Source organism: Agrococcus sp. BE272 (assembly GCF_031457935.1).
GTDB classification, from domain to species: domain Bacteria; phylum Actinomycetota; class Actinomycetes; order Actinomycetales; family Microbacteriaceae; genus Agrococcus; species Agrococcus sediminis.
This window is the reverse complement of sequence record NZ_JAVDXL010000001.1, coordinates 615,953-1,063,466: the sequence shown is the minus strand read 5'-3', so window position 1 is coordinate 1,063,466 and position 447,514 is coordinate 615,953. Positions and strand designations below refer to the sequence as shown.

Here is a 447,514-nt window from a genome sequence, read left to right as displayed (position 1 = left end):
AGCGGCGCGCGGCCGCCGTTCGCGGCCGGGCCGCCGCGGCGGTGCACGCTCCAGATGGTGAAGCCGTCGTCCTGCGCCTCGGCCTGCCCGTGCTCGTCGGGCTGCTCGTGGTGGGCGTGCTCGTGCTCGCTCATGCCTCTCCTCGGTCGTGTGCGGTCGCGGTGTCGTCGGCCGCGGCGCCGGGGGCGCCCGCGGTGTCGTTCGGGGCGGATGCGCCGGCGGATGCCCGCGCGTCGTCGCCGTCGGGCGCGGGGCCGGCGGCCCCCTCCTCGGGGGCGACGTCGTCGGTCCAGGGCCTCCCCGGCTCGACGAAGCGCTCCCGCCGGATGCCGAGCGCGGCGGCGCGGGCGTCGGGCACGACCTGCGCGAGGCCCGTGCCGGCGACGGCGGCGCCGACGACGAGCAGCTGCTCGTGCGCGGCCGCGGCGGCGCGGATCGCCCGCTGGCGGGCGGCCGCACCGACGACGCTCGCCGGCTGGCCCTGCTGCCAGCGCACGCGCGCGGCGGCGACGGGCTCGGGCAGTTCGCGGCCGAGGATCGCGCGCGCGTCGGCGAGCGCGAGCGCGACGGCCGCCGCGTCGTCGAGGCCCTCGGTCGCGGGCGGGGTGCGGCCGGAGCCGTAGCTGAGGCGCACGACCTCGCGGCCGCCGGCGGCCTCGCGCAGCCACGGCCACTTGGCGCTCGAGTGGGTCATCGCCTTCGCCCGCACCGCGGGCGCGTCGCCGGCGACGAGCACGCCCGTGCCGCGCGGGTCGCCCTCGATCGCGCCGGCGGGCAGCACGAGCGTGACGAGCTCGACGGTCACGCCGCCCGCGTCGGCGGCGAGCCCGGCGAAGCCGTCGACGCCGGCGAGCACGCGCAGCGCCTCGGCCTCGGGGAGCGCGACGACCAGCGACGACGCGTCGAAGCCGCCCGCATCCGTCTGCACGGTCCAGCCGGTGCCGGTCGGCTCGGCGGCGAGCACGCGCACGCCCGTGCGCAGCTCGGCGCGGTGCTCGCGCGCCCGCTCGGCGAGCGCTGCGGTGAGGCGGTGGATGCCGCCGCGGATGCCCTGCATGGCGCTGCCCGGACGGCTCGCGTTGCTCGGGGCGGCGTCGCCGCGCGCGACCGCGGCGGCGCGCTCCTCGAGCACGACCGCCACGGCGCCCGAGAGCGATCCGGCCTGCGTGAGCGCGTTGTTGAGGCCCGGCGCCACCGTCGCGACGTCGAGCAGGTCGGGATCGGCCGAGTAGACGCCGCCGGCGAGCGGGCCGACCAGCCGGTCGAGGGCCTTCCTCCCCATGCGGCGGCGCACGAGCGGGCCGAGCGCGTCGTCCTTGCCGATGCGCAGCACCGGCATGAGGCGGTCGAGGTAGGCGCGCACGGCGCCGCCCCAGCCGAGCACGTCGATGACGTCGCGCGCGAGCGGCGACGAGGGGATGCCGAGCAGCGTGTGCTTCGGCAGCGGCACGGCGCGGTCGGCGAGCTGCAGCCAGGCGCCGGCCGGGTTGGGGCTCACGATGTCGTCGCCGAGGCCCAGCTCGCGCGCGAGCTCGGCGACCGCGCCGCCGCGGGTCGCGAACGACTCCGCGCCCGCGTCGAGCGCGAGGCCGTCGACCTCGATCGGGCTCGCGACGCCGCCGAGGCGGTCGGAGGCCTCGAGCACGAGCACCCGGTAGCCGCGGGCGGCCAGCTCGTGCGCGACCGTGAGGCCCGCGACGCCCGCGCCGGCCACGATCGTGTCCCAGCGCTCCGCGCCCGCGCCGCCGGGCGCATCCGCACCACCGGCGGGCGCGTCGCCGGCCTCGGGGCCGGGCTCAGCCCCGGTCACGTCGGTCACCGCGCATGCACCGCCTGCACGATGCGGGTCAGCACCGCGGGGTCGGCCGTCGGCGGCACGCCGTGGCCGAGGTTGAACACGTGCGCGCGGGCGACGGAGCCGGCGATGAGCACGTGGTCGATCGCGGCCTCGACGATCTCCCACGGAGCGCCGAGCACCGCCGGGTCGAGGTTGCCCTGCACGGTCACGTCGGCGTCGATGCGCTCGAGCGCCTGGTCGAGCGGCACGCGCCAGTCGACGCCGATGCAGTCGACGTCGAGGTCCATCGCGCCGTAGAGCTCGCCCGCCCCGACGCCGAAGTGCACGAGCGGCACACGGCGGCCGGATGCGTCGGTCACGTGGCGCACGGCGTCGAGCGCGAGGCGCGAGGCGGGTGCGACGTGCTCGCGGTACTGCTCGAGCGGCAGCGAGCCCGCCCAGGAGTCGAACAGCTGCGCGGCGCTCGCGCCCTCCTCGACCTGCGCGCGCAGGAAGCGGCCCGTGACGTCGGCCGCCCAGCGGGTCAGGGCGTCCCACGCGTCGGGGTGGGAGCGCATGAGGGTGCGCGCCTCGAGGTGGTCCTTCGACGGGCGGCCGGCGACGAGGTAGGCGGCGAGCGTGAAGGGCGCGCCCGCGAAGCCGATGAGCGGGGTCGTGCCGTCGCCGATCTCGGCGAGCCCCGCGATCGTCTGGCGCACGCCCTCGCGGATCGGCTCGAGCGCCTCGTCGAGGCGGGCCGGGTCGAGCGCGACGAGGCGCTCGACGTCGGCGGGGGTGCGCACGGGCTCGGCGACGACCGGACCGACGCCGGGCTCGATCGTCACGTCGACGCCGACGAGGCGCAGCGGCACCATGATGTCGCTGAAGAAGATGGCCGCGTCGACGCCGTGGCGGCGCACCGGCTGCAGCGTGATCTCGCTCGCGAGGACCGGGTCGAGGCACGTGTCGAGCATGTCGCGGCCCTGGCGCAGCGACCGGTACTCGGGCAGCGAGCGCCCCGCCTGCCGCATGAACCACACGGGCGTGACCTCCGGGCGGTCGCCGCGGTAGGCGCGCACCAGGCCGGAGGCTCCGGTGCGGGTGTTGAGCGGGTGGGTCTCGGGCAGCGCAGGCATCGCATCCATTGTCCCACCTCTGCGCTGGGGGCGCTCGCCCGCCGCCGACGGGGCGGGCTGGGGGACGCGGTAGGATGGTCGGGTGCTCATCTGCCTGACGGCGAGTCACAAGAACGCCGACTTCACAGCCCTCGAGGCCCTGTCGTCGGCAGACGCCGCGCAGCTGCCCACCTCCTTCGCCTCGCACCCGTCGATCGACGGCGCGATCGTCGTCTCCACCTGCAACCGCTTCGAGGTGTACCTCGACGTCGACGCCGACCGGGACGAGGCGCCGGGCATCGCGCAGACGGCCGCGACGGATGCGCTCGGGTTCCACCATCCCGAGACCCTCGAGCCGCTCGTCGAGGGCCGCGCCGCCGAGCACCTGTTCGCCGTCGCCGCCGGCCTCGAGTCGGTCGTCGTCGGCGAGGGCGAGATCGCCGGCCAGGTGCGCCGCGCGCTGCAGTCGGCGCAGGACGCCGGCACGACCTCCCCGAGCCTCGAGCGCCTCTTCCAGCGCGCGTCCGAGACGCAGCGCGGCATCAAGAACCGCACCGGCATCGGCGAGGCCGGTCGCTCGATCGTGCGCCTCGCCCTCGACCTCGCGAGCGCCCGCGTCGACTTCACCGGCGCGCGCGTGCTGCTCGTCGGCACCGGCCGCTTCGCGGGCGTCTCGCTCGCCGAGCTGCGCCGCCGCGGCGCCCAGCACATCGAGGTCTGGAGCCCCTCCGACCGCGGCGCCGGCTTCGCCCGCAGCCACGCGATCGGCTACGTCGACCCGCGCGACGCCCCGCTCGCCGCCGCGACGGCCGACGTCATCGTCACGTGCACGAGCGCCGACCACCACGTGGTCGACGCCGCGCTGCTCCGGGCCGGCCGCGAGCGGCTCGCCGCGACCCACGCCTTCCCCGGCTCCGCCGTGCAGCCGCACGACGCATCCACCTGCCCCGTCGCGCTCGACCCGACCGCAGAGGGCTGCCCGCTCCACGCAGGCCCCGGCGCCGAGTGCCCGGTCGACCACGGCCGCGCCTCGCAGCTCGTGATCGACATGGGCATGCCCCGCAACGTCGACCCCGACGTCGCGACCGTGCACGGCGTCGAGGTGCTCGACCTCGAGACGATCCGCCTGCACGCGCCGCTCGAGCACCTCACCGCCACCGAGGACGCCCGCCACCTCGTGCGGAAGGCCGCCGCGCGCTTCGAGCGCGGCACCGCCGAGCGGCAGCTCGGCCCCGCGATCGCGGCGCTGCGCGAGCACGTGCAGGGCGCGATGGACGCCGAGCTCGCCCGCATCGCCAAGCGCGGCACCGAGGAGGAGCGGCGCCTCGCCGAGCAGGCGCTGCGCCACTTCGCGGGCGTGCTGCTGCACAAGCCCACCGTGCGGGCTCGCGAGCTCGCCGCCGAGGGCAGGCACGACGACTTCCTCGCCGCGATCCAGGCGCTGTACGGCATCGACGACGTCGCGTGAGCGGTGGAGCTGGGAGGAGAGGCCCTTTCGGGCCTCTCCTGCGACCCCAGCTCCGGGCCCCGTCCCGGGGCCCGGTCACGCGTCACGGCCAGAGGTGACCGAACCCTTCGAGTCCGGCGGCGAGCCGGCCTCCGGCGCGCACGGCATCCTGCCCGCGACGCCCATCACCGGGCCCGTCGAGACCGTCGACAGCCCTGCACGACGCCGACGCTTCGTCGACCTCGCCCCGCTGCGCGCCTCGCCCGCGTTCGCCAGGCTCTGGATCGGCAACGCGATCAGCGGCATCGGCGCGCAGATGACGGTCGTCGCCGTCGGCCTGCAGATCTTCGACATGACCGCGAGCACGATGATGGTCGCCCTCGTCGGCGGCATCGCGCTGCTGCCCATGGTCGTCGCCGGCCTGTGGGGCGGCATGCTCGCCGACGCCTTCGACCGCCGCGCCCTGCTCATCGCCTCGAGCCTCACCGGCTGGGGCGCCGTGCTCGGCCTCGTCGCGCTCTCGACGTGGGATGCCGCGCTCGTCGCCGAGGGCGGCCGCGCACCGGTGTGGCCGTTCTACGTGCTCACGACGATCAACACCGTCGCCGCGACCATCTCGGGAGCGACGCGCAGCGCCGTCACCCCGCGCATCCTGCCCGCCCACCTCCTCTCGCGCGCGGCCGCGCTCAACGGCATCGCGATGGGCACCATGCTCACGCTCGGCCCCGCCGCGGCCGGCGTGCTCGTCGCGACCGTCGGCCTGCCGATCACCTTCGCGATCGACGCGGCGCTCTTCACCGCCGGCTTCCTCGGCGTGCTCGGCCTGCCCCGCCTGCCCCCGCTCGGCGCGGTCGCGAAGCCGGGCCTCGCGTCGCTGCGCGACGGCTACCGCTTCCTGCGCCAGGCGCCCAACATCCGCATGTCGTTCGTCGTCGACATCATCGCGATGACGTTCGGCCGGCCCTACGCGCTGCTGCCCGCGATCGGCGCCGTCGCCATCGGCGGCGGCCCCGTCACCGTCGGCGCCCTCACCGCCGCGGCTGCCATGGGCACGCTGCTCGCGAGCCTCTTCTCGGGCCCGGTCGCGCACATCCAGCGCCACGGCGTCGCGGTCGCGCGGGCCATCACCGTCTACGGCGCGTTCGTGCTGCTGCTCGGCACCGTCATCCTCGCCATGGCGCTCGGCTGGGGCGGGCCGGTCGCCGCCGAGTGGCCGCAGGTGTCGTGGCCGGCGCTCGCGGTCGCCGCGATCGCGATGGCCGGCATGGGCGCGAGCGACGAGATCAGCGCGATCTTCCGCTCGACCATGATGCTCACCGCCGCGCCCGACGACATGCGCGGCCGCACGCAGGGACTGTTCACCGTCGTCGTCACCGGCGGCCCGCGCATCGGCGACCTCTACGCGGGCCTCGCGACCACGCTCGTGGCGCTGTGGGCGCCGCCGCTGCTCGGCGGCATCCTGATCGTCGTGCTCATCGCCGTCGTCACGCGCGCGCAGCGCTCCTTCCTCGCCTACGACGCACGCCGGCCGACCCCCTAGCGCCTCGGCGGCGATGCCGCTCAGCAGACGCGCACGGCCTGCGGCACTCGTGCGCGAAGGCTGAGGGCGCCTTGCGGGACGCAGTTCTGTAACAGGACTAGTTTTGGGCCAGCCGCACCGCACAGCGATCGGAAGCCCATGTGTCACGAGCAGAGCAGGGGTGTCGGGAGACCGCCGCTCCTCCACACCGAGCTCGTGGCGCTCTCTGCTCCGACGCAGGTCTGGTCGCACCGCGACGGCACGATGGGCGGCAGCACCGCCCACGGCGTCTACCACGGCGACTGGCGCTACGTGCGGGGCGTCGAGCTGCTCGTCGACGGCGCGCCCGTCGAGCACATCACGACCGCCGACGAGGCCGACTGGGTCGTCTTCCACGCCGTCGCCCGCGACCTCGACGCGCGCGCCCCGGCGGCTCGCGTCATGGTCGAGCGGATGCGCGAGGTCGCGCCGGGCGCGGTCGTCGAGCGGGTGACGATCGTCAACGGCCGCGACGTGCCCGTCAACGCCGCGGTCGAGCTCGTCTGCGACGTCGAGCTCGCGCCGATGTGGACGGTGCGCGCCGGGGATCCGCGCCCGGTCGAGCTGCGCATCCGCATCGAGGACGGCGTCGCGATCGCCACCGACGGCACCCGGGTGCTGCGCTGCACGAGCCGCGGCGGCGAGCTGCGCGTCGAGGGCAGCCGCGTCATCGCCTCGCGCCACAGCGTGGTGCTGCCCGACGACTGGGCGGGCTTCGCGCTCGAGCTCGAGCTCGACGACCCGACGCTCGCGGTGACCGGCACGCCCTGCCCCGCGCCGTGCGCGGGCGTGCGACCGACCGGCCGGGCCGCCCTCGACCGGTGGGCCGAGCGCGCCGTGACCGACCTCGAGGACCTCCTGCTCGACGCCGGCCACGGCGCGTTCCCCGCCGCGGGCGCCCCCTGGCACGTGACGATGGTCGCGCGCGACGCGCTCATCGCCTCGCGGCTGCTGCTGCCGCTCGGCACCGACCTCGCCGAGGGCACGCTGCGCACGCTCGCCGCCCGGCAGGGCGTGCGCACCGACCCCGCCACCGGCGAGGAGCCCGGCCGCATCCTGCACGAGCTGCGGCAGGACTCCATCGAGCTGCCCTGGATGGGCGTCGAGCTGCCGCCGGTCTACTTCGGCTCCATCGACGCGACCCCGCTGTGGATCGTGCTGCTGCACGACGCCTGGCGGGCGGGGCTGCCGCTCCAGACGGTGCGCGAGCTGCGCCCCTCGCTGCACGCGGCGCTCTGGTGGCTCGAGAAGCGCACCGGCGACGGGTTCCTCAGCTACCCCGAGGAGTCGGGCACGGGCCTCGCGAACAAGGCATGGAAGGACTCCCCCGACGCGATGCGCTTCGCCGACGGCGGCATCGCGACCGGCTCGCTCGCGGTCGCCCAGGTGCAGGGGCTCGCGGTGCGTGCCGCGGTCGGCGCCGCCGAGCTGCTCGACGCGCTCGGCGACGGCGGCGAGCGGTGGCGCGGCTGGGCTCAGCGGCTGCGGGAGCGCTTCCGCGGGGCCTTCTGGGTCGAGCACGGCCACGAGCGCTTCCCGGCGCTCGCGCTCGAGGCCTCGGGCGCGCAGGTCGACGCCCTCACGAGCGACATCGGGCAGCTCATCGGCACGACGCTGCTGTCGGCCGAGGAGGAGCGCGAGGTGGCCCGCCTGCTGCTCGACCCGCGGCTCTCGTCGGGCTTCGGCCTGCGCACGATGGCGACCGACGCGGCCGGCTACTGGCCCATGTCCCAGCACTGCGGCGCGATCTGGCCGCACGACACGGCCGTCGCGATCGAGGGCCTGCTGCGCGCGGGGCTCGGCGCCGAGGCCGCGGCGCTCGCCGAGCAGCTCGAGCGGGCGGCGGATGCGTTCCAGGGCAGGATGCCGCAGCTGTACGCCGGCTACGGGATCGACGACACCGCCGCGCCGATCCCCGTCCCCGGCGCGTGCTCGCCCCAGGCGTGGAGCGCGGCCGCCGTCGTCCCGGTGCACCAGGCGCTCACCGCGCGCGCCGCGAGCGCCGTCGGGCCGATCGCGGTCGAGCGGCACCTGCACGCGCTCACGCCGCTCGCGCCGAGCGCGCCGGAGCCCGCGCGCCACGCCGAGCCGGCGCGTGCGCAGCGCGTCGCGGCCGGCGGCGCCGTGCGCCGCGAGCACGCGTACCTGCGGCTCGTGGAGCCGGATCGGTCGCGGCCTGAGCTCTAGGGTCCGGAAGCTCTAGGGTCCGGAGCGAGGTCTCGTGACGCGTGCGGCTTCGCCGCGCGCTCCTCGACCTTGACGCCTGCGGGCGCAACGGCGGCTCGGCCGCCATTGCGCCCTCCGGCGTCAACCCTTCTCGCCGCCCTCCGTCGTCGACATGATGCGCTTCTGGAAGATGAAGAACATCACCGCGACCGGGATGGTCATGAGCACCGCCGCCGCGAGCTTGAGCGGGAACTGCGTGCCCGAGCCCAGCTGCCCCGACACGAGCGAGCCGACACCGGTGGTGAGCGTGTGCAGCTCGGGGCTCTGGCGCGAGATCACGAAGTGCGAGAACTCGTTCCACGACCCCTGGAACGACAGGATCGTCAGCGTGATGAGCGCCGGCATCGCCATCGGCAGCGTCACCGACCAGAAGGTGCGGAAGATGCCCGCGCCGTCGATGCGGGCCGCCTCCTCGATCGACACCGGGATCGAGTCGAAGAACTGCTTCATGATGAAGATGCCGGCCGCCGTCGACAGCAGCGGCAGGATCATGCCGCCGTACGTGTCGTAGAGCCCGAGCTCCTTGATGACGAGGAACCGCGGGATCATCAGCACGACCGACGGCACCGCGAGCACCGCGATGAACAGCGCGAAGATCGTGTTCCTGCCCCGGAAGCGCAGCCGCGACAGCGCGTAGCCCGCGAGCGAGTCGAAGAACACCCGGAAGACGGTCACGACCACCGTGATGAAGGCCGAGTTCGCGGCCCACCGCGGCAGGTCGGTGCCCGTGAACAGGCGCTCGTAGGCGGCGAACGTGAACGTCTGCGGGATGAGCGCCATCGGGTCGGCGTTCGCCTCGGCATCCGTCTTGAACGATCCGCTCACGGCGATGATGAACGGGTAGATGTACAGCAGCGCCAGCACGACGAGGATGACGTAGCCGATGATCAGGCCGGCGGAGACGCGCTCCTTCACGTGAGACCACCTCCTCCCTGGGGACCGGCATCGAGCCGGATCGCGCCCTCGGCGAGCGGGCGGTCGCCCTCGGCGTCGTCGCCCTTGCGCCGCTTCCTCCCCATGCCGGTGGTGTCGCGGTCGGCGAGCACCCAGCGCTGGATGAGGGTCATCAGGATGATGATGAGGAACAGCACGAACGCGATCGCCGCGGCGATGCCGGGCTCGTTGTTCTCGAACGCCTGGTTGAAGGCGAGGTAGGCGGGGCTCGTCAGCGTCGGCGCCGCGGGCGTGCCGCGCGTCAGGTAGACCTGGTCGAACACCTGCCAGGTGCCGATGAGGCCGAGCGTCAGCACGGTGAAGAGCGTCGGCTTCAGCATCGGCAGCGTGACGGAGAAGAACGTGCGGATGGGTCCGGCGCCGTCCATCACCGCGGCCTCCCCGACCTCGGCGCCGATGTTCTGCAGCCCGGCGAGGAAGAGCAGCATGAAGGTGCCGGAGGTCGTGAACACGGCGAGCGTGATGAGCACGCACTGCGCGACCGACGGGCCCGCGATCCAGTCCCAGGCGGTCACGCCGAGGAACCCCGGATCGGACCAGCCGGGCGGCGGCCCCGTGAGGCCGACGCGGCCGAGCAGCAGGTGGATGACGCCCCGCGGGTCGGCGAACCAGTTGGGCCCGTTGATGGAGAACCAGGCGAGCACGCGGTTCACGACGCCGGTCGCGGCGAAGAGGAACAGGAACACGCCCGTGATCGCGATCGACGAGGTGACGGAGGGGAAGTAGAAGGCGGTGCGGAAGAAGCCCTTGGCCTTGAGCATCCGCCGGTTCACCTGCACGGCGAGGAACAGCGCGAGCGCGGTCTGCAGCGGCACGACGAGCAGCACGTAGAAGACGTTGTTGCGGATCGAGCGGCCGAAGAGCTCGCGCGTGAGGGTCTGGTCGGTCGTGATCGCGGCGTAGTTGTCGAGCCCGACGACCTCGACGTTCTCGTTGAACAGCGGCGAGTTGCGGCCGTTCCAGTCGGTGAACGACACCCACAGCGCGAGCGCGATCGGCGCGACGAGGAAGACCCCGACGATGATGATCGCGGGCAGCGTGAACAGCCAGCCGGCGGCGGTCTCGCCGCCGCGCGTGCTCCCGCGCCGCTTGCGCGGCGCGGGAGCGACGGCGGGGGCGCTCATCAGCCCTGCGACGCCTGGTAGGCCGCCTCCAGCTGCGACTGCACCTGGTCGAGCACCGCCTGCGCGTCAGCACCCTGCAGGGTGGTGATGGCGTTGTTGAACTCGCTCGTCACGTCCGCGGCGCCGGCGAAGGCCACCGGGCTCACCGCGTAGTCGGCGCCGGCCACGAAGGCCGCGTTCTCCGGGTAGGTCTCGGCGTAGGTCGCCGCGGCCGACTCGGTCGACGGGATCACGCCGAACGCCTCGGAGAACTCGAGCTGCTGCTCGTCGCTCGTGAGGAACGCGACGAGCTCCTGCGCGGTCTCGGCGGTCTCCTGGCCCTCGGGGATGCCCCAGCAGTTCGAGAACGTGAACGTCCCCGGCCCCGCCGGTCCCTCGGGCAGCTCGACGACCTCGAACTCGACGTCCGGGAAGTCGTTCTCGAGCGCGCCGCGGATCCACGGGCCCTCGATCACCATCGCGGCCGCGCCGGTGCCGAAGGCCTCGCCGCCCCAGCCGGCGTTGAGGTCTGCCGGCCACTTGAGCGAGCCGGCCTCGAGCAGGCCCTGCACGTACTCGAGCGCCTCGACGTTCTCGGGCGAGTTCGCCGTGATGGTGTCGCCGTCCATGAGGCCGCCGCCGGCCTGCTCCATGAAGACGCCGAGCCTGGCGTACTCCGGGCCCATCGACAGGCCGACCGTGTCACCGGTCGTCAGCGCCTCGGCAGCCGCCTGCAGCGACTCCCAGTCGGTCGGGATGTCGGCGTCGGTCAGGCCCGCATCCGCCCACAGCTGGGTGTTGATGACGAGGCCGAGCGTCGAGAAGTCCTTCGGCGCGCACACGAACTCCCCCTCGTAGGAGAAGGCCTCGACGAGCGCCGGGTAGAACTCGCCCGCGTTCTCGAGGTCCATCGCGTACGGCTCGAGGTAGTCGTCGCTCGCATAGGTCTGGAGCTGGTCCCAGCCCATGTAGAAGACGTCGGGGGCCGAGTCGCCCGCGAAGCCCTGCGCGAGCTCCTGGTTGAGGTCGGATGCGGCGATGACCTCGACGTCGGTGCCCGACTCCGCGGCCCACGCGTCGGCGGCGGCCTGCACGGCTGCCGTCTCGGCGTCGCCCGAGGAGCCGATGAGCATGGTGAGGCTCTCGGCGGCCGGCGCCTCCGCGCCGTCCGTGGCACCGGCGTCGCCGCCGCCTCCCGAGCAGGAGGCCAGGGCGAGGGCGAGCGCGCCGGCGAGGGCGACGCTGCCCAGCTTGCTGTGTCGCATGGTGGTTCCTTTCAGGTGGGGGACTGTCCCCGGTCAGCGGCGGAGGGGATCCCCCACCGGTCGTGGCTGCGCCGGATGAGGCGCGGCCGGACGATCGTGGTGACGGCGCCGGGCTCGGCGTCGAGGGCCGCGAGGGCCGCCGCGGCGACCTCGTCGAGGCTCTGGTCGATGCTCGGGAAGCCGATGCCGGCGGCGAGCGAGGTGTTGTCGAAGCCGATGATCGGCAGGCTGCGGCCGCGCTGCGCGGCGGCGCCGATGGCGCCGGTGGCGAGCGAGTCGGAGGCGCACACGAGCGCGTCGACGCCGCGCTCGAGGAGCGCGGCGGCGGCGCCGACGGCCTCGTCGAGCCGGTCGGCGCAGCGCGCGGTGAGCGCGTCGAGCTCGCCGTCGTCGAGCCCGAGGCCCGCGCGCATCGCCGCCGCCCAGCCGGACCGGCGGTCGTCGCCGGAGCCGCTGCCGGTCGGCCAGCCGATGAAGCCGATGCGGGTGAGCCCGGCGTCGAGGAGCGCCTCGGTGGCCGCGCGGGTGCCGGCGGCGCCGTCGACATCCACCCACGAGTGCTCGGGCGCCGGCCCCCACGGCCGGCCGAACGCGACGAAGCGCATCCCCGCCGTGAGCAGCGCGGGCACGCGGGCGTCGCCGGCGTGCGTGCCGGTGAGGAGGAAGCGGTCGGCGACCCGCTGGCCCGCGAGCCCGCGGATCTTCTCGACCTCCTCCTCGTCGGTCGCGGCGGTGAAGAGCACGACGTGCTGCCCCTCGGCGTCGGCGCGGAACGTGAGCTCGTGCAGGAAGCGGTCGAGCAGCGACGAGGCGATGTTGTCGGCGACGGGCTCGATCCGCAGGCCGATCGTGGCGACGGTGCGCTGCCGCAGGCGCCGGGCCTGCAGGTTGGGCGCGTAGCCGAGGGCCTGCACGGCCGCGAGCACGCGGTCGAGGGTGGCCTGCTTGAGGAGCGCGGGGTTGTTCAGCGCGTTGGAGACGGTCTGCACCGAGACCCCGGCGTGCGCGGCCACGTCGGCGAGCGTCGGTGCCATCCCCACTCCTTCGTGACGAACCGGAGATCCGGTATTGGATCGTTCCAACTGTGACGGTAGCGTATGCCCCGTCCGATGGGAACCCCGACCGGGAGGCGCACATGCGCGACGACACCGCTGCTCCGACGCACGGCAGGCAGCCGCTGCTCAACGACGCGCTGGTGGTGCTGACGGCGCCCACGCAGGCGTGGTCCGACCCCGCGGGCGACCTCGGCGGCGCCGCCATCCACGGCGTCTTCCACGGCGACTGGCGCTACGTGCGCGGCCTCGCGCTGCGCGTCGCGGGCGAGCCCGTCGAGGCGACCGGCACCGCCAGGTCGGCCGACCGTGCCTCGTTCCACGGCGTCGCGCGCGCGATCGACGACGACACCCCCGACCCGCGCGTGCTCGTCGAGCGGATGCGCGAGGTCGCCCCGGGCGCGCTCGTCGAGCGGGTGCGCATCGCCGACGGGCTCGCGCATCCGATCGAGGCCGAGGTCGAGCTCGCGCTCGACGCCTCCTTCGCCGAGCTCTCGTCGGTGAAGTCCGGCGCGCCCCGGCCCGTCGAGCTCACGTGGCGCGAGACGCCGACGGGCCTCGAGGCGACCGACGGCACGCGCACCCTCGCGATCGCAGCGCCCGGCGCCGAGCTCGCGCGCGACGGCGACCGGGTGGTCGCTAGGTGGCGGCTGCACGTGCCCGCGGCCGGCGCGGCCGAGGCGGTGCTCGAGCTGCGCCTGGCCGACCCGACGACGGTCGTCGGTGCCGCATCCACCGCCCCGCTCGGGCAGCTGCCGCCGAGCGGCGACGCCGCGCTCGACCGCTGGGCGGCGCGCGCGCTCGAGGATCTGCAGGCGCTGCTGCTCGACGCCGGCCAGGGGCCGTTCGCGGCCGCCGGCGCGCCGTGGTTCATGACCCTCTTCGGCCGCGACACGCTCATCACCGCGCGGATGCTGCTGCCCCTCTCGCTCGAGGTCGCCGAGGGCACGCTCCGCACGCTCGCCGCCCGGCAGGGCACGACGACCGACGCGACGACGGCCGAGCAGCCGGGCAAGATCCTGCACGAGATCCGGCAGTCGACCTTCACGATGCCGGGCGAGGGCATCTCGCTGCCACCGGTCTACTACGGCACCATCGACGCGACGCCGCTCTGGATCGTGCTGCTGCACGAGGCCTGGCAGGCCGGCCTGCCGCTCGACGTCGTGCAGGAGCTCCGGCCGGCGCTCGAGGCGGCCCTCGGCTGGCTGCGCGACCACGGCAGCCCCGACGACTCCGGCTTCCTGAAGTACATCGACGAGACCGGCACGGGCCTCGCGAACCAGGGCTGGAAGGACTCCGGCGACTCGATCCGCTTCGCCGACGGCCGCATCGCCGACGGTCCGATCGCGCTGTGCGAGGTGCAGGCGCAGGCGTGCCAGGCCGCTGAGGGCGGCGCGGCGCTGCTCGAGGCGCTCGGCGATGCCGCGGGCGCGGAGGAGTGGCGCGGCTGGGCAGAGCGGATGCGCGAGCGGTTCCGCGCGGCGTTCTGGGTCGAGCGGGGCGGCGAGCGGTTCCCCGCGATCGCCCTCGACGGCTCGGGCACCCCGGTCGACGCGAAGACGTCGAACATGGGGCAGCTGCTCGGCACGTCGCTCCTGTCGGCCGAGGAGGAGGCCGCGGTCGCGCGCCTGCTCGTCGACGAGCGCTTCGCGTCGGGCTGGGGCCTGCGCACCATGGCCTCCGACGAGGGCGGCTACTGGCCGCTGTCGTACCACTGCGGCTCGGTGTGGCCGCACGACACGGGCGTCGTCATCGAGGGGATGCTCCGGGCGGGCCTCACGGCCGAGGCCCGCACCCTCTCGGCGCAGCTCGTGCGCACGGCCGACGCCTTCGACGGCCGCCTGCCCGAGCTGTTCGCCGGGTTCGGCGCCGACGAGGCGGCGACCCCGGTCGCCTACCCGGCGTCCTGCCGCCCGCAGGCGTGGAGCGCGGCCGCGGTCGTGCCGGTGCACCGCGCGCTCGCGGCGCGGTAGCCCTGCTCAGCCGCCGATGCGCTCCTGGGGCGCGTCGGCGACGCCGTCCTCGTTCATGTCGGCGCTGCGCGCCTGCTTCGCATCCCAGCGCAGCAGCGGCGCCGCGAGCACCGCGGCGAGGCCGGAGCCGATGAGCACCGCGAGCTTCGCCGCGTCGGTGCGCGCCGCGTCGTCGAACGAGAGCTCGGTGATGAGCAGCGAGACGGTGAACCCGATGCCGGTGAGCAGCGCCACCGGCAGCAGGTCGCGCAGGCCGATGCCGTCGGGCAGCCGCAGCGGCGTGACGCGCGTGACGATCGCCGTGACGCCGAGCACCCCGATGAGCTTGCCGATCACGAGGCCCGCCGCGACCGCGAGCAGCACCGGCTGCGCGGCGAGCTCGGCGAAGCCGCCGCCGTCGGCGACCGAGACGCCGGCCGAGCAGAACGCGAAGATCGGCAGCGCGATCGCGGTCGACCACGGGCGCACCGCCGCCTCGAAGCGGTGCGTGCGGGTCTCCGACTCCCCCAGCACGGGCTTCGCGGGCACGACCGCGCCGAGCAGCACGCCGGCGATCGTCGCGTGCACGCCCGACTCGTGCATGAGCCACCACGCGACGAGCGCGATGGGGATGAGCAGCCACCAGCGCGCCCAGCGCGAGCGCACGACGAGCGCGAAGACGGCGACCGCGAGCAGCGCGCCGAGCAGCGCGAGCAGCTGCACGCCCGCCGTGTAGAAGATCGCGATCACGACGATCGCGAGCAGGTCGTCGACGACCGCGAGCGTGAGCAGGAAGGTGCGCAGGCCCGTCGGCAGGCCGCGCCCGAAGATCGCCAGCACCGCGAGCGCGAAGGCGATGTCGGTCGCCGCGGGGATCGCCCAGCCGGTCAGCGCCTCGGGGTCGCCGGCGGCGAGCACGATGCCGACGTAGACGAGCGTCGGCAGCGCCATGCCGCCGACCGCGGCGAGCACGGGCACCGCCGCCTGCCGGGGGTTGCGCAGGCTCCCGGCGACGATCTCGTGCTTCAGCTCGACGCCGACGACGAAGAAGAAGATCGCGAGCAGCCCGTCGGCCGCCCAGGTGGCGACGCTCAGGTCGAGGTGCAGCGCCGCCGGCCCCACGGTCGTCTCCATGAGCGCGGCGTACGAGTCGCGCCACGGGGAGTTCGCCCAGATGAGGGCGACCGCGGCGGCGACGAGCAGCAGCGCGCCGCTCGTGGTCTCGAGGCGCAGGCTCTGCGCGAGCCGCTCGCGGCGACCGGGTCGCGGGGCGGGCGTGGGCGGGGTGGGCTGCATGGCGCTCCTCTCGGCACCGCCGAGCCGGTTCGCTCAGCGGGACGCCGACCAGGCTTCCCGGCACACCGGGTCCAGGGTATCGCGGTATCGCGGGGGCGGCACCGCCCGCTGCGCAGCATCGTGCAGCGTGCAGCAGGTCTCGGTACGCCGGGCTGCGCCCGGCTACTCGACCTTGAGCGCGCAGGGCGCAACGCGGCGGTGCCGCGTTGCGCCCTGCGCGCTCAACCCTTCGCAGACCCCGCGAGCAGGCCCCTGACGAAGTACCGCTGGAGCCCGAAGAACACGAGCAGCGGCACGACGAGCGACACGAACGCGCCGGCGGTGAGCCGCTCCCAGTTCTCACCTCGGGAGCCCGCGAGCTCGGCCAATCGCTGCGTGAGCGGCGCGGTGTCCGGTGTGCCGGAGGAGAACACGAGCGCGACCAGCAGGTCGTTCCAGACCCACAGGAACTGGAAGATCGCGAACGACGCGATCGCCGGCGTCGCGAGCGGCAGGATGATGCGGAAGAAGATCTGCCCGTGCCCTGCGCCGTCGACGCGCGCGGCCTCGATGACGTCGGCGGGGATCGCCGAGATGAAGTTGTGCAGCAGGAAGATCGCCAGCGGCAGGCCGAAGATCGCGTGCGCGATCCAGACCGGCAGGAACTGGCGCTCGCTGATGAACGGCACCGCCTCGTGCAGCGCGTCCTGGAACGGCTGCAGGAAGGTCACGAACAGCTGCAGCAACGGGATGAGCGCCATCTGCAGCGGCACGATCTGCAGCGCGAAGACCACGACGAAGAGGGTCGACGAGCCCTTGAACTTCACCCACGCGAAGGCGTAGGCCGCGAGCGCCGCGAGCACGAGCGGGATGATCGTGCCCGGGATCGCGATCGCGAGCGAGTTGACGAAGTACTCGCCCAGCTGCGGCGACGACGCCGAGCCCGAGAAGAGCACCTCGCCGTAGTTCGCGAGCGTCAGCTGCGGGTCGCCGAAGAACGTCCACCAGCCGGTCGTCGCGATCTGCCCCGCGGGCCGGAACGACGACAGCAGCAGGCCGAACGTCGGGATGGTCCAGATGACGGCGATGATGAGCGCCGCGATGGTCGCGCCCGGGCTCGTGAGCCTGCGCTTGACGCGGTCGGACCGCGTCGTGCCGCCGAGCGACGCATCCGCCGACTTCGGGGTGATCTCGGGGTCGGGGGTCACGGCAACGGAGCTCATCGGATCGCCTTCTGCTGGTTCAGGACGCGGATGTTGTAGACGACCACCGGCAGCACCATGATGAACAGGATCAGCGCCAGTGCCGCGCCTCGGCCCGGCTCGCCGGATCGGAACGCCTGCGTGTACATCTCGTTCGCGACGACGGAGGTGTTGAAGTTGCCCGCGGTCATGGTGCGGACGATGTCGAACACCTTGAGCGTCGCGATCGAGATGGTCGTCACGACCACGACGAGCGACGTGCGGATGCCCGGCACCGTGACGTTCGCGAAGCGCTGCCACGGGTTGGCGCCGTCGATCTCGGCCGCCTCGAGCTGCTCGGTCGGCACGCCCTTGATGGCGGCCGAGAGCACGACCATGGCGAAGCCGGTCTGGATCCAGATCATCACGACGATGAGCGCGAGCGTGTTCCACGGGCTGTTCTGCAGGATCTGCTGCGGCTCGCCGCCGAACCACACGATGACCTGGTTGACGAGGCCGATCTGCTCCTGCTCCGGGCCGCGGTAGGCGTACATGAAGCGCCAGATGATGCTCGCGCCGACCATCGAGATGGCCATCGGCATGAACACGAGCATCTTGTAGACGCGCTCGCCGCGGCTCTTGTCGATGAACACCGCGTAGGCGAGGCCGATCGCGGTCGACAGCAGCGGCACGAGGATGACCCACACGACGGTGTTGCCGAGCGTCACGAGCGCCTCGGGCTGGGTGAACATCCAGACGAAGTTCTCGATGCCGTTGAACGTGCCGCTCGCGTCGGTGAACGCGAGGACGGTCGTGCGGATCGCCGGGTAGACGAGGCCGACCGTCAGCAGCAGCGCCGCCGGCATGAGGAACACGAGCATCGGCTTCGAGTCGTCGTGCTGGTCGGCGAGGTAGCCGAGCACGCCGACGATGCTGAGCGCCGCGGCGGCGGCCCACGGCCAGACGCCGATCGGCTGCTCGCGGCCCTGCTCGAGCACGAACGCGACGGCCACGACGGCGACCGCGGCGACGAGCCAGGCGATGAGCCGCACGTGGCGGCGGATGCGGTCGGGGAGGAACGCGATGGCCGCCGTCGCCAGCAGCGCGGCCGCGAGCGGCCAGCCGACGATGGGCGCCGCGAGCACGAGCGCGGGGGTGACCCAGTCGAGCGCGGGGATGCTCTCGGCCATCTGCGCGAGGATGACGAGCGCGATGACGAGCGCCGCGCCGAGCAGCCGCATGACGGCGCTGCGCACCTGCGGCGCCGCCGGCTGCAGCAGCCGATCGAGCAGCCACTGCAGGATGACGCCGGCGATGCCGGCGACCCCGACCAGGATGGCCGCGTTCGTCAGCTCCTGCGTCATCCACGGCACGGCGCCGTAGAGCACGCGGGCCAGGATCGCGATGAGCGCGAACGCCGCGATCAGGATCACGCGGGGCCGCAGCCCCTGCTTGATCGCCGCGCCCCAGCTGGCCATGCGCGGCTTGTCCTCCGGGCGATCGAGGAAGGCCAGCAGCAGCGCCATGACGACGCCGAACGCCGCCAGGCCCACGACCGCCTGCATCACCTTGCCGATGAGATCCATCGTGCTCATGCGTCACCTCCGGATGCGGGTGTGGGGGCCGCGAGCGCGGCCCCCACACCGGGCATCTGCTCTTCCGTTACGGCCAGCTGGACTCGATCTGGGCGAGCACGGACTCCGTGTCGGCGCCCGAGACCCAGTCGACCATGCCGGTCCAGAAGGTGCCGGCGCCCACGGCTCCGGGCATCAGGTCGGAGCCGTCGAACCGGAACGTGGTGTTCGGGTCCTGCAGCGTCTCGACCGCCGACTGCAGCAGCGGGCTGCCGGCGTTGGCCGGGTCGAGCCCGTTGTTGGCGGAGATGACGCCGCCCAGCGAGACGCGGTTGTTGGCCCACAGGTCGCTCGACAGGTAGGTCTGCACGGCCACGACCTCCTCGGCGTCGTTGAAGGCGCCCACGAACTCGCCGCCGCCCGTGACCGCGGCCGCGTCGGCCTCGGTGCCCGGGAGGATGAAGCCCCAGACGTCGCCGTCCTCGGCCACCGTCACGCCCTCGCCCCAGAAGCCCTCGTAGAACGAGGCCTGGTGGTGCATGGCGCACTCGCCGTCGAGCACCGGCAGGCCGGCCTCGCCGAAGTCGGTGGTCGCGATCGTCGAGACGTCGCCGATGCCGCCGTTGACGTAGTCGGGGTTCTTGATGAGGTCGCCGACGCGGTCCATCGCCTCGACGATCTCAGGCGAGTCGAACGGGATCTCGTGCGTGATCCACTGGTCGTAGACATCCGGTCCCGCGGTGCGGAGCACGTAGTCCTCGATCCAGTCGGTGCCCGGCCAGCCCGTGGCCTCGCCCGAGCCGAAGCCGACGCACCAGGGGGTGACCTCGGACTCGGCGATCGTGGCGGTCAGCTCGTCGAGCTCGTCGAGCGTCGTCGGCACCTCCCAGCCGTTCTCCTCCCAGACCGACGGCGAGTACCAGACGAAGCCCTTGACGCTCGCCATCAGCGGCGCGGCGTAGAACGTGCCGTCGACGGTGCCGTAGTTCTGCCAGTCCTCGGTCCAGAACTCCTGCGCGTTCGCGACCACGCTCTCCGGCGCGGGCAGCACGCTGCCGGTGCCGGCGACCGAGGCCAGCAGGCCCGGCTGCGGGAAGATCGCGAGGTCGGGCGGGTTGCCGCCCTGGACGCGCACGTTGATCTGCGCCTCGAACTCGGCGGAGCCCTCGTAGACGACCTCGATGCCGGTGCACTCCGAGAAGTCGGCCCACGACTCGTTGAGGCGGTTGGCCTCCTCGTCGAGGATCGTGCCGTAGATGTTGACCTCGGCACCCTCGAAGGTGCCGTAGTCGGCGTAGTCCTCGCAGCCCTCTGCGGGCGCTGCCGTGCCGCCGGGCTCCTCGGAGGCGCCGGGCTCTGCGTCGCCGACGCAGCCCGTGAGGGCGAGTGCGGCGACGCCGACGATGCCGAGCGGCAGCGCCATCCTGCGTGCGTGCTTCACGTGAACTCCTTCGTTCGGTTCAAGTGCCTGGGACACGAGCCGCGAACGGAGCACGGCGCCGTGCGGAACCGGAACCGGTTCCATTGCAAGTGACGCTAGCGCACGGCACCCCCGCCCGCCATGCCGAACAATGTTGCGATTCGGCAACGATCGACCTGGGGGACACGTGGACGCCCGCCCAGGTCGGCGCTACGCTCGGAACCGGTTCCGTTCGATGGAGGAGGCGGCCCGCCGCCCCGGCGCGAGGAGGCGCGATGCCCCGGCTCGACGACGTCGCCCGCGCCGCCGGGGTCTCGAAGGCCACCGCGTCCCGCGCCCTCTCCGGCGCCGACGGGGTCTCCCCCGCGACGCGCGAGAAGGTGCAGCGCACCGCCGCCGACCTCGGCTTCCGCGCGAGCGGCGCCGCCCGCCGCCTCGCGACGGGCGTGACCCGCACGATCGGCGTGCTCACGCCATCCGTCGACCGCTGGTACTTCGGCAGCGTGCTGCACGGCATCGCGCACGCCGCCGACCGGCACGAGCACGACGTGCTGCTCTACGACCTCGGCGCCTTCGGGCGCGGAGGGCACGAGAAGTTCGAGCGCTTCATGCTGCGCGGGGAGGTCGACGGGCTCGTCACCATCACCTGGAGCCTCGTCGGCGGCGACCTGACGCGCTTGGCCGAGCTCGGCATCCCCGTCGCGACGGTCGGCGAGCCCACGCCCCACTCCCGCTCCTTCAGCCTCGACGACGACGCGGCCGGCGAGCAGGCGGCCGAGCACCTCGTGCGGCTCGGCCACACCGACCTGCTGCACCTCGCGAGCGAGACCGAGGTGCAGCCGTTCGACGCCTCCTCCTCCGACCGCCGCAAGCGGGCGTTCGAGCTCGTCTCCGCCCGCCACGGGCTGCGGATGCGCCCGGTGCAGACCGTGCCGACGACGCTCGAGGCCGCCCACGCCGCCGCGCGCGGCATCCTCGCGCGCGCCGACCGCCCCACCGGGATCGTCGCCGGCACCGACGAGGTGGCGCTCGGCGTGCTGCTCGCCGCGCACCAGCTGGGGGTGCGCGTGCCGGAGGAGCTGAGCGTCATCGGCGTCGACGACGTGCCCGCCGCGACCGCCTTCGGGCTCACCACGATCCGGCAGGACCCGGCCCAGCACGGCGAGGACGTCGTCGCCTGGATCATCTCGGCGCTCGGCGAGCCGGAGGCCGAGCCCGACCGCAGCCACACCAACTACGCGCCCGTGCTGGTGGTGCGCGGATCCACGGCACCGCCTCCCTGATCGACCCACGGAGCGCGACCTCGGTAGCGTGGTCTCCGATCGCCCGCACGACCCACCGCATCCGCCGCACCCAAGGAGCGTCCGTGAGCTTCTCGAACACCTTCACGTCGCCGATGCCCATCATCGGCGGGAACGCCCCCGGCCTCGCGCTCGACCGCGACTGGCACCGCAAGAGCGTCTTCTACGAGGTGATGGTGCGCTCGTTCGTCGACTCGAACGGCGACGGCTTCGGCGACTTCCAGGGGCTGACGTCGAAGCTCGACTACCTGCAGTGGCTCGGCGTCGACGGCATCTGGGTGCCCCCGTTCTTCCAGTCGCCGCTCAAGGACGGCGGCTACGACGTGAGCGACTACAAGGCGGTGCTGCCCGAGTACGGCACGATCGACGACTTCGGCCACTTCGTCGCCGAGGCGCACGCCCGCAACATGCGCGTGATGATCGACCTGCCGATCAACCACACCTCGGACCAGCACCCGTGGTTCCTCGCCTCCCGCGAGGACCCCGAGGGCCCCTACGGCGACTTCTACGTGTGGCGCGACACCGACGAGGGCTACCCGAACGTGCGCATCATCTTCGTCGACACCGAGGAGTCGAACTGGGCGTTCGACTCGGTGCGCCGGCAGTTCTACTGGCACCGCTTCTTCTCGCACCAGCCCGACCTGAACTTCGAGAACCCGGCCGTGCACGAGGCGATCGAGGACACGCTGCGGTTCTGGCTCGACCTGGGCGTCGACGGCATCCGGCTCGACGCGATCCCCTACCTCTACGAGTCGGAGGAAGGCAACGGCGAGTCGGAGCCGGCGACCCACGAGTACGTCAAGAAGCTGCGCCGCATCGTCGACGACGAGTACCCCGGCCGCGTGCTCATCGCCGAGGCCAACCAGTGGCCGGCCGAGACCGCCGCGTACTTCGGCACCGCCGAGGAGCCCGAGTGCCACATGGCGTTCGACTTCCCGACCATGCCGCGCATCTTCTACTCGCTGCGCGCGCAGAACGCGGTCGAGCTCAAGCGCATCCTCGCCGAGCAGGTCGACGTGCCGCCGGGCTCCGCCTGGGGCGTCTTCCTGCGCAACCACGACGAGCTCACGCTCGAGATGGTGAGCGAGGAGTACCGCCAGGCGATGTACGGCTGGTACGCCTACGACCCGCGCATGCGCTCCAACGTCGGCGTGCGCCGCCGCCTCGCGTCGCTGCTCGACAACTCGCGCGCCGAGCTCGAGCTCGCCAACGCCCTGCTGCTGTCGCTGCCGGGCTCGCCGTTCCTCTACTACGGCGACGAGATCGGCATGGGCGACAACATCTGGCTCGACGACCGCGACGCATCCCGCACCCCCATGCAGTGGACGCCCGACCGCAATGCCGGCTTCTCGAACGCCGACCCGGGCAAGCTCTTCCTGCCGGTCGTGCAGTCGCTCGTCTACCACTACTCGTCGGTCAACGTCGAGGCGCAGATGGCGCAGGCGTCGAGCCTGCTGAACTGGATGCGCTCGGTGCTGCACGTGCGTCGCGCGCACCCCGTGTTCGGGCTGGGCGACATCACCGTGCTCGACACCGACAACGAGGCCGTGCTCGCGTTCGTGCGCAGCTACGAGGGCGACGGCACCTACGCGGGCGCGCGCGCCGAGCAGGTGCTGTGCGTGTTCTCGTTCAGCCACAACCCGGTGCACGTGACCGTCGACGCGCCGCAGTTCGCCGGCTCGCGCCTCAACGACCTGTTCGGCGGCGGCGCGTTCCCGACGATCGCCGAGGACGGCCGCTTCTCGCTCACGTTCGGCACGCAGTCGTTCTACTGGCTGGGGATGACCCGCCCGTAGCCCGCGGGCGCGCGCCGTCAGCGGGCGCGCACCACGATCGTGCGCGCGGCCTTGTCGTGCAGCGCCTGGCTGCGGCCGTCCCACAGCGGCCACAGGTGGTCGGCGATGCTGAACATGCCCGCGAGGAGGCCGAGCACCGGCACGCCGCTCAGCAGCTGCGGGCCGCCCTGCTGCACGACCCAGCGGAGGCTCGCCGCGCGGCCGTCCGGCAGCCGGTCCTGATCGGCCATGCGCACGCGGATGCCGACGAGCATCTTGCCGGGCGTCTGGCCCTTCCGCATGTGGAAGCCGACGTTGTAGAGGAAGTGCGCGATCGCGCCGACGACGAGGGTCGTGGTCGTGGCGGCGCTGAAGGGCGCCGTCATCGCCTCGAGGTCGGCCATCGCCGACTCGTCGCCGGCCGCGAGCCTGCCGATGATGTCGAAGTAGCCGAACATGCCGAGCAGCACGAAGGCGAGCACGACGAAGGGGATGCCGTCGATCACGTAGGCGGCGAGGCGCGCGCCCCACGTGGCGGCGACCGGCTCGGACTCGGCGGCCGGCTGCTGCGGCCACGGCGCGGGCGACCACGTGGGGGCCGGGGCGGGCTCGCGCGTCTGCGCGATCCACTGCGCGCCGTCCCACCAGCGCTCCACGCCGGGGGCGGCGGCGTAGGGGTCGGGGTACCACCCTGGCGGCTGCGTCGTCATGCCTCGATCGTAGGCGTCGGGGCCGCCCGGGATCGACGGATGCGCCGGGCCGGCCGGGCGGGGCGGCCCGGCCGCCGGCACGGCCGCGTTCGACATCGATCCGCGCGTGGTGGAGACTGGCGCGATGCAGGAAGTCGCGATCCTCGTGATCGTCATCGTCGTGGCCCTCGCGTTCGACTTCACGAACGGGTTCCACGACACGGCGAACGCGATGGCCCCCTCCGTCGCCACCGGCGCGCTGAAGCCGAAGGCGGCGGTGGCCCTCTCGGCGACGCTCAACCTCGTCGGCGCGTTCCTCTCGATCGAGGTGGCCCGCACCGTCGGCTCGGGCATCGTCGACCTGACCGGGGTCGACGGCGAAAGCCTCATGCTCATCGTGCTGTGCGGGCTGACCGGCGCGATCATCTGGAACGTGCTCACGTGGCTCTTCGGCCTGCCGTCGTCGTCGAGCCACGCGCTGTTCGGCGGACTCATCGGCGCGACGATCGCCGCGCTCGGCGTCTCGGGCGTGCTGTGGGGCGGCGTGGCGCAGAAGATCCTCATCCCCGCGCTGCTCGCGCCCGTCATCGCCGGCCTCGTCGCGTTCTGCGGCACCTGGCTCGTGCAGCGCGCGACCGCGTCGCTCAGCGAGCGCCGCGAGCGCAAGGACTTCCGCTGGGGCCAGATCGGCGCCGCCTCGCTCATGTCGCTCGCCCACGGCACGAACGATGCGCAGAAGACGATGGGCGTCATCTTCCTCGCGCTCGTCGCCCACGGCTCGCTCGACGCCGACGCCGACATGCCGCTGTGGGTGCGCGTCGTCTGCGCCGTCGCGATCGCGGCCGGCACCTACATGGGCGGCTGGCGCGTCATCCGCACCCTCGGCAAGGGCATCATCGACATCTCGCCGCGGCAGGGCATGTCGGCCGACTTCTCGAGCGCGTCGATCATCCTCACCTCGAGCCACCTGGGCCTGCCGCTGTCGACGACCCACGTCGCATCCGGCTCGGTGATCGGCTCGGGCCTCGCACGAACCGACGCGAAGGTGCGCTGGTCGGTCGCGCGGCGCATGCTCGTCGCGTGGCTCATCACGCTGCCGGCCGCGGGCGGCGTCGCCGCGCTCTGCTTCGGCATCGCCAGCGTCTTCGGCCACCTGTGGGGCGCGATCGTCGTGACGGCGCTGCTCGTCCTCGCGTGCGCCGCGATGTGGCTGCGGTCGCGCCTCAGCCACGTCGGCCACCACAACGTCGTCGACGAGTGGGAGCAGCCGAAGGCGGAGCGCAAGCGCGAGATCGACCGCGAGCTGAGCGCCGTGGCCTCGGGCATCGCCGCCGTGGCGCGGCCGCGCAAGCGGCGCAAGCGGCCGCGCGACGGGAAGGAGGCAGGCTGATGGGCTTCGACCTGGGGGCGCTCGCCGTCTCGATCGTGTCGGTGCTCGGGGTCGGCCTGCTGCTCGGCGCCGGCATCCCGCTGCTCTACGCGCTCGGCATCCGCTCGATCGAGAGCCACCGCCCCGGCTCGACCGCGGTCGCCGCGGCGCTCCTGTCGCTGTGCGTGCTGCTCGCGCTCGCCGGCATCGTCGTGATCGTCTTCGGCAAGCAGCTCTTCGGCATCTGACCCGGCGGCCCGCGCTCGCTAGCGTGGAGCCATGAGCAACGACGAGGCGCTGCTGGTCGACAACGCCGAGCAGTCCTGCATCGACGAGGCGCGCGAGGCGGGCGTCGAGCTGCTGCTGCCGCGCGAGGTGCCGCTCGGCGGCCCCCGCGCGCTGCCGGTGCTGCGCAGCCTGCCCAACAAGCACCGGCACATGATCGGCGCGTGGTGCTTCGCCGACTCCTTCGGCCCGGCCGACCTGACCGACGGACCGGGGATGGATGTGCCGCCGCACCCCCACACGGGGCTCCAGACGGTCTCGTGGCTCGTCTCCGGCGCCGTCGCGCACACCGACTCGACGGGCGCAGAGCACACGGTGCGGCCCGGCGGCGTGAACGTCATGACCGCGGGCCGCGGCATCGCGCACAGCGAGTACTCGACGCCCGACACGACGGTGCTGCACGGGGTGCAGCTGTGGACGGCGCTGCCGCTCGCCGACCAGGGCGTCGACCCGTCGTTCGCCGGTCTCGACGCCGTGCCGGAGGTGCCGCTCGAGGGCGGCGCCGTCGCGCGCGTCTTCGCGGGCCGCTACGCCGGCGCCGCGAGCGCCGCGCCCGTCTACTCGCCGCTGCTCGGCGCCGAGCTGCGCATCCCCGCCGGCGGCGAGGCGGCCCTCGCCCTCGAGGGCGCGTTCGAGCACGGGGTGCTCGCGCTCACGCCCGGGATCGCGCTCGACGACGTGCCCATCGGCGTGGGCGAGATCGGCGTGCTCGAGCCGGGCCGCGCATCCGCCGTCGTCTCGGCAGGCGACGGCGAGGGCATCGCGATCCTGCTCGGCGGCGTGCCGCACGAGGAGGAGTTCGTGATGTTCTGGAACTTCATCGGCCGCGACCACGCCGAGGTCGAGCGGGCGCGCGAGGCGTGGATGGCGGAGCGGGATGCGCCGGAGGGCGAGCGCCCGCGCTTCGGCCTCGTCGACGACGGCTCGGGCACGACGCTGCCGAGCCCCCGCCTGCCGACGGTCGAGCTGCTGCCGCGCGGGCGGGCGAAGCGGCGGCGCTGAGCGCGGCGCCGCGCGTCGCCGGCCGCGGCCCACGCGTCGACGGCCACCGCCCGCGAACGCGACCCGTTGCACCGAGCACGACCCGGTGCACCGGGTCGTGCTCGGTGGAACGGGTCGCCGGGGCGGAGACCCGCGGGCGTCAGCCCGGCGCGGCCTCGAGCGCGAGCCGCACGAGGGCGTCGGCCATGGGCGCCGGCTCCCAGTCGTGCATGGCGCCGGGCATCTCGCGGAAGGTCGCGCGCGGCAGCGCCTCGGCGAGGCGCTCGGCGGTCTCGCGCATGCCGGGGAAGGTCTGCGCGCCGACCATGACGAGCGCCGGCACCGCGATGCCCGCCAGGCGCTCCGCGAGCGGCAGCTCCTCGGCCCACGCGAGCGAGCGCGCGTCGGCGCGGTAGGTGCGGCTGCCTGCGGCGATCTGCGGCCACTCGGGCATGGCGCGCGCATGCTCGAGGAACTCCGGCGGCATGTCGCGCATGTACTCGACCTGCGCGGCCTCGAGGTCGCCGGCGTCGAGGTGCGCGAGGAAGTCGGCCTCGAACTGCGCCGCGCCCCCGCGGAACTGCCCGATGGGCGCCTCCCAGAGCGCGAGCGCGGTCACGGGCAGCCCCGCGTCGGCGGCGGCGAGGGCGATCGAGCAGCCGGAGGAATGGCCGACGAGCACGCCGGCGCCGCCCACCGCGTCGATCGCGGCGGCGATCGCGTCGAGCTCCCGCTCGAGGGTGAGGTCGCCCTCGGCAGCGCTCTCGCCGCGGCCGAGCCGGTCGAAGACGAGGGTCTGCACCCCCTGCCGGGCGGCGAGCTCGGCCGTACGCGTCGTCGTGGGGTCGGTCGCGCGGAACGGGCCGGCCCCCGCGACGAACACGACGCCGGGGCCCTCGCCGAGCCGGTCGAACGCGATCCGGTCGCCCGAGCGCGTCATCGCGATCGCGCTCATCGGGCGGCCTCGCGCTCGCGCCGCGCGATCCGCACCACGATCTCGTCGCCCGCGGCCTTGCCCAGCGCCGCGACGACGGCGCGCTTCAGCGGCAGCATGTGGGTGCCGCCGCCGAACGGCAGGAGCGTCGCCTCGATCGGCACCGCGTCGACCGTCCCCGCGACGCGCACGGCACCGCCGACGCCCATCGCCTCCTTCGAGCCGGGCAGCAGCACGTACGTCCACCCGCCCTCGTGCTCGTCGACCACGATGGTCGCCTCGGTCTCGATCGTCCCTGCGGGGGTGGTCATCGCGGCCTCCTCGCGTGGGAACTGGACTGACCAGTTCCGTTGTGATGCGAGACTAGACGGTACAGTTCTCGCATGTCAACGGTCGCCGAGCAGCCCCGCAGCGCGCGCATCCACGCGGCGATCCTCGCCGCAGCGGAGGACGTGTTCCTGCGCGACGGCTACGTCGGCGCGAGCATGGACGAGGTCGCCCGGCTCGCGGGCGCCTCCAAGCAGACCGTCTACCGGCACTTCGGCAGCAAGGAGCGCCTCTTCGTCGAGCTCGTCTCGTCGATGACGGATGCGGCGGGCGATGCGGCCGGGCACGAGGCGGATGCGTCGGGCGAGGTCGAGGCGGTGCTCGTGGACCTCGCGTCGGCGATGCTCGACGGCGTGCTGACCCCTCGCATCCTGCGGCTGCGCCGCCTCGTCATCGGCGAGGCCAACCGCTTCCCCGAGCTCGGCCGCGCGCTGCACGCGCACGGACCGGCCCGTGCGATCGCGGGCGTCGAGCGGCGCCTGCAGGCGTGGGTGGACGCCGGGCTGCTGCCCGAGCACGACACGGCGGCCGCCGCCCGGCACTGGAACTGGCTCGTGATGGGCGGGCCGCTGAACGACGCGATGCTGCTCGGCGACGACGCGATCCCGAGCGCCGCCGAGCGCCGCGCCCACGCCGAGGCCGCGGTCGCCGGGTTCCTGCGCTCGCTCGGCGCGCGGTAGCGCCGCCTCCGCCGCGAACGGGACCCCGTGCACCGAGCGGGACCCGGTGGACCGGGTCCGGTCCGGTCGAGCGGGTCCCCGGAGCGCAGCTCCGGGCGCGGTCGGGCGCGCTCAGCCCTTCGCGGCCCGCTTCGCCGCCTGCTTCGCGGCGCGCACCTCGGCGAGCGACGCGGCGTCGACGATGTCGGCGACCGAGCGCTTCGAGCCCTCCTCGCCGTACGGGGCCGACGCATCCACCCACCCCGCGCCGTCGAAGCCGGCGCGCTTGCCGAGCAGCGCGAGGAAGATCCTCGCCTTCTGCTCGCCGAAGCCGGGCAGCGCCTGCAGCCGGCGCAGCACCTCGGGGCCGTCGGGCTCGCCGCGACGCCAGATCGCGCCGGCGTCGCCGCCCCACTCCTCGACGACCGCGGCCGCGAGCTGCTGCACGCGCTTCGCCATCGAGCCAGGGAACCGGTGCACGGCGGGCTTCTCGGCGAACGCGGCCTGGAAGGCCTCGGGGTCCATCGAGGCGATCGCGGATGCGTCGAGGCGGCCGAGCCGGTCGCGCAGCTTCGCGGGCCCGGCGAAGGCGGTCTCCATCGTCACCTGCTGGTCGAGCAGCATGCCCGTGAGCAGCGCGAAGTCGTCGTCGGAGAGGAGGCGGTCGGCGGCGTCGTCGCCGGTGAGGTGCAGCTCGCGGGTCATGCTCCCAGCCTGGCACGGACGAGGCCCGCACAGGGTGGCGCCCCCCACCTGGTCACGACAGGCGAGGGGCGCCGCCACTCGAATTATTACACCGTTACGGCTTGTCGCGCCACTGCTCTGCGAGCTGCGCGAGGCCGTCACGGAGGACGCCCCTGGTGCAGCCCGGCGCGAGCGCCTAGCCTGGCGCCACGAGCCCGCGCCCCCGCCCGGTCACGACGAGCGGGGGCGCGGGTGCCTGTGTCAGGCCTCCTGCTCGTCGCGCCTCCGGCGCAGGAGCAGCAGGCCGCCGCCGACCAGCAGCGCGATCGCGACGGCGATCATGCCGGTCGGGATCTCTCCGCCCGTGCGGGGCAGGGCCGCCGGGCCGTCGCCCTGCGCCGCGCCGGGCGCCGGCGTCGGGGCGGGCGCGGTCGGCGTGGGAGCGGGCGTCGGCGTGGGCGCCGGCGTCTCGGCCGGCACGGGCTCGGTGCGGCTCGCCGCCACCGCCACCGCGTTCGACTCGTGCGCGTCGGTGCCCTCGGCGTAGACGGTCGCGACGTTGCGGAACTCGGCGTCGGCGGTGGCGCCGGGCTCGAGCGGCGGTGCCGCAGGGATCGCCGCGGGGATGGTGATCGTCACCGTCTCGCCGGGCTCGACGACGTCGAGCTCGACGGTGTGGGTGCCGGTCGCCGCGTCGAGCGTCGCGGTGCAGTCGGCCGAGCACGTCGCGGGACCGGCGGCGAGCAGCCCGTCCTGCAGCGCGTCGACCACGACCACGCCGGTGCTCGCGACCGTGCCGCTCGCCGTCACGTCGATGCGGTACTCGACCGCGTCGCCGAACGCGACCTCGCCGTCGGACGGCGCCCACGAGCCATCCGCCTGCTCCCACACCGACTTCGTCGCGGTGACGTGCCGGCCGTCGACGGCGGTCTCCTCGCAGTCGACGTTGTCGCTGTCGCTGCCGCAGTCGGGCGAGTCCGGCGCCGGGTCGTCGGCGGTCGATGCCCACGCGAGGTTCACGAGCGCCCCCGGGGCGCGGTCGTCGGCGATCGCGACGGTCAGCACGAGCTCGACCGAGCCGCCGGCGACGAGCGCCGCCGGGTCGACGTCGCACGTGACGCGCTGGCCGTCGGCGGCGCAGCCCGCGGGCGCGTCGACGAGCGCGAGCCCGTCGGGCAGCACGTCGACGACCGTCACGGGCTCGCCGGCGTCGGCGTCGCGGCCGCCCGCGTTCTCGACCGTGAGCGTGTACGCCACCTCGTCGCCGGGGAAGACGACCGGGTCGCCGTCCTCCTTCGTGAGGCGCAGGTCGACCGGCAGGTCGTCGTTGACGATCGTGCAGACCGCCTCGTCGCCCACCGCGAGCGTCAGCGAGGCGCCGTCGAGCGCGCCGCCGGTGCAGCTCCAGGCCGAGGCGGCGTAGCCGCCGGGCCCTGCCTCCGACAGGGCGTAGGCGCCCGCGTGCACCACCGCACCCGTCACCGCGGCGTCGCCGGTCGCACCCGAGACGGGGGTCGGCCCGTCGGCGGCGAGCGTCCAGTCGGTCGCGAGCGCGTCGCCGCCGTCGTCGGCGACGACCTCCTTCACGAGCGTCAGCCGCGGCGCGATGTCGTCGTTCACGATCGTGCACGTGACGTGCTCGGCGTTCGGCACGACGACCGTCGCCTCGCCGGGCATCGCGGCGCCGTCGCACATCCAGAGGTCGGCCGCGTAGCCGCCGGGACCGGTCTCGGCGAGCGCGTACTCGCCCGCGGGCACCTCCGCGGCCGTCACGGCCGGGTCGCCGGTCGCGCCGGCGATGGTGGCGGCACCCGTCGCCGTGAGCGTCCAGTCGGTGTCGACGGCGATGCCGCCCGCGTCGTTGACGACGAGCTTGCGCAGCGTCAGCTGCCCGGGCAGGTCGTCGAGCACGATCGTGCAGACGGCGTCGACGCCGGGCGGCAGCGCGAGGCTCGCACCGTCGAGCGCGCCGTCCGTGCAGCTCCAGGCACCGGCCGCGTAGCCGGCGGGCCCGCTCTGCGCGAGGACGTAGGTGCCGGCCGCGACCGTCGCGCCGGCGAGCTGCTGCGAGCCCGTGAGGCCGGCGATCGCGGTCGGGCCGTCGGCCGTCAGCGTCCAGTCGGTCGCGACGCGGGTGCCGCCGTCGTCGTTGACGACCTGCGCGACGAGGGTGAGCGTCGGGGCGACGTCGTCGTTGACGATGGTGCAGACGGCGTCGTCGCCCGGCAGCAGCGTGAGGCTCGCGCCCTCGAGCAGCCCGTCGGTGCAGGACCACGCGGATGCGTCGTAGCCGTCGGGCCCGTCGGCCTCGGCGAGCGCGTACACGCCCGCGTCGACCGCGGCGCCGGTGACCGCCGGGTCGGCGGTCACGCCTGCGAGCGGGGTCGGGCCGTCGGCGGTCAGCGTCCACGCCGTGGCCGGCTCGGTGCCGCCGTCGTCGTGGACGACCTCCTTGACGAGCGTCAGGCGCGGGGCGACGTCGTCGTTGACGATCGTGCACGTCGCGACCTCGCCGAGCGCGAGCGCGAGGGTCGCGCCGTCGAGCTCGCCGCCGTCGCAGGCCCAGCCGCCGGCCGCGTAGCCGGCGGCGCCGTCCGACTCCGACAGCGCGTACGCGCCGGCGTCGACCGGGGCATCCGTCACCGCGCCGTCGCCGACCGCGCCCGCGATGGGCGTCGGTCCGTCGGCGTGCAGCGTCCAGGCGCCGGCCGGCACGGTGCCGCCGTCGTCGTTCACGACCTGCTTCACGAGCGTGAGGCGCGGGGCGATGTCGTCCTGCACGATCGTGCAGGTGGCCGCCTCGTGGAGCGCGAGCGTGAGCGTCGAGCCGACGAGCGTGCCGCCGTCGCACGCCCAGGCGCCGGCCGCGTAGCCGTCGGGGCCGCCCGTGGCGCGCAGCTCGTAGACGCCGCTGCTGACCGGTGCCGTGGTCACCGCGAGCGCGCCGGACGTGCCGGCGATCGGGGTCGGGCCGTCGGCGCCGAGGCTCCAGTCGCCGGCGACCGCGGTGCCGCCGTCGTCGGTGATCACGTGCTGCTGCAGCGTGAGGGTCGCGCCGATGTCGTCGTTCACGATCGTGCAGACGGCGACGTCGCCGGCGTCGAGGTGCAGCGCGGCGCCGGCGATGTCGCCGTCGGTGCAGCGCCAGCCGTCGGTGCGGTAGCCCTCGGGACCGGCCTCGGCGAGCACGGTGTCTCCGGCGCGCACGGCGACGTCGGTGACGAGCGCCGAGCCGGTGGCGCCCGAGACGGTCACGTCGCCCGTGGCGCTCAGCCGCCAGTCGGTCGCGGCGCGCGTGCCGCCGTCGTCGTTGACGACCTCCTTCACGAGCGTGAGCCGTGGCGCGATGTCGTCGTTGACGACGGTGCAGACGACCTGCTGGCCCTCGGTGAGGGTGACCGTCGCGCCGCCGGAGCCCGCGCCCTGCAGCGACGCGCTCGGCGTGCCCCCGGTGCAGCTCCACCCGACCTGCTCGTAGCCGTCGACGCCCTCGGCCTCCGCGAGCGCGTACGTGCCCGCCGCGACCGGCGCCGCCGTCACGGCGTCGTCGCCCTCGTGGCCCGAGATCGGCGTGGGGCCGGTCGCCGACAGCAGCCAGGCGGTGTCGGGGGCGTCGCCGCCGTCATCGCGGACGACGTCCTTCGCGAGCGTCAGCGTCGGCGCGATGTCGTCGTTGACGATCGTGCACCGGGCCTCGTCGCCGACCTCGAGCGTCAGCGTCCAGCCCTCGAGGGCGCCGCCGTCGCAGTGCCAGCCGAGCGCCGCGTAGCCCGCCGGGCCGCCGAGCTCAGACAGGGCGTACTCGCCCGCCTCGACCGGGGCATCCGTCACCTCGTCATCGCCGACGGCGCCGCGGATGGGCGTGGGCCCGTCGGCGACGAGGGTCCAGTCGGTCGCGGCCGCGGTGCCGCCGTCGTCGAGCACGAGCTCCTTGACGAGGGTCAGCCGCGGGGCGATGTCGTCGTTGACGATCGTGCACCGGACGTCGTCGCCGACCTCGAGCGTGAGCGTCGCGCCGTCGAGCGCGCCGCCGTCGCAGCTCCAGTCGCCGGCCGCGTAGCCGCCGGGCCCGGTCTCCGAGAGCTCGTAGGTGCCGGCGAGCAGCACGGCGCCGGTGACCTCGGCGGCGCCGGTCGCGCCGGCGATGTCGGCGGGGCCGTCGGCGACGAGCGTCCAGGCGGTCGCGGGCTGCGTGCCGCCGTCGTCGGCGACGACCTCCTTCACGAGCGTCAGCAGGGGGGCGATGTCCTCGTTCACGATCGTGCAGGTGACGTCGGCGCCGTTGTCGATCGTGACGACGCCGTCGGCCGTGACGGCCGCCCCGTCGCAGACCCACTGGGAGGCGGCGTAGCCGCCGGGGCCCGCCTCGCTGAGCGCGTACTGCCCCGCCGGCACCGGCGCATCCGTCACCGCGGCGTCGTCGGTGGCGCCCGTCACGGTGACGGGGCCGTCGGCCGTGAGCGCGAAGTCGGCGACGGCCGCCGAGCCGTTGGCGTCGTTGTCGACCACCTTGCGCAGCGTGAGCGTCGCGGGGAGGTCGTCGTTGACGATGGTGCAGACGGCGTCGTCGCCGGGCAGCAGCGTGAGCGCGTCGCCGTCGACGGCGCCGACCGTGCACGACCAGGCGCTCGGCGCGTAGCCGGCGGGGCCGCCCGCCTCCGCGAGCGCGTAGGTGCCGGCGTCGACGATCTGCGCAGTGGCCTCGGGCGAGCCGGAGGTGCCCGCGACGTGGCCGCCCGTGCCGTCGGCCGTCAGCGTCCACTCGGTGCCGATGGCGGTGCCGCCGTCGTCGCGCACGACCTGCTTGACGAGCGTGATGGTGGGCGGGATGTCGTCGTTCACGATCTCGCAGACGACGTCCTCGGCGAGCGCGAGCTCGACCGTCGAGCCGACCGGCTCGCCGTCGCAGCTCCAGCCGCTCGACAGGTAGCCGCCGGGCCCCTGCTCCGAGAGGTCGTAGCTGCCGACGACGACCTCGGCGCCGGTCACGGCCGCGGTCGCGGTGGCGCCGCGGAGGTCGGCGCCGCCCGGGCCGTCGGCGACGAGCGTCCACTCGTCGGCCGCGAAGGGGCCGCCGTCGTCGTTCACGACGCGCTTCACGAGCGTGAGGGTGGGGGCGATGTCGTCGTGCACGGCGGTGCAGACGGCCGTCTCGCCGACAGCGAGCGCGAGCGTCGAGCCGTCGAGGCTGCCGCCGGTGCAGCGCCAGCCCTCGGACGCGTAGCCGGCCGGGCCGCCGAGCGCCGAGAGCTCGTACGCGCCGGCGCCGACGGGGGCCGCGGTCACCGAGGGGTCGCTCATGCGGCCCGAGATCGGGGTGGGGCCGTCGGCCCCGAGGGTCCAGTCGAAGCGGCTCGCGGTCCCGCCGGCGTCGTTGACGACCTCGTGCTCGAGCGTGAGCAGCGGCGCGACGTCGTCGTGCACGATCGTGCAGACGGCGCTCTGGCCGACGTCGAGGGTGACGGAGCCCGCGTCGCTCGCGGCGAAGTCGCCCGTGCAGCTCCAATCGCCCGCGGTGTAGCCCGACGGGCCGTCGATCGCGGCCAGGTCGTACGTGCCCGCGATGACGGGCGCGTCGGTGATCGAGGCGTCGCCGTGCAGGCCGGAGGCGGTCGCGGTGTCGCCGGTCGCGACGAGCGTCCAGTCGCGGGCGACGGCCGGGCCGAGGTCGTCGCCGATCACCTCGTTCTGCAGCGTCAGCCGCGGCGCGATGTCGTCGTTGACGATCGTGCAGCGCACGTCGGCGCCCGACGGCACGGTCACCGTGCCGGTCGCGGCGTCGACGGCGCCGCCGGTGCAGGCCCACGCCCCCGCCTCGTAGCCGCTCGGCCCGCTGTGCTCCGAGAGCTCGTACTGGCCGGCGTCGACCGTGATGGGGCCGAAGCCGCCGTCGCCCTCGATCGCGGCGCCGTCGCCGGGCACGCCGAGCGTCGGGCCGACGGCCCGCAGCGTCCAGTCCTCGGGCTGGGCGTCGCCGCCGTCGAGGCCGATGACCTCCTTGACGAGCGTGAGCGTGCCGGGAAGGTCGTCGTTCGTGATGACGCAGACGGCGCTGTCGCCGTGCCCGAGGGCGAGCGCGCCGCCCGGCATGGTCAGCGACGTCGAGCGGCTCGTGTCGGTGAAGCAGGCGATGCCCTCGATCTCGTAGCCGGAGTGCGCCTGCTCGCCGATCGTCCAGGTGCCCGCCGAGACGGCGGCGTCGGTCACGGCGGCGTCGCCCTCGGCGCCGGCGATCGCGGTCGCCGTGCCCGCGAGCGCCGCGGTGAGCGTGAAGTCGGTGTCGACCGCCGTGCCGCCGTCGTCGCGGATGACCTCCTTGACGAGCGTCAGGTGCGCGGGCACGTCGTCGTGCGTGATGGTGCAGACGACGTCGGCGCCGGTGGCGACGGTGAGCACGCCGTCGACGAGGTCGCCGCCGGTGCAGCTCCACGCGCTGGCCGCGTAGTCCGGATGCGTCGTGCTGGCCAGGGCGTACTGGCCCGCCTCCGCGGTGCCCACGAGCGTGCTCCCCGCGGCGGCCTGCTCGTCGATGCCGCTCACGGCGCCGCCGGCGCCGATGGGTGTCGCCGTGAGGGTGAAGTCGGCGCCGGTGGCCGCACCGCCGTGGTCGTTGACGACGACGCCGTCGAGCGTGATCGAGGTGACCTCGTTCGTGATCACGCACGTGGGGGCGGATGCGCCGATGCTGCTGGGGAAGATCGGGAACGTCTGGCCGGTGGCCGCGCCCTGCTCCCAGATGATGGCGGTCCGCGGCCGCCGGTCGGGCGAGGCCCAGTCCACGTAGGTGCAGACGATGGAGCGCAGGTCGACGCCGGTCGGCAGGTCGAGGTGCTCGGCGAGCCGGTAGTCGGGCGCGGCGAGCAGGCCCGTGACGACCTCGGAGCCGCCGGCGGCGATGGTGCCCGTGACGGCGGTGCCGCCGGTCGCGCCGGAGACCGCCTGGCCGTCGGCCTGGTCGACGGTGTAGCCGAACGACTGGCCGGGCAGCTGCGCGCCGTCGACGACCTTCTGCACGGTGACCGAGCCGCAGTTGCCGATCGCGAGCGACTCGGTGGAGCCGGGGATGATGTCGACGAGCTGGCTGTTGCCGCCCTGCGAGTTGCCCGTCTGGGTGACGATGTCGCCGGTGCGGTACGAGCGGCACTCGCTCGTGGGCAGCAGGCTCGACGCGGTCAGGTCGACGGCGAACTCGCCGAAGGTGTGGGGCTCGGCGCCGGCCTGCGAGGGACCGGTCGCCGCGGCGTAGACGATCCCGCCGCCGCCGTGCTCGAAGCCCCGCCCCGTCCAGACCCACTGGCGCACGGTGGGCACGCCGTTGCCGAGGTCGAACTCCAGCAGGCGGTCCCCGGCGCGGCCGTCCGGGCCGCCCTCGAGCTCGAAGTAGACCGAGAGGTCGCCGGTGCCGCCGGGCGAGCGGGTCCAGTAGTGGTACAGCACGACGTGCTGCTCGCCGCCGACCGTGACGAGCTCGTACGTCACGCCGGCGCTGCACAGGTCGGCCTTCGTCATCGCGGTCTTGGCGAGCTCGCCAGGCGCCCAGGCCCAGGAGGCCTGGTGGATGTTCTGGCTGCCGGTGATGAGGGACGGGTCGGCGGCGGTGCCGCCGTCGCCGATGCAGCGCTCGGTGCGGTCGCTGCGGTAGAGCAGCCCCGTGCTGGCGCCGCCGGGCCCGTAGCCGCCGCTCCAGTCGGCCGAGCCCGCCATGTCGCCGTCGATCTCGAACGCGGTCGAGATCGCGCCGAGCGATGCGGCGTCGGCGGAGGGCGCCGCGACCAGCGGCGCGAACAGGCCGAGCGCGAGCGCAGCGGCTGCCGCCGCGATCCGTCGGATCGTCGGCACCTGCTGCGATGCCGTCTGCTTGCCGTGACCCACCATCGGGAGCTCCTCGTGGTGCAAGCGCCGCGCGAGGCGGCTCGATGCGCCGCTCGGTGTCGGACCACCGCGCTGTGATGCGCATCGTGGGGCCAGCAAATGGCGTGCCGGGGGGGCGTTCAATGCCTCGACCGCAAAACTGCGACAACGTTCCAGAACGTGGTTCGATCCCCTGCGGGCATCCTGAGGGAATCTCAGGCAGACGGAGCATTCCTCAAGAAGAGCGCCGGTGCGCGCTCAACGGCGGCCGCCGGGCTCTCGGGCGGCTCCGAGCATCCCGATGGGACGATGGAGGCATGCAGACCAAGCGCTCCAACCCCTGGGCGTGGTGGGCGTTCTGGATCGGGCTGCTCGGCCTCGTCCTGATGCCGATCCCGCTCTTCATCGGCCTCATCCTCGGCGGCGGACTCGCGGCGATCGCGGCGATCCTCGCCGTCATCGCCCTCTTCAAGTCCCGGCACGCCGGCGGCCGCGGCATCGCGCCGGCGATCATCGCCGGCGTCTTCGTGCTCCTGACCTACGGCGGCATCTCGATCGGCGGCGGCGTCATCTGGTGACCGCCGCCACCTGACGCGAGGGGCGCCTCAGCTGCGGCTGGGGCGCCCTCCGCGCACCGGGGCGGGCGTGCCGAGCAGCGACCGCGCGGCCATGGCGAGCAGCGCGACGAGGCCCACGAGCAGCAGCCCGTCCGCGGCGATGTACGCCAGGTGCATGCCCGACCCGCCCTCGTCGGCGCCGGCGACCACCGCATCCGTCGTCGCCTGCATGAGCGGCCGCACGACGAGCGCCTTCAGCGCGAGCACGGCCGCCAGCGCGACCACCAGGATGCGCTCGGGTCGGGGCGCGGGCGAGCGCAGCACGGCGAGCAGCAGCAGGCCTGCCAGCACCGCCTCGACCGCGTTCATCGCAGCGAAGACGAGCCGGCCGATGCCGAGGCCCAGCGGGATGGTGATGCCCGGCGCCTGGAACTTCAGCGGCGCCTCGATGAGCGAGATGCCGACGATGAGGCCGAGCCACACGGCCGGCAGCACGAGGCGGGCGGTGCGGGCGAGCATGCCTCCACCGTACGCCCGCAGGCGCCGCGCACCTCGGGGGTGCGAGGATCGGGGGCATGGCACCTCAGCCGTCGACCACCTTGCTCATCCTCGGCGCCTCCGGCGACCTCACGGGCCGCCTGCTGCTGCCGGGCATCGCCACGCTGCTGCGCGCGCAGCCGTCCCGCCGCGTCGAGATCGTCGGCGCCGACCTGCGCGAGCTCACCGCCGACGACTGGCACGACCGCGTGCGCACCGCGCTCGAGGTGGGCGAGACGCAGGGCGCGGCGGCGAAGGCGCTCCTCGCGACGACGCGCTACGTGGCCTCGGACGCCACCGACCCCGTGGCGCTGCAGGCGCTGCTCGACTCGATCGCGTGCGACCGGCTCGTCATCTACTTCGCGCTGCCGCCGCACGTGACCGAGCGCGTCTGCGGCACGCTCGAGCGGATCGGCGTGCCCGAGGGCACGATCCTCGCGATCGAGAAGCCCTTCGGCGACAGCCTCGAGTCGGCGAGGCGACTCAACGCCCTCGTCACGCGCATCGTGCCCGAGGAGCGCATCTTCCGCATCGACCACTTCCTCGGGCTGCACACCGTGCTCAACCTGCTCGGGCTCCGGTTCACCAACCGGCTGCTCGAGCCGACGTGGGATCGCGACAGCATCGAGCGGGTCGAGATCCTCTACGACGAGACGGTCACGCTCGAGGGCAGGGCCGGCTACTACGACCGCAACGGGGCGCTCCGCGACATGATCCAGTCGCACCTGCTGCAGATCATGGCGCTCATCGCCATCGAGCCGCTCGCGAGCGTCGGCGAGCGCGACCTGCGCGACGCGATCGGCCAGGTGCTGCGCGCCGCGAGCGTCGTCGACCCGGTCGAGCACTCGCGCCGCGCGCGCTACACCGCGGGCGACATCGACGGGCGCGAGGTGCCCGACTACGTCGCCGAGGAGGGCGTCGACCCGGGGCTCGGCACCGAGACGCTCGCCGAGGTGCAGGTCGAGATCGCCAATCCGCGCTGGGCCGGGGTGCCGTTCGTGCTCCGCTCGGGAAAGTCGCTCGCGGGGGTGCGCAAGCGCGCCATCGTGCACTGGAAGGCGCCCGCGCACGTGCCGAAGGGCCTCGCGGGCCGCGACACCGCCGACCGCCTCGTGATCGACTTCAAGCCCGACGGCTTCGAGCTGCACCTCACCACGAACGGCAAGGGCGACCCCTTCACGCTCGAGCAGACGGTGCTGCGCGGCGAGCTCGGCGGCGGCGCCCTGCTGCCCTACGGCGAGGTGCTCGGCGCCATCCTCGACGCCGACCCGCGGCTCGCCGTGCGCGGCGACGCGGCCGAGGAGTGCTGGCGCATCATCGAGCCGGTGCTCGCGGCGTGGAAGGCGGATGCCGTGCCGATGCAGGAGTACCGGGCCGGCTCCGCGGGCCCGCGCGGGTGGCGCACGAACGAGCGCTGACCGCGACGGCCCGTCCTCCACAGACGCGCCGCGGATCGTTGCGCGCCGGCGGCGGGCAGGCGTACAGTCCTGGGCAAGTCAAGCGGTGCGGACCGACCAGGCGCCTTCACCAGAACTTGCGAGAGCGCAAGCGCCCGATGTGCCAGTCCGCACCGCTTCTTCCTGCCCGCAGCCGATGCCAGGGCGCTCGGCGAGGCCGGGCTCGCCGCCGGGACCGGGCCCTATGCTTGCTCGCATGCCGCCCAGCACCGAGGAGCTCGCCGACCGGCTCGCCCGCACCCGCGCGCGCATGCAGCGCTCGGGCCTCGACGGGCTCGTGGTCGTCGACCCCGCCAACCTGCACTACCTGACCGGCTACGACGCCTGGTCGTTCTACATGCCGCAGCTGCTGTTCGTGCCGCTCACCGGCGAGCCGCTGCTCATCATGCGCGCGATGGACGCCGGCGGCGCGCACCGCACGGCGCTCCTGCCGCGCGAGCGCATCCTCGGCTACCCCGAGTCGCTCGTGCACCAGCGCGACGCGCACCCCTTCGACTGGGCGGCCGAGCAGCTGCGCGAGCACGGCTTCGCGCACCGAGGACGCATCGGCTACGAGCCCGAGGCGCACTTCCTCACCGTGCGCTCCTTCCACGCCCTCGAGCGCGGCCTGCCCGAGTGGCAGCTCCTCGACAGCCACGACCTCGTCAACTGGGTGCGGCTCGTGAAGAGCCCCTACGAGCTGGACCTCATGCGGGGAGCCGGCCGCGTCGCCTCCGCCGCCATGCGCGCGGGCATCGACGCGATCGCCGACGGCGCGCGCCTCAACGACATCGCGGCCGCGATCCAGTTCGCGCAGGCCACCGGCGTCGAGGGCGTCGAGGGCGACTACCCGGCGATCGTGCCGATGCTGCCGACCGGCGAGTCGGCCGACACGCCCCACATGACCTTCAGCGCCCGCCGGCTCGACCGCGGCGAGGCGATCTCGATCGAGCTCGCGGGCGCCCACCGCCGCTACCACGCGCCGCTCGCGCGCACCGTGTCGCTCGGCCGCCCCGACGCGCGCCTCGCGGGCCTCGCCGAGATCACCGCCGAGGGCCTGCAGGCGGTGCTCGAGGGCATGCGACCGGGCGCCGTGGTGGCCGACGTGCACGGCATCTGGCGCGAGCACCTCGCGCAGCACTCGATCGAGAAGCCGTCGCGCCTCGGCTACTCGATCGGCATCGGCTACCCGCCCGACTGGGGCGAGCGCACCGTCTCGATCCGCGGCGACGACCTGACGGTCATCGAGCCCGGCATGTGCCTGCACATCATCGCCGGCATGTGGATGGAGGGCTACGGCTGCGAGCTCAGCGAGTCGATCGCGATCACCGCCGACGGCGTCGAGCTGCTCACCGACGCGCCGCGCGAGCTCATCGTGCGGGAGGGCGCATGACGGATGCGCGCGAGGCCGCCGACGTCGACGACGTCGCGCGGGCGCTCGCGCTCATCGACGAGGCGACCATCGTCGCCGACACCTCGTCGCTCATCCTCGCCGCGAGCGAGAACCCGGGCGGCACCGAGCTCGTCGCGGTGCGCGTGCTCGAGTCGATCGCGTCGCGCCTCGGCGGGCGCAGCCGGCGCTCGCTCGTCGCGCCCGACCGCCCCAACCTCTCGATCCGCTTCGGTCCCGACCCCTCCCCCGAGGCGCCGGGCGTGCTCATCCTCGGCCACTCCGACGTCGTGCCGGCGGGCGAGGGCTGGGCGGCCGACCCGTTCAACCCGCGCGTCGCCGACGGCTGGCTGACGGGCCGCGGCGCCACCGACATGAAGGGCGGCCTCGCCGCCGCGCTGCAGGCGATGGCGGCGGTGCACCGCGTGCGCCCCGAGCTGCCGCTCGAGCTGCTCGTGACGGTCGACGAGGAGGATCTCGCGACCGGCATCCAGGCGCACCTGCGCGCCGACGAGGGCCCGCGCGACGCCTACCGCGCGTGCATCGTCGCCGAGCCCACCGACCTCGCGGTCGTGATCGCGTGCCGCGGCGCCGCCAACCTGCAGGTCGAGGTGCGCGGGCGCGCCGCCCACGCCGGCCGCCCCGAGGACGGCGCGAGCGCCATCACGACCGCCGCGCGCATCGCCACGTGGATCGCCGACGACCACGAGCGGATGCGCGCGGGCGCGACGGGCCTGCTCGGCTCGGCGACGTGGAGCGTGGGCCGCATCGAGGGCGGCCACGGCACGTCGATCGTGCCCGACCGCTGCACCCTGCTCGTCGACCGCCGGCTGATGCCGGGCGAGACCGGCGCCGAGGCGCTCGCGCAGCTCGAGGCCGGGATCGCCGGCGTGCTCGGCGACGACGGCTGCGACGCCCACGCGTCGCTCCTCATGGAGATGCCGGGCTTCGAGACCGCCCCGACGCATCCGCTCGTCGCCGCCGCCGTCGAGGCGCTCCGCGCCGAGGGCGCGACGGCCCCGGTGGAGGCCTGGACGGCGGCGTGCGAGGGCGGCTTCATCGCCGAGCACCACGGCTGCCCGACGATCATCCTGGGCCCGGGCGACATCACCGGCCAGGCGCACCAGCCCGACGAGCGCGTGCGCATCGCCGACCTCTCGGCCGCCGCCCGCGCGTACACTCGCATGCTCATCCACCTGCACACCTGACAGCCCATCCGCACGACCCCGACGCACCACGACCGGCACCGGCAGCACGCGCGGCGCCGCCCAGGAGGGACACGGCCATGACCGAGCAGCACGCAGCACACCCCACCGAGCCGCCGCCCATCACGCGCGAGCTCGACCTCTCCCCGCTCCAGCGCAAGACCGTCAAGAAGTCGGTGATGGGCGCGATGGCGGGCAACGCCATCGAGTGGTTCGACTACGGCATCTACGGCTACCTCGCCGTGCACCTGTCGACGCAGATCTTCGGCGGCTCCGAGGACGCCATCCTCTGGACGCTGTTCGGCTTCGCCGTCTCGTTCCTGATCCGCCCCATCGGCGGCGCCGTACTCGGCCCGCTCGGCGACCGCATCGGCCGCCAGAAGGTGCTCGTCTTCACGATCATGATGATCTCGGTCGCCACCGCGGCGATCGGCATCCTCCCCACCTTCGAGCAGGTCGGCTGGCTCGCGCCCGCGCTGCTGTTCCTGCTGCGCATCGTGCAGGGCTTCTCGGCCGGCGGCGAGTACGCCGGCGCGGCGGTCTACATGGCCGAGCACGCGCCCGACGACCGGCGCGGCTTCTGGGGCTCCTTCCTCGAGTTCGGCACGCTGCTCGGCTTCTCGCTCGCCGCGATCCTCGTGACGGCGCTCGAGTTCGTCGTCGGCACCGACGGCATGGCCGAGGGCTGGTGGCGCCTGCCGTTCCTGCTCACGCTGCCGCTCGGCATCGTCGCGCTGCTCATGCGCGCGCGCCTGCACGACTCCGAGACGTTCATCGAGGCGAAGGAGCGCGACACGCGCACGAGCGCCTGGCAGACGCTGCGCGACGTCGTCGTGCAGCAGCCGAAGCAGCTGCTGAAGATCATGGGCATCACGATCCTCATCAACACCGCGTTCTACCTGGTGCTGACCTACATGCCCACGTTCCTCACCACCTCCCTCGACATGGACGCGACGCAGTCGGGCCTCATGCTCGTCGGCGTGCAGCTCGTGATGATGGCGGTGATCATCCCGCTCGGCGCGCTCACCGACCGCATCGGCAGGCGGCCCGTGCTGCTCACCGCCGCGATCGGCTTCACGCTCTTCTCGGTGCCGGCGATCCTGCTGCTCAACACCGGCAACGTCGTGCTCCAGGTGCTGGGACTGGCGATCTTCGGCCTGTTCCTCGTGATGCTGCTGTGCAACATCTCCGCGACGCTGCCGGCGCTCTTCCCGACGACGGTGCGCTACGCGGGCTTCGCGCTCGGCTACAACGTCGCCACCTCGCTGCTCGGCGGCCCCGCAGGCCTCATCAACGAGTGGCTGATCGGCGAGACCGGCTCGACGCTCGTGCCCGGCTTCTACATGACGGTCGCGGGCATCATCGGCCTCATCGCCATCTGGACGTTCAACGAGACCGCCGGGCGCAGCCTCCGCGGCGACGTCGTGCCGGGCGAGGACGACGTCGACCGCATCGCGATCGGCGAGGAGCTCATCGGCAAGGTGCACGACCCGAAGCACGAGCTCGTCGACGGCGAGCTGCGCCAGGGAGGCGCCGGCCGCGCCGGCTGAACCTGGGAGCCTCCCCCAGGCGATCTGTACCCCATCGGCGTACCGTCGAGGCCATGCGAGCACTCACCTGGCAGGGAAAGCGCAAGGTCTCGGTCGAGGAGGTGCCCGACCCGCGGCTGCAGGAGTCGACGGATGCGGTGATCCGCGTCACGTCGACGGCCATCTGCGGGTCGGACCTTCACCTCTACGAGCTGTTCGGGCCGTTCCTCGAGGAGGGGGATGTGCTGGGGCACGAGACGATGGGGATCGTCGAGGAGGTGGGGCCCGCGGTCACGACGCTCCGGCCGGGCGATCGCGTGGTGATCCCCTTCGTCATCGCGTGCGGCAGCTGCTTCATGTGCGCCCGCGGCCTCACCACCCAGTGCGAGACGACCCAGAACCGCGAGCAGGGCACGGGCGCGTCGCTGTACGGCTACACGTCGCTGTACGGCTCGGTGCCCGGCGGCCAGGCCGAGCGGCTGCGCGTGCCGCTCGCCGACTTCAACGCCACGAAGGTCGGGCACGAGCTGCCCGACGACCGCTACCTGTTCCTCAGCGACATCCTGCCCACCGCGTGGCAGGGCGTGCGGTACGCCGACGTGCCCGAGGGCGGCACGCTCGCCGTGCTCGGGCTCGGGCCGGTCGGGCAGTTCGCCGCCCGCATCGGCCGGCACCTCGGCCACCGCGTGATCGGCGTCGACCCGGTGCCGGAGCGCCGCGCGATGGCCGAGCGGCACGGCGTCGAGACGATCGACATGACCGACGCGGTCGAGGTGCTGCGGGCCGCGACCGACGGCCGCGGGCCCGACTCGATCGTCGACGCCGTCGGCATGGAGGCGCACGGCGCGCCCGGCACCGCCGCGGCGCAGGCGGTCGTCGGCGCGCTGCCCGACCTGCTGGCGAAGCCGATGCTGCGCAACGCCGGCCTCGACCGCCTGACCGCCCTCTACACGGCGTTCGACGCGGTGCGGCGGGGCGGCACGGTGTCGCTGAGCGGCGTGTACGTCGGCCAGGCCGACCCCATCCCGATGATGACGCTGTTCGACAAGCAGGTCGCGATCCGCATGGGCCAGTGCAACGTGCAGTCGTGGCGGGATGCGCTGCTGCCGCTCGTCGAGGACCCGGCCGACCCGCTCGGCGTCGAGGACCTCGTGACGCACCGCGTGCCGCTCGAGCGCGCGCCCGAGATGTACGAGCTCTTCCAGAAGAAGCAGGACGGCTGCATCAAGGTGGTCTTGACGCCGTAGGGCGCACTGCCGCACAGCGGCGTTGCGCCCGGAGGGGTCAAGGTCGAGCAGGCGGCCGGAGGCCGCCGTACCGAGACCCAGCCCCGCAAGCGAAAGGCCCCGGGGTGGAGCCCGGGGCCGTTCGTGCGCGAGGGGGGACTTGAACCCCCACGTCCTTGCGGACACTGGCACCTGAAGCCAGCGCGTCTGCCAATTCCGCCACTCGCGCGCACCCCGCAGAACCAGGGCAACCCCACGAGAATATCAGGTTCCTAGACTCGCCGGGTACGCTTGCGGCGGCATAGGGACGGTGATGACGGACATGGGATTCCTCGATTCGATCGAGCGCGGGCTCGAGAAGGCCGTCAACGGCGCCTTCGCGAAGACCTTCCGCGCCGGCGTCGAGCCGGTCGAGCTCGCGAGCGCGCTCAAGCGCGAGCTCGACACCAACGCCTCCGTCGTCTCGCGCGACCGCATCCTCGTGCCGAACCGCCTCACCGTGCGCCTCGCGCCCTCCGACTTCCAGCGGCTGCGGCGCCTCGGCGACGCGCTGCTCGACGAGCTGACCGGCACGCTCCAGACGCACGCGCGGCAGTCCGGCTACTCGTTCCCGGGCCCCATCGACCTGGGCCTCACGCCCGACGAGTCGATGACGACCGGCATGTTCGAGATCTCCTCCGACACCGAGGCCGGCGAGGTCGTCTGGACGGCGGTCGTCGACATCAAGGGCAAGCGGCACACCCTGCGCAAGGGCCGCACCGTCATCGGCCGCGGCTCGGACGCCGACATCACGGTCGACGACGCCGGCGCCTCGCGCAAGCACGCCGAGATCGTCTGGGACGGCACCCGCGCCCAGGTGAGCGACCTCGGCTCCACGAACGGCACGACCCTCAACGGGCGGGCGCTCAAGAGCGCGCTGCTCGAGCCCGACTCGATCATCGACATCGGAGCCACCCGCATCGTCTACCGCGTGCTGGCGCAGTCCAAGGAGCAGCGCCCGTGAGCGAGCTGACCCTCATCATCATCCGGATCGGCTTCCTCGCGCTGCTCTGGCTGTTCATCTTCATCGTGCTGTACTCGCTGCGCAGCGACCTGTTCGGGCCGCGCCTGACGCCGCTGCAGCGCGTGGCGGTGCAGAACCAGCGCTCCCGCGAGCAGGCGGCCACGACGGCGCCGGCCGCCGCGGCGGCCGCGGATGCGCCGACGACCGTCACCGAGCGCGCTGCGCCGGCCGCCGCATCCGCGCCGGGCGCCGCGACCCGCGTCGTCATCACGTCGGGCCCCCGGGCAGGCCTCGAGCTCGACCTGCCGGCGACGGGCCTGACGATCGGCCGCTCGAGCGGCGCGGGCCTCCAGATCAAGGACGACTACACCTCCAACAACCACGCGAAGGTCGTGCGCTGGCGCGACCAGTGGATGGTGCAGGACCTCGGCTCGACGAACGGCACCTACGTCGACGGCAAGCGCATCAGCGAGGCGACGCCCGTGCAGGTCGGCAGCGCCGTGCGGATCGGCACGACGACGTTCGAGCTGAGGCGCTGAGCTTGAGCACACCCCTCGCCGCCGCGATCAGCCACGTCGGCCGGATCCGCACGGAGAACCAGGACTCCGGCTACGCCGGGAACCACCTGTGCTTCGTCGCCGACGGCATGGGCGGTCACGCCGGCGGCGACGTCGCGAGCGCGATCGTGACCCGCAAGGCGCGCGAGGCCGACCGCGAGTACGGCAGCGCCGAGGAGGCCGCGCAGGCGCTCGCCGAGCGGCTGCGAGAGGGCAACGACGCGCTCCAGCAGGCGATGGTCGAGCACCCCGAGCTCAGCGGCATGGGCACGACCGCCTCCGGCATCATCCGGGTCGGCGACCGCGTCGCCATGGCCCACATCGGCGACAGCCGCATCTACCGCTACCGCGTGGGCGCGCTCGAGCAGCTCTCGACCGACCACACCTTCGTGCAGAAGCTCGTCGAGGCCGGCCGCATCACGCGCGAGGAGGCCGAGCACCACCCGCGCCGCAACGTCGTGATGCGCGTGCTCGGCAACGTCGAGACGCATCCCGAGATCGATACGGCCGTCGAGCAGGCGCTGCCCGGCGACCGCTGGCTCGTGTGCTCCGACGGCCTCTCGAGCTACGTCGACGAGGAGCGCATCCGCGCCATCCTCGAGCAGGGGCTCGACACCCCGTCGACCGTGCAGCGGCTCGTCAACGAGTCGCTCTCGCGCGGCGCGCCCGACAACGTGACCGTGGTGCTGTGCGACATCGACGAGCAGCGCTCGTCGTCGATCGAGCCGACCACCGTCGGCTCCGCCGCCGCCCCCATCAGCTACGAGGCGGTCGAGCCCGAGCGCACCTCGGTGAGCCTCGGCCAGCTGCTGCTGCACCCGCGCCAGTCGCGCCAGCAGCCCGCGTTCGAGCACTTCGAGCCCGAGAGCGAGGAGTTCCTGCAGGAGCTGCTCGCCGAGCAGCGGCGCATGCGGCGCAACCGGCGCATCAGCTGGGGCGTCGGCGCGGTGCTCACGGTGATCCTCGTCGCGATCGTGAGCGTGCTCTTCTACGGCTGGACCCAGGACCGCTACTTCGTCGGCGTCAACGAGGCCGGCAACGTCGCGATCTACCAGGGCATCCAGCAGCAGATCGGGCCGATCGTCCTCGCGACGGAGGTGCAGGAGACCGACATCGCGATCGACGACCTCACCCCCTTCAACCAGCGCAACGTCGAGCAGACGATCTCCGCCGACTCGCTCCAGGCCGCGCAGGCCGTGGTCGAGCGATTGGAGCCGACGCCATGACGGATCGCACCGCTCCCAGCGCCCTCCAGACGGGCATCGTGCAGCTGCGCGATGTGACCGAGGCGATCCGCGTGCGCATCCGCAACCCCGCGAAGCTGCGCAACCTCGAGCTGTTCCTGCTCGTGATCGCCTGGGTGATCGCGGGCGGCGCGATGGTGCTCGTGCAGCTCGGCGCCCTGCAGCGCGTCGACCTGTTCCCGCTGCAGCTCGCCGCCGGGCTCGGCATCCTGACGCTCGCCCTCCACATCGCGCTGCGCATCGTCGCGCGCGAGGCCGACGCGATCATCCTGCCGGTCGCGACGGTGCTCAACGGGCTCGGCATCGCGATGATCTACCGCATCGACATCGCCGAGGGCGTCACCGGCTGGGACGCCGCCTCCATGCGCCAGATCACGTGGACGGGCATCGCGCTCGTCGTGGCGATCGCGGCGATCGTCGTCGTGCGCAACCACCGCGTGCTCGCGCGCTACCGGTTCCTCGCCATGGCGGTCGCGATCATCCTGCTCGTGCTGCCCCTCGTGCCCGGCATCGGCCGCACGATCAACGGCGCGACCGTGTGGATCGGCATCGGCAGCATCGTCTCGCTGCAGCCGGGCGAGCTCGCCAAGATCGCCCTCGCGATCTTCTTCGCGGGCTACCTCATGACGGCGCGCGACTCGCTGTCGGTCGTGGGCAGGAAGGTGCTCGGCATCCGCTTCCCGCGGCTGCGCGACCTCGGGCCCATCCTCATCGTCTGGGGCATGTGCATGCTCGTGCTGGTGTTCCAGCGCGACCTCGGCACGTCGATGCTCTACTTCGGCCTGTTCCTCGTGATGATCTACGTCGCCACCGGCCGACGCTCGTGGATGTTCATCGGCGTCGGCCTCGTCGCGCTCGGCGGCATCGCGGCCTACTTCGTGCTCGGCTACGTGCAGCGCCGCATCGACGCCTGGATCCACGCCTTCGACCAGAGCGTGTACGAGGCGCAGGGCGGCTCGTTCCAGATCGTGCAGGGCGTGTTCGGCATGGCGCACGGCGGCCTGCTCGGCACCGGGCTCGGCCTCGGCCGGCCCGACATCACGCCGTACGCCAACAGCGACTACATCATCCCGTCGCTCGGCGAGGAGCTGGGCCTCGCAGGCATCTTCGCGATCCTCGGGCTCTACCTGATCCTGGTCTCGCGCGGCGTGCGCGTGGGCTTCCAGGGGCCGGACGACTTCACGAAGCTGCTCGCCGTGGGCCTCGCCTTCGCGATCGGCCTGCAGGTGTTCATCGTCGTGGGCGGCGTCACGAGGCTCATCCCGCTGACGGGCCTCACGACGCCGTTCCTGGCAGCCGGCGGCTCCTCGCTGCTGGCCAACTGGCTCATCGTCGCGCTGCTGCTGAGGCTGAGCGACTCGGTGCGCGGAAGGGGGATCGCATGACGGGCGTCGAACGGGAGCAGAGCATGCGCAGGCCCATCCGCCGCGTGAGCACGCTGCTGCTGGTGATGTTCCTCGGGCTCTTCGGCTCGTCGACGATGATCCAGGCCGTGCAGGCCGACTCGCTGCACGCCGATCCGCGCAACACGCGCACGCTGTACGACTCCTTCGCGGTCGAGCGCGGCTCGATCGTGGTCGACGGCGTGCAGGTGGCGCTGTCGACGCCGTCGAACGACGAGTTCGAGTGGCAGCGCGAGTACCCGATGGGGCCGCTCTACGCGCCCGTCACGGGCTACAACACGCTCGGGCAGGGCAACACGGGCATCGAGGGCGCGATGAACGCCGAGCTCACCGGCAGCGCCAACAGCCAGTTCCTCGACCAGATCCTCGCGACGCTCACCGGGCAGGACCCGGCGGGCTCGTCGGTCGAGCTGACGATCGACCACGACGCGCAGCAGGCGGCGGCGGATGCGCTGGGCGGCCGGGAGGGCGCGGTCGTCGCGCTCGACCCCGAGACGGGCGACGTGCTCGCGATGTACTCGAGCCCCACGTTCGACCCCAACGCCTTCGCGAGCCACAACACGGCGGCCGTCACCGAGACGTACAACCAGCTGCTCGCCGATCCCGAGCAGCCGCTGCAGAACCGCGCGATCGCGGGCGACCTCTACTACCCCGGCTCGGTCTTCAAGCTCGTGACCGTCGCCGCCGCGCTCGAGTCGGGCCGCTTCGACCTGCAGTCGGAGTTCGACAACCCCGAGACGCTCACGCTGCCGCAGTCGACGAGCGAGGTGCGCAACGCCTCCCGCGAGACGTGCGGCCCCGGCGAGCAGGCGACGCTCGAGACGTCGCTCGTGCTCTCGTGCAACATCCCCATCGCGCAGCTCGGGCAGGAGCTCGGCCAGGATGCGCTCGCCGAGCAGGCGGCGGCGTTCGGCTACGGCCAGCCGCTCGACATCCCGCTCGCCGTGACCCCCAGCTCCTACCCGACGGGCCTCGACGAGGCGCAGACGATGCTGACGGCCTTCGGCCAGTACGACGTGCGCGTGACGCCCCTGCAGGTGGCGATGACCACCGCGGCGATCGCGAACGACGGCACGATGATGCGGCCCAACATGGTCGACCGCGTGCTCGCGCCCAACCTCGACGTGCTCGACGACCCGGAGCCGACGATCCAGGGCAACCCCATCTCGGCCGAGACGGCGGCGGCGCTGCGCGGCGCGATGGAGCTCGGCGTGAGCGAGGGGCTCGCCTCCAACGCCGCGATCCCGGGCGTGACGGTGGGCGGCAAGACCGGCACCGCGGAGACGGGCGAGAACAACGAGCCGTTCAACCTGTGGTTCACGGGCTACGGCGAGACGGACGACCGGAGCGTGGCAGTCGCCGTCGTGGTCGTGCCGGATGAGAACATCGTCGGTGATACTTCAAACGTGATCGCCGCACCTATCGGGAGAGCAGTGATCGAGGCGGTGCTGAACTCATGAGACCATCCAGCGGACTCACCTTCGGTGGGCGATACCAGCTGACCAGCCGGATCGCCATCGGCGGCATGGGCGAGGTGTGGCAGGCGACCGATCAGGTGATCGGCCGCACGGTGGCGCTCAAGATCCTCAAGGACGAGTACATGGGCGACCCCGGGTTCCTCGAGCGCTTCCGCGCCGAGGCCCGCCACGCCGCGCTCGTCAACCACGAGGGCATCGCCAACGTCTTCGACTACGGCGAGGAGGAGGGCAGCGCCTTCCTCGTGATGGAGCTCGTGCCGGGCGAGCCGCTCAGCGCGATCCTCGACCGCGACCGCACGCTCTCGGCCGACAAGGTGCTCGACATCGTCGCGCAGACCTCCGCAGCGCTCCACGCCGCGCACCAGGCGGGGCTCGTGCACCGCGACATCAAGCCCGGCAACCTGCTCATCACGCCCGAGGGCCGCGTCAAGATCACCGACTTCGGCATCGCGCGCATCGCCGACCAGGTGCCGCTCACCGCGACCGGCCAGGTCATGGGCACGGTGCAGTACCTCTCGCCCGAGCAGGCCTCGGGGCAGCAGGCGGCGCCGTCGACCGACATCTACTCGCTCGGCATCGTCGCCTACGAGGCGCTCGCCGGCCGGCGGCCGTTCACGGGCGAGTCGCAGGTCGCGATCGCGATGGCGCACATCAACGACGCGCCGCCGGACCTGCCCGGCACCGTGCCGGAGCCGGTGCGCAACCTCGTGCTGTCGTGCATCGCGAAGACCCCCGCCGACCGCCCGACCTCGGCGGCGCACCTGTCGCGCGCCGCGACCATGCTGCGCCGTGGCGACATCGCGGGCGCCGCGGCGATCGTGCCGGGCATCGCCTCGACCGACTCGTTCGCGACGATCGACTCGCCGACCCAGGCCGCGACCCGGGTGATCACGACCCAGTCGAGCCCCGCGACGGCGGCGCTGCCGGTGACTCGCGCGACGACGCTGGACCGCGACCGCGACCGGCGCCGCAACCCCTGGATCTGGCCCGTCGTGATCCTCGCGGTGCTGCTCGTCGCGGCCGGCGTCGCGATCGCGATGATGCTCCTCAACCAGCAGCAGCAGCCGCCCGTCGACTCGGGCACGCCCGTGCCGAGCCAGACCCTCGAGACGGTCGACATCGACCTGAGCGACTTCGAGGGGATGGACGAGGCCGAGTTCCGCGCCGCGATCGAGGCGCTCGAGCTCGAGCCTGCCGTCGAGACCGGCAACCCGGCCACCGCCGAGGCCGACGCGGGCACCGTCTACGCCGTCGACCCGACCGGCCCGGTGCCGGTGGGCTCGACCGTGACGGGCACGATCTACGCCCCCGTGGCCGCGATCGCCGACCCCACGTCGGTGCCGCGCCTGCAGGACGGCGGCGACCCGGCGGCCCTCACGGTCGGCGACAGCCCCGTCGTCGTCTGGGACGAGGCGAGCTGCCCCGCCGGCTACAGCCTCGGCGGCTACACGGCCACGATCACCTGGCCCGACGGCCGGGAGCAGATCGAGGAGACCGGCATCGCGCAGATGAACTTCAGCTCGGTCCCCGCCGGCGACACGACGATCTCGTACACCTACACGTGCGACGTCGACGGCGGCGAGTCGCTCACGAGCGGCTCGTCCCCGGCGCTGACGATGACGGCGACGCCGGAGGAGACCCCGGAGCCCGAGCCGACGCCCACGCCGACGCCCACGGAGCCGACCGAGACCCTGCCGGTGGAGCCGCCGGTCGAGCCCTGATCGGCCGCACCACGGGGGTCGCCCGCGCCCGTGACGTAGAATCGACCGATCCCGCCGCGCGCCGGGACGACGTCCTGACGCATGCACGAGGGAAGGAGCCGCGATGACCGACAGCATCATCGCCTCCCTGCGGACCCTCGGCGACCGCTACGAGATCGGCGAGCTCATCGGCCAGGGCGGCATGGCGCAGGTGCACAAGGCCCGCGACACCCGGCTCGACCGGCAGGTGGCCGTCAAGCTGCTGAAGCCTGAGCTCTCGCTCGACCCGGAGTTCCGCACGCGCTTCCGTCAGGAGGCGCAGTCCGCGGCGCGGATGTCGCACCCCACCGTCGTGCGCGTCTTCGACGCCGGCGAGGAGCCGGCGGTCGACGCCCAGGGCGAGCCCGCCGCCGTGCCGTACATCGTGATGGAGTACGTCGACGGCCGGATGGTGAAGGACATCATCGCCGAGGGCCCGCTCACCGAGGCCGAGGCCGTGCGCATCACCAAGGGCATCCTCACCGCCCTCGAGTACTCGCACCGCGCCGGGATCGTCCACCGCGACATCAAGCCGGGCAACGTCATGGTGACGCCCGGCGGCCAGATCAAGGTGATGGACTTCGGCATCGCCCGTGCGGTGAGCGAGACGAGCGCCAACGTGGCGCAGACCGGCACCATCCTCGGCACCGCCCAGTACTTCTCCCCCGAGCAGGCGCGCGGCGAGTCGGTCGATGCCCGCACCGACCTGTACTCCACCGGCGTGATCCTCTTCGAGCTGCTGACCGGCCGCGCGCCGTTCGAGTCCGACACCGCGGTCGGCGTCGCCTACCAGCACGTCGCCGAGGAGCCGCCGACCACCTCGTCGATCACCCCGGGCATCACGCCCGAGATGGACTCCATCGTCGCGAAGGCGCTCGAGAAGCGCCGCGAGCACCGCTTCCAGACGGCCACCGAGTTCAAGCAGGCGCTCGACGACGCGCTCGCCGGCGTGCTCGTGCCCTTCGAGCGCACCGACACCGCGCCGGTCGAGATCGGGGCCGCGACGACGATGTTCGCCGCGCTCGCCGCCGACGACCCGCAGCCCGAGGCCGAGACGACCGCCGAGCTCGCGGCGGTGCGGCGCGACCGCCGTCCGCCCGTGGCCTGGCTCTGGGGCGCCGTCGCGCTCATCGCCGTGCTCGTCGTGGGCGCCGTCGCGTGGGCCGTTAGCCTGGGCGGCAGCATCCCGATCGCCGGGCTCTCCACCACCGTGCCCGCCGTCGCCGGCATGCAGGAGGCGGAGGCGGTCGCCGCCGTCGAGGGCGCTGACCTCGTGCCCGAGGTGCGGCGCGTGATCGACGACGCCGAGGCCGGCACGGTGCTGCGCACGGATCCCGACGCGGGCATCGTGCTCTCCCCCGGCGCCGCGATCACCGTCGTGGTCTCGAACGGCCCGCCGCCCTCGCCGCTGCTGAGCGTCGCGAACCTCACCGAGGCGCAGGCGCGGCAGGCGCTCGAGGCGGCCGGGTACACCGTCGGCACCGTGACGCGCGAGAACGCGCCGACCGTCGCCGCCGACCTCGTCGTGCGCACCGACCCGAGCGCCGGCACCGACGTCTCGCGCGGCGCGACCGTCAACATCGTCCTCGCGAGCGGGCTCGTGACCGTGCCCGACGTCACGGGGCAGGCGATCTCGAGCGCCGCCGACCAGATGAGCGCCCTCGGCCTCACGGTCGACCGCCGCTTCACGACGCGCTGCCTGGGCGGCGAGGTCGTCGAGCAGTCGCTCACGCCCGGCGACCACCCGCAGGGCAGCACCATCACGCTGCTCTACTGCAACGGCCAGCCGGCGCCCGATCCCGCTCCGGCCCCCGCACCGGAGCCGGAGCCCGAGCCGGAGCCAGAGCCCGAGCCGGAGCCCGAGCCGACCAACCCCGGCAACGGCGGTGGCGGCGGCGGTGGCGGCGGCGGCGGCGGCGACGAGGGCTGACGCTCTCGCGAGCCCGGGGGTCGACCCCGACTGCCCCCACTACGCCACGTGGTCGGGCGGCGGTGCGAGCGTCACGAGGGGCGCGCGGCCCTCGGCGAGCTGCGCCGCGCCGGTGAGCCCCGCGGCCTCGAGCCAGTTGCCCAGCATCCGGTAGCCGCCCTCGGTGAGCACCGACTCCGGGTGGAACTGCACGCCCCAGACGGGGGCACCGCGGTGCTCGACCGCCATGATCACGCCGGCCTGCGCATCCGGGACCGTCCGCGCGGTGACGCGCAGCGCATCCGGCACCGTGCCGTCGACGATCGCGAGCGAGTGGTAGCGGGTCGCGGTGAGCGGGCTCGGGAGGCCCTCGAAGACCGTCGTGCCGTCGTGCTCGACGAGGCTCGTCTTGCCGTGCATGAGCTGCGGCGCGTGCGTGACCACGCCGCCGAGCGCCTCGGCGATCGCCTGGTGGCCGAGGCAGACGCCCAGCAGCGGCGTGCCGGTCTCGATCGCGGCGTGCACCATCGGGATGGAGACGCCCGCGTCGGCCGGAGCGCCGGGGCCCGGCGAGAGCAGCACGGCATCCCAGTCGCGGATGGTCGACGCGTCGACCTCGTCGTTGCGCACGACCGAGACCTCCGCGCCGAGCTCCTGGAGGTAGCCGGCGAGGGTGTAGACGAAGCTGTCGAAGTTGTCGACGACGAGGATGCGAGTCATGTGATGGTGGGGTCCGGGGTCGGGAAGAAGGTCTGCATCACCCACGGGTAGCCGTGGAGGACGAGGAACCAGGCGACGGCCGCGAGCAGCGCGGCCACGAGCAGCAACCGCACGGGCCAGGGCCCGGGCAGCGCACGCCAGAGTGCTGCATACATCATGCCCTCCCGAGGCTGGCGGCGAGCTCGGCGGGCATGCCGGCCTCGGCCTCCTGCCACCCGAGCCAGGTGGCGTAGGCGATGAGCCGGCCCTCGGCCGACCACTCGGGGTTGCACGTCGTGAGCGTGAGGTAGCGCCCGTCGGCGGGCGTCTCGGGCTGCTGCGGCACCGGGGCGACGACCTCGACGGCGGTCGGCGGCACGTACTCGTGGTTGCGGAACTCGTAGACGTGCCACGCGCCGGCGGTCTGCACGTAGATGCGGTCGCCGACGCGCAGCTCGTCGAGGTGCGTGAACGGCCCGCCCTGGCCGTTGCGGTGCCCGGCGACCGCGAAGTTGCCCAGCTCCCCCGGCTGCGCCGAGTCGCTGTAGTGCGCGAGCCCCTGCTCGAGCGAGTCGAGCACCGCGCGGCTCGTGCCCTCGCCGATCACGCGCTCGAAGCCGCCGAGCCGAGGGATGTACATCACCGCGAACGACTCGCGGTCGGCGGCGGCAGGCTCGGCCGGCGGCTCGTCGGTGCGGAGCGCCGCATCGGGGGCGGATGCATCGGGCGATCCGGGCTGGACGGGCCCCAGCTGCGAGGCGAAGCTGCGCGCCGCCTCCTGCTGCTGCCCGCCGAGCACGGCGTCCGAGAGCCACAGCTGCCAGCCGGCGTAGCCGAGCGCGAGCACCCCCGCGGTCACGAGCAGCTCGCCCAGCACGCTCGCGGCCGAGGCGCGCCGCCGGGGGCGGCGACCCTCCGCGCGCTGCTGCCTGGCCACCGCTCAATCCTAGGCGGCGCCTGCATTACCATTGGGTGCCATGAGCAGCGACAAGTCCATCGAGAAGGCGTCGGCCGCCAAGAGCCGGTCCGCGAAGGGCAAGGAGCGCTCCCCGCACGACGACCAGCGGAACCCGGTCTGGTTCAAGCCGGTCATGTTCGGCTTCATGCTCGTCGGCTTCCTCTGGGTGATCGTGTACTACATCTCGGGCACGACGCTGCCGCTGCCGCAGCTGGGCTCCTGGAACATCGTGATCGGCTTCGGCGTGATGTTCATCGGCTTCATCATGACCACGCGCTGGAAGTAGCCGACCGAATCACACCGGTGTAGTTCTCCCCAGGTGTGGAGAAACCTGTGGAGAACGGGGCGTCCGGACTGCGCTCAGAACAGCACGGCGACGCGAGCCGCGAAGAGCGCCGCGAGCACGAGCGCGACACCGCCGATGACGAGCCAGGCCGCGCGCGTGGTGCGGTCGCCGCGCATCCGCGCATGCACCGCGCCGATGCCGAAGCCGAGCGCGAGCCCGATCGCGAGGCCGCCGACGTGCGCCGGCCACGAGATGCCGCCGAACGCGAAGGTGATCACGAGGTTGATGCCGACGAGCACGAGCAGCGCCGGCTGCACCCGCCCGAGCATCCGCTGCATGCCGATCGCCATGCCGAACAGCGCGTAGATCGCGCCCGAGGCGCCGACCACGGCGGAGGCCGGCGTGAACCACGCGACGGCCACCGCGGCCCCCGCCGCGCTCACGACGTACGCGGCGAGGTACGGCAGCCGTCCGATGCGCTCCTCGATCGCCGGCCCCACCATCCACAGGATCATCATGTTGAAGGCGAAGTGCAGCACCCCCGCGTGCACGAGCGCGTAGGTGAGGAAGCGCCACGGCTCGACGAGCGAGTAGGGCAGGAAGTACATCAGCTGCCCCGACAGGTTGCCGGGCAGGATCTGCAGCACGCCGACGAGCGCGGTGACCGCGACGATGGCGATCGTCACCGGCGCGGGCTGCGCGAGCCACTGCCGGGTGCGCTGCCCGATCGCGGTGCGCGGGCCGCCGTGGGCGACGCGCGTCTCGCGCAGGCGCGCGCGCTGCTCGTCGCGCAGCTCGCGCACGCACTCGGGGCAGTGCACGCCGACCGGCGCCTGCTGCTGGCACTCGCCGCAGATGGTGCGGCCGCAGCGCTGGCAGAGCACCCAGCTCTGCCGATCAGGATGCCGGTAGCAGCGATCGGCAGGCGGGGCGGCGGACACCTGGGGTCAGGCCTGCTGGATCTCGACGGACTCGATCACGACGTCCTCGAGCGGACGGTCGCGGCCGTCGGTGGGCACGGCCTGGATCGCGTCGACGACCTTGCGCGACGCCTCGTCCTCGACGAGGCCGAAGATCGTGTGCTTGCCCTTGAGCCACGGGGTCGCGACGGTCGTGATGAAGAACTGCGAGCCGTTCGTGCCGCGGCCGCCCTGGATGCCGGCGTTTGCCATGGCGAGCACGTACGGGGCGTTGAAGTCGAGCTCGGGGTGGATCTCGTCGTCGAACTGGTAGCCGGGGCCGCCGACGCCCTGACCGAGCGGGTCGCCGCCCTGGATCATGAAGTCGGGGATGATGCGGTGGAAGACGACGCCGTCGTAGAGCGGGTCGGTCGAGGTCTTGCCGGTGCCGGGGTGCGTCCACTCGCGAGCACCGGTGGCGAGCTCGACGAAGTTCTGCACCGTCTTGGGGGCGTGGTCGCCGAGGAGGTTGACCTTGATCTCGCCGAGGTTCGTGCGGATCGTCGCGACAGCAGTGTGGTGAGCCATGCCTCGATCCTCCCACAGCGAGGGCCTGCGGAGCCCGTCGGAGGGGGCAGGTTCGACGACAGCGAAACCGCTCGTCCGCTGGGTGACGCGTCCAGGAAAACCTGCAATGATCAGCCGCAGGCTCTCCCCACGGAAGGACGGATATGTCGCTCGAACTCTCGCGCAAGCGCGCGAAGCAGGTGAAGAAGCTCCGCAAGCAGGCCGACAAGCTCTGGGCCGAGCAGCGCGTGGTGAACCACCACGCCGCCGAGATCGCCCGCGAGGCCCGCGAGGCCGCTCGCGCCTACGGCAACGAGTCGCTGCGTCCGACCGCCGAGCGCTACGTGCACCGCGGCGTCGACGCGGGCCGCAACACGCTCTCCCGCGCCACGCGGGGCTGGAACTCGTCGGTCGTGCCGGCCATCGCATCGGGCCTCGGCTCGTTCGCGGCCATGGCGCAGATCGCGAAGGACGACCGCGTGAAGGACGCCATCGACAGCGTGCGCCGCTACACGACGGTGCCCGAGGTCTCGCCCGCGCACGCCGCCAAGAGCGGTCCCAACGCCTGGCAGTGGCTCCTCATCGGCGCCGGCGCCGTGGCGGTCGCGAGCGCGGCCTACGCCGCCTGGCAGACGCTCCGCGCCGACGACGACCTCTGGATCCCCGACGCCGACGACTCGGCGATCGACGCGCCGCCGCGCCCGGTCGACCAGCCCTCCGGCGGCCTCGCCGAGGGCCCGGAGGCCGGCTCGCCGCAGGCCTGATCCGACGCTCGACAGCAGGGGCTCCGCCGCGAGGCGGGGCCCCTGCTGCGTGCTGGCGCGAGCCCGGCGTGCTCCGCCGGCTCAGCCCAGGGTCGAGCCGACGACCACGAGGATGCCGCCGGCGATGAGCACGCCGGCCGCGAGCAGGAAGGCGCGCAGCCGCCGCTCTGGCTCCCGCCCGGAGCGCATCGTGCGCACGATGTCGATGCCGCTGATGACGACGCTCGCCGCCATGAGGGCGAGGCCGAGCACGACCAGCGGGGGCATGGCGGGCATCAGCGCAGCGGCGATCCGGCGTCGCCGAGGTGGCGCAGCGCCCAGTCGACGGCGTGCACGTGCCGCAGCTCCGGCACATCCGCGAGCGCGTGCCACGCGACGTCGTCGGTCGTGCCGCCCACCTCGACGGCGAGCTCGCCGCCGATGATCTCGGCGCGGTAGAGGATGCGCAGCGCCTGCAGCTCGTCGCCGCGCGCGGCGCTCGAGAGCACGGCGGAGTCGACGCCGAGCAGGCTCACGAGCCGCACGTCGTAGCCGGTCTCCTCCTTGACCTCCCGCACGGCGCCGTCGGCCGGGTGCTCCCCCGGCTCGACGCCGCCGCCCGGCAGCGTCCAGCCCGACATGCCGCCCTCGCGCCAGTGCGGCAGCAGGATCTGCGCGCCGTCGCCCTCGCCCCTCGTGATGAGGGCGTAGGCGGCCACTCGCATGCGCATTGCGCCATCCTACGGCCGGGGCGGCTCCTCGGGCCGGGCCGCCGCGTCGGCGCGACCGTCCGCCGGCTCGGCGACCGGCGCATCCGCCGCCTCGTCGTCCTCGGAGCGGGCGCTCGGCGCCTCGGTCGACGGGAGCGCGGCGGGGTCGACGGGCTGCGTGGGCACGAGCTCGCCGACGCCCTCGCCGGGCGCGGTCTGCTCGACGGTCAGCTGGAAGTCGTCGCCGTGCTCGGTGACGCCCGCGACGACCGCCTGCTCGACCGCCGCGACCGCGTAGGCGCGGCGCACGACGACCGGGTCCTGCGAGAGGTCGCGCGTGAGAGCGACGGCGAGGCCGACCATGATGACGACGAACGGCAGTGCCGCGATGATCGTCACCTGCTGCAGGCCGGCCAGCGCGTCCTCGCCGCCGAGCAGCAGCATGATGGCGGCGACGGCGCCGGTCGCGACGCCCCAGAAGACGACGGATGCGCGGCTCGGCCGCAGCGAGCCGCGATGCGAGAGGGTGCCCATCACGATCGAGGCCGCGTCGGCGCCCGACACGAAGAAGATCGCGACGAGCACCATGACGACGATCGCCGTGATCTGCGCGAGCGGCAGCTCGCCGAGCGCCATGAAGAGCGTCGCCTCGGGCGTGCCGGAGCTGCCGAGGTCGATGCCCGCGCGCTCGAGGTCGATGCCGAGCCCGCCGAAGATCGCGAACCACACGAGCGAGACGAGCGAGGGCACGACGAGCACGCCGGTGACGAACTGGCGGATGGTGCGGCCGCGCGAGATGCGCGCGATGAACATGCCGACGAACGGCGTCCAGCTCACCCACCAGGCCCAGTAGAAGATCGTCCAGCCCGACAGCCACGCGGCGACGGCCTCGCCGCCGGCGGCCTCGGTGCGCGCCGACATGACGGCGAGCTGCTCGAAGTAGGCGCCGATGGTCGTGGGCAGCAGGTTGAGGATGAAGACGGTGGGGCCGACGACGAGCACGAACAGCGCGAGCACGCCGGCGAGGACCATGTTGGTGTTCGACAGCCACTTGATGCCGCGCGAGATGCCCGACACGGCCGAGACGACGAAGAGGGCGGTGAGGATCGCGATGATGCCGATGATCACGCCGTTGCCGACCCCGCCGATGCCGGCGACGAGCTCGAGGCCCGAGCCGATCTGCAGCGCGCCGAGGCCGAGCGAGGTCGCCGAGCCGAAGAGGGTCGCGAAGATGGCGAAGATGTCGATCGCGCGGCCGACCGGTCCCTCGACGGTGCGCTTGCCGACGAGCGCGGTGAACGCCGACGAGATGAGCAGCGGCCGGCGCTTGCGGAAGCCGGTGTAGGCGAGCGCGAGGCCGACGACGGCGTAGATCGCCCACGGGTGCAGCGACCAGTGGAACATCGTCGTCGCCATGGCCGTGCGCACGGCCTCGGCGTCGTCGCCGCCGCCGGTGCCGGGCGGCGGCGTGACGAGGTGGCTCACCGGTTCGGTGACGCCGTAGAAGACGAGGCCGATGCCCATGCCCGCCGAGAACATCATCGCGATCCACGACATCGTCGAGAACTCCGGGTCCTCGCCGTCGTCGCCGAGCGGGATGCGGCCGAAGCGGCTCGCGGCGATCCAGACGATGAAGACGACGAAGCCCGATGCGGCGAGCGCGAAGAGCCAGCCCGTGTTGTGCACGACCCAGTCGACGCCCGCGCCGGCGGCCGTGCCGAGCGACGCGGTGCCGAGGGTTCCCCAGAGCACGAAGGCGAGCGCGACGGCGGCGGCGATCCCGAAGACGATCCGGTCGAGCGGCTTGCGCTCCGCGTCCTCGACCGGCAGCGGCGGGATGTCGAGCGCCGGGTGGTGGGTGAAGCCGTCGGCAGGAGGAGCGCTGGTGCTGGTGTCGGTGCCGGGTGTCGTCTGCTCGCTCATGTGCCTCGAATCGCTTCACGCATCGCTGTCAAATGCCCCCGGAACGTCGATGTCGACGCACGGAGGCCCCGACAACGGTACTCGGGATGCGAGCCGGATGCGAAACGGTGAACCCTAAGGGGCGTCCCCCGGCTGCGCCTGCGCGTCGCCCGCGTGCCGCGCTTCCTGCGTCCGCACCACCGCATCCGCCCGCCTCGCCCACCGCTCGAGCGCCGGTCGGTGCTCGGCGAGCGCGACCGCCCGGAGGTCGTCGACCATGGCCGCGATGCGTCGCGGCACCTGCAGCGACCCCTCGCCGTAGTGGAGCGGCTCGCCGATGGCGAGGTCGATGAGCTGCTCGACGCGCTGCGGCCGGTGCACCAGGCGCAGCCTGCCGTCGCGCGACACGAGGGCGGGCAGCTCTGCCCGCGTGACGGTGAGGCGGAGGATGCGGTGCAGCTCGTCGAGCACCTGCACCGCGGTCGTCGGATCGTTGATGCCGGGCGAGAGCGCGCGCTCGGCGATGTCGACGAGCTTGCGGATGCCGAGCGCCGGATCCTGGTTGAGCACGCGATCCTGCTCGACGGCCACGAGGCGGCGGATGGGCGCGAGGCGCTCGTCGTCGAGCGGCGGCGAGCCGACGGGTCGCCAGACGCGCAGCGCGGGCAGGCCCTCGGGCACCGCGTCGCCGACCTGCAGCAGCACCTCGAGCACGAGGTCGTGCTCCGCGGCGTGCGCCACGAGCCCGCGGTGGTCGAGCTCGACCACCGCGCCGTGCTCCTCGGCCGCGACGGTCTGCGGCTCGAGGCCCTCCTCGCCATCCCAGCGGACCGTGCCGAGCCGGGCGCCCGGCGCCGAGGGCTCCGGGAAGTACCGCCGCACGACGTCGAGCGTGTCGTCGCCCAGGCTCGACACGATCGAGGAGACCTGGATCGACCGCGTGATGTGGTGGATGAACGCGAGGAACATGCCGACGCTCGCGAGCACGAGGAGGAAGCCGAGCGTCACCGCCAGCTGGGGCACGAACGCGCCGCCCTCGCCCGACTCCCCGATCACCGAGCGCAGCACCGTGAGCGCGTACGTGAAGCTCGCGGCGAAGATGCCGAGCGTCACCTGCGTCGTGCGGCTCGCGAGGAAGTCGCCGAGGATGCGGGGGCTGTACTGGCTGCTCGCCAGCTGCACGACCACCATGGTGATCGAGAAGACGAGGCCGGTGACCGAGATCATGGCGCCGGCGATCGTGCCGAGCATGTCGCGCGCGCCGTTCGGTCCGCCCGGGAAGACGTAGGGCAGCTCGTCCGCCGCGAGCCGGTCGAGCTCGGGCACGAGGTAGCCGGCGAGCACCGCGGCGACCACGATCACCATCGGCAGCACCCAGAACGGGCGCCACAGCCGGTCCCAGCGGCTGATCGATCGGGTGCGGGGCAGCGCGCCGACCTCGTCGGTGCCGCCGTCGGGCTCGCGCTGCATCGTCACCTCCCCGCTGCGGCAGGCGCCGGCAGCAGCCGCTCCCACCGTAGCCGGGGGGCCTGCGCGCGCGCCCGGATCAGCGGGCGCGGCCCCTGCCGCGCATCACGCTCTCGACCGTGTCGCGGAAGGGCGCGCCGAGGAAGAGCCCGAGCGACGCGCCGGAGGCGAGGGCGATGCCGATCGCGCCGGCGCCGATGAGGGTCGCGAAGCCGATGATGAGGCTCGTGGGCGAGCCGTCGGTCTCGACGAGCTCGAGCAGGCCGCGGAAGACCGCGTACCCGGGCACGAGCGGCACGATCGCGGCGGTGGTGACGGCGATCGACGGCACGTGGAGGCGGTGGGCGATGAGGATGCCGACGAAGCTCGCGATGAGCGCGCCGAGGCCGCTCGCGACGGCGACGTCGAGCCCGCCCGCCGTGCCGGCCGAGTAGCCGAGCCAGGCGATCGTGCCGAGCACGGCGCTCACGAGCGTCGTGCGCAGGCCGGCGCCGTTCATGACCGCGACCGCGATCGCGATGATCACCGCGCCGCTGAACTGCAGCGGCAGGGTGCCGAGCGCGGGGGCGTCGCTCGTCAGCACGAAGCCCGCGCCGAGCGAGCTCGCGAGCGAGAGGCCGCCGAGGATGCCGAGCACGACGCCGAGCGTGGCCATGACGAGCTCGAGGATGCGCCCGCCGGCGGTGAGCGCGAAGCCGTCGATCGCGTCCTGGGCGGCGCCGACCACCGAGAGCCCGGCGAGCATGAGGACGATGCCGGCCGCGACGATGATCGACGGCCGCACGCCCTCGAGCATCGGCACGCCGAGCTCCGACAGCGCGCCGGTCGCGGCGGCCGCCGCCGTGACGACCAGCGCGCCGACCATCTGCGAGAAGAAGAACGGCACGCGGAGCCTCGCCATGCCGCGCTGGGCGACCGCGGCGGCGCACGACGCGAGGAAGGCGATCGCGGCGATGAGCCACGACGCCCCGAACAGCACGCACACGCCGACCGCGAGCATCCCCTGCGCGAGCACGACGAACGTGGGCCGGTACATGAAGGGCGTGCGACGGATCGCGTGGAAGCGGGAGCGGGCCTGCTCGAGCTCGAGGCCGTGCTCGATCTCGACGACGAGCGCCTGCAGGCGCTGCAGCTTGGCGTGGTCGGGCACCGGCGCGCGCACGACCCGCAGCAGCGTGATCGGCAGGTCGTCGTGGTTGCGGTGGTACGAGACGCCGATCGAGTTGTAGGTGACGTCGACGTGCACCGGCTTGATGCCGAGCGCCGCGGCGACGCGGGCGGTGGCGAGCGTGACGTCGTTGGCGGATGCGCCGACGGCCGTGAGCGCCTCGGCGATCCGCATCGCGAGGTCGATGACCTTCCGCGCGTGCACCTCGTCGATCGTGAGGAGCGCCTCGGTCATGGGTCGCGATGCCGGGTCGGTGCGGATCGCGCGCGCGATGCGCTGCCGCCAGTCCTTCCGCTCGTCCATCGCCTCCATCCTCGCATCCGCCCGCCGCCCCCTCCCACTTGGTCGAGGAGCGCGCCGCCGCAGGCGGCACGCGTCACGAGACCACCCGCCGTCCCCGCCTGGTCGAGGACCGCGTCGCGCCAACCCCCTTGGTCGAGGAGCGCGCCGCCGCAGGCGGCACGCGTCACGAGACCACCTGCACCTCCGCGACTGTCCACAAGCACTCGCTCTGCATCGACCGAAGCGGGGGAGAGGAAGAGGGCGGCGGGGGCGCGGGGCCGGAGACGACGAGAGCCCCGCCGGAGCGGGGCTGATCGTGGAGCCTGGGAGAATCGAACTCCCGACATCCTGCTTGCAAAGCAGGCGCTCTACCAACTGAGCTAAGGCCCCGTGGCCGTGACGGCCGTGGGAGTCGTGCGTGGTGGGGCTACATGGACTCGAACCATGGACCTCTTCGTTATCAGCGAAGCGCTCTAACCGCCTGAGCTATAGCCCCGAGCACAAGCATCGACTCTACCAGACCCGCAGGGCCCGCAGGACCCGGTCGGGTCGATGCCCGCGACGAGCCGGCCTACTGGTTGGCGAAGCCGACCTGCAGGCCGCCCGTGAGGCGCACCGACAGGTTGTAGAGCACGGCGATGACCGCGCCCAGCACCGTGATGACGACGAAGTTCAGCACCGCGACGAGCAGCGTGAACATCATCACCTGCGGCAGCGACAGCAGCGACGTGATCGCGAAGTCGGGGTCGGCGAGGATGTCGCGCATCACCTCGTCGACCTTGCCGAACAGGCCGACGATCTGCAGCAGCGTCCACACCACGAAGGTGACGACGAGCTGCACGATGCCGAGCACGAGGCCCAGCACGGCCGACACCTTCATCGCCGACCAGAAGTCGATGTGCACGAGCCGCAGGCGCACCTGCTTGCTCGATCCGCTGCGGCGAGGCGACTTGCTCTGCAGCTTCTCGGCGATGCTCATTCGTCGGTCTCCTCGGTGACGTCGTCCGTGCGGTCGGCGTCTGCCGGGTCCGTGGCGTCCACGATAGCGCCCTCCGCCTCCGCGGCCGCGGTCGACGCCTCGGCGGCGGATGCGTCGGCGGCGGCCGTCGGGGCGGCCTCGGCGACCTCCTCCTCGACGTCGCGCTCGACGTTGCGGGCGATCGAGATCACCAGGTCGGTGGCCGACTTCTCGGCGAACTGCACGCCCATCGTGGTGCGGCCCCGTGCCTCGACCTCGTCGACGCTCGAGCGGATGACCTTGCCGGAGGTGCGGATGAGCAGCAGCTCGTCGCCGTCGTGCACGATCGTCGCGCCGACGAGCGTGCCGCGGTCGTGGTCGCCGGAGGCGAAGGTGAGCACGCCCTGCGTGCCGCGGCCCTTCGTCGGGTAGTCGGCGACCTTCGTCTTCTTGCCGAAGCCCTGCTCGGTGACGACGAAGACGTAGCCCTCCTCGCCGATCACCATGGCGGCGAGCGCCTGGTCGTCGTCGCGCAGGCGGATGCCGCGCACGCCGCCGGTGGCGCGGCCCATGGGCCGCAGCGCCTCGTCGGTGGCGGCGAAGCGGGCCGCGCGGCCGAGCGTCGTCACCACGAGGATCTCGTCGTCGGAGTTCGCGAGCATCGCCGAGATGAGGCGGTCGTCGTCGGCGAGGTTGATCGCGATGATGCCGCCGGTGCGGTTCGTGTCGTACAGCTCGAGGCGCGTCTTCTTCACCTGCCCCTGCTGCGTCGCGAGCACGAGGTACTCGGCCTGCTGGTAGTCGCGCAGCGTGAGCACCGTCTGCACCTGCTCGTCGGGCTGGAACGCGAGCAGGTTGGCGACGTGCTGCCCCTTCGCGTCGCGGCCGGCCTCGGCGATCTCGTACGCCTTCATCCGGTAGACGCGTCCGCGGTTCGTGAAGAACAGCATCCAGTCGTGCGTCGAGTTGACGCTGAAGTGCTCGACGACGTCGTCGCTGCGCAGCTGCGCGCCGCGCACGCCCTTGCCGCCGCGGTGCTGCGCGCGGTACTGGTCGATGCGGGTGCGCTTGATGTAGCCGCCGGTCGTGAGGCTCACCACGACCTGCTCCTCGGGGATGAGGTCCTCCATCGACACGTCGCCGTCGTAGCCGTGCATGATCTCGGTGCGGCGGTCGTCGCCGAACTTCGCGACGATCTCGGTGAGCTCGTCGACGATGATCGAGCGCTGGCGCTCGGGCTTGGCGAGGATGTCGCGGAAGTCGGTGATCTGGCGCTCGAGCTCGTCGGCCTCGTCGTGGATCTTCTGGCGCTCGAGCGCGGCGAGCCGGCGCAGCTGCAGCTCGAGGATGGCGTCGGCCTGCCGCTTGTCGATCTCGAGCAGCTCCATGAGTCCCGTGCGCGCCTCGTCGGGCGTCGGCGAGCGGCGGATGAGCGCGATCACGTCGTCGAGCGCGTCGAGCGCCTTGAGGTAGCCGCGCAGGATGTGCATGCGGTCCTCGGCCTTGGCGAGGCGGAACTGCGTGCGACGCACGATGACCTCGACCTGGTGGTCGGCCCAGTGCGTGATGAAGCCGTCGATCGGCAGCGTGCGCGGCACGCCGTCGACGATCGCGAGCATGTTCGCGCCGAAGTTCTCCTGCAGCTGCGTGTGCTTGTAGAGGTTGTTGAGCACGACCTTCGCGACCGCGTCGCGCTTGAGCGTGATGACGAGGCGCTGGCCGGTGCGGCCCGAGGTCTGGTCCTCGAGGTTCGCGATGCCCTGCAGCTTGCCGTCCTTCACGAGGTCGGCGATGCGCACCGCGAGGCGGTCGGGGTTCACCTGGTACGGCAGCTCGGTGACGACGAGCGCGGTGCGGCCCTGGACCTCCTCGACCGTGACGACCGCGCGCATCGTGATCGAGCCGCGACCGGTGCGGTACGCCTCCTGGATGCCGCGGGTGCCGAGGATCTGCGCGCCCGTCGGGAAGTCGGGGCCGTGGATGCGCGCGACGAGCGCCGCTTGCAGCTCCTCCCTCGACGCATCCGGGTGCTCGAGGTGCCAGATCGCGCCGTCGGCGACCTCGCGGAGGTTGTGGGGCGGGATGTTCGTGGCCATGCCGACGGCGATGCCGACCGAACCGTTGACGAGCAGGTTGGGGAACCGGGCGGGCAGGACGGACGGCTCCTGCGTGCGGCCGTCGTAGTTGTCCTGGAAGTCGACGGTGTCCTCGTCGATGTCGCGCACCATCTCCATGGCGAGCTGCGACATCTTCGTCTCGGTGTACCGGGGGGCGGCCGCCTCGTCGTCGCCGGCGGAGCCGAAGTTGCCCTGGCCGAGCGCGAGCGGGTAGCGGAGGCTCCAGGGCTGCACGAGGCGCACGAGCGCGTCGTAGATGGCCGAGTCGCCGTGCGGGTGGAACTGCCCCATGACGTCGCCGACGACGCGCGAGCACTTCGAGAACGCCTTGTCGGGGCGGTAGCCGCCGTCGTACATCGCGTAGAGCACGCGGCGGTGCACCGGCTTCAGGCCGTCGCGCACCTCGGGCAGCGCGCGCCCGACGATGACGCTCATCGCGTAGTCGAGGTACGACCGCTGCATCTCGAGCTGCAGGTCGACCTGCTCGATCGCGCCGTGGTTGGGGGCGTCGCGGTCGAAGGGCTCGGCGGTGGGGGTCTCGTCAGTCATCGTCGGTCTCCGAGGCTCAGATGTCGAGGAAGCGCACGTCGCGCGCGTTCTTCTGGATGAAGGTGCGGCGGGCCTCGACGTCCTCGCCCATCAGGGTCGAGAAGATCGCGTCGGCCACGGCGGCGTCGTCGAGCGTCACCTGCTTGAGCGTGCGGGTGGCCGGGTCCATCGTGGTCTCCCACAGCTCGGAGTAGTTCATCTCGCCGAGGCCCTTGTAGCGCTGCACGCCGTTGTCCTTGGGGATGCGCTTGCCCGAGGCCGAGCCGGCGGCGAGCAGCTCGTCGCGCTCCCGGTCGGTGTAGGCGTACTCGTGCTCGGCGTTCGTCCACTTCAGCTTGTAGAGCGGCGGGGCGGCGAGGTACACGTAGCCCATGTCGATGAGCGGCCGCATGTAGCGGAACAGCAGCGTCAGCAGCAGCGTGGTGATGTGCTGGCCGTCGACGTCGGCATCGGCCATCAGCACGATCTTGTGGTACCTGGCCTTGCCGGGGTCGAAGTCCTCGCCGAGGCCCGCGCCGAAGGCGGTGATCATCGACTGGATCTCGGCGTTGCCGAGCGCGCGGTCGAGGCGCGCCTTCTCGACGTTGAGCACCTTGCCGCGCAGCGGCAGGATCGCCTGCGTGTAGGGGTCGCGGCCCTGCACGGCCGAGCCGCCGGCCGAGTTGCCCTCGACGAGGAAGATCTCCGAGATGATCGGGTCCTTCGACTGGCAGTCCTTCAGCTTGCCGGGCATGCCGCCCGACTCGAGCAGGCCCTTGCGGCGGGTCTGCTCGCGCGCCTTGCGCGCGGCGATGCGCGCGGTCGAGGCCTGGATGGCCTTCCGCACGATCTCCTTCGCCGACGCCGGGTTCGACTCGAACCAGTGGCCGAGCTCCTCGCCGGTGACGCGCTGCACGAACGACTTCGCCTCGGTGTTGCCGAGCTTCGTCTTCGTCTGGCCCTCGAACTGCGGCTCGCCGAGCTTCACCGAGACGATCGCGGTCAGGCCCTCGCGCACATCCTCGCCCGAGAGGTTCTCGTCCTTCTCCTTGAGCTGGTTCGTCTGCCGCGCGTAGCGGTTGACGAGCGTGGTGAGCGCCGCGCGGAAGCCCTCCTCGTGGGTGCCGCCCTCGTGCGTGTTGATCGTGTTCGCGTAGGTGTAGACCGCCTCCTGGTAGGAGCCCGTCCACTGCATGGCGATCTCGACGGAGATGCGCCGCTCGGTGTCCTCGGCCTCGAAGTCGATGATCTCCGGGTGCACCGGCTCCGACTTCTTCGACTCGTTGAGGTAGGCGACGTAGTCCTTGAGGCCCTGCTCGTAGAGGTACTCGTCCGAGCGCTGCACGGGCTCGGCGCTGTCGTCGCCGCCCGGCTGCTCGAGCGCCTCGGGGCGGAGGTCCTCGAGCGCGATGCGCAGGCCCTTGTTGAGGAACGCCATCTGCTGGAAGCGCTTCGCGAGCGTCTCGTAGTCGAACTCGACGGTCTCGAAGATGTCGGCGCTCGGCCAGAAGGTGACGGTCGTGCCGGTCTCGTCGGTCGCCTCGCCGGTCTGCAGCGGGCCCTCGGGCTCGCCGACCGCGAACGACTGCCGGTGCACGTGCCCCTGCCGCTTGATCTCGACCTCGAGCCGCGACGAGAGCGCGTTCACGACCGAGGAGCCGACGCCGTGCAGGCCGCCGGAGACCGCGTAGCCGCCGCCGCCGAACTTGCCGCCGGCGTGCAGCACGGTGAGCACGACCTCGACCGTCGACTTCGACGGGTCGGAGGAGTGCGGGTCGACGGGGATGCCGCGGCCGTTGTCGGCGACGCGCACGCCGCCGTCGGGGAGGATCGTCACGTCGATGCTGTCGCAGTGGCCGGCGAGCGCCTCGTCGACCGCGTTGTCGACGATCTCGTAGACCAGGTGGTGGAGGCCGCGCGGCCCGGTCGAGCCGATGTACATGCCGGGGCGCTTCCGCACCGCCTCGAGGCCCTCGAGGATCTGGATCTGGTCGGCGCCGTAGTCGCCCTGCTCACGCCCCTTGGACGTCAGGTCCTGCGCCGGTCCACCGTGCTCGTTCGCCATCGTTCTCCGCGTCCGCCTTCCGCGCAGCCACGGGGGCCGCGCAACCCTCCGATTCTACCCCGCGAGGCGGTGGAGCCGGTGCCGAACGCGCCTCTGAGCGCCGATCCGTCAGTCTGAGGACAGAACACACCGGCGTTCTCGCGTTCTGAGGCCCAGGATGCGTCCGCGGGCCTGCGCGGGCCGGTTCGGCACGGAGGTGGATACCCCGCCGGAACGACGACGGGCCCGGCGCCCTCCGGCACCGGACCCGAGCGACGCATCCGTCAGGCCGCGTCGCCGCGCCTCGTGGGCGCCACCACGCGGATGACCGCGGAGTCGTCGAGCTCGCCGAGGCCCTGCGCCTCGCCGAGCAGGAACAGCTGCTCGGCGGCGGCGGCGACGGGCGCCGCCAGGTGGTGCGCGCGGGCCGCCGCGCCCACGATCCCCATGTCCTTCACGAAGATGTCGAGGCGGCTCAGCACCTCGGCGCCGCCCTCGTCGTAGGCCTGCAGCGCCCGCGGGCCGCGGTTGCCGAGCATGAACGAGCCTGCCGCGCCGGCGGTGAGCGCCTCGAGGGTGCGCTCGCGGTCGAGGCCGAGCGCGTCGGCGAGCGCGAGCGCCTCGGCGGCGGCCGCGATGTGCACGCCGCACAGCAGCTGGTTGACGGTCTTGAGCGCCTGGCCGTCGCCGGGCCGGTCTCCCACGATCGACAGCGTCGACGACAGCTGCTCGAGCACCGGGCGCGCGGTCTCGAGTGCTGCCGGCTCGGCGCCGACGACGATGAGCAGGTCGCCGTCGCCGGCCCGCACGGGTCCGCCGGAGAGCGGCGCGTCCACGAGGTGCGCACCGGAGGACGCGAGCCGGTCGGCGATCTCGGCGATGCCGTCGGTGCCCACTGTGCTCGTGAGCACGACGGCCGCCCCCTCGGCGAGGTGGTCGGCGAGGCCCGAGTCGCCGAAGAGCAGCTCGCGCAGCTGCTCGCCCGTGCGCACCGCGACGAGCACGACCTGGGCGCCGGCGACCGCCTCCGCGGCGGACGATGCGGGTGCGACGCCCTGCTCGGCGGCGAGCTCGACGCGCTGCTCGGCGATGTCGAACCCTCGGACGTCGAAGCGCTGCGCGAGCCGCGCGGCCATGGGCAGGCCCATGGCGCCGAGGCCGATGACGGCGACGGTGCTGGTGCTGGTCATTGCTGTTCCGTTCTGCGATGCGTGCGGGAGGAGGAGTGCGGTCGGGCGTCGGTCAGTCGGCGAGCGTGCGGACCACGCGCGCGAGCGATGCGGTCTCGCCGACGTTGCCGGCGAAGACGACGTAGGGGATGCCGACGGCGGGGCCGACCTGCGGCTGCCAGAGCGAGACGATGCCGGGCAGCATCGGGCCGACGACCTGGGCCCGGCGGATCTGCAGCGCCTCGGATGCGACGTCGCTCGAGGTGATGCCGCCCTTCGCGATGACGAAGCGCGGCGGCGCGAGCTCGAGCACGCGGGCGACGAGCTCGACGAGGCCGGAGGAGACGCGGCGGGCGATCTCGAGGCTCTCCTCGCCGTCGCGGCCGGTGACGAGCTCGCGGCTCGTGTGCACGATGACCGAGCCCGACGCGATGGCGCGGGCCACCGCATCCGCCTGCTCCTCGAGGTGCTGCTCGCGCCGGTCGTCGATGAGCGCGCGCACGTCGAGCTCGACCGTGGCGGTGCCGGGCCGGTCGGCGAGCAGCGCGTCGAGCTGCGCGGTGGTGAGCGGCACATGGCTGCCGACCACTACGAGCCCGCCGCGCTCGTGGGCGAAGTCGATGCGGTCGGCGGTGACGGGCTCGGCGATCTCCTGGCCGATGTGCGCGCGGAGGTACGGCGGGCCGATGCGCAGCAGCGCCGTGACGCCCTCGCGGTCGAGCGCGTGGAGCGCGAGCGCGACCTGGCGCATGTCGTGCTCGTCGACCGCGTCGACGACGACGACCGCGCCGACGGGCAGGGCGCGGAGGAACGACACGACCGCGTCGGTGCCGGCGCGGATGATGCCGAGCGTGAGCGCGGCGACGTCGTCGCGGCGGATGCGGCCGTCGGTCTTCTCCTCCACCCAGTCGCGCAGGTCGGAGGAGCGGTAGCCGAAGGTGGCGTCGGCCGCGAACGGCGTCTCGCCCACCGGCGTCGCCTCGCCGTCGACGACCCAGTAGTGCACGGCGTCGACCGTGATGCGGCCGGAGTCGGGGAAGGCCGGCACGAGCACGGTCAGGTGCGGCGCCGCTCCCCCGTGCTCGGCGGCCGCGGCGCGCAGCACATCGGTCTCGAGCGGGAAGTGGCCGCGCAGGGTCGAGTCGCTGCGGCTCACGAACGAGACCCGCAGGCCCGCGCGCTCGGCGGCGGCGATCGCGACGGCGACGACCTCGCGGTTGCGGCGCGCGGCGTCGTCCTCGCTGAGCGAGCGCGTGTTCGTCAGCACGTAGACCGCCGGGGCGCCCTGCGCGAGCGCCCAGTCGAGGTCGTCGGCCTCCCAGCGCGTGAGCACCGGCAGCCCGGCGACCGACTGGGTGCCGGTGGGGTCGTCGTCGAGGACGACGAGCACGAGGTCGTCACTGCGGGCGGCGGCGACGTCGGCTGCCGGGATCGAGAGCGGGGCCGGCAGCTCAGCCAGCAGGTCGTCGATGTGCACGTGAACTCCCTCGTCCGCGGGATCGGCGCGACGGCATGCGCAGATCAGATATCAGACATGGTTGGGGACGACGGCGCGCCGTGTCAACTCCGGCCCGGAGTGTCGGAGGCCGGCCGTCGGTCAGTCGAGGACGAGCGAGAGCAGGTCGTCGCGCGTCTGCACCATGTGGCTCGCCATCGCCTCGCGCGCCGCCGACGGCACACCGGCGCGGATCGCTTCGAGCACCTTGCGGTGCTCGTCGATCGCGTGCTGCCGGATCTCGGGCACCTGGCTCGTCTCGGCACGCGTCTCGGTGAGCATCGAGGTGAGCGGCAGGAGCGCCGCGACGAGGATGCGGTTGTCGGCCGCGTGCAGCACGACGTCGTGGAACTCGAGGTCGGCGGCGACGAAGGCGTCGAGCTCGCCCGCCTCGTGGTGCTGCTCCATGCGCGCGAGCGCGTCCTCGAGCTCGGCCAGGTGCGCGCCCGTGCGGCGCTCGGCAGCGAGCTGCGCGGCGCCGCTCTCGATCATCATGCGCACCTCGAGCAGCTCGAGCGACGACGTGCGGCGCTGGCCGGCGCTGCGCGCGTGCCGCACCACCGCATCCATGCCGGTCCACTCCGACACCGGCGCGATGCGGTGCCGGCTGCCCGGCACCTGCACGATGACGCCCTGCGCCTGCAGCAGCCGCACGGCCTCGCGCATCGTGAGCCGCGAGACGCCGAACTCGGTCGCCAGCTGCCCCTCCGGCGGGAGCCGCTCGCCCGCGGTGAGCCGGCCGGCGATGATCGCGTCGAGCAGCTGGTCGACGGCGTCGTGGGTGCGCGATGGCCGTGGCATGCGAGTCCTTCCCCGGATCAGGTGTCAGACAGCGTATCCCGACGGCCCCGGGGATCCCGCGAGCGGGCTATCCCCAGGTGTCGCGCGGGCCGCGCCCTGGCACCGACCGGCGGCCGCGCGAGAAGCTCGGCAGGTCGGGCCCGATGAAGCGCACCGACTCGAGGCCGCACTCGGGGAAGCGGGCGAGGATGCGCGTGGTCGTCTCCGCGCGCAGGATCCGCATCTGCATGGTCCAGGCGGTCGACGCGCACCGCACCGTCAGCACGCCGTCCTCGAAGGAGACCGGCTCGGTGCGGCCGGCGTTCTCCTCCCCCACGAGCTCCGGCCAGTGGGCCATCACGTCGGCGCGCGCGAGCGTCGCCGTCCAGCCGCGGTCGGCGGCGAAGCCGCCCAGCACGTCGCCGAGCGCGTGCGGGTCGCGGCCCTTGCCGAACGGCACCGACGCATCGGGGTCCCGGCGCGAGCGGCGGCGGCCGTCGCGCGAGACGAGCTCGGGGTCGCCGAACTTGGCCTTGAGCCGCAGCCACACACGCTCCGGCTCGCTCTGCGCGAGCTCACGCATCCTCGACCACCGTGCCCCGGTCGATGCGGATGCGGTGGTGGCGGAGCGCCTCGGGCACGTCGTCCTCGACGGCGGCGGTGATGAGCACCTGCTCGAAGCCGCCGGCCGCCTCGGCGAGGCGCTGCCGCCGGCCCGCGTCGAGCTCGGCGAAGACGTCGTCGAGGATCATCACCGGGTCGCCGCCCGAGCCGTCGCGCAGCAGCTCGGCCGACGCGAGGCGCAGCGCGAGGGCGAACGACCACGACTCGCCGTGGCTCGCGTAGTGGCGGGCGAGCAGGTCGTTGAGCTGCAGCTCGAGGTCGTCGCGGTGCGGCCCCACGAGGCTCACGCCGCGGTCGAGCTCGTCGCGGCGCCGCTCGGCGAGCAGCGCGTGGAACGCGTCGGCCGAGTCGGGCACGTTGGTGACGAGCGCGATGCGCGCCTCGTGCTCGTCCCCGGCGACGAGCCGGTAGGCGGCGTCGACGTGCGGGGCGAGGTCGGCGACGAGCGCCTGCCGGGTGCGCAGCACCTCGAGGCCGAGCTCGACGAGCCGGCCGTCCCACACCTCGAGCGTCGAGAGGTCGTCGGGGCGCAGCCGTGCGGCGCGGGCGCTCTTCAGCAGGGAGTTGCGCTGCTTGAGCACCCGGTCGAGGTCGCTGTGCACGCCGGCGAGGCGCGGCGCGCGCATGACCGAGAGCTCGTCGAGGAAGCGCCGGCGCCCGGCGGGATCGGCGCGCACGAGCTGCAGGTCCTCGGGGCTGAAGAGCACCGCCTGCAGGTAGCGGGGCAGGTCGCGGATGCGCACCGACTGCCCGTTGGCCTGCGCGCGGTTGGCGCCTCGGGCGTTGAGCTCGACATCGAGCTGGAAGCTGCGCTCGTCGTTCGTCACCGTGCAGCGCACGATCGCGCGCTGCTCGCCCGCCCGGATGAGGGCCACGTCGGTCGGGACCCGGTGGCTCGAGCCGGTCGCGATCCACACGAGCGACTCCACCATGTTGGTCTTGCCCTGGCCGTTGCGGCCGACCAGCAGGTTGGCGCCGGGCTCGAAGGCGACATCCGCCGCCTCGTAGTTGCGGAAGTCGGTCAGCGCGAGACGGCTGACGCGCACCTAGGCCTTCTTGACCGAGTGGCCGCCGAACTGGTTGCGGAGCGCGGCGACCGCCTTCATGGCGGGGCTGTCGTCCTGGCGGGACTCGAAGCGCGCGAAGAGCGACGCGGCGATGGCGGGCATCGGCACCGCGTTCGCGATCGCCTCCTCCACCGTCCAGCGGCCCTCGCCCGAGTCGTCGACGTAGCCCTCGATCTCGGAGAGGTCGTCGTCCTCGTCGAGCGCGCGCACCATGAGGTCGAGCAGCCACGAGCGCACGACCGTGCCGCGCTGCCACGCCTTGAAGCTGCCGGCGACGTCGTGCACGAGCTCCTTGCGCTCGAGCAGCTCGAAGCCCTCGGCGTAGGCCTGCATGAGGCCGTACTCGATCCCGTTGTGCACCATCTTCACGTAGTGGCCCGCGCCCGTGGGGCCGGCGTGCACGAAGCCCTCCTCGCGCGGGCCCTCGGGCCGCAGCGCGTCGAAGACCGGCATGAGCTCCTCGACGTCGGCCCGCTCGCCGCCGACCATGAGGCCGTAGCCGTTCTCGAGCCCCCAGATGCCGCCCGAGACGCCGACGTCGACGAAGCGCACGCCGCGCTCGGCGAGCTGCGCGGCATGCCGCTCGTCCTCCGTGAAGCGGGAGTTGCCGCCATCGATGACGAGGTCGCCCGCGGACAGCTTCTCGCCCAGCTCGGTGACCACCGCATCCGTGATGTCGCCCGCGGGCACCATGGCCCACACGATGCGCGGCGTCGGGAGCGCCGCGATCAGCTCGTCGACGGTCGCGACGTCGGTGACCTCGGGGTTGCGGTCGTAGCCGGTCACCTCGATGCCGGCGGCGCGCAGGCGGGTGCGCATGTTGCCGCCCATCTTGCCGAGTCCGATCAGGCCGATGTGCATGATGACGCTCCCTCGTCCGGCGGTGCCGGTCAGCGCAGCAGCAGGTTGGGCTGCAGCAGGTACTTGAAGTCGGTCGCCTCGGCGTCGTCGCGCGACGTCTGGCCGCGGATGAGCATGGGGCCGGGCTTGTTCGTGTTCTCGGAGTGCGTGAACGAGACGCGCACGAACTCGGAGTGCGTCGCCTGGATGCCGTCGATCAGCAGCTGCGGCTTGATCGAGAGCACGATGTCGTCGCCCTCGAGCACCGCGTCGATCGTCTCGGTCGCCTGCGCCTGCTCGGAGCCGATCGCCTCGAGCTGCACCTGCCCCTCGCTGAACGTGTAGCGGATCGCCGCCTCGGCGTCGAGCACGAGCTGCACGCGGCGCGTGGCGTCGACGAGCTCGGAGGTGCTGACCACGGCGTGGTGGTCGGTCTGCTCGGGGAACAGTCGGCGCACCGGCGGATAGTTGCCCTTGATGAGCAGGCTCGTGACGGTGCGGTCGGCGGTCGAGAAGGCGATCTGCTGCCGCTCCCCCGCCTCGCTCATGGTGATCTCGATGCGCTCGGCGCCGCCGAACGTGCGGCCGACCTCGACGAGGGTGCGGGCGGGGACGAGCGACGTGATCGCCTCGGTCGCGTCGCCGGCGTCCCACTGGATCGAGCGCACCGAGACGCGGTAGCGGTCGGTCGCGATGAGCGTGAGCGTGTGGTCGGTCGCCTCGAGCTGCACACCCGTGATGACGGGCGTGACGTCCTCGCGAGATGCCGAGATGGCGACCTGCGAGATCGCCTCGGCGAAGGCCTTGCCCTCGACGACGCCCGTGCGGCCCTCGACCGTCGGCACGGTCGGGTACTCCTCGAGCGGCATCTTGGCGAGCGAGAACTGCGCGTTGCCGCAGCGCACCGTCACCTTGGTGCCGTCATCCTCGACGCGCACCTCGCGCTGCGGCAGCTTCGCGGCGATGTCGCTCAGCAGCCGGCCGGAGACGAGCACGACGCCCTCGCCCTCGACATCCGCCGACACCGTGGTGCGGGCGGAGGACTCGAAGTCGAAGGACGAGAAGACGACGCCCTCGGAGGTGGACTCGATGCGCACGCCGCTGAGGATCGGCATCGTGGGCCGCTGCGGGAGCAGCTTCACGGCGAACGACACGGCATCGCTGAAGACATCGCGATTGATGACGAACTTCACTGGGAGTCCTCCTTGGGCGCCGGCGGCGCTGCGAGACGGTCCGAGCTGCAGGGAGCGCACGGCGCTGTCGATTCTGGCACAGGCTCGAGATCGCGGTTCCTGTCGTCTGCAGGCACCGGCCGCTCATGGTTGGCGACTCGCCGGATCCTCTTCTCATGAACCCTGTCATTCATAACCGCTGTGCAACCTGTGGATCCTTCACGTCCTCGCGGCTCGATGGGCGGGAACTACAACCGTGCAAGATGTTGAGCCGCTGTGGGCGCCGATGTGCGATCGGTGGACGACGACGGATGCGCCCAGGGGCGCCGTCCACAGGACCGGGCCGATCTGTCCACAGGCGCGCCGAGCGCGTCCACACCCGCATCACATGAAGTGCACGTTGAGGGTTGCGGCCGCAGCGCACAAGGCCGAGGGCCTTGCGCGCGGAGGCCGCAAGGTCGAGGAGCGCGCGGCGAAGCCGCCCGCGTCACGAGACCTCACTGCTGCAACAGGCAGCAGTCTCATGAGCCCAGAGCAGAGTCTCAGACCCCGAAGAGCCCCCTACGCCCCAGCCCGCTGCCGGATCCGCGAGGTGAGCTCCGTCACCTGCGTGTAGACCGAGCGGCGCTCCTGCATGAGCTTCTCGATCTTCTTGTTCGCGTACATCACGGTGGTGTGGTCGCGGTTGCCGAACAGCTGCCCGATCTTCGGCAGCGACATGCTCGTCATCTCGCGGCACAGGTACATGGCGATCTGGCGCGCCAGCGCGATGGTCTGCGAGCGGGAGGAGCCGTGCAGGTCGTCGACGCTGAGCCGGAAGTACGCGGCGGTGTGGCTGATGATGTCGCTCGGGGACACCACCGCCTCCTCGTCGAAGGAGAAGAGGTCCTTCAGCACCGTCTGCGCGAGGTCCATCGTCACGGGCAGCCGGTTGAGGCTCGCGAACGCGGTGACGCGGATGAGGGTGCCCTCGAGCTCGCGGATGTTCGACTGCACCTTGTCGGCGATGACCGACAGCACCTCGGCGGGGATCTGGATCCGCTCCGCCTCCGCCTTCTTGCGCAGGATCGCGATCCTGGTCTCGACGTCGGGCACCGTCACGTCGGTGATGAGGCCCCACTCGAAGCGGCTCACCATGCGCTCCTCGAAGCCCTGGAGGTGCTTCGGCGCGACATCCGAGGTGATGACGACCTGCTTGTTGTGGTCGTGCAGCGTGTTGAAGGTGTGGAAGAACGCCTCCTGCGTCGACTCCTTGCCCTTCAGGAACTGGATGTCGTCGATGAGCAGCACGTCGACGTCGCGGTAGCGCTGCTGGAACGACTGGTTGAGATTGTTGGCGATCGAGTTGATGAAGTCGTTCGTGAACTCCTCGCTCGACACGTACCGGACGCGGATGCCCGGGTACATGCCCTCGGCGTAGTGGCCGATGGCGTGGAGCAGGTGCGTCTTGCCGAGGCCGGAGTCGCCGTAGATGAACAGCGGGTTGTAGGCCTTGGCCGGCGTCTCGGCGACGGCGAGGGCCGCGGCATGCGCGAAGCGGTTCGAGCCGCCGATGACGAAGTTGTCGAAGACGTACTTGGGGTTGAGGCGCGAGTCGCCGCGACGCGACGACATCTCGGACGGCTCCCGCTCGTAGTTCGCGACGGGAGCGACGACCGGCTCGGCGGCGGGGTCGTCGATGACGTCCGGGAGGGGCTCCTCGTGCTCGAGCTGCGGGTTCACGACGATCTTGAACGACGAGATCTCCACAGCGTTGTCCACAAGCGCCTCGGTGATCGGGAGGCGGAGGCGCTGCTCGAGCATGTCGCGCGTGAGATCGTTCGGCACCTCGAGGTAGAGGTCGCCGCCCATCACGCCCTGCGGCTCGACGAGGTCGAGGAATCCGCGCAACGACGGGGGAATCCGGGCATCGCCGACAAGGGTCGACAGAACGGAGGACCAGAGCTGTCCGGTGCGTTCGTCCGGGGCCATCGGGATGCGGTTCCTTCGCGTGGGATCGTTGGTGCGGATGCGATTCCACACCATTATCCACAGGTGCTGTGCACGAGTCGTCCGCGGGCTGCGGTGCTCCCCGGGCACCTGCCGCGGCGCGGATTCATAGAGTCTGCACGCATAGCGGACGCCGTGCAAGTCCCATCGCAGCGCGGGCGGCGTGGCGGGAAACGCGGGCCGGCGCCGTTGACCGGGAGCCGCTCCTCGCGTATGGTTGTCAGGTTGCCGCACGAGTCTGCGGCACATCGTCGAGCCCGACGGCTCGACCGCCACGACTTGCGGCGCGCACGCGCCGGACACCGGGAGATCCATCATGAGCAAGCGCACGTTCCAGCCGAACAACCGCCGCCGCGCCAAGAAGCACGGCTTCCGCCTCCGCATGCGCACCCGCGCGGGCCGCGCCATCCTGGCCGCCCGCCGCGCCAAGGGGCGCACCGAGCTCTCGGCGTAGCGCTCGAGGTGCTCGCGAAGGCGAACCGGATCGTGCGCGGCGACGACTTCCGTCGCATCGTGCGCTCTGGTCGCCGCGCGGGCTGCCAGGTCGCGGTGGTGCACCGTGCGAAGCCCGAAGCGGCAGTCAGCCGCTTCGGGTTCATCGTGTCCAAGCAGGTGGGCAACGCGGTGGTGCGCAACCGGGTGCGCCGACGGCTGAGCGAGATCGTGCGTGCCGAGCTGCCGGCGATCGAGCAGGCCGACATCGTCATCCGGGCCCTGCCTGCCGCCGCCGATGCCGACTTCGCTAGACTGAGGGCCGACATCGTGCCGCTGCTGGTGCGTCGGTCATGAGTCGGAGCCTCCAGAGGCTGAGGCTGCTGCCCCGCAACATCTGCGTCGCGATCCTCGTCGCCTACCGCGCGGTGATCTCACCGCTCTACGGCGACGTGTGCCGCTACTACCCCAGCTGCTCGAGCTACACCCTGCAGGCCATCCAGCAGCACGGGGTCGTGCGCGGCATCTGGTTGGGCGCTCGACGCATCCTCCGCTGCCACCCGTGGGCGGCCGGCGGGGTTGACGACATCCCAGAGCCGCACCCGCGGCTCGCAACGACTCGGGCGGGGTTCGTCCTCGCTCACAAGGAGCAGTGACAGCTTGGACATCTTCGCCCTGCTGATGTGGCCCATCAAGTGGGTCATCGAGGCGATCCTGGTCGGATTCCACACGCTCGTGACCGCGCTCGGCGGCGACCCGGGGTCCGGCCTCACGTGGGTGCTGTCGATCGTCGGGCTCGTGCTGGTCATCCGCAGCGCGATGATCCCGCTGACGGTGCGGCAGATCGTGTCGTCGCGCAAGTCGCTCGAGATCCAGCCCGAGATCCAGCGCATCCAGAAGAAGTACAAGGGCAAGAAGGATCAGTTCTCGCGCGAGGCGATGCAGCGCGAGACGATGGAGGCCTACCGCAAGGCGGGCACGAACCCGTTCGCCTCGTGCCTGCCCCTGCTCATCCAGATGCCGATCTTCCTCGGCCTGGTGCAGGTGCTCACCGACGCCAACAACCGCATGCCGGGCGTGGGGCTCCTGACCGAGGACCTCGCGACGCTCTTCAGCGAGTCGACGCTCTTCGGCGTCGTGCCGCTGCACGAGACGATGGCCGGGGGCTTCGCGACCGGCGACATCGCCGTGATCGTGACCGCCATCGTGCTGACGGCGATCATGTGCGCGACGCAGTTCTACACGCAGCTGCAGATCATGACGAAGAACCAGACTCCTGCGATGAAGGAGTCCCCGATGTACAAGCAGCAGCGGATCCTGCTGTACATCATCCCCGTCTTCCTGCTCGTGTCGGCCTGGCTCTTCCCGCTCGGCACGATGTTCTACTGGCTCGTCTCCAACATCTACACGCTCGTGCAGCAGCTCATCATCATCAACAAGCTGCCGACGCCCGGCTCCGAGGCCGCGCTCGCCCGCGAGGCGCGCCTCGCCCGCAAGCGCCAGCGGATGGGCCTGCCGCCGATCGACGAGGCGACCGCGGCTGAGGAGCCGTCGGTCGAGCTGAAGACCCAGCGGCAGCAGCCGCGCGCGAAGCGGCCGAAGTCGCGCCGAGAGGACTGACATGACGGAGCAGGGTGCGGCCGTGGAGGCCGACGACCAGGTCGACGAGGGCGAGATCGCCGCCGACTACATCGAGGGCCTCCTCGACATCGCCGATCTCGACGGCGACATCGAGATCGAGCAGAGCGAGACGCGCACGACGATCGTCGTCGGCGAGGCCGGCGACGACTTCGGCCAGCTGTCGCGCCCAGAGGTCGTCGCGGCGCTCCAGGAGCTCACCCGGCTCGCGGTGCAGCAGCAGACGGGCGAGTTCTCGAGGCTCGTGCTCGACGTCGCGGGCTCGCGGGATGCGCGCGCGGAGCAGCTGCAGCGCGTCGTGGATGCGGCCGCTGCGAAGATCTCGGATGGCGTCGACCGCGTCGCGCTCGAGCCGATGTCGTCGTACGAGCGGAAGCTGGTGCACGACCTGGTGCGCGAGCACGGGCTCACGAGCGAGTCCGAGGGCGAGGGCGCGGACCGGCACATCGTCGTGCTGCCGGCGTGACCGATGGCTGACGCCACTCCCCCGCTGCCGGAGGTCGAGCCCGCCGTCGCGGCGGCCGTCTTCGGCGATCGCATCGAGCTCGCCCGCTCGTACACCGACTCGCTCGCCCGGAACGGCGAGACGCTCGGCCTGATCGGCCCTCGCGAGCTGCCTCAGCTGTGGACTCGACATATCCTCAACTCTGCGCTGCTCGCTCCGCTGCTGCGCGGCCGCGTCGGCGACGTCGGCTCCGGCGCGGGCCTGCCCGGTCTTGTGCTGGCGATCGCGCGGCCCGATGTCGAGCTGACGCTCATCGAGCCGATGGAGCGGCGCACCGACTGGCTGCAGGCCGAGGTCGACCGCATGGGGCTCGGCAACGTCACCGTGCTCCGCGCCCGCGCCGAGGAGCTACCCGGGAGCGGGCGCCTCGCGCCGCTCGACCAGGTGACTGCGCGGGCGGTCTCGGCGCTGCGCACGCTGATCCCGCTCACCGCTCCCCTGGTGCGCAGCGGAGGGCAGCTGCTGCTGCTGAAGGGCAGCCGCGCGCAGGACGAGATCGCTGCGGCGCAGAAGGCGATCCGCAAGCACCGACTGCACGACGTCGAGGTGCTCGAGCTCGGCGCTGACGTCGGCGTCGACGTCACGCGCGTCATCCGTGCCACCGTCGACCCTTAGGACGGGACCCGCGGCTGAGGGATCGTGGTCCCGCTGTGGCGGACTGCAGCGTGCCGCTGCAGCGGTTCGCTGACTGTGCTCGAGGCCAATCCGGCGGGTGGTGAACCAGGTGGCGTACGCGTCCAACGACTGATGTGGCCGGATCGTGGAGATCGCGCGGCTAGTTCGACGGACGTACGCGCGGAAGCATCCTGCCGTGCTTGCCAGCCGGCTCTGCTCGCACATACCGCCGCTGACAGGTGTTTCACGTGGAACAGTGCAATCTCAGCGTCGAGCCCGAGCTGTCGTGTTTCACGTGAAACGTCGTCGATGAGCCACGCAACTGCGGTCCGCGGGCGGGCTCGCAGCTGCGTGGCGGTGGGCGACCTCGCTGCCCGAGGCGTAGGTCGCTCGACCTGACAGCGCGTGTTCCACGTGAAACACGCTGGCCCGTTGCGATCTCGGTCCCGAGAGTTGGCATTGCGTCTGTGGCTTCCCTTCAGCCTGCGCAGATCGCTCGTGGCCGTCCGGAGGGCTATACGACGACAGGCTGGGACGAGTGGTTCTGCTCCGCTACGCGGCCACCCGCCCGGGAAGCTGTACGTCGCAATGTTTCACGTGCAACATCGTTGCCGCGATGCTGGCGGGTTCGCTGTCAGGTGACGGAATGACGGCGACTACGTGCGCCGTGTCGAGGCGCGTCGATGTATGGCGTCGTGGAACGATGAACTGACAGCCCTCCGACGGTGCGTCTGCCATGTTCCACGTGAAACATCACCGGATGTGAGCTGTGCCGGACTGAATCGGACACGCAATTCGCATGGTGACATGCTTCCAGCAGACCGAAATCGCGCCGAGTCGAGGCAGTGTGGAGTCTCGATGGCTGTGGAGAACTGTGGAGAACCGTGAGCGGCACCAAGTCCTGCGTGGGTGCCCTCGGAGGGCAGGGCGCCCAGGATTCCGCGGAATCATGCGGGTTTTCAGCTCTCGACCTGCGGCTGAGGGTGAGCGCCCCTGCAGCGAACGGCAACAGTGTTTTCCACAGCCCTGTGGACAACTGCGAACCCGGAGCGGCCATGAACATCCATCAAGATCTGTCGAGACCGACTTGGCGAACGGCGCTGGACGCGCCAGACTGGGCTTCTTGCACACCTCTCACCCGGAGCCCGTCGCGCGCGCGGCGATGTTCCACGTGAAACATCGATCAGGAAGGCACGCGTGACCACGGGAAAGTTCGACACGACCCCGATCGCTCGCGAGCTCGCCGCGATGGCCCGGCGCCGTCAGGCGCTCTCGGCGCAGGAGCTGCCGCTGCCGAAGCGCACGCGCATCTTCACCGTCGTCAACCAGAAGGGCGGGGTCGGCAAGACGACCACCGCGGTCAACCTCGCCGCAGCCCTCGCGCAGGCCGGCGCTCGCGTGCTCGTGCTCGACCTCGATCCCCAGGGCAACGCCTCGACGGCGCTCGGCATCGACCACCATGCGGACGTCATGAGCACCTACGACGTGCTCATCGACGGCGAGCCGCTCGCGGCTGCGATCGCGATCAGCCCTCAGAGCGACCGCATCCAGGTGGTCCCGTCCACGATCCACCTCGCGGGGGCCGACCTGGAGCTCGCGGGCATGGAGCGGCGCGAGCACCGGCTCCGCGAGGCGCTGGATGCGCATCTGCGTGACCTGGGGGAGCCGCCTCACTACGTCTTCATCGATTGCCCGCCATCGCTCGGGCTCCTCACGATCAACGCCTTCACCGCCGCCACCGAGGTGCTCCTGCCGATCCAGTGCGAGTACTACGCGCTCGAGGGCGTCTCGCAGCTGCTCGACACCATCGGCCGCATCCAGGCGCACCTCAACCCGAAGCTCGACGTGTCGACCGTGCTGCTCACGATGTTCGACGGGCGCACGCTGCTCTCGCGGCAGGTCGTCGACGAGGTGCGCTCCCACTTCCCGGAGCAGACGCTCGAGGCGGTCATCCCGCGCTCGGTGCGCGTCTCCGAGGCGCCCGGTTACGGCCAGACCGTCATCGCCTACGACCCGAACTCCCCGGGCGCGCTGTCGTACCGGGAAGCGGCAGCAGAGATCGCACGCAGAGGAGCGGCATGAGCAAGAAGGCAGGGCTCGGGCGCGGCATCGGCGCCCTCATCCCCTCGGGACCGCCGGCCACGGCGACCGACACCGCGGAGCCGGAGGAGGCGAGCCAGCCGGCCCCTGCGCGACGGCCGCGCCGAGCGGCGAAGCCCGGCAGCCGCCCGGTCGACGTGTTCTTCTCGGGGGAGGAGGACGAGCACACGCTGCTCGAGATCCCCGGTGCCAGCTTCGCCGCCGTGGTGCCCTCGGACATCCGCCCGAACGCCAACCAGCCGCGCACGACCTTCGACGAGGACGACCTCGCAGAGCTCGAGCACTCCATCCGCGAGTTCGGCGTGCTGCAGCCCATCGTCGTGCGGCCCGTGCCCGTCGGCGACGACGGCACGCACTACGAGCTCATCATGGGCGAGCGCCGCTGGCGCGCGAGCCAGCGCGCGGGGCTCGAGACGATCCCGGCGGTCATCAAGGACACGCCCGATGACGCGATGCTGCGCGACGCGCTGCTCGAGAACCTGCACCGCGCGCAGCTCAACCCGCTCGAGGAGGCCTCGGCCTACCAGCAGCTGATGGAGGACTTCGCCATCACGCAGGAGGAGCTCTCGCGCCGCATCGGCCGGAGCCGCCCGCAGATCTCGAACACCATCCGGCTGCTGAAGCTGCCCGAGCCGATCCAGTCGCGGGTCGCGAGCGGTGTGCTCTCGGCCGGCCACGCGCGCGCGATCCTCTCGCTGCCGACGCCCGAGGCGATGGAGCAGCTCGCGGCGAAGATCATCAATGAAGATCTCTCAGTTCGTGCGGCGGAGGCAGCCGCGGGCCTGGTGCAGACGCGCAGCCCGCGCAAGGCGCCGACCCGGGGCGCCGTGCAGCACGGCCTCGATGAGATCGCCACGAGGCTCGAGGACCGGCTCGACACCCGCGTGCGCATCGCCCTCGGCCGCGCCAAGGGGCAGCTCACGATCGACTTCGCGACGGTCGCCGACCTCAACCGCATCCTGTCGGAGCTGGGGGAGCGGGGCTTCGGCGGAGGCCTCGATCCCGAGGCCGACTGACCGCACGCCTGCAGGCACCGACGACGAGGGCCCCGTGGAACGCATCCACGGGGCCCTCGTCTCGCTGCTCACAGGAAGGCTGCGAGCTCCTGCTCGATCGCCGGCTTCGGCCGGGCGCCGATGAGCTCCTTCACGACCTCGCCGTTCTGGAAGACCTTCATCGCGGGGATCGACGTGATGTTGTAGCGCATCGCCAGGTCGGGCTCCTGGTCGACGTTCACCTTCACGACGTCGAGCTTCTCGGTCTCGCCGTCGATCTGCTCCAGGATGGGGCTGACCGCGCGGCACGGGCCGCACCAGGCCGCCCAGAAGTCGACGAGCACGGGCTTGTCGGCGTTCAGGACATCCTGCTCGAACGATGCGGTGGTGACTTCCTTCACAGTGCTGCCTCCTCAGGGCTGGTGACGAGCGCCGGCACGGCGTGCGCGGCCAGGTAGTGCTCCGCGTCGAGCGCGGCGACGGTGCCGGACCCGGCGGCCGTGACGGCCTGGCGGTAGGTGGGGTCGATCACGTCGCCCGCGCCGAAGACGCCCTCGACCGAGGTGCGCGACGAGCGGCCCTCGACGGCGATCGTGCCCTCGGTCGTGAGGTCGAGCTTGCCGTGCACGAGGTGCGTGCGGGGGTCGGAGCCGATCGCGACGAAGACGCCGTCGATGGGCATGCTCCACGTGTGGCCCGACGTCGTGTCGCGCAGCGTGACCGACGACACCTGCTCGGTGCCGTTCGACTCGGTGCCCACGATCTCCTCGACGACCGCGTTCATGATGAAGTCGATCTTCTCGTTGGCGCGGGAGCGCTCGAGCATGACCTCGCTCGCGCGGAAGTGCTCGGAGCGGTGCACGATCGTGACCTTGTCGGCGAACTTCGTCAGGAAGTTGGCCTCCTCCATCGCCGAGTCGCCGCCGCCGACCACGATGAGCTGCTTCTGCTTGAAGAAGAAGCCGTCGCACGTCGCGCACCACGAGACGCCGTGGCCGGAGAGCCGCTCCTCGCCCTCGACGCCGAGCTTGCGGTAGGCGGAGCCCGTCGCGAAGATCAGCGCGCGCGTCTCGAGCACCTCGTCGCCGACGTGGACGCGCTTGACCTCGCCGTCGAGCTCGAGCTCGGTGGCGTCCTGCATGCGCACGTCGGCGCCGAAGCGCTCGGCCTGCTGCTGCATGGCGAACATGAGGTCGGGGCCCTGGATGCCCTCGGGGAAGCCGGGGAAGTTCTCGACCTCGGTCGTCGTCATGAGGTCGCCGCCCATCTCGACGCTCGAGGCGAGCACGATCGGCTTCAGGTTGGCGCGCGCCGCATAGATCGCGGCGGTGTATCCGGCGGGGCCGGAGCCGATGATGATGACGTCGTGCACTGCGTCTCCTGGGTCGTTGCGGGGGTGCTGCAGGGTCAACCGAGTCTAGATCGCGGGCATTCCCGCGTCGCCGCGAGCGCCGACGACCGTCAGCAGGTCGCCCGTCGCGGCGTCGACGACGAGCAGCCCCGCCGCCGGCCACTCGGGCGTGCGCCGCACGACCGGGTGCGCGACGCGGCTGCGGGTGCGGCGATCCCAGGAGTCGACGAGCTGCGCGGTGTCGGCATCGACGATGAGCACGGCCGGATGCGCGTGGGCGAGCGAGGAGGACGCGTCCGACGACCACCAGCCCTCGACGGCGAGCGGCCGCGCGGCCGGCTCGAGCTCGAGCCGCTGCCGCTCGCGGCTCAGCGTCGCGCCGACGATCGCGCCGACGGCGGCGATCGCGCCGACGGCGAGCGGCGCGCCGATGCGGATGAGCGGATGTGCCATGGCGTTCCCCCTCTGCCGCGCCCATGCTAGAGGCCGCGCCTCTGCGCGCGCCCAGCGTCGCGTCAGGCGGGCTGCGGGTCGTCGTCGCGGCCGCGGCCGCGCAGCTTGCCGACCACGATGTCGGCCGTGGCGCGGAAGTCGGGGTTGCGGGTCACGTAGAGCAGCCCGAAGTAGATGATCCCCATGACGGCGCCCGCGGCAGTGCAGGTGATCGCGCTGCCGAGCATGCCCGACGTGCCGAACCCGCCCGGCACGTAGCCGCCCAGCGCCCAGGTGACGCCCACGCCGGCCGCTGCGGCGACGAGTCCGTAGCCGAGGTACTGGAGGTGCCGGATGCCGATCAGCCGGAACCCGAAGGGGCCGATCTTGCGGCGCACGAGCACGAGCCAGATGGCGAACGACACGAGGTTGGCGATCGAGACGGCGAGCGCGGTGCCGGCGATCACCCACTCGCCCGGGAGCGTCGACGCCCACCACAGCAGGGCGAACGTGACGAACATGCCGAAGCACGCGTAGAGGAAGGCGGTGCGGGTGTCGCCGAGGGCGAAGAAGACGCGCTGGATGACGTACTCGGCGCTGAAGGCGACCAGGCAGAGCAGGAACGCCCAGATGACCCACGCCATCGCCAGCATGAGCTCGTACGTGGGCTCGAGCAGGCGGGCGAACGGGATGGCGATCACGGCGAGCACGAGGGCCGAGATGGTGGTGAGCATGCCGACGCCGCGGAGGGCGCTCGACAGGTCGGTGCGGATGCCTGCGATGTTGTGCTCGCTCGCGTGGTGCGACATGCGGGTGAAGTACGCGATCGCGATCGAGACGGCGATGATCGAGTGCGGCAGCGAGAAGAGGTACCACGCGTTCTGCATCGTGAGGATGTTGGCGCCCTCGCCGGTGCTCGCGACGCGCGACTGCACGAGGCCCTTGATCTGGCCGATGATGACGATGCCGAACAGCCACATCGCGCTGCGGCCGGTCGCGCGCAGGCCCACCCCGCGCCAGCCGAAGTCGGGCCGGAACCGCAGCCCGGTCCGGCGGAAGAACAGCACGAGCACGAGCGCCTGCACCGCCACGCCGCCGGTCGTGACGAGGCCCAGCACCATCACGCGGTCCCAGTCCCACACGCCCAGGTCGCGGTGCACCTCCTCGCCGCCGAACAGCAGCATGAAGGCGCCGAGCCCCGCGATCGAGACGAGGTTGTTGGCGACGGGCGCCCACGTGTAGGGGCCGAACTGGCCGCGCGCGTTGTAGATCTCGCCGAGCAGCGTGTAGATCGCGTAGAAGAGGATCTGCGGCATGCACCAGTACGCGATGCCCACCGCGAGCGCCATCTGGGCCGCGCTGAAGCCGCCGCCGTCGGCGCTCTCGCTCACCGCGTAGAGCTCGACCAGCAGCGGCGCGGCTGCCGTCGCCAGCACCGCGAGCAGCAGGAAGACCGAGCCGCCGAGGGTGAGGATCTTCGAGACGTACGCCTCGCCGCCGTCGGCGGCCTTCGACGCCTTCACGATCTGCGGCACGAGCACCGCGCTCATGACGCCGCCCGCGACGAGCGCGTAGATGTTGTTCGGCAGCTGGTTCGCGAGGCCGAACGCCTCACCGGCGAGCGAGGCCGACTGGCCGATGGCGACGACGAGCATCACCATCTTCACGAAGCCCAGCACGCGCGAGACCATCGTCCCGGCCGCGATGATCGCGCTCGCCCTGCCTGTGCTCACGCGGTCTCCTCCGGGGTCGGCTCGTCGAGGTCGCCGTGCGCCTGGCCGCGGCGGCGCTTGCGCACCGAGCGGACGATGCCGGAGGCGATGAGCAGCACGATCGCGACGCCCAGCACCCAGGCGAGCGCGGTCTCGATGGTCGGCTGCGAGTTCACCCGCAGGGTCTGCAGCTGGCCGAGCGGCACGCCGTCGGGGGTGTGCAGCTGGGCGATCATGAGCACGGTGCCGGTGCCGACGATCTCGATGGGCACCTGCACGCGCTCCTGGCTGCCGGCGGCGACGGTGACGTCGACGCGCGACTGCGGCACGGTGACGAGCGCGTTGGACGGCCGCACCGACAGCACGACCTGCACCGGCACATCCAGGCGGTTCTCGATCGCGATCGGCAGCGGCGCGCTCTGGCCGGTGGCGTTCAGCGTGCTGCCGGGGAGGATCTGCACCGCGCTGCGCACGTCGCTCATCGCGTCGCCGAGGCCGGCGATCGCGTCACGATCGGCCTGCGTCACCGCGCGGCCGGCGTCCGGGAGCGCCGCGAGCAGGCCGAGCCGCAGCCCGGCGAGGAGCGTGCGGGGCTCCTCGACGATGCTCGCGACGTGGGCGACCTCCGCCTCCTGGGACAGCGCATCCTGCACGAGCTCCGCCCCGACGGCCCGCTCGGGGTCGGTCGGGGCGATGAGCGTGGCGTCTCGCGGCTCGAGCTCGAGCGCGTCGTCGATGCCGACCGTCTGCACGAAGCGGGCGGAGGCGAGGTCGGCGAGCATCGCGGCCGACGACCCCTGCGAGCTCGCGGGGAGCATCGCGGCGAGCGTGCGGGCGTCGCTCGGCCGCTCGCGCGTGATGACGGCCAGCAGCGCCATCGCCTGGGCGCGCGCGTGCCCCGCCATCGCCTGGGCGCGCGCGTGCCCCGCCATCGCCTCGTCGTCGACCGACGCGGCGCGGATGAGCTCCTGGAGCTGCGCGTCGGCGGCGAGCGCCTCGACGCCGTCGAGGTCGACGAGCGCGCTCGGCGTGCTGCCGGTGAGCTCCTCGTCGAGGTTGGCGCCCGAGAGCACCACGGTGCCGATCGCGCTGAGCTCGGCCAGGTCGCTCGTCTGCAGGATGGCGGCGGTCGCGTCGATGACGGGCTCGCGCGTGCCGATGGAGCCGGCCGAGGCGGGCAGCGGGTCGGCGCCCTCGCGCGGGATGCCGAGCGGCTCGATCGGGTGGGCACCCGCGCGCACCTGCGCGATCGGGTCGGCGTTCGCGTACTCGAGCGCGTAGGTGTCGTCGCGGTCGGCGCGCTCGAGCCAGGCGAGCGCGGCCTCGGGGGCCTCGTCGCCGAGCGCCTCGGCGCTCGCCCCGATCGCGGGATCGACGCCGATCGTGGCGCCCGCGCCGAGCGCCGCATCGAGCGCGGCGCGGGTGTCGCCGCCGATCTCGGTGGCGCGCTCGAGCTCGTCGGCGTCGAGCAGGCCGCTCGAGCCGACGCCCGCGTCGATGGGCGCGGCGAGCGCGAGCCGCGTGGGGCTCGACTCGCCCGGCTCGTCGCGCACGACGACGCTCGTGGCGCCCGAGAGGGAGGGGGCGGATGCCGCGAGCCCGTACGCGCCCCACGTCGCGCCGTCGAGGCCCAGGGCCTCGGCATCGACGGTGACCGTCTCCGACGCGCGCCCGAGCGCCGCGACCGCGGGCAGCTCGACCGACGCGACCGCAGAGCTCGCGACGATCGCCTGCCCCTCGAACCAGCGGCTGAGCGTGTAGCGGGTCGAGATGGGGTCGGCGGAGAGCAGCACGTCGACGGTCGTCGCGGGCTGCACGGCCATCGACGGGTTGTCGAGCGAGACCGTGACCTCGAGGCTCTCGCCCTCGCTCAGCAGCGGGTCGACCGGCGCGATCATGAGCGTCGGCGCCTCCGGCGCGGCGGTCGCGCCGGCCTCGGGTGCGGCCGCGAGCGGGGCCGCGAGCAGCGCCGTCGCGACAGCCGCGGCGGCGCACGCTGTCGCGCGCCGTCGCGCCAGGCGACCTGCCGACAGCATGCGCCCAAGTGTAGGGAGTGCCGCCATGGGTCCCGCGCGACGCCGACGGCCGCACCCGCCGCCGCGCGGGTGGGGCAGAATGGGCGGTCGTGACCGACATGGCCGAGGCGACCGCGCGACTGCACGCGCTCGTCGCCGCCGCGCCCACGGCGCAGCTCGCCGAGGCGTTCGCGGCCGCGGGCCACGAGCTGTCGCTCGTCGGCGGCCCGGTGCGCGACGCCTTCCTCGACCGGCCGGTCACCGACCTCGACTTCGCCTCGAGCGCGACGCCCGACGAGATCCTCGCGCTCGTCGGGCCGCTCGCCGAGGCCACGTGGGACGTCGGGCGCGAGTTCGGCACCATCGCCGCGCGCATCGGCGGGGCCGATGTCGAGATCACCACCTACCGCGCCGACCAGTACGACGGCGTCTCGCGCAAGCCGCAGGTCGCCTTCGGCGACGCGCTCGAGGACGACCTCGTGCGGCGCGACTTCACCGTGAACGCCATGGCGCTGCGGGTGACGCCGCTGCGAGGCGGGGGAGCGGGGGCGGATGCGTCGCCGCAGCTCGTCGACGTCGGCGGGGGTCTCGAGCACCTCCTGCAGCGCGTGCTCGACACCCCGCAGGCGCCGGAGCGCTCCTTCGACGACGACCCGCTGCGCATGATGCGCGCCGCGCGCTTCGCCGCGCAGCTCGGCTTCGACGTCGCCCCCCGCGTGGTCGAGGCGATGACGGCGCTCGCCCCGCGCATCCGCGACATCTCCGCCGAGCGCGTGCGCGACGAGCTCACCAAGCTGCTGCTCACCGCCCGCCCCGTGCCGGGCATCCGCCTGCTGACCGACACGGGCATCCTCGACATCGTGCTGCCGGAGGTGCCGGCGCTGCGGCTCGAGGCCGACGAGCACGCGCACCACAAGGACGTCTACGAGCACTCGCTCACCGTGCTGCAGCAGGGGATCGACCTCGAGGGTTCGCGGAGCCCGGGAGCGGCACCCGACCTCGTCTCGCGGCTCGCGGGGCTGCTGCACGACATCGGCAAGCCGGCCACGCGCCGCATCGAGGGCCGCACCGTCACCTTCCACCAGCACGACCTCGTCGGCGCGCGCCTGGCGAAGCAGCGGCTGAAGGCCCTGCGCTTCGACAACGACACGGTGAAGGCGGTCGCGCGGCTCGTCGAGCTGCACCTGCGCTTCTACGGCTACGGCGAGCAGGCGTGGACCGACTCGGCGGTGCGGCGCTACGTGCGCGACGCGGGTCCGCTGCTCGAGCGCCTGCACATCCTCACGCGCTCCGACGTGACGACCCGCAACCGCCGCAAGGCCGAGCGGCTCGACTTCGCCTACGACGACCTCGAGCGGCGCATCGCCGAGCTCCGCGAGCAGGAGGAGATGGACGCGGTGCGCCCCGACCTCGACGGCGAGCGGATCATGGCCGTGCTCGGCATCCGCCCCGGCCGCGAGGTGGGGGAGGCCTACCGGATGCTGCTCGAGCAGCGCCTCGAGCACGGGCCGCTCGGCGAGGAGCGCGCCGAGGCGATCTTGCGCGAGTGGTGGGCGGCGCGCGCGGTGGAGCTCTAGAGCGGGGACCCTTCCGGGTCTCCGCTGCGACCCCAGCGCCGACGCTCGTCTCGGGCGTCGGATCCCGCTCTGGCGCACGGATGCGCGGGTGCGGTAGGATCGCCAGGTTGCGCGGGCTCCGCTCGTCCTCGAGCGCGAGGCCCCCGCACCATGCAACCCTCCTGCTGCAGACCGTCTGCAGCCGTTCTAGTCCGAAGGAGGTGGGTGAAGCATGCAGCAGTACGAGCTGATGGTGATTCTCGACCCGGAGGTGGACGAGCGCACTGTCGCCCCGTCGCTCGACAAGTTCCTGGGCGTGATCCGCAACGATGGCGGCACGATCGAGAGCGTCGACATCTGGGGCCGTCGCCGCCTGGCCTACGAGATCGACAAGAAGACCGAGGGCATCTACGCCGTCGTGAACTTCACGGCCGAGTCGGCCTCCACGAACGAGCTGGACCGACAGCTGAAGCTGTCCGAGGCCGTCATGCGCACGAAGGTCCTCCGCGCCGAGGAGGCCGTCACGCAGACCGGCGCCTCCAAGCGCCACGCCGAGGCCAAGGCCGCGAAGGCCGCCAAGGCCCCCGCTGCCGAGCCCGCTGCGCCCGCCGCAGAGGTCGAGGCCGAGTAGTCATGGCTGGCGAGACGATCATCACGGTCGTCGGCAACCTGACTGCCGACCCGGAGCTGCGCTACACGCAGAACGGTCTCGCGGTGGCGAACTTCACGATCGCGTCGACCCCCCGCACGTTCGACCGCCAGGCGAACGAGTGGAAGGACGGCGAGGCGCTGTTCCTCCGCGCGTCGGTGTGGCGCGAGTTCGCCGAGCACGTGTCGCAGAGCCTGTCGAAGGGCTCGCGCGTCATCGCGCAGGGTCGCCTGAAGCAGCGCTCGTTCGAGACGCAGCAGGGCGAGAAGCGCACCGTCATCGAGCTCGAGGTCGACGAGATCGGCCCCTCGCTCCGCTACGCGACCGCGCAGGTCACCCGCACGACGGGCGGCGGCGCTGGCCGCAGCTCCGGCGGCGGGCAGGGCCAGGTCGGCCAGGGCGGCGGCTTCGGCCAGCCCCAGCAGGCCGCCGACGAGCCGTGGGGCCAGCCGGCCGCGCAGCAGTCGGGCGGCGACGTCTGGGGAGCGCCCGGCACCTCCTACAACGACGAGACGCCCTTCTAAGGCCTCTCGCCCACCTATGCACTCCCGGGACGGCAGTCCCGAGCACGAAAGAAGGAACAATGGCTGGCAAGCCGCAGAACCGCAAGCCGCGGGGCCCGAAGGGCGGCAAGAACCTCGCCCCCGCGAAGGCGATCAGGGTCGGCGTCATCGACTGGAAGGACGTCGCGACGCTCAAGAAGTTCATCTCGGAGCGCGGCAAGATCCGCGCCCGTCGCATCACCGGCGTGTCGGTGCAGGAGCAGCGCCTGATCGCCAAGGCGATCAAGAACGCGCGCGAGATGGCGCTCCTGCCCTACTCGGGCGCCGGACGCTGAGGGGGCTGAACCATGGCAAAGCTGATTCTCACGAACGAGGTCTCCGGCCTCGGCTCCGCTGGTGATGTCGTCGAGGTGAAGAACGGGTTCGCCCGCAACTACCTCGTGCCCCAGGGCCTGGCTGTCGCGTGGTCGCGCGGCGGCGAGAAGCAGGTCGAGCAGATCAAGGCCGCCCGCGTCGCACGCGAGCACGCCACGATCGAGGAGGCGCAGGACCTCCGCGCCCGCCTCGAGGCGAACCCCGTCACGGTGAAGGTCAAGGCCGGCACCGAGGGCCGCCTGTTCGGCTCGATCCAGACGAAGGACATCGCCGACGCCGTCGAGGCAGCCGGTCACGGCTCCGTCGACAAGCGCGTCATCGAGATCCCGACGCCGATCCGCGCGGTGGGGGACCACCAGGCGACGGCTCGTCTGCGCGACGACATCGTCGCCCAGATCACGGTCCGCGTGGTCGCTGCCAAGTAGCGACCGCACGCTGCCGAGGGCCCGCATCCATCACGGATGCGGGCCCTCGGTCGTTCTGCGACGGGCCGGACGCGTGTCAAATCGAGCCCGCGACGCAAAGTCTCAACGTGTACTTAACACACGCTTCTCCCCACGGGGTGTGGAAACGGAAATGCCCGGTCAGAGGCGGTTTGGACGGCGATCCCGCGTTCGATTCCACAGATCTGTGCACAGGTGGGACCGGCGCGCGTCGGCGCGTCACCCGGCGTTGTCCCCAGCTCTCCACAAGCCTGTCCACAGAGCGATTCGCCCTCGCGCGGCAGCGCTCCTAGCCTGTGGAAGGCTCCCCTCCCGCGCGGTGTGGGTCGCCTGCGGCATCGTCGACAGCGAAGGGGGACGCGTGACGGATCTGGCGGAGATCGGGCTCGACGAGAGCCGCTACAGCGAGCGCACCCCGCCGCACGACATGCTCGCCGAGCAGTCGGCCATCGGCGGCATGCTGCTGTCGAAGGACGCCGTCGCCGACTGCCTCGAGACCGTGCGGGGCAACGACTTCTACCAGCCGAAGCACGAGATCGTCTACGAGGCGATCCTCTCCCTCTACTCGCGCGGCGAGCCCACCGACGTCATCACCGTCGCCGACGAGCTGACGAAGACCGCGATGCTCTCGCGCGCGGGCGGCGTGCAGTACCTGCACTCGCTCACCTCGATGGTGCCGACCGCTGCCAACGCCGGCTACTACGCCGAGATCGTCGCCGAGAAGGCCGTGCTGCGGCGGCTCGTCGAGGCCGGCACGCGCATCGTGCAGATGGGCTACGCGTCGGAGGGCGAGGTCACCGACCTCGTCAACCACGCGCAGGCCGAGATCTACTCGGTGATGGGCGAGGACCAGTCCGAGGACTACGTGCCGCTCAGCCTCGCCGTCGAGTCGGCGATCGAGGAGATCGAGGCCGCGAAGGGCCTCGACGGCGTCATGACCGGCGTGCCGACCGGCTTCCGCGAGCTCGACGAGCTCACGAACGGCCTCCACCCGGGCCAGCTCATCGTCGTCGCCGCCCGACCGGGCCTCGGCAAGTCGACGCTCGCGATGGACCTCGTGCGCTCGTGCTCGATCAAGAACGACCTGCCCTCGGTCTTCTTCTCGCTCGAGATGGGCCGCACCGAGATCGCGATGAAGCTGCTCTCGGCCGAGTCGAGCATCCTGCTGCAGAAGCTCCGCAAGGGCGCGATCGAGGGCCGCGACTGGACCACGCTCGCGCAGGTGCGCGGCCGCATCAACGACGCGCCGCTCTACATCGACGACAGCCCCAACCTGACGCTCGTCGAGATCCGGGCGAAGTGCCGCCGGCTCAAGCAGCAGGCGGGCCTCAAGATGGTGGTCGTCGACTACCTGCAGCTCATGACGAGCGGCAAGAAGGTCGAGTCGCGCCAGCAGGAGGTCTCGGAGTTCTCGCGCTCGCTCAAGCTGCTCGCGAAGGAGCTGCAGGTGCCGGTCATCGCGCTCTCGCAGCTCAACCGAGGCCCTGAGCAGCGCGGCGACAAGAAGCCCGCGATCAGCGACCTCCGCGAGTCGGGCTCGATCGAGCAGGACGCCGACATCGTGATGCTGCTGCACCGCGAGGACGCCTACGACCGCGACATCCGCCCCGGCGAGGCCGACATCATCGTCGCCAAGCACCGCGGCGGCCCCACCAAGACGATCCCGGTCGCCTTCCACGGCCACCTGGCCCGCTTCGTCGACATCGCGCCCGGCATGGGCGCGGGCGAGGGCGGCGCGCCGGCGATGCCGCCGGGCGGCACGCCGTTCGGCGGCAGCCCGTACGGCGCCCCGCAGGAGCCGCCGCCCGTCGAGGGCTGAGCACGGGGAAGGGCCCGACCGATCGGCCGGGCCCTTCCTCGTCTGGCTGCGGTCAGCCCTGCTGGCCGACCGCGAAGTCGACGCGGCCGTCGGGGGCCGCGGATGCGTCGAGCACCTTGTCGTCGAGCGTGACGGCAGCCGACGGGTCGAGGAAGACCTTCGCGCCGGCAGCCTCGACGACCTGGTCGTCGGCCTCGGGCGCGGGAGCGACGGTCACGTTGAGGCCGGCGCCCTCGAGGTCCTGCGAGATGCGGATGCCGCCGGTCGGGGCTGCCTCGGCGTTCGCGACGATGCCGTTGATGACGGCCTGGGCGTTGTCGGTCAGGGTGAGCATGGCTGCTCCTCTCCGTTGGCGAGTCGGCCACGATGCCGTGCCCGGGCCGGCCACGCAACCCGCGGGCAGGTCCCGGGCGTGTCGGCGGCGCGCATCCGCCGCCCGCCGACAGGGCAGACTCGGGGATCGTGACCACCGATGGAGCAGCCGGGCCGCGCCGGCTCGGCACCGGCTTCTGGCGCCTGTTCGCCTCGTCGACCGGCTCGAACCTCGCCGACGGCATGCTGCAGGCGGCGCTGCCGCTCGTGGCGGCGAGCCTCACCCGGGATCCGCTGCTCGTGTCGCTCGTGGCATCGCTCGCGTTCCTGCCCTGGCTGCTGTTCGCGATCCCCGCGGGCGCGCTCGTCGACCGCATCGACCGGCGCCGCGCGATGCAGGGGGCCAACCTCGCCCGCGCCGCGATCCTGCTGGGGCTCGCGGTCGCGCTCGCGACGGGCTGGGCGAGCATCGGCGTCCTCTACGTCGCCGCCTTCCTGCTCGGCGTGGCCGAGACGGTCTACGACAACGCGGCGCGAGCGCTGCTGCCGCGCGCGGTGCGCCGCGACCAGCTCGAGCGGGGCAACTCGCTGCTGTCGACCGCCGAGTCGGTGAGCAACCTGTTCCTCGGCGCTCCGCTCGGCGCGCTGCTGTTCGCTCTGGCGGCGGTGCTGCCGCTCGGCGCCGCCATCGCGATGTACGTCGTCGCCGCGACGCTCGTCGTGACGGTGCGCGGCTCGTTCGCGCCCGAGCGCGGCGCGCCGACGACCCTCGCCGCCGACATCCGCGAGGGACTCGGCTGGCTGCTGCACCACCGCATCCTGCGGCAGCTCGTGTGGGTGACGGGGCTCGGCGCCTTCGGCAACTCGGTCGCGAACGGCATCGCCGTGCTCTTCGCCCTCGACGTGCTCGGCATCGACGAGGCCGCCTTCGGCCTGCTGCTCGCCGCGATGGGCGTGGGCGCCGTGCTCGGCGCGCTGCTGTCGCCGGCGCTCACCCGCCTGCTCGGCCGCACGGCCGCGATGGGCGTGAGCGGCACGCTGTGCGGCGCGACGCTCGTGGGCATCGGGCTCTGGCCGACCCTCTGGGTGACGCTCGTCCTGTGGCCGCTCGGCGCGCTCGCGGTGAGCGCCTTCAACGTGCAGGTCATGTCGGTGCGGCAGGTGCTCATCCCGGATGCGCTCTTCGGGCGGGTGCAGGGCGCCTACCGCACCGTGCTCTGGGGCAGCATCCCGCTCGGCTCGGTGAGCGGCGGCGTGGTGGCGTCGCTCGTCGACCTGCCGAGCGCGATGGTGTTCGGCGGTGCGCTCGCCACGGTCGCGGGGCTCGGCACGTGGTGGGTGCTCGGCGTGCACCGGCGCGAGATCGCCGCGGCGTTCCTGCGGGAGGACGACCCGCTCAGGGCGTGATGATGCAGTGCGTGATGATTCAGGGCGTGATGAGCCGCCAGCTGCCCTCGGAGACGACCTCGACATCGCCGTCGACCACGGCGATGGCCGTCTCGTCGTCGATGGCGTAGGTCGGCTCCGGGATGCCCGCCGCCCAGCGCTCGATGCTGGCGAGCGCCGCGTCCTCCATGCCCGGGCGGTCGAGGTGCGGGTAGAGCGCGAAGTCGACGAGCCCGAGGGTCCGATCGGCCTCCGAGGCCATGTCGCTGCCGTCGGGCACGAACTCGAGGTCGAACTCGGCGTCGCAGTTGCGCGCGGTCACCGCGATGCTGCCCGCGCTCACGCCGACGTAGACGGCGTCGGTCAGCGACGGCAGCAGATCGGCGAGCCCCGACCTCCGCATCCAGTGGCAGAGGTAGAGCACGTCGCCGCCCCAGACGAGCAGCGCGTCGGCCTCGCGCACCGCGGGCACCCAGCTCTCGTCGCGGATCGTGGGGAGCGCGGTGAGCTCGAGGACCCCCACCGACTTCCACCCGAGGTTCGCGAGCGGGCTGTCGGCCTCGCCGCGGATCGCCTCCCACGCCATCGACCCGCCACCGGGGAACGGATGCACGGCGGTGGGGATGAGGAGCGCCGTCGACTCCGAGACGGGCTTGCCGAGCAGCGCCTCGAGCGCCGCCGCGATGCTCGGGTTGCTGATGCCCGAGGAGGTGAGGAGGAGCTTCACGAGGGCCTTCCGTCGTCGCCGTGCGCACGCGCGCATCCGCCGAGCCGCGCTGCGCGCCCGAGCGTACACCGGGGCCGCCAGCGGTGCTGCGGGCGGGCGCCTGCCAGACTGGGGCCATGCCCACCGACTCCGAGGCGCGTGTCGCCGTCTACATCGACTTCGACAACATCCTCATCTCCCGCTACGACCAGCTCCACGGCCGCGGCGCCTTCCACACCGATCGCGTGCGCACGCTGCCCGCCGACGGCCGCGAGTCGAAGGCGCGCACGCGCTTCTCGCAGGCCACCGTCGACCTCGGCGCCATCATCGACTACGCCTCCAGCTACGGATCGATCGTGCTGAGCCGCGCCTACGCCGACTGGTCGGTGCCCGCGCACGCCGCCTACCGCGACCAGCTGCTCGCGCGCGCGGTCGACCTCGTGCAGATGTTCCCGACCACCCGCTCGCTCAAGAACGGCGCCGACATCCGCCTCTCGATCGACGTGGTCGAGGATCTCTTCCGCCTCGACAACATCACCCACGTCGTCGTCGTCGCCGGCGACAGCGACTACATCGCGCTCGCGCAGCGCACGAAGCGGCTCGGTCGCTACATGGTCGGCATCGGCGTCGCCGGCAGCACCTCGAAGTCGCTCGCCGCCGCGTGCGACGAGTTCGCCGACTACGACGCGCTGCCCGGCATCGAGCCGGTCGTGCTCGACGAGCCCGAGGGCGAGCCGGATGCGCCGGAGCCCACGCCCGCCGAGGCGAAGCAGATCCAGGCCGAGGCGGAGGCCGTCGCCGCGCCCGAGCAGCCGCCGGCCCGTCGCCGCCGTCGCGCGACGAGCGAGTCGGTCGCCCAGGCGCAGGACGAGGTCGCGATGACGCCCGAGCAGCGCGGCGACGCCGCGACCGGCCTCCTCGAGCGCGCCCTGCGCATCCTGCACCAGAAGGGCGACGACGAGTGGCTGCACGCCAACGTCGTCAAGGAGCAGATGAAGCGCATGGACCCGGTCTTCAACGAGAAGTCGCTCGGCCACCGCTCCTTCTCGGACTTCATCGGCGCGCGCGGCGCGCTCGTCGAGGTGCGCGAGGAGGGGCAGGCTCGCCTGCTGAAGCTGAAGAGCCAGTAGTCGATCCGCTCGTCGCGCTGTCAGTCGTGGCGTGCAGGATGGATGCATGCCGGAGCTGCCGGAGGTCGAGGCCCTGGCGGCCGATCTGGGCGAGCGCCTGATCGGCCGCACGATCCGCCGCGTCGACGTGCCGTCGATCGCCGCGCTCAAGACCTTCGACCCGCCCGTCGACGCGCTGCACGGCACGGCCTTCACCGCCGTCGGCCGCCGGGGCAAGCACCTCGTGCTCTCGGTCGACAGCGGGCTGCACCTCGTCGTGCACCTCGCGCGGTCCGGATGGGTGCGGTGGCGCGACGCGGCGCCGAGCCCGACCGCGGGGCGCGGCCGGGGCCCGCTCGCCGCCCGCATCGTGCTCGAGCGGCGCGAGGGCGACGAGGGCGCGGGCGGCGACGGCGTCGACATCACCGAGCAGGCGACGCAGAAGCGGCTCGCCATCCACGTCGTCGCGCACCCCGACCAGGTGCTCTCGATCGCGACGCTCGGTCCCGAGCCGCTGGATCCGGCGTTCACCGAGGAGCGCTTCGCCGGCATCCTCGCGCATGCCGGCCGTGCCCAGATCAAGGGCGTCCTGCGCGACCAGCGCCGCATCGCCGGCATCGGCAACGCCTACTCCGACGAGATCCTGCACGCGGCGCGCATGTCGCCGTTCCACCCGGCGTCGATGCCGGCCGACGACGTGCACCGCCTCTACGAGGCGCTGCAGCAGGTGCTCGGCGAGGCGGTCGAGCGGGCGCGCGGCGTCACGGCCTCGTCGCTCAAGGCCGAGAAGCGGCAGGGCTTGCGCGTGCATGGCCGCAAGGGCGAGGCGTGCCCCGTGTGCGGCGACACCGTGCGGCAGGTCATCTATGCCGACAGCACCTTCGAGTACTGCGCGACCTGCCAGACGGGCGGCAAGCCGCTCGCCGATCGCGTGCTGTCGCGGCTGGGCGTGCGCCGCTGACGGCTGCCCTCTGCGGGCTGCGGCTCAGAGGCTGCCGGCGACCACGGTCCACGGCTGGATCGTCACGACCCGCACGCCCGGCGCCTCGTAGTACGGGTCCTCGGCGAGGGCCGCCTTGACCTCGTCGACGTCGTCCGAGTGGAAGAGCAGCAGCGCGCCCGACTGGTCCTCGAAGGGGCCGGCGGCGGCGAGCAGGCCGCGCTCGTGCAGGCCCTGCAGCAGCTCGCGGTGGCGGGGGCGCAGCTCGAGGCGCGCCGGGTCGTCCGAGAATGCGGTGATGACGGCGATCATGCACTCAGCCTAGGCAGTGGCGGCGGGCCCGCCCGCACATGACGGACGGGCGGATGTCAGGCCGCGGTGCGCTCCGCCTGCGCCGAGACCTCGACCAGCTGCGCGACGGCCGCGCGGAGCGGCTCGGCGGAGCGGGCGACGAACGCGCTCGCGTCGACCATGCGCATCGCGTCGTCGAAGTCGGTCGGCTGGAACGGCATCCGCACGCCCTCGCCCTGCAGGTCGAGGCCGATGTAGGAGAGCACGGCGGTGAGCTGCGCGGCGGCCGAGGCGCCGCCCGACCAGCCGTAGGAGACGACGACGGCGGGCAGGTCGACCCACTCGGCCTTCAGGTAGTCGATCGCGTTCTTGAGCGCCGCCGGGTAGCCGCTGTTGTAGTCGGGGGTGAGAAACACGACGCCGTCGAGCGCGTCGATGCGCTCGGCCCAGGCGACCGAGTGCGGCTGGCTGCGCACGCCGGAGGCCGGCGGCAGCGCCTCGTCAAGCAGCGGCAGCGCGATCTCGGCCAGGTCGAGCATGACGGCGTCGCCGCCCGCGGCCTCGATGAGCGTCGCGATCTCGTCGGCGACCGGGCGACCGACGCGGACGGGACGGGTGCTGCCGACGATGATGCCGACCTGGGGGCGCTGGGACATGGGTCTCCTCGGGACGTGGATCAGGGTGCGGCGCGATGCTGCGCCGTCTGGGCCAACGCCCCGTCGGATATCAGATATTCCCGGCGCCCCGGGCCCGGCTCAGCCGAGGAACGTGCGGGCTGCCGTGACCATCGCGCGGGTCGCCGTGTCGAGCGTCGGCTGCATCACGGGGATGAAGTTCGGCGAGTGGTTCGAGGGCACGTCGACGTCGAAGGTGCCGCGCTCCCGTGCCGAGGCGACCGTCTCGGGGTCGAAGCCGCCGTAGACCCAGTAGACGTAGGGCGCGCCCCACGTCGCGGGGAGGTCGCTGAAGTCCTCGGAGCCGAGCACGGGCTCCTGGGGCAGGTGCTGCTCGCCGAACTCCGCGTCGAACGCGGCGCCGAGCTTCGCCGCCGCCGCGTCGTCGTTGATGGTCAGGGGTGCCGCGGGGCCCGCCTCGATCGTCGCGGGCGGCGCGCCGGCGGCCTGCGCCTCGCCCTGCACGATGCGCTCGATCGCGGCGAGCACCTTGTCGCGCACGGGCTGCTCGAAGGTGCGGATGTTGATCTCGAAGCGCGCGTGCTCGGGGATGATGTTCTGCTTCGTGCCGGCGTGGAACGTGCCGACCGTGACGACCGCGCGGTCGGACGGCGCGACCTCGCGCGACACGATCGTCTGCAGGCGCACGACCATCGAGGCGGCGAGCACGATCGGGTCGATCGTCTTCTCCGGCTGCGATCCGTGGCCGCCGCGGCCGTGCACGGTGACGATGACGTGGTCGCTGCCGGCCATCACGGGGCCGGGCGCCGTGAAGACCTCGCCGGCGGCGCCCGGGAAGACGTGCTGGCCGAGCGCGATGTCGATGCCGTCGGGCAGCAGCTCGCGCAGCCCTTCCTGCATCGTGAGCGCGCCGGTGATGAGCTCCTCCGCGGGCTGGAAGACGGCGACGATCGTGCCCGACCAGTCGTCCTGCTCGGCGAGCACGCGCAGGGCCCCCTGCAGCGACGCCATGTGGGTGTCGTGGCCGCACGCGTGCATGACGCCCACCCGCTGGCCCTCCCAGTCGTCGGTCTCGGTCGAGCGGTAGGGCACCTGCTCGACCTCGGTCACCGGCAGGCCGTCCATGTCGGCGCGCAGCAGCACCGTCGGGCCCTCGCCGCGGCGGAGGATGCCGACGACGCCGGTCGACTCGCCGACCTGCTCGTGCGTCTCGTAGCCCGCCTCGCGCAGCAGCTCAGCCATGCGTGCCGCGGTGCGGTGCTCGCGCAGCGACAGCTCGGGGTGCGCGTGCAGCTCGCGGTAGAGGTCTTCGATGAAGGGGCGGTGGCGCTCGAGGGTCATGCGGCCAGGCTAGCCGCGGCGGCGCCCGCCCGGGGCGGTCCGGCCGCCGCGCTCCGGCGCCGGGCCGCGTGCCGCACCGGCGATAGGATCGGGGGGAACCGTGAGGAGAGCCGTGACCGCCCAATCGAGCACCTCGCAGAGGCTGCTTCCGTGGCACCTCCCTGCGATGCGCGCAGTGCCGGCCCTCGTCGTCGGCCTGCCGCTGCCCTTCATCCCGCTGCACTCGCCGCTCGTCGGGCTCCTGACGCTCGCCGTGCTGGCCGGCGGCACCGCCGCGGCGCTGTGGCTCGGCCGCGCGCTCGTGCCCGCGGGCGCGGCTCGCTGGCCGGTGCCGGCCGCCGCGTGGTCGGCGCTCGTCGCCGTCGTCGCGGTGGTGCTCGCGCTCGCCGCGCCCACCGAGACATCGCTCGGCCTGCTGGTCGCGGCGTGGGCGCTCGTCACCGGCGCGCTGGAGCTGCGCGGCTGGTGGCGGATGCGGGGCGAGACCGACCAGCGCACGCTGCGGCTCGTGCACGACTGGCGCGCCGTCGGCGTGCTCACGATCATCCTGGGGCTGGTGTTCGCCTTCGTGCGCGACGCCGTCACCCTCACCGGCATGCTCGGCGCCTACGCCGTCATCGTCGGCGTCTACCACGCGCTCGCGGCGCTCTCCGCACGCCCGGCGCGCACCACGAGCGAGCGGAGCGAGGCATGAGCGAGCAGCAGCAGCACGACGACGGACCCATCCAGCCCACGCGGCGGCAGCAGCTGAAGCCCTTCGAGTACCTGGCGTTCGCCGCCGTCGCGGGCGCGTTCGTGGGACTCGTCATCCTGCTGTCGGTGCGCGACGTCGTGCTCGCGCTCGTGTTCGGGGGCGTCGGCTTCATCGGCACGCTCCTCATCACGGCGACGCTGATGCTCGCGATCAAGCCGAAGGGCCGCTCGGCGGCCGACCTCGACAAGCGCGAGGGCTTCGAGCGGTGAGGCGCGCAGCGCCCGTCGGCGCGGGCGCCCTCGCGGCGCTCGCGCTCGCGCTCGCGGGCTGCTCGATGTCGGCCCTCGGGCCTGCGCCGCAGCCGACCGCGACCGGGAGCGGCACGCCCGGCGACGCATCCGCACCGGACGGCCCGCACCTGACGGCCGAGGGGCGGGTGTTCGACCCCGTCGCCGACGACGTCGACCCCGACGGCGAGTGCGAGGGCGAGTCGGGGCGCGAGACGCTCGAGCTGTTCGACCGGGCCGCTTGGCCCGAGCTCGACGTGCGCGCGGGCGAGGCGCGCATGACGTGCGGCAACGCCGACGGCGCGGGCTGGCGGCACATCGCCGACGGCCACACGGGCGACTTCGACGAGCTCGCGGCGCTCATCGGCGCCGAGTGGGAGGACGTCGCGTGGTTCGCGATCGACCGCGCGCTCGAGCAGCCGACGCGCGTCGAGGAGTACCGCGACGACATCGTCAACTACGACGTGCTCGTCGAGCACGTGGAGGGCGGCGAGGTGCAGCGCTCCTGGATGGTCACGGTCGGCGTCGGCCTCGGCTCCGGCCAGATCATCACGGCGTTCCCCGACGAGCAGCGCTGACGCGGCCTGGCAGGCTGGAGCGCATGCGCGATCTCGTGGACGTCGACTGGCTGGCCGAGCACCTGCGCGACGACGGCCTCGTCGTGGTCGACGCGAGCATGGCGCCGCCGGGGTCCGGCGACCCGCTGCCGACCGAGGGCATCCCGGGCGCCGTGCGCTTCGACCTCGAGGGCGCCTTCTCGCGCCACGACGAGTCGGATGGGCTCGGCCCGGTGGGCGTGCACGACATGCCCGCGCCGGCCGACTTCGAGCGCGCGCTCCGCGCGATCGGGGTGCGCGCGGGCGACCGGGTCGTCGCCTACGACGCGGCCGGGCTGTTCTCGAGCGCCCGCGCCTGGTGGATGCTGCGGGCCGCCGGCCTCGACGCGGCCGTGCTCGACGGGGGCCTGCCCGCCTGGGCCGAGGCGGGGCATCCGCTCGCCCCGGTCGCGGCGTCGACCGGCCGCGACGGCGACGTCGTCGTGCGGTGGGATGCGTCGGCGCTCGTCGACGCGGACGCCGTCGCGACCGCGCTCGCGTCGGGCGGGGCCGCGGTGCTCGACGCGCGCTCGCCGAGCCGGTTCTCGGGCGACGAGCCCGACCCGCGCGCGGGCGTGCGCGCCGGCCACATGCCGGGCGCCCGATCGCTGCACTACGCGACGCTCGCCCCGGGCGGCCGCATGCTGCCCCCGGAGCAGCTCGCCGAGCGGCTGCGGGCTGCGGCGGGGGAGCGGCCGATCGTCGCGAGCTGCGGCTCGGGCGTGACGGCCGCCGTCATCGCGCTCGCCGCGACGCTCGCCGGCCGAGCGGTGGCCGTCTACGACGGCTCGTGGTCGGCGTGGGGCCGCGCCGACTCGGGCCGCCCGGTCGCGACCGGCGCCTGACGCGACCGCTGCTGGCGGCCCAGCTGCCGCGACTGGGGCCGCTGCGCCCGACTGGGGCGGGCGCGCCGGCCCCGCTCGGGCGCAGCCGCCCCAGTCGGTGCTCGCGGCGCGCGGTACGCGGCCGCCGCGCGGAGGCGCGCCGCTGTTTTGAGCGGTTCACGATTGTGGCTAGGGTGGGGAGCGTGACCGAGACCGACGCCGAGCTGCTCCGCGAGCGGGGCCTCCGCGTCACGCAGGGGCGGCTCGCGGTGCTCGACGTGCTCGAGCGCATGCCGCACGCCGACGCCGAGAGCGTGCACCGCGCGCTCGAGGCCGCCGGCCACGACACCTCGGTGCAGTCGGTGCACAACGTGCTCGGCGACCTCACCGCCGCCGGGCTCCTGCGCCGCTTCGAGCCGGAGCGCTCGCCCGCCCGCTACGAGCGCCGCGTCGACGACAACCACCACCACGCGCTGTGCGCGCGCTGCGGCCGCGTCGAGGACGTCGACTGCGTCATCGGCGAGGCCCCCTGCCTGCACGCCGACGCCCCGCCCGGCTTCACCGTGCAGGCGGCGGAGGTGACGTTCGTCGGCGTCTGCGCCGACTGCAGCGGCCGGGAGGCGGACGCCGCCTGACCGGCCCCGTCGGGGCCGCACCCGACGACGCGGGCACCGTCGCCCATCCGCACCGCCGACGGCGCGACCGCGCCCGCACGCCCGCGCGCACCCAGACCAGACCACGACACGCAACGGAAGAGGAAGCATGACGACACCCACCACGAACAGCGTCGGCACCCCGATCGCGAGCGACGCGCACTCGCAGAGCGTCGGCGCCGACGGCGCGATCGCGCTCACCGACCACTACCTGGTCGAGAAGCTCGCCCACTTCAACCGGGAGCGCGTGCCGGAGCGCGTGGTGCACGCCAAGGGCGGCGGCGCCTACGGCCGGTTCGTCACCACCAACGACGTGAGCGCCTACACGCGCGCCGCGCTCTTCCAGCCCGGCGTGGAGACCGAGATGCTCGCCCGCTTCTCGACCGTCGCCGGCGAGCAGGGCAGCCCCGACACGTGGCGCGACCCCCGCGGCTTCGCGCTGAAGTTCTACACGACCGAGGGCAACTACGACCTCGTCGGCAACAACACCCCCGTCTTCTTCATCAAGGACGGCATCAAGTTCCCCGACTTCATCCACTCGCAGAAGCGCCTGCCGGGCTCGCACCTGCGCGACAACGACATGCAGTGGGACTTCTGGACCCTGAGCCCCGAGTCGGCGCACCAGGTGACGTGGCTCATGGGCGACCGCGGCCTGCCGAAGAGCTGGCGCCACATGGACGGCTTCGGCTCGCACACCTACCAGTGGATCAACGCCGACGGCGAGCGCTTCTGGGTCAAGTACCACTTCAAGACCGACCAGGGCAACGCGTTCCTGCCGCAGGCGGAGGCCGACGAGCTCGCCGGCAGCGACGCCGACCACCACATCCGCGACCTCTACTCGGCGATCGAGGAAGGCGACTTCCCGTCCTGGACGCTCTCGGTGCAGGTCATGCCGTACGCCGACGCCGCGAACTACCGCTTCAACCCCTTCGACCTGACGAAGGTGTGGCCGCACGGCGACTACCCGCTCATCGAGGTGGGCCGCATGACGCTCGACCGCAACCCCGAGAACTACTTCGCCGAGATCGAGCAGGCGGCGTTCAGCCCCGCCCACTTCGTGCCCGGCATCGCGGCGAGCCCCGACAAGATGCTGCAGGCGCGCATCTTCAGCTACGCCGACGCGCACCGCTACCGCATCGGCGTCAACCATGCCGAGCTGCCGGTGAACGCGGCGCGGGCGACCGAGGTGCACTCCTACGACAAGGAGGGCTCGATGCGCCACGGCTTCCGCCCGGCCTCGGCGCCCGTGTACGCGCCGAACTCGTTCGGCGGACCGGCGGCGGATGCGGCTGCGGCCGGTGACGACCGCGGGTGGCAGAGCGACGGGGAGCTGATCCGCGCCGCCGCCACCCTCCACCCGGAGGACGACGACTTCGGCCAGGCCGGCACGCTCGTGCGCGAGGTGCTCACCGACCCGGAGCGCGAGCGGCTCGTGGCGAACATCGTCGGCCACGTCGGCAAGACGCGCGTGCCCGAGATCCGCGCCCGCGCCATTCAGTACTGGAAGAGCGTCGACGCGGGCCTCGGCGCACGCGTCGAGGCGGGACTGACCCCCATCGACGAGCCCCGCACGTCGCTCGCGTCGGAGCCGGTGCGCACGCCCGCCGTGTTCTGATCCCTCGCATCAACGCCTGCGGCCCGCACCGGCACCTCGCCGGGGCGGGCCGCGTCGCGTCGGGCGTGTGGCGCGATGGCAGGCCTCAGGGGCGCAGCAGCACCTTGACCGCACGCCGCTCGTCCATCGCCCGGTAGGCCTCGGCGGCCTCGTCGAGCGGCAGCTCGAGGTCGAAGACGGCGGATGCGTCGAGGTCGCCCGCGAGCACGGCCGGCACGAGCTCGGGCAGGTAGCGCACGACCGGCGCCATGCCGCCGCGGAGCCCGATGTTGCCGCGGAACGCCGTCGGCCAGGGGATCTGCACGCCGTGCGGCACGCCGACGAAGCCGACCGTGGCGCCGGGGCGGGCGGCGCCGAACGCCGTGAGCATCGACTGCTCGGTGCCCACGCACTCGAGCACCGCATCCGCCCCCACCCCGTCGGTGAGCTCGCGCACCGCCTCGACGGCCTCGTCGCCGCGCTCGGCCACGAGGTCGGTCGCGCCGAATTCGGTGGCGATGCGCTGCCGCTCGGGGTTGCGCGAGAGGGCGATGATGCGCTCGGCGCCGAGGCGCTTCGCCGAGAGCACGCCGCACAGGCCGACGGCGCCGTCGCCGACGACGACCGCGGTCGAGCCGGGCACGACGCCGGCCGAGACGGCCGCGTGGTAGCCGGTCGGCAGCACGTCGCTGAGGGCGAGCACCGCCGCGTGCTGCTCGGGCGCGGGCGCCTCGTCGAGCACGAAGCACGTGGCGTCGGCGTTCGTCACGCGCGTCAGCTCGGCCTGGCCGCTGCCTGTCATCGCGAGCTCGACGCAGCCCTGCGTCTGGCCGGCGAGGCAGTGCACGCAGCGGCCGCAGCAGTGGTCGAAGGGCACGATGACGAAGTCGCCGACGCGCACGCGCGCGACGTCGGGGCCGATCGCCTCGACGACGCCGATCGCCTCGTGGCCGATCGTGCGGGGCTCGGGCACCTCATTCGCGCCGCGGTAGGGCCACAGGTCGGAGCCGCACACGCAGCCGGCGACGACGCGCACGATCGCGTCGGTCGGCCGCTCGAGCGCGGGGTCGGCCCACTCCTCGACGCGGATGTCTCCAGGGGCATGCAGGATGGTCGCTCGCATGCCTCCAGCCTGGCACGCGGCGCCCTCGCGCGCGGCCAGCGCGGGCGGCGCGGGCCTACGGCAGGCGGTCGACGAGGGCGCTCGCGACGCCCGTGTAGGCGTGGGGCGTGAGGCCCCGCAGCCGCTCCTTGGCGGCATCCGAGATGTCGAGCCCGTCGACGAACGCGATGAGCTCGGCCTGGCCGACGCGCTGCCCGCGGGTGAGCTCCTTGAGCTGCGCGTAGGGGTCGTCGATCGACGATCTGCCCGCGAGCACCTCGGCGCGGATGACCGTCTGGATCGCCTCGGCGAGCACCTCCCAGTTGCCCTCGAGCGCGGCGTCGAGCGCGGCGTCCGAGACGGCGATCTCGCCGAGGCCGCGGCGCAGGTTGTCGAGCGCGAGCAGCGAGTGCCCGAGCGCGACGCCGATGTTGCGCTGCGTCGACGAGTCGGTGAGGTCGCGCTGCAGGCGGCTCGTGACGAGCGTCGCCGAGAGCGACTCGAGCATGGCCGAGGCGATCTCGAGGTTGGCCTCGGCGTTCTCGAAGCGGATCGGGTTGATCTTGTGCGGCATCGTCGACGAGCCGGTGGCGCCGGCGACCGGGATCTGCGTGAACGCGCCGAGCATGATGTAGGTCCACACGTCGGTGGCGAGGTTGTGCAGGATGCGCCCGGCGTGCGAGATGGCGCCGAAGAGCTCGGCCTGCCAGTCGTGCGACTCGATCTGGGTCGTGAGCGGGTTCCAGGTGAGCCCGAGGTGCTCGACGAAGGCGGATGCGGTGGCCGGCCAGTCGGCGTCGGGCTCGGCCGCGACGTGGGCGGAGAAGGTGCCCGTGGCGCCGGCGAACTTGCCGAGCACCTCGACCTGCTCGATCCGCCTCGCCTGCCGCTCGAGGCGCCAGGCGACGACCGCGAGCTCCTTGCCGAGCGTCGTCGGCGTCGCGGGCTGGCCGTGCGTGAGCGACAGCATGGCGCGGTCGCGCTGCTCGACGGCGAGCTCGCGCAGCCGGTCGATGACGGCGCGCAGCGCCGGCATCCAGACGTCCTGCACGGCGGTGCGGATCGTGAGGGCGTAGGAGAGGTTGTTGATGTCCTCGCTCGTGCAGGCGATGTGCACCGCCTCCGAGAGCCGCTCGAGGCCCTGCTCCGAGAGCCGCTCGCGCACGAGGTACTCGACCGCCTTCACGTCGTGCCGCGTGACGGCCTCCTTGCCGGCGAGCCAGTCGACCTCGTCCTGGCCGAACGCGGCCGCCCACTGCCGCAGCGCATCCGCGTCCTCGGCGTCGACGGGGCTCGCACCGAAGAGCCGGTGCTCGGCGACCCAGAGCAGCCACTCGACCTCGACGTGCACGCGGGCGCGGTTGAGGCCCGCCTCCGACAGGTGCTCGGCGAGCGCCCCGACCTGCCGCTGGTAGCGGCCGTCGAGGGGGGAGAGGGGCTGGGCGGGCAGCGACATGGGGCTCCTTCAGGGGCGCATGGCGGGCTGGATCTGGCGGAACAGCCTGCCGACGGCGGTCTCGATCTGGCGCAGGACGGTGCCGAAGAACGCGTCCTCCGAGTAGTAGGGGTCGGGCACGTCGGGCCCGGTGGCGTCGGGGTCGAACGACAGCAGCAGCCGGATCTTGAAGTGCTGCTCGTCGGTGCGGGCGAGCGAGCGCAGCGCGCGCTCCTGGCCGCGGTCGAAGGCGATCACGAGGTCGAACGAGTCGAGCCACTTGGCCTTGAACTGCTTGGCGCGGTGCGCGACGGCGTCGTAGCCGGCGTCGCTGAGCGCCGCGAGCGTGCGCGGGTCGGCGGTCTCGCCCACGTGGTACTCGCTGATGCCGGCGCTCGCGACCAGCAGCCGCTCGGCGACGCCGCGGCGCTTTGCGAGCTGCTCGAAGACCGTCGCCGCCATCGGCGAGCGGCAGATGTTGCCGGTGCACACGAAGCAGACCCGGAAGCGGGTCGCATCGGCGAACTCCCGGTCGATGGTCACAGGCCCCATTGTGGCAAACCCGGGGCGCCGCGGGGGCGGACGCCGGCCGCGCTGTCCACAGGGGCGTCGACCGGAGCAGCGGGCGCGGGCCGGCGGATGCGACGGTGCGGCTCGGAGGTGGGCCCATGACGATGACGGATGCGGCTGCGGCGGCCATGCGCGCGAAGGCGGCCGGGGAGGCGCGGGCGGCGATCGCGGCGGTGCAGCGCGCCGGCCGGCTGCTCGACGACGCCGCGGCGCTCGTGGTGCTGCGCGGGCAGGAGGCGTGGCTCGGTCCCGCGCGCGAGGCGTTCGACGCGCGCGGGCTCGCGCTGCGCGACCGGCTCTCGGCGGAGGAGCACGAGCTGCGCGTGCTCGCGCTCGCGATCGAGGGGGCGATGTGAGCGGCGGCCGGGGCGAGCCGCGCGACGGCGGCGGTGGCGCCTTCGGCGGGCCGGTCGCGGGCGGCGGCGCCTTCGGCGGCCACGAGGGCGGGGGCGGATCGTTCGGCGGCCCGGGCTGGGGCGCCGCGCCCGCCGTCGCGCCGCTGCCGAAGGCCGGCATCGAGGTCGCGTGGGACCCGAGCGTCACGGGCGCCGCGTGCGCGCAGCTGCGCGACGCGGCCTGGCGCATGCGCGACGCGGTGCGCGCGCTGCACGCCGCGCCGCCCCTCGGGCACGTGTCGGCCCCCGGCATCAGGGTGGCGGCGCTCCGCGACTGCGCCGCCGCCATCGACGACCGGGCGGCGGCCGCGCAGGCGCTCGTCGTCGAGCTCGACCGCCTGCACGACGACACGATGCTCGCCGGCCGCGCCTACGAGCTCGCGTCGGATGCGGTGCTGCGGCTCGTCGAGGAGCTCGCGGGCGGGGTCGCGTGGGGCGGCGGCGTCGCCGTGCGGGGCCTCGTGGCCGGGGCGGTCGGCTCAGCGGCGGCGTGGATGCCGCTGCTCGCGGTGGGCGCGAGCGCGGCGCTCGCGATCGGCCTCGTCGCCGTGCCGCTCGCCGCCCGGCTCGCGGCGACGCATCCGCAGCACGCTGCGGCGCTGCTCGCCCACGCGGAGGCCGCGGGCGTCTCGGTCGAGCAGCTCATGGCGCAGGCGGCGTCGTTCTGGGCTCGCTCGAGCGAGGCGCTGCTCGCGCAGCCCGGCTTCGTCGGCGCGCTCGGACTTGCGATGGAGTCGACCGACGAGGCGCTCGCGGGGTTCCTCGGCGTGCCGCTGCCGGTCGCGGCGCGGCTCGAGTCGGCGATCGGGCAGGATGAGCAGCTCGCGCTGCTCGCCGCCGGCGCCGCGCTCGGCCTCCGGGTGGGCGGCGGGCTGTCGCCGGTGCGGGCGGGCGCCGTCACCCCGGTGCAGCCGCCCGTGCGGCCGGTCTCGTCGCCGGGGCAGGCGATGGCGATCATCCGCGACCAGGAGCAGCAGGTCGTCGTGCACGAGCTGCGGATGCCCGACGGCTCGCGCCGGTTCCAGGTGTTCGTGCGCGGCACCGAGACCTTCGGCACCGACCCGGCGACGGGCCTCGACGGGCCGGCGAACGTCGAGAACGCCGCCTCGACCCCGCACCTGCTCGTCGGCTCCGACGCCGCGGTGGCCGAGGCCATGGTGGCCGCGGGCGTCGCGCCCGACGACCCGGTCGACCTGTTCGGCTACTCGCAGGGCGGCGCCGCGGTCGCGAACGTCGCCGCGTCGGGCCGCTTCGACGTCGAGTCGGCGCTGCTCATCGGCGCCCCGTCGGCGACCGCCGAGATCCCGCCCGAGGTCGCGGTGCTCGCGGTCGCGCACGCGGGCGACCCGACCCCCGCGGCCGACGGCCTCGCCGACGGCGGCGGCCCGCCGCAGATCCTCGTCGAGAGCGCCGGCGGCCACGGCACGGGCTTCGCCGCCCGCCACTCGCAGGACGAGTACGTCGAGACGCTCCACCGGGCCGCGCGCGACGACGTCGTGGTCGCGCGCTGGACCGAGCGGATGCGCACGGTCACCGAGGGCGGCACGCCGGTCGCGGGATACGGGGTGCACGTGCACCGCGAGTGAGCTGCGCGAGGCTGAGCGCTCCGGGCTCACCTCTCGCGAGGACGCTCCTTGCCGAAGATCGGCCGCGTCACGATCGTGATCAGCCAGGTGAGGAAGGCGATGCAGACCGCCGCGAGCATGCCCCACCAGAAGTTCTCGACGTCGATCCCGTAGCCGACGAGCTGCGACAGCCAGTGCACGATCATCAGCAGGAACGCGTTCACGAAGAGCGCCACGATGCCGATCGTGAGGATGTAGAGCGGGAACGCGACGATGCGGATCAGGTTGCCGATCGTGGCGTTCACGAGCGCGAACACGAGCGCCACGCCGAGCGTCGTCACCGCGAGGTGCCACCACTGGCCGCCGAACGGCACGATCTCGATGCCCGGCACGAAGAGGGTCACGAGCCAGATCGCCACGGCGGTGAAGATCACGCGGAGCAGGAAGCGCATGGCCAGATCATGGCACCCATATCCCCCAACCGAGCCGAGACTCGCAATAGCCTGAGCCGGTGACTGTGCGACTTCGACCCGAGATCGCGTCGGTGCCCCCGTACCAGCAGGGGCGGCCCGCGCCGGAGGGCGGCTACAAGCTCTCCAGCAACGAGAACCCCTTCCCGCCGCTGCCGGCGGTGGTGGAGGCCGTGCAGCGGGAGGCGGAGCGCGTGAACCGCTATCCGCGGCCCGGCGCCCCCGACCTGAAGGCGGCGCTCGCCGCCCAGCTCGGCGTCGACGTCGAGCGGGTGCTCATCGGCGACGGCTCCGCGTCGCTCCTGCAGCAGCTCATCCACGCGGTCGCCGGCCCCGGCGACGAGGTCGTCTACGCCTGGCGCTCCTTCGACGCCTACCCGCTGTTCGTGCGCACCGGCGGCGCGACGCCCGTCGAGATCCCGAACGACGCGCAGCACGCGCACGACCTCGACGCGATGGCCGACGCCATCACCGAGCGCACCCGCGCCGTGATCGTCTGCAGCCCCAACAACCCCACCGGCACGATGGTCGGCGCGGCCGAGCTCGACGTGTTCCTCGCCCGCGTGCCCTCCGACGTGCTCGTCATGCTCGACGAGGCCTACGTCGAGTTCGTGCGCGAGCCGACGTTCGACGGCATCGCCCTCCAGCGCGCGCACGACAACGTCGTCGTGCTGCGCACCTTCTCAAAGGCGCACGGCCTCGCGGGCCTCCGCGTCGGCTACGCCGTCGGCGACCCCGCGGTGCTGCGCGGCGCCGACCTCACGGGCGTGCCGCTGTCGCAGACGGCGCTCGCCTCCGCCGCCGCGCTCGCCGCCATGGCGCACGTCGACGAGACGATGGCGCGGGTCGCGCGGCTCGCCGAGCAGCGCGACGCGCTCTGGCAGCGCCTCGTCGACGCGGGCGTGCCGGTGCCGAAGCCGCACGGCAACTTCGTCTGGGTGCCCTCCCGCGCCGACCAGCAGGAGGCGATCCACGACATCCTCTTCGCCAACCGCATCGTCGCCAAGGTGTTCGCCGACGGGGTGCGCATCTCCATCGGCGAGCCCGAGGCCGACGAGCACGTGCTGGCGGCGGCGACCGCGATCCGGGCGCTGCCGTGACCGGTGCCGCCACGGCGACCGAGCCCATCCGCCTGCTCGACGCGGAGGGCGCGCTCGTCGAGACCGACGCGAACGCCGAGTGGCGCGAGCTCGCCGCGCAGCTGACGACCGACGACCGCCTCGCGATGCACGGCGAGATGGTGCGCACCCGTGCGTTCGACATCGAGGCCGGCCACCTGCAGCGGCAGGGGAAGCTCGGCCTGTGGGTGCCGTCGCTCGGGCAGGAGGGCGCGCAGGTCGGCGCGGCGTGGGCCGCGCGCGACCAGGACACGCTCTTCCCCAGCTACCGCGAGCACCTGCTCGCCCTGCACCGCGGCGTCGAGATGCGGCAGATCATCGACATCTTCCGCGGCGCGAGCCACGGCGGCTGGAGCCCGCTCGAGGTGCGCGGCATGCGCATCTACTCGCTCGTCATCGCCACCCACGCCCTGCACTCGACCGGCTACGCCATGGGCATCCGGCTCGACGGCGCGTGCGGCACCGGCGACGAGGCGGTCGACGAGGCGGTCATGGCGTTCTACGGCGACGGCGCCGCGAGCCAGGGCGACGCGAGCGAGGGGCTCGTCTTCGCCGCGAGCTACGAGGCGCCCATCGTCTTCTTCGTGCAGAACAACAAGTGGGCCATCTCGGTGCCCTCGAGCCGGCAGAGCCGGTTCCCGCTGCACGAGCGCGCCCGCGGCTTCGGCCTCGACGCGGCCTGGGTCGACGGCAACGACCCGCTCGCGTCGTTCGCGGTGACCCGGCGGATGCTCGACGCGGCCAGGCAGGGACGCCCCGGCTACGTCGAGGCCGACACCTACCGCATGGGGGCGCACACCACGAGCGACGACCCCACCCGCTACCGCACCTCCGACGAGGAGGAGGCATGGCGCCGCCGCGACCCGATCGCGCGCATGGCCGTGCACCTGCGCTCGCTGGGCGTCGACGACGCCGCGCTCGCCGCGCAGGAGCAGGAGGCCGCTGAGCTCGCCGCCGACATGCGGCGGCAGACGCTCGCGGCCGGCACCGCCGCGAGCGACGACATCTTCGACTTCGTCTACGCCGAGCCGCAGCCGCTCATGGACGAGCAGCGGCAGGCGCTCGCCGACTTCGAGGCCGGCTTCGGGAGCGGGTCGTGAGCGCGCAGGGCGCGGCGGCCGCGCAGGCGACCACGATGCCGATCGCGAAGGCGCTGAACTCTGCGCTCCGCGAGGCGATGCGCGCCGACGAGAAGGTGCTGCTCATGGGCGAGGACATCGGCCCGCTCGGCGGCGTCTTCCGCATCACCGAGGGGCTGCACGCCGAGTTCGGCGGCGACCGCGTGCTCGATACGCCGCTCGCCGAGTCGGGCATCATCGGCACCGCGATCGGCCTCGCGATGCGCGGCTACCGGCCGGTCATCGAGATCCAGTTCGACGGCTTCGTCTACCCCGGCTTCGACCAGATCGTGTCGCAGCTCGCCAAGATGCGCGCCCGCCACCGCGGCGCCGTCTCGATGCCGGTCGTGATCCGCATCCCCTACGGCGGCCACATCGGCGCGGTCGAGCACCACCAGGAGAGCCCGGAGGCGTACTTCGCGCACACCGCGGGCCTGCGGGTCGTGAGCCCGTCGACGGCGAACGACGCGCACTGGATGCTGCGGCAGGCGATCGAGAGCGACGACCCGGTGGTCTTCCTCGAGCCGAAGGCGAAGTACTGGACGAAGGGCGAGGTGCTGCCCGAGCCGACGGCCGGGCTGCACGACGCGGTCGTCGCGCGCCAGGGCAGCGACGTGACCCTCGTCGGCCACGGCGCGATGGGGCACGTGCTGCTGCAGGCGGCCGAGATCGCCGAGGCCGAGGGCACGTCGTGCGAGGTCGTCGACCTGCGCTCGCTGTCGCCCATCGACTGGGCGCCGATCATCGCGTCGGCCGAGCGCACCGGCCGCGTCGTCGTCGCGCAGGAGGCGCCCGGGCACGTCTCGGTCGGCTCCGAGGTCGCCGCCACCATCGCCGAGCGCGCCTTCTACTCGCTCGAGGCGCCGGTGCTGCGCGTGTCGGGCTTCGACACCCCGTTCCCGCCCGCGCAGCTCGAAGCCGTCTACCTGCCCGACGCCGACCGCGTGCTCGACGCCGTCGACCGCGCGCTGGCCCACTGACCGGAGGAAGCGATGCAGGAGTTCAGGCTGCCCGACCCCGGCGAGGGGCTGACCGAGGCCGAGATCGTCAGCTGGCGCGTGAAGCCCGGCGACGCGGTGCGCGTCAACGACGTGCTGCTCGAGGTCGAGACTGCGAAGTCGCTCGTCGAGCTGCCGAGCCCCTTCGAGGGCACGGTCGAGGCGCTGCTCGTCGAGGAGGGGCAGACCGTCGAGGTGGGCGCGCCCATCATCCGCGTCTCCGGCGGGGACGCGGATGCGGTGGAGTCGTCGAGCGACGTCGAGCAGACGGTCGTCGAGGAGGGCTCCGGCGACGAGGGCGGCGCCGTGCTCGTCGGCTACGGCGTGCGCGGCGGCGCGCAGACCCGGCGGCGGAAGCCGCGGACGGTGCGCGAGGCGCCCGCGGCGTCGAGCGCGCCTGCTCCTGCGCCCCGGGCCGAGCCAGCGCCCAGGGCCGCGCCAGCGCCGCAGGCCGCGCCCGAGCGCCCGACGGGCGCCGACGCATCCGCCCCGGCCCCGGCCGGCCGCGCGCTCGCGAAGCCGCCGACCCGCAAGCTCGCCAAGGACCTCGGCGTCGACCTGGCCTCGCTCACCGGCACCGGCTCGCGCGGCGAGGTGACGCGCGACGACGTCATGCAGGCGGCCGACGGCGGCGGTGCTGCTCCCGCAGCAGCCCCGGCGGCTCCGGTCTGGACGGGGGAGCGCGAGGAGCGCATCCCGGTGAAGGGCGTGCGGAAGGCGATCGCGCAGGGCATGGCCGCGTCGGCGTTCACCGCGCCCCACGCATCCGTCTTCGTCGACGTCGACGCGACGCGCACGATGGAGTTCGTGCAGCGGCTGAAGGCGTCGCGCGACTTCGAGGGCGTGAAGGTCTCACCGCTGCTCATCGTCGCGAAGGCGGTGCTGTGGGCGCTCGCGCGCTCGCCGCACATCAACTCGACCTTCACCGACGACGAGCTGGTCGTGCACCACTACGTGAACCTCGGCATCGCGGCGGCCACGCCGCGCGGGCTGCTCGTGCCGAACATCAAGGACGCGCAGGACCTGTCGCTCCGCGAGCTCGCCGCCGCGATCCAGTCGCTCACGGCGACGGCGCGCGAGGGTCGCACGCCGCCTGCCGACCTGCAGCGCGGCACGTTCACGATCACGAACATCGGCGTCTTCGGGATGGACACCGGCACGCCCATCCTCAACACCGGCGAGGCGGGGATCCTCGCGTTCGGCTCGATCCGGCAGAAGCCGTGGGTGGTCGACGGCGAGGTGCGCCCCCGCTGGGTGACGACGGTGGGCGGCTCGTTCGACCACCGCGCGGTCGACGGCGACGTCATCAGCCGCTTCCTGGCCGATGTCGCGTCGATCCTCGAGGAGCCGGCGCTGCTGCTCGACTAGGCAGCAGCGTGGCCGCTAGTCGAAGAGCGGCCCAGCCGGCGAGCGCCACCACTCGTCGTCGGGCGTCACCGGCACGCGGCGCTTGTGCTCGGTGCGCTCGTAGCGGGTGGTGATCTGCTCGGCGACCTCGTCGGGCACGGGCTGCCCCTCGAGGAACGCGTCGATCTGCTCGTAGGTGAGGCCGAGCTCGTGGGTGTCGAGCTGCCCGGGCTTGTCGTCGAGCAGGTCGGCGGTCGGCGGCTTGGTGCGCAGCCGCTCGGGCGCGTCGAGCTGCTGCAGCAGCTCGCGCCCCTGGCTCTTCGTGAGCCCCGCGAGCGGCAGCAGGTCGGCGCCGCCGTCGCCGAACTTCGTGTAGAAGCCGGTCACCGCCTCGGCGGCGTGGTCGGTGCCGAGCACGAGCAGGCCCAGCTGGCCGCCGATCGCGTACTGCGCGATCATGCGCGCGCGGGCCTTCACGTTGCCCTTGTGGTAGTCGGTCACCTCGCCGATGGCGGCCTCGACCGACGCCTCGAGCGCGTCGACGCCGGGCTTGACGTCGACGGTCACCTCCCGGTCGGCGCGGATGAAGTCGAGCGCGAGCTGCGCGTCGTCCTCGTCGTGCTGCACGCCGTAGGGGAGCCGCACCGCGACGAACGTCGCCTCGGCGCCGCCCTCGCGCGCGCGCTCGACGGCGAGCTGCGCGAGGCGGCCGGCGAGCGTCGAGTCCTGCCCGCCGGAGATGCCGAGCACGAAGCCCTTCGCCCCCGTGTGCGCGAGGTAGTCGACGAGGAACCGCACGCGGCGCTCGAGCTCGGCGGGCGGGTCGATGGTCGGTCGGGATCCCAGGGCGGCGATGATCGCGGACTGCGCGGCGCCGGCTGCTTCAGTGGAGCGCTCCATGGCCGGAAGCCTACGCGCGCCGTGTGTCGGGCGTGTTGCGGAGGGCTGCGCGAAATTGACAATCGTTCTCAACAGCGCCTACCGTGGAGGTGCGCGGCAGGGTGCCGTGCTGGACAAGGACTGCAGATGCGAACCCTCACAGCGGCCGGCGCGATCGGCGCGATGGCCCTGGCCGTGACCGGATGCGCCGGCACGGCGAACGGCGCGGGCTCGGCCGGGGACCGGCTCGAGATCGTGACGACCACCACCCAGCTCGCCGACATCACGAGCGAGCTCGTGGGCGACGCGGCCGAGGTGACGAGCCTGCTGCAGCCGGGCGCCTCCGCGCACTCCTTCGACCCGGGCCCCTCGGCGCTCGGCGCGCTCGCCGACGCCGACCTGCTGATCGTGAACGGCGCCGGCCTCGAGGAGTGGCTCGACGACACCGTCGAGGCCTCCGGCTTCGCGGGCACCGTCGTCGACACCTCCGAGGGCCTCGAGCTGCTCGCCGCCGAGGGCGACCCGCACGAGGGGCACGACCACGGCGACGAGGCGGAGGGCGAGGAGCACGCCGACGAGGCCGAGCACGCCGACGAGGCGGGCCACGAGGGCGAGACCGCTGAGGAGCACGCCGAGCACGGCGAGTTCGACCCGCACGTGTGGACCGACCCCGCGAACGCGATCCTGCAGGCCGAGGCCATCCGCGACGCGGTCACGGCGGCCGACCCCGAGGCCGACATCGACGCATCCGCCGACGCCTACATCGCGCAGCTCGGCGAGCTCGAGGAATGGATGCGCGCCTCGATCGAGCAGGTGCCCGTCGACGAGCGCCTGGTCGTCACGACGCACGACACGTTCGGCTACCTGGAGCGCGCCTTCGACGTGCAGGTCGTCGGCACGGTGCTGCCGAGCCTCGACGACAGCGCCGACGCGAGCGCCGCGCACATCGACGAGCTCGTCGCCGAGATCCGCGAGACGGGAGCGCCGGTCGTCTTCAGCGAGAACGCGATCGACCCGCAGCTCGCCGCGACGATCGCCCGCGAGGCGGGCGTCGAGCTGCGGCAGGGCGAGGACGCGCTCGCTGCCGACGCGCTCGGCGCCGAGGGCACGCCCACCGGCACCTACATCGGCTCGCTCGTGCACAACACGACCGCGATCGTGACCGCGTGGGGCGCCGAGCCGCTGCCGGTGCCAGAATCGCTCTCATGAGCACCGCTCCGGAGGCCGTCGTCGAGATCGTCGACGCGGCCTTCGGCTACGGCGGCGCCCCGGTGCTCACGGGCGTCGGCTTCACCGTGCTGCCCGGCGAGGCGGTCGCGCTCATCGGCCCGAACGGCGCCGGCAAGTCGACGCTGCTCGCCGGCATCCTCGGCCTCGCCGAGCACGACGCGCGCACCTTCCGCGTGCCGGAGGGCCGCGGCGAGATCGGCGTGCTGCCGCAGTCGAGCGAGATCGACCCCGCGTTCCCCGTGACGCTCGAGCAGGTCGTCGCGATGGGGCGCACGCCCCGCCTGGGGCTGCGCTGGCCGGGCCGGAGCGACCGGCGGATCGTCGCCGACGCCATCGAGGCGGTCGGGCTCACCCCGCAGCGCCGCACCCGCTTCGGCGACCTCTCGGGCGGCCAGCGGCAGCGCGGCCTGCTCGCCCGGGCGCTCGCGAGCGAGCCGCGGCTGCTGCTGCTCGACGAGCCGTTCAACGGGCTCGACCAGGGCTCGAGGGATGCGCTGCTCGAGACCATCCGCACGCTGAAGTCCCGGGGCGTGGCCCTCCTCATCACGACGCACGACCTCGACCTGGCGCGCGCGGTCTGCGACCGCACCCTGCTCGTCAACCAGCAGCAGATCGCCTTCGACGACACCGACTGCGTGCTCACGCTCGAGCGCGTCGAGGCCGCCTTCGCCTCGCACGTGATGGAGATCGACGGCCACACGCTCACCACGACCGCGCACCACGAGTCCGAGCACAGCGCGCACCATCGCCTGCTGCAGGACGACGACGCGGAGCGCGACCGCGCCCAGCACCGATGACGGCGCCGCTCGCGGCGGTGCTCGACCCGTTCACGCCCTTCGCCGTGCCGTTCCTGCTGCGGCCGCTGCTGCTGCTGCTCGCGCTCGCCGTCGCTGCGGGCACGGTCGGCATGCTCGTGCACCTGCGGCGGCTCGAGTTCTCGGCCGACGGGCTCACGCACGCGGTCTTCCCGGGCCTCGCGATCGGCGCGGCGCTCGGCGGCGCCGCGGGGCTGCTGCCGGGCGCGCTCGGCGCCGCGCTCGTGGCCGCCGTCGTGCTCGCGCTGCTCTCCCGCCGGGGTCAGCCGCGCGACACCGCCGTCGCGATCGTGCTGACGACCTTCTTCTCCGTCGGCATCGTGCTCGTGTCGCTCTCCGAGGGCGCCGGCAGCGTCTCCGACTTCTTCTTCGGCCGCCTGCTCACCATCACGTGGGCCGACCTCTGGGTGGGCATCGCGCTCGTCGCCGTCGGCGTCGGGCTCGTCGTCGCGACCGCCCGGCCGCAGCTGTTCGCGGCGTTCGACCCCGCCGGCGCCCGCCGCTCCGGCCTGCCCGTGCTGGGCCTCGAGACGCTCGGCACCGTCGCGGTGGCGCTCGTCGTCGTCGCCGCCTCCGCCTCGGTCGGCACGCTCCTCGCGCTCGCGGTCGTGATCGTCCCGGCCGCGGCCGCGCGCGCCCTCACCCGCTCCCTGCGGGCGGCGGCGGTCGTCGCGGTCGCCTTCGGCGCGGTCACCGGATGGCTCGGGCTGTGGGCCGTCGTGCAGCTCGCGGAGGCGGGGGTCGACGCCGCCCCCGGCGCGACCGTCGCGCTCACGATGATCGCCGGCTACCTCGTGGCGCTCGCGGCGGGCGCGCTGCGCGGCCGCGTGCGGGGCCGGGCGGCGGTGGCCGCATGAGCCCCGACGTCGCCGTGCTCGACTGGCCCGCGCTCGACTTCTTCGGCCTCGCGATGGTCGAGGTGGTGCTCGCGGGTGCGCTCGCCGGCGTCGTCGGCGTGCTCGTCGTGCTGCGCGAGCGCGCCTTCTTCACGATGTCGCTCACGCACGCGACCTTCCCCGGCGCGGTGGCGGCCGCGATCCTCGGGGTCTCGATCCCGCTCGGCGCGGCGGTCGCCGCCGTCGCGCTCGTGGCCGTCGCCGTCGCCATCGGCCGGATCCGCTCCCAGGGCCCCGCCGTCGCATCCGGGGTCATGCTCACCGCGGGCTTCGCGCTCGGCGCGTTCCTGCAGTCGGTGGCGCCGCTCGCGATCGACGTCGAGTCGTTCCTCGTCGGCCAGGTGCTCGCGGTGACGGGCGCCGACATCGCGCTCACCGCGGTGCTGCTCGCCGTGGCGCTCGCGGTGTGGGCGCTCGCCGGCGGGCACCTGGTCTTCTCGAGCGTCGACGAGGAGGGCTACCGCAGCGCGGGGCTGCGCCCGTGGGCGCCCGAGGCGGTCGCGCTCGCGCTCATCGCGGCGACCGTGGTGGCGATCATGCCGGTCGTCGGCGCCATCCTCGGCGTCGCCCTCATCGTCGCGCCCGCGGCCACCGCACGGCTGCTCGTGCGCGACTACCGCTGGATGCTGGTGCTCGCGCCGCTCATCGGCATCGGGTCGGGCGTGCTGGGGCTGCTCGCGTCGCGCTGGCTCGACGTGGCCGCGGGCGGCGCGATCGCGCTCGTCGCGGCGCTCGCGTACGGCGCCGCGTGGCTCGCCCGCGCGCTCGCCGAGCGCGGCGGCGCCGCGCGGAGCGCCGCCGGCCGTGGGACCATCGAGGCGAGGACCCCATGACCGACACCACTCCCCGCCGATCCACGAAGCAGCGCGAGGCCGTGCGCGAGGCGCTCTCGGCGAGCGACGAGTTCGTCTCGGCGCAGGCGCTGCACCAGGCGCTGCGGCAGGACGGCTCGACCGTGGGCCTCGCGACCGTCTACCGCGCGCTCGCGGCGCTCGCGGCCGACGGCGAGGCTGATGCTCTCCAGGCGGGCGGCGAGGTGCTCTACCGCGCCTGCACGCCCACGCACCACCACCACCTCATCTGCCGCTCGTGCGGCCGCACCGTCGAGCTCGAGGCCGCGGCGGTCGAGCAGTGGGCGGGGCGGGTCGCCGCGGCGCACGGGTTCGTCGAGCCGGAGCACGTCGTCGACATCTTCGGCCTCTGCGCCGAGTGCGCCGCGCGTCGCGCCGCCGACGACGCGCGCTGATCCCGCGCCCGACCGGCGTCCACAGGGGCAGAGATCCCCATGGCGCAGCGGCGCCCGCTCCTGTGACACTGAGAGCATCCGACCGAGGAGGCACTCCGTGACGCATCCCGCCAGCGCCTACCCGTCCCAGCGGCCCGGCAGCGAGCCCGACGGCGCGCTCGACGGCGCGACCGTGCGGCGCCGCCCGTCCGCCGATCCCGCGCCCGGGCCCGCCCGCGCGCACCGCCGGATCCTCGGCATCCAGCCCGTGCTCTTCGTCGGCATCTGCCTGCTCGCGATCGTCACGGTCATCACGGTGGTGCTCATCTTCGTCGGCGACTTCGAGAGCCAGGCGGCCCGCGTCGTGTGGACGGTCGTCGTCTTCCTCGCGTTCACCGGCCTGCTGGCGCTCGACCTGCTGCTCGCGCGGCGCTCGGCGACGCCGCTCGTGATCGGGGTCGCCGCCAACGTCTACCTGCTCGCCGTGCTCATGATCGTGATCTGGATGCGCGGCACGGGCGGCGAGGATCGCGATCCGTGGGACGAGGGGTTCCTCTTCGGCGAGCTGTTCGGCATCGTGCTGCTGACGATCCTGGTCGTGCGCGCGGCCGCCGCGGGCGCGTGGGGGCTCATCTCGCTCGGCAACCGGGGGCGGGCGCAGATGGCGCGCGTGATCGGCCTCGTCGCGGCGGGCCTGCTCGGGCTCGTCGGCGTGCTGCTCACCCTGCACTTCGCGATCGACGCCCTCGGCGTCTCGGTCGAGGAGTGGTACTGGCGCTCGACCGTCGCCGCGATCGTCGTGACGGCGCTCGCGGCCTCGATCACCGTGCTCCTCTACTGGAACCGCCGCAACATCGACTGGCAGGAGGCCGAGGCGCGCGGCGAGCACGCGCGGCCCGCAGGCGCGCAGCAGCGCATCGCGCCGCCGAGCGCCGCCTCCGTGGGCGCGGGCGCGGCGGCAACCGGCGCGCCGACCGCTTGGCCCGCGCAGCCGGGCGCGACGGTCTGGCCCGGGCAGTCGGCCGCGCAGCCCGCCCAGCAGCCGCACGCGCAGCCGCAGCCGGGTGGCCTGCTGCCGTGGCCGACCTACCCCGACGGCACGCCGTACCCGATGGGGCAGGACGGGCAGCCGGTCTTCCCGCCCGCCCGCTGACGCGCCGCCCGCCGAGCCGCCGCCGAAGCGGGGATTGCCACGGCGCATCCGCATCGCGTAGGATTGCTCGTTGGTGCGGTCTCGGCCGCACAGCACACGCCCCCTCCAACTCCCGCAAGGGATCGGCATGGGCGTGGGCAGGCAAGTGATCTTGGGTGGGCCTCGGCCCACGGTACCCATCTGGAGGAAACCATGGCAGCCGTATGCCAGGTGACCGGAGCCGTTCCCGGCTTCGGGCACAACATCTCGCACTCGCACCGTCGCACGAAGCGCCGCTTCGACCCGAACGTGCAGCGCAAGACCTACTTCGTCCCGTCGCTCAAGCGCAACGTGACGCTCAACGTCTCGGCCAAGGGCATGAAGGTCATCGACGCCCGTGGCATCGAGGCCGTCATCCGTGACATGCAGGCTCGGGGGGTGAAGCTCTGATGGCGAAGAAGTCGCAGGACGTCCGTCCGATCATCAAGCTCCGCTCGACCGCGGGCACCGGCTACACCTACGTGACGAAGAAGAACCGTCGCAACAACCCCGACCGACTTGTGCTGAAGAAGTACGACCCCATCGTGCGTCAGCACGTCGAGTTCCGAGAGGAGCGATAAATGGCCAAGAAGAGCATGATCGCCAAGAACGAGCAGCGGAAGATCATCGTCGCCCGCTACGCCGAGAAGCGCGCCGCGCTCAAGAAGGCGCTCGTCGACCCCAACAGCACCGACGAGGAGCGCGAGGCCGCTCGTCTCGGCCTGCAGAAGCTGCCCCGCAACGCCTCGCCCGTGCGCGTGCGCAAGCGCGACGCCATCGACGGCCGCCCCCGCGGCCACGTCGGCGAGTACGGCATCTCCCGCGTGCGGTTCCGCGACATGGCGCACCGGGGCGAGCTGCCCGGCGTGACCAAGTCGAGCTGGTAACCACCCGCTCCGCTCGAAGGGCCCCGACCTCGCGGTCGGGGCCCTTCGTCGTGCTGCGCTGCGGCGGCGGCTACACGCGCCGGATGGTCGCGGCAGCGGGCGCCACCTGCAGCCAGCGCCAGCCGTAGGGCTCCAGCTCGAGCTCGAGCGTGCCCTCGATCGTCATGGTCGAGAGGTCGAAGCGGTCGTGCAGCGTGACCGCGCCCTCCTCGGCGGCGATCTCGAGCTTGACCGTCTCGTGCCGGTCGCCGAGGTTGTGCAGGGCGAGCATCGTCCAGTCGTCGCCCCGGCAGACGTGCGCGAGCACCGCCTGCTGCCGGACGCCGATCACCTCGAGCGACGACCAGGCGAGGTCGGGCGCATCCCGGTACATGGTCGTCAGCTGCTGGATGTGCCGCCACAGCGACCCCGGGTCGCGGCGCTGGTCGGCGACGTTGCGCCGCTCCGGGCCGTACTCGCCCTCGACGACGGGCCGCGTCAGCGCGCGCGGCGGCGCCGTCGAGAAGCCGCCCTTCGCGTCGGGCTCCCACTGCATGGGCGTGCGCACCGCGTAGCGGCCCTCGATCTCGAGCTGCTCGCCCATGCCGACCTCCTCGCCGTAGAACAGCACCGGGCAGCCCGGGAGCGAGAACATCAGCGTGTAGACGAGCCGCACGGCGCGCTCGTCGCCGAGCATCGTCGGCAGCCGACGCCGGATCCCGCGGCCGTACAGCCGCATCCCCTCGTCCGGCGCGAACGCCTCGAAGACCTCCTCGAGCTCGTCGGGCGCGAGCTTGTCGAGCGTCAGCTCGTCGTGGTTGCGCACGAAGTTCGCCCACTGGCTCGCCTCGGGCAGCTCGGGCCGGTCGCGCAGCGCCTTCGCGAGCGGCCGCGCGTCCTTCCGCGCGAGCGACAGGAAGAGCTGCTGCATCGAGACGAAGTCGAACTGCAGGTGCAGGCCCGACGCCTCGCCCTCCGCCTCGAACCAGCGCAGCTGCTCCTCGTGCGGCAGGTTCACCTCGCCCAGCAGCATCGCCTCGCCGTTGCGGCGCGAGACGAAGCGCTGGATCGCGCGCAGGTGGTCGGGGCCCTGGTACTCGGGCGCCGTGCCCGTGGTGTCGGTGCCGTGGGCGGGGTCGTTGCTGAACAGGAAGGGCACCGCGTCGACGCGGAAGCCCGAGACGCCGAGCTCGAGCCAGAGGCCGAGGTTGCGCTCGATCTGCTCCTGCACCGGCGGATGCGCGATGTTGAGGTCGGGCTGATGGGCGCGGAAGTGGTGCAGGTACCACTGGCCCGTGCGGGGATCCTCGGTCCAGGTGGAGTCCTCCTCGCCGGGGAACACGGGCGGATCCTGCTTCGCCGGCGGGTTGTCGCGCCACACATACCAGTCGCGGTGGGGCGAGGTGCGCGAGGCGCGCGACGAGCGGAACCACGGGTGCTGGTCGGAGGTGTGGTTCATGACGAAGTCGATGATCACGCGCATGCCCTGCGCCCGCGCGACGCGGATGACCTCGACGAGGTCGCCGAGGGTGCCGAGCCGCGGGTCGACGGCGAAGAAGTCGGTGATGTCGTAGCCGTCGTCGCGGTCGGCGGTGGGGAAGAACGGCATGAGCCACAAGCACGTCACGCCGAGGTCGGAGAGGTAGTGGATGCGCGACACGAGTCCCTGCAGGTCGCCGATGCCGTCGCCGTCGGAGTCCTGGAAGACCTGCACGTCGAGGCAGTAGAGCACCGTGTTGCGCCACCAGCGGTCGGCCGACTCGATCGGGCGGGGGCTCATGCGGCGCCCTGCCCGGCGCCCGCGTCGGCGCCCGCGCCGGCATCGCGCACCGCGGGCAGCACGTGCTCGCCGAACGCGTCGATGAACGGCGCGAGCTCCTGCCCGACGTGGTGCAGGTACAGCTGGTCGAGCCCCGCGCCTACGAGCTCGTGGATGCGGTCGACGTGGCGCGAGAGGTCGCTCGAGATCCAGACGGCCTTCCGCAGCTCCTCCTCGCCGAGTCCGGCGGTGCGCCGCTCGAAGTCCTCCGGCTGCTCGAGCTCCCACGCCTCGGGCGCAGGCACGAGGTTGCCCTGCCACTGGTCGCGGGCGATGGCGAGCGCCTCGGCCTCGTCGGGGGCCCACGACAGGTGCAGCTGCCCGCACACGGGCCCCTGGCCGCCCGCGTCGCGGTAGGCGGCGACGATGTCGCGCAGGCCCGCCGGGTCGCTCGCGACCGTGATGAGCCCGTCGGCCCACGCCGCGTGGCGGCCCGCCGACTCGGGCGTGACGGCGGCGGCGAGCAGCGGCGGCGCCTCGACCGGCAGCGACCAGACGCGCGCGCGGTGCACCGAGATCTCGCCCTCGTGGGTCACCTCCTCGCCCGCGAGCAGCCGGCGCATGACGTCGACCGTCTCGACGAGCCGGCGCTCCCGCACGGGCTTCTCGGGCCATCCGTCGCCCGTGACGTGCTCGTTCATCGCCTCGCCCGAGCCGAGCGCGGCCCAGAAGCGGCCCGGGAACATCTCGCCGAGCGTGGCGATCTTCTGCGCCGCGATCGCGGGGTGGTAGCGCTGCCCGGGCGCCGTGACGACGCCGAAGCGCAGCGACGTCGTGGCGAGCGCCGCGGCGAGCCACGACCAGGCGTAGCCGCTGTGGCCCTGGTTCCTGCTCCAGGGCGAGAGGTGGTCGGAGCACATCGCCGCGTCGAACCCCGCCTGCTCGGCGCGCTGCACCGCGGTCAGGAGGGCGCTCGGCGGCAGCTGCTCGTGGGAGGCGTGGAATCCGATGTCGGCCATGCGCCCCACGCAATCGTGCGAGCGCACGCCGCGTCAAGCGGCGGACGCTCAGACGACGGCGGATGCGGCCAGTCGCGTCGAGTCCGGCAGCTCGCCCGCGTGCAGCGCGCGCCAGGCGTCGCCGAGCCGGCGCATCGCCTCAGCGGTGACCTCCGGCTCCCACGTGATGGGGATGCGCGCGAAGCGGTCGAGCACGCCCGAGCTCGAGAAGCGGGGCCCGGGCGGCAGCAGCAGCCCGCGGTCGCGCGCGGCGAGCGAGAGGGAGGTCGACCACGGCCCGCCTAGGTCGATCCACGCGGCGAGCCCGCCCGGCACCTCGGGCATCGGCACGCCGGGCAGGTGGGCGGCGAGCCCGTCGGCGACGGCCTGCCTGCCCGCCCGCAGCCGCGCGCTCGCCCGCGCGAGCAGCGCATCCAGGTCGTCGAGCAGCTCGACGGCGATGCACTGCTCGAGCAGCGGGGATCCCAGGTCGATGGAGGGGCGGGCGGCGAGCAGCTGCGGCACCTGCTCGCGGCTCGCGCGGATCCAGCCGATGCGCATGCCGCCCCAGGCGATCTTCGACATCGAGCCGATGAGCAGCGCGGGCCCGTGCGCGGCGAAGGGCTTCGGCGTCCAGCCGCGATCGATGTCGAGCTCGGCGCACGTCTCGTCGACGACGAGCAGCGTGCCGGTCGTGCGGGCGACGGCGGCGAGCCGCGCCCGCTCGAGCTCGGGCATGGTGGCGCCGGTGGGGTTGTGGAAGTCGGCGATCAGGTAGGCGAGCGCGGGCCGCTGGGCGCGGAGCGTGTCGACGAGGTGCGACGCGTCCCAGCCCTCGCCGGGCGAGACGGGCGTCGGCACGAGTCGGTGGCCGGTGCGGCGCAGCGCGTCGAGGGCGTGCGGGAACGACGGCTGCTCGACGACGGCGGCCCGGCCGCGCTCGCCGAAGGCGGCGAGCACCACGGTCATCGCGTGCATCGCGCCGCTCGTCACGACGATCTGCCCCGGATCGGTCGGCAGCCCGCGCTCGGCGTAGCGGGCGGCGATGCGCTCGCGCAGCGGCAGCAGCCCGTCGAGCGAGTAGCCGGGCGTGCCGAGCAGCCCCGCGAGCCGGTCGAGGGCGCGCACGGTGGCGGCGTGGAGGCCGGGCGTCGAGCCGACCGAGGCGATCGTCAGGTCGATGACGCCCTCGTCCGCCGCCTCGGGGCGGTGGATGCGCTGGGCCGGCAGGGCGGCGCGGGTGCCGGAGCCGTGGGTGCGCTGCACGTAGCCGCCGGCCTCGAGCAGCTCGTACGCGCGCGCGATCGTCGCGCGGGAGCGGCCGAGCTCGGCGGCGAGCGCCCGCTCGCTCGGCAGCCGCTCGCCGGCCGTGATGCGGCCGTCGAGCAGCAGCATGCGGATGCGGTCGGCGAGCGACTGCGCGACGGCGGTCGTCGCGCGCCACTCGCCGAGCTGGGTGCCGAGCCGGGAAGCCATGCGCCCAGTCTGCCGCCAACTGGACTGCTCCGGCAGAGCCACTTGCCCGCGAGTGGACCGCGCCACGGGCATGACGGATGCGGTGTGATGAGGTGGTGCACCGCATCCGCCGCCTCTTCCTGCCGATCGACTCGCTGGGCCCGGCCGACACGGCCGCCCGCGTCGGGCAGCTGCTCGGCGGCCTCGTGCTCTACGGGCTCTCGCTCGCGATGCTCATCCGCGCCGACCTCGGCGTCGGCCCGTGGGACGTCTTCTCGCTCGGGATCGCGAACCACCTGCCGATGAGCTACGGCACCGCGACCGTGGTCGTCTCGGGGATCGTGCTGCTGCTGTGGATCCCGCTGCGCCAGCGCGTCGGCATCGGCACGCTGCTGAACGCCCTGCTCGTGGGGCCCGCCGCCGACGTCGGCCTCTGGCTGCTGCCGGAGGTGGACGCCCTCTGGCAGCAGATCCTGCTGCTCGCCGGCGGCATGGTGCTGCTCGCGTTCGCGACCGGCTTCTACATCGCCGCCCACCTCGGCCCCGGCCCGCGGGACGGGCTCATGACGGGGCTCGTGCGGATCACCGGCTGGCGCGTGTGGATCGTGCGCACCCTCATCGAGGGCACGGTGCTGCTCATCGGCTGGCTGCTGGGCGGGCCGGTCGGCGTCGGCACGGTGGTCTTCGCGTTCGGCATCGGGCCGCTCATCGGGCTCTTCCTGCCGCTCTTCGAGCGCCGGCGCACCCGCCGAGCGAGCCGGCTGCGCGCCGCGCGGCTCGCGGCCTCGACCGCCCGCTGAGGGCCGCCTGGGCCCTCCCGAGGCGCGAAACGCGTTCGCGAACTGCGAAAAACCCCGGAAATCGCGGCGTGTCGGGGTGTTCTTCCGCGAGAACCCGGGCCTCAGGGCTACGTTCGGGGGTGGTCGGAGCCCAACGGGCCCCGGCGGAATGCCCGCCCCAGGCGGGACGGACATGCCACCACCAGGAGGACACCATGGCTGAGACCATCAACAAGACCACCCTCGCTTCGAAGATCGCAGCGACGACCGACCTCTCGCAGGCGAAGGTCACCGCGGTGCTCGACGCGCTGTTCGACGAGGTCTCGTCGGCCGTCAAGGCCGGCGACAAGGTCTCGATCCCCGGCTTCTTCAGCGCCGAGCGCACGGAGACCGCCGCCCGCACGGGCCGCAACCCGCAGACGGGCGAGGAGATCAAGATCGCCGCGGGCCACCGCGTCAAGCTGACCGCCGGCTCGAAGCTGAAGGCCGCCGTCAAGTAGGCACCAGCACACAGCAGCGAGCGGGGTCCGGCCGAGAGGCCGGGCCCCGCTCGTCGTGCATCGCTATCGTGGTGCGCACGGTCCGTCCCGCGCACGGGCCCGGCATGGAGGTCGGCACAGCGTGAGCGACGAACGGGACGGGTCCCGCTCCCGTCAGGTGGAGGCCGCGGAGGCGCTCGCGAGCCGCCTCGACCGCCCCATGGGCCTCCTCGGCGTGGTGTTCCTCTTCGTGGTCCTCGGTCAGCTGCTCACCTCCGATCCGGGGTGGGCACGGGTGCTGTCGATCACCGGATGGGTGCTGTGGGCGCTGTTCGCCGCCGAGTTCCTGCTGCGCGCGTACATCGGCGGCTTCGGTGCCGCCTTCTGGCGCCGCAACTGGTGGCAGCTCATCTTCCTGGCGATCCCGTTCCTGCGCTTCTTCCGCGCGCTGCAGGCGGTGCGTGCCCTCAGGGTGGCGCGCGTGGCCCGGGTGGGCGGCATCCTCTCCGCCGGCGTCCGCGGCTCCCGCTCCGCAGGCCGCCTGCTCTCCAGCCGGATCGGATGGCTGGCTTCGGTCACCCTGGTGGTCGTCCTGGCCTCCAGCCAGCTCCTCTACGCCATGGAGTCGCACACCGACTTCACCACGGCGCTCCACGAGACGGCGATGGCGACCGTCACCGGATCCGGGATCACCGCCGATGACCCGTTCGCGAAGGTGATGCAGCTCGTCCTCGCGGTCTACTCGGTCGCCGTCTTCGCGGCGCTGGCCGGCTCCTTGGGCGCGTTCTTCCTGCGCGACCAGCTCCCCGCCCCCGCGCGCGTCGCCGAGGACGCTCCGGAGGAGCCTCGCCCGGAGCAGCCGTCCCGTCGCGCCGGGGACCCGCATAGCCGCGGCGACTAGCCTGGAGCGGTGCAGCGCCTCCGTCTCCTCGCGCCAGCGCTCGCGATCCTCGCGGGGCTGGTCGCGGCCTGGGCGGCGCTCGAGATCGGCGGGGGAGCGGCACCGCTGCCCATCGAGGATCCGGGCCCGCTCGTGCGCTACGGGCTGCCCGCCGCGACCATGGTGCGCAACGTCGCCATCGCCGCCGCGTTCGGCGGGCTCGTGCTGGCGTGCTTCGCGCTCGCGCCGCGCAGCCGCGACTGGAACCGCACGCTCGACCTCGCCGCGGCCGCCACCGGCGTCGCGACCGTGCTGCAGGCGTTCGTCGCCTTCGGCACCTTCCGGCAGCTCGTCTCCAACCCCGTCACCGCCGACGACGAGTTCGGCGGCCTGCTGCAGCTGTTCTTCGTCGAGATCGAGACCGGCCGCCTCATCCTCGGCACGCTGCTCGCGCTCGCGCTGCTCACCGTCGTGCTGCTCGTCGCGCGCAGCGCCGCCGCGGCGGCGTTCACCGTGGTCGGCTGGGCGGTGCCGTTCTGGCTCATCGCCTCCGGCGGCCACGCCGGCGGCACCGCCAACCACACGCTCGCCGTCTCGTCGCTGCTGCTGCACCTCATCTTCGTCTCGATCTGGCTCGGCGGGCTCATCCACGTCGGCCTCCTCGCCGGCGGCCGCGACGCACCCCGGTCGGCCGGCGCATCCGGCCTCGTGCCCGACGCCGCCTACGGCGACGTGCTGCTGCGCTACTCGACGCTCGCGATCGCGAGCTTCGCCGTCGTCGCCTTCACCGGGGTCGTCTCGGCATGGGTGCGCATGGAGGGCGACTGGCTGAGCGGCTACGGCGTGCTGTCGCTCACGAAGGCCGCGCTGCTGCTCGTGCTCGGCGCCTTCGGCGCGTGGCAGCGGATGCGCATCCTGCGCCCCGCGGGCACGGTGCGCGCGCGGGTGCCCGGCCGGGCGGTCGCGCTGCTCCTCGCGCTCGAGCTGACCGTGATGGGCGTGACGGCCGGCGTCGCCGCCGGGCTCGCCCGCACGCCGACGCCCGTGCCCGAGGCGCCTCCGGGCGCCGAGGCGAGCCCTGCCGAGATCCTCACGGGGCGGCCCCTGCCGCCCGAGTTCGAGCCGGCGCGGCTCGTCGACCAGTGGGCGCTCGACCCGCTGTGGACGGTGGCGCTCGCGATGCTCGCGTTCTTCTACGTCGCCGGTGTCGTGCGCCTCGCGCGGCGCGGCGACCGCTGGCCGATCGGCCGCACCGTGTCGTGGCTCGCGGGCATCGCGCTCTTCTGGTGGTGCACGAACGGCGCCCTGAACCTCTACCAGGAGTTCCAGTTCTCGCTGCACATGCTCGTGCACATGCTGCTCGGCATGGCGGTGCCCGTGCTGCTCGTGCCCGGCGCCCCCATCACGCTCGCGATGCGCGCGGTCGCGAAGCGCCGCGACGGCACGATGGGCGGCCGCGAGTGGCTGCTCGCGATCGTGCACTCGAAGTACATGCAGGTCGTCGGCTCGCCGCTCGTGGCAGCGCTCATCTTCGTGTCGAGCCTGTGGGTCTTCTACTACACGGGCATCTTCCAGTGGGCGATGACCGACCACCTCGGCCACGTGTGGATGGTCGTGCACTTCGTCGGCTCCGGCTACCTGTTCGTGCAGGCGATCATCGGCGTCGACCCCGGCCCGGCCAAGCCGCCGTACGCGCTGCGCCTCGTGCTGCTGCTCGGCGCGATGGTGTTCCACGCGTTCTTCGGCCTCACGCTCATGGAGGGCGAGGCGCTGCTGCTGGCCGACTGGTTCGGCGCGATGGGCAACGGCGTCGACGCGCTCGAGGATCAGCGGGTCGGCGGCGGCATCGCCTGGTCGATCGGCGAGATCCCGACCGTGATCCTGGCGATCATCACGGTCGTGCTGTGGTCGCGCAGCGACAAGAAGGAGCAGGTGCGCACCGACCGCGCGGCCGCTCGCGACGGCGACGCCGAGCTCACTGCCTACAACGCGATGCTCGAGAAGATGGGGAAGCGATGAACGACCAGGCCCAGACGACCGGCGCCGACGACGCCCCCGAGCAGTACCTGCCCGAGGAGCTCGCCGCGCTCGCGGAGGGGCGCGCGGTGCGCCTGCGCCTCGTGCGCCACGCCGAGACCGAGCACAACATCAACCACCTGATGCAGGGCTGGTCCGACTCGCCGATCACCGAGCGCGGCCACCGCCAGATCGAGGCCGTCGCGCAGCACCTGGCGGCCGAGCGCTTCGACCTCGCGTTCTCCTCCGACCTGCAGCGCACCCGCACGACGGCCGACGGCATCCTCGCCGCCCTCGACCCGAAGCCGCCGCTCGAGCACCTCGAGCTGCTGCGCGAGTGGCACTTCGGCGCCCACGAGGAGCGGCCCTCCGCCGACGTCTGGCGCGAGGTGATCGTCGAGCACGGCTTCGAGGTCGACCGCGAGCTGAGCGCGCTGCGGGCGATCGCCGAGCAGGTCGGCTGGCGCGGGCTCTTCGACACCATCGCGCAGCTCGACCCGACCGGCCAGGCCGAGGAGGCCGCGGCGACCGTGATGCGCGCCGACGCCGCGCTCGAGCACGTCGTGCGCGCGGCGGGCGCCCTCGAGCGGCCCGCGGCCGACGAGGTGCACGTGCTCGTGGTCTCGCACGGCGGGTTCATCACGTCGCTGCTGCGCCAGCTCGTGCCCGAGCTCACGCCCGACGTCATCCTGCCGAACTGCTCGATCACGACCGTGTCGCTCGCGGCAGGCACCACCGTGTGGCGCCTCGACGGGCTCGGCGAGACGGCGGATGGGCCGGGTCCGGCCGCGTAGGCACGCAGCGCCCACCGCGGGGCGGGGGAGCCGTGCAAGGGTGGAGGGCATGGCTTCGATCCCCGAGCAGTACCGCTACCTGACGGACGCGCCGCTCTTCGCGCACCTCGCGACCGTGCGGCCCGACGGCTCCGTGCAGTCGAACCCGATGTGGTTCCTGGTCTCCGGCGACGAGGTGCGCTTCACGCACACCCGCACGCGCCAGAAGTACCGCAACCTGCAGGCGAACCCCACGATGAGCCTGTCGATCGTCGACCCGGCGCAGCCGCTCAAGTACGTCGAGCTGCGCGGGCACCTCGCGGGCGTCGAGGACGACCCGACGGGCGCCTTCTACGTCGAGCTGCAGAACCGCTACGGCAACCCGTCGGAGCTCGCGCCGCCCGACGCCGCCGAGCGCGTGATCCTGCGCATGGCGATCGACAAGGTCACCGGCCGGGTCTGACCGCCCGCCGGCTCAGGCGGCCGCGACGAGCACCGGGGCGGCGGTCGCGAGCGCGACGACCACGAGCAGCACTGTGAACGCCAGGCTGAGCCGCTCGGGCCGCACCCGCGCGGTGATGCGCGAGCCGAGCAGCGACCCCACGACCGCGGCCCCGGCCGCGAGGGCCACGACGCCCCAGTCGAGCGTGAGGTCGAGCGTCAGCCGCGAGCCGAGCGCGACGGCGCTGTTGATGGCGATCACGAGCAGCGAGGTGCCGACCGCCACCGGCATCGGCAGGCCGAGCGCGAGCACGAGCGCCGGCACGATCGCGAAGCCGCCGCCGACGCCGAAGAAGCCGGTCAGGAGCCCCACGCCGGCCGCGGCCGCGACGAGCACGCCGACGGCGCGGCAGTCGCAGCGGAAGGGGCGCAGCGACACCATGGGCGGCCGTGCCGGCTCCGGCGCGGCACCCGCCGCCTCGGCACGGGCCGCGCTGCGCCGCCGCGCCGTCATGAGCGCGGCGACCACGAGCATGAGCACGGCGAAGGCGAGCAGCAGCACCCCCTCGGGCACCGATGTCGACAGCAGCGCGCCGAGGACGGCGCCGCCCGTGCCGAGCAGGCCGAAGACGGCCCCCTGCCCGAGGCGCACCCGTCCTGCCCGCATCGCGGGCAGCATCCCGATGATCGCGGCGAGCCCGACGATGATGAGCGAGCCGGCGGTCGCCTCCTGCGGCGCCATGCCGAGGAGCAGGATGAGCGCCGGCACGGCGAGGATCGAGCCGCCGCCGCCGAGCGCGCCGAGGAGCAGGCCGACGACGAGGCCGATCGGGGCGGCGAGCAGTGCCACGGGCTTCCTCCGGGGTCGAGGCGCTCGGGTGTCGCGCGCTGCAGGGGTTGGCCCGAGTATACCCCCGGGGGTATTCTGAGGACCAGTCCCGACAGCAGGAGGATCCGGTGCAGCAGACGACCACCATCGACCGCGACGCGGTCCGCGCCCTCGAGTGCGAGGCCCTCGAGCGGCTCGCCCTCGCGGCGGGCGACCGGTCGATGTGCGCGATCTCGCGCGACGGCCGGCCGCACGTCGCGGCGAAGTACCACGAGGGCGCCGTCTCGGCGCTGGCCGAGGTGCGTCGCGGGCTCCCGGCGGGCGTCGCGCCCGATGACGCGGACGAGCTGGTGCGCGCAGCGCTCGAGCGCTGGACGGCGCAGGCGGAGCGCAACCCGGATGCGCCGGCCTGGGTCGCATACGCCGCTGGCGGCCGCGACGCGCTCGCCCGGCTCCTCCAGCCGCGCCCTCCGGCCCCCGTGCCCGCCGCCTCACCGGCCGCGCGCACGGCCTGAGAGCAAGACGCGTCGCGACCGTAACCGAGCGGTCGCCGAGGCGAAACCGCGCGCCGCCAGAGTCGAGCGCACAGGCCCCCGCCGTCCGGCGCGGGCCGTCCCGACCATCGGAGGCACGGCATGTCGTACGTGAAGCCAGCCGACCTCGTCACCCGCATGATCGACGCGGGCCAGGCGAAGGTCCTCATGTCCACCCGCGACACCCTCATCCGCGCGTTCATGGCGGGCGCGATCCTCGCGCTCGCCGCGGCGTTCGCGGTGACCGTGTCGACGCGCACTGAGAGCCCGCTGCTCGGCGCGCTCCTGTTCCCGGTCGGCTTCTGCCTGCTGTACCTCCTGGGCTTCGACCTCCTCACCGGCGTCTTCACGCTCGTGCCGCTCGCGTGGCTCGACCGCCGCGCAGGCGTGACGCTCGCCGGCATGCTGCGCAACTGGGGCCTGGTGTTCGTCGGCAACCTCGCGGGCGCGGTGCTCGTGGCGCTGCTGATGGCGGTCTACTTCACCAACGGCTTCACGACCGCGCCGGACGCGGTCGGCGAGGCGATCGGCCACATCGGCGAGGGCCGCACGCTCGGCTACGCCGAGCACGGCGCCGCCGGCATGCTGACCCTGTTCGTGCGCGCGGTGCTGTGCAACTGGATGGTGTCCACGGGCGTCGCCGCGGCGATGATGTCGGACTCGGTGACGGGCAAGGTGCTCGGCATGTGGATGCCGATCATGCTGTTCTTCTACATGGGCTTCGAGCACTCGATCGTGAACATGTACCTGTTCCCGTCCGGCCTCATGATGGGCGGCGCGTTCACCATCGGCGACTACCTGGTCTGGAACGAGATCCCGACCCTGCTCGGCAACATCGTGGGCGGCCTCAGCTTCGTCGGCCTGACGATGTACGCGACGCACGGCCGGACCGGGCCGCTCCGCACGCCGGCGGCGGGCGTGCCGCTGCCCGCGGCGCCTGCCGCGCGCTGAGGCGCGCCGCCGCGCCATGATGGGTGCGACGGAGGACGGACGGGGGTGAGGGCATGGCCGAGGCGCCGGCGCTGCGGCAGGTGATGGCCGGGTGCACCGTGCTCATCACCGCCGACCGCCGCGCGGGCGAGCTCGCAGCCGCCCTCGAGCGGCGCGGCGCGACGGTGCGGCACGCGCCCTCGCTCAGCATGATCCCGAACGCCGACGAGCCGGCGCTGCTCGAGGCGACCCGATCGCTGCTCGAGGCGCCGCCGGACGTGCTCGTCGTCACCACGGGCGTGGGCTTCCGCGCCTGGATCGAGGCGGCCGACGCCCACGGCCTGGCGCAGCAGCTGCTCGCGGTGCTCGAGGGCGCGCGCATCGTCGCGCGCGGGCCGAAGGCGCGCGGCGCCATCCAGGCGGCGGGCCTGCACGCCGACTGGGTCGCCGAGTCGGAGACCGCTGCCGAGGTGGCGGAGGTGCTGCTCGGCGAGGGCGTCGAGGGGCTCCGCATCGCCATCCAGATGCACGGAGCCGGCGCAGACGGGCTCGAGGCGGTCTTCGCCGCCGCCGGCGCCCACGTGACCGAGCTCGTCGTCTACCGCTGGGGTCCCGCCCCCGATCCCGAGCTCGTGCGGGCGTCGGCGCGGGCCGCGGCGAGCGGCGAGATCGACGCGGTCGTCTTCACCTCCGCCCCGAGCGCCGAGGCGTGGCTCGCGACGGTGGAGCAGGAGGGTGCGGCGGATGCGGTGGCCCGCCGCTGCGGGGACGGCGAGCTCGTGCTCGCGGCCGTCGGCCCGGTCACGGCGAAGCCCCTGCTCGCGCGCGGGCTCGAGCCGCTGCTGCCCGAGCGAGGACGGCTCGGAGCGCTCGTGCGCGCGCTCGTCACCCACTACGAGCAGGTCGAGTCGGTGGCGCTCGCGACCGTCGCCGGCACGCTCCTCGTGCGGGCGCGGGTCGCGGTGCTCGACGGGCGCGTGCTCGCCGTCTCGCCGTCGGGCCTGTCGGTGCTGCGGCTGCTGGCCCAGGCCGGCGGCTCCGTCGTCACCCGCGAGCAGGTGCTCGAGGCCCTGCCCGGCGCCTCGACGGAGTCGCACGCGGTGGAGGTGGCGATCGGCCGCCTGCGGGAGGCGCTCGGGCGCCGCGACCTGGTGCGCACCGTCGTGAAGCGCGGCTATCGGCTGGCGCTCGCGGGCGAGGCCGCCGGCTGACGCGTCCGACCTCACAGCCGTCCGGCGCGGACGGTGACGTCGAGGTCGCAGGATCGTAACCGGGGAGCGCACCCGTCGAAACGGGGCCTCCGTAGCGTCGGAGCCATGATCGACGAGACGCAGCCCGGACCCCAGCGCGTGCTGGTCGTGGGCGCCGGCATGGTGGCGCATCGACTGGTGGACCGCCTGCGCGCCGCCGACCGCGACGGCGCCTGCAGCATCACCGTGGTCGGCGACGAGCCGTGGCGCCCCTACGACCGCGTCGCGCTCACCTCCTACCTCTCCGGCACGCCCGCCGCCGGCCTCGAGCTCGGGCGGCCCCTGCTGTGGGCCGATCCGCGCGTGCGGCTGGTGCTCGGGGACGCGATCGAGGCGATCGACCTCGACGCGCGCACCGCCCGCGCCGCCTCGGGCGAGGTGCACGAGTGGGAGCAGCTCGTGCTCGCGACCGGCGCCGACGCCGCGCTGCCGCCGATCCCCGGCACCGACCTGCCGGGCGTCTTCGTCTACCGCTCGCTCGCCGACGTCATGGCCATCGAGGCCGAGGTGGAGGCCCTGCTCGCGGCAGCGCCGACCGGTCGCCGTCCGCGCGCGGTCGTGCTCGGCGGCGGCCTGCTCGGCCTCGAGGCGGCCGGCGCCGTGCGCGGCCTCGGCGCCGACGCGACGATCGCGCAGTCGGCCGGGCACATCCTCTCGGCGCAGCTCGACGCGGGCGGCGGGGAGGCCGCGCGGCTGCTACTGGCCGAGCGCGGCGTCGACGTGCGCACCGGCTCCCGTGCGAGCGCGCTCGCGGCCGGCGCCGACGGCCGGGTGGCGGCAGTCGCGCTCCCGGACGGCGCGCGGCTCGAGGCCGATCTCGTGATCGTGGCCGCGGGCATCCGCCCGCGGGACGAGCTCGCGGCGATCGCGGGCATCGAGCTCGGCCCGCGCGGCGGCGTCCGCATCGACGAGGCGTGCCGCACGAGCGCAGGCGGCGTCTGGGCGATCGGCGACGTCGCCACGGTGGACGGCCAGGTGTGGGGCCTCATCGCTCCCGGCAACGAGCAGGCCGACGTCGTCGCCGACCGCCTGCTCGGCGGTTCCCGCACGCTCGGGCCCGTCGACGCATCCGCGAAGCTCAAGCTCGCGGGCGTCGAGGTCGCCAGCTTCGGCGACGCGTTCGGGCGCGGCGAGGGCGCCGTCGACGTCGTCTACGCCGACCCGACTGCCGGCGTCTACAAGAAGCTCGTGCTGTCGGACGACGGGCAGACGCTCCTCGGCGGCATGCTCGTCGGCGACGCGAGCGCCTACGCGGGGCTCCGGCCGCTCGTCGGCCGCTCGCTGGGCACCGACCCTGCCGCCTACCTGCTGCCCGGCGACGGCGTGCCCCCGGCGGGCGACGGCCTGCCGGACGACGCGATCGTCTGCTCCTGCAACGGCGTGACCGCCGGGGCGCTGCGCGACGCGGTGCACGTCGACGGCTGCGCCTCCTTCGCCGAGGTGCAGGGCTGCACCGGCGCCGGCGCCGCGTGCGGCTCGTGCGTGCCGCTCGCCACGAAGCTCGTCGGCGCTGAGCTCGAGCGCGCCGGCATCGAGGTGAGCCGCGCCATGTGCGAGCACTTCGAGCTGAGCCGCCGCGAGCTGCTCGACGCCGTGCGCATCTCGGGCGCGCGCACCTTCAGCGAGATCCTGCAGCGCCACGGCACCGGCGGTCGCGGCTGCGACATCTGCCGCCCCGCGATCGCCTCGGTGCTCGCCTTCGTGGCCGGCGGCCACGTGCTCGACGGCGAGCGGGCGAGCCTGCAGGACACCAACGACCACGTGATGGCGAACATGCAGAAGGACGGCACCTACTCGGTCGTGCCGCGCATGCCCGCCGGCGAGGTGACGCCCGACGGCCTCATCGCGGTCGGGCAGGTGGCGAAGGAGTTCGGGCTCTACACGAAGATCACCGGCGGCCAGCGCATCGACATGTTCGGCGCCCGCATCGAGCAGCTGCCGAGCATCTGGGCGAAGCTCATCGATGCGGGCTTCGAGTCGGGGCAGGCGTACGGGAAGGCGCTGCGCAACGTGAAGTCGTGCGTGGGCTCCACGTGGTGCCGCTACGGCGTGCAGGACTCCGTGGGCATGGCGGTGCTGCTCGAGCTGCGGTTCCGCGGGCTGCGGTCGCCCCACAAGCTGAAGTTCGGCGTCTCGGGGTGCGCCCGCGAGTGCGCGGAGGCGCGCGGGAAGGACGTCGGCGTGATCGCCACCGAGCGCGGCTGGAACATGTACGTCGGCGGCAACGGCGGCTTCACGCCGCGGCACGCCGAGCTGCTGGCCGAGGATCTCGACGACGACGCGCTCGTGCGCGCCATCGACCGGTACATCGTCTACTACATCCGCACCGCAGAGCGGCTGCAGCGCACCGCCCGCTGGATCGAGGAGCTCGAGGGCGGCATCGAGGGGCTGCGCCGCGTGATCTTCGAGGACTCGCTCGGCATCGCCGACGAGCTCGACGCCACCATGCGCGACCATGTCGACGCCTACCGCGACGAGTGGCGCGCGACGCTCGAGGATCCGGAGCGCCTGCAGCGCTTCGTCTCGTTCGTGAACGCGCCGGACGCGCCCGACCCCGACCTCGCCTACGTGCCCGAGCGCGGGCAGCACCGACCGGCCTCGGCCGAGGAGCGCGCATCCGGCGCGCCCCTCGCCCGCAGCGGACTGGAGATCCACGCATGACGCTCATCGCCGACGCCCCCGCCCGCATCGACGCCGCCGCATGGTGGCGCGTCTGCCCGCTCGCCGCCCTGCACCCCGAGCGCGGCATCGCCGCCCTGGTGCGCGGCGAGCAGGTCGCGGTCTTCCTCCTCCACGACGGCCGGCTCCGCGCGGTGCAGCAGGCCGATCCGTACGCGGGCGGCGCGAACGTCATGAGCCGCGGCCTCGTGGGCACGCGCCGGGGGCGGCCGACCATCGCCTCGCCCATGTTCAAGCACGTCTTCGACCTCGACACGGGAGAGTGCCTCGACCCGAAGGGGGAGGAGCCCCGGCCCCTGCGCTCCTATCGGGTGCGCGTCGTCGACGGCGTCGTGGAGGTGGCCGGATGAGCCTGATCGCGCTCGACCTGCAGGGTCGCCTCGTCGTCATGGCCGGGGGCGGCGCGGTGAGCGCCCGCCGCGCGAGGGCCTACGCCGACGACGGCGCCGACGTGCTCGTGGTGGCGCCGGAGCTCTGCGACGACCTCGCCGCCCTCCTGGCCCAGGGCCTCGTGCGGCACGCCGCCGAGCGCATCCGCCCCGAGCACCTCGACGGCGGCTGGCTCGTGCACACGGCGACCGGCGACCCGGCGGTCGACCTGCGGGTCGCCGCCTGGGCCGAGGAGCGGCGGCTGTGGTGCGTGCACGCGGGCAGCGGCGCCGAGGGCAGCGCCCGCACGGTCGCGACCGCCCGCACCGGCGAGCTGCGCATCGGCGTCTCGTCGGCAGTCGGCGCGGACCCGCGGCGGGCCGGCGCGGTGGCCCGGGCGCTCGCGGGCGTCGTCGACGAGGGCGGCATCGATCTGCGCCGCCGCCGCTCCGGCGGCGAGGGCCGGGTCGTGCTCGTCGGCGGCGGGCCGGGCGACCCGGAGCTGCTGACCGTGCGCGGCCGGCGCGCCATCGCCGAGGCCGACGTCGTCGTGGTCGACCGGCTGGGGGCGCGCGGCGTGCTCGACGGGCTCCCCGAGGGGGTCGAGGTGATCGAGGTGGGCAAGCGACCCGGCCACCACCCGGTGCCGCAGGAGCAGATCGACCGCATCCTCGTCGACCGCGCGCTGGAGGGGCACGTGGTGGTGCGCCTGAAGGGCGGCGACCCCTTCGTCTTCGGTCGCGGCGGCGAGGAGCACATCGCGTGCGCGAACGCCGGCGTGCGGGTCGAGGTCGTGCCCGGCATCTCGAGCGCCATCGCCGTGCCTGCCGCCGCCGGGATCCCCGTCACCCACCGCGGCGTCGCCCGCGCGTTCGCCGTCGCGACCGGCCACGAGGCGCTCGCGCCGTCGACGCTCGCGCTGCTGCGCGAGGGCGGCACGACCCTCGTGGTGCTCATGGGCGTCGCGATGCTCGAGGCGATCGCCGACGCAGCCCTCGCGGCCGGAGCCGATCCGCGCCTGCCGGTCGCCGTCGTCGAGGAGGGCACCACCCCGCGGCAGCGCGTCGTGCGCGGGCCGCTCGCCGGGATCGCCGGCATCGCGGCCGAGGCCGGGGTGCGCTCGCCGGCGGTGATCGTCGTCGGCGAGGTGGCGCGCTTCGGCCTGCTGGGGCCACAGCCGGCGCTCGCCGGGGTCGCGGGAGGCGGCGCATGAGCGGCGGCGGCGTCACCGCGCGTCCCGTGCTCGTCGGCTGCTCGCACGGCACCGCCGACCCGGCCGGCCGCGCCACGATCCGCGCGCTGCTCGAGCTCACCGCCGACCGGCTGCCCGGGGTCGACGTCGTCGAGGCGTTCGTCGACGTGCAGCAGCCGGCGCTCCCCGACGTGGTGGCGGCGCTCGCGCCCCGGCCCGCGGTCATCGTGCCGCTCCTGCTCTCGACCGGGTTCCACGTCGAGATCGACGTCCGCCGCGCCACCCGGCAGCGCCGCGGCGTGGTGGCCGCGCCGCCGCTCGGGCCGGACGACCGCATCACCGCCGTGCTCGCCGACCGCTGGCTCGCCCTCGGCGCCGATCCGCGCGACCCGGTCGTGCTGGCCGTCGCGGGCTCGAGCCGCGCATCGACCGTGCCGGCGGTCGAGGCGGTGCGCGAGCGCTTCGCGGCGCTGACGGGCACGGTCTCCGTGCTCGGCTTCGGCTCGGCCGTCGACCCGACCGTGCCTGGCGCGGTGGCGCTCGCGCGCGCCGGCGGCGCGGCGCCGGTGTCGATCGCCTCGTACCTGCTGGCGCCCGGGCACTTCCAGTCGCGGGTGCTGGCGGCGGGCGCCGAGCGCGTCTCCCGCCCGCTCGGCGTCGACGGGCGCATCGTCGACGTCGTCGTCGAGCGCTACCTCGCCGCGGCGGCGGACCTTCGGGAGGCCGCCTGATCACTCCCTCGCGGGCAGGTGCACCTCGATCTCGTACAGCTCGCGCGGGTCGGCCTCGTCGACGCGCTCGCCCGAGAGGCCGAGCTTCGCGTAGAACGCCTTCGCGACCTCGAGCGACTGCCACTCGAGCACCCGCACCTTCGTGTGGTGCTCGGCCCACTCCCGCACCGCCTCGAACAGCGCCGTGCCCGCCCCCCGGCCGCGCGCATCCGGCGACACCCACAGGTCGTGCATGCGGGCGATCGACCAGTCGCGGTGCGGGGCGGGCCCGTAGTCCTGGGCGGCGGCGTAGCCGAGCAGCTCGCCGTCCTGCTCGGCGACGACGATGTGGTGCGCCGGGTTCTCGACGAGGGCGACGAGGCGCTCGCGGTAGCGGTCGACCTTCTCGTCCTCCTCGTCGGCGTGGCGGTGGGCGGCGAGGAGCGGCAGCAGGGCCTCGGCGTCAGCGGTCGTCGCCTGTCGGATGCTGATCGCGCCGTCGCCCATGCGGCCAGCGTATCCGGCGGATCCCGTGATCAGGCGGCGTCGACGTGCGCCGCGCACGCGGGCTCGCACGCCTCGCACGTCGGCACCTGCTTGCGGCATGACCAGACGGCGCAGTTGCCCATCCCGCCGGTCGGCGCGCCGCAGCGGCCGCACGTGCCGAGCACGGCGGCGCCCGAGCCGAAGTCCATCGTGCGCCGCTCGTCGAAGACGTACAGCGAGCCCTCCCAGAGGCCCTGGTTGCCGAACGTCTCGCCGTAGCGCACGATGCCGCCCTCGAGCTGGTACACCTCCTCGAAGCCGCGCGAGCGCATGAGCGACGAGAGCACCTCGCACCGCACGCCGCCGGTGCAGTAGGTGACGACCGGCTTGTCCTTCAAGTGGTCGTAGGCGCCCGAGTCGAGCAGCGCCACGAAGTCGCGGGTGGTGTCGACGTCGGGCACGACCGCGCCCCGGAAGCGCCCGATCTCGGCCTCGAAGCGGTTGCGGCCGTCGAAGAGCACGACGTCGTCGCGTTCGGCGACGAGCTGGTGCAGCTCGCCGGGCTTCAGGTGCCGGCCGCCGCCGACGACCCCGTCGGCGTCGACCGCGAGCTCGTCGGGGGCGCCGAAGGTGACGATCTCGTCGCGCACCTTCACCGTCAGCCGCGGGAAGTCCTCGCCCGTGCCGGCCGACCACTTGATGTCCATTCCGCGGAACCCCGAGTACTCCCGGGTCGCCCGCGCGTACCGCTTGCACGCATCCACCGGTCCGCCCACGGTGCCGTTGATGCCGTGCTCCGAGATGATGATGCGCCCGGTGAGGCCGAGCGACGTGCACAGCGCGTGCTGCCACAGCCGCACCGCCTCGGGGTCGGCGATGGGCGTGAAGCGGTAGTAGAGCAGCACTCGGTGCATCCGACGATTCTCCCAGCCGCCGGCGGCCGGCGGCGCGCGGCGCTGTGGGGGAGCGCCAAGGGCGAGCGGATGCGCCGGCCGCGTCGGGCAGGATGGATCCCCGTGAACATGTGGTTGCAGTGGCTGCTCGCCATGACCGTGAAGAGCCGTGGCAAGCCGGAGCTCGGCATCGGCGACGTCGCGAAGACGTCGTTCGTGGTGCTGCCGACCGACATCGACCTGCTCGGGCACATGAACAACGGCCGCTACCCCTCCTACATGGATCTCGCGCGCGTCGACATGACGAACCGCACCGGCATGTCGGCGGTGCTCTCGAAGGCGGGCATCTACGCGGTGGTCGGGCAGTCGTCGATGGTCTACCGCCGCAGCCTCGACCTGTGGCAGCGCTTCGACATCGAGACCGCCGTGCTCGGCGCCGACGAGCGCGCCATCTACCTGCAGCAGCGCTTCGTCGTCGACGGCGAGCTCCACGCGCGCGGCGTCGTGCAGGGCCGCTTCATCGAGAAGGGCGTCGGCACGGCGAAGACCGCGCGCGTCATCGAGGTGCTCGAGGCCGCCGGCATCGTCGTCGACCTGCCCGAGCTCGACCAGCGCGTCGCCGACTGGGCCAAGCTCAACGCCCTGCCGCCGGCCCGCGCGAGCCACGCCTCCGACTGGGCCGGGCGCATCCCGCGCTAGTCCGCCGCGCGCCTACGGGCGCAGCAGCTCGAGCGCCGCGTGCGCGGCGTTGTGGCCGCCGAGCCCTGAGACGGCGCCGCCGCGGCGCGCACCCGAGCCGGCCATGAGGATCCGGGCGTGCCCCGTCGCGACGCCCCACGCCTCGGCCACCGAGGTGGGCTCGTGCTCGAGCCAGGGCCACGACAGCGGCCCGTGGAAGATGTTGCCGCCCGGCATCGCGAGCGCCTCCTCGATGTCGAGGGTCGTCTTCGTCTCGATCGCGGGCCCCGCCCCGCCCTCGAGCAGCAGCGGCCGGATCGGCTCGGCGAGCACCGAGTCGAGCGACGCGACCACCGCCTCCTCGAGCGCCACGCGCATCCCGTCGTTCGTCTCGGGGGTGAGCAGCCGATCGGGCACGTGCAGGCCGAAGACGGTGAGCGTCTGGGCGCCGGATGCGCGCAGGTCGTCGCCCAGGATCGTCGGGTCGGTGAGCGAGTGGCAGTAGATCTCGCACGGCAGGGGATCCGGGATGCGGCCGCCCGCCGCCTCCGCGTAGGCGCGCTGCAGCTGCGTGTAGGTCTCGTTGATGTGGAAGGTGCCGCCGAAGGCCGCCTCCGGCGCGACGTCGTCGAGCAGCCGCGGCAGGCGCGACAGCAGCATGTTGACCTTCACCTGCGCCCCCTCGGGCCGCGGGGTGGCGACGCCGGCCTCGCCGAGCAGCGCCGAGAGCACGTGCGGCGCGACCGCCGAGAGCACGAGGTCGAACTCGGCGGTCAGCTGCGTGCCGATCGCGAGCCCGGGCGAGCCGGTCGGGAGCCCGCCGACGCGCTCCTCCCAGGTGACCTCGCCGTCGGGCGTGACGCGGGTGACGGTGACGCCGGTGAGGATCTTCGCGCCGGCCGCGCGCGCCGCGGCCTCGAGGCCGCCGGAGACCTGCCCCATGCCGCCGATCGGCACGTCCCAGTCGCCGGTGCCGCCGCCGATGACGTGGTACAGCAGGCAGCGGTTCTGCTCGAGCCCCGGGTCGTCGAGCGCCGCGAACGTGCCGATGAGCGCGTCGGTCGCGATCACGCCGCGCACGAGGTCGTGGCCGACGGCCGCCTCGATCGCGTCGGCGATCGGGGCGTCGACGATCTCGGACCACGCGGATGCGGCGCCCGCGGCCTCGCGCGCGGCCTGCCGCGTGGGCAGCGGCTGCGTCAGCGTCGGGAACAGGGCCGCGGCGAGCCGCGTGGTGCGGTCGTAGAAGGCGGCGAACCCGTCGGCGTCGTCGGCGGCGCCGATCGCCGCGAACGACGCGCGCGTGGCCGCCTCGTCGCCCGCGTCGACCAGCAGCCCGCGATCGCCGCCGGGCACGGGCGTGTAGGAGGAGTAGCGGCGGCGGGCGAGGCGCACGTCGAGGCCGAGGTCGCGGATGATCTGCTCGGGCATGAGGCTGACGAGGTAGCTGTAGCGCGACAGGTTCGCGTCGAGCCCGTCGAACGCCTGCGCCGAGACGGCAGCGCCGCCCACGTGCGGCAGCCGCTCGAGCACGGTGACGTCGACGCCCGCGCGGGCCAGGTAGGCGGCGGCGGTGAGGCCGTTGTGGCCCCCGCCGATGATGGCGACGCTCGGCACTGCTGCTCCTTCGCTGGGGCGCCGACGCACGCGGTCGGCGCCGGACTCGACCCTGCCGAGGCCAACCCAACCACACGTGGCTCCTCGGCGGCGAGGCCCGGTGCACCGCCCGGCGCCGCGGCCCGCCGTCCGCGCGCGCATACGATATGCGGCATGACCGACCAGCCCAGGGACGACGACTTCGACGCCCTCATCGCCGAGGGCATCGAGCGCGCGGAGGCGCAGCGGCAGCTCGCGTCCGACGACGACGAGCCGATCGTGCCCGACGGCGCCGGGCTCGGGCTGACCGAGCCGATCCAGGTCGTCGACGAGCAGGACGCCGACGAGGACGCGCCGCTGCACGCGCCCCCGCTGCCCGACTCGGGGCCGGCGTTCGAGGTCGACGACGCGACGTTCGCGGCCGCGGTCAACCCGTACGTGCCGGTCGAGGCGCCGGGGCTCGCGCGCTCGCCGGAGGAGCCGCCCGCGAGCGGCTGGTCGCTCTCGCAGGAGGTCGCCGACGTGCCGACCGTGCAGATGGACGTCGCCGAGCTGCAGTCGGAGCTGGCCGCCGTCGCGCAGGCGCCGGTGCCCGAGGATGCCCGCGTGGTCGAGCCGGCCGACACGGCCCCGCCGGCCCCGCTCACGCGGCGTGCCGTGCACCCCCGACCGACCGACGCCGAGGACGCCGTGGCGCGCGAGCACCACGCGGTGACCCCCGAGCCGCAGCTGCCGCCGCAGGACCAGCCGCGCCTGGGCGGGCTCGCCGCCGCCGTCTCTGCGCGCGCCCGGGCCGCCGAGCCGCAGCTGCCGCCCACCGAGGCGATGTCGGCGGTCGACCTCGAGCAGGAGCTCGCGGCACCCGCGCCCGCCCCGGCCGTCGAGCCCGGGCCCGCTCCCGAGCCCGTCGCATCCGCCCCCGCACCGGTGCCGACGCCTGCACCTGCGCCTGCAGCCGCGCCGACGCCTGCACCCGAGCCGCCGGCACCAGCGCCCGAGGCCGTGCCCAACCCGGTCGCGGCGGCCCCCGCGCCGGCACCGGTCGAGCTGACCGACCCGGCCACCGACGACGCGCTCGCGCTCGCGGCGATCGAGCGCGTGCGCCGCTGGCTCGACCGGCCGGGCGCCGCGAAGCCCGACCGGGCGGCCGAGCGGCTCGCCGGCCTCCTGCAGGATCCGGCCGGCCTCGACTTCGCCATCGGCTTCGTCGACAAGGTCGTGCGGCCCGAGGACCCGAAGGTGAGCGCCCGCAACTTCGAGGCGCTCAGCCGCGACATCCCCGGCTTCCTCGACTGGTACCTCAAGCTCGGCATCACGGTCGGCGGCGGCTTCGGCATCGTGACGCCGAAGCTCATCATCCCGCTCGTGAAGCGGGCGATGCGCGAGATGGTCTCGCACCTCGTCATCGACGCGACACCGGGCCGGCTCGCCCGCCCGCTCGCGAAGCTGCGCGAGGACGGCACGCGCCTCAACATCAACCTGCTCGGCGAGGCGGTGCTCGGCGAGGACGAGGCCGCGAGCCGGCTCGAGGGCACGACCGCGCTGCTGCGCCGCGACGACGTCGACTACGTGTCGATCAAGGTGTCGGGCGTCGCGCCGCAGCTGCAGCTGTGGGCGTTCGACGAGACCGTCGACCATGTCGTCGACCGCCTGCTGCCGCTCTACCGGCTCGCCGCGGAGTCGAGCCCGCCGAAGTTCATCAACCTCGACATGGAGGAGTACCGCGACCTCGACCTCACGATCGCGGTCTTCGAGCGCCTCCTCACCCGGCCCGAGCTCGCCCGGCTCGAGGCCGGCATCGTGCTCCAGGCGTACCTGCCCGATGCGCTCGCCGCCTACCGCCGGCTCGCGGCGTTCGCGAAGGAGCGCCGCGCGAACGGCGGCGCGGGCATCAAGGTGCGGCTCGTGAAGGGCGCGAACCTCGCCATGGAGCGGGTCGACGCCGCCCTGCACGGCTGGCCGCTCGCGGTCGTCGGATCCAAGGCCGCGAGCGACGCCAACTACAAGCGCGTGCTGCAGGAGGCGCTGCTGCCCGACAACGCGTTCGCGGTGCGGCTCGGCGTCGCGAGCCACAACCTCTTCGACCTCGCCTACGCGGCCGAGCTCGCCCGCCACCACGGCACCCACCAGCGCATGGACGCCGAGATGCTGCTCGGCATGGCCGCCGACCACCGCGCCGCCGTGCGCGAGGACTTCCCGAGCCTCATCCTCTACACGCCCGTCGTGCGGCCCGACCAGTTCGACGCCGCCGTCGCCTACCTGATCCGCCGGCTCGAGGAGAACGCCTCCGGCGAGAACTTCATGTCGAGCATGTTCTCGCTCGACGACCCGGCCGTGTTCCAGCGCGAGCGCGACCGCTTCCTCGCGTCGCTCGAGCTGCAGCGCGCCGAGGACGCCGCGGGTGCGCCGCGGCCCACCCGCACCCAGGACCGCCTGGGCGACCTCGCCGTCTCGGTCGCGCATCCGGACGGCTTCGAGAACGAGCCCGACAGCGACCCGTCGCTCGCGGCCAACCGCGCGTGGGCGCGGCAGATCGTGCAGCGCGCCGCCGACTCGCAGCTGGGGCTGCGCACCCTCGAGCTCAACCGCATCGAGGACTGGCCGACGCTCGAGCGCCGCATCGACAAGACGGCGCAGGCATCCGACGGATGGGCGGCGCTGGGCGCGGAGCGTCGGGCCGACGTGCTGCGCGACGCGGCCGAGACGCTCGGCGTGTACCGGGGCCGCCTCATCGAGGTGATGATGGCCGAGACGGGCAAGACGCTCGCCGAGGCCGACCCCGAGGTGTCGGAGGCGGTCGACTTCGCCCGCTACTACGCCGAGCAGGCGCCGCTGCTCGAGCAGCTCGACGACGCGCGCCCGAAGCCCGTGCACCTCACCGTCGTGACGCCGCCGTGGAACTTCCCCGTCGCGATCCCGTGCGGCGGCGTGACCGCGGCGCTCGCGACCGGCTCGGCCGTCATCCTGAAGCCCGCGCCCCAGGCTCGGCGCTCGGCGGCGGTGCTGTGCGAGGCGCTGTGGGAGGCGGGCGTGCCGCGCGAGGTGCTCGTGCTGTGCGACGTGCCAGAGGGCGACGTGTCGCAGCGGCTCGTCTCGCACCCGGCCGTCGGCAGGCTCATCCTCACCGGCTCCTCCAAGACCGCAGAGCTCTTCACCTCCTGGCGCAGCGACCTGCCGCTCGTCGCCGAGACGAGCGGCAAGAACTCGATCATCGTCACGCCCTCGGCCGACCTCGAGCAGGCGGCGGCCGACATCGTGCGCAGCGCCTTCCTGCACGCCGGGCAGAAGTGCTCGGCCGCATCCGTCGTCATCCTCGTCGACACCGCGGGCGACAGCGAGCGGTTCCGCCGGCAGCTCGTCGACGCCGCGTCGACGCTGCGCGTGGGCTCGCCGCTCGACGCGCGCACGCACATCGGCCCGCTCATCGAGCCGGCGTCCGGCGCGCTGCTCGAGGCGCTCACCACCCTCGAGCACGACGAGGAGTGGCTGCTCGAGCCGCGGCGGCTGGATGCGTCGGGCCGGCTCTGGTCGCCCGGCATCCGCGACGCGGTGCTCCCGGGCGCGAGCACGCACCTCACCGAGCTCTTCGGCCCGCACCTGTCGCTCATCGAGGTCGACACGCTCGACGAGGCGATCGAGGTGCAGAACGCCACCGAGTTCGGGCTCACCGCCGGCATCCACTCGCTCGACCCCGACGAGGTCGCGCACTGGCTCGCCGAGGTGCAGGCCGGCAACCTCTACGTCAACCGCGGCATCACGGGCGCGATCGTGCGGCGGCAGCCGTTCGGCGGCTGGAAGCTCTCGCAGGTCGGGCCCGGCGCCAAGGCCGGCGGCCCCAACTACCTCGCGACGCTCGTCGACTGGGAGCCTGTGCCGTCGGAGCCCAAGAAGTCGGTGCGCCTGCACGGGCTCGACAAGCGGGTCGCCGAGCTCATCGAGGCGGCGACGCCCGCGCTCGACTTCGTCGAGTTCGACCGCGTGCGCGCCGGGGCCAACAGCGACCAGACGTGGTGGGAGGAGGAGTTCGGCCTCTCCCGCGACGTCTCGGCGCTCGGCGTCGAGCGCAACGTGCTCCGCTACCGGCCGGCCGAGGTGCTGCTGCGCCTCGCCGAGGACGGCCAGGTCGTCGACCTCGTGCGCCTGCTCGCCGCCGCCGCCCGCACGCGAGCCGTCGTGCGCATCTCGAGCGCCGTGGAGGTGCCGAGCGGCATCGTGCGGCTCTCGCGCCACGCGCTGCCGCACGTGCGCATCGAGGAGGTCGTCGAGGAGTCGGACGCCGCCTTCCACGAGCGCATCCGCTCGGGCGAGGCGCTCGAGCCGGTGCAGAGCGAGGATGCGCTCGGACTCATGCGCGTGACCGAGCCGGTGCGGCGCATCCGCCTCATCGGCACCGACCCGGGGCTGCGCGACGCGCTCGCCGGCAGCGCTCGCGTCGCGGTCTACGACGGCCCCGTCACGACCGAGGGCCGCATCGAGCTGCTGCCGTTCGTGCGCGAGCAGGCGGTGTCGATCACCGCGCACCGCTTCGGCAACCCGGACAAGGTGCTGCAGGCACTGCGCGTGTGACGCGCAGGAGCCGGTGCTTGACTGGCTCCATGCGGTACGGATACAAGGCCAGCGCCGAGCAGTTCTCGCCCGCCGAGCTGCTCGACCTCGTGCAGCTCGCCGAGCGGGTCGGGCTCGACAGCGCGTTCATCAGCGACCACCTGCAGCCCTGGCGGCACGAGGGCGGCCACGCGCCCAACGCGGTCGCCTGGCTCGGCATGGCGCTCGAGCGCACCTCGTCGATCGTGCTCGGCACGTCGGTGCTCACGCCCACGCTGCGCTACCACCCGGCGGTCGTCGCGCAGCAGTTCGCGACGCTCGGGCAGGTGCACCCGGGCCGCCTCATCCTCGGCGTGGGCACCGGGGAGGCGCTCAACGAGCAGGCGATCGGCGTCGAGTTCCCCGAGCTGAAGGAGCGCTTCGCGCGGCTGCGCGAGTCGGTGCGGCTCATCCGGCAGCTGTGGGCCGAGGAGCGGGTCGACTTCGAGGGCGAGTACTACGCGACCCACGGGGCGACGATCTACGACCGGCCGGACCCCGCCGACGCGGGCGCGCGCATCCCCATCTACGTCGCCGGCGGCGGCCCCGCGACGACGCGCTACGCCGCGCGGTTCGCCGACGGGCACATCTGCACCTCCGGCAAGGGCGACGAGTACTACCGCGACACGATCGTCGCGAACCTCGAGGAGGGGCTCGAGAAGGCCGGGCGCGCCTCGGCCGAGGTCGACCGGATGATCGAGATCAAGGTGTCGTACGACCGCGACGCCGACGCCGCGCTCGAGCACACCCGCTTCTGGGGCGCGCTCTCGCTCACGCAGGAGCAGAAGCACGCGGTGCACGACCCGATCGAGATGCAGCGCCTCGCCGACGAGCTGCCCATCGAGCAGGTTGCGAAGCGCTGGATCGTGGGGTCGGATGCGCCGGCCGTCGCGGGCGCGATCGCCCACTACGTCGACCTGGGCTTCACCCATCTGGTGCTGCACGGGCCGGGGCACGACCAGCGGCGCTTCCTCGAGCAGCTCTCGGAGGACGTACTGCCGCTCCTGCCCCGGTAGCCGCGCAGCTCAGGCCGGCGCCGCCTCCGTCGCGACCCGGCGCACGAGCGGCAGCGCCGCCGACGTCACCGCGAGCGTCACCGCCGCCGCGCCGAGCGTGAGCAGCGCCCACGTGAGCACCGACGCGGGGCTCGACATCCAGAGCATGAAGGTCGGCAGGATCAGCAGCAGCGCCGCCCCGGCGGCCCCGCCGACGCCGATGACGAGCGGCAGCGCCACCTGCTGCACGATCGCCGCGCGCATGACGGGCAGGTCGACGCCCATCCGGTGCATCGCCTGGTGCTCGCGCCGCTGGTCGAGCACCTTCGCCGACTGGGCGATGCCCGCGAGCACCGCGCCGAGCACGCCCGCGATCGCGATCGTGAGCGCCGCGCCGGTCGCCATGTCGGCGCTCAGCTGGTCGGTGCCGCCGGCCATCGCCGGTGCGAGCGACGCGAAGCCGCCGGCCATCACGGCGATCGCCATCGCGCCGACGATGTTGAACGCTCCGCGCGGGTCGTCGACCACGCGGCGCGCGGCGAGCAGCGTCGCGGGGCTGCGGGCCCCCTTCGCGACGAGCCACGCGACGCCCTGGATGACGAGCGGCCCGAGCAGCGTGTACGCGAGCACCACGATCGACACGAGCGCGATCGACACCGCCGTCTCCTTCGGCACCAGGTCGAGCACCACCACGACGACGTAGGCGGCGGCGGCGAGCACGAACGCGGCGGCCCGCCAGAGCGACAGCCGCCGGGGCCGCACCCGCTGCGCGACGCCGAGCGGCGTCACGTGCACGCGGCGCAACGACGCGAGCGCGGCGCCCACGGCGATCGCGACGACCGCGCCGCCGGCCGCAGCCCACACCCACACGGGCGGCAGCAGCTCGGTGGGGCCGAACGGCTGCCCCTGGAACTCGATGCGCGCGAGCCCGGGCGTCACGGCGAGCGCGAGCATCGCCCCCACGAGCACGCCGACGACCGCTTGCGCGAGGGCGTCGAGCACGGCGAGCGCGGTCACCTGGCCGCGCGTGGCGCCCGCGAGCCGCAGGGCGGCGAGGCGGTCGTCGCGCCGGGCGACCGCGAGCCGCACGGCCGCCTGCGCGAGCGTCCAGACCGCCGGCAGCAGCAGCGCGGCCGCCACGAAGGCGAGGGTGAGCACGAACGCGCCCGACGACGCATCCACGACGCCCGTCTCGAGGCGCACCCGGAACGCCTCGACGCCGCCGAGCACCGCGAGGAGCGCCGCGGTCGCGAAGGCGAAGGCCGTCGCGCTCAGCACGTCGGTCGCGCGGGGCCCCGTGGCGCGGGCGAGCCGCAGCCAGAGCCGCAGCGCGCTCATCGCGACGCCCCTGCCGTCGCCGCCGGCTCGTCGCTGACGATCCGGCCGTCCTGCAGCCGCACGACGCGCGAGCACATCGCGGCGACCTCGGGGTCGTGCGTGACGACGACGAGCGAGGCGCCGTGGCCGAGCGTCGCGCCGATGAGGAGGCTCATGACCGCGTCGCCCGTGGAGCGGTCGAGCGCGCCCGTCGGCTCGTCGGCGAAGACGATGCCGGGGCTGCCGACGAGCGCGCGGGCGATCGCGACCCGCTGCGCCTGCCCGCCCGAGAGCTCGCCCGGCCGGCGCGTGAGCATGTCGCCGAGGCCGAGCCGGTGCAGCAGCGCGCCGGCCGCCGCCTCGGCGCCGGTGCGGGAGCCCCCGCCGAGCATGAGCGGCAGCGCGACGTTCTCGATCGCGGGCAGCTCGGGCAGCAGCTGCCCCGACTGGAAGACGAAGCCGAAGTCGCTGCGGCGCAGCCGGGTGCGCTCGCCGTCGCGCATGGTCGCCAGGTCGCGGCCGCGCCACGCGACGCGGCCGTCGTCGGGGGCGACGATGCCGGCGAGCACGTGCAGGAGGGTCGACTTGCCGGAGCCCGAGGGGCCCATGATGGCGACGGCCTCCGGGCCGTGCGCGCCGATGGTGATCGAGACGTCGGCGAGCGCGGGCGCTGCCGCGTCGCCGGTGCCGTAGGTGTGGGTGAGACGCTGCGCGTCGAGTCGGTCGCTGTGCATGGCCCCATCCGAGCAGCGCCGGGGCCGCCCCGGGCGGGATCCGGCCGCCTTTGCATCCGGGGGCGGATGCGGATCATCCGTGCGGATGACCAGGCCCCCCTTCCGTAGGCTGGTCGCGTGACGATCGCCGCAGAGAGCACCCCCGCGCCGCGGCCCGCGCCGTGGCCGCGCTCGCTGACGATCGCGGCCGAGGGCGCCCCGACGCATCCGATCGCCATCGTGCCCGCGGCGCTCGTGTCGCTCGGCGCGGTGCTGCTCTTCTGGGTGCTCACCGACTGGGGCTACCTGCCGCTCGTCGCGGGCGTGGTCGGCGGCATCCTGACCGACCGCGCGGGCCGCTCGCGCAAGCTCGGGCAGGACCTCGCGCTCATCGCCATCGCGCTCACGTGGATCAGCTTCATCTCGCTGCACGCCGACATCACGAACGAGGGCATCGCGCGCTTCACGGTCGCGCTCGGCGGCGCCGTGCTCATCCCGTACGTCATCACCCGCTGGGGCTTCCAGGACCACGCGATCCGCTTCCCGTGGGCCGGCGGGCGCTGGACGCGCCGCATGTGGACGTACCTCGTGGCGGTCATCTTCCTCGCCTACCTGATCCTGCCGTTCTACTTCCTCACCTCGGGCGTCTACCGCAACTGGCCCGCGGTGGACGAGGCGCACGAGGTGGCGCGGCTGTTCGTGGGCGTCAACGCCGTGGGGCTGTGGGACGAGCTGTTCTTCATCTGCACCGTCTACACGCTCCTGATGCGGCACTTCCGGCCGTGGCTCGCCAACCTGCTGCAGGCGGCGATCTTCGTCTCGTTCCTATGGGAGCTCGGCTACCAGTCGTGGGGGCCGCTGCTGACGATCCCGTTCGCGCTCGTCCAGGGCGCGATCTTCTCCTGGACGAAGAACCTCTTCTACGTCGTGACCGTGCACCTGCTGTTCGACGCGGTCGTGTGGCTCGTGATCGTGCACGCGCACCACCAGGAGGCGCTGCCGATCTTCCCGCTCGTGCACGGGTTCTGACCCGTTGCTCGGGTCTCGCGCATCCGGGGTTCCGGATGTCGGCCGCCGGGCGTAGCGTCGCCCGCATGGCCATCGCACGCTACCCCTCCGTCGTCATCGACTGCCCCGACGCCGCCGCCCTCGGGCGCTTCTACGGCGCCCTGCTCGACTACACCGTCTCGGAGGCCGACGACTGGGTCGAGATCCGCGGGCCCGAGGGCCAGTGCATCTGCTTCCAGCAGGTCGAGGGCTACGCGGCGCCCGACTGGCCGGGGCAGGAGCGCCCGCAGCAGATGCACCTCGACGTGGTCGTCGACGACCTCGACGAGGCCGAGGCGGCGACGCTCGCGCTCGGCGCGACGAAGCACGAGCACCAGCCGGGCGAGACCTTCCGCGTCTTCCTCGACCCCGCCGGGCATCCGTTCTGCCTCTGCGTCAGCTGACGCCGGGCGGCAGCGCCACTGCCGCCTGCACCCCGACGCGCGTGAAGCCCAGCGCGTCGGCGATCCGCAGCGAGGCGGGGTTGCCCACCCGGCAGCGCCACTGCGCGACGAGCCCCGCGTCGATCGCGGCGGCCACCGCCGCGGCTGCGGCTGAGCCGCCGAGGCCCCGTCCGCGGTGCGCGGCGGCGGCGACGACGCCGATGTGCGCGATCGTCGAGCGCCACCGCTGGTAGCCGGCGACCGCGAGCGGCTGCGCGCCCTCGCGCACGGCCCAGTGCCGCTCCATCGGCTCCACGCCCGCCTCCTCCCACTCCTCGAGCGCGACCGCCTCCCGCACGAGCACGAGGTCGCGGTCGGTCGCCGGCACGACCTCGTGGGGCGGATGCGCTGGGCGCGTGCCCGTGAAGAGCAGGTGCGCAGAGCCGATCGCTCGCGAGCCGGGCAGCGCCTCGGCGATCGCGGCCGCGTCGCGCAGCGCCGCGCGGCCGAGCGTCCGCGTGGCGGCGAGCGCCGCGGCCGGCCCGGCGACGACCATCGCGGTGCCGAGCTCGACGACCACCACCGAGTCGAGGTCGTCGCGCTCGACGGGCGTGACGCCCTCGCCGTCGAAGGCGCGCGGCGCGGTGCCCAGCGCCTCGGCCCACGCCGCCCGGAGCCGCGCGCGGTCGCGCTGCGGCACATCCGGCATGCCCATCATGGCGACCAGTGTCGTCCTCGCGTGCTCGGGGCCCGGGAGGCTCGCCCGGCCTAGGCTCGGACCCGTGACCCGCGTGCTCCTCGACGTCGACACGGGCATCGACGACGCCCTCGCCCTGCTCACCGCCGCGCTCTCGAACGAGATCGAGCTCGTCGGGTGCACGGTCGTGTGGGGCAACGTCGACGTGGCGCAGGGCGCCCGCAACACCTCCGAGGTGCTGCGGCTCGTCGGGCACGGCGACGTGCCGATCGCGGTCGGCGCCGCCGGCCCGCGGAGCGGCGCGCGAGCGGTCTTCTCGCCCGAGGTGCACGGCGCCGACGGGCTGGGCGGATGCGCCGACACGGCGCACGTGCCGGAGCTCGCGGCCGAGAGCGCGGTCGAGCTGCTGCTGCGGCTCAGCCACGAGCACGCCGGCGCCCTCGAGATCGTCGCCGTCGGGCCGCTCACCAACCTCGCGGCGGCGCTCGACGCCGACCCGACGCTGCCGGAGCGCATCCGCCAGGTGACCGTGATGGGCGGCGCCGCCCTCGCCCCCGGCAACGTGTCGGAGACGGCGGAGGCCAACATCTGGCACGACCCGGAGGCGGCGCAGGTGGTCTTCGACGCGCCGTGGGAGCTCACGATGGTCGGGCTCGACGTGACGATGACGTCGCTCATCACCGACGCGCACCGCGAGCGGCTCGCAGCCGGGGGAGCGGCGGGGCAGTTCTGCGACCGGATCCTCGACTTCTACCTGCACTACTACGAGGGCTACACGGGGCAGCGCGCGTCGGGCAACCACGACGCGCTCGCGCTCGCGGTCGCGACGGGGCTCGTGCGCACGACGCTCTCGCCGATCGTCGACGTGACGGTCGACTGCGGCGACGGGCCCTCGCGCGGCCGCACCGCCACGACGCTCGAGGGCGCGTGGGGCGAGTGGCCCGAGCGCGAGGGCGCCCGCCACCGCGTCGTGATGGAGGTCGAGCCGGGCTTCGAGGAGCGCATGGTCGACCTGATCGCGGCGGCGCCGTAGCGCCCGCTCGCCAGCGGGACCCGATCGACCCGACGGGACCCGGTGCACCGGGTCCCGTTCGGTCGAAGGGGTCCCGGGAGCGCTACGCGACCCGGCCCATCCGCCGCACCGCCTCCTCGAGCACGTCCGGGCGGGTGCCGAGGTTGAGGCGCACGTGGTTCTCGCCGCCGGCGCCGAAGGCCTCGCCGGCGTTCAGCCCGACGCGCGCCTGCTCGAGGAACGCCTTGGCCGGCCCGGTCGAGAGCCCCACGTAGCCCGGGTCGGCGACCGATCCCGGCTCGGCGACGCGCGTGCCCCGGCAGTCGAGCCACGCGAGGAACGTCGCCTCGCCCGGTCGCCAGCGGATCGACGGCGCGTGCTCGGCCAGCAGGCGCGCGAGCAGCGCCCGGTTGCCGCGCAGCCCCGCGAGCACCTCGTCGAGCCATCCGCGGCCCTCGTCGAACGCGGCGACGTGCGCGATGGACGCGAGGTGCGACGGCCCGTGGCTCACGACCTCCGCGATCTCGCCGAGGTCCGCGCCGGTCTCGGCGCCGCCGACGATGAGGGCGGTGCGCAGCCCGGCGAGGTTCCAGGCCTTCGACGCGCTCGTGAGCGAGAAGCCGTGCGGGTCGACCTCCCAGTAGGGCGTGAACGTCGCGTCGAACAGCAGCGGCGCGTGCACCTCGTCGGAGATGACGCGCACCCCGTAGCGCGCGGCGACCTGCGCGAGCGCCTCGAGCTCTGCCCGGGTGTGCACGGTGCCGGTCGGGTTGTGCGGGTTGCACAGCAGCAGCACCGCGCCCGCGTCGCCGACCCGGGCGCACGCATCCTCGATCCCGCTCAGGTCGAGCCGCAGGTCGTCGCCGAGCGGCGCCTCGACCACCCGCCGCTCGGCGTGCGCCGAGTAGGCGTGGAACGGCGGGTACACCGGGCTCGTCACGATCACCGCGCCGCCGGGCGGCGTCAGGAGGCGGATGAGCTCGAACGCGCCCATCATGACGTCGCTCACGAGCGCGGTGCGCGAGACCTCGACCGAGGCGCCCCAGCGGTCGGCGGCGAAGCGGCCGAACGCCTCCGCGTAGCCCGTGCCCCACGGGTAGCCGGTGTCGCCGCGCAGCATCGCGTCGTGCACGGCGCGAGTGATGGGCTCAGCCGGCAGCACATCCATCTCGGCCACCCACAGCGGCAGCACGTCGGGCTCGAAGAAGCGCCACTTGATGCTCGTGCGCTCGCGCAGCCGGTCGAGGGGCACCTGCTCGAAGGGGTTCACCATGACCCCATCCTGAACGCTCGGCCGGTCCGGTGCCAGGCCCGGCGGAGCGATCCGGTGGAGCCGGCGCGGGTCAGGCGACCTGCTCGAGCAGCCCCGTGTCGACGTCGTAGAGGAAGCCGCCGATCTGGGCGCGCTCGCCGATGAGCGGGTGCGACCGCACGCGGTGCACGTCCTGGATGATCGACAGGCGCTGGTGCTCGATCGCGCCGAGGTCGAGCCACGAGGCGTCGACGCCCGCGGCCTGCGAGATGTCGACGAGCAGCTCGCGCTCCGACTTCGAGGCCATCGCGCAGCGCGTGTGCTGCACGAGCAGGATGCGGTCGACGTTCAGCAGGTTGACGCCCAGCACGAGCGCGACGAGCGTGCGCTCGGTGGCGCGCCCGCCGGGGTTGCGCAGGATCTTCGCGTCGCCGGGCTCGAGCCCGATCATGCCGAGCGGGTCGATCCGCGAGTCCATGCAGGTGACCATCGCGACGCCCGACTTCGCGACGCCGTCGAAGCCCTGCAGGGCGAAGGTGGCGGCGAAGTCCCGGTTGTGCTGGAGGAGGTCGTCGAAAGCGGAGTCCATGCTCACAATCTAGGGCCGCGTGCGAGCATGGCCCGCATGGAGATGCGCGCCCTCGCCCAGCAGATCGATGCGATCTCGCTCCGCTACGCCGAGGTCTACGGCTTCGAGCGCGACGCGGACTGGCTCGTGCTCAAGCTGCAGGAGGAGGTCGGCGAGGTCGTGCAGGCATGGCTCGCGAAGACCGGGCGGCAGCGCGACAAGGGCCACAGCCCCGAGGAGATCGATCGCCGCTTCGCGCTCGAGCTCGCGGATGCGGTGGGCATGCTGCTCGCGCTCGCCGAGGCCACGGGGGTCGACATCGAGCAGGCGATCGACGAGAAGTGGCTCGTCTGGGACCGCCGCGTCTCGCAGCGGGCCGGCGAGCACGACGCGCCCCAGCAGGACTGAGGCGGCACGGGTTAGCCTCGGGGGCATGACGCAGACCGCCATCATCGTCGGTGCAGGACTCGGCGGGCTCGCCGCCGCCCGCGGCCTCGAGGCCGCCGGCTGGCAGGTGCGGGTGCTCGAGGCGGCCGAGCGGCCACGCACGACAGGTGCGGGCATCGCGATCGCGAGCAACGGCCTCGAGGCGCTCGACGAGCTCGGCATCGGCGACGAGGTGCGCGACCGCGCCGTGCGCTCGATGCCCGAGGGCGTCTTCACCGATCAGGGCTCGCCGCTGCAGCAGGGCTCGACCTTCGACTCGAGCGCGCTGCACGCGCTGCACCGCTCGACCCTGCTCGACATCGTCGGCGGCGGCCGTGAGGTCGAGACCGCCATGCGCGTCGTGGGGGTGACGGATGCGTCCTCCGGCGCGCGCCCGTCGGTCACGATCGAGCACGGCGCGGCCGATCCCGACGCCACCGACGCGAGGCTCGAGCGGCAGCAGCGGCAGGACCGCGCGCGCGGCATCCGCCTCGGCCGGCGGCTCCAGCGGGCCCTCGAGCCCGGTGACGACCCCATCGACCGGCGCGCCGAGCGCCGCGCCACCAAGCAGCAGGTGCGCGAGTCGCGCGAGTCGCGCTTCGAGACGATCGAGGCCGACCTCGTGATCGGCGCGGACGGCATCGACTCCGCCGTGCGGAAGGCGCTCTGGCCGAAGGCGGCGACCGACTACTCGGGCGCCACCTGCTGGTACGGCGTCGTGCAGGCGGAGGCCGACTCGCCGAGCGGCATGCGGCAGTACGTCGGCAGCGGCGCCGAGTTCGGCATGGTGCCGATCGACGGCGGCCGCGTCTACTGGTGGGGCATGGCGCACGCCCGGATGGGACGCACGTCGCGCGACGAGCTCGAGGCGGCGCGCGAGCGGTTCGACACGTGGGCGCCCGAGGTGCGCGACCACATCGCCGCCACCCCGCAGGCCTCGGTGATGCGACGCGACCTGCACTGGCTCCCCACGCCCCTGAAGTCGTTCCACCGGCCCGGCGTGGTGCTGCTGGGCGACGCCGCGCACGCGATGCTGCCGACGCTCGGCCAGGGCGGCAGCCTCACCCTCGAGGACGCCGCGACGCTCGGCATCCTGCTGCAGGACCACCCGCTCGAGCAGGCCCTGCGCGCCTACGACAGCGAGCGCATCCGCCGCACCGACCGCTTCAAGCAGCTCTCGCACCGCCTCGCGCGCGTCACGACCGAGACGCGCAGCTCGGTGCTCGTCGCCGCGCGCAACGGCGCCTACAACCTGCTGCCGACCACGCTCGCCGAGATCGCCGGCGACTGGATGCTGCACTGGCGCAGCCCGCGCGCCAAGCGCTGACGCGACCCCTGACGCGACCCCTGGTGCCGCAGGGCGCGCGGCTGGACAATGAGCCATGGCCGACGGAGGCACTGCAGCAGCGCCGGAGTCCGACGCGGCCCTCGGGCGCCGCGCGCAGATCCTCGCCACCGAGCACTGGGGTCTGCTCGCCGCGCGCGGCACGGCGCAGAGCGAGGTGCTCACCCGCATCACGATCTTCCTGACGCTCGTCTCGGCGGGGCTCGTGACGATGGGCCTGCTCGGCCAGGTGTCGCGCTTCTCGGGCTGGTTCTCGCCCGCGATGCTCGCGATCCTGGCGTTCCTCTGCGTGATCGGGCTCATGACGCAGCTGCGGGTCGTCAACGTCGCCGAGGAGGACATGATGTACGTCGTCGCGATGAACCGGCTGCGCGGCGCCTACGTCGACCTCGACCCGCACGTGCGGGAGGTCTTCCTCGCGGCGGTCACCGACGACGAGGCCGGCATGGAGCGCACCTACTCGTTCCTGCGGCGCCGCAGCGTCTTCAGCCACCTGTTCGGCAGCTCGCCCGTGCTCATCGTGGTCGTGAACGCGTGCGTCTACGGGCTGCTGGCCGGCGCGCTCGTCGACGTCGTTGCGGAGGTCGGATGGGCCGTGGCGGCCGGCGTCGTCGTCGGGCTCGTGTGGGCCCTCGTCTCGATGCGCTCGGGCTACGCGCACTACCGGGACACCTGGCGCGACTACACGCCTCGGCGCTCGAGCGGCGCGGTCGCATACAGGGATGGGTAGTTCTCCCCATCGACGGCTCCTAGGGAGCGCGCGTACGGTGAACGCACGGCCCGGCTGGGGCCCCGCGAGGGGAAATTCGGGCCATGACAGGGTCTCGGCGCTGCGGCGACGGGATGCAGAGGGAGCCCAGTCTTTTCTGGAGGGGCAGATGCGCGGCGCGCTGTGAGGCGGCCGTCCGATACGGGGCTCGACCATCGGTCGGGCCCCGTTCTCCGTCCCCGGCGCCGATCGCGCTCCTAGCGCTCGGCCGCGGCGAGCTCGGCGAGCAGCAGCGGGAAGACGTGCTCGCGGTTGAGCGGCGCCTCCGCCTCGTCCTCGACGCCGATCGCGGGCACGATCCACCGCACCGCCTCGATCTCGGCCTGCGCCCTCGGCTCGATCGCGTCGCGCGTGCGGAAGACGCTCGCGCGCAGGGCGAAGCCGGCCTCGTTGGCGGCGCGCGTCTCGAAGTCGCCCATCGGCTCGATGCGCTCGAGCGCGATCTCGACGCCGAGCTCCTCCCGCACCTCGCGCACGGCGCACTCGGCCGCGGTCTCGCCGGGCTCGGGCTTGCCGCCGGGCAGCATCCAGGCGGAGGTGCCGCGCTTCCGCACCGTGAGCACCGCGCCGTCGGCGCGCTCGAAGCAGATCGCCGAGACGGTGATGACGCGCATGCGACCAGGCTAGGCCGCGCCGTGCGCCGCCGGGCGGAGCCCTCAGCCCGCGTTGCGGGTGATGAGCTTCGAGAGCACGATCGCCGAGCGGGTGTGGTCGACGGTCGCGGCGGCGCGCACCTTCTCGAGCGCCTCCTCGAGCGCGATCACGTCGCGCGCGCGCATGATCACGATCGCGTCGGCCTCGCCCGTGACGGTGCCGGCCTCGACGATCTCGGGCACGCCCGAGAGGATGCGCTTGAGGTCGCTGGGCGAGACGGTGCCGCGGCAGAAGAGCTCCACGTAGGCTTCGGTGGCGAGGCCCTCGACGGCCGGGTCGACCTGCACGGTGAAGCCGCGGATCACGCCGTCGGCGACGAGCTTGTCGATGCGGCGCTTGACGGCGGAGGCGGAGAGGCCGACCTCGGCGCCGATGTCGGCGTAGCCGGCCCGGGCGTTGAGGCGCAGCTGATCGATGATGCCGTGGTCGATCCGATCCATATGCAGGATTCTACGGTCACGATCGGCCAGATCGCAAGAAACATGCGTGCTGACCCCCACTGATGCGTCGATTGTTTGCGACCCTGGATGACATGCAGCATGAGATGACCCACGCGCGCCCCGAGACCGCGACCCCCTCCGACGCGTCCCGCACGGCCGCCCAGAAGACCGTGCTGATGTGCCGTCCGGCGCACTTCGACGTCACCTACCGCATCAACCCCTGGATGGATCCCGACCAGCCCACGAGCACCGACCTCGCGGTCGCGCAGTGGCAGACGCTCGTCGACGCCTACGAGCGCCTCGGCTTCGAGGTGCACCAGATCGAGCCCGTCGAGGGCCTCAACGACATGGTCTACGCGGCCAACGGCGGGCTCACGCTCGACGGGAAGGCCTACGGCGCGCTGTTCACCTACGAGCAGCGGGTGCCCGAGGGCCCCGCCTACATGCGCTGGTTCGCCGAGCAGGGCTTCGAGGTGCACGAGCCGAAGCACATCAACGAGGGCGAGGGCGACTTCCTGCTCTCGAACGGCACGATCCTCGCGGGCCACGGCTTCCGCACGAGCCTCGAGTCGCACGACGAGGTGCGCGGCATCTTCGACCGCGAGGTCGTGAGCCTGCGCCTCGTCGACCCGGCGTTCTACCACCTCGACACGGCCATGGCCATCCTCGACGAGACGAGCATCGCCTACCTGCCCGCGGCGTTCGACGACGCCAGCCGGGCCGAGCTCGAGCGCCGCTACCCCGACGCCATCCTCGTCGACGAGGCCGACGCATCCGTGCTGGGCCTCAACTCGTTCGGCGACGGCCGCACCATGGTCATCGCCGAGCGCGCCGAGGGCTTCGCGCGCCAGCTCGCCGAGCGCGGCTACGAGACGATCGGCCTCGACCTGAGCGAGCTGCTGCGCGGCGGCGGCGGGATCAAGTGCTGCACCCTGGAGCTGCGACGATGACGGAGGCGACGATGACGACGGAGACGACGACGGATGCGGCGACGGGCATCGCCCTGTCGGCCGCGACCGAGCGGGCGATCGAGCAGGTCGAGGCGCACGCCGCGCACAACTACCACCCGCTCCCGGTCGTCGTGGAGACGGCGGAGGGCGCGTGGGTGACCGACGTCGACGGCCGCCGCTACCTCGACTGCCTCGCCGCCTACTCGGCGGTCAACTTCGGCCACGGCAACCGCCGCCTGATCGACGCCGCGCACGCGCAGCTCGACCGCGTCACGCTCACGAGCCGCGCGTTCCACTCCGCGGCGCTCGGGCCGTTCGTCGAGGCGCTCGCCGCGCTCGCCGGCAAGGACATGGTGCTGCCGATGAACACGGGCGCCGAGGCGGTCGAGTCGGGCATCAAGGTGGCCCGCCGCTGGGCGTACCAGGTGAAGGGCGTGCCCGCGGGGCAGGCCGAGATCATCGTGATGGAGGGCAACTTCCACGGCCGCACGACCACGATCGTGTCGTTCTCCGACGACCCGGAGGCGACGACCGGCTACGCGCCGTTCACGCCCGGGTTCGTGCGGGTGCCGTTCGGCGACGCCGAGGCGCTCGAGGCCGCGATCACGCCGAACACGGCCGCGGTGCTGCTCGAGCCCATCCAGGGCGAGGCGGGCATCAACGTGCCGCCGGCCGGCTACCTGCAGCGCGTGCGCGAGATCACCGCGCGCGAGCGCGTGCTCATGATCGCCGACGAGATCCAGTCGGGGCTCGGCCGCACGGGCGCGACGTTCCAGTGCGACAACGAGGGTGTCGTGCCGGACGTCTACCTGCTGGGCAAGGCGCTCGGCGGCGGCGTCGTGCCGGTGTCGGCCGTGGTCGCCGACGAGGACGTGCTGGGCGTCCTCACGCCGGGCTCGCACGGCTCGACCTTCGGCGGCAACCCGCTCGCGGCGGCCGTCGGCCTCGAGGTCGTGCGGATGCTCGGCGAGGGCGAGATGCAGGCGCGGGCCCGCGAGCTCGGCGCCCGCCTGCACGCGGGCCTCGGCGAGCTCGTCGGCCACGGGGTCACCGCGGTGCGCGGCGTGGGGCTGTGGGCCGGGATCGACATCGATCCGGCCGTCGGCACCGCCCGCCAGGTGTGCCTGCGGCTGCTCGAGCGCGGCATCCTCGCGAAGGACACCCACGGCCAGACGGTGCGCCTCGCGCCGCCGATCGTCATCGAGGAGCGCGACCTCGACATGCTCGTCGACGCCATGCGTGAGGCCGTCGGGGCGTAGCCCCGGCGACCGAGCGCGCTACGGCTCCGGCGTCGACTGCATCGGGTCGAGCGCGACGCTCTCGCCGTGCATCGGCCGCTCGAGGTCGGGCTCCGCCTCGTCGCCCATCACCGACGTGCCGTCGGAGAGCGTCGTCGAGATGAGGCCGAAGACGTTGCCGTCGGGGTCGGCGAGGTACGCGAGCCTCCCGACCTGCGGCATGTCGGTCGGCGGAAGCGCGCCGGTGCCGCCGAGCTCGAGGCCCCGCGCGTATGTCGTGTCGGCGTCGTCGACGGCGACGACGAGGTTGGCGCCGTTGACCGGCGACCCGGGCGCGGGCGCCGGCCCCTCCCGCTGCGTGAGCCCGCCGTTGATGCCGCTGCCGGGCTCGGTGAGCGAGCGCGAGCCCTCGCCCGTCGCGATCGTCCAGTACGGCACCTCGCCGAACCGCTCGAAGCGCCAGTCGAGCAGGTGCGAGTAGAAGTCGATGAGCCGCTGCGGCTCGCTGGCGTGGATCTCGAAGTGCACGACGAGGCTGCTCATGGCCGCGACGGTACGCCGGGCCGCGCACAGGCGCCAGGGGCAGGATGGGCCGATGCGCACCCGCTACCGCTTCGACCACGACTGGCACCTCGACACGGGGGCGGATGCGGTGCTGGCGCTGCTCGAGGACGTCCCGGGCTACGGGCGCTGGTGGCCCGGGGTGCGCGTGCTGGGCGCCGCGCCGGCGGCCGGTGCCCGCGCCGCCGACCTCGAGGTGCGCGCCCCGGCCGGGTACCGCATCCGCATCTCCATCGCCGAGGAGGCGCGCGCCGACGACGAGTTGCGCGCGAGGATCCGCGGCGACCTCGACGGCTGGAGCGCCTGGCGGGTGCGCCCCGAGGGCGTGGGCACCCGGGTGGCCTTCGCCCAGGAGGTCGAGGCGCGCAAGCCCCTGCTGCGCCTCGCGAGCCCCGTGCTGCACCGGGCGCTCGCCGCGCAGCACGCGACCGTCATGCGGCGCGCCGAGCAGGGCATGCGCGACGCGCTCCGACTGGACTGATGGGCGATCCGGCGTAGGCTCGCGGGGTGGCTGACAGCATCCTCCTCGGGCGCGCGCCCCGACCGACCGACGGCGCCCAGCTCGCCAAGCGCATCCGCACCCTCGTGATCGCGGCGGAGCCGGCGGGCATCGCGTGCACCTCCGGCATCGAGGCCGAGCTCGACGGCGCCGACGTCGTGCGGCTGCACCTCGACCTCACGGGCTTCGTGCTCGCGGGCGAGCACGACCGCGACCGCGTGCGGCTCGAGCCGCAGGGCGCGACCGTCGCGCGCGAGCCGGCCGTGCTGCGCGACCTGCGCGTGCACGCCGACCCGATGCGCGTCTCGGGCGCCGAGGTGACGCTCGAGGCGAGCCTCGCCGACGTGCCCTTCGCCTGGATCGAGACCGACAACCGCGAGCTCGCGGTCGAGCTCGGGCGGCCGAGCGCCGCCCGGCCGCTGCACGGCCAGGCGCGCGTCTCGGTGCCGAAGGAGCAGCTGGGCCGCGCCGTGCTGGGGCTCGCCGAGTCGGCGCTCCTCGAGCGGGGCATCTCGGTGTCGCGGCTCGACATCGACGTCGAGGCGACGGGGCCGCGCGACCTGCGGCTGACGCTCGACGGCAAGGTGCGGAAGGGGCTGCTCGGCGCCTCGGTGCGCGGCTCGGCGAGCGCCTCGATCGACGACCGCATGGGCGTGACGCTGACCGACATCCACGTCGACAGCGGCAACCCGCTCGTCGCGGCGATGCTGAGCGCCGCCCGCGGCCGCATCGAGCGGTTCGAGGGGCGGCGCATCGACCTCGCCTCGGAGCTGCCGGAGGGCATCCGCGTCGACGACGTGCAGGTGACCGTCACCGACGCGGTGACGATCGAGGCGCGGCTGGCCTGAGCACGGCGCCCGGCCGGCGGTCGCCGCCTCAGGCGTCGACGAGCTGGCCGGCCGATCGCGTCGCGGGCGCGATGCGGAACCCCGCATCGGCGAGCCGCCGCTCGGTCTCGTCGGAGTCGATCCAGTCGAGCGCGGGGAACTCGCCGAGCGGCACGACCGAGTGCAGCACCGTCGTCGGGTAGACGTGCACGAGGTTGAAGGCGCGCGCCCCGTCGCGGCCGCGCGTGCCGCCGACCGGCACGTTGAGGTCCTGCGTGTAGCACGTGGCGGATGCGACCGACACGGGGATGCCGGCGAAGGTCGCCGTCGAGGAGTAGTGCAGGTGCCCCGCGAGGATCGCCCGCACGTCGGAGCCGGCGAGCACCTCGGCGAGGTTGGCCTGGTCGCGCAGCTCGACCGACACGGCGAGGTCGAGCACGCTCGGCACGGGCGGGTGGTGCATCGCGAGGATCGTGCCGTGCGGCGCGCGCGTCGCGAGCACCTCGGCGAGCCACGCGCGCTGCGCGGGGGAGACGGCGCCGTGGTGGAAGCCCGGCACGGTGGAGTCGAGGGTGATGATGCGGAGGCCGTCGATCTCGACGACCGAGTCGACGGGCGCGTCGGAGGCGGGCTCGTCGAGCAGCTCGGCGCGGAAGGCGCGCCGGTCGTCGTGGTTGCCCATCACCCACACGACGCGCGCGCCGAGGTCGGCCGCGACGGGGTCGACGATCGCGCGGAGCCGCCGGTAGGCGTCGGGCTCGCCGTGGTCGGCGAGGTCGCCGGTGAAGACGATCGCGTCTGGGCGGGCGCCGGATGCCTCGAACTCGGCGAAGAGCCGCCGCAGGTGCTGCTCGCTCGGCACCCGGCCGTAGAGGCTGCCGCCGCCGGCGAGCAGGTGCGTGTCGGAGATGTGGAGGAGGAAGTGGTCCGGCCGGGGGTGCTCGGCCGTGCGGTGTGTCACGGGTCGTCCCATCCGATCTCTCGGTTCGTGCGCAGCATCGGGCACTGCTGGAACGCTAGCCCAGCACGTGCCCGAGAACGCGGCGTGAACGCGGCGTGTATGCAGGTCGAACGGCGCCCGATGGGGCCAGGGGCCCCGGCAGTACCATGGAGGCGTCCCCCAGAGGCAGGAGCCCTTCCAGACGTGAGCAGCGAGCGAGAGCACGGCCCCGGCGCCGCGAGCGCGTTCTCGCGCTCCGACCCCCACGCAGAGCCCGGCATCCGCGTCTCCGACGCGCCCGAGCTCGTGCTCGTGCCCTCGGGCGGGCGCTTCGACCGGTTCGACCGCGACGACGTGGTGGTGCGCAAGGGCCGGTACGCGCTCGCGAACGGCCACAGCACGCCGCACGAGTCGATGGTCGAGGACCTCCTCGCGCTCGGCGCGGCGCTCGACGCGGCCGACATCCCGTTCCTGCTCGTGCGCGACGACGACGGCCGGCCGATCGTCGCCGTGGACCGCGCCCGCCGCAAGCAGCTCGCGGCGGTGCTCGCGGGCGCCTTCGCCGACGAGCCCTTCTACGCCGAGGCGATCGCGCCGGCGAAGGCCGCGCACCACGGCCCCGTGCTGCTCGCCGACGGCCGGCTCGCCGGGCACCGCAAGGCATCCGCGATGCGCGTCTACCGGCCGCGCGTCGAGCCCGCCGGGCGCCTGCGGTACGGCCGCGAGACCGCGGTGCAGCTCGAGCTGTGGCGCTTCGGCGACGACACGATCGTGGCACCGCTGCCCAACGCCGTGATGCGCGCGACGATGCCGCGCCACGAGGCGGTCGACGCCACCGTGGTGCGCTACGGCCGCGAGTGGCAGACGATCCAGGACATGTGGGAGCCGCTCGCGAGCGACGTCACCTTCGACATCGACATCGTCTTCTCCTGGGTCGACGGCTCGAGCGACGACTTCCAGCGCGAGCGTGCGAAGCGGATGCAGGCGTACGTCGTCGGGGAGGGCGACGACTCCGAGGCGCGCTTCCGGCAGATCGACGAGCTGAAGTACGCGCTCCGCTCCGTGCACATGTACGCGCCGTGGATCCGCCGCATCTTCATCGCCACCGACTCGCCGGCGCCGGCGTGGCTCGCCGAGCACCCGCGGGTGACGCTCGTGCCGGCCGAGGCGATGTTCGCCGACCCGTCGGTGCTGCCGACCCACAACTCGCACGCGGTCGAGGCGCAGCTGCACCGCATCGAGGGCCTGAGCGAGCACTTCCTGTACTCCAACGACGACATGTTCTTCGGGCGCGCGCTCAAGCCCGACCTGTTCTTCTCGCCCGGCGGCATCACGAAGTTCGTCGAGGCGACCACGCGCATCGGGCTGGGGGAGACCCACCCGGAGCGCTCGGGCCACGACAACGCGGCGCGCTCGAACCGCCGGCTCCTGCGGGAGCGCTTCGGCGCGGTGACGACGCGGCACCTCGAGCACTGCGCGGCGCCGCTGCGTCGCAGCGTCATGGCCGAGCTCGAGGCCGAGTTCCCCGAGGACTTCCGGCGCACGACGGCCGCGCGGTTCCGCTCGGCGACCGACATCTCGGTGACGAACTCGCTGTACCACTACTACGCGCTCGTGACGGGCCGGGCGGTGCAGCAGACCGCCGCGAAGGTGCAGTACGTCGAGACGACGCTGCGGAAGGCGCTGCCGGCCATGGAGCGGCTGCTGCGCAAGCGCGACCAGGACATGTTCTGCCTCAACGACGGCTCGTTCCCCGAGATCTCGGTGGAGGAGCGCACTCGCGCGGTGCGCGAGTTCCTCGAGCACTACTTCCCGATCCCGGCGCCGTGGGAGCGCGATCGACCGGTCGAGGCAGCCGAGCCCCGCACCCTCTCGCTCTAGCCGAGCGGCGCGATCGGTGCCGCGAGAACGGACGAGTCGCCACGCGACGGCCAACCATCCGACGTTCCACGGCGTCGGAGCACGGGACTGCGCCGAACTGGCAGAACGGCACCGTGCGTCCCGGCAGCATGGATGCGCGAACATCCGATCTCTGGCACGCTAGAGCGCGGATCGAAGGAGCTCGCACATGATCAGCGCCACCCTCGGGGTCGACGTCGGCACGTCCAGCACGAAGGGCGTGCTCGTCGACGGATCGGGCGCCGTGCTCGCGACCGCCGTCCGCGAGCACACCGTCGACCGGCCCGCCCCCGGCCACGTCGAGATGGATGCCGAGCGGTGGTGGAGCGAGCTCGTCTCGATCGTGCGCGAGCTGCTCGCCGCGGTGCCCGACGCCGAGCCGGTCGCGGTGGGCGTGAGCGGCATGGGCCCGTGCGTCGCGCTGCTCGACGGCGCCGGCGCGCCCGTGCGCCCGGCCATCCTCTACGGCGTCGACTCGCGGGCCGGCGAGCAGATCGAGCGCATCACCGCAGAGCTCGGCGCCGAGGCGATCGTCGCCCTCGGCGGCAGCGCCCTCACCTCGCAGGCCGCGGGGCCGAAGATCGCCTGGATCCGCGAGCACGAGCCCGAGGCCTACGCGCGGGCCGAGTCGCTCGCCATGCCCGCGTCGTTCCTCGCGCTCCGGCTGACGGGCGAGCTGCTGCTCGACCACCACTCGGCGAGCCAGTGCTGGCCGCTCTACGACCTCGACGCCGCGGCCTGGGACGACCGCGCGTGGGATGCCGTCGCCCCCGGCATCGCCCAGCCGCGGCTCGCGCTGCCGGCCGAGGCCGCGGGGGTCGTCACGGCCGAGGCGGCGCGCGAGACGGGCCTGCCCGAGGGCATCCCCGTCGCGCTCGGCACGATCGACGCCTGGACCGAGGCGGTGAGCGCCGGCGCCACCCGCAGCGGCGACCTCATGCTCATGTACGGCACGACGATGTTCCTCATCGCGACGACGGATGCGCGGCCGAGCGCCCCGGGCATGTGGACGACGCGGGGCGTCGGCGCCGGCTCCTACTCGCTCGCCGGCGGCATGGCCACCTCCGGCGCGATCACGACCTGGATCCGCGACCTCGTCGCCGGGAGCGACTACGCGACGCTCACGCGCGAGGCGGCCGAGAGCGGGCTCGGAGCCCGCGGCCTGCTGATGCTGCCGTACTTCGCCGGCGAGCGCACGCCCGTGCAGGATCCGGACGCCCGGGGCGTCGTCGTCGGCCTCAGCCTCGAGACGACCGCCGGTGACCTCTACCGCGCCGCGCTCGAGGCGACCGCCTTCGGCGTGCGCCACAACATCGAGGTCATGCGCGAGGCGGGCACGCGCATCGAGCGGGTCGTCGCGATCGGCGGCGGCACGACCGGCGGCCTCTGGACCCAGATCGTCTCGGACGTCACGGGCCTGCCCCAGGTGCTGCCGAGCGTGACCGTGGGGGCGAGCTTCGGCGCCGCCTTCCTCGCCGCCGGCCTCATCGGGACGCCCGACATCGACGACTGGAACCCGGCGTCGCACATCGTCGAGCCCGACCCGGGCCGGCACGCGGCCTACGACCGCCTGTACGGCCTGTACCGCGACCTCTACCCCGCCACGCGCGACATCGCCCACGCACTCATCGACTCGCGTCGCACCGACGCCCACTGAGAGGACCGACATGACCACCGCCTACGCCATCCCCGAGCGCCGCACCTGGCCCGAGGCCGCGCCCACCACCGTCTACACGGTCGCCTCCGGTGACCTGCGGCTCGCCGCCAACACCACGTGCTGGCCCGCGCAGCAGGCGTTCGAGGAGCAGGTGCGGGAGGCGTTCGCCTCGCACGGCTGGGAGACCCAGCGCGCCCACGGCGTGGACCCCGAGACGGGGCACGGCTTCATCGACTCGCAGGCGCGTGGCATCGAGGTCTTCCGCTCCGTGCCGAAGGACGCGCCCGTCGTCGTCGTCGACGCCGTCTGGCAGTACAGCCACCACGTGCTCGCGGGGCTCCGCGCCCACCGCGGGCCCATCCTCATCGTCGCCAACTGGGAGGGCCAGTACCCCGGGCTCGTGGGCCTGCTCAACCTGACGGCGAGCCTCACGAAGGCCGAGATCGAGCACTCGATCCTGTGGAGCCGCGACTTCACCGACGAGTGGGCGCGCACGAAGCTCGGCGAGTGGCTCAAGACCGGCACCGTCGAGCACGACACGTCGCACGTGCGCGACCTCGGTGCCGTCCCCGACAGCGACGAGGCCCGCCTCGGCACGGCCCTGGCCGAGCAGCTGCGCGACGACCACGCGGTCATCGGCATCTTCGACGAGGGCTGCATGGGCATGTACAACGCCATCATCGACGACGAGATGCTGAACCCCACCGGCATCTACAAGGAGCGCCTCTCGCAGAGCGCGCTGCTCGCCGAGATGGCGCTCGTGCCCGACGCCGAGGCCGAGGCCGCGCTCACGTGGCTCGAGCAGGCGGGGCTGACCTTCCACTGGGGCCAGGACGACGCGACCGAGCTCACGCGCGAGCAGGTGCTCAGCCAGATGCGCATGTACATCGCGGCGCTCCGCATCGGCGACGACTACGGCGTCGACGCGATCGGCATCCAGTACCAGCAGGGCCTCAAGGACCAGTGCGCCGCCTCCGATCTCGCGGAGGGTCTCCTCAACAACGTCGAGCGCCCGCCGGTGCGCTCGCGCGACGGCGAGCGCGAGCTCTGGGCCGGCGCGCCGCTGCCGCACTTCAACGAGGTCGACGAGGGCGTGGCGGTGGATGCGCTCGTCACCAACCGGGTCTGGACCGCGATGGGGTTCGACCCGGCCACGACGCTGCACGACATCCGCTGGGGCGAGGAGTACGACGGCGAGTTCGTCTGGGTCTTCGAGATCTCGGGGTCGGTGCCCGCGAGCCACAACGGCGGCTACGACCGCTCGTACTCGATGCGCCAGGTGCCGATGTTCTTCCCGAAGGGCGGCGGCACGCTCTCGGGCGTCTCGAAGCCGGGCGAGATCGTCTGGTCGCGGGTGTTCGTCATGGACGGCGCGCTGCACGCCGACATCGGCCGCGCGCACGTGGTCGAGCTCCCCGAGGAGGAGACCCAGCGCCGCCTCGACTCGACCGACCACCAGTGGCCGATCATGCACGCGGTGCTGCACGGCGTCAGCCGCGACCAGCTGATGGCCCGGCACAAGTCGAACCACATCCAGGTGGCGTACGCGCCCGACGCCGAGGCGGCCGACCGCGCCCTCGCGGCGAAGGCCGCCATGTTCGCCGGCATGGGGCTTGAGGTGCACCTCTGCGGCGACGTCGCGCTCTGAGCCGCGGCGACGCACGATCCTGCACGGCCGGTCGGATGTCTCGCGGCCGGCCGTGCAGCACGAATCCGAAGCCGCAAACGCCCGGCGCTCCCAGTTCGGCATGCCCGTCCGGCCGCGCACGACCGCGACCCCTGCCGCGTCCTGGCATGATGCGTGGGGTACTGCGCGAACCGTTACCGGCTTGTGACCGCACGGGGTCGCGCTCGGCGGATCCGTTAGATACATTCAGGTACAACTTGCGGTGGATGCGCCGGTGTGGGCATCATAGGTCGGATCTTTCCGGCAGTCGGAAGTCAGCAGAGTCCTCCAACGAAGCAGGTACGACGTGACAGCAGCGCTCCTCGAGGTCGAGGGCATGAGCAAGAGCTTCCCGGGCGTCCGGGCGCTCCACGAGGTGCAGTTCAGCCTGCACTCCGGCGAGGTGCTCGTGCTGGTCGGCGAGAACGGCGCCGGCAAGTCGACGCTCATGAAGATCCTCTCCGGCATCTACCAGCGCGACGCCGGCTCGATCCGCGTCGACGGCCAGGAGGTCGAGATCCCCGGCCCCGCGGCCGCCCAGGCGCTCGGCATCAGCATCATCCACCAGGAGATGAACCTGATGCCCGACCTGACGGTCGCGCAGAACATCTACATCGGCCGGGAGCCGCGCAAGGGCCCGTTCCTCGACGAGCGCGGTCTCACCCGCAAGGCGCAGCAGCTGCTCGACGACCTCGGCATCAAGCTCGACGCCAAGCAGCGGGTCGGCGACCTGACCGTCGCCAAGCAGCAGATGGTCGAGATCGCCAAGGCGCTCTCGTTCGACGCCCGCGTGCTGATCATGGACGAGCCGACGAGCGCGCTGACCGACACCGAGGTCGAGACGCTCATCGGCCTCATCGAGAGCCTGAAGGCCAAGGGCACCGGCATCGTCTACATCTCCCACCGCATGGAGGAGCTGAAGCGCCTCGCCGACCGCGTCACCGTGCTGCGCGACGGCGAGTACATCGGCACCCTCGAGCGCGACGAGATCGACGTCCCCACGATCATCGAGATGATGGTCGGCCGCCACCTCGACGAGGGGGCGCGGCCGAAGGCGAGCGAGCACCTGCGCGACGAGGTCGTGCTGCGCGTCACGGGCCTGTCGACCCGGCAGCTGCTGCGCGACGTGAGCTTCGAGCTGCACCGCGGCGAGATCCTCGGCTTCGCCGGGCTCATGGGCGCCGGCCGCACCGAGACGGCGCGCGCCATCATCGGCGCCGACCCCCGCAGCGGCGGCACGATCGAGGTCAACGGCAAGCAGGTGTCGATCAAGCAGCCCGCGGATGCGGTGCGGCACGGGATCGGGTACCTCTCGGAGGACCGCAAGCGGCTCGGCCTCATGCTCGAGCAGAGCGTGACCTTCAACACCGCGCTCGCGTCGATGGGCACCTTCACGGGCCCGCTCGGCATCGTGCAGCAGGGCAAGGCGCGCACGACCGCGGAGCGCTACGTGAAGGACCTCCGCACGAGGACGCCCTCCACCGAGCAGGTCGTGAAGCTGCTCTCGGGCGGCAACCAGCAGAAGGTCGTCATCGCCAAGTGGCTGGCGCGCGACTGCGACATCCTCATCTTCGACGAGCCGACCCGCGGCATCGACGTCGGCGCGAAGGAGGAGATCTACCGCCTCCTCCAGAAGCTCGCCGCGGAGGGCAAGTCGATCATCGTCATCTCGAGCGAGCTGCCGGAGGTGCTGCGCCTCGCGCACCGCATCGTCGTGATGGCGAACGGCCGGGTGACCGGCACCCTGGCCAACGAGGACGCCAGCCAGGCCAAGATCATGGAGTTCGCGACCCACCTGGTCGCCGATGAGCAGGGAGCAGCATGAGCCAGACGACCCAGAGCCCCGCCGACGCGCCCTCGGACGAGGCCGTCGCCAAGGAGCGCGGCGCCCGGGCCGCGCTGTGGCGCAAGGGCCTCCAGCAGGGCCTGGCCTTCGGCACGCTCGTCGTGCTGCTGCTGTTCTTCTCGATCGCGAGCAACAACTTCTTCACCTGGTCGAACATCTCGGGCATCCTGCTCGCGACCGCGGTGATCGGCATCCTCGCGCTCGGCACGACGTTCGTCATCACGACCGGCGGCATCGACCTCTCGATCGGCACGGGCATGACGCTCGCGGCGGTGATGACCGGCATCGTGGCCGTGAACCTCGGCCTGCCGCTCATCTTCGGCGTGCTCGCCGGCATCGCGACCGGCGCGCTCATGGGCCTCATCAACGGCATCAACGTCGCCTACCTGAAGCTGCCGCCGTTCATCGCGACGCTCGCGATGATGATGGTCGCGCAGGGCCTCGCGCTCGTGATCTCGGGCGTGCGCCCGATCTACTTCTCGGGCGTGCCGGGCTTCAAGGACATCGCCCTCGGCACGCTCATCCCGAGCCTGCCGAACGCGGTGCTCATCATGTTCATCCTCGCGGCGGTCGCCTACTTCCTGCTCAGCAAGACCGTCTTCGGCCGCTACACCGTGGCGATCGGCTCGAACGAGGAGGCGACGCGCCTCTCGGGCGTCAACACGAACCGATGGCTCGTCACGATCTACACCGTCGCGGGCGTGTTCACCGGCATCGCCGGCGTCGTGCTCGCCGCCCGCCTCGACTCGGCCCAGCCGCAGCTCGGCGTCGGCTACGAGCTGCAGGCCATCGCGGCCGTGATCATCGGCGGCACGTCGCTGCTCGGCGGCCGCGGCTCGATCGTCGGCACGCTCATCGGCGCGCTCATCATGAGCGTGCTGATCAACGGCCTGCGCATCATGTCGATCCAGACCGAGTGGCAGAACGTCGTCGTCGGCGTGGTCATCGCGATCGCCGTCTTCGCAGACTCCCTCCGCAACCGCAGAGGGCTCTGACCCCAAGCCCCGCGCGGCGGCCGTGCCAGCCGCCTCGCGTCGCCGGAGCACTCCGGCACCCACCCCGACCGCCCAGCCGGGCGGCCAGCACCAGGCACAGCCAGCAGTGACAGGACGCCGAGCGATCGGCGCAGAGACAACGGAGTTTCCATGAGGTTCAGCAAGAGGACGGCGCTCGTCGCCGGCGCGGCCACGTTCGCGCTCGCGCTCGCCGGCTGCTCGGGCGGAGGCGCCCCGGCAACGTCGGGCGAGCCCGAGGCGGGCGGCGACGGCGAGACGCTGCAGATCGCGCTGGTGTCGAAGGGCTTCCAGCACCAGTTCTGGCAGGCCGTGCGCACCGGCGCCGAGGAGGCAGCCGAGGAGCTCGGCGTCGAGGTCACCTTCGAGGGCCCCGCCGCCGAGACCGAGATCGACGCGCAGCTGCAGATGCTGCAGGCAGCGATCGACCGCGGCCCCGACGCGATCGGCTATGCCGCGCTCGACCCGCAGGCGTGCATCCCGCTCTACGAGGCGGCCGAGAGCGCCGGCATCCCCATCGTCGAGTTCGACGCCGGCTGCGAGAGCGAGTACGGCCAGAACCTGGCCGCGACCGACTCGATGGCCGCGGGCGCGCTCGCCGCGCAGAACATGGCCGAGCTGATCGGCGGCGAGGGCCAGGTCGGCATCGTCGGCCACAGCCAGATCAACTCGACCGGTGTCGAGCGCCGTGACGGCTTCGTCGAGGAGATCGAGGCGAACTACCCCGACATCGAGATCGTCGACATCCAGTACGGCGATGGCGACCACCTCCGCTCGGCCGACATCGCCAAGGCGATGATCGCCGCGCACCCCGACCTCGTCGGCCTCTACGGCACGAACGAGGGCTCCGCGATCGGCATCGTGAACGCCGTGACCGAGCTGGGCCTGCCGGCCGGCGAGCTCACCATCGTCGGCTTCGACTCGGGCGCCGCCCAGGTCGACGCGATCCGCAACGGCGTCATGGCCGGCGCGATCACGCAGGACCCGATCGGCATCGGCCGCACGGTGGTCGAGAACGCCGTCGCCGCCATCAACGGCGAGGAGCTCGAGGACTTCACGGACACCGGCTCGTACTGGTACGACGCCGAGAACCTCGACGACCCGGAGATCGCAGCGGTCCTCTACGAGTGATCGGCTGACGGTCGTCCACGACCGCAGACGCAGGAGCCCCCGGCCACCAGGCCGGGGGCTTCCGCGTGCACGGGGAGCGCGGGGAGCGCGGGGAGCGGCTCAGCCGCGGATCGCGAGCAGCTCGCGCGGGTGGGCCACGAGCATCCGCTCGACGGCCTCGTCGCCGATGCGCTCGCGCAGCCGCGGCAGATAGCGCGCGCCGAGGTAGGCGAGGCCGGGCATGCCGCCGTAGGCGACGTAGCGCGAGGCGCGCGCGACGTCGCCGCCGAGCAGGATGCGGTCGAAGCCGCGCTCGACGACCGCCGCGGTGAGCTCGAGCAGCTCGTGGTCGCTGCGGTCCCGCCACCGCGCCATGCCGTCGTAGCCGAGCGCGCAGCCGCGCGCGAGCAGCTCGGCGTGGTGGCCGGGGTCGATGAGCCGGTCGGCGTGCGCGAGCATGACGCGCCCGGGCGCGACCCCGAGGCGCTCGAGCAGGTCGAGCACCTCGTGGCCCGCGCTGCCGTGCTCGAGGTGCACCATGATCGCCGCGCCCGTCTCGGCGTGCGCGATCGCGGCCGCCACGAGCGTGGTGCGCTCGAAGGGCGCGATCGACCAGTAGCCGATGCCGGTCTTGATGAGGCCGGCGCGCACGGGCTCGCCCTCGTGGAGCGCGGGGCCCGCGTCCGGCCCGTCGTGCTCGGGCATCCCCTCCACGAGGTCGCGCACGAACGCCGCGGCACGGCGCTCGGCGTCCCAGCCGCGCAGCGGGTGCTCGGCGCCGTAGTGGGCCTCGCGGTGGATGCCCGTGCTCGCGACGACGCCGAGGCCGGTCGTCGCGCTGATGGCCGCGACCTCGGCCGGCCGGCGCCCGAGCCCGATGGGCGTCGCGTCGATCATCGCCGCGACGCCGCTGCCGCGCAGGCTCGCCGCCTCCTGGCGGGAGCGCTCCGGGTCGTCGAGCTCGTCGCCCGGCAGGAGCGGCGAGACCTGGAAGAGGTGCTCGTGCGCGTCGACCGCGCCGAGGGCCGCCGGCTCGACGTCGCCGAGCACGGTGCGGACGACGGTCATGCGCGGAACGGCTCGGCGGCGACCGCGAGGCGCTCGACGAGCGCCGGCGTCATCTCGATCGCGAAGACCTCGCCGATCACCTGGGTCCAGCCGTGGATGAAGTAGCGCCACCCGTCGACCACCGTCAGCTCGCGCTCGGCCTGCTGCGCGCGCGCCTGGTGCAGGAACTCGAGGCTGCCGCGGTAGTTGAACTCCCAGACGACCGCCCGCCGCGGGAAGACCGCTCCGTCGGGCACGGGCGAGCCCGGCCGGTCCTTCCCGAGCCCGGAGGCGTTCACGACGAGGCTGCCCTCCGGCGCGTCGGCGAGCGCCGCGCGGGTGGCGTCGGGCGTGGCCTCGAGCAGCGTCAGGAGCGCCGGGTCGGTGCCGCGCGAGGCGTGCACGGCGGCCAGGTGGTCGAGGCGCTCGCGGCTCGTGTCGGTGACGAGGATGCGCCGCGGCCGGTCGTCGCGCTCGGCGAGGCGCCAGGTGAGGGCCAGGCCCGCACCGCCCGCCCCGAGCACGACGGCGTCGCGGACGCCGCCGAACGCATCCGGGGCCAGGAACTCGTCGAGCGCGAGCCCGGCGGTGATCGGATCCTTCGCGTGGCCGAGCAGGCGCCCGTCGCGCTTGGCGATGCTCGAGACCTCGCCGCACGCGCGCGCGAAGTCGTCGAGCTCGTCGAAGAGGTCGTGGGCGGCCGCGTAGAGCGCCATCTTGTGCGTGGTCACGAGCGCCCCCCGGTGCTCGGGATCGTCGCGGATGGCCTCCACGAGCGCGCGGTACTGCTCGCGGGTCGCGTCGAGCGGCAGGTCGTGCCCCTCGAGCTCGCGCGTGGGGAGCCCGAGGATGTCGGCCCAGACGGGGAAGATCGCCATGATCGACGACGACCGGGTCGAGACGCCGACGAAGCCCATGCGGCCGCTCATGCGCGCCTCGCCGCCTCGAGCGCCGACGCGTAGTCGCGGGCGCGCGCCTCGATCGCGTCCCAGTCCCGCGCCGCGAGGGCGTCGCGGGCCAGCAGGTCGCCGCCCGCCCCCACCGCGATCGCGCCGGCGGCGAGGAACTCGGCGAGGTTCTCGGCGGTGACGCCGCCCGTGGGCATGAGCACCGCGTCGGCGAACGGCTCGCGGAGCGCCTTGAGGAACCCCGGGCCGCCGAGCGACGCGGGGAAGACCTTCACGACGTCGACGCCGAGCGCCATCGCGCCCATGACCTCGGTGGGCGTCATGGCGCCCGTCATGGTCGTGAGGCCCGTGCCGAGCATCGCCCGCGCGAGGTCGGGCAGCGTGCCGGGGGCGACGAGGAACTGCGCGCCCGCAGCGGCCGACTCCTCGGCTTGCGCCGGGGTCGTGACGGTGCCGGCGCCGACGAGCGCCGCGTCGCCGTGGCGGCGCCGCAGCTCGGCGATCACGGCCGCCGCGTCGGGCGTCGAGTACGTGACCTCGATGCCGGTGACGCCGCCGCGCACGAGGGCGGCGGCGGCCTGCACCGCGCGCTCGGCGTCGGGCGCGCGCAGCACGGCGAGCACGCCGGCGCTGCGCACGGCATCGAGGCGGTCGGTGGGGGCATGGACGCTCATGCCTGCTCCTCTCGGCGCCGCGCGGCGAGCGCGGCGGGGTCGGGGTCGTTCACGGGGTTCGGCGGGGCGATGCCCTCGAGCGCGGCGAGCGCGTTGGCCACGGCGATGGAGCCCATGCCGTCGACCGCCTCGACGGTCTGCGCCCCGAGGTGCGGCGTGACGGTGACGCGGTCGGCGAGGTCGTCGGCGAGCAGCGGGGAGGCGGTGCCCGCCGTGTCGCCGGCGAGCGTGTCGGCCGCGAAGGCGGTGATGCGCCCGTCGCGGAGCGCCTCGGCGAGCGCGGCCTCGTCGATGAGGTCGGCGCGCGCGGTGTTCACGAGCACGAGCGGCCGCGCGACCCCGGCGAGCCAGCCGGCGTCGACGAGCGTCTGGCCGCCGGGTGCGTGGAGGGTGATGAGGTCGCACTCCCGGGCCATCGCCGCCAGGTCGAGCGGCTCGGCGCCGCCGTCCCGCACCTGCTCGTCGGTGAGCATGGGATCGGTCGCGACGATGCGCGAGCCGAAGCCGCCGAGCCGGCGCGCGACGCCCCGGCCGATGCGGCCGAACCCGACGATGCCGACGGTGAGGGCGCCGAGCTCGCGCCCGCGCACCGCCCGCCAGTCGCCGCGCCGCACCTGCCGGTCGCCGTGCGCGATCGAGCGCAGCGCGGCGAGCATGAGCGCGACCGCGTGGTCGGCGACCGCGTCGGAGTTCGCGCCCGGGGTGTTCGTGACGAGGATGCCGCGCGCGGTCGCCGCGGCGACATCGACCGCCTCCGTGCCGACGCCGTAGCGGGCGACCACGCGCAGCCGCGGCGCGGCGTCGAGGTGCTCGGCCGTCACGGGGCCGGTGCCGGCGATCCACGCGTCGGCGCCCGCGAGCGCCTCGCGCAGCGCGTCGAGCGCGTGGTCGCTCGGCCCTCGCAGCACGGTGTGGCCGGCGCGCTCGAGCTCGCCGACGAGGTCGCGGCTGCCGCCGCCGAAGGAGCGGCTCGTCGCGAGGATCGTCGCCATCAGTGCGCGCCGAACCACGGCTCGAGGGCCGCGTAAGCCTCGTCGAAGCGCCCGAGCCGCTGCCGGTACTGGTCGTGGCGCCCGGCGTCGGGCACGAACTCGGCGGTCACCTCCGACAGGTCGCGGGCCGCCGCGAAGGAGTCGACGAGCCCCAGGCCCATCGCACCGACCACCGCTGCGCCGAGGCTGTTGGCCTCCTCGACCACCGAGCGGCGGCGCACGGGCACGCCCCACACATCCGCCATGATCTGCAGCCAGGCGTCGCTCGCGGCGCCGCCGCCGACCGCGTCGATGCGGTCGATCGTCGAGCCCGACTCGCGGAACGCGTCGATGCAGACGGCGAGGTTGAAGGCGACGCCCTCGAGCACGGCGCGCACGAGGTGCGCCCTGCCGTGGTGCCTGCCGATGCCGACGAACGCGCCGCGCGCGTCGGGGTTCCAGCGCGGGGCGCGCTCGCCCAGCAGGTAGGGGAGGAAGTACAGGCCGCCGGTCGCCGCATCGTCGGTGTCGGCCTGCGCGACGAGCTCGGCGAGCGAGCGCCCGTCGGGCTCGGGCGAGAGCACCTCGTTGATCCAGCTCACCGACGCGCCCGCGGCCTGCATGGTCGCGGTGGGCACGTACTGGCCGGGCACGACGTGGTCGAAGGTGAAGGTGCGCATGCTCGGGTCGAGCACCGGCTGCTCGGCCGAGAACGAGATCCACGACGAGGTGCCGAGGCACACGTACGCGCCGTCCTCCGGCGCGACGACGCCGGCGCCGACGGCGGCGATCGGGCCGTCGCCGCCGCCCATCACGACGCGGGTGCCCTTCGGGAGCCCCGTCGCGGCCGCGGCATCGTCGGTGAGCGTGCCGACCACCTCGGTCGAGGCGACGATGTCGGGGAAGATCGAGATGTCGAGCCCGGCCGCGTCGATGACGGCGCGCGACCAGGTGCCCGCCTGCTGGTCGAAGGCGTTGGTGGCGGATGCGTCGCTCGGCTCGGTCGCGAGGCGCCCGGTGAGGCGGTGCACGACGAAGTCCTTCGCGACGCAGAACCACCGCACGCGGTCGTACACGTCGGGCTCGTGGTCGCGCACCCACATGACCTTGGCGATCGAGTACGTGGGGTTCAGCCGGTGGCCGAGCAGCGCGTACGCCTCGCGCTCGCCGAGCCGGTCGACGAGCTGCTCGGTCTGCGCCTGCGCGCGCGTGTCGGCCCAGATGATCGCCGGGCGCACCGGCTCGTAGTGCTCGTCGAGCAGCACCGCGCCCATCATCTGGCCGCTGACGACGAGGCCGGTGACGGTCGCGGGGTCGGTGCCGGTGCGCGCGAGCAGCGAGCGGGTCGCCTCGACGACCGCCCGCTCCCAGTCGCGCGGATCCTGCTCGGCGATGCCGCCGTCGGCGAAGCGCACGGGGTAGGCGACCGTGACGGATGCGCGCAGCCGGCCGTCGTCGTCGTGCAGGGAGGCCTTGTTGCCGGTCGTGCCGAGGTCGTGCGCGATCAGCATGGGTCAGGCGCTGTAGGGGCGCAGCTCGAAGCCGTCGCCGGTGCGGTGGATGCGGTTGCCCATGCCGTGCTCGAGCACCCAGCCGTAGTCGTGGCCGGCGCCGCCCGGGTAGACGGCGAGGAACGAGTAGGGCTCGTCGCCGACGTTGACCGAGCGGTGCGCCCAGCCCGGCGGGATGTAGCCGATGGTGCCGGGCGTCATGTCGAGCCACTCGACGCGGTCGCCGTCGAACATGAGCAGGCCCCCCGTGCCGTGCAGGGCGAGGTAGATCTCGCCCTGGTGGTTCGGGTGCTGGTGGCCCTTCGTCATCCAGCACTCGCCTGCGGTCGTGCCGGGCTCGATGGTCGTGATCGACTGCGGCAGCTCGCGGTCGGCCTCCGGCACGGGCGACGACTGCACGCGGTAGACGACCGGGTCGCCGTCGGCGACGGCAGCCCGCCACGCGTCGTGGTCGGCGAAGAGGCCCTCGAGGTCGCTCATGCGCCGCTCGAGCGTGGGGCCCTCGGGCGAGAGGGTCGCCGCCTCGGCGTCGAACCGGATGGCGAAGGGGCTGATGGGGGGCGTGGCGAAGTCGGGCACGGCGTCTCCTCGGTCGATGGCGCGCTCCGTCGGGCGCGCCACGACTCTACCTGTCATTACAGGTTTGCGCCAGGCGTCCTTGGACCGGCCCTGCGTCCTCGGGCCGGCCCGGCGTCGCCGTGCCTCAGCGCGTGAGGAACACCGGCCCGCGCGCGTCGTCGGCCGTGAGGTGGAACTCGAAGCGGGTGCGGTCGCCGCGGTGCAGCGCCTGGAAGTACTCGATCGGCCGATCCGCCGCGTCGACCATGGCGCTGCGCAGCAGCAGCACGGGCTTGCCGGGGCCGATCCCGAGCAGCTGGCCCTCGCGCGCATCCGTCACCGAGGCCTCGACCGACCGCACGCCGCTCGCGGCGCGGATGCCGCGGTCGGCGAGCAGCGCGTAGAGGGAGCCCTCGGCGAGGTCGGCGCCGAATGCGTGCGCGCCGATGTGCTCGGGCATCCAGGTGGTCGAGAGCGACCAGGGCTCGCCGTCGACGAAGCGTAGCCGCTCGAGCGCCACCACGACGGTGCCGGTGGCGCAGCGCAGCTGCTCGGCGACGCGCTCGTCGGCGGGCTCGCGCTCGAGCCGCAGCACCTCGCTGTGCACGTGGCCGCCGCGCGAGGCGACCTCCTCGAAGAGGCCCGCGAGGCCGCTCGCGAGCGTCTCGGTGGTCTTCTGCGGCGCGACGAAGGTGCCCTTGCCCTTCACGCGCGTGATGATGCCGTCGTGCTCGAGCTGGCCGAGCGCCTGGCGCACGACCGTGCGCGAGACGCCGTAGAGCTCGCACATGCGCAGCTCGCCCGGCAGCAGGTCGCCCGGCTCGAGCCCCTCGTCGGAGATGGTCTCGAGGATCTGCCGGCGCAGCTGGTCGTACATCGGCAGCGCCGAGCGGCGGTCGATCGTGATCGACGGCAGCGAGGCGGTGCTGCGGCGACGTCTCGGGGCGGCGTCGACGGCCATCGTCAGTAGTCGACGCCCGCGATGAGCGCGACGTTGGCGTAGGGCGTGTACTCGCCCGAGCGCACGAATGCGCGTGCGCCGTGCGAGCGGCGCTTGTAGTCGACGTGGGGGATGAGCTGCACGTCGATGCCGAACGGCTCGAGCCGCTCGCGCACCGCCGCGAGCACGTGGGGGCTCGCCTCGGCGACCTCGGCGGGCATCACGGCGCCCTCGACGACGATCTCGGCGAGGATCGTGTCGAGCACGTCGAGGAACGGCGGCTCGCCCTTGCGGTAGGCGAGGTCGACCCGCTCGACGTCCTGCGGGATGGGCAGCCCCGCGTCGGTGACGAAGAGCTCGTCGTAGTGGCCGAGCTCCGAGATGATGCGGCTCAGCTGCGGGTGGATGGTCGTGGCGCTCTTGCGCATCAGGCGTCCTCTCTCGCGGACTCGGTCGCCGGCTCGAGCTGCGACGCGAGCAGCGCGTCGACCTCGGCGGCGGTGGGCAGGCTGGGGGAGGCGCCGCGCTTGGTGACGGCGAGCGCGCCGGCGGCGCCGGCGCGGCGGATGGCCTCGTCGCGCGAGAGCCCGGCGGCGAGCGCGGCGGCGAGGAAGCCCGCGAAGGCGTCGCCCGCCGCGGTCGTGTCGACGACCTCGACACGGATGGGCGCGTGGTCGCTCACGCCGTCGGCGTCGACGAGCACGCTGCCGGCGCCCGCCATCGTGATGAGGGCGGCGCCCACCCCGCGGTCGACGAACCAGCGCCCGGCGGCCACGGCCGCCTCGCGGGAGTCGACGTCGGTGCCGGTGAGCAGCGTCGCCTCGGTCTCGTTGGGCGTGACGAGGTCGACGAGCGGCCAGATCTCGTCGGGCAGCTCGTGCGCGGGCGCGGGATCGAGCACGACGGTGAGGCCGGCCTCGTGCGCGCGGCGGATCGCGTGCATCGTGAGCTGGAAGGGGATCTCGAGCTGCGTGAGCATCACGCGCGTGCTCGGGCCGAGCTCGGCGAAGGCGCGGTCGATCTGCGCCTCGTCGAGGTGCGCGTTCGCGAGCGGCACCATGACGATGTCGTTCTCGCCGCTCGCGTCGACCCGGATGTGGGCGATGCCGGTCTGGTCGGGCACGACGCGCACGTGGCGGATGTCGACGCCCGCGTCGCGCAGCCCCTCGCGCACGAGGTCGCGGAACAGGTCGTCGCCGACGCATCCGACCATCTGGGCATCGGCGCCGGCGCGCCCCGCGGCGACCGCCTGGTTGGCGCCCTTGCCGCCGAGCACGAGCGTGAACGCGTCCCCGAGGAACGTCTCGCCCGGCCGCGGCAGCCGGCTCGAGAAGGTGGTCACATCGGCGGTGATCGAGCCGACCACCAGCACGCCTGCCCGTTCTGCGTCGAGATCCTGCACGTCGGTCACTGCTCCTCGCATCCTCGCGCGATCCTCATTGACGTCCGCGCGCGCCTGTCATTACATTAGCGGCGACCCGTGACGTCCTGCCGGGCACCATCCCCTGCGCTCGTGAGGAGCACCCATGCCCGCGCCCCGCCTGTACGTCGACTCGGCCGACGTCGACGCCGTGTCGCCCCTGCTCTCCGGCTCGCTCGTGCACGGCGTGACGACCAACCCGACGATCCTCGAGCGCGCCGGCCGCACCGTCGCCGACATCCCCGAGCTCTACGCCCGGTGGGCCGGGGAGGGCGCGCGGGAGATCTTCTTCCAGGCGTGGGGCGACGACGAGGCGACCCTCGAGCGGCGCGCCCGCGAGATCCTCGCGCTCGGAGAGCTCGCGGTGGTGAAGGTGCCGGCGACACGCGTCGGCTTCGGCGTCGCGGCCCGGCTCGCGCGCGAGGGCGCGCCCGTGCTGCTGACTGCGGTCTTCACGCCCGCGCAGGCGCTCGCCGCCGCCTCGTGCGGCATCCGCTACATCGCGGCGTACCTGGGGCGGATGCGCGATGCCGGCTTCGACGCGGTCGGCGACATCGCGCGCATGCAGGCCGCGTGCGGCGACTCCGCGACCGAGGTGCTCGCGGCGAGCCTGCGCAGCCCCGACGACATCGTGGCGCTCGCGGAGGCGGGCGTGCCCACCTTCACGGCCGCCCCCGACGTGCTCTGGGCCGCCATCGCGCATGCGGCGACCGACGACGCGGCCGCGGTCTTCGAGGCGTCGCCGTCGCTCGGGTCCTGACGCCGCTCAGTCCTTGCGCAGGCGCAGCTCCTGCATGCCGCCGTCGACGGCGAGGCTGACGCCGGTCGTCGAGCCGGCCCGGGGGCTCGCGAGGTACGCGACGGCGTGCGCGATCTCGGCGGGGGCGACGAGCCGCCCGTGCGGCTGCCGCGCCTCGAGCTGGGCGCGCTCGTGCGCGGGGTCGGGCGCCGCGGCGAGGAGCCGCCCCACCCAGGGCGTGTCGGCGGTGCCGGGGCTGACCGCGTTGACGCGGATGCCCTCGCGCAGGTGGTCGGCGGCCATCGCGCGGGTGAGCGAGAGCACGGCGCCCTTCGATGCGGAGTAGAGGGCGCGCTGCGGGAGGCCCGCAGTCGCGGCGATCGACGACGTGTTGACGATCGCCGCTGCCCTCGAGGCGCGCAGGTGGGGCAGCGCCGCGCGCGTGACGCGCATGATGCCCACGACGTTGACGTCCCACACGCGGTGCCACTCGGCCTCGTCGTTGTCGTCGATCGCGCCTGCCGCGCCGATGCCGGCGTTGTTGATGAGGATGTCGATGCCGCCGAGCTCGTCGGCGACCCGCGCGACCGCCGCGCGCACGGAGGCGTCGTCGGCGATGTCGCACTCGACGCCCAGGTGCGCGTCGCCGGGGCGCAGGTCGAGCACTGCCACGCGCGCGCCGCGGCCGGCGAGCTCGTCGGCGATCGCGGCGCCGATGCCGCTGCCGCCGCCGGTCACGATCGCGACGAGGCCCTCGAACTCGCTCATGCCGAGGCCTCGGCGACCATGCGGTGGCGCTGCGTGCCGATGCCGTCGATCGCCACCTCGACGACGTCGCCGTCGACGAGGTAGGGGAAGCGGCCCGAGAGGGCCACGCCCTCGGGCGTGCCGGTGAGCACGACGTCGCCGGGGTCGAGGCGCATGTAGCGGCTGAGGTCCTGCACGACGGTCGCGGCGTCGAAGATGAGGTCGGCGGTCGAGGAGTCCTGGCGCGGCTCGCCGTTGACGCGGCTCGTGAGGCGCAGGTCGCCCAGGTCGAGCTCGTCGGCGGTGACGAGCTCCGGTCCGAGCGGCGTCGAGCCGGGCGCGCACTTGCCCTTCGACCACTGGCCGCCCGAGACCTCGAGCTGCCACGTGCGCTCGGAAAGGTCGTCGGCGACGGTGGCGCCGGCGATGCACGCGGCCGCCTCCTCCCGCGAGCCGAGGTTCCACGCGGGGCGGCCGATGACGAGCGCGAGCTCGACCTCCCAGTCCATCTTCTGCGCGTGCGCGGCGAGGGGCACGTCGTCGTCAGGCCCCCCGACGGTGTTGGGGTGCTTCAGGAAGATGACGGGCTGCGTCGGCGGCTCGCTGCCCGACTCGGCGGCGTGGGCCGCGTAGTTCATGCCGACGCACACGACGGCACCGGGGCGCGCGACCGGGGCGCCGACGCGCAGGCCGTCGCGGGGCAGCTCCGGCAGCTCGCCGGCCTCCAGCGCGGCGCGGGCGCGATCGAGCCCGTGCTCGAGGAAGGCGCCGTCGATGTCGGCGGCGATCGACCGCAGGTCGTAGGCCCGCTCGTCGACGAGGGCGACGGGCACCTCCTCGCCGGCTGCTCCCAGTCGTGCCAGACGCATGTGCGCTCCTTCCGTCGTCATCGCGCGGTCGGATGCCGAACATCCGAAGTCTCGGAGCGATCCTAGGCGATCGAGCCGCTTGGTGACAGCACTTGCCGTCCAAACATCCGATCTATAGTCTGCAATGGCCAGTCAGAGGAGCCCCGCCATGAGCACGATCGTCAGCGTCGACGTCTCGGACGTCCGTTTCCCCACCTCGCAGAGCCTCGACGGCTCCGACGCGATGAACCCCGATCCCGACTACTCGGCCGCCTACCTCGTGGTGCGCACCGACGCCGACGACGGCCACGAGGGGCACGGCTTCGTCTTCACCATCGGCCGCGGCAACGACGTGCAGCTCGCCGCGATCGGCGCCGTCGCCGAGCACATCGTGGGCCGCGAGGTCGAGCCGCTGCTCGACGACATGGGCGCCGCCTCGGCCGAGCTGATCGGCGACTCGCAGCTGCGCTGGCTCGGCCCCGAGAAGGGCGTCATGCACATGGCGATCGGCGCCGTCGTCAACGCGCTGTGGGACCTCAAGGCCAAGCGCGCCGGCATGCCGCTGTGGCAGCTGCTCGCCCGCATGACCCCCGAGGAGCTCGTCTCGCTCGTCGACTTCCGCTACCTCAGCGACGCGCTCACGCGCGACGAGGCGCTCGCGATCCTGCGCGCCGCCGAGCCCGGGAAGGCCGAGCGCGAGGCGCAGCTGCTCGAGAGCGGCTTCCCGGCCTACACCACCACGCCCGGCTGGCTCGGCTACTCCGACGAGAAGCTCGCGCGGCTGTGCCGCGAGGCGATGGCCGACGGCTTCACCCAGATCAAGCTCAAGGTCGGCGCCGACCTCGACGACGACATCCGCCGCTTCCGCATCGCGCGCGAGGTGTGCGGGCCCGACTTCCCGATCGCGATCGACGCGAACCAGCGCTGGGACGTGCAGGCGGCGATCGACTGGGTGCAGGCGCTCGCCGAGTTCCGGCCCCACTGGGTCGAGGAGCCGACGAGCCCCGACGACGTGCTCGGCCACGCGGCCATCGCCCGCGGCATCGCGCCCATCCCGGTCGCGACCGGCGAGCACGTGCAGAACCGCGTCGTCTTCAAGCAGCTCATGCAGGCCGACGCCATCAGCTACGTGCAGATCGACGCGACCCGCGTCGGCGGCGTGAACGAGAACGTCGCGATCCTGCTGCTCGCGGCCAAGTTCGGGCTGCCCGTCTGCCCGCACGCGGGCGGCGTGGGCCTGTGCGAGGCCGTGCAGCACCTGTCGATGCTCGACTTCATCGCCGTCTCCGGCACGCGCGAGGGCCGGGTGATCGAGTTCGTCGACCACCTGCACGAGCACTTCGTCACGCCCACCGTCATCGAGGGCGGCGCCTACCGCGCGCCGCTCACACCGGGTGCCGGCACCGAGATGCTCGCCGAGTCGGTGCGCGACTACACGTGGACGGGTGCGCACCGAGTCGCGACTGCGGCAGGGTAGGGGCATGTCGATCCTGGCCGACCACCCGCTCGCCTTCGGCGCCGCCACGGTCGGCAACCTCTACCGCGCGCTCAGCGACGCCGACGCGGAGGCGACCCTCCAGGCGGCGTGGGACGCGGGCATCCGCCACTTCGACACGGCGCCGCACTACGGGCTCGGCCTGTCGGAGCGGCGCCTCGGCGCCTTCCTGCGCTCGAAGCCGCGCGACGAGTTCATCGTCTCGACGAAGGTCGGCCGGCTGCTCGAGCCCGTGCCGGGCGGCGCCGACGGCGACGACATGGCGCACGACTTCGCGGTGCCGCGCACGCACGAGCGCCGCTACGACGCCTCCGAGGCGGGCGTGCGCCGCAGCCTCGACGAGTCGCTCGAGCGGCTCGGCCTCGACCGCGTCGACGTGCTCTACCTCCACGACCCCGACGTGGCGCCCGAGGGCGAGCGGGCGGCGCTCGACGCCGGGCTGGCCGCGCTCGCGGCGCTGCGGCGCGAGGGCATGGCGGATGCGGTGGGCATCGGCTCGAAGTCGCTCACCGCCCTCGAGGCGGCCGCCACGAGCGGGCTCGCCGACGTGCTGATGGTCTCGAGCCGCATCACCCTGCTCGACCACTCCGCGTTCGAGCGGGTCGTGCCCGCCTGCGCGGCGCACGGCGTGGAGTCGATCGCCGTGTCGATCTTCAACTCCGGCCTGCTCGCGAAGCCGCGGCCCGCATCCGACGCCCGCTACGACTACGGCGCCGCCGACCGCGAGCTGCTCTCGCGCGCGCACGCGATCGCCGACGTGTGCGAGGCGCACGGCGTCGACCTGCCGACGGCGGCGATCGCCTTCCCGCTGCGGATGCCGACGGTGGTCGCGCGCGCCGTGAGCGCGAGCCGCCCCGCCCAGATGGCCGAGACCGGCGCGCGCGCCGCGACCCCCGTGCCGGATGCGGTGTGGGCCGAGCTCGCCGACGCGGGCCTCATCCCCGCGGAGTGCGCGTGAGGATCGACGCGCACCTGCACCTCTGGCCGTCGGTCGAGGGCTACGGGTGGCTCGACGCATCGCTCGCGCCCATCGACCGCGGCTTCGACGCCGCGGAGGGCCGGGCGGCGATCGGCGCCGCCGGCTTCGACGCCGCGGTGCTCGTGCAGGCGGCCGACACCGACGCCGACACCGAGCACCTGCTCGCGCTCGCGGAGGCGCACGACTGGATCGCGGGCGCCGTCGGCTGGGTGCCGCTCGAGGACCCGGAGCGCGCGCGGGAGCGGCTCGAGCAGCTGCGCGGCCGCCCGCTCGTCGGCGTGCGCGCGCTCATCCACGACCAGCCCGACCCGCTCCTGCTCGACCGGCCCGAGGTGCGGCGCACGCTCGCGCTGCTCGCCGAGCGAGGGCTGCCGCTCGACGTGCCCGACGCCTGGCCGCACCAGCTCGCCGCCGCGACCCGCGCCGCCGTCGAGGTCGACGGGCTCGTCGTCGTGCTCGACCACCTCGGCAAGCCGCCGGTCGACGCCGGCGCGCGCGACGCCTGGCGCGCCGGGGTCGAGGCCTTCGCGGCCGTGCCGACGACGGTCGCCAAGGTCTCCGGCCTGCACCACGCGGGCCGCGGCCTGCCGGCGGATGTGTTCGCCGACGCCTGGCGGACGGCGCTCGACGCGTTCGGGCCGGGGCGGATGCTGCTGGGCTCCGACTGGCCGATGCCGCTGCTCGGCGACGGGCTGGGCCCGCTCATGGCGCCGATCGACGCGGCGCTCTCGGCGCTGTCGGAGGACGAGCGCCGCGCGATCGAGGCGGGGACGGCCCGCCGCGTGTACCGACTGGAGGAACCATGCTGAACGGGATCGATCCGCTGCTCGACGGCGAGCTGCTGCGCCTGCTCGACCACATGGGGCACGGCGACAGCGTGCTCATCGCCGACGCCCACTACCCCTCGTACGCCGCCGGCCAGCCGGTCGTGACGGTGCAGGCATCCGCCCCGCGGGTGCTCGAGGCCATCCGCTCGGTCGTGCCGTACGACGAGTACGAGGGGCCGTCGGTGCTGCTCATGGAGGCGGAGCCGGGTGAGGGCGTCGAGGTGGGCGCGGAGCTGCGCACTGCCGCGCGCTGCCCGGAGGGGCGCCTCGCCCAGGTCGAGCGCTTCGCCTTCTACGACCTCGCGCGGAGCGCGTTCTGCGTCGTGCGCACGGCCGAGGCGCGCAAGTACGGCAACGCGCTGCTGCGGAAGGGCGTCGTCGGCTTCGGCGGCGACTGACGCCCGAAGGCGCGGCGGGCTGCGCCTCGACGGCGCGGCCCGCTACGCCTCGTCGGCCTGCGCGAGCGCCTCGCTCTCGCGCTCGGCGGCGTCGTGCAGCCAGTGCTCGACGCCGGCGATGTGCACGATCATCGCCGCGCGGGCCACATCGGCGTCGCCGGCGGCGATCGCGTCGAGGATGCGCTCGTGCTCCTGCAGCGTGCGCGGCACCGCGTTGTCCTGCGTGAGAGCGCGCCACACGCGCGCCCGGGCGGTCTGGCTCGAGATCGTCTCGAGCAGGCTGACGAGGTAGTCGTTGCCCGTCGCGGCCGCGATCATCCGATGGAAGGCGACGTCGTGCTCGACGAGCTCGTCGCTCGGGGTCTCGCCGTGCACGGCCGTGAGGTGCTCGCGCATCGCGGCGACCTGCTCGGGCGTCGCCCGGCGCGCGGCGAGGGCGGCGGAGGCGGGCTCGACGATGCGCCGCACCTCGAAGACCTCGAGCACGGCGTGCGACTCGTGGAAGTCGAGCACGAACGACATCGCCTCGAGCAGCAGGCTCGGCTGCAGGCTCGTCACATAGGTGCCGTCGCCGCGACGCACGTCGAGGATGCGCATCGCCTCGAGCGCCTTCACCGCCTCGCGCATCGACGAGCGCGAGAGGCCGAGCCGCTCGGCGAGCTCCTGCTCCGGGGGCAGCCGGTCGCCGGGGCGCAGCTCGCCCTGTTGGATCATCTGCTTGATCTTGCTGATCGCGTCGTCCGTCACCGCCATGAGCCCACCCTATGAAAGATCCGACCTCTGCGGGATGCCGGTCCGCGGGAGGTAGGTCGTGAGCGTCTGCGTCGCCCGGACGAGCGATCGCAGCTCCTCGAGCGATGCCGGTGCCGCCCCCAGCGCGCGGGCCTGCACGAGCACACTGCCGATCGCGGTGGCCTCGACGGGGCCGGCGACGACCGGCAGGCCGGTGCGGTCCGCGGTGAGCTGGCACAGCAGCGCGTTCCGGGAGCCGCCGCCGACCACGTGCACGCGCTCGATCCCCTGACCGCTGATGCGGGCGGCGTCGCGGAGCGTCACGGCGTAGCCCTCGGCGAGCGACTCCAGGATGGATCGCACCACCTCCGCCCGCCCGCGCGGCGGGCGCTGGCCGCGCTCCTCGAACCAAGCGCGGATGCGCTCCGGCATGTCACCCGGGGGGTAGAACGCCGCATCGGTCGGATCGAACACCGGCACCGGCCAGTCCACGGAGGCGGCCGCATCGAGCAGCTCCGGCAGCCCCATCCGATCGCCGGCTGCCTGCCAGGTGCGCACCGACTCGCTGAGGATCCACAGCCCCATGACGTTCTTGAGGAACCGGGTGCGTCCGTCCACGCCGCCCTCGTTGGTGAACGACGCATCGAGCGCCTCCGCGGTCGCGATGGGCGCGGGTGTCTCGATGCCGACCAGCGACCACGTGCCGCTCGAGATGTACGCGCCGCCGGGCTCCATCGGCACGGCCACGACAGCGGATGCGGTGTCGTGGGAGCCGATGGCGAGCACGTCGGGCGCGCCATCGATGCCGAAGTGCGCTCGGGTGATGGCGTCGATGGGGCCGATGCGCGTGCCGGGGTCGACCACCTCCGGCAGCAGGGAGGCGGGGATGCCCAGCCGTGCCATGAGGTCGAGGTCCCAGGTGTCGTCGAGCCGGAGCAGCCCGGTGGTGGAGGCGTTCGTTCGCTCCGTGAACATCCGACCGGTCATCCAGTATCCGAACAGGTCCGGCAGCATCAGCAGCCGGTCGGCGACCTCCAGGAGGCCGCGCTCGCGGTCGACCATGAGCTGATTGATGGTGGTGAACGGCATGCGCTGCAGCCCGCAGCGGGCGTAGAGCTCCGGCTGCGCGATGACGGCGTCGACGAGCTCGAGACCACGGGCCGTGCGGTCGTCGCGATACGAGTACGGGATGCCCAGCAGGCTGCCCCGTCTCAGGAGGCCGTAGTCGACCGCCCACGAGTCGACCGCCACCGAGGCGAGCGGGGCACCGTGCGAGGCGGTCGCCACGCCGCGCAGCGCCTCGTCGTACAGGGCGAGCACGCTCCAGTGGAGTCCGTCCCCGATGCGCACCGGTCGGTTCTCGAAGCGGGCGACCTCGTCGAGTCGCAGCGTGCCCGGGCCGACCTCGGCGCGCACCACGCGGCCGCTCGTGGCGCCGAGGTCGATCGCGGCGACCGTCGCCGTCATCGCAGGAACGCCGCCGCGACGCCGGAGTCGACCGGTACGTGCAGACCGGTGGTGTGGCTGAGGTCGGGACCCGTCAGCACCGATACGGCGTTGGCCACGTGCTCGGGGAGCACCTCGAGGCCCAGCAGGGTCCGGCCCGCGTAGTACTTGCCGAGCTCCTCCTCCTTGACGCCGTAGACCTCAGCGCGGGAGGCGCCCCAACCGCCGGCGAAGATGCCCGATCCGCGCACCACGCCGTCCGGGTTGATGCCGTTGACCCGCACGCCGTGCTGCCCGAGCTCGGCCGCGAGCAGCCGCACCTGGTGCGCCTGATCGGCCTTCGTCGCCGAGTAGGCGATGTTGTTCGGGCCTGCGAAGACGGCGTTCTTGGAGGAGATGTAGACGATGTCGCCGCCCATGCCCTGGTCGATCAGCGCGCGGGCGGCGGCGCGTGCCACGAGGAACGAGCCCTTCGACATCACGTCGTGCTGCAGGTCCCAGTCGGCCTCGGTGGTCTCCAGCAGCGAACGCGAGAGCGAGAGCCCGGCGTTGTTGACGACCAGGTCGACACCGCCGAAGGCCAGCAGCGTCGCGTCGACGGCCGACTGCACGTCGTTGGCCTTCGTCACATCGCACTGCACGCCGATGGCGACGTCGCTGGAGCCGAGCTCGGCGGCGGCGGCCTGGGCCTTGGCCAGGTCGAGGTCAGCGATCACGACGGATGCGCCGTCCGCCGCGAGCCGGGTGGCGATCGCCTTGCCGATGCCGGATGCGGCACCGGTGACGAGTGCGACGCGGCCGGCATGCGAGCGCGCCTTCGGCATCCGCTGCAGCTTGGCCTCCTCGAGCGCCCAGTACTCGATGCGGAACTTCTCGGCGTCGGAGATGGGCTGGTACGCAGAGAGCGCCTCGGCGCCGCGCATCGCGTTGATGGCGTTGATCGCGAACTCGCCGGCGACGCGAGCGGTCTGGGCGTCCTTGCCGTAGGAGAACATCCCGACGCCCGGCACGAGCACGATCGCCGGATCGGCGCCGCGCATGGCGGGCGAGTCGGCGCTCGCGTGACGCTCGTAGTACGCGGTGTAGTCGGCGCGGTACTCGGCGTGCAGCTCGGCCAGCCTCGCGCGCACCTCGTCGATCGGCGCGTCACCGGGGAGGTCGAGCACCATCGGCTTCACCTTGGTGCGCAGGAAGTGGTCGGGGCACGAGGAGCCGAGCGCGGCCAGCCGAGCGTGCTCGCTGCGGGAGAGGAAGTCGAGGACGACCTCGTCGTCGCTGAAGCGGCCGACCATCGGGCGATCGGTGGAGGCGAGCCCGCGGAGCTGCGCGGCGATCTCGGCAGCGCGAGCGCGTCGTGCCCCGGGCTCGAGTGGGCCGAAGCCCGGCAGCGGCGCACCCAGCGGCTCGGGCTTGCCGTGCTCGGCGATGTACGCCTCGGCCGTGCGGATAATCCACAGCGAGCGCTCCTCGCACTCCGCGCTCGTCGCGCCCCACGCCGTGATGCCGTGCCCTCCGAGGATGCAGCCGACGGCCTGCGGGTTGGCCCGCTGGATCTCGCGGATGTCGAGACCGAGCTGGAAGCCGGGCCGCCGCCACGGCACCCAGACGACGCGATCGCCGAAGATCTGTCGGGTGAGCGCCTCGCCGTCGGCGGCGGTCGCGATCGCGATGCCGGCGTCGGGGTGCAGGTGGTCGACATGGGGCAGCTCGACCAGGGCATGCATCGCGGTGTCGATCGACGGCGCCGCGCCGCCCTTGCCGTGCAGGCAGTAGTCCAGGGCCGCGACCATCTCATCCTCGCGCTCGACCCCCGGATAGACCGCCTCGAGTCCACGCACCCGGTCGAGCCGCAGTGCCGCGAGGCCCGCGGGCGTGAGCGTTCCGAGGTCGCCACCCGAGCCCTTCACCCACACCAGCTCGACCGGACGCCCAGTGGCGGGGTCGGTGTCGCTGCCCTTCGCGGACGTGTTGCCGCCCGCGAAGTTGGTGTTGCGGGGGTCGGCCCCGAGTCGGTTGCTGCGCGAGATGAGATCGCTGACTGCCTGGTCCATGCTTGCTCCGTGATCCGTCGTCGCGCTCATGCGCCCCAGCCTGCCTGCGTGCCGCCGACCCGCTCGTCGGCGATGCGCTCCAGGTAGCCCGAGGCCAGGAAGGCCCGCATCGGGTCCTCGGGGAGCCCCTTGGCCGCGCGGTGCTCGGCCAGCAGCGGCCGCACATCAGTCGCGAAGGCGTCCATCATGATCTCGTTGGCGAGCAGCACGTCGCAGTCGCGCCGGGCGACGGCGAGCGCCTCGTCGTCGAGCGACAGCGCCTTCGCGACGGCCTCCTGCACGTTGAGCACGCTGCGGATCTGGCCAGGAACCTTCGCCTCGATGTTGTGGCACTGGTCGAGCACGAGCTGCACATCGGGATCGCCGTAGCCTCCGCCGGCGATCAGCTCGACCACGATCCTGAACAGCTGGAAGGGGTCGGCTGCGCCGACGATGAGATCGTCGTCGGCGTAGAAGCGCGAGTTGAAGTCGAAGGCACCGAGCTTCCCCAGGCGCAGCAGCTGCGCGACGATGAACTCGATGTTCGTCCCCGGCGCGTGGTGCCCCGTGTCGAGGACCACCTTCGCGCGCTCCCCGAGCGCGACGCAGTGCACGTAGCTCGTGCCCCAGTCGGGGATGTCGGTGTGGTAGAACGCCGGCTCGAAGAACTTGTACTCGAGCACCATGCGGTGCTCCGCGTCGATGTGTGCGTAGATCTCGGAGAGCGACTCGGCGAGCCGGTCCTGCCGCTCGCGGATCGAGTCCTGACCGGGGTAGTTGGTGCCGTCGGCGAGCCACACCTTGAGGTCCCGGGAACCGGTCGCGTGCATCACCTCGATGCATTCGAGGTGATGGTCGACGGCCTTGCGGCGGATGCGGGGGTCGGGGTGGGCGAGCGAGCCGAACTTGAAGTCGTCGTCCTGGAACGTGTTGGAGTTCACCGTCCCGAGCTGCACGCCGAGATCCTCGGCGTGGCGGCGCAGTGCTCCCCAGTCGTCGACCCGGTCCCACGGGTAGTGCAGCGCCACGGTCGGAGCGAGGCCCGTGTAGCGGTGCACCTCGGCGGCGTCGGCGAGCTTCTCGAACGGGTCCCGCGGAGTGCCAGGGGTGCCGAACACGCGGAAGCGCGTCCCGGAGTTGCCGAAGGCCCAGCTGGGCACCTCGATGCGCAACCTGTCGAGCTCCTCGGGGGTGGGGGTGACTGCCATGTCAGCTCCTCTGCTGGTCGAGCGCCTCGAGCTGGGCGTCGAGGTCGAAGGCGAGCGGGATGAGCTCGAAGGATCGGTCAGCCGGCTGCTCGAGGCCGTCGAAGAAGGGCTGCATCTCCGACTGCCATCGTGCGTTGACCTCGAGCGCCCCCATGCCCGCGAGGGATGCGTCGAGGTCGGCAGTGCGGAAGGTGCCGATGCACGTGCCGTCGTCCGCGACGAAGATCCGGTAGTCGTGCCAGCCGGTGGCGGCGAGTGCTCGCAGCATCTCGGGCCATACGGAGGCGTGGCGCTCGCGGTAGGCGGGGACGAGGTCGGACCGCACCCGGAGCCGGAAGCACACGGGGGAGAGGAACGCTTCGGGCGTGGTGGTCATCGCTCGCTCCTGTCCTCGTCGACATCGCAGCGTTCGGCCGCATGGGTGCTCGTGCGAGTCAGCATGCCGCGTCATGCTTTCGAACGCAAGCGGAAATGTTGCGATTTGGTATCGCTCACTTGCGGAACAGGTTTCGCGTGCGTACTGTCACCACCATCACCGACAAGGGAGACGCTGTGGTCAGTCGTGAGGCGCGCATCCTCGATGCGCTCGGAGCCGAGGGATCCGTGCTCGTCGCCGACCTCGCCCGCGACCTCGGTGTCTCGGAGGTGACGATCCGCAAGGACCTCGACGCGCTCGAGCGCCGGCAGCTGCTGCGCCGGACGCGCGGCGGAGCCGTGCTCCCAGAGCGCGGAGACGAAGGCGCGTTCCAGGACCGCATGCGGCGCGAGTCCGCGGCGAAGCGCGCCATCGCTGCGGAGGCCGCCAGGCTCGTGGTCGACGGCGACGTCATCGCGCTCGACACCTCGAGCACGGCCCACCACCTCGCGCTCGAGCTGCTCCACCGGCATGGCCTGGTGGTCATCACCCAGTCGCTGCCGACAGCGATGGTGCTCCTCGAGCGCTCCGACGCACGCGTCGTCATGCCCGGCGGAACCCTGCGTCGGGAGAGCGCTGGTCTTGTCGGGCCCATCACCGACGCCCTCGTCGGCCGAGGACGCATCGACAAGGCCTTCGTGGGCGTCGTCGGCCTCTCGCCGGAGCGCGGGCTGCTCGAGCTCGCCACGGACGAGACCGTCTCCAAGCAGGCTCTGGTGGCCGCGAGCGACGCTGTGCACGGTCTCTTCGACTCCACCAAGACCCGCGGCTTCGCGCTCCACTCGTTCGCGCGGGCCGACCAGGTGACGAGCCTCATCACGGATGCCAATGCATCCGACGACTTCGTCGAGCAGTGGAAGGCCGTCGGCGTGCCCGTCACGCGCGTGCCCCTGCCCGGCCCAGAGACGACCGGCACAGCGTCGGTCCCGGCACGGGCGGGGACCGCCTCCCGTCGCCTCACCCAGAAGGAGCATCGATGAAGATCTCACGCAAGATCGCGGGTGCGCTGGCGCTCTCGGCGGCCGCTGCCGTCGTCCTCGCCGGCTGCACGTCGCGCAACGACCCCGGCCAGACCGCGGAGCCGGGCGCCACCGATGGCGCCAGCACCGAGGACCTCACCATCGCGTTCGTCCCCAAGCTGCAGGGCATCCCCTACTTCGAAGCGATGAACACCGGTGGCCAGCAGGCGGCGGAGGAGCTCGGCTTCGAGTGGCTGTACCAGGGCCCCACCACCGCGGACGCCGCGGCGCAGGCCGACATCGTGCGGTCGTTCATCCAGCAGGGCGTCGACGTGCTGTTCGTCGCCCCGAACGACCCCAACTCGATGGCGCCGCTGCTCGAGGAGGCGCAGGCCGCTGGCATCCACGTCGCCACGACCGACACCGACGCGCCCGACTCTGTGCGCGAGGTCTTCGTCAACCAGGCCTCGGTCGACGGCATCGGTGAGGCGCTGACCGACACGCTGCTCGAGGCGATGGGCGGATCGGGCCAGTACGCGATCGTGTCGTGCGGCGAGACCGCGGCCAACCTCAACGCCTGGATCGAGGTGCAGGAGGCCTACACCGCGTCCGAGTACCCCGATGCCGAGATCGTCGACATCGTCTACGCCGGCGAGGACCAGGCCGCAGCCACCCAGATGGCGACCGACCTCATGAACAGCCACCCCGAGCTCACCGGCCTCGTCGGCGAGTGCACGTCCAGCGCACCGGGCGTGGCGCAGGCCGTCGAGGACGCCGGCCGCACCGGCGAGGTCTTCACCGTCGGCCTCGGCACCCCGCAGTCGATGCTGCCCTACCTCGAGTCGGGCTCGTCGAGCGGCTCCATCCTGTGGGACGTCGAGGCGCTCGGCTACCTCACCGGCTGGGCCGGCGTGCAGCTCGCCACCGACGGCGACCTGGGCGACCTGAGCGGTGTCGACAACGAGGCGCTGGCGGAGGCCGAGTACGACGAGGCCTCCGGCGTCCTGCTGCTCGGCCCGCCGACCGTGTTCACCGCCGAGAACGCGGGTGACTACGACTACTGATCACCCGCTCGGATGAGCGCGGGGCCACGGTCATCGTGGTCCCCGCCGCCGGGGCGCGGCTCGCGCCGCGCCCCGGCACCTCCACCGCATCACCTCCGACCGACCGGCGACGGCGCCCACGAGGAGCACCATGACCGACACCGCCCAGCGGACCGACCCCGCACCCGCGCCCGGGCAGGCACCCCGGCTCGAGATGCGCGACCTCTCGAAGCGCTACGGCGGCGTCCGAGCCATCCGGCACGCGGATCTCACCGTCCAGCCCGGCACCGTCCACGCCCTGGTCGGCGAGAACGGCGCAGGCAAGTCGACGCTCATCAAGATCCTCTCGGGGGCCGAGCACCCCGACACCGGCACGATCTCGATCGACGGCGCTCCCGTCTCGATCGCCTCGACCACCGACGCCATCGCGCTCGGCGTGCAGACCGTGTACCAGGAGCCGCAGCTCTTCCCAGAGTTGACGGTCGCCGAGAACTTCTTCGTCGGCCGCGAGATCACCCGCGGACCCACGATCGACTGGCGGGCGCAGGCGCCGCGCATGCTGGAGCTGCTGGACACGGTCGGCCTCGAGCGCTCGCTCGCGTCGCAGCCGCTCGGCTCGCTGTCGATCGCCAAGCAGCAGCAGGTCTCCATCGCCAAGGCGCTGCTGGAGCAGGCGAGCATCCTCATCCTCGATGAGCCGAGCGCCATCCTGACCGATGCCGAGATCGAGGTGCTCTTCGGTGTGGTCCGAAGGCTGGCCGCCGACGGCGTCTCGATCATCTACATCAGCCACCGGCTCGACGAGCTGTTCCGCATCGCCGACGAGGTGACCATCATGCGAGACGGCGAGACGGTCTCCTCGCAGCCGATCGGCGAGCTCACGGTGCGCGAGATCGCGGAGCGCATGGTGGGCGGCGCGATTGCGGAGGGCGTGCACGAGGTGGGCGAGCACGGCGAGCAGGTGCTCGAGATCGAGCACCTCACGCTCGAGGGCGCGTTCTCCGACGTGTCGTTCAGCGTGAGGGAGGGCGAAGTCGTCGGCCTCTACGGGCTGGTCGGCTCGGGTGCCGCCGAGGTCGGCGAGGTCGTCTACGGGATGCGCCGTGCGACGTCGGGCCGCATGCGCGCGGCCGGCGACGACCGGCATCCCGCGACGCCGGCGGAGGCGAAGCGGCGCGGCATCCGCATGGTCCCCGCCAACCGGTCCTCGCAGGGGTCGTTCTCCTTCCAGCCCATCGCCTTCAACATCACGATCGGCTCGCTGGGCCTGCTCGGCCGGTTCGGCTGGGTCTCGCCCAAGTCCGAGCGCCGCATCTCGGACGACCTCATCCGCCGCCTCGCCGTCAAGACGCCGTCCGGACGGCAGCCGATCGGCGCCATGTCGGGCGGCAACGCCCAGAAGGTCGTGCTCGCCCGCCAGATCGTCGAGCAGCCTCGGCTGCTCGTGCTCGCCGAGCCGACCCAGGGCGTCGATGTCGGAGCCAAGGAGGAGATCCACCGCATCATCGCCGACCTGGCCGAGCGCGGCGCAGCGGTGCTCGTGATCACCACCGACCTCGCCGAGGTGCAGCGCATCGCCGACCGCGTCCTCGTCTTCCGGTCCGGGCGCATCGCCCATGAGTTCCCGCCGACCGCCAGCCAGGCGTCGCTGCTCGCCGCCGCCGCCGGCGCCGAGGACCACGTCGAGGCACCGCGAGACGGCACCGAGGAGGAGTCCCGATGACCACCGACACCGCCGCGCCGGCACGATCCGCGCAGCTGAGCCTCCGGCGCATCCTGCCGCCGATCGTCACGGGGCAGGAGATCGTGCTGCTGGCCGTGCTCGTCGTGCTGTGGGTGGTGCTCGGCATCTTCACGCCTGCCTTCCTGACCCCCGGCTCGATCGGTCCGCTCCTCGTGCAGGTCGCACCGATCGCGCTCATCGGCGTCGGGATGACCTTCGTCATCATCACCGCCGGCATCGACGTCTCCGTGGCAGCCATGATCATGGTCTCGGCCGTCACGACCGCGCGCATGCTCGTCGCGTTCGACATCCCGGCCATCCTGGCGGTGCTCGTCGCCGTCGTCATCGGCTCGGCGCTGGGAGCGCTCAACGGGCTGCTCATCGCCTACGGGCGCGTGCACCCCATCATCATCACGTTCGGCACGGCCAACCTCTTCCAGTGGCTGGGCCTGCGGGTGTTCGACTCCTCGACCGTCAACGGCATCCCGTCGACCCTCGAGTTCTTCGGCCGCGGCGGCGCGGGATCGACCCTGGGGGTGCCGCACTCCTTCGCGATCGCGGTGCTCGCCGTCGCTGTCGCGTGGTGGTTCCTGCGCTACGCGAAGGCCGGACGCAACCTCTACGCGATCGGCGGCAACCAGAACGCCGCGAGGCTCGCCGGGATCAAGGTGCAGCCGCGCCTGGTGTGGGTCTACGTCATCACCGGCGCGCTCGCCGGGCTCGCGGCCTGCATGGTCATCGCCACGGGCACCGCGACGCTCGACCAGTCCGTCGGCTCCGGCAAGGAGCTGCAGGTCATCGCGGCGGTGGTCATCGGCGGCACGTCGATCCTCGGCGGTCGCGGCAGCGTCGTCGGCACCCTGCTGGGCGCCATCCTCGTGCAGACGGTCGTCTCGGGGGTCACGCAGCTCGGCTGGCCGACCCAGCTCGGCTTCCTCTTCGTCGGCATCTTCATCCTGATCGCCGTCGGCACCGACCTCATCCGCGAGCGAACGAGGAGGCGCGCATGACCGCGACCACCACCATCACGCCGCCCGAGCAGCGTCGCGGCCAGGCAGCCCGCGCTCGCGACTGGTTCGCCTCCGGCGGCCTCAAGGACCGCGCGACGCTGCTGCTCGGCCTGATCGTCCTGCTGCTCGTCGTCATGGGGATCCTCGACGGCGTCGGGCTCACGAGCGGCCAGTTCAACAGCGACTACCTCGCGGCGACGCTCATCGCGTACGTGCCGCTCGCGCTGCTCGCACTCGCGGAGCTGTTCGTCATCACCTCGGGGCGCGGCGGCATCGATCTGTCCGTGGGGTCGATGGTCTCGCTCACGGGGATCGTCTTCGCGATGCTCTACCAGCAGGCCGGGCTGCCCCTCGCGGTCGCGGTGGTCCTCGCGGTGCTCTTCGGGGCGCTCCTGGGAGCCATCAACGGGTTCCTCACGGCGTACCTCGGCTACCCGGCGCTCATCACGACGCTCGCCACCTTCTACGCCTATCGATCCATCGCGCTCGTGGTCAGCGAGCAGCGGCCGATCTCGGGGCCGGAGATCTCGCAGTTCTACAACGCGGCCAAGGCCGTCGAGCTGCCGGTGATCGGCGGCACCCTGCCGCTCGTGCCGCTCGGCGTCTTCACGTTCCTGCTCCCCGTCGCGATCGTGGCCTGGTTCGTGCTCAACCGCACGAGCTACGGGCGCAAGCTCTACGCGATCGGCACGAACGACACCGCAGCGCAGTGGGCGGGCATCGACACGCGTCGCACGCGCATGATGGCGTACGTCACAGCGGGCGCCATCGCGGGTCTCGTGGGCGTCTACACGGTCGCCCAGTTCGCGTCGGCCCGGCCGGACGCCGGTACGAGCGGCAGCGGCATGGCGCTGCCGGCGATCACGATCGCCGTGCTCGGAGGCGTGGCCATCACGGGCGGCATCGGCAGGCTCAGCGGCATCCTGCTCGCGGCCCTGCTGATCGTGTGGCTCAATGCATCGATCCTGCTCGTCGTCCCCGGCAACGAGGGCGCCCAGGCCCAGCTCCTCGCGCTCGGCCTCGTGCTGCTCGGAGCATCGCTGCTGTCGAACGCCACCATCCGGCGACGGCAGAGCGGCCTGTCGAAGCCGCTGTCGGTGCCCGGCACAGCGGCGGGGTCGACACGATGAACTCGGTCGCCGACGCGCTGCTCGACCTCGCGCATGCCGTGGGCGCGCCGGCGCGCGAGCTCGCGATCCTGGGCGAGGGCAATGTGTCGGCGATCCTCGACGACGAGCGCATGCTGGTGAAGGCGACGGGCTCGTCGCTCGCCGCCGCCACCCTCGACGACCTGGTGGAGTGCCGCTTCGGGCCGATCTTGGACCTGCTCGACGATGCGGACGCCACCGACGCGCGCGTCGGCGAGGCGCTGCTGGCCGCGCGCGTCGACCAGACCGCGAAGCGGCCCAGCGTCGAAGCGATGCTGCATGCCGTCGTCCTCACCTCCGGCGCGGGCGCGGCGTGCCACACCCATCCGGTGTCGGCGAACGGGCTGCTGTGCTCCGACCGCGCGAGCCTCCTCGCCGCGGGCGCGCTCTTCCCCGACCAGGTGGTCGTGCTCGGCACAGAGGCGCTGCTCGTGCCGTACGTCGACCCGGGTCTCGCCCTCGCGCGGAGGATGCGCGACGACCTGCGGGCCTTCTCAGACCGGCGCGGCGCGCTGCCCAAGGTCGCATACCTGCGGAACCACGGGATCTTCGCGATCGGCGCGAGCCCGGCCGAGTGCCTGCGCATCACCGAGATGGCCGACAAGTTCGCGCGCATCCTCACAGCCGCGCTCGCGGTCGGCGAGCCGGCCTTCCTGCCCGACGACCAGGTGCAGCGCATCGACGGCCGCGATGATGAGCACATCCGGCGCGCCATCCTGGACGGCGCCCCGCACAGCTGACCACCCCATCCACCGAACCCAACCGCAGGAGCACCACATGCAGATCGGCGTCCACGGCCTCGTCTTCACCGGCGAATTCGACGAGGCAGGCCTCCGGGCCGCCATCGCCGGCACCCAGCAGGCGGGCTTCGACCTGCTCGAGCTGCCGCTCATGGATCCGTACGCCTTCGACGGGGCGCTCGTCGGCCGCATGGTCGACGACCACGGCATCGCGATGACGGCGAGCCTCGGGCTCGACGCGGCACACGACCTCTCCAGCGAGGACGCGGCGGTGAGCCGCAAGGGCGAGAGCCTGCTCGAGCGGGCGATCGACGTCGTCGCCGAGGCGGGCGGCGAGCACCTGTGCGGCGTCATCTACTCGGCGATGCAGAAGTACATGGTGCCGCCGACCGAGGCGGGCCGGGCTGCCTCGGCAGCCGCGCTCGCGCGGCTCGGCGACAGGGCGCAGGCGGCGGGCGTCACGCTGTCGCTCGAGATCGTGAACCGCTACGAGACCAACATCGCGAATACCGCGCGCGGAGGGCTGCGGTTCCTCGAGCAGGTCGGCCACGACGACGTGCACCTGCACCTCGACACGTACCACATGAACATCGAGGAGTCGGGGATGCTCGAGCCGGTGCTCGACGCCGGCGACCGGCTGCGCTACGTGCACATCGGCGAGAGCCACCGCGGCTACCTCGGCACCGGCTCGGTCGACTTCGGCTCGTTCTTCCGCGGCCTCGCGCGGGTCGGCTACGACGGCCCCGTCGTCTTCGAGTCGTTCTCGAGCGCCGTGGTCTCCGAGTCGCTGTCGAACACGCTCGGCATCTGGCGCAACCTCTGGGACGACTCCGCCGACCTCGCAGCCCACGCCAACCGATTCATCCGCGACCAGCTGCGGGCGGTGGAGACGATCGCGCTGCACTGACGCCGGGCGCGCTGCCCGGCGACGCCACTACCAGGGCAGCGCGTCGGGCAGCGGCTCCCCGCCGAGCACGTGCTGGTCGCAGAAGCCGAGCACCGCGCGGTTCCACGTCACCGCGTTCGACGGGCGCAGCACCCAGTGGTTCTCGTCGGTCAGCTGCAGGAAGCGGTGCGGCATCGTCGCGGGGCTGCCCGGCCACGCCGAGACGAGGTCCCACCACATGCGCATGGCCTCGCTCACCGGCACGCGGTAGTCGCGGTTGCCGTGCGTGAGCAGCATCGGGGTCGCGATGGCGGATGCGCTGTGGTGCGGCGAGTAGTCGCGGTACCACTCGGGCAGCAGGTCGGGATGGCCGTGCACGCGCACCTTCTGCGCGGCCGCGTCGGTCGTCGCGTGCTGCTGGTCGAGCGCCCAGAGCCCCGCGTGCGTGACGATCGCGTCGAAGCGGTCGGAGTGCCCGGCGATCCAGTTGGTCATGTAGCCGCCGAAGGATGCGCCGAGCAGCGCCGTGCGCGAGCCGTCGAGCGTGCGCCGCTCGAGCACGTGGTCGAGCAACCGCTCGCACTCCCGCCACACCACGTCGGCGAGGCGCGGCCAGCCGCGGTTGAGCCCCTCGTTGCCGTAGCCGGTCGACATCGCCGGGTCGGGCAGCAGCACGGCGTAGCCGCGCGCGACTGCGAGCCACGGGTTCCAGCGCCAGCTCCACGCGTTGTAGGAGCCGTGCGGGCCGCCGTGGATCCACAGCATCACCGGCGCCGGCGCCTTCGCGCTCGCGCCCTTCGGCGTGCACAGCCAGCCGCCGACGGTCACCCCGTCGACGTCGGTCTCGACCCACTCGAGCCGGCCGGGCAGCGCGCCGATCCGGCCGGGGGCCTCGATGGAGGTCGTCTTGCCGCGCCCGCGCACGGGGATCCGCACGGGTGCTGCGGGGCTCGCGATGTCGGTGCGCACGGCGAAGACCGAGCGGCCGTCCGCGGCCGGGGCGAGCCCGGCGTGCGGGGCGTCGTCGACGAGCGTCCGCACCCGGCCCGTCGACGTATCCACCGCCAGCACGGCGCCCCGCGAGTGCAGGTCGCCCGCGAGCAGCAGGGTCGAGGCGTCCGCCCAGGCGTACTCGGTGACCGAGACGTCGCCGACGTCGACGAGCACCGGCTCGCCGCCGCCGAGCGGGTGGATCTCGAGGAAGTCGTACGTCGTGTCGGTGGGGGTCGAGGTGGTGAGGCGGGTGACGGCGAGCGCCGCCCCGTCGGGCGAGAAGCGCGGCCGCGCCCACTGGTGCGCGGCGGTCGCGCGCAGCAGCACGCGGCGGCGGCGCGCCCGCACGTCGACGACCGCGATCGCCGAGCGCGTCTCGCCGCCGGTGACGCGGGTGGTCCAGGTGGTGGCGACGCGCTCGCCGTCGGGCGAGAGGTCTGCGGATGCGTTGAGCAGGTTGAGCGTGTCGGCACCGGGCGTGAGCTCGCGCACATCGCCGTCGGGCGAGACGAGCACGAGCCTCGGGCTCACGTCGGAGACCTCGTGGTCCCAGTAGCGGATGGGCATGCCGGTGTGCCAGATGGCGGTGCGCTTCGCCTGCTTGCGGGCCTTGCGTCGCTCGGCGTCGTCGGCGAGCGTGCCGCCCGCGAGCACCTCGGTGGTGGCGAGCATGGTGCCGTCGTCGGCGACCGCGACGAGGCTCAGGCCACCGGGGGCGGATGCGACGACGTGCGCCTCGCCGTGCTCGGGCAGGCGCCAGATGGCGGCGACGTCCTCGTCGGCGGTGCCGGTCGGGTCGGGCCGGGCGGAGGAGAAGAGGAGCGAGCCGTCGGGCGCGAAGCGCGGGGCGCTCTCGCCCTTCTCCGACCACGTCAGCCGCTGCGCCGCGCGCTCGCCGGTCGGGTCGAGCTCCCAGAGCGAGGGCACCATGCGCGAACCGTGCTCGTCGGCCTGCTGGATGACCGCCACGAGCCGTCCGCTCGGCGAGGCCGCGAGCCCTGCGTGGCGGGGCAGCCGCAGCAGGCCCTCGATGTCGGTGAAGTCGTCGAATCGCTCGTCAGCCATGCCCCGACGCTACCGGTTCGGAATTCCCAACCCCGTGCATCCGTCGGTCGACCGGCTCTGTGCGGGCCCGACCGGACCATCCGGTCCGAGGCGCACCTGGCCGGTCGACGAACGGCATCGCGCATGCCGAAGGGCCCCGACGCGCGAGCGGATGCTCGCGAGCCGGGGCCCGGGGATGCGGTGGGAGCGCTACGCGATCGCCGACGCCAGCAGCCAGGCGACCGAGACGATCGCCATGCCGAGGAAGCCGACCACGGTGCACATGAACGTCCACGTCTTCAGGCCGCCGGCGACCGAGAGGCCGATGAACTTCGTGGCGATCCAGAAGCCGGAGTCGTTGATGTGCGACAGCGACACCGAGCCCATCGCGATGGCGAGGATGATGAGCGCGACCTGGAGCTCGCTGTAGCCGCCGGCCGCGACCGTCGACTGCACGAGGCCCGCGGCGGTGAGCGTCGCGACCGTGCCGGAGCCCTGCGCCACCTTGAAGATGAGCGCGAGGATGAAGGCGAGGAAGATGATCGGCACGCCGGCGTCGACGAGCATGCCGGAGACCGCGTCGCCGATGCCCGACTCGGTGAGCACGCGGGCGAACACGCCGCCCGCGCCGGTGACGAAGACGACGATCGCGGCGGGCGCGAGCGCCGAGTCCATGATGTCGCTCATGTCCTGCTTGCCCCAGCCGTGCCGCACGCCCAGCAGGTACATCGCGAGCACGCACGCGACGAGCAGCGCGAGCGCCGGCGCGCCGATGAAGGCGAGCACGTTGGCGACGGGCGTCTCCGGCTCGACGATCAGCTTGCCGACCGTGCCGATGGCGATCATGACGATCGGCAGCAGGATGAGCGCGACGACCGCGCCGGCGCTCGGCGTCGTGATCGTGCGCTCGCGCACGGCGGTCGTGGTCGAGGTGCCGGTGACGGGGTCCGTCGCGGTGAGCGTGGCCCTGCCGGAGCCGGCGCCGCCGTCGACCTCGCGGTCGCCCGAGCCGAGGTTCGCGGCGCCCGCGTCGGCGTACTTCTCGGCGATCTCGGGCGACATCTCCCACGAGCCGCGCGCCATGATGCGCTTCGAGAGCCACCAGATGACGAAGCCCATGGGGATCGCCAGCAGGATGCCGAGGATCGTGACGAGACCCATGACATCCGGGTTCAGCAGGGTCGTCGAGCCGACGATGCCCGGGTGCGGCGGCACGGCGTTGTGGATGAACACCATGAAGACGGCCACGGGCGCGCCGAGCGCGATCGGGCTCTTGTGGCCGGATGCCTTGGCGAAGCTGAAGATGATCGGCACCAGGATGATGAAGGCGACGTCGAAGAAGATCGGGATCGCGACGAGGCCGGAGGCGATGAGGAGCGCAGGTCCCAGGCGGTCCTTACCGAGGACCTTCGCGGCCTTGCGCGCGATGATCTCGGCGCCGCCGGTCTTCTCGATGATGCCGCCGAGCATGGCGCCGAGGCCCACGAGCAGCGCCACGTTGCCGAGCGTCGTGCCCATGCCGGCGATGACGGTCGGGATGACCTCCTGGATGGCGATGCCCGCGGCGAGCGCGGTGAGCACCGACACGGCCAGCAGCGCCAGGTACGCCGGCCACTTCAGCTTCATGACCAGGAACAGCAGCAGCGCGATGGCGACGACGGCCACCGCGATCAGGTAGATGGGGCTCATCGGGTCCTCTCGATCTTCTCGATCTTCAGCATCTTGGTGAGCACCCGGTCGAGGTCCTCGTCGTCCCAGATGCGCTTCCAGTCATCGTTGATGATGGCCTCGCGGCCGTAGTCCATGGCCAGGTGGCAGGCCTCGGAGAAGGGGTTCGACCCGCGCAGCGCGTTGGTGAGCGCGATGCCGATGTGGCCGAAGAAGATCGCCTTGACGGCGTCCTCGGGGATGCCGACCTCGTGGATGGCGTGGTCCATCGAGTCCTTCAGGAACTGCCCGATCATGCACGCGGTCGTCTCGACGAGGGTCGGCTCGAGCTGCGCGAGCTGCTTCGTGGTCACCCAGTGCACGTCGATGACGGGCGCGTAGATGGCCCGCACGACCTGCTCGGTGCGCTGCCGGGCCGCCTCGTCGTCGCCCTCGAACGAGGCGACGACGTCCTGGTCGGCCGCGATGCCGCCGAAGGTGTCGGCGTACTGCTCGACCGTGGTGCGCTCGAGGAACACCGACGGGTGGCACGGGTGCGCGCACGCCTGGTGCACGTCGTCGCGCTGCGCGAGGAGGCCCGCGTAGGCCGCGGCCGGGTCGAGCGTGAGCAGCACGGCGCCCGCCTGCATCATCGGCACGACCTGCTCCGAGACCTTGCCGAGCACGACGTCCGGCACCGCGAGGATCACGACGTCGGCGCCGGGGACGGCCTCGTCGACGGTCGAGACCGTGCGGCCGAGCGCCTCGATGCGCTCCTTGCCGGCGTCGGACGCCTCGCAGTAGTGGATGGTCGCGCCGGTCAGGTCGAGGTTGTTCGACACGCGCATGCCCATCTTGCCCGCGGCGCCGATGACGGCGACGGTCAGCGACGGGTCGAGGTCGACCTGCTTGCCCGTGAGGGGGTTCAGTTCGCTGGGACTCACGATGCTCCTTCTTCTCGGTTCTCGGTGTTCGGTGATCGGTCTGGGGTGGCGGATGCCGTGGGTCACGGCCGGGGGTCGGCGGCGGCCGCGCGCAGCGCGGCGAGGGTCGCGGCCGTCCACTCGCGCTCGAGCGCGACGGTCGCGGCGGAGTCGCCCTGCCACGGCAGCCAGTGCTCGACGATGGCGGCGGGGGAGCGGCCGGCGTCGGCGAGCGCGCGCAGCTCGTGGTCGAGGTCGAGCTGGCCGTCGCCCATGCGGGCGCCGGAGAGCGTGAAGCCGACCCAGCCCTCCTGGCGGGCGAAGGCGAAGTCCTTCACGTGCAGGTCGAGCGCGTGCGGCGCGGCCGCGTCGATGACGTCGGCGGGCCGCTCGAGCGCGGCGATGCAGTTGGCCGGGTCGAGGGTGATGCCGACGAGCGGCGATCCGACCGCCTCGACGGCGGCGACGAGCACGCTCGTCGGGATCTGCTCGTACGTCTCGAGCGCGAGCGCGATGCCCGACTCCTCGAGCCGGGGGAGGGAGCGTCGCAGGAGCTCGGCGACGTGCTCGGCGCCCTGCTCGGCGTCGGGCCGCTGCACCATCGAGCGCAGCACGTGCGCGTCGAGGGCGGCGGCGATGCCGAGGAAGCGGGCGAGGTGGTCGGGGTCGATGCCGCGCGTGCCGAGCTGCAGCCGCACGCCCAGGTGGTCGGCGCTCGCGCAGAGCGCGTCGAGCTCGTCGGCGGTGCACTGCTCGATGCGCGGGTCGTCGCAGATCTCGAAGACGTCGCAGCCGAGCTCGGCGGCCCGCTCGAGCATGTCGGCGATGGAGAGCGGATTCGGGTGGTCGTGCCACTCCCAGAACAGGGCGTAGGAGCCGATCCCGATGTCCATGTCGCAAACCTCGTCGTGTGCTGTGCCGTCGCCCCGCGCAGCCGCTGCGGCGAGGTCGTCGTCACGGTAGCGCGGATGCCGCAACCGCGCAACCGGTTGACCAATTCTTGTCGGGACGCGGGGTACGCTCATCCCGTGTCCGACGCATCCCTCCTCGACGCGCTGCGCCGCTCGACGACCGCCACCACCTCGGTGAGCGGCTCGGTCGCCCAGCAGCTGCTGAAGCTGCTGCTCGGCGACAGCATGCGTGCCGGCGACCGGCTGCCCTCGGAGCGCAAGCTCACCGAGGCGCTCGGGGTCGGCCGCTCGGCGGTGCGGGAGGCGATCGCCGCGCTCGAGGTGCTGGGCGTCGTCGAGACCCGCGCGGGCTCGGGCACCTACCTGCGGTCGGCGACGTCGGAGCTGCTGCCGCAGACGCTCTCGTGGTCGATGCTCGTCGACCAGGAGCAGATGGAGGATGTCGCCTTCGTGCGCGCCGCGCTCGAGCGCGCCGCCGCCGAGCGCGCGGCGCAGGTCGTGACGCCGAAGGACGCCGAGCGGCTGCGGGCGCTCGTGCAGGCGCAGCGCGATGCCGACCTCGAGGGCTACGTCGAGCAGGACATCGCGTTCCACCGGCACCTCGCCGCCATGGCGGGCAACGCCATCCTCAGCGACCTGCTCTCGACGGCGCGCTCGCTGCTGCGCGTCTGGTTCGAGCATGCGGTCGACGATCCGCGCGACGTCGAGACGGCGATCCGCGAGCACGCGGCGATCGCCGACGCGATCATCGCCGGCGACAGCGCCGCCGCGCAGGCCGCGATGGCCGAGCACATGGCCACCGCGACCGCGCGCATCCTGCGCGTCGCAGGCGACCGCTGACCACGCGCCCGTCGGGGGACGGCGCTGAGCGAGCCCGAAACACAGCGCCACTAGGCTCGCGGGCATGGGCGACCTCTTCGACGACTACGACAAGCCCTTCGCGAATCCGCGGAAGCGCGAGGGGACGGCGTGGGATGAGATGTTCGAGAGCAAGGGCGAGGCGCGCGGCCCCTACAAGCCGCTGTACGACGCGCTGAGCGAGCTCACCAAGGACGACCTCCGGGCCCGCGCCGACGCGCTCGCCACCTCCTACCTCGCGCAGGGCGTGACCTTCGACTTCGCGGGCGAGGAGCGGCCGTTCCCGCTCGACGCCATCCCGCGCATCATCACCGCCGAGGACTGGCGCCACGTCGAGTCGGGCGTGCAGCAGCGGGTGCGGGCGCTCGAGGCGTTCCTGGCCGACATGTACGGCCCGCAGCGCGCCGTCGAGGACGGCATCATCCCCGCGAAGCTCATCAGCACCTCCACCCACTTCCACCGCCAGGCGGCCGGCATCACGGGCGCCAACGGCGTGCGCATCCACGTGTCGGGCATCGACCTGATCCGCGACCAGGACGGCGAGTGGCGCGTGCTCGAGGACAACGTGCGCGTGCCCTCGGGCGTGAGCTACGTCATCTCGAACCGCCGCGTCATCGCGCAGACGCTGCCCGAGATGTTCTCGTCGATGCGGGTGCGCCCCGTCGGCGACTACTGCGACAAGCTGCTGCACGCGCTGCGCGCGGCCGCGCCGGCGGGCGTCGACGACCCGCGCGTCGTGGTGCTGACGCCCGGCGTCTACAACTCCGCATACTTCGAGCACACGCTGCTCGCGCGGCTCATGGGTGTCGAGCTCGTGGAGGGCCGCGACCTGTTCACGAGCGGCGGCCGCGTCTACATGCGCACCACCGAGGGCCCGGCGCGCGTCGACGTCATCTACCGCCGCGTCGACGACGACTACCTCGACCCGCTGCAGTTCCGCGCCGACTCCATGCTCGGCAGCCCCGGCCTCATGCTCGCCGCGCGGCTCGGCAACGTCACGATCGCGAACGCGGTCGGCAACGGCATCGCCGACGACAAGCTCGTCTACACCTACGTGCCCGAGCTCATCCGCTACTACCTGTCGGAGGAGCCCATCCTCAAGAACGTCGACACGTGGCGGCTCGAGGATCCGGGCGCGCTCGAGGAGGTCATCGACCGCCTGCACGAGCTGGTCGTGAAGCCCGTCGACGGCTCGGGCGGCAAGGGCCTCGTCGTCGGCCCCGACGCGACGCAGGAGGAGCTCGAGGCGCTCAAGCAGCGGCTGCTCGACGATCCGCGCGGCTGGATCGCGCAGCCGGTCGTGCAGCTGTCGACGATCCCGACGCTCGTCGAGGACGGCATGCGCCCCCGCCACGTCGACCTGCGCCCCTTCGCCGTGAACGACGGGAAGGATGTGTGGGTGCTGCCGGGCGGCCTCACCCGCGTCGCGCTCCCCGAGGGCCAGCTCGTCGTCAACTCCTCCCAGGGCGGAGGCTCGAAGGACACCTGGGTGCTCGCCGGCGCTCGCGAGCAGCTGCCGCAGATCGACCACGATGCCGAGTTCGGCGCGAGCGGCGAGCCGCTCACGCGCCCGATCAGCATCGTCGGCGGCCACGAGCACCCGCAGGACCAGAGCCCGCAGGACGCCCCCCGCGGCCGTGCCGGCCAGGAGGAGCAGCAGCAGCAGGCGCTCGACCCCGCCGGTCGAGGAGCCGCCGCGGGCGGCGTCTCGAGACCATCCCGCACCGAGCAGACAGGAGGTGAGCGCTCATGATGCTCAGCCGCATCGCCGAGAGCCTGTTCTGGATCGGCCGCTACATCGAGCGCGCCGACGGCACCGCACGCATCCTCGACGTCTACCTGCAGCTCCTCCTCGAGGACGTCGCGGTCGACGAGGACACCGCGTGCCGCGCGCTGCTCGGCGTCATGGGCCACGACGCGCCGCCGGACCGCAAGCTCACCCGCGTCGACGTCGTCAACACGCTCGCGACCGACCGCACGCAGCCCGCGTCGATCGCCTACTCGGTGAACGCGGCGCGCGAGAACGCCCGCCGAGCGCGCGAGATCATCTCGACCGAGCTGTGGGAGGTGCTGAACGCCACCTACGCGAACATGCCGCGCCGCGTGAACCCCGAGCAGGTGCACGTCATGTTCGGCTGGGTGCGCGAGCGCGCGGCGCTCGCGGGCGGCATGGCCGACTCGACCGCGAGCCGCGACGACGCGTGGAGCTTCTTCACGCTCGGCCGCTTCATCGAGCGGGCCGACATGGTCGCCCGACTGCTCGCGACCCGGGCGCTGACCGAGGCATCCGGCCCCTCGTGGACGACCATCCTCCGCTCGGTCGGCGCGTACGAGGCGTACCTGCGCACCTACCGCGGCGTGCCCTCGAGCACGAACGCGGCCGAGTTCCTGCTGCTCGACCGGCTCTTCCCGCGCTCGATCCTCTTCTCGGTGCGCGGCGCCGAGGAGTGCCTGCAGGACATCGAGCCGCGGCAGGACCGCATCGGCTACGTCGACCAGGCCCAGCGGATGCTCGGGCAGATCCGCGCGGAGCTCGAGTTCACGCCCATCCAGGAGATCATCGAGAACCTGCCGACCGTGATGGACAAGGTGCAGACCACGACGACCGCCGTCTCGCACGCGGTGCGGGAGCGCTACTTCCCGACCCACAACATGCCCGCCTGGACGAGGGAGGCATCGTGAGCCGCATCCGCATCCGCCACACCACCGGCTACCGCTACGAGCAGCCGGCCGTCGCCTCGTACAACGAGTCGCGCATGCTGCCGTCGACGAGCGACGGCCAGTTCGTCATCTACTCGAACCTCGACATCCGTCCCAACACTTCGATCAACACGTACGAGGACTACTGGGGCACGAAGGTCGTCTCGTTCGACGTGCTCGCGCCGCACACCGAGCTGCAGCTGACGGCGACGAGCCTCGTCGAGGTGCGCCCGCGCCTCACCGGCGGCCACGACCTGTCGTGGGAGCAGCTCGAGAAGGTCGCCTCGCGCGCCACGCAGCACGTCGAGCAGCTCGGGCAGACGGTGCGCACGCGCCCGACCGACGACCTCGTGCGGGCGTCGCAGGAGATCAAGGATGCGTCCTCGTCGCCGGGCGCCGCCGCGTCGGCCATCGCGCGCATGGTCGGCGAGGAGATGGAGTACATGTCGGGCGTGACGCACGTGCACACGCTCGCCTCGGAGGCGTGGACGAACCGCAAGGGCGTCTGCCAGGACATCGCGCACATCACGATCGGTGCGCTGCGGGCGGTCGGCATCCCGGCGCGCTACGTGTCGGGCTACCTGCACCCGCGGCCGAACGCGCAGATCGGCGAGACGATCCGCGGCGAGTCGCACGCATGGGTCGAGTGGTTCACCGGCGAGTGGAACGCGTGGGACCCGACGAACCTCATCGACATCGGCGAGCGGCACGTGAAGGTCGGCCTCGGCCGCGACTACAACGACGTGCCCCCGCTGCGCGGCGTCTACGCCGGAGCCGGCAAGTCGCAGCTCTTCGTGAGCGTGGAGATCACGAAGGAGAGCTGACCGGCGGAACTCTGCCCGGCGGAGCGCTGCCCGTCAGGTGCGCATCACGATGTGCGCCGGCGGGCGGAGGTCGAACGCCGGCAGGCGCGGCCCAGCCGGTCGCGCTCGGGCCATGCCGCGCAGGCGTGCTTCGACGGATGCGCGGGGGCGCCGCGGCGGGCGGACCATCGGCACCGGGGGTGACGGAGGCATTGCGGGCGCGAGGTCCGAGCCGGCGGTGAGGCTATGGCTCATGGCCGCGTCGGCCGCGATCCTGACGGCCGCGGCGCTCGCCGCGGCGTGAGCGGCCGTCGCGACTCGCGCGGCTCCTGCAGCGCTCGTGGTGCGCCGCGCCCGGGCAAAGCGGCTCGCGGCGCGCAGCTCGGCGACGACGCGCCAGTCGCCCGGCCGGTCGCTCGCGGCGACGACCCGGAGGCGGCCGGCGTGCACCTCGTGGTGGCAGTGGCTGCACAGCAGCACGCCGTTGTCGATGTCGGTCGCGCCGCCCTGCTCCCACCACATGACGTGGTGCGCCTCCGTCCAGGCGACGGGCATCCCGCAGCTTGGGGTGATGCAGCCCTTGTCGCGCTTGGCGAGCGCGGCCCTCTGCGCGCGGCTGAACAGGCGGTCGGCGCGGCCGAGCGCGAGCGGGTGCCCTCGCTCGTCGAGCACAACCTTCTGCACGAGCGCATCGCACAGCAGTCGGTCGACCGTCTCGAGCGGCACGAGGTCGCCGGTGTGCTCGATGGTGAGGGTGCGATCGGCGTGCGGGGCGCCGTGCAGGTACGCCGCGTACGCGTCGATCGTGCCGGTGAGCACGAGGGTCGGCGGCTCCCCGCCCGCGACCGGGGCGCCGCCGGAGGAGGCGTGCGCCTGCACGAGCGCGACGAGCACGTCGTGCCGCTTCTGCTCGGGCGTGCGGTCGTCGACGGGCTCCTCGGTCGGCGAACCGGTGGCAGCACTGAGGGCATCGAGGGTGCCGTCGTCGACGTCGCCATCCGGCCCCGCCCCGCTGTCTCGGAACGCGACCCGCACTCGTGGCGACGTGTACGCATCCAGCAGCGCCTTGAGGGCGGACCCCGCCTCGGGCGGGCAGAGCATCTGCAGGTGCCACATGCCGTCGGGCTGCTGCCGCAGGCGCAGGCTGCGCAGGGCCCGCTGCCGCTCGGCGCTCGGGAGCACGCCGTCGGGATCGAGCACCGCGACGTAGGCGCGTGCCTGCGTGACGAGCAGCTCGGGACCGAGCGGCCACTCGGGGTCGGTCGCTGCCGTCACGAGCTGCTGCTCGGCCCAGGCGAGCTGGTCGAGGTCGGCGCGGGGCGCCGCGGGCTCGAGCTGCTGCACGATGGCTCGCGCCTGGGCGAGCGAGATGGCGGCGGCGTCGAGCGCCTGCGCCACGCGCGGGTAGCGCGCGGCGATGTCGGCGCCCGAGACGCCCACGGCGGGGCTCGTCGCCGCGGCGAGCGCGAGCATCGCCTGCGCGTCGCCCACGCGGATGCCGAACGCCGACGCCACGACCTCCTTGGCGCTGCGCTGCCCGAGCCGCCGGCACAGCGACTCGTCGACGGAGCCCCGGGAGCGCTCGGCGATCTCGCCGGCCAGGCGCACGCGCTGCGCGTCGACGATGCGAGAGAGCTCGGCCGTGCGCGCGAGGAGCTCGACGACCTCGGCGTCGGAGGCGCGCGCGAGGTCGGTGGCGCCGGTGAGCATGGCGTGCGCGGACTGCACCGCTGCCTCCGCCTGCTCGATCATCGTCACCCTCGACCCCTTCGTCGCCACCAAGGTAGAGGGGGCCACTGACATCGGAGGCGGCCTGTGCACGGGGCGCCTCGGGACCGTCGACGACCCCTGGCGAGTGCCTCCGCGGCTCGCCTACCCTGGCCGCATGTGCAGGAACATCACCGAGCTGCGCGGCCTCGAGCCGGCCGCGAACGACGACGAGGTCGAGGCGGCCGCGCGCCAGTACGTGCGCAAGGTGTCGGGCATCACGCATCCGACCGAGCGCACGCGCGAGGCGTTCGAGCGGGCGGTCGCCGAGGTCGCCCACATCACGCGGCACCTGCTCGACGACCTGCCCGAGCGGCGCCAGCCGCCGAAGACGGTGCCGCCGCTGCGCCGCCCCGAGGTGCGGGCGCGCATCGCCGAGCGGGAGGCGGCTGCGGCCGCGAGCTGACGCTCCGCCGCTGGTCGATCACCCGCTGGTCGAGGAGCGCCCATCCGCGAGGGCCGAGGCACCCCCCCCGCTGGTCGAGGAGCGCTCGGCCGGAGGCCGAGTGCGTCTCGAGACCACCCCGTCGCCAGGCCGGGGCTGCTCCCGACGCCCGGGACGGGCGTCGGCGCTGGCGTCGCCGCGGAGGTCCGAAAGGACCTCCGCTCTAGGCTCCAGCGCGCATCTGGCGCAGGATCTCGTCCATCACCCGCATGATCGCGACCGACTCGTCGAGCGGCATGAGCTCGCTCTCGAGCTTGCCCGAGGCGATGCAGAGCTCGACCTCGGCAGCCTGGAACTGCATGCCGCGCCCCAGCATGTCGGGCTCGAAGGCCTCGGCGATCGCGGCGTGGTCGGATGCGTGGCGGCGCGCGTAGCGGGTCCAGGTGTAGAACGCGGGGTCGAGCTCGATGACGCCGTCGGTGCCCGAGATCGTGGCGCGGTTGGAGCCGAGCGTCTCCATCGAGAACGTCACGGTCGAGATGCCGCCGCCGGCGTGCTCGAGGATGGCGGCGCCCCGGTGGTCGACGCCCGCGGCGTCGACGACGCCCGACGCCTGGATGCGCGTCACCGGTCCGAGCACGGCGTGCGCGAGCGAGACGCAGTAGACGCCGAGGTCGAGCAGCGCCCCGCCGCCGAGCGACGGCTCGATGAGGCGGCTGCCGGGGGAGAGGTCGAGCATCTGCGAGTGGTCGGCGTTCACCGCGACGACGTCGCCGAGGTCGCCTGCCGCGATGCGCTCGCGCACGGCGACCATGGTCGGCAGGAAGCGCGTCCACATCGCCTCCATCACGAAGACGCCCTTCGCGCGCGCCGCGTCGACGATCGCCTGGGCGTCGTCGCCCGTGGTGGTGATCGCCTTCTCGATGAGCAGGTGCTTGCCGCCCTCGATCGCGAGCAGCGCGTGCTCGCGGTGGTGCGAGTGCGGGGTGGCGATGTAGATGACGTCGACGTCGGGGTCGGCGACGAGCGCCTCGTAGGAGGCGTGCACGTTGGGGATGCCGTGCTCGGCCGCGAAGGCTGCGGCGCGCTCGCCGTTGCGGCTGCCGACGGCGACGAGGCGGTGGCCGCCGGTCGCGAGGTCGCGTGCGAAGGCGTCGGCGATGCGGCCGGGCCCGAGGATGCCCCAGCCGGGGGAGGTGGTCGTCATGTCGCGACTCTACGGGCGCGCCGCGCTCAACCGCACCCCGCCCCTGACGGGTTCGCCATGCAGTCGCCGTTCGTCAGCACCGTGTCGACCTCGAAGACCTTCACGTCGACGGCCGGCGCCTCGACCGGCAGCGTGCCCGGCACCGCGAACCAGCCGCCGCCCGCGTCGACCTCGGCGGTGAAGACGACGGTGACGGATGCGCGCACGTCATCCGTCGTCGCGTACGCATGGCTCGTGGCCGTCTCGGTCCACGACTCCTCGGGTCCGCGCCAGGCGGCGCCCGACGCCTCGGTCTCCTCGACGGAGCCGTCGCCGTAGTCGAAGATGTAGGAGGAGGGCGTCCAGCGCACCCGGATGGGCACGTCGAAGAGCTCACCGTCCATCGTGTGCGCCTCGGCCGTCGCGTAGAAGTTCGTCGGCGTGCCGACGACGCCCCACCCGTCGGGCTCGACGACGAGCTCGCCGACCAGCGGCCGGAACGCGGCGAGGTCGCTGATCGTGATCGGATCGGCCGTGGCCGCGAGGTCTTCCGGGTCTGGTGCGACGGTAGGCATAGTGCACACCGTGGCGTCCTCGTTCATGTCGAGGCACAACTCGTAAAGTCGCTGCAGTTCAGCCTGCAGTGCCTCGAGTGCCGCTTCGTACGCTGCCTGATCCTCCTCAGACCAGCTTCCGGAGCCAGGATTGCTCGCACCCGAGCCGATCCCTGGCTGGGCCGCGCTTCCTCCAACTTCGAGCGAGTCGCCGATGATCTCGGCGCAGAGTCCCTGCGCCTCCATAGTGTCCGTGCACGGGGCATCGGGTTCAGGAGGAGGCGCAACTCCCGCAGCAAAAAGCAGGGCCACAAGCGCTAGGACTCGCACGGTGACGCCTCGTCCGGTCCAATCGACTCATAGCTCGAGACCAGAACGTCAGCACCGTGTCGTTCTAGGCCAAGTCGCCAGTCGGTGAACGGATCAGTCGTTCGCTCCGCGGCCTCTCCGGTAGTTATGTCGATGATCTCGGCGTCCGTTGCATCAAGGCACAGGAGAGCGTACGCAGTGGTCTCTGTTGCGCCCGGCTCAAGCTCGATCGATGCCATGGAAGGCGGCACCGTCTGCTGGAACCCAGCGTCGAGCGTGCTTTGGACGTCCGCCGATGCAACTTCCGCAGCCGCGGGAGTAGCGACTCCATTTAGGACTTCGGCGTCGGCCTCTCTTGCGTCAAACATCGCCTGCACGGCGCTCGCGTACGCTCCATACGCGTCCGTGGCGTCCTCCACCGTGATGACGCTCGGCTCCACCGTCGGCGCCGCCGCCGGCGTCGTCGCGACCGGTTCCGGCGGCGAGCAGCCGACGAGAGCGAGCGCTGCGACCGCTGCGAGCGCGAGACCTGATCCGAGCCTGGCGAGCATGCGGGCAGGTTACGCGAACGGCCGCACCGAGGGTCCGCGCTCTCCACAGCGGCGACGCGCCGCACCCACCCAGCCGTGCTTGACGCATCCGCCCCTCACGTTCTACTGTCAACAGTCGGACACGCGCATCGTCCGAGCGATCCACTGCAAAGGAGCAGTCCATGAACCTGTACTCGTTGCTGCAGCGCCGCGCCGAGAGCGCGGGGCCCATCCGGGTCGGCGTCATCGGCGCCGGCAAGTTCGCCTCGATGTTCCTCACGCAGGCCTCGGTCACGCCGGAGTTCCACGTCGTCGGCGTCGCCGACATCAACGTGCCGAAGGCCAAGGACGCGCTCGCGCGCACCGGCTGGAGCGCCGACCGCTACGCCGCCACGAGCCTCGGTGAGGCCGCGCGCACCGGCCTCACCGCCGTCATCGACGACTCGATGGCGCTCATCAAGCACCCGTCCGTCGAGGTCATCCTCGAGATCACCGGCAACCCGATCGTCGGCACCGACCACGCGGTCGCCGCGATCGACAACGGCAAGCACGTGATCATGGTCAACGTCGAGGCCGACTGCATGGTCGGCCCGCTGCTGCAGCGCCGCGCCGCGGCCGCCGGCGTCGTCTACTCGATGGCCTACGGCGACCAGCCCGCCCTCATCAGCGAGCTCGTCGACTGGTGCCGCACGGTCGGCTTCGACGTCGTCGCGGCGGGCAAGGGCACGAAGTACCTGCCCGAGTACCACTACTCCACGCCCGACACCGTGTGGGACCACTACGGCTTCACCGACGAGCAGCTCTCGTCGGGCGACTTCAACCCCAAGATGTTCAACTCGTTCCTCGACGGCACGAAGTCGGCGATCGAGATGGCGGCCGTCGCCAACGGCACGGGCCTCACGCCCCAGCTCGAGGGCCTGCACTTCCCGCCGGCCGGCGTCGACGACCTGCCGCACATCTTCCGCCCGCGCGAGATCGGCGGCCAGCTCGACCAGCGCGGCACCGTCGAGATCGCGTCGAGCCTGCACCGCGACGGCACCGAGGTCGAGCGCGACCTGCGCTGGGGCGTCTACGTGACCTTCGAGGCGAAGACCGACTACGCCGTGCAGTGCTTCGCCGAGTACGGCGTCAAGACCGACGAGACGGGACGCTACGGCTCGCTCTACCGGCCGTACCACATGATCGGCCTCGAGCTCGGGGTCTCGATCGCGAGCGCCGTGCTGCGCGGCGAGGCCACCGGCGCCCCCACGGGCTTCCGCGGCGACGTCGTGACCACGGCCAAGCGCGACCTCAAGGCCGGCGAGACGCTCGACGGCGAGGGCGGCTTCACCGTCTTCGGCAAGCTGCGCCCCGCGAGCTTCTCGCTCGAGCACCGCGCGCTGCCGCTCGGCCTCGCGCACGGCGCCAAGCTCATCCGCGACGTGCCCAAGGACCGCTCGGTCACGTGGGACGACGTCGACGCGGATGCGTCGCTCGCGGCCGTGCGGTTCCGTCGCGAGCTCGAGGACGAGTTCCGCAGCGAGCACGCGGTCACGATTCGATAACCGTCGCGTTCTACTGTTGACAGTAGAACGCAGAGGGGGTTCACTCTTCCTCAGCAGCACTGTCGCCGCCCACTTCGCAAAGGAGCGAAACTCATGCCCCGACTGATCGAGAAGATCATGGGGACGCTCGACACGATCGTCCAATGGCTCTGCGTGGCCTTCCTGGCGGTCATCACCGTCGCCGTCACCTGGCAGGTCATCTCCCGCTACGTCACCCGCGACTCCGCCTCGTGGACCACCGAGGTGGCCGCGCTGTCGTTCGTGTGGCTGTCGATGCTCGCGATCTCGCTCGGCGTGCGCCAGGGCCGGCACATGGTGCTCGACATCTGGGAGTACGCGCCGAAGCACCGCTGGCTGCGCGTCACGATCACCACGATCGCGAGCGCCCTCGTGCTCTTCACGCTCGGTGTGCTCGTCTTCTACGGCATCGACGCGCTCCCGAGCGCGCTCCGCCGCAACATGCCCGGCATCGACCTGCCCTTCGGCTACATCTCGCTCGCCGTGCCCGTGGGCGCCGGCATCTCGGCGCTCTTCGCGATCGAGGCCTGGTGGAAGCTCGTCCGCAACCCCGACCCCGACGTCGACCCGCTCCCGTCGAAGGTGCTGTTCCAGTCCGATGAGGACGTGCTCGTGAAGGGTGAGGTGTAACCCATGGGTCCTCTGCTGCTCGGCAACTTCGTGGGAGCGATGCTCCTGCGCGTCCCCATCGGCTTCGCGCTCGCGCTGGCCTCGATCATCACCCTCTGGCTCGTCACCGACACCCCGCTGACGATCGGCGCCCAGCGCATCGTCGCCGGCATCACGCCGTTCGCGCTGCTCGCCATCCCGCTGTTCATCCTCGCCGGCGGCATCATGAACGCCGGCGGCATCACGAAGCGCCTGCTGAGCCTCGCCGACTCGATCGTCGGCGGGATGCGCGGCGGGCTCGCGCAGACGAACGTGCTGTCGGCGCTGTTCTTCGGCGGCATCTCGGGGTCGGCCGTCGCCGACATCTCGAGCCTCGGCCGCATCCTCATCCCCGCGATGAAGGCGCGCAACTACCGCGCCGCCTACGCGGCCGCCGTCACCGCCGCGGCGCCGATCGTCGCGCCGATCATGCCGCCGTCGATCACGATGATCGTCTACGGCGTGGTCTCGGGCACCTCGATCGGCGCGCTCTTCTTCGCCGGCATCATCCCCGCGATCCTCTACATCGCGATGCTGATGGTCGCCGTGCACCTGACGGTGCGCAAGCAGGGCTTCACCGACGAGATGATCGCCAACACGACCAACCTCGAGATGATCGGCAAGACGCCGAAGGAGGAGCGGCCGAAGTTCTGGCCGTCGCTCGTCGGCTCGCTGCCGGCGCTGCTGCTGCCGCTCATCATCCTCGCGGGCATCCGCTTCGGCTGGTTCACCGCCACCGAGGCCGCTGCGGTCGCCGTGGTCTACGCGCTCCTCGTCGGGCTGTTCGTCTACCGCGAGCTGACGTGGAAGAAGCTCGTCACGGCCTTCGCCGAGTCGGGCCTCATGGTCGGCCTCATCATGCTCGTGCTGGCCGCCGCGCAGCTCTACTCGTGGGCGCTCACCTCGGGCGGCGTGCCGCAGGCGGCGGCGGAGGCGATCTTCGGCTTCACCGACAACCTCGTGGTGCTGCTCATCCTCGTCAACATCATGCTGCTCATCGCCGGCATGTTCATCGAGGCGAACGCGGCGCTCATCATCATCACGCCGATCCTGCTGCCGGTCATGACGTCGCTCGGCGTCGACCCGGTGCACCTGGGCATCATCATCGTCGTCAACCTCGGCATCGGCCTCATCACGCCGCCCGTGGGCATCGCGCTGATGCTGTCGGCCGAGATCTCGAAGGTGAAGTTCATCTCGGCGATCCGCGCCTCGTGGCCGTTCCTGCTCGTCGGCCTGATCTACATGCTCCTCATCACCTACATCCCGCAGATCTCGCTCTGGCTGCCGTCCGTGCTGCTCGGCGAGTGATCGCACCCACCAGAACCACCAAGGAAGGAAGCACCATGCGCACCACCAAGCTCCTCGCGGGCGTCGGCATCGTCGCCCTCGCTCTCGCAGGCTGCTCGACCGGCGGGGCCGCCCCGACCGAGTCGGGCGACGCAGGCACCGGCGACTCGGGCGAGACGTACACGCTCGTCCTCGGCCACGCCGGCTCGACCACCGACCCGCGCCAGTGGGCTGCCGAGCAGTTCGCCGAGCGGATCGAGGAGGCGACCGACGGTCGCGTCACCGTCGAGGTCCACTCCGACTCCACCCTCGGCACGTGGGAGGAGATGATCGACGGCCTGCAGATCGACAGCGTCGACATCGTCATCGAGTCGATGCTCTCGGTCGAGGCATACACCGACCTCGCCTCCGTCGAGACCGCACCGTTCCTCTACGAGGACGAGGAGCAGTTCTTCGAGGTCTGGGGCGGCGACCTGGGCGACGAGATCCAGACGGCCGTCACCGACGCCTCCGGCTACGCGCTGCTCGGCAACATGTACCGCGGCCCGCGCGAGCTCACCACCAAGGAGCCCGTGACGCAGCTGAGCGACGTGTCGGGCCTCACGATCCGCACGCCCTCCGCGCAGACGATGCTCGACACCTGGAACGCCCTGGGCGCCCGCGCTGAGGCGCTCGCGTTCAACGAGGTCTACTCGGCGCTCGAGTCGGGCGTGCTCGACGGCCAGGAGAACCCGCTCGACGCGATCCTCTTCAACTCGATCCACGAGGTCGCTCCGCACATCGCCGAGACGCACCACATGTTCGCCAACTACCACTTCATCATGTGGGACGAGGCACTCCAGGGCTACCCGGAGGACATCCGCGAGGCGATCATCGAGGTCGCTGACGAGGTCGGCGAGGAGTACACCGACAACACCGTCACGAACATGGCCGACTACCGCGAGCAGCTCGAGGAGGCCGGCGCCGAGTTCCACGAGGTGACCGACCGCGAGGCATGGGTCGAGGCGACGCAGCCCGTCGTCGAGGGCCTGCCCGACCAGGTGCAGACCTGGGTCTCGCAGATCCGCGAGATGTGATCCACGGCGGGGCCCCGTCCGCGGGGCCCCGCCACCCCACCCCACGCATCCACCACCCGTCGCACCGAGCACCCAGGCGGTGCGACACCACCTGCGACACCACCCCCGGCGCCCCCGCGCATCCGACATCTCAGGAGAGAGACACCATGAACCTGCACGAGCTGCTCAAGGAGCGCGAAGCAGAGGGCCAGCCGATCCGCGTCGGCCTGATCGGCTCCGGCCGGTTCGGCACGATGTACCTCTCGCAGGCCCGCAACATCCCCGGCGTGCGCGTGCTCGCGATCGCCGACATCAACACCGCCCGCGCCCGCGAGTCGCTCGCCCGCGTCGGCTGGCCCGAGGGCGACATCGTCGACTCGGTCGACGACCTCACCGACGGCAAGACCGCCGTCATCGCCGACGCGATGGACCTCTTCCGCACCGACATCGACGTGATCGTCGAGGCGACCGGCAACCCGATCGTCGGCATCAAGCACGCCCTCGCAGCCATCGACAGCGGCAAGCACGTGATGATGGTCACCGTCGAGGCCGACGCGCTCGCCGGCCCCGCGCTCGCGAAGCGCGCGAAGGAGGCGGGCGTCGTCTACTCGATGGCGTTCGGCGACCAGCCCGCGCTCATCTGGGAGCTCGTCGACTGGGCCCGCACCTCGGGCTTCGACGTCGTCTGCGCCGGCAAGGGCGCCAAGTACCTGCCCGGCTACAACCAGATGAACCCCGACAACGTGTGGGACCACTGGGAGTTCTCGGACGAGCTGAAGCAGTCGGGCCAGCTCAACCCCTACATGCACACCTCGTTCCGCGACGGCACGAAGGCCGCGATCGAGATGGCCGCGGTCGCCAACGCCGCAGCGCTCGTGCCGAGCGACGAGGGCCTCAGCTTCACGCCCGGCAACCTCGAGGAGATCGCCACGGTCTGCCGCCCGAAGGACGTCGGCGGCGTGCTCTCCCACGAGGGCACGGTCGACGTGATGTCGAGCTACACCCGCGAGGGCGACTGGATCCCCCACAACACCCAGGAGGGCGTGTTCGTGGTCGTCAAGGCGACGAACGACTACGTCTCGGGCTGCTTCCAGGAGTACCCGTGGCACCCCGACCCCACCGGCCAGTACGCCGCGCTCTACCGCCCGTACCACTACGTCGGCCTCGAGCTCAACGTCTCGATCGCCAACGCGGTGCTGCGCGGCATCGCGACCGGCACGGCCGTGGGCTTCACGGCGGATGTCGTGGCGACGGCGAAGAAGGATCTCGCGGCGGGCGACACGCTCGACGGCGAGGGCGGCTTCGCGGTCTACGGCAAGCTCGTCTCGGCCCGCACCTCGGTCGCCGAGGGCTACCTGCCGGTCGCGCTCGCCCACCACGTGCCCCTCAAGCGCGACATCGCCGCTGGCGAGAGCGTGCGCTGGGACGACGTCGAGATCGACGACTCGCTCGCGCAGGCCATCGAGCTGCGCCGCGAGACCGAGGCGCTCGCGGCCGCCTCGGCGCTGTGAGCAGGCTGTCATGACCCGTTCGCTGAGCCTCCTCGGGCTCGGCGCCATGGGCCTGCCGATGGCGCGCAGGCTCGCCGCGCGCTCCGGTGAGGGCGGCGGTGCGCTGACGGTCTGGAACCGCAGCGCACCGCGCGCCCAGGCGCTCGGGCTCGAGACCGGCGCGACCGTCGCCGCGACGCCCGCCGACGCCGCCCGCGAGGTGGTGCTGACGGCGCTGCCCGACCTGCCCCAGGTGCGCGCCGTGCTCGAGGGCCCCGACGGCCTGCTGGCCGGCTGGCGCGCCGCGGGCGTCCGGCGCCCCATGCTCGTCGTCTGCGGCACCGTGTCGCCCGTGGCGCTGCGCGCGCTGGCCGACGAGCTGGCGACGGCGGATGTGCAGGGCGGCGTCGAGGTCGTCGACGCACCGATGTCGGGCGGCGTGCTCGGGGCCGCCGAGGGACGCATCAGCTTCTTCGTCGGCGGCACCGAGGCTCAGGTCGCCGAGCTCGCCGAGCTGCTCGCGCCGTGCGCCTCGCGGGTGACGCGGATGGGCGGCACGGGCACGGGCGCGATGGCGAAGCTGTGCAACCAGCTGGTCGTCGCCGAGACGATCACCGCATTGTCGGAGGCGTTCGCGCTCGCCCGCGCCGCGGGCATCGACGCGGCAACCCTCGCCGACGCGCTCGGCTCGGGCCTCGCCGCGAGCGAGGTGCTGCGGCAGAAGCGGCACCACTGGGTCGACGAGTCGTTCGAGGCCGGCGGCTCCATCGACTACCAGGTGAAGGACCTCCGCTTCGCGCGCGAGGCCGCCGACGAGGCGGGGCTCACGCTCGACGCGGCCCGCACCGCCCTCGCGCTCTTTGAAGCCGCATCCGACGCCGGCGACGGCGCCCTCGACCACTCCGGTGTCTACCGCACCATCATCCGAACCAAGGAGCAGCCATGACCGACGCACCGCTGGTCGTCACCGCCATCTTCCGCCCCGTCCCAGGCGCGCGCGAGCAGGTGCTCGCCGCCATGGAGCGCGTCATCCCGCGCGTGCACGAGGAGGCCGGCTGCAACCTCTACGCGATCCAGGAGGCCGAGGACGGCACGATCGCGATGATCGAGCACTGGGACTCCGCCGCGCTGCTCGACGCGCACGGCGCGGGCGAGCCCGTCGCCGACTTCAACGCCGAGCTCGAGGGCCTACTCGCGAGCCCGGTCGAGGTCGTGCGCTGGACGCCCATCCCGATGGGCGACGCACGCAAGGGCGTCGTGCTGCCATGACCCCGCCCGCAGACCTGCCGCAGCGCCTCGGCTGCTCGACCATCTCGTTCCAGCACCTGCCCCTCGAGGGCGCGCTGGCCGAGATCGAGCGCCTGGGCTTCGCCGAGATCGACCTCGGCGCGCTGCCCGGCGTCTGCGACCACGTGCCCTTCGAGCTCGACGACGCCGCGATCGCCCAGGTCGCGGCGAGCATCGCCGCGAGCGGCCTGCGGGTGCGCAGCGTCAACGGCGACGTGGGCGCCTTCAACGATCCGGGGGCGGATGCGTCGGCGCAGGCCGCGCACGTCGACCGGCTGCTCGCGCTCACCGCGGCCGTCGGCGCCGACGCCCTCGTGCTGCCGTGCGGCGCGCTCGGCCACGAGCCGCTCGACTCGCTCGACGCCGACCTGGAGCGGGTCGCGGCCGCGCTCGCCCGGGCGGCCGACGCGGCCGCGGCCCACGGCGTCGAGGTGTGGGTCGAGTCGCTGCACTTCCTCAGGCTCTGCTTCGACCGCGAGCGGGCGGAGGCGCTGCACGCGCTGCTCGCAGGCAGCGGCGTGCGGCCCATCCTCGACGTCGCCCACGTGGTCGCCGCTGGCGACGACCTGCCGGCGACGATCCGCGCGTGGGGCGCCGACATCGCCCACGTGCACCTGCGCGACGCGGTGCCGGGCGAGTTCTCGCGGCCCATCGGCGCTGGCTCGATCGACTTCCCCGCGGCCTTCGCGGCGCTCGCCGACATCGGCTATGCCGGCGGCTTCGCGCTCGAGCTGCCCTCGCGCGCCTACGTCGACGACGCGACGGGCGCCATGGACGACGCCGCTCGCGCCGCCCGCGTCGACGCGATCCGCGACGCGGCCGCGCGCATGGCGCCGCTCGTCGCCGGCCTCGACCTCACGCATCCGTCGCTGACCACCGAGTCTCTGACCACTGAAGGAGCATCATGACCGAGCGCACCCAGCGCACCGCCGTCATCACCGGCGCCACCTCCGAGCGCGGCATCGGCATGACCGTCGCCGACCGCTACGCGCGCGACGGCTGGGCCGTCGTCATCCTCGACCTCGATGGCGAGCGCGCCGCGCAGGTCGCCGCCGAGATCGGCGAGCGCCACGGCGTGCCCGCCTTCGGCGCGGCCGTGAACGTCGCCGACGAGGCCGCGGTCGCCACCGCGCAGGCGGCCGTGCAGGCCGAGGTCGACGCGGGCCGCCTGCCCGTGGTCGGCGCGCTCGCGAACATCGCCGGCATCACCTCGCCCGTACCGTTCCTCGAGACCGACCTGGCCCTGTGGAACAAGGTCATGGCCGTCAACGCGACCGGCACCTACCTCGTCACGAAGGCGTTCCTGCCCGCGATGCTCGAGGCCGGCTGGGGCCGCATCGTCAACATGTCGTCGGTGTCGGCGCAGCGCGGCGGCGGCGTCTTCGGCAAGGTGCCCTACTCGGCCGCGAAGGCCGCGATCCTGGGCTTCACGAAGGCGCTCGCCCGCGAGATCGCGTCGTCGGGCGTGACGATCAACTCGGTCACACCGGGTGCTGTCGACACGAACATCCGCGTTGGCGCCACGCCCGAGTCGGAGGCGAAGCTCGCCGCCGACATCCCCATCGGCCGCGTCGCGACCACCGAGGAGATCGCGGCCGTGTTCGCGTTCCTCTCGAGCGACGACGCGGCCTACCTGCAGGGGTCGAACATCGACATCAACGGCGCGAGCCACCTGCACTGACCGCCCTGCCGGCCGCACCCGCAGCCGGCTCCGCCCACCCCGGCTCGCGCCGGGAGAACCCAAGGAAGTGCTCGGGTACCGTGATCGACATGACGATGGAAGCGCAGTTCCGATCCCTCGGATCGATCGAGCGCGTCACGCGGCGGGAGCTCATCCTCGACCGGCTGCGCTCGGCCGTCACGAGCGGCGAGCTCGCCCCCGGCACCCACCTCGCCGAGACCGAGCTGAGCGCGTCGCTCGGGGTCTCGCGCGGCACGCTCCGCGAGGCGCTGCGGCACCTCGAGGAGGAGGGGCTGCTGTCGAAGGATGCGCGCGGCCGGCTCTCGGTGCGCGTCGTCACGCCGGCCGAGGTGCGCGAGATCTTCGACGTGCGCTTCGCGCTCGAGTCGGCGGCCGCCGAGGTCGTCTGCGAGCGCGAGGACCTCGCCGACGTCGTGCCGCAGCTGCGGGCCGCCCTCGAGCGGCTCGAGGAGAGCGAGGACGTCGGCATCGCCGAGCAGGTCGCCGCCGACCTCGCCTTCCACGAGGCGCTCTGCACCGCGAGCGGCAACCGCACGCTCGTCGAGTCGTGGCGCCGCGTGAGCGGGCTCGCGCGCGCCGTGATCACCGCCGCGGGCCGCGAGACCGCGATCGCGAACATGTCGGCCGCCCGGCACGCGCCGATCGTCGAGGCGATCGCGAGCGGCGACGCCGCGCACGCCCGCGAGGTGCTGCGCGAGCACAACACCTCGGCCCGCGACAACATCGTCGCGCGCATGGAGGCGGCGCTGGCGCGCTGAGGCCCCCTCCGCCGGTCGAGCCGCGCGGCGGAGCCGCGCGAGTCGAGACCGGCCCGCATCCTCCCGGCTCCGTCGGCGACCGCTGTGGAATGCTCTCCCCATCGAGGCAGGAGGCCGACCATGGCGCTGGATGAAGTCGGCACGATCTATGCCGCGATCGGCGTCGCGACGCTCGCCGCCGCGCTGCTGCCGCGCGTGCTCGGCCGGGTGCCCGTCTCGATGCCGATGGTGTTCGTCGCGGCCGGCATCATCGCGTTCGCGCTGCTGCCCGATCTGCCCGAGCCCGATCCGATGGAGCAGTCCGGCTTCGCGCTGCACCTGACCGAGCTGTGCGTGATCGTGTCGCTCATGGGCGCCGGGCTCGCCGTCAACCGCGCGATCGGCTGGCGGCGCTGGTCGACGACCTGGCGGCTGCTCGCGATCACGATGCCGCTGTCGATCGTCGCCGTCGCGCTGCTCGGCTGGGCGGGCCTCGGGCTGGGGATCGCGAGCGCCATGCTGCTCGGCGCAGCGCTCGCGCCGACCGACCCCGTGCTCGCGACCGAGGTGCAGGTGAGCGAGCCGATCACCGACGACGAGGACGCCGACGACGACGAGGCGCGCTTCGCGATCACCTCCGAGGCGGGGCTCAACGACGGCCTCGCGTTCCCGTTCACCTACGCGGCGATCGCGGTGAGCCTCGTCGGGATCGCGCCGTCGGCGTGGCTCGGGGAGTGGCTGCTGATCGACGTCGGCTGGCGGCTCGTCGTCGGCGTCGCCGTCGGCCTCGGCGCCGGCTGGCTGCTGCGGCGACTGTTCTTCTCGTCGTGGGCCGATGGGCTCGGGCTCACCGAGAAGGCCGAGGGGTTCATCGCGCTCGCCGCGACGTTCCTCGCCTACGGGGTCGCCGAGATGGCCGAGGGCTACGGGTTCATCGCCGTGTTCGTGTGCGCCACGACGATCCGCGCCGCCGAGAGCACGCACGGCTTCCACGCGGTGCTGCACAAGTTCGTCGAGCAGATCGAGCGGCTGCTGACGGTCGCGGTGCTCGTGCTGCTCGGCGGCGCGATCGCGCGCGGGCTGTTCGAGTCGCTGCAGCCGGCCGACATCCTGCTCGTCGTCATCCTGCTGTTCGTCGTGCGGCCGCTCACCGGCTGGCTCGGGCTCACGCCCGGGAAGACGGGCCCGCGCGAGCGGGGCGTCATCGCGTTCTTCGGCGTGCGCGGCGTCGGCTCGCTGTTCTACATCGCGTACGCGCTGCAGGAGGGCGACTTCCCCGATGGGGAGCGGCTGTGGGCGATCGCCGGGGCGGTGATCGTCGGCTCGATCCTCGTGCACGGCGTCGCCGCGACGCCCGTGATGCGCTACCTCGACCGCGTGCGGGAGCGGCGGGCGGAGCGGCGCCCGGGGCCGACCGAGGCGACGCCGGTCTGAGGCTGTGGGCCGGGAGTGGTCTCGACTCGCGCGGCTGCGCCGCGCGGCTCGACCAGCGGGCGAGGCGGCGCCGCGCGGCTCGACCAGCGGGGGAGGCCGCGCCGCGCGGCTCGACCAGCGGGGGAGGTGCCGCGCGGCTCGACCAGCGGAGGGGGAGGGGCTAGCCGAGCTCGGCGAGCACCCGCTCGACGATGCGATCCTTCGAGAGGCCATAGCGGTCGTGCAGCGTCGGCAGCGCTCCCGCGTCGAGGAACTCGTCCGGCAGCGCGATCGGCACGATGCGCGTGCCGAGCCCGCGGCGCACGGCCGCATCGGCGACGGCCGAGAAGAGCCCGCCGATCACCGTGTGGTTCTCGAGCGTCACCGCGAGGCGCGGGGTGTCGAGCTCCCGCAGCACCGTCTCGCTGTCGAACGGCTTGATCGTGGGGGAGTGCACGACCGCCACGTCGACCTTGTGGCGCGCCAGCGCATCCGCCGCCTGGAGCGCGCGCATCGTCATGAGGCCCGACGAGACGAGCACGACGTCGGTGCCGCCCCGCAGCACCTTCGCCTTGCCGAGCTCGAAGGCGTAGTCGTACTCGTCGAGCACGAGCGGCACCTTGCCGCGCAGCAGGCGCAGGTAGGTGGGGCCCTCGTGCGCGGCGAGCTGGGGCACCGCCTGCGCGAGGTCGAGCGCGTCGCACGGGTCGACGATCGTGAGGTTCGGCAGGCCGCGGAAGATCGCCATGTCCTCGGTGGCCTGGTGGCTCGGGCCGTAACCGGTCGTGAGCCCGGGGAGGCCGCCGACGACGTTGACGTTGAGGCCGGGCTCGGCGATGTCGAGCGCGATGAAGTCGTACGCGCGGCGGGCGGCGAACACCGAATAGGTCGACGCGAACGGCACGAGGCCCGTCTCTGCCATGCCCGCTGCGGCGCCGAAGAGCAGCTGCTCGCTCATGCCCATCTGGAAGAAGCGCTCGGGGTGCGCCTTCGCGAAGATGTGCATGTCGGTGTACTTGCCGAGGTCGGCGGTGAGGCCGACGATGCGCGGGTCGGCCTCGGCGGCCGCGGCGAGCGCATGCCCGAAGGGCGCGGTCTCGGTGCGCTGGTCGGGCTCGGCGATGGATGCGATCATCGCGCTCGTGCTCGGACCCTTGCGGGTCGCGGTGGTGCTGGTCATCGCGCTGCCTCCTCGTTGCCTGCCGTGAGCTGCTCGCGGCAGACCTGCCACTCGTGCTCCTCGATGCGCATGAAGTGCGCCTTCTCCCGCTGCTCGAGCAGCGGCACGCCCCGGCCGACGCGGGTGTCGCAGATGATCACCTGCGGCTGCCCGTCGGCAGCGGCGAGCGCACGGCACTCGTCGAACGCGTCGATGAGCGCCCCCGCGTCGTTGCCGTCGACGCGCACGGCGTGCCAGCCGAACGCGCGCCACTTCTCCTCGACCGGCTCGATGCGCAGCACGTCGGCGGTGGGGCCGTCGGCCTGCAGCGCGTTCATGTCGACGAGCGCGGTGAGGTTGCCGAGCCGGTGGTGGGCGGCGCCCATCGCCGCCTCCCACGTCGAGCCCTCGTCGAGCTCGCCGTCGGAGAGGAAGTCGATCACGCGCTGCTCGGTCTGCCCCTGCAGCCGCAGGCCGAGCGCCATGCCGACCGCGACGGTCAGGCCGTGGCCGAGCGAGCCGCCCGATATCTCCATGCCGGGCGTGTACGAGGCCATGCCCGACATCGGCAGCCGCGAGTCGTCGGCCGCGTAGGTGACGAGCTCGTCGACGGGCACGATGCCCGCCTCGGCGAGCGCCGCGTAGAGCCCGATCGCGTAGTGGCCGGTCGAGAGCAGGAACCGGTCGCGGCCCGCCCAGTGCTCGTCGGCCGGGTCGAAGCGCAGCTGGTCGGCGTAGACGGCGGCGAGCATGTCGGCGGCGCCGAGCGCCTGGCCGACGTAGCCCTGCCCCTGCACCTCGCCCATGTCGATCGCGTGGTGGCGGGCGCGGTAGGCGGCCTCCTGCACGGCGCGGATGCGCTCGGCGCGGTCGCGGCCGACGTGGCCGGCGGTGTGCGCGCCGGTGGTGCGTGCGCCTGTGCTGCCCTGCGCGGTGTCGGTGGCGGACATGCTTCCTCCTCGAAGCCTTCGGGCTCGGTCGATCCGCCGCCGGGGTGGCCCGGGCGGCGGTGGGGTGTGGGGTCTAGTGCTGGTAGGTCGCGATGACGCTGCTGTCGTCGCGGCGCTCGAGGCCGGCGGATGCGGCGAGCAGGTAGCGCTCGCGGGCGGCGGAGAGCACCGGCACCTCGGCGCCGACCGTCGCGGCGGCGTCGGCGACGAGGCCGGAGTCCTTCACGAAGATGCCGATCGTGCTCGTGACCGGTGCGTCGGCGCCCTGCAGCATGCGCGGGCCGCGGTCGGCGAGCATCCAGCTGCCGGCGGCGCCGCCGCCGATGAGGTCGAGCACGTCGGCCTTGTCGAGGCCGAGCGCCTCGCCGAGCGCGAGCGCCTCGGCAGCGGCGACGATGTGCACGGAGCACAGGTGCTGGTTGACGACCTTGACCGACTGGCCCTGCCCGAGCTCGGCGCCGACGACGCGCACCGTGCCGAGCGGCGCCAGGAGTTCGGCGACCTCGGCGAGGTCTGCCTCGGCGCCGGAGGCGAAGATGATGAGCTCGCCCGTCGTGGCGCGGGCGACGCCGCCGGTGACCGGGGCGTCGACGACGCGGGCGCCCGCCGACGTGAGCGCCGCGCCTGCGCGACGCACCGCATCCGGCCCCACCGTCGACATGAGCACCCACGTGCGGTCGGCGACGACGGATGCGCCCGTCGCCTCGGCGACGAGGGCGTCGAGCTGGTCGGGGGTCGCCACCATCACGACGACGGGACCCTCGGCAGGGGCGTCGGCGATGCTCGCGACCGCGTCGATGCCGGCCGCGACGGCGCGCTCGCGAGCCGCCTCGAAGGGGTCGACGCCCGTGACGCGGAAGCCGGCGTCGGCGAGGCGCTGCGACATCGGGGTGCCGATGGCACCGAGGCCGACGAAGACGGCGGGGGAGCGGGTGGTCACGCGGGGGCCTCCTCGGCGGTGTCGAGCGTGATGAGCGAGTGGATCTCGAAGTGGCGGCGGATCGCGTCGCGGGCCGCATCGGGGTCGTTCGCCGCGATCGCGTCGACGACCGGGTAGTGGATGGTGTCGGTCGCGGTGCGTCCGTCGGCGTCGGGCGTCTCGGCGGCGATCGCGCGGGCGCGGCGCTCGTGCATCGCCTGCTGCAGCGCGTAGGCGAGCCCGGTGTGCACCATCGTGAAGACGGGGTTGTCGACGATGCGGAACAGGCCCGCGTGGAAGGCGAGGTCGGCCTCGGTCGCGGCGTCGTGGTCGCCGGCGGCGGTGCACGCGACCATCTCGTCGACGAGGGCGCGCAGGCGCTCGGCGTCGGCGGCGGTCGCGCGCCGGGCGGCCTGCACGGCGACGACCGTCTCGAGCATCTCGCGCGCCTCGGCGATCTCGGTCGAGTCGAGGAAGCCGAGCGCCCGCATCGTGGTGAAGTACGTGCGGATGACGTCGGGGCCGGGCGCCTGCAGGTAGGTGCCGTGGCCCTGCCGGCGGGAGAGCACGCCGATGTACTCGAGCTGCGAGAGGCGCTCGCGGAGCGCGCCGCGGCTCACGTCGAGGCGGGCGCAGAGCTCGCGCTCGGGGATGAGGCGGCGGGAGCCGTCGGGCTCCGGATGCGAGAGGTCGATGAGCTGGATCGCGAACGCCTCGAGCGTGTCGTGCAATGTCGCCTCCTCGCCGTCGAGCGGTCGCACCGATTGGTACGACCAATGTCGAGCACGCTACGCCACGCCCGCGCTCGCTGTCAACATTGGTCTGACCAATCTCCCTCCCCGCCCGCTGGTCGAGCTGGTCGCCCCCTCCGCTGGTCGAGCCGGTCGTCGCGCGGAGCGCGGCGACCGAGTCGAGACCACCTCGACCGGCTCGAATTGTCCCCCACGCGACAATTCCCAGAAGAAGTCCCGATCCAGCCTTGCAATTCCCGCCCGCATCGGTATATCTTCATCACGCGAACTTCCATGCCCCGAGTCGAAAGGAGGAGCTCGCCATGTTCATCACGATCACTGCCGCTGCAGCCCTCCTTCCCGGTGGGGTCCGCTAGCGGCGAAGCGCACGGGCCGCTGGTCCGCGGAGCTCGTCGGCATCGTGCCGATGAGCGCCCGACTGGCCAGGCCACTGCAGGCATCTGAGCCCTGCGCTTCCTCCCGCCCCGTCGCCCGCTGATCGCGGCTGCCGAGCCGGCCACCTCTGTGGCCGCACCATCGGCGCCCGCGCACCCTCGCGCATCCGCTGCACCTTCGCGGTGCAATTCGACGCGCGCAATTCTCCGCAATTCACTTGCGATATCCCACGCCCATTCCGAGGGCGATATCGCCATGCCAGGAAGCAGAACACCATGTCGAACTCGATGCTCGCGATGCCGGCTCCGCGCCGGCTCGCACTGAGCGCATCGCGGCAGCTCGAGCGGTGGGCCATGCAGGCCCAGCACCGCGACCAGCAGCGGCGCGAGGCGATGGCCTACGAGCAGGCGCTCGAGGCCCGCGCCCAGCACCGGCTGGACGCACTCGCTCGCAACCTGCTGCGATGACCGCAGTCGAACGGGGCCGTCCCACGCCGGGGCGGCCCCGTTCTCGTGCGCTCGCAGGGGTGCGCGGCGGCCGAGCGGAACTCGACTTCCCGGGCCGACCGCCCGGGGTTACCGTTGGCCTCGTGGCACGTTCCGAGCATCCGCCGACCGAACCGTCGGAGATCATCGACGCCTCGGTCACCGCGAAGACCGAGCGGGCGCTGCACCGCTGGCTGCCGCCCGCCCGCATCGCGAACGCCGTGCGCGCCGCGCTCGCCGCCATGGCCGCGTGGCTGCTCGGCACGCAGCTGCCGGCCGACTTCGCCGAGTACGCCTACGCCGCGCCGCTCGGCGCCTTCATCGCGACCGGCACCACCGTGTTCACGATCGCCCGCACGGCGCTGCAGCAGGCCGTCGGGCTCGCGATCGGCGCGGCCGTGGGGCTCGCGATGCTGGCGGTCGACATCCACGGGCTGCTGAAGATCGGCATCATCGCCGTCATCGGCGTGCTGCTGCAGGGCGCGGGCGCGCTCGGCATCGGCGCCGGCGTCGTGCCGGTCGTCGCCGTGCTCGTCATCATCTTCGGCGGCGTCGACGCCGACGGGTACGCCGTCGCCTACGTGGGGCAGTTCTCGGTCGGCCTCGTCGTGGGCGTGATCGTGAACATGCTCGTGATGCCGCCCCTCTACGACCGCGAGGCGCGCGAGCGCATCCGCGGCGAGGTGCGACGGACCGCCGATCGCGTCGAGCAGCTCGCCGAGATGCTGCGCGGGGAGTGGCCGCCGAAGGACGAGTCGTGGGTCGACTGGGGGCTCGAGCTGCAGGGGAGCGTGGAGGAGCTGTCGCAGGAGGTGGTCGCCGCGCGCGAGAGCCGCGTGCTGAACGTGCGCTCGATGTGGCGGCACCACGACCTCGCCCGCGACGAGCGCAGCGTCGGGACGGTGCGCTCGGTGTCGCACCGCATGATCGACGTGCTCGACGCGATCGCGGCCGCCGCGTGGGAGTCGCCGCTCGAGGTCGAGATGGAGGACGACGAGCGGCGGCTGACGGCGCGGGCGATGGATGCGCTGGCCGAGCACCTGCGGGCATGGGCTGGCGCCGGGGGTACCGAGGAGGCGTCCGCGGCCTCGGGCGAGGCGATCGAGCGGCTCTACCAGCGGATCATCGCCCACGACGAGCCGGAGTCGGGCATGGCGACGCTCGTCTTCGCCCTGCGCGCGATGCGCGAGCGCATCGACCGCGCTGCGGAGGCGGAGCGCGAGGAGGAGGCGGAGGCGGCTTCCTCCCCGCCCTCCCGCTGATCGAGTAGCCCGGCGGAGCCGTCCCCTCCCTTCCGCTGATCGAGTAGCCCGGCGGAGCCGGGCGTATCGAGATCACGAGCGCCGCCGCGTGCGCCGGTCCTCGTCTCGATACGCGCCCTTCGGTCGCTACTCGACGACCGGGGTAAGCCTCCGCTGGTCGAGCCGGGCTGCCGCCGAAGGCGGCCGCCCGAGTCGAGACCACTCCGCAGCCCGCGCGGCAGTGGTTTCGACTCGCTCTGCGCGCTCCGCGCGCGGAGCGGCTCAACCAGCGGAAGCGGAGCGCCGCAGCGGCTCAACCAGCGGAGGAGGTCCGGCCCCGCATCGGCGCCACCAGCAGCCCGCGGTCCTCGCGCATCCAGATCTGGCCCGTCTCGCGGTGCTCGGCGCGCGTCGCGAACCGGTACCGGTAGACGCGGGCCCGCACCCACCTCGGGCGACGTCCGTCGAAGGGGTCGTCGGCGAGCAGCCGCAGCGTCGGCCGGTCGGCCTCGAGCAGGCGCACGAGCAGCATCCGGAACCACGGCCCGTGCGACCCGAGCGCGAGGAACCACATCAGCCAGTCGAGCCGCAGGTGGTACGGCGCGAACCAGCCGGGCACGCGCCGCACATCGCCCGGCTTGCCCTTGAAGCCGTACTCGACCCACTCGTCGTCGGCCGGCGCATCCGCCATCGTCCCCTCGATGACGATCTCGTCGCGCCGCTTCGTGACGGTGCCGAACGCGCCGTAGGCGTTCGCGAGCCGCAGCCGGTTGAACGACGCGTTCATGAGCTGGCGGCGCGACGCGAGGTTGCGCACCGACGGGATGCTGAGCCACAGGTACGCGACGAAGACGACGGCGACGAGGATGCTCCACCAGGCCGGCGTCGGCGCGTACGCGGTGTCGACGGGCAGCCCGGGCAGCAGCCACCCGACCGCTCGGTCGTCGACGGCCGCGAAGGCGAGCACGATCGTGATCCAGTTGAGCCAGGCGAAGTTGCCGGTGAGCACGAGCCAGCCCTGGGTGAGGATCATCACGGCGGCGGCGCCGGTGGCGACCGCTGCGAACCCGAGCGATGCCCCGTCCGCGCCCGGGCCGGCCACCGCATCCGCCACGATCGCGCCGAGCACCCCGACGAGCAGCAGCCACGGCGCGACCAGTTGCGCGACGTGGTTGCCGACCACCTCGGTGCGGTGCCACCACGCGGGCGCGAGGTGCGCCCAGCGGCTGAGCGGCCCCGGCATCGGCTGCGTCTCGTGGTGGTACATGAGCGCCGTGAGGTCGCGCCACTCGCGGCCGCCGCGGATCTTGATCATGCCCGCGCCGAACTCGAGCCGGAAGACGAGCCAGACGATGAGCAGCACGGCGAGCGTCGGGGGAGCGGTCGCGTTCGAGCCGAGGAAGGCGACGAGGAACCCCGCCTCGCACAGCAGCAGCTCCCATCCGAAGCCGTAGAAGACCTGGCCGATGGGGAGGATCGAGAGGTAGACGATCCAGAGCGCGAGGAACGCGAGCATCGGCAACCACGGCGGGCCGAGCTGCGGCAGGCCCGCGACGAGCGCGAGGGCGATCCCGATGGAGACGAGGCAGAGGATGCTCAGCAGGCGATCGGAGTAGTGCCACCGGAAGATGCTCGGCTGGCCGTCGAGACCGCCCGCGGCGATGTAACGCGGGGCGGGCAGGAGGCCGCGCTCGCCGAGCAGCGCCGGGAACTGCAGGAGCGTCGAGAGGAACGCGACCGCGAAGATCGCGGCCGTGCCGCGCTGGATCACCTGGCGGGCGAGCTCGGCGTGCGGGGCGTCGAGCCAGGTCGTGAGCGCTGCCCAGTCCATCGCCTCGCCTCCTTCGGCCTCGCTCGCGCCTCGAGCTCCGGCTCGTGACTGGATTATCCACGCGTGCGGTCGCTGGATGGCGACGGATCTCCGGTCAGACTGCGGACCTCATCCGCGGCCCGCTTCGCGTCACACCACGCGCACGTCGACCCCCAGGCGCCGCAGCTCTTCGAGCGTCGCAGCAGGAGCGCCCCCGTCGGTCACGAGGACATCGACGTCCGAGGCAGCCGCGACGGTCGTCGTGGAGATGACGCCGAACTTGCTCGAATCCAGCAGCGCGACCACCCGCGCGGCGGAGGCCGCCATCCAGCGGCGCACCTGCGCCTCCATCGGGTTCGGATCGGTGAATCCCTCGCCGACGGTGAGGCCGGTGGCCGAGACGAAGAGGGTGTCTGCATGGAGATCGCGCAGGAAGGTCTCGACGGTCGGGCCGACGAAGGTGTAGGACACGTCGCGGAGGATGCCGCCGGTCGACATCACTGTTGCGCGCGGCAGCAGCTCACGCAGCGCGTTCGCTGTGTAGAGGCCGTTCGTGACGACGGTGAGGTCGCGGTGCGTCGCGAGGTGGCGCGCCATCGAAGTGACTGTCGTACCGCCCTCGAGCAGCAGGACCTGGCCGTCGTCCACGAGCGTCTCGGCGGCATAGCGGGCGATGCGCGACTTGAGCGCCACGTTGATCCGCTGCTTCGCGGCGTACCGGGGCTCGATCCCGGGCGCACTGGCCGGCACGGCGCCGCCGTGCGTCCGCTGCACGAGGCCTGCGGACTGGAGCGCCTCCAGATCGCGCCTCACCGTCATGTCGGACACCTCGAATCGCCGGCTCAGCTCGGATATCGAGGCGGAGCCGGCTTCTTCGATCTGGCGCACGATGTCGGCGCGACGCGAGGAGGCGGTCATCGTTGCCATGCTATTGATCGCTCCAAGTGTTGTAAATCAACCCTCAAACTGTTTGAATCGAACATGTGAGCCATCTCTCGTCACTCTCCTCGCTCTTCGTCACCGGGATCGAGCTGGACATCGATCGGGGCGTCTTGGTCGGCGGTGAGCGGATCGAGCGGCGTCTGAGCGATCTGCGCGACTGCTTCGTCGACTCCGCCGCGTACGACCGGGCGCTCAGCCACGATGACCCGCTGGTGTACTCGGTCAGCTCGCTCGAGCCGGGCTCCGGCGCGGGTGACCTGCACCTCGGCCTGGGCGTGCTCATGCCCGGCCGCGTGGGTCAGGAGTTCTTCCTGACGAAGGGGCACTATCACTCCTGGCGCGAGGCGGGTGAGTTCTACATCGGGCTCCGCGGCGTCGGTGGGCTGCTCCTCGAGGACGAGCAGGGCACCCGGCGCTTCGTCGGGCTCACCGCCGGCCAGGTTGTCTATGTGCCGGGCTCGACTGCGCACCGGAGCGTGAACACCGGTGATGAGGCGTTCGTGTACCTCGGCGTCTATCCGGCTCAGGCCGGCCACGACTACGCCGCGATCGCCGCGGACAACTTCGCGGAGGTCGTGCTCGCCGGCCCTGACGGCGAGCCCGAGGTGCGTGACCGGGCCGTCATGAAGAGACAGCGAGGGGAATGACCATGGAGCAGATCATCGGCTCGATCCCGGAGGGCGGCCCCGTCGTCTCCGAGGTGCACCGGCCCTGGGGCTCGTTCCGGCAGTATGCCCACAATCGACCCGTGACGGTGAGCCTCATGTCGGTGGAAGAGGGGCAGCGCCTGAGCCTCCAATCGCACCCGGGTCGCGGCGAGTACTGGATCGTGCTCGATGAAGGCGCCGTCGTGCAGGTCGACGACGAGACCTGGCGGCCGGCGCGCGGTGAGGAGCTGTGGATCCCGCCGAACGGCCGGCACCGCCTGTCGAGCGAGCAAGGGGTGGTGCGCGTGCTCGAGATCGCATTCGGCGACTGGCAGCAGGCGGACATCATCCGTTACGACGACGACTACGCCAGGCCAGAGCATGGCGACTGAGCAGCCCGCGGAGCCTGTCCGCGCCACGACTCAGGACCTGCTGCCCTTGCAGATCTCGCCGCGTGAGGGCACGTACGACATCTACCCCGCGCATCCGCTCCCTCCTGGCTCGATCGGCACGGGATGGACTGCCCTCGCCGACCGGCTGGCCGACGAGAGTGTCGTGGTGATCGACGGCATGTGCGGCGTCCTCTGGAGCGAGCTCCGCGACGGACTGGGTGCGGCGCTCACCGCTCGCGGACTCCGGGCGCACTGGGTCCCGGTGGCGGAGGCGTTGCGCTCGCCAGCCGAGATCGACGCGCTCGTCGCGCCGTTCCTCGGCGGTGACGACCCGATCTTCGGGACCGCGTTCACCGGGGCACTGGCCGACTTCTTCGATCCGACGGCGCTCGCCTCGATGCGGCCCCATCCGGATCGCGACCTCACGGTCGTGTTCGGCACCGGTGCCGCGCTGGTGGGCTGGGACGGCTGCCGCATCTTCGTGGACGTGCCGAAGAACGAGATCCAGTTCCGTGCGCGAGCGGAAGGGGCGGTCAACCTCGGCGCGGCGATGCCCCTGCCGCCGAAGGCCGCGTACAAGCGGAACTACTTCGTCGACTGGCCAGCGCTCGCCCTCCACAAGCAGGAGCTCCTGCCGGCGATCGATGTGTTTGTCGACGGGCAGCACCACGATGCACCGACGTTCGCGGAGGGCGCCGTCGTGCGCGCTTCGCTGATGGAGCTGTCGCGATCGATGTTCCGGGTGCGCCCGTGGTTCGAGCCCGGGCCGTGGGGTGGGCAGTGGATCAAGGAGCACATGCCGCAGCTCTCGCAGGAGGTGCCGAACTACGCCTGGTCGTTCGAGATGATCGTGCCGGAGAACGGGATCCTCTTCGAGAGCGAGGGCATCCCGCTCGAGCTGTCGTTCGACCTGCTCATGTTCGCCGAGCACCGCGCCGTCCTCGGAGAGTCGGCTGAGCGCTTCGGCACCGAGTTCCCCATCCGCTTCGACTTCCTCGACACGTTCGCGGGCGGGAACCTCTCGGTGCAGGTGCACCCCTCGCACGAGTACATCCGCGAGCACTTCGGCGAGCGCTTCACGCAGGACGAGACGTACTACATCCTCGACTGCACGGAGGACGCGAAGGTGTACCTGGGGTTCCAGGAGGACATCGACGCTGACGCCTTCCGAGCCGAGCTCGAGCGGAGCCAGCTCGAAGGCCTACCGGTCGACGTGGAGCGCCACGTGCTGACGCATCCTGCGCGCAGAGGGGACCTCTTCCTCATCCCCCACGGCACGATCCACTGCTCCGGAGTCGACAACCTCGTCCTGGAGATCAGCGCGACGCCATACATCTTCACGTTCAAGCTGTACGACTGGCTGCGGCTCGACCTCGATGGCCGACCTCGTCCGATCAACCTCGAGAGAGGCTTCGCGAACCTCCGCTTCGATCGCAAGGGCGCGCGCGTCGGTGAGGAGCTCATCTCCAAGCCCGTGGCGATCGGCCGCGGCGACGGGTGGACACGATGGCACCTGCCGACACACCCCGATCACTTCTACGATGTGCATCGCTGGGAGCTCGCGGCGGGCGGCGTCGCGGCGCCGTCGACGGAGGGCAGCGTGCACGTGATGAGCGTCGTCCAGGGTGAGTCGGTCCGCGTGGAGAGCGGCGGCGCGTCGCGCCGCTTCGCCTTCGCTGAGACGTTCGCGATCCCGGCCGCCGCCGGCACGTTCAGCGTGCACGCCGATCGGGGGCCGGCCACCGTGCTCGGCGCTTTCGTCAAGCCCGGTCGCGGGCCGCGGTGACGCTCGTGCTCGGCGTCGACGCGGGCGGTACGAGCACCCGCGCCGCGATCGCCGATGGAGAAGGGCGGCTGCTGGGCAGGTCTGTCGCTACGGCTGGCAACCTCGATGACGGCGGGCCGAGCGGAGTCGCCGCCGCAGTCATGGCGGCGACGCGTAGCGCTCTCGAGGTCACGGGCATCGGCGCGGACGCGACCTTCGACGCGGTGTTCCTCGGAGTAGCGGGTGTCGTGAGCGCCGCCGACCGCCGTGCTGTGCTCGACGCACTGCCGACTGCGGGGGTCGCGCCGCGCGAGCGCATCAGGATCGATCACGACTGCAGGGTGGCCCTCGCCGGCGGGCTGGCCGGCCGGCCGGGCATCGTGGTGATCGCCGGCACCGGCTCCGCGGCGTTCGGCGTCGACGGGGGCGGAGCTCGCTGGCGATCCGGCGGCTGGGGAGCTCTCGTGGGTGACGAGGGCAGCAGCTACAGCATCGCCGTCGAAGCGCTGCGGGCGGTCGTCCGCGCGGTGGACGGCCGAGGCCCGTCGACCGCGCTCCAGGCCGCCATGCTCGGCGCGCTGCAGGTGCAGGATCCTGACGATCTCCTGCACCGCCTCCACCTCGAGGGCCTGGGGCGCGCGGAGGTCGCTGCCCTCGCTCCGCTCGTCGTGCTGGCTGCGGAGCAGGGCGACCTGGTGGCTGCGATGGTGCTCGACACGGCTGCCGAGCAGCTCGCGCAGATGGTCGACGCAGTGCAGCGGAACCTCCGGTTCGACGGTCCGGTCGAGGTCGCGTCCGTGGGCGGGCTGTTCGCGGCAGGCGAGCCCATCGCCTCCCGGTTCCGTGAAGCGCTCGAGCGCCGGAGTCCCTCGGTGTGCATGGTGGAGCCCGAGCTCGACCCCGTGCTCGGTGCATGTCTGCTCGCGCTGCAGTCGCTCGGAGCCGCGGACGGCGCGCTCGTCAGCCGCCTGCGCTCGGTCAGGGACTCGGCTTCGCCGTCCGGCGCCGCGGAGGCGTGAGAGCGGCAATATCGGCTGTCACGCGGCGGATGTGTGCGCGCGCAGCGGCCTCGGCGGCTTCAGGGTCCCGGGCGAGGACCGCATCCAGGATCGCGTGGTGCTCGACGATCGCCTGCTTCGACCACTCCTCCGGACGGCCGCCGAGCATCGCGATCGCGATCTTGCCCTGCACCCGCTCGAGGTATTGCTGCAGCTCGTGGTTGTGCGACGCGCTGCGGAGCGCGGCATGGAACGCGAGGTCGAGGGCCACGTGCCTCGTCGCCTCCCCGCGCTCCAGCGCGGATGCGTGGGCCTCGTAGGTCTCGCGCAGCGCCGCGAGCTCCGCGTCGCCGGCCTGCTCAGCGGCCAGTCGGGCTGCGAGCCCCTCGAGCGTCTCGCGGATCTGGTACAGCGGGACGAGCTCCTCAGGGCGCAGCCTGGCCACCGCCGCGCCGCGGTGGGGCTCCTCGGTCGCGAGCCCCTCCTGGACCAGCCGCTGGACGGCTTCACGTACCGGGCTGCGGCTCACCGACAGCTGCTGGGCGAGCACCGGAACGCTGAGCCGGCTGCCGGGTGTCAGGCGTCCCTCGATGATGGCTTCCCGGAGCAGGTCGTGCACGCTGTCGGCCACGCGGCGCACAGCGGGCAGGGAGGGCAGAGCCGCGGAGGGCTCTGCCCCCAGCGGGAAGGCGGCGAGTCCAGGCTCGGTCACGATGCTCCCTCCGTGCGGTCGGCATCTGAGTGGTCATCCTGCACGACGACCTCGTCGCTGGGGGCGAAGCCGAGGCGCCAGGCGCGGAAGCGGACGGGGTCGGCGCCGTGCGATCGGAACGGCGAGGCGTAGAGGTTCCAGCGCCTGCCGTCGTCCTCCGGGGCTCCCGTGGCGACCTCGACGTCGGAGAGCACCCGCGGGACGCCCGGCTCCTGCACCGTCCACCCGATCGACGCACCGGGCGTGCGGCACACCGCGGAGAGCACCCCGTCCACCACAGTGATCTCCGGCTCCGCGGTGCGCTGGATGCGCCCTTCCGGCCGCCACGACTCGATCAGGGCCGCCTCGTCGATCGGCCACTCGGGCGCGTACCTCGAGGCCCACGCGTCGAGCGCGCCTCGGAGTCGGTCGAGATCAGCGGCGTAGGCAGGATCGGAGGAGAGGTCGTGGAGCTCGTGCGGGTCGGCGGAGAGGTCGAACAGCTGCTCGGCCGGGCGGCCGGGAGCGAAGGTGGAGCGCTGGGCATCGTCGAGCCGTCGCTCCGTCGAGCCGCCCGCGACGGACACCGCATCGGCGAACGCGAGCTCGCGCAGCTGGCGCCATGTCGAGAAGCGGTCGGGATACTCGCTGTGCTGCATGGGTGAGCGGTCCGGGTGCGCGTGGCGGATGTATCGGAATCGAGCATCCCGCACCGTCAGCGAGTCGTCCTCCTGCTCGTCGATCCTGCTCCGGGCGCCGAACGTGCAGTCGTTCGGCTCGAGCGGCGCACCCGTCGCGTCGAGGAACGGCCGGCCGTGCATATGCGGTGGAACCGGGATGCCGCACGCGGTGAGCATGGTCGGGGCGAGGTCCAGCAGGTGCACGAGCTCAGGGCGCGACGACGGCTCGACCGCGCTGGGCCACCGGACGATGAGCGGCACGCGCAGCCCTGCCTCTCGGAGCCACCGCTTCGCACGCGGCATGCCGACGCCATGGTCGCTCCAGAACACCACGATCGTGTCGTCGGCGAGCCCGTCCTCCTCGAGCTCCCGCAGCAGCGCTCCGGCCCAGGCATCCATCTGCGTGATGAGGTCCGCGTAGCGCGCCCATGTCGAGCGGAAGGTCTCGGTGTCCGGATAGTAGGGCGGCAGGGGCGCGGCCGTCGGGTCGTGCCTGTGGCCCACCGGCACAGCCGTCGTCGCCTCGGCGAACGCCTCGTCGTCGAGGTACAGCTTCGCCTCGTGCGTGATCGAGCTGTGGAACATCGCGAAGAAGGGCATGTCGGGGTCGGGCCGGTCGCGCCAGTGCGCGCTCGTGCTGCACTCGTCGAACGCGGTGGGCGGAGTCTGCACCTGGAAGTCGGTGAAGACATTGTTGGTCGTGTAGTAGCCCGCCGCCCGGAAGTACTCCGTGAACAGCCGCACCTCTGGCGGCGGCGCCGCCTTGGTGCGCATGTGGATGGTGCCGATCGCCGTCGGGTGGCAGCCGGTGAGGATCGCCGAGCGCGACGGTGCGCAGACGGGAGCGCTGGCGAACGCGAGCTCATAGACCGCTCCCGCGGCCGCGAGGGCATCGAGCGACGGTGTGTGGGCGTACTCGGCACCCGGCCAGATGCCCGCGTACGGGCCGACGTCGGGGTTGATGTCGTGCGTCGAGATCCAGAGGACATTCGGCGGTCGCCGCGCGGTGCTCGCGACTCGCTCTGCCACTTCGGCCATAGGGGTATCGTACAGCACCACATTGCATATAACATGCAATCACCGGTCGTGAACCGGGCGGGCCAATGGCGGCCGGAGCGCAGTGCTGCGAGCCGAGTCGGCGGCCGGCTCAGCGCATCGTCCGGACGAGTCCCTTCACGAATCGAGGAACGATGCCCACGAAGTTCGCGCAACGAAGCGCGGCGCTCGCGATCGCTGCGGCGCTCGCCCTCACCGGCTGCGGCAGCCAGTCCGGATCAACGCCCACCTCCGAGCCCTCCTCGCAGTCAGAGGGGCCGGTGTCCGCGGGCACGCTCACGGTCGGCGCTCGCGTCGACAACAACTCCTTCGACCCTGCAGACCTCGAGATCGGGAACCGGGTCCAGTACTGGCAGCCCGTCTACGACACGCTCATCCGCCTCGACGCTGAAGCGACGCCGCAGCCGAATCTCGCCACCGAGTGGCAGTACAACGACGACAGCACCGTGCTCACCCTCGAGCTGCGCGACGACGTCACCTTCACGGATGGGGAGCCCTTCAACGGCGACGCCGTGAAGGCGAACATCGAGCACATCCAGGCGGGAACCGGCCAGAACCGCTTCATGGTCGCCGCGATCGAGGAAGTGGTGGTGAACTCCGACACGCAGGTCGAGCTGCGACTCTCGGAGCCGGTGCCTGCGCTGCTGTCCTACCTCGGCTGGGTCGCTGGGGCGATGGCGTCACCCGCCGCGCTGGAGGGCGGCTCGATCGCCGAGGAGCCGGTCGGCTCCGGCCCGTACGTCTACTCCGCGAGCGACAGCACGCCGGGAACGGAGTACGTCTACACCCGGAACGCCGACTACTGGAACCTCGAGGAGTTCCCCTACGAGGAGTACATCGTGCGACCGATCAACGATGTCACCGCTCTCGTGAACGCGCTCAAGACCGGCCAGGTGAACGCCGCCTCGCTGACGCCGGCGGTGGCGGATGAGGTGGCGGCCTCGGGTGCGACGGTGACCACGAACGCCGTGGCATGGGCGGGGCTCCTGATCAACGACCGCGAGGGCACCATGGTCCCCGAGCTCGCAGACGTGCGCGTCCGGCAGGCGATCAACCTCGCCTTCGACCGCGAGGGGCTCATCACCGCGATCCTCAACGGCTACGGCACGCCGACGAGCCAGGTGTTCAACGTGCAGAGCGACGCGTACGTGGAGGAGCTCGACACGGCATACACGTTCGACGTCGCGGCTGCTCAGCAGCTCATGGACGAGGCCGGCGTCGGGCCGTTCACCATCACCCTCCCGCAGTGGGACGGTCCGTGGACGAACCTGTGGCCCATCCTCGCCGACCAGCTCGCGCAGATCGACGTGACGGTCGAGTACGTGCAGATCCCGGCCGACCAGGCGGTCGCCGAGGCGCTGTCGGGCAAGTACCCGGTGGTGTACTTCCCGCTCGCGTCCGCCACGGCCTGGCAGGACATCCAGACCTGGGTGGCCCCTGACGCGCCGTGGAACACCTTCGGGGCGTCCGACGAGGAGCTGGATGCACTGATCGAGGCCGCGCAGTTCGCGCCCACCGAGGAGCAGCCGGCAGCATTCGCCGCTGTGGGCGAGTGGCTCGTCGAGAACGCGTGGTTCGCCCCGCTCTACCGGCAGGACAACGTGTTCGGCACGACCCCGGACACCACGGTGACGATGCAGGCGCAGAACGCGGTGCCCTCGCTGTGGCAGTACCGTCCGGCCGGTGGCTGAGGACCGCTGAACCGAATGCGGGGGCGCGGCAGCGCCGCGCCCCCGCATCCACCACCGAGGAGACCTGACCGAGACCATGACCGCCTTCGTCCTGAGACGCCTGCTGTTCGGCCTGAGCCTGATCCTGTTCGTGACGACCGTGACCTTCTTCCTGGTCTACCGAGACCCGTCGATCATCGCCCGGAACGTGCTGGGGGAGGGCGCGACCCAAGCTGACCTCGACGCGCGCGCGGCGGCCATGGGCCTGGACCGGCCGATCCTCGTGCAGTTCTTCGACTGGCTCGGCCACGCAGCGATCGGTGACTTCGGACAGTCGTACTTCTCGACCCAGCAGGTCGCGGAGCTGCTCGCGAGCCGTGCTCCGGTGACGCTCTCGATCGTCGCCATCGGCGTGCTCGTGAGCGCGCTGATCAGCATGCTCCTGGGGATCCTCGCAGCAGTGCGGGGCGGCCTCATCGACCGCGTCGTGCAGGTGTTCTCCGTGATCGGCATGGCGCTGCCCAACTTCTGGGTCGCGCTCATGCTGGTCGTCGCGTTCGCGGTGACATGGCGGCTGCTGCCTGCCACTGGATACATCGCACCGGAGGCTTCGTTGACCGGATGGATCGCCAGCATCACGCTGCCCGTGACGGCACTGGCGATCTCGAGCATCGCGGCGGTCACGCAGCAGGTGCGCGGCGCCATGATCGACGTCCTCGACACCGACTACATCCGGACGCTCCGTTCGGGAGGCGTGCCGGAGCGCTCGATCCTGTTCCGGCACGCGCTCAAGAACGCCGCATCCCCGGCGCTCACGGTGCTGTCGCTCCAGTTCATCGGACTGTTCGGCGGCGCGATCGTCATCGAGAAGGTCTTCGCCCTGCCCGGCCTCGGCACGACGGCCGTGACCGCGACGCTGCAGGGGGACACCCCCGTGCTGCTCGGAGTCGTCGCCGTGACCGTCGTGCTCGTCGTCGTCGTCAACCTGCTCATCGACCTGCTCAACGGCTGGGTGAACCCGAAGGTGACCGTGCAGTGACCGAGACCATAGCCTCCGCCCCCGTCGCGCCTGCCGCTGCAGTGCGCACGAGCCTCCTCAAGCTGATCGTCCGCGACCCGCTCGCACTGACCGGGCTGCTGATGCTCACCGTGATGGTGCTGGTAGCCCTGTTCGCGGATGTGCTGGCGCCATGGAGCCCGACCGAGCCCGAGCTGTCGCTCGTCAACGCTCCGCCCGGCACTCCCGACCATCCGCTCGGCGGTGACGGCGCCGGCCGAGACATCCTCTCCCGCCTCATCTTCGGGAGCCGGCTGACGCTGCTCGCGGCCGCTCTCGCAGTCGGCGTGTCCGTGCTGATCGGCGTGCCCAGCGGCCTGCTCGCCGGCTATCACGGCGGCAGGCTCGACGCGGTGGCGAGCTGGGTCTCGGACGTGCTGCTGTCGGTGCCGGGCAAGGTCGTGCTCCTGGCCGTGATCGCCGCGTTCGGGCCGAGCGTGCTCATCACCATGACGGCGTTCGGCGTGCTGCTCGCGCCCAACATCTTCCGGCTCGTGCGATCGCAGACGATCGCGGTGAAGAACGAGCTCTACATCGCCGCGGCCCAGGTGTCGGGTCTGTCGGACTCCCGCATCATCGCGAGGCACGTGCTCTACGTCGTTCGCGCCCCCGTCATCATCCAGGCCGCGACGCTCGCCGGCATCGCGATCATCGTGCAGTCGGGGCTCGAGTTCCTCGGGCTGGGCGACGCGACCCAGGCCACGTGGGGCTCGATGATCGGGAACGCCTTCGGCGTGCTCTACCTCGCTCCGACCGCGATGATCTGGCCCGGTCTCGCGATCGGATTCACGGTCGCCTCGCTGGTGCTGCTCGGCAACGGCCTGCGCGATGCGGTGCAGGGGAAGTCGGGCCGCACGACCCGTCGACGCAAGACGGGTCCGCCCCTTCCGAAGAGCGCTTCGACGTCGGCCGGGCACCCCCGGGGGGAAGGCTCGTCCGAGGATGTCGTGCTCGCAGTCGATGGCCTGCAGGTCGGCTACCCGCGCAGCGAGGGCACGGCCGTCGTGGTCGAGGACGTCAGCCTCCGGCTCCGGCGCGGAGAGGTCCTCGGGCTCGTCGGCGAGTCGGGGTCGGGCAAGACGCAGACCGCCTTCGCGATCCTCGACCTCCTCCCGCGAGGAGGTGAGGTGCTCGCCGGGTCGATCTGGGTGCGGGGCGTGGACGTGACGCGGCTCGGCACTCGTGAACGGCGTCGACTGCTCGGCGGGACGATCGCCTACGTGCCGCAGGAGCCGATGTCGAACCTCGATCCCGCGTTCCGGATCGGTTCCCAGCTCATCGAACCGATGCGCGTCCGAGGCACCAGCCGTCGGGAGGCGACATCCCGCGCCCTGGAGCTGCTCGCCGAGGTGGGCATCGCCGACCCGCAGCGGACCTTCTCGGCATACCCGCATGAGATCTCGGGCGGCATGGCGCAACGTGTCCTGATCGCTCGGGCGATCTCGTGCGATCCCGCGCTGCTCATCGCCGACGAACCGACCACGGCGCTCGACGTGACGGTGCAGGCGGAGGTCCTGTCGCTCCTGCGGCGGCTTCAGGAGCAGCGCGACATGGCGGTGCTGCTCGTCACCCACAACCTCGGCGTCGTCGCGGATGTCTGCGACTCCGTCGCGGTGATGCAGCACGGTCGCGTCGTCGAATCCGCACCGGTCGCCGAGCTGTTCTCGGCGCCCGCGCATCCGTACACCCGCATGCTGCTCGACTCGACGCTCGACGACGCTCGAGCACGACCGGGCTACCGCGCGCCCAGCATCGCGCCCGGCCAGGGGGCTTCCGCATGAGCATCCTCGAGATCGACGCGCTCGTCGTGGAGTACCGCGGCAAGCGACGGAAGTCGCCCGCGTTCCGCGCCCTCGACGGCGTGGATCTGGACGTCCGACGAGGCGAGACCGTGGGGCTGGTGGGTGAGTCGGGCTCCGGCAAGACCACGCTCGGCCGCGCTGTGCTCGGGCTCGCTCCGGTGACCGCGGGCACCATCCGGTTCGAGGGGCGGGAGATCCAGTCCCTCCGGCGCCGTGAGCGCCGCGGGCTCGCCCGCGACATGCAGGTGGTGTTCCAGGACCCGTACTCCTCGCTCAACCCGGCGCTCACGGTCTCCGACATCCTGAGCGAGCCCCTGCGGGTCCACGGCACGCCTGCGGCCGACGCGCGCGCACGCATCCGCGAGCTGCTCGACCAGGTGGGCCTGCCGTCGGACTCGGGCGAGCGGTACCCCAGGGAGTTCTCCGGCGGACAGCGTCAGCGCGTCGCGATCGCCCGGGCGCTCGCGCTGCGACCGAAGCTCGTCGTCTGCGACGAACCCGTGTCGGCACTCGATCTCTCGACGCAGGCACGGATCCTCGACCTGCTGATCGAGATCCAGGAGTCGACGGGCGTGGCCTACCTCTTCGTCTCGCATGACCTGTCGGTCGTGCGGCACATCAGCCATCGAGTGGCTGTGATGTACCGAGGCGAGATCGTCGAGTTCGGCGAAGGCGACCAGGTCACGTCGTCGCCGGCGCATCCGTACACGCGGACGCTCCTCGGTGCGGCCCCCGTCGCGGATCCCGCGCGGCAGAGAGAGCGCCGCGAGGCGCGCGAAGCTGCCCTCGCGGCAGCCCGAGAGCACGCCTGATGCCGTACGCCATCACGATGTGGGACTTCTCCTGGCTCGAGCGGCGCTGGCCGGGCGCCGGCTTCGAAGACTGGGACGCCGCGCTCGGGGAGCTCGTCGAGCGGGGCTACGACACGGTGCGGATCGATGCGTACCCCCACCTGGTCGCAGCGGGACCCGAGCGCACGTGGCAGCTGCTGCCGCAGTGGGATCAGCAGGACTGGGGAGCGCCGGCGCTCGTCGAGGTCCAGGTGCTGCCTGCGCTGGTGGAATTCATCGTCGCTGCGCGTGCGCATGGCGTCTCGGTCGCTCTGTCGACCTGGTTCCGGCAGGATCGCGATGACACACGGATGCGCATCACCTCGCCGCAGGAGCACGCGCGCGTGTGGAGCGAGACCCTGCGGCACCTGCGTGACGCAGACGCCCTCGACAGCGTGCGGTTCGTCGATCTCTGCAACGAGTTCCCGCTGCCGGTCTGGGCGCCGTTCCTCTATGGAGGCACGAAGGGCGAGCTCCTGCGTCGGAGCGGCGAGCGAGTTCGAGCGTGGACCACGACCGCGATCCGTGAGCTGCGGAGCGAGTGGCCGGACCTCGACCTCACGTTCTCGGTGACGAAGCAGTACGAGGATGTCGAGGGGCAGGACGTGTCCGAGTTCGATCTGCTCGAGCCGCATCTGTGGATGGCCAGCTACACCGACTTCTACCAGCGCATCGGCTATGGCTTCGAGCCGTTCGACCCGATCGGCTACGAGCACGTCGTGGCGCGCGCGCTGCCGACGTACCGCGGCGACCAGGAGCGCTACGACCGCGAGCTCTTCGAGGGCATCGACCGCCTCGCAGACTGGTCGCGCGCCACGGGCAAGCCACTCGTCACGACCGAGTGCTGGTCGATGGTCGACTACAAGGACTGGCCGGGTCTCGACTGGGGCTGGGTCAAGGAGCTCAACGAGCGCGCCCTGCGCCGGGCGGCTTCGACCGGTCGATGGATCGGTCTCGCCACCTCGAACTTCTGCAGCCCTCAGTTCCGCGGCATGTGGCGCGACGTCGACTACCACCGCCGCCTGACGGAGCTCATCGTCTCGTCTCCGGTCGACGACGACCTCGCCATGCTCGAAAGGACGCCTTCATGACTCAGCGCATCGCAGTGCTCGGACTCGGCACGATGGGCGGCCGCGCCGCCGCCGCGATCGCGGCAGCGGGTCATCCCGTCATCGGCTTCGATCCCGTGTCCTCGGCGCGGGATCGGGCCCGATCGGAGGGCATCGATGTGACCGACTCGGCGACGCAGGCGGTCGAGGGTGCCGACGTCGTCGTCGTCTCCGTACCGCGGCCCGAGCACGTCCTCGAGCTGGCCCGCGGTGCGCTGCAGGCGAGCCCGCGAGGGGCCGTCGTCGTCGATCTGTCGACGATCGATCCCAGCACCGCGCAGCTCGCCGCAGAGCTCCTGGCCCCGCACGGCATCGTCTACCTCGACAGCCCGGTGCTCGGCCGTCCCGCGGGTGTCGGGTCGTGGACGCTGGTCGTCGGCGGCGAGGCTGAGTCCGTCGAGCGCGTGACGCCGCTGCTCGAGAGCTCGGTCGCGCGCCGCGTCGTGCGAGTGGGTGAGTCCGGAGCGGGATCCGTGGTCAAGCTCCTGAACAACCTGATGTTCGGGGCGATCAACGCGGTCACTGCGGAGGCGATGGAGATCTGCCGCCGTTCCGGCATCGACCAGCGGGTGTTCGTGGACGCCGTCGTGGACTCGGGCGCCGCCACGGTGTCCAACCTGTTCCGCGACATCGCTCCACGACTCGCCTCGGGGGACGATGCGCCGGTGTTCTCGCTCGACCTGCTCGCGAAGGACAACCTCCTCGCCATCCAGCTCGCGCGCGAGAGCCGAGTGGACTCCCCCATCGCCGACGCTGTCCAAGCGGTGAACGAGCGGGCTCAGCGACTCGGGTTCGGCGCTCGCGACAGCATCGCGGTCGTGCGGGCGTACCGAGACGGCGAGGACGACGCATGAGGCTCGACCGGGTGCGGATCACCGTGCTGAGCGCCCCCGTGACGGAGCTGATCCCGATGTCGTTCTCGCAGCTCGGGTCGCGAGAGATGGTGCTCGTCGAAGTGATGGCCGATGGCCTGACCGGTCTGGGGGAGAGCTGGGTCAACTACCCCTCCTGGGCCGCGAAGGAGCGTGTCGCCACGATCCAGGACGGTGTCGTGCCGCTGCTCGTCGACCTCGACATCTCGGACCCGCGTGCTGTGCACCGCCACTTGGAGCGGCGGCTCGGCGCCCTCGCTCGGCAGTGGGGAGCCCCAGGGCCGATCTGGCAGGCCATCAGCGCCATCGACATCGCACTATGGGATCTCGCCGCGCAGGCGAGCGGGCGGAGTGTCGCAGGGATGCTGACGGACGGCGCCCCTCGCGCCACGGTGTCGGCCTACGCGAGCGGGATCGGTCCGTCGCAGGTCGAGCAGTACTGCGAAGCCGCGATGCGCGCCGGGTTCACTGCGGTGAAGGCCCGGGTCGGCTTCGGCCGCGAACGGGACGAGCGGACGCTGCGCGACGCGCGCTCCGCGATCGGAGCGGAGACCGATCTCTACGTCGACGCGAACCAGGCCTGGACCATCGCAGAGGCGAGGGACTTCAGCGAACGCAGCGCCGACCTCCGCCTCGGCTGGATCGAGGAGCCGCTCGCAGGGAATGCGCTCGACGATCTCCGCACCCTCGCAGCGCTCGTCGAGACGCCCCTCGCGTGCGGGGAGAACCTCTATGGCGCTGCGGAGTTCGCCCGCTACGCGGGCTCCGGTGCGCTGCAGCTCATCCAGCCCGACCTCGCGAAGAACGGCGGCGTCACGCTCGCCGCCGAGGTCGCAGCAGCGCTGCCGGCGGGCATGCAGCTCGCGCCGCATTGCTACGGGGGTGCGATCGTCACCGCCGCCAGCGTGCAGTTCGCCGCCGCGTCCGATGCCGTCCCCTATCTTGAGCTGGACGTGCGGCCAAATCCTCTGCGGGACGACATCCTCATCGACCCGCTGGTGGTGGTCGACGGGGCGATACCGGTGCCATCCGGGGCAGGGCTTGGCGTGTCGCTCGACCAGGACGCGATCCGTCACTACAGCGTCGAACGAAGGGAATGTGATCTGCGTGCGGTGGTCTGAACTAGGACTCGAGGTCAGGGGCGAGAGCGGCGTCGGCGCGGGCCGGATCTCCGGCGAGCCGATCACGGGGGAGGCGCACGAGCTGCCCGACCCGTCGAGCGGCGCCTCGATCGCGACGGTCGGCTGGGCTGGTCCCGAGCATGTGGACGCGGCGGTGGCGGCGGCCCGCGAGGCCCAGGCCGACTGGTCGGCAGTCGACCTTCGAGAGCGTGCGCGCCTGCTCCGCGTGATCGCTGACGAGCTGCGCGCCTCGGCGGGTCCCCTCGGCGACCTGATCTGCGCGGAGTCCGGCAAGCGCCTCGAGGAGGCCGTTGCTGAGGTGCACTTCTCTGCCCGTTACTTCGACTGGTTCGCCGACGCCTGCACCCGCCTGGACAGCGGCTACTACGAGACCCCGCAGCGCCGCTTCGTGGTCGATCGCAAACCTGCCGGGGTGGTGGCGGCGGTCAGTCCGTGGAACTTCCCCCTCTCGATCCCTGCCCGCAAGCTCGCCCCTGCGCTCGCCGCCGGGTGCGGCGTGGTGCAGAAGCCGTCGGAGCTGACGCCGCTCAGCACGCTGGCGCTGACCGCGATCTGCGAGCGCGTGCTCCCACCGGGACTCGTGAGCGTCCTCGTGGGGGATGGCGCCGCGCTGACTCCAGCGATCATCGAGCATCCGGATGTCCGTGTCGTGTCGTTCACCGGCTCGACCTCGGTGGGTCGGCTGGTGGCGCAGCGCGCTGCGTCGAGCTTCACGCGCACGGTGCTGGAGCTCGGAGGGCGGGCGCCCTTCATCGTGTGCGAGGACGCGGATGCCGATGTCGCAGTCGAGGCGATGCTCATCGCGAAGCTCCGCAACAACGGCGAGTCCTGCCTCGCGGCGAACAACATCTTTGTGCACGAGGACCGATACCCGGACGTGGTCGAACGGCTGCGCGGCCGCGTCGCCGACATCTCGATCGGCGACCCCCGCGACGCGACGGTCGGGCTCGGCCCGCTCATCCGCGGGCGCGAGGTCGAGCGTGTCGACGGGCTCGTCTCGGGAGCGCGAGCAGCTGGCGACGACGTGTCCGTCACGGATGGGGTCCCGCGCTCCGGCTGGTTCTCCCCGATCGCGATCGTGGAGTCGGCGGCCGACAGCGACGCCTGGAGCACCGAGGTCTTCGGGCCGGTGTTCAGCATCCGCCGCTACACCGACGAGGCTGCCGTGGTGCGCGAGGTCAACTCCTGGCGGACCGGTCTCGGCGGCTATGTCATGAGCGCCGACACCGAGCATCAGTTCGCGCTCGCGCGCTCGCTGGAGGTGGGCATCGTCGGGATCAACAACGGTGCGCCGAACACTCCCGAGGTGCCCTTCGGCGGCCGCGGCGACTCAGGGATCGGGCGCGAGGGCGGACTCTCGGGTCTCCTCGAGTTCACCGCTGAGCAGACCCTCTCCTTCGCGCGATGAGCGGCGGCAGGCAGGAAGGGACAGGCCCGTTCCCCGCTGGGTTCGTCTTCGGCACCGCGACGGCGGCGTACCAGATCGAGGGCGCCGCACGCGAGGATGGCCGGGGGCCGTCGATCTGGGACACGTTCAGCCATACAGCAGGCAAGGTCGCCAACGGGGATACCGGCGACGTCGCCGATGATCACTACCACCGGCTGCAGGAGGATCTGGACCTGCTCGGGGAGCTCAACGTGGACGCCTACCGATTCTCCGTCTCGTGGAGCCGCGTGCTCCCGAGCGGCACCGGCGCCGTCAACCCGGCCGGGCTCGACTTCTACGACCGGGTCGTCGACGGTCTGCTGGAGCGGGGCATCTCGCCGGTCGCCACGCTCTACCACTGGGACCTGCCGCAGGCGCTGGAGGACCGAGGCGGCTGGCCGGAGCGTCGCACCGCGCTCGCATTCGCAGAGTTCGCGGACGTGATGGGTCGCCGCCTGGGCGACAGGGTGCAGATGTGGACGACGCTCAACGAGCCGTGGTGCTCAGCGCACCTCGGCTACGGCTCGGGCGTGCACGCGCCTGGGCGGCAGGACCCCCTCGCCGTCCTCAGAGCGGCGCATCATCTGAACCTGGGTCACGGGCTCGCCATCGATGCGCTGCGTGGAGTCGTCAAGCAGGACGCGGAGATGTCCGTGACGCTCAACCTGCATGCGCTCAAGGGCTCCGGCGCGTCGGGCGCCGAGGCGGTCAGGAAGATCGATGCGATCGGCAATCGCATCTGGACGGGCCCCATGCTCGACGGCGCGTATCCCGCAGACCTGCTCGAGGACACGAAGGAGATCTCCGACTGGTCGTTCGTGGAGGACGGTGACCTCTCCCAGATCCATCGGCCGATCGACGTGCTCGGCATCAACTACTACTCGACCCGCCTGGTGCGCATGTGGCAGCCGGGCTCCGGAGAGCGGGCCGCGTCCGGCAATCCGCTGCTGGCGGGCAACCCCTGGCCGGCGTGCGAGGACGTGGAGTTCCTCCCTCAGCCCGGACCTGCGACTGCGATGGGCTGGGTGATCGACCCTGAGGGGCTCGGCGATCTGGTGCGGGGGGTGGCGCGAGCACATCCTGATCTCCCGCTGATGATCACCGAGAACGGCGCCGCCTTCGACGACGTCGTCGAGGAGGGGCGCGTCCGGGACGTCGACAGGATCGACTACCTGCGACGTCATCTCGCCGTGACGCTCGACCTGGTGGAGGAGGGCATCGACCTGCGCGGGTACTTCCTGTGGTCGCTGCTCGACAACTTCGAATGGGCGTTCGGCTACGAGAAGCGCTTCGGCATCGTCCACGTGGACTACGACACGCTCGAGCGCACGAAGAAGGACAGTGCGCTCTGGTACGCCGAAGTCGCCCGCACGCGCCGCCTATGAGTAGCCACTGCTGCGCACCGGTGCCCGGACCCGGAGCATCCCTCGTCCGCAGCGCGTCGCCGCTCAGGGAGGCCGGCGAGCACCGGATCGAGCAGTGCCGCGTGCCCGAGGGCACCTTCCTCATGGGCGACGTCTCCGGCGACGGTGATCCGGCCGACGGCGAGCGGCCCGTGCACGAGGTCCGCTTGGACGGCTTCGCGATCGACGCCACGAGCGTGACGAACGCTGACTTCGCCCGATTCATCGAAGCAACGGGGTACCGCACCGAAGCGGAGGTCTTCGGCTACTCCGCAGTGTTCCACCTGGATCTCGATGCAAGACCTTCGGATGTCATGGGGCGCGCGTTGGGGTCGCCGTGGTGGCTCGGCGTCCGCGGTGCGGATTGGCTGCACCCGGCGGGCGCGCAGTCGGGCATCGACGGGCTCGATGATCATCCCGTCGTGCACGTGAGCTGGAACGACGCGACCGCCTACTGCGAGTGGGCCGACCGGCGCCTCCCGAGCGAGGCGGAGTGGGAGTGCGCCTCACGAGGCGGGCTGATCGGTGCGCGGTATCCGTGGGGGGATGAGCCGTTGCATGATGCGCGGCTGGCGAACGTCTGGCAGGGCGAGTTCCCCGTGCGCCGCGAGAAGGTCGACGGCCCGCTGACCACTGCCCCGGTGCGCACGTTCCGCCCGAACGGCTACGGCCTGTGGCAGACGGTCGGCAACGTCTGGGAGTGGTGCGCGGACTGGTTCGATCCGGCGTACTACCGCCGATCGCCTAGAGACGCCCCGCGTGGGCCTGAGGAAGGGACGACGAAGGTGATGCGCGGCGGCTCGTACCTCTGCCATGACTCGTACTGCAACCGCTACCGCAATGCCGCTCGGTCGTCGAACACCCCGGATTCGTCGACCGCGAACATCGGCTTCCGCACGGTCGCACGACGCGACTGATCTCCTCGTCAGGAGGAGCCGGAGCTCGCCCCGGGCGGAAACGCGATCAGCCCTCGTGCATGCCGATCTCGCGCAGCGCCGCGTGCGCCGCGTGCCAGCCGCTCATGCCGTGCACGCCGCCGCCGGGCGGGGTCGACGACGAGCAGAGGAAGACGCGGCCGGGCATCGGCACGCGGTACGGGTGCGTGAGCACGGGGCGCGCGAGCTGCTGCGTGCCGGCGAGCGTGCCGCCGCCGATCGAGCCTCCGACGAGGTTGGGGTTCCACAGCTCGAGCGCCGCCGGCGTCATCGGCCGCCGCTCGAGGATGCGGTCGCGGAAGCCGGGGGCGAAGCGCTCGATCTGCGCCTCGATGGCGGCGGATGCGTCGCCCGGCCAGCCGTGCGGCACGTGGGCGTAGGCCCACAGCAGATGCTTCCCCGCGGGCGCGCGCTCGGGGTCGGCGGCGGTCGGCTGGGTCGCGAGCACGAACGGCCGCTCGGGCATGCGGCCGACGGCGACGGCGTGCTCGGCGTCGACGATCTCGGCGAAGGTGCCGCCGAGATGCACGGTGCCGGCGCCGGCGACGCGCTCGTCCTCCCAGGGCACCGGGCCGTCGAGCAGCAGGTCGAGCTTCGACACAGCCGGTCCGTACTTCCAGGTGCGGATGCGCGACGCGTACGGCCCCTCGATGCGGTCGCCCGCCATGCGCGCCAGCTGGTGCGGGGTGACGTCGAGCAGGATCAGGTCGGCCTGCGGCAGCTCGCGCAGGTCGGTCACGTCGACGCCGGTCTCGATGCGGGCCCCGGCCGCCTCGGCGACGCGACGCAGCGCATCCGCGATCGACTGCGACCCGCCTTTCGCGAACGGCCATCCGGCCGAGTGGCCGACGCCGCCGAAGGCGACGCCGAAGGCGCTTGTCATCAGGTGGCCGAGCGGGAGCGTCGCGTGGGTGACGCTGCCGGCGAAGAGCGCCTGCGCGGCGCCGGAGCGGAACGCGGTGCGTGCGAGCAGCGTGGCCGGCCACGCGCCGCGCAGCCCGATGCGCGCGAGCAGCAGCGGGTCGTCGGGGATGCGCAGCAGCGGCCCCAGGATGGCCTCGGCCGTGCCTTCCGGGTCGTCGGTCGCCGGCTGGTGCATGCGCAGCCAGGCGCGGGCGTCGACGCCCAGCTCGCGGCCGGTGCGCTCGGCGTCCTGGTGCAGGATCGCGGCGCGGCCGCCGGGCAGCGGATGCGCCATCGGGTAGTCGGCGTGCACCCACTCGAGCCCGTGGTCGGTGAGCCCGAGCGCCCGGAACGCGGGGCTCGTGATGCCGAACGGGTGGCCGGAGGCGCCTGGGTCGATGATCGCCTGGTCGCCGAACGCGGCGATCGACGCGCTCGCTCCGCCGACGTACGGCAGGCGCTCGAGCACCGTCACCTCGAGCCCTGCGCGGGCGAGCACGGCCGAGGCGGTGAGGCCGTTGGGCCCTGCGCCGACGACGACGGCGGTGGTCATGCGGCCTCCTGGCGGTCGAGTCGGCGGATGCGTCGGGCTCTGCCCGTACGTCGCAAGCCTTGCGCGGGCAGGCTACGCGCACAACCTCCCCGCTCCCTCCGCCGCCCTCCTGCCGCACCGCTGGTCGAGCCGACGGCCCTTCGGGCCGTCGAGTCGAGACCATCCCGCAACCCCCATCCGCCACACTGTCCCCGTGCACCCGACGCCCGCCCCCGCATCCGCCCCACCAATGCCGCTCACGGCGTGGGTTGCGATCCTCGCGCCGCTCGTCGGCATCGCGCTCAAGCTCGCGTCGGCGGGCTGGCTCGCGGTGTTCCTCCTCTTCTGGAGCCCGCTGCTCGTCGCCGGCTACGTGGCGGTCGTGCTGGCCGCCGCGCGCGGCATGCTGCGCCGGCAGGGCGTGCTGCGGCGGCCGGAGCGGCGCTCGCGGGCGCGCATCTGGGCGTGGCTGACGTCGGTCGGCGTGGTCGTGCTCGGGCTCACCGCGATCGACGGCGGCGACACGCGCGAGTCGGTGCAGTCGACCCTCACGCTGCTGCTCGGCGCGCCGACGAGCCCGTCCCCGCTGCACGAGCTCTCGGCGGGCATCGGATGGGCCGCACTGGTCGCGTGGCTCGTCGGCTGGCTCGCGCTGATGGTCGAGTGGGCGGTCGCGGTGCAGGCGACGCGCAGGCCTGCGCCGCGCATCGCGCCGCCGGTCGTCGAGTAGCGGGGCCGCGCCCGCTCAGCCCAGGAAGCGCTCCCGCACGGTCTCGCGGTTGATGCGCTGGATCTCGGCGATCTGCTCCTCCGCGCGGCGCTCAAGGTCGAGCAGCAGGGCGCGGTCGAAGCGGTCGTCGCTGTCGCTCAGCTCGAGCAACGCCTCCCACATCGACAGCTTCGCGCGCACGGCGCCGGTGAGGAAGTCGAGCTCGAACTGCGCCATCGAGCTGCGCCGCTGCCGCAGCAGGTTGACGGGGTTGATGCTGCCGGCCGCCTTGATGGCGAGCGTGAGCATCCGCTTCCAGCCCGCGGGCCGGAAGCCGAGGCGGTGGATGATCCGGGCCAGGTCGCGTCGATCCCGCGCGATCTCGTCGGCGAGGGCGAGCAGCGCCCGCTCGTGCGCCGAGCCCTCGAACGTCTTGGCGGCCGCGTGGAACGCCTGCACGCCGCCCTCGCCCGCGAGCAGGTGCTCGTTGAGGTAGGCGGCGAGGTGCTCGTCGGACTCGGTGCGGCGGTCGGCAGCCATGGGACCTCCTAGGGCTTCGTGCCCTGCAAGCCTGGCGCGTCGGGAGGGCCGGAGCAACCACACGAGTCATCGCTGCGACGGGCTGAATCGTCAACCAGCATATGTCGACAGAACTGTTGCTGGTCGTGTGCACCCCGCAACTGCACGGCGAAGACCGCGTGAGGCAGCGTTGCGATGGTGGTCTACGGGCTCGCTGCCGGCACGGTGCAGCCGCTGACGACGTCATCGATGACGATCATCCCGCCTCGTCGGGAGCGCGAGGCGAGAGCCCGAGCCGGGTGACGCCGGCTCGACCCCGCCCGGGCCCACCGCGGGCCCTAACGCGGGATCGTCTGCCCGAACGCCGCCTCGAGCGCGTCGAGCTGCTGGTCGTCCAAGACCCGGTACTGTCCGATCTGACGCAGTGCCAACGTGAGCTGCGCCGCATACTCGAGACGCTCCATGTCGAGGTACGCGGATTCCAGGTCGGTGCTCCAGGTGAGTGCGCCGTGCTGCTCGAGCAAGCACGCGCGTGCTTTCGCCACCAGCGGGATCACCGACTTGGGCACCGCGGCGGTCGATGGCGTCGCATACGGCGCAACCGGGATCTCCGGCATTGTCAGCACGATCTCGGGCAGCAGCCGGAGCCGCAGCGGTTCGCCGAGCACCGCGAACACCGTGGCGCACGGCGGATGCGCGTGCACGACCGCCCGCACGTCCGCATCTGTGCGATAGACGCCGAGGTGCATCTGCAGCTCCGAGGACGGGCCACCGGCCGATCCAGCCTCGACGACCGTTCCGTCGAGGTCGACGACCGTCAGCTGCTCGGGCGACATGGCGCCCTTGCTCACGCCCGTGGGCGTGCACAGCACAAGATCGTCGTCGAGCCGCATCGAGACGTTGCCGTCGTTGGCGGCGACGAGACCGCGCGACCACATCCGCCGACCGACGTCGACAATGCGGTCGCGCTGTCGCGCATAGGTGAGCTCAGTCATCGGCGCCGGATGACAGCTCCCGATACACGGCGTGCGCTTCGGCGGGCGACGCGTCGTCGTGCACGACGGCGCGCACGGCGGTGATCATGGCCGCAGGCGCCGAGCGCTGGAAGATGTTGCGGCCCATGTCGACACCCGCAGCGCCCTCGGAGATCGCGCGGTGGGCCATGGTGAGGGCGTCGAGCGACGGCAACTTCTTGCCTCCTGCCATGATGACCGGCACCGGGCAGCCGGCGGTGACCCGCTCGAAGCCCTCCTCGCAGTAATAGGTCTTCACGACCTGTGCACCGAGCTCGGCGATGATGCGGGTCGCGAGACCGAGGTAGCGGCTGTCGCGAGCGAGTTCCTTGCCGACGGCGGTGACGCCGAGCACGGGGATGCCTACGCGGTAGCCCGCGTCGACGAGCCGGGTCAGGTTGTGCACTGACTGCGTCTCGTGCTCGCCCCCGATGAAGACCTGCACGGCGACCGCTGCGGCATCGATTCGGACCGCATCCTCCATGTCCATCGCGATGCGCTCATCCGAGAGGTCCTTGAGGATCGACGGGCCTCCGGATGCGCGGAGCACGAGCGCTCCATCGATGCCGGCAGGGATGACCGAGCGGATGATGCCGCGGGTGGCCATGAGCGCGTCGGCCTTCGGCGCGAGCGGGACGATCCCGAGGTCAACGCGCTCCAGGCCCGACGTCGGTCCCTGGAAGTAGCCGTGGTCGAACGCGAGCATCACCGTGCGCCCATCGGCGTCGAAGATGCGCGCGAGGCGGTGGCGCATGCCGAAATCGAGCTGGCCTGCGCCCTTCACGTGGAAGCCGGGCGTCTGCTGCGGGCGCCCGACTCCGTAGTCCTTGGCGTCGATGGTGGCTTCTGTGTCGGCCATGATGCGTCCTCTCAGGGGTCAGCGGTCGGTAGGCGCCCAGGCGACGACACTCGTGTCGCCGGGGCTGGGGGGGGTCTTGAGGAAGACAAGACGACACAGGCTGGTCGACTCGTTCTCGAGGTAGTGGTGCTCACCGGGCGGGCACGAGGCGATGTCGCCCGTCGCCAGCACGCTGCGGTGGGCACGGGCCGTCCAGAGCGTCACCTCGCCCTCGACGATGACGAAGCTCTCGTGGCAGTGCTCGTGGAAGTGGTTGTCGATGTGATCGCCCGGCCGGAGCGCGACGACGCCGATCTCGGCACCCTCGTGTCGGATGAGGTAGGCCGGGCCCCACTCGCCGTTCCGGTAGTCGACGGTGCCGTTCATGGTCGCGCGCTGCATCGGTCCTCCTCAGATCACTCGCTCGTTGCCGCCGTCGATGGGGATCTGGGCGCCTGTTGTGCAGGCGAACGTGTCGCTTGCCACCGTGGCCACCAGTTCCCCGACCTTCTGGCTCGTCACCTCGGCGCGCAGAAGGTTGCGGCGCTTGTACTCGTCGACGCTCATCCCGTAGTGCTCGGCTCGTGCGGCGAGCAGCTCAGGCGTCCAGAGGGCGGTATCGAACACGGCGTCCGGATGCACGATGTTGACGCGGATGCCGAGGGGCGCCCACTCCAGGGCCGCGACGCGAGCGACTTGAGTGAGGGCCGCCTTCGATGCGGAGTAGGCCGCCGCGCCAGGTCCGGGAGCCGCCACGTTCTTCGACGCGACGACGCAGACGTCGCCGCCGCCGACCGCGTGCTCGAGGATCGGGCCCGCGAGCCGCAGCAGCGTCACTACCGAAGTGACATTGATCGCCAGCGTGCGTTCCCAGAGCCGAGGGTCGAGGTCGACCAGGTGCTCGGCCGCCGGAAAGATTCCGGCCGCTGGCACGAGCACGTCGAGGCCGCCGAAGCGCTCGACTGCGTGCGCGATGGCAGCGGTCTGGGCGCGCTCGTCGCTGACGTCGAGCGTCTGGCCGAGCCAGCGGTCGCCTTCGAAGGTCGTCTCGACGGCGGGATTGACGTCCCAGCCGACGACCGCTGCGCCGCGGTCGAGGAAGGCGGCGGCGCACGCGCGCCCGATGCCTGAGGCGGCGCCCGTCACGAGCACGATCCGGCCGGCCATCGGCGCCGCGGGATCGCGACGGGTGAGCTTGGCGCGCTGAGCTGGCCAGTGCTCGAGCTCGTGCACGTGCGCCTCGTCGGCGGGATGGTATCCCCCGAGCGCCTCCGCGCGCCGGATGACCGAGACCGCGTGCTCCATGATCTCGGTGACGATCTGCGCCTCCGCGGGTGAGCGGCCGACGGTCAGGAGTCCGAGTCCGGGGTCGAGCAGCGCCCGAGGGAACGCGGTCCGCATCGCCTCGTCGGAGGCGCCCCCGTGGCGCTCCAGGTAGGCGACGTACCAGTCGCGGAAGTCGGCGGGAGACTCTGCGATGGCGGGTCGAGGCCCGAGCCACGTCACGTGATCAGGGGTGACGGGGCCGCGTCGGAGTGCCGTTGCGAGCGCAGGATCGTGCAACGCGGCGACGGCGGGGGCCGCCGCGTGCCGCTCGACGATGACAGGGAGGCCGGCGACATCGGCGATAGCGCGGCGGAGCGCAGCGACGCGCTCCGCGTCAGCGAGCGTCGAGAGGGCTGCAGGCCCTTCTTCGACCTGGGGCGCGGACGCCTCCTGGGTCTCGAGCCCCCGTCCAGCCCGCTCGACGACGGTCGCGTGCGCGGCGAGCGCATCCGCTGCTGTGTCGCCGAACGCGAAGACGCCGTGCTGCAGCACGACGATCGCGATGAGCGCCTCGCCCTCGCGCTCCGCCAGGCAAGCGCGCACCGCCTCTCCCAGCGGCACGCCCGGCGTGGCGTAGTCGACCACTGCGACGCCTGCGCCCAGCACCCGCTCCGCCCGCGCCCGGGCGTCAGGCGTGTCTGTGAGGGCGAGCACCGCATCCGCGTGCGAGTGCAGCACGAAGCGCTGCGGGATATGGGCGTGGACGAGGGACTCGACCGACGGCTCCGGGGAGGGCGTGTCGAGCTGGGCAAGCCGTAGCGCGTCGGCGAGCCGATCCTGCGTGATCCCGCGCTCGGGCGTCAGCGCGCGCACCCGCGCGAGCGACAGCGGCGCGAACCCGCGCTCGTCGATGGTCGCGAGGCTCGACCCCGATCCCTTGACGAACAGCGCAGTCTCAACACCGCCGTCGACCCGGGTGACCTCGGCCTTGACGGAGGTGTTGCCGCCGCCGTGCAGCACGAGCGAGCGGTCGGCCCCGATCGCGTGCGATGCCTCCAGGAGGTCTCGGAGCGCAATGGCTGACGATGGTGCGAGGTCCACATCGATCACTCTCCCTGTGCAAGTTGTTTGACAACGTAGCAGGAAGAGACGAGTGGATGTAAACCTTTTAGGTCGGGCTACGGGCGCCGCATGATCGTGAACTCGTACCGGCCTTCGAGGAAGTACGTCCGCGAGTACAGCAGCGGCGTCTCGTCCCGGTCGTAGTGCACCTGGTCGAGGAGCACGTAGAGGGGCGGCTGCGAGGCCGGCACGTCCCACCCGATGTGGTCGGAGGCTACGGCGTGCACCCGCGCGACCGCGTGGTGCGGGTGGAGGTCGCGCTCCTGACGCAGGTACGAGAACAGGGAGTCCTGCACTACGTCCGGATCCTCGCCCTCCGGGAACACGCCGATCGGCATCAGGTCGTAGGAGTAGGCGACGACCTCGCCGTCGGCGAGGATCGAGCGTCGTAACTCGAGAGCCATCGCATCGGCGGTCGTGCCTAGACGAGCGGCCTCTTCCGGCATCAGCGGTCGAATTGTGCGGCTCTTGTAGCGCATCCCCGGCTCGCGACCCATGCCGCGGATCGACTCGGTGATCGAGTCGAGTCGCTCGAGTCCTGCGGTCACAGCGGGGGCGTCGGCGACGAAGCTCCCCACACCGTGCTGCGTGCGCACGAGTCCCGTCGCCTCGAGCTCACGCAGCGCGGCGCGTACGGTCGGTCGCGAGACTTCGAAGTGGGCGGCGAGTTGAGACTCCGGCGGCAGCCGACCCCCGGTCTCGTACTCCCCGCCTGCGATCGCCGCTCGGAGGCCGTCGGCGACCCGTTCCACTCGCGAACCTTGCTTCATGGCCGCCTCCCCGTGGCGTCTCGCTGACGACAGCGCGCCGAGATCATGCGCCTCACATTACCGTTTCTGCTTGAAGTGTGACAGGCGTTGACATAGTTGTCAGTCAACGACTACGGTCGCACCTGCGGAGGCCATCCGCGCAACCGACCGAGGAGGGTCGACCGTGGCACGAGCAATCGAGTGGATCGAGCCAGACGGCGCCGTCGGCGTGCTGCGGCTGCTCGACCAGACTGCCCTCCCGCTCGAGGAGCGGATGCTGGAGATCAGCAGCGTCGACGAACTGATCGACGCGATCCAGCGGCTCGCGGTCCGCGGAGCTCCGGCGCTCGGCGCTGCGGGCGCGTACGGCGTTGTCATCGCCATGCAGCAGGCCGCGCGAGAGGGCTGGGACCAGCAGCACCTCGCCGACGCCATCACGCGAATCGCGTACGCGCGACCGACCGCCGTCAATCTCGCGTGGGGCGCGCGCCGCGTCGACGCCGTGCGCGGCGGCGGCATGGAGCTCGTGCTGCTCGAGGCCCACGCCGTCGCCCGCGAGGACGAGGCCGCGAACCGCGAGCTGTCGCGGCTCGGCGCCGACTGGCTGCTCGCGACGCTCGGCGACCGGCCGCTCCGCGCCATCACGCATTGCAACACCGGCGCGCTGGCGACGAGCGCGTGGGGTACGGCCTACGGCATCCTGAGGGAGCTGCACGACCGAGGGCGTCTCGAGATGGTGCATGTCGACGAGACGCGCCCGCTGCTGCAAGGCGTCCGCCTGACGAGCTGGGAGCTGCAGCGCGACGGGATCGACCACGTCGTCCAGTGCGACGGGGCTGCGGCGAGCACGATCCTGCGCGGGCTGGTCGACTTCGCCGTCATCGGCGCGGACCGCATCACGGCCAATGGCGACGCCGCCAACAAGATCGGCTCGGTGGGGGTTGCGCTCGCCGCGAAGCGAGCTGGCATTCCCTTCGTGGTGGCCGCGCCGTACTCGTCGGTGGACGAGCGCACGGCGACCGGTGACGAGATCGAGATCGAGGAGCGATCCGACGCGGAGGTGCTGCAGTTCGGGGGCGTGAGCGTCGCAGCTCCGGGCGTGCGCGCGTTCAACCCCGCCTTCGATGTCACTCCGCACGATCTGATCGCTGCCATCGTCACGGAGCGCGGCGTGGTCGAGCCGAGCGATGCCGACGTCCCGCTCTTCATGACAGAGACGACCCGGGACTAGCCCGGGCCGCTGCACCACCAGCACGAAAGGAAACGCAATGATGCGATTCACCAGCAGGACAGGCCCGATCGTCGCACTAGGGGCGCTCGCGTTCATGCTCGCCGGCTGCACGCAAGGGGACGCGGCGCCGAGTGAGGCGCCGGCAGACACAGGCGCAGTCAGCGAGGCCACGGGCGACGCCCCCGCGCCGTTCGACCAGGACGGCGTGCGCCTCGCCATCGTCCAGCAGTCCGGCCAGGGCGACTACTTCCAGCAGTACCTGAACGGCACGCGCCGCCAGGCCGAGGCCCTCGGCGTCGACCTGAGCGTGTACGACGCGCAGGGCGACAACGCGACGCAGGCCACGCAGCTCGACCAGGCGATCTCCGAGGGCGTCGACGGCATCATCGTGCGTCACGGCTTCCCCGACACGCTCTGCCCGGGCGTCAACCGCGCCATCGAGCAGGGTATCGCCGTCATCATCTACGACGTCGAGATCCAGGAGTGCGCACCGGAGGCTGTGCAGACACAGCAGTCCGACGCGGTGATGGCGCAACTCGTGCTCGACCGCATGCTGGAGGACGTCGGCGCCGATGCCGCAGTCGGCTACGTGAACGTGTTGGGCATCGCCCCGCTCGACCGGCGCCACACGGTCTGGCAGGAGTACGTCGCCGACAACGGCTGGCAGCAGGCGTTCCAGACGGGTGCGTTCACGAACTCGACCGCGAGCGACAGCGCTCCCATGGTCACGGCGGCGGTGCAGGCGAACCCCGACATCCAGGCGATCTACGCTCCGTACGACGAGTTCACCAAGGGAACGCTTACCGGCCTCGATCAGGTGAGCGGCACGGAGGACGTGCTGGTCTACGGCGCCGATATCTCGAACGCCGACATCGAGCTCATGCGGGCCGATGGCAGCCGCTGGGTGGCCACGGGGGCGACGGACCCGAACGCCATCGGTGCCGCCGTGCTCCGCACCCTCGCGCTCCACATGGCCGGCGAGCTCGACGGCATGACGGTCGACTTCCCGCCCATCCTCGTCACGCAGGAGACCCTCCGCGACCAGGACATCCAGAACATGGAGGATCTGCGCGCGGCCCAGCCCGAGCTGAACCTCTCCGACGTCTCGAGCGCCGACTGGATCCCTTCGGTCGAGTTCTGATTCATGGGGGTGGGGGCGGCGCCCAGTCGCCACCCCCACCGCCGCGAGACCGACTCGACGCAGGCCCTGTCCACACACGACGGAGAAGACACATGGAGACAGATGCAGCCGGCGCCGACGTGCCTGCGCTCGCCCTCGCGAACCTGACGAAGCGGTTCGGTCCGACAGAGGTGCTCAAGGGCGTCGACCTGGCGCTCCACTCGGGCCGCGTCACCGCGTTGCTCGGCGCCAACGGGGCAGGCAAGTCGACGCTCATCAAGGTGCTCGCGGGTGTGCACGCTCCGTCCGGAGGCGACGTGATGCTGGCGGGTGCGCCCGTCTCGCTCGACAGCCCCGCGTCCGCCTCGCGCCTCGGGATCAGGACGGTCCACCAGCGCATCGACGACGCGATCGTCCCCGGCCTGAGCGTCGCGGAGAACCTGGTGTTCGAGGCCATCGCGCAAGGGACGACGAGCCGCTTCGGCTCGCTCCGCTCGATCCTGCCCAAGGCACGCGAGGTGGCGGGCACGCTCGACCTCGACTGGTCGGATGCCTTCCTGCGCCAGGACGTGCACGAGCTCGGGATCGCGGACTGCCAGATGCTGCTGCTTGCGCGCGCGCTCGCGACGACGCCGAAGGTGCTGATCCTCGACGAGCCCACCTCGACGCTGTCGAAGTCCGAGGCCGATCGCCTGTTCGAGCTCGTGCGCGCGTTGCGCGATCGCGGCGTCGCCATCCTCTACGTGTCGCATCGGCTCGGCGAGGTGCGTGCGCTCGCGGACGACATCGCGGTCCTTCGGGATGGGCGCATCGTCGACCGGCAGCACCGCCCGGTCGACCTGGATCGCGCGGTCACCGCGATGCTGGGCGAGGGCGTCATCCACGATCAAGAGGCCATCGACGAGCTGCAGGGGACGGAGGTCGCGCTCGAGTTGCGCGACCTGCAAGTGCTCGCTGAAGGGCCGACCATCGACCTTGAACTGTGCCGCGGTGAGGTGACCGGCATCATCGGGCTCGTCGGAGCCGGAAAGACGGAGCTCGCCGAGCATCTCTTCGGTGTGCGCCAGGTGCGCCCAGGGACGATGCTGCTCCACGGCAAGTCCTTCGCTCCGCGGTCGCCGAAGGCCGCTATCCGCCATGGCGTCCACCTGGTACCCGAGGATCGCGCGGCACATGGCATGCTGCCCGGCTGGTCGCTGACCCGCACCTTCACCCTGCCCTTCCTCCGCACTTTCGAGCGCGGAATCGTGATGCAGCGCAGCCGTGAAGCGACAGGCGCGAAGCAGGCGATCGCCGAGTTCGGCATCGTCACGAGCGGGCCCGAGCAGGCTGTGGATGCCCTGTCCGGCGGCAATCAACAGAAGGTCATGGTCGCGCGCTGGATGCAGCGGCGCCCCGAGATCCTGGTGCTCGACGAGCCGTTCCGCGGCGTCGACATCGGTGCTCGGCGGGAGATCGCCAAACGAGCCCGTGGGCAAGCGGCCGACGGCTCCTGCGTCGTGATGATCTGCAGCGACGTGGAGGAGGTCCGAGAGATGGCCGACCGCATCGTCGTCATGGTCGAGGGCAGGATCACCTTGGACGCCCGCGCCTCGGCGGTGCGCAACGAAGACATCGTGAAGAGCATGACGGAGGTCGTTCAATGACGAGCATCACAGCGAGCAGGGTCACCGGTGGTGTGCCGAGCGGCGTGCGGATTCGAGAGGTCGTGGTCAAGTACGGCTTCATCGCCGTGACGATCGGGGCGTTCGCGTTCTTCGCTCTCACGCAGCCGGCGTTCGCAACGCCCAACGCGATGTTCTCGATGCTCAAGTTCGCGTCTGTCACCGCGATCCTCGGCCTCGGCGTCATGTTCAGCATGATCGTCGGCGGGCTCGATCTGTCGATCGGCGCAGTCGCTGGGCTCGGTGTGCAGCTGGCGGCGATGATGATGGTCTTTTTTAACCTCACCGGCACGATGGCTGTGTCACTTGTGCTGCTCGCCGGACTCGCGGTGGGCCTCGTCAACGCGTTCCTCATCGTGGTCTGCAAGATCCCAGACCTGCTCGCCACGCTCGGGATGATGTTCGTCATCCAGGGCGCAAAGCTGATCCCGGTCTCTGGTCAGTCGGTCTCGTCGGGCATGATCCTGCCGGACGGCCGCACGGCGCCCGGGAGGTTCGACCCGACGTTCCTCACGATCGACCGCGGCGCGATCGGGCCGGTGCCGATCCCTGTCGCGATCATGCTGCTGCTGGTCATCGCGACCTGGTTCGTGCTCTCGCGCACGTCGTGGGGACGCATCCTCTACGCGATCGGAGCGAACCCGGAGGCGGCGCGACTCGCGGGGATCCGGGTCGGGCTGCATCGCGGCGCCGCCTACGTGGTCTCGTCGATGTTCGCCTCCGTCGCAGGCATCATCCTGGTCGCTCGCATCGGTCAGGGCGACGTCAACGCTGGTGCGTCGAGCCTGCTTGAGGCGGTGGCGGTTGCGCTCGTCGGCACCTCCGTGCTCGGGCTCGCGAAGCCCAACGCGTGGGGCACACTGCTCGGGGCGGTGCTGATCGCGATCGTGCTCACGGGCATGACGATGATGGGTGCGCAGTACTACCACCAGGACACCGCGAAGGGCGTGGTGCTCATCGTCGCACTGCTCTTCTCCTTCACTCTGTCCACCCGCAAGGTCCGGTACCAGCCGGCGACCTAGCCGGTAGCCCACTCATTACGTCGACACGGAGGTCATCGCTGTGAGCGCAGACGTCAAGGCAGAGCCCTATGAGTTCCTCACGGAGCAGACGGTCGTCGACTATGTCCGTGACCACGACCAGCTCAGGAGTCGGATCGACGTCCGTCGGGTCGCGCGCGTGCGGGAGATCGGCGACGGCAATCTCAACCTCGTCTTCCATGTCGTGGACAAGGACGGGCGGGGGATCATCCTCAAGCAGGCCCTGCCCTATGTGCGCATGGTCGGAGACGGGTGGCCGATGACGCCCGAGCGCGCACAGCGCGAGGCACACTCCCTGCAGACGCACCACGCGCTCGCACCGAACGTGGTGTGCGAGGTACTGGCCTACGACCCGGAGCAGCACGTGCTCGCGCTCGAGGACCTGAGCGACCACCGGGTGTGGCGGGATGCGCTGAACCACGGTCTCAGGCATTCCGGCGTCGCGGACGCGCTCGGACGGTATGTCGCGGGCGTCGCGGTGGGGACGTCCGTCCTCGGCCTGGACCGAGTCGAGGTGAGCGAGCAGATCGCCTCGACACAGAACCCGGAGCTGTGCGTCATCACTGAGGATCTCGTGTTCACGGAGCCGTCCTTCGACATCGGGCGCAACGCGGTGCTGCCTGAGAATCAGCCGGACGCGGATGCCCTGGCGTCCGACGCGGTCTTCCGCGGGGCGATGGCGGAGGCGAAGTGGCGGTTCATGACCAGGACGGAGGCGCTCATCCACGGGGACCTGCACACCGGTTCGGTGATGGTGCGCGCTCAGGGTGGCGGCACCGCGGCAGACTCAGTCAAGGTGTTCGACTCGGAGTTCGCCTTCTACGGGCCGGTCGCGTTCGACATCGGGGCGCTCTGGGCGAACTACGCCTTCGCGGCGGCCCGCGCGGACGCGCTCGGCGATCGTGAGCGCGCTATGTGGGCGATCGGTCTCCTCGACGAGACGTGGGAGGCGTTCACCGAGGAATACCGTCGACTCTCGACGAACTGGTCGGAGCGTCGGCTCTGGGATCAGGAGTTCGTCGAGCGCCGGCTTGGTGAGATCCTTCGAGAATCGACACTCTTCGCTGCGGCCAAGATGTCGCGGCGCATCGTGGGGGCGGCGAAGGTGGCCGACATCGAGACGCTCGAGCCGGAGATCCGTGTCGGTGCCGCGCGGCACGTGCTGCTCGCCGCGCGCGATCTCGCCGCATCGTGGGAGTCGATCGCCGGGCCGCAGGACGTCGCCCGCCGGCTCTCCGAGTGCCTCGGTCTGAACGTGCAGCGCTGACGCGGGCTGAGCGATCCCGGAAGCCCGAGCACGGCGCCACGCGCCATGTTCGTCTCATGAGCCCCCGTAGCGGCACGCGCCGCCGCCGCCTACGCTCACTCGAACGTAGCCCTTCGAGCCCCGCCTCATGGCGACCGGCGGTATCGTCACGCTCCCGGCGCCGATTGTCGCAGTGCTCGCCAAGCTTCGGTCGTTCGGGTGGCTGACGCTCATCGCGATCGGGTGCCTCTTCGTCTGGATCCCCGGCTATGCCGTGCTGGTGCTCGCCGCCGCGCGAGGCATGCTTCGGCGCGGTGGCCTGCTGCGGCGCGGTGGCAGGCGCGCCCGCTCGAGCACTGGGCGCAGGCGATCCCAGCGATGCTGCCGTGGTTCGGCATCTGCCTGGCGTTCCTGTTCGGGGTGACGTACCTGCCGGTGCTGTTCGGCTGGTTCTAGCCCCCTGGGTGCGCGGGGGTCGGCGCATGTCGCCGGCCCCCGCGCGCATCATCGCTGGCAGAGTCGACGCATGACGCAGCACTGCATCGCCGTGGCCACCTACACCGCCAAGCCCGACGCGACCGAGCAGGTCGCGATGCTGCTGCCGCAGCTGGCCGCCGCCAGCCGCGCGGAGGAGGGCAACATCTCCTACTCGGTCGCCCGCGACCTCGAGCGCCCGAACGTCTTCACGATCGTCGAGGTCTTCAGGGACCCGGATGCGTTCGCCGCGCACCGTGAGAGCGCCCACTTCGCGTCGATCGGCAAGATGCAGATCATCCCGCTGCTCGAGAGCCGCGTGGTCGTCGGGTACGAGGGCGACGGGGTCATCGACTGACAGGGTCTCCGGGCGTCATGGGCTGATGGACGCACCGACCGACTCGGGGATCTCGGCCCTCGTCACGGTGAGCGTCTCGATCAGGTGGTGCGCGAGCGCGGCATCGGTTCCGGGCGGCAGGAAGATCTGCACCAACAGGAACACCGCACCGTCCTCGGAGCTCGCGTAGATCTCCCACAGTCGCATCCCGTCGGTCTGCGCGCAGTTGTCCCAGCTCGTCGAGACGCCTGCGAAGCCGGTCGGCAGCGCCAGGTCGTCGGTCGCATGCAGGCACTGGTCGATCGACCAGTCGAGCTCCTCGGCCAGCGCACCGAGGGCTGTCGTCCGCTCCGCCGGCGTCGCCTCCGGCAACCCGTAGCGGGCGGCCGTCGCGGTCGACGCCCCGACGTAGATCGCAGGCTCGCCCCAGTCGCTGCCGTCGCCGACACCATCGCCGGCCAGCAGGGACGCGCCCGGCTCACGGATGCCACTGGTCGCGAAGTCGTACGGGGCGTCGACGACCATCCAGTCGGCGGGGATCTCGAGCGAGACGGCGCCCTCCGTGTCCGTCACGGTCTTGAACTCGACCTCGGGAGCCGACTGGCCCGACGTCGCGCCGCCGAGCATCGCGAACAGCTGATCGACGCGCGCCGGGGTGATGAGCGCCGTGGCCGCCGCGCCAGCGATCGCGGTGCCGAGCACGCTTGCCACAGCGATCGCTGCAGCACGACGACCCCGCGGCCGAGTCGCCTGCGGACCGACGGCGTCCGAAAGGTGAGTTGCCTTCCCGGCACCCGGTGCCAGGCCACGACTTGCCTTGGGAGTGCGGGCAGCCGGAGGGTCGCTGGAGGGAACGGGCATCGCAACCGCCTCGGGTCGTCAGGCAGGTAGCCACACTGTAGGGGGCGGCGACGGCGTGCACCAGCAGCGTTCTGGCCGACCGATCCCGGCCGAAGGGGCGCTCGGTCTGGCGCGGGTCGGCCGCCGGCGTCGATACGGTTGCACAGTCGCACGACCGAGGAGGACCCCCATGCCCGAGCTGGCGAACGGCAAGTACGTGTCGCAGGCCGACGCCGTGCGGCAGTGGTGGCCGGCCGCCCGCGAGGTGCTCGTCGAGACCGCCCGCGAGTACGGCGCGTGGATCACCTATGAGGACCTGAGCGCGCGGATCCAGGCGAGCACCGGCATCACGACGAAGCAGCCGGTGGACGAGTGGATCGCGCGTGTGCTCGGCGCGGTGGCGACGGATGCGGAGCAGCGCGGAGAGCCGCGACTCACGTCGCTGTGCGTCACGGCCGAGCGCCGCATCGACGAGAACTACGCGGGCGTGCCGAGCGGCACGGATGAGCGCACGCGCGAGCGGGCCGCCGCGGACGACCGCCTTGCGTGCTACCGCTTCTTCGGGGCCGAGATGCCTGCCGATGGCGGGAGCGCGGTCCTGCTCGCGCCGGCACCCGCTCGCCGCGAGCGCCGCGCGAGCAGCCGCAGCAGCGCGCCGCGCAGCAGCAGCCCCACGCGCACGCCGCCGCGACCGGCGATGCGCGAGACGACCTGCCCGAACTGCTTCATGGTCGTGCCCGCGGCGGCGCGCTGCCGCGAGTGCGACGAGCCGCTGCCGGCCGAGGCCTGAAGATGCGTCGAGCTGGCCGGCCCTAGGCCGGTGCCGCGCTGAGACCGCCGTCTGTCAGCATCGCAGCCGCCATGCGGCTCAGCTCAGCGCTGGCCGGGCTGAGCACGCTGCCGCGGCGTCGCACGAGCGCGATCACATCGTGCATCGGCTCGGCGAACGCGACCGCGTGCAGCTCGGGGTCGTCGCGCCGTCGCAGCACAGCCCGGGCCGCAAGCGTCTCGCCGATGCCGCGCGCGACGAGGTCGAGCGCCGTCTCGACGTTCTCGACCTCGATCACGGGCTCGAGGTGCAGCCCGTGCGCCTGCGCGCGATCGGCCAGCTGGCGCCGGGTCGGATCGCGGTCGCCGTAGTGCGCGTCGTAGAGGATCAGGGGCCGCTCCGGGACGCGCTGCATCGTCATGGCACGGCGGGCGCGCGCGGGGTCGGCCGACACCCACAGCACCTCGTCGCGCGCGAGCGGCTCGACCTCGAGCCCCTCGTCGTCGATCGGCAGGACGACGAGCCCCGCCTCCAGGGTCCCGGCCCGCACGGCGGCGACGACCTCAGCGGTGTTCTGGCCGACGAGGCGGATGCGCACACCGGGGTGCGCGCGGTGGAAGCGCTCCGCGAGCGTGGAGAGCAGGTAGTACGAGGCGTTGCGCAGCACGCCGAAGCTGCCGACGCCGCCGCGGAGCCCTCGCACGCGGTCGAGCACATCGCCCGCGCCATCCGCTCCCTCGACCGCTCGACGCGCCCAGGGGAGCAGCTGCTCGCCGGCACCCGTCAGCGCGAGCCGGCGAGGGCCGCGCGCGAAGAGCTCGACCCCCGCGTCGAGCTCGAGCCGGCGGACGGACTCCGAGACCGACGGCTGCGTGAGCCCGAGCTCCTCCGCCGCTGCGGTGAACGTGCCGAGCTCCGCGGCGGCGAGGAAGCAGCGCAGCTGTGACAGATGCATAGGACGATCCTATGCATTGCGCTGGATCATCGCTCGTTGTCCGATGGTTCGCAGACGCCTAGGCTCGCCGCATGCGCCTCACTCAGCACGTCCGCTCCACGCTCCACGGCCGCTTCCGCTTCCTCAAGGAGGGGCTCGACGTGCCCGCAGCGCAGCGGGATCCCGCGGTGGTCGAGACGGTCGCGACGATGCTCGGCGAGATCGAGCGCGAGGGGCTCGACGCGGTGCGCCGGCACGCCGCCCGGCTCGACGGCACGACCGGCGACCTCGCGGTCGCCCCGGAGCGCGTCGCCTCGAGCGGCGACCGGCTCGACCCGGCACTCCGGGAGGCGATCGAGCTCGGCTCGCGGCGCACCCGGGCCTTCGCCCGCGCGACTCGCGACCACCTGCAGGACTTCGAGGTCGAGCCCGTCCCCGGCCTCGTGACCGGGGTGCGCTACGTGCCCGTCGGCAGCGTCGGCGCATACCTGCCGGCCGGGCGGTTCCCGCTCACGGCTTCCGCGTTCATGACGCTCGGCGTCGCCGCGGAGGCGGGCGTGCCGCGCCGGATCGCCTGCACGCCGCCGCAGCCCGACGGCCAGCCCAACGACGCCGTCCTCTACGCGGCGCACGTCTCGGGCGTCGACCGGGTGTGGATGCTCGGCGGCGTGCAGGCGCTCGCGGCGATGGCCTTCGGACTCCTCGACGAGCAGCCCGTCGACATGCTCGTCGGCGCCGGCAACGCCTACGTGGCCGAGGCGAAGCGCGCGCTGTACGGGCGCGTCGCGATCGACCTCCCCGCCGGGCCGTCTGAGGTCGCCGTGCTCGCCGACGCATCCGCAGACCCCGACTGGGTCGCTGCCGACCTGCTCGGCCAGGCCGAGCACGGGCCGAACTCGCCCGCGGCGCTCGTCACCACCTCCGCCGAGCTCGGCGCCGAGGTGATCCGCGCGATCGAGCGCCGGCTGACGACGCTCGAGACCGAGGCGATCGCAGGCCCCGCATGGCGCGACCACGGCTCGGTCATCGTCGCCGACGACATGGAGACCGCGATCGCGATCATGGACGACCTCGCACCCGAGCACCTCGAGGTGATGACCGACGACGACGACGCGGTGCACCGAGCCCTCACCAACTACGGCTCGATCTTCCTCGGCCGCTGGAGCACCGTCGCCTACTCGGACAAGGGCATGGCCGGCACCAACCACGTGCTGCCGACCGCGGGCGGTGCGAAGCACACCGCCGGCATGTCGGTCTCGCGCTACCTCAAGGCCCTCACCTACCAGCGCATCTCGCGCGAGGCGACGCCCGAGCTCGCGGAGGCGGTGGCGACGATCTCGCAGTCGGAGGGCATGGCCGCGCACCGCGACACGGCGACGCTGCGGCTCGATGCCCTGCGCGAGACGGCCGCGACGGCCGGAATGGGCCGGACCTCGGCATGATCCGCACGCTGCCGGTCGCGGTGCGCAGCCCGCGCATCCGCGCCGGCGCGCTCGCAGACAACCTCGAGGCGTGCCGGCTCGCGATCGAGGACGCGGCGAGGACGGGTGCATCGCTCATCGTGCTGCCCGAGCTCGCGACCAGCGGCTACGCCCTCGTCGACGCCGCGCAGGTCGAGTCGTGCGCCATGCGCGCCGACGCCCCCCGCCTGCTGGCCCTCGCCGACGGCCTGCCGGCGACGACGGTGCTCGTGGTGGGCTTCGCCGAGCGCGTCGAGGGCGGTGTCGCGAACAGCGCGGCCGTCATCGCCGGCGGACAAGTGCTCGCGACCTACCGCAAGGCGCACCTGTGGGGCGGGGAGAGACTGCTCTTCCGTGCCGGCGATGCGGCCGCGCCGGTCGTCGAGACTCCGATCGGCAGGCTCGGCATCGCCATCTGCTACGACATCGAGTTCCCCGAGGTGCCGCGCGCCCTCAAGCTCGCGGGCGCCGAGCTGCTCGCCGCGCCCGTCGCGTGGCCGCTCGTGCCGCGCCCGGAGGGCGAGCGCGCGCCCGAGCTCATCCAGGCCATGGCCGCGGCGAGATCGTCGCGGCTGCCCATCGTGATCGCCGACCACCACGGGGCCGACCGCTCCATCGAGTGGACCGGCGGCACAGCGGTCATCGATGGCGACGGCTGGATCGCCGCAGCCGACGAGCGCACCGCGACCGTCACCATCCCCATCCCCGCCGATGCCCGTGCGGGCGAGCGGAACGACCTGATCGGCGACCGACGGCCGGAGCTCTACGGCGAGCTCGGCCCGCGCCACGACACTGAGGAGCCCCTCCGATGATCACCACCAGCACGACCTCGGCGACGCCCGACGCGGCTCCCCGCGCGGCGTCGGCGATCGAGGTCAAGTCGATCGACTTCGTGCCGCTGTCGGAACGGCGGGGCTCCGTCGCCTCGCTCTTCCCGCTCTGGTTCATGTCGAACGCCAACCTCACGACGCTCGCCACCGGCATGCTCGGCGTCGCCATGGGCGCGACCTTCGGCACCTCCGTGCTCGCGATCGTGCTGGGCGTGGCGGTCGGCACGATCTTCACCGCGTTCCACTCGGCACAGGGACCCCAGCTCGGCCTGCCGCAGATGCTGCAGTCGCGCGCGCAGTTCGGCTACCGCGGCGTCGCGGTGATCTGCCTCGTGACGATCCTCAGCATCGTCGGCTTCAACGTCTTCAACCAGATCCTCGCCGCCGAGGTGCTGACGACGACCACCGGCGTCGATGCGCCGCAGCTCTGGTACGTCCTGATCACCGCACTGGCACTCGCCCTCGCCGTCGTCGGCTACCACTGGATCCACCGCACGCAGCAGTGGCTCACGCTGCTGTTCCTGGTCACCTTCGGCGTCTTCTCGGTCGCGGCGATCTTCGTGCTGCCGCTGCCGGCGGACCAGCTCGGCTTCGGCGACTTCGCGTGGCCGGCCTTCCTCGTGCAGTTCGCGGGCGCCGCCGGCTACGGCCTCGGCTGGGCGCCGTACGTGTCCGACTACTCGCGCTACCTGCCGCCGCGCACGAGCCCGGCCGCCGCCACGTTCTACACCTACGCCGGCGTCTTCGTCGGCGCCTCCTGGCTCATGGTGCTCGGCGCGTTCGTGGCGGCCTCCTTCGCCGACGCCTCGCCGATCGCCGCGGTCGCGGCCGCCGCCGACGGCATCCTGCCCGGCTCCGGCACGTGGCTGCTGATCGCAGCGCTGCCGGGCCTGATCAGCGTCATCACGGTGAACATCTATGCGGCGTCGATCGAGGGCATCACCGTGATCGACTCGTTCCGCCCGCTGGCTGCCACGCGTCGCGTGCGGGTCATCGCCTGCACCGCCGTGGCGCTCACCGGCATGGCCGGCGCACTCTTCAGCACCGGCGACTTCCTCGCGAACTTCGGCAGCTTCCTCGTCATCCTGCTCTACGTGCTGGTGCCGTGGACGAGCATCAACCTCGTCGACTACTACCTGGTGCGCAAGGGCCGCTACGCGATCATGGAGATGTTCCGCGTCGACGGCGTCTACGGCACCTGGGGCTGGCGCGGACTCACCGCGTACGCGATCGGCATCCTCGCGATGGTGCCGTTCGCCTCGACGGTGTGGTTCGTCGGTCCGATCGCGCAGGCGATCGGCGGCATCGACATCGCCCTCTTCGTCGGCCTCGTCGTCGGAGCGGTCGCCTACCTCGTGCTCTGCATCGGCATGGATCGGCGACTCGAGGAGCAGCGCATCAGCGAGGCGCTCGAGGCGGGCGGCCCCGCGTCGGTCAGCTTCCACGCCGAGGGCTGAGGCCAGCCGCAGCCGTGCGCGGAGCGCGGCGGCGCGCTGCGAGTCAGCGCCCCGCCGCGCTCCGCCCCACCGCATCCACCACGGTCGCCACCGCCAGCTCGAACCCGGCCGCAGCACGCCCCGCATCGTCGCCCCGCGCCGCGACAGCCCGCAGCTCCGGCACCTCGTGCCCCTCGATGCGCCACAGCGGCGACGGCGATGCCGCGTCGACGGCCGACCCCAGCACGACCGCGTCGATCATCGCCGAGAACGCGACGCGCGCCTCCTCCGGCACCCCCGCATCCCGCAGGATCACGAAGAGCGCCTCGTAGATCTCGAGCGTGCGGGCGTCCTCCACCGGCGCCCCGACCAGCACTGGCACGACCGTCGGCACCTGCGCCGTCGCATCCCGGTACGACCGCATCCAGCGCGCGAGCCGGTCGAGCGGTGCGACGGCGGGGTCGAGCAGCGGCGCGAGGTCGACGCCGGCGTAGAGCTCCTCGCGCATGCGGTGCACGATCGCGAGGCGTCCGCCGGGCAGGTGGTGGTAGAGCGACGACGGGTGCACGCCCAGCAGCTTGGCGATGCCGGGGATGGTGAAGTCGCCGTTCGCCGCCACCTGCCGCAGCGCAGCCCGCGCGATCGACCCGGGGGAGAGGATGTTGTGCTTCGGTCTGGCCATCGGTTCAGCGTGGCATCAGAAGACGATGACGCTGCGCCCCCGCGCGCCGGAGCGCATGAGGTCGAAGGCGTCGTTCACCTCGTCGAGCGAGCACCGGTTGGTGATGAGCTCGTCGATGGGCAGCTTGCCGTCGAGGTAGAGGCGGGCGAGCATCGGGAAGTCGCGCGCCGGCACCGTCGAGCCGTAGTTCGAGCCGAGCAGCGACTTGCCCTCCTCGGCGAGCGCGAGCGCGTCGATCGGCACGGGCCGGTCCTGCGGGGGGAGGCCCACGATCACGGCGGTGCCGCCGCGCTGCAGAGCCGCGGGCATGAGCGCGATGGTCTCGGGCCGGCCGATGGCCTCGAAGGCGACATCCACCCCGTCCGGCATGATCTGGCGCACCTGCTCGGCGAGATCCGCGCCCGACCGCACCGTGTGCGTCGCGCCGAACTGCCGCGCGAGCTCGAGCGACTCGTCGGTGACGTCGGCGGCGATGATGGGGCTCGCGCCCGCGAGCTTCAGGCCCATGATGATGCTGAGGCCCACGCCGCCCGCGCCGATGACGAGCGCCGAGCGGCCGGGCTTCACCTCGGCGTCGTTGACGACCGCGCCGACGCCGGTGGCGATCGAGCAGCCGATGAGGGCGGCCACGTCGAACGGCAGCTCCTTCGGCACGCGCACGGCCGCCTGCTCGGCGACCACGACCCGCTCGCTCATCGAGCCGACCGCGAGGTACGGGTAGGCCACGGCGCCGTCGAGCTGCATCGGCGTCGAGCCGTCGGGCAGCAGGCACTCCTCCGAGCGGGAGCCGGTGCACACCCAGGTGCGGCCCTGGCGGCAGGCCGAGCAGGTGCCGCACGGGTAGAACCACGTCATGATCACGTGGTCGCCGGGCTCGAGCGAGCGCACGCCGGGGCCGACGGCCTCGACGACGCCTGCGCCCTCGTGGCCCATGATCGTCGGCTGCGGCATCTGCCAGTCGCCGTCGAGCACGTGCCGGTCGGAGCCGCAGACGCCCGAGGCGCCGATGCGCACGAGCACCTCGCCGCGCCCCGGCTCCCGCAGCTCGACGTCCCTGACCGTCAGGCGCGCATCCCCGTCGTAGACCGCCGCTCGCGTCGTCGCCATCAGCGCGCCCCCACCATGGTGCGACCGCGGTGCAGCACGGCCGAGAAGCCGAGGTAGACGAGCGCGGCGACGATGGCGGCGGGCAGGGATGCGGTGATCACCGAGAAGACGGCCTGCGTCTCGAGCGTGATCGGGTTGTAGAGCCACAGGTAGAACGCGGCGCCGGCGACGAGCGCGATGATGCCGGCCCAGTTGATGCCCGCCGGGTAGGCGTAGAGCGTGCCCTGCTGGCCCAGGTGCATCTCGCGCAGGTCGATGCGCTGCTTGCGCAGCACGAAGTAGTCGGCGAGCGCGATGCCGCACACGGCGGTGAGGAAGGCGCCCGAGACCGAGACGAAGATCATGAACTGCTCGTACATGAACTGCGGGAAGAAGGTCATGATCGCGGGGAGGATGAAGAAGGATGCGGTGAGCACCTTCCAGGGCACGCGGGCCAGCAGGCCGCCCGACGACTGCCGGATGGCGAGGATCGTCGAGTAGACGATCGACGACATCGACGTGATGTTGGCGAAGGCGATGAAGATCAGCACCGCGACGCCGAGCACCGCGCCGCCGAACGGCACCATCCAGACGGTCGGGTCGGAGTCGCCGAGCGTGAGCGCCGCGGCCATGCCGACGATCTGCGCGACGAGCGTGGCGATGAGGAGGCCGCCATAGGCGGGCCAGACGGCCGCCTTGCGCGAGCGGGTCATGCGGGCGAGCGAGCCCATCACCGGGTACCAGGAGACGCCCACGCCGACGTTGAACTCGACGGCGACCATGAAGTTGAGCGTCGCGTCGTCGAACGGCGCGATCGGGGAGGCGGCGAAGAGCGCGTCCCACGAGGTGTTGATGACGAGGAAGACCATCATCACGACGGTGATCACGGCGAGCCCGGGCGCGATGATCGCGTTGAAGCGGCCGATCGTGACCGGGCCGCGGGAGAGCACCCACCAGGCGATCGCGATGGCGATGAGGCCGCCGATCGTGACGACCGGGCCGTACTGGCCGAGATCGGTGCCGGCCATGGTCGAGACGACCTGGCTCGTGGCGCGACCGGCCATGACGGCGAGCAGCGACGACCAGCCCATCTCGGTGATGAGGATGACGGTGAAGACGAGCGCGCCGACGCCGACGACGCCGAAGGCGCCGCGCAGCAGCAGGTACTGCTCGCTGCCCCAGCGCTGCGAGGCGACGACCGAGGCGAGCACCATGAAGCACAGGCCGATCGCGTTGCCGATGATCATCGCGGCGATGCCGTCCTGGAAGCCGACGAGCAGTGCCGTGGAGCCGCCGACGAGGAACGCCCAGGTGGCGATGGCGATGGCGGTGTTAACCCAGGTGAAGTCGAGCGCGCTCCAGGTGCGCTCCTTCTTCAGCAGCGGGAACGTGCCGAAGACGTGCTCGCTCGAGAGCATCGGGTCGGCCGCGAGGGCCTTCCGGTCGCTCACAGGACAACGACCAGCAGGCCGAGCGCGATGGCGCCCAGCGTCACGCCGACGTAGGCGACGACCTCGCGCGCCGTGAGCGGCAGCCGCGACGCATCCTCGTACTCCTCGTGCTCGATGAGCTCGATGCGGCGCTCGAGCTCGGCGGCGATCGCCGAGTCGGTGCCGCGGGCGCGCAGCGCCTCCTGGAAGTCGGTGGCGGGCGCCTGGGGCGCGTCGGGCCGGGGTGACGTCATGGCTGGCTCCTTCGCCGAGCTCGGGGTCGTGATCGCTAGTGATCGCTAAACCAAAACCAGTTGGGTTTAGCGTCATGATGCGGCACGCTGGTGCTGCTCGTCAACAGCGGATGCCTCGATCGCGTCGAGCAGGGAGGATGGGCTCATGAGCGCCCAGGCAAGCCGCACCGTCGCCGTCGCGCAGGCGGCGGCCGTCATCGACGACGTGGATCGCAACCTCGAGACCCTGTCTGGGCTCGTCGCCGAGGCCGCGGCGCGGGGCGCCGACGTGGTCGTGACGCCCGAGCTCTTCGCCACCGGCTACGCGCCCGACCGGGCTTGGAAGCACGACGGCGGGGCTGTGCGCGCGGCGCTCGCGGAGATCGCACGGCGGCATCGGGTTGCGCTGGTGGGCTCGAGCGTCGACTCCGTTGACGGCTCGCACCGGATCGCCGCTTCGATGTTCGACGCCGACGGCGCCGAGCTGCAGCGCGTGCACAAGCGGCACCTCTTCGGACCCGTCGAGCAGCAGTGGATGACGCCCGCCGCCGACTACAGCTCGGTCGTGGGGTGGGGCGGCCTCGAGTGGGGCGTCGGCATCTGCTACGACGTGGAGTTCCCCGAGTTCGCGCGTGCTCTGGCTATGGCCGGCGCCGACGTGCTGCTCGTGCCGACGGCGGTGCCGACAGTGGAGGAGGGTGTTGCCGGGCGGGGTGAGGCGTGGCACTACTCGGCGACGCAGACGTCGACGCTGCAGGTGCCGGCGCGTGCCCTCGAGAACGGGGTGGTCGTCGCGTACGCGAACCACTGCGGGCCAGGGTTCACCGGCCGCTCGTGCATCGCGACGCCGTTCGGGAGGAATGCGGTGCTGCTCGGGGACGAGCCGGGCGTCGGTGTGCTCGAGGTGCCGCCGGGGGCGTTGGAGCGGGCGCGGGGGTTGAACACGTACTTGCGGGACGTGTGAGGTCGAACGCGGTCCGAGGTGGCCATATGAGTTCATATCGCGGCAGGTTCCACGTTGCTGTCTGACGTGGCTGAGGGACGCGCGTATGCGAATCCAGAAGGTGCTCTCCCTCGCTGCGGGCGCCGGGCGTCTATCGCCGGAGAAGACGTTCTGATCGATGTTGTCGCTGATCGGTGTCGTCAGCGAAGGACCACACGATGGTGAAGGAGTCGACAACGAGCCCGAGACGCGCATCGGCGTCGAACCGCAAGAGGCCTCCCGCACGAACTGATGCGGGCAAAGTGCCCTCGACTTGGAGCAGCGAGCCCGCTCGCGCAGGCGAGGCCTCAACTCCGTGCACAACCATCTCCCGTCCAGAGCTGTTGCGTATCGCCCACTTGTAGTCGCTCGCTGGCATGGGGTTTCCCCACGCATTGGGGCGATGTGCAAGCGCGATCGTCTCGTGAGCATCTGCCGATCGGGCGAGCGCACGGTTGGCTTCGTCGGCACGACGGCCCGCCTCTTCGCTGGCTGCCGTGGCGGCGCGCGCTTGTCGGGTGGCGACCACGGCCTGCCAGAAGGCGACTGCCGCCGCAGCGATTGCTGCCAGCGTCGCGCCATCTGAGAACAACGAAGTCCAGTCCATGGGCTGAGGCTATGCGCTCGGATCCGTTGGCGCCTGCCTATAGCGTGAGCGTTGTGTCCCCCGATCGAGTCCTCGCCGAGTTAAGAGTGTTCGTTGCCGAACGTGAATGGGCGCAGTTCCACACCGCTCCTAACCTGGCGAAGAGCATCTCCATCGAGTCTGCCGAGCTGCTGGAGTGCTTCCAGTGGAGTGACGACGCCGACGACGCGCGAGTCCGCGAGGAATTGGCTGACGTGATCACCTACTGCTACCTGCTCGCCGATCGCCTCGGCGCCGACCCCAGTGAACTAGTGCTCACGAAGCTCGAGCAGACTCGCGAGAAGTACCCGGTGGAACTCGCAAAGGGCTCGATCACGAAGTACGACCGGCGCTGACCCCATGAGCAAGATCCACGTGTTGCCCTTCGACGACGCCTCAATGCGTCTGTGGGCAGCGGGCAACCCTCGCGCATCGAATTGGCCGGTGGTGTACACGCTTGAAGGCGGATCGGAGGTGTACGTCGGAGAGACGCTCAACATGGCGGCTCGCGCACGCCAGCACCTCGCCAATGCCGAGCGCGGCAAGCTCGAGCGGGCGCATGTCGTCGTCGACGAGACGTTCCACAAGTCGGCCTGTCTCGACCTCGAATCCTTCCTGATACGCCTCTTCAGCGGAGACGCCGCTCGGACCGTCCTGAATCGCAACACCGGCATCGTCGACGCGGACTACTACCAGCGCCCGGAGTACCAGGCGAGGTTCGACGCGATCTTCGACGAGCTGCGCTCGCGCGGTCTCTTCACCCGCAGCATCCCAGAGATCCGCAATTCCGACCTCTTCAAACTGTCGCCGTTCAAAGCGTTGACCGACGACCAGGCGGCAGCGACTGTGGGCATCGTAGAGTCGCTCTTCGACGGTCTGGAGCAGGGCGTCGAGAGCACGAGCATCGTCCAAGGACATCCCGGTACGGGCAAGACCATCGTCGCGATCTACCTCGTGAAGCTCCTTGCGGATATCGCCGCGGAGGAGCGCGACGAGGACCCGAGCGGGGAGTCGGTCTTCGACGACTTCTTCACCGAGGGCCATCGAGCTCTGTTGGCATCGCCTCGCATCGCCCTCGTAGTCCCGCAGCAGTCCCTGCGCGCTTCGATTCGGAGGGTGTTCAAGCACACACCAAACCTCGACCCGTCCATGGTGCTGTCTCCTTTCCAGGTAGGGCACAGCACCGAGCGGTTCGACGTGCTCGTCGTCGATGAGGCACACCGGCTCTCGCAGCGGGCGGCACAGGCCGTGGGCGTGCAAACGCGCGACTTCCGGCTCATCACCGAGCGCCTCTTCGGCGTCGACGACCACGAGCGATCGCAGCTCGACTGGATCGAGGCGCAGGCCGCCCACCGCATCCTCATGCTCGATGAACTGCAAGCCGTCAGACCCGCCGATCTTCCGGCAGACGTCGTCGGTCCGCTCGTTCAGCGAGCTGAAGCTGACGGCCGCGTGCATCGCCTCGCCACGCAGATGCGCGTGGCCGCCGGCACCGACTACGTCCAGTACGTACGCGATGTGTTGAGTGCTGAAGAAGACGACCGGCCAACACGACCTGACTTCGGCGAGTACGACCTGCGGTTCTTCGACGACGCCGCCGAGATGCGGGCCGAGATCCTGGCGCGCGACGATGAGGTGGGCCTGTCACGGCTCTTGGCCGGCTACGCGTGGAAGTGGCGCAGCAGCAAGGATCGAGCCGCAGCGGACATTGAGCTCGACGGACTCAGCCTGCAGTGGAACCGGACCGCGACGGAGTGGATCCGGTCGAAGACGTCGCGAGAAGAGGTCGGATCCATCCACACGGTGCAGGGCTACGACCTCAACTACGCAGGCGTCCTGATCGGCCGGGATCTGGGGTGGGACCCCGAGCACCAAAGGATCATCTTCCGCCGAGACCACTACTTCGACTCTCGCGGCAAGGCGAACAACAACATCCGCGGCATCGCCTACTCAGACGAGGATGTTCGAACGTTCGTGTTGAACATCTACGCGGTGCTCCTCACTCGGGGGATTCGCGGCACATACGTGCATGTCGTGGATCCGCAGCTCCGACGCGCCTTGAGGCCGCACTTCACCGGCAGTTAAAACCCGACAGGTTTGCGAGACTTCGTTGAGTCGCGCTCAATCATGTTGCAGGTCTGCGCTACGGTCGTGGCAGTCTCGGGAGGCAATTGATGGAATTCAGCGATCGGCTCAACGCACTGGCCACAAAGGTTCAGAACCAGAAGTCGGCGATCCAAACCGAAGAAGCGACGAAGAACGCGTTCATCATGCCGTTCATCTCCAGCATCCTCGGCTACGACGTCTTCAACCCGCTGGAGGTCGTGCCTGAGTTCACGGCGGACGTCGGACTGAAGAAGGGCGAGAAGATCGACTACGCCATTCTCCGCCATGGCGAGGTTCAGATCCTGCTCGAGTGCAAGGCCTCCATCGGGCAGTTGAAGTTCGAGCACGCGTCCCAACTCTTCCGTTATTTCGCGGTCACCAACGCTCGCATCGCCGTGCTGACGAACGGCGAGGTCTACCACTTCTACACGGACCTCGACAAGCCCAATCGGATGGACGAGAAGCCGTTCCTCGTACTGGATCTCTCCGACATCGATGAGTCGATCGTGCCCGAGCTTCGGAAGCTCACGAAGGAGAACTTCGACCTCGACTCCGTGATCAGTGCTGCCGAGGAGCTCAAGTACGTAGGGGCGCTCAAGCGGGCGATCGGCGAGCAGTTCAGAGAGCCGTCTGACGAATGGGTCCGGTTCTTCACGACAAGAGTTTATGAAGGGTCGTTCACTCAGAAGGTGCGAGAGCAGTTCTCGGCGCTCGTAGCCAAGGCTGGCAAGCAGTACCTCAGCGACCAGGTGAACGATCGGCTGAAGACAGCACTCGGGGCATCCGGGTACACGCCAGCGCCAATGGCCGAGTCCTCGGCAGCGGTGTCAAGTGAGCCGGTCTCGGAGAAAGACCTCGATCGCGACACTGAGGTCGATACGACGCTCGAAGAGCTGGAGGGGTACCAGATCGTCAAGGCCATCGCCTGTAGTGAAGTGAAGCCGCCGCGGATCGTGCATCGCGATGCCAAGTCCTACTTCGCTGTGCTCCTGGACGACAACAACCGGAAGCCGATCGCCCGCTTGCACTTCAACAGTCGTAAGCAGAAGTACGTCGGTGTCTTCGACGAGGCGAAGGTCGAGACGCGGCACCCGATCGAGAGCCTTGACGACATCTACACGCACGCTGAAGCGATCCGCGCGGCGGTCCGTCGCTACCTCGACTGACAGCGACTGTCTGTCGTCGGAGCGAGCGGGACGGACTTAACAGTCGCGACCAGCGCTGGCCCGAGGTCGGGCGCACCTGTCTTAGATGAATTCGAGCGGGTCGAACTGGTCGATCGGGATGATGCGCACGCGCGGCAGGCGCGAGTTGAACGCCGCCACGTCGTACTCGAGGTCGAAGAACTCGATGCCGTCGACGTCGCGCAGGTCGCCGGCCATGAACTCGCCGAAGCCGACGATGCCGACGCGGCGCGCGCCGTCCTGCGCGAGGCGCTGCATCTGCAGCGCGAAGTCGCGGTCGTGGCTCACGAGCATGACGTCATCTGCCCGGGCGGCCAGCGCATCCGCCGTCTTCTGGATGGCGATGTCGACGACCTTGCCCTCGCCGCTGAGCGGCACCGGCCGGTACCCCATCGCGATCAGTGCCTGCACGAACGACGCCGGCAGCTCGTGCGAGACGGCGAGGAAGAAGAGGCCCTTCACCGGCTGCTGCCACGTGCGCTCGGCGAAGTCGAGCACCTTGTTCCAGCGCGGGCGCTCCTGCGGCTCCGGGCGGCGGTCGAGGATCGAGATGCCGAGCGTCGCGTCGATGTTCTCGCCGTCGACGAGGAGGTAGGTGGTGCGCTCGGCCATGGTGCGACCCTATCCCGGCGGCTACGGGCGCACGTCGAGCGGGTCGCCGTCCGGCCCCTCGAGCGCGACGTAGCGCATGTGCCACCGCAGCCCGTCAGCGGTGCGGCCGATGCAGACGTAGACGATCGCCACCGCGTCGCCCATCGGGTACGGCACCGGCATGCGCGCCATCGGCACCCCCATCTCCGTCGTGCCCGGCACGGGCTCCCAGTCGTCGGTGACCGTGCCGTCGAGCGGGCCGCCGACGAACTCGGCCAGCCTCGAGCGCTGCATGGCCACCATGGTGTCGAGATCGAGGTGCATGGGCTCAGCCTGGCGACGGCCGCTGACATCGATGCGCCGAGCGGCGCGGCGCTCGCGCCGGCCGCGCCGCGCCCGCCTCCCAGCCCGCCCGACCTACGATCGAGCACGAGACGGCCGCGTCGGAAGGGGTCCGCAGCATGCGCCACGCACGTGTCGGCCGCGTCGCCGCCGCCAGCCTCCTCCTCGCACTGCCGACGCTCGCGCTCACCGGGTGCTTCATCCCCAGCCCGCCGCCGGTGCCGAGGCCCGAGAGCCTCGAGCCGATCGCGCAGGGCTCGCCGGATGAGGGCGACGTGCGCACCGGCTTCATCCCCGGCGACGGCACCGCCGAGCTCACCCTGCTCATCGACCAGCGCGCTGCGGTCGTCGCCACCGCATCCTCGACCGACGACGAGGACCTCACGCTGCGCATCGTCGGCGACGGCGCCGACGTCGAGAACGACGACGGCTACGACGAGGCCGGCGGCTTCGCGCTCGACACCAGCACCCGCGACCCGCTGCTCGCGACGGTGCTCGAGCCCGGCAGCTACACGATCGAGGTCGCCGAGTACGGCGGCGATGCGACCGGCTTCGAGTTGCAGGTGCTGACGAGCACGGATGCGGTGGGTCCGGGGGAGCAGGTCGAGCTCATGGTCGAGCCGGGGCGGCCGGGGGTCGCGATCGCGACGATCGGCGCCGCGACGCAGGCGATCAGCGCGACCGCTGACTTCGAGACCGTGCTGTGGGCGCAGATGGGCGACTCAGAGGCGACGTATCGCGACGAGGACTTCGGGGGCGACGGCAATCCGCGCATCGAGCTGTTCGGGGAGTCGGCGCAGGAGGTGGTGGTCGTGGCGTTCGAGGTGGAGGCGGGCGGCGGCGGGGTGGTGACGGTCAGCGTGGAGTGATTGGTCTCGATACGCCGCCTGCGGCGGCTACTCGACCAGCGGGGCTGGGGCGGCGGCTCCTCGACCAGCGGGTGGGGGTGGCGCCGGGGCGGGAGTGGTCTCGATACGCGGCCGGCGGAGCCGGCCGCTACTCGACCAGCGGGGGTGGTGGCGGGGGCGCGGCCTCCGCCAGCAGGCGGGCGCGCTCGGCGACGAAGGGCGGCACGGGGTGCGTCATGACGTAGGGGCGGTCGTGCTCGATCGCGTCGAGCACGAGGGGGCCGACCGTGTCGGGCTCGATCGCGCCGGGGGCCTCGGCGCCCGCCCGCATCGGCTGCCCGTCGGTGTAGCTCGACCACGGCACGACGCCGCGCGTCTCGGCCCGATCCGCCTCGGGCCGCAGCCGCTCGCTGCCGGCGAAGCCGGTGCGCACGGGGCCCGGGTAGAGCAGCGTGACGCCGATGTCGAGGCCTGCCGCCTCGTACTCGGCACGCACCGCCATCGAGAAGCCGTCGATCGCCGCCTTCGACGCGGTGTACGCCGCGTGGCCGGGCACCGGCCGCAGCGTCGCTGCCGACGACGTGTTCACGATGTGCGACGGCAGCCCCGAGCGGCCCATGCGCGGCACGAACGCCCGGTGGCCGTGGAGCGCGCCCCAGAAGTTCACGCCCATGATCCACGCGAAGTCGTCGACCGACGCATCCCAGCTCGCCCGGTACGGCCGCCACGTGACGCCCGCGTTGTTCACGAGCACGGCGATGTCGCCGAGCTCGCGATACGCCGCATCCGCCAGCGCCTCGACCTCGGCGAGCTGCGACACGTCGCAGCGCACCGCGACGGCGCGACGGCCGCGCGCGCGCACCTCGTCGCGCACGCGCTCGGCCGCCGCCATGTCGACGTCGGCGACGACGACATCCATCCCCGCGCCCGCGAGCGCCATCGCGATCGAGCGGCCGATGCCGCCGCCACCGCCGGTGACGACCGCACCCCGCCCGCGCAGCTGCTCGCGACGCATCCGCGGCTCAGTTCTCGGGGAAGCCGAGGTTGAGGCCGCCGTGGCTCGGGTCGAGCCAGCGCTGCGTGATGGCCTTCTCGCGCGAGAAGAAGTCGAAGCCGGCGGCGCCGTAGGCCTTCGACGAGCCGAAGAGCGACTGCTTCCAGCCGCCGAACGAGTGGTAGGCCACGGGCACCGGGATCGGCACGTTGACGCCGACCATGCCGACCTGGATCTCGCGCTGGAAGCGGCGGGCGGCGCCGCCGTCGTTCGTGAAGATCGCCGTGCCGTTGCCGAAGGCGCCCGAGTTGATGAGCTCGACACCCTCCTCGAACGACTGGATGCGCACGACCGAGAGCACCGGCCCGAAGATCTCCTCCTCGTAGGCCTTCGACGTGGTGGGCACCTTGTCGAGCAGCGTCGGGCCGAGCCAGAAGCCGTCCGCCTCGCCGTCGACCTCGATGCCGCGGCCGTCGATGACGACCTCGGCGCCGTCGGCCTCGGCGATGCCGATGTAGCCGGCGACCTTGTCGCGGTGCGCCTCGGTGATGAGCGGGCCCATGTCGGTGCCGCGGCGGCCGTCGCCGATGCGCAGCGTCGCGACGCGCTCCTGCACCTTCTCGATGAGGGCGTCGGCGACCGAGTCGATCGCGAGCACGACCGAGACGGCCATGCAGCGCTCGCCCGCCGAGCCGAAGCCGGCGTTCACGGCCGCGTCGGCGACGAGGTCGAGGTCGGCGTCGGGCAGCACGAGCATGTGGTTCTTCGCGCCGCCGAGCGCCTGCACGCGCTTGCCGTGCTTGGCGGAGGTCTCGTAGATGTACTGCGCGATCGGCGTCGAGCCGACGAACGAGATCGCCTGCACCTCGGGCGCGGTGAGCAGCCCGTCGACGGCGACCTTGTCGCCGTGCAGCACGTTGAGCACGCCGTCGGGGAGGCCCGCCTCCTTCAGCAGCGCGGCCATCCACATCGCGGCCGACGGGTCCTTCTCGCTCGGCTTCAGCACCACCGTGTTGCCGGCGGCGAGCGCGACCGGGAAGAACCACAGCGGCACCATCGCGGGGAAGTTGAACGGGCTGATGATGCCCACGACGCCGAGCGGCTGCTTGACGGAGAAGACGTCGACGCCGGTCGAGGCGTTCTCGGAGTACGCGCCCTTCAGCAGGTTCGGGAACGCGGTCGCGAGCTCGACGACCTCGAGGCCGCGCGCGATCTCGCCACCCGCATCCGCGAGCACCTTGCCGTGCTCGCTCGTGATGATCTCGGCCAGCTCGCCGCGGCGCTCGTTGAGCAGCTCGCGGAAGCGGAACATGATCGCCTGCCGCCGCGCGATCGACAGGTCGCGCCAGGCGGGGAACGCCGCCGACGCCGACGCGATCGCCGCGCGCACGTCGGCGTCGTCGGCGAGCGAGACGTGCTTCGTGACGACGCCGAGCGCCGGGTCGTAGACGGGCGCCGTGCGGTCGCCGGCGCTCTCGTGCGGGCGGCCGTCGATCCAGTGGTGGACGGTCGTCGTCTCGGTGGTCTCTTCGGTGATGCTCATGGATGCTCCTGGTCGGTCGTGGGGATCGGTCACGCGTAGATCGCGCGGTACAGCTGCTCGACCTGCTCGGCGGTCGGCACGCGGGGGTTGTTGTTGGGGGAACCGGAGGCGAGCGCCTGCTGCGCCATCACCGGCACGCGCTCCTCCCAGAGCGCCTGCTCGATGCCGCGGCTCGCGGGCGTCGGCACCTCGAGCTCGTGGGCGAGCGCGCGCAGCTCGGCGACGAGCGCGTCGGCTGCCGCCTGGTCGTCGTCGTCGGCGGATGCGACGCCGAGCGTGCGCGCGCACGTCGCGTAGCGCTCGACGGCGTGCCCGACGGAGAAGGCGGTGATCTCGGCGAACAGCATCGCGTTGGCCATGCCGTGCGCGATCTGGAAGTGCCCGCCGAGCGGCCGGCTCATGCCGTGCACGAGGGCGACGGACGCGTTCGAGAAGGCCATGCCGGCGAGCGTCGCCGCCGTCATCATCTCCTCGCGCGCCTCGCGGTCGTCGCCGTCGCGGTAGGCGCGGCGCAGGTAGCGGCCGATGCGCGAGATCGCGGCGAGCGCGTACACGTCGGAGACCGGGTTGGCCTTGCGGCTCACGTACGCCTCGATCGCGTGGGTGAGCGCGTCGATGCCGGTGTCGGCGGTGAGGCGCGGCGGCATCGAGAGCGTCAGCTCGTAGTCGACGACCGCGGCCTTCGGCAGGTAGCCGGGGCCGGCGCACAGCATCTTCTCGTTGTTGGCGCTGTCGGTGATGATCGTGAACTGCGTCACCTCGGAGCCGGTGCCGGCGGTGGTGGGCACGGCGATCACCGGCAGCGCGGGCCCCATGAACTGGAACGGCGCCTTGAGCTCGCGCATGTGCCCGCCGCGCACGGCGAGCACCGAGAGGGCCTTCGCGGTGTCGATGGGGCTGCCGCCGCCGAGCGCGACGATGCTGTCGGCGCCGTGCTCGCGGATCGCGGCGAGGCCCGACTCGAGCGAGTCGGTGGTGGGGTCGGGGATCGTGCCGTCGTAGACCGCCGCCTCCATGCCCGACGCGGCGAGCGACTCCGCCACCCGGGCCGCGACGCCCGTGGAGACGAGGAAGCGGTCGGTGACGACGATCGGCCGCGCGGCGCCCGAGGAGGCGAGCAGCTCGCCGATGCTGTCGACGCTGCCCGCGCCGAATCGGAGGATCGGGGGAGTGTTGATGTCGATGCTCACCGGGTGCACGCCTTCGTGATTCTCGGCCCCGCAGGACGGGGATGGATGCTCCCAGCCTGGGATGCGCGGATGCAGGCGTCAACGGCCAAACGCGCAGGCTCGACTGCAGAAGTGCAGAATGGATGCATGGACGCTGAGAACCTGCGCTACCTGCTCGAGGTGGCCCGCACGGGCCGGCTGCGCGACGCCGCCGCGCGCCTGCAGGTCGACGAGACGACGGTGTCGCGGCGCATCAGCCGGCTCGAGCAGGAGCTCGGGGTGCGCATGTTCGACCGCACGCCGCAGGGCTGGCGCATCACCGAGCCCGCGCGGCTCGTGCTGCCGCACGCGGAGGCGGTCGAGTCGAGCATGGCGCGGGCGCTCGAGGCGGTCGTCTCGCGGGCGGGCGACCTGAGCGGCACCGCGCGGCTGCTCGCGCCCGACGGCTTCGGCGCCAACGTGCTCGTGTCGGGGCTGCGGCCGCTGCTCGACGCGCATCCGGGGCTCTCGGTCGAGGTGATCACCGCGACGAGCCACGACCTCATCACGGCGCGCGACTTCGACGTGGCCGTCACGCTCGAGCGGCCCTCGCCGCGCGCCGCGGCGGTGCAGCACCTCGCCGACTACGAGCTGCGCTGCTACGCCTCGCGCGCCTACCTCGAGCGCCACGGCACGCCGGCGACGGTCGAGGAGCTGCGGCGCGACCACGACCTCATCTGGTACGTCGAGGCGCTGCTCGACGTGGCGCCCCTGCGCATCCTCGACGAGCTGCTGCCGCGCGCCCACGCGCGGCTGCAGACCAACAACATCACCGGCCAGCACAGCGCCGCGCGCGCCGGCCTCGGCGTCGCGCTCCTGCCGACCTACATCGGCGGCGCCGACCCCGAGCTCGTGGGCGTGCTCCCGGAGGAGCTGCGCATCCGCCGCACCTACTGGCTCGTCGTGCCGCGCGACCTCACCGAGCTCCTGCGGGTGCGCGTCATCACCGACGCGATCCGCTCGCTCGTCGCCGAGCACCCGCACCTGTCGAGGGCGACGGTGTGACCCGGTTCAGGCCTGATCGGTCCGCGTTCCTGTGAGCACGATCAGTCCTGGACGAGTGCAGCGAGGAACGGCCGATTGACGAACGCCTTCGTGCGGCCTGATGGCAGTTCCGTCATCAGGCCGCTGTCGCTCAGCCGATGAAGCCAGTTCGAGGCGGTCTGGCGCGTGACGCCGCAAGCCTCCACGACGTCGCGGATGGTGACGTAGGCGTTGCGGAAGAGGACGTCGACGAATTTCGTGCTCACCCCGTTCGGCAGGACACGATCAATCTCTTCGGCGGCCGTCGTGAAGGCAGCGCGAACGCGAACGGCTCTCTCGAGCGACCAGTGGGAGCCATCGCGAACCGCGAGCAGCATGAATTCGAGCCACGGCTCCCATGCGTCCTCTGCGGTGACGGCGAGCAGGCGCTCGTAGTAGTCGCGCCGCCCGTGGTTGATCATGCCGGAGAGATAGAGCACGGGCTGCTCGATCAGGCCGCTCTCGATGAGCAGAAGTTGGTTCAGGATCCGGCCCGTTCGCCCGTTGCCGTCGTGGAACGGGTGGATCGCCTCGAACTGGTAGTGGCTGAGCGCCATCCGAGTGAGCGGGTCGACCGATGCATCGTGCACGTAGGTCGCCCACTCATCGAGCAGTGAGGCGATCCGTTCGTGGCCCTCTGGGGGCGTGTAGACGCGCGTTCCGTCTGGGCGACCGATGTAGACGCCACCTCCCCGCCGGAACTGCATCGAATGACCCATGAGCTCATCGGCGACGAGGGTCGCCACCGCGGGGGAGACGGGCCGAGCACGGAGTGCGTCCACGCCTACGATCAGTGCGCTTCGTGCCCGCAGGGCTTCGGTGGTTGCGGGAGTGGGAGTTCCGACTCCCGCGGCCTCGCGCAGGAGCTCATCGCTGGTGGTGACGATGTTCTCGATGGCCGAAGAGGCCTGCGCCTCCAAGATCGGAACGACGGCCGCGAGCACGCCCGGATTCGGAATGGACCGAGCTGCCTCATCCGCGCGCCCCAATGCGCTTGCCGCCTCGAGCAGCAGCGTGCTGGGAGGCTGGACAGGGCGCGGACGTGGCGACAGGTCGTTGTACGGTTCGTGCGGGGTCCACGATGACATGTCGGCTTCCTCAACACTTCGGTCGAATGTGTTACCCAAACAGCCAAGAAGTTAACACGTTCGCCGGATATGTTCGCGACGTCGACAGGTGCTGGGGACAGCGGCTCGGCCGCTACGCGACGCGGTCGGGCGGATCCTCGCCCTGCAGCAGCCGCCGCGCCCGCGCGACGGCGCCGGCCTGCAGGGCGTCGAGCGAGCTGCGCGACTTCCACGCCGAGTGGGGCGTGAGCACCGCGTTCGGCGCCGAGCGCAGCGGGTGGTCGGTCGCGAGCGGCTCGTGCTCGAAGACGTCGAGCCCCGCGCCGCCGAGGTGGCCGCTGCGCAGCGCGTCGGCGAGCGCGTGCTCGTCGACGAGGCCGCCGCGCGAGACGTTGACGATGACGGCGCCGCGCGGCATGCGCGCGATCGCGTCGGCCGAGACCAGGTGCCGCGTCGCGTCGGTGAGCGGTACGTGCAGCGACAGCACGTCGCTCGCGGCGATGAGCTCGTCGACGTCGGCGGCCGGCACCGCGTCGAACGCGGCGACCGGGTCGTGCGCGCGCACGTCGGCGCCGAGGTCGCGCCACCAGGTCGCGACGCGCCGACCGATGCGCCCCATGCCGATCACGCCGACGCGGAGCCGGCTGAGCAAGGGGCTGTCGAACGGCACGGCGCTCGCCCACGCGCCGCGCGCGATCGCGGCCTGGCCCTGGGGGATGCGCCGGCTCAGCATGAGCCCGAGGGCGAGGGCGTGGGAGGCGACCTCCTCCGACGACGCGTCGGGCACGATCGACACGGGCACCCCGAGCTCGGCCGCGGCGGCGACGTCGATGTTGTCGTAGCCGATGCCGTAGCGCACGACGCCGAGGCACCGCATCCGCTCGAGGTCGTGCCGCTCGAGCCGCACGTACGGCGTCACCATCACGACCGCGGCCTGCGGCAGCGCAGCCGCGAAGGCCGCCGCATCCGGGGCGGCGACGAGGTCGACCCCGAGCTCCGCCGCGAGGGCCTCCTCACGGGCGAGGTCGGGGAACTGGTGCGGGGCGACGAGCAGCGTGCCGGGGGCGGGCGTCACCGGGTCATGCCCCGCCCGCGCCGACGATGCGGTTGCGCAGCGTCTCGACACCCGCCAGCTTCGTCTCGAGCAGCTGCCCGGGCTCGAGGTGGCGGGGCGGCTGCATGCCGTGGCCGACGCCGCCGGGCGTGCCCGTGGCGATGATGTCGCCGGGGCGCAGCCGCACGAGGGCGGAGGCGTAGGCGACGAGGTCCGCGGGCCCGAAGACGAGCTCGTCGATGCTGCCGTGCTGCACGACCTCGCCGTCGACGCGGGTGGTGATCTCGATGTCGCCGCGCAGCGGCGCGACGATCGACCCGACGGGCGTCAGGCTGTCGAGCGCCTTCCCCTGCAGCCACTGCGTCGTGCGGTACTGGTGGCCGCGCGAGGTGACGTCGTTGAGCGCGAGCACGCCGAGCACCGCGTACGACGCGGTCTCGCGCGGCTCGTCGCGCACGTGCGCGCCGACGACGAGGGCGATCTCGCCCTCCCAGTCGAGCTGGTCGACGTCGGCCGGCCGTGCGATGTCGTCGGCGGGCCCGATGCACGAGTCGACGAACTTCGCGAAGAGGGTCGGATGCGTCGGCGCCTCTCGCCCCATCTCCTCGATGTGCGGGCGGTAGTTGAGCCCGACGCAGAGGATCTTCGCCGTCTCGCGCACGAACGGCAGCGGCTGCGCCGCGGCCTCGTCGAGCACCTCGCCGGTCGGCGCCGGCACGGCCTCGAGCACGCGCCCGCCGTCCCAGTCGCCGAGCACCGCGAGCCGCCCGTCGTCGCGCCGCACGAGCAGGTCGCGGCCGTCATCCGCGCGCACGCGCTGCAGCATCACGCGCCGCCCCCGAACGGCGAGGCGACGCCGGCCGCGGCGGCGAGCGCCTCGACCTCGTCGGCCGTCGCGGCCGCGAGCGGGATCGCCTCGGCGGTGCGCGCCGCGGCGGCGCGCTCCAGGTCGCCCGGCGCGTAGACGGCGTCGACGCCCGGCGCCCGGGGGCTCCGGCGGATGCGGTCGGCCAGCCGGTCGGTGCGCTCGGCGACGCTCTCCCCGGCCTCGAACCGCGACGCGTCGATGCCGATGAACACGTGCGAGCAGTCGTTCGGCTCGTCGTGCTGCTTGTAGAGGCTCCGCACCTCGCCGGCGATCGCGCCGCCGCCGAGCACGCCCGTGAGCACCTCGATGAAGAACGCGAGGCCGAAGCCCTTGGCGCCCGCGGCCGGCAGCAGCAGGCCCGCCCGTGCCGCGGAAGGATCGGTGGTCGGGGCGCCGTCGGCGTCGGTCGCCCAGGTCGGCGGGATCTCGGCCCCGGCGCGCTCGGCCTCGATGATCTTGCCGAGCGCCACGGCGGAGAGCGCCATGTCGGCCACGTGCGGCGCCGCGCCGCCCGGCGCGGCGATCGAGAGCGGGTTGTTGCCGAGCACCGCTTCGGCGCCGCCGACGGCGGGCATGAGCGGCGCGGTGTTGGCGGCCACGATCGCGACGAGCCCCGCCTCGGCCATGCGGCTGCTGAAGGCACCGGCCCGCCCGAAGTGGTCGGCGCTCCGCGTCACGACGACGGCCATGCCGGCCGAGCGCGCCTTCTCGATGCAGAGGTCGACGGCGCGCGCGGCCGACCAGGCGCCGAAGCCGTGCCCGGCGTCGAGGATCGCGCCGGTCTCCCACTCGCGCTCCACGGTCACCGCGTCGTCGCCGCGCACGGCGCCGCTGCGCAGCCGCTCGAGGTAGATGCCGAGGCGGGAGACGCCGTGCGAGGCGACGCCGTGGCGGTCGGCGTCGACGAGGCCGTCGGCCACCGCCTCGGCGACCGCGTCGACGCATCCGCCCGCCACGAGGATGTCGCGCACCGCGCGCTGCAGCCGCTCGGGCGCGACCGGCCGTGCCGCCGCCGTCATGCGGCGCGCAGCCGGCCGCCGCGCGCCGCGGCCGCCGCGAACTCGTCGGCAGCAGCGAGCACGTGCTCGGCATAGGGGAGCAGGCGCCGGCCGTCGTCGGTGAGCCGCACCTGCCGGGCGCGCTCGACGAGCTCGCACCCGAGCGCGATCTCGAGCTGCTTGATCTGCAGCGACAGCGCCGGCTGCGTGATGAACAGCACCGATGCGGCGCGGCCGAAGTGCAGCTCCTGCGCGAGCGCGGCGAAGCACTGCAGGCGCCACAGGCTCAGCCCGTTCACGCCGAGACCCCCTCGAGCGAGCGCGCGCCCTCGGCGGGCTCGCCGTCGACGAGGTACTCGTCGGGGCGGAACCGGCCGCTCTCGCGGCGGAACTTGTGCATGAAGTCGGGCCACACCGTCGTCAGGCGGCCGAAGCGCTCGTCGACGTACCAGCTGTGGCAGCCGCCGTTCAGCCACACCGTGTCGGCCGCGCGGGCGTCGACCGAGTCGACGAAGCGGTCCTGCGCCTCCTGGGTGATCTCGAGCGTCGACGCCCCGGTGCCGTCGAGGAAGTCGAGCGCGCCGAGGATGTACTGGATCTGCGACTCGACGATGTAGATGATCGAGCCGGCCCCGAGGCCCGAGTTGGGTCCGTTCATGATGAAGAGGTTGGGGTAGCCCGCCACCGTGCTGCAGGCGTAGGCCGCCCCGCCCCGCGTCCACGCGTCGGCCATCGAGCGGCCGTCCGCGTCGAAGATGCGGTGCGTGATGGGCAGGTCGGAGGCCTCGAAGCCGGTCGCGAGCACCAGTGCGTCGAGCTCGTGCTCGACGGTGCCGCCGTCGGCGGTGGCCGTGAGGATGCCGCGCTCGGAGACCTCGACGATGCGGCCCGTCTCGAGCGCGACGCTGTCGCGCAGGAACGTCGGGTAGTACTCGTTCGAGATCAGGATGCGCTTGCAGCCGATCAGGTAGTCGGGCGTCAGCTTGTCGCGCAGCTCGCCCTCGGGCACCTGCGCCGCGAGGTGGTCGAGCGCGGTCGCCTCGATCTTCGCGATGAAGTCGGCGATGCCGCGGCGCTGCGGGAAGCGCGCCTCGTTGCCCCAGAACAGCTCGTCGCGGAGCGCCTGCGCCGTCTCGGGCATGCGGCGGAACATCGCCTTCTGCGCGTCGGTGTACTCGTGGTCGACGCGGGGGATGATGTACGGCGCCGAGCGCTGGAAGACGGTCAGCTGCTCGGCGGTCTTCGCGAGCTCGGGCACGATCTGGATGCCGGAGGCGCCCGAGCCGATCACGCCGACGCGCTTGCCCGTCGCGTCGAACGAGTGGTCCCACTGCGCCGAGTGGAACATCGGCCGCTCGAAGCGCTCGAGGCCGGGGATGCTCGGCAGCTTCGGGTCGGAGAGGTGGCCGGCGGCGCTCACCACGATGTCGGCGCTGAAGCGGCCCGCGGTCGTCTCGAGCACCCAGTGCTGCCGCTCGGGGCGCCACGTCGACTCGAGCAGCTCGGCGTCGAACGTGATGTGCGGCATGACGCCCTCGTCGATGGCCGCCTCGCGCAGGTACGCGTGGATCTCGGGCTGGGAGGCGTAGACGCGCGACCAGTCGGGGTTGGGGCGGAACGAGTAGGAGTAGAGGTGCGATTGGATGTCGCACGCGGCGCCCGGGTAGGTGTTGTCGCGCCAGGTGCCGCCGACGTCACCGGCGCGCTCGAGGACGACGAAGTCGTGCTCGCCGCGGCGCCGCAGCTGGATGGCGAGGCCGAGGCCCGCGAAGCCCGAGCCGATGATCGCGATGCGGTGGTGGGTCGTGGACGGCTGGGCGGTGCTCGCCGTGGTGGATGCGGTCTGCATGATGCGCTCCTGCTCTCAGGCGTGGTCGACGGGGACGATGGCGCCCGCGGGGTGCTCGTGCGGGTCGAGGGTGAAGTCGTCGATGGCGACGGCGAGCTGCGCCGGGCGCTCGACGGTGACGGCGTGGCCGCTCTCGATCTCGAGGTAGCGGGCGTCGGAGACGGCGCCGAACAGCATGCGCGAGTGGTGCAGCGGCACCATCGCGTCGTGGGTGCAGCCGACGACGAGCGTGGGCACCTCGATGCGGCTGAGCCCCGAGGCGATGTCGATGTCGCGGTTGAGGCGCATGATCTGCGGCGGGAACGGCCGCGACGCGACCGCCTGCTGCAGCTCGCGCCAGTCGCGCTCGTTGCGGCCGACGACGAAGCCCGCCGAGTAGGCCATGAGCAGCGTGTAGCGGCTGAGCGCCTCGGGGTCCTCCTGCAGTCGCTGCCACAGGTCGTTGCGCAGCAGCTGGTGCCGATCGGTCTTCGACCAGCCGGCGACGAGCGACAGCGAGGCGAGCGCGTCGGGCCGGTCGGAGGCGTACGCGGCGGCGACGACGGCGCCGAACGAGTAGCCGACGAGCGCGACCGGTCCGTCGGCCGCGGCGTGCTCGACGACCGCGCGCACCTGGTCGACGGCGTCGGCGAGCGTGAGCTCGGCGTCGTCGGCGGGCAGCTGCAGGTCGAAAGCGACGACCCGCCGCGTGAAGCTGAGGATCGGGTAGACCGCCCAGAAGCTGCCCCGCGCGGTGCCCGAGCTGCCGTGCACGAGCACGATCGTCGGGGCCGTCGTCTCGTTGCCGCTGTCGTAGACCGGGATCGATCGCCCCGCGTGCTGCACGTGCCCGCTGGGCGTGACCAGCAGCGGCTCTCGCAGCGTGCCGTCGGCGTGCCAGGCGCTGCGCGTCTGCTGCTCGGCGTCCTGCTTCGTGACCATCGCCACCTCACTCCATCGTGATCTGGATTCTGATAGCGCACTATCAAAATGTGTTCTCTCGGAGGCTACACGGCCGATGCGGTCATGCCAATACGGCAAACTGATTGCGCGCTCTCATCGCGCATCCTTAGCATCGTGCAGGGTCGCGCGTCGCCGCTCCCGCACTACAGCCTTGCGACACAGACGGGATCGGTGCCGAGATGGCCGAGTCGATGGAGCGCACCCTCATCGCGGCACTGAGCGAGTACGTCGCTAGGTCCGCGGCCGAGCCGCTTCCACCGAGCGTCCGGCGCGCGACGAAGGTCGCACTCCTCCACAACCTCACTGTCGGCCTCGCGGCGACTGGCATGCCGCTGCCGGGCGTGCAGCCGGACCGCGCCCTGCCCTGGGCTGCGTCCCCGACTACGCCGACCGACCTTGCCTTCGCCACATCGCTCCGCATGGGTGCGAGGGCGCAGCACGACGAGCACCCACCCTCGGTCTCGCACCTGGGCAGCGCGGTCACTCCGGCGTGTCTCGCGATCGCTCCCCGCAACGTCGACGGCGGGCGACTGCTCGCGGCCATCGCGACCGGCTACCAGATTGGCGGCGTGCTCGGCACGGAGCTGCTCTCCGGGATGCGGTCGCGGGGGCTGCGGTCGACTGGGATCGTCGGCCCGATCGCGGCCGCGAGCGCCGTCGCTGTCGTGCTCGGGTTCGATGAGGCGAGCTCCGCCAACGCGATCGCACTCGCGACGAACCGCGCGGCGGGCCTCACCGAGGTCTGGCTAGCGGGCACCGACGAATGGCGCTTGCAGACCGCCGCCGCGGCGCGCGACGGCCTGGAATCGGCACTGTGGGCGGAAGCGGGCACGCGCGGCGCTCTGACTGTCCTCGAGGGTCGATCCGGGCTGTTGAACGCGCTCGGCGCCGCGCCGATCACCGCGCGGTCCCTCGCTCGAGCGCTCCGGGGTGAGTCTGTGATCGAGCAGGTCCTGCTCAAAGCCCACCCGGTGTGCGCGATCAACCAGGCAGCCGTGGAGGTGGCGATCCGGCTCCGCGAAGGGGAGCCGGGCCTGCAGGATGACGACATCCAGCGGGTCGTCGTGCGGCTCGCCGACGAGGACGCCGCTTACCCCGGTATCGCTGTCGAGCACGCGCCGACCTCGTGGCCCCAGGCGATGATGGATGCCCGGCAAGGTGTGGCGGTCGCGCTCGCGGAGGGGAGGGTCGACGTCAACGCGCTGCACCCTGGGAGCGCGGCGGTTCAGCGTCTTCGCGGCCGAATCGAGGTCGTGGGCGGCATGCCGACGACAGGCGGGCATGGCGCCGAGGTCACGATCGAGCTCAGGAACGGCCGACGACTCCGCGATGCCACATCGAAGGTCGACGTGGATCCCGACCGCCAGGCTCAGTTGGCGAGCGAGTTGCTGCCACGGGCGGGCATCGTGCCGGACGTGGCAGAGCGACTGCCGGCGCTCGTCGACGGCTTGGACGAGCCGGGCGGCGTGGCGCGGCTCATCGACGCGCTCGGTGACGTCCCGCCCTGGGGGACTCTGTGCAGCGCATGATGCAGGCGGTCGCCGCGACCGCTTGGGGAGCGCCCGAGGTGCTGCAAATCGTCGACGTGCCGGTACCCGAACTGCTCCCTGGCGAGGTGCTCGTGCGGGTCGAGGCCGCGGGCGTCAACCCAACGGATTGGAAGTCGCGCGCCACCGGGGGTCGCCGGCTGTGGAGGGATCCGGCAATCCTCGGCTTCGATCTCGCCGGCGTGGTCGAGGCCGTCGCTGACGGCTCGCACACGCTCGAAATCGGTGACCGCGTCTTCGGCATGCCGCGCTTCCCATTGCCCGCCCAGGCCTATGCGCAGCTGGTAGCCGCGCCGGCCCGCCAGCTCACCCGGATCCCGGACGGTATGGGCTTCGCAGAGGCTGCATCTCTGCCGCTCGCGGGACTGACGGCGCTACAGGCGCTCGAGGACGCCGGACGGGTCCGGGCGGGCCAATCCGTGCTGGTGTGCGGGGCCGCCGGAGGGGTCGGGCGACTCGCAGTGCAGATCGCCGTCGCGCTCGGGGCCGCCGTCACGGCATGCGCCCGACCCGAGCGGCTCTCCGACCTTGCCGCGCTGGGGGCGAGCGTTGTCGGGGCCGCGCCCAGCGGCATCCCGTCTGCGCCCTCCCTTCACGCGGTGGTCATCGATCCGTTCGGCGGCGATCGCACGGCTGCGCTGCTGGCTTGGTGCAGCGCAGGGGGAACGCTCGTCTCGCTGATCCCAAGGACGTCGGCTGCGGTCCAGGCAGAGGCAGCTGCAAGCGGCGTCGCGCTTCGCCGCATCGTGGTCGAGCCGTCGGAGCGCGGCATGGCGCGGCTCGCATCGCTTGTCGCGGAAGGCCGGCTCAAGCCTCGCGTCGCGCTCGAGCTGCCGCTCATCGCCGCGGCCGACGCGCATCGCGCGGGCGAGCGTGGCGGACTCGACGGGAAGATCGTCCTGCGGCCCTGGCGGGGCGCGGATGGTGCTCGGCTTGAGGAGGAAGAGCGGTGACCACAGCGTCGGAGATGTCCGCGCGACAACGGGGGAAGCAACGCAAACGCGATGCGATCCGGGCGGCCGCCGCATCGCTCATGGCGTCGAAGCAGCTCGATGAGATCACCATGCGGGAGGTCGCGCAACTCGCCGGCGTGGGCGAGGCGACGCTCTTCCGCTACGTCTCGGGGAAGAGCGACCTGCTGCACATGGTCTACGGAGACGAACTCGACGCCGTCCTCGATCGCATCGAGGAGCGCGATGCATCATTCGTCGCCGCGAATAGTACCCACGTGACGGGTGATCACTGCGTCCTGCGGGTGCGCGCCATTTACTTCGAGCGGTGCGCGTTCTACCGCCGCAATCCCGAGAACTCCGCGCGGTACCTGCGGGAGGGCTTCCGTCCCGAGCACGGGCCGGCCTCTCGCAACATTGCTCAGGGTGACCGCACCATTCGCCTCGTCGCGTCGATCATCGACACGGGGCAGGCCAACGGCGTCCTCGACCTACGCCCCCAGCCCTTGCTGGTGGCTCAGAATTGCCACGCGATCTACATGCACGAGATCGACCGCACGCCCGTACGAGGTTTCGACCCGGATGCGATCTGGGACCGCGTCGGGCCCAGGCTCGACGCGCAACTGAACCCGCTTGTCCCGCTCGCCGGACGCTGACCGCCCGCGGCGGTGCCGATGAGTCCTGCCGATCGGGCGCGGTTCGACGCTCACGAGTCCTTGTCGACGTCGCAGTAACCGAAGTACGCTCTCACTACTTCCAGGGAAGAAGACGCAAAGGAGCGGTCATGGCGGAGCGAGTGCTCATCACGGGCGGCGGCAGAGGCATCGGGGCGGCGACTGCCGAGCGCTGCCGCGCCGAGGGCTGGGAGCCCATCACGATCGATCTGCGCGACGGTGATATCGCGGCTGACCTCGGTGATCCGGACTCGACGCGCAAGGCCCTCGAGGAGGCGCTCGCCGATGGCCCGATCACTCGGCTCGTCAACAACGTCGGCATGATCGACGTCGCCGCGATCGAGGACGTGACGCTCGACCAGCTCGACCGGGTGGTGCGGGTCAACCTGCAGTCTGCGCTCCTCGCCGTGCAGGCGCTGCTGCCGGGCATGAAGGAGGCCGGCTTCGGTCGCATCGTGAACATCGCGTCTCGTGCGGCGCTCGGCAAGGAGGGCCGCACGACGTACGCCGCGACGAAGGCCGGCCTCCTCGGCGCAACGCGCACGTGGGCGCTGGAGCTCGGCGCGCACAGCATCACGGTCAACGCGATCGGCCCGGGTCCGATCGAGACCCCATTGTTCTCCCAGGCCAACCCGCCCGGGGCGCCCGCGACGCAGCAGATCATCGACTCGATCCCGGTGCGCCGCATGGGACAACCCGAGGACATCGCCCATGCGGTCGCGGGATTCCTCGACTCGCGCGCCGGGTTCACGACCGGCCAGACGCTCTACGTCTGCGGCGGCAAGACCGTGGGGCTCGTCACCGTCTGACGGCGACGCGGGTCAGGAGGTCTGACTCCGCGGCGCGGCGAGGGGCTCGAGCTGTGCGCGCAATCGCACCTCGAGTCTCTCCCATATGGTGGCCGGGTCGAAGCCGCGAACGGGCGTCCGGTCGATCTCGTGCATGTACGTGCCGTGGCAGTTCTGCGCGACGACGAGCGGGTCGACGATTCCGGTCAACGTGCCGACGTCCTGACCTTCCCGCAGGATCTGCGCGACAAGTCGGATAGTACGGTCGCCCTGTGAGATGTGGCGCGCGCTCTCCGTACCGGGCTTGAAGCCCTCGCGCAGGTAGAGCGAAGCGTTCGCCGGGTTGATGAGGTAGAACGCGCATCGCAAACGGTAGGCGTTCAGGACGCGCTCGATGAAAAACGCCGCAGTCGGCGTATCGGCTCGGCGCTGGGCGACCATGCGCGAGTCTTCCTCCTCGATGCGGTTGAGCTCGGCATCGAGCTGGTCGCCGTAGACGATCGTCAGCAGCTCGTGCTTCGAGCCGATGTGGCGGAACAGCGTCGCCTCACCCATGCCGGCCTCAGCCGCCACAGCCTTCGTCGTGATCTCTTCGAAAGAGTGGGTCAGCAGGAGACGGGCGGCGGCCTCCGCGATCTGCTGCTGCCGCAGCAGTTTCGCCCGACCACGACGGCCGACCGGTCGGCCCGCAGGAAGAGCGCCTGTGTTCATCCTGCCCCCTCTCGCGCGGAATCGGCAGCGCTCCGGTCAGCGGCGCCGTTCCGACGACACTAGCCGCGCGACAAGCCGTGAGGTCGGCGGCGCAGTGATCAGGCGTCTTTATCGGGCCGCGATGCGCATTGACACCGCACTCACGCGCTCCTTAGGTTGAGGTCCCAAGTGATAGTGCACTTCGGTTATGCCGCATCGCGTGGCCCGGAGCGCCAGGATCGAAGGAGATCTCATGCGTCGTCGCACCCGTATTGGGCTTGCCGCCATTGCAGTCGGGGCTCTCGCCCTCTCGGCTTGCGCGAATACCACGGAGGGGAGCCCGACCGCCGGTTCGGACACCGGCGACGATAGCGGCCCGTACCGCGTCGGGGTGCTCGTCCCCACGACCGGCGCGCTCTCGGCCGTCGGTGAGGCGATGCGCGACGGCATCACGGTGCAGGCCGACATCATCAACGAGCAGGGCGGCGTCAACGGCCGCGAGATCGAGTTGATCTTCAAGGATGACCAGTCGACCCCCGAGATCGGCGTCACGGCGATGAACGAGTTCGTCCGAGACGACGTCGACGCGGTCCTGGGCGGGTACGCGAGCGCCGTGACGCTCGCAGTCCAGCCCATCGCGGCACGCGCCAACATGCTGTACTTCGTCGCTGGCTCGCAGACGTCGCAGATGTTCGGCGACGCCGACCCGAACGCGCTGCGCATCAACACCAACAGCGAGGTCGCCGGCTACTCTGCCGCCCGCTACATCGCCGACTCCGGCGCCGAGACCGTCGGCATCCTCTGGGAGAACAGCGCCTACGGCCAGGACGCCCTCGCCCAATTCGAGTCGGAGCTCGAGTCGATTGGCGGCGTGGAGATCGTCGAGTCGGCGCAGTTCGAGACGGGGGACACTGACTTCCGCACGGCCGTCGGCAACGTCAAGGCCGCCGACCCGGACGTCGCCATCACCTTCGCCTCTCAGGCTCTCACCGGGCAGGTCGTGCTCATGCAGCAGCTCACGGCCGCCGAACTCGACTCTCAACTGATGGCCGGATTCGGCACGGTGTTCCCGGAGACGATCGAGCTCGCGGGGGAGTCTGCCGAGGGCTGGATCTCGGCCGACATCTACTACCCGTCGAACGAGCCGTTCACGTCATACGAGGCGAACGTCGCTCTCTCAGAGGGTTATTCCGAGCTGCGCGGCGGCGAGGCACCCAACCGCTGGGCCGCGGTGACGGCGCAATCGCTCATCCTCTGGGCGCAGACCGTCGAGGAGATCGACACCACCGAGGCGGCCGCGGTCGCGGACGCGATCAAGGGCGGGTCGTTCGAGAACACGATCCTCGGCGACGTGACCGTCACCGAGCAGGGCCAGATGACCGCGACGGTGCAGATCTACCGCATCGAGGACGGTCAGCCGGTTCCCGTGCAGCCGATCGAGATCCCGGAAGGGGTGTGGCAGGTTGGCGCCGCTGACTGACGCAAGGACGGGCGGCGCGGCCGCGTCGCCCGTTCTGAGGGTTGAGGACCTCACGATCCGATACGGCGCGTACACTGCGCTCGAGTCCTTTGCCTGCACGGCTGACGCGGGCCGCATCCTCGGCCTCATCGGCCCCAATGGCGCAGGCAAGTCGAGCACCTTTGCCGGCATGACGGCATCGGTGCCGAAGGCGAGCGGCCGCATCGTGCTCGACGGCCAGGACGTGAGCCGGTGGCACAACCAGCGGCTCGCGCGCGCGGGCCTCCGTCGCACGTTCCAGCAGAACTCGTTCTTCGTCGAGCTCGACGTGCTCGAGAACGCGACGTCATCGCTCGTGCTCACGCGGGAGGTGGGGCTCGGAACGTCGCTCGTCGCGCCGTGGATCGAGGCGCGCAAGCGCTCCGACACCCGGGACCAGGCCGCGGCACTGCTTGAGCGCTTCGGCATCGCCTCGCGCTTCTTCGGCTCGAATCCTGACAAGCTGCCCTACGGCCTGCAGCGCACGATGTCGATCGCGCTCGCCTATGGCGAGGGGGCGCGGGCGCTCCTGCTCGACGAGCCGGCCGCGGGCGTGGGCGGCGAGGACCTCGAGCACCTGCAGCACGTGCTGCATGACCTGCGGGACGAAGGAGTCGCCGTCGTGCTCATCGAGCACCACATGGACTTGCTGATGGCAGTGGCGGACGAGGTGATCGTGCTCGACCGCGGTAGGACGATCGCTGCCGGCACCCCTCAGCACGTGCAGGCGGACCCTCACGTACTCGAGGCCTACCTCGGGACCGCGGCATGAGCCGCGACGTGCTCGTCGCCAGCGAGGTCACGGTGCGCTACGGCGGCAACCGGGCGGTCGACGGCATGTCGATGCGCATCCGCGAGGGGGAGCTCGTCGCGGTAGCGGGCGGCAACGGCGCCGGCAAGAGCACTTTCGTCGGCGCCGTCGCGGGCTGGTCCCGTGGCACGCCGACGGTCACCGGCCGCGTCGAACTCGCCGGTCGCGACATCTCCGGCCTCTCGGCGCACGCGCGAGCCCGGCTCGGCGTCACGCTCGTACCGGAGGGACTGGGGGCGTTCGCCCAGATGACCGTCAAGGAGAACCTCACGCTCGCTCGACCTCCGAAGGACGCAGCCAGGCGGGCGTACGAGCTCGACGAGATCTTCGAGATCTTCCCAAACCTGGGCGAGCGCCAGGGGCAGATCACGGGCAGCCTCTCGGGCGGTGAGCGGCAGATGGTCGCCGTGGCCCGGGCGCTCCGCGGCGCACCGCAGGTGCTCATCCTCGATGAGCCATCCGTCGGGCTCGCGCCGAAGATCGTCGAGGAGCTCCTTCGGAGCGTGCGGCGGCTCGTCGACACGACTGGGCTCGCCGTGCTGCTCGTCGAGCAGAACGTGCGTGCCGCGCTCGCCGTCGCCGACGAGCTGCACCTCATCGAGCGCGGAAGGACCGTGGTGCAAGGGCCCGCCGCCGAACTCGCCGATGATCCGCGCATCAGCGCCGTCTACCTGGGGGGTACCCACGCATGAGGCTCATGGATCTGCTGGCCGATGGGGTCGCGCTCGGCGCGGGCTATGCGCTGCTGGCGATCGGCTGGACCGTGCTGTTGGGTGCTGCGCGCCTCGTCAACTTCGCCACCGGTCAGCTCTACATGCTCGGCGGCTTCACCACCTGGTGGCTCGTCGCGCAACTGGGCATCCCGTACTACTTGGCGCTGCCGCTCATCATCCTCGGCGGAGTCATCATCGGCGCGCTCATGCAATTCGTGCTCGCGCGGCTCATCGCCGAGCGGAACCTCGTCAGCATCATGCTCGCGACCCTCGCGATCGGCTTCGCTTTCAGCGGCCTTGCCGGCATCGTCTTCGGCGACAACCCGCAGATCGTGCCGAGTCCGCTGGCCGGTGGCCAGATTGCCTTCGGTGACTCGCGACTGCCGCACCAGGATGCGCTCATCATCGTGCTCGCGGTCGTCATGTACGTGGCGGTCTGGTTCGTCCTGAAGCGCACGAGGGCTGGCGCCTACGTCCGTGCCGTCTCCGAGGATCCGCCGCTGGCGACGCTCTACGGGATCAATCCGATGTGGATCTACGCCGGCGTCCTCGGCTTCTCCGTCGCGGCCGCGATGGTGTCCGGATGGGCGCTCACGCCCCGCGGGCCCATCTTGACGTCCATCGGCTTCCAAGAGGTGATCATCACCTTCGCGGTCGTCGTGATCGGCGGCATCGGGCGGATTTGGGGCAACTTCATCGCCGCGATCGGGCTCGGCCTGTTCGTGGCGCTCATCAGCCAGATTTGGGTCGCCGGGTATGCCATGGCGGCTGCGTTCGCAGTCGTGATCGTATTCCTGGTCGCTCGCCGACAGGAGGTCGGGGTCCGATGACCGCAACGAAGAACGTCTCGCGCGGCGCGGCGGCGCTCGCGCTGCTGCGCGCCCGTTGGCTGCTCTACGTCGCGATCGGCGCGGTCGCCTACTTGCTGCCGAGCGTCTTCGGCGGCGGCTCGCTCGCCTACGAGACGCTGGTGCTCGTTGCGATCTTCGCGATCATGGCTTACGGCGCCGATTTCGTGCTGTCCTATCTCGGCGAGGTGAGCTTGGGGCACACGCTCTTCTTCGCGGCCGGTGCCTACATCACGGCGATCGCCGCGACGAAGTGGGGCTTCTCGACGCTGGCGACTCTGGGCGCTTCGCTCGTGCTGACCGTGGTCCTCGCCCTCATCGTCGGGCTCTTCACGCTCCGGACGAGCGCGTTCGTCTTCTCACTGGTGACGTACGGATCGGCGTTCATCGCACTGACCGTGGTGGCCAACACACCCTTCCTCGGTGGCACGGACGGGATCGTCAGCATTCCTCCGATGGAGCTGCCGGCGTTCGGTGGCAGCTATGTCGCACTGACGCCGGAGCAGATCTGGCCGATCGCGTTCGCGTGCCTCGCCCTCGTCGTCTTCTTCGTCTCGCGCTTCCGCCGCTCGCGGCTCGGCGTCTCGGCGACGATGGTGCAGTCCAATCGACCGCTCGCGGCATCGCTCGGGATCGACGCCGGTCGCACGCGCCTCATGGTGTTCGTCATCTCGGCACCCGTCTCGGCGATCGCTGGTTGGCTGTATGCCTACCTGCGGTCCTACGTGAGCCTCAATCTCTTTGAGCCGTACTTCCTGCTGCTGATGTTGACGGCGATCATCCTGCCTGGCAGGCGACAGCTGCTGGGACCCATCATTGGGACCGCGATCCTGGTGCTGCAGCAGCAGCTCTTTTCTCTCGGCGCGCACGGCGACGACATAGTCCTCGGCATCGTCCTCACGGTCGTGCTCGTGCTGTGGCCAGGAGGCCTGGCCGGCATTGCGACCTCAATCCGCGAGCGTCTCGCCGAGCGGCGGCGGCGCGCGGCCGAGGAAGGCCCGGTGCGAGGCGACGCGCCGGACCATGAGCAGGAGCTGGCGGAGGTACGCGAATGAACGAGCACGAGGAGCGGCTCTCGTGGCGGATGCCGGTGGCCTTCCCTCCGCCCGGGGACTACGAGCTAGTCGACCTCTCGCAGCCGATGTACACCGGCATCCCACATCACCCTGCCCATCCGCCCTACAGCTTCACGCTCACGAAGAAGCACGGCGACGTGGTCTACCCGGGCGGCGTCTCCGGGGCGGCAGAGATGATCACAACGAGCGGCCACGTCGGCACGCACGTTGACGGCTTCTCGCACGTCGCACGCGACGGGCGGATGCTGCACGACGTCGACATCATTCCCGCGCAGTCGTATGGAGAGGGGATGGGCTGGCACTCCGTGCACACGTTGAGCCCGATGTTCGCCGTCGCGCACCTCGTCGATCTGCCGCTGCTCCTGGGCCGACCGCTCACGCCCGACGACGGCGCGACGGCGGAGCTCCTCGACGCGTGGTTCTCGGAGCGCGAGCAGCCCAAGGCCGGGGAGATCGTGCTCATCCGCACGGGCTGGGGCGCGAAGTGGGACGACCCGAAGACGTTCATCGGAGCGATGTCGGGTCTGCCCGGCGTCACCCTCGACGGCGGCCGATGGCTCAGCGCGCGCTCGCTCCGCGCGGCCGGCACCGACACGATCTCGTTCGAGAAGGTGCCCAACCACTCGCTCGACGTGCACGTGCACCTGCTTGTCGAGACAGGAATCTCGATCATCGAAGCGCTGAACCTCGAGCAGCTCGTCGGCCGCGGCATCGACAGCTTCTTCTTCGCGGCGTCGCCGCTGCATCTTCGCGGTGCGACCGGTTCGCCGATCCGGCCGCTCGCGTTCGTGCGCGCCCAGGCGGAGGCGCGGTGAGCGCCGGGGTGATGCCCGAGTTCGTCGACGCGGGAGCCGCGTCCGTGCGGCTTTGGCGCGCGGGCTCCGGCGCCGCGACGATCGTGCTGAGCGATCTCACGACCGCGACAAGCTCCGCGGTTGGGCGGCTCGCGGCACTCGAGCCGGACAGGGAGTTCATCGGGATCGAGCTGCCCGGATTCGGCGAGAGCGAGCTGCCGGCGGGCGACGCGTTGAGCGTCGATCGTCTCGTCCAGCTGATCGTCGAGACCCGGCGGAAGATCGGAGCGGTCGCGGCGCCGCTCGTCGCATTCGGCCACGCCGCCCCGATCGCCGAAGCGCTCATCGAGGCCGCGGCGGTGGACGCGGGGCTCGTCGGGGTCTTTGTGGGTCCCGGTCGGACGCAGCGAGTCTCCGCGCCGCCCGATCTCACCGTGCGCGCGGACGGCACGCACCTCGTGCGGCTGTGGAGCTTCCTCCGGGACAGTGCGCTCCTCGGGGCGGGGGCGCGGGTCGATGCCCACGGCGCACCGCTCGAGAGCGTCGAGGCGATCGAGGCGGCGTTTCTCAGTGCCGCGCGAGATCCCGGGCGCTATCTCGAGCTGTGGCGTGCGCTGGCGTCGGGCGCCAATCCTGCCGCGCCACGGCGGGGGGAAGGAGAGCAGGCCGCGGCGCGTTGGGTTGCGAGCATCGATGCCGCGCCGCTTCCCGTGGTCCCGTCCGCGCCGCCCGCGCGCAGGCGCTACGTCATGACGCCGAGCGGCATTTTCCACTGCCGGATCACCGGCGAGGGCCGCGCGGTCCTCATTCTGCCGAGTGCGCCGGGATCGGCCGAACCCGTCGCGGTCGTCGCGGAGCGCCTCGCCCGCTCGCGCACCGCCATCGCGGTCGACTATCTCGGGAATGGCGACTCGAGCAAGCCCGAGGGCCCGATCGACGTGCCGTGGATCGCACGGTCGCTCCTGCAGCTCGCCGACGCCCTGCATCTCGATTCCTTCGACGTGTGGGGCACGCACACCGGCGCTAACGTCGCGCTCGAGATGTCCCTCATCGCTCCAGAGCGGATCGGGAGACTCGTCCTCGAGGCGCCCATCCTCATGGACACGGCCGAGGTGCGCGAGCTCGTGCAGCGCTACTTCCACGACATCTCGGCGACCGACTTCGGAGACCACGTGCTGCGCGCCTGGCAGCTCCGACGCGACATGTTCCTCTTCTGGCCTTGGTACGAGCGGTCGCGCGCGGCCGCGCGCGCGATCGGCGTGCCGCCGGTCGAGATGCTGCACGACTGGACCATTGGACTGCTCAAGAGCGGTGCAACGTACCCGCTCACCTATCGAGCCGCGTTCGAGTACCCGACCGCGGATCGGTTGCGGCTGCTCGAACACCCGGCACTCATTTGCGCGGGCCCGGCCGACATGCTCGCCGGTGCTCTGGCAGTGGCGCCCCGACTGGCCCCGGAAGCGACCGTGATGCCCACCGCCGCGACGGTCTGGTATCCGCGACAGTCGGCCGACGCCATCGAGTCGACGCTTTCCGCTTACGAGGCGTTCCTCGCGCCTGCGAGGCCTCAACTCCCCTTCGGTCCGCTGCTCGAGGATCGGCTCCGGGACTCCGCTCGCAGTGAGGAAGTCCGCGACAAGTCACGTCACCTGCCTGAGCTCCTCATCGCGGTCGAGAGCGAGGGCGCCCGTGCGTGCTTCGCGCTGTCGAGGGCGGGTGCTCGCGCTGCACCGATCGGCGATGCCGACATCACGATCACCGGCCCCGCCGAGGCCTGGTTCGCGGTCCTGTCCGGCGAGCACGCGCTCGTACGGGAGACGAACGTCCACCTCGGCAGACTTGCCGTCCGCGCCGACCCTGTCGTGTCGTCGTGGGCGATGCCCGCAATCGCGGCGCTGCTCAAGCCGAGAGGAGAGGCCGCATGATCAGCGGCTCGTACGTCGATGTCCTGGGCTTGAAGACATATTTCGAAGAGGCGGGCCAGGGCCCTGTCGTCATCCTGCTCCATACCGCAGGTCGCGACGGGAGGCAATGGCACGGCGTGATGGAAGAGCTCGCGTCACGCTTCCGGCTGATCGCCCCCGACCTGCCCGGGCATGGTCGCAGCTGGCCGTTGGGCGAGTCGGGCTGCCTCGACGACATCGAGGCGATCGGCGCCTGGATCAGCGACTTCGCGAACGCCGTAGGCGTGGAGCGCTACGCCTTCTGCGGCTGCTCGATGGGGGGCAACCTCGCGCTATTGATGCCGACGATCGACGCGAGGGTTGTCGCGACGGTCGCGCTGCAAGGTGCCGACCGCACGCCCACCATCTCGCAGTCGTCGCTCGACATGATGTGCGACCCTCGCGTGAGCCTGCCGCACGCCAACATGGACTTCACCATGAGCCTCGTCGGCGCCGCTGCCGACCCGGCGGGCCGGGACTTCATCCGATGGGGAGTGCGATCCATCAACGCGCCGGCGCAGCGCGGCGATCTCACGGCCTACTCGCACGGCGATATTCGCGACCGCATGGCGCTGGTCACGGTGCCCGTGACGCTCGTCCACGGGACTGAAGATTGGGTCGTCACGCGCCAAATGGTGGATGCCGCTGCATCGCGGCTCACCCACGCGGCGCGGGTCGAGGTGATCTCGTTGCCCCAGATAGGTCACTTCCCGCATGTCGAGGCCCCAGAGCAGGTCGCGAGGCTCATCGAGCAGGCGCTCGAAGTGCTCTAGCTGTACCCGGTCGGGACGTTGGTGGCACTGGTGTGAGGGGGACCCCCGCGGGTTGAGTGGAGTTGTCGACGCTTCACTGACCAACGGAGGTCCTCGTGTCTCACGCTAACGCCCGCCTGACATCGCGTGGGAGGCGGCTGATCATCGACCGGCATCTGGCCGGCTGGAAGCGGGCGCACCTCGCCGCCGCGATGGCGAGAAGGGCATCACCTGCGCCGGCTTCCTCCGCCGCGCTGCCGCCTACTTCGGGACCCACGGCATCGCCCGCATCGAGCGGCTGATGACCGACAACGCGCTCGCCTACCGGTTCTCGCTCCACGCCGTCGTCGCCGAGCTCGGCGCCCGGCAGGTGTCCATCCGACCCCACTGCCCTTGGCAGAACGGGAAAGTCGAACGCTTCAACCGCACCCTGCAGACCGAATGGGCCTACCGGCAACCGTTCACGAGCAACGACCAGCGCGCAGCCGCCCTTGCCCCCTGGCTCGAGCGCTACAACACTGAACGCACCCACTCAGCCATCGGCCCCCACCCGTCAGCCGACTGCAACCAACCTGCTGACCGGGTACATCTAGCGCGCGTCCCCACCCACCCCGCTCGGGCCGGTTCGAGACGATCAAGATTCGTCATCGCCGGTTGACGCTGCGGAGCGCACCCCACTACTGTCGCGGCAGTGGATTTTGAGAGTGGACTCTCGAAAGTTACACTCAGGGTGTCTGACAACGAAGTTAGGAGCGCCATGCGCAGCATGAGCAGCAAGAACGGCCGGTCGCTCATCGCGGCGGGCGCCATCATGGGAATCGCACTGCTGGCCGGCTGCAGCAGCGCGGCGGGCGGCGGCGGCGCCACCGAGGCGCCCGAGGGCGAGGGCGGCTCGGCCTTCCCCGCAGGCGACGTGCGCTTCGTCATCCCCTACGCCGCCGGCGGCCCCACCGACGTCACGGCGCGCGCGCTCGCACCGTGCCTCAGCGAGACGCTCGACACGAACGTCATCGCCGAGAACGTCACGGGCGGCTCCGGCGCGGTCGGCCTGCAGGACATGATCTCGAAGCCCGCCGACGGCCAGACGATCGCGATCGTCTCGCCCGGCATGGTCGTGCTCTCGCCGCTCGCGAACGGCCTCGACTACTCCCGCGAGGACATCACCTCCGTGGGCGTCATCTCCTACTCGCCGATGATCATGATCACCGGCGAGGGCTCCCCGCACACGACCGCCGAGGAGCTCTTCGCGGCCGCCGAGTCGGGCACCACCATCAACGTCGGCGTCTCGGGCGCATCGACGCCGCAGGCGATCGAGCTGCAGCGCCTCAGCGAGGAGTACGGCGTGCCCGTCACGGTCGTGCCCTTCGACGGCAGCGCCGGCGCGATCACGGCCCTGCTCGGCGGCCACGTCGACGCGATCTTCGTGAACGACCAGCAGGACGTCGTCGACCGCATCGAGTCGGGCGAGTTCAACGCGCTCGCCGTCTCGTCGCCCGAGCGCCAGGATCACCTCCCCGACGTGCCGACGCTCGCCGAGCTCGGCTACGAGGACCTCACCCTCGCGGTGACGATCTACGCGCTCGCGGCCCCGGCCGGCACGCCCGACGACGTCGTCACGACGCTCTCCGACGCGCTCGAGGGCTGCCTCGAGGACGAGGAGACGGTCGCGGCGATCGGCGAGAACTACGTGCCCGCCGAGTACCAGGACCGCGAGGACTTCGACGGCTTCCTCACGGAGGCCGAGGAGGTCTACACCGAGATCCTCTCGAGCTGACCGACATGACCGACCTCGCCGACCGCACCGGGCCCGACGCCGTGACCGACGCATCCGAGCGCCCCGAGGGGCTCCGCGGACGCAGGATCGCGCGCTGGAGCGCCGTGGCGCTGCTCGGCGCGGTCGGCGTGGCGGCCATCGTCCTCAGCATCGGCTACGGCCTCGGCACCGGCAGCATGCCGGGGCCGGGGCTGTGGCCGTTCATCGCCGCCGTCGTGCTGCTCGGCGCGACCGTCGTCGTCGCCATCACCGACTCGCTCGACGACTACGAGTCGTGGGGCACCTCCTCGGTGCGCACGCTCATCGCGCTCGCCTCGCTCGTCGTCTTCGCGGCGCTCTTCACGCTGCTCGGCTTCACCGTGCCGGCGATGCTGCTCATGCTGCTGTGGCTGCGCATGTTCGGCGACATGCGCTGGCGCACGGCCGCACCGCTCGCGGCCGGCGGCGCGATCGCGCTCTTCCTGCTCTTCGACGTCGTGCTCGGCGTGCCGCTGCCGCGGGACGTGCTCATGACGCCCCTGACCTCCTGGATGTGACGACGTGCTCGACGGACTGCTCCAAGGCTTCGGGGTCGCGCTCGACCCCATCAACCTGCTCTACGTCTTCGTCGGCGTCGTCATCGGCACCGCGATCGGCGTGCTCCCGGGCCTCGGCCCGACCGCCACCATCGCGCTGCTGCTGCCCCTCACCTACGCGCTCGACCCCGCGACGGCGATCATCATGCTCGCCGGCATCTACTACGGCTCGATGTACGGCGGCACGATCACCTCGGTGCTGCTGCGCATGCCCGGCGAGGCCGCCTCCGTCGTCACGACCTTCGACGGCTACCAGATGGCCAAGCAGGGCCGGGCCGGGCCCGCGCTCGGCATCGCCGCGATCGGCTCGTTCATCGGCGGCGTCGTCTCGGTCATCGGCCTCGCGATCTTCGCGCCGATGCTCGCCGAGGCCGCGCTCGCCTTCGGCCCGGTCGCCATGGTGGCGCTCATGGTGCTCGGCCTCATGCTCGTCACCTCGCTCGGCACGGGCTCGATGTGGAAGGCGCTCACGATGGCGGCCGTGGGCCTGCTGCTGTCGGTCGTCGGCCAGGACCCCATCAGCGGGGTGCCGCGCTTCACCTTCGACAGCGCGTCGCTGCTCGACGGCTTCGACTTCGTCGCGATCGCGATGGGCCTGTTCGGCGTGGGCGAGATCCTCCACAACCTCGAACAGGGCGGCCACATGCAGCTCGTGGCGAAGAAGATCAAGCGCATCCTCCCCACGCGCGAGGACGCGAAGCAGTCGGCCCTGCCGATCGCCCGCGGCTCGCTGCTCGGCTTCTTCATCGGCGTGCTCCCCGGCGGCGGCGGCGTGCTCTCGTCGCTCGCCTCCTACGCGCTCGAGAAGCGCGTCGCGAAGGACCCCTCGCGGTTCGGCAAGGGCGCCATCGAGGGCGTCGCCGGCCCCGAGACCGCGAACAACGCATCCTCGACCTCCGCCTTCGTGCCCCTGCTGGTGCTCGGCATCCCCTCGAACGTCGTGCTCGCGCTCATCTTCGGCGCGCTGCTCATCCAGGGCATCACGCCCGGGCCCGGCCTCATCCCGAACCACCCCGACATCTTCTGGGGCGTGGTCGCGTCGATGCTCATCGGCAACGCGATGCTGCTCGTGCTCAACATGCCGATGGTCGGCATCTTCATCCAGCTGCTGCGCGTGCCCATCGGCATCCTCGTCACCTTCGCGATGGCGATCGTGCTCATCGGCACCTTCTCGATCTCGAACGACCCGTTCGACATCTGGCTCGTGCTCGGCTTCGGCGTGCTCGGCTGGCTCATGAAGCGCACCGGCTTCGACCCGGGCCCGCTCGTGCTCGCCTTCGTGCTCGGGCCGATCCTCGAGGCGTCGGTGCGCCAGTCGCTGCTCATCTCCGGCGGCGACCCGGCCATCTTCGTCAGCGACCCCATCGCCATCACCATCTACTCGGCCCTCGCGCTCGGCTTCGGCATCGCGTTCGTCCGGCGGCTCCGCAAGGGCAAGCCGGCGCTCCTCGAGCAGGCCCGGCACATCCCGCCGCCCACCGGCCTCGTGCCCGTCACGCGCGGCAAGCGTGCGGGCAAGGGCGGGGCGGATGCGTCGGCGGAGCCCGGCACGGACGGTGCGGGCGCCGGCGCCGGCACGGCCGCGGTCGCGGACGACGCGGCGGCCGCCGACGCCGACGGGCGCAGCGAGGAGGAGCGCGCGGAGGACGCGCGCCGGCGGTGAGGCCCGACGGGCGGGAGCGGTCGCTCGTCGCGGCGCTCTTCGTCTCCGGCTTCGCCACCTTCTCGCAGCTGTTCGACGCGCAGGCGATCCTGCCGAGCCTCGCGAGCGACCTCGGCATCTCGAGCGCGACCGCGTCGCTCGCCGTCTCGGCCACGACCTCCGGCATCGCCCTGTCGGTGCTGCCGTGGGCGTGGCTCTCGGATCGCATCGGCCGCACCGCCGTGATGCGCATCAGCCTCATCGCCACGACGGTGCTCGCGCTCGCGGCGCCGCTCGCGCCGACGCTCGAGGCGCTCATCGCGATGCGCGCGCTCACGGGCGTCGCGCTCGGCGGCATCCAGGCGGTCGCGATGGCGCTGCTCGTCGAGGTGCTGCCCCGCCACCGGGTGCCGGCCGCGGCGGCCGTCTACATCACCGGCAACACGATCGGCGGCGTCACGGGCCGCGTGATCGCGGGCCCGGTGAGCGAGCTGCTGCACTGGCGCGTGGGCCTGCTCGTCGTCGCCGGCATCGGCCTGATCGCGTGCCTGCTCTTCTTCGTGCTGCTGCCGCGCGGCATCGAGCAGCGCGACGGCCGCGTCGTCTCGATGCGCGAGGCGCTCTGGAACGTCGGCCACCACCTGTCGCGCTGGACCACGGTCTCGATCTACGTCCAGGGCTTCCTCGTGATGGGCGCGTTCACCGCCGTCTACAACTACCTCGGCTTCCACCTCATCGACGACCCGTTCCGGGTGCCGGCCGCGCTCGCGAGCCTGTTCTTCCTCGTCTACTTCGCCGGGGCCGCGAGCGCCCGCGTCGCCGGCGCGCTCGCCGCGCGCATCCCGCCGTGGGCCGTCGTGCTCGGCGGCGGCGTCGCCGTCGCGCTCGCCGCGCTGCCGATGCAGGCGACGAGCATCGGGGTGCTGCTCGCCGGCATCACGCTCCTGACGGTCGGCACCTTCATGGCGCATCCGATGTCGAGCACGCTCTCGGGGCTCGCCGCCGACCGGGGCCGCGCGCAGTCCACGGCGCTCTACCAGCTCAGCTGGCTCGCGGGTGCGGCACTGTGGGGGTGGTTCGGCGGCGTGCTCTACGACGAGCTCGGATGGAGCGGGGTCGTGGGGCTGTCGACCGCGCTGGCGATCGGGGCGGCCGGGATCGCGGCCAGCCGGGCGTGGGCGACCAGGACAGGACTCAGCGGAGAAGGGCGGACGGCATGAAGGCGATGCAGCACGACGCGGACGGCGCGATGACGTGGACGGAGGTGCCCGACCCGGTCGCGGCGCCCGGTGAGGTGATCGTCGAGATCGCCGCGGCCGCGGTGAACCGCGCCGACCTCATGCAGCGCGCGGGGAAGTATCCGCCGCCGCCGGGGGAGTCGGAGATCCTCGGCCTCGAGTGCTCGGGCACGATCGTCGCGCTCGGCGAGGGCGTGACCGGCTGGGCGGTCGGCGACGAGGTGTGCGCGCTGCTCGCCGGCGGCGGCTACGCCGAGCGGGCAGCGGTGCCGACGACGCAGCTGCTGCCGGTGCCCGAGGGCGTGCCGCTCGCCGAGGCCGCGGCGCTGCCGGAGGCGGTGTGCACCGTGTGGACCGCGATGCGCGACCTGCCCGCGCCCGAGCCCGGCGACCTCGCGCTCGTGCACGGCGGCAGCGGCGGCATCGGCACGATGGCGATCCAGCTGCTGCGCGCCGCGGGCTGGCGCGTCGCCACCACGGCGAGCGCCCGGCACCACGAGCTCTGCCGCTCGCTCGGCACCGAGCTCGTCATCGACTACCGCGCCGACGACTTCGTCGAGGCGGTGCAGGCCGCCACCGAGGGCCGCGGCGCCGGCGCCATCCTCGACGTCATCGGCGCCGACTACCTGGGCCGCAACCTCGAGGCGCTCGCGCTCGACGGCACCCTCACGGTGATCGCCGTGCAGGGCGGCACGCGCGCCGAGGTGGATCTCCGCCGGCTCATGCAGCGCCGCGTGACGCTGCGGGCGATGACGCTGCGCGCCCGCCCGCGCACCGGGCGCGGCTCGAAGGCGGCTGTGATCGCCGAGGTGCGCGAGCGCATCTGGCCCGGCTTCGCCGCGGGGCAGCTGCGGCCGGTCATCGGCGCGACGGTGCCGCTCGTCGAGGCCGACCGCGCCCACGCGCTCATGGGGTCGGCGGATGCGCCGGGGGGCAAGCTGCTGCTCGTGCGGTAGGCGGGCGGCGCGGTTGCGCGCGCGCCCCCGTTACGCCGACTGCAGCGGGCGGATCTCCTCCAGGCGCGCTCCGATGCGGTCGCGCTCGCTCTCGAGGTCGAAGCGCGACTGCAGGTTCACCCAGAACTGCGCCGAGGTGCCGAAGTAGCGTGCGAGCCGCAGCGCCGTGTCGGCAGTGAGGCGGCGCTTGCCGTGGACGATCTCGTTGATCCGGCGGGGCGGCACCCCGATCGCGACCGCGACCCGGTGCTGCGTGACGCCCAGCGGCACGAGGAACTCCTCGTGGAGCACCTCGCCGGGGTGCACTGGCTCCAGCTTGCTCATCGCTCCTCCTTCAGTGGCAGTCGACGATCTCGACGCCGGTCGGGCCGCTCGACGTCCAGACGAAGCAGATGCGCCACTGGTCGTTGATGCGGATGCTGTGCTGACCTGCTCGTCCTGCCTTGAGTGCTTCGAGCCGGTTCCCGGGCGGGATCCGCAGGTCGTCGATGGTCGCTGCGGCGTCGATCATCGCCAGCTTTCGCAGCGCGGTCCGCATGATCCGGGGATCGAGCGACCGCACCGACTCGCGCTGCCACAACCGCTCGGTCTCGCGATCGCCGAACGACTGGATCACGAGCAGAGTGTATAACGCGTGGCGTTATGAACGCAACGCGTTATGGGCCGCTTCCCCGTACTTGCCATGATCCGATGATGCGCTCAGGGATGACTCCGGGGGCAGGGTCGTCGGGCCGCTGTGGAAGAGATGCGACGATCGACGCATGCGAGTGGGCGTGCGTCGGGTGGCGGGGGCGCTCTTCGCGCTCGCGCTCGTCGCGCAGCTCGTCGTGCTCTACCTGCCGAGCCCGCCGTCCGACCTGCCGCAGGCGCCCGGGCTCGACAAGGTGCTGCACGCGGCGGTGTTCCTCGCGCCGGCGCTGCTCGGCGTGCTCGCGGGCCTCGCGCCCGCCTGGCTCGGGGCGGCGCTCGCAGCCCACGCCGTCGCCTCCGAGCTCATCCAGCACGCGCTGCTCGCCGAGCGCTCCGGCGACCCGTGGGACGCGGTCGCCGACCTCGTCGGCGTCGCGCTGGGCCTCGCGCTCGGCCTGCTGCTGCGCCGCCGCTTCGCAGGCCGCCGGCGGGTGCCGGCGGCCTGAGGAGTCGCCCGCTCAGCCCTCGATGCGCTCCGCCGCGTCGCGCGCGATCGGCGTGAGCCGCTGCAGCTGCGTCACGTGGCGCGGCTCGAGCTCGTCGAGCGACGAGACGCCCAGCAGCGCCATGGTGCGCTCGATCTCGGAGCGCAGGATGGCGATCGTGCGGTCGACGCCCTGGCGCCCGCCGGCCATCAGGCCGTAGAGGTAGGCGCGGCCGATGAGCGTGAACTTGGCGCCGAGCGCCACCGAGGCGACGATGTCGGCGCCGTGCATGATGCCCGTGTCGACCATGACCGTCGCGTCGCGGCCGACTTCGCGCACGACCTGCGGCAGCAGGTGGAACGGCACGGGCGCGCGGTCGAGCTGGCGCCCGCCGTGGTTCGAGAGCACGATGCCGTCGACGCCGCCCTCGATGAGCCGCACCGCATCCGGCACGTTCTGCACGCCCTTGACGACGAGCTTCCCCGGCCACATGGAGCGGATGACGTCGAGGTCGTCGTACGAGATGGTCGGGTCGAAGGCGTTGTTGATGAGCTCGCCCACGGTGCCGCCGGTCGTCGACAGCGACGCGAACTCGAGCTTGGGCGTCGTGAGGAAGTCGAACCACCACCACGGGCGGGGGATCGCGTCGACGACGGTCTTGAGCGTCAGCTGCGGCGGGATCGAGAAGCCGTTGCGCTTGTCGCGCAGGCGCGCGCCGGCGATGGGCGTGTCGACCGTGAACATGAGGGTGTCGTAGCCGGCCGCGGCCGCGCGCTCGACGAGCCCGTACGAGACCTCGCGGTCGCGCATGACGTAGAGCTGGAACCAGTTGCGCCCGTGCGGGTTGACCGCCTTGACGTCCTCGATCGTGGTGGTGCCGAGCGTCGAGAGCGTGAAGGGGATGCCTGCGGCGGCCGCGGCGCCGGCGCCGGCGGTCTCGCCCTCGGCCTGCATGAGGCGCGTGAAGCCCGTGGGCGCGATGCCGAAGGGCATCGAGCTCGGGCCGCCCAGCACGGTCGTCGACGTGTCGACGCTCGCGGCGGGCCGCAGGATGTCGGGGTGGAACTCGACGTCCTCGAAGGCCTGCCTCGCGCGGGTGAGCGAGACCTCGCCGTCGGCGGCGCCGTCGGTGTAGTCGAAGGCGGCGGCCGGGGTGCGCCGCTTGGCGATCGCCCGCAGGTCGTCGATCGTGAGGGCCGCGTCGAGCCGGCGCCGACGGGCGTCGAGGTCGGGACGCTTGAACTGCATGAGCTCGGCGAGCTCGCCGAGTCGGGGGAGTTGTCGCTTCATGATGCTCCTCGGTGTGGATGCGGGACGGATGGGCGCGGCTGGCGCGGCGCTCAGCGCACGTCGGGCACGGGATCGCTCGTCGTGGCCTCCTGCGTCGCCTCGACGTGCGCGACGCGCGAGATGAAGAATGAGGCGACGACCGACAGGCCGGCGCAGATGGCCACGTAGACGGCGATCGGCCACCACTCGCCGCCGCTCGCCTCGAGCAGCCACGCCGCGATCAGCGGCGCGGTGCCGCCGAAGATCGCAGCGCCCACCTGGTAGCCGAGCGTCGCGCCGGTGTAGCGCACCTCGGGGCTGAAGCTCTCGGCGATCAGCGTGCCGAGGATCGCGTTCACGCTGCCCCACAGCAGGCCAAACGCGACGATGGTCGCGGCGAAGACCGCCCACGTCTCACCGGTGTTCAGGACCCAGAAGTAGGGCGCGACGAGCACGATCGTCGCCGTCGCCGAGATCCGGTAGAGCACGGCGCGGCCGACGCGGTCGGAGAGATGGCCGAAGAACGGCATCCACACCGTGGCGACGAGCGCCGCGGCCGCGACGGCGAGCAGCACGATGTTCTGGCGCACGTCGAGGATGTTCGTGGCGTAGGCGATCACGTAGGTGCCGAAGATGTAGAAGGGGCCGGTCTCGGCGGCCTTCGCGCCGATCGAGACGAGCACGGCGCCCCAGTGCTTCGTGACGACCTCCTTGATGGGCAGGCGCAGGCGCGCGCCGGTGTCGCGGATCCGCTGGAACTCGGGCGTCTCGTCCAGTCCGTTGCGGATCCACAGGCCGATGAAGACCAGCACGACGCTCGCGACGAACGGGATCCGCCAGCCCCATGCCAGGAACTGGTCCTCGGGCATGAGCGTCAGCAGCGCGACGACGGCCGAGGCGAGGAGCAGGCCGAGGCTGATGCCCATCTGCGGCACGGCACCGTAGAGGCCTCGGCGGTGCTTCGGTGCGTACTCGTAGGCCAGCAGCAGGGCTCCGCCCCACTCGCCGCCGATGCCGATGCCCTGCATGATGCGGAAGAGGACGAGCAGGATCGGGGCCCAGATGCCGATCGCCGAGTAGTCGGGCAGGAGGCCGATCGCGACGGTGCCGCCGCCCATCAGCATCAGCGTGAGGAACAGCGTCTTCTTGCGGCCGATCCGGTCGCCGATGTGCGCGAAGACGACGCCGCCGATGGGCCGGAAGAAGAACGTCAGCGAGAACGACGCGTAGGCCAGCAGCGTCGAGATGAACGGGTCGTCGGTGGGGAAGAAGATGCGGTTGAAGACGAGGGCGGCGACCGTGCCGTACACGAGGAAGTCGAACCACTCGATGACGCTGCCGGAGAGGCTGCCGAACAGGACGCGGTAGTTGAGCCGATGCGGCGGCTGAGCTGCGGGAGCAGAGGTGCTGGACACGGTTTCTCTCCTTCGAGAAGCGTTCGAGTGTGGTCGGACCATGTGGTCAGACCACAGCGACGATAGAGCAGCGGGCACCCGCCGTCAAGCGCCGAAGGCGCGCGGTCCGCACCGGCGGAGCGCGTCGCTACCCCGTCGCGTCCGTCGCGGTGCGAGCGCCGTCCGGCTCCGTCGAGGTCTCGGCGTAGTAGCCGCGGATGTGGTCGCGAAGCAGCGCTGCAGCGCCCTCCCGGTCGTCGGCGCGCATCCGCTCATAGATGCCGCGATGCTCGGCGCGGAGCCGCGTCGCCGTCGTCGGCCAGTCGGGCAGCGCCTGCGCGCGCGCGAGCGTGTGGTCGGCGATGGAGGTGCGCAGCGCGTCCATGAGCGTGCTGATGAGCGGATTGCCCGCCGCGCGCGACAGCGCGACGTGGAACTCGGCGTCGAGCTGGAGGAACTCGGGCACGCCGAGCCCGGGGTCGTCCATGCGGTCGAGGAGGCGCTCGGCCGTCGGCCAGTCGCCGCTGGCGAGATCGGCGTGCTCGGCGCTCCAGGCCTCGAGCAGCAGCCGCACCTCGAACACGTGGGCGTGCTCGACGTGGCGGGTCGCGAGCTGCAGGTTGAGCGAGAGGGCGAGCGCCTGACCCGGTGACGCGGTGATGATCGTGCCCGAGCGCGGGCCGGAGCCGGTCGAGGTGCGGATGGCGCCGACCGCCTCGAGCACGCGGAGGGCCTCCCGCAGCGATCCGCGCGACACGCCCAGCGTCTCGGCGAGCGCGCGTTCACCGGGCAGGTGATCGCCGATCGACAGCCGGCCGCTCTGCAGCTCGGCCGTCACCCAGCCCATCACGGTCTCGTGCGCCTTCATCGCCCCGAGTATCGCAGTGCCACCAGGCACTCGGCCGCGCCCACGCGGTCATGGCTGCGCCGCGCGACCGATCGAGGAGCGAATCGGAGCCCGCCGCGGATCGAGGAGCGAGCCTCCTCGTTCCGCGACCGATCCTCAATCGGTGACGGGCTCGAGCCGCGCCGGCTCCCGGCTCGTCCACAGCAGCGCGGCCGCCAGGGTGGCGACGCCCGCGATCGCACCGAGCACGAGCGCCGTCCAGCCGAGGCCGATCGCCGCGCCGAGCGAGCCCGCGAGCGGGTACGTGACGATGAAGCACGCGTGCGAGAGCGAGAACTGCGCGGCGAAGACCGCCGGCCGCTCCTGCGTGGAGGCGTTGCGCCGCAACAGCCGTGCCGAGGCCGTGAGGATCGCGGCGTTGCCCGCTCCCAGCACCGCCCAGAGCGCGAGCAGCATCGGCCAGGACGGCACCGTCAGGAGCGCGGCCGTCGTCCCTCCGAGCCCCAGCGTCGCCGACGCGGCGCCCGCGAGCATGACCGTGCGGTCGGGCACGCGTTCGAGCAGCCGCGGCAGCAGCAGTGCGACCACCATGGAGCCCGCGCCGTAGGCGGCGAGCAGGAACGCGACATCCGCCTGCGGCCGCGCGAGCCGGTCCTGCACGAGCACCACCGTGTTCACGATCACCATCGCCGTGGGCGCCGCGACCGCGAGGTTGAGCGCGAGCAGCGCCCGCAGCTCGGCATGCCGCAGGAAGATGCGCGCGCCCTGCGTGAGGCGCTGGAAGAACGTCAGCCCCTGCTGCGCCTCGATCGCGGGGAAGCGCGTCGCGACGACGAGCAGCGCCGAGAGCGCGAAGCCGACGACGGTGCCGAGGAACAGGTTGGAGTAGCTCGTGACGAGCAGCAGCGCGGCGGCGAGCGCGGGGCTCACGAGCGACTCGAGGTCGTAGGCGAGCCGCGACAGCGAGAGGGCGCGCGTGTACTGGCGCTCGTCGGGCAGGATCTCGGGGATGACCGCCTGGAACGCGGGGGTGAAGGTGGCGGATGCGCACTGCAGCAGGAAGATGAGCACGTAGATCTGCCACACCTCGCCGACGAGCGGCAGCATGAGCGCGATCGCGGCGCGCACGACGTCGGCGCCGATGAGCAGCGCCTTCCGCGGCACGCGGCTGGTCGCCGCGATGAGCAGCGGCCCGGCGCCGACGTACGCGAGCATCTTGATCGTGAGGGCGATGCCGAGCACGACGCCGGCGTCGCCGCCCGCGAGGTCGAAGGCGAGGAGGCCCAGCGCGACCGTCAGGAGGCCCGTGCCGAGCAGCGCGACGATCTGCGCGCTGAAGAGCTTGGCGTAGGCGGGGTTCCGCAGCACCTCACGCACGGTCGCCGCCCACCTCCTCGGGCACGCCGAGGTGCTCGGGGGCCGTGCCGAGCATGTGCTCGGCCTGGTGCATGGCGACGGCGACCAGCTCGCTCGCGTGGTCGTCGGCGAGTCGGTAGTAGACGCGGGTGCCCTCGTGGCGGGCGACCACCATGCGCGCGAGGCGCAGCTTGGCGAGGTGCTGCGAGACGCCGGGCGTGGGCTTCCGCACCGCGGCGGCGAGGTCGCCGACCGACTGCTCGCCCTCGCGGAGCGCCAGCAGGATCTTCACCCGCGTCGCGTCGGCGAGCATCGAGAAGACCTCGACCGCGAGCTCGACCGGCTCGTCGGCTTCTTGCAAGCTTGCGCGCATACGCAGATTCTCGCACACGACCGACCGCGGGGCGACGACGGCGCCGCTCGGCCGCCGGAGGCTCCGGCGCTACGCCCGCGCGGGCTCCGCCGCCGGGCGCTCCTCCGCACGGCTCCGGAAGGAGCGGAGGCGGAGGCTGTTGCCGACGACGAAGACGCTCGAGAACGCCATCGCCGCGCCGGCGATCATGGGGTTGAGCAGGCCGAGCGCCGCGAGCGGGATCGCGATCACGTTGTACCCGAAGGCCCAGAAGAGGTTGCCCTTGATCGTGCCGAGCGTGCGGCGGGCGAGTCGGATGGCGTCGGCCGCGCTGCGCAGGTCGCCCCTGACGAGCGTGATGTCGGATGCCTGGATGGCGGCGTCCGTGCCGGTGCCCATGGCGAGGCCCAGGTCGGCCTGCGCGAGCGCCGCCGCGTCGTTGACGCCGTCGCCGACCATCGCGACGACCTTGCCCTCGGACTGGAGCCGCGAGATGACGTCGGCCTTGTCGCTCGGCAGCACCTCGGCGATGACCTCGTCGATGCCCACCTCGGCGGCGATCCGCTTCGCGACCGTCTCGTTGTCGCCCGTGAGCAGGATCGGCGTCAGCCCGAGCTCGCGGAACTGCCGGATCGCCTGCGCGCTCGTCGGCTTGACGGTGTCGGCGACGACCAGGAGGCCGCGGATCTCGCCGTCCCAGGCCACGAGCACGGCGGTCTTGCCCTGCTCCTCGGCTGCGGCCTTGCGGCGCTGCAGCTCGTCATCGACGGCCACCGACCAGTCGTCGAGCAGCGACTGGCGGCCGACGAGCACCGCGTGCCCGTCGACGACGCCGGTGACGCCCTTGCCCTCGATGCTGCGGAAGTCCTCGACCGGCGGCAGCAGGAGGTCGAGCTCCTCGGTGGCGCCCTTGGCGATCGCCTGGGCGATCGGGTGCTCGGAGGCGTCCTCGATCGCGCCGGCGAGGCGCAGCAGCTGGCCGCGGTCGGTGCCCGGCGCGGCGACCGCGTCGACGAGCGTCATCCTGCCGGACGTGACGGTGCCGGTCTTGTCGAGCACGATCGTGTTGACCTTGCGGGTCGACTCGAGCACCTCCGGGCCCTTGATCAGGATGCCCATCTGCGCACCGCGGCCCGTGCCGACGAGCAGCGCCGTCGGCGTCGCGAGGCCGAGCGCGCAGGGGCAGGCGATGATGAGCACCGCGACCGCGGCGGTGAAGGCGCTCGCGACCGGGAAGCCGGCGCCGAGCCAGGCGCCGAGCGCGACGACCGCGATCCCGATGGCGACCGGCACGAAGATGCCCGAGACCCGGTCGGCGAGGCGCTGCACCTCGGCCTTGCCCGACTGCGCATCCTCGACCAGCTTGGCCATCTGCGCGAGCTGCGTGTCGGAGCCGACTCGCGTGGCCCGGATGACGAGCCGGCCGCTCGCGTTGACGGTCGCGCCCGTGACGGCGTCGCCCGGGCCGGCCTCCACGGGGACCGACTCGCCGGTCAGCATCGACGCGTCGATGGCCGACATGCCGGAGACGATCACGCCGTCGGTCGCGATCTTCTCGCCGGGGCGCACGACGAACTCGTCGCCCACCGCGAGCTCGTCGATCGGGATGCGCACCTCGGCGCCGCCGCGCATCACCGCGACGTCCTTCGCGCCGAGCTCGAGCAGCGCGCGCAGCGCCGCTCCCGCCTGGCGCTTCGAGCGCTTCTCGAAGTAGCGCCCCGCGAGGATGAACATCGTGACGCCGGCGGCGACCTCGAGGTAGATGTTCGCGGCGCCGTCGCTCGGCGCGATCGACAGCTCGAAGGGGTGCGTCATGCCCGGGACGCCGGCGGTGCCGAAGAAGAGCGCGAACAGGGACCAGATGAACGCGGAGCCGGTGCCGACCGACACCAGGGTGTCCATGGTCGCCGCGCCGTGGCGCAGGTTCATCCACGCGGCGCGGTGGAACGGCCACGCGGCCCAGACGACGACGGGGGCGGCGAGGGCGAGCGACAGCCACTGCCAGTAGGTGAACTGCAGGGCAGGGATCATCGCCATGAGGATGACGGGCACCGAGAGCACGATCGAGCCGATGAGCCGCTGGCGCAGCGCGACGAGCTCGTGGTCGACGGGCTCCTCGTCGTCGCCCGGCTGCGCCTCGGCGGCCCTCGGCTTCGGTAGCGTCGCGGTGTAGCCGGTCTTCTCGACCTCCGCGATGAGCAGCGAGGGGTCGAACCCCTCGGGGGCGGTGACCCGGGCCTTCTCGGTGGCGTAGTTCACCGATGCCTCGATGCCCTCGAGCTTGTTCAGCTTGCGCTCGATGCGCATCGCGCACGACGAGCAGGTCATGCCGCCGATCTCGAGCTCGTAGCTGCTCGAGGGGCGGTCGCTGACGACGACGTCGGATGTGGTCATGGCTCTCGGGTCCTCAGTGGGTGCGGATGCGTGCGCTGGCGCAGCAGGTCAGTGGTCGTCGTCGCCGTGGTCGTCGCCCTCGGCGGCCTCGCCGTCCGTGCTGAGCACGAACGAGGCGGTGTGCACCTCGCCGTCGACCTGGAAGTCGAAGTAGAGGAGGTAGCGGCCGGGCGTCGGCGCCTCGGTGGCGAACTCGACCGTGGGGCCCGAGCGCTGACCGGCCTCGGGCTCGGCGCCCTCGGGGTGCACGTGCAGGTAGGCGAGGTCGCCGTCGCGCAGCGCCACGAGGTGGCCGAAGGCGCCGAGGTACGGCTCGATGGCGGTGACGGGCTCGCCGTCGCGGGTGACCTCGAGGGTGAGCGTCGAGCTGCCGCCCGCGGCGAGGTCGCCGATGAGCTCGACGTCGAAGCCGCCGGTCTGCGAGGTGCGCACCTCGTCCTGCTGCGCGACGGGCTCGAAGTCGCCGGCGACGCTCAGCGTGCGGGTGAGCGTCACGCCGCTCTCGGCGTCGCCCGGCGTGAAGTCGGCGAAGACGCGGTACGTGCCCGCCTCCTCCCAGCTCCACGGGATCGACCAGGTGCCCTCGGCATCGATCTCGGGGTGCACGTGGCGGAACTCGCTGCCGTCCTGGCGGACGACGATGAGGTGCAGGTCCTTCTCGTGCTCCTCGGTGTACTCGAGCAGCGGCTGGTCGTCGGCACCGAGCACCGAGAAGCGCAGCTCGGCCTCCTCGCCGGCCTCCGCGGGCGCGGTGATCGGGCTCAGCCGGTAGCCGTCGGCGTCGAGCGAGAGCCCCGGCAGCGTCGGCGCGGCCGCGCCTGCGGACGGGCTCTGCTCGTCGGAGCCGTGCGCGTCCTCCACCTCGGCGGTGCGCGCCTCGACGGCGGACTCCGGCACGACCGCGCCGGCGACCAGGAAGGCCGCGCCGAAGGCGGCGACGAGCCCGAGGCCGTACAGGCCGAGACGGGAGGGGGCGTTCATCAGGACCTCTTCCTCGGGCGGACTCGCGCCGCCGCCCGATGCTGGCTGGGTCCACGTTATACCCCAGGGGGGTATGTCTGCAAGGCACCCTCCGCCCGCGCGCGCCGCCGCATCCCGTGCGGCAGCTGCTCAGCCCGCGCTCTCCAGCTCTGACGCCGCCTCGGTGCCGTCCATCGTCTCGGGCTCCTCGGCGATCGCCTCGACCGCCTCGGTGAGCTCGGGCTCGCGCGCCGGCCGCGGGTCGAGGTGCACGCCCGCGATCATGCAGCGCACCGAGCCGCCCGCGAGCTCGATCGTGGGGATGTCGACCGCGACGATCTCGCACGACTCCTCGATCACCGCGATCTGGTCGGGCCGCAGCGACCTGCGCGCCCGCTCCGACATCGCCATGATCGTGCGGCGGCGACCGTCGGGCCGGCGACCCGAGAGCTCCACCGCGTTCCCGGCGAACTCGCGCACCTGCTCCTCGGTGAGCTCGACGACCTTCCGGCAGTGCACCTCGAGCCGCTCGCGCACCTCCTGCCGACGCCGCGCATCCGGGATCATGTCGAGCGCGAAGAGCGCCACGTCGGTGCCCACGCACGCGATGACGTTGGTGTGGTAGACGGGCACGCCGTCGGCGTCGACGGCGTCGAAGACCATCGGCTCGTACATGAAGTCGGTGCAGAACCGCTCGAGCACGTTCGTGTCGGCGCGGTGGCTGCGCGCCATGTACGCGACGCGCGAGACGTGGTCGAGCACCATCGCGCCGGTGCCCTCGAGGAAGATGCCGTCGGGCTCGAGCCCCGAGTAGTCGATGATCGTCTGCACCCGGTACGTGCTCTTCAGCATCTCGAGCACGTCGGTCCGGCGCTCATGCCGGCGGTTGGATGCGTACATGGGGTAGACGGCGACGGCGCCGCCGGCGTGGGTGGAGAGCCAGTTGTTGGGGAACACGCTGTCGGGGCGCGTGTGGTCCTCGTCCTCGAACACGTGCACCGTGACGCCGACCGCCCGGAGCGCCTCGGCGACCGCGTCCATCTCGGCGAGCGCCTTCGCGGCGGTCTCGTCGGGCGTCTCGCCGTCGTCGGGCTCGGCCTGGAAGGCGTTGTCGGCCGCGGTCGCCGGGTTGGGCCGGAACTGCAGCGCGCGGATCAGGATGACGGCTTCGGGGGCGGTGGCGCTCACACCTGCCGAATCTAGCGGCGCGGGCGCGCGCGTATCGGGCGTTCGCGCAAGGTGCTGGCGCGGCGAGGGGTCGCGACGGGCGAAAGCGTGCGTCTTCAGCGCCGGGGCGCTCGATTCCGGCTGCGGCGCCGCATCACGCCGGCGCGCGACCGATCCCGAGGCCGGGCTTGCGGCGATGCACGGAGAGGTAGCGGAGGCCCTCGGGGCCGGGGGTGACGGCGCGCGTCGAGCGCCGGGGCAGCCACACGATGGCGCCCGGCAGCAGCTCGAGCTCGCCGTCGTCGGTCGCGAGCGCGCCCGAGCCCGCGACCACGTGCCACAGCACGTCCTCGTCCGGACCGGCGTGCGCCTCGATACGCTCGCCCGGCGGCAGCGCGATCACGTTCGCGTCGAGGTGCCGCTCGGCCTCCTCGAGCCGCCAGATCGCGCCGCGGGCCTCCGGGTCGGCCGCGGCGCCGAGCTCGCCCGTCGTCGCGAGGATGCGCGGGGCGCGCACGACCGGCTCCTCGTCCGCCCCCGGCCGGGTCGCATCCGTCGTCATCGCCACCTCCTCGGGCCGGGACACCTGAATCCGAGGGTAGAGCCGCAGGCGCCCGCGCGGCATGCTGGCTCCATGGACCCCGTGCACCTGCCCTCCCTCGCCGACGAGCTGCTCGCCGCCGCCCGCGAGGCGAGCAGCGGGCGCGCCGGGCGGTCGATCCGCTCGGGCCGCGACGCGGCGCTGCGCCAGACGGTGATGGGCATCGCGGCCGGGCGTGGCCTCGACGAGCACGAGGCGAACGGCGAGGCGACGCTGCAGGTGCTCACCGGCACGGTGCGGCTGCGCTGGGCCGGCGGCGAGCTCGAGGCGTCGGCGGGCGACGTGGTCGGCATCCCCGACGAGCGGCATGCGCTCGACGCGGTGACGGATGCGGCGGTGCTGCTGACGGTCGCCGTCCGGTGACGCCGTCCGCGGCACCCGCGCGCGTCCCAGCGGGTTCGCAGGCGTGCGCCCCTACGGTCGCGGCATGAGCCTCCCGCCGCAGGGCGCCCCGCAGTCGTCGCAGCCGCCGCGGCCCGCGTGGCAGCCGCCCATGCCGCCGCAGCCGTCGCAGCCCGCGTGGCAGCCGCCCATGCAGCAGCAGCTCCCCGTCCATCCGCAGGTCGCGTGGCAGCAGGCCGCCCCGCCGCGCCCGCCGCTCACCGACGCGGAGCGTCGCCGGCTGCTGCGGATCGGCGCCGCGAGCGGCGCGCTGCTCGGCGTCGGGACGGCGCTCGGCGGCGTCATCCTGCTCTTCTGGGCGTTCATCGTCGGGGTCTCCGCCCTCATCACGCCCCTCGTCTACCTGTGGTCGGGCGTGAACCCGGTCGCGGACGGCATCGCCGAGATCGTGACGCCGATCACCGTCGGCGTCGTCGCCATCGGCACCGTGCTGTGCCTGCTGGGCCTGCTGCTGAGCTGGGGGCAGCTGCGGCGCTGGGGAGCGGGCCGCGCGCTCGGCATCACGGCGGCCGCGGCCGCGATCGCGACCGTGCCCGTGCACGTCGTCGCCGTGGCCGTCGCGATCGTGACCTCCCTGCTGGAGCCCGAGGGCGACCCGGCGACGAGCTTCGCCATCGCGGCGCTGGCCGCCGGGTTCATCGGCACCGTGGTCGGCGCCATGGCTGGGGCCGGGGCGTGGCGGTGGATGGGCGGGGCGCTGCGCCCGCGCGACGCGGCGCGTCGCGCCTGACCCGTCACCGGGCGAGGACGATCCAGGCCTCGCGCACGGGTCGAGGACGCGCCGTCCTCATCCGGTGACCGCTCCTCGATCCGTGCACCCAGGCGTCCGCCGCGGGCAGCCCGCCTACGCGCCGCCGCCCAGGTCGAGCGTGCCCGTGTAGAACCCGTACGTCGCATCCGCCTGCCGCCGGGCCGTCTCGCGATCGGTGCCGGCCGCGGTCGACGCCTCGGCCCACGCGTCGGCGGCGCCCCGGTAGAAGGCGTTGCCCTCCTCGGTCGCCGCCCACGCCTCGCCCTCGGCCGGCGTCATCGCCGTATCCGGCGAGGCCAGGTGCAGCCCGAGCCCCAGCAGGCCGCCGTCCCAGCCGACGCCGGTCGCACCAGGCCCGAACGTCTCCCGCATCTCGGCCGGCACCTCCGTCTCGCGCGCGACGTGCTCGAGCACGAGCCGCGTGCGCTCGTCGACGCTCGCGAGCCGCACGGTCAGCCAGGTGACGCCGCCGCCGAACTCCCACGTCGCGCGGTAGCGGGCCGCGCCGTCGGCGGGCGGCTCGCACTCCAGCACCTCGCCGCCCGCGTTGCCCTCGAGCTGGTAGCGGCCGCCGAGCCGCAGCTCGCCCGAGACCGGCAGGAACCACCGCGCGATGCGCTCCGGGCTCGTCACCGCATCCCACACGTCGTCGATCGGCGCGTCGTAGGTCTGCGCGAGGCTCTGCAGCCGCGCGGGCTCGCCATCGATCTCCGCGCCCTGCACCGTCCGGTCGACCGCGCCCAGCTGGGCCAGCACATCCACCATGGTCATCGCTCCTTCGTCGGGGTGGGGGAGGCGGGGCGGTCGCCCTCGCCGTCGTCATGGGCGGATGCGTGGGCCCGCCCGCCGTCGGAGGCCGGCGCCGCAGCCGCGCCGCCGTGCCGCTCGGCTGCGAGCCGGCGCTGCCGCCGGCCGCGCGCGAGCTCGGTGTCGAGCGCGGCGAGCCTCGGGATCCAGAAGGCGTCGAAAGCGCTCAGCCACTCGCGCGCGGCTCGGGGCCCGGCCGGATCGACGGCATAGAGCCGCCGCTGCCCCTCGGGCCGCACGGTCGCGAAGCCCTGCTCCCGCAGCACCCGCAGGTGCTGGCTCACGGCGGGCTGACTGATCCCGAACTCCGCTCCGATCGCGGCGGCGATCGCGCCCGCGCTCGCCTCGCCGTCGGCGAGCAGCTCGAGGATGCGTCGCCGCACCGGATCGCCGAGGACGTCGAGCGCGTGCATGAGGCTATGGTTGCATCGCGGCTTATATACGTCAACGGTGAATTGTCTCGCACGGGATAGCGTGGGGCCATGAGCGGACAGCTGGTCGACAACGCGCGGTTGCGCCGAGCGGTCGCGGCGTTCGCCGCCGACCCCAAGCCCGAGACCGTCGTGCATGTGCTGCGCGCCGCGCTCGCGGGCGAGCTGCTGCTCGACGCGACGGGCTCCGACATGGAGGTCAAGGACGGCCGCCTGCAGGAGCGCGCCCGCATCCGCATCAGCAGCCGGGTCGGCCCCGACGGCAAGCGGGCCCTGCTCGCCTTCACGAGCAACGACGAGATCGCCCGCATGCACCCCGAGGGCACCCGCGTGCAATCGGTCGCGCAGCCGGCCTCCGCGGTGCTCGAGATGGCGAAGCGGCAGGGCGCTGGCTGGCTCTTCATCGACCCGGCCGAGACGACCGCCGCGCTCTCGTCGGCCGACATCGAGGGCGCGCTGCGGCACCCGCGCAACGAGGCCCTGCAGCGCGTCATCGCCGCGGCCGACGCCGGCCTCGCCACGCCTGCCGACGTGCTCGCGGCGCTGCGGGTCGACGCGCCGCTGCTGCTCGCCGGCGCGCTCGAGGCCGGCCAGGTGCACGAGGGCAAGCCGCGGCTGCGGGTGAGCCGGCGGCCCGACGGCACCGTGGCGCTGCTCGCCTACACGTCGGCGCCCGAGGTCGCGGCCCGCGAGCCGCGCGACGGCGTCATCCCCACGACCACCACCAAGGTGCTCGAGATGCTGCGCGGCAGCAGCACCCTCTCGTCGCTCGTCATCAACCCGGCGGGCCCGTGGGTCGAGCTGAGCGCCGAGGAGCTCGCGAGCGCCTGAGCCGGGCCCCTCGCGCGGCGTCCCTCCCGCCCTGCGAGGCGCATCCGCGCCTCACGGCCCCGTCCACGGCACCTGCCCGACGCGTCGCCGGTCGTCGTCGAAGCGGTGCCCGAGCCGCTTGTAGTAGTGCAGCAGCAGCGAGCGGTCGAGCACCCGTGCGGGCAGCCCCCGCGTGATGCGGGCCTCGATCTCGGCCGCCTCCTCGAGCGAGCGCAGCCAGACGATCGCGTAGAGGTTGCTCGCGCCGCCGGCGAGCGCCGCGCACAGCCGCGTCGAGGGCAGCTCGCCGATCCGCCGCGCCGCCTCGTCGAGCTGCGCGGCCGGCACCACCATCCAGAGCGCGAGCGAGTGCGGCCAGTGCGGCTGGTCGAGGGTGACGTCGACCCGCTGCACGATGCGCCGCGTCTCGAGCAGCCGGCGCACCGTGCGCCGCGCATGCGCCTCCCCGGTGCCGAGCCGCTCGGCGATGCGCGCGGTGGGCGCGCGGCCGTCGAGCTCGAGCTCGCGCAGCACGCGGAGGGTCGCCGGGTCGGTGAGCGGCGGCGCCGCCTGCGCGGGCGCGCGCTCGGCCTCGGCATCGCCCTCGCGCTCCGCGCCGCCGAGCACGCCCGCGCGCCAGTGCGACCCCTCGCGGAACACCCGCGTCATGATCGACGACCGCACCCCCACGACGTCGGCGTGCGCGCCCAGGTCGTGCTGCAGGATGCGGCGCAGCTCGCTCAGGTCGTCGGCGAAGACGATGAGCCCGAGGTCGCGGTCGCCCGTCTGGGCCGAGACGGTGACGATGCGCGGATGCGTCGCGAGCTCGGCCGCGACGTCGTCGGAGGTGCCGGGCCGGCACCGCACCTCCACGAGCCCGGCGACGAGCCCGGCCCGCATGCCGGGGTAGCTCGTGATCCACGCGGAGCCCTCGGCGACGAGCCGCTCCCACCGCCGCCGGGCCGTCGGCGCGCTCGTGCCGATCGCGGCCGCGATCTGCGCCCACGGGGCGCGCGGATCGCGCTGCAGCGCCTCGATGAGGGCGAGGTCCGATTCCGACAGCCGGCCGGTGGCGTCGACGGCGTGCGAGTCCATATCGGACATCCTGCCGCCGATCCGGGCCGAGATCGTGCATCGTCACACGCCCGCAACACCGAGATCGCATCCTGGACGGCAACATCCGCGCCGGGTCCCGCTGCCCGAGCACTCCCGAGAGGGCCACCATGACCACCACCACCGACGACCGCGCCGCACGCCCGGCCCGCGACGACCTCGCCCTCGCCGAGGCGCCCGGCCTGACCGGGCGCATGCTGCGCGGCATCGAGCGGGTCGGCAACCGCCTCCCGCACCCCTTCTACCTGTTCCTCATCCTCGCGGGCCTCGTCGCCGTCGCCTCGGCGATCGCCGCGGGCGCCGGCGCGACCACGCTCGACCCGACGACCGACGAGGTCGTGCCGGTGCAGAGCATCCTGTCGGCCGAAGGGCTCGTCTACGCGCTCACGAGCGCGATCGACAACTTCGTCGCCTTCCCGCCCTTCGGCCTCATCGTCACGGTGATGCTGGGCATCGGCGTCGCCGAGCGGCTCGGCCTGCTGAGCGCCTTCATGCGCGGCGCGGTGCTCGCCGCGCCGCGCTCGCTCGTCACCGTCGTGGTGGTCGTCGTGAGCCTCATGGGCAACCTCGCCTCCGACTCGGCGATGGTCATCATCCCGCCGCTCGCCGCCGCCGCGTTCCTCGCCGCCGGCCGCCACCCGCTCGCGGGCTTCATCACCTCGTACGCCGCGGTCGTCGCCGGCTTCAGCGCCAACGTGATCATCGCTGGCACCGACGTGCTGCTGAGCGGCATCACCACCTCGGCCGCGCAGATCGTCGACCCCGAGGCGCAGGTCACGCCGCTCGCGAACTGGTTCTTCATGGCGGCGTCGACCGTGATCCTCGCCATCGCGATCACCGTCACGTGCCAGCGGTTCCTCGAGCCGCGGCTCGGTCCGTGGCGCGGCGAGGCCGAGGTCGACGACACGAAGCCGCTCGAGCGCGGCGAGCGCCGCGGCCTCATCGCCGCCGGCATCGCGCTCGTCGTCTTCGGCGCGCTCGTCGCCACCGCCGCGCTGCTGCCCGGCTCGCCGCTGCAGGGCGAGGGCGGCCAGCTGCTGCGCTCGCCGTTCATGGACGGCCTGCCGATCTTCCTGCTGCTGATGTTCCTCGTCGTCGGCGTGACCTACGGCCTCGCCTCCGGCACGCTCACGCGCTGGGCGCAGGTGCCCGAGATGATGGTCGAGGCCGTCAAGGAGCTCGTGCCGTTCATCGTCGTCATCTTCACCGCCGCGCAGGCGATCGCCTGGTTCGGCTGGTCGAGGCTGGGCCTGCTCGTGGCCACGAGCGGGGCGGATGCGCTCGGCGCGGCCGGGCTCGACGGCGTCGGCGGGCTGCTGCTGTTCAGCCTCTTCGTGATCCTCCCGGCGCTGCTGCTCGCGAGCGGCTCGGCGCTGTGGACGCTGCTCGCGCCCATCTTCGTGCCGATGTTCATGCTGAACGGCGTCGACCCGGCAGCCGTGCAGGCCGCATTCCGCATCGCCGACTCGGCCACCAACCCGCTCGTGCCGATGAACCCGATGCTGCCGGTCATCCTCGGCCTCATGCAGCGCTGGGCGCCGAAGGGCGGCCTCGGCACGCTGTTCAGCCTCGTGCTGCCCTTCACGATCGTCATCCTGGTCGTATGGCTCATCCAGTTCGCCGTCTGGGGCCTCGCCGGCCTGCCCTTCGGCCCCGGGCACGGGCTGATGCTGTGAGCCTCGCCGACCCCACCCATCCCACCGTCGTCCTGCCCCAGGAAGGAACCCGATGACCACCACCGACACCCCTCGAGCGCTGACCGTGCCCGCCCTCGTCGACGAGGCGCGCGAGCGGCTCGCCGCGCACCTGCCCACCCTCGTCGACGTCGCCGCCGATCTGCACGCGCACCCCGAGATCCGCTTCACCGAGGTGCACGCCGCGGCCCGGCTGACGGCCGAGCTCGAGCGGGCCGGGTTCGCGGTCGAGCGCGGGTTCGCGGGCCTCGAGACGGCCTTCGTCGGCCGGTGGTCGACGGCGGATGCGTCGGAGGGCACCACGACGATCGCGATCTTCCTCGAGTACGACGCGCTCGAGGGCATCGGCCACGCGTGCGGCCACAACATCATCGCCGCGGCGGGCCTCGGCGCCGCGATCGCGGTGCGCGACGCGCTGCTCGCCGACGGCGGGGCGCCCGCGCACCTCGTCGTCATCGGCAGCCCCGGCGAGGAGGGCGCGGCCGGCAAGGTGCCGATGATCGAGCACGGCGTGCTCGACGGCATCGACCTGGCGATGATGGTGCACCCGGCGGGGGAGGACGTCGCCGCGTCGAGCTCGCTCTCGCGGGTCGCGCTCGACGTCGAGTTCACGGGGCGCGCGAGCCACGCCGCCGCCCACCCGGAGCGCGGCATCAACGCCCTCGACGCATCCACCCTGGCCCTCACCGCGATCGGGCTGCTGCGCCAGCAGCTGCCCTCCGACGTGCGGATCCACGCGATCGTGACCGACGGCGGCCAGGCGCCGAACATCATCCCCGAGCACACCGCGATCCGCGCGTTCGTGCGCGCCGAGGACCGCGAGCTGCTGCTGCAGGACGTCGTGCCGCGCGTGCAGGCGTGCTTCCAGGGCGCCGCGATCGCGACGGGGTGCGAGGTGCTGATCGAGGAGCGCACGCCGCCCTACTTCTCGCTGCGCCCCAACCCGGCGCTCGCGGGACTCGCCGAGCAGGCGCTCGGGGCGCTCGGCCGGCCGCCGGCCGTCGCGCCGCAGATGGGCGGCTCGACCGACATGGGCAACGTGAGCCACGTCGTGCCGGCGATCCACCCGATGCTCTCGCTCGTGCCCGACTGCTCGCCGCACACGCGCGAGTTCGCCGAGGCGGCCGGCGGCGAGGCGGCCGAGCCCGTGATCGCCGACGGCGCCGCGCTGCTCGCGGCCGTCGCGCTCGCGGCCTTCCGCGACCAGGCCGTCGTGGCCGAGGCGAAGGCGACGTTCGAGGGCTGATCTGCCGGCGCGAGGGGCCCGACGCCGCAGCGGCGCCGGGCCCCGCGACCGTGCCCGCGGCAGGGCGCGACACGCCGAAGCGGTTCTTTTGAAAGAACTGTTGCGAAGCGGATGCTTTGAAAGTAGTCTTTCGGATGTCGGCACCACCCAGGGACCATCGCCGGCACAGACCGAGGAGGCATCCCATGGGACGCACCGACCGCATCCGCACCACGACGCTCCGCGTCATCGGCATGAGCGCCGACGAGCGGCACCGCGCGCGGCTCGAGGCGGAGCGCACCGAGCGCCGCTACGACCGCGTGCGCGCGGAGGCGATGATCCAGCGTGGTTGGATCTGAGCATGGCTGAGGAGCGCGACGCGCAGCAGCGCAGCGAGGGCCGGCACGACAAGCCCGACCTGCGCACGAGCGACCCCGCGGTGCTGCGGGCGCTCGCGCACCCGCTGCGCGTCGAGATCCTCGCCGTCATCGACGAGCTGGGCGAGGCGACGGCCACCCAGATCGCCGAGCAAGTGGGGGAGAGCCCCTCGAACTGCTCCTTCCACCTGCGCTCCCTCGCCAAGGCCGGCTTCATCGAGCGCGCCGAGGCGCAGGGCACGTCGAAGCCGTGGCGGCCCGCCCACCGCAGCCGCGACCTGCGCCCCGACCCCTCCGACCCGGCATCGCTGCGCACCTCCGCCACCATCGGCGCGCTCTACGTGCAGCACGAGGCCGCCCGCCTCGTCGACTTCTTCATGACCCGCGCCGAGGAGCCGGAGTGGGTCGAGGGCGTCACCGTCAACCTCTCAACCTTCTGGGCGACGGCCGAGGAGCTCTCGGAGCTCTCGGGCGACATCGCCCGGCTCACCGAGCGCTTCCACGGCCGCGAGGCCGACCCGGCGACCCGCCCCTCGGGCAGCCGCAAGGCCCACTTCTTCGGCGCGGTCAATCCCGACCCGGCGTCCGAGCCGACGCCGTAGCGCGCCCCCCGCTCGTCGAGTAGGCCCGCAGGGCCGTATCGAGACGCCCCCCGCTCGCCCTCCCGCTCGTCGAGTAGGCCCGCAGGGCCGTATCGAGACGGCCCCGCCCCCCCCTCGCTCGTCGAGCAGGCCCGCAGGGCCGCATCGAGACGACCCCACCCGCCCCTCGCGCCTCCACCGCCCCTCCCCGAGGAGACCCGCCATGACCGGCACCGCCGCCGCCACCGCACCCGTCGCATCCGCCCCCAGGCCGCCGAGCCCCATGCGCCGCCCGGCCTACCGCCGCCTCATGGTCGGCTGGGTCGCCACCAACCTCGGCGACAGCGCCCTCTACCTCGTGCTCGCCATCTGGGTGAAGGAGCTCACCGGCTCCGACGCGGCCGGCGCGCTCGTGTTCCTCTTCATCGGCCTGCCGGCGCTGCTCGCGCCGTTCGCCGGCCAGCTCGCCGACCGCGTGCACCGGAGGCCGCTGCTCATCGCCACCAACCTCGGCACCGCCGCCGTCGTGCTCACGCTCCTGCTCGTGCAGGGCGCGCAGCACGTGTGGCTCATCTACGCGGCCACGTTCGGCTACGGCCTGGCCGCCTACCTCACCGCCGCGGCGCAGTCGGGGCTGCTGCGCGACCTGCTGCCCGACGAGGAGCTCGCGGGCGCGAACGGCATCTTCACCTCGATCGACAACGGCTGCCGCATCGTCAGCCCGGCGCTCGGCGCCGCGCTCTACGTCGCGGCCGGCCCGTGGGCGGTCATCGCGCTCGCGACCGCCGGCTTCCTCGTGATGGCGGTGATGATGTCGACCATCCGCCTGCAGGAGTCCGAGCCGCAGCCGCGCCTCGAGGGCGAGACGTACTGGCACGAGCTCTCGGCGGGCTTCCGCGCGCTCCTCGCCGACCCGCTGCTGCGGCTGCTCACGATCGCGGTCGCCGCCGGCTTCGGCCTCACGGGCCTGCTGAACGCCACGATCTTCCCGCTCGTCGAGCACGGCCTGCAGGAGGGGCCCGCGGCCCTCGGCCCCGCGCAGGCGATCCAGGGCGTCGGCGCGCTCGCCGGCGGCCTCTGCGCCGCGTGGATGCTGCGCCGCATCGGCGAGCGCCGCCTGGTCGGCTGGGGGCTGGCGCTCCTCGGGCTCGGCACGCTCACCGCGTGGGCGCTCGTGCAGTGGCCGCTCGCGGAGGCGTGGATGCGCTGGGCCGGGCTGGGCGCGGTGCAGGGCCTCATCGGGTTCGGCGTGCCGTGGGTGATCGTCGGCGTCGTCACGCTGCGCATGCGGCTGACGCCGCCGCGCCTGCAGGGCCGCACGTCGGCGGCCCTCAACGTGTCGATCAACGTGCCGCAGATGCTGCTGCTCGCGCTCGGCTCGGCGCTGCTCGTCGTGGTCGACTTCCGCTGGCTGATCCTCGTCGCTGCGGTCGGCGTGCTGCTCGCGGCCGCCGCGGTGTGGGCCGGCCGCCGGCTCGACGCGCCGGCGGCCGCGTCGGACTGAGGCGGATGCGCGCTCTCGGGCCGCGCATAGCAAGGCCCGGCAGGGTGGTGGGCATGACGACGCTCAGCGACTTCCAGGCAGAGGCACTCACCGGCGGCGAGGTCGACCTCGGCGCGTTCGAGGGCAAGGTGGTGCTGGTCGTGAACACCGCGAGCCAGTGCGGGCTGACGCCGCAGTTCGAGGGCCTCGAGCAGCTGCACCGCGAGCTGCAGGACGAGGGGCTCGTCGTGCTCGGCTTCCCCTCCGACTCGTTCAAGCAGGAGCACGACTCGGTCGAGCAGATCGCCGAGGTCTGCCAGCGCAACTACGGGGTCTCGTTCCCGATGTTCGCGCCGATCGCGGTCAACGGGCCCGACACGCACCCGGTCTTCCAGTGGCTCAAGGAGGAGAAGAAGGGGAAGCTCGGCGGCGCGATCAAGTGGAACTTCACGAAGTTCCTCATCGGCCGCGACGGCCGCGTGATCGAGCGGTTCGCCCCGACGACGACGCCCGGCGAGCTGCGCGACGACATCGAGCGCGCGCTCGCGGAGCGCGGCAGCGCGGCGGCCTGAGCCGCGCCGCACCGCCTCCCTCGCGCCGCGCGGCCGTGCTCGCCCGGCGCATCCGCGGCTCGCGCCCCGCGCCCCGCAGAATATAGGGCCAGCGGCTGTCATCCGCGGCGGACGAGCGCCGCTGTCCCTACATCCGCGGAGCTCTGGGGCGCGAGACCAGCAGCGTCGTCTCGACTCGCGCCCTGCGGGCGCGGCTCGACGAGCGGGGCGAGCGGGGCTGAGCCTCAGCCCAGCCGCTCGATGATCGTCGCGTTCGCCATGCCGGCGCCCTCGCACATCGTCTGCAGGCCGTAGCGGCCGCCGGTCTGCTCGAGCTGCCCGAGGAGCGTCGCGAGCAGCCGCGTGCCCGACGAGCCGAGCGCGTGCCCGAGCGCGATCGCGCCGCCGCGCGGGTTCACTCGCTCGAGCGGCGCGCCCGTCTCCCGCAGCCACGCGAGCGGCACCGACGCGAACGCCTCGTTCACCTCGAACGCGTCGATGTCGCCGATCCCGAGCCCGGCCCTCGCGAGCACCTTCGCCGTCGCCGGGATCGGCCCCGTGAGCATCATGATCGGGTCGTCGCCGACGACCGACGACGCGACGAAGCGCGCCCGCGGGCGGAGCCCCAGAGCATCCGCCTTCTCGCGCGACATGATGAGCGCCGCCGACGCCCCGTCGGTGAGCGGCGACGCGTTGCCCGCGGTGATGCGCCACGCGATCTCGGGGAAGCGCTCGGCGTAGCGCGGGTGCTCGAACGAGGAGCCGAGGCCCGCGAGCCCCTCCCGCGTCGTCGCGGCCCGCACCGTCTCGTCGACCCGGTGCCGCCGCCCGTCGCCGAGGTCGATCGGCACGAGCTCGCCGTCGAAGCGCCCGTCGGCGCCGGCCGCCGCCGCGAGCTCGTGCGAGCGGGCGGCGAAGTCGTCGAGCTCGGCGCGCGACAGCCCCCACTTCGCCGCGATGAGCTCGGCCGAGATGCCCTGGTGCACGAGCCCGTCGGGGTAGCGCTCGGCGAGCCGCGAGCCGTGGATGTCGCGCTCGATCGCCGCCGTGCCGAGCGGGATGCGGCTCATCGACTCGACGCCGCACGCGATCACGACGTCCTGCGCGCCGGCCATGATCGCCTGCGCCGCGAAGGTCGCCGCCTGCTGGCTCGAGCCGCACTGCCGGTCGACGGATGTGCCGGGCACGTGCTCGGGGAAGCCGGCCGCGAGCAGGGCGCTGCGCGTCACGTTGCCCGACTGCTCGCCGACCTGCTGCACGCAGCCGCCGATCACGTCGTCGATCGTCGCCGGGTCGATGCCGGTGCGCGCCACGAGCTGCTCGAGCACCGAGGCGAGCAGGTCGACGGGGTGCACCCCCGAGAGCGCTCCGCCGGGCTTGCCCCGGCCCGACGCGGTGCGCACCGCGTCGACGATCACTGCCTCACGCATCCGTCACCCTCCCGCCGGTCGCGCGCCGCTACGGCTTCGCGCGCTTGGCGATGTCGCGGCCGATGATCTCCTTCATGATCTCGGTCGTGCCGCCGTAGATGGTCTGCACCCGCGAGTCGCGGAACGCGCGCGCGATCGGGTACTCCTCCATGAAGCCGTAGCCGCCGTGCAGCTGCAGGCTGCGGGTGATGACCCGCTGCTCGAGCTCGGTCGCCCACCACTTCGCCTTCGATGCGTCGACGGTCGTCAGGTGCCCCTCGTTGAGCGCGAGCACGCAGCGCTCGAGGTAGGCGCGCGCGATGTCGAGCTCGGTCTCGAGCTCGGCGAGCGTGAACCGCACCGTCGGCAGGTCGCCGACCAGGCCGCCGAACGCCGAGCGCTGGAAGACGTAGTCGCGGCCCCACGCGTAGGCGGCCTCGGCCGACGAGAGTGCGCCGGTCGCGATCGAGAGCCGCTCGCGCGGCAGCCGCTGCATGAGGTAGACGAGCCCCATGCCCGGCTCGCCCACGACGTTGGCGTCGGGGATGCGCACGTCGCGGAAGAAGAGCTCGGCGGTGTCCTGCGAGTGGAGGCCGACCTTCTCGAGCTTGCGGCCGCGCTCGAACCCGGCCATGCCCTCCTCGACGAGGAAGAGCGTGAAGCCGCGGGAGCCCGCCGCCGGGTCGGTGCGCGCGAAGACGAGCACCTTGTCGGCGTGGATGCCGTTGGTGATGAAGGTCTTCGAGCCGTTCAGCACCCAGCCGTCGCCGTCGCGGACGGCGCTCGAGTGGATGCCCTGCAGGTCGCTCCCGGCGCCGGGCTCGGTCATGCCGATCGCGCCGATCGAGGTGCCGGCGGCCATGCCCGGCAGCCAGCGCTCCTGCTGCTCGGGGCTCGCCAGGTCGAGCAGGTAGGGGATGACGATGTCGTCGTGCACGCCGAGCGTGGCGTTGAGCGCCGCCGCGCCGACGCGCGCGAGCTCCTCGCTGATCACCATGCGGAACCGGTAGTCGTCGACCTCCATGCCGCCGAAGCGCTCGGGGATGGCGATGCCGATCAGGCCCGCCTCGCCCATCCGCCGGTAGAGGTCGCGGTCGATGAGGCCGTCGCGCTCCCAGTCGCCGTAGTGCGGCGCGACGTGGCGCGCGGCGAACTCCCGCACGCTCTCGCGGAACGAGGCGTGGTCGTCGTCGTAGTAGTCGGAGCGCATCCGATCCCCCTATCTCGGCGCCATGCGGATGGCGCCGTCGAGCCGGATGGTCTCGCCGTTCAGCATCGGGTTCGCGACGATCTGCGTCACGAGCAGGCCGAACTCGGCGGGGTCGCCGAGCCGGGCCGGGTGCGGCACCTGCTGGCCGAGCGAGATGCGCGCCGGCTCGGGCAGGGCCGCGAGCAGGGGTGTGTCGAACAGGCCCGGGGCGATGGCGTTGACGCGGATCCGCAGCGCCGCGAGCTCGCGCGCGATGGGCAGCGTCATGCCGGCGACGCCCGCCTTCGAGGCGGTGTAGGCGGCCTGCCCGATCTGGCCGTCGAAGGCGGCGACGGATGCGGTGCTCACGATCACGCCCCGCTCCTCGCCGATCGGCTCGGTGCGCGCCATCCGCTCGACGGCGAGGCGGATGACGTTGAAGGTGCCGACGAGGTTGATGTCGATCACGCGCTGGAACTGGGCGAGCGGGAACGGCCCCTGCTTGCCGAGCACCTTCGCGGCGTCGCCGACGCCGGCGCAGTTGACCACGACGCGCAGGTCGCCGAGCGCGTCGGCGGCGTCGAGGGCGGCCGAGACCTGCGCCTCGTCGCGCACGTCGGCGGCGACCACGGTGACGCCCTCGATCGCGGCGGCCGCCTCGGCGGCGGGCGTGCCGCCCAGGTCGAGCACGACGACGTGCGCGCCCTGCGCGAGCAGCGCCTTCGTGGTCGCGAGGCCGAGCCCCGATGCTCCGCCGGTGACGAGGGCCACCTGTCCCGTGATGTCCATGCGCACCCTTCGCGGGCGCCGCCGTCGGCGCCATCGCCCCTGACGGTAGCGACCGCATCCGCTCTTCCTCAACCGCGCGGGCGGCCCGCCGCCTCGACTCCGTTCGTCAACCGGCTCCGTGCACGGCCGGCCGGACTATCCGGTCGGCGCCACACCTGGCCGGTCGACGAACGATGCGCGGGCCGATGGCATCGCGGCGCTGGCGCGCCGTGAGCCCGGGATGGTAGATATGTGGACGTCCATCTATCTGCGTGGACGCACAACGGATGCGACGAAGGGGTCGTGAGCGCATGTCCGCCACCAGCACCGCCGGCACGATGGCCGCCCAGGCCACCGCCGAGGAGCGCGCCGCGCTCGTCGAGGCGGTGCGCGACTTCGCCGAGGCGCGCCTCGCGCCCTTCGCCAACCAGCGCGACGCCGACAAGGAGTTCCCCGTCGAGACGCTGCGCGAGGCGGGCTCGCTCGGGCTCGGCGCGATCGTCGTCGGCGAGGACGTCGGCGGCTCGGGCCTCACCCGCGCCGACTCCGTCGCGATCTACGAGGAGCTCGCCCGCGGCGACGTGGCCGTCGCCGCCTACCTCTCGATCCACAACATGGTCGCCTGGATGATCGACGAGTTCGGCACCGACGAGCAGCGCCACCGCTGGCTCCCGCGCCTGTGCTCGATGGACGACCTCGCCAGCTACTGCCTCACCGAGCCCGGCGCCGGCTCCGACGCCGCCGCGGTCGCCACCACGGCCGGGCGCGACGGTGACGACTACGTGCTCACCGGCACGAAGCAGTTCATCTCGGGCGCGGGCTCGTCGGCGGTCTACGTCGTCATGGCGCGCACGGGCGGCAGCGACCCCGACCGGCAGGGATCGCGCGGCATGACCGCCTTCATCGTGCCGGGCGACGCATCCGGCCTCTCCTTCGGCCCCGACGAGCACAAGATGGGCTGGAACGCGCAGCCCACCCGCCAGGTGATCCTCGACGGCGTGCGCGTGCCTGCGGGCGACCGGCTCGGCGAGGAGGGCGACGGCTTCGGCATCGCGATGCGCGGGCTGAACGGCGGCCGCCTCGGCATCGCCGCGTGCTCGATCGGCGGCGCGCAGTGGGCGCTCGAGCGCAGCATCGCGTACGTCAAGGACCGCGCGACCTTCGGCCAGCCGCTCGCGTCGCGGCAGCACGTGCAGTTCCAGATCGCCGACATGGAGACCGAGCTGCAGGCCGCCCGCGCCCTCGTCGAGCGTGCCGCGGCGAAGCTCGACGCGAAGGATCCCGACGCGCAGGTCGCGTGCGCGATGGCCAAGCGGTTCGCGACCGACGCGGGCTTCCGCGTCGCCGACGAGGCGCTGCAGCTGCACGGCGGCTACGGCTACCTGCACGAGTACGGCATCGAGCGCGTCGTGCGCGACCTGCGCGTGCACCGCATCCTCGAGGGCACCAACGAGATGATGCGCATGATCGTCGGCCGCGCCATGCTGGGAGCGCGATGACCGAGCCGACCACGAGCGCGAGCGCGAGCGCGCCGCCCGCCGAGCACGTGCGCGTCGAGCGCCGCGGCGCGCTCGGCGTGATCGTGCTCGACCGGCAGCGGGCGCTCAACGCGCTCACGCACGCGATGGTGCGGGACGTGGCGGATGCGCTGCGCGCGCTGGCCGCCGACGACGCGGTCGAGCGCGTGGCGATCACGGGCGCGGGGGAGCGGGCGCTCTGCGCCGGCGGCGACGTCGTGAGCCTCCGCGACGACGTGCAGTCGAACGGCGGGCGCGGCGCCGCGCGCTTCTGGCGCGACGAGTACGCGATGAACGCCGCGATCGCGCGCTTCCCGAAGCCCGTCGTCGCGATCCAGCACGGCATCGTGCTCGGCGGCGGCGTCGGCATCTCGGGCCACGCGAGCCACCGCGTCGCCACCGGCAGCACCCGCATCGGCTTCCCCGAGGTGACGATCGGCTTCGTGCCCGACGTCGGCGCCACCTGGCTGCTCACGCGCCGCAGCGGCGAGCTCGGCACCCGCGCGGCGCTCACGGGCGACCACTTCGGCGCAGCCGACGCGATCGCGCTCGGGCTCTCCGATGCGCACGTGCCCGACGACCGCGTGCCAGAGCTGCTCGCGCTGCTCGAGACGACGCATCCGGACGACGCCGTCGCGCGCCTCGCGACCGCCCCGCCCGCCGGCACGCTCCAGGCGAACCGGCCGCTCATCGACCACGCCTTCGCCGGCGACGACCCGGCGCTGATCGTCGAGCGGCTGCGCGCCGCCGGCGACGAGGGCGTCGCGATGGCCGACACCATCGCGCAGCGCTCGCCCTTCGCCGTCGCGGTGACGCTCGCGGCGCTGCGTCGCGCGCGTCGGCTCGGCTCGCTCGAGGAGGCGCTCGTGCAGGAATTCCGGGTCTCGCGGCACGTGTCGCTCGCGCCCGACTTCGCCGAGGGCGTGCGCGCGCAGCTCGTCGACAAGGATCGCCGGCCGCACTGGCGCCCGGCCTCGCTCGCGGGCGTCACGCCTGCGATGGTGGAGGCCTGCTTCGCCCCCGTGCCCGAGGGCGACCTGGCACTGCCCACCCGACCGCAGCAGGAGGAGCGCGCATGACCGAGCTCGAGACCATCCGCGTCGAGCGGCGCGAGCGCGTCGCCTGGATCCACCTCGATCGGCCCGAGGCGCTCAACGCCCTCAACGCGCAGCTCATGCGCGAGCTCGTCGCGGTCGCGACCGAGCTCGACGCCGACGACGGCGTCGGCGCGATCGTCGTCAGCGGCTCCGAGAAGGCGTTCGCCGCCGGCGCCGACATCAAGGAGATGGCCGACCGGTCGGCCGCCGAGATGCGGCAGGGCGGGGCGGATGGGCGCGGGCACTTCGAGGCGTGGCTCGACTTCGCGCACGTGCAGAAGCCGGTCATCGCCGCGGTGTCGGGCTACGCGCTCGGCGGCGGGTGCGAGCTCGCGCTCATGTGCGACATCATCCTGGCCGCCGACACCGCCGTCTTCGGGCTGCCCGAGCTGAGCCTCGGCGTGATCCCCGGCATCGGCGGCACGCAGCGGCTCGTGCGCGCGGTCGGCTACCCGAAGGCGGCCGAGATCATCCTCACCGGGCGGCGCGTGCGCGCCGAGGAGGCGGAGCGCATCGGGCTCGTCTCGCGGGTCGTGCCCGCTGTCGAGCTGCTCGACGAGGCGCAGTCGGTCGCCGCCGGCATCGCGGCGAAGTCGCTGCCTGCCCTGCGCGCCGCGAAGGCGGCGATGGATGCGGCGCTCGAGGTGCCGCTCGAGCAGGGCATCGCCGTCGAGGCCGAGCTCTTCACCGGCCTGTTCGACACGGCCGATCAGAAGGAAGGGATGGCGGCGTTCCGTGAGAAGCGCGAACCGAGCTTCCGGCACCGCTGAGCCGGAGGCGCTCCGCTACAGCGGCTCGGGCAGCTCCGGCGGATCCTCGAAGTCGCCCGCGCGCTTCCGCAGCCGCGCGATGATGCGCACCAGGTCGGCCGCGTCGGCCTCGTCGAGGCCGACATCGGCGAACGCCTGCGCGTTGAGCGCCTCCGTGGCCCGCTCGACGAGCTCGCGCCCCGCATCCGTGATCGCCAGCACCGTCGCCCGTCCGTCGGTCGGGTGCTTCTCGCGCCGCACGAGCCCGTCGCGCACGAGCCGGTCGACCGTGCTCGTCACGCTCGTCGGGTGCACCTGCAGGCGCGCGGTCGCCGAGCCCATCGGCATGCGCCCGTCGCGCGTGAACGCGAGCAGCCGCAGCACCTCGAAGCGCGCGAACGACAGCGCGAACGGCCGCAGCGTCGACTCGACGGGCGCGACGAGCAGCTGCTGCGCCCGGTTCACCGAGGTCACGAGCACCATGCCCGGCACCGCATCCGCCCACCCGTGCGCGAGCCACTGGCGGCGCGCCTCGGCGATCGGATCGATCGGCATCGCGGGTCTGGCCAAGGGCTCCTCCTCGTCGAGCATCACCGTAGCCGAGGCGCGAGTCGCCGACACACCGAAGGGATCGCGATGAAGATCGTCGTGCTCATGAAGCCCGTGCCCGACACCTGGGGGCCGCGCGTGCTCAGCCTCGAGACCGGGCTCGCCGACCGCGCGGCGAGCGAGACGGTGCTCGACGAGATCGGCGAGCGCGCCCTCGAGGCGGCGCTGCGGCACGCCGAGTCGGCGTCCGACGTCGAGGTGGTCGTGCTGACGATGGCGCCCGAGGCCGCGCAGTCGACGCTCCGCAAGGGGCTTGCGATGGGCGCAGCCTCGGCGGTGCACGTCGCCGACGAGCGGCTCGCGGGCGCCGACCTCGGCCGCACCGCCGAGGTGCTCGCCGCCGCCCTGCGCCGAGGCGGCTTCGACCTCGTCATCGCCGGCGACGCATCCACCGACGGCGTCGGCGGCGTGCTCGTGCCGTGGCTCGCCGAGCTGCTCGACGTGCCCGCCATCACGCGGCTCGAGTCGCTCGAGATCACGGCGGATGCGGTGCGCGGCACCCGGGCGACCGACGGCGGGTCGATGGTCGCGCAGGCCGCGCTCCCGGCGATCGTGTCGATCACCGAGGCGCTGCCCGACCCGCGCTTCCCGGCGCTGCGCGGCATCATGAACGCCAAGAAGAAGCCGGTCGAGCAGCTCACGCTCGACGACCTCGAGGTCGAGGCTGACGAGACGGCATCGCCGCGCTCGATCATGACCGCCGTCGCCGAGCGGCCGCCGCGCGCCGCCGGCGAGATCATCACCGACGAGGGCGACGCCGGCGAGCGCATCGCCGCGTTCCTGGCCGACCGGAGGCTCGCATGACGCACCCCATCCTCACCGTGCTGCCCGCCGCGCCCGGCGGCGGCCTCCCCGCCGGCGCCGCCGAGGTGCTCGGCGCCGCCTCCGAGATCGGCACGCCCGTCGCGGTCGTCGTCGGACCGGCGGATGCGCTGGCCGGCCTCGCCGAGCAGGCCGCCTCGCTCGGCGCGACGGCCGTGCACACGGCGGCCGCGGACGGCGACCAGCTGGGCGTGCCCGCGGTCGACGCCGCGGCGGCGGCGGTCGCGCTCGTGCAGCCCGACGCCGTGCTCGTGCCCGCCACCATCGAGGGGCGCGACGTCGCCGGCCGCCTCGCCGCGAGACTGCGCGCTCCGCTCGCGGCCGACGTCGTCGGCGTCTCGCGCGACGACGAGGGCGTCGTGGTGCGGCACTCGGTCTACGGCGGCGCCTACGACGTCGACTCGGCGGCCACCTTCGGCCCGCTCGTGGCGACCGTGCGCCTCGGGGCGGTCGACGCGCGCGCCGAGGCCGCGACGCCCGACGTGCACGAGCTCGCGGTGGAGGCGTCGGGCCGCCGCGCGGCGGTCGTCGAGGGCTTCGAGCCCGCGCCGCAGACCTCGTCGCGACCGGATCTGCGCAGCGCCAAGAAGGTCGTCTCGGGCGGCCGCGGGCTCGGCTCGAAGGAGCAGTTCGCGCTCGTCGAGCAGCTCGCCGACACGCTCGGCGCGGCCGTGGGCGCCTCGCGCGCCGCGGTCGACGCGGGCTACGCCGAGCAGTCGTTGCAGGTGGGGCAGACCGGCACGTCGGTCTCGCCCGAGCTCTACCTCGCGGTGGGCATCTCCGGCGCGATCCAGCACCGCGCGGGCATGCAGACGGCCAAGACGATCATCGCGATCGACAAGGATGCGTCGGCCCCGATCTTCGAGGTCGCCGACCTCGGCGTCGTGGGCGATCTCTTCACGATCGTGCCGCAGCTGATCAGCGCCCTCGAGGCGCGGAAGGGCTGAGCGTGCCCGAGCCGATCGTCGTGCGCCGCGGGCTGCCGCGCGCGCCCGGCGGCGAGCCGTGGCCGCCGGGCGGGGCGGTCGCGCCGGTCGCGCCGGAGCCGGCCGCGCCGCCGGTGGCCGTCGCCGAGCCGATCTCCGGTACCGATCCGCGGGTCGCGCCTGCGGCAGGGATGCGCCGCGGACTGCCGAGGGTGCCGGGCGGGGAGCCGTGGCCGGATGCCGCCCCCCTCCGCTCGTCGAGTAGGCCGCAGAGCGGCCGTATCGAGACGACCCCCGCACCCGGCGCCCCGGATGATCTCGAGACGCGGCCTGCGGCCGCTCCTCGATCGGCGGAGGAGCAGTCGCGGCCCGCGGCCGCGGCCGCGGCGGACGCCGCAGCTCCCGCGCTCGACCGCGCCGCGTCGATCCGCCGCGGCCTCCCGCGCGTCGCCGGAGGCGAGCCCTGGCCGGCTGCGGCGGCCCGGGCGGCGAGCTCGGCGCCCGGTGCGACGGGTGATCTCGAGACGCGGCCTGCGGCCGCTCCTCGATCAGCGGAGGAAGCGGCGCCGCCGGCGGCGGCCCCCACCCGCTCGTCGAGCCCGGCGCGGAGCGCCGGAGTCGAGACGACCCCCGCGGAGGCTGCGACGGGTGATCTCGAAACGCGGCCTGCGGCCGCTCCTCGATCAGCGGGGGAGGTGACGCGGCCTGCGGCCGCTCCTCGATCAGCGGAGGAGGTGCCGCGGCCTGCGGCCGCTCCTCGATCAGCGGAGGAAGCGGCGCCGCCGGCGGCCGCCCCCTCCCGCCCGTCGAGCCCGGCGCGGAGCGCCGGAGTCGAGACGACCCCCGCGAAGGAGACCGCACCCGGCCTCCGCCCCGCCACGCGCCGCCAGTGGATCGCCGCCGGCGTGCTCGTCGCGCTCGCCGTCGTCGGCGCCGCCACGATCCTCGTCGCCCTCGCGCGCTGGTTCGTCGGCCTCGAGCCGATCGCCGCGTTCGTCGAGCAGTACCACGGCACCGCGCCGCTGCCCGAGGGCGCCCCCGTCGGCATCCCGCCCTGGCTCAGCTGGTCGCACTTCGCGAACGCGCTGCTCATCGTGCTCATCATCCGCTCGGGCCTCCAGGTGCGCGCCGAGCGCAAGCCCGAGGCCTACTGGACCTCGAAGCGCACCGGCACCAAGGCATCCCTCACCGTGTGGCTCCACACGAGCCTCGACGTGCTCTGGGTGCTGAACGGCGTCGTGTTCGTCGTGCTGCTCATCGCCACGGGGCAGTGGATGCGCATCGTGCCGACCACGTGGGAGGTCGTGCCGCACGCGATCTCGGCCGGCCTGCAGTACGCGACGCTCGACTGGCCCGTCGAGGACGGCTGGGTCGCCTACAACGCGCTGCAGCAGCTCGCCTACTTCGCCACCGTCTTCATCGCGGCGCCGCTCGCGATCATCACGGGCGTGCGCATGAGCGGCTGGTGGCCGAAGGGGAACGAGCGGCTCGACCGCGCCTACCCGATCGCGTGGGCGCGGGCCGTGCACTTCCCGGTGATGCTCTACTTCGTGGTCTTCATCGTCACGCACGTGCTGCTCGTGCTCACCACGGGGGCGCTGCGCAACCTCAACCACATGTACGCCGCGCGCGACGCCGACGACTGGATCGGGTTCCTCTGGTTCGCGGGCTCGCTGCTCGTGATCGCGGGCGCGTGGATCGCCGCTCGGCCGGCGCTGCTCGTGCCGATCGCGCAGCGCTTCGGCACGGTGTCGTCGAGGTGAGCGCCGCGCCGCGCCCGGGCGGTCACGGGGCCTGTTCGCGGCCTCCCGGCGGGCGTACGGTGACGCCATGACGGTGCCCAACCCTGCCCCGCAGCCCGGCGCACCCGGACCGCAGATGATGCCCCACCCGCAGCCCTCCGCGGCCGCGCCCCAGCCGCACGGCCACCTGTCCTCCGCGACGGCCGCGCCCCAGCCCGCGCGTCCGCCGCTCACCCGGCAGGCTGCCCGCCGCGCCCGCCTCGCCGGCGGCGTCGGCGGCGGCATCAGTTGGCTCGGCCTGCACATCGCGACCACGTCGGCCGGCCTCCTCGCCCTGCCGTTCCTCGTCGCGGGGCTCCTGAGCGCGCTCGCAGCGCTCTGGAACGGCGGCCTCGACGGCATGCCGCCGATCCTTCCCGGCGCGGTCGAGTGGCTCGCCTCGTACTCCGTCGCCTTCATCGTGGGCGTCGTCGTCGGCCTGGTGCTGCTGGTCGTCGGCTTCCTCGTCAGCATCCGCATGCTGCGCGGGCCTGGCGTCGAGCACCCGGTCGGCATCACCTTCGCCGGCTGGGGCATCGCGCTCGTCGGCACCAACGTGCTCACGGGCCTCATGTCGGGCATCACCATGCCGTTCGGCGGTGTGCCCATGATGGGCGCCCCCTGGGGCGGCCAGGGCACCGACGGCTCCGGCGACGGGTTCGGCGGCATGGGCTTCGACGGCACCGCCCTCGACGGCGGCCAGCTGCTCGGCTGGGGCATCGCGGTCGTGCTCATCGGCATCCTCGTGGGCGTCGTCGTGCACACCGCGGTCGGCGTCTTCACCTGGTGGTGGATGGCGCACGCCATGCGCCCGAAGGCGGTGCCCGCGGCGTAGCCGCAGGGCACGGCGGGCGGATGCGCCGGCGCACGGCAGAATGGACGGGTGACTGACGAGCTGGAGACCGACCGCCGCCGCCCGATCTGGGCCCTCGTCGGCATCGGCCTCTTCGCCGGCTTCCTCTCGGGCATGTTCGGCATCGGCGGCGGCATCGTCATCGTGCCGCTGCTCGCGCTCGCCGCCGGCTTCCCGCGCCGCCTCGCCGCCGGCACGTCGCTCGCCGCGATCGTGCCCGCCGCGCTCGTGGGCGTCGCCAGCTACGCCGTCGCCGGGAACGTCGACTGGCTCGTCGCGCTCATCCTCGTGATCGGGTCGGTCGTCGGCGCCCAGGTCGGCGCGCACCTGCTGCACAAGCTGCCGGTCGTCGCGATCCGCTGGGCGTTCATCGTCTTCCTCATCGCGGTCGCCGTGAGCCTGTTCTTCGCGGTGCCGTCGCGCGACGCGGAGCTGCAGCTCGACGTGCTGCCGATCATCGGGCTCGTCGTGCTCGGCTTCGTCACCGGCGTGCTCTCGGGCATCCTCGGCGTCGGCGGCGGCATCGTCGTCGTGCCGATGCTCATCCTGGTCTTCGGGCAGAGCGACCTGGTCGCGAAGGGCACGTCGCTCGCGATGATGATCCCGACCGCGATCTCGGGCACGATCGGCAACCTGCGCCGCAAGAACGTCGACCTGATCGCCGCGGTGATCGTCGGGCTCTCGGCGAGCGTCACGACCGCGCTCGGCGCGGCCGCCGCGGCCGCGCTCGACCCGCGCACCGCATCCATCGTCTTCGCCGTGTTCCTGGCGCTGCTCATCATGCGCCTCGTGGTGGAGGCGTGGAAGCAGGGCCACAAGGAGTAGCGGCGGCTACCAGCCGCGCGTGCCCGGCGCGCCCTTGAAGGGACCGGTGACGCGCGAGGTGATCCAGCCGCCGTAGAAGCCGCCCTCCTGCGGCACGACCCGCTCGCCGTCGACCTCGACGCGGTCCATGCGGCCGGGGTAGATCGCCACGTGGTCGCGCAGCGCCTCGAAGCCGGGGCGCGGCACCGGGTAGGTCCACGCCGCCCCCTGCTCAGAGCGGTCGCCGCCCGAGACGGTCAGGTAGCTCGCGCGGCCCTTCCACTCGCACACGCTCGCGCCGGGCGCCTGCGACAGCGCGCTCTCGACGAACGCGTCGCGCGGCAGGTAGTAGGTGGGCGGATGGCTCGTCTCGAGCACCCGCAGCGATGCGCGCGTCTCGGCGATCACCTCGCCGCCGAGCACGACCCGCACGAGCTCGTCGCTCGGCTCGACCCGCGGCGGCCGCGGGTAGTCCCACACCGACTCGACCTGGCGCATCCGATCCCCCCTCGCACCGCCTGCGGCGGCATGGTCACTTCACGACGTCGACGGACTCCGTCGCCGGCGGCAGCGTCAGCGTGCCGGTGCGGCTCATGCGGTCGTCGCGGCGGGCCTTGATCCACCAGACGGCGCCCAGGGCGAACGCCACGAGGCACGTGACCGACGCGACCATGATGCCGGCGCGGGGACCCCACGCATCCGCCACCCAGCCGACGATCGGCGCCCCGATGGGCGTGCCGCCCATGAAGACGGCGCCGTACAGCGCCATCACGCGACCGCGCATCTCGGGGGCGCTCGTGAGCTGCACCATCGCGTTCGCGTTGGTCATGAACAGCTGCGCCGTGAAGCCGGCGACCACGAGCGCGACACCGAAGACGATGATGTGCGGGGCGACGGCGGCGAAGGCGCACGCGAGCACGAAGAGGCCGATCCCGCCGATGATGAACGTCCAGCGGGGCCTGGCCGAGCGGGCCGCGAGCAGGGCGCCCGTCACCGAGCCGATCGCCATCGCGCTCGAGAGCACGCCGAAGGTGTCGGCCTCGGCCTGGTACTCGACGCTCGTCATGGTCGAGATGTAGATCGGGAAGTTCAGGCCGAACGTGCCGAGGATGAACGCCATCGCGAAGACGATGAGCAGGTCGCCGCGCTTCCGCACGTAGCGGAAGCCCTGCACGATGTCGCCGAAGCCCTTCGCGCCGCGCGGGCTCGGCTGCAGCTCGGAGGTGCGGATGCGCATGAGCGCGACGAGCATGGCGATGAACGTGAGCGCGTTGATGAGGAAGACGGGGCCGGGCGCGACGAGCGCGATCAGCACACCCGCGACGGCCGGGCCGACGAGCCGGGCGCCGTGGAACGAGGCGGAGTTCAGCGCGACGGCGTTGCCGATGTCGTCCTGCCCGACGAGCTCGGAGACGAAGGCCTGGCGGGCCGGCATGTCGAACGCCTGCACGATGCCGAACGCGAGCGCGAACAGCTGCACGTGCCACAGCTCGACGACGCCCGCCGTGACGACGACGCCCAGGATGAGCGCGAGGAGGCCCATCGCCGACTGGGTGACGAGCAGCACCTTGCGGCGGTCGTACTTGTCGGCGATGAGGCCGGAGACGGGCACGAGCAGCAGCTGCGGGCCGAACTGCAGCGCCATGTTGATGCCGACCGCGGTCGCGTCGTTGGCGGTGAGCACCGTCAGCACCGTCCACGACAGCGCGGTCGACTGCATCCACGCGCCGACGTTCGAGATGAGCGCGCCGGTGAACCACGTGCGGTAGTTGAACAGCCGCAAGGACCGGAACATCATGCTTCGGCCAGCCGCTCGATGAGGGGCACGGCCTTCTCGAGGATCTCGCGCTCGGCGGGGTCGAGCCGCTCGATGGCGGCGGCGAGCGCGCGGTTGCGGCGCTCGCGGGTCTCGGCGATCATCGCGTCGCCCTTGCCGCTGATGCGGAACACGACCATGCGCCCGTCGCTCGGGTGGTCGCTGCGCTCGACGTAGCCGAGCGCCTCGAGGTGCTGCAGCGTCTTCACCATGCTCGGCGGCTTCACGCACTCGGCCGCGGCGATGCGGGCGAGGGTGGGCTCCTCGAGCTGCTGCATGGCGCCGAGCGCCGAGAGGTGGTGGAGCGAGAGCGACTCGTCGCCCCGCTCGCGCCGCATGCGGCGCCCCATGCGCACGAGCGCGACGCGGAGGGAGTCGGCGAGCGCGTTGGACGGCATTTCGTTAGTCTACCTCACGACCTCGAGGGTCGTCCACCGCGGCGGCCGCCGCCGTTCGCGACTGGGGCGGCTGCGCCCGAGCGGGACCGGCGCGCCCGCCCCCGTCGGGCGCAGGTGCCCCGGTCGCCGGGCCGGCGGCGGGTCAGTCGTTCGAGGCGGCGGATGCGGCCGAGACGGCCGAGACGGAGTCGGCCGGAGGTGCGGGCACGGGCTGCGGGGCAGGCTCGGGGGCGGGGGCCGGCGCGGGGGCCGGGGCCGGAGCAGGCGCAGGCGCGGGAGCCGGTGCGGGCGCCGGAGCCGGCGCCGAGGACGCCGAGGGCGTCGCCGTCGCGGAGGGCGTCGCGGTGGGCGACGGCGCCACGATCGGGCTCGCCGCGGCCTTCTCGAGCATCTCGGCGACGGCGTCGCCGGCGCCCTGGCTCACCGCGTCGCCGCGGATCTCGGCGCCCGCGATCGGGGTGCCCGTCGCATCCTGCACCGACATCGCGTTGGCCACGCCCATCGCGCCGATGCCGAGGGCGCCGAGGCTGAGCACGCCGGCGCTGCCGACGAGGATCCACTGGGAGCGCTGCATGCCTCAAGCATCCCCGCCGCGGGTGAGGTGCCGCCGAGGCGCGCATGAGAGCTCTCTCATGATCACCCGAGGGCAGCGGCATCGGCATCGGGCTCGAGGAGCCGCACGCCGAGGTCGAGCTGCGCGCGGGCGGTGCCGAGGTCGCCGCGCTCGGCGGGCCCGAGCGCGTGGGCGAGCACGTGCACAGCGGTGCGGTGCGCCACGCGCGCGGCGCCGGCGCGGCCGTCGGCGAGCCAGCGCGCCGCCGCCGCGTCGAGCAGCCGGCGGAAGCCCGCAGCGCGCTCGGCGTCGGCGCGGGCGAGCGCGATCGACGCCACCAGGTGCCCGAGGAAGGCCGCCTCATCGTCGGCCGCGTCGCCGAGTCCCGCCGTGTCGATGTCGATGAGCCCCGAGACGGCGCTCGCGTCGGCCCCGTCGACGAAGAGCTGCCCCACGTGCAGGTCGCCGTGCACGGTGCGCCGGGCGTCGTCGGGCACGGCGAGGGCGGATGCGTCGGGCTCGGCGAGGCGCGCCTCGAGCGCCGCGACGAGCGCGAGCGCGTCGCCCGCCTCTGCGCCGCGCCCGTCGGCGCAGCGCGCGAGCGCCGCCCGCAGCCGGGTCAGGTACCAGTCCTGCCGCAGGGCGAGCGAGTGCCGCGCGTCCCTCCCCACGTCGACCGCGCCCATCCGCTCGCGCAAGGCATCGATCGAGTCGAGCAGCCGCTCCGGGTCGAGCTCGTGCAGCCGCGACGTGAGCGGCACGCCCGCCGCGGTCTCGGTGAGCACGATGCCGAGCTCCGACCAGCCGGTGATGTGCGGCACGGGCACCCCGCCCTCGCGCAGCGCCTCCTGCAGCCGCACGATCGCGGCCGACGACTCGGGGCGCACGATCTTGAGGTACGTCTCCCGGTCGCCCGCGCGCATCCGGAACATCGCCCGCTTGCCGGGCCGGTAGACGAGCAGCTCTGGCCGCCGGTCGATCGAGACGCCGAGCCGGCCCATGAGGGTCGCCGCCGCCTCGGGGAACGACGCGGGGGCGAGCGCGGGCAGGCGCGGGTCGGCCGGGTGCAGCCAGATGCGGGCCTCGGGATGCTCGGGGTCGCCGAGCACGAGGCCGGTCTCGGCCTCGACGCGGCGGCCGGAGGTGTCGACGTACCAGTAGCGGGTGGCGGGGGAGCCCGCGGCGCCGTCGCCGGCGCCCACCTCGTCGCGCAGCTCCTCGAAGCCCGTGAGCGACCCCGCGCCGAAGGGCTCGCGGCTCAGCACGCGGAGGCGGCCCTGCAGCTCGTCGCCGAGCGCGTCGCGCAGCAGCTGCTCCTCGGCGCTCGCGCGCGCCGTCGACCGATCGCTCTCCACGCTCCGATCTCACCAGATCCGCGGGCCCACCGGGCGCACGTGAGGCTTCTCTCACGCAGGCGCCCGCGCCGAGGCCCGCGCGGTTGAATGGGGGCATGCCCGCCGGAGCCCGACCGAGCCTGCGCACCTGGACGGTGCGCTCGCGCATCGTCGGGCTGCTCACGCTGCTGTCGCTCGTGACGGTCTTCGTCGCCGGCGGCGTCGCGTACGTCGTCGAGCGCAGCCGCGTGCTCGAGCAGATCGACCGCAACCTCGAGGCGGCGCTCGACGCGGGCGGCTTCACGGTCGCGCAGCAGGAGTGGGAGTCGGCCGACCAGGCGCTGCAGGCGATCGTGCAGCGCCTGGCGCCCGACGACAACACGGGCACGCTCGGCATCGTCGACGGCAGCGCCGCCTGGAAGCCGGGCGTGCAGACCGACGTGCAGCTCGAGGCGCTGCCGGGCTTCGTCGAGCGCATCGTCGCCGAGACGGCCGGCGGCGAGATCGTGATGGGCACCTACGCGCAGGACGGCCGCACCGTGCGCTACCTCTCGGCGCCCGTCATCATCGGCGAGCCGGCCGCGGGCGAGCCGCCGAGCGCGGTGTTCGTCACCGGCTACGACGTCGCCGCCGAGCTGGCCGAGCTCGACGAGGCCGCCCGGGTGTTCTCGCTCACGGCCCTGCTCGCGACCGCGGCGACCTTCGTCATCGGCCTGCTCGTCTCCGGCCGGCTGCTGCGGCCCATCCGCCGCATGCGCGAGGTCGCCGAGCGCTCCTCCGAGGCGAGCCTGACGGAGCGCATCCCCGTCGGCGACAGCCGCGACGACGTCTCGCAGCTCGCGGTCACCGTGAACGGCATGCTCGATCGGCTCGGAGGCGCGCTCGACAGCCAGCGCGACCTGCTGCGCGACGTGGGCCACGAGCTGAAGACCCCCATCACGATCGTGCGCGGCCACCTCGAGCTCGTCGACGAGCACGACCCGGCCGAGGTCGCCGAGACGCGCGCGCTCGTCATCGACGAGCTCGACCGCATGGCGCGGCTGGTCGACGACCTGCGGGCCGCCGCGCGGCTGCGCGACGCCGACGCCTTCGCGATCCGCGAGACCGACCTGGCCGCGCTCACCGAGCAGATCGCGATGAAGGCCCGCGGCGTCGAGGGCGCGGCGCTCGAGGAGCGCGTCGAAGCCGCGCCCGTGCTCGCCCGGCTCGACCCGGGCCGCATTACGCAGGCGATGCTGCAGCTCGTGGCCAACGCCGCCCGGCATGCGCAGGGCCCGATCGCGATCGGCTCGCGGCAGCGCGGCCGCGACGTCGAGCTCTTCGTGCGCGACCGCGGGCCGGGCGTGCCCGACGAGCTGAAGGCGGTCATCTTCGAGCGCTTCCGCCGCGGGGTCGCCGAGGGCCGCGGCGACGACGGCTCCGGCCTCGGGCTCGCGATCGTCGCGCTCATCGCCGAGCGGCACGGCGGCAGGGCATGGGTGGCGGATGCGGGCGCCGGCTCCGAGTTCGTCCTCACGCTGCCGGGCGCGGTCGTCGCGCCGCCGGCGCACGGCGCTGCCGCGGCGCCCGTCGCGCCCCAGACCGTCGCGCCGCACCCGGCTCGCCCCGGTGCCGCAGCGCATCCGACCCCCGCGGCGGCGAGCGGGGCCGCCCGCCCGGGTGCCCCGTCGCATCCGCCCGCCGACCCCGCCGCGGCCCCCGCGGCCCCCGAGGAGCAGCCATGGCATCGATCCTGATCGCCGAGGACGAGGCGCGCATCGCCGCGTTCGTCGAGAAGGGGCTCACCGCCGCCGGCTACTCGACGCGCGTCGCGCCGACGGGCACCGAGGCGCTCGACCTCGCCCTCACCGACGAGTTCGACCTGCTCGTGCTCGACATCGGGCTGCCCGGCATGGACGGCTTCGAGGTGCTGTCGCAGCTGCGCGGCTCGGGCTCGACGATGCCGGTCATCATCCTCACCGCGCGCGCGGGCGGCGCCGACACCGTCGCGGGGCTCGAGGGCGGCGCCGACGACTACATGCCCAAGCCCTTCCGCTTCGACGAGCTGCTCGCGCGCGTGCGGCTGCGGATGGCGTCCAACGGCTCGGCCGCCCATGCCGCGGCGGCGCTCGCGCACCAGGGGCTCGAGCTCGACATCCGCACGCGCCGGGCCAGGGTCGACGGGCGCGAGGTCGACCTGTCGGGGCGCGAGTTCGCGCTCGCGGAGGAGCTCGTGCGCAACGCCGGCCAGGTGCTCTCGCGCGAGCAGCTGCTCAGCCGCGTGTGGGGCTACGACTTCGACCCGGGCTCCAACGTCGTCGACGTGTACGTGCGCTACCTGCGCAACAAGCTCGGCGCCGACCGCATCGAGACGGTGCGCGGCATGGGCTACCGGCTGGTCTAGCCGCGCGGCGGCGCTCCGCTCAGCGCGCGGCGACCCGGGCGAGCTCGAGCGCGCGGTCGAGCAGCAGCTCGGCGGCACCGGGGGCGCGCTCGGCGGCACGGATGCCGTGGCCGAGCAGGTGCAGCACCGTGAGCGCCGTCGTGTGCGGGTCGCGCAGCCAGCGGTCGGCGGCCGCGTCGGCGATGGCCCGCAGCTGCGCGGCGTCGCCGTCGCGCCCGGCCGTCTGGTTGCGGGCGGCGCTCGCGGTCGCGTGGCCGATGAAGGCGGCGCTGTCGTCGGCTGGGTCGCCGAGGCCGGCGGTGTCGACGTCGATCACCGACGACACCTCGCCGCCGTCGAAGAAGAGCTGGCCGATGTGCAGGTCGCCGTGGACGACCCGCGGCGGACCCTCGCGCCGCACGTGCTCGAGCAGCGCGGGCAGCAGCCGCTGCGCGTCGGAGGCGCGCCCCGGCAGCCCGCCGGCCATGCGGTCGACGTGCCAGTCGACGCGCGACCCGACCGACGCGCGCGCGATGCGCCGCGTCTCGACCGTCAGCAGCCGCTCGCGCAGCGCGTCGACCGCGTCGAGCAGCTCGCCCGCCGGCATCCGCGCCGCGGCGACGGGCCCGGGTGTGCCGGTCGCGTCGCGCACGACGACGACCCCGGCGGGGCTCCAGTGCGCCACCTCGGGCGCCGGCACGCCCGCGGCGCGGCACGCCTCGTGGATCGCCGCGAGGTCCTCGGCCCCGCCCGGCCGCACGACCTTCACGAACAGGTGCACGCCGTGCTGCGTGAGCCGCACGACCGCGCGCCGGCCCGGTCGGTACGCGAGCACCTTCGCCTCGACGGGGCCGCTGCTGTCGGCGGCGGCCGAGATGCGGGCGATGCGCTCGGGGTCGACCGCGGTGCGCAGCGCGGGCAGGCGCGGGTCGAGCGGATGCTTCCAGATGCGGGCGACGACGACGCCGTCGCGCGAGCGGATCACGAAGCCCGTCTCGACGGGCACCGCCTGCTTCGAGCTGTCGACGAACCACTCGCCTGCGTGCTCGCCGCTGTCGACCGTGAAGCGCGCGATGCTGCCCTCGCCGAAGGGCTCGACGGCGATGAGGCGACCGGCGACGCCGATCGCCTTCTCCAGCAGCCGCTGCTCCAGCACGGCTCCATCGTTCCAGTTCCGGGCTGGGACGCGCCCGTCCGCGTCCACAGGACGACGCGGATCCGTCCGATCCGCACCGGGCCGAGCGGACGCCTCGCGTCAGTCGTGCGCGTCGCCGGGGTCGCTCGCGCGCCCGTCGAGCAGTCGCGCCCGCAGCGGGCCGAACACCCGGTCGAGCACCTCGAGCGCCTCGCGGTCGAGGTCGCCGAGGAACAGCTCCTCGACGTGCCGAGCGTGCACGGGCCGCGCCTTGCGCAGCCTGGTGCGCCCCGCGTCCGTGAGCACCGCATCCGTGCCGCGCCGGTCGGCGGGGCAGGGCTCCCGCGAGACGAGGGCCGCCTTCTCGAGCGCCGCGACGCGGTACGTGAGCCGGCCCGGGGCGAACGCGAGCGCGCGTGCCAGGTCGCCCATGCGCATCCGCCCCTCCTCGGCCTCCGAGAGCACGAGCAGCACGTTGAAGTCGCCGAGGTCCATGTCGGCCGACTCCTTCAGGCGCCGCTCGAGCTCGTTCTCGAGCAGGCGCGACCCCTCGAAGTACCCGCGCCACGCCCGCGGCGCGAGGCCGCTCGTCACGCGTGCCCCAGCATCTGCTCGAACGACACGAACGCCTCGCCCGACTCGTCGAACGGGTCGGCCTCGCGGCGCCGCGGCAGCGCCACCATGAGGTCGGCGAGCTCGCGGCCCTCGCGGGCGATGCGCCGGTCGAGGCCGGAGTCGGAGCCCCAGTCCTCCGAGGCGGCGAAGACGCCCGTCGGCACGACCTGCGCCTTGAGGTAGGCGAACATCGGCCGCATCGCGGTGTCCATCACCATCGAGTGGCGCGCCGAGCCGCCGGTCGCGCCGAGCGCCGTCGGGATCGACGCGAGCTGGCCCTCCTCGATCACGTCGAAGAACGACTTGAACAGCCCCGAGTACGACATGTTGAAGGTCGGCGTGACGGCGATGATCGCCTCCGCGTCGACCACCTCGGCGATCGCCGCGGCGAGCGCCTCGGACGGGTTGTGCGTGAGCATGTGGCTCGCGATGTCCTGCGCGAGCGGCCGCAGCACCACGTCGACCGCCTCCGAGTGCTGGCCGTGGTCGGCGAGCGCCTTGAGCGTCGCGTCGCGCAGGCGGTCGGCGAGCAGCTTCGTGCTCGACGGCTCCCCGAGGCCCGCCGAGACGACGGCGATGCGCGGCTTCGTCATGCGACCTCACGCCCTTCGCTGCCGCGGCCGCCCGGCTCGCCGGCCTGCCGCGCGATCGCGGCGCCGGTGTCGAGGTCGCCGCGCGCGCCCTGCTCGCGCCAGGCGCTGCCCTGCTCGCCGAGCTGCGTGCCCGCCTCCCTGGCCGCGGCGACGCGCGCGGCGTGGGTCGGCGCATCCGGCACGCCCGCCTGACGCACGCTGTCGAACTCGCGTCGCAGCACGGGCACGACCTCGGTGCCGAGGATCTCGATCTGCTCGAGCACCTCCTCGAGCGGCAGGCCGGCGTGGTCGACGAGGAACATCTGGCGCTGGTAGTCGCCGGCGTAGTCGCGGAACGCGAGCGTCTTCTCGATGACCTGCTCGGGCGTGCCGACGGTGAGCGGCGTCGCCTCGGTGAACTCCTCGAGGCTCGGCCCGTGGCCGTACACCGGCGCGACGTCGAAGAACGGGCGGAACCGCTCCTTCGCCTCGCGCTCGGTCGGCTTCATGAACACCTGGCCGCCGAGGCCGACGATCGCCTGCTCGGGCTCGCCGTGGCCGTAGTGCGCGAAGCGCGAGCGGTACAGGCGCACCATGCGCTCGGTGTGCTCCTTGTTCCAGAAGATGTTGTTGTGGAAGAAGCCGTCGCCGTAGTACGCGGCCTGCTCGGCGATCTGCGGCGAGCGGATCGAGCCGTGCCACACGAACGGCGCGACGCCGTCGAGCGGGGCGGGCGTCGAGGTGTAGCCGGTGAGCGGCGTGCGGTGCTTGCCCTGCCAGTTGACGACCGGCTCGTGCCAGAGCTTGCGCAGCAGCGCGTAGTGCTCGATCGCGAGCTCGATGCCGTCGCGGATGTCCTTGCCGAACCACGGGTAGACGGGGCCTGTGTTGCCGCGGCCGAGCGTGAGGTCGACGCGGCCCTCGCTGAGGTGCTGCAGCATCGCGAAGTCCTCGGCGATCTTCACCGGGTCGTTCGTCGTGATGAGCGTCGTCGCGGTCGAGAGGATGAGCCGCTCGGTCTTCGCGGCGATGTAGCCGAGCGTCGTGGTGGGGGAGGAGGAGAAGAACGGCGGGTTGTGGTGCTCGCCCGCGGCGAAGACGTCGAGGCCGACCTCCTCGGCCTTCTGGGCCATGGCGACCCACCCCTGGATGCGCTCGTGCTCGGTGGGCGTGCGACCGGTGGTCGGGTCCTCGGTGATGTCGCTGACCGAGAAGATGCCGAACTGCATGCTGCTCATGGGGTGTCCTTCCGTCACGGGCAATTCTTTCAAATCTGAACGAGTTGTGCAACGGTGCCGTCCCCCAGGCTATTCCCTGCGCCTCGACGCGCCCCGAGCGTCGTTCGTCAACCGGCTCCGCGCGTGTCCGGCCGGACTATCCGGCCGCAGGCGCGCGGAACCGGTTGGCCGACGGTGCGCCCGCAGCGCCGTCCCGAACTAGGGTCGAGGGATGCGAGCGGATGCGGTGGGCCAGCACGTGGCGGACGTCGCGGTCGTGGGCCTCGGCGCGATCGGCTCGAGCGCGGCCTGGCGCCTGGCGGCGCGCGGCCTCGACGTGGTCGGCATCGAGCAGCACGAGCCCGGCCACCCCTGGGGCGGCTCGCACGGCCGCACGCGACTCTTCCGCGTCGCGTGCCTCGAGCACCCCGGCCTCGTGCCGATCGCCCGCCGCGCGCGCGAGCTCTGGCGCGAGCTGGAGGCCGCGAGCGGCGAGCAGCTGCTGCTCGAGACCGGCGGCATCATGATCGGCCAGCCGGGCTCGCGCATCATCGAGGGCACGCTCGCCGCCGCCGCGGCGCACGACCTGCCGGTCGAGCGGCTGGAGGCCGACGAGCTCGCCCGCCGGCTGCCCGGGCACGCCAGGCTCGACCCCGGCGATGTGGGCCTGTGGGATCCGGAGGCCGGGGTGCTGCGGCCCGAGGCGGCGATCGTCGCCGCCGTCGACGCGGCGCGCGCCGCGGGCGCCACCATCCGCACGGGCGAGCGCGTGCTCGCGATCGAGCCCGACGCATCCGGCGTCACCGTGCGCCTCGCCGGCGGCGACGTGCGCGCGCGCCGGGTGGTGGTCGCGGCCGGCCCTTGGCTGCCGCAGCTCGTGCCGGGCCTCGCGATCACGCCCCACCGCGTGATCATGAGCTGGTTCCGGGCGCGCGAGGGCGGCGACGCGTCGATCGAGCGCATCCCGCTCTTCATCCGCTCGGTGCCGGGGCGCGACGCGTGGATCTGGGGCCACGGCGCGCTCGCCGGCGACCTCGCGAAGGTCGGCCCCGAGTTCGACGGGCCCTTCGAGGCCGACGACCCCGACGCGATCGACCGCGAGATCCATGCGGGCGAGACCGAGGGCATCCGCGACCTCGTCGCCGCCACCTTCGCCGACCTCGAGCCGGAGCCTGCCGAGCTCACGACCTGCATCATGGCCCACACGCCCGACGGGCAGTTCGTCGTCGGGACGACGGATGCGTCGGACCGGGTGGTCGTCGCCGGCGGCTGCTCGGGGCACTCGTTCAAGCACGCCTCGGCGCTCGGCGAGCTCGCCGCCCAGCTCGCCGTCGACGAGCCGCCGTTCACGGAGATCGGGTTCCTGGATCCTCGTCGGTGACGCCCTCCGCGGCGTCGGCGGGGGAGCGCTGCGCGCGGCTCAGCAGCACGAACGGCACCGCCACGGCCGAGAGCGCGCCGCTCAGCAGCAGTGAGAAGCCGTAGCCGCCGAGGTCGGCGCTGCGGCCGAGGAGCGGCTGGAAGGCCGAGCTGCCCGCCGAGCCGAGCAGCGAGTCGAACGAGAGCACGGTGGCCCGCTGCTTCGACGGGATCATGTCGTTGAGGTAGGCGCGGTGCACCGGGTCGTCGATCGCCGTCATCACGCCCCAGACGGCGACGAGCGCGACGGCGATCCAGAAGTCCTGCACGACGCCGAGCGCGAGCAGCACCCCCGTGCTCGTGACGGCCGCGAGCAGGATCGTGCTCGTGCGCCGCGCGAACAGGCGCCGCACGAGCGGTGCGATCGCGCCGCCGAGCATCGCCGCGCCCGAGAGCAGCGCGGCGGCGAGGCCCGCGATCGAGTAGGCCTCGGGATCGCCCCAGAGGTCGAGCAGGTGCGGCTGCAGGGCGTAGAAGACGTAGAAGCCGACGCCGGCCGTGAAGGGGCTCGCGAGCAGCAGCCACCGCACCGGTGCGCGCGCGAGCCCGTGGCGCCAGGAGGCGACGAGCACGGCGCGCGTGGCCCGCACGGGGCCGGCGCCGCGCTCGGGCGCGAAGCCGAGGTCGCGCATGAGCAGCGCCGCGACGGCGAGCATGACCACGAGCACCCCGGCGCGCACCAGGAACGGCACGCCGAGGTCGGTCAGCTGCGCGATGACGCCGCCGAGCACCGAGCCCGCCAGCATCGCGGCGCCGCTCACGACGAGCGAGCGGCCGAACACCGCCTCGAGGCTGCCGCGGTAGCCGGTCGCCTCGAGCGCGTCGACGAGCCACGCGTCGACCGCGCCCGTGAAGAAGGTGAAGCCGAGGCCGAGCAGCACCGAGACCGCCGCCCACGCCCAGAAGGGCGCCTGCCAGAGCCACATGAGCCAGTAGAGCGTGGTCGTCGCGGCGAGCGTCGCCGTGCCGAGCAGGTAGGAGGCGCGGCGGCCGAGCGTGTCGGCGACGACGCCGGTGGGGATCTCGAAGACGAGCACGCCGACCGTGTAGAACGCGTTGGCCGCGAACGCCTCGAGGTTGGTCAGGCCCGCGTCGAGCAGGAACAGCGTGTTGATGCCCCAGATGAACGAGGCGGCGAGCGTGTTGCCGAGCACGAGCACGTAGTAGGTGCCCTGCACGCGGCGCGGGCTGGGCAGCGCGCCGGATGCAGTCATGGCGCAAGCGTGGCACGGGCGGCGGTGCCTCACTAGCCGCGTGCGTGCGCGTGCACGCGCGTGCACGCGATAGCGACCGAACCTCAGAGCGCGTGTGCAGGGAGGTCGCTATCGTTGCCGACTTCGCGCCGGCGCCCTCCGCCGCGCCCTGGCACGCAGTCCGACACGCACGAGAAGAGACGACACGCACATGACGCACCACCATGCCCCCACGCCGCCCGGCAGCCCCGCCGCAGCCGACGCATCCGCCCCCGCCGCCGACAGCGCCCCGGCCCCCGACACCGGCGAGCTCCGCAGGCTCGAGGTCGACGACGTGCTCGTCGTGAAGACGAGCCGCGTGAAGACCGCCATCACCGGCACGGTCGTCGGCAACTTCATGGAGTGGTTCGACTTCGGCATCTACGGCTACCTCGCCGTCACGATGACCGCGGTCTTCACCGCCGGCATGGACGAGGGCCTGGGCCTGCTCGTCGTGCTGCTCGGCTTCGCGATCTCCTTCCTCGTGCGCCCGCTCGGCGGCCTCGTGCTCGGGCCGCTCGGCGACCGCATCGGCCGCCAGAAGGTGCTCTTCTTCACCATGGCGATGATGGCGCTCGCGACCGCGCTCATCGGCGTGCTGCCGACCGCCGCGCAGATCGGCGCCTGGGCGATCCTGCCCCTCTACGTGCTGAAGATGCTGCAGGGCTTCTCGACCGGCGGCGAGTACGCCGGCGCCACGACCTACGTCTCGGAGTTCTCGCCCGACCGCTCCCGCGGCTTCTGGTCGTCGTGGCTCGACGCCGGCTCGTACATCGGCTTCGCCGCCGGCGCATCGGTCGTCGCCATCACGACCGGCATCGTCGAGGCGATCTCGGGCCCCGACGCGATGGTCGAGTACGGCTGGCGCATCCCCTTCCTCATCGCCATCCCGCTCGGCATCGTCGCCATCTGGTTCCGCTCCCGCATCCCCGAGACGCCCGCCTACGAGGTCGCGCACGACGCCGAGCAGCGCGAGCACCTCGAGGGCCCGCTCGCACGCCACGGGATCGTCGGCATCGTGCGCCACCACTGGCGCGAGATCCTCATCGCCATGGCGATCGTCGCCGCGACCAACACCGCCGGCTACGCGCTCACCTCGTACATGCCCACCTACCTCGAGACGACCGTCGGCACGAGCAGCCTCACCGCGGCGCTCGCGACCGTGCCCGTGCTCATCGTGATGGCGGCGTGCCTGCCGCTGCTCGGCCGCCTCTCCGACCGGGTCGGCCGCAAGCCCGTCTACCTGGCCGCGGCCGCCGCATCGGTGCTGCTCATCCTGCCCGCGTTCGCGATCATGCAGCTCGGCCAGCTCTGGGCCGTGATGATCGCGCTCGTGATGGTCGCGGTGCCGGTGGCGCTCTGGGTGGGCATCTCGGCGGCGTCGCTGCCGGCGATGTTCCCGACCGCGTCGCGGTTCGGCGCGATGGCGATCGCCTACAACCTGTCGGTGTCGCTCTTCGGCGGCACGACGCCGCTCTTCAGCCAGGCGCTCATCGACCTGACCGGCAACGAGTTCATGCCCGCCTTCTACATCTCGTTCTTCGGCGTGCTCGGCGGCATCGCGGTGCTCGGCATGCGCGAGACCGCGAAGCGGCCGCTCGTCGGCTCGGTGCCGACGGTCGAGACGCGCGACGAGGCGGTCGAGCTCGTGCGCGGCCAGGACGACAACCCGCTCATCGACACCACCTCGATGCCGCTCGTCGACGCATCCGCCCCCGAACCGGAGCCCGCGGGCACCCGCCGCTAGCGCCCGCGCCCGCCGCTACCGCTCGCCGGGCGCCGGCTCGGCGGGCGCGGCGGCGGGCGGCGCGTGGTCGTCGCGCGCGCCCGCGCGCGGTCCGCGCAGCCGCTCGAGCGCATCCATCAGGTGGTAGATCACGAGCGTCGCGACCGTGCCGAGCACGATGCCCTCGAAGACGAGCTCGCCGGCGGTGAGCGTGTAGTTGGCGATCGCGACGATGAGGCCGACGCCCGCGGCGAACTGGTTGCGCGGGATCGAGAAGTCGACGCGGTTCTCGATCCAGATGCGCACGCCGATGATGCCGATGAGGCCGTAGAGGGCAGTCGTCACGCCGCCGAGCACGCCGGCCGGCACGGCGAAGATCACGGCGCCGACCTTGGGCGAGAGTCCCAGCAGGATCGCGGCGATCGCCGCGACCCAGTATGCGGCGGTCGAGAAGACGCGCGTGGCGCTCATCACGCCGATGTTCTCGCCGTAAGTCGTGGTCGCCGAGCCGCCGAAGAGGCCCGCGAGCACGGTCGCGCCGCCGTCTGCCATGAGCGCACGGCCGGCGAGCGGGTCGAGGTCGCGGTCGAGCAGCTGCCCGACGCCCTTCACGTGGCCGAGGTTCTCGGCGATGAGCGGCAGCACGACGGGCACGAACAGCAGCAGGGCCGGCAGCAGCGCGGGGTCGAGGGTCGGCATCTGGAACTCGGGGAGTCCGATCCACGCGGCCTCCTCGACGCCCGACCAGTCGATGCCGCCGGTGGCCGCGGCGACGGCGTAGCCGACCACCACGCCGACGAGGATCGCGAGCCGGCCGATCAGGCCGCGGAAGAGCACCGCGGTGACGATGATGGCGCCGAGCGTGACGACCGACAGGAGCGGGTCGGCGAGGAAGCTGTCGCGCGCGGCGGGCGCGAGGTTGAAGCCGATGAGCGCGACGATCGTGCCCGAGACGACCGGCGGCATGAGCGCGGCGATCCAGCGGGTGCCGGCCAGGTGCACGATGAGGCCGACGAGCGCGAGCAGCGCGCCGACGAGCACGATGCCGGCGAGCGCGAAGCCCTGCCCGCCGATCGCGGTCGCGGCGCCGATCGGCGCGAGGAACGCGAACGACGAGCCGAGGTAGCTCGGCAGGCGGTTGCCCGTCACGAGCAGGAACAGGATCGTGCCGATGCCCGAGAAGAGGAGCGTCGTCGAGGGCGGGAAGCCGGTGATGATCGGCACGAGGAACGTGGCGCCGAACATCGCGACGACGTGCTGCATGCCGAGGCCGATGGTGCGGCCCCAGCCGAGGCGCTCCTCGGGCAGGACGATGTCGGATGCGTCGAGTCGGCTCTCGTCGCGGCGGCGCCAGGTGGGCATGCGGCTCCTCGGTTCGGGTGTGCGGGTGCGGGGTGGGGCTGCGGGCCGCCTCCCGGATCGTACGGCAGTGCCGCGCGCGGGCGGGCGGCGGTACGGTCGACGCGTGGTCGAGCACATCAGCGTGCGGGGCGCGCGCGAGAACAACCTGCAGGGCGTCGACGTCGACATCCCGAAGCGGCAGCTGACGGTCTTCACCGGCGTCTCGGGGTCGGGCAAGTCGAGCCTCGTGTTCGGCACGATCGCGGCCGAGTCGCGCCGCCTCATCGACGAGACGTACGACGCGTTCGTGCAGGGCTTCATGCCGCCGGCGCCGCAGCCCGACGCCGACAGCCTCGAGGGCCTGACGGCGGCGATCCTCGTCGGGCAGGAGCAGATGGGCGCCAACTCGCGCTCCACCGTGGGCACGGCGACGGATGCGTACACGATGCTCCGCATCCTGTGGTCGCGGGTGGGCGAGCCCCGGCTCGAGTCGTCGGTGCTCTTCTCGTTCAACGACCCGCGCGGCATGTGCCCGGCGTGCGAGGGGCTCGGGCGGGTGTCGACGATCGACGTCGACGTGATCGTCGACCGCTCGAAGAGCCTCAACGAGGGCGCGATCGACTTCCCCAACTACGCCGTCGGCGGCTGGTACTGGAAGCTCTACGCCGAGTCGGGCCTGCTCGACCCCGACAAGCGCATCGCCGACTACTCCGACGACGAGCTGCGGCTGTTCCTGCATGGCGAGGAGCGCAAGGTCGACTTCGCGGGCTTCACCATGACCTACGAGGGCCTCATCCCCAAGCTCACGAAGAGCGTGTTCGTGAAGGACGTCGACTCGATGAAGCCGACGCTGCGCGGCATCGTCGAGCGCGCCGCCACCTTCGAGGCGTGCCCCGAGTGCGACGGCACGAGGCTCAACGCGGCGGCGCGCGAGGTGCGGGTGCAGGGCGTCACGATCGCCGAGGCGACCGCGATGCAGCTCACCGACCTCGCGCCGTTCGTCGCCGCGATCCCGCCCGAGGCGGGCGGCGCCGCGACCGCGCCGCTGCGGGCGAAGCTCGTCGACCTGCTCGAGACCTTCGACGCGATCGGGCTCGGCTACCTCTCGCTCGACCGCCCCGCCGGCAGCCTCTCGGGCGGCGAGGCGCAGCGCACCAAGATGGTGCGCCACATGGGCTCGGCGCTCACCGACGTCACCTACGTCTTCGACGAGCCGACCGCGGGCCTGCACCCGCACGACGTCGAGCGCATGAACGGCCTGCTGCAGCGCCTGCGCGACAAGGGCAACACCGTGCTCGTCGTCGAGCACAAGCCCGAGGTGATGGCGATCGCCGACCGGGTCGTCGACCTCGGCCCCGGCGCCGGCATCCACGGCGGCACCGTGGTCTTCGAGGGCACCTTCGCCGAGCTGCGCGCCTCCGGCACGCGCACCGGCGAGCACCTCGAGCACCGGCAGCAGCTGAAGGCCGAGGTGCGCACGCCGTCCGGCCGGCTCGAGATCCGCGGCGCGCGCGAGCACAACCTGCGCGGCGTCGACGTGGATGTGCCGACCGGCGTCCTCGTGGCCGTCACGGGCGTCGCGGGGTCGGGCAAGTCGTCGCTCATCCACGGCTCGCTGCCGCGCGACGGCGTCGCGTTCGTCGACCAGACCACGATCAAGGGCTCGCGGCGATCGAACCCGGCCACCTACACGGGCATCCTCGAGCCCATCCGGAAGGCCTTCGCATCCGCCAACGGCGTGAAGCCGGCGCTGTTCAGCGCCAACTCCGCGGGCGCGTGCCCCGAGTGCAAGGGCCTCGGGGTCATCTCCTCCGACCTCGCCTTCATGGCGGGCGTCGTCACGGAGTGCGAGCTGTGCGGCGGCCGCCGCTTCACGGCCGAGGTGCTCGAGTACGAGCTGCGCGGCGCGTCGATCGGCGACGTGCTCGACATGTCGGTCGAGGAGGCGCAGCGGTTCTTCACCGAGCGGCAGGTGCAGCCGATGCTCGGCCGCCTCGTCGACGTGGGGCTCGGCTACATCCGCCTCGGCCAGACGCTCACGACGCTCTCGGGCGGCGAGCGGCAGCGGCTGAAGCTCGCGATCGAGATGGGCACGACCGCGGCGGTCATCGTGCTCGACGAGCCGACGACCGGCCTGCACATGGCCGACGTCGACAACCTCATCGGCCTGCTCGACCGCATCGTCGACGCCGGACGCACGGTGATCGTGATCGAGCACAACCTCGACGTCGTCTCGCGCGCCGACTGGCTCATCGACCTGGGGCCGGGCGCGGGCGCGCAGGGCGGCGCGGTCGTCTTCGAGGGCACGCCGGCGGCGCTCGCGGCCGACCCGGGCGACTCGCTCACGGGCCGCCACCTCGCGAGGCGGCTCGCGCCGGCGTGATGCCGGGGCCGTAGGCCGCCGTCGTAGACTCCGCACCATGCCGCAGTTCACCGCGATCCGGGAGGAGTCGACGTTCGTCGACCTCCAGGGCGTGACTATCCATCGCTACCGCTGGCGGCCGGGCAGGCCGAAGGCGGTCGTGCTCATCGCGCACGGCCTCGGCGAGCACGCGCTGCGCTACGAGCACGTCGCGCAGCGGCTCGTGCAGGCCGGCTACGCAGTGTGGGCCATCGACCAGCGCGGCCACGGCGCCACCGGCGTCACGCAGCACGGCGGCGACCTCGAGCGCCTCGGGCGGCTCGGACCGGGCGGGATGCGCGCGGTCGTCGGCGACCTCGTGCACGTGCTCAAGCAGATCCGGGCCGAGCACCCGGGCCTGCCCGTCGCCGTGCTCGGCCACTCGTGGGGCTCCCTGTCGACGCAGATCCTGCTCAACGGCTACAGCGACCTCGTCGACGCCGCGATCCTCAGCGGCACCGCCTACCGCATGCCCGGCTCGATGAACCCGGGCGACCTCAACGCCCGCCACGCGCACCTGGGCGACACCGGCTACGAGTGGATCTCGCGCGACCCGGCGGTCGTCGCGGCGTTCGCCGAGGACCCGCTGACGTTCCCGGCGAAGGTGCTGCCGCTCTTCGGCGTCGCCGACGGCCTGCGCCTCTACGGCGTCCCCAGGCGCATCGACCCGCCCATCCCGATGCTCATCGCCGGCGGCTCCGACGACTCGATGGCCGGGCCCAAGTCGCTGCGGCGGCTCGGCGACGCCTACCGCTCGCGCGGCGGCCTCACCGACGTCACCGTCACGGTCTACCCGGGCGCGCGGCACGAGATCCTCAACGAGATCAACCGCGCGAAGGTGCTCGACGACATCGTCGCCTGGCTCGACGCGCGCCTGCTGCCCGCCTGATCGGCGCCGGCTGGCAGGGTGCCGCAGGCGCCGCGCGTGCGCAGTCCGCTTGACCGACCCCTCCCACCGACACCGACCCGGTGCACCGGGTCGTCGGGGGTGCAACGGGTCGGCGGGGGTGCCGGGCCACGACCGCGCGGCATGTGCCCGGCCGACCGCCGCCTAGGCTGGAGCGCATGCACGGCGAGTACAAGGTCCCCGGCGGCAAGCTCGTGGTCGTCGACCTCGAGGAGCAGGACGGCCGCATCGCCGGCTTCCGCCTCGCGGGCGACTTCTTCCTCGAGCCCGACGACGCGCTCGGCGCGATCGACGCCGCGGTGAACGGCCTGCCCGTCACCGCGACCGCCGTCGAGATCGGCGAGGCGATCAAGGCGGGCCTGCCCGAGGGCGCCGTGCTGCTCGGCTTCACCCCCGAGTCGGTCGGGGTCGCGATCCGCCGGGCGCTGCAGCACGCGAGCTCGTTCAGCGACTACGAGTGGACGATCATCGACGACGAGCCGCGGCTGCCGATCGTGCACGTCGCGCTCGACGAGGTGCTCACCGAGGAGGTCGGGGCGGGCCGCCGCGGACCGACGCTGCGATTCTGGAACCTCGCCGGCCCGGCCGTCTACCTCGGCTCGTTCCAGTCGTTCAAGAACGAGGTCGACCCTGAGAACGCCGAGCGCCACGGCATCCCCGTGCTCCGCCGCATCACGGGCGGCGGCGCCATGTTCTCCGAGCCCGACAACGCGATCACCTACTCGCTCTACGTGCCCGGCGACCTCGTGCAGGGCATGAGCTTCCAGGACTCCTACGCGTTCCTGGATGCGTGGGTCATCGAGGCGCTGAAGGGGCTCGGCATCGACGCGTTCTACGCGCCGCTCAACGACATCACGTCGGCGAAGGGCAAGATCGGCGGCGCCGCGCAGAAGCGCCTCGCCGGCGGCGCCGTGCTGCACCACGCGACCATGTCGTACGACATCGACGCCGACAAGATGACCGAGGTGCTGCGCATCGGCCGCGAAAAGCTCTCCGACAAGGGGACGACGAGCGCCAAGAAGCGCGTCGACCCGCTGAAGTCGCAGACGGGCATGGGCAAGGCCGAGGTGCAGGAGGCGCTGAAGGGCACCTTCCGCAAGCTCTACGGCGGCACCGACGGCGCGCTCACCGACGCCGAGCTCGCGACCGCGACCGAGCGCATCCGCACCAAGTTCGACACCCAGGAGTGGCTGCACCGCGTGCCGTGAGGTTCACCGCCTGCTCGCGAGCGCGACCGCGAGCGCGATGCGATCGGCCGCGACGAGGGCGTCGAGGCCGGCCACGGCGTGCACACGCGCGAGCCGCTTGCGCACGGTGTTCGCGTGGACGAACAGTGCGGCGGCGGCCTCCTGCACCGATGCGTCATGGGCGACGAACGCCTCGATCGTCTCGATGAGCCGCGCGTGGTGCCGCTGGTCGTAGGCCTCGAGCGGCGCCAGCACGTGCGAGCGGAAGGGCCCGAGCTGCTCGTCGGTGAGGCGCTGCAGCAGCCCCTCCCACGATGCGAGCTCGCGGGGGCCGGTCACCGCGCCGCTGCGCAGGCCGAGCCGGTGCGCCACGATCGCCTCGCGGATCGCGCCGACGAGCCCGCGCACATCGGCTGGGCCGCTCCAGCCCGCCGCTCCGCCGGCCGATGCGAGCGCCTGCTCGAGGTCGTAGGGCCGCAGGATCGCGATCGTGAGATCGCCCACCGTGCCGACGAGCGTCGCGCCGCGATCGGGCACGACCTCCGAACGGCTCGCGATGACCGACCACTCCTCCCCGCCCACGGCCTCGAGCAGCGGTAGGAGCACCGCGGCGCTCGCGAGCCCGCGGCGGACGGCGTCGATCAGCGCGCCGACGGAGTGCTGCTCGCTCACCCGGGCGTCGAAGCGCGCTCGCTCGGCCGCGATCCGCTCGGTGATCGACACGAACGCGACCGAGGGCGGCACGACGAGCACCGCCAGGCCGGCCCGGTTCGCCGCCGCGACCAGCGCATCGGGCACGGCGTCGGCGCCCGCGCCGATCGCGAATCCCACCGCCGCGGGGCCGGTCGGTGCGATCGCGGCGACGAATGCCGCGCAGTCGCGGGGCGTGCGCAGCGACATCCCCGTGGTGAGCACGAGCTCGCCGCCCTGCAGGTAGGGGCTCGGGTCGAGCAGCTCGGTCGTGATCGCCCAGCGGATGCCGCGGTCGAGCCCCACCGGGCTGCCGATGAGCCGCAGGTCGATGCCGCCCCAGGCGAGCGCGTCCGCGACCGCGATGCGAGCGGATGCGGTGGCTGGGGCGTGCATGTCGGCGACGCTATTGCTCGACCGTGTCACGAACGTTTCCGGGCCGTTGCAGCCCGGTGGAGCCTCCTCCACCCCGTCGCCCCTGACGGCGTCCGGTGCACCACACTTCGCGCTGCCGAAACACGATCGTGACGTGCAGGCGGTGCGATGGGTGCACTCCCGGAAGGAGCACCCCATGACCACCACCGCCAGCAGGCCCGAGGCGATCGTCCCCGAGCCCGACGACGCGCAGCCCGTGCGCATCGACACCGACTACCCGTTGACGCGCGTGCCGCTCTCCGCCCGCCAGGGCTGGTTCGGCGTGCTCGTCGTCGTCGCAGGATTCCTCTTCTTCACTCCGACCATGGTCACCGGCGGCGCCGTCGCGGGTGCCTTCGGCTTCGCCGGCTTCGTCGGCATCGCGATCGTCGCCTCGATCGTGCTCGCGCTCTACGTGGCCACGCTCGGTGCCGTGAGCGCCCGCACCGGCCTCTCGACCGTGCTGCTCGCCCGCCTCGTCCTGGGCCGCGTCGGCGGCAAGTGGGCGTCGATCGTGCTCGGCGGCACGCAGATCGGCTGGTACGGCATCACGGTCGGCATCTTCGCGAACCTGCTCGCGACCGCGCTCGGCTGGGACGTCACGTGGCCGCTGGCCATCTTCGGCGGCCTGCTGATGGCGACGACGGCCTATTGGGGCTTCAAGGGCATCGAGATCCTCTCGTGGGTGTCAGTGCCGCTCATGCTCGGACTCTGCTTCTGGGTGATGGGGCTCTCGGTCGGCGAGGTCGGCGGCTGGGCCAACCTGTGGGCCACCGAGGGTGATGCCTCCATCGCGCCCGGGATGGCGCTCACCATGATGATCGGGACCTTCATCTCGGGCGGCACGCAGATCGGCAACTGGACCCGCTTCTCGAAGAAGGCGGGAACCGCGTTCCTCACCTGCCTCGGCGTCGTCGTGGTGATCGAGTTCGCCCTGCTGTTCTTCGGCGGGATCGGCGCGATCGCGTTCGCGGAGCCCGACTTCACCAACCTGCTGCTCGGGCTCGGGCTGGCACTGCTCGCGGTGTTCATGCTGGTCTTCAACCTCTGGACGACGAACGACAACGCCGCGTACGCCTTCGGCGTCGCGGGCGCCGAGCTCTTCGGCGTCGCGAACAAGCGCCCGTTCATCATCGGCGGGGTCGTGATCGGCATCGCGCTCGCGGTCACGAACGCGGCGGATGCGATGACCGGCTTCCTCGTGCTGCTCGGCACCGTGATCCCGCCGCTCGGCGGCGCCGTGATCGGCACGTTCCTGTTCACGTGGCGGCTGCGGGATCCCGGCACGCACCTCGGCACGGTGCCCGCGTTCCAGTGGGCCGGCATCGCCGCCTACCTCGCCGGCACCGCCGCGGCGTTCTTCGGATCGTTCACCGGCATCGGCAGTCCTGCCCTGCAGGGCATCATCGTGGCCATCCTCGCCGTGCCCGTCGCCAGCGCGATCGCCCGCGCGGTCCGCAAGCCCGTCGCGACCGGAGCGGCCGCCTGATGGGCACCCTCATCCGCGGCGGCGACGTCGTCACGATGGATGCGTCGACCGGGTCGCGCGCGGTGCGTCGCGACATCCGGATCGCCGACGGCACGATCGTCGCGATGGCGCCCGCCCTTGAGGCGCAGCCGGGCGACGAGGTGATCGATGCGTCGGGGCTGCTGATCTCGCCCGGCTTCGTGAACGCGCACACCCACTCGTGGGAGTACCTCTACAAGGGCCGCTACGACAACCTGCCCCTCGAGCTGTGGATGCTGCTGTCGTACCCGATCCTCGGCGGCTCGCCGCTGACGCCCGACGTCATCCGGCTGCGCACCCTGATGTTCGCGATGGAGTCGATGAAGAACGGCGTGACGACCCTCGTCGACGACGTGCTCGAGACGCCCGGCCAGGATGCGGCCCAGCTCGCGGCGGTCGTCGACGCGTACGAGGCGATCGGCATCCGCGCCAACGTCTCGGGCCACATCATCAACCGTCCGTTCGTCGACACGCTGCCGTTCGTCGTCGGCTGGCTGCCGGAGGAGGTCGTGCGGCAGGTGCGGGCGCAGCAGGTGCTGACCGCCTCCGAGTACCTCGACTTCTCGAGGCAGGCGTTCGCGGCGCACCACGGTCGGGCCGACGGCCGCCTGCGCTACATGGTGGCGCCCTCCGGTCCGCAGCGCTGCACCGACGACCTGCTCGTGGGCGCCAACGCGCTCGCCCAGGAGTTCGACGCCGAGATGCACATCCACGTGCTCGAGACGAAGACGCAGGCGGTCACGGGGACGGAGCTCTACGGCCGCTCGCTCGTGCAGCACCTCGACGAGATCGGTGCGCTGTCGCGCAACACCACGTTCGCGCACGGCATCTGGGTGGACGACGAGGACATCGCGCGCATTGCGGCGAAGCACGTCTCGGTCTCGCACAACGCGATCTCGAACCTCAAGCTCGGCTCGGGCATCCTGCCGTGGCGCGACTACCACCGCCACGGGGTCAACCTCGGCCTGGGCACGGACGGCTGCTCGTCGAGCGACACCCCGCGGCTCATGGAGGTCATGAAGATGGCCGCGCTGCTGCACAAGGTGACGGAGCCCGACTTCGATGCCTGGCCGACGGTCGACGAGGTGCTCACGGCAGCGACGATCGGCGGAGCCCGCTCTGCGGTGCTCGACCACGCCGTCGGGTCGCTCGAGGTCGGCAAGCGAGCCGACCTCACGATGTTCGACACCAGCACGCTCGCGTTCCTGCCCAGGAACACGCTCGAGAACCACCTCGTCTACAGCGAGAACGGGTCGTCGATCGTGCGCGTCATGGTCGACGGCGTCGTCACGGTCGAGCACGGACGCCTGACCCTCATCGACGAGGATGCGGTGATCGCCGAGTTCCTCGCGGTGGCCGACCGCATCCGGGAGGAGCAGGACCGGCTCGACCGGATCAACCGCGTCTTCGTGCCCGCGTTCGCCCGGATGCACGCCGAGACGGCGCGGCGCGACGTCGGGGTGAACCGCTGGACGGGAGATGAGCGGTCCTGGCTGGCGGGGGCGCTCGCTCACTGACACCACCGCGATGCGCGGCGTCCGTCCGGTCGCCGCGCATCGCGGCTGTGAGGTTCTGGACACCTCGGATGCCTAGGCTTGGAACCACTATGGACTTCTCGCTCGAATTCACGCCCGACCTCATCGCGGTCTTCCTCACCCTGTTCGTGCTCGAGATCGTCCTCGGCGTCGACAACGTGATCTTCATCTCGATCCTCGCCTCGAAGCTGCCGAAGGAGCAGCAGGCGCGGGCGCGCAACCTCGGCCTCACGCTCGCGATGGTCATGCGCGTGGGACTCGTGCTGCTCGCCGGCTGGATCATCACCCTCAACGACGACCTCTTCACGCTCTTCGGCATGGGCTTCTCCGGCCGTGAGCTGATCCTCATCGCCGGCGGCGCGTTCCTGCTCTACAAGGCGGTCCACGAGATCCACCTGAAGCTCGAGGGCGAGGAGGAGCACGCCTCCTCCGCGGTGAAGGCCACCTTCGGCGCGGTGCTCGCGCAGATCCTGCTCATGGACCTCGTCTTCTCGCTCGACTCGGTCATCACCGCCGTCGGCATGACGAGCAACATGCTCGTCATCATCACCGCGGTGCTGCTGTCGTTCGGCATCCTGCTGTTCTCGGCGAAGTACATCTTCGAGTTCGTGAACCGCCACCCGACGGTGAAGATGCTCGCGCTGTCGTTCCTGCTGCTCATCGGCGTCTTCCTCATCGCCGACGGCTTCGGCATCCACATCGACAAGGCCCTCATCTACGGCCCGATGGCGTTCGCGGTGCTCGTCGAGGGGCTCAACCTCTGGGCGGCGTCGCGCCGCGCGAAGCGCAAGGGCAAGCAGGTCGAGCCCGTGCACCTGCACGACACGCTGCACGAGCAGGCCGACGGGACCGCCGCTCCCGAGGCGCCCGCCGCCGAGTCGCGCTGACGCCCTTGTCGGCGGCGGGGCCGCCGGGGTTGGATGGGTCGCATGACCGAGCCCGCATCGCACGACGTCCACGTGGTGGTCGGCGACGACTCCGACCGCTCCCGCTACGAGGCCCACATCGGCGACCGGCTCGCCGGCGTGCTCTCGTACGTCGATGACGCCGACGGCAACCGCGTGCTGCAGCACACGGTCGTCGGCGACGCGTTCGGCGGCCACGGCGTGGGCAGCGCGCTCGCGCGCTTCGCGATGCAGGACGCGACGGATGCGGGCCGCAAGATCGTGCCGCAGTGCACGTTCGTACAGGGCTGGCTGGGCAAGCACCCCGAGCACCAGTCGCTCGTGGCGCACCCCTACGTGCCCTCCCCGCCCACGGCGTAGCGCTCCCTCCGCTGGTCGAGCCGCGCGGCGCAGCTCCCTCCGCTGGTCGAGCCGCGCGGCGCAGCCGCGCGAGTCGAGACCACCCCGCCTCCCCAGCGCTCCCTCCGCTGGTCGAGCCGCGCGGCGGAGCCGCGCGAGTCGAGACCACCCCGCCTCCCAGCGCTCCCTCCGCTGGTCGAGCCGCGCGGCGGAGCCGCGCGAGTCGAGACCACCCCGCCTCCCAGCGCCGTGCCGTACCATGGACCCCAGCCGGTCACCCGGCCGCGCGGATGTAGTTCAATGGCAGAACTTCAGCTTCCCAAGCTGATAGCGCGGGTTCGATTCCCGTCATCCGCTCCTCAGGACCCCGCCGCAGGCGGGGTCCTTCGTCGCTCCTGCCGGGAATCGAACGGTCGAGCGGCCTGCGGCCGCGCTGGTCGGATCACGCGGAGCCCCACCGGGCCTCCGCGCCCGTCATCCGCTCCTCAGGACCCCGCCGCAGGCGGGGTCCTCATGCGTTCAGGCACCGATGCGCCACCCCATCTACCCTCGACCTGTGACCCAGACGAGCCGCCTCGAGACCCCGACGCCCGACGGAGCCCGCCGATGACCGCCACCGCGAAGCCCCGCCGCAGCCCCGGCCGCGCGTTCTTCATCGTCGCCGCGATCCTCGTGGTCATCGCGGCGCTCCTCGTCGTCGCCGAGCTCGTCGCGCGGCAGATGGTGCCCGGCGTCATCCGCTCCACCGTCGTCGAGCAGCTGCAGCTGCCCGCCGATCACCCGGTCGACGTCGAGGTCGACGGCATCCTGCTGCCGCAGCTCGTCGCCGGCTCGCTCGCCGAGGTGCGGCTCGCCTCCGAGGACGTCACCGTGGGCTCGTTCAGCGGCGATGTCGCCGCCGAGCTGCAGGACGTCCCGATCCGCGCCGACCGCGCCGCGGCCGGCGGCACCGCCGACGTGCGGATGACGACCGAGCAGCTGCGCGCCCTGCTGTCGACGATCGACGGCTTCCCGGCCGAGACGATCGAGCTCGACGAGCCGAACGTGACGGCGTCGACCGAGGTCGACGTGCTCGGCGCGGCCATCCCGCTCGGCATCGTGCTCGAGCCGGGCGCCGCCGAGGGCGACCTGGTGCTCTCGCCCGTCTCGGGCAGCATCGCCGACGCCACCGTCACCGCCGACCAGCTGCGCCAGCAGTTCGGCGGCCTGCTCGAGCCGCTGCTGCAGGACCGCAGCGTCTGCATCGCCTCCTCGGTGCCCGCCGCCCTCACCCTGCAGTCGGTCGAGGTCGTCGGCGACGAGGTCGTGGCCGGCTTCGCCATCGACGGCGGCATCATCGACGATCCCGAGCTGCAGGCGAACGGCACCTGCTGACCGCGAAGGCCCGTCAGAGCGAGAAGCCCGCGGGCGCCTCCGCGAGCGAGACGCTGTTGCCGTCCGGGTCGGCGATCGTCACGTGGTGCACGCCGTTCGCGTACCGCTCCGCGTGCTCGGGCCGCACGCCGGCGGCGGCGAGCCGCTCGAGCATGGCGTCGAGCCCGCGCACCGCGATCGTGACCGTGCACGCGCCCGCCCGAGCCGGCCGCTCATCGACGACGAGCCACGCATCCGCCCCGATCCGCCACAGCGCCTCCTCGCCCGCCATCGCGTCGGCGGGGCGCCCGAGGAGCGTCTCGTACCAGCGCATGCCCGCCGCCCGGTCGCGCACGCACGCGATCGCCAGCAGCTCGTCGAACCCCTCGCCCACGCTGTCCATGCCGGAACGCTAGCCCCGCGCGACATGCGGGCGAAACCTCCCGTCTGCCACGGTTGAGGCATGGAGCAGTCGCCGATCACCGTCGCCATCGAGCGCACCGTCGACCCGAGCATGGAGCGCTACGCGCACGCGTGGGTGCAGCACGGCGTCGCGCTCGCGACGCTCTTCCCGGGCTTCCTCGGCGCCGGCTGGGTGCGCGAGGAGCCCGGCAGCGTGCGCTGGCACATGATCTACCGCTTCGCCGACCGGGCGACGCTCGAGGCGTGGGAGCGCAGCGTCGAGCGCGCGCAGTGGATCTCGGCGGGCGCGAGCTTCGCCCGCGAGTCCCGCGTCGAGCGCCGCACCGGCATCGAGGGCTGGTTCGACGCGCCGGAGGGCGTGGTGCTGCAGGACGACGCCCGCGTCGAGATCCGGCAGTCGACGCCCGCACCGCCCGTGTGGAAGCAGATGATCGTGGTCTGGCTCGCGTTCTTCCCCATGAACGTGCTCGTCACGTTCCTGCTCGGGCTCATCCCCGGCTTCGCCGAGCTCGCGCTGCCGCTGCGGCTGCTCATCTCGACCGTGATCCTGACGCCGATCATGGTCGGGCTCATCCTGCCGTTCATCACGCGGCTCGCGGCGCCCTGGCTCCACCCGCGGTCGCGGCCCGGCAGCTAGCGGATCACTCCGGCGCGGGCACGTCGGGCACGGTCAGCGGCGCGAGCACGCCGAGCTCGAGCCACAGCAGCGGCGCGATGACCGCGAGCGCGGCGGTCAGCAGCAGCGTGAGCACCACGACGACGTACTGCACGCGCCGGCGCCCGTGCGAGATGCGCCGGAACCCCCACGCGATCGGGATGCCGACGAGCGACACCATGAGCGCGATCGTCGGCGCCACCCAGTGCGGGATGCACGCGAGCACCGCGAGCCCGGCGATGCCGGCCGCGATCGGCCACATGCGCGGCTCGCGCTCGCCGGCCGCGCCCTGCTCGGGCCGCGCGTCCCACGGCGGCGCCGGCACGGGCACGGAGGAGGTGGCGGATGCGTCGTCCGGCCGGCGGGTCGGCCGGGCTCCGCGGGTCCACGGTGCCGCCGCCGAGGTGCCGGGCTGCTCGGGCGCGTCCCCGCCGCCGGCGCCGCGCGCGGCCGGATGCCCCGGCGGCGCCCACCGCCGGGCGTCCTCGTCGTGCTCGCCCACGCATCCATCGTCGCAGGCCCGCCCGTGGCGCAGCCCCGTCCGCCCGCGGGACGGCCGCGCGTCATGGCAGCGGCGGCACCTGCCCCACGCCCGGCTGCCCGAGCCCGACCGGGCCGGTGAGCGGCGGCGGCTCGCGCCGGCCGCGCGCCGCGGTCATCGCGACGCCGACGGCGGCGACGATCACGAGCGCGAGCGCCAGCAGGTCGAGGCGGCCGAGCAGCTCGCCGATCACGAGGAAGCCGAAGAGCGCGGCCGACGCCGGCTCGAGCGCCATCAGGATGCCGAAGACCCGCGTCGGCACGCGGCGCAGCGCCAGCAGCTCGAGGCCGTAGGCGATGGCGCTCGAGAGCATGGCGACCGCGAACGCAGGCAGCAGCACCGACGGGTCGGCGCCGACCGCACCGATCGCCCCGAGCAGCCCGAAGGGCAGCACCGCGACCGTCGCGATCACGAGCGCTCCCGCAAGGCCGCCGACGCCCGGCACCTGCCGACCGACCGACGCCGACGCGAGGATGTAGCCCGCCCAGCAGGCGCCCGCGCCGAGCGCGAGCAGCACGCCGACCGGGTCGAGGTCCCCCGCGATCGACTGCGCGCCGATGACGCCCACGCCGATCGCGGCGAGCGCCACCCACGCGACGTCGACGAGCCGGCGCGACTGCACGAGGGCGAGCACGAGCGGCCCGAGCAGCTCGACGGCGACCGCGAGCGCGATCGGGATGCGCGGCAGCGACAGGTAGAAGAGCAGGTTCATGCCGGCGAGCGCGACGCCGAGCAGGGCTACCGAGCGCCACGCGGCGCGGTTCCAGGAGCGGATGCGCGGGCGCGCGATGACGAGGATCACGAGCGCCGCGAGGGCGAGCCGCAGCAGCGTCAGCGCGGCCGGGTCGATGCGGTCGAACAGCGTCTTCGCGATCGAGGCGCCGAGCTGCACGGAGGCGATCGAGCAGAGCACGAGCAGCACGCCCGCCACGACGCCGCCCGTGCGGAGGCGGGGGAGGCGCGGCATCCCTCCAGCGTAGGCGTCGGCGGCGACGTCATCCGCACGGATGACTCTGCGCGCGGCACTGGCCACGCGGCACCCGCGGGGGCCAGGATCGAGCCATGCAGCACCCCCTGAGCGGGCGACGATGACGTCCGGCGACCGGGCCGCCGAGCCCGGCGCGCCCGAGCCGATCCCCGCATCCGCCCCGCCCGTCTTCACCGACCCGCTCGACGGCGCGGCCGGGCGCCCGCCGCTCGACGCCGACGGCATCGTCGTCGACGAGGTGGCCCGCAGCTTCGGCAGCGTGCAGGCCGTGCGGCAGATGACCTTCCACGCCAGGCCCGGCCGCGTGACCGCGCTCATCGGGCCGAACGGCGCCGGCAAGACCACCCTGCTGCTCATGCTCGCGTCGCTGCTCGCGCCCGACGCCGGGCAGATCCGCATCGCGGGCGCCGACCCCATGCGCGACCCCCGCGCCGTGCGGCGCGCGATGGGGTGGATGCCGGATGTGCTCGGCACGTGGCGCACGCTGTCGCCGCGGCAGATCCTCACGACCGTCGGCCGGCTGCACGGCATGCCGACGGCGGCGGCGCGGGCACGGGCTGACGAGCTCATCGTGCAGGCGCGGCTCGAGGAGCTCGCGCGGCGCCCCAGCCGCGTGCTCTCGCGCGGCCAGCAGCAGCGGCTCGGCCTTGCCCGCGCGCTCGTGCACCGCCCGCGCGTGCTGCTGCTCGACGAGCCGGCCGCAGGCCTCGACCCCACCTCCCGCCTCGAGCTGCGGGAGCTGCTGCGCGGCTTCGCCGCCGCCGGCGGCACGGTGCTCATCTCGAGCCACGACCTCTCCGAGCTCGACGAGATCGCCGAGGACGCCGTCTTCGTCGACCGCGGCGAGGTCGTCGGCGGCGAGCGGCTCGTGCTCGCCCGGCAGGCCGCCCGCGAGTGGCGCATCCGCGCGCTCGACCCGCAGGCGCTCAGCTACCAGCTCGCCCACATCGGCGTCGCCTTCGACCGCGTGCGCATCGACGGCGACGTCGCGCACGTCGCGCTCGACCGCGAGGAGGACGCCGCCGACGTGCTCGCCCGGCTCGTCCGCGCCGGCGTCCCCATCACGCACTTCGCGCCCGCCGTCGGCGACATCGAGCGCACCTACCTCTCGCTCGCCGGAGGCCGACGATGAGCCGCACCGAGACCCCGCCCGTCGCCGACGAGGCGTCCCGCCCGGCTCCGCCCGACGCATCCGGAGCCCTCGGCTGGCTGCGGCTGCTCGGCGTCGTCGTCGGGCTCGAGCTCGCGCAGCGCGTGCGCAGCGTCGCCTGGTACGTGCTGCTCGGCGTCGTCGCGATCGTCGTCGGCGGCGTGATCACGGTGCTGTTCCTGTCGCTGCAGGGTTACCAGCGCGACCTCGGCGGCGCCATCTTCGCGATGACGATCTTCCTCGTGATGCTCGTCACGTCGCTCGTCACGCCGGCGCTCTCGGGCAACGCGATCAACGGCGACCGCGACGGCGGCACGCTCGCGTCGACGCAGGTGACGCAGGTGACGGCATCGCAGCTCGTGCTCGGCAAGGTGCTGGGCTCGTGGATCGCCTCGCTCGGCTTCCTCGCCGTGTGCACGCCGTTCATGCTCGCGTCGGCGATGCTCGGAGGCCTCCGCTGGGAGGCGGTGCTCGTCGCGATCCCCATCGTGGTGCTCGAGATCGGCGTCATCTCGGCGATCGGCGTCGGGCTCTCGGGCCTCATCCGCCGGCCGGTGCTCTCGACGGTCGTCAGCTACCTCGTCGTGGCGCTGTTCAGCGTGGGCACCCTCATCGGCTTCGGCGTCGCGACGATCGCCTTCCAGACCGAGGAGGAGCGGCAGGAGATCAGCTGGGACTACGACGAGCAGACCGGCAACGCCACGTGCGTCGAGACCGACCGCACCTACACGACCGTCGTCGCCCGGCCCGACCGGGTGTGGTGGATGCTCGCGGCCAACCCCTACGTGATCCTCGCCGACGCCATCCCGCCGCACTTCGGCGGCGACAGCTACCCCGACGACGTCTTCGGCCAGATCGGGCTCGGCGTGCGCGGGCTGCAGGAGCCGCCGCACGTCGAGTCGTGCGCCGACTACGACCCCATGGGCGGCTACCAGGGCGACTCGCCGCGCGAGATCTACGAGCGCACGGTGCCCAGCTGGTTCGTCGGGCTCGGCATCCACGTGGCGCTCGCGGCCGCGGCCGTGTGGGGCGCGATCGCCGCCGTGCGCGCCCCGGCCCGCCGGCTCGCCCCCGGCAGCCGCATCGCCTGACCCGCCCCGCCCATCCGCCCGCCCCATCGGCCCGCCCCATCCGCCCGACCCGCCGCCTCTGCTCGCTCCCTCGAGCACAACGCAAGCCCCGATCGCCCGGATGGCGGGCTGCCCGGGCCCGCGCCGCATCCGCCCGCGGAACGCGCACGCCGGGCTTGCGTCGTGCGCGAGCGGCCCGGGCAGGATGGGGGCATGACGCTTCCGACCAGGGCCGCCGCGATCCAGGCGCAGCTGCGCGAGCTCGGCATCGACCGCGACGTGATCCGCTTCGACGAGGGCACGCACACCGCGAAGGCCGCCGCCGCGGCGCTCGGCATCGAGGTGGGCGCGATCGCCAACTCGCTCATCTTCTGGATGGCGGATGCGCCGCTGCTCGTGATGACGTCGGGCCGGCATCGCGTCGACACGGCGATGCTCGCCGAGCAGCTCGGCGAGGGGCCGATCGAGCGCGCCACCCCCGAGCAGGTGCGCGCCGCGACCGGGCAGGTGATCGGCGGCGTCGCGCCGCTCGGGCACCCCGCGCCCATCCGCACGATCGTCGACGTCGCGCTCCGCGACCACCCGGAGCTCTCGGCAGCGGCAGGCACCGCAGACACCGTCTTCATGCTCACGTACGACGAGCTGCTGCGCATCACCGGCGGCGAGGAGCTCGTCGTCGGCGACTGATCGCCGGCCCCACTGCGGCGCCGGCTCGCACCTTCCCCGAAGCATGCCCGGCCTACACTCGGGCACGTGACTGACACTGCACCCACCCCCGCCCCCGCGCTCGAGGTCTGGCCCGGCGAGGCATACCCGCTGGGTGCCACGTTCGACGGCACCGGCACGAACTTCGCCCTCTACACCGAGTCGGCGGAGAAGGTCGAGCTGTGCCTGTTCGACGACGACGACGACGTCGAGACCCGGGTCGAGCTGACCGAGGTCGACGCGTACGTCTGGCACGCCTACCTCCCGAGCGTCCAGCCGGGCCAGCGCTACGGCTATCGCGTGCACGGCGCCTACGACCCGCAGCAGGGCCTGCGCCACAACCCGGCGAAGCTGCTGCTCGACCCCTACGCGAAGGCCACGAGCGGCACCATCGAGTGGGGCCAGCCGCTGCACAGCTACAACTTCGGCGACCCGCTGAGCCGCAACGACGACGACTCCGCGCCCAACATGGTCAAGGGCGTCGTCATCAACCCGTTCTTCGACTGGACGGGCGACCGCTACCCGCGCACGCCCTACAACGAGTCCGTCATCTACGAGGCGCACGTCAAGGGGCTCACGCAGACGCACCCCGACGTGCCCGAGGCGCTGCGCGGCACCTACGCCGGCCTCGCGCACCCGTCGATCATCGCCCACCTGCAGAAGATCGGCGTCACCGCGCTCGAGCTGATGCCGGTGCACCAGTTCGTGCACGACGCGACGCTCGTCGAGAAGGGCCTGCGCAACTACTGGGGCTACAACACGCTCAGCTTCTTCGCGCCGCACGCCGAGTACGCCGGCACCGGCGAGCGCGGCCAGCAGGTGCAGGAGTTCAAGGCGATGGTGAAGGCCATGCACGCCGCCGGCATCGAGGTCATCCTCGACGTGGTCTACAACCACACCGCCGAGGGCAACCACATGGGCCCGACCCTCAGCTGGCGGGGCATCGACAACCGCGCCTACTACCGCCTGGTCGACGGCGACGAGCAGCACTACATGGACTACACGGGCACCGGCAACAGCCTCAACGTCGGCCACCCGCACTCGCTGCAGCTCATCATGGACAGCCTGCGGTACTGGGTCACCGAGATGCACGTCGACGGCTTCCGCTTCGACCTCGCCGCGACCCTCGCCCGCGAGTTCTACGACGTCGACAAGCTCTCCACCTTCTTCGAGCTCGTGCAGCAGGATCCGGTGATCAGCCAGGTCAAGCTCATCGCCGAGCCGTGGGACATCGGCCCGGGCGGCTACCAGGTGGGCAACTTCCCGCCGCAGTGGACCGAGTGGAACGGCAAGTACCGCGACCAGGTGCGCGACTTCTGGCGCGGCGAGCCCACGGCGCTCGGCGAGTTCGCGAGCCGCCTGGCCGGCTCCGCCGACCTGTACGAGCACTCCGGTCGCCGGCCCGTCGCATCCATCAACTTCGTCACCGCCCACGACGGCTTCACGCTGCGCGACCTCGTCAGCTACAACGAGAAGCACAACGACGCCAACGGCGAGGGCGGCAACGACGGCGAGAGCCACAACCGCTCCTACAACTACGGCGCCGAGGGTCCGACCGACGACCCCGAGATCCTCGCGATCCGGGCGCGCCAGCAGCGCAACTTCCTCGCGACGCTGCTGCTCAGCCAGGGCGTGCCGATGATCCTGCACGGCGACGAGCTCGGCCGCACCCAGCAGGGCAACAACAACACCTACGCGCAGGACTCCGAGCTCAGCTGGATCGACTGGTCGTCGATCGACCAGCCGCTCATCGAGTTCACGGCCGCGGTGGCGCGGCTGCGCCACGACCACCCGACGTTCCGCCGCAAGCGCTTCTTCACCGGCTCGACGGTGCGCACCGGCGACGGCGAGCGCCTGAACGACATCGTCTGGCTGCGCGTCGACGGCACGCCCATGGAGTCGTCCGACTGGGAGGCCGCCGCGAGCGAGAAGGCCGTCGGCATGTACCTCAACGGCCACGGCATCGCGGGGCGCGGCATGCGCGGCGAGCGCATCACCGACAACCACTTCCTCATCTACTGCAACGCGTCCGAGGACGAGCTCGACGTGGCGATCCCGCCGGCCGAGTACGCCGAGGCATGGGATGTCCTCATCGACACGGGCGCGCAGGAGGCCGTCGAGGGGCCCGTGCGCGCCGGCGAGGTCGGCAAGCTCGCGCCGCGCTCGGTCGCGGTGCTCCGCGAGCACATCCCGCCCGTCGACCAGGACTTCTCGGTCGCGGCGTCGATCGCCGCGGCGAGCTCGTCGGCGCCGGGACCGGTGACGACGCCCGACTCGCGGACGACCGACGCGAGGCCGCTCCACGCATCCACGCCCCAGGCGGGCCCGGGCGAGCCGATCGAGCCCGGCCGCGAGGGCACCGTGCCCGACGAGCTGCCCGCCGACGGCGCATCCGACGACCATCCCGCCAGCTGACCCGAGGAGACCCGTGCGCACGCCGCAGAGCACCTACCGACTGCAGATCAGCGACGAGTTCACGCTCTTCGACGCGGCCGAGCGGCTCGACGCGCTCGCCGACCTCGGCGTCGACTGGGTCTACCTGTCGCCCATCCTCGAGGCCGAGCACGGCTCGAACCACGGCTACGACGTCGTCTCGCACGCCCGCGTCGACCCGGCGCGCGGCGGCGAGGCGGGGCTGGATGCGCTGGCCGAGAAGGCGCGCGGCCTCGGCATGGGCGTGCTCGTCGACATCGTGCCCAACCACATGGGCGTGGCCGTGCCGGAGCACAACGCGTGGTGGTGGCAGCTGCTGCGCGAGGGGCGCGAGAGCTCGATCGCGCCGGCGTTCGACGTCGACTGGGAGGCGGGCGGCGGCAAGCTGCTGCTGCCGATCGTCGGCGACGACGACTGGTCGGACGACGGCACCGTCGCCCACCTCGAGCTCGAGCGGGGCGACGACGGCGAGGCCCGGGCGCTGCGCTACTGGGACACGCGGCTGCCGGTCGCGCCCGGCACGGGCGAGGGCACGGCGCAGGAGGTGCTCGAGCGGCAGCACTATCGCCTCGGCCACTGGAAGACCGGCGACGACCAGCTCAACTACCGCCGCTTCTTCGCGGTGACGACGCTCGCCGCGGTGCGGGTCGAGCTGCCCGAGGTGTTCGACGCGACGCACGCCGAGATCGGCCGCTGGTTCGACGAGCGGCTCGTGCAGGGCCTGCGCGTCGACCACCCCGACGGCCTGCGCGACCCCGCCGGCTACCTCGAGGACCTCGACCGCCTCACGGGCGGCGCGTTCGTGCTGGTCGAGAAGATCCTCGAGCCCGGCGAGCAGCTGCCGCGCTGGGCGACGGCGGGCACGACCGGCTACGACACGCTCGGCGAGATCGACCGGGTGCTCACCGACCCGGCCGCGGCCGAGTCCCTCGATGCGCTCGACGCGCGACTGCGCGGCGGCGAGCCGGTCGACTGGGCCGAGCTCACGCACCGCACGAAGCGGCGCATCGCCGACGGGATCCTGCGCGCCGAGGTGCTGCGCCTCGAGCGCGAGGTGCGGGCGGCGGATGCGTGGGGCGACCGGGGCGCGCCCGACGACACCGCCGACGCGATCGCCGAGCTGCTCGCCTGCTTCCCCGTGTACCGCTCGTACCTGCCCGACGGGCTCGAGCACCTCGGCACGGCCGCGGAGCGCGCGAAGCAGCACCGGCCCGAGCTGGCCGAGACCATCGACGCGCTGCTGCCGGTGCTCGGCAACCCGCGGCACGAGGCGGCGCTGCGCTTCCAGCAGACGAGCGGCATGGTGATGGCGAAGGGCGTCGAGGACACCGCCTTCTACCGCTACTCGCGCCTGACGAGCCTCAACGAGGTGGGCGGCGACCCGGATGTCTTCGACATCACGGTGCACGACTTCCACACGTCGATGGCGAAGCGGCAGGCGGAGTGGCCGCACGCGATGAACGCGCTGTCGACGCACGACACGAAGCGCGGCGAGGACGTGCGCGCCCGCATCACCACGATCGCCGAGGTGCCCGAGCTCTGGGAGGGCTTGCTCGACAAGCTGCTCGTCTTCGCCCCCACCAGGGGCCGGGCGTTCGCGAACCTGCTGCTGCAGGCGGTCGTCGGCGCGTGGCCGGCGAGCGAGGAGCGGCTCGTCGCCTACATGGAGAAGGCCGCGCGCGAGGCCGACGCGATCACGCACTGGACCGACCCCGACACCCGCTTCGAGGGGCACCTCGCCGAGCTCGTGCGCAACGTGATGGCCGAACCCGCGAGCCGCGACGTCGAGGCGTTCCTCGCGGCGACGGAGGAGGGCTTCCGCTCGAACGTGCTGTCGGCGAAGCTGCTCAACCTCATGATCCCGGGCTTCCCCGACGTCTACCAGGGCTCGGAGGCGCTCGAGCAGTCGCTCGTCGACCCCGACAACCGCCGGCCCGTCGACTGGGAGCGGATGGATGCGCTGCGGTCGTCCGCGCGCGAGCCCGTCACGGGCGCGTGGGACCTCGAGGTCGCCAAGGTGCGGCTCGTGCGCGAGGCGCTGCGCCTGCGCCGCGAGCACCCGGAGCGCTTCGAGCACTACGAGCCGGTGCTCGCCTCGGGCGACGCCGAGCAGCACGTGCTCGCGTTCGACCGCGGGGGAGCGATCGCGATCGCGACGCGGCTGCCGATCGGGCTCGCCGCCCGCGGCGGCTGGGGCGAGACGGCGCTGCACCTGCCGCCGCGCGGCGACGACGCGGTGCGCTGGCGCGACGTGCTCACCGGCCGCGTCGTCGAGGGCGGCGAGGCGCGGATGGCCGACGTGCTCGGCACGCTGCCGGTCGCGCTGCTCACCCTCGCCGACTGACCACTGCCCGTCGAGCGCACGAGCGGCGGACTCCCGGCCCACCACCAGCCGGCGGGACTACCGTTCGCGCATGACGGCCGCAGGCGACGAGGTAGCGGCACCCCGGCCCACCTGGGTCGCGGTGCTCGGGCTCGTCGTGCTGTTCGGTGCCTGGGCCGCGTTCGCGTGGCAGGGCGCGCTCGTGACGCAGGGGCTCTGGTCGTCGCTGCCGAACGACCTCGGCGCGAGCGTGGCGACGGCGCTCACGACCTCGATCGCCTGGATCGCCCTGCTCGGCACGCTCCTGCTGCTCGTCGGCGCAACGCGCAGCAGCAGCTTGCGGATCCTCGACGGCGCGATCGGTGTCGCGGCCGGTGCCGTCGGCATCGCCGCGGCGGTCGCGGTGGCGGGGGCACCGGTGATGCCGTCGCAGCACGGCGTGGTCGCATGGGCTGCGGCGGGCGGAGCGATCACCGGTGGTGCGCTGCTGCTGGCGGCGCCACTGGTGCAGCGGCACCGCCGGGTGCATCCGAGCCGACTGCGGCACTCGTGACCGCGCCGTGAGGCGCGAACGACGGGTCGGGCGCTAGCGTGCAGTCGTGAGCAGCATCGACGCACCGCCCGACCGCAGCGGCACCGCGCGCCCGACCTCCCCGTGGACCGCCGTCCTCGGCCTCGCGCTCCTGTGGGGCGCCTTCCTTGGCATCGCCTACTTCGCGGTGCTCCTGACGCTCTGGTTCTTCGCGACGCTCGACCAGCCGGGCGCTGCCGTCGCCGTCGACCCCATCTCGCTCGTCCTCTCGGCGCTGCCCGTGCTCGCGCTCCTCGTCGTGCTCGTCCTCGCGACCCTCCGGCGACGCTGGGCCCGCTGGCTCGCCGTCGTCACGGGGGTCGGCGCGGGGATCCTCTCTTTCATCCTCCTCTTCGGGCTCACCGGCTCGCCTGCGCCCGAGACCGTGGCGATGGCGTCCGCCGCGCTCGCGGGCGCCGTGCTGCTTGCGCTGCCGTCCTCCAGCTCGTACTTCCGGCGTCGGGCGGACTGACAGCCCCGGGGACGAGCCCCGCACTCAGGCGCCGCTCCGCTTCGCTTGCGAGGATCGACGCATGAGCGAGCTGCACGAGTACCGGGTCTGGGCGCCGAACGCGCAGCGCATGCGCGTCGTCGCGGGCCGCGAGAGCGTCGAGATGACGAGCGCCGAGGGCGGCTGGTGGCACGCGCTCGCGCCTGCGGGCGACTACGGCTTCCAGATCGACGACGACGACGCGGTGCGGCCCGATCCGCGCAGCCGCCGGCAGCCCCACGGCGTCCACGAGCGCTCCCGCACGTGGGACGCATCCGCCCATGACTGGGCCGACGCCGACTGGACGGGCAGGCCCATCGCCGGCGGCGTGCTGTACGAGCTGCACATCGGCACGTTCACGCAGGAGGGCACGCTCGACGCGGCGGCCGAGCGGCTCGACCACCTGCTCGAGATCGGCGTCACGCACGTCGAGCTGCTGCCCGTCAACGGCTTCAACGGCACCCACAACTGGGGCTACGACGGGGTGGCCTGGTACGCGGTGCACGAGGGCTACGGCGGCCCGGCCGCCTACCAGCGGTTCGTCGACGCCGCCCACCGCGCCGGCCTCGCCGTCGTGCAGGACGTCGTGCACAACCACCTCGGCCCCTCCGGCAACTACCTGCCGCTGTTCGGCCCGTACCTCTCGAGCGAGGGCCGCTCCACGTGGGGCGAGCACGTGAACGTCGCCGAGCCGGCCGTGCGGCGCTTCATCCTCGACAACGTGCGCTTCTGGTTCGAGGACATGCACGTCGACGCGCTGCGCCTCGACGCCGTGCACGCGCTGCGCGACGAGGGGCCGCTGCACATCCTCGAGGAGATGGTGGTCGAGACTGCCGCGCTCGCAGCGCACCTCGGGCGGCCGCTCGAGCTCATCGCCGAGAGCGACCTCAACGACCCCACCCTCATCACCCCGCGCGAGGGCGGCGGCTACGGGCTCGACGCCCAGTGGTCCGACGACTTCCACCACGGCGTGCACGTCGCGCTGACGGGCGAGACCGAGGGCTACTACGCCGACTTCGCGCCGCTCACGGCGCTCGGCAAGGTGCTCGAGCGCGGCTTCTTCCACGACGGCACCTACTCGTCGTTCCGCGAGCGCGACCACGGGCGCCCGATCGACACCGACCGCTCGCTGTCGTGGCGGCTCGTCGTGAGCGCCCAGAACCACGACCAGATCGGCAACCGCGCCCGCGGCGACCGCATCACCGAGGCGCTCACCGAGTCGCAGCTGTTGTGCGCGGCGCTGCTGCTCTACGCCGGCCCCTACACGCCGATGCTCTTCATGGGGGAGGAGTGGGCGGCGTCGAGCCCGTTCCAGTTCTTCACCTCGCACCCCGAGGAGGAGCTCGGGCGCCTCACCGCCGAGGGCCGGCTCGCCGAGTTCGAGCGGATGGGCTGGGACCCGGCGGTCGTGCCCGACCCGCAGGACCCGGCCACCTTCGAGCGCTCGAAGCTCGACTGGGCCGAGGCGCGGCGCGAGCGGCACGCGCGAGTGCTCGACGGCTACCGGCAGCTCGCCGGGCTGCGCCGCGAGCTCGAGGCGCTCACCGACCCGCACTACGCGCGGAACGCCGTCGAGGTGGACGAGGCTGCGGGCGTGCTGCGGCTCGTGCGCCGGGCGGGCAGGACGGATGCGGTCGAGATCGTCGTGAACGTCGGCTCCGAGCCGCAGACGGTGCCGGTGACGAAGCGGCGGCTGCGCTTCCAGACGCACCCCGACGTCGCGGTCGCCGAGCAGCTCACGCTGCCGCCCGGCAGCGGTGCCCTCCTCGACTGACCCCGCGCCCCCTCCTCCCTCCGCCGGTCGAGCCGGTCGCGCAGCGACCGAGTCGAGACCACCCCGCCGCGCCCGCCCCGCCCCCTTCCGCCGGTCGAGCCGGTCGCGCAGCGACCGCGTCGAGACCACCCCGCCCCCACCCCGACTACCGTTGACCCCGTGACGCCCACCGTCGAGACCCTCGACCTCCCCGTGACCGGCTACCTCCAGACCCGCCGCGGCGAGATCGCCGAGGTGGCGATGTCGGCCGAGCCCGACGGCCCGCTGCGCCTCTACCTGCGCGTGCCGGAGGGCGCGGGCGAGCTGTCGCCCGGCCTCTACAGCACGTCGGTCGCGGCGCTGCTCGACGACGACCCCGACGAGGGCTGGCTGCTCACGGTGGTGCTCGAGCCGGAGGAGCCGGGCGCCGAGGTGCGCCGCGACCCGGTGTTCGACGCCCGCTACCCGTGGGAGGAGACCGACCTCGCCATCGCGCAGCACCGCGAGGATCTCGAGCTCGACGGCCCGGTGCCCGAGCGCGAGTGCGAGGTCGATCCGTTCGGCCTCTGGGCGGTCGACGAGCAGGGGCGGGCGTTCGTCGTCGATGGCGGCGTCGACGACGAGAGCGGGCTGCTGTGGCTGCACCCGGTCTCGCCCTACGGCCGTGCGCTGCACCCGGGCGTCTACGACGCCGTCGCGGCCGACGACGCGCAGGCGCCCGCGCTCGACGACGACGACGCCCTCGTGCCGGCGTCGGCGGTGCAGGCGCTGCAGGTGTACCTCTACGACGGCTTCCCGGATGCGCCGCACGGGGTCTGGCGCATCGGGTCGCGCGCCGCGCTCGAGGCCGAGGCCGAGGCCTCCCTGCCCGAGTACGACCCGACCGACTGGCTGCGCTGGCTCGTGCCGGTCGACGGCGGCGACCCGGTGCCCGTGCTGCTCGCCGACGCCGCCGACGGCTCGATCGCCTTGGAGGTGCTCGGTGCGCGAGCGCCGTCGTGGGCCGCCGGGCGGGCGGTGACGGCCGCCGCGCCGCGCCCCGACCAGGCGCCGGGGGATCGCCGCGAGCTGTCGCTCCTGTCGAAGCCGGTGGCCGAGCTGCGCTCCTCGAACGCGAAGATCCGCAAGCGCGCGCCCTCGCGCGTCGGCCGCTTCGTGCTCGAGGCAGAAGGGTGGATGCCCGAGGGCTGGAGCGCGCTCGGCTGACGCCGCCGTCGGGCGGGCGGGGACTCAGGCGTCGACCGTCTCCGAGACCGCGAACCGGCGGCGGTAGGCCGATGGCGCGACGCCCAGCTGCCGCGTGAAGTGGTGCCGCAGGAGCGCGGCCGTGCCGAACCCCGCCTGCTGCGCCACCGCATCCAGGCCCAGGTCGGTCGCCTCGAGCAGCGCCTGCGCGCGCTGCACGCGCTGCGAGACGAGCCACGCTGCGGGCGTCGTGCCGAGCTCCTCGCGGAACCGGCGCGCGAAGGTGCGCTCGGAGAGCCGAGCGCGACGGGCGAGCGAGGCGATCGTGTGCTCCTCGTCGAGCCGCGCCGCCACCCAGTCGATGAGCGGCGCGAGCGTGTCGGCGCGCTGCTCGGCGACCGGGCCGACCGCGTACTGCGACTGCCCGCCGTCGCGCAGCGGCGGCACCACCATCGAGCGCGCGATGATGGCCGCGACCTGGGCGCCCTGCAGCTCGCGGATGAGGTGGAGCGAGGCGTCGATGGCCGCCGCGGTGCCGGCGCTCGAGGTCACGGGGCCGTCGTCGGCCCAGAGCGCGTCGCGCTCGACGACGATGTCGGGGAACTGCTCGGCCAGCTGCTCGACGTGCCGCCAGTGCGTCGCGACCCGTCGGCCCGAGAGGATGCCGGCGCGCGCGGCGACGAAGGCGCCGGTGCAGAGCGTCAGCACGCGGGCGCCTCGGGCCACCGCCCGCTGCAGCACGTGGGCGATGCTCACCGAGCAGGCCGCGTCGATGCAGCAGTCGGCGTAGGGCGCGACGATGACGACGTCGGCCTCGTCGGCGAACGCCAGCCCCTCCTGCACCATGATCGGCAGGCCCAGCCCGCCCTCGACGCGGATCGGGCCCGGCGTGGGCGTCACCACCCGGAAGTCGTTGCGGGGCACGCCGCGGTCGGTGCGGTCGGCGCCGAAGACCTCGGCCGCGACCGCCAGCTCGAACGCGCTCACCTCGTCGTCGACGATGCAGGCCACCTGCAGCACGGCTTCCTCCGCTCTCCCTCGGGACCGATCCGCCTTGGCAGGATCTTGTCGAGTGTTGACCATCCTGCCACTGGTGGCAGGATCTTGGCAAGCGCAGACTTCCTGCCATGGAAGCACTCTGGATCATCCTCCTCATCGCCCTCGCGATCGGCGCCGTCGCCGGCACGATCGACGCCCTGCTGCGGCAGCGCGCCCCCCGCACCCCCGTCGACCCCGAGCGGCTCGCCCGGCTCCGCGAGCGCGTCGAGGACGCCGATGCCCGCCGCATCGCCGCCGAGGTCGAGGAGCGCATCGCCCACCGGCTCGACGCCCCCGGCAACGGCCTCGCCCCGCAGATGGGCGACGCCCGCGTCTGGGCCGGCGCGTACTGAGCCCCGCCGCCGCCGCCGCCCGATCCGCCTCTGGCGCGGGCGGCGGCGCAGGCGCATCATCGGTGCCATGGAAGCCACCTGGACGAGCGCGGCGACGGCCGATCCCACCTGGATCGTGCTGCTCGCCGCCCTCGGCGTCGTCGGCGCAGCCGCCACCGTCGTGCTGCTCGTGCTGCAGCGGGAGCCGCGCACGCGGGCCGACCGCGAGCGCATCGCCCGACGCCGCGAGCCCCGCGGCGCGCACTGACGCCGCCCGGGGCCTCGCCCCGGTAGCGTGCGAGGCATGCGCCTCGCGAACGCCCGCCTGCTCGACGGCACCCTCATCGACCTCGACATCCTCGACGGGGGCATCGAGCGGGTGAGCCCCGCCGGCACGACGCCCTCGACCGGCGCGCGGCACGACCTCGAGGGCGCGACGGTGCTGCCGGGCCTCTGGGACGAGCACACCCACATGGGCCAGTGGGCCCGCCACCGCACGCGCGCGAGCGTGCTCGACGCGGCGAGCGCTGAGGAAGCCGCCGCGCTCGCGGGACGCCACGCCCGCGCGCACCGGGGCGGCGAGCCCGTCGTGCTCGTCGGCATGCGCGACGGCCTCTGGCCCGCGCCGCCCACCCGCGCGCTGCTCGACGCGCAGACGGGCGACGTGCCCACGCTCGTGGTCTCGAGCGACGTGCACTGCTCCTGGCCGAACACCGCGATGCTCCGCCGCCTCGGCATCGACCTCGACGCGCCGCTGCTGCGCGAGGAGGCGGCGTTCGACGCGCTGAGCGCGGTCGAGGGGATGCTCGACGCCGACGCGCTCGACCGTCACGTCGTCGACGCTCTGGCCGCCGCCGCCGAGCGGGGCGTCGTGGGCGTGGTCGACCTCGAGTTCGACGACGCCGTCGGCGCCTGGATGCGCCCGGGCCGCTCCACGCCCCTCCGAGTGGAGGCGGGCGTGTACGCGAAGGACCTCGAGCTCGCCGCCGAGCGCGGCCTGCGGACGGGCGACGCGATCGCACGTCGGGCACGCATGGGGCGGCTCAAGGTGATCTCCGACGGCTCGCTCGGCACCCGCACGGCGTGGACGGCCCATCCCTACGGCTCTTTCGAGACGGGGGAGGAGGGCACCGGGGTGCGCAACGTCGACGACGCCGCGCTCGACCGCCTGCTCGCGCGCGCGGGCGAGCTCGGCATCGACGCGACGATCCACGCGATCGGCGACGCCGCCGTGACGGCCGCGATCGACGCGTTCGAGCGCGCCGGCACCGGCGGCCGCATCGAGCACGCGCAGCTCGTCTCGGGCGTCGACATCCCGCGGCTCGCGCGCCTCGGCATCACTGCCTCCATCCAGCCCGAGCACGCGCTCGACGACCGCGAGCTGACCGCGGCGCTGTGGGCCGACCGCAGCCGCGACGCGTTCCGCATCCGCAGCCTCTTCGACGCGGGCGTGGATGTCGTGCTCGGCTCCGACGCGCCCGTCACGCCGCTCGACCCGTGGCTCGCGATCGCCACCGCCGTCACGCGCACCCGCGGCGACGAGCACCCCTGGCAGCCCGAGGAGGCGATCTCCCTCGAGCAGGCCGTGCGCGCCTCGAGCCGGTCGCGGCTGGCCGCCGAGGAGCCCGCCGACATCGTCGTGCTCGGCGCCGCCCCGCCCGTGCCGTCGGCCCACGACGACCCGGCCGCCGTCGCCGCGGCGCTGCGCACCATGCCGGTGGCGCTGACGATGGTCGCCGGCGAGGTCGTGCACGGCGCCCTCTGACGACGAGGCAGCGCGCCGCGGGCCCTCCGCCGCAGATCATCCGCCAGGGGGCATCCGCCGCCTGCCATGATCGGCGCAGGCGAGAGGGCGACGATGGCGATGCAGGATCGGATCACGCTGCGGTTCCTCGCGGCGCCCACGGATGCCGCGCACGGCGGCGGCACCGTGCAGGCGGGCCGGGTGCTCGAGTGGATCGACAAGGCGGGCTTCGCGTGCGCCGCCGGCTACTCCGGCTCGTACTGCGTCACCGCCTACGTCGGCAACGTGCACTACACCGCGCCCATCCGGCCCGGGAGCCTCATCGAGGCGACCGCCCGCATCACCCACACCGGCCGCACGAGCATGCACGTGTTCGTCGCCGTCGAGGCGGCCGACCCGCGCACCGGCGAGTTCGAGGTCGCGCTCGACTGCCTGCTCGTGTTCGTCGCGGTCGACGAGCACGGCAGGGCCAAGCCGGTGCAGCCGTGGCGGCCCCGCACGAGCGACGACGAGCTGCTCGCGCGCGGCAGCGAGGAGCGCGTCGAGGCGCGCCGCCACATCCACGACCTGCAGCGGGAGATCGAGTTCTCCGACGACATGACGACGCCGGCCGAGACCTTCCGGTTCCTCGCGAACCCCGGCGACGTCAACTGGGGCGGCAACGCGCACGGCGGCATCGTCATGCGCGCACGCGCTCCGGCGACCCGCGCACGGGCGAGCTCGAGCTCGCCACCCAGTGCATGTCGGTCTACGTCGTGCGCGGCGACGACGGCGACGCGATCGCGCTGCCGCAGCTCGCGCTGACGAGCGATGCCGATCGCCGCGCCGACGCGCAGGTGCGCGAGATCGTCGCGCAGCGGGCGGCGCTCGCCCCGCTGCCCGTGCCGAGGCGCTGACGCCGCGACAGGGTTCGCACAGCGGATGCCCCGGGCCGTTGTGGATGCGGCACAACCGGTCGCGCCGGCCCGCGCCCGTCGTTGCACGGGCGTCCAACCCCTGACCGCACCCCTGGTCGACGCGCCTACCGTGGGGGCGCATCCGTCCTGAAGGGGGAACCATGGCCGACCGCACGTCCGCACCAGCCCGCGCCGATCGTCACCGCGCGAGCGCCGAGACCCGCCCGCGACTGCAGGGCCAGGTCGACGTGGAGTGGCTCGGCCGCGACCTGCTCGGCACGTGGGCCGAGCGCCGCCTCGCCGCCCGCGCGAAGGTCGCCGACCCCCGCTACCAGCGCATCGACGACCTCACGGTCGCCGAGCACCGCGAGCGCGTGCTCGGCCAGATGCGGCAGCTCGTCGACGACGGCGCCGTGCTCGCGGCCTTCCCGTCGCACCTCGGCGGGCAGGACGACCACGGCGGCAACATCGCCGGCTTCGAGGAGCTCGTGCTCGCCGACCCGAGCCTGCAGATCAAGTCGGGCGTGCAGTACGGCCTGTTCGGCGCCGCCGTGCTGCACCTCGGCACGCAGCACCACCACGACACGTTCCTGCCGCCGATCATGCGGCTGGATGTGCCGGGCGCGTTCGCGATGACCGAGACGGGCCACGGGTCCGACGTCGCGTCGATCGCCACGACCGCCACGTACGACGAGGCGACCGAGGAGTTCGTCATCCACACGCCCTTCCGCGGCGCGTGGAAGGACTACCTCGGCAACGCCGCGCTGCACGGCAAGCACGCGGTCGTCTTCGCGAAGCTCATCACGAAGGGCGTCGACCACGGCGTGCACGCGTTCTACACGCCGCTGCGCGACGACGAGGGGAGCTTCCTGCCCGGCATCGGCGGCGAGGACGACGGCTACAAGGGCGGGCTCAACGGCATCGACAACGGCCGCCTCCACTTCACGCACGTGCGCGTGCCGCGCACCAACCTGCTGAACCGCTACGGCGACGTCGCCCCCGACGGCACCTACTCGAGCCCGATCGCGAGCCCGGGCCGGCGCTTCTTCACGATGATCGGCACGCTCGTGCAGGGCCGCGTGTCGCTCGACGGCGCCGCGGTCGTGGCGCAGGAGGCGGCGCTCGCGATCGCCATCCGCTACGGCGCCGAGCGCCGCCAGTTCAACGCGTCGAGCGAGACGCAGGAGGAGGTGCTGCTCGACTACCGCCGCCATCAGCGGCGCCTGTTCACGCGCCTCGCGAAGGCCTACGCGCAGCGCTACGCGCACGAGATCCTGCTGGCGAAGTTCGACGGCGTCTTCTCGGGCCGCAGCGACACCCCCGAGGAGCGCGAGGACCTCGAGACGCTCGCCGCCGGGCTCAAGGCGCTCTCCACCTGGCAGGCGCTCGACACGCTGCAGGAGGCGCGCGAGGCGTGCGGCGGCGCCGGCTTCCTCGGCGAGAACCGCCTCGTGCAGCTGCGCGCCGACCTCGACGTGTACGTCACGTTCGAGGGCGACAACACCGTGCTGCTGCAGCTGGTGGGCAAGCGCCTGCTCGGCGACTTCTCCAAGCAGTTCAAGGGCGCGTCGAAGGCCGACATCGCCCGCTTCGCCGCCGACCAGCTCTTCGACCGCGCGACCGCGCTCGTGGGTCTGCGCACCCTGTCGCAGGACGTGCGCGACCTGCGCAACGTGAAGAAGTCGTCGATCGCCCTGCGCGACCGCGACGTGCAGCGCGACCTGCTCGAGGACCGCGTCGAGACGATGGTCGCCGACATCGCCGGTCGCCTGCGCCACGCGCCGAAGGACCAGGCGCAGGCCGCGGCCGCCTTCAACGACGAGCAGCACGAGCTCATCGAGGCCGCTCGCGCCTGGGTCGAGCTGCAGCAGTACGACGCGCTCGCTGCCGCGGTCGAGCGGATGCCCGAGGCGACCCGCAAGGTGATGACGCACGTGCGCGACCTCTTCGCGCTCACGATCATCGAGGAGCACGCGGCGTGGCACCTCGAGCACGGCCGCCTCTCGGGCGCCCGCTCGAAGGCCGTCACCTCCACGATCGAGCGACTGCTGCAGAAGCTGCGCCCGCACGCGCTCGACCTCGTCGCGGCCTTCGGGCTCGGCGACGAGCACCTGCGCGCGCGGATCGCCAGCGGCGCCGAAGGCGCCCGCCAGGCCGAGGCGATGGCCCACTACGCGGCGCTCCGCGCGGCGGGCGAGCTGCCGGTGCCCGAGAAGCGCGCGAGGGCGACCGACCCCGACGCGCAGCCGATCGTCGAGGCGGGCGCCGCGCCGCTGCCGCCGTCGGCGTTCGACTCGGCCGCCTCGGCGCCGTCGGTCGACTCGGTCGAGACGGTGCCGACGGATGCGTCGGCCGACGCCGAGGAGGCGCACGTCGCGACCCGCTGACCGAGCGGGAGGAGAGGGGGATGCCGGCGCCGGCATCCCCCTCTCGCCATCCGCCCCTCATGGCCGACTCATAGGGGTACATACCGCGAGCGGAATTGCGTACGCCATACGCTGAAGGAATGATCACCGCCGGAGCACTCCGCTCGACCATTCCCGCCAGCGAGCGGCAGACCGACGCGCCGCGGGCCGACTTCCGCGTCGTGGCCCGCGCCGTGCGCGACGCCGGCCTGCTCGAGCGCACCGTCGGCTTCTACGGATGGCTGATGGCCGGTCTCGGCGTCGCCCTCGTCGGCCTGCTCGTCGGCTCGGTGCTGCTCGGCGACTCGTGGTGGCAGCTCGCCATCGCGGCCGCCCTCGGCATCGTGCTCACCCAGATCTCGTTCATCGCCCACGAGGCGTCGCACCGCCAGGTGTTCAGGTCCGGCCCCGCGAACGACCGGCTCGGCCGCATCCTCGCCGCGGGCGTCGTCGGCATCAGCCACCAGTGGTGGCAGACGAAGCACTCGCGCCACCACGCGAACCCCAACCAGATCGGCCGCGACCCCGACATCGAGATCGACACGATCTCGTTCCTCCCGAGCGACGCCAAGCGAGCCCGCGGCGCCCAGCGCTGGATCACCCGTCGGCAGGGCTGGCTCTTCTTCCCGCTGCTGACGTTCGAGGGCATCAACCTGCACGTGCGGTCGATCGCCACGCTCTTCGAGCGCCGCGAGGTCAACGGCCGCTGGCTCGAGCTCGGGCTCATCACGCTCCGCTTCGCGCTGCTGATCACCTTCCTGCTGTGGGTCATGCCGCCGCTCATGGCGCTCGCGTTCCTCGGCGTGCAGCTGGCCGTCTTCGGCGTCGGCATGGGCGCATCCTTCGCCCCGAACCACAAGGGCATGCCGACCGTCAGCCGCGACGCCCGCCTCGACTTCTTCACGAAGCAGGTGCGCACCTCCCGCAACATCGGCGGCTGGGGCATGACGATGCTGCTCGGCGGCCTGAACTACCAGGTCGAGCACCACCTCTTCCCCAACATGGCGCGCCCGCACCTGCGTGCCGCGAGCAGGATCGTGCGCGCGCACTGCGCCGAGCACGGCATCCCCTACACGGAGACCAACCTCGTCGAGGCCTACGGCTCGGTCGTGCGGCACCTGAACCGCGTCGGCCTCGCGGCCCGCGACCCGTTCGACTGCCCGATGCTGGCGACGAGGCGATGACCGGAGGCTCCTCCCGCCGGCAGCCCGTCCGGCACGCGATCGCGCAGCTGCACTGGCGGCTCAGCCCCTGGCGGCTGCTGCGCGAGCAGCCGCCGCACGAGGGCCCGCGCCTCCTGATCGGCGCCCCGCACACCTCCAACCGCGACTTCGTGCTCATGCTCGCGATCACCTGGGATGCGCGGCTCCCGGTGCGCTGGCTCGGCAAGCGCGAGCTGTTCCAGGGCCCGTTCGGCCGCGTCATGCGCTGGCTCGGCGGCATCCCCGTCGACCGCGACGACCCCGCGGGCCTCGTCGAGCGCGTGGTCGAGCTCGTGCGCCACGACCCTCGCGCCGCGATCGTCGTCACGCCCGACGGCACGCGCAGCTCGACGCACTGGCGCAGCGGCTTCTACCGCATCGCGTACGACGCGGGGATCCCCGTCACGCTCGGCTTCGTCGACTCGATCACCGGCACCACGGGCCTCGGCCCGACCATCCGTCTCACGGGGGATGTCCCGACCGACATGGACCGCATCCGCGCGTTCTACGCCGGCAAGGCGGGCATCAACCCCGAGCGCACGACCGAGCCGCGCCTCGCCGACGAGGCCGGGCTCGCCGCCCGGCTCGCGCAGGAGCGCCTCGAGCCCTGACCGGCGGGGGTGGTGCGCCGCGGCCCGCGATGCCACGATGACGGCATGGACGAGAACCCGGTGCACGAGATCAGCGAGGCGGAGTGCCACAAGCTGCTGGCCGCGTTCGAGTTCGGGCGCATCGCGTTCCGCGTCGGCGAGGCCCTCGAGGTGTTCCCGATCAACTACCACGCGGCCGGCGGCGCGATCACGTTCCGCACCGCGCCGGGCACGAAGCTCGCGGGCGTGCTGCTCGCCGACGACGTGGTCGTCGAGATCGACCACATCGGGGCGAAGGAGGCGTGGAGCGTCATCGGCCACGGCAAGGCGCGCCGGCTCGAGTCGAGCAGCGAGGTCGAGGCGGCCGAGCGGCTGCCCATCCATCCGCTCGTGCCGACGGTGAAGCGCGAGTTCGTGCGCATCGACCTCGCGCGCGTCAGCGGGCGCCGCTTCCACCGCTTCGCCGAGCCGGACGCGGCGAGCGAGCCGCTCGTCGACTCGACCGACTGAGCTCAGCCAGCGGCACCGCTCGCGCCGCCGCCGTAGCCCGACATCGCGATGCGCGTGCCCGGGCGTCGCATCTCCATGCGGTACGCGGCCCACAGCACGAAGACCGCCTCGGCGTGCGTCAGGCCGGCCTCGAGCTCGAGCTCGGGCCGGTAGCGCCACGGGCCCGCCGGCGCGACGGAGCCGATCCGAGTGCCGCGCTGCTCGAGGTCGAGGCAGAGCGCGCCGAGCAGCCAGTTGGTGGTGCGCACGAGCTCGGTGGCGCCGCTCGGACCCTCCATGCGCCATCGCGACGCGAGCAGGCCGCCGCGCTCCAGCGCGATCGCGACCTCGCCGTCCCGCGCGGCTGCGAGGCCGCTCGGCCCGTGCTGGAACGCCCAGTCCTCGCCGAGCACCTCGACCTCCGGTGATTCGCTCCAGAAGCGCGCGCCCGTGCGCGCGACCTCCTCGCCGTCGACCTCGACCGCTCCCGCATCCCACCGGTACCGCATGCGACCACCGTACGGTGGTCGATCGGTGCTCGGCCGCACGCGGGAATCCCCGCGCGCCGACGAGCGTTGTCGGATCCGAGAGCCACAGCAGGGAGCAGCCGCATGCCGCATGAGGTCGCAACGACCACCGCCACGATCGAGCGACCCCGCGAGACTCGCACGGTCGCGATCCTGGGTGCGGGCAAGATCGGCACGGTGCTCGCGCGGCTCTCGCTCGCCGCGGGCCACCGCACGCTCATCGCGGGCTCCGGCAGCCCGGAGCGCATCCGGCTCATCGCCGAGTACCTCGCGCCCGGTGCCGAGGCGATGCGGTCCGCGGATGCGGCTGCCGCGGCCGACGTCGTCATCCTCGCCCTGCCGCTCGGCCAGCACCACCGCCTGCCCGTCGAGGCGCTCGAGGGGCGGCTCGTCATCGACGCGATGAACTACTGGTGGGAGACCGACGGCATCCGCGACGAGTTCACCGATCCCGAGCGGCCGACGAGCGTGATCGTGCAGGAGTCGATGCCGCGCGCGCGGGTCGTGAAGGCGTTCAATCACATGGGCTACCACGACCTCGCCGACTGGCCGCGGCCGGCGGGCCATCCGCAGCGTCGCGCGATCGCGGTGGCCGGCGACGACGCCGACGCGGTCGCCGAGGCCGCCGCGCTCGTCGACGGCTTCGGATTCGACCCGGTCGTGCTCGAGTCGCTCGCGGCGGGGCTGCGGCTCCAGCCCGGCTTCCCCGCGTTCGGCGCGAACGAGGATGCCGCGACGCTGCGCGGGCTGCTGGCCGACTAGAGCCAGAGCGCGAGCAGGAACGCCGCGTAGCTGGCGAGGCTCGCCCAGGCGAGCGCGGAGCGGAGCCGCGGCGCGGCATCGAGGGCGACCAGCGCGCCGACGACCGCGAGCAGCGCCCAGGTCGCCGCGTGGCCCCAGCGCAGCGCCAGCTTCTGCACGCCCGTCGCAGCAGCCGCCTGCTCGGGGACGACCAGCGTCCACAGCACCGCCATGGCCGCGGCGACGACCGCGCCGGTGAGCCCGAGCGCGCGGCGATGCCGCGCGGCCCAGGCGCGGGCGGGGGAGGGGCGGGCCGTCCCGGATGCGTCGCCGGACGCATCCGTCGGCGGCATCGGCGTCGTCACGGTCGAGAGCCTAGGTCGCGTCGCGGGCTCGCGCCAGACGGGCCGGCGCCAGACGGGCCGGCGCCGCGGTCGGCGGGCGGATGCGGCGTGTCGCACGATCAGGATTGCCGCACCAACGACGAAGCCCCCGCTTGGCGGGGGCTTCTGCTGTGGCTCCGACGGGCGTCGATCCCGTGACCTCACGATTTTCAGTCGTGCGCTCTACCAACTGAGCTACAGAGCCTGGCTCTCTCGAACCCGGCGGACCGGAGCCCGCCCTTGCACAAGGCCCTCTCGTGAGAGAGGGCCAGGGCAATGGCGACCCTGACGGGACTTGAACCCGCGACCTCCGCCGTGACAGGGCGGCGCGCTAACCAGACTGCGCTACAGGGCCATACCGGTAGTCCCATCGTACAGAGTGAATCCGCAGTGAGTGACCCCAACGGGATTCGAACCCGTGCTGCCGCCGTGAAAGGGCGGTGTCCTAGGCCGCTAAACGATGGGGCCATGCGCCGGAGCACATGACTACCGAGGGATGACGTTACAGCACGCGGAGGCCGCCGTGCAAACCGGGGCCGACCCGCGCGGCGAGCCCCTGGTGCGACCTGGGCGGCGGTTCCGGCGACACGCCCGCCTCAGTGTCGGCTGAACAGAACCTTCAGGTGGAACATGAAAGTTGATAGCGTGGCTCCCGTTGTGTGTCGTGACACGGGCGCAGCCCGGGTGCACGATGTTGATTGATGCAGCCGCGCGCTGCTCGAACGGAGCGACATGGCCCACCCCAGCCGGCCGGCCCCAGGCCTCGCGGATCGGTCGCGCCTGCGCGCCCTCCGCCACGGCCTCGCCACGGCTGCGGCAGTCGCCAGCCTCGTGCTCGTCATGGTCGTGCCCGGCGCCCCGAGCGCCAACGCCGAGGACCAGTGGGGCTACCCCACGTGGGCCGAGGTCGAGGCGGCGCGCGGCAACGTGACCGCGAAGAACGCGCAGATCGAGCAGATCCGGGGCCTCATCGCGCAGCTCGAGACCGAGGCCGTGAACGCGCAGGCCTTCTCCGACCAGAAGGCCGCCGAGGCGATCGAGGCGCAGCGCGTCTACGACGAGGCCGTCGCGGTCGCCCAGCGCCTGCAGGAGCAGGCCGACGAGGCATCGGCCCGCGCCAGCGAGTCGGAGCTCGCCGCCGGCCAGCTCGCCGCGCAGCTCGCCCGCAGCGGCGGCACCGGCGACATGAGCGCCGAGCTCTTCGCCAACCCCGGCTCCGCCGACAGCTGGCTCTACCGCCTCGACCTCATGGATCGCGCCGCCGGCACCGCCGACTCGCTCTACCAGCAGGCGCAGCAGGACTCGAACACCGCGCAGGCACTCCAGGACCAGGCGGCCGTCGCGCGCGACGCCCTCGGCCAGCTCAAGGAGGAGGCCGACGCCGCCTACCTCGCCGCGCAGGAGGCCGCCATGGCCGCGCAGGCCGCGGTCGAGGAGGAGCAGAACAACCGCGTCGTGCTCGAGGCGCAGCTGTCGGTGCTCGTCGAGAACCGCGCCGCCACCGAGGCCGACTACCAGGCCGGCCAGCGCTGGCAGGCGTACCTCGCAGAGCAGGAGCGGCTGCGCATCGAGCGCGAGCGCCGCGAGGCCGAGGAGGCGCGGCAGCGCTGGCTCGCCGAGCAGCAGCGGCAGCGCGAGGCCGCGGCGCAGGCCGCCGCGGAAGCCGCGGCTCGGGCTGCGGCTGGCGGCGGCTCGGGAGGAGGCGGCTCGTCGAGCGGTGGCGGCAGCTCCGTCCCGGTGGCGCCCCCCGCCAGCAGCGGCTGGCAGACTCCCCTGTACGGACGCTTCACGTCGGGCTACGGGATGCGCAACGACCCGGTCGGCCAGCTCGGCCGCAAGCTGCATGCCGGAGTGGACATCGCAGGCGGCTGTGGTTCGCCCATTTACGCCGCGGCCAGCGGCGTCGTGACGCTCCGCTCCCGCGACATCTATGGCGCGAACATGCTCTACATCGACCATGGCGGCGGCGTGCAGACCGAGTACTACCACATGATCAGACCCGCCAGCGTCGTTCCCGGTCAGCGCGTGAGCGCCGGACAGGTGATCGCCTACGAGGGCAGCACCGGCTGGGTGACCGGCTGCCACCTGCACTTCCAGATCCGCGTCGGCGGCACGCTCGTCAACCCCGAGTCGTTCCTGAACGCCCGCGGCGTCTACCTGCGCTGACCGCCCCGGCGCATCCGTACTCCCGCCGGTCGAGCCGACGGCCCTCCGGGCCGGCGAGTCGAGACCATGAGACGGTCGGCTGCGCCGACCTCCTCGACGAGCGGGGTGCGGGATGCGCCGACCAGGCGACGAGAGAGGGGGCGCACCTCGCGGTGCGCCCCCTCTCTCTCTCTCCGTGCGTCTGCGTCAGTCGGTGACGTCGCGCCCGCCCTCGGGCTTCTCGACCGACTCGCCCGACTCGTCGCCGTGCTCGGCGTCGAACGCGGCGATGCCGGCCTGGACGGTCGCCTCCGCGGCCTCCGCGCCCTCCCAGTCGCCGAGCTTGGCCCACTTGCCGGGCTCGAGGTCCTTGTAGTGCAGGAAGAAGTGCTCGATCTCGTTGCGGATCTGCTGGGGCACGTCGTCGATGTCCTGGATGTGGGCCCAGCGCGGGTCCTTCTCCAGCACGCAGATCACCTTCGTGTCGATGCCGCCGTCGTCCTCCATGTTGAGCTGGCCGACCGGGCGCGCACGCACGAAGACGCCCGGCGGCACCGGGTACTCGAGCAGCACGAGCGCGTCGACCGGGTCGCCGTCGAGGCCGAGCGTGCCCTCGAAGAAGCCGTAGTCGGTGGGGTAGACGAAGGTCGTGAACAGCACCCGGTCGAGGTAGACGCGGCCCGTCTCGTGGTCGACCTCGTACTTGTTGCGGCTCCCCTTGGGGATCTCGATGACGACGTCGTAGGCGGCCAACGGCGGCTCCTTCTCGTGGGGGTGGGGAATCGGCATAAGGTTACTTCATGCCCGAAAGCGACCGTCGACCGCGGCTGACGCCCGCCGTCGCCGACGTCCGGCGGGCGGTGCGCGAGGCCATCGACGACCTGCCCGAGGGGGCGCTCGTGCTGGTCGCGCTCTCCGGCGGCCCCGACTCGCTCGCCCTCGCCGCCGCGACCGCCTTCGAGGCGCAGCGCTCCGGCCGCCGGGCCGGCGCCGTCATCGTCGACCACGGGCTGCAGCCGGGCAGCGCCGAGATCGCCGAGCGCGCCGCCGACCAGGCGCGCGAGCTCGGCCTCGACCCCGTGCACGTGCTGCCGGTGCAGGTCGCGCACGACGGGAGCCCTGAGGCGGCCGCCCGCCAGGCCCGCTACGCGGCCCTCCTCCAGGCGCGCAAGGAGGCCGGCGCATCCGCCGTGCTCCTCGGCCACACGCTCGACGACCAGGCCGAGACCGTGCTCATCGGGCTCGCGCGCGGCTCAGGCCCCGAGAGCCTCTGGGGCATGCACCCACGCATCGGCTTCCTGCGCCGCCCGCTGCTGCAGGTGCGGCGCGCGACCACGCACCAGGCGTGCCGCGATCAGGGGCTCGAGCCCTGGAGCGACCCGCACAACGACGACGACCGCTTCCTGCGCGTGCGCGTGCGGCACCGCGTGCTGCCGATGCTCGACGAGGTGCTCGGCGGCGGCGTCGCGCTCGCCCTCACCCGCACCGCCGACACGCTCCGAGAGGACGCGGAGGCGCTCGCGCACTTCGCGCAGGAGCAGATCCTCGACCTCGTCGAGCACGCCGAGGGCGGCCTGTCGCTCGACGCCGGTGCGCTCGCGGCCAACCCGCCGGCGCTGCGCCAGCGCATCATCCGGCTCGCGGTGCAGAGCGAGTTCCACGTCGCGCTCTCGCGGCAGCAGACGCTCGAGGTCTCGCGGCTCGTCACCGACTGGCACGGCCAGGGGCCCATCCACCTGCCCGGCATCCGCGTGAGCCGCGAGGGCCGCAGGCTCGTCTTCGTCGCGGCCTGACGCGCATGCAGCGCCGCCGTCTCGCTCCCGCGATGATCGCGGCCGCTCTGCTGCTCGCGGGCTGCTCGAGCGCAGCCGAGGCGCCCACCGCGCCCACCTCGACCTCGGCGTCGATGTCGGCGACGCCCGCGCCGACGCCGACGGCCGAGCCTTCGCCCACGCAGACCGTCGATGCGACCGCGGACTGGCAGCGCATCGAGACCGAGGACGGGCTCTTCCGCTGGCGGATCCCCGCCGACTGGAGCATCGTCGACGAGAGCGGCGAGAGCGAGCTCGACGGTCGATGGATGAACCGCATGGACATCTCCAACGCCGACGGCGAGGTGCTGGCGTTCTTCAGCAGCCACTACACCGGCGGCGACCGCGGCGGCGTGTGCGACGACTGGGACGGCGACGGCACGGGGTACGTGCCCGCCGTCGTGCACCTCGACGAGGCGGTGCAGACCGCCGAGGGACCGCTGACGAGCTTCGTCGGGCCGGTCGAGGAGGGTCGGCTCGTCGCGTTCTCGAGCCAGCAGACCGCCGACACCGCCAGGTTCTTCGCAGGGCACTCGCTCAGCGATGTGCGGGAGGACAGCGTGCCGTGCCTGACCTACTCGGACGTGCCGACGCCCGAGGGCTACCCGTCCACGGGCTTCGGCACCACCGGTGACCCGGAGCGCTGGCGCATGGCCTCGCTGGAGGAGGGCATCGCGTACGCCGCGACCGAGGAGTACGACCAGCTCATCGAGATGTTCCGCTCGCTCGAGCTGCTCGAGGGGCCGCAGTGAGCCGGGGCGTCGTCCGGCGCTGAGCGACGCGCGTCCCTCCGCGTCGCCGGTAGGTTGGTCGCACCGCCGATGCCGACCGCTCAGGAGCGCACATGGACTTCACGCACGTCGAGGCAGACCTCTCGAAGACGCTCGTCACCGAGGAGGAGCTGCACGCGAAGCTCGAGGAGCTCGCGCGCCAGATCGAGGCCGACTACGAGGGCAAGGACCTGCTGCTCGTCGGCGTCCTCCGCGGCGCGGTCATGGTGATGGCCGACCTCTCGCGAGCGCTGCGCCGCCACATCGAGATGGACTGGATGGCCGTCTCCTCCTACGGCTCGGGCACCGTCTCCTCGGGCGTCGTGCGCATCCTCAAGGACCTCGACAGCGACCTCACCGGGCGCAACGTGCTCATCGTCGAGGACATCATCGACTCCGGCCTCACGCTCTCGTGGCTGCGCGGCAACCTCGAGTCCCGCGGCGCCGCCTCGGTCGAGATCTGCACCATGCTGCGCAAGCCCGACGCCCTCAAGGTCGAGGTCGACGTGAAGTACTGCGGGTTCGACATCCCCAACGAGTTCGTCATCGGCTACGGCCTCGACTACGCCGAGCAGTACCGCAACCTGCGCGGCATCGGCGTGCTCGCGCCGCACGTCTACGAGTGACGCCGCGATCGTGACCTGATCGTGACCCGCCGGGCGTGACCGGCGGGCAGGATCGGACATGTCGGTGAGCACGGGCCGCCCGGCCCGACCGAAGGAGTCACGATGTCCCGCACCGCCGTCCGCGCGCTCCGCGCATCCGCCGCCGTCCTCGCCGCGCTCGCGCTCGCCGCATGCGCGCAGCCTGCCGCGCCCGCGGCTCCCTCGAGCCCCGCGGCCGAGCCCGCGCCGACCGGCGCGCCCACCGCATCCGCGACGCCCGCGCCGAGCGCCTCCGCCGATGCGTGGCGGGCGTTCGAGTCGCAGGACGGCGCGGTGCGGTTCGCGGTGCCCGAGGGGTGGTCGGTCGACGACCGCAGCGCGATGGGCGAGGCCTCCGAGATGTACGACCGCGGCCCGGGCTGGCTCAACGAGCTCGTCGTGCTCGATGGCGACGGTGCCCAGATGCTCTGGTACCGGGAGGCGTACGGCACCGACTTCGCGGACTGCCGGCCGATCTACGAGACCCCGATCAAGGCTCCCGTCGACCCGTACAGCCCCGAGGCGCGGGCGGTCATCGAGCAGTCCGGAGGCTCGGCCGGCCCGAGCTTCGTGCTCGGGGAGCTCGCCGAGGCGAGCACCTGGAGCAACGACGCCGCGCCCGGCGCATGGTCCACGACGATGGGCATGACGACCACGATCGACCCGAGCCACGAGACGTGCCTCGACCAGACCGGCGTGCTCTGGCTCGGCAACCGCATCGCCGAGGTGTCGGTGACCGCCGATGGAGCCGGGGCTGCGGGAGAGCCGGACACCACCATCGACTTCGGCTCCGAGCAGCTTGCGCGCGACTGGTTCGCCGGTGAGGAGGCCGCGTTGCTCGTCGACGTCCTCTCCTCGTTCGAGTTCACCGGCGCCCCGGTGCTCGAGGAGGCGCCCTGAGCACGGCACTCGGTCGGCTCCCAGGCACGGGTGCGCGATCGTTTGGGAGGATGCTGGGATGAGGTCCTCCGCACGCGCGCTCGCGCCGCTCGCCGTCGCCGTCGTCGCCGCAGCGCTGGTCGGCTGCTCGACGGCGCCGACGCCGACGCCGCAGCCGTCGATCCCGCCCGGCATCACCGCGCCGCCGCCCACCGCGCCCGCCGAGCCTCCGGCGCCCGAGGTGGAGTCGTCGCTGCCGCCCGAGATCGCCGGCGTCGACACGAGCGCGTGGCAGCAGATCCCGATGGCCGACGTCGCCACCTTCCGCATCCCGCCCGAGTGGTCGACCGAGGAGATCTCGGGCGGCCTCGCGGTGCTGCGCGCCGACGGCGAGCGGCAGCTCGCGCTCACGATCGGCGCGACGGGTGAGACGCTCGCGTCGCTGCCCACCGGCTGCGTCGACGCCGCGGGCACCCCGGTGGGCTGGCGGACTCTGGGCCTCGACCGGCAGGACGTCACGATCACCGGTGCCACGGGCGTGGCCTTCGGCGCGGCGGCGCTCCAGCTCGGCGAGCAGTGGATCGTCAGCATGGGGCTGCGCCCGGCCGCCGAGGCGCAGTCGCCGCGCTGCCCGATCATCAACGCCTTCGACTCCGAGCAGGGGCTCGTCTCCTTCGGCTCGGAGACGATCGTGACCGGCGCGGGCGAGGGCGCCCCGTGGGCGGTCGGCTCGCTCGCCGACGCGCAGGCCTACGTGGGCTCCGAGGAGTTCGCCACCATCCGCGCGGTCCTCATGTCGCTCGAGCTGCTGCCGTAGCCCGCGCCCTCAGCGAACAGGCCGGTCCCGTGCGGATGCGCGGGGCTAGCCTGGTGCAATCCGACCAAGAAGGGCGTCATGGACTTCAAGAAGTTCCTGCGCGGTCCGATCCCCTGGATCGTGCTCGCGCTCGTCATCGTCGCTGTCGCGTTCAGCTTCTTCATGACGCCGCAGTTCCGCCCCGTGCAGACCGACGTCGGCATGCAGATGATCGAGGACGGCCGCGTCGAGCAGGCGCGCATCGTCGACGGCGAGCAGCGCGTCGACCTCATCCTCACCGAGCCCGACGCTGAGTTCGGCAAGCAGGTGCAGTTCTACTACGTCGAGCCGCGCGGCGAGGAGCTGGTGGACGCGATCACGGCCGCCGACCCCGCCGAGGGCTTCATCGACGAGGTGCCGCAGAGCAACTGGCTGCTCTCGCTCATGGGCATCCTGCTGCCCGTGCTGCTGCTGGCGGCGCTCTTCTACTTCTTCATGACGCGCCTCTCCGGCGGCAACCGCGGCGTGATGCAGTTCGGCAAGTCGAAGGCCCAGCTGATCACCAAGGACATGCCGCAGGTGAAGTTCTCCGACGTCGCCGGCGCCGACGAGGCGGTCGAGGAGCTCGGCGAGATCAAGGAGTTCCTGCAGGACCCCTCGAAGTTCCAGGCGGTCGGCGCGCGCATCCCGAAGGGCGTGCTGCTCTACGGCCCTCCCGGCACCGGCAAGACGCTGCTGGCCCGCGCGGTCGCGGGCGAGGCCGGCGTGCCGTTCTACTCGATCTCGGGCTCCGACTTCGTCGAGATGTTCGTCGGCGTCGGCGCGAGCCGCGTGCGCGACCTGTTCGAGCAGGCGAAGCAGAACGCACCGGCGATCATCTTCGTCGACGAGATCGACGCGGTCGGCCGCCACCGCGGCGCCGGCCTCGGCGGCGGGCACGACGAGCGCGAGCAGACGCTCAACCAGCTGCTCGTCGAGATGGACGGCTTCGACGTGAAGACCAACGTCATCCTCATCGCCGCCACCAACCGCCCCGACATCCTCGACCCCGCGCTGCTGCGGCCGGGCCGCTTCGACCGCCAGATCGGCGTCGACGCCCCCGACATGAAGGGCCGGGAGACCATCCTCACCGTGCACGCCAAGGGCAAGCCCATGGCCGAGGGCGTCGACCTCGCGGTGCTCGCGCGCAAGACCCCGGGCTTCACGGGCGCCGATCTCGCGAACGTGCTCAACGAGGCGGCGCTGCTCACCGCGCGCACCAACGCCACGCAGATCACCGACGAGGCGCTCGACGAGGCGGTCGACCGCGTGATGGCGGGCCCGCAGCGGCGCACGCGCGTGATGAACGACAAGGAGCGGCTGATCACCGCCTACCACGAGGGCGGCCACGCGCTCGCGGCGGCGGCGATGCGCCACTCCGACCCGGTCACGAAGGTGACGATCCTGCCGCGCGGCCGCGCTCTCGGCTACACGATGGTGCTGCCGGTCAACGACAAGTACTCGGTCACGCGCAACGAGCTGCTCGACCAGCTCACCTACGCGATGGGCGGCCGCGTCGCCGAGGAGATCGTCTTCCACGACCCGACCACGGGCGCCGCCAACGACATCGAGAAGGCCACCGGCATCGCTCGCAAGATGGTCACCGAGTACGGCATGACGGCGGCGATCGGCGCGGTCAAGCTCGGCGCCGCGCAGGGCGAGGCGTTCTTCGGCCGCGACATGGGCGGCGGGCGCGACTACTCCGACACCCTCTCCGAGGCCGTCGACCGCGAGGTGCGCGCGCTCATCGAGCAGGCGCACACCGAGGCCTGGCAGGTGCTCAACACCAACCGCGACGTGCTCGACCGGCTCGCGGGCGAGCTGCTCGAGAAGGAGACGCTCGACCACGTGCGGCTCGCCACGATCTTCGCCGAGGTCGAGAAGCTGCCCGAGCGCCCCCAGTGGCTCTCGCACCCCGACCGCCCGGTGAGCGACCGCCCGCCGATCGAGCTGCCGGTCTCGCAGCACGTCGACGAGGTCGTCGAGCCCGACGTCGAGACCGAGCCCGCCAGCTGATGGCCGTCGACCGGGAGAGGATCGCGGCGGCAGTCCGCGAGCTCCTCGCGGCGATCGGCGACGACCCGGCGCGGCCCGGCCTGGCCGAGACGCCGCGGCGGGTGGCGGAGGCGTACGCCGAGTACTTCTCGGGCGTCGGCGTGGATCCGACGGCGCACCTCGACTCCGCCGACCTCGCGGGCGAGTCGGGCGAGCTCGTGCTGCTGCGCGACATCGAGTTCCGCTCGATGTGCGAGCACCACCTGCTGCCGTTCACCGGCGTCGCGCATGTGGCCTACCTGCCGAGCGACCGCATCGTCGGTCTCGGGCGCATCCCGCGCGTCGTCGAGACGATCGCCTCGCGCCCGCAGATCCAGGAGCGCCTCACCGACGAGATCGCCGACGCGCTCGTCGCCGGGCTCGACCCGCGCGGCGTGCTCGTGGTGGTCGAGGCGGGCCACGGATGCGTCGCGGCGAGGGGCGCGCGGCAGGCCAAGTCGTCGACGGTCACGGTGGCGAGCCGCGGAGCGCTCGCCGAGCCCATCGAGCGCGCCGAGATCATGGCGCTCATCGGGGAGCGCCGATGAGCGAGGTGTGGGGCGTCCTCAACGTCACGCCCGACTCGTTCAGCGACGGCGGCCGCTACGTCGACGCGGGCGCCGCGATCGCGCACGCGCGGCGGATGCGCGCCCAGGGCGCCGACGTGATCGACATCGGCGGCGAGTCCACCCGGCCCGGCGCGACGCCGCTCGATCCCGCCGAGGAGCTCGCGCGCATCCTGCCGGTCGTCGAGGAGCTCGTGCGGGAGGGCATCCGCGTCTCGGTCGACACGATCCACGCCTCGACCGCGCGCGCCGTGATGGCCGCCGGTGCCGAGATCGTCAACGACGTCACCGCGGGACTCCACGACCCCGACATGCTGGCAGCCGTCGCCGAGGGCGGCGCCCGCATCGTGCTCATGCACTCGCGCGGCATCGACGTGACGCAGGACACGCACTACGGCGACGTCGTCGCCGAGGTCGTGGCGCACCTCGAGGAGCGCGTCGCCGCGGCGGAGGCCGCCGGCATCGCGCGCGAGCGCATCATCCTCGACCCCGGCTTCGGCTTCTCGAAGCAGCCCGGCGACAACTGGCGGCTGCTCGCGGGCCTCCACCGCGTGATCGAGCTGGGGCTGCCGCTGCTGGTCGGCACGAGCCGCAAGCGCTTCCTCGGCGCGCTCGTGCCCGAGGGCGCGCCGCCCGAGGAGCGCGACGCCGCGACCGCCGCGACCTCGATGCTCGCGGCGCAGCGCGGCGCCGCCGCCGTGCGCGTGCACGACGTCGCCTCCACCGTGTCGGCGCTGCGCGCGCTCGACGCGGTGCGCCGCGCCGACGGGCCGGACTGGGACGTCGTGCTCGACGACGTCGAGCGGCTCCACGGCACCATCCGCCTGCAGGGCATCCGCGCGCGCGGGCACCACGGCGTGCTGCCCGAGGAGCGCGAGGCAGGGCAGGAGTTCGTCGTCGACGTCGAGCTCGGCCTCGACATCCGCGACGCGGTCGCGAGCGACGACGTCGCGCGCACCGTCCACTACGGCGACCTCGCCGAGCGCATCGTCGCCGAGGTCGAGGGCGACCCGGTCGACCTCATCGAGACGCTCGCCGACCGCATCGCCCACGCGTGCTTCGACGACCGCCGCGTCGCGCACGCGGTCGTGACCGTGCACAAGCCGAGCGCGCCGATCGCCGTGCCGTTCGCCGACGTGTCGGTCACGGTGCAGCGAGCGCGGCTGCGCCACGGGACGGGCATCCGATGAGGCTCGCGCTCGAGCGTCGCGCGGTGCTCTCGCTCGGCGCCAACCTCGGCGACCGCCTCGCGACCATCGACGCGGCCGTGCGCGCCCTCGATGCGATCGACGGCATCCGCGTGCTCGAGCGCTCGAGCGCGTGGGAGTCGCCGTCGTGGCACCCCGACGGCGAGGGGCTCTCGCCGGACTACGTGAACGTCGTGCTCATCGTCGGCACGACCCTCGAGCCGCTCGACCTGCTCGACGCCGTCAACGCGGTCGAGGATGCGCTCGGCCGGGTCCGCGCGGAGCGGTGGGGGAGCCGCACGATCGACATCGACATCGTGACGATCGGCGGCGTCGAGCGCGCCGAGGACCGCCTGGTGCTGCCGCACCCTCGCGCCCACGAGCGGCAGTTCGTGCTGCAGCCGTGGCTCGAGCTCGAGCCCGACGCGTCGCTCCCGGGCCACGGCCCGATCGCCGAGCTCGCGGAGTACGCCGACGGCGACGTGTGGCGGCTCGCGTGACCCGCACGACCGCCCCGGTGCTGATCGTCGCGACCCTGCTCGCGGCGATCGCCGCGTGGGCGCTCGAGACCATGCTCGTGATGTCGGGGCGGCCGGCGATCGTGCCGCCGATCACGCTCGGGCCCGCGCTCGGGGTGCTCGGCGCGGTGCTGCTGCTCGTCGCGTGGCCGGTGCGGCAGGCCGCGCACGGCAAGCGCCGCATCGGCTACCGGCACGCGACGAGCGTGCTCGGCTTCGCGAAGGCGTCGTCGCTCGTCGGCGCGCTGCTCGGCGGCGCGGCGCTCGGCGCGCTCGCGTTCTTCGCCACCCGCGTCGTCGTCGCCGACGACGCCGTGCTCGCGCTCGCGGTCGTCGCGGTCGGCGGGCTGCTGCAGCTCATCGCGGGCCTCGTCGCCGAGCACTGGTGCGTGCTGCCGCCCGACGACGAGGACGAGGCGGGCGCGGCGGTGCGCGGCGCCGCCTGAGGCGCGCCTAGCGCTCGGGCGCCGGCTCGAAGGTCGTCATCGACTCCTCGTCGAACGCCGCGCGGATCTCCTCCACGCCGTCCCAGTTGACGTAGACGACCGACTGCGAGCCCTCCATGCCGACCCCGAGGGTGGGCATCGTGAAGGTGCGCACGTCGCTCGAGTCGAGCGATGCCAGCTGCGGCCCGAGGTCGATGACCGTCGGCAGCGAGAACGTGTCGCTCGTGGCCATGTAGGGCGAGACCTGCGCGAGGATGTCGGCCATCCGGTCGGGGTTCGTGAGGTTCTCGCGCGTCATCAGCTGCTCCATGAGCCCGCGCAGGAACGCGCGCTGGTTGTAGGTGCGCTGGTAGTCGCTGTCGGGGAAGGGCGAGCGGGCGCGCACGTACATCAGCGCCTCCTCGCCCTGGATCGTGATCTCGCCCTGCGGGTAGTCGTAGCCCTGGTAGCCGAAGGCGATGTCGTTCTGCAGGGTCACCCCGCCGAGCGCCTCGGTGAGCCCCTCGAAGCCGTCGAAGTCGATGATGGCGATGTGGTCGATGCGCTGGTCGATCACGCCCTCGACCGTCTGCACCATGAGCGGCACCCCGCCGAGCGAGAGGGCGGCGTTGATCTTGCTCATGCCGTGGCCCGGGATCTCGACCCACGAGTCGCGCATGATCGACATCAGCTGCATGGTCTCGCGGTCCGGCGGGATGTGCGCGACGAGGATCGTGTCGGCGCGGTCGCCGAGCCCGGTGAGCAGCGAGCCGTCGGCGGCGCGCGAGTCGCTGCCGAGGAGCAGGACGTTGATGGGCGCGGCCCCGTCGGTCGCGGCCTCGGTGGGCCGCAGCGACTCCTCGGGGAACGCCGTCTCGATGGTCTCGACCTGTTGCAGCGACGGGTTGACGCGCAGGAAGTACCAGCCGATCGCCGCGAGCAGCGCGAGCACGATGACGCCGACGATCCCGACGGCGACCCATCTGCCGGTGTGCCGCGTGCGCTCTTCCGTCTCTGCCTTCACCGCGGCAGTATCCCAGACCCGCCCCTCAGCCGCCTCGCACTAGCCTGGAGGCGGGTCCGCGGGGGCCTCCGGCTGCCCGCCGGACGACGGGGGAGGGAACCGTGGCCGAGCGCCTGGACGTCACCGGAGAGTGGCAGCGCGTGAGCATGCGCTACGCGGTCGTCGAGTCGATCGGCTCGGTCATCGGCTGGCTGATCGTCGCCCTCGGCGCCACCGTGCCCATCTGGCTCGCCAACGACCAGCGCATGCCGTGGTGGGGCTGGCTGCCGCTCGCCGCCGCCGGCGCGCTCGCGCTCATCGGCGTGGTCTGGGCGTTCCTGCGCACCCGCACCATCGGCTACCTCCAACGGCCCGACGACCTGCTCGTGCGCCGCGGCATGCTGTTCCGCCGCTTCGTCGCGGTGCCCTACGGCCGCATGCAGATCGTCGACATCACGCAGGGGCCGATCGAGCGGATGTTCGGGCTCAAGACCCTGAAGTTCGTCACGGCGGCCGCGTCGAGCGCGATCACGATCCCCGGCATGCCCGGCTCGACGGCGGAGGAGCTGCGCGACCGGCTGGTCGCCGTGTCGGAGTCGCGGCGGGCCGGCCTGTGACGACCGCCCCTCCGCCGCAGGCGCCCCCGCCTGCCGCGCCCGTCCCGAGCGCCGCGCAGCAGGCGCGCGCGCGGGCGATCGGGCTCGTCGACGGCGAGTGGCACCGCCTGCACCCCGCGACGCCGCTGCTGCGCGGCGGGCTCGCGCTCATCATCTTCCTCGGCATCGTCGTCTCCTCGTTCCGCGACCGCATCATCGGCATGTTCGTGCCCGACGAGTGGGACGCCGACTTCGACCAGGACCCCTTCGGCGACTTCGTGCTCGACCAGCTGCTGTGGGTCTCGCTCGGCGTCGTGGGCCTCGTGCTGCTCGGCATCGTGCTCCTCTGGCTCGCCTGGCGCGTGCACCGCTTCCGCATCACGGGCGACGCGGTCGAGGTCGAGCAGGGCATCCTCTTCCGCCGGCACCGCCGCGCGCCCCTCGCGCGCATCCAGGCCATCAACATCCAGAGGCCCTGGTTCGCGCGGCTGCTCGGCGCCTGCAAGCTCGAGATCCAGCAGGCCGGCAACGACTCCAACGTCGACCTCGACTACCTGAGCTCGTCGGTGGCGGATGCGCTGCGGTTCGAGATCATGGACCGCGCGTCGGGCAGGTCCGCCGCCGACGCCCAGCGCCTCGCCGCGCAGCGGCAGGCGGGCGCACCTGGCGGCGTCGTCGACGAGCTGCTGCGACCCGACGCAGAGATCGCCCACCTCGCGCCCGACTCGCTCGTGCGCATCCCCGTCGTGCGCATCGTCGTCTCGTCGCTGCTCGACGGCTGGATCGTGTGGGCGATCGCCTACGTCGTCGCCACCGGCGTGGCGATCATCGGCTTCCAGCAGTTCTGGGCGATCTTCGCGCTGCTGCCGGGCGCCATCGCCTTCTTCGCGGCGGGCGTGAAGTCGCTCGGGTCGAAGCTGCGCTACTCGATCGCGGCGACGCCCGACGGCATCCGCCTCGCGTACGGGCTGGCGTCGACGACGACCGAGATCATCCCGCCCGGCCGCATCTTCGCGCTGCAGGTGAAGCAGCCGCTGCTGTGGCGGCCGTTCGGCTGGTGGCAGGTGACGTTCACGCGCGCCGGCAAGATCAAGCCCGACGGGTCGGGCACAGGGCAGAGCAGCCAGATGGCGAGCTACCTGCTGCCGGTGGGCGACCTGCGCGATGTGCGCACGGTCGTCGGGCTCGTGCTGCCCGAGCTCGCCCACTCGCCCCTCATCGACCAGGGGCTCTTCGGCCAGGCGCCCGACGCGTTCGTCGTCAGCCCGCCGCGCGCTCGGGTGTTCCGCTGGTTCTCGGTGCGCCGCAACGGCTTCCACGTGCACCCGGCCGCCTTCCTGCTGCGGCACGGCCGCATCTGGCGCTCGCTGCAGCTCGTGCCGCAGGCGCGCGTGCAGTCGGTGGCGCTGCAGCAGGGTCCGCTCTACGGCCTCGCGCGACTCGGCAAGGTGCAGCTCCACGTGCCCGACACCGTGCTCTCGCCGGGCATCGGCGCGATCGACCAGCGCGACGCGGCGCTGCTCTTCGACCACGCGATGCGCACGATCAAGGTCGCGATCGACCGCGACGGGTCGGAGTCGTGGGCGTCGTCGCTGTCGCGCCACGCGGTGCTCGCGACCGCGCCGGCGGTGCAGGACGGCCTCATGCGGCCGCCGACCGTCACGCAGGCCGCCCCGCCCCCTTCCGCCCCACCCCCCTCCGCCCCGCCCTCCTCCGCCGGCCGAGCCGAGCCGGTCGCCGCGCGTCCGGCTCGAGTCGAGACCACCCCGCCCCCGATCCCGCCGCACCAGCACCCCGACGTCCGCTGGCAGCGGCCCCGGGACGAGCGATGAGGCCCGGCCGCCTCGGCGTCGGCATCATCGGCGCCGGACGCGTCGGCCCCGTGCTCGGCGCGGCGCTCGCGGGCGCCGGCCACGCGATCGTCGGCATCGATGCCACGGGCGAGGAGGCGGCCGACCGCGCCGAGGCGGTGCTGCCGGGCGTCGCCATCCTCGACGCGCCCACGATCGTCGAGCGCAGCGAGCTCGTGCTCATCGCCGTGCCGAGCGACGAGCTGCCGGGCCTCGTCGCCGGCCTCGCCGCGACCGGCGCGTGGCAGCCCGGGCAGATCGTCGTGCACACCGCGCCCGAGCACGGCATCGAGGTGCTGCGCCCGGCCGCGGCGCGCGGCGCGATCCCCATCGCGCTGCACCCGGCGATGACCTTCTCGGGCACGTCGCTCGACCTCGCGCGCCTGCTCGAGGCGACCATCGCCGTGACCGCGCCAGGCCCCGTGCTGCCGATCGGCCAGGCGCTCGCGGTCGAGATGGGCGGCGAGCCGATCGTCGTCGAGGAGGCCGACCGCCCGGCGTACGCGGAGGCGCTCGAGGCCGCGCGCGGATTCGCCGAGGGGATCGTCGCGCAGGCGCTGCGCCAGCTGCACGAGATCGGCATCGAGCGGCCCTCCCGCGTGCTCGGCGGCGTCGTCCGTTCGGCGGTCGAGACCGCGCTCGCGCGCTACCCCGACCCGCCGGTCGAGCCCTGAGCCGCTGCTCAAGCCCGGCCCTGAGCGCCCGCCCGCCTAGGCTGGCCAGGTGCCCGAGCCCATCCAGACCCTGACCACCATCGACGCGGTGCGCGCGCTCGTGCGCGATGCCCGCGCCGACGGGCGGCGCATCGCGCTCGTGCCGACCATGGGCGCGCTGCACGAGGGCCACGCCGAGCTCGTGCGCACCGGCCTCGAGCGCGCCGACCTCGTCATCGCCTCCGTGTTCGTCAACCCGATGCAGTTCGGGCCGCACGAGGATCTCGACCGCTACCCGCGCACACCCGACGCCGACACCGCGGCGCTCGCCGAGCTCGGGGTCGCCGCGGTCTTCATGCCGACGGTCGACGAGATGTACCCGGACGGCGGCCGCAGCGAGACGCTCGTCACGGCCGGCCACCTCGGCATGGTGCTCGAGGGCCGCAGCCGGCCCGGCCACTACGACGGCGTGCTGACCGTCGTCACGAAGCTGCTGTCGATCGTCGGCCCCGACGTGGCGCTCTTCGGCGAGAAGGATGCGCAGCAGCTGTTCCTCGTGCGGCGCATGGTGCGCGACCTGAACCTGCCCGTCGAGGTGGTCGGCGTGCCCACGGTGCGCGAGCCCGACGGCCTCGCGCTCTCGAGCCGCAACCGCATGCTGCGGCCGGGGGAGCGGGCGGATGCGCTGGCGCTGCCGCGCGCGCTGGCCGCGGCGGGCTCGGCCGCCGACCGCGGCGTCGAGGCGATGCTCGCCGCCGCGCAGTCGGTGTTCCAGTCCGACACGGGCGTGCAGCTCGACTACCTCGCGATCGTCGACCCGGCAACGTTCCGCCTCGCGCCGGCCGAGCACCACGGGCCCGTGCAGGTGCTCGTCGCGGCGCGCGTCGGCGCGGTGCGGCTCATCGACAACGCCGTCTTCACGATCGCCTGACCGACGGGCACGGCCCGCCCGCCGGTAGGATCGGACGTCGTGACCGAGACGACCGAGACGCCTGACGACAGCACTGCCGAGCACGAGCGCGCCGACTGGGTCTCCCGCCTGGCCGACGAGGTGATCGCCGAGGCGGAGCGCCGCGGCTCGCGCCCGGTCGCGGCATCCGGCATCTCGCCCTCCGGGCCCATCCACCTCGGCAACTTCCGCGAGGTCATGAGCCCGCACCTCGTCGTCGACGAGCTGCAGCGGCGCGGCGTCGACACCGAGCACATCATCTCCTGGGACGACTACGACCGCTTCCGCAAGGTGCCGGCCGGCATCGAGGGCGTCGACGAGACGTGGGCCGAGCACATCGGCAAGCCGCTCACGAGCGTGCCCGCCCCGCCCGGCAGCGAGCACGACTCGTGGGCCGCGCACTTCCGCAGCGCCGCCGAGGCGTCGTTCGCCGAGGCCGGCGTGCGCTACCGCGGCATCAGCCAGACCGAGCAGTACCGGGCCGGCGCCTACACCGAGCAGATCCTGCACGCGATGCGCCACCGCCGCGAGATCGACGCGATCCTCGCGCAGTTCCGCACCCTGCCGGCGGCGAAGGACGAGGACGAGGCGCTGCAGGCGGCGCTCGACGCGGGCTCCGGCGCCGCGACCGAGGACGACGGCTCGAGCGGCGGCGAGTACTACCCCTACAAGCCCTACTGCACGCGCTGCGGCACCGACCTCACGTCGATCGAGGCGTACGACGACGACTCGACCGAGATGACGTACTCGTGCACCTGCGGGCACCGCGAGACGGTGCTGCTGCGCGAGTTCCGCTCGGGCAAGCTCGTCTGGAAGGTCGACTGGCCCATGCGCTGGGCGTACGAGCGGGTCGTCTTCGAGCCGTCCGGCGTCGACCACCAGTCGCCCGGCTCGTCCTTCCAGGTGGGGCTCGAGCTCGCGCCGGTGTTCGGCTGGCAGCGGCCGCTCGGCCCGATGTACGCCTTCGTCGGCTTCGGCGGCGTCGCCAAGATGTCGTCATCGCGCGGCGGCGCCCCCGTGCCCGCCGACGCGCTCGCCGTGATGGAGGCGCCGGTGCTGCGCTGGCTCTACGCGCGTCGCCGCATGAACCAGTCCTTCGACGTCGCCTTCGGCTCCGAGCTGCAGCGCACCTACGACGAGTGGGACGCGCTCGCGCGGAAGGCCGCCGCCGGCACCGCGCAGCCGGCCGAGCTCGCCGCGCTCGAGCGCGCGGTCTCGACGGCGCACGAGCGCCTGCCCGAGACGCCGCGGCGCGTGCCCTACCGCACCCTCGCATCCGTCGTCGACATCACCTTCGGCGACGAGGCCCAGATCCTGCGGATCCTCGGCGGCCTCGACGCCGACGACCCGATCGTCGACCTCGACCCGCTGCGGCCGCGCCTCGACAAGGTCGAGGCGTGGGTCGCCACGCACATGCCGGCCGACGAGCACACGGCGGTGCGCGACGCCCCCGACCGCGAGGCGCTGCTCGCGCTCACCGAGACCGAGCGCGACGCGATCGCGCTGCTGCTCGACGGCGGGCAGGGCCTGCCGCCGCTCGAGGAGGCGTGGACGCTCGACGGGCTCACCCACCAGGTGTACGGCGTCGCGAAGGTGCAGCGCGGGCTCGAGCCCGACGCCATCGTCAAGGGCGACAAGGAGCTCTCGGCCGCGCAGCGCGCCTTCTTCGCCCTGCTCTACCGGCTGCTGGTCGGCCGCGAGACGGGTCCGCGCATCCCCACGCTGCTGCTCGCGATCGGTCGCGAGCGGGTGCGCGCGCTGCTCACCCCGTGAGGGGCGGATGCGCGCGGTAGGGTGGGGGCATGCCTGAGAGCTGGTGGGGGAACGCGATCTTCTCGCTCATCCCGACGATCATGCTCGGGCTCATCTTCTGGATGGTGCTGCGGATGATCATCCGCGGCGATCGCACGGCCCGTCGCGAGTACGACCGCATCGAGGCCGAGGAGCGCGCCAAGGCCGGCCTGCCGCCGAAGGGCGAGCGGCCCCTGGCGGCGGCCGATGCCGCGGCTGAGGCCGACGCCCCGCCGCAGGTCGCGACGACGCCGCCGGCCGACGGCCCGCCGCGCGCCTAGCTCAGCGCGCGCCGACGGGCTCGGGCGCGGCGATCGGCGCCCGCGGCTCGAGCAGGTCGGCCGCCGGCGTGCCGGTGGTCCACCGCTGCTCCTTGGCGAGGAAGAAGTGCACCGCGAGGTAGGCGACCGCGAGTGCCAGCGCGGTGACGCCGAACGACAGCCAGTCCTCGCCCGCGACCGGCTGCGCCGACAAGGCCGACGTGCCGGTGAGCGCGAGCGGCACCATGATGAAGACGTTGTTGGCCGTGTGCAGCACCGACGCGGCCTCGAGTCCGCCCGTGCGGAACGTGAGCATCGAGCACGTGAAGCCCACGAGCGCGAGCTGCAGCGTGGCCGACAACGACGGATGCAGATGAGCGGCCCCGAAGGCGAGCCCGGTGAGCACGCCCATCGTGATCGACGCGAGCCACTGGTTCCGGATCCAGCCGCCCAGCATCTGGGTCAGGAAGCCCCGGATCGCGAACTCCTCGCCGGTCGCCTGCAGCGGTGTCGTGAGCAGCACGATCGCGACGAGCGCCCAGTTCGGGTCCCACTGCCACTCGACCGACGGGTCCAGCCAGAGCGAGATGCCGATGTAGATCGCGAAGACCGGCAGGAGCACGATCGCCGAGCGGCCCACCGCGCGCCAGCGCCAGCGGCCGACGACGCTCGAGGCGAAGCCGGCGGCGCCCTTGCCGAACGCCGCCATCGCGACGATCGTGCCGGGGATCATCGCCGCCCAGGAGAGGTTCACGCCCAGCATGCCGAGCGGTGAGCCGATCAGCTGCGTGAGCCCGTCCAGGAACTCCTCCTCGGTCGGCGCGCTCGTGGGGTCGAGCTGCGAGAACAGGTCGACGACGCCGGGCATCAGCAGGGCGAGCGCGACGATCTGGCCCGCGGCGAAGAAGCCGATGGCGATCGCCCACGCGAGGAACCAGCGGCCCACCCGCTTCGACAGCGGCCGGAAGGCGCCGACGAACGCCTGCCCGCGCATCGGGAGCGCCGCCGGCAGCAGCGCGGGTCGCGTGGGCGCGGGCGGCTGCCGCGGCTGGCCGTAGGGGACGGGTGCCGCGCCGTACGGCGCCTGCCGGTACGGCGGCTGGCCGTACTGGGGCTGCCCGTACGGTGGCTGCCCGTACTTGGGCTGCCCGAACTGGCCGGGCGGTGGGCTCCAGGGCTGCGCGGGCTGATCGGTCACCGTGCTCCTCGTCGTCGTCTCTCAGAGGCTACCGATGTCACCCCTGCGTTCCGTGAGCGCCGACCGTGAAGAGGTCACCGGGTTGGCACTCGAGCGCATCGCACAGCGCGATGAGGGTGGAGAAGCGGATGGCCCGGGCACGGTCGTTCTTCAGCACCGAGAGGTTGACGAGGCTGACGCCCACCGCCTCGGCGAGGGCGGTGAGCGTCATGCCGCGGGACTCGAGCAGCTCGTCGAGCCGGCAGTGCAGCCGCGAGAGGTCCTCCTCGGCCGGCACTAGACGAGACCGTCGGCGTCCCGCTCGGCGCGGTCGGCGACGCGGAACACCGTCATCAGCGTCGCGACGACGAGGCCGAAGAAGATGGCCGCGGGGTTGAACGCCGCGACCGCGCCGTATCCGGCCGGGGTGCCCATCGCCTGCCACGTGCCCATGCTCACCCAGCCCTCGAGCGCATCCGCCACGATCGGCCCGGCGGCTGCGCCGATGAGCACGAGCGCGAGCGGCAGCTGCGCAGCCTGGAGGAATGCGCGTCCGCGCAGCAATCGGCCGGCGAGCATGGCGATGCCGACGAGCACGAGCGCGACGCCGGCCGATCGCGCGACGAGCGCGGCAACCATGGCGAGGGTGAGGTGCGTCGGCTGGCCGGTGAGGAAGACGACCGTGTCGAGCGACTGGGTGCTCACGACGGCGATGCCCTCCGTCGGCCCGGCCAGCGGCTCCGGCAGCTCGGGCTGCACGAGCAGCGGCGCCGCCCCCATGCCTTGGAGGAGCGGGAGCGTGGCGTTCAGCGCGGTCGTCACGGCTGTGAGCGCCGCACCGACCCACGCCGCGATCTGCACGAGCCGCAGCACGGCGCGATCGGTGCGGGAGAGGACTCTGGCGGTCTGTGCGGTCATCGCGAACTCCTTCGTTCAGCGAATCGAATGTCGATAAGTTATCGATGATCGATATGCGCGTCAAGCGCGCTGCGCGCTCGAGCGCTGCGGGCCATCCGCCCCGTGCCGCCGACAGCGAACACGGCCGTGTCCGCGAACCCGCGCGGCTACGCTCGAATCTCAAGGAAGGGAGGCAGCGATGTTCGAGAGGTTCACCGACCGCGCTCGCCGGGTCGTGGTGCTCGCCCAGGAAGAGGCGAAGCTGCTCAACCACAACTACATCGGCACGGAGCACATCCTGCTCGGCCTCATCCACGAGGGCGACGGGGTCGCCGCGAAGGCGCTGGAGCAGCTCGGCATCTCGCTCGACGCCGTCCGCGCGCAGGTGCAGGACATGATCGGCACCGGCAGCCAGCAGACCACCGGGCACATCCCGTTCACGCCGCGCGCCAAGAAGGTGCTCGAGCTGAGCCTGCGCGAGGCGCTGCAGCTCGGCCACAACTACATCGGCACCGAGCACGTGCTGCTCGGCCTCATCCGCGAGGGCGAGGGCGTCGCCGCGCAGGTGCTCGTCAAGCTGGGCGCCGACCTCAACCGGGTGCGCCAGACCGTCAACCAGCTGCTCGCGGGGTACCAGGGCAAGGAGTCGACGACGGTCGGGGGCGACCAGACGCAGCAGACCGACGCCAAGGGATCGCAGATCCTCGACCAGTTCGGCCGCAACCTCACGCAGGCCGCGCGCGACGGCAAGCTCGACCCCGTCATCGGCCGCGAGAAGGAGATCGAGCGGGTCATGCAGATCCTCTCGCGCCGCTCGAAGAACAACCCGGTGCTGATCGGCGAGCCCGGCGTGGGCAAGACCGCCGTCGTCGAGGGCCTCGCGCAGGCGATCGTCAAGGGCGAGGTGCCCGAGACGCTCAAGGACAAGCAGGTCTACACGCTCGACCTCGGCTCGCTCATCGCGGGCAGCCGCTACCGCGGCGACTTCGAGGAGCGCCTCAAGAAGGTGACGAAGGAGATCCGCACCCGCGGCGACATCATCACCTTCATCGACGAGATCCACACGCTCGTCGGCGCCGGCGCGGCCGAAGGCGCGATCGACGCGGCCAACATCCTGAAGCCGCTGCTCGCCCGCGGCGAGCTGCAGACGATCGGCGCGACGACGCTCGACGAGTACCGCAAGCACTTCGAGAAGGACGCCGCGCTCGAGCGCCGCTTCCAGCCGATCCAGGTCAACGAGCCGTCGGTCGCCCACACGATCAACATCCTCAAGGGCCTGCGCGACCGCTACGAGTCGCACCACAAGGTGACGATCACCGACGGCGCGCTCGTCGCCGCGGCCAACCTCGCCGACCGCTACGTGCAGGACCGCTTCCTGCCCGACAAGGCGATCGACCTGATCGACGAGGGCGGCGCCCGGCTGCGCCTGTCGATCCTCTCGGCCCCGCCCGAGCTGCGCGAGTTCGACGACCGCATCTCCGACGTGCGCACGCGCAAGGAGGCCGCGATCGAGGGCCAGGACTTCGAGGCCGCGGCGCGCCTTCGCGACGAGGAGAAGGAGCTGCTCGGCGAGCGGCTCCGCACCGAGAAGCAGTGGCGCTCCGGCAACGGCGGCCCCACGGGCGTGCTCGACGAGGGCGTGATCGCCGAGGTGCTCGCGAACGCGACCGGCATCCCGGTGTTCAAGCTCACCGAGGAGGAGTCGGCGCGGCTCATCTTCATGGAGAAGGCGCTGCACCAGCGCGTCATCGGCCAGGACGAGGCGATCAGCGTGCTCGCCAAGACCATCCGCCGGCAGCGCGCGGGCCTCAAGGACCCCCGCCGCCCCTCCGGCTCGTTCATCTTCGCCGGGCCCACGGGCGTCGGCAAGACCGAGCTGGCGAAGGCGCTCGCCGAGTTCCTCTTCGACGACCAGGACGCCCTGATCTCGCTCGACATGTCCGAGTTCAGCGAGAAGCACACCGTCTCGCGGCTCTTCGGCGCCCCTCCCGGGTTCGTCGGCTTCGAGGAGGGCGGCCAGCTCACAGAGAAGGTGCGGCGCAAGCCGTTCTCGGTCGTGCTCTTCGACGAGATCGAGAAGGCGCACGTCGACATCTTCAACTCCCTGCTGCAGATCCTCGAGGAGGGTCGTCTCACCGACGGCCAGGGCCGGGTGGTCGACTTCAAGAACACCGTGATCATCATGACCACCAACCTCGGCACCAAGGACATCTCGGGCGGGCCCGTCGGGTTCGTGCTCGAGGGCTCGAGCGAGAACGACTACGAGCGGATGCGCGCGAAGGTCCGCGAGGAGCTCAAGAAGAACTTCAAGCCCGAGTTCCTCAACCGCGTCGACGAGACGATCGTCTTCCCGCAGCTCAGCCCCGACGAGCTGCTGCAGATCGTCGATCTGTTCATCAAGCGGCTGCAGGAGCGCCTGCTCGACCGCGACATGACGATCGAGCTGACCGAGGCAGCCAAGCGCCGCCTCATCCACATCGGCCACGACCCGGCGCTCGGCGCCCGGCCGCTGCGTCGAGCGGTGCAGCACGAGATCGAGGATGCGCTGAGCGAGCGGATCCTGCACGGCGAGCTGGGCTCGGGCGAGCACGTCACGGTCGACTTCGTCGACGACGAGTTCGTCTTCACGCACACGTCGCCGGAGCCGCACGAGCCGGAGCTGGCGCCCGCCGACGCCTGACGGCGGCGCGGCGAGCCAGGCCGCACGAAGAGGGAGGGGACCCGGCGGGTCCCCTCCCTCTTCGTCGTGCTCGGACCGTTACCGGATGTTCACCAGGGGGAGGCGATTGGCCCTCGCGGTTCGCGAGAGAACTTCATAGGCTCGCGAGTGGCGTGCCTCGCGCGCCTCACATCCCCTGCAACGGAGAACCACAGTGAACAACCACTTCAAGCGCAACCTGGCGGCCGGCGCCGCCTGCGCGGTCGGACTCGGGCTGCTCGTCGCCCCGTCCGCGGCGCTCGCGACGGACGGCGGGGGCGACACCCCGGCCGACGCGCACGGCACCGTCGTCAACCTCATCCACTTCAACGACTTCCACGGCCGCATCGACAGCAACACGGTGAGCTTCGCCGGCACCGTCGAGCAGCTGCGGGCTGAGCAGGGCGACGCGAACTCGCTCGTCATCTCGGGCGGCGACAGCATCGGCGCGTCGCTCTACGCCTCGGCCGTGCAGCAGGACGCCCCCACGATCGACGTGCTGAACGCGCTCGAGCTCGAGGCATCCGCCGCGGGCAACCACGAGTTCGACCGCGGCATCGACGACCTGCAGGGCCGCGTCGACGAGCGGGCCGACTTCCCGATCCTGGCCGCCAACGCGACGCGCGACGGTGCGCCGATCGGCGATTCCTACGCCACCTTCTCCGTCGGCGAGGGCGACGACGCCGTCACCGTGGCCGTCATCGGCGCCGTCACCGAGGAGACCCCCTCGCTCGTCGACCCGTCCGGCATCGCCGGGGTCGAGTTCGGCGACCCCGTTGCCGCGGTCAACGCGGTCGCCGCCCAGCTCTCCGACGGCGACGCCACCAACGGCGAGGCCGACCTCATCGTCGCCGAGTACCACGAGGGCGCGCAGGCGACCCTCGCCCCGAACGCTCCGCAGGAGGAGCAGGCCGCGGCGCTCACCGCCGCGATGGCCGACAGCGACGCGTTCCGCGCGATCGTCGAGGACACCGCCCCCGAGGTCGACGCGATCTTCAACGGCCACACGCACCAGTCCTACTCGTGGCTCGCGCCCGCTCCGGACGGCAGCGAGCAGGACGTGCGCCCGATCATCCAGACGTCGTCCTACGGAGCGCAGCTCGGCCAGCTCGTCGCGACTGTCGACCCGGCCACGAGCGTCGCCAGCTTCGACCTGGCCCGCATCGTGCCGCGCACGCAGACGCCGCAGGACGAGCTGATCGCGACCTACCCGCGCGTCGCGGCCGTGGCCGAGATCACCGAGGCAGCGCTCGAGCAGGCGGCCGTCATCGGCCAGGAGCCGCTCGGCGAGATCACCGGCGACATCACCACCGCCTTCACGGGCGACGAGCGCGACGACCGCGGCAGCGCATCCACCATGGGCACGCTCGTGGCCAACATGCTGCGCGACCAGCTCGCGCCCGAGAACCGCGGCGGCGCCGAGATCGGCATCACCAACCCGGGCGGTCTGCGCGCCGAGCTCCTCTACGAGGCCGGCGAGGGCGAGACCGAGGACGGCATCGTGACGGTCGGCGAGGCCGCCGCCGTGCTGCCCTTCGCGAACAACCTGTGGACCACGACCCTCACCGGCGAGCAGCTGCGCGTCGTGCTCGAGCAGCAGTGGCAGCGGAACGCCGCGGGCGAGGTGCCCTCGCGCGCCTACCTGCAGCTGGGGCTCAGCGACAACGTCGAGTACACCTACGACTCGACGCTCGCCGAGGGCTCGCGCATCACCGGCATCTGGGTCGACGGCGCCGAGGTGGCCGCCGACGACACGTACCGCGTCGCGGTGCCCAGCTTCCTGCTCTCCGGCGGCGACAACTTCCGCGGCCTGATCGCCGGCACGGACGACCGCGACTCGGGTCTGGTCGACTCCGAGGCCTTCGCGGCGTACATCGAGGCGCAGTCGCCGATCTCGCCCGACTTCTCGCGCCGCCAGCTCGAGGTCGTCGGCCTGCCCACCGCGCCCGTCGCGATCGGCGCTCCCGTGTCGCTCACGGTGAACGAGATCGACCTGACGTCGCTCGGCACGCCGGTCAGCACCGAGCTCGAGCTGCACTACGGCGACGAGCTGCTGGGCACGTTCCCCGTGGTCGACGACTCGGCGACCGTCGAGTTCGAGGCGCCGCTGCCCGTCGCGGGCGACCGCTTCGAGCTGCGCACGGCCTCGGGCACCGCGGTGCCGTTCTCGATGCCGATCGCGCTCACGACCGAGCGCCTCGACGGCGTCAACCGGTACGAGACGGCCGTGCAGGTGTCGCAGGACGCCTACCCCGGCGGCGCTCCGGTCGTCTACGTCGCGAGCGGCCAGCTCTTCCCCGACGCGCTGACGGCCGGCCCGGCCGCCGCGCACGAGGGCGGACCGGTGCTGCTGACGCGCCTCACCGAGGCCCCTGAGGTCGTGCTCGACGAGATCGAGCGCCTCGGCGCCGCTCGCGTCGTGATCGTCGGCGGCGAGCCGTCGATCAGCGCGGAGACGGAGGCGCAGATCGCCGCGATCGCGTCGGTGGAGCAGGTCGACCGCCTCGGCGGCTCCGACCGGTACCACACGAGCCGCCTGGTCGCCGAGTACGCCTTCGAGGGTGCTGAGGGCGCGTACGTCGCCGCCGGCACGCGGTTCCCGGACGGCCTGTCGGCCGGTGCCGCCGCCGGTCACCTCGACTGGCCGCTGCTGCTCGTGAGCACGAGCACCGAGGTGCCCGAGGCCACGACCGCGCTGCTCGACGAGCTCGGCGCCGATCGCATCCGCATCGCGGGCTCGGCCGAGGCCGTCCCGTCGTCGATCGCGGGCGACTTCGTCGACGCGGGCTTCACGGTCAACCGCCTCGGCGGCTCCGACCGCTACGCCACGAGCGCCATCATCACGGCCTCGGCGTTCGACGCCCCGGTCGAGCGGGCCTACCTGGCATCCGGCCTGGTCTTCCCCGACGCCCTCGCGGGCGGCGCGGCGGCCGGCGCGCAGGACGCCCCGCTGCTGATCACGCGCACCGACTGCGTGCCGCAGCGCATCCTCGACGAGCTGGAGCGGCTGCAGATGCCGACGCTCACGCTCGTCGGCGGCGAGCCGTCGCTGAGCGCAGAGGTGGCGGCGCTGACGTCGTGCTCGTAGTCGCGTGATCGGCGTGAGGGGCGGGGCTTCGGTCCCGCCCCTCACGCCGCGCTGGCCGTCCCGGGCCGCCCGCGGTCAGGCGCTTCGCGCTGGCGTCACGTGCGGGACGACGCGCACGAGCACGACCATCACGACGAGCTCCACGAGGGTCTGCGTCACGACCGCGAGCGGCGCGATCGCCATTGCCGGCGGGAGGGCGAGCGCCAAGGGCAGCACGACGAGCGAGTTCCTGGTCGCGAGCGAGAAGATGACTGCCCGCTCGCCGGCAGCGTCGAGCCTGGCGATGCGGCTCACGAGCACGCCGAGTGCCGCCGCGACGCCCGCGAACGCCACGAAGAGGGGCACGACACGCATGAGCACCTGGAGCTGCGACCCGACCGCGGCGACCTGCGAGCCGACGACCACGGCGAGTGCGAGCATCATGAGCGGTGGTGTCGCATCCGCCATCGCGGTCGTGATCGCGCCCGCGGCGGGATGCTTCCGGGCGAGCGACTGGACGGTCGCGGCCGCCGCGAGCGGGATGGCGATGAGCAGCACGAACGCCTCGACGAACGGCGCCGGCTCGATCACGCCGAGCAGCTCGGCTCCTGCGAAGAGCGCGATGTAGACCGGCAGGAGGAGCACCTGCACGAGCATGAGGAATGGCGTCGCCGCCAGCAGGCGCGGACCCGCACCGCCCGCGAGGCCAGCGAAGACGACCACGTAGTCGACACAGGGCGCGAGCAGCACGAGCAGCACGCCGAGGAGGAGGCCCCGGTCGTCGGCGACCAGCAGCGACAGGCCCCACGCCAGCAGCGGCAGCAGCGCGAAGTTCGCCGTGAGCACGGTCGCGAGGAATCGCACGTCGCGCAGCGCTCGACCGAGCTGGGTCATCGGCACGCCGAGGAACGTCGCGAACAGCAGGAGCATCAGCGCGGGCTCGATCGCCCGCTCGAGAGCCGGGGCAGCGCGGGGTGCGAGGAGTCCCAGCCCGCCCCCAGCCGCGATCGCGGCGATGTAGAGCGGCACCTGGTGCCGGTCCAGGGCCCGGAGGAAGCGGAGCGTCATCCGCGGCGGGGAACGAGCCGCACGCGGGCCGCGACCGGTCTCGACCTGCCCGTCATCTCATCGCTCATGCCTCCACGCTATTGCCCCGAGCCGGCCCGGGCTGCGGATGCGTCGGCACGGGTGGCGACGAGAGCGCGCCGGAGATAGCATCGCTGCATGACGATGATACTCGAGCGCGGCGACGCCGATGTCGGGATGACGACGGCGTTCGCGCACCTGTTCCAAGCGCTCGCGGAGCCCTCGCGACTGCGCGTGCTCCAGCACCTGTCGACCGGCGAGCACCGGGTGCGCGATCTGGTGGGCCATCTGGGGCTCGCGCAGTCGACGGTGAGCAAGCACATGGCCTTCCTCACCGACTGCGGGCTCGTCAACGCCCGGGCCGACGGGCGGGCGACCTGGTACGCGCTGGCGCATCCGGAGGATCTCGAGCGCCTGGCCGCGGCGGCGGAGCGACTGCTCGAGGCGGCCGGCGCGCAGCAGCGGCCCTGCTCGCATATCAGCGCGCACGCAGCAGTGGTCGCGGGCGCCACCGGGGAGGAGGATCCCGATGGCCGCCGGGCATAGCCATGGATCGACCGACGGTGCCCCCGCGGCGACCGGCGACTTCCGTGTCCGTCTGGGCATCGCGTTCGCGCTGACAGCGACGATCGTCGTCGCCCAGCTGATCGGCTCGGTCGTGACGGGCAGCCTCGCCCTCCTGACCGACACGGCGCATGCCGTCACCGACGCCGCGGGGCTCCTGGTGGCGCTGATCGCCGCGTCGCTCATGCGGCGTCCGGCCACATCACGGCGCACCTGGGGCTTCCGTCGCATCGAGGTGATCGCCGCGCTCGGCCAGGCCACGCTGCTGCTGGCCGTAGGGGTGTATGCCGCCGTCGAGGGCATCCGTCGGCTGTTCGAGCCCCCGGAGATCCCGGCGTCCGAGCTGGTGGTGTTCGGCGTGATCGGACTCGTCGTCAACATCATCGCGATCCTGGTGCTGTCGTCCGGCCGCGGCGCGAACTTCAACATGCGCGCGGCGTTCCTCGAGGTGCTGAACGATGCGCTCGGCTCGCTCGGCGTCATCGCCGCTGCGATCGTCATCTGGACGACCGGATTCCAGCAGGCGGACGCGATCGCGGGCCTGTTCATCGCCGCGCTCATCGCGCCCCGAGCGCTCATCCTGATGAAGGAGACCGCGGGCGTCCTCATGGAGTTCACTCCGAAGGACCTCGACCTCGACGACGTGCGCCGACACATCCTCGAGCTCGACCACGTCGAGGAGCTGCACGATCTGCATGCGTCCACCGTCGCGACTGGCCTCCCGACGATCAGCGCCCACGTGGTGGTCGACGACAGCTGCTTCGCCGATGGGCACGCGGTCGAGGTGCTCGAGGACATCCAGCGATGCGTCGCCGAGCACTTCCCCGTCTCGGTGCACCACTCCACGTTCCAGCTGGAGACATCGCGGATCAGCGAGCAGGAGTCGGCCGCCGTGCGTCATCCCTGAGGCCGTGCCGGGCGCCGCGGGCGGAAGAGCGTCTCGGCATACCGCAAGCAGATTATTCGGCCAGCCGAAATCAGGTCTACGATGGCGCAATGACGTTCGCCGCGACGACGAGGAAGAGGCCTGCGCCCGGAGCGCTGCTGCTGCTCGGGCCGGCGCTGGTCGCCGGCGTGGCCTACCTCGATCCCGGCAACGTCGCCTCCAACGTCACGGCGGGCGCACGCCATGGCTACCTGCTGATCTGGGTCGTGGTGAGCGCCAACCTCGTCGCCTGGCTAATCCAGTACCTGTCGGCGAAGCTCGGCGTGGTGACAGGCAAGAGCCTCCCGGAGCTGTGCGGCGAGCGCATCGGATCGCGCGCCGGTCGGATCGCCTACTGGATCCAGGCCGAGGGCGTCGCGATGGCGACCGACCTCGCCGAGGTGATCGGCGGCGCCGTGGCGCTCTGGCTGCTGTTCGACGTGCCGCTGCTCGTCGGCGGGCTCATCACCGGCGGTGTCTCGCTGGTGCTGCTGGCGGTGCAGTCGCAGCGGGGTCCGCGCGCGTTCGAGCACGTAGTGATCGGCCTGCTCGCCGTGATCGTGCTCGGCTTCACCTGGGGAGTCGTCGTCGCTCCGCCCGACCCCCTCGGCATCGCGGCCGGGCTCGTGCCTCGGTTCGAGGGCTCCGGCTCCGTGCTCCTCGCGGTCAGCGTCCTCGGCGCGACGATCATGCCGCACGCCATCTACGCGCACTCGAGCCTGTCGCGCGACCGCTTCCGCGATCGGCGCGCGCTGAGCACGCCGCGGCTGCTACGGGCGACGCGCATCGATGTCTCGGTCGCGATGGTGATCGCCGGCAGCGTGAACGTCGCGATGATGCTGCTTGCGGCCGCGAACCTCGCAGGCGTCGAGGGGACGGACACGCTGGAGGGCGCGCACGCCGCGCTGGGTGCATCGCTCGGGCCGGTCGTGGCGACCATGTTCGCGATCGGGCTCCTGGCGTCCGGGCTCGCCTCGACCTCGGTGGGCGCGTACGCGGGCGCGGAGATCATGCAGGGCCTGCTCCGCGTCCGCGTCCCGCTGCTCGCCCGCAGGCTGGTCACGCTCGTCCCAGCGCTCGTCGTGCTGTGGCTCGGCGTCGATCCGACGCTCGCCCTGGTGCTGAGCCAGGTGGTGCTCTCCTTCGGCATCCCTTTCGCGCTCATCCCGCTTGTGCGCCTGACCGCCGACCGCCGGCTCATGGGGCCGCACGTGAACCGCATCTGGACGACGATCGCCGGCGGGGTCGCGGCCGCAGCGCTCGCAGCGCTCAACGCCGTGCTGCTGTGGCTCGTGCTCACGGGCGCGTGAGCCGACCTGCTGCGCCTGGAGGCCACGGTAGCCGCTGCGTCGCCGGCGTCGAACGAGTCACGCCGGCGCCACGGGGGCCTTCGGCCGCTACCCGACCTCGAGGCGCGTCTCTCGGGTCTGCAGCCACCTGAGCGGGTCGAACGACACGTAGTCGCTGTTCTTCATCTCGAGGTGCAGGTGCGGGCCGGTCGAGCGGCCCGTGCTGCCCACCCCGCCGAGGACGGTCGAGATGTCGACGACTTGGCCGACCTCCACGCGGATCGACCCCGCCTGCATGTGCGGGTACCACGACTGGACGAACTGGCCGTCGATGTTGTGGTCGACGAAGACGGCGTACCCGCCGCCCCCGGGGTTGTCGCCCTGCCACACCGCCGACACCACGCCGTTGGCGACTGGACGGATCTCCTGTCCAGGGGCCAATGGGATGTCGGTGCCGCCGTGGAAGCCGCCGGACCTGTACCCGAAGCCGCTCGAGATCGGCAGCTGCGTGACCTGGGGGAACGGCGTCTGCACGTAGTCGGTCTCCATCATGGACCAGGTGGCGGGGAATGCGGGGCGGCCGCCGTAGTAGGAGCCGCCGGGCTCTGAGTCGGCGACAGCCTGGAGGGCCGCACGCTCACCCTCGGACATCAGCGCGCTCTCGAGGGGGTCCCTGACCACGATGTCGTCACGGGCGAAGACCGTGCTGGCATCTGCGGCGACCGGATCCAGCGACTGCGTCTCGGGCTCGAGCTGCGCCACCTGGGGATCGAGCTCCCCGGGAGGCTGCACCGCTTGCGCAGGCATGGAGGTGACCACGACGAGCGAGCCGATGAACACGAGCGCAGCGCCGGCGGTGGCCTTCCGTGCGAAGCTGCGAGCTCGGCCGCGCACCGCAGCGGGGCGCCGAGTCGGGGCCTGGCGCTCGCCGACCGGTCGTGGGGATCGAGCGGGCCGGGCGATCGGCACGTGAGCGCCGCCCACACCGAGGGCGGGAGCGTCCACCGCGACGACCGGGGGCGCGTACGTCGGGCCGGTCACGCGGACCTCGAGCGACTCCGCCGAGCGCGTCGCGGCTTCCCGGAGCGCGCGGCGGCTCGAGTAGATCGGGGGAGACCCCGCGATGACGGTCGTGCGCGCCGCCGCCCGAGCCTCTGCAGCGGTCCTCGCGATGGCGGCAGCCGCGCGCTCCCGCTCACGGGCGGCCCTGCGGGTCTGCGCCTGAGGCGCATCAGGGGTCGAGCGGGATGCTCGGTCAACGTCCAGCGTCACGCGGCAAGCTGTCCTCGGGTCGAGTCGTGGAGCAGGGCTGCGGCATCCGCAGGCCCTGAGCGGAAGGGTTCCGAGCGGAACCGGGGCGCGGGCGTGCGGAGTGCTGTCCTCTGCACCGCTCGCTGACGCACACGCAACCTCGAAGGTAACGGAACGATAACGACAGCGCAAGGGGTCGCAGCGTCGGACGACGGTGCCGCCCGTCGCGCCACGACGGTCGTCGTGGCGTCACGCCTCCGGGTCCCCGTCGCCGCGCAGGTCGCGCTGCCGCAGCTGGGCGAGGTAGGCGTTGTACGCCTCTGTCTCCTGATCGGCGCGGCGCTGCTGGGCTCCTGCTCGCGACCGGTCGCGGCGCTGCCAGCGCGCGAGCGTCACGACCAGCATCGTCACGAGCGGCAGCTCTCCGAACGTCCATGCCAGCACGCCGGCGACGCCCTGATCGTGCACGGGGTCGACGCGCCACTCCGCAGGCGCAGACGTCGCGAAGTGGCGGACGAACGGCGCAGACGAGAACAGCATCACCAGGCCGAACGCGGCATGGACCTGCATCTCGAGGAAGATGTCGAGCAGTCGGCCCGGGTAGGAGGGTCGCCGGGGCAGCGGATCCGAGGACACCAGAGGTACCGTGATCAGGAGCCCCACGAGCAGGAATGCCGCCTCCATCAGGATGTGTCCGGCATCGACCTGCAGCAGCGCATCCGCCGCGCCGCCGACGTACAGCCCGAAGAAGCACAGCAGCATCAAGGGGATGACGAGCGCCGGGTGCAGCGCGAAGCGGGCTGCCCGCGAGCGCAGCCCGGACACGGCGACCCTGAGCACGGCGCGGCCGGCGCCGTGGCGGGGCGTCGCCCGCAGCAGCAGCGTGCCGGGCGAGCCGAGAGCGAGCAGCGGCGCGATCACCATCATGAGCGCGAGCTGCTGGAACATGAGCACCGAGAACATCAACTGCCCGTAGGCGTCGATCCGTGTCCCGGTGACCGCAGCGAGCATGCCGCAGCCCAGCAGGAACCATGCAGTGCGCAGCGGAGGCCAGTGTCGCCGCTGGCGTCGCAGCCGCGTGACGCCCGCTGCGTATGCGATGGCCATGATCGCCGCGAGCACCGGGAGCACCGGCGCACCGGTGGAGCCGGGGAGCAGGAACTGCTCGAGGCTCGGGGGCGGCAACCACGCTGCGTCGGAGCCGCTCACGGCGTGGGGAGGATGACGACCCGGCGCGGCCGGACCTGTCGCGGTCGGCGCTGAGCGCGACGTGCGTGGTTCGCGCGGGCCCGCGGCTCTGGCATGGTGCTGCTCCTGGGTCGCGTCGGTCGCCGGTCGGTGTCCGGCTGGGCTGGGCTGGTGCCGCCGACGGACCGATGATAGCCGGTGGGGCCGTTGAGCCCGCTCGGTCCGTCGATGCCGACCGGCCTGCGCGTCATCAAGCGTCACTCTGCGATGTATAGTCAGTACATGCTGACCACTGTCGACCGGCTCGATGCGATGGGCCGGCTCGGGCGCGCCATGGGCGACCCGACGCGCGCGCGAATCCTCCTCCGACTGATCGAGGGGCCCGGCTACCCGGCTGCGCTGGCACGTGATCTCGGGCTCTCGCGCACCAATGTCTCGAACCACCTGGCTTGCCTGCGAGGCTGCGGCATCGTCGTCTCCGAGACGGAGGGTCGGCAGGCGCGCTACGAGATCGCTGACCCGCACCTGACCCAGGCGATCGAGGCGATGCTCGCCGTGACGCTGCGGGTCGACGAGGGCGTCCCGTGCCTGGGAGCCGGATGCCCGGTCGAGGGCTGCTGCGGGGCAGCAGCGTGACCGCCGGCACATCCCTGGAGCGCCGCGCGCGCCTCCGCCGACGCGTGCGGTGGATCGTCGGAGTCGCCATCGCGTACAACGTCGTCGAAGCGGCGGTCGCGATCTGGGCGGGATCTGTCGCGTCCTCCGCGGCGCTCATCGGCTTCGGCCTCGATTCCGTGGTCGAGGTCGGCTCGGCGGTGGCCGTGGCATGGCAGTTCTCACGCAGCGATCCGGAGCGATGGGAAGCCGCGACGGTGAGGATCGTCGCGATCGCGTTCTTCGCCCTCGCTGCCTACGTCTCAGTCGATGCTGTGGCGGCACTGGTCACGCTGGAGGCGGCGGATCCCAGCCCTGTCGGCGTCGTGATCGCCGCGCTCAGCGTCGTCGTCATGCCGGCGCTCGCGATCGCGGAGCTGCGCACCGGCGAGGAGCTCGGCTCGCGGAGCGTGCAGGCGGACGCGAAGCAGCTGCTGATCTGCACCTACTTGTCGGCCGCCGTGCTGCTCGGACTGCTGGCGAGCTGGCTGCTCGGCTGGTGGTGGGCCGATCCCGTCGCCGCGCTGCTGGTCGCCGCACTGGCCGTGCGGGAGGGGTTGGAAGCGTGGGGCGGCGAGCTCTGCTGCGGTCCAGCGGATCGCGGAGGCGATGGCGAGGACTGCGCGGACGCGTGCGACGGGGTATGCGTCGCGCCCTGCCCGTAGACTGGTGCGATGCGCACTCGTCCAGTCATCGCGGCATCAGTCATCGCCGCCGCCGCGGCCATCCTCATCGGGGTGATGCTGCTCGTCGTGCGGCCATGGGAGAGCGGGGCGCCTCGAGACACGAGCGCCGGGCCGGCGTCGCCTGCCGCCTCCGCTGCCGCTGCGCCGCCCGTCCTGGATCCGTCGACGCACCTGCTCGACGATGCCGGCGCCGGCGCGCCGGTGGTGGTGGAGTTCCTCGACTTCGAGTGCGAGGCATGCGGTGCCGTCTACCCCACCATGGAAGCGCTCCGCGAGGAGTACGGCGGCGAGGTGACCTTCGGCGTCCGGTACTTCCCGCTGCCGGGGCACTTCAACTCGCGGAACGCGGCGATCGCGGTGGAGGCCGCCGCGCAGCAGGGCGAGTTCGAGGCGATGTACCAGCGCATGTTCGAGACCCAGCCCGAATGGGGTGAGGCCCGCGAGTCCGAGGCCGCCCGATTCCGCGGGTACGCCGAGCAGCTGGGGCTGGACATGGCTGCGTACGACGAGGCGGTCGCGGACCCCGCGACGGAGGCTCGCGTCGAGCAGGACTTCCAGGCCGGGATCGCGCTCGGCGTCGACCGCACGCCGACGATCTTCGTCGACGGGGAGCGACTCGAGCTGACCCAGGCGAGCGACATCGAGACGGCCATCCAGGCGGCGATCCGCGACTAGGGCGAAGTGAGCGTGCGCGCGGCCATGGCGGGCGCCGGCACGCTTCGACTCGGTCGGGTGGCGCCGGATGCACCGCGCGCTGAGCGTGCATGCCGGGGCCGATTAGGCTCGATGACCGTGACCTCCGACGCATCCGCCCCCGCCCCCGCCGCGCTGACCGTCCGCCGCGCGCGCACGGGCGACGTGCGCGCGATGCGCGACCTCATCGAGCCCTACGTGCGCCGACGCATCCTGCTCGGCAAGGAGCTCGTCACCCTCTACGAGGCCGTCCAGGAGTTCGTGGTCGCCGAGCGCGACGGGCAGATCGTCGGATGCGGTGCCCTGCACGTGCTGTGGGAGGACCTGGGGGAGGTGCGCACGATCGCCGTCGCCGAGGGCGCCCTCGGCAAGGGCGTCGGGCACGCGATGCTCGTCGACCTCGAGCAGCGGGCGCGCGACCTCGGGCTCTCGCGGCTGTTCTGCCTCACCTTCGAGACCGAGTTCTTCGGCCGCCACGGCTACGAGGAGGTGGCGGAGCAGGTCGTGAGCCAGGACGTCTTCGCCGAGCTGCTGCGCTCCCTCGACGGCGGCGTCGCCGAGTTCCTCGACCTCGCGCACGTCAAGCCCAACACGCTCGGCAACACGCGCATGCTCAAGCGGCTCTGAGCCGCCGCTCGCCTACGCTGGATCGGTGAGCAAGGCATCCACCGCGAAGCGACGCGCCGCCGTCCGCCGGCGACGGACCCTGCTCGGTCTGCTCGCCCTCATCGCCGTCGCCGCGCTCGTGCTGCTCGTGTGGCGGCCGTGGGAGGCGGGGAGCGATGTGCCGCCGCCCGCACCCTCCGGCACCGCGGCGCCCAGCCCGCAGCCGAGCGCGACGCCGACGCCGACGCCCACGCCGACGCAGCCGTTCACCCCGGTCGGCGGCACCCCCGAGACCGGCGAGCCCACCGAGCCGTGCGCGCCGGAGCAGGTGCGGCTGACGCCGGCGACCGATCGCTCCTCCTACGCGGCGGGCGAGCGGGTGCAGCTGTCGTTCACGATCGAGAACACGGGCGAGGCCGCGTGCTCGCTCAACGCGGGCACCGCCGTGCAGGAGTACGAGATCCGCACGGGCGACCAGGTCGTCTACCGCTGGTCGGACTGCGCGGCCGACGTGCAGGACAACGTCGTGCAGCTCGAGCCGGGCGCCCCGCAGTCGACGGTGCCCGTCGAGTGGGATCGCACCGCATCCTCGGTCGACTCGTGCACCGCCGAGCGCTCGCAGGTCGCCGCAGGCGGCGCCGCGTACAGCCTGAGCGTGCGCGTCGGCGAGTACGCCTCGACGGCCGCGACGCAGTTCATCCTCGAGTAGCCGCCGCGCCGCCGGGGCGCGCTATCGTCTCGCCAGGGAGCCGCGGAGCGGCCGGATCGGAGGACGCGGTGGCACAGGCGCAGCAGGCCGAGCTCGAGGTCGACGTCGTCATCGTGGGCGCCGGGCCCGCGGGGCTCTCCGCCGCGACCGCGCTCGTGGCCGCGGGCCGCTCGGTCGCGGTGCTCGAGGCGCGCGACCGCGTCGGCGGGCGCACCTGGACCGACGTCGTCGACGGCGCGATGCTCGAGATCGGCGGCCAGTGGGTCTCGCCGCACCAGACGGTGCTGCTCGAGACGATCGAGGCGCTCGGCCTCGAGACCTTCCCCCGCCACCGCGACGGCGAGTCGGTGTACGTCGACGGCGGCCGCGCCGTGCGCTTCACCGGCGACTTCCCGATCGCGCCGGAGACCGCGGCCGAGGTCGACCGCCTGGTCGCCGTCATCGAGGCGCTCGTCGCCGAGGTCGACCCCGAGGCGCCGTGGGCGCACCCGCGGGCCCGCGAGCTCGACACCGTCTCGTTCGAGGCGTGGCTCGCCGGCCAGACCGACGACGCCGCGGCCGCGCACCTCGTCGCGCTCTTCATCGGGCCCGCGATGCTGACGAAGCCGTCGCACGCCTTCTCCACCCTGCAGGCGCTGCTCATGGCCGCGAGCGCCGACGGCTTCGCCAACCTGCTCGACGAGGACGAGATCCTCGACCGCCGCGTCGTCGGCGGGATGCAGCGGGTGAGCGAGCGCATGGCCGAGGAGCTCGGCGAGGCCGTGCGCCTCGGCGCCCCGGTGCGCCGGATCGAGCGCGGCGACGACGCGGTGACGGTCGTCGCCGACGGCGTCGTGGCACGCGGGCGACGTGTGATCGTGGCCGTGCCGCCCAACCTCATCACCCGCATCGACGTGCAGCCGCCGCTCCCGCGCCGGCAGCACCAGCTGCACCAGCACCTCTCGCTCGGCATCGTCATCAAGGTGCACGCCGTCTACGACCGGCCCTTCTGGCGCGACGCGGGGTTCTCGGGCACCGGCTTCGGCCCGCACGAGCTCGTGCACGAGCTCTACGACAACACCAACCACGAGGATGCGCGGGGTACGCTCGTCGGGTTCGTGTCCGACGAGCACGCCGACGAGGCGTTCCGCTGGAGCGACGAGGAGCGGCGCGAGCGCGTGCTGGCCTCGATCGCGCGCTACCTCGGGCCCGAGGCGCTCGAGCCGGTCGTCTACTACGAGAGCGACTGGGGCAGCGAGGAGTGGACGCGCGGGGCCTACGCCGCGAGCTACGACCTCGGCGGCCTGCACCGCTACGGCGCCGACCAGCGCCAGCCGGTGGGGCCCATCCACTGGGCGTGCAGCGACTACGCCGGTCGCGGCTACCAGCACGTCGACGGCGCGATCCGCTCGGGCCGGCAGGCCGCCGCCGACGTGCTCGAGCGGCTGCAGCCGTAGCGGCGCAGCGGTCGTCGCTCAGCCCCGCGGCACCGCCGCGAGCGCGGGGGCCGGCGCGGGGTCGGCTCGGCCGACGCGCATCGCATCGGCCACGGCCGCGCGCACGAGCCCGACCGAGTCGTCGACGACGCGGGAGTAGCCCAGGCGCCGCGCCTCGGCGGCGCGGCGCTGCACCGCCGACGCGGCGCGGATCTCGCCCGCGAGCGAGATCTCGCCGATCGCCGCGAGCTGCCGGGGGAGCGCCACGTTGCGGTGGGCGCTCGCGATCGCGAGCGCGATCGCGAGGTCGGCACCGGGCTCGGTGATGCGGATGCCGCCGACCGTCGAGACGTAGACGTCGAAGCCGCCGAGGTGGAGGCCCGCGTGCCGGTCGAGCACCGCGAGCACCATGGCGACGCGCGAGGCGTCGACGCCGTTCACGACGCGGCGCGGCTGCGGCGTCGAGGCCTGCACGACGAGCGCCTGCACCTCGACCGGGATCGCGCGCCGGCCCTCGAGCGCCACCGTCACGCACGTGCCGGCGAGCGGCGTCGCGGAGCGGGAGAGGAAGAGGCCGGAGGGGTCGGGCACCTCGAGGATGCCGTCGCCGGTCATCTCGAAGCAGCCCACCTCGTCGGTGGGGCCGAAGCGGTTCTTCGAGGTGCGCACGAAGCGCAGCGCCGTCTGCCGGTCGCCGTCGAAGTGCGCGACCACGTCGACGAGGTGCTCGAGCAGCCGCGGCCCGGCCACGGAGCCGTCCTTCGTGACGTGCCCGACCAGCAGCAGCGGGACATCCGCCGCCTTCGCCGCCCGCGTGAGCGCGGCGGCGACGTCGCGCACCTGGCTCGGGCCGCCCGCGAGGCCCTCGTTGTCGGCGCTCGCGACCGTCTGCACCGAGTCGACGATCACGAGCTCGGGAGCGGTCGCCTGGATCTGGCCGAGGATCGTGGCGAGGTCGGTCTCGGCGGCGAGGTAGAGCTCGGGCTCGAGCGCGCCGGTGCGCTCGGCGCGCAGGCGCACCTGCGCGAGCGACTCCTCGCCCGAGACGTAGAGCACGCGCCGGCCCGCGGCGGCCGCCGTCGCGGCGACCGCGAGCAGCAGGGTCGACTTGCCGACGCCCGGCTCGCCCGAGCAGAGCACGACCGCGCCGGGCACGATGCCGCCGCCCAGCACGCGGTCGAACTCGCCGATCCCGGTCGGCCAGCGCGGCGCATCGCCCGCCTGCAGCTCGGTGATCGGGCGTGCGGCGCGCGACGCGGGCACGGCTGCGGGCGCGATGCGCGTGACGGTCGCGCCGACCTCCTCGACGGTGCCCCACTGCTGGCACTCGCCGCAGCGGCCGACCCATTTGAGGCTCGTCCATCCGCACTCGGCGCAGCGGTATCCGGGTGCTCTGGCCATGCGTGCGAGGCTATCGGGAGCCGCCCACGCGGGTCGCGGGCCGAGCCGCCGCAAAAGTTTGCGGACAACGTTACCAAAAGCGGAGCATTCCTGAGGCTTCCGCCGCTACGGTGACGCCATGCTGACCATCGGCTCCGTCGTGATCCGATGCGCCGACGTCGATCTTCAGCTGCGCTTCTGGACGGAGGCGCTGGACTACGAGCCGAGGCTGCCGATGGATGACGACTTCGCCCTCCTGAGGCCCCGGTCGGGCCCGGGGACGAACGTCTCGCTCGACGCGGCGCCCTCAGAGCGCACCCTGCCCCCGCGCATCCACCTCGACCTCTACGCCGACGACCAGGCCGCCGAGGTCGCGCGGCTCGAGCGCCTCGGGGCGCAGCGCGTGCACTGGCCGAAGCGGCCCGCCGACGCCGACTACGTCATCATGCAGGATCCCGAGGGCAATCGCTTCTGCGTCATCGACACCCGGCAGGGGGCGGCGGCATGACCGCGAACGTGCGCGATGCGAGCATCGACGACGCCGCCGGCATCGCGAAGGTGCGGGTGCAGACGTGGCGGGCCGCCTATCGCGGCCTCGTGCCGCAGAGCGTGCTCGACCGCATGGACGTGCAGCGGGAGGCGGAGCGGCGCGTCGAGCTGTGGGAGGAGCACCACGCGGATGCGCGCCGGCACGAGCTCGTCGCGGTGGCCGACGGCGAGGTGGTCGGCTGGGCGATGTGCGGCCCCGCCTACGACCGGGTCGAGGGCGTCACCGGCGAGCTCTACGCGATCTACGCGATGCAGGACCGCTGGTCGCGCGGCGTCGGGCACGCGCTGCTCGCCGAGTCGGAGCGCAGGCTCGCCGCCGACGGCCACGAGCGCGCCTACCTGTGGGTGCTCGCCGGCAACGAGCGCGCCGCGACCTTCTACGAGCAGCACGGCTGGCACGAGGACGGCGGCGAGAAGGTCGAGCAGGGGATGCACGAGCGCCGCCGGGTGCGCACGCTCTGCGTCAGGTTGGGGTCTGCGCCAGGCGTCGTGTAAGGTCTCCCCTTGGTGACGTGTCCGAGCGGCCGAAGGTGCGACTCTCGAAAAGTCGTGTGGAGCAACCCTCCACCGTGGGTTCAAATCCCACCGTCACCGCACTCGAGAAGCCCCGCCTCCCCGTGAGGCGGGGCTTCGTCGTGCCCGACAGGATCGCCCGTCGACGCGAGGACAGGCCGGACGTACGATGCGGACGACGGCGAGGCGTCGCCCGGCGGTGCCGGCTCCGGCGCAGCCGAGGAGCGAGGGCATCGTGGCGGAGCAGCGGCGGGGCGTGCAGGTGGTCGAGAAGACCGGCCCGTGGGGGTTCTTCTTCCTGCTCGCGTACATCGGCGCGGCGATCTACTTCGTCGGGCAGTCGGGCGGCGGCTTCTGGGCCGTGATCCTGGGCCCGCTGCAGGCGATGGTGTGGCCGGTCTACCTGATCTTCCACGCGCTGGAGGCGGTCGGCGCCTGAGGCGTCAGCGCCGCCCGCCGGGGCCGGGGCGGCCCGACCGGCCGTGCCCGCCGCGTCGGCGGGGGCGGCCCGGCGTCGGGGTGGGCTTCGGCTTCGACGGGCGCGGCTTGGCGCCGGTCGCCGCGTTGCCCGGCCCCACGCTGTGCCTGCCGCCGTCGCGCTCGGCGCCGCGCGACGAGCCGGCGCGACGGCCGCGCGCGATGCCGATGAGCTCTTGGTGCAGTGGCGAGTCGTTCGCGCGCAGCCAGGCGAGCGCGACGGTCGTGGGCGGCGCGTCGGTCACGACCCGGTGCCGGGTGTCGGGGCCGCCGAGCGCGCGCGCGACCGACATGGGCACGATCGCGAGCCCGGCGCCCGACGCGACGACCTCGAGCAGCTGCGCGGCGGTCATGCCCTCGTCGGCGAGCAGCGGCTCGCCCTCGAGGTCGGCGAGCGTCACCGTGTCGAACGCGACGATCGGGTGCCCCTTCGCCGAGACCACCACCGGCAGCTCGTCGTAGAGCGGCACCGCGTGCAGGTCGTCGCCCGCGAGCGGCAGGCGCGCGAGCACGGCGTCGACGCGCCCCTCCCGCAGCGCCGCCGGCGCCTCCGCCTCGGCGAGCTCGACGAGCTCGATCGGCACGTCGGGCACGCGCTCGGCCCACACCCGCATCCACTTGGCGGGCGTGACGCCCGGGACGCCGCCGAGCCTGAACCGCTGCATGGGTCCAGTCTGCCGTGCGCTCGATCGGCCTGAGCGCGCGCACGCCGCCGCATGCGCCGCGAGCCTTCGCTCGGGCCGATCGAGCGCGAGCCCGCTAGACGCGGCCGAGGAAGGCCACGACGTCGGCGAGCTCCTCGGCGACGATCGTGTGCGCCCGGTGGTAGGTGCGGCGCTCGACGGCGAAGTGCGCGTCGAGCCACGGCGTCGAGCGCTCGATCTTGTCGCGGTGGATGACGTCGTCGAGGTCGCCGATCGTCGTCAGGAGCGGGATGCGCGGCTCGCGCGCCGCGAGCACCGCGTCGCCGGGCAGCTCGCCCGCGTGCACGAACGACGCGAGGTGCGCGATCGACGAAAAGCGCTCGGGCGCGAGCCTCGCGAGCTGCACCGCCATCGCCCCGCCCTGCGAGAAGCCCAGCAGGTGCACGCGGTCGTGCTTACGCTCGAGCCCGTCGAGCCAGCCGAGCACGGAGGCGGCCGAGCGGTCGATGAGCTCGTGGTCGTCGCTGTCGACGGGCGAGAACTCGAACCAGGCGAAGCCGCCGCCGTAGGGCAGCGGCGCCCGGAGCGACGCGATCGTCAGCTCGGCCGGCAGGTGCGGCGCGAGGCCGAACAGGTCGCCCTCGTGCGAGCCGATGCCGTGCATCACGACCAGCAGCTCATCCCCGGTGCCCTCGCGCCAGCGCACCGCCTCGGCGTCGATCTCGTGCATGCGAGCCCCTCTCGTCACGAGGCGCAGGACGGCCCTGCGGCCTCACCGACACCGTAGCCTCGAAGCATGGAGCAGGGCACGTGACGAGCACCTCGGCGACCACCCGGGTGCTGCCGGGCATGGGCGGTCGCGGCGCCCGCGGCGGCCCTCGTCGCCCGTCGCGCCGCGGGCGCATCGGGCGCGTCGTCTCGCTCGACGCCGCGCGCGGGCTGCTCGTGCTCGCGACCGTCGCGTGGCTCGCGGCGCCCAGCCGCCCGTTCCCCGGCTCCGAGCCGTGGGGCGCGGTCGGCCTCGACGCCGTCGCGCTGCCCGCCTTCGCGCTCATCGCCGGCTGCGCGCACGCGCTCGCGCAGCACCGCGGCTGGACGAGCGCCGGCCGCGCGAGCCGGCGCACGCTCATCCTGCTCCTCCTCGGCCTCGTCGTCGCCGCGGGTGCCGCGCTCATCCGGGGGGCCGCGACCGGCATCCCGCTCGATCCGGAGGGCGGCTCCCTCGGCGGCCTCGAGCGGATCGCCGTCGCCGGCCCGCTCGTGCAGCTCGCGGTCGCGCTCGCGGCGCTCGGCCTGCTCGGCACGATCGCGCGCAGCTGGGCGGGCTGGGCATGGGCGACCGTCATCGCCACGGCCGTCGGCGCCGGTGCGCTCTGGCTCACGACCGGGCTCTGCGGCGAGCTGAGCGACCGGTGCAGCCCCGCCACGCTCGTCGTCGGCGGGATCGCGGATGCCGCGGGCACGACCGCCGATCCGCTCGTCGTGCAGGCGGTGACGACGGTCGTCGCCGGCCTCGGCCTCGCGGTGCCCGCTGCCGCCGGCGCCGCGCTCGCGCACGCGCTGCTGCGCGCCCGCAGCGTCCCCGGCCACCAGCGCGGCCGGGTCGTCGGCTACGGCCTGCTCGCCGCGACCCTCTTCGGGGTGCTCGGCATCCTCGCCTACTTCACGCCGACCGTGTGGGGGCAGCAGCCGCTCGAGCCGGCGACGGCGCTCTGGACGCCGCCGCTCACCCTCGCGGTCGCGAGCCTCGCCTCCGTGCTCGCGTGCGCGATGCATCCGACCGTCGACACCGACCTGCGCGGCGG

At 72.8% G+C, this 447,514-nt stretch carries 429 protein-coding genes, 8 tRNA genes and 3 pseudogenes (2 of these 440 cut by a window edge); 258 read left to right on the top strand and 182 right to left on the bottom strand.

Features of this window, described 5'->3' with window-relative positions:
* The 3 genes in view from hemQ to hemE are tightly spaced (each overlapping or abutting the next) and all read right to left on the bottom strand, a layout consistent with a single transcriptional unit that may run on beyond the window.
* Window positions 1-134, bottom strand: partial view of a hydrogen peroxide-dependent heme synthase gene (hemQ, locus tag J2X49_RS05130; protein ID WP_146354698.1) — the start only. It extends 586 nt beyond the left edge of the window; 134 of the gene's 720 nt are visible here — the first part of the coding sequence; the start codon lies at window positions 132-134; its stop codon lies beyond the left edge, outside the window.
* On the bottom strand, window positions 131-1,819 hold the full coding sequence (hemG, locus tag J2X49_RS05125) for a protoporphyrinogen oxidase (RefSeq protein ID WP_310123326.1): 1,689 nt from the start codon (window positions 1,817-1,819) through the stop codon (window positions 131-133). Before hemG ends, hemQ begins: the two co-directional genes overlap by 4 nt.
* Window positions 1,816-2,913, bottom strand: a complete 1,098-nt coding sequence (gene hemE, locus J2X49_RS05120) for a uroporphyrinogen decarboxylase (RefSeq protein WP_310123324.1) — start codon at window positions 2,911-2,913, stop codon at window positions 1,816-1,818. Before hemE ends, hemG begins: the two co-directional genes overlap by 4 nt.
* 82 nt (window positions 2,914-2,995) lie before the next feature.
* Here hemE and J2X49_RS05115 point away from each other — a divergent pair, with 82 nt between their 5' ends.
* The 3 genes from J2X49_RS05115 to J2X49_RS05105 all read left to right on the top strand — a co-directional run bounded on the left by J2X49_RS05115 (window position 2,996) and on the right by J2X49_RS05105 (window position 8,084).
* Entirely contained in the window at window positions 2,996-4,360 is a 1,365-nt protein-coding gene (locus J2X49_RS05115) for a glutamyl-tRNA reductase (RefSeq protein ID WP_310123321.1), read from the top strand.
* A 94-nt stretch (window positions 4,361-4,454) separates the two neighbouring features.
* Window positions 4,455-5,879: an MFS transporter gene (locus J2X49_RS05110; protein WP_310123320.1), complete on the top strand. Its 1,425-nt coding sequence runs from the start codon at window positions 4,455-4,457 to the stop codon at window positions 5,877-5,879.
* Between the two features lie 195 nt (window positions 5,880-6,074).
* On the top strand, window positions 6,075-8,084 hold the full coding sequence (locus J2X49_RS05105) for a glycogen debranching N-terminal domain-containing protein (protein WP_310123316.1): 2,010 nt from the start codon (window positions 6,075-6,077) through the stop codon (window positions 8,082-8,084).
* A gap of 120 nt (window positions 8,085-8,204) precedes the next feature.
* Here J2X49_RS05105 and J2X49_RS05100 read toward each other — a convergent pair whose 3' ends face one another.
* The 4 genes from J2X49_RS05100 to J2X49_RS05085 are packed head-to-tail and all read right to left on the bottom strand — an operon-like array spanning window position 8,205 to window position 12,479.
* The gene (locus tag J2X49_RS05100) at window positions 8,205-9,038 is read right to left on the bottom strand and encodes a carbohydrate ABC transporter permease (RefSeq protein WP_246992771.1); all 834 of its coding nucleotides are present in this window, start codon (window positions 9,036-9,038) and stop codon (window positions 8,205-8,207) included.
* Window positions 9,035-10,201, bottom strand: coding sequence for a carbohydrate ABC transporter permease (locus J2X49_RS05095; protein ID WP_246992773.1), 1,167 nt, complete (start codon window positions 10,199-10,201; stop codon window positions 9,035-9,037). The genes J2X49_RS05100 and J2X49_RS05095 overlap by 4 nt, the downstream gene beginning before the upstream one ends.
* Complete coding sequence (locus J2X49_RS05090; protein WP_310123307.1) at window positions 10,201-11,445, bottom strand: extracellular solute-binding protein; 1,245 nt, start codon at window positions 11,443-11,445, stop codon at window positions 10,201-10,203. The genes J2X49_RS05095 and J2X49_RS05090 overlap by 1 nt, the downstream gene beginning before the upstream one ends.
* Before the next feature lie 11 nt (window positions 11,446-11,456).
* Window positions 11,457-12,479 (bottom strand): LacI family DNA-binding transcriptional regulator, encoded by a 1,023-nt coding sequence (locus J2X49_RS05085; protein WP_310123304.1) that lies wholly within the window; start codon window positions 12,477-12,479, stop codon window positions 11,457-11,459.
* A 101-nt stretch (window positions 12,480-12,580) separates the two neighbouring features.
* Here J2X49_RS05085 and J2X49_RS05080 point away from each other — a divergent pair, with 101 nt between their 5' ends.
* Window positions 12,581-14,470: a glycogen debranching N-terminal domain-containing protein gene (locus J2X49_RS05080; RefSeq protein ID WP_310123301.1), complete on the top strand. Its 1,890-nt coding sequence runs from the start codon at window positions 12,581-12,583 to the stop codon at window positions 14,468-14,470.
* Window positions 14,471-14,476: 6 nt separating this feature from the next.
* Here J2X49_RS05080 and nhaA read toward each other — a convergent pair whose 3' ends face one another.
* The 4 genes from nhaA to J2X49_RS05060 form a co-directional block, all read right to left on the bottom strand.
* The gene (nhaA, locus tag J2X49_RS05075; RefSeq protein ID WP_310123298.1) at window positions 14,477-15,745 is read right to left on the bottom strand and encodes a Na+/H+ antiporter NhaA; all 1,269 of its coding nucleotides are present in this window, start codon (window positions 15,743-15,745) and stop codon (window positions 14,477-14,479) included.
* 221 nt (window positions 15,746-15,966) lie between these two features.
* The gene (locus J2X49_RS05070; RefSeq protein ID WP_128189531.1) at window positions 15,967-16,947 is read right to left on the bottom strand and encodes a carbohydrate ABC transporter permease; all 981 of its coding nucleotides are present in this window, start codon (window positions 16,945-16,947) and stop codon (window positions 15,967-15,969) included.
* A complete protein-coding gene (locus tag J2X49_RS05065) occupies window positions 16,944-18,095 on the bottom strand; it encodes a carbohydrate ABC transporter permease (RefSeq protein WP_146355316.1) in 1,152 nt (383 codons plus the stop codon). The genes J2X49_RS05070 and J2X49_RS05065 overlap by 4 nt, the downstream gene beginning before the upstream one ends.
* A 472-nt stretch (window positions 18,096-18,567) precedes the next feature.
* Window positions 18,568-19,902: an ABC transporter substrate-binding protein gene (locus J2X49_RS05060; protein WP_128189545.1), complete on the bottom strand. Its 1,335-nt coding sequence runs from the start codon at window positions 19,900-19,902 to the stop codon at window positions 18,568-18,570.
* A 272-nt stretch (window positions 19,903-20,174) separates the two neighbouring features.
* On the opposite strand from J2X49_RS05060, the gene J2X49_RS05055 reads away from it, so the two are divergent.
* Window positions 20,175-21,182, top strand: coding sequence for a LacI family DNA-binding transcriptional regulator (locus tag J2X49_RS05055; RefSeq protein ID WP_246992783.1), 1,008 nt, complete (start codon window positions 20,175-20,177; stop codon window positions 21,180-21,182).
* 113 nt (window positions 21,183-21,295) lie between these two features.
* Window positions 21,296-22,996 (top strand): maltose alpha-D-glucosyltransferase, encoded by a 1,701-nt coding sequence (treS, locus tag J2X49_RS05050; protein ID WP_310123967.1) that lies wholly within the window; start codon window positions 21,296-21,298, stop codon window positions 22,994-22,996.
* Window positions 22,997-23,013: 17 nt separating this feature from the next.
* Here treS and J2X49_RS05045 read toward each other — a convergent pair whose 3' ends face one another.
* Complete coding sequence (locus J2X49_RS05045; RefSeq protein ID WP_310123292.1) at window positions 23,014-23,685, bottom strand: RDD family protein; 672 nt, start codon at window positions 23,683-23,685, stop codon at window positions 23,014-23,016.
* Window positions 23,686-23,809: 124 nt separating this feature from the next.
* Between J2X49_RS05045 and J2X49_RS05040 the strand changes: the two genes are divergently transcribed.
* The 3 genes from J2X49_RS05040 to J2X49_RS05030 are packed head-to-tail and all read left to right on the top strand — an operon-like array spanning window position 23,810 to window position 26,320.
* Window positions 23,810-25,054 carry an inorganic phosphate transporter gene (locus tag J2X49_RS05040; protein WP_310123290.1) on the top strand — a complete coding sequence of 415 codons (1,245 nt, stop codon included), beginning with the start codon at window positions 23,810-23,812 and terminating at the stop codon, window positions 25,052-25,054.
* Window positions 25,054-25,281, top strand: coding sequence for a hypothetical protein (locus J2X49_RS05035; protein ID WP_128189535.1), 228 nt, complete (start codon window positions 25,054-25,056; stop codon window positions 25,279-25,281). Before J2X49_RS05040 ends, J2X49_RS05035 begins: the two co-directional genes overlap by 1 nt.
* A 31-nt stretch (window positions 25,282-25,312) precedes the next feature.
* The gene (locus J2X49_RS05030) at window positions 25,313-26,320 is read left to right on the top strand and encodes a pirin family protein (protein ID WP_310123287.1); all 1,008 of its coding nucleotides are present in this window, start codon (window positions 25,313-25,315) and stop codon (window positions 26,318-26,320) included.
* A 139-nt stretch (window positions 26,321-26,459) separates the two neighbouring features.
* Here J2X49_RS05030 and J2X49_RS05025 read toward each other — a convergent pair whose 3' ends face one another.
* Window positions 26,460-27,254, bottom strand: a complete 795-nt coding sequence (locus tag J2X49_RS05025; protein WP_310123284.1) for an alpha/beta hydrolase — start codon at window positions 27,252-27,254, stop codon at window positions 26,460-26,462.
* Entirely contained in the window at window positions 27,251-27,544 is a 294-nt protein-coding gene (locus J2X49_RS05020; protein WP_310123282.1) for a DUF1905 domain-containing protein, read from the bottom strand. The genes J2X49_RS05025 and J2X49_RS05020 overlap by 4 nt, the downstream gene beginning before the upstream one ends.
* A gap of 72 nt (window positions 27,545-27,616) precedes the next feature.
* Here J2X49_RS05020 and J2X49_RS05015 point away from each other — a divergent pair, with 72 nt between their 5' ends.
* Window positions 27,617-28,240 carry a TetR/AcrR family transcriptional regulator gene (locus J2X49_RS05015; RefSeq protein ID WP_310123279.1) on the top strand — a complete coding sequence of 208 codons (624 nt, stop codon included), beginning with the start codon at window positions 27,617-27,619 and terminating at the stop codon, window positions 28,238-28,240.
* Between the two features lie 111 nt (window positions 28,241-28,351).
* On the opposite strand, the gene J2X49_RS05010 is transcribed toward J2X49_RS05015, so the two are convergent.
* Window positions 28,352-28,924, bottom strand: a complete 573-nt coding sequence (locus J2X49_RS05010) for an HhH-GPD-type base excision DNA repair protein (protein ID WP_310123277.1) — start codon at window positions 28,922-28,924, stop codon at window positions 28,352-28,354.
* A 240-nt stretch (window positions 28,925-29,164) separates the two neighbouring features.
* Window positions 29,165-36,778 (bottom strand): LPXTG cell wall anchor domain-containing protein, encoded by a 7,614-nt coding sequence (locus tag J2X49_RS05005; protein ID WP_310123274.1) that lies wholly within the window; start codon window positions 36,776-36,778, stop codon window positions 29,165-29,167.
* Between the two features lie 293 nt (window positions 36,779-37,071).
* Between J2X49_RS05005 and J2X49_RS05000 the strand changes: the two genes are divergently transcribed.
* Window positions 37,072-37,332 carry a hypothetical protein gene (locus J2X49_RS05000; RefSeq protein ID WP_128189825.1) on the top strand — a complete coding sequence of 87 codons (261 nt, stop codon included), beginning with the start codon at window positions 37,072-37,074 and terminating at the stop codon, window positions 37,330-37,332.
* A gap of 27 nt (window positions 37,333-37,359) precedes the next feature.
* Here the strand turns inward: J2X49_RS05000 and J2X49_RS04995 are convergent, their stop codons facing one another.
* A complete protein-coding gene (locus tag J2X49_RS04995) occupies window positions 37,360-37,830 on the bottom strand; it encodes a hypothetical protein (protein ID WP_128189826.1) in 471 nt (156 codons plus the stop codon).
* 56 nt (window positions 37,831-37,886) lie between these two features.
* On the opposite strand from J2X49_RS04995, the gene J2X49_RS04990 reads away from it, so the two are divergent.
* The 5 genes from J2X49_RS04990 to J2X49_RS04970 all read left to right on the top strand — a co-directional run bounded on the left by J2X49_RS04990 (window position 37,887) and on the right by J2X49_RS04970 (window position 44,655).
* Window positions 37,887-39,266, top strand: a complete 1,380-nt coding sequence (locus J2X49_RS04990; RefSeq protein ID WP_128189827.1) for a glucose-6-phosphate dehydrogenase — start codon at window positions 37,887-37,889, stop codon at window positions 39,264-39,266.
* Window positions 39,267-39,501: 235 nt separating this feature from the next.
* The gene (locus J2X49_RS04985) at window positions 39,502-40,677 is read left to right on the top strand and encodes a M24 family metallopeptidase (protein ID WP_310123264.1); all 1,176 of its coding nucleotides are present in this window, start codon (window positions 39,502-39,504) and stop codon (window positions 40,675-40,677) included.
* Complete coding sequence (locus tag J2X49_RS04980) at window positions 40,674-41,882, top strand: M20 family metallopeptidase (RefSeq protein ID WP_128189829.1); 1,209 nt, start codon at window positions 40,674-40,676, stop codon at window positions 41,880-41,882. Before J2X49_RS04985 ends, J2X49_RS04980 begins: the two co-directional genes overlap by 4 nt.
* A gap of 77 nt (window positions 41,883-41,959) precedes the next feature.
* Window positions 41,960-43,429, top strand: coding sequence for an MFS transporter (locus tag J2X49_RS04975; RefSeq protein ID WP_310123259.1), 1,470 nt, complete (start codon window positions 41,960-41,962; stop codon window positions 43,427-43,429).
* 53 nt (window positions 43,430-43,482) lie between these two features.
* Window positions 43,483-44,655, top strand: a complete 1,173-nt coding sequence (locus J2X49_RS04970; RefSeq protein WP_310123256.1) for a zinc-dependent alcohol dehydrogenase — start codon at window positions 43,483-43,485, stop codon at window positions 44,653-44,655.
* 124 nt (window positions 44,656-44,779) lie between these two features.
* On the opposite strand, the gene J2X49_RS04965 is transcribed toward J2X49_RS04970, so the two are convergent.
* Window positions 44,780-44,863: transfer RNA gene (locus tag J2X49_RS04965), tRNA-Leu, on the bottom strand.
* A 93-nt stretch (window positions 44,864-44,956) separates the two neighbouring features.
* Here J2X49_RS04965 and J2X49_RS04960 point away from each other — a divergent pair.
* From J2X49_RS04960 to pknB, 7 genes are all read left to right on the top strand, one after another.
* Window positions 44,957-45,637, top strand: coding sequence for a DUF3662 and FHA domain-containing protein (locus J2X49_RS04960; RefSeq protein ID WP_128189835.1), 681 nt, complete (start codon window positions 44,957-44,959; stop codon window positions 45,635-45,637).
* On the top strand, window positions 45,634-46,176 hold the full coding sequence (locus tag J2X49_RS04955; protein ID WP_128189832.1) for an FHA domain-containing protein: 543 nt from the start codon (window positions 45,634-45,636) through the stop codon (window positions 46,174-46,176). Before J2X49_RS04960 ends, J2X49_RS04955 begins: the two co-directional genes overlap by 4 nt.
* Window positions 46,177-46,178: 2 nt before the next feature.
* Entirely contained in the window at window positions 46,179-47,420 is a 1,242-nt protein-coding gene (locus J2X49_RS04950) for a PP2C family serine/threonine-protein phosphatase (RefSeq protein ID WP_128189833.1), read from the top strand.
* Window positions 47,417-48,823 (top strand): FtsW/RodA/SpoVE family cell cycle protein, encoded by a 1,407-nt coding sequence (locus J2X49_RS04945; protein WP_310123247.1) that lies wholly within the window; start codon window positions 47,417-47,419, stop codon window positions 48,821-48,823. The genes J2X49_RS04950 and J2X49_RS04945 overlap by 4 nt, the downstream gene beginning before the upstream one ends.
* Window positions 48,820-50,301, top strand: a complete 1,482-nt coding sequence (locus J2X49_RS04940) for a penicillin-binding transpeptidase domain-containing protein (protein WP_310123244.1) — start codon at window positions 48,820-48,822, stop codon at window positions 50,299-50,301. Before J2X49_RS04945 ends, J2X49_RS04940 begins: the two co-directional genes overlap by 4 nt.
* A complete protein-coding gene (locus J2X49_RS04935) occupies window positions 50,298-52,040 on the top strand; it encodes a protein kinase domain-containing protein (RefSeq protein ID WP_310123241.1) in 1,743 nt (580 codons plus the stop codon). Before J2X49_RS04940 ends, J2X49_RS04935 begins: the two co-directional genes overlap by 4 nt.
* 103 nt (window positions 52,041-52,143) lie before the next feature.
* Complete coding sequence (gene pknB, locus J2X49_RS04930; protein WP_310123239.1) at window positions 52,144-53,988, top strand: Stk1 family PASTA domain-containing Ser/Thr kinase; 1,845 nt, start codon at window positions 52,144-52,146, stop codon at window positions 53,986-53,988.
* A gap of 39 nt (window positions 53,989-54,027) precedes the next feature.
* Here the strand turns inward: pknB and J2X49_RS04925 are convergent, their stop codons facing one another.
* Genes J2X49_RS04925 through J2X49_RS04915 form a run of 3 tightly spaced genes read right to left on the bottom strand, consistent with a single transcriptional unit; the run spans window position 54,028 to window position 55,603 of the window.
* Window positions 54,028-54,687 carry an aminodeoxychorismate/anthranilate synthase component II gene (locus J2X49_RS04925; RefSeq protein WP_128190710.1) on the bottom strand — a complete coding sequence of 220 codons (660 nt, stop codon included), beginning with the start codon at window positions 54,685-54,687 and terminating at the stop codon, window positions 54,028-54,030.
* Window positions 54,684-54,845: a hypothetical protein gene (locus tag J2X49_RS04920; RefSeq protein WP_164877232.1), complete on the bottom strand. Its 162-nt coding sequence runs from the start codon at window positions 54,843-54,845 to the stop codon at window positions 54,684-54,686. The genes J2X49_RS04925 and J2X49_RS04920 overlap by 4 nt, the downstream gene beginning before the upstream one ends.
* Entirely contained in the window at window positions 54,842-55,603 is a 762-nt protein-coding gene (locus J2X49_RS04915; RefSeq protein WP_310123232.1) for a class E sortase, read from the bottom strand. Before J2X49_RS04915 ends, J2X49_RS04920 begins: the two co-directional genes overlap by 4 nt.
* A 40-nt stretch (window positions 55,604-55,643) precedes the next feature.
* Between J2X49_RS04915 and J2X49_RS04910 the strand changes: the two genes are divergently transcribed.
* On the top strand, window positions 55,644-55,910 hold the full coding sequence (locus tag J2X49_RS04910) for a cell division protein CrgA (protein ID WP_128190400.1): 267 nt from the start codon (window positions 55,644-55,646) through the stop codon (window positions 55,908-55,910).
* Between the two features lie 74 nt (window positions 55,911-55,984).
* On the opposite strand, the gene J2X49_RS04905 is transcribed toward J2X49_RS04910, so the two are convergent.
* Together J2X49_RS04905 and J2X49_RS04900 are read right to left on the bottom strand one after the other, a co-directional pair.
* A complete protein-coding gene (locus tag J2X49_RS04905) occupies window positions 55,985-56,794 on the bottom strand; it encodes a rhomboid family intramembrane serine protease (RefSeq protein ID WP_310123230.1) in 810 nt (269 codons plus the stop codon).
* A gap of 63 nt (window positions 56,795-56,857) precedes the next feature.
* Complete coding sequence (locus tag J2X49_RS04900) at window positions 56,858-57,397, bottom strand: peptidylprolyl isomerase (protein WP_128190397.1); 540 nt, start codon at window positions 57,395-57,397, stop codon at window positions 56,858-56,860.
* Window positions 57,398-57,540: 143 nt separating this feature from the next.
* On the opposite strand from J2X49_RS04900, the gene J2X49_RS04895 reads away from it, so the two are divergent.
* Complete coding sequence (locus tag J2X49_RS04895; protein WP_146354649.1) at window positions 57,541-58,140, top strand: hypothetical protein; 600 nt, start codon at window positions 57,541-57,543, stop codon at window positions 58,138-58,140.
* A gap of 81 nt (window positions 58,141-58,221) precedes the next feature.
* On the opposite strand, the gene J2X49_RS04890 is transcribed toward J2X49_RS04895, so the two are convergent.
* From J2X49_RS04890 to dnaA, 18 genes are all read right to left on the bottom strand, one after another.
* Window positions 58,222-58,416 carry a hypothetical protein gene (locus tag J2X49_RS04890; protein ID WP_128190395.1) on the bottom strand — a complete coding sequence of 65 codons (195 nt, stop codon included), beginning with the start codon at window positions 58,414-58,416 and terminating at the stop codon, window positions 58,222-58,224.
* Window positions 58,416-58,850 (bottom strand): NUDIX hydrolase, encoded by a 435-nt coding sequence (locus J2X49_RS04885; protein WP_246992816.1) that lies wholly within the window; start codon window positions 58,848-58,850, stop codon window positions 58,416-58,418. The genes J2X49_RS04890 and J2X49_RS04885 overlap by 1 nt, the downstream gene beginning before the upstream one ends.
* A gap of 9 nt (window positions 58,851-58,859) precedes the next feature.
* The gene (locus tag J2X49_RS04880) at window positions 58,860-60,752 is read right to left on the bottom strand and encodes a BCCT family transporter (protein WP_310123223.1); all 1,893 of its coding nucleotides are present in this window, start codon (window positions 60,750-60,752) and stop codon (window positions 58,860-58,862) included.
* Between the two features lie 114 nt (window positions 60,753-60,866).
* Window positions 60,867-62,201: a DUF2254 domain-containing protein gene (locus J2X49_RS04875; protein ID WP_310123220.1), complete on the bottom strand. Its 1,335-nt coding sequence runs from the start codon at window positions 62,199-62,201 to the stop codon at window positions 60,867-60,869.
* Window positions 62,202-62,277: 76 nt separating this feature from the next.
* Window positions 62,278-63,669: a threonine/serine exporter family protein gene (locus J2X49_RS04870; protein ID WP_310123217.1), complete on the bottom strand. Its 1,392-nt coding sequence runs from the start codon at window positions 63,667-63,669 to the stop codon at window positions 62,278-62,280.
* 296 nt (window positions 63,670-63,965) lie between these two features.
* A tRNA-Ala gene (locus J2X49_RS04865) sits at window positions 63,966-64,038 on the bottom strand.
* Window positions 64,039-64,067: 29 nt separating this feature from the next.
* Window positions 64,068-64,144: transfer RNA gene (locus J2X49_RS04860), tRNA-Ile, on the bottom strand.
* A gap of 75 nt (window positions 64,145-64,219) precedes the next feature.
* On the bottom strand, window positions 64,220-64,627 hold the full coding sequence (locus J2X49_RS04855) for a DUF3566 domain-containing protein (RefSeq protein ID WP_128190578.1): 408 nt from the start codon (window positions 64,625-64,627) through the stop codon (window positions 64,220-64,222).
* Window positions 64,624-67,272 carry a DNA gyrase subunit A gene (gyrA, locus tag J2X49_RS04850; protein WP_310123212.1) on the bottom strand — a complete coding sequence of 883 codons (2,649 nt, stop codon included), beginning with the start codon at window positions 67,270-67,272 and terminating at the stop codon, window positions 64,624-64,626. Before gyrA ends, J2X49_RS04855 begins: the two co-directional genes overlap by 4 nt.
* A gap of 16 nt (window positions 67,273-67,288) precedes the next feature.
* Window positions 67,289-69,316, bottom strand: coding sequence for a DNA topoisomerase (ATP-hydrolyzing) subunit B (gyrB, locus tag J2X49_RS04845; protein WP_310123210.1), 2,028 nt, complete (start codon window positions 69,314-69,316; stop codon window positions 67,289-67,291).
* A 263-nt stretch (window positions 69,317-69,579) separates the two neighbouring features.
* On the bottom strand, window positions 69,580-70,485 hold the full coding sequence (locus tag J2X49_RS04840) for an NAD(P)-dependent oxidoreductase (RefSeq protein WP_128189631.1): 906 nt from the start codon (window positions 70,483-70,485) through the stop codon (window positions 69,580-69,582).
* 52 nt (window positions 70,486-70,537) lie between these two features.
* Window positions 70,538-71,941, bottom strand: coding sequence for a four-carbon acid sugar kinase family protein (locus J2X49_RS04835; RefSeq protein WP_310123203.1), 1,404 nt, complete (start codon window positions 71,939-71,941; stop codon window positions 70,538-70,540).
* 120 nt (window positions 71,942-72,061) lie between these two features.
* Window positions 72,062-72,760, bottom strand: coding sequence for a FadR/GntR family transcriptional regulator (locus J2X49_RS04830; RefSeq protein ID WP_128189633.1), 699 nt, complete (start codon window positions 72,758-72,760; stop codon window positions 72,062-72,064).
* Between the two features lie 67 nt (window positions 72,761-72,827).
* Window positions 72,828-73,322, bottom strand: coding sequence for a DUF721 domain-containing protein (locus J2X49_RS04825; RefSeq protein ID WP_128189634.1), 495 nt, complete (start codon window positions 73,320-73,322; stop codon window positions 72,828-72,830).
* On the bottom strand, window positions 73,315-74,409 hold the full coding sequence (gene recF, locus J2X49_RS04820) for a DNA replication/repair protein RecF (RefSeq protein WP_310123198.1): 1,095 nt from the start codon (window positions 74,407-74,409) through the stop codon (window positions 73,315-73,317). The genes J2X49_RS04825 and recF overlap by 8 nt, the downstream gene beginning before the upstream one ends.
* Window positions 74,410-75,291: a phosphogluconate dehydrogenase (NAD(+)-dependent, decarboxylating) gene (gene gnd, locus J2X49_RS04815; protein WP_310123195.1), complete on the bottom strand. Its 882-nt coding sequence runs from the start codon at window positions 75,289-75,291 to the stop codon at window positions 74,410-74,412. It lies immediately after the preceding gene.
* Window positions 75,292-75,320: 29 nt separating this feature from the next.
* Window positions 75,321-76,463 carry a DNA polymerase III subunit beta gene (dnaN, locus tag J2X49_RS04810; protein ID WP_128189637.1) on the bottom strand — a complete coding sequence of 381 codons (1,143 nt, stop codon included), beginning with the start codon at window positions 76,461-76,463 and terminating at the stop codon, window positions 75,321-75,323.
* 540 nt (window positions 76,464-77,003) lie between these two features.
* Window positions 77,004-78,413 (bottom strand): chromosomal replication initiator protein DnaA, encoded by a 1,410-nt coding sequence (dnaA, locus tag J2X49_RS04805; RefSeq protein ID WP_310123191.1) that lies wholly within the window; start codon window positions 78,411-78,413, stop codon window positions 77,004-77,006.
* Window positions 78,414-78,747: 334 nt separating this feature from the next.
* Here dnaA and rpmH point away from each other — a divergent pair, with 334 nt between their 5' ends.
* The 8 genes from rpmH to J2X49_RS04765 all read left to right on the top strand — a co-directional run bounded on the left by rpmH (window position 78,748) and on the right by J2X49_RS04765 (window position 84,737).
* Window positions 78,748-78,885 (top strand): 50S ribosomal protein L34, encoded by a 138-nt coding sequence (gene rpmH / locus J2X49_RS04800; RefSeq protein WP_071299798.1) that lies wholly within the window; start codon window positions 78,748-78,750, stop codon window positions 78,883-78,885.
* Between the two features lie 8 nt (window positions 78,886-78,893).
* Window positions 78,894-79,220, top strand: a complete 327-nt coding sequence (gene rnpA, locus J2X49_RS04795; protein ID WP_146354605.1) for a ribonuclease P protein component — start codon at window positions 78,894-78,896, stop codon at window positions 79,218-79,220.
* Window positions 79,217-79,519, top strand: coding sequence for a membrane protein insertion efficiency factor YidD (yidD, locus tag J2X49_RS04790; RefSeq protein WP_128189640.1), 303 nt, complete (start codon window positions 79,217-79,219; stop codon window positions 79,517-79,519). Before rnpA ends, yidD begins: the two co-directional genes overlap by 4 nt.
* A 4-nt stretch (window positions 79,520-79,523) precedes the next feature.
* Window positions 79,524-80,483, top strand: a complete 960-nt coding sequence (yidC, locus tag J2X49_RS04785; protein ID WP_310123180.1) for a membrane protein insertase YidC — start codon at window positions 79,524-79,526, stop codon at window positions 80,481-80,483.
* A 1-nt stretch (window position 80,484) separates the two neighbouring features.
* Window positions 80,485-80,967, top strand: a complete 483-nt coding sequence (locus J2X49_RS04780; protein WP_310123177.1) for a R3H domain-containing nucleic acid-binding protein — start codon at window positions 80,485-80,487, stop codon at window positions 80,965-80,967.
* A 3-nt stretch (window positions 80,968-80,970) separates the two neighbouring features.
* Window positions 80,971-81,621, top strand: coding sequence for a 16S rRNA (guanine(527)-N(7))-methyltransferase RsmG (gene rsmG, locus J2X49_RS04775; RefSeq protein ID WP_310123174.1), 651 nt, complete (start codon window positions 80,971-80,973; stop codon window positions 81,619-81,621).
* A 1,248-nt stretch (window positions 81,622-82,869) separates the two neighbouring features.
* Window positions 82,870-83,703: a ParA family protein gene (locus J2X49_RS04770; RefSeq protein ID WP_146355304.1), complete on the top strand. Its 834-nt coding sequence runs from the start codon at window positions 82,870-82,872 to the stop codon at window positions 83,701-83,703.
* The gene (locus J2X49_RS04765) at window positions 83,700-84,737 is read left to right on the top strand and encodes a ParB/RepB/Spo0J family partition protein (RefSeq protein WP_310123172.1); all 1,038 of its coding nucleotides are present in this window, start codon (window positions 83,700-83,702) and stop codon (window positions 84,735-84,737) included. Before J2X49_RS04770 ends, J2X49_RS04765 begins: the two co-directional genes overlap by 4 nt.
* Window positions 84,738-84,805: 68 nt before the next feature.
* Here J2X49_RS04765 and trxA read toward each other — a convergent pair whose 3' ends face one another.
* From trxA to J2X49_RS04740, 5 genes are all read right to left on the bottom strand, one after another.
* The gene (gene trxA / locus J2X49_RS04760; RefSeq protein WP_128189645.1) at window positions 84,806-85,117 is read right to left on the bottom strand and encodes a thioredoxin; all 312 of its coding nucleotides are present in this window, start codon (window positions 85,115-85,117) and stop codon (window positions 84,806-84,808) included.
* Complete coding sequence (gene trxB / locus J2X49_RS04755) at window positions 85,114-86,088, bottom strand: thioredoxin-disulfide reductase (protein WP_310123167.1); 975 nt, start codon at window positions 86,086-86,088, stop codon at window positions 85,114-85,116. The genes trxA and trxB overlap by 4 nt, the downstream gene beginning before the upstream one ends.
* 45 nt (window positions 86,089-86,133) lie before the next feature.
* Window positions 86,134-86,520, bottom strand: coding sequence for a hypothetical protein (locus J2X49_RS04750; RefSeq protein ID WP_246992843.1), 387 nt, complete (start codon window positions 86,518-86,520; stop codon window positions 86,134-86,136).
* Between the two features lie 62 nt (window positions 86,521-86,582).
* Window positions 86,583-88,232 carry a lipid II flippase MurJ gene (gene murJ / locus J2X49_RS04745; RefSeq protein ID WP_310123161.1) on the bottom strand — a complete coding sequence of 550 codons (1,650 nt, stop codon included), beginning with the start codon at window positions 88,230-88,232 and terminating at the stop codon, window positions 86,583-86,585.
* Window positions 88,229-90,247, bottom strand: coding sequence for a DUF6049 family protein (locus J2X49_RS04740; RefSeq protein WP_310123158.1), 2,019 nt, complete (start codon window positions 90,245-90,247; stop codon window positions 88,229-88,231). The genes murJ and J2X49_RS04740 overlap by 4 nt, the downstream gene beginning before the upstream one ends.
* A gap of 89 nt (window positions 90,248-90,336) precedes the next feature.
* Between J2X49_RS04740 and J2X49_RS04735 the strand changes: the two genes are divergently transcribed.
* The 6 genes and pseudogenes from J2X49_RS04735 to dnaB all read left to right on the top strand — a co-directional run.
* The gene (locus J2X49_RS04735) at window positions 90,337-91,803 is read left to right on the top strand and encodes a CCA tRNA nucleotidyltransferase (RefSeq protein WP_396130919.1); all 1,467 of its coding nucleotides are present in this window, start codon (window positions 90,337-90,339) and stop codon (window positions 91,801-91,803) included.
* 211 nt (window positions 91,804-92,014) lie between these two features.
* Complete coding sequence (rpsF, locus tag J2X49_RS04730; protein WP_128189650.1) at window positions 92,015-92,413, top strand: 30S ribosomal protein S6; 399 nt, start codon at window positions 92,015-92,017, stop codon at window positions 92,411-92,413.
* A gap of 2 nt (window positions 92,414-92,415) precedes the next feature.
* Window positions 92,416-92,955, top strand: coding sequence for a single-stranded DNA-binding protein (locus tag J2X49_RS04725; protein WP_128189651.1), 540 nt, complete (start codon window positions 92,416-92,418; stop codon window positions 92,953-92,955).
* Between the two features lie 59 nt (window positions 92,956-93,014).
* Entirely contained in the window at window positions 93,015-93,269 is a 255-nt protein-coding gene (gene rpsR, locus J2X49_RS04720) for a 30S ribosomal protein S18 (RefSeq protein ID WP_128189652.1), read from the top strand.
* Window positions 93,270-93,281: 12 nt separating this feature from the next.
* A complete protein-coding gene (rplI, locus tag J2X49_RS04715) occupies window positions 93,282-93,734 on the top strand; it encodes a 50S ribosomal protein L9 (protein WP_128189653.1) in 453 nt (150 codons plus the stop codon).
* 445 nt (window positions 93,735-94,179) lie between these two features.
* Window positions 94,180-95,463, top strand: a pseudogene (dnaB, locus tag J2X49_RS04710) (replicative DNA helicase); the annotation flags it as partial.
* Between the two features lie 160 nt (window positions 95,464-95,623).
* On the opposite strand, the gene J2X49_RS04705 reads toward dnaB, so the two are convergent.
* A complete protein-coding gene (locus tag J2X49_RS04705; protein ID WP_128189654.1) occupies window positions 95,624-95,905 on the bottom strand; it encodes a Fe-S cluster assembly protein HesB in 282 nt (93 codons plus the stop codon).
* A gap of 128 nt (window positions 95,906-96,033) precedes the next feature.
* Between J2X49_RS04705 and J2X49_RS04700 the strand changes: the two genes are divergently transcribed.
* The gene (locus J2X49_RS04700; RefSeq protein ID WP_310123152.1) at window positions 96,034-97,290 is read left to right on the top strand and encodes an MFS transporter; all 1,257 of its coding nucleotides are present in this window, start codon (window positions 96,034-96,036) and stop codon (window positions 97,288-97,290) included.
* Window positions 97,291-97,309: 19 nt separating this feature from the next.
* Here J2X49_RS04700 and J2X49_RS04695 read toward each other — a convergent pair whose 3' ends face one another.
* Window positions 97,310-97,996, bottom strand: a complete 687-nt coding sequence (locus tag J2X49_RS04695) for a Type 1 glutamine amidotransferase-like domain-containing protein (RefSeq protein WP_310123150.1) — start codon at window positions 97,994-97,996, stop codon at window positions 97,310-97,312.
* A gap of 116 nt (window positions 97,997-98,112) precedes the next feature.
* Between J2X49_RS04695 and J2X49_RS04690 the strand changes: the two genes are divergently transcribed.
* Complete coding sequence (locus J2X49_RS04690; RefSeq protein ID WP_128190471.1) at window positions 98,113-99,105, top strand: NYN domain-containing protein; 993 nt, start codon at window positions 98,113-98,115, stop codon at window positions 99,103-99,105.
* Between the two features lie 46 nt (window positions 99,106-99,151).
* Window positions 99,152-100,045: a DNA-formamidopyrimidine glycosylase family protein gene (locus J2X49_RS04685; RefSeq protein ID WP_310123147.1), complete on the top strand. Its 894-nt coding sequence runs from the start codon at window positions 99,152-99,154 to the stop codon at window positions 100,043-100,045.
* Between the two features lie 24 nt (window positions 100,046-100,069).
* Here J2X49_RS04685 and J2X49_RS04680 read toward each other — a convergent pair whose 3' ends face one another.
* The 3 genes from J2X49_RS04680 to J2X49_RS04670 all read right to left on the bottom strand — a co-directional run bounded on the left by J2X49_RS04680 (window position 100,070) and on the right by J2X49_RS04670 (window position 102,291).
* Window positions 100,070-100,336, bottom strand: a complete 267-nt coding sequence (locus J2X49_RS04680; RefSeq protein ID WP_310123145.1) for a YciI family protein — start codon at window positions 100,334-100,336, stop codon at window positions 100,070-100,072.
* Between the two features lie 56 nt (window positions 100,337-100,392).
* Window positions 100,393-100,971 carry an NADPH-dependent FMN reductase gene (locus J2X49_RS04675; RefSeq protein ID WP_310123142.1) on the bottom strand — a complete coding sequence of 193 codons (579 nt, stop codon included), beginning with the start codon at window positions 100,969-100,971 and terminating at the stop codon, window positions 100,393-100,395.
* A 99-nt stretch (window positions 100,972-101,070) separates the two neighbouring features.
* On the bottom strand, window positions 101,071-102,291 hold the full coding sequence (locus J2X49_RS04670) for an amidohydrolase (protein WP_310123140.1): 1,221 nt from the start codon (window positions 102,289-102,291) through the stop codon (window positions 101,071-101,073).
* A gap of 166 nt (window positions 102,292-102,457) precedes the next feature.
* Here J2X49_RS04670 and J2X49_RS04665 point away from each other — a divergent pair, with 166 nt between their 5' ends.
* The 6 genes from J2X49_RS04665 (at window position 102,458) to J2X49_RS04640 (ending at window position 106,960) form a co-directional block, all read left to right on the top strand.
* Window positions 102,458-102,985 (top strand): hypothetical protein, encoded by a 528-nt coding sequence (locus tag J2X49_RS04665; RefSeq protein WP_146354583.1) that lies wholly within the window; start codon window positions 102,458-102,460, stop codon window positions 102,983-102,985.
* Entirely contained in the window at window positions 102,982-103,254 is a 273-nt protein-coding gene (locus tag J2X49_RS04660; RefSeq protein ID WP_128190465.1) for an ABC transporter ATP-binding protein, read from the top strand. Before J2X49_RS04665 ends, J2X49_RS04660 begins: the two co-directional genes overlap by 4 nt.
* Complete coding sequence (locus J2X49_RS04655) at window positions 103,251-103,850, top strand: hypothetical protein (protein WP_310123134.1); 600 nt, start codon at window positions 103,251-103,253, stop codon at window positions 103,848-103,850. Before J2X49_RS04660 ends, J2X49_RS04655 begins: the two co-directional genes overlap by 4 nt.
* A 23-nt stretch (window positions 103,851-103,873) precedes the next feature.
* Entirely contained in the window at window positions 103,874-104,713 is an 840-nt protein-coding gene (locus J2X49_RS04650; RefSeq protein WP_310123133.1) for a sulfurtransferase, read from the top strand.
* A gap of 182 nt (window positions 104,714-104,895) precedes the next feature.
* A complete protein-coding gene (locus J2X49_RS04645; RefSeq protein WP_146354573.1) occupies window positions 104,896-105,327 on the top strand; it encodes a Fur family transcriptional regulator in 432 nt (143 codons plus the stop codon).
* Between the two features lie 127 nt (window positions 105,328-105,454).
* Window positions 105,455-106,960: a catalase gene (locus tag J2X49_RS04640; RefSeq protein ID WP_310123131.1), complete on the top strand. Its 1,506-nt coding sequence runs from the start codon at window positions 105,455-105,457 to the stop codon at window positions 106,958-106,960.
* An 85-nt stretch (window positions 106,961-107,045) separates the two neighbouring features.
* On the opposite strand, the gene J2X49_RS04635 is transcribed toward J2X49_RS04640, so the two are convergent.
* From J2X49_RS04635 to J2X49_RS04625, 3 genes are read right to left on the bottom strand one after another with little or no spacing between them, the layout of a single operon-like run.
* A complete protein-coding gene (locus J2X49_RS04635) occupies window positions 107,046-108,062 on the bottom strand; it encodes a zinc-binding dehydrogenase (protein WP_310123130.1) in 1,017 nt (338 codons plus the stop codon).
* A 55-nt stretch (window positions 108,063-108,117) separates the two neighbouring features.
* Window positions 108,118-109,497, bottom strand: coding sequence for an adenylosuccinate lyase (purB, locus tag J2X49_RS04630; RefSeq protein WP_310123126.1), 1,380 nt, complete (start codon window positions 109,495-109,497; stop codon window positions 108,118-108,120).
* Window positions 109,498-109,506: 9 nt separating this feature from the next.
* Entirely contained in the window at window positions 109,507-110,019 is a 513-nt protein-coding gene (locus tag J2X49_RS04625; protein WP_310123122.1) for a low molecular weight protein-tyrosine-phosphatase, read from the bottom strand.
* Between the two features lie 125 nt (window positions 110,020-110,144).
* Between J2X49_RS04625 and J2X49_RS04620 the strand changes: the two genes are divergently transcribed.
* A complete protein-coding gene (locus J2X49_RS04620; protein ID WP_310123119.1) occupies window positions 110,145-110,402 on the top strand; it encodes a hypothetical protein in 258 nt (85 codons plus the stop codon).
* Complete coding sequence (locus J2X49_RS04615) at window positions 110,399-112,027, top strand: hypothetical protein (protein WP_310123117.1); 1,629 nt, start codon at window positions 110,399-110,401, stop codon at window positions 112,025-112,027. Before J2X49_RS04620 ends, J2X49_RS04615 begins: the two co-directional genes overlap by 4 nt.
* Window positions 112,028-112,053: 26 nt before the next feature.
* On the opposite strand, the gene J2X49_RS04610 is transcribed toward J2X49_RS04615, so the two are convergent.
* Window positions 112,054-112,458, bottom strand: coding sequence for a phage holin family protein (locus tag J2X49_RS04610; RefSeq protein ID WP_146354559.1), 405 nt, complete (start codon window positions 112,456-112,458; stop codon window positions 112,054-112,056).
* A 59-nt stretch (window positions 112,459-112,517) separates the two neighbouring features.
* Between J2X49_RS04610 and J2X49_RS04605 the strand changes: the two genes are divergently transcribed.
* Genes J2X49_RS04605 through J2X49_RS04590 form a run of 4 tightly spaced genes read left to right on the top strand, consistent with a single transcriptional unit; the run spans window position 112,518 to window position 117,078 of the window.
* Complete coding sequence (locus tag J2X49_RS04605; RefSeq protein WP_310123114.1) at window positions 112,518-113,576, top strand: histidinol-phosphate transaminase; 1,059 nt, start codon at window positions 112,518-112,520, stop codon at window positions 113,574-113,576.
* Window positions 113,573-114,694, top strand: coding sequence for a thiamine pyrophosphate-dependent enzyme (locus tag J2X49_RS04600; protein WP_310123113.1), 1,122 nt, complete (start codon window positions 113,573-113,575; stop codon window positions 114,692-114,694). Before J2X49_RS04605 ends, J2X49_RS04600 begins: the two co-directional genes overlap by 4 nt.
* Before the next feature lie 35 nt (window positions 114,695-114,729).
* The gene (locus J2X49_RS04595; RefSeq protein ID WP_310123958.1) at window positions 114,730-115,692 is read left to right on the top strand and encodes an alpha-ketoacid dehydrogenase subunit beta; all 963 of its coding nucleotides are present in this window, start codon (window positions 114,730-114,732) and stop codon (window positions 115,690-115,692) included.
* A gap of 12 nt (window positions 115,693-115,704) precedes the next feature.
* The gene (locus tag J2X49_RS04590; RefSeq protein ID WP_310123110.1) at window positions 115,705-117,078 is read left to right on the top strand and encodes a dihydrolipoamide acetyltransferase family protein; all 1,374 of its coding nucleotides are present in this window, start codon (window positions 115,705-115,707) and stop codon (window positions 117,076-117,078) included.
* Between the two features lie 15 nt (window positions 117,079-117,093).
* On the opposite strand, the gene nadE is transcribed toward J2X49_RS04590, so the two are convergent.
* Window positions 117,094-117,957 carry an ammonia-dependent NAD(+) synthetase gene (gene nadE, locus J2X49_RS04585; RefSeq protein ID WP_128190544.1) on the bottom strand — a complete coding sequence of 288 codons (864 nt, stop codon included), beginning with the start codon at window positions 117,955-117,957 and terminating at the stop codon, window positions 117,094-117,096.
* A 126-nt stretch (window positions 117,958-118,083) separates the two neighbouring features.
* On the opposite strand from nadE, the gene J2X49_RS04580 reads away from it, so the two are divergent.
* The 9 genes from J2X49_RS04580 to rpsN all read left to right on the top strand — a co-directional run bounded on the left by J2X49_RS04580 (window position 118,084) and on the right by rpsN (window position 124,160).
* Complete coding sequence (locus tag J2X49_RS04580) at window positions 118,084-119,145, top strand: metal ABC transporter substrate-binding protein (protein WP_310123105.1); 1,062 nt, start codon at window positions 118,084-118,086, stop codon at window positions 119,143-119,145.
* On the top strand, window positions 119,142-119,963 hold the full coding sequence (locus J2X49_RS04575; protein ID WP_310123102.1) for a metal ABC transporter ATP-binding protein: 822 nt from the start codon (window positions 119,142-119,144) through the stop codon (window positions 119,961-119,963). Before J2X49_RS04580 ends, J2X49_RS04575 begins: the two co-directional genes overlap by 4 nt.
* Entirely contained in the window at window positions 119,960-120,838 is an 879-nt protein-coding gene (locus tag J2X49_RS04570; RefSeq protein ID WP_310123099.1) for a metal ABC transporter permease, read from the top strand. Before J2X49_RS04575 ends, J2X49_RS04570 begins: the two co-directional genes overlap by 4 nt.
* Window positions 120,835-121,710: a metal ABC transporter permease gene (locus J2X49_RS04565; RefSeq protein ID WP_310123096.1), complete on the top strand. Its 876-nt coding sequence runs from the start codon at window positions 120,835-120,837 to the stop codon at window positions 121,708-121,710. The genes J2X49_RS04570 and J2X49_RS04565 overlap by 4 nt, the downstream gene beginning before the upstream one ends.
* Complete coding sequence (locus tag J2X49_RS04560; RefSeq protein ID WP_128190548.1) at window positions 121,707-122,123, top strand: Fur family transcriptional regulator; 417 nt, start codon at window positions 121,707-121,709, stop codon at window positions 122,121-122,123. The genes J2X49_RS04565 and J2X49_RS04560 overlap by 4 nt, the downstream gene beginning before the upstream one ends.
* 97 nt (window positions 122,124-122,220) lie before the next feature.
* Window positions 122,221-123,255 carry a hypothetical protein gene (locus J2X49_RS04555; protein ID WP_310123089.1) on the top strand — a complete coding sequence of 345 codons (1,035 nt, stop codon included), beginning with the start codon at window positions 122,221-122,223 and terminating at the stop codon, window positions 123,253-123,255.
* Between the two features lie 192 nt (window positions 123,256-123,447).
* On the top strand, window positions 123,448-123,684 hold the full coding sequence (gene rpmB, locus J2X49_RS04550) for a 50S ribosomal protein L28 (protein WP_128190402.1): 237 nt from the start codon (window positions 123,448-123,450) through the stop codon (window positions 123,682-123,684).
* Window positions 123,684-123,854, top strand: coding sequence for a 50S ribosomal protein L33 (rpmG, locus tag J2X49_RS04545; protein WP_123696729.1), 171 nt, complete (start codon window positions 123,684-123,686; stop codon window positions 123,852-123,854). Before rpmB ends, rpmG begins: the two co-directional genes overlap by 1 nt.
* Entirely contained in the window at window positions 123,855-124,160 is a 306-nt protein-coding gene (gene rpsN, locus J2X49_RS04540) for a 30S ribosomal protein S14 (protein ID WP_128190403.1), read from the top strand.
* 70 nt (window positions 124,161-124,230) lie between these two features.
* Here the strand turns inward: rpsN and J2X49_RS04535 are convergent, their stop codons facing one another.
* Genes J2X49_RS04535 through J2X49_RS04525 form a run of 3 tightly spaced genes read right to left on the bottom strand, consistent with a single transcriptional unit; the run spans window position 124,231 to window position 128,372 of the window.
* Window positions 124,231-125,919 (bottom strand): alpha-amylase family protein, encoded by a 1,689-nt coding sequence (locus J2X49_RS04535; RefSeq protein WP_310123080.1) that lies wholly within the window; start codon window positions 125,917-125,919, stop codon window positions 124,231-124,233.
* Window positions 125,916-126,917 carry a TIGR03885 family FMN-dependent LLM class oxidoreductase gene (locus J2X49_RS04530; RefSeq protein WP_310123077.1) on the bottom strand — a complete coding sequence of 334 codons (1,002 nt, stop codon included), beginning with the start codon at window positions 126,915-126,917 and terminating at the stop codon, window positions 125,916-125,918. Before J2X49_RS04530 ends, J2X49_RS04535 begins: the two co-directional genes overlap by 4 nt.
* Window positions 126,918-126,965: 48 nt before the next feature.
* Window positions 126,966-128,372 (bottom strand): PLP-dependent aminotransferase family protein, encoded by a 1,407-nt coding sequence (locus J2X49_RS04525; protein ID WP_246992894.1) that lies wholly within the window; start codon window positions 128,370-128,372, stop codon window positions 126,966-126,968.
* 77 nt (window positions 128,373-128,449) lie between these two features.
* Here J2X49_RS04525 and J2X49_RS04520 point away from each other — a divergent pair, with 77 nt between their 5' ends.
* From J2X49_RS04520 to J2X49_RS04495, 6 genes are all read left to right on the top strand, one after another.
* Window positions 128,450-129,151: a hypothetical protein gene (locus tag J2X49_RS04520; RefSeq protein WP_310123071.1), complete on the top strand. Its 702-nt coding sequence runs from the start codon at window positions 128,450-128,452 to the stop codon at window positions 129,149-129,151.
* A gap of 194 nt (window positions 129,152-129,345) precedes the next feature.
* Entirely contained in the window at window positions 129,346-129,630 is a 285-nt protein-coding gene (locus tag J2X49_RS04515; RefSeq protein ID WP_128190407.1) for an HU family DNA-binding protein, read from the top strand.
* 121 nt (window positions 129,631-129,751) lie between these two features.
* Complete coding sequence (locus J2X49_RS04510) at window positions 129,752-130,510, top strand: hypothetical protein (RefSeq protein ID WP_205649676.1); 759 nt, start codon at window positions 129,752-129,754, stop codon at window positions 130,508-130,510.
* A gap of 9 nt (window positions 130,511-130,519) precedes the next feature.
* On the top strand, window positions 130,520-132,508 hold the full coding sequence (locus tag J2X49_RS04505; RefSeq protein ID WP_310123063.1) for a cytochrome c oxidase assembly protein: 1,989 nt from the start codon (window positions 130,520-130,522) through the stop codon (window positions 132,506-132,508).
* Window positions 132,505-133,299 (top strand): histidine phosphatase family protein, encoded by a 795-nt coding sequence (locus J2X49_RS04500; RefSeq protein ID WP_128190268.1) that lies wholly within the window; start codon window positions 132,505-132,507, stop codon window positions 133,297-133,299. Before J2X49_RS04505 ends, J2X49_RS04500 begins: the two co-directional genes overlap by 4 nt.
* Window positions 133,300-133,348: 49 nt before the next feature.
* Window positions 133,349-133,741, top strand: coding sequence for a PPOX class F420-dependent oxidoreductase (locus J2X49_RS04495; RefSeq protein WP_128190267.1), 393 nt, complete (start codon window positions 133,349-133,351; stop codon window positions 133,739-133,741).
* Between the two features lie 12 nt (window positions 133,742-133,753).
* On the opposite strand, the gene J2X49_RS04490 is transcribed toward J2X49_RS04495, so the two are convergent.
* Window positions 133,754-134,569, bottom strand: a complete 816-nt coding sequence (locus J2X49_RS04490; RefSeq protein WP_310123059.1) for a sulfite exporter TauE/SafE family protein — start codon at window positions 134,567-134,569, stop codon at window positions 133,754-133,756.
* Window positions 134,570-134,676: 107 nt separating this feature from the next.
* On the opposite strand from J2X49_RS04490, the gene J2X49_RS04485 reads away from it, so the two are divergent.
* The 7 genes from J2X49_RS04485 to J2X49_RS04455 all read left to right on the top strand — a co-directional run bounded on the left by J2X49_RS04485 (window position 134,677) and on the right by J2X49_RS04455 (window position 142,232).
* On the top strand, window positions 134,677-135,063 hold the full coding sequence (locus J2X49_RS04485; RefSeq protein ID WP_310123056.1) for a hypothetical protein: 387 nt from the start codon (window positions 134,677-134,679) through the stop codon (window positions 135,061-135,063).
* A gap of 120 nt (window positions 135,064-135,183) precedes the next feature.
* Window positions 135,184-136,032, top strand: coding sequence for a formate/nitrite transporter family protein (locus J2X49_RS04480; RefSeq protein ID WP_310123054.1), 849 nt, complete (start codon window positions 135,184-135,186; stop codon window positions 136,030-136,032).
* A 53-nt stretch (window positions 136,033-136,085) separates the two neighbouring features.
* The gene (locus J2X49_RS04475) at window positions 136,086-137,222 is read left to right on the top strand and encodes a uroporphyrinogen-III synthase (RefSeq protein WP_310123052.1); all 1,137 of its coding nucleotides are present in this window, start codon (window positions 136,086-136,088) and stop codon (window positions 137,220-137,222) included.
* Between the two features lie 105 nt (window positions 137,223-137,327).
* Window positions 137,328-139,922, top strand: a complete 2,595-nt coding sequence (gene nirB, locus J2X49_RS04470; protein WP_310123050.1) for a nitrite reductase large subunit NirB — start codon at window positions 137,328-137,330, stop codon at window positions 139,920-139,922.
* Window positions 139,919-140,290, top strand: a complete 372-nt coding sequence (gene nirD / locus J2X49_RS04465) for a nitrite reductase small subunit NirD (RefSeq protein WP_246992908.1) — start codon at window positions 139,919-139,921, stop codon at window positions 140,288-140,290. The genes nirB and nirD overlap by 4 nt, the downstream gene beginning before the upstream one ends.
* Window positions 140,287-141,522, top strand: coding sequence for a uroporphyrinogen-III C-methyltransferase (cobA, locus tag J2X49_RS04460; protein WP_246992910.1), 1,236 nt, complete (start codon window positions 140,287-140,289; stop codon window positions 141,520-141,522). The genes nirD and cobA overlap by 4 nt, the downstream gene beginning before the upstream one ends.
* Window positions 141,519-142,232 carry a CbiX/SirB N-terminal domain-containing protein gene (locus J2X49_RS04455; protein ID WP_310123046.1) on the top strand — a complete coding sequence of 238 codons (714 nt, stop codon included), beginning with the start codon at window positions 141,519-141,521 and terminating at the stop codon, window positions 142,230-142,232. The genes cobA and J2X49_RS04455 overlap by 4 nt, the downstream gene beginning before the upstream one ends.
* On the opposite strand, the gene J2X49_RS04450 is transcribed toward J2X49_RS04455, so the two are convergent.
* Both J2X49_RS04450 and J2X49_RS04445 read right to left on the bottom strand, forming a co-directional pair.
* Window positions 142,233-142,718 (bottom strand): GNAT family N-acetyltransferase, encoded by a 486-nt coding sequence (locus J2X49_RS04450; protein ID WP_128190262.1) that lies wholly within the window; start codon window positions 142,716-142,718, stop codon window positions 142,233-142,235. It abuts the gene before it with no gap.
* Window positions 142,719-142,747: 29 nt separating this feature from the next.
* Entirely contained in the window at window positions 142,748-143,611 is an 864-nt protein-coding gene (locus J2X49_RS04445) for a rhodanese-related sulfurtransferase (protein WP_310123044.1), read from the bottom strand.
* Window positions 143,612-143,719: 108 nt separating this feature from the next.
* Between J2X49_RS04445 and J2X49_RS04440 the strand changes: the two genes are divergently transcribed.
* Window positions 143,720-144,289 carry a thioesterase family protein gene (locus J2X49_RS04440; protein ID WP_225792671.1) on the top strand — a complete coding sequence of 190 codons (570 nt, stop codon included), beginning with the start codon at window positions 143,720-143,722 and terminating at the stop codon, window positions 144,287-144,289.
* Between the two features lie 12 nt (window positions 144,290-144,301).
* Here J2X49_RS04440 and J2X49_RS04435 read toward each other — a convergent pair whose 3' ends face one another.
* Window positions 144,302-145,885, bottom strand: coding sequence for an NAD(P)/FAD-dependent oxidoreductase (locus J2X49_RS04435; RefSeq protein WP_310123042.1), 1,584 nt, complete (start codon window positions 145,883-145,885; stop codon window positions 144,302-144,304).
* A 153-nt stretch (window positions 145,886-146,038) separates the two neighbouring features.
* Between J2X49_RS04435 and J2X49_RS04430 the strand changes: the two genes are divergently transcribed.
* Together J2X49_RS04430 and fgd are read left to right on the top strand one after the other, a co-directional pair.
* Window positions 146,039-150,430, top strand: coding sequence for a bifunctional proline dehydrogenase/L-glutamate gamma-semialdehyde dehydrogenase (locus tag J2X49_RS04430; protein WP_310123040.1), 4,392 nt, complete (start codon window positions 146,039-146,041; stop codon window positions 150,428-150,430).
* 29 nt (window positions 150,431-150,459) lie between these two features.
* A complete protein-coding gene (fgd, locus tag J2X49_RS04425; protein ID WP_310123037.1) occupies window positions 150,460-151,464 on the top strand; it encodes a glucose-6-phosphate dehydrogenase (coenzyme-F420) in 1,005 nt (334 codons plus the stop codon).
* Window positions 151,465-151,473: 9 nt separating this feature from the next.
* On the opposite strand, the gene J2X49_RS04420 is transcribed toward fgd, so the two are convergent.
* A complete protein-coding gene (locus tag J2X49_RS04420) occupies window positions 151,474-152,781 on the bottom strand; it encodes an FtsX-like permease family protein (RefSeq protein WP_310123034.1) in 1,308 nt (435 codons plus the stop codon).
* Window positions 152,778-153,494: an ABC transporter ATP-binding protein gene (locus J2X49_RS04415; protein WP_246992922.1), complete on the bottom strand. Its 717-nt coding sequence runs from the start codon at window positions 153,492-153,494 to the stop codon at window positions 152,778-152,780. Before J2X49_RS04415 ends, J2X49_RS04420 begins: the two co-directional genes overlap by 4 nt.
* Before the next feature lie 174 nt (window positions 153,495-153,668).
* Here J2X49_RS04415 and J2X49_RS04410 point away from each other — a divergent pair, with 174 nt between their 5' ends.
* Together J2X49_RS04410 and J2X49_RS04405 are read left to right on the top strand one after the other, a co-directional pair.
* The gene (locus J2X49_RS04410; protein WP_310123953.1) at window positions 153,669-154,502 is read left to right on the top strand and encodes a CPBP family intramembrane glutamic endopeptidase; all 834 of its coding nucleotides are present in this window, start codon (window positions 153,669-153,671) and stop codon (window positions 154,500-154,502) included.
* A gap of 65 nt (window positions 154,503-154,567) precedes the next feature.
* On the top strand, window positions 154,568-154,924 hold the full coding sequence (locus J2X49_RS04405; protein ID WP_310123030.1) for a VOC family protein: 357 nt from the start codon (window positions 154,568-154,570) through the stop codon (window positions 154,922-154,924).
* Here J2X49_RS04405 and J2X49_RS04400 read toward each other — a convergent pair.
* Window positions 154,917-155,621, bottom strand: coding sequence for a GNAT family N-acetyltransferase (locus tag J2X49_RS04400; protein ID WP_310123028.1), 705 nt, complete (start codon window positions 155,619-155,621; stop codon window positions 154,917-154,919). The genes J2X49_RS04405 and J2X49_RS04400 overlap by 8 nt on opposite strands.
* A 64-nt stretch (window positions 155,622-155,685) precedes the next feature.
* Here J2X49_RS04400 and J2X49_RS04395 point away from each other — a divergent pair, with 64 nt between their 5' ends.
* Complete coding sequence (locus tag J2X49_RS04395; protein ID WP_310123024.1) at window positions 155,686-156,633, top strand: nucleoside hydrolase; 948 nt, start codon at window positions 155,686-155,688, stop codon at window positions 156,631-156,633.
* Window positions 156,634-156,715: 82 nt separating this feature from the next.
* On the opposite strand, the gene J2X49_RS04390 is transcribed toward J2X49_RS04395, so the two are convergent.
* Window positions 156,716-157,885, bottom strand: coding sequence for an aminotransferase class I/II-fold pyridoxal phosphate-dependent enzyme (locus J2X49_RS04390; RefSeq protein ID WP_310123023.1), 1,170 nt, complete (start codon window positions 157,883-157,885; stop codon window positions 156,716-156,718).
* A gap of 70 nt (window positions 157,886-157,955) precedes the next feature.
* The gene (locus J2X49_RS04385; protein ID WP_128189097.1) at window positions 157,956-158,453 is read right to left on the bottom strand and encodes a carbonic anhydrase; all 498 of its coding nucleotides are present in this window, start codon (window positions 158,451-158,453) and stop codon (window positions 157,956-157,958) included.
* A 36-nt stretch (window positions 158,454-158,489) separates the two neighbouring features.
* Here J2X49_RS04385 and J2X49_RS04380 point away from each other — a divergent pair, with 36 nt between their 5' ends.
* The 3 genes from J2X49_RS04380 to J2X49_RS04370 are packed head-to-tail and all read left to right on the top strand — an operon-like array spanning window position 158,490 to window position 160,933.
* Window positions 158,490-158,840 (top strand): pyrophosphatase, encoded by a 351-nt coding sequence (locus J2X49_RS04380; protein ID WP_205649614.1) that lies wholly within the window; start codon window positions 158,490-158,492, stop codon window positions 158,838-158,840.
* A 25-nt stretch (window positions 158,841-158,865) separates the two neighbouring features.
* The gene (locus J2X49_RS04375; RefSeq protein ID WP_310123020.1) at window positions 158,866-160,185 is read left to right on the top strand and encodes an FAD-dependent monooxygenase; all 1,320 of its coding nucleotides are present in this window, start codon (window positions 158,866-158,868) and stop codon (window positions 160,183-160,185) included.
* A 55-nt stretch (window positions 160,186-160,240) separates the two neighbouring features.
* Complete coding sequence (locus tag J2X49_RS04370; RefSeq protein ID WP_310123017.1) at window positions 160,241-160,933, top strand: hypothetical protein; 693 nt, start codon at window positions 160,241-160,243, stop codon at window positions 160,931-160,933.
* Between the two features lie 236 nt (window positions 160,934-161,169).
* On the opposite strand, the gene J2X49_RS04365 is transcribed toward J2X49_RS04370, so the two are convergent.
* A complete protein-coding gene (locus J2X49_RS04365) occupies window positions 161,170-161,586 on the bottom strand; it encodes an NUDIX domain-containing protein (protein ID WP_128189094.1) in 417 nt (138 codons plus the stop codon).
* Window positions 161,587-161,628: 42 nt separating this feature from the next.
* A complete protein-coding gene (locus tag J2X49_RS04360; protein ID WP_128189093.1) occupies window positions 161,629-162,066 on the bottom strand; it encodes an Lrp/AsnC family transcriptional regulator in 438 nt (145 codons plus the stop codon).
* 92 nt (window positions 162,067-162,158) lie between these two features.
* On the opposite strand from J2X49_RS04360, the gene ddaH reads away from it, so the two are divergent.
* The gene (gene ddaH / locus J2X49_RS04355; protein WP_396130896.1) at window positions 162,159-163,016 is read left to right on the top strand and encodes a dimethylargininase; all 858 of its coding nucleotides are present in this window, start codon (window positions 162,159-162,161) and stop codon (window positions 163,014-163,016) included.
* A gap of 11 nt (window positions 163,017-163,027) precedes the next feature.
* Complete coding sequence (gene rocD / locus J2X49_RS04350; RefSeq protein WP_310123012.1) at window positions 163,028-164,275, top strand: ornithine--oxo-acid transaminase; 1,248 nt, start codon at window positions 163,028-163,030, stop codon at window positions 164,273-164,275.
* Window positions 164,276-164,293: 18 nt separating this feature from the next.
* Here rocD and J2X49_RS04345 read toward each other — a convergent pair whose 3' ends face one another.
* Window positions 164,294-164,797 carry a VOC family protein gene (locus J2X49_RS04345; RefSeq protein ID WP_310123009.1) on the bottom strand — a complete coding sequence of 168 codons (504 nt, stop codon included), beginning with the start codon at window positions 164,795-164,797 and terminating at the stop codon, window positions 164,294-164,296.
* Between the two features lie 52 nt (window positions 164,798-164,849).
* Here J2X49_RS04345 and J2X49_RS04340 point away from each other — a divergent pair, with 52 nt between their 5' ends.
* Both J2X49_RS04340 and J2X49_RS04335 read left to right on the top strand, forming a co-directional pair.
* A complete protein-coding gene (locus J2X49_RS04340) occupies window positions 164,850-165,296 on the top strand; it encodes an SRPBCC family protein (protein ID WP_310123006.1) in 447 nt (148 codons plus the stop codon).
* 26 nt (window positions 165,297-165,322) lie between these two features.
* Window positions 165,323-166,162: an LmeA family phospholipid-binding protein gene (locus J2X49_RS04335; RefSeq protein WP_310123005.1), complete on the top strand. Its 840-nt coding sequence runs from the start codon at window positions 165,323-165,325 to the stop codon at window positions 166,160-166,162.
* 28 nt (window positions 166,163-166,190) lie between these two features.
* Here the strand turns inward: J2X49_RS04335 and J2X49_RS04330 are convergent, their stop codons facing one another.
* A complete protein-coding gene (locus J2X49_RS04330; protein WP_310123003.1) occupies window positions 166,191-167,102 on the bottom strand; it encodes a phosphodiesterase in 912 nt (303 codons plus the stop codon).
* Window positions 167,103-167,285: 183 nt separating this feature from the next.
* On the opposite strand from J2X49_RS04330, the gene J2X49_RS04325 reads away from it, so the two are divergent.
* The 6 genes from J2X49_RS04325 to J2X49_RS04300 all read left to right on the top strand — a co-directional run bounded on the left by J2X49_RS04325 (window position 167,286) and on the right by J2X49_RS04300 (window position 176,293).
* Window positions 167,286-168,962: a stealth family protein gene (locus tag J2X49_RS04325; RefSeq protein WP_396130893.1), complete on the top strand. Its 1,677-nt coding sequence runs from the start codon at window positions 167,286-167,288 to the stop codon at window positions 168,960-168,962.
* Between the two features lie 187 nt (window positions 168,963-169,149).
* Window positions 169,150-170,637, top strand: a complete 1,488-nt coding sequence (locus J2X49_RS04320; RefSeq protein ID WP_310123001.1) for an FGGY-family carbohydrate kinase — start codon at window positions 169,150-169,152, stop codon at window positions 170,635-170,637.
* A gap of 10 nt (window positions 170,638-170,647) precedes the next feature.
* A complete protein-coding gene (locus J2X49_RS04315) occupies window positions 170,648-172,285 on the top strand; it encodes a fucose isomerase (protein WP_310122998.1) in 1,638 nt (545 codons plus the stop codon).
* 325 nt (window positions 172,286-172,610) lie between these two features.
* The gene (locus tag J2X49_RS04310) at window positions 172,611-174,128 is read left to right on the top strand and encodes a sugar ABC transporter ATP-binding protein (protein WP_310122995.1); all 1,518 of its coding nucleotides are present in this window, start codon (window positions 172,611-172,613) and stop codon (window positions 174,126-174,128) included.
* Window positions 174,125-175,144: an ABC transporter permease gene (locus J2X49_RS04305; RefSeq protein WP_146354485.1), complete on the top strand. Its 1,020-nt coding sequence runs from the start codon at window positions 174,125-174,127 to the stop codon at window positions 175,142-175,144. The genes J2X49_RS04310 and J2X49_RS04305 overlap by 4 nt, the downstream gene beginning before the upstream one ends.
* 150 nt (window positions 175,145-175,294) lie before the next feature.
* Window positions 175,295-176,293, top strand: a complete 999-nt coding sequence (locus J2X49_RS04300; protein WP_310122989.1) for an ABC transporter substrate-binding protein — start codon at window positions 175,295-175,297, stop codon at window positions 176,291-176,293.
* 99 nt (window positions 176,294-176,392) lie between these two features.
* Here J2X49_RS04300 and J2X49_RS04295 read toward each other — a convergent pair whose 3' ends face one another.
* The 9 genes from J2X49_RS04295 to J2X49_RS04255 form a co-directional block, all read right to left on the bottom strand.
* Entirely contained in the window at window positions 176,393-177,340 is a 948-nt protein-coding gene (locus J2X49_RS04295) for an aryldialkylphosphatase (protein ID WP_310122986.1), read from the bottom strand.
* A complete protein-coding gene (locus tag J2X49_RS04290; RefSeq protein WP_310122983.1) occupies window positions 177,337-178,248 on the bottom strand; it encodes a shikimate dehydrogenase in 912 nt (303 codons plus the stop codon). The genes J2X49_RS04295 and J2X49_RS04290 overlap by 4 nt, the downstream gene beginning before the upstream one ends.
* Window positions 178,245-178,901 (bottom strand): bifunctional 4-hydroxy-2-oxoglutarate aldolase/2-dehydro-3-deoxy-phosphogluconate aldolase, encoded by a 657-nt coding sequence (locus tag J2X49_RS04285; RefSeq protein ID WP_310122980.1) that lies wholly within the window; start codon window positions 178,899-178,901, stop codon window positions 178,245-178,247. Before J2X49_RS04285 ends, J2X49_RS04290 begins: the two co-directional genes overlap by 4 nt.
* Window positions 178,898-179,893, bottom strand: coding sequence for an NAD(P)-dependent oxidoreductase (locus J2X49_RS04280; RefSeq protein ID WP_310122977.1), 996 nt, complete (start codon window positions 179,891-179,893; stop codon window positions 178,898-178,900). Before J2X49_RS04280 ends, J2X49_RS04285 begins: the two co-directional genes overlap by 4 nt.
* On the bottom strand, window positions 179,893-181,383 hold the full coding sequence (gene xylB, locus J2X49_RS04275; protein WP_310122975.1) for a xylulokinase: 1,491 nt from the start codon (window positions 181,381-181,383) through the stop codon (window positions 179,893-179,895). Before xylB ends, J2X49_RS04280 begins: the two co-directional genes overlap by 1 nt.
* A gap of 3 nt (window positions 181,384-181,386) precedes the next feature.
* Window positions 181,387-181,962: a glucose-6-phosphate isomerase family protein gene (locus tag J2X49_RS04270; RefSeq protein ID WP_310122972.1), complete on the bottom strand. Its 576-nt coding sequence runs from the start codon at window positions 181,960-181,962 to the stop codon at window positions 181,387-181,389.
* A 124-nt stretch (window positions 181,963-182,086) separates the two neighbouring features.
* A complete protein-coding gene (locus J2X49_RS04265; RefSeq protein WP_310122970.1) occupies window positions 182,087-182,902 on the bottom strand; it encodes a GntR family transcriptional regulator in 816 nt (271 codons plus the stop codon).
* 2 nt (window positions 182,903-182,904) lie between these two features.
* Window positions 182,905-183,309, bottom strand: a complete 405-nt coding sequence (rbsD, locus tag J2X49_RS04260) for a D-ribose pyranase (RefSeq protein WP_310122968.1) — start codon at window positions 183,307-183,309, stop codon at window positions 182,905-182,907.
* Window positions 183,309-184,292 carry a ribokinase gene (locus J2X49_RS04255; protein ID WP_240671289.1) on the bottom strand — a complete coding sequence of 328 codons (984 nt, stop codon included), beginning with the start codon at window positions 184,290-184,292 and terminating at the stop codon, window positions 183,309-183,311. Before J2X49_RS04255 ends, rbsD begins: the two co-directional genes overlap by 1 nt.
* 115 nt (window positions 184,293-184,407) lie before the next feature.
* On the opposite strand from J2X49_RS04255, the gene J2X49_RS04250 reads away from it, so the two are divergent.
* On the top strand, window positions 184,408-185,061 hold the full coding sequence (locus J2X49_RS04250) for a transaldolase family protein (RefSeq protein WP_310122962.1): 654 nt from the start codon (window positions 184,408-184,410) through the stop codon (window positions 185,059-185,061).
* Window positions 185,062-185,067: 6 nt separating this feature from the next.
* Here J2X49_RS04250 and J2X49_RS04245 read toward each other — a convergent pair whose 3' ends face one another.
* Complete coding sequence (locus J2X49_RS04245; RefSeq protein WP_310122958.1) at window positions 185,068-185,808, bottom strand: SDR family oxidoreductase; 741 nt, start codon at window positions 185,806-185,808, stop codon at window positions 185,068-185,070.
* Window positions 185,805-186,656 carry a fumarylacetoacetate hydrolase family protein gene (locus tag J2X49_RS04240; RefSeq protein ID WP_310122955.1) on the bottom strand — a complete coding sequence of 284 codons (852 nt, stop codon included), beginning with the start codon at window positions 186,654-186,656 and terminating at the stop codon, window positions 185,805-185,807. Before J2X49_RS04240 ends, J2X49_RS04245 begins: the two co-directional genes overlap by 4 nt.
* 148 nt (window positions 186,657-186,804) lie before the next feature.
* Here J2X49_RS04240 and J2X49_RS04235 point away from each other — a divergent pair, with 148 nt between their 5' ends.
* The 4 genes from J2X49_RS04235 to J2X49_RS04220 are packed head-to-tail and all read left to right on the top strand — an operon-like array spanning window position 186,805 to window position 190,334.
* The gene (locus J2X49_RS04235; protein ID WP_310122953.1) at window positions 186,805-188,112 is read left to right on the top strand and encodes an L-fuconate dehydratase; all 1,308 of its coding nucleotides are present in this window, start codon (window positions 186,805-186,807) and stop codon (window positions 188,110-188,112) included.
* 4 nt (window positions 188,113-188,116) lie between these two features.
* Window positions 188,117-189,088 (top strand): aldo/keto reductase, encoded by a 972-nt coding sequence (locus J2X49_RS04230; RefSeq protein WP_310122951.1) that lies wholly within the window; start codon window positions 188,117-188,119, stop codon window positions 189,086-189,088.
* Window positions 189,085-189,918 carry an amidohydrolase family protein gene (locus J2X49_RS04225; protein WP_310122946.1) on the top strand — a complete coding sequence of 278 codons (834 nt, stop codon included), beginning with the start codon at window positions 189,085-189,087 and terminating at the stop codon, window positions 189,916-189,918. The genes J2X49_RS04230 and J2X49_RS04225 overlap by 4 nt, the downstream gene beginning before the upstream one ends.
* Entirely contained in the window at window positions 189,912-190,334 is a 423-nt protein-coding gene (locus J2X49_RS04220; protein WP_310122943.1) for an RbsD/FucU domain-containing protein, read from the top strand. Before J2X49_RS04225 ends, J2X49_RS04220 begins: the two co-directional genes overlap by 7 nt.
* A 42-nt stretch (window positions 190,335-190,376) precedes the next feature.
* On the opposite strand, the gene J2X49_RS04215 is transcribed toward J2X49_RS04220, so the two are convergent.
* From J2X49_RS04215 to J2X49_RS04195, 5 genes are read right to left on the bottom strand one after another with little or no spacing between them, the layout of a single operon-like run.
* Complete coding sequence (locus tag J2X49_RS04215; protein WP_146354452.1) at window positions 190,377-191,087, bottom strand: FadR/GntR family transcriptional regulator; 711 nt, start codon at window positions 191,085-191,087, stop codon at window positions 190,377-190,379.
* Window positions 191,088-191,096: 9 nt separating this feature from the next.
* Complete coding sequence (locus J2X49_RS04210; protein ID WP_310122937.1) at window positions 191,097-192,533, bottom strand: rhamnulokinase family protein; 1,437 nt, start codon at window positions 192,531-192,533, stop codon at window positions 191,097-191,099.
* Window positions 192,530-194,563 (bottom strand): bifunctional aldolase/short-chain dehydrogenase, encoded by a 2,034-nt coding sequence (locus J2X49_RS04205; protein ID WP_310122934.1) that lies wholly within the window; start codon window positions 194,561-194,563, stop codon window positions 192,530-192,532. Before J2X49_RS04205 ends, J2X49_RS04210 begins: the two co-directional genes overlap by 4 nt.
* Before the next feature lie 26 nt (window positions 194,564-194,589).
* Window positions 194,590-195,750, bottom strand: coding sequence for an L-rhamnose isomerase (gene rhaI / locus J2X49_RS04200; protein ID WP_310122930.1), 1,161 nt, complete (start codon window positions 195,748-195,750; stop codon window positions 194,590-194,592).
* Between the two features lies 1 nt (window position 195,751).
* Window positions 195,752-196,126 (bottom strand): L-rhamnose mutarotase, encoded by a 375-nt coding sequence (locus J2X49_RS04195; protein ID WP_310122928.1) that lies wholly within the window; start codon window positions 196,124-196,126, stop codon window positions 195,752-195,754.
* Between the two features lie 137 nt (window positions 196,127-196,263).
* Between J2X49_RS04195 and J2X49_RS04190 the strand changes: the two genes are divergently transcribed.
* The 7 genes from J2X49_RS04190 to J2X49_RS04160 all read left to right on the top strand — a co-directional run bounded on the left by J2X49_RS04190 (window position 196,264) and on the right by J2X49_RS04160 (window position 203,695).
* Complete coding sequence (locus tag J2X49_RS04190) at window positions 196,264-197,145, top strand: DeoR/GlpR family DNA-binding transcription regulator (RefSeq protein WP_192575793.1); 882 nt, start codon at window positions 196,264-196,266, stop codon at window positions 197,143-197,145.
* Entirely contained in the window at window positions 197,142-198,188 is a 1,047-nt protein-coding gene (locus tag J2X49_RS04185) for an autoinducer 2 ABC transporter substrate-binding protein (RefSeq protein WP_310122923.1), read from the top strand. Before J2X49_RS04190 ends, J2X49_RS04185 begins: the two co-directional genes overlap by 4 nt.
* 130 nt (window positions 198,189-198,318) lie before the next feature.
* A complete protein-coding gene (locus J2X49_RS04180) occupies window positions 198,319-199,890 on the top strand; it encodes a sugar ABC transporter ATP-binding protein (RefSeq protein WP_310122921.1) in 1,572 nt (523 codons plus the stop codon).
* Window positions 199,887-200,900 carry an ABC transporter permease gene (locus J2X49_RS04175; protein WP_310122919.1) on the top strand — a complete coding sequence of 338 codons (1,014 nt, stop codon included), beginning with the start codon at window positions 199,887-199,889 and terminating at the stop codon, window positions 200,898-200,900. Before J2X49_RS04180 ends, J2X49_RS04175 begins: the two co-directional genes overlap by 4 nt.
* Entirely contained in the window at window positions 200,897-202,030 is a 1,134-nt protein-coding gene (locus J2X49_RS04170) for an ABC transporter permease (RefSeq protein WP_310122917.1), read from the top strand. The genes J2X49_RS04175 and J2X49_RS04170 overlap by 4 nt, the downstream gene beginning before the upstream one ends.
* Window positions 202,027-202,788, top strand: a complete 762-nt coding sequence (locus tag J2X49_RS04165) for a class II aldolase/adducin family protein (RefSeq protein WP_310122913.1) — start codon at window positions 202,027-202,029, stop codon at window positions 202,786-202,788. Before J2X49_RS04170 ends, J2X49_RS04165 begins: the two co-directional genes overlap by 4 nt.
* A gap of 37 nt (window positions 202,789-202,825) precedes the next feature.
* Window positions 202,826-203,695 carry a sugar phosphate isomerase/epimerase gene (locus tag J2X49_RS04160; protein ID WP_310122911.1) on the top strand — a complete coding sequence of 290 codons (870 nt, stop codon included), beginning with the start codon at window positions 202,826-202,828 and terminating at the stop codon, window positions 203,693-203,695.
* Window positions 203,696-203,722: 27 nt separating this feature from the next.
* Here the strand turns inward: J2X49_RS04160 and J2X49_RS04155 are convergent, their stop codons facing one another.
* The 4 genes from J2X49_RS04155 to J2X49_RS04140 form a co-directional block, all read right to left on the bottom strand.
* The gene (locus tag J2X49_RS04155) at window positions 203,723-205,732 is read right to left on the bottom strand and encodes an alpha/beta fold hydrolase (protein ID WP_310122909.1); all 2,010 of its coding nucleotides are present in this window, start codon (window positions 205,730-205,732) and stop codon (window positions 203,723-203,725) included.
* Window positions 205,733-205,921: 189 nt separating this feature from the next.
* Complete coding sequence (locus J2X49_RS04150) at window positions 205,922-207,400, bottom strand: SLC13 family permease (RefSeq protein WP_310122905.1); 1,479 nt, start codon at window positions 207,398-207,400, stop codon at window positions 205,922-205,924.
* Window positions 207,397-208,302, bottom strand: coding sequence for a phosphogluconate dehydrogenase C-terminal domain-containing protein (locus J2X49_RS04145; protein WP_225792620.1), 906 nt, complete (start codon window positions 208,300-208,302; stop codon window positions 207,397-207,399). Before J2X49_RS04145 ends, J2X49_RS04150 begins: the two co-directional genes overlap by 4 nt.
* A gap of 62 nt (window positions 208,303-208,364) precedes the next feature.
* Window positions 208,365-209,174 (bottom strand): sugar phosphate isomerase/epimerase, encoded by an 810-nt coding sequence (locus tag J2X49_RS04140; RefSeq protein ID WP_310122899.1) that lies wholly within the window; start codon window positions 209,172-209,174, stop codon window positions 208,365-208,367.
* A gap of 135 nt (window positions 209,175-209,309) precedes the next feature.
* On the opposite strand from J2X49_RS04140, the gene J2X49_RS04135 reads away from it, so the two are divergent.
* The 4 genes from J2X49_RS04135 to J2X49_RS04120 all read left to right on the top strand — a co-directional run bounded on the left by J2X49_RS04135 (window position 209,310) and on the right by J2X49_RS04120 (window position 213,574).
* Window positions 209,310-210,032 (top strand): FCD domain-containing protein, encoded by a 723-nt coding sequence (locus J2X49_RS04135; RefSeq protein WP_310122896.1) that lies wholly within the window; start codon window positions 209,310-209,312, stop codon window positions 210,030-210,032.
* A gap of 64 nt (window positions 210,033-210,096) precedes the next feature.
* Complete coding sequence (locus J2X49_RS04130; protein WP_310122894.1) at window positions 210,097-211,803, top strand: circularly permuted type 2 ATP-grasp protein; 1,707 nt, start codon at window positions 210,097-210,099, stop codon at window positions 211,801-211,803.
* Window positions 211,803-212,732: an alpha-E domain-containing protein gene (locus tag J2X49_RS04125; protein ID WP_128189099.1), complete on the top strand. Its 930-nt coding sequence runs from the start codon at window positions 211,803-211,805 to the stop codon at window positions 212,730-212,732. Before J2X49_RS04130 ends, J2X49_RS04125 begins: the two co-directional genes overlap by 1 nt.
* The gene (locus J2X49_RS04120) at window positions 212,729-213,574 is read left to right on the top strand and encodes a transglutaminase family protein (RefSeq protein WP_128189063.1); all 846 of its coding nucleotides are present in this window, start codon (window positions 212,729-212,731) and stop codon (window positions 213,572-213,574) included. Before J2X49_RS04125 ends, J2X49_RS04120 begins: the two co-directional genes overlap by 4 nt.
* Before the next feature lie 33 nt (window positions 213,575-213,607).
* Here the strand turns inward: J2X49_RS04120 and J2X49_RS04115 are convergent, their stop codons facing one another.
* Window positions 213,608-215,305, bottom strand: a complete 1,698-nt coding sequence (locus tag J2X49_RS04115; RefSeq protein WP_310123941.1) for a DUF222 domain-containing protein — start codon at window positions 215,303-215,305, stop codon at window positions 213,608-213,610.
* A gap of 133 nt (window positions 215,306-215,438) precedes the next feature.
* Between J2X49_RS04115 and J2X49_RS04110 the strand changes: the two genes are divergently transcribed.
* Window positions 215,439-215,726 carry a DUF2277 domain-containing protein gene (locus J2X49_RS04110; protein WP_310122889.1) on the top strand — a complete coding sequence of 96 codons (288 nt, stop codon included), beginning with the start codon at window positions 215,439-215,441 and terminating at the stop codon, window positions 215,724-215,726.
* 202 nt (window positions 215,727-215,928) lie between these two features.
* On the opposite strand, the gene J2X49_RS04105 is transcribed toward J2X49_RS04110, so the two are convergent.
* The 3 genes from J2X49_RS04105 to J2X49_RS04095 form a co-directional block, all read right to left on the bottom strand.
* Window positions 215,929-216,912, bottom strand: coding sequence for a Gfo/Idh/MocA family oxidoreductase (locus tag J2X49_RS04105; RefSeq protein WP_310122886.1), 984 nt, complete (start codon window positions 216,910-216,912; stop codon window positions 215,929-215,931).
* Window positions 216,913-216,938: 26 nt separating this feature from the next.
* Window positions 216,939-217,466 carry a hypothetical protein gene (locus J2X49_RS04100; protein ID WP_310122882.1) on the bottom strand — a complete coding sequence of 176 codons (528 nt, stop codon included), beginning with the start codon at window positions 217,464-217,466 and terminating at the stop codon, window positions 216,939-216,941.
* A gap of 296 nt (window positions 217,467-217,762) precedes the next feature.
* Window positions 217,763-218,305: a hypothetical protein gene (locus J2X49_RS04095; RefSeq protein WP_310122880.1), complete on the bottom strand. Its 543-nt coding sequence runs from the start codon at window positions 218,303-218,305 to the stop codon at window positions 217,763-217,765.
* 161 nt (window positions 218,306-218,466) lie between these two features.
* Here J2X49_RS04095 and J2X49_RS04090 point away from each other — a divergent pair, with 161 nt between their 5' ends.
* The 11 genes from J2X49_RS04090 to J2X49_RS04040 all read left to right on the top strand — a co-directional run bounded on the left by J2X49_RS04090 (window position 218,467) and on the right by J2X49_RS04040 (window position 229,486).
* Window positions 218,467-219,828, top strand: coding sequence for a Gfo/Idh/MocA family oxidoreductase (locus J2X49_RS04090; RefSeq protein ID WP_310122877.1), 1,362 nt, complete (start codon window positions 218,467-218,469; stop codon window positions 219,826-219,828).
* 93 nt (window positions 219,829-219,921) lie between these two features.
* Window positions 219,922-220,476 carry a TRAP transporter small permease gene (locus J2X49_RS04085; RefSeq protein WP_246993003.1) on the top strand — a complete coding sequence of 185 codons (555 nt, stop codon included), beginning with the start codon at window positions 219,922-219,924 and terminating at the stop codon, window positions 220,474-220,476.
* Between the two features lie 3 nt (window positions 220,477-220,479).
* The gene (locus tag J2X49_RS04080; RefSeq protein WP_246993007.1) at window positions 220,480-221,802 is read left to right on the top strand and encodes a TRAP transporter large permease; all 1,323 of its coding nucleotides are present in this window, start codon (window positions 220,480-220,482) and stop codon (window positions 221,800-221,802) included.
* A gap of 35 nt (window positions 221,803-221,837) precedes the next feature.
* The gene (locus J2X49_RS04075; RefSeq protein ID WP_310122869.1) at window positions 221,838-222,857 is read left to right on the top strand and encodes a TRAP transporter substrate-binding protein; all 1,020 of its coding nucleotides are present in this window, start codon (window positions 221,838-221,840) and stop codon (window positions 222,855-222,857) included.
* Window positions 222,858-223,003: 146 nt separating this feature from the next.
* Entirely contained in the window at window positions 223,004-224,347 is a 1,344-nt protein-coding gene (locus tag J2X49_RS04070; protein WP_128190218.1) for an NAD(P)H-dependent oxidoreductase, read from the top strand.
* Between the two features lie 10 nt (window positions 224,348-224,357).
* Window positions 224,358-225,272 (top strand): NAD(P)-dependent oxidoreductase, encoded by a 915-nt coding sequence (locus tag J2X49_RS04065; protein WP_310122864.1) that lies wholly within the window; start codon window positions 224,358-224,360, stop codon window positions 225,270-225,272.
* A complete protein-coding gene (locus J2X49_RS04060; protein ID WP_128190220.1) occupies window positions 225,269-225,595 on the top strand; it encodes a putative quinol monooxygenase in 327 nt (108 codons plus the stop codon). The genes J2X49_RS04065 and J2X49_RS04060 overlap by 4 nt, the downstream gene beginning before the upstream one ends.
* On the top strand, window positions 225,592-226,521 hold the full coding sequence (locus J2X49_RS04055; protein ID WP_310122861.1) for a sugar phosphate isomerase/epimerase: 930 nt from the start codon (window positions 225,592-225,594) through the stop codon (window positions 226,519-226,521). Before J2X49_RS04060 ends, J2X49_RS04055 begins: the two co-directional genes overlap by 4 nt.
* A complete protein-coding gene (locus tag J2X49_RS04050) occupies window positions 226,518-227,294 on the top strand; it encodes an SDR family NAD(P)-dependent oxidoreductase (RefSeq protein WP_310122858.1) in 777 nt (258 codons plus the stop codon). Before J2X49_RS04055 ends, J2X49_RS04050 begins: the two co-directional genes overlap by 4 nt.
* Window positions 227,295-227,383: 89 nt before the next feature.
* Window positions 227,384-228,073, top strand: coding sequence for a GntR family transcriptional regulator (locus J2X49_RS04045; protein ID WP_310122856.1), 690 nt, complete (start codon window positions 227,384-227,386; stop codon window positions 228,071-228,073).
* Window positions 228,074-228,193: 120 nt separating this feature from the next.
* Window positions 228,194-229,486 (top strand): cation:proton antiporter, encoded by a 1,293-nt coding sequence (locus J2X49_RS04040; RefSeq protein WP_310122853.1) that lies wholly within the window; start codon window positions 228,194-228,196, stop codon window positions 229,484-229,486.
* Window positions 229,487-229,646: 160 nt separating this feature from the next.
* Here the strand turns inward: J2X49_RS04040 and J2X49_RS04035 are convergent, their stop codons facing one another.
* The 4 genes from J2X49_RS04035 to J2X49_RS04020 form a co-directional block, all read right to left on the bottom strand.
* A complete protein-coding gene (locus J2X49_RS04035) occupies window positions 229,647-230,645 on the bottom strand; it encodes a transketolase C-terminal domain-containing protein (protein ID WP_310122851.1) in 999 nt (332 codons plus the stop codon).
* A complete protein-coding gene (locus tag J2X49_RS04030) occupies window positions 230,642-231,574 on the bottom strand; it encodes a transketolase (protein WP_310122848.1) in 933 nt (310 codons plus the stop codon). Before J2X49_RS04030 ends, J2X49_RS04035 begins: the two co-directional genes overlap by 4 nt.
* Before the next feature lie 73 nt (window positions 231,575-231,647).
* Window positions 231,648-232,514, bottom strand: coding sequence for an NAD(P)-dependent oxidoreductase (locus tag J2X49_RS04025; RefSeq protein ID WP_310122845.1), 867 nt, complete (start codon window positions 232,512-232,514; stop codon window positions 231,648-231,650).
* Window positions 232,511-233,224, bottom strand: a complete 714-nt coding sequence (locus tag J2X49_RS04020; protein WP_246993027.1) for a FadR/GntR family transcriptional regulator — start codon at window positions 233,222-233,224, stop codon at window positions 232,511-232,513. Before J2X49_RS04020 ends, J2X49_RS04025 begins: the two co-directional genes overlap by 4 nt.
* 671 nt (window positions 233,225-233,895) lie before the next feature.
* Here J2X49_RS04020 and J2X49_RS04015 point away from each other — a divergent pair.
* Together J2X49_RS04015 and J2X49_RS04010 are read left to right on the top strand one after the other, a co-directional pair.
* Window positions 233,896-234,087, top strand: a complete 192-nt coding sequence (locus tag J2X49_RS04015) for a hypothetical protein (protein WP_310122841.1) — start codon at window positions 233,896-233,898, stop codon at window positions 234,085-234,087.
* A gap of 122 nt (window positions 234,088-234,209) precedes the next feature.
* Entirely contained in the window at window positions 234,210-235,367 is a 1,158-nt protein-coding gene (locus J2X49_RS04010) for a hypothetical protein (RefSeq protein WP_310122839.1), read from the top strand.
* A 292-nt stretch (window positions 235,368-235,659) separates the two neighbouring features.
* Here the strand turns inward: J2X49_RS04010 and J2X49_RS04005 are convergent, their stop codons facing one another.
* Together J2X49_RS04005 and J2X49_RS04000 are read right to left on the bottom strand one after the other, a co-directional pair.
* Window positions 235,660-237,177: a lipase maturation factor family protein gene (locus tag J2X49_RS04005; RefSeq protein WP_310122836.1), complete on the bottom strand. Its 1,518-nt coding sequence runs from the start codon at window positions 237,175-237,177 to the stop codon at window positions 235,660-235,662.
* A gap of 129 nt (window positions 237,178-237,306) precedes the next feature.
* On the bottom strand, window positions 237,307-238,074 hold the full coding sequence (locus J2X49_RS04000; RefSeq protein WP_310122835.1) for a DeoR/GlpR family DNA-binding transcription regulator: 768 nt from the start codon (window positions 238,072-238,074) through the stop codon (window positions 237,307-237,309).
* 65 nt (window positions 238,075-238,139) lie between these two features.
* On the opposite strand from J2X49_RS04000, the gene J2X49_RS03995 reads away from it, so the two are divergent.
* The 4 genes from J2X49_RS03995 to J2X49_RS03980 are packed head-to-tail and all read left to right on the top strand — an operon-like array spanning window position 238,140 to window position 241,921.
* Window positions 238,140-238,745: a glucose-6-phosphate isomerase family protein gene (locus J2X49_RS03995; protein WP_310122832.1), complete on the top strand. Its 606-nt coding sequence runs from the start codon at window positions 238,140-238,142 to the stop codon at window positions 238,743-238,745.
* Window positions 238,746-238,747: 2 nt separating this feature from the next.
* A complete protein-coding gene (locus J2X49_RS03990) occupies window positions 238,748-239,137 on the top strand; it encodes a mannose-6-phosphate isomerase (RefSeq protein ID WP_310122829.1) in 390 nt (129 codons plus the stop codon).
* Window positions 239,138-239,183: 46 nt separating this feature from the next.
* On the top strand, window positions 239,184-240,923 hold the full coding sequence (locus tag J2X49_RS03985) for a class I mannose-6-phosphate isomerase (protein WP_310122827.1): 1,740 nt from the start codon (window positions 239,184-239,186) through the stop codon (window positions 240,921-240,923).
* Window positions 240,920-241,921 carry a BadF/BadG/BcrA/BcrD ATPase family protein gene (locus tag J2X49_RS03980; protein ID WP_310122825.1) on the top strand — a complete coding sequence of 334 codons (1,002 nt, stop codon included), beginning with the start codon at window positions 240,920-240,922 and terminating at the stop codon, window positions 241,919-241,921. The genes J2X49_RS03985 and J2X49_RS03980 overlap by 4 nt, the downstream gene beginning before the upstream one ends.
* On the opposite strand, the gene J2X49_RS03975 is transcribed toward J2X49_RS03980, so the two are convergent.
* Together J2X49_RS03975 and J2X49_RS03970 are read right to left on the bottom strand one after the other, a co-directional pair.
* Entirely contained in the window at window positions 241,881-242,531 is a 651-nt protein-coding gene (locus tag J2X49_RS03975; protein WP_310122823.1) for a GntR family transcriptional regulator, read from the bottom strand. The genes J2X49_RS03980 and J2X49_RS03975 overlap by 41 nt on opposite strands.
* Window positions 242,532-242,608: 77 nt before the next feature.
* A complete protein-coding gene (locus J2X49_RS03970) occupies window positions 242,609-244,309 on the bottom strand; it encodes a sulfatase (RefSeq protein WP_310122821.1) in 1,701 nt (566 codons plus the stop codon).
* Between the two features lie 152 nt (window positions 244,310-244,461).
* Between J2X49_RS03970 and J2X49_RS03965 the strand changes: the two genes are divergently transcribed.
* The 10 genes from J2X49_RS03965 (at window position 244,462) to J2X49_RS03920 (ending at window position 256,555) form a co-directional block, all read left to right on the top strand.
* Window positions 244,462-246,018 carry an ABC transporter substrate-binding protein gene (locus J2X49_RS03965; RefSeq protein WP_310122817.1) on the top strand — a complete coding sequence of 519 codons (1,557 nt, stop codon included), beginning with the start codon at window positions 244,462-244,464 and terminating at the stop codon, window positions 246,016-246,018.
* A 76-nt stretch (window positions 246,019-246,094) separates the two neighbouring features.
* Window positions 246,095-247,036 (top strand): ABC transporter permease, encoded by a 942-nt coding sequence (locus tag J2X49_RS03960; protein WP_310122814.1) that lies wholly within the window; start codon window positions 246,095-246,097, stop codon window positions 247,034-247,036.
* Entirely contained in the window at window positions 247,033-248,835 is a 1,803-nt protein-coding gene (locus J2X49_RS03955; RefSeq protein WP_310122811.1) for a dipeptide/oligopeptide/nickel ABC transporter permease/ATP-binding protein, read from the top strand. The genes J2X49_RS03960 and J2X49_RS03955 overlap by 4 nt, the downstream gene beginning before the upstream one ends.
* Window positions 248,832-249,668 (top strand): ATP-binding cassette domain-containing protein, encoded by an 837-nt coding sequence (locus tag J2X49_RS03950; protein WP_310122807.1) that lies wholly within the window; start codon window positions 248,832-248,834, stop codon window positions 249,666-249,668. The genes J2X49_RS03955 and J2X49_RS03950 overlap by 4 nt, the downstream gene beginning before the upstream one ends.
* Window positions 249,668-250,777 (top strand): cellulase-like family protein, encoded by a 1,110-nt coding sequence (locus J2X49_RS03945; RefSeq protein ID WP_310122804.1) that lies wholly within the window; start codon window positions 249,668-249,670, stop codon window positions 250,775-250,777. Before J2X49_RS03950 ends, J2X49_RS03945 begins: the two co-directional genes overlap by 1 nt.
* A complete protein-coding gene (locus J2X49_RS03940; RefSeq protein WP_310123939.1) occupies window positions 250,774-251,649 on the top strand; it encodes an NAD(P)-dependent oxidoreductase in 876 nt (291 codons plus the stop codon). The genes J2X49_RS03945 and J2X49_RS03940 overlap by 4 nt, the downstream gene beginning before the upstream one ends.
* Window positions 251,646-252,788 carry a mandelate racemase/muconate lactonizing enzyme family protein gene (locus tag J2X49_RS03935; protein WP_310122800.1) on the top strand — a complete coding sequence of 381 codons (1,143 nt, stop codon included), beginning with the start codon at window positions 251,646-251,648 and terminating at the stop codon, window positions 252,786-252,788. The genes J2X49_RS03940 and J2X49_RS03935 overlap by 4 nt, the downstream gene beginning before the upstream one ends.
* Window positions 252,766-254,217 (top strand): aldehyde dehydrogenase family protein, encoded by a 1,452-nt coding sequence (locus J2X49_RS03930; protein ID WP_310123936.1) that lies wholly within the window; start codon window positions 252,766-252,768, stop codon window positions 254,215-254,217. The genes J2X49_RS03935 and J2X49_RS03930 overlap by 23 nt, the downstream gene beginning before the upstream one ends.
* Complete coding sequence (locus tag J2X49_RS03925) at window positions 254,214-255,620, top strand: GH1 family beta-glucosidase (protein ID WP_310122796.1); 1,407 nt, start codon at window positions 254,214-254,216, stop codon at window positions 255,618-255,620. The genes J2X49_RS03930 and J2X49_RS03925 overlap by 4 nt, the downstream gene beginning before the upstream one ends.
* Window positions 255,621-255,721: 101 nt before the next feature.
* On the top strand, window positions 255,722-256,555 hold the full coding sequence (locus tag J2X49_RS03920; protein WP_396130871.1) for a formylglycine-generating enzyme family protein: 834 nt from the start codon (window positions 255,722-255,724) through the stop codon (window positions 256,553-256,555).
* Between the two features lie 46 nt (window positions 256,556-256,601).
* On the opposite strand, the gene J2X49_RS03915 is transcribed toward J2X49_RS03920, so the two are convergent.
* On the bottom strand, window positions 256,602-258,029 hold the full coding sequence (locus J2X49_RS03915; RefSeq protein WP_310122792.1) for an NAD(P)/FAD-dependent oxidoreductase: 1,428 nt from the start codon (window positions 258,027-258,029) through the stop codon (window positions 256,602-256,604).
* Window positions 258,030-258,222: 193 nt separating this feature from the next.
* Between J2X49_RS03915 and J2X49_RS03910 the strand changes: the two genes are divergently transcribed.
* Entirely contained in the window at window positions 258,223-258,738 is a 516-nt protein-coding gene (locus tag J2X49_RS03910; protein WP_310122790.1) for a hypothetical protein, read from the top strand.
* Between the two features lie 15 nt (window positions 258,739-258,753).
* Here J2X49_RS03910 and J2X49_RS03905 read toward each other — a convergent pair whose 3' ends face one another.
* The 7 genes and pseudogenes from J2X49_RS03905 to J2X49_RS12935 form a co-directional block, all read right to left on the bottom strand.
* Window positions 258,754-259,257: a hypothetical protein gene (locus tag J2X49_RS03905; protein ID WP_310122788.1), complete on the bottom strand. Its 504-nt coding sequence runs from the start codon at window positions 259,255-259,257 to the stop codon at window positions 258,754-258,756.
* Window positions 259,258-259,574: 317 nt separating this feature from the next.
* Window positions 259,575-260,231: a class II aldolase/adducin family protein gene (locus J2X49_RS03900; RefSeq protein ID WP_310122786.1), complete on the bottom strand. Its 657-nt coding sequence runs from the start codon at window positions 260,229-260,231 to the stop codon at window positions 259,575-259,577.
* Window positions 260,224-261,108 carry a 3-hydroxy-5-phosphonooxypentane-2,4-dione thiolase gene (gene lsrF / locus J2X49_RS03895; protein ID WP_310122784.1) on the bottom strand — a complete coding sequence of 295 codons (885 nt, stop codon included), beginning with the start codon at window positions 261,106-261,108 and terminating at the stop codon, window positions 260,224-260,226. Before lsrF ends, J2X49_RS03900 begins: the two co-directional genes overlap by 8 nt.
* Window positions 261,109-261,126: 18 nt before the next feature.
* On the bottom strand, window positions 261,127-261,489 hold the full coding sequence (locus J2X49_RS03890; protein ID WP_310122782.1) for a cupin domain-containing protein: 363 nt from the start codon (window positions 261,487-261,489) through the stop codon (window positions 261,127-261,129).
* Window positions 261,490-261,498: 9 nt separating this feature from the next.
* Window positions 261,499-263,454 carry an SDR family oxidoreductase gene (locus J2X49_RS03885; protein WP_310123933.1) on the bottom strand — a complete coding sequence of 652 codons (1,956 nt, stop codon included), beginning with the start codon at window positions 263,452-263,454 and terminating at the stop codon, window positions 261,499-261,501.
* Between the two features lie 77 nt (window positions 263,455-263,531).
* Window positions 263,532-264,023, bottom strand: coding sequence for a GntR family transcriptional regulator (locus tag J2X49_RS03880; protein WP_310122779.1), 492 nt, complete (start codon window positions 264,021-264,023; stop codon window positions 263,532-263,534).
* Between the two features lie 27 nt (window positions 264,024-264,050).
* Window positions 264,051-264,245: pseudogene (locus J2X49_RS12935) on the bottom strand (winged helix-turn-helix domain-containing protein); the annotation flags it as partial.
* Between the two features lie 163 nt (window positions 264,246-264,408).
* Between J2X49_RS12935 and mtnA the strand changes: the two are divergent.
* The 6 genes from mtnA (at window position 264,409) to J2X49_RS03850 (ending at window position 271,357) form a co-directional block, all read left to right on the top strand.
* The gene (mtnA, locus tag J2X49_RS03875; protein WP_310122777.1) at window positions 264,409-265,455 is read left to right on the top strand and encodes an S-methyl-5-thioribose-1-phosphate isomerase; all 1,047 of its coding nucleotides are present in this window, start codon (window positions 264,409-264,411) and stop codon (window positions 265,453-265,455) included.
* A gap of 37 nt (window positions 265,456-265,492) precedes the next feature.
* Window positions 265,493-266,596 (top strand): substrate-binding domain-containing protein, encoded by a 1,104-nt coding sequence (locus J2X49_RS03870; protein ID WP_310122775.1) that lies wholly within the window; start codon window positions 265,493-265,495, stop codon window positions 266,594-266,596.
* Between the two features lie 92 nt (window positions 266,597-266,688).
* Window positions 266,689-268,221 (top strand): sugar ABC transporter ATP-binding protein, encoded by a 1,533-nt coding sequence (locus J2X49_RS03865; protein ID WP_246993056.1) that lies wholly within the window; start codon window positions 266,689-266,691, stop codon window positions 268,219-268,221.
* Window positions 268,218-269,261: an ABC transporter permease gene (locus J2X49_RS03860; protein WP_310122771.1), complete on the top strand. Its 1,044-nt coding sequence runs from the start codon at window positions 268,218-268,220 to the stop codon at window positions 269,259-269,261. Before J2X49_RS03865 ends, J2X49_RS03860 begins: the two co-directional genes overlap by 4 nt.
* Before the next feature lie 40 nt (window positions 269,262-269,301).
* Window positions 269,302-270,546, top strand: coding sequence for an S-methyl-5-thioribose kinase (gene mtnK, locus J2X49_RS03855; RefSeq protein WP_310122768.1), 1,245 nt, complete (start codon window positions 269,302-269,304; stop codon window positions 270,544-270,546).
* A gap of 505 nt (window positions 270,547-271,051) precedes the next feature.
* A complete protein-coding gene (locus tag J2X49_RS03850; protein WP_310122765.1) occupies window positions 271,052-271,357 on the top strand; it encodes a putative quinol monooxygenase in 306 nt (101 codons plus the stop codon).
* 15 nt (window positions 271,358-271,372) lie between these two features.
* On the opposite strand, the gene J2X49_RS03845 is transcribed toward J2X49_RS03850, so the two are convergent.
* Complete coding sequence (locus tag J2X49_RS03845) at window positions 271,373-272,197, bottom strand: hypothetical protein (protein ID WP_310122762.1); 825 nt, start codon at window positions 272,195-272,197, stop codon at window positions 271,373-271,375.
* A 169-nt stretch (window positions 272,198-272,366) separates the two neighbouring features.
* On the opposite strand from J2X49_RS03845, the gene J2X49_RS03840 reads away from it, so the two are divergent.
* The gene (locus J2X49_RS03840; protein WP_310122758.1) at window positions 272,367-272,966 is read left to right on the top strand and encodes a hypothetical protein; all 600 of its coding nucleotides are present in this window, start codon (window positions 272,367-272,369) and stop codon (window positions 272,964-272,966) included.
* A 22-nt stretch (window positions 272,967-272,988) separates the two neighbouring features.
* Here the strand turns inward: J2X49_RS03840 and J2X49_RS03835 are convergent, their stop codons facing one another.
* Entirely contained in the window at window positions 272,989-273,900 is a 912-nt protein-coding gene (locus J2X49_RS03835; protein ID WP_310122755.1) for a LysR substrate-binding domain-containing protein, read from the bottom strand.
* Window positions 273,901-273,971: 71 nt separating this feature from the next.
* Here J2X49_RS03835 and hisD point away from each other — a divergent pair, with 71 nt between their 5' ends.
* Genes hisD through J2X49_RS03820 form a run of 3 tightly spaced genes read left to right on the top strand, consistent with a single transcriptional unit; the run spans window position 273,972 to window position 277,626 of the window.
* Window positions 273,972-275,321, top strand: a complete 1,350-nt coding sequence (hisD, locus tag J2X49_RS03830) for a histidinol dehydrogenase (protein ID WP_310122752.1) — start codon at window positions 273,972-273,974, stop codon at window positions 275,319-275,321.
* Complete coding sequence (locus J2X49_RS03825) at window positions 275,318-276,151, top strand: nitrilase-related carbon-nitrogen hydrolase (RefSeq protein WP_310122749.1); 834 nt, start codon at window positions 275,318-275,320, stop codon at window positions 276,149-276,151. Before hisD ends, J2X49_RS03825 begins: the two co-directional genes overlap by 4 nt.
* Window positions 276,148-277,626: a cytosine permease gene (locus J2X49_RS03820; RefSeq protein WP_310122746.1), complete on the top strand. Its 1,479-nt coding sequence runs from the start codon at window positions 276,148-276,150 to the stop codon at window positions 277,624-277,626. Before J2X49_RS03825 ends, J2X49_RS03820 begins: the two co-directional genes overlap by 4 nt.
* Window positions 277,627-277,669: 43 nt before the next feature.
* Here the strand turns inward: J2X49_RS03820 and J2X49_RS03815 are convergent, their stop codons facing one another.
* Genes J2X49_RS03815 through J2X49_RS03800 form a run of 4 tightly spaced genes read right to left on the bottom strand, consistent with a single transcriptional unit; the run spans window position 277,670 to window position 281,057 of the window.
* Window positions 277,670-278,287, bottom strand: coding sequence for a TetR/AcrR family transcriptional regulator C-terminal domain-containing protein (locus J2X49_RS03815; RefSeq protein WP_310122744.1), 618 nt, complete (start codon window positions 278,285-278,287; stop codon window positions 277,670-277,672).
* A gap of 15 nt (window positions 278,288-278,302) precedes the next feature.
* On the bottom strand, window positions 278,303-279,394 hold the full coding sequence (locus J2X49_RS03810) for a Zn-dependent alcohol dehydrogenase (protein ID WP_310122742.1): 1,092 nt from the start codon (window positions 279,392-279,394) through the stop codon (window positions 278,303-278,305).
* On the bottom strand, window positions 279,394-280,824 hold the full coding sequence (locus J2X49_RS03805) for a cytosine permease (protein WP_310122740.1): 1,431 nt from the start codon (window positions 280,822-280,824) through the stop codon (window positions 279,394-279,396). Before J2X49_RS03805 ends, J2X49_RS03810 begins: the two co-directional genes overlap by 1 nt.
* On the bottom strand, window positions 280,821-281,057 hold the full coding sequence (locus J2X49_RS03800; RefSeq protein ID WP_128188913.1) for a hypothetical protein: 237 nt from the start codon (window positions 281,055-281,057) through the stop codon (window positions 280,821-280,823). The genes J2X49_RS03805 and J2X49_RS03800 overlap by 4 nt, the downstream gene beginning before the upstream one ends.
* 145 nt (window positions 281,058-281,202) lie before the next feature.
* Between J2X49_RS03800 and J2X49_RS03795 the strand changes: the two genes are divergently transcribed.
* Complete coding sequence (locus tag J2X49_RS03795) at window positions 281,203-282,000, top strand: nitrilase-related carbon-nitrogen hydrolase (protein ID WP_310122735.1); 798 nt, start codon at window positions 281,203-281,205, stop codon at window positions 281,998-282,000.
* A gap of 130 nt (window positions 282,001-282,130) precedes the next feature.
* Here the strand turns inward: J2X49_RS03795 and J2X49_RS03790 are convergent, their stop codons facing one another.
* Window positions 282,131-282,625, bottom strand: coding sequence for a hypothetical protein (locus tag J2X49_RS03790; RefSeq protein WP_310122732.1), 495 nt, complete (start codon window positions 282,623-282,625; stop codon window positions 282,131-282,133).
* Between the two features lie 53 nt (window positions 282,626-282,678).
* Between J2X49_RS03790 and J2X49_RS03785 the strand changes: the two genes are divergently transcribed.
* From J2X49_RS03785 to J2X49_RS03775, 3 genes are all read left to right on the top strand, one after another.
* The gene (locus tag J2X49_RS03785; protein ID WP_310122730.1) at window positions 282,679-282,999 is read left to right on the top strand and encodes a nucleotide pyrophosphohydrolase; all 321 of its coding nucleotides are present in this window, start codon (window positions 282,679-282,681) and stop codon (window positions 282,997-282,999) included.
* 4 nt (window positions 283,000-283,003) lie between these two features.
* Window positions 283,004-284,728, top strand: coding sequence for a DNA/RNA helicase domain-containing protein (locus J2X49_RS03780; RefSeq protein ID WP_310122728.1), 1,725 nt, complete (start codon window positions 283,004-283,006; stop codon window positions 284,726-284,728).
* Window positions 284,729-284,817: 89 nt separating this feature from the next.
* A complete protein-coding gene (locus J2X49_RS03775) occupies window positions 284,818-285,915 on the top strand; it encodes a type I restriction endonuclease (RefSeq protein ID WP_310122726.1) in 1,098 nt (365 codons plus the stop codon).
* An 81-nt stretch (window positions 285,916-285,996) separates the two neighbouring features.
* On the opposite strand, the gene J2X49_RS03770 is transcribed toward J2X49_RS03775, so the two are convergent.
* Together J2X49_RS03770 and J2X49_RS03765 are read right to left on the bottom strand one after the other, a co-directional pair.
* The gene (locus tag J2X49_RS03770; protein ID WP_310122724.1) at window positions 285,997-286,545 is read right to left on the bottom strand and encodes an NYN domain-containing protein; all 549 of its coding nucleotides are present in this window, start codon (window positions 286,543-286,545) and stop codon (window positions 285,997-285,999) included.
* A gap of 21 nt (window positions 286,546-286,566) precedes the next feature.
* Complete coding sequence (locus tag J2X49_RS03765) at window positions 286,567-286,848, bottom strand: hypothetical protein (protein ID WP_310122721.1); 282 nt, start codon at window positions 286,846-286,848, stop codon at window positions 286,567-286,569.
* Between the two features lie 137 nt (window positions 286,849-286,985).
* On the opposite strand from J2X49_RS03765, the gene J2X49_RS03760 reads away from it, so the two are divergent.
* Entirely contained in the window at window positions 286,986-287,735 is a 750-nt protein-coding gene (locus tag J2X49_RS03760; RefSeq protein ID WP_310122718.1) for a hypothetical protein, read from the top strand.
* Between the two features lie 127 nt (window positions 287,736-287,862).
* Here J2X49_RS03760 and J2X49_RS03755 read toward each other — a convergent pair whose 3' ends face one another.
* The 3 genes from J2X49_RS03755 to J2X49_RS03745 are packed head-to-tail and all read right to left on the bottom strand — an operon-like array spanning window position 287,863 to window position 291,441.
* Window positions 287,863-288,729, bottom strand: coding sequence for an SDR family NAD(P)-dependent oxidoreductase (locus J2X49_RS03755; RefSeq protein WP_310122715.1), 867 nt, complete (start codon window positions 288,727-288,729; stop codon window positions 287,863-287,865).
* 7 nt (window positions 288,730-288,736) lie between these two features.
* Window positions 288,737-290,251: a CoA-acylating methylmalonate-semialdehyde dehydrogenase gene (locus J2X49_RS03750; RefSeq protein ID WP_246993096.1), complete on the bottom strand. Its 1,515-nt coding sequence runs from the start codon at window positions 290,249-290,251 to the stop codon at window positions 288,737-288,739.
* A 29-nt stretch (window positions 290,252-290,280) separates the two neighbouring features.
* A complete protein-coding gene (locus J2X49_RS03745; RefSeq protein ID WP_146355914.1) occupies window positions 290,281-291,441 on the bottom strand; it encodes an iron-containing alcohol dehydrogenase in 1,161 nt (386 codons plus the stop codon).
* 126 nt (window positions 291,442-291,567) lie between these two features.
* On the opposite strand from J2X49_RS03745, the gene J2X49_RS03740 reads away from it, so the two are divergent.
* On the top strand, window positions 291,568-292,464 hold the full coding sequence (locus J2X49_RS03740) for a LysR family transcriptional regulator (RefSeq protein ID WP_310122705.1): 897 nt from the start codon (window positions 291,568-291,570) through the stop codon (window positions 292,462-292,464).
* 41 nt (window positions 292,465-292,505) lie between these two features.
* Here J2X49_RS03740 and J2X49_RS03735 read toward each other — a convergent pair whose 3' ends face one another.
* The 7 genes from J2X49_RS03735 to J2X49_RS03705 form a co-directional block, all read right to left on the bottom strand.
* Window positions 292,506-293,570, bottom strand: coding sequence for a Fic/DOC family N-terminal domain-containing protein (locus J2X49_RS03735; RefSeq protein ID WP_310122703.1), 1,065 nt, complete (start codon window positions 293,568-293,570; stop codon window positions 292,506-292,508).
* A 112-nt stretch (window positions 293,571-293,682) separates the two neighbouring features.
* A complete protein-coding gene (locus J2X49_RS03730; RefSeq protein WP_310122698.1) occupies window positions 293,683-294,624 on the bottom strand; it encodes a C-terminal binding protein in 942 nt (313 codons plus the stop codon).
* 4 nt (window positions 294,625-294,628) lie between these two features.
* Window positions 294,629-295,417, bottom strand: coding sequence for a fumarylacetoacetate hydrolase family protein (locus J2X49_RS03725; RefSeq protein ID WP_310122695.1), 789 nt, complete (start codon window positions 295,415-295,417; stop codon window positions 294,629-294,631).
* A gap of 11 nt (window positions 295,418-295,428) precedes the next feature.
* The gene (locus J2X49_RS03720) at window positions 295,429-296,490 is read right to left on the bottom strand and encodes an Ldh family oxidoreductase (RefSeq protein WP_310122693.1); all 1,062 of its coding nucleotides are present in this window, start codon (window positions 296,488-296,490) and stop codon (window positions 295,429-295,431) included.
* Window positions 296,487-296,768 (bottom strand): LysR family transcriptional regulator, encoded by a 282-nt coding sequence (locus J2X49_RS03715; RefSeq protein ID WP_310122690.1) that lies wholly within the window; start codon window positions 296,766-296,768, stop codon window positions 296,487-296,489. Before J2X49_RS03715 ends, J2X49_RS03720 begins: the two co-directional genes overlap by 4 nt.
* A complete protein-coding gene (locus tag J2X49_RS03710; RefSeq protein WP_310122688.1) occupies window positions 296,765-298,318 on the bottom strand; it encodes an NAD(P)/FAD-dependent oxidoreductase in 1,554 nt (517 codons plus the stop codon). The genes J2X49_RS03715 and J2X49_RS03710 overlap by 4 nt, the downstream gene beginning before the upstream one ends.
* 15 nt (window positions 298,319-298,333) lie before the next feature.
* A complete protein-coding gene (locus J2X49_RS03705; RefSeq protein ID WP_310122686.1) occupies window positions 298,334-299,239 on the bottom strand; it encodes an alpha/beta hydrolase in 906 nt (301 codons plus the stop codon).
* 200 nt (window positions 299,240-299,439) lie between these two features.
* On the opposite strand from J2X49_RS03705, the gene J2X49_RS03700 reads away from it, so the two are divergent.
* From J2X49_RS03700 to J2X49_RS03685, 4 genes are all read left to right on the top strand, one after another.
* The gene (locus J2X49_RS03700; protein WP_310122683.1) at window positions 299,440-300,789 is read left to right on the top strand and encodes an MmgE/PrpD family protein; all 1,350 of its coding nucleotides are present in this window, start codon (window positions 299,440-299,442) and stop codon (window positions 300,787-300,789) included.
* Window positions 300,786-301,760 carry an NADP-dependent oxidoreductase gene (locus J2X49_RS03695; protein ID WP_310123930.1) on the top strand — a complete coding sequence of 325 codons (975 nt, stop codon included), beginning with the start codon at window positions 300,786-300,788 and terminating at the stop codon, window positions 301,758-301,760. Before J2X49_RS03700 ends, J2X49_RS03695 begins: the two co-directional genes overlap by 4 nt.
* Window positions 301,757-302,413, top strand: a complete 657-nt coding sequence (locus J2X49_RS03690) for a TetR/AcrR family transcriptional regulator (RefSeq protein ID WP_310122680.1) — start codon at window positions 301,757-301,759, stop codon at window positions 302,411-302,413. The genes J2X49_RS03695 and J2X49_RS03690 overlap by 4 nt, the downstream gene beginning before the upstream one ends.
* Window positions 302,414-302,541: 128 nt before the next feature.
* Window positions 302,542-303,240 carry an SDR family oxidoreductase gene (locus tag J2X49_RS03685; protein WP_310122678.1) on the top strand — a complete coding sequence of 233 codons (699 nt, stop codon included), beginning with the start codon at window positions 302,542-302,544 and terminating at the stop codon, window positions 303,238-303,240.
* Between the two features lie 12 nt (window positions 303,241-303,252).
* On the opposite strand, the gene J2X49_RS03680 is transcribed toward J2X49_RS03685, so the two are convergent.
* Entirely contained in the window at window positions 303,253-303,930 is a 678-nt protein-coding gene (locus tag J2X49_RS03680) for a TetR/AcrR family transcriptional regulator (RefSeq protein WP_310122675.1), read from the bottom strand.
* A 232-nt stretch (window positions 303,931-304,162) separates the two neighbouring features.
* Between J2X49_RS03680 and J2X49_RS03675 the strand changes: the two genes are divergently transcribed.
* The 14 genes and pseudogenes from J2X49_RS03675 to J2X49_RS03610 all read left to right on the top strand — a co-directional run bounded on the left by J2X49_RS03675 (window position 304,163) and on the right by J2X49_RS03610 (window position 318,529).
* The gene (locus tag J2X49_RS03675) at window positions 304,163-305,389 is read left to right on the top strand and encodes an ABC transporter substrate-binding protein (protein ID WP_310122672.1); all 1,227 of its coding nucleotides are present in this window, start codon (window positions 304,163-304,165) and stop codon (window positions 305,387-305,389) included.
* Window positions 305,373-306,179, top strand: coding sequence for an ATP-binding cassette domain-containing protein (locus tag J2X49_RS03670; protein WP_310122670.1), 807 nt, complete (start codon window positions 305,373-305,375; stop codon window positions 306,177-306,179). The genes J2X49_RS03675 and J2X49_RS03670 overlap by 17 nt, the downstream gene beginning before the upstream one ends.
* A complete protein-coding gene (locus J2X49_RS03665; RefSeq protein ID WP_310122668.1) occupies window positions 306,176-306,910 on the top strand; it encodes an ABC transporter ATP-binding protein in 735 nt (244 codons plus the stop codon). Before J2X49_RS03670 ends, J2X49_RS03665 begins: the two co-directional genes overlap by 4 nt.
* Window positions 306,911-306,915: 5 nt before the next feature.
* Entirely contained in the window at window positions 306,916-307,761 is an 846-nt protein-coding gene (locus tag J2X49_RS03660; RefSeq protein ID WP_310122665.1) for a branched-chain amino acid ABC transporter permease, read from the top strand.
* Window positions 307,758-308,834, top strand: coding sequence for a branched-chain amino acid ABC transporter permease (locus J2X49_RS03655; RefSeq protein WP_310122662.1), 1,077 nt, complete (start codon window positions 307,758-307,760; stop codon window positions 308,832-308,834). The genes J2X49_RS03660 and J2X49_RS03655 overlap by 4 nt, the downstream gene beginning before the upstream one ends.
* Window positions 308,831-309,670, top strand: coding sequence for a cyclase family protein (locus tag J2X49_RS03650; protein ID WP_310122660.1), 840 nt, complete (start codon window positions 308,831-308,833; stop codon window positions 309,668-309,670). The genes J2X49_RS03655 and J2X49_RS03650 overlap by 4 nt, the downstream gene beginning before the upstream one ends.
* 11 nt (window positions 309,671-309,681) lie before the next feature.
* A complete protein-coding gene (locus tag J2X49_RS03645) occupies window positions 309,682-311,574 on the top strand; it encodes an alpha/beta hydrolase (RefSeq protein WP_310122657.1) in 1,893 nt (630 codons plus the stop codon).
* On the top strand, window positions 311,571-312,365 hold the full coding sequence (locus tag J2X49_RS03640) for an alpha/beta hydrolase (RefSeq protein WP_310122654.1): 795 nt from the start codon (window positions 311,571-311,573) through the stop codon (window positions 312,363-312,365). The genes J2X49_RS03645 and J2X49_RS03640 overlap by 4 nt, the downstream gene beginning before the upstream one ends.
* Before the next feature lie 196 nt (window positions 312,366-312,561).
* Window positions 312,562-312,923, top strand: a pseudogene (locus tag J2X49_RS03635) (integrase core domain-containing protein); the annotation flags it as partial.
* Between the two features lie 178 nt (window positions 312,924-313,101).
* Entirely contained in the window at window positions 313,102-314,118 is a 1,017-nt protein-coding gene (locus J2X49_RS03630; protein ID WP_310122651.1) for a tripartite tricarboxylate transporter substrate binding protein, read from the top strand.
* A gap of 5 nt (window positions 314,119-314,123) precedes the next feature.
* Entirely contained in the window at window positions 314,124-314,654 is a 531-nt protein-coding gene (locus J2X49_RS03625; protein WP_310122649.1) for a tripartite tricarboxylate transporter TctB family protein, read from the top strand.
* Window positions 314,655-314,658: 4 nt separating this feature from the next.
* On the top strand, window positions 314,659-316,356 hold the full coding sequence (locus J2X49_RS03620) for a tripartite tricarboxylate transporter permease (protein WP_310122647.1): 1,698 nt from the start codon (window positions 314,659-314,661) through the stop codon (window positions 316,354-316,356).
* Window positions 316,353-317,555: an MFS transporter gene (locus J2X49_RS03615; protein ID WP_310122645.1), complete on the top strand. Its 1,203-nt coding sequence runs from the start codon at window positions 316,353-316,355 to the stop codon at window positions 317,553-317,555. The genes J2X49_RS03620 and J2X49_RS03615 overlap by 4 nt, the downstream gene beginning before the upstream one ends.
* Window positions 317,552-318,529, top strand: a complete 978-nt coding sequence (locus tag J2X49_RS03610) for an NAD(P)H-quinone oxidoreductase (RefSeq protein WP_310122643.1) — start codon at window positions 317,552-317,554, stop codon at window positions 318,527-318,529. The genes J2X49_RS03615 and J2X49_RS03610 overlap by 4 nt, the downstream gene beginning before the upstream one ends.
* 30 nt (window positions 318,530-318,559) lie before the next feature.
* Here J2X49_RS03610 and J2X49_RS03605 read toward each other — a convergent pair whose 3' ends face one another.
* Together J2X49_RS03605 and J2X49_RS03600 are read right to left on the bottom strand one after the other, a co-directional pair.
* Window positions 318,560-318,853 (bottom strand): HigA family addiction module antitoxin, encoded by a 294-nt coding sequence (locus tag J2X49_RS03605; protein ID WP_146355902.1) that lies wholly within the window; start codon window positions 318,851-318,853, stop codon window positions 318,560-318,562.
* Between the two features lie 10 nt (window positions 318,854-318,863).
* Window positions 318,864-319,145 carry a type II toxin-antitoxin system RelE/ParE family toxin gene (locus J2X49_RS03600; protein ID WP_310122638.1) on the bottom strand — a complete coding sequence of 94 codons (282 nt, stop codon included), beginning with the start codon at window positions 319,143-319,145 and terminating at the stop codon, window positions 318,864-318,866.
* A 145-nt stretch (window positions 319,146-319,290) separates the two neighbouring features.
* On the opposite strand from J2X49_RS03600, the gene J2X49_RS03595 reads away from it, so the two are divergent.
* Window positions 319,291-319,665 carry a VanZ family protein gene (locus J2X49_RS03595; RefSeq protein WP_310122636.1) on the top strand — a complete coding sequence of 125 codons (375 nt, stop codon included), beginning with the start codon at window positions 319,291-319,293 and terminating at the stop codon, window positions 319,663-319,665.
* A 12-nt stretch (window positions 319,666-319,677) separates the two neighbouring features.
* On the opposite strand, the gene J2X49_RS03590 is transcribed toward J2X49_RS03595, so the two are convergent.
* From J2X49_RS03590 to J2X49_RS03550, 9 genes are all read right to left on the bottom strand, one after another.
* The gene (locus tag J2X49_RS03590) at window positions 319,678-320,934 is read right to left on the bottom strand and encodes an alpha-hydroxy acid oxidase (protein ID WP_128189029.1); all 1,257 of its coding nucleotides are present in this window, start codon (window positions 320,932-320,934) and stop codon (window positions 319,678-319,680) included.
* A 50-nt stretch (window positions 320,935-320,984) separates the two neighbouring features.
* The gene (locus tag J2X49_RS03585; protein WP_310122632.1) at window positions 320,985-322,328 is read right to left on the bottom strand and encodes an MFS transporter; all 1,344 of its coding nucleotides are present in this window, start codon (window positions 322,326-322,328) and stop codon (window positions 320,985-320,987) included.
* 127 nt (window positions 322,329-322,455) lie between these two features.
* Window positions 322,456-323,175 carry an FCD domain-containing protein gene (locus tag J2X49_RS03580; protein WP_310122629.1) on the bottom strand — a complete coding sequence of 240 codons (720 nt, stop codon included), beginning with the start codon at window positions 323,173-323,175 and terminating at the stop codon, window positions 322,456-322,458.
* Window positions 323,176-323,310: 135 nt separating this feature from the next.
* The gene (locus tag J2X49_RS03575) at window positions 323,311-324,531 is read right to left on the bottom strand and encodes an MFS transporter (protein ID WP_310122625.1); all 1,221 of its coding nucleotides are present in this window, start codon (window positions 324,529-324,531) and stop codon (window positions 323,311-323,313) included.
* On the bottom strand, window positions 324,524-324,883 hold the full coding sequence (locus J2X49_RS03570; protein WP_310122621.1) for a metalloregulator ArsR/SmtB family transcription factor: 360 nt from the start codon (window positions 324,881-324,883) through the stop codon (window positions 324,524-324,526). The genes J2X49_RS03575 and J2X49_RS03570 overlap by 8 nt, the downstream gene beginning before the upstream one ends.
* Window positions 324,884-324,952: 69 nt before the next feature.
* On the bottom strand, window positions 324,953-327,256 hold the full coding sequence (locus J2X49_RS03565) for a heavy metal translocating P-type ATPase (RefSeq protein WP_310122619.1): 2,304 nt from the start codon (window positions 327,254-327,256) through the stop codon (window positions 324,953-324,955).
* Window positions 327,257-327,304: 48 nt separating this feature from the next.
* Window positions 327,305-328,237, bottom strand: a complete 933-nt coding sequence (locus J2X49_RS03560; protein WP_310122617.1) for a heavy-metal-associated domain-containing protein — start codon at window positions 328,235-328,237, stop codon at window positions 327,305-327,307.
* A 129-nt stretch (window positions 328,238-328,366) separates the two neighbouring features.
* Window positions 328,367-329,404 (bottom strand): citrulline utilization hydrolase CtlX, encoded by a 1,038-nt coding sequence (gene ctlX, locus J2X49_RS03555; RefSeq protein ID WP_310122614.1) that lies wholly within the window; start codon window positions 329,402-329,404, stop codon window positions 328,367-328,369.
* Between the two features lie 133 nt (window positions 329,405-329,537).
* A complete protein-coding gene (locus J2X49_RS03550; protein ID WP_310122611.1) occupies window positions 329,538-329,945 on the bottom strand; it encodes a hypothetical protein in 408 nt (135 codons plus the stop codon).
* 72 nt (window positions 329,946-330,017) lie between these two features.
* Here J2X49_RS03550 and J2X49_RS03545 point away from each other — a divergent pair, with 72 nt between their 5' ends.
* Window positions 330,018-330,347 (top strand): LuxR family transcriptional regulator, encoded by a 330-nt coding sequence (locus J2X49_RS03545; RefSeq protein ID WP_310122608.1) that lies wholly within the window; start codon window positions 330,018-330,020, stop codon window positions 330,345-330,347.
* A gap of 64 nt (window positions 330,348-330,411) precedes the next feature.
* Window positions 330,412-331,116: a hypothetical protein gene (locus tag J2X49_RS03540; protein WP_310122604.1), complete on the top strand. Its 705-nt coding sequence runs from the start codon at window positions 330,412-330,414 to the stop codon at window positions 331,114-331,116.
* A 114-nt stretch (window positions 331,117-331,230) separates the two neighbouring features.
* Here J2X49_RS03540 and J2X49_RS03535 read toward each other — a convergent pair whose 3' ends face one another.
* Together J2X49_RS03535 and J2X49_RS03530 are read right to left on the bottom strand one after the other, a co-directional pair.
* Complete coding sequence (locus J2X49_RS03535; protein ID WP_310123926.1) at window positions 331,231-331,902, bottom strand: SRPBCC domain-containing protein; 672 nt, start codon at window positions 331,900-331,902, stop codon at window positions 331,231-331,233.
* Window positions 331,903-331,904: 2 nt separating this feature from the next.
* A complete protein-coding gene (locus J2X49_RS03530) occupies window positions 331,905-332,357 on the bottom strand; it encodes a metalloregulator ArsR/SmtB family transcription factor (RefSeq protein WP_310122603.1) in 453 nt (150 codons plus the stop codon).
* Between the two features lie 69 nt (window positions 332,358-332,426).
* On the opposite strand from J2X49_RS03530, the gene J2X49_RS03525 reads away from it, so the two are divergent.
* Complete coding sequence (locus J2X49_RS03525) at window positions 332,427-333,206, top strand: SseB family protein (protein WP_310122600.1); 780 nt, start codon at window positions 332,427-332,429, stop codon at window positions 333,204-333,206.
* A gap of 51 nt (window positions 333,207-333,257) precedes the next feature.
* On the opposite strand, the gene J2X49_RS03520 is transcribed toward J2X49_RS03525, so the two are convergent.
* The gene (locus J2X49_RS03520) at window positions 333,258-334,280 is read right to left on the bottom strand and encodes an Lrp/AsnC family transcriptional regulator (RefSeq protein WP_310122597.1); all 1,023 of its coding nucleotides are present in this window, start codon (window positions 334,278-334,280) and stop codon (window positions 333,258-333,260) included.
* 128 nt (window positions 334,281-334,408) lie between these two features.
* On the opposite strand from J2X49_RS03520, the gene J2X49_RS03515 reads away from it, so the two are divergent.
* The 6 genes from J2X49_RS03515 (at window position 334,409) to J2X49_RS03490 (ending at window position 340,230) form a co-directional block, all read left to right on the top strand.
* Window positions 334,409-335,974 carry an AbgT family transporter gene (locus tag J2X49_RS03515; protein WP_310122595.1) on the top strand — a complete coding sequence of 522 codons (1,566 nt, stop codon included), beginning with the start codon at window positions 334,409-334,411 and terminating at the stop codon, window positions 335,972-335,974.
* Between the two features lie 52 nt (window positions 335,975-336,026).
* Window positions 336,027-337,238, top strand: a complete 1,212-nt coding sequence (locus J2X49_RS03510) for an amidohydrolase (protein WP_310122592.1) — start codon at window positions 336,027-336,029, stop codon at window positions 337,236-337,238.
* A 185-nt stretch (window positions 337,239-337,423) separates the two neighbouring features.
* Window positions 337,424-337,576, top strand: coding sequence for a hypothetical protein (locus J2X49_RS03505; protein WP_164877077.1), 153 nt, complete (start codon window positions 337,424-337,426; stop codon window positions 337,574-337,576).
* Window positions 337,577-337,578: 2 nt separating this feature from the next.
* Window positions 337,579-338,196, top strand: coding sequence for a helix-turn-helix transcriptional regulator (locus J2X49_RS03500; RefSeq protein WP_146355868.1), 618 nt, complete (start codon window positions 337,579-337,581; stop codon window positions 338,194-338,196).
* A 202-nt stretch (window positions 338,197-338,398) separates the two neighbouring features.
* Window positions 338,399-339,679 (top strand): MFS transporter, encoded by a 1,281-nt coding sequence (locus J2X49_RS03495; protein ID WP_310122588.1) that lies wholly within the window; start codon window positions 338,399-338,401, stop codon window positions 339,677-339,679.
* 53 nt (window positions 339,680-339,732) lie between these two features.
* Entirely contained in the window at window positions 339,733-340,230 is a 498-nt protein-coding gene (locus tag J2X49_RS03490; protein ID WP_310122585.1) for a glutathione peroxidase, read from the top strand.
* Between the two features lie 224 nt (window positions 340,231-340,454).
* On the opposite strand, the gene J2X49_RS03485 is transcribed toward J2X49_RS03490, so the two are convergent.
* From J2X49_RS03485 to J2X49_RS03475, 3 genes are read right to left on the bottom strand one after another with little or no spacing between them, the layout of a single operon-like run.
* On the bottom strand, window positions 340,455-341,639 hold the full coding sequence (locus tag J2X49_RS03485) for a thiolase family protein (RefSeq protein ID WP_310122582.1): 1,185 nt from the start codon (window positions 341,637-341,639) through the stop codon (window positions 340,455-340,457).
* A 28-nt stretch (window positions 341,640-341,667) separates the two neighbouring features.
* A complete protein-coding gene (locus tag J2X49_RS03480) occupies window positions 341,668-342,828 on the bottom strand; it encodes an acyl-CoA dehydrogenase family protein (RefSeq protein ID WP_310122580.1) in 1,161 nt (386 codons plus the stop codon).
* 9 nt (window positions 342,829-342,837) lie between these two features.
* Window positions 342,838-343,596 carry an SDR family NAD(P)-dependent oxidoreductase gene (locus J2X49_RS03475; RefSeq protein WP_310122576.1) on the bottom strand — a complete coding sequence of 253 codons (759 nt, stop codon included), beginning with the start codon at window positions 343,594-343,596 and terminating at the stop codon, window positions 342,838-342,840.
* 290 nt (window positions 343,597-343,886) lie between these two features.
* Here J2X49_RS03475 and J2X49_RS03470 point away from each other — a divergent pair, with 290 nt between their 5' ends.
* The 3 genes from J2X49_RS03470 to J2X49_RS03460 are packed head-to-tail and all read left to right on the top strand — an operon-like array spanning window position 343,887 to window position 346,959.
* Window positions 343,887-345,074: an acyl-CoA dehydrogenase family protein gene (locus tag J2X49_RS03470; protein WP_310122571.1), complete on the top strand. Its 1,188-nt coding sequence runs from the start codon at window positions 343,887-343,889 to the stop codon at window positions 345,072-345,074.
* Window positions 345,071-346,171, top strand: a complete 1,101-nt coding sequence (locus tag J2X49_RS03465) for a 3-hydroxyisobutyryl-CoA hydrolase (protein ID WP_310122568.1) — start codon at window positions 345,071-345,073, stop codon at window positions 346,169-346,171. Before J2X49_RS03470 ends, J2X49_RS03465 begins: the two co-directional genes overlap by 4 nt.
* Window positions 346,168-346,959, top strand: a complete 792-nt coding sequence (locus J2X49_RS03460) for an enoyl-CoA hydratase-related protein (protein WP_310122565.1) — start codon at window positions 346,168-346,170, stop codon at window positions 346,957-346,959. Before J2X49_RS03465 ends, J2X49_RS03460 begins: the two co-directional genes overlap by 4 nt.
* 15 nt (window positions 346,960-346,974) lie before the next feature.
* Here J2X49_RS03460 and J2X49_RS03455 read toward each other — a convergent pair whose 3' ends face one another.
* Window positions 346,975-347,508 carry a MarR family winged helix-turn-helix transcriptional regulator gene (locus J2X49_RS03455; protein ID WP_146355860.1) on the bottom strand — a complete coding sequence of 178 codons (534 nt, stop codon included), beginning with the start codon at window positions 347,506-347,508 and terminating at the stop codon, window positions 346,975-346,977.
* Between the two features lie 66 nt (window positions 347,509-347,574).
* On the opposite strand from J2X49_RS03455, the gene J2X49_RS03450 reads away from it, so the two are divergent.
* From J2X49_RS03450 to J2X49_RS03430, 5 genes are all read left to right on the top strand, one after another.
* Entirely contained in the window at window positions 347,575-348,351 is a 777-nt protein-coding gene (locus J2X49_RS03450; RefSeq protein ID WP_146355859.1) for an electron transfer flavoprotein subunit beta/FixA family protein, read from the top strand.
* A complete protein-coding gene (locus J2X49_RS03445) occupies window positions 348,348-349,316 on the top strand; it encodes an electron transfer flavoprotein subunit alpha/FixB family protein (protein WP_310122555.1) in 969 nt (322 codons plus the stop codon). Before J2X49_RS03450 ends, J2X49_RS03445 begins: the two co-directional genes overlap by 4 nt.
* Before the next feature lie 884 nt (window positions 349,317-350,200).
* Window positions 350,201-351,058, top strand: coding sequence for a cytochrome b/b6 domain-containing protein (locus J2X49_RS03440; RefSeq protein ID WP_310122553.1), 858 nt, complete (start codon window positions 350,201-350,203; stop codon window positions 351,056-351,058).
* A gap of 67 nt (window positions 351,059-351,125) precedes the next feature.
* Window positions 351,126-351,911 carry a hypothetical protein gene (locus tag J2X49_RS03435; RefSeq protein ID WP_310122550.1) on the top strand — a complete coding sequence of 262 codons (786 nt, stop codon included), beginning with the start codon at window positions 351,126-351,128 and terminating at the stop codon, window positions 351,909-351,911.
* Between the two features lie 48 nt (window positions 351,912-351,959).
* Window positions 351,960-352,754, top strand: coding sequence for a sulfite exporter TauE/SafE family protein (locus tag J2X49_RS03430; RefSeq protein ID WP_310122547.1), 795 nt, complete (start codon window positions 351,960-351,962; stop codon window positions 352,752-352,754).
* A 6-nt stretch (window positions 352,755-352,760) separates the two neighbouring features.
* Here J2X49_RS03430 and J2X49_RS03425 read toward each other — a convergent pair whose 3' ends face one another.
* The 5 genes from J2X49_RS03425 to J2X49_RS03405 form a co-directional block, all read right to left on the bottom strand.
* Complete coding sequence (locus J2X49_RS03425) at window positions 352,761-353,231, bottom strand: DUF427 domain-containing protein (RefSeq protein WP_310122544.1); 471 nt, start codon at window positions 353,229-353,231, stop codon at window positions 352,761-352,763.
* Between the two features lie 34 nt (window positions 353,232-353,265).
* Window positions 353,266-354,531: an MFS transporter gene (locus J2X49_RS03420; protein WP_146355852.1), complete on the bottom strand. Its 1,266-nt coding sequence runs from the start codon at window positions 354,529-354,531 to the stop codon at window positions 353,266-353,268.
* A complete protein-coding gene (locus J2X49_RS03415; RefSeq protein ID WP_128189332.1) occupies window positions 354,528-354,947 on the bottom strand; it encodes a MarR family winged helix-turn-helix transcriptional regulator in 420 nt (139 codons plus the stop codon). The genes J2X49_RS03420 and J2X49_RS03415 overlap by 4 nt, the downstream gene beginning before the upstream one ends.
* A 142-nt stretch (window positions 354,948-355,089) precedes the next feature.
* The gene (locus J2X49_RS03410) at window positions 355,090-355,521 is read right to left on the bottom strand and encodes a hypothetical protein (RefSeq protein WP_310122528.1); all 432 of its coding nucleotides are present in this window, start codon (window positions 355,519-355,521) and stop codon (window positions 355,090-355,092) included.
* A 62-nt stretch (window positions 355,522-355,583) separates the two neighbouring features.
* Window positions 355,584-356,855, bottom strand: coding sequence for a phosphotransferase (locus J2X49_RS03405; RefSeq protein WP_310122526.1), 1,272 nt, complete (start codon window positions 356,853-356,855; stop codon window positions 355,584-355,586).
* A gap of 95 nt (window positions 356,856-356,950) precedes the next feature.
* Between J2X49_RS03405 and J2X49_RS03400 the strand changes: the two genes are divergently transcribed.
* Together J2X49_RS03400 and J2X49_RS03395 are read left to right on the top strand one after the other, a co-directional pair.
* Window positions 356,951-358,570: a HAMP domain-containing sensor histidine kinase gene (locus tag J2X49_RS03400; protein ID WP_310122525.1), complete on the top strand. Its 1,620-nt coding sequence runs from the start codon at window positions 356,951-356,953 to the stop codon at window positions 358,568-358,570.
* Window positions 358,555-359,217, top strand: coding sequence for a response regulator transcription factor (locus J2X49_RS03395; protein ID WP_128189329.1), 663 nt, complete (start codon window positions 358,555-358,557; stop codon window positions 359,215-359,217). Before J2X49_RS03400 ends, J2X49_RS03395 begins: the two co-directional genes overlap by 16 nt.
* A 19-nt stretch (window positions 359,218-359,236) precedes the next feature.
* On the opposite strand, the gene J2X49_RS03390 is transcribed toward J2X49_RS03395, so the two are convergent.
* From J2X49_RS03390 to J2X49_RS03375, 4 genes are all read right to left on the bottom strand, one after another.
* Window positions 359,237-360,352 carry a phosphotransferase gene (locus J2X49_RS03390; RefSeq protein WP_310122523.1) on the bottom strand — a complete coding sequence of 372 codons (1,116 nt, stop codon included), beginning with the start codon at window positions 360,350-360,352 and terminating at the stop codon, window positions 359,237-359,239.
* A gap of 99 nt (window positions 360,353-360,451) precedes the next feature.
* Window positions 360,452-360,925 carry a MarR family transcriptional regulator gene (locus J2X49_RS03385; RefSeq protein WP_310122520.1) on the bottom strand — a complete coding sequence of 158 codons (474 nt, stop codon included), beginning with the start codon at window positions 360,923-360,925 and terminating at the stop codon, window positions 360,452-360,454.
* Window positions 360,922-361,539, bottom strand: a complete 618-nt coding sequence (locus tag J2X49_RS03380) for a CE1759 family FMN reductase (protein ID WP_146355840.1) — start codon at window positions 361,537-361,539, stop codon at window positions 360,922-360,924. The genes J2X49_RS03385 and J2X49_RS03380 overlap by 4 nt, the downstream gene beginning before the upstream one ends.
* The gene (locus J2X49_RS03375; RefSeq protein WP_310123923.1) at window positions 361,536-362,747 is read right to left on the bottom strand and encodes an LLM class flavin-dependent oxidoreductase; all 1,212 of its coding nucleotides are present in this window, start codon (window positions 362,745-362,747) and stop codon (window positions 361,536-361,538) included. The genes J2X49_RS03380 and J2X49_RS03375 overlap by 4 nt, the downstream gene beginning before the upstream one ends.
* Before the next feature lie 220 nt (window positions 362,748-362,967).
* Between J2X49_RS03375 and solA the strand changes: the two genes are divergently transcribed.
* Complete coding sequence (solA, locus tag J2X49_RS03370) at window positions 362,968-364,116, top strand: N-methyl-L-tryptophan oxidase (protein WP_310122515.1); 1,149 nt, start codon at window positions 362,968-362,970, stop codon at window positions 364,114-364,116.
* Here the strand turns inward: solA and J2X49_RS03365 are convergent.
* Window positions 364,082-365,368, bottom strand: coding sequence for an MFS transporter (locus tag J2X49_RS03365; protein ID WP_310122512.1), 1,287 nt, complete (start codon window positions 365,366-365,368; stop codon window positions 364,082-364,084). The two genes, solA and J2X49_RS03365, sit on opposite strands and share 35 nt — an antisense overlap.
* A 190-nt stretch (window positions 365,369-365,558) precedes the next feature.
* Between J2X49_RS03365 and J2X49_RS03360 the strand changes: the two genes are divergently transcribed.
* Window positions 365,559-367,133, top strand: coding sequence for an MFS transporter (locus J2X49_RS03360; protein WP_310122509.1), 1,575 nt, complete (start codon window positions 365,559-365,561; stop codon window positions 367,131-367,133).
* Between the two features lie 15 nt (window positions 367,134-367,148).
* On the opposite strand, the gene J2X49_RS03355 is transcribed toward J2X49_RS03360, so the two are convergent.
* A complete protein-coding gene (locus J2X49_RS03355) occupies window positions 367,149-368,474 on the bottom strand; it encodes a solute carrier family 23 protein (RefSeq protein ID WP_310122506.1) in 1,326 nt (441 codons plus the stop codon).
* On the opposite strand from J2X49_RS03355, the gene J2X49_RS03350 reads away from it, so the two are divergent.
* From J2X49_RS03350 to J2X49_RS03340, 3 genes are all read left to right on the top strand, one after another.
* Window positions 368,473-370,836, top strand: a complete 2,364-nt coding sequence (locus J2X49_RS03350) for an ATP-binding cassette domain-containing protein (protein ID WP_396130836.1) — start codon at window positions 368,473-368,475, stop codon at window positions 370,834-370,836. The genes J2X49_RS03355 and J2X49_RS03350 overlap by 2 nt on opposite strands.
* Window positions 370,837-370,873: 37 nt before the next feature.
* Window positions 370,874-371,743 carry an alpha/beta hydrolase gene (locus J2X49_RS03345; RefSeq protein WP_310122500.1) on the top strand — a complete coding sequence of 290 codons (870 nt, stop codon included), beginning with the start codon at window positions 370,874-370,876 and terminating at the stop codon, window positions 371,741-371,743.
* Window positions 371,744-371,919: 176 nt separating this feature from the next.
* Window positions 371,920-372,969 carry a biotin/lipoate A/B protein ligase family protein gene (locus J2X49_RS03340; RefSeq protein ID WP_128189319.1) on the top strand — a complete coding sequence of 350 codons (1,050 nt, stop codon included), beginning with the start codon at window positions 371,920-371,922 and terminating at the stop codon, window positions 372,967-372,969.
* Between the two features lie 3 nt (window positions 372,970-372,972).
* On the opposite strand, the gene J2X49_RS03335 is transcribed toward J2X49_RS03340, so the two are convergent.
* Window positions 372,973-374,034: a PucR family transcriptional regulator gene (locus J2X49_RS03335; protein WP_281440028.1), complete on the bottom strand. Its 1,062-nt coding sequence runs from the start codon at window positions 374,032-374,034 to the stop codon at window positions 372,973-372,975.
* Window positions 374,035-374,209: 175 nt separating this feature from the next.
* On the opposite strand from J2X49_RS03335, the gene J2X49_RS03330 reads away from it, so the two are divergent.
* The 6 genes from J2X49_RS03330 to J2X49_RS03305 all read left to right on the top strand — a co-directional run bounded on the left by J2X49_RS03330 (window position 374,210) and on the right by J2X49_RS03305 (window position 379,712).
* Window positions 374,210-375,541 (top strand): cytosine permease, encoded by a 1,332-nt coding sequence (locus tag J2X49_RS03330; RefSeq protein ID WP_128189317.1) that lies wholly within the window; start codon window positions 374,210-374,212, stop codon window positions 375,539-375,541.
* Window positions 375,541-377,076, top strand: coding sequence for an amidohydrolase family protein (locus tag J2X49_RS03325; RefSeq protein WP_164877092.1), 1,536 nt, complete (start codon window positions 375,541-375,543; stop codon window positions 377,074-377,076). Before J2X49_RS03330 ends, J2X49_RS03325 begins: the two co-directional genes overlap by 1 nt.
* An 89-nt stretch (window positions 377,077-377,165) precedes the next feature.
* Window positions 377,166-377,981, top strand: coding sequence for a TerC family protein (locus J2X49_RS03320; RefSeq protein ID WP_128189316.1), 816 nt, complete (start codon window positions 377,166-377,168; stop codon window positions 377,979-377,981).
* A gap of 42 nt (window positions 377,982-378,023) precedes the next feature.
* Window positions 378,024-378,359: a GNAT family N-acetyltransferase gene (locus tag J2X49_RS03315; protein WP_128189315.1), complete on the top strand. Its 336-nt coding sequence runs from the start codon at window positions 378,024-378,026 to the stop codon at window positions 378,357-378,359.
* Between the two features lie 265 nt (window positions 378,360-378,624).
* Window positions 378,625-378,695, top strand: a tRNA-Gly gene (locus tag J2X49_RS03310).
* Window positions 378,696-378,944: 249 nt separating this feature from the next.
* On the top strand, window positions 378,945-379,712 hold the full coding sequence (locus J2X49_RS03305; protein ID WP_310122490.1) for an LmeA family phospholipid-binding protein: 768 nt from the start codon (window positions 378,945-378,947) through the stop codon (window positions 379,710-379,712).
* A gap of 13 nt (window positions 379,713-379,725) precedes the next feature.
* On the opposite strand, the gene J2X49_RS03300 is transcribed toward J2X49_RS03305, so the two are convergent.
* Entirely contained in the window at window positions 379,726-380,094 is a 369-nt protein-coding gene (locus tag J2X49_RS03300) for a VOC family protein (protein ID WP_310122487.1), read from the bottom strand.
* Window positions 380,095-380,154: 60 nt separating this feature from the next.
* Between J2X49_RS03300 and J2X49_RS03295 the strand changes: the two genes are divergently transcribed.
* Complete coding sequence (locus J2X49_RS03295; protein WP_310122483.1) at window positions 380,155-380,751, top strand: antibiotic biosynthesis monooxygenase; 597 nt, start codon at window positions 380,155-380,157, stop codon at window positions 380,749-380,751.
* 4 nt (window positions 380,752-380,755) lie between these two features.
* On the opposite strand, the gene J2X49_RS03290 is transcribed toward J2X49_RS03295, so the two are convergent.
* Entirely contained in the window at window positions 380,756-381,271 is a 516-nt protein-coding gene (locus J2X49_RS03290; RefSeq protein ID WP_310122481.1) for a hypothetical protein, read from the bottom strand.
* Window positions 381,272-381,332: 61 nt separating this feature from the next.
* Window positions 381,333-382,277, bottom strand: coding sequence for an EamA family transporter (locus J2X49_RS03285; RefSeq protein WP_310122480.1), 945 nt, complete (start codon window positions 382,275-382,277; stop codon window positions 381,333-381,335).
* Window positions 382,278-382,398: 121 nt separating this feature from the next.
* On the opposite strand from J2X49_RS03285, the gene J2X49_RS03280 reads away from it, so the two are divergent.
* The 9 genes from J2X49_RS03280 (at window position 382,399) to J2X49_RS03240 (ending at window position 393,999) form a co-directional block, all read left to right on the top strand.
* On the top strand, window positions 382,399-383,430 hold the full coding sequence (locus tag J2X49_RS03280; protein ID WP_310122479.1) for an ABC transporter ATP-binding protein: 1,032 nt from the start codon (window positions 382,399-382,401) through the stop codon (window positions 383,428-383,430).
* Window positions 383,427-384,539, top strand: coding sequence for an ABC transporter permease (locus J2X49_RS03275; RefSeq protein WP_310122477.1), 1,113 nt, complete (start codon window positions 383,427-383,429; stop codon window positions 384,537-384,539). The genes J2X49_RS03280 and J2X49_RS03275 overlap by 4 nt, the downstream gene beginning before the upstream one ends.
* Before the next feature lie 192 nt (window positions 384,540-384,731).
* Window positions 384,732-385,205, top strand: a complete 474-nt coding sequence (locus J2X49_RS03270) for a YbaK/EbsC family protein (protein ID WP_310122474.1) — start codon at window positions 384,732-384,734, stop codon at window positions 385,203-385,205.
* Between the two features lie 66 nt (window positions 385,206-385,271).
* Window positions 385,272-387,638 carry a glycogen debranching protein GlgX gene (gene glgX / locus J2X49_RS03265; protein WP_310122472.1) on the top strand — a complete coding sequence of 789 codons (2,367 nt, stop codon included), beginning with the start codon at window positions 385,272-385,274 and terminating at the stop codon, window positions 387,636-387,638.
* Window positions 387,639-387,651: 13 nt separating this feature from the next.
* Entirely contained in the window at window positions 387,652-390,000 is a 2,349-nt protein-coding gene (treY, locus tag J2X49_RS03260; protein WP_310122470.1) for a malto-oligosyltrehalose synthase, read from the top strand.
* A gap of 70 nt (window positions 390,001-390,070) precedes the next feature.
* The gene (locus J2X49_RS03255; RefSeq protein ID WP_310122466.1) at window positions 390,071-390,532 is read left to right on the top strand and encodes a hypothetical protein; all 462 of its coding nucleotides are present in this window, start codon (window positions 390,071-390,073) and stop codon (window positions 390,530-390,532) included.
* 46 nt (window positions 390,533-390,578) lie between these two features.
* Complete coding sequence (locus tag J2X49_RS03250) at window positions 390,579-391,022, top strand: hypothetical protein (protein ID WP_310122464.1); 444 nt, start codon at window positions 390,579-390,581, stop codon at window positions 391,020-391,022.
* Between the two features lie 61 nt (window positions 391,023-391,083).
* A complete protein-coding gene (gene treZ / locus J2X49_RS03245) occupies window positions 391,084-392,814 on the top strand; it encodes a malto-oligosyltrehalose trehalohydrolase (RefSeq protein ID WP_310122462.1) in 1,731 nt (576 codons plus the stop codon).
* A gap of 159 nt (window positions 392,815-392,973) precedes the next feature.
* Complete coding sequence (locus tag J2X49_RS03240) at window positions 392,974-393,999, top strand: hypothetical protein (protein WP_310122459.1); 1,026 nt, start codon at window positions 392,974-392,976, stop codon at window positions 393,997-393,999.
* A gap of 24 nt (window positions 394,000-394,023) precedes the next feature.
* On the opposite strand, the gene J2X49_RS03235 is transcribed toward J2X49_RS03240, so the two are convergent.
* On the bottom strand, window positions 394,024-394,998 hold the full coding sequence (locus J2X49_RS03235; RefSeq protein ID WP_225792698.1) for a helix-turn-helix domain-containing protein: 975 nt from the start codon (window positions 394,996-394,998) through the stop codon (window positions 394,024-394,026).
* A gap of 107 nt (window positions 394,999-395,105) precedes the next feature.
* On the opposite strand from J2X49_RS03235, the gene J2X49_RS03230 reads away from it, so the two are divergent.
* The 9 genes from J2X49_RS03230 (at window position 395,106) to J2X49_RS03190 (ending at window position 402,695) form a co-directional block, all read left to right on the top strand.
* On the top strand, window positions 395,106-395,369 hold the full coding sequence (locus J2X49_RS03230; RefSeq protein ID WP_128189248.1) for a hypothetical protein: 264 nt from the start codon (window positions 395,106-395,108) through the stop codon (window positions 395,367-395,369).
* Between the two features lie 67 nt (window positions 395,370-395,436).
* On the top strand, window positions 395,437-395,616 hold the full coding sequence (locus J2X49_RS03225; protein ID WP_146355789.1) for a hypothetical protein: 180 nt from the start codon (window positions 395,437-395,439) through the stop codon (window positions 395,614-395,616).
* Between the two features lie 36 nt (window positions 395,617-395,652).
* Window positions 395,653-397,113, top strand: coding sequence for an amidohydrolase family protein (locus J2X49_RS03220; RefSeq protein WP_310122451.1), 1,461 nt, complete (start codon window positions 395,653-395,655; stop codon window positions 397,111-397,113).
* 99 nt (window positions 397,114-397,212) lie between these two features.
* Window positions 397,213-397,896: an acyl-CoA thioesterase gene (locus tag J2X49_RS03215; RefSeq protein ID WP_310122448.1), complete on the top strand. Its 684-nt coding sequence runs from the start codon at window positions 397,213-397,215 to the stop codon at window positions 397,894-397,896.
* Window positions 397,833-397,988: a hypothetical protein gene (locus J2X49_RS03210; RefSeq protein ID WP_246993253.1), complete on the top strand. Its 156-nt coding sequence runs from the start codon at window positions 397,833-397,835 to the stop codon at window positions 397,986-397,988. The genes J2X49_RS03215 and J2X49_RS03210 overlap by 64 nt, the downstream gene beginning before the upstream one ends.
* 161 nt (window positions 397,989-398,149) lie before the next feature.
* Window positions 398,150-400,375 carry an acyl-CoA dehydrogenase gene (locus tag J2X49_RS03205; protein WP_310122444.1) on the top strand — a complete coding sequence of 742 codons (2,226 nt, stop codon included), beginning with the start codon at window positions 398,150-398,152 and terminating at the stop codon, window positions 400,373-400,375.
* A 119-nt stretch (window positions 400,376-400,494) separates the two neighbouring features.
* The gene (locus tag J2X49_RS03200; RefSeq protein WP_310122441.1) at window positions 400,495-401,577 is read left to right on the top strand and encodes an acyl-CoA desaturase; all 1,083 of its coding nucleotides are present in this window, start codon (window positions 400,495-400,497) and stop codon (window positions 401,575-401,577) included.
* Entirely contained in the window at window positions 401,574-402,206 is a 633-nt protein-coding gene (locus tag J2X49_RS03195; protein ID WP_128190538.1) for a 1-acyl-sn-glycerol-3-phosphate acyltransferase, read from the top strand. The genes J2X49_RS03200 and J2X49_RS03195 overlap by 4 nt, the downstream gene beginning before the upstream one ends.
* 45 nt (window positions 402,207-402,251) lie before the next feature.
* The gene (locus J2X49_RS03190; protein ID WP_128190539.1) at window positions 402,252-402,695 is read left to right on the top strand and encodes a pyridoxamine 5'-phosphate oxidase family protein; all 444 of its coding nucleotides are present in this window, start codon (window positions 402,252-402,254) and stop codon (window positions 402,693-402,695) included.
* A 2-nt stretch (window positions 402,696-402,697) separates the two neighbouring features.
* Here J2X49_RS03190 and J2X49_RS03185 read toward each other — a convergent pair whose 3' ends face one another.
* Window positions 402,698-403,183, bottom strand: a complete 486-nt coding sequence (locus J2X49_RS03185) for a hypothetical protein (RefSeq protein ID WP_310122436.1) — start codon at window positions 403,181-403,183, stop codon at window positions 402,698-402,700.
* Between the two features lie 102 nt (window positions 403,184-403,285).
* On the opposite strand from J2X49_RS03185, the gene J2X49_RS03180 reads away from it, so the two are divergent.
* Entirely contained in the window at window positions 403,286-403,963 is a 678-nt protein-coding gene (locus J2X49_RS03180) for an NAD(P)-binding domain-containing protein (protein ID WP_310122433.1), read from the top strand.
* Here J2X49_RS03180 and J2X49_RS03175 read toward each other — a convergent pair.
* From J2X49_RS03175 to J2X49_RS03160, 4 genes are all read right to left on the bottom strand, one after another.
* Window positions 403,960-404,307 carry a hypothetical protein gene (locus J2X49_RS03175; protein WP_310122432.1) on the bottom strand — a complete coding sequence of 116 codons (348 nt, stop codon included), beginning with the start codon at window positions 404,305-404,307 and terminating at the stop codon, window positions 403,960-403,962. The two genes, J2X49_RS03180 and J2X49_RS03175, sit on opposite strands and share 4 nt — an antisense overlap.
* Window positions 404,308-404,457: 150 nt before the next feature.
* Window positions 404,458-404,530, bottom strand: a tRNA-Phe gene (locus J2X49_RS03170).
* Window positions 404,531-404,602: 72 nt separating this feature from the next.
* A tRNA-Asp gene (locus tag J2X49_RS03165) sits at window positions 404,603-404,680 on the bottom strand.
* Window positions 404,681-404,720: 40 nt separating this feature from the next.
* Window positions 404,721-404,793, bottom strand: a tRNA-Glu gene (locus J2X49_RS03160).
* A 264-nt stretch (window positions 404,794-405,057) separates the two neighbouring features.
* Between J2X49_RS03160 and J2X49_RS03155 the strand changes: the two genes are divergently transcribed.
* A complete protein-coding gene (locus J2X49_RS03155) occupies window positions 405,058-406,491 on the top strand; it encodes a peptidoglycan DD-metalloendopeptidase family protein (RefSeq protein WP_146355773.1) in 1,434 nt (477 codons plus the stop codon).
* A 186-nt stretch (window positions 406,492-406,677) separates the two neighbouring features.
* Here the strand turns inward: J2X49_RS03155 and J2X49_RS03150 are convergent, their stop codons facing one another.
* A complete protein-coding gene (locus J2X49_RS03150) occupies window positions 406,678-407,223 on the bottom strand; it encodes an inorganic diphosphatase (protein WP_310122428.1) in 546 nt (181 codons plus the stop codon).
* A 47-nt stretch (window positions 407,224-407,270) separates the two neighbouring features.
* On the opposite strand from J2X49_RS03150, the gene tilS reads away from it, so the two are divergent.
* The 10 genes from tilS to J2X49_RS03100 all read left to right on the top strand — a co-directional run bounded on the left by tilS (window position 407,271) and on the right by J2X49_RS03100 (window position 416,160).
* Window positions 407,271-408,263: a tRNA lysidine(34) synthetase TilS gene (gene tilS / locus J2X49_RS03145; protein WP_310122424.1), complete on the top strand. Its 993-nt coding sequence runs from the start codon at window positions 407,271-407,273 to the stop codon at window positions 408,261-408,263.
* Between the two features lie 32 nt (window positions 408,264-408,295).
* Window positions 408,296-409,033 (top strand): hypothetical protein, encoded by a 738-nt coding sequence (locus tag J2X49_RS03140; protein WP_310122421.1) that lies wholly within the window; start codon window positions 408,296-408,298, stop codon window positions 409,031-409,033.
* A 92-nt stretch (window positions 409,034-409,125) separates the two neighbouring features.
* The gene (hpt, locus tag J2X49_RS03135) at window positions 409,126-409,677 is read left to right on the top strand and encodes a hypoxanthine phosphoribosyltransferase (RefSeq protein ID WP_128188784.1); all 552 of its coding nucleotides are present in this window, start codon (window positions 409,126-409,128) and stop codon (window positions 409,675-409,677) included.
* Between the two features lie 102 nt (window positions 409,678-409,779).
* A complete protein-coding gene (locus tag J2X49_RS03130) occupies window positions 409,780-410,595 on the top strand; it encodes a hypothetical protein (RefSeq protein ID WP_310122416.1) in 816 nt (271 codons plus the stop codon).
* Window positions 410,596-410,653: 58 nt separating this feature from the next.
* Complete coding sequence (locus J2X49_RS03125) at window positions 410,654-411,391, top strand: hypothetical protein (protein ID WP_310122414.1); 738 nt, start codon at window positions 410,654-410,656, stop codon at window positions 411,389-411,391.
* Between the two features lie 78 nt (window positions 411,392-411,469).
* Window positions 411,470-413,425, top strand: coding sequence for an ATP-dependent zinc metalloprotease FtsH (gene ftsH / locus J2X49_RS03120; RefSeq protein WP_310122412.1), 1,956 nt, complete (start codon window positions 411,470-411,472; stop codon window positions 413,423-413,425).
* On the top strand, window positions 413,425-413,991 hold the full coding sequence (folE, locus tag J2X49_RS03115; RefSeq protein WP_310122410.1) for a GTP cyclohydrolase I FolE: 567 nt from the start codon (window positions 413,425-413,427) through the stop codon (window positions 413,989-413,991). Before ftsH ends, folE begins: the two co-directional genes overlap by 1 nt.
* Window positions 413,988-415,199, top strand: a complete 1,212-nt coding sequence (gene folP / locus J2X49_RS03110; RefSeq protein ID WP_128188779.1) for a dihydropteroate synthase — start codon at window positions 413,988-413,990, stop codon at window positions 415,197-415,199. Before folE ends, folP begins: the two co-directional genes overlap by 4 nt.
* The gene (gene folK, locus J2X49_RS03105) at window positions 415,196-415,696 is read left to right on the top strand and encodes a 2-amino-4-hydroxy-6-hydroxymethyldihydropteridine diphosphokinase (protein ID WP_310122406.1); all 501 of its coding nucleotides are present in this window, start codon (window positions 415,196-415,198) and stop codon (window positions 415,694-415,696) included. Before folP ends, folK begins: the two co-directional genes overlap by 4 nt.
* Window positions 415,693-416,160 (top strand): DUF3180 family protein, encoded by a 468-nt coding sequence (locus J2X49_RS03100; protein ID WP_164877050.1) that lies wholly within the window; start codon window positions 415,693-415,695, stop codon window positions 416,158-416,160. Before folK ends, J2X49_RS03100 begins: the two co-directional genes overlap by 4 nt.
* A gap of 7 nt (window positions 416,161-416,167) precedes the next feature.
* Here the strand turns inward: J2X49_RS03100 and J2X49_RS03095 are convergent, their stop codons facing one another.
* Window positions 416,168-417,163: an LCP family protein gene (locus tag J2X49_RS03095; protein ID WP_146355758.1), complete on the bottom strand. Its 996-nt coding sequence runs from the start codon at window positions 417,161-417,163 to the stop codon at window positions 416,168-416,170.
* A gap of 101 nt (window positions 417,164-417,264) precedes the next feature.
* Between J2X49_RS03095 and J2X49_RS03090 the strand changes: the two genes are divergently transcribed.
* The 6 genes from J2X49_RS03090 to J2X49_RS03065 are packed head-to-tail and all read left to right on the top strand — an operon-like array spanning window position 417,265 to window position 423,262.
* Window positions 417,265-417,759: a PH domain-containing protein gene (locus J2X49_RS03090; RefSeq protein ID WP_128188775.1), complete on the top strand. Its 495-nt coding sequence runs from the start codon at window positions 417,265-417,267 to the stop codon at window positions 417,757-417,759.
* Complete coding sequence (locus J2X49_RS03085) at window positions 417,756-419,570, top strand: PH domain-containing protein (RefSeq protein ID WP_310122399.1); 1,815 nt, start codon at window positions 417,756-417,758, stop codon at window positions 419,568-419,570. The genes J2X49_RS03090 and J2X49_RS03085 overlap by 4 nt, the downstream gene beginning before the upstream one ends.
* On the top strand, window positions 419,567-420,262 hold the full coding sequence (locus J2X49_RS03080) for a Rossmann-like and DUF2520 domain-containing protein (protein WP_128188773.1): 696 nt from the start codon (window positions 419,567-419,569) through the stop codon (window positions 420,260-420,262). The genes J2X49_RS03085 and J2X49_RS03080 overlap by 4 nt, the downstream gene beginning before the upstream one ends.
* A gap of 49 nt (window positions 420,263-420,311) precedes the next feature.
* A complete protein-coding gene (gene panC / locus J2X49_RS03075; RefSeq protein ID WP_310122394.1) occupies window positions 420,312-421,172 on the top strand; it encodes a pantoate--beta-alanine ligase in 861 nt (286 codons plus the stop codon).
* Between the two features lie 39 nt (window positions 421,173-421,211).
* Window positions 421,212-422,963: a lysine--tRNA ligase gene (locus tag J2X49_RS03070; RefSeq protein ID WP_310122392.1), complete on the top strand. Its 1,752-nt coding sequence runs from the start codon at window positions 421,212-421,214 to the stop codon at window positions 422,961-422,963.
* Window positions 422,964-422,992: 29 nt separating this feature from the next.
* Window positions 422,993-423,262, top strand: coding sequence for a hypothetical protein (locus tag J2X49_RS03065; RefSeq protein WP_310122389.1), 270 nt, complete (start codon window positions 422,993-422,995; stop codon window positions 423,260-423,262).
* A gap of 1 nt (window position 423,263) precedes the next feature.
* Here J2X49_RS03065 and J2X49_RS03060 read toward each other — a convergent pair whose 3' ends face one another.
* From J2X49_RS03060 to J2X49_RS03050, 3 genes are read right to left on the bottom strand one after another with little or no spacing between them, the layout of a single operon-like run.
* Entirely contained in the window at window positions 423,264-424,439 is a 1,176-nt protein-coding gene (locus J2X49_RS03060; protein WP_310122384.1) for a type II CAAX prenyl endopeptidase Rce1 family protein, read from the bottom strand.
* 37 nt (window positions 424,440-424,476) lie between these two features.
* The gene (locus J2X49_RS03055) at window positions 424,477-424,716 is read right to left on the bottom strand and encodes a helix-turn-helix transcriptional regulator (RefSeq protein ID WP_128188768.1); all 240 of its coding nucleotides are present in this window, start codon (window positions 424,714-424,716) and stop codon (window positions 424,477-424,479) included.
* A complete protein-coding gene (locus tag J2X49_RS03050; protein ID WP_128188767.1) occupies window positions 424,716-425,336 on the bottom strand; it encodes a hypothetical protein in 621 nt (206 codons plus the stop codon). The genes J2X49_RS03055 and J2X49_RS03050 overlap by 1 nt, the downstream gene beginning before the upstream one ends.
* A 178-nt stretch (window positions 425,337-425,514) precedes the next feature.
* Between J2X49_RS03050 and J2X49_RS03045 the strand changes: the two genes are divergently transcribed.
* Window positions 425,515-427,995, top strand: coding sequence for an ATP-dependent Clp protease ATP-binding subunit (locus tag J2X49_RS03045; protein ID WP_128188766.1), 2,481 nt, complete (start codon window positions 425,515-425,517; stop codon window positions 427,993-427,995).
* Window positions 427,996-428,188: 193 nt separating this feature from the next.
* Entirely contained in the window at window positions 428,189-431,101 is a 2,913-nt protein-coding gene (locus J2X49_RS03040) for a cell wall-binding repeat-containing protein (RefSeq protein WP_310122379.1), read from the top strand.
* Between the two features lie 75 nt (window positions 431,102-431,176).
* Here J2X49_RS03040 and J2X49_RS03035 read toward each other — a convergent pair whose 3' ends face one another.
* Complete coding sequence (locus tag J2X49_RS03035; protein ID WP_310122376.1) at window positions 431,177-432,148, bottom strand: arsenic resistance protein; 972 nt, start codon at window positions 432,146-432,148, stop codon at window positions 431,177-431,179.
* Window positions 432,149-432,304: 156 nt separating this feature from the next.
* On the opposite strand from J2X49_RS03035, the gene J2X49_RS03030 reads away from it, so the two are divergent.
* From J2X49_RS03030 to J2X49_RS03020, 3 genes are all read left to right on the top strand, one after another.
* Window positions 432,305-432,712, top strand: a complete 408-nt coding sequence (locus J2X49_RS03030) for a metalloregulator ArsR/SmtB family transcription factor (RefSeq protein ID WP_310122374.1) — start codon at window positions 432,305-432,307, stop codon at window positions 432,710-432,712.
* Window positions 432,696-433,637 carry a cation diffusion facilitator family transporter gene (locus J2X49_RS03025; protein ID WP_128188762.1) on the top strand — a complete coding sequence of 314 codons (942 nt, stop codon included), beginning with the start codon at window positions 432,696-432,698 and terminating at the stop codon, window positions 433,635-433,637. The genes J2X49_RS03030 and J2X49_RS03025 overlap by 17 nt, the downstream gene beginning before the upstream one ends.
* An 89-nt stretch (window positions 433,638-433,726) precedes the next feature.
* Window positions 433,727-434,965: an Nramp family divalent metal transporter gene (locus J2X49_RS03020; RefSeq protein ID WP_128188761.1), complete on the top strand. Its 1,239-nt coding sequence runs from the start codon at window positions 433,727-433,729 to the stop codon at window positions 434,963-434,965.
* An 87-nt stretch (window positions 434,966-435,052) separates the two neighbouring features.
* Here the strand turns inward: J2X49_RS03020 and J2X49_RS03015 are convergent, their stop codons facing one another.
* Together J2X49_RS03015 and J2X49_RS03010 are read right to left on the bottom strand one after the other, a co-directional pair.
* A complete protein-coding gene (locus tag J2X49_RS03015) occupies window positions 435,053-435,706 on the bottom strand; it encodes a M23 family metallopeptidase (protein ID WP_164877049.1) in 654 nt (217 codons plus the stop codon).
* Window positions 435,707-436,444: 738 nt separating this feature from the next.
* Window positions 436,445-437,404: a cytochrome c oxidase assembly protein gene (locus tag J2X49_RS03010; RefSeq protein ID WP_225792697.1), complete on the bottom strand. Its 960-nt coding sequence runs from the start codon at window positions 437,402-437,404 to the stop codon at window positions 436,445-436,447.
* 261 nt (window positions 437,405-437,665) lie between these two features.
* Between J2X49_RS03010 and J2X49_RS03005 the strand changes: the two genes are divergently transcribed.
* From J2X49_RS03005 to J2X49_RS02980, 6 genes are all read left to right on the top strand, one after another.
* Complete coding sequence (locus tag J2X49_RS03005; protein WP_128188788.1) at window positions 437,666-438,019, top strand: helix-turn-helix transcriptional regulator; 354 nt, start codon at window positions 437,666-437,668, stop codon at window positions 438,017-438,019.
* The gene (locus tag J2X49_RS03000; protein ID WP_310122365.1) at window positions 437,983-438,702 is read left to right on the top strand and encodes a cation transporter; all 720 of its coding nucleotides are present in this window, start codon (window positions 437,983-437,985) and stop codon (window positions 438,700-438,702) included. The genes J2X49_RS03005 and J2X49_RS03000 overlap by 37 nt, the downstream gene beginning before the upstream one ends.
* A gap of 9 nt (window positions 438,703-438,711) precedes the next feature.
* Window positions 438,712-439,398: a thioredoxin domain-containing protein gene (locus J2X49_RS02995; protein ID WP_310122362.1), complete on the top strand. Its 687-nt coding sequence runs from the start codon at window positions 438,712-438,714 to the stop codon at window positions 439,396-439,398.
* A 111-nt stretch (window positions 439,399-439,509) separates the two neighbouring features.
* Window positions 439,510-440,043 carry an amino-acid N-acetyltransferase gene (locus J2X49_RS02990; protein ID WP_146355744.1) on the top strand — a complete coding sequence of 178 codons (534 nt, stop codon included), beginning with the start codon at window positions 439,510-439,512 and terminating at the stop codon, window positions 440,041-440,043.
* A 25-nt stretch (window positions 440,044-440,068) separates the two neighbouring features.
* Window positions 440,069-440,731, top strand: a complete 663-nt coding sequence (locus J2X49_RS02985) for a hypothetical protein (protein ID WP_310122358.1) — start codon at window positions 440,069-440,071, stop codon at window positions 440,729-440,731.
* Window positions 440,732-440,799: 68 nt separating this feature from the next.
* Window positions 440,800-442,167 carry an FAD-dependent oxidoreductase gene (locus J2X49_RS02980; RefSeq protein ID WP_310122356.1) on the top strand — a complete coding sequence of 456 codons (1,368 nt, stop codon included), beginning with the start codon at window positions 440,800-440,802 and terminating at the stop codon, window positions 442,165-442,167.
* A gap of 18 nt (window positions 442,168-442,185) precedes the next feature.
* Here J2X49_RS02980 and radA read toward each other — a convergent pair whose 3' ends face one another.
* Window positions 442,186-443,547: a DNA repair protein RadA gene (radA, locus tag J2X49_RS02975; protein WP_128188754.1), complete on the bottom strand. Its 1,362-nt coding sequence runs from the start codon at window positions 443,545-443,547 to the stop codon at window positions 442,186-442,188.
* A gap of 118 nt (window positions 443,548-443,665) precedes the next feature.
* Between radA and J2X49_RS02970 the strand changes: the two genes are divergently transcribed.
* From J2X49_RS02970 to J2X49_RS02955, 4 genes are all read left to right on the top strand, one after another.
* Window positions 443,666-444,034, top strand: coding sequence for a VOC family protein (locus tag J2X49_RS02970; RefSeq protein WP_310122353.1), 369 nt, complete (start codon window positions 443,666-443,668; stop codon window positions 444,032-444,034).
* Window positions 444,031-444,570 (top strand): GNAT family N-acetyltransferase, encoded by a 540-nt coding sequence (locus J2X49_RS02965; RefSeq protein WP_310122351.1) that lies wholly within the window; start codon window positions 444,031-444,033, stop codon window positions 444,568-444,570. The genes J2X49_RS02970 and J2X49_RS02965 overlap by 4 nt, the downstream gene beginning before the upstream one ends.
* Window positions 444,571-444,581: 11 nt before the next feature.
* Window positions 444,582-444,669: transfer RNA gene (locus J2X49_RS02960), tRNA-Ser, on the top strand.
* A gap of 154 nt (window positions 444,670-444,823) precedes the next feature.
* A complete protein-coding gene (locus tag J2X49_RS02955; RefSeq protein ID WP_310122348.1) occupies window positions 444,824-445,027 on the top strand; it encodes a hypothetical protein in 204 nt (67 codons plus the stop codon).
* Between the two features lie 4 nt (window positions 445,028-445,031).
* Here J2X49_RS02955 and J2X49_RS02950 read toward each other — a convergent pair whose 3' ends face one another.
* Together J2X49_RS02950 and J2X49_RS02945 are read right to left on the bottom strand one after the other, a co-directional pair.
* Window positions 445,032-445,730: a LysR family transcriptional regulator substrate-binding protein gene (locus J2X49_RS02950; RefSeq protein ID WP_310122346.1), complete on the bottom strand. Its 699-nt coding sequence runs from the start codon at window positions 445,728-445,730 to the stop codon at window positions 445,032-445,034.
* A 94-nt stretch (window positions 445,731-445,824) separates the two neighbouring features.
* On the bottom strand, window positions 445,825-446,439 hold the full coding sequence (locus tag J2X49_RS02945; protein WP_310122343.1) for an alpha/beta fold hydrolase: 615 nt from the start codon (window positions 446,437-446,439) through the stop codon (window positions 445,825-445,827).
* A gap of 80 nt (window positions 446,440-446,519) precedes the next feature.
* Here J2X49_RS02945 and J2X49_RS02940 point away from each other — a divergent pair, with 80 nt between their 5' ends.
* Window positions 446,520-447,514, top strand: partial view of a hypothetical protein gene (locus J2X49_RS02940; RefSeq protein ID WP_310122340.1) — the 5' portion only. 241 nt of this gene lie beyond the right edge of the window; only the first 995 of its 1,236 coding nucleotides appear in the window; it begins with the start codon at window positions 446,520-446,522; the stop codon falls past the right edge of the window.

Excerpts from the sequence above, each read along its gene's own strand:
- hemE (WP_310123324.1), bottom strand. The coding sequence starts at position 2,913 with ATGCCTGCGCTGCCCGAGACCCACCCGCTCAACACCCGCACCGGAGCC.
- J2X49_RS05095 (WP_246992773.1), bottom strand. The coding sequence starts at position 10,201 with ATGAGCGCCCCCGCCGTCGCTCCCGCGCCGCGCAAGCGGCGCGGGAGC.
- J2X49_RS05090 (WP_310123307.1), bottom strand. The coding sequence starts at position 11,445 with ATGCGACACAGCAAGCTGGGCAGCGTCGCCCTCGCCGGCGCGCTCGCC.
- J2X49_RS05085 (WP_310123304.1), bottom strand. The coding sequence starts at position 12,479 with ATGGCACCGACGCTCGCCGACGTGGCCGCGCACGCCGGGGTCTCGGTG.
- J2X49_RS05080 (WP_310123301.1), top strand. The coding sequence starts at position 12,581 with ATGCGCGACGACACCGCTGCTCCGACGCACGGCAGGCAGCCGCTGCTC.
- nhaA (WP_310123298.1), bottom strand. The coding sequence starts at position 15,745 with ATGCAGCCCACCCCGCCCACGCCCGCCCCGCGACCCGGTCGCCGCGAG.
- J2X49_RS05070 (WP_128189531.1), bottom strand. The coding sequence starts at position 16,947 with ATGAGCTCCGTTGCCGTGACCCCCGACCCCGAGATCACCCCGAAGTCG.
- J2X49_RS05065 (WP_146355316.1), bottom strand. The coding sequence starts at position 18,095 with ATGGCCGAGAGCATCCCCGCGCTCGACTGGGTCACCCCCGCGCTCGTG.
- J2X49_RS05060 (WP_128189545.1), bottom strand. The coding sequence starts at position 19,902 with ATGGCGCTGCCGCTCGGCATCGTCGGCGTCGCCGCACTCGCCCTCACG.
- J2X49_RS05055 (WP_246992783.1), top strand. The coding sequence starts at position 20,175 with ATGCCCCGGCTCGACGACGTCGCCCGCGCCGCCGGGGTCTCGAAGGCC.
- treS (WP_310123967.1), top strand. The coding sequence starts at position 21,296 with ATGCCCATCATCGGCGGGAACGCCCCCGGCCTCGCGCTCGACCGCGAC.
- J2X49_RS05045 (WP_310123292.1), bottom strand. The coding sequence starts at position 23,685 with ATGACGACGCAGCCGCCAGGGTGGTACCCCGACCCCTACGCCGCCGCC.
- J2X49_RS05040 (WP_310123290.1), top strand. The coding sequence starts at position 23,810 with ATGCAGGAAGTCGCGATCCTCGTGATCGTCATCGTCGTGGCCCTCGCG.
- J2X49_RS05035 (WP_128189535.1), top strand. The coding sequence starts at position 25,054 with ATGGGCTTCGACCTGGGGGCGCTCGCCGTCTCGATCGTGTCGGTGCTC.
- J2X49_RS05030 (WP_310123287.1), top strand. The coding sequence starts at position 25,313 with ATGAGCAACGACGAGGCGCTGCTGGTCGACAACGCCGAGCAGTCCTGC.
- J2X49_RS05025 (WP_310123284.1), bottom strand. The coding sequence starts at position 27,254 with ATGAGCGCGATCGCGATGACGCGCTCGGGCGACCGGATCGCGTTCGAC.
- J2X49_RS05020 (WP_310123282.1), bottom strand. The coding sequence starts at position 27,544 with ATGACCACCCCCGCAGGGACGATCGAGACCGAGGCGACCATCGTGGTC.
- J2X49_RS05015 (WP_310123279.1), top strand. The coding sequence starts at position 27,617 with ATGTCAACGGTCGCCGAGCAGCCCCGCAGCGCGCGCATCCACGCGGCG.
- J2X49_RS05010 (WP_310123277.1), bottom strand. The coding sequence starts at position 28,924 with ATGACCCGCGAGCTGCACCTCACCGGCGACGACGCCGCCGACCGCCTC.
- J2X49_RS05005 (WP_310123274.1), bottom strand. The coding sequence starts at position 36,778 with ATGGTGGGTCACGGCAAGCAGACGGCATCGCAGCAGGTGCCGACGATC.
- J2X49_RS05000 (WP_128189825.1), top strand. The coding sequence starts at position 37,072 with ATGCAGACCAAGCGCTCCAACCCCTGGGCGTGGTGGGCGTTCTGGATC.
- J2X49_RS04995 (WP_128189826.1), bottom strand. The coding sequence starts at position 37,830 with ATGCTCGCCCGCACCGCCCGCCTCGTGCTGCCGGCCGTGTGGCTCGGC.
- J2X49_RS04990 (WP_128189827.1), top strand. The coding sequence starts at position 37,887 with ATGGCACCTCAGCCGTCGACCACCTTGCTCATCCTCGGCGCCTCCGGC.
- J2X49_RS04985 (WP_310123264.1), top strand. The coding sequence starts at position 39,502 with ATGCCGCCCAGCACCGAGGAGCTCGCCGACCGGCTCGCCCGCACCCGC.
- J2X49_RS04980 (WP_128189829.1), top strand. The coding sequence starts at position 40,674 with ATGACGGATGCGCGCGAGGCCGCCGACGTCGACGACGTCGCGCGGGCG.
- J2X49_RS04975 (WP_310123259.1), top strand. The coding sequence starts at position 41,960 with ATGACCGAGCAGCACGCAGCACACCCCACCGAGCCGCCGCCCATCACG.
- J2X49_RS04970 (WP_310123256.1), top strand. The coding sequence starts at position 43,483 with ATGCGAGCACTCACCTGGCAGGGAAAGCGCAAGGTCTCGGTCGAGGAG.
- J2X49_RS04960 (WP_128189835.1), top strand. The coding sequence starts at position 44,957 with ATGGGATTCCTCGATTCGATCGAGCGCGGGCTCGAGAAGGCCGTCAAC.
- J2X49_RS04945 (WP_310123247.1), top strand. The coding sequence starts at position 47,417 with ATGACGGATCGCACCGCTCCCAGCGCCCTCCAGACGGGCATCGTGCAG.
- J2X49_RS04940 (WP_310123244.1), top strand. The coding sequence starts at position 48,820 with ATGACGGGCGTCGAACGGGAGCAGAGCATGCGCAGGCCCATCCGCCGC.
- J2X49_RS04935 (WP_310123241.1), top strand. The coding sequence starts at position 50,298 with ATGAGACCATCCAGCGGACTCACCTTCGGTGGGCGATACCAGCTGACC.
- pknB (WP_310123239.1), top strand. The coding sequence starts at position 52,144 with ATGACCGACAGCATCATCGCCTCCCTGCGGACCCTCGGCGACCGCTAC.
- J2X49_RS04925 (WP_128190710.1), bottom strand. The coding sequence starts at position 54,687 with ATGACTCGCATCCTCGTCGTCGACAACTTCGACAGCTTCGTCTACACC.
- J2X49_RS04920 (WP_164877232.1), bottom strand. The coding sequence starts at position 54,845 with ATGATGTATGCAGCACTCTGGCGTGCGCTGCCCGGGCCCTGGCCCGTG.
- J2X49_RS04910 (WP_128190400.1), top strand. The coding sequence starts at position 55,644 with ATGAGCAGCGACAAGTCCATCGAGAAGGCGTCGGCCGCCAAGAGCCGG.
- J2X49_RS04900 (WP_128190397.1), bottom strand. The coding sequence starts at position 57,397 with ATGGCTCACCACACTGCTGTCGCGACGATCCGCACGAACCTCGGCGAG.
- J2X49_RS04895 (WP_146354649.1), top strand. The coding sequence starts at position 57,541 with ATGTCGCTCGAACTCTCGCGCAAGCGCGCGAAGCAGGTGAAGAAGCTC.
- J2X49_RS04890 (WP_128190395.1), bottom strand. The coding sequence starts at position 58,416 with ATGCCCGCCATGCCCCCGCTGGTCGTGCTCGGCCTCGCCCTCATGGCG.
- J2X49_RS04885 (WP_246992816.1), bottom strand. The coding sequence starts at position 58,850 with ATGCGCATGCGAGTGGCCGCCTACGCCCTCATCACGAGGGGCGAGGGC.
- J2X49_RS04880 (WP_310123223.1), bottom strand. The coding sequence starts at position 60,752 with ATGAGCGAGCAGACGACACCCGGCACCGACACCAGCACCAGCGCTCCT.
- J2X49_RS04875 (WP_310123220.1), bottom strand. The coding sequence starts at position 62,201 with ATGCAGCGCGAGCCCGACGGCGGCACCGACGAGGTCGGCGCGCTGCCC.
- J2X49_RS04870 (WP_310123217.1), bottom strand. The coding sequence starts at position 63,669 with ATGGACGAGCGGAAGGACTGGCGGCAGCGCATCGCGCGCGCGATCCGC.
- J2X49_RS04855 (WP_128190578.1), bottom strand. The coding sequence starts at position 64,627 with ATGAGCATCGCCGAGAAGCTGCAGAGCAAGTCGCCTCGCCGCAGCGGA.
- gyrA (WP_310123212.1), bottom strand. The coding sequence starts at position 67,272 with ATGACTGACGAGACCCCCACCGCCGAGCCCTTCGACCGCGACGCCCCC.
- gyrB (WP_310123210.1), bottom strand. The coding sequence starts at position 69,316 with ATGGCGAACGAGCACGGTGGACCGGCGCAGGACCTGACGTCCAAGGGG.
- J2X49_RS04840 (WP_128189631.1), bottom strand. The coding sequence starts at position 70,485 with ATGACCAGCACCAGCACCGTCGCCGTCATCGGCCTCGGCGCCATGGGC.
- J2X49_RS04830 (WP_128189633.1), bottom strand. The coding sequence starts at position 72,760 with ATGCCACGGCCATCGCGCACCCACGACGCCGTCGACCAGCTGCTCGAC.
- J2X49_RS04825 (WP_128189634.1), bottom strand. The coding sequence starts at position 73,322 with ATGCGTGAGCTCGCGCAGAGCGAGCCGGAGCGTGTGTGGCTGCGGCTC.
- gnd (WP_310123195.1), bottom strand. The coding sequence starts at position 75,291 with ATGCACATCGGCCTGATCGGACTCGGCAAGATGGGCGGCAACATGCGC.
- dnaA (WP_310123191.1), bottom strand. The coding sequence starts at position 78,413 with ATGGCCCCGGACGAACGCACCGGACAGCTCTGGTCCTCCGTTCTGTCG.
- rpmH (WP_071299798.1), top strand. The coding sequence starts at position 78,748 with ATGAGCAAGCGCACGTTCCAGCCGAACAACCGCCGCCGCGCCAAGAAG.
- yidD (WP_128189640.1), top strand. The coding sequence starts at position 79,217 with ATGAGTCGGAGCCTCCAGAGGCTGAGGCTGCTGCCCCGCAACATCTGC.
- J2X49_RS04780 (WP_310123177.1), top strand. The coding sequence starts at position 80,485 with ATGACGGAGCAGGGTGCGGCCGTGGAGGCCGACGACCAGGTCGACGAG.
- rsmG (WP_310123174.1), top strand. The coding sequence starts at position 80,971 with ATGGCTGACGCCACTCCCCCGCTGCCGGAGGTCGAGCCCGCCGTCGCG.
- J2X49_RS04770 (WP_146355304.1), top strand. The coding sequence starts at position 82,870 with ATGGCCCGGCGCCGTCAGGCGCTCTCGGCGCAGGAGCTGCCGCTGCCG.
- J2X49_RS04765 (WP_310123172.1), top strand. The coding sequence starts at position 83,700 with ATGAGCAAGAAGGCAGGGCTCGGGCGCGGCATCGGCGCCCTCATCCCC.
- J2X49_RS04750 (WP_246992843.1), bottom strand. The coding sequence starts at position 86,520 with ATGGCACATCCGCTCATCCGCATCGGCGCGCCGCTCGCCGTCGGCGCG.
- J2X49_RS04740 (WP_310123158.1), bottom strand. The coding sequence starts at position 90,247 with ATGCTGTCGGCAGGTCGCCTGGCGCGACGGCGCGCGACAGCGTGCGCC.
- rpsF (WP_128189650.1), top strand. The coding sequence starts at position 92,015 with ATGCAGCAGTACGAGCTGATGGTGATTCTCGACCCGGAGGTGGACGAG.
- J2X49_RS04725 (WP_128189651.1), top strand. The coding sequence starts at position 92,416 with ATGGCTGGCGAGACGATCATCACGGTCGTCGGCAACCTGACTGCCGAC.
- rpsR (WP_128189652.1), top strand. The coding sequence starts at position 93,015 with ATGGCTGGCAAGCCGCAGAACCGCAAGCCGCGGGGCCCGAAGGGCGGC.
- rplI (WP_128189653.1), top strand. The coding sequence starts at position 93,282 with ATGGCAAAGCTGATTCTCACGAACGAGGTCTCCGGCCTCGGCTCCGCT.
- J2X49_RS04705 (WP_128189654.1), bottom strand. The coding sequence starts at position 95,905 with ATGCTCACCCTGACCGACAACGCCCAGGCCGTCATCAACGGCATCGTC.
- J2X49_RS04690 (WP_128190471.1), top strand. The coding sequence starts at position 98,113 with ATGCCCACCGACTCCGAGGCGCGTGTCGCCGTCTACATCGACTTCGAC.
- J2X49_RS04685 (WP_310123147.1), top strand. The coding sequence starts at position 99,152 with ATGCCGGAGCTGCCGGAGGTCGAGGCCCTGGCGGCCGATCTGGGCGAG.
- J2X49_RS04680 (WP_310123145.1), bottom strand. The coding sequence starts at position 100,336 with ATGATCGCCGTCATCACCGCATTCTCGGACGACCCGGCGCGCCTCGAG.
- J2X49_RS04675 (WP_310123142.1), bottom strand. The coding sequence starts at position 100,971 with ATGTCCCAGCGCCCCCAGGTCGGCATCATCGTCGGCAGCACCCGTCCC.
- J2X49_RS04670 (WP_310123140.1), bottom strand. The coding sequence starts at position 102,291 with ATGACCCTCGAGCGCCACCGCCCCTTCATCGAAGACCTCTACCGCGAG.
- J2X49_RS04665 (WP_146354583.1), top strand. The coding sequence starts at position 102,458 with ATGCGCGCAGTGCCGGCCCTCGTCGTCGGCCTGCCGCTGCCCTTCATC.
- J2X49_RS04660 (WP_128190465.1), top strand. The coding sequence starts at position 102,982 with ATGAGCGAGCAGCAGCAGCACGACGACGGACCCATCCAGCCCACGCGG.
- J2X49_RS04650 (WP_310123133.1), top strand. The coding sequence starts at position 103,874 with ATGCGCGATCTCGTGGACGTCGACTGGCTGGCCGAGCACCTGCGCGAC.
- J2X49_RS04640 (WP_310123131.1), top strand. The coding sequence starts at position 105,455 with ATGACGACACCCACCACGAACAGCGTCGGCACCCCGATCGCGAGCGAC.
- J2X49_RS04635 (WP_310123130.1), bottom strand. The coding sequence starts at position 108,062 with ATGCGAGCGACCATCCTGCATGCCCCTGGAGACATCCGCGTCGAGGAG.
- purB (WP_310123126.1), bottom strand. The coding sequence starts at position 109,497 with ATGTCGCTGCCCGCCCAGCCCCTCTCCCCCCTCGACGGCCGCTACCAG.
- J2X49_RS04620 (WP_310123119.1), top strand. The coding sequence starts at position 110,145 with ATGACGATGACGGATGCGGCTGCGGCGGCCATGCGCGCGAAGGCGGCC.
- J2X49_RS04610 (WP_146354559.1), bottom strand. The coding sequence starts at position 112,458 with ATGCGCTTCCTGCTCCGCGTGATCTTCACCGCCGTGGCGATCTGGCTC.
- J2X49_RS04595 (WP_310123958.1), top strand. The coding sequence starts at position 114,730 with ATGCCGATCGCGAAGGCGCTGAACTCTGCGCTCCGCGAGGCGATGCGC.
- J2X49_RS04590 (WP_310123110.1), top strand. The coding sequence starts at position 115,705 with ATGCAGGAGTTCAGGCTGCCCGACCCCGGCGAGGGGCTGACCGAGGCC.
- nadE (WP_128190544.1), bottom strand. The coding sequence starts at position 117,957 with ATGGAGCGCTCCACTGAAGCAGCCGGCGCCGCGCAGTCCGCGATCATC.
- J2X49_RS04580 (WP_310123105.1), top strand. The coding sequence starts at position 118,084 with ATGCGAACCCTCACAGCGGCCGGCGCGATCGGCGCGATGGCCCTGGCC.
- J2X49_RS04575 (WP_310123102.1), top strand. The coding sequence starts at position 119,142 with ATGAGCACCGCTCCGGAGGCCGTCGTCGAGATCGTCGACGCGGCCTTC.
- J2X49_RS04570 (WP_310123099.1), top strand. The coding sequence starts at position 119,960 with ATGACGGCGCCGCTCGCGGCGGTGCTCGACCCGTTCACGCCCTTCGCC.
- J2X49_RS04565 (WP_310123096.1), top strand. The coding sequence starts at position 120,835 with ATGAGCCCCGACGTCGCCGTGCTCGACTGGCCCGCGCTCGACTTCTTC.
- J2X49_RS04560 (WP_128190548.1), top strand. The coding sequence starts at position 121,707 with ATGACCGACACCACTCCCCGCCGATCCACGAAGCAGCGCGAGGCCGTG.
- rpmB (WP_128190402.1), top strand. The coding sequence starts at position 123,448 with ATGGCAGCCGTATGCCAGGTGACCGGAGCCGTTCCCGGCTTCGGGCAC.
- rpmG (WP_123696729.1), top strand. The coding sequence starts at position 123,684 with ATGGCGAAGAAGTCGCAGGACGTCCGTCCGATCATCAAGCTCCGCTCG.
- rpsN (WP_128190403.1), top strand. The coding sequence starts at position 123,855 with ATGGCCAAGAAGAGCATGATCGCCAAGAACGAGCAGCGGAAGATCATC.
- J2X49_RS04535 (WP_310123080.1), bottom strand. The coding sequence starts at position 125,919 with ATGAGCCCCCGCCCGATCGAGTCGGCCGACCGCTGGTGGCGCAACACG.
- J2X49_RS04530 (WP_310123077.1), bottom strand. The coding sequence starts at position 126,917 with ATGGCCGACATCGGATTCCACGCCTCCCACGAGCAGCTGCCGCCGAGC.
- J2X49_RS04525 (WP_246992894.1), bottom strand. The coding sequence starts at position 128,372 with ATGGCTTCCCGGCTCGGCACCCAGCTCGGCGAGTGGCGCGCGACGACC.
- J2X49_RS04520 (WP_310123071.1), top strand. The coding sequence starts at position 128,450 with ATGCGGTGTGATGAGGTGGTGCACCGCATCCGCCGCCTCTTCCTGCCG.
- J2X49_RS04515 (WP_128190407.1), top strand. The coding sequence starts at position 129,346 with ATGGCTGAGACCATCAACAAGACCACCCTCGCTTCGAAGATCGCAGCG.
- J2X49_RS04500 (WP_128190268.1), top strand. The coding sequence starts at position 132,505 with ATGAACGACCAGGCCCAGACGACCGGCGCCGACGACGCCCCCGAGCAG.
- J2X49_RS04495 (WP_128190267.1), top strand. The coding sequence starts at position 133,349 with ATGGCTTCGATCCCCGAGCAGTACCGCTACCTGACGGACGCGCCGCTC.
- J2X49_RS04480 (WP_310123054.1), top strand. The coding sequence starts at position 135,184 with ATGTCGTACGTGAAGCCAGCCGACCTCGTCACCCGCATGATCGACGCG.
- J2X49_RS04475 (WP_310123052.1), top strand. The coding sequence starts at position 136,086 with ATGGCCGAGGCGCCGGCGCTGCGGCAGGTGATGGCCGGGTGCACCGTG.
- nirB (WP_310123050.1), top strand. The coding sequence starts at position 137,328 with ATGATCGACGAGACGCAGCCCGGACCCCAGCGCGTGCTGGTCGTGGGC.
- nirD (WP_246992908.1), top strand. The coding sequence starts at position 139,919 with ATGACGCTCATCGCCGACGCCCCCGCCCGCATCGACGCCGCCGCATGG.
- cobA (WP_246992910.1), top strand. The coding sequence starts at position 140,287 with ATGAGCCTGATCGCGCTCGACCTGCAGGGTCGCCTCGTCGTCATGGCC.
- J2X49_RS04455 (WP_310123046.1), top strand. The coding sequence starts at position 141,519 with ATGAGCGGCGGCGGCGTCACCGCGCGTCCCGTGCTCGTCGGCTGCTCG.
- J2X49_RS04450 (WP_128190262.1), bottom strand. The coding sequence starts at position 142,718 with ATGGGCGACGGCGCGATCAGCATCCGACAGGCGACGACCGCTGACGCC.
- J2X49_RS04445 (WP_310123044.1), bottom strand. The coding sequence starts at position 143,611 with ATGCACCGAGTGCTGCTCTACTACCGCTTCACGCCCATCGCCGACCCC.
- J2X49_RS04440 (WP_225792671.1), top strand. The coding sequence starts at position 143,720 with ATGTGGTTGCAGTGGCTGCTCGCCATGACCGTGAAGAGCCGTGGCAAG.
- J2X49_RS04430 (WP_310123040.1), top strand. The coding sequence starts at position 146,039 with ATGACCGACCAGCCCAGGGACGACGACTTCGACGCCCTCATCGCCGAG.
- fgd (WP_310123037.1), top strand. The coding sequence starts at position 150,460 with ATGCGGTACGGATACAAGGCCAGCGCCGAGCAGTTCTCGCCCGCCGAG.
- J2X49_RS04420 (WP_310123034.1), bottom strand. The coding sequence starts at position 152,781 with ATGAGCGCGCTGCGGCTCTGGCTGCGGCTCGCCCGCGCCACGGGGCCC.
- J2X49_RS04415 (WP_246992922.1), bottom strand. The coding sequence starts at position 153,494 with ATGCACAGCGACCGACTCGACGCGCAGCGTCTCACCCACACCTACGGC.
- J2X49_RS04405 (WP_310123030.1), top strand. The coding sequence starts at position 154,568 with ATGGCCATCGCACGCTACCCCTCCGTCGTCATCGACTGCCCCGACGCC.
- J2X49_RS04400 (WP_310123028.1), bottom strand. The coding sequence starts at position 155,621 with ATGATGGGCATGCCGGATGTGCCGCAGCGCGACCGCGCGCGGCTCCGG.
- J2X49_RS04390 (WP_310123023.1), bottom strand. The coding sequence starts at position 157,885 with ATGGTGAACCCCTTCGAGCAGGTGCCCCTCGACCGGCTGCGCGAGCGC.
- J2X49_RS04385 (WP_128189097.1), bottom strand. The coding sequence starts at position 158,453 with ATGGACTCCGCTTTCGACGACCTCCTCCAGCACAACCGGGACTTCGCC.
- J2X49_RS04380 (WP_205649614.1), top strand. The coding sequence starts at position 158,490 with ATGGAGATGCGCGCCCTCGCCCAGCAGATCGATGCGATCTCGCTCCGC.
- J2X49_RS04375 (WP_310123020.1), top strand. The coding sequence starts at position 158,866 with ATGACGCAGACCGCCATCATCGTCGGTGCAGGACTCGGCGGGCTCGCC.
- J2X49_RS04370 (WP_310123017.1), top strand. The coding sequence starts at position 160,241 with ATGGCCGACGGAGGCACTGCAGCAGCGCCGGAGTCCGACGCGGCCCTC.
- J2X49_RS04365 (WP_128189094.1), bottom strand. The coding sequence starts at position 161,586 with ATGCGCGTCATCACCGTCTCGGCGATCTGCTTCGAGCGCGCCGACGGC.
- J2X49_RS04360 (WP_128189093.1), bottom strand. The coding sequence starts at position 162,066 with ATGGATCGGATCGACCACGGCATCATCGATCAGCTGCGCCTCAACGCC.
- ddaH (WP_396130896.1), top strand. The coding sequence starts at position 162,159 with ATGCAGCATGAGATGACCCACGCGCGCCCCGAGACCGCGACCCCCTCC.
- rocD (WP_310123012.1), top strand. The coding sequence starts at position 163,028 with ATGACGACGGAGACGACGACGGATGCGGCGACGGGCATCGCCCTGTCG.
- J2X49_RS04345 (WP_310123009.1), bottom strand. The coding sequence starts at position 164,797 with ATGAGCAGCCTCGTCGTGCACTTCGAGATCCACGCCAGCGAGCCGCAG.
- J2X49_RS04340 (WP_310123006.1), top strand. The coding sequence starts at position 164,850 with ATGCGCACCCGCTACCGCTTCGACCACGACTGGCACCTCGACACGGGG.
- J2X49_RS04320 (WP_310123001.1), top strand. The coding sequence starts at position 169,150 with ATGATCAGCGCCACCCTCGGGGTCGACGTCGGCACGTCCAGCACGAAG.
- J2X49_RS04315 (WP_310122998.1), top strand. The coding sequence starts at position 170,648 with ATGACCACCGCCTACGCCATCCCCGAGCGCCGCACCTGGCCCGAGGCC.
- J2X49_RS04305 (WP_146354485.1), top strand. The coding sequence starts at position 174,125 with ATGAGCCAGACGACCCAGAGCCCCGCCGACGCGCCCTCGGACGAGGCC.
- J2X49_RS04300 (WP_310122989.1), top strand. The coding sequence starts at position 175,295 with ATGAGGTTCAGCAAGAGGACGGCGCTCGTCGCCGGCGCGGCCACGTTC.
- J2X49_RS04295 (WP_310122986.1), bottom strand. The coding sequence starts at position 177,340 with ATGACCGTCGTCCGCACCGTGCTCGGCGACGTCGAGCCGGCGGCCCTC.
- J2X49_RS04290 (WP_310122983.1), bottom strand. The coding sequence starts at position 178,248 with ATGAGCGGCCGCATGGGCTTCGTCGGCGTCTCGACCCGGTCGTCGTCG.
- J2X49_RS04285 (WP_310122980.1), bottom strand. The coding sequence starts at position 178,901 with ATGAGCGTCCATGCCCCCACCGACCGCCTCGATGCCGTGCGCAGCGCC.
- J2X49_RS04280 (WP_310122977.1), bottom strand. The coding sequence starts at position 179,893 with ATGGCGACGATCCTCGCGACGAGCCGCTCCTTCGGCGGCGGCAGCCGC.
- xylB (WP_310122975.1), bottom strand. The coding sequence starts at position 181,383 with ATGCTGATCGCGCACGACCTCGGCACGACCGGCAACAAGGCCTCCCTG.
- J2X49_RS04265 (WP_310122970.1), bottom strand. The coding sequence starts at position 182,902 with ATGGCCGTCGACGCCGCCCCGAGACGTCGCCGCAGCACCGCCTCGCTG.
- rbsD (WP_310122968.1), bottom strand. The coding sequence starts at position 183,309 with ATGCGCAAGAGCGCCACGACCATCCACCCGCAGCTGAGCCGCATCATC.
- J2X49_RS04250 (WP_310122962.1), top strand. The coding sequence starts at position 184,408 with ATGCCCGCGCCCCGCCTGTACGTCGACTCGGCCGACGTCGACGCCGTG.
- J2X49_RS04245 (WP_310122958.1), bottom strand. The coding sequence starts at position 185,808 with ATGAGCGAGTTCGAGGGCCTCGTCGCGATCGTGACCGGCGGCGGCAGC.
- J2X49_RS04240 (WP_310122955.1), bottom strand. The coding sequence starts at position 186,656 with ATGCGTCTGGCACGACTGGGAGCAGCCGGCGAGGAGGTGCCCGTCGCC.
- J2X49_RS04235 (WP_310122953.1), top strand. The coding sequence starts at position 186,805 with ATGAGCACGATCGTCAGCGTCGACGTCTCGGACGTCCGTTTCCCCACC.
- J2X49_RS04230 (WP_310122951.1), top strand. The coding sequence starts at position 188,117 with ATGTCGATCCTGGCCGACCACCCGCTCGCCTTCGGCGCCGCCACGGTC.
- J2X49_RS04220 (WP_310122943.1), top strand. The coding sequence starts at position 189,912 with ATGCTGAACGGGATCGATCCGCTGCTCGACGGCGAGCTGCTGCGCCTG.
- J2X49_RS04215 (WP_146354452.1), bottom strand. The coding sequence starts at position 191,087 with ATGGCGGTGACGGACGACGCGATCAGCAAGATCAAGCAGATGATCCAA.
- J2X49_RS04210 (WP_310122937.1), bottom strand. The coding sequence starts at position 192,533 with ATGACGGCGACGGTCGCCGCGATCGACCTCGGCGCCACGAGCGGCCGC.
- J2X49_RS04205 (WP_310122934.1), bottom strand. The coding sequence starts at position 194,563 with ATGGACCAGGCAGTCAGCGATCTCATCTCGCGCAGCAACCGACTCGGG.
- rhaI (WP_310122930.1), bottom strand. The coding sequence starts at position 195,750 with ATGGCAGTCACCCCCACCCCCGAGGAGCTCGACAGGTTGCGCATCGAG.
- J2X49_RS04195 (WP_310122928.1), bottom strand. The coding sequence starts at position 196,126 with ATGACCACCACGCCCGAAGCGTTCCTCTCCCCCGTGTGCTTCCGGCTC.
- J2X49_RS04185 (WP_310122923.1), top strand. The coding sequence starts at position 197,142 with ATGAAGATCTCACGCAAGATCGCGGGTGCGCTGGCGCTCTCGGCGGCC.
- J2X49_RS04180 (WP_310122921.1), top strand. The coding sequence starts at position 198,319 with ATGACCGACACCGCCCAGCGGACCGACCCCGCACCCGCGCCCGGGCAG.
- J2X49_RS04175 (WP_310122919.1), top strand. The coding sequence starts at position 199,887 with ATGACCACCGACACCGCCGCGCCGGCACGATCCGCGCAGCTGAGCCTC.
- J2X49_RS04170 (WP_310122917.1), top strand. The coding sequence starts at position 200,897 with ATGACCGCGACCACCACCATCACGCCGCCCGAGCAGCGTCGCGGCCAG.
- J2X49_RS04165 (WP_310122913.1), top strand. The coding sequence starts at position 202,027 with ATGAACTCGGTCGCCGACGCGCTGCTCGACCTCGCGCATGCCGTGGGC.
- J2X49_RS04160 (WP_310122911.1), top strand. The coding sequence starts at position 202,826 with ATGCAGATCGGCGTCCACGGCCTCGTCTTCACCGGCGAATTCGACGAG.
- J2X49_RS04155 (WP_310122909.1), bottom strand. The coding sequence starts at position 205,732 with ATGGCTGACGAGCGATTCGACGACTTCACCGACATCGAGGGCCTGCTG.
- J2X49_RS04150 (WP_310122905.1), bottom strand. The coding sequence starts at position 207,400 with ATGAGCCCCATCTACCTGATCGCGGTGGCCGTCGTCGCCATCGCGCTG.
- J2X49_RS04140 (WP_310122899.1), bottom strand. The coding sequence starts at position 209,174 with ATGGACATCGGGATCGGCTCCTACGCCCTGTTCTGGGAGTGGCACGAC.
- J2X49_RS04130 (WP_310122894.1), top strand. The coding sequence starts at position 210,097 with ATGGGCGACCTCTTCGACGACTACGACAAGCCCTTCGCGAATCCGCGG.
- J2X49_RS04125 (WP_128189099.1), top strand. The coding sequence starts at position 211,803 with ATGCTCAGCCGCATCGCCGAGAGCCTGTTCTGGATCGGCCGCTACATC.
- J2X49_RS04115 (WP_310123941.1), bottom strand. The coding sequence starts at position 215,305 with ATGATCGAGCAGGCGGAGGCAGCGGTGCAGTCCGCGCACGCCATGCTC.
- J2X49_RS04110 (WP_310122889.1), top strand. The coding sequence starts at position 215,439 with ATGTGCAGGAACATCACCGAGCTGCGCGGCCTCGAGCCGGCCGCGAAC.
- J2X49_RS04105 (WP_310122886.1), bottom strand. The coding sequence starts at position 216,912 with ATGACGACCACCTCCCCCGGCTGGGGCATCCTCGGGCCCGGCCGCATC.
- J2X49_RS04100 (WP_310122882.1), bottom strand. The coding sequence starts at position 217,466 with ATGCCTACCGTCGCACCAGACCCGGAAGACCTCGCGGCCACGGCCGAT.
- J2X49_RS04095 (WP_310122880.1), bottom strand. The coding sequence starts at position 218,305 with ATGCTCGCCAGGCTCGGATCAGGTCTCGCGCTCGCAGCGGTCGCAGCG.
- J2X49_RS04090 (WP_310122877.1), top strand. The coding sequence starts at position 218,467 with ATGAACCTGTACTCGTTGCTGCAGCGCCGCGCCGAGAGCGCGGGGCCC.
- J2X49_RS04085 (WP_246993003.1), top strand. The coding sequence starts at position 219,922 with ATGCCCCGACTGATCGAGAAGATCATGGGGACGCTCGACACGATCGTC.
- J2X49_RS04080 (WP_246993007.1), top strand. The coding sequence starts at position 220,480 with ATGGGTCCTCTGCTGCTCGGCAACTTCGTGGGAGCGATGCTCCTGCGC.
- J2X49_RS04075 (WP_310122869.1), top strand. The coding sequence starts at position 221,838 with ATGCGCACCACCAAGCTCCTCGCGGGCGTCGGCATCGTCGCCCTCGCT.
- J2X49_RS04070 (WP_128190218.1), top strand. The coding sequence starts at position 223,004 with ATGAACCTGCACGAGCTGCTCAAGGAGCGCGAAGCAGAGGGCCAGCCG.
- J2X49_RS04065 (WP_310122864.1), top strand. The coding sequence starts at position 224,358 with ATGACCCGTTCGCTGAGCCTCCTCGGGCTCGGCGCCATGGGCCTGCCG.
- J2X49_RS04060 (WP_128190220.1), top strand. The coding sequence starts at position 225,269 with ATGACCGACGCACCGCTGGTCGTCACCGCCATCTTCCGCCCCGTCCCA.
- J2X49_RS04055 (WP_310122861.1), top strand. The coding sequence starts at position 225,592 with ATGACCCCGCCCGCAGACCTGCCGCAGCGCCTCGGCTGCTCGACCATC.
- J2X49_RS04050 (WP_310122858.1), top strand. The coding sequence starts at position 226,518 with ATGACCGAGCGCACCCAGCGCACCGCCGTCATCACCGGCGCCACCTCC.
- J2X49_RS04045 (WP_310122856.1), top strand. The coding sequence starts at position 227,384 with ATGACGATGGAAGCGCAGTTCCGATCCCTCGGATCGATCGAGCGCGTC.
- J2X49_RS04040 (WP_310122853.1), top strand. The coding sequence starts at position 228,194 with ATGGCGCTGGATGAAGTCGGCACGATCTATGCCGCGATCGGCGTCGCG.
- J2X49_RS04035 (WP_310122851.1), bottom strand. The coding sequence starts at position 230,645 with ATGACCAGCACCACCGCGACCCGCAAGGGTCCGAGCACGAGCGCGATG.
- J2X49_RS04030 (WP_310122848.1), bottom strand. The coding sequence starts at position 231,574 with ATGTCCGCCACCGACACCGCGCAGGGCAGCACAGGCGCACGCACCACC.
- J2X49_RS04015 (WP_310122841.1), top strand. The coding sequence starts at position 233,896 with ATGTCGAACTCGATGCTCGCGATGCCGGCTCCGCGCCGGCTCGCACTG.
- J2X49_RS04005 (WP_310122836.1), bottom strand. The coding sequence starts at position 237,177 with ATGGACTGGGCAGCGCTCACGACCTGGCTCGACGCCCCGCACGCCGAG.
- J2X49_RS04000 (WP_310122835.1), bottom strand. The coding sequence starts at position 238,074 with ATGACCGCCTCCTCGCGTCGCGCCGACATCGTGCGCCAGATCGAAGAA.
- J2X49_RS03990 (WP_310122829.1), top strand. The coding sequence starts at position 238,748 with ATGGAGCAGATCATCGGCTCGATCCCGGAGGGCGGCCCCGTCGTCTCC.
- J2X49_RS03970 (WP_310122821.1), bottom strand. The coding sequence starts at position 244,309 with ATGGCCGAAGTGGCAGAGCGAGTCGCGAGCACCGCGCGGCGACCGCCG.
- J2X49_RS03965 (WP_310122817.1), top strand. The coding sequence starts at position 244,462 with ATGCCCACGAAGTTCGCGCAACGAAGCGCGGCGCTCGCGATCGCTGCG.
- J2X49_RS03960 (WP_310122814.1), top strand. The coding sequence starts at position 246,095 with ATGACCGCCTTCGTCCTGAGACGCCTGCTGTTCGGCCTGAGCCTGATC.
- J2X49_RS03950 (WP_310122807.1), top strand. The coding sequence starts at position 248,832 with ATGAGCATCCTCGAGATCGACGCGCTCGTCGTGGAGTACCGCGGCAAG.
- J2X49_RS03945 (WP_310122804.1), top strand. The coding sequence starts at position 249,668 with ATGCCGTACGCCATCACGATGTGGGACTTCTCCTGGCTCGAGCGGCGC.
- J2X49_RS03940 (WP_310123939.1), top strand. The coding sequence starts at position 250,774 with ATGACTCAGCGCATCGCAGTGCTCGGACTCGGCACGATGGGCGGCCGC.
- J2X49_RS03935 (WP_310122800.1), top strand. The coding sequence starts at position 251,646 with ATGAGGCTCGACCGGGTGCGGATCACCGTGCTGAGCGCCCCCGTGACG.
- J2X49_RS03925 (WP_310122796.1), top strand. The coding sequence starts at position 254,214 with ATGAGCGGCGGCAGGCAGGAAGGGACAGGCCCGTTCCCCGCTGGGTTC.
- J2X49_RS03915 (WP_310122792.1), bottom strand. The coding sequence starts at position 258,029 with ATGACCACCGCCGTCGTCGTCGGCGCAGGGCCCAACGGCCTCACCGCC.
- J2X49_RS03905 (WP_310122788.1), bottom strand. The coding sequence starts at position 259,257 with ATGGCTGCCGACCGCCGCACCGAGTCCGACGAGCACCTCGCCGCCTAC.
- J2X49_RS03900 (WP_310122786.1), bottom strand. The coding sequence starts at position 260,231 with ATGACTGAGCTCACCTATGCGCGACAGCGCGACCGCATTGTCGACGTC.
- lsrF (WP_310122784.1), bottom strand. The coding sequence starts at position 261,108 with ATGGCCGACACAGAAGCCACCATCGACGCCAAGGACTACGGAGTCGGG.
- J2X49_RS03890 (WP_310122782.1), bottom strand. The coding sequence starts at position 261,489 with ATGCAGCGCGCGACCATGAACGGCACCGTCGACTACCGGAACGGCGAG.
- J2X49_RS03870 (WP_310122775.1), top strand. The coding sequence starts at position 265,493 with ATGATGCGATTCACCAGCAGGACAGGCCCGATCGTCGCACTAGGGGCG.
- J2X49_RS03865 (WP_246993056.1), top strand. The coding sequence starts at position 266,689 with ATGGAGACAGATGCAGCCGGCGCCGACGTGCCTGCGCTCGCCCTCGCG.
- J2X49_RS03860 (WP_310122771.1), top strand. The coding sequence starts at position 268,218 with ATGACGAGCATCACAGCGAGCAGGGTCACCGGTGGTGTGCCGAGCGGC.
- J2X49_RS03850 (WP_310122765.1), top strand. The coding sequence starts at position 271,052 with ATGACGCAGCACTGCATCGCCGTGGCCACCTACACCGCCAAGCCCGAC.
- J2X49_RS03845 (WP_310122762.1), bottom strand. The coding sequence starts at position 272,197 with ATGCCCGTTCCCTCCAGCGACCCTCCGGCTGCCCGCACTCCCAAGGCA.
- J2X49_RS03840 (WP_310122758.1), top strand. The coding sequence starts at position 272,367 with ATGCCCGAGCTGGCGAACGGCAAGTACGTGTCGCAGGCCGACGCCGTG.
- J2X49_RS03835 (WP_310122755.1), bottom strand. The coding sequence starts at position 273,900 with ATGCATCTGTCACAGCTGCGCTGCTTCCTCGCCGCCGCGGAGCTCGGC.
- hisD (WP_310122752.1), top strand. The coding sequence starts at position 273,972 with ATGCGCCTCACTCAGCACGTCCGCTCCACGCTCCACGGCCGCTTCCGC.
- J2X49_RS03825 (WP_310122749.1), top strand. The coding sequence starts at position 275,318 with ATGATCCGCACGCTGCCGGTCGCGGTGCGCAGCCCGCGCATCCGCGCC.
- J2X49_RS03820 (WP_310122746.1), top strand. The coding sequence starts at position 276,148 with ATGATCACCACCAGCACGACCTCGGCGACGCCCGACGCGGCTCCCCGC.
- J2X49_RS03815 (WP_310122744.1), bottom strand. The coding sequence starts at position 278,287 with ATGGCCAGACCGAAGCACAACATCCTCTCCCCCGGGTCGATCGCGCGG.
- J2X49_RS03810 (WP_310122742.1), bottom strand. The coding sequence starts at position 279,394 with ATGGCGACGACGCGAGCGGCGGTCTACGACGGGGATGCGCGCCTGACG.
- J2X49_RS03800 (WP_128188913.1), bottom strand. The coding sequence starts at position 281,057 with ATGACGTCACCCCGGCCCGACGCGCCCCAGGCGCCCGCCACCGACTTC.
- J2X49_RS03795 (WP_310122735.1), top strand. The coding sequence starts at position 281,203 with ATGAGCGCCCAGGCAAGCCGCACCGTCGCCGTCGCGCAGGCGGCGGCC.
- J2X49_RS03790 (WP_310122732.1), bottom strand. The coding sequence starts at position 282,625 with ATGGACTGGACTTCGTTGTTCTCAGATGGCGCGACGCTGGCAGCAATC.
- J2X49_RS03780 (WP_310122728.1), top strand. The coding sequence starts at position 283,004 with ATGAGCAAGATCCACGTGTTGCCCTTCGACGACGCCTCAATGCGTCTG.
- J2X49_RS03775 (WP_310122726.1), top strand. The coding sequence starts at position 284,818 with ATGGAATTCAGCGATCGGCTCAACGCACTGGCCACAAAGGTTCAGAAC.
- J2X49_RS03770 (WP_310122724.1), bottom strand. The coding sequence starts at position 286,545 with ATGGCCGAGCGCACCACCTACCTCCTCGTCGACGGCGAGAACATCGAC.
- J2X49_RS03765 (WP_310122721.1), bottom strand. The coding sequence starts at position 286,848 with ATGCACCTCGATCTCGACACCATGGTGGCCATGCAGCGCTCGAGGCTG.
- J2X49_RS03760 (WP_310122718.1), top strand. The coding sequence starts at position 286,986 with ATGCGCCACGCACGTGTCGGCCGCGTCGCCGCCGCCAGCCTCCTCCTC.
- J2X49_RS03755 (WP_310122715.1), bottom strand. The coding sequence starts at position 288,729 with ATGCGTCGCGAGCAGCTGCGCGGGCGGGGTGCGGTCGTCACCGGCGGT.
- J2X49_RS03750 (WP_246993096.1), bottom strand. The coding sequence starts at position 290,251 with ATGAGCATCACCGAAGAGACCACCGAGACGACGACCGTCCACCACTGG.
- J2X49_RS03740 (WP_310122705.1), top strand. The coding sequence starts at position 291,568 with ATGGACGCTGAGAACCTGCGCTACCTGCTCGAGGTGGCCCGCACGGGC.
- J2X49_RS03735 (WP_310122703.1), bottom strand. The coding sequence starts at position 293,570 with ATGTCATCGTGGACCCCGCACGAACCGTACAACGACCTGTCGCCACGT.
- J2X49_RS03720 (WP_310122693.1), bottom strand. The coding sequence starts at position 296,490 with ATGACGGCGGCGGCACGGCCGGTCGCGCCCGAGCGGCTGCAGCGCGCG.
- J2X49_RS03710 (WP_310122688.1), bottom strand. The coding sequence starts at position 298,318 with ATGCAGACCGCATCCACCACGGCGAGCACCGCCCAGCCGTCCACGACC.
- J2X49_RS03705 (WP_310122686.1), bottom strand. The coding sequence starts at position 299,239 with ATGGTCACGAAGCAGGACGCCGAGCAGCAGACGCGCAGCGCCTGGCAC.
- J2X49_RS03700 (WP_310122683.1), top strand. The coding sequence starts at position 299,440 with ATGGCCGAGTCGATGGAGCGCACCCTCATCGCGGCACTGAGCGAGTAC.
- J2X49_RS03695 (WP_310123930.1), top strand. The coding sequence starts at position 300,786 with ATGATGCAGGCGGTCGCCGCGACCGCTTGGGGAGCGCCCGAGGTGCTG.
- J2X49_RS03685 (WP_310122678.1), top strand. The coding sequence starts at position 302,542 with ATGGCGGAGCGAGTGCTCATCACGGGCGGCGGCAGAGGCATCGGGGCG.
- J2X49_RS03680 (WP_310122675.1), bottom strand. The coding sequence starts at position 303,930 with ATGAACACAGGCGCTCTTCCTGCGGGCCGACCGGTCGGCCGTCGTGGT.
- J2X49_RS03675 (WP_310122672.1), top strand. The coding sequence starts at position 304,163 with ATGCGTCGTCGCACCCGTATTGGGCTTGCCGCCATTGCAGTCGGGGCT.
- J2X49_RS03665 (WP_310122668.1), top strand. The coding sequence starts at position 306,176 with ATGAGCCGCGACGTGCTCGTCGCCAGCGAGGTCACGGTGCGCTACGGC.
- J2X49_RS03660 (WP_310122665.1), top strand. The coding sequence starts at position 306,916 with ATGGATCTGCTGGCCGATGGGGTCGCGCTCGGCGCGGGCTATGCGCTG.
- J2X49_RS03655 (WP_310122662.1), top strand. The coding sequence starts at position 307,758 with ATGACCGCAACGAAGAACGTCTCGCGCGGCGCGGCGGCGCTCGCGCTG.
- J2X49_RS03650 (WP_310122660.1), top strand. The coding sequence starts at position 308,831 with ATGAACGAGCACGAGGAGCGGCTCTCGTGGCGGATGCCGGTGGCCTTC.
- J2X49_RS03645 (WP_310122657.1), top strand. The coding sequence starts at position 309,682 with ATGCCCGAGTTCGTCGACGCGGGAGCCGCGTCCGTGCGGCTTTGGCGC.
- J2X49_RS03640 (WP_310122654.1), top strand. The coding sequence starts at position 311,571 with ATGATCAGCGGCTCGTACGTCGATGTCCTGGGCTTGAAGACATATTTC.
- J2X49_RS03630 (WP_310122651.1), top strand. The coding sequence starts at position 313,102 with ATGCGCAGCATGAGCAGCAAGAACGGCCGGTCGCTCATCGCGGCGGGC.
- J2X49_RS03625 (WP_310122649.1), top strand. The coding sequence starts at position 314,124 with ATGACCGACCTCGCCGACCGCACCGGGCCCGACGCCGTGACCGACGCA.
- J2X49_RS03610 (WP_310122643.1), top strand. The coding sequence starts at position 317,552 with ATGAAGGCGATGCAGCACGACGCGGACGGCGCGATGACGTGGACGGAG.
- J2X49_RS03605 (WP_146355902.1), bottom strand. The coding sequence starts at position 318,853 with ATGAGCAAGCTGGAGCCAGTGCACCCCGGCGAGGTGCTCCACGAGGAG.
- J2X49_RS03595 (WP_310122636.1), top strand. The coding sequence starts at position 319,291 with ATGCGAGTGGGCGTGCGTCGGGTGGCGGGGGCGCTCTTCGCGCTCGCG.
- J2X49_RS03590 (WP_128189029.1), bottom strand. The coding sequence starts at position 320,934 with ATGAAGCGACAACTCCCCCGACTCGGCGAGCTCGCCGAGCTCATGCAG.
- J2X49_RS03580 (WP_310122629.1), bottom strand. The coding sequence starts at position 323,175 with ATGAAGGCGCACGAGACCGTGATGGGCTGGGTGACGGCCGAGCTGCAG.
- J2X49_RS03570 (WP_310122621.1), bottom strand. The coding sequence starts at position 324,883 with ATGCGCGCAAGCTTGCAAGAAGCCGACGAGCCGGTCGAGCTCGCGGTC.
- J2X49_RS03565 (WP_310122619.1), bottom strand. The coding sequence starts at position 327,256 with ATGACCACATCCGACGTCGTCGTCAGCGACCGCCCCTCGAGCAGCTAC.
- J2X49_RS03560 (WP_310122617.1), bottom strand. The coding sequence starts at position 328,237 with ATGAACGCCCCCTCCCGTCTCGGCCTGTACGGCCTCGGGCTCGTCGCC.
- J2X49_RS03550 (WP_310122611.1), bottom strand. The coding sequence starts at position 329,945 with ATGACGACGGATGCGACCCGGCCGGGGGCGGACGAGGAGCCGGTCGTG.
- J2X49_RS03545 (WP_310122608.1), top strand. The coding sequence starts at position 330,018 with ATGGACCCCGTGCACCTGCCCTCCCTCGCCGACGAGCTGCTCGCCGCC.
- J2X49_RS03540 (WP_310122604.1), top strand. The coding sequence starts at position 330,412 with ATGAGCCTCCCGCCGCAGGGCGCCCCGCAGTCGTCGCAGCCGCCGCGG.
- J2X49_RS03535 (WP_310123926.1), bottom strand. The coding sequence starts at position 331,902 with ATGGTGGATGTGCTGGCCCAGCTGGGCGCGGTCGACCGGACGGTGCAG.
- J2X49_RS03530 (WP_310122603.1), bottom strand. The coding sequence starts at position 332,357 with ATGCACGCGCTCGACGTCCTCGGCGATCCGGTGCGGCGACGCATCCTC.
- J2X49_RS03525 (WP_310122600.1), top strand. The coding sequence starts at position 332,427 with ATGAGCGGACAGCTGGTCGACAACGCGCGGTTGCGCCGAGCGGTCGCG.
- J2X49_RS03520 (WP_310122597.1), bottom strand. The coding sequence starts at position 334,280 with ATGGACTCGCACGCCGTCGACGCCACCGGCCGGCTGTCGGAATCGGAC.
- J2X49_RS03515 (WP_310122595.1), top strand. The coding sequence starts at position 334,409 with ATGACCACCACCACCGACGACCGCGCCGCACGCCCGGCCCGCGACGAC.
- J2X49_RS03510 (WP_310122592.1), top strand. The coding sequence starts at position 336,027 with ATGACCACCACCGACACCCCTCGAGCGCTGACCGTGCCCGCCCTCGTC.
- J2X49_RS03505 (WP_164877077.1), top strand. The coding sequence starts at position 337,424 with ATGGGACGCACCGACCGCATCCGCACCACGACGCTCCGCGTCATCGGC.
- J2X49_RS03500 (WP_146355868.1), top strand. The coding sequence starts at position 337,579 with ATGGCTGAGGAGCGCGACGCGCAGCAGCGCAGCGAGGGCCGGCACGAC.
- J2X49_RS03495 (WP_310122588.1), top strand. The coding sequence starts at position 338,399 with ATGACCGGCACCGCCGCCGCCACCGCACCCGTCGCATCCGCCCCCAGG.
- J2X49_RS03490 (WP_310122585.1), top strand. The coding sequence starts at position 339,733 with ATGACGACGCTCAGCGACTTCCAGGCAGAGGCACTCACCGGCGGCGAG.
- J2X49_RS03485 (WP_310122582.1), bottom strand. The coding sequence starts at position 341,639 with ATGCGTGAGGCAGTGATCGTCGACGCGGTGCGCACCGCGTCGGGCCGG.
- J2X49_RS03480 (WP_310122580.1), bottom strand. The coding sequence starts at position 342,828 with ATGCGCTCCGACTACTACGACGACGACCACGCCTCGTTCCGCGAGAGC.
- J2X49_RS03475 (WP_310122576.1), bottom strand. The coding sequence starts at position 343,596 with ATGGACATCACGGGACAGGTGGCCCTCGTCACCGGCGGAGCATCGGGG.
- J2X49_RS03470 (WP_310122571.1), top strand. The coding sequence starts at position 343,887 with ATGTCCGCCACCAGCACCGCCGGCACGATGGCCGCCCAGGCCACCGCC.
- J2X49_RS03465 (WP_310122568.1), top strand. The coding sequence starts at position 345,071 with ATGACCGAGCCGACCACGAGCGCGAGCGCGAGCGCGCCGCCCGCCGAG.
- J2X49_RS03460 (WP_310122565.1), top strand. The coding sequence starts at position 346,168 with ATGACCGAGCTCGAGACCATCCGCGTCGAGCGGCGCGAGCGCGTCGCC.
- J2X49_RS03450 (WP_146355859.1), top strand. The coding sequence starts at position 347,575 with ATGAAGATCGTCGTGCTCATGAAGCCCGTGCCCGACACCTGGGGGCCG.
- J2X49_RS03445 (WP_310122555.1), top strand. The coding sequence starts at position 348,348 with ATGACGCACCCCATCCTCACCGTGCTGCCCGCCGCGCCCGGCGGCGGC.
- J2X49_RS03435 (WP_310122550.1), top strand. The coding sequence starts at position 351,126 with ATGACGGTGCCCAACCCTGCCCCGCAGCCCGGCGCACCCGGACCGCAG.
- J2X49_RS03425 (WP_310122544.1), bottom strand. The coding sequence starts at position 353,231 with ATGCGCCAGGTCGAGTCGGTGTGGGACTACCCGCGGCCGCCGCGGGTC.
- J2X49_RS03420 (WP_146355852.1), bottom strand. The coding sequence starts at position 354,531 with ATGATGTTCCGGTCCTTGCGGCTGTTCAACTACCGCACGTGGTTCACC.
- J2X49_RS03415 (WP_128189332.1), bottom strand. The coding sequence starts at position 354,947 with ATGCCGTCCAACGCGCTCGCCGACTCCCTCCGCGTCGCGCTCGTGCGC.
- J2X49_RS03410 (WP_310122528.1), bottom strand. The coding sequence starts at position 355,521 with ATGCAGCGCTCCCAGTGGATCCTCGTCGGCAGCGCCGGCGTGCTCAGC.
- J2X49_RS03400 (WP_310122525.1), top strand. The coding sequence starts at position 356,951 with ATGCCCGCCGGAGCCCGACCGAGCCTGCGCACCTGGACGGTGCGCTCG.
- J2X49_RS03395 (WP_128189329.1), top strand. The coding sequence starts at position 358,555 with ATGGCATCGATCCTGATCGCCGAGGACGAGGCGCGCATCGCCGCGTTC.
- J2X49_RS03380 (WP_146355840.1), bottom strand. The coding sequence starts at position 361,539 with ATGACGAAGCCGCGCATCGCCGTCGTCTCGGCGGGCCTCGGGGAGCCG.
- J2X49_RS03375 (WP_310123923.1), bottom strand. The coding sequence starts at position 362,747 with ATGCAGTTCGGCATCTTCTCGGTCAGCGACATCACCGAGGACCCGACC.
- solA (WP_310122515.1), top strand. The coding sequence starts at position 362,968 with ATGCGAGCGGATGCGGTGGGCCAGCACGTGGCGGACGTCGCGGTCGTG.
- J2X49_RS03365 (WP_310122512.1), bottom strand. The coding sequence starts at position 365,368 with ATGACTGCATCCGGCGCGCTGCCCAGCCCGCGCCGCGTGCAGGGCACC.
- J2X49_RS03360 (WP_310122509.1), top strand. The coding sequence starts at position 365,559 with ATGACGCACCACCATGCCCCCACGCCGCCCGGCAGCCCCGCCGCAGCC.
- J2X49_RS03350 (WP_396130836.1), top strand. The coding sequence starts at position 368,473 with ATGCGGCTCCTCGGTTCGGGTGTGCGGGTGCGGGGTGGGGCTGCGGGC.
- J2X49_RS03355 (WP_310122506.1), bottom strand. The coding sequence starts at position 368,474 with ATGCCCACCTGGCGCCGCCGCGACGAGAGCCGACTCGACGCATCCGAC.
- J2X49_RS03345 (WP_310122500.1), top strand. The coding sequence starts at position 370,874 with ATGCCGCAGTTCACCGCGATCCGGGAGGAGTCGACGTTCGTCGACCTC.
- J2X49_RS03340 (WP_128189319.1), top strand. The coding sequence starts at position 371,920 with ATGCACGGCGAGTACAAGGTCCCCGGCGGCAAGCTCGTGGTCGTCGAC.
- J2X49_RS03335 (WP_281440028.1), bottom strand. The coding sequence starts at position 374,034 with ATGCACGCCCCAGCCACCGCATCCGCTCGCATCGCGGTCGCGGACGCG.
- J2X49_RS03330 (WP_128189317.1), top strand. The coding sequence starts at position 374,210 with ATGACCACCACCGCCAGCAGGCCCGAGGCGATCGTCCCCGAGCCCGAC.
- J2X49_RS03325 (WP_164877092.1), top strand. The coding sequence starts at position 375,541 with ATGGGCACCCTCATCCGCGGCGGCGACGTCGTCACGATGGATGCGTCG.
- J2X49_RS03320 (WP_128189316.1), top strand. The coding sequence starts at position 377,166 with ATGGACTTCTCGCTCGAATTCACGCCCGACCTCATCGCGGTCTTCCTC.
- J2X49_RS03315 (WP_128189315.1), top strand. The coding sequence starts at position 378,024 with ATGACCGAGCCCGCATCGCACGACGTCCACGTGGTGGTCGGCGACGAC.
- J2X49_RS03305 (WP_310122490.1), top strand. The coding sequence starts at position 378,945 with ATGACCGCCACCGCGAAGCCCCGCCGCAGCCCCGGCCGCGCGTTCTTC.
- J2X49_RS03300 (WP_310122487.1), bottom strand. The coding sequence starts at position 380,094 with ATGGACAGCGTGGGCGAGGGGTTCGACGAGCTGCTGGCGATCGCGTGC.
- J2X49_RS03295 (WP_310122483.1), top strand. The coding sequence starts at position 380,155 with ATGGAGCAGTCGCCGATCACCGTCGCCATCGAGCGCACCGTCGACCCG.
- J2X49_RS03285 (WP_310122480.1), bottom strand. The coding sequence starts at position 382,277 with ATGCCGCGCCTCCCCCGCCTCCGCACGGGCGGCGTCGTGGCGGGCGTG.
- J2X49_RS03280 (WP_310122479.1), top strand. The coding sequence starts at position 382,399 with ATGACGTCCGGCGACCGGGCCGCCGAGCCCGGCGCGCCCGAGCCGATC.
- J2X49_RS03275 (WP_310122477.1), top strand. The coding sequence starts at position 383,427 with ATGAGCCGCACCGAGACCCCGCCCGTCGCCGACGAGGCGTCCCGCCCG.
- J2X49_RS03270 (WP_310122474.1), top strand. The coding sequence starts at position 384,732 with ATGACGCTTCCGACCAGGGCCGCCGCGATCCAGGCGCAGCTGCGCGAG.
- J2X49_RS03255 (WP_310122466.1), top strand. The coding sequence starts at position 390,071 with ATGACGGCCGCAGGCGACGAGGTAGCGGCACCCCGGCCCACCTGGGTC.
- treZ (WP_310122462.1), top strand. The coding sequence starts at position 391,084 with ATGAGCGAGCTGCACGAGTACCGGGTCTGGGCGCCGAACGCGCAGCGC.
- J2X49_RS03230 (WP_128189248.1), top strand. The coding sequence starts at position 395,106 with ATGGAAGCACTCTGGATCATCCTCCTCATCGCCCTCGCGATCGGCGCC.
- J2X49_RS03225 (WP_146355789.1), top strand. The coding sequence starts at position 395,437 with ATGGAAGCCACCTGGACGAGCGCGGCGACGGCCGATCCCACCTGGATC.
- J2X49_RS03220 (WP_310122451.1), top strand. The coding sequence starts at position 395,653 with ATGCGCCTCGCGAACGCCCGCCTGCTCGACGGCACCCTCATCGACCTC.
- J2X49_RS03215 (WP_310122448.1), top strand. The coding sequence starts at position 397,213 with ATGCAGGATCGGATCACGCTGCGGTTCCTCGCGGCGCCCACGGATGCC.
- J2X49_RS03210 (WP_246993253.1), top strand. The coding sequence starts at position 397,833 with ATGTCGGTCTACGTCGTGCGCGGCGACGACGGCGACGCGATCGCGCTG.
- J2X49_RS03205 (WP_310122444.1), top strand. The coding sequence starts at position 398,150 with ATGGCCGACCGCACGTCCGCACCAGCCCGCGCCGATCGTCACCGCGCG.
- J2X49_RS03200 (WP_310122441.1), top strand. The coding sequence starts at position 400,495 with ATGATCACCGCCGGAGCACTCCGCTCGACCATTCCCGCCAGCGAGCGG.
- J2X49_RS03195 (WP_128190538.1), top strand. The coding sequence starts at position 401,574 with ATGACCGGAGGCTCCTCCCGCCGGCAGCCCGTCCGGCACGCGATCGCG.
- J2X49_RS03190 (WP_128190539.1), top strand. The coding sequence starts at position 402,252 with ATGGACGAGAACCCGGTGCACGAGATCAGCGAGGCGGAGTGCCACAAG.
- J2X49_RS03185 (WP_310122436.1), bottom strand. The coding sequence starts at position 403,183 with ATGCGGTACCGGTGGGATGCGGGAGCGGTCGAGGTCGACGGCGAGGAG.
- J2X49_RS03180 (WP_310122433.1), top strand. The coding sequence starts at position 403,286 with ATGCCGCATGAGGTCGCAACGACCACCGCCACGATCGAGCGACCCCGC.
- J2X49_RS03155 (WP_146355773.1), top strand. The coding sequence starts at position 405,058 with ATGGCCCACCCCAGCCGGCCGGCCCCAGGCCTCGCGGATCGGTCGCGC.
- tilS (WP_310122424.1), top strand. The coding sequence starts at position 407,271 with ATGCCCGAAAGCGACCGTCGACCGCGGCTGACGCCCGCCGTCGCCGAC.
- J2X49_RS03140 (WP_310122421.1), top strand. The coding sequence starts at position 408,296 with ATGATCGCGGCCGCTCTGCTGCTCGCGGGCTGCTCGAGCGCAGCCGAG.
- hpt (WP_128188784.1), top strand. The coding sequence starts at position 409,126 with ATGGACTTCACGCACGTCGAGGCAGACCTCTCGAAGACGCTCGTCACC.
- J2X49_RS03130 (WP_310122416.1), top strand. The coding sequence starts at position 409,780 with ATGTCCCGCACCGCCGTCCGCGCGCTCCGCGCATCCGCCGCCGTCCTC.
- J2X49_RS03125 (WP_310122414.1), top strand. The coding sequence starts at position 410,654 with ATGAGGTCCTCCGCACGCGCGCTCGCGCCGCTCGCCGTCGCCGTCGTC.
- ftsH (WP_310122412.1), top strand. The coding sequence starts at position 411,470 with ATGGACTTCAAGAAGTTCCTGCGCGGTCCGATCCCCTGGATCGTGCTC.
- folE (WP_310122410.1), top strand. The coding sequence starts at position 413,425 with ATGGCCGTCGACCGGGAGAGGATCGCGGCGGCAGTCCGCGAGCTCCTC.
- folP (WP_128188779.1), top strand. The coding sequence starts at position 413,988 with ATGAGCGAGGTGTGGGGCGTCCTCAACGTCACGCCCGACTCGTTCAGC.
- folK (WP_310122406.1), top strand. The coding sequence starts at position 415,196 with ATGAGGCTCGCGCTCGAGCGTCGCGCGGTGCTCTCGCTCGGCGCCAAC.
- J2X49_RS03080 (WP_128188773.1), top strand. The coding sequence starts at position 419,567 with ATGAGGCCCGGCCGCCTCGGCGTCGGCATCATCGGCGCCGGACGCGTC.
- J2X49_RS03065 (WP_310122389.1), top strand. The coding sequence starts at position 422,993 with ATGCCTGAGAGCTGGTGGGGGAACGCGATCTTCTCGCTCATCCCGACG.
- J2X49_RS03050 (WP_128188767.1), bottom strand. The coding sequence starts at position 425,336 with ATGACCGCACAGACCGCCAGAGTCCTCTCCCGCACCGATCGCGCCGTG.
- J2X49_RS03045 (WP_128188766.1), top strand. The coding sequence starts at position 425,515 with ATGTTCGAGAGGTTCACCGACCGCGCTCGCCGGGTCGTGGTGCTCGCC.
- J2X49_RS03035 (WP_310122376.1), bottom strand. The coding sequence starts at position 432,148 with ATGACGCTCCGCTTCCTCCGGGCCCTGGACCGGCACCAGGTGCCGCTC.
- J2X49_RS03030 (WP_310122374.1), top strand. The coding sequence starts at position 432,305 with ATGACGATGATACTCGAGCGCGGCGACGCCGATGTCGGGATGACGACG.
- J2X49_RS03025 (WP_128188762.1), top strand. The coding sequence starts at position 432,696 with ATGGCCGCCGGGCATAGCCATGGATCGACCGACGGTGCCCCCGCGGCG.
- J2X49_RS03020 (WP_128188761.1), top strand. The coding sequence starts at position 433,727 with ATGACGTTCGCCGCGACGACGAGGAAGAGGCCTGCGCCCGGAGCGCTG.
- J2X49_RS03005 (WP_128188788.1), top strand. The coding sequence starts at position 437,666 with ATGCTGACCACTGTCGACCGGCTCGATGCGATGGGCCGGCTCGGGCGC.
- J2X49_RS03000 (WP_310122365.1), top strand. The coding sequence starts at position 437,983 with ATGCCCGGTCGAGGGCTGCTGCGGGGCAGCAGCGTGACCGCCGGCACA.
- J2X49_RS02995 (WP_310122362.1), top strand. The coding sequence starts at position 438,712 with ATGCGCACTCGTCCAGTCATCGCGGCATCAGTCATCGCCGCCGCCGCG.
- J2X49_RS02990 (WP_146355744.1), top strand. The coding sequence starts at position 439,510 with ATGACCGTGACCTCCGACGCATCCGCCCCCGCCCCCGCCGCGCTGACC.
- radA (WP_128188754.1), bottom strand. The coding sequence starts at position 443,547 with ATGGCCAGAGCACCCGGATACCGCTGCGCCGAGTGCGGATGGACGAGC.
- J2X49_RS02970 (WP_310122353.1), top strand. The coding sequence starts at position 443,666 with ATGCTGACCATCGGCTCCGTCGTGATCCGATGCGCCGACGTCGATCTT.
- J2X49_RS02965 (WP_310122351.1), top strand. The coding sequence starts at position 444,031 with ATGACCGCGAACGTGCGCGATGCGAGCATCGACGACGCCGCCGGCATC.
- J2X49_RS02950 (WP_310122346.1), bottom strand. The coding sequence starts at position 445,730 with ATGCAGCGGTTCAGGCTCGGCGGCGTCCCGGGCGTCACGCCCGCCAAG.
- J2X49_RS02945 (WP_310122343.1), bottom strand. The coding sequence starts at position 446,439 with ATGCACGAGATCGACGCCGAGGCGGTGCGCTGGCGCGAGGGCACCGGG.